The 461373-nt window shown below is 37.8% G+C and carries 461 protein-coding genes, 2 tRNA genes, 1 other RNA gene, 9 pseudogenes, 4 riboswitches and 1 other annotated feature (1 of these 478 running past the window's edge); of the genes and pseudogenes, 253 read left to right on the top strand and 220 right to left on the bottom strand.

The features are described 5' to 3' along the window. The 12 genes from IGI49_RS05995 to IGI49_RS05940 form a co-directional block, all read left to right on the top strand. A protein-coding gene (locus tag IGI49_RS05995; protein WP_429963786.1) for a 1-phosphofructokinase family hexose kinase crosses the window boundary here: on the top strand, positions 1-41 show its 3' portion. 907 nt of this gene lie to the left of the window's left edge; only the last 41 of its 948 coding nucleotides appear in the window; its start codon lies beyond the left edge, outside the window; the stop codon is at positions 39-41. A gap of 4 nt (positions 42-45) precedes the next feature. Next, positions 46-690, top strand: coding sequence for a class II aldolase/adducin family protein (locus tag IGI49_RS05990; RefSeq protein ID WP_429964974.1), 645 nt, complete (start codon positions 46-48; stop codon positions 688-690). A 514-nt stretch (positions 691-1204) separates the two neighbouring features. After that, the gene (locus IGI49_RS05985) at positions 1205-3004 is read left to right on the top strand and encodes a BglG family transcription antiterminator (RefSeq protein ID WP_429963785.1); all 1800 of its coding nucleotides are present in this window, start codon (positions 1205-1207) and stop codon (positions 3002-3004) included. 140 nt (positions 3005-3144) lie between these two features. Beyond that, positions 3145-3600, top strand: a complete 456-nt coding sequence (locus IGI49_RS05980) for a PTS sugar transporter subunit IIA (RefSeq protein WP_429963784.1) — start codon at positions 3145-3147, stop codon at positions 3598-3600. Positions 3601-3622: 22 nt separating this feature from the next. Next, the gene (locus IGI49_RS05975) at positions 3623-4975 is read left to right on the top strand and encodes a PTS galactitol transporter subunit IIC (RefSeq protein ID WP_429963783.1); all 1353 of its coding nucleotides are present in this window, start codon (positions 3623-3625) and stop codon (positions 4973-4975) included. 21 nt (positions 4976-4996) lie between these two features. Further along, positions 4997-5284 carry a PTS sugar transporter subunit IIB gene (locus IGI49_RS05970; RefSeq protein ID WP_429963782.1) on the top strand — a complete coding sequence of 96 codons (288 nt, stop codon included), beginning with the start codon at positions 4997-4999 and terminating at the stop codon, positions 5282-5284. Next, positions 5285-5797 (top strand): YjbQ family protein, encoded by a 513-nt coding sequence (locus tag IGI49_RS05965; RefSeq protein ID WP_429963781.1) that lies wholly within the window; start codon positions 5285-5287, stop codon positions 5795-5797. A gap of 5 nt (positions 5798-5802) precedes the next feature. After that, entirely contained in the window at positions 5803-6471 is a 669-nt protein-coding gene (locus tag IGI49_RS05960; RefSeq protein ID WP_207703023.1) for a ribulose-phosphate 3-epimerase, read from the top strand. Positions 6472-6481: 10 nt separating this feature from the next. After that, the gene (gene hxlB, locus IGI49_RS05955) at positions 6482-7036 is read left to right on the top strand and encodes a 6-phospho-3-hexuloisomerase (protein WP_207703024.1); all 555 of its coding nucleotides are present in this window, start codon (positions 6482-6484) and stop codon (positions 7034-7036) included. A gap of 442 nt (positions 7037-7478) precedes the next feature. Then, the gene (locus tag IGI49_RS05950) at positions 7479-7775 is read left to right on the top strand and encodes an ArsR/SmtB family transcription factor (protein ID WP_207703025.1); all 297 of its coding nucleotides are present in this window, start codon (positions 7479-7481) and stop codon (positions 7773-7775) included. A gap of 113 nt (positions 7776-7888) precedes the next feature. Next, complete coding sequence (locus IGI49_RS05945; protein ID WP_429963780.1) at positions 7889-9073, top strand: MFS transporter; 1185 nt, start codon at positions 7889-7891, stop codon at positions 9071-9073. A 1-nt stretch (position 9074) separates the two neighbouring features. Beyond that, entirely contained in the window at positions 9075-9650 is a 576-nt protein-coding gene (locus IGI49_RS05940; RefSeq protein WP_429963779.1) for a nitroreductase family protein, read from the top strand. 556 nt (positions 9651-10206) lie between these two features. On the opposite strand, the gene IGI49_RS05935 is transcribed toward IGI49_RS05940, so the two are convergent. Both IGI49_RS05935 and IGI49_RS05930 read right to left on the bottom strand, forming a co-directional pair. Then, the gene (locus IGI49_RS05935; RefSeq protein ID WP_429963778.1) at positions 10207-10986 is read right to left on the bottom strand and encodes an ABC transporter ATP-binding protein; all 780 of its coding nucleotides are present in this window, start codon (positions 10984-10986) and stop codon (positions 10207-10209) included. A 127-nt stretch (positions 10987-11113) separates the two neighbouring features. After that, complete coding sequence (locus IGI49_RS05930) at positions 11114-12829, bottom strand: ABC transporter permease subunit (RefSeq protein ID WP_429964973.1); 1716 nt, start codon at positions 12827-12829, stop codon at positions 11114-11116. A 98-nt stretch (positions 12830-12927) separates the two neighbouring features. Then, positions 12928-13095, bottom strand: a riboswitch (M-box (ykoK) riboswitch). 361 nt (positions 13096-13456) lie between these two features. Here IGI49_RS05930 and IGI49_RS05925 point away from each other — a divergent pair. Beyond that, entirely contained in the window at positions 13457-14341 is an 885-nt protein-coding gene (locus IGI49_RS05925) for a LysR family transcriptional regulator (RefSeq protein ID WP_429963777.1), read from the top strand. A gap of 342 nt (positions 14342-14683) precedes the next feature. Here the strand turns inward: IGI49_RS05925 and IGI49_RS05920 are convergent, their stop codons facing one another. Beyond that, positions 14684-15808 (bottom strand): LCP family protein, encoded by a 1125-nt coding sequence (locus tag IGI49_RS05920; protein ID WP_429963776.1) that lies wholly within the window; start codon positions 15806-15808, stop codon positions 14684-14686. Positions 15809-17649: 1841 nt separating this feature from the next. Beyond that, positions 17650-17816, top strand: a riboswitch (M-box (ykoK) riboswitch). A gap of 94 nt (positions 17817-17910) precedes the next feature. Between IGI49_RS05920 and IGI49_RS05915 the strand changes: the two genes are divergently transcribed. From IGI49_RS05915 to IGI49_RS05880, 8 genes and pseudogenes are all read left to right on the top strand, one after another. Next, positions 17911-19518: a phosphatase PAP2/LCP family protein gene (locus tag IGI49_RS05915; RefSeq protein ID WP_429963775.1), complete on the top strand. Its 1608-nt coding sequence runs from the start codon at positions 17911-17913 to the stop codon at positions 19516-19518. Between the two features lie 491 nt (positions 19519-20009). Continuing rightward, positions 20010-21971, top strand: coding sequence for a BglG family transcription antiterminator (locus IGI49_RS05910; protein WP_429964972.1), 1962 nt, complete (start codon positions 20010-20012; stop codon positions 21969-21971). Continuing rightward, complete coding sequence (locus IGI49_RS05905; protein ID WP_429963774.1) at positions 21964-22416, top strand: PTS sugar transporter subunit IIA; 453 nt, start codon at positions 21964-21966, stop codon at positions 22414-22416. The genes IGI49_RS05910 and IGI49_RS05905 overlap by 8 nt, the downstream gene beginning before the upstream one ends. Before the next feature lies 1 nt (position 22417). Further along, on the top strand, positions 22418-22729 hold the full coding sequence (locus IGI49_RS05900; protein WP_429963773.1) for a PTS fructose transporter subunit IIB: 312 nt from the start codon (positions 22418-22420) through the stop codon (positions 22727-22729). A gap of 18 nt (positions 22730-22747) precedes the next feature. Then, the gene (locus IGI49_RS05895; protein WP_207705214.1) at positions 22748-23848 is read left to right on the top strand and encodes a PTS fructose transporter subunit IIC; all 1101 of its coding nucleotides are present in this window, start codon (positions 22748-22750) and stop codon (positions 23846-23848) included. Further along, positions 23848-24513 carry a bifunctional 4-hydroxy-2-oxoglutarate aldolase/2-dehydro-3-deoxy-phosphogluconate aldolase gene (locus IGI49_RS05890; RefSeq protein WP_429963772.1) on the top strand — a complete coding sequence of 222 codons (666 nt, stop codon included), beginning with the start codon at positions 23848-23850 and terminating at the stop codon, positions 24511-24513. Before IGI49_RS05895 ends, IGI49_RS05890 begins: the two co-directional genes overlap by 1 nt. A 74-nt stretch (positions 24514-24587) precedes the next feature. Continuing rightward, positions 24588-24870: pseudogene (locus IGI49_RS05885) on the top strand (transaldolase family protein); the annotation flags it as partial. A gap of 95 nt (positions 24871-24965) precedes the next feature. Further along, entirely contained in the window at positions 24966-25778 is an 813-nt protein-coding gene (locus IGI49_RS05880) for a triose-phosphate isomerase family protein (protein WP_429963771.1), read from the top strand. A gap of 197 nt (positions 25779-25975) precedes the next feature. Here IGI49_RS05880 and IGI49_RS05875 read toward each other — a convergent pair. After that, a pseudogene (locus tag IGI49_RS05875) lies at positions 25976-26787 on the bottom strand (transposase). Positions 26788-27618: 831 nt separating this feature from the next. Here IGI49_RS05875 and IGI49_RS05870 point away from each other — a divergent pair. Beyond that, a pseudogene (locus IGI49_RS05870) lies at positions 27619-29691 on the top strand (Cna B-type domain-containing protein); the annotation flags it as partial. Between the two features lie 55 nt (positions 29692-29746). Further along, a complete protein-coding gene (locus tag IGI49_RS05865; protein ID WP_429964971.1) occupies positions 29747-30454 on the top strand; it encodes a Cna B-type domain-containing protein in 708 nt (235 codons plus the stop codon). 414 nt (positions 30455-30868) lie between these two features. Here the strand turns inward: IGI49_RS05865 and IGI49_RS05860 are convergent, their stop codons facing one another. Genes IGI49_RS05860 through IGI49_RS05850 form a run of 3 tightly spaced genes read right to left on the bottom strand, consistent with a single transcriptional unit; the run spans position 30869 to position 33664 of the window. Next, on the bottom strand, positions 30869-32320 hold the full coding sequence (locus IGI49_RS05860) for an ABC transporter ATP-binding protein (RefSeq protein ID WP_429963770.1): 1452 nt from the start codon (positions 32318-32320) through the stop codon (positions 30869-30871). Positions 32321-32324: 4 nt separating this feature from the next. Then, positions 32325-33083, bottom strand: a complete 759-nt coding sequence (locus tag IGI49_RS05855) for an energy-coupling factor transporter transmembrane component T (protein ID WP_429963769.1) — start codon at positions 33081-33083, stop codon at positions 32325-32327. Next, positions 33083-33664, bottom strand: a complete 582-nt coding sequence (locus tag IGI49_RS05850; protein ID WP_207705200.1) for an MptD family putative ECF transporter S component — start codon at positions 33662-33664, stop codon at positions 33083-33085. The genes IGI49_RS05855 and IGI49_RS05850 overlap by 1 nt, the downstream gene beginning before the upstream one ends. Before the next feature lie 976 nt (positions 33665-34640). Here IGI49_RS05850 and IGI49_RS05845 point away from each other — a divergent pair. From IGI49_RS05845 to IGI49_RS05805, 9 genes are all read left to right on the top strand, one after another. Further along, the gene (locus IGI49_RS05845) at positions 34641-34961 is read left to right on the top strand and encodes a DMT family transporter (RefSeq protein WP_429963768.1); all 321 of its coding nucleotides are present in this window, start codon (positions 34641-34643) and stop codon (positions 34959-34961) included. 142 nt (positions 34962-35103) lie between these two features. Then, the gene (locus tag IGI49_RS05840) at positions 35104-36198 is read left to right on the top strand and encodes a helix-turn-helix transcriptional regulator (protein ID WP_429963767.1); all 1095 of its coding nucleotides are present in this window, start codon (positions 35104-35106) and stop codon (positions 36196-36198) included. Between the two features lie 192 nt (positions 36199-36390). Beyond that, positions 36391-37506, top strand: coding sequence for a helix-turn-helix transcriptional regulator (locus IGI49_RS05835; protein WP_429963766.1), 1116 nt, complete (start codon positions 36391-36393; stop codon positions 37504-37506). Positions 37507-37864: 358 nt separating this feature from the next. Then, positions 37865-38545, top strand: a complete 681-nt coding sequence (locus tag IGI49_RS05830) for a hypothetical protein (RefSeq protein ID WP_429963765.1) — start codon at positions 37865-37867, stop codon at positions 38543-38545. 337 nt (positions 38546-38882) lie between these two features. After that, a complete protein-coding gene (locus IGI49_RS05825) occupies positions 38883-39896 on the top strand; it encodes a DUF916 and DUF3324 domain-containing protein (protein ID WP_429963764.1) in 1014 nt (337 codons plus the stop codon). Positions 39897-39911: 15 nt separating this feature from the next. Beyond that, positions 39912-40268 carry a hypothetical protein gene (locus IGI49_RS05820; protein ID WP_429963763.1) on the top strand — a complete coding sequence of 119 codons (357 nt, stop codon included), beginning with the start codon at positions 39912-39914 and terminating at the stop codon, positions 40266-40268. Then, the gene (locus IGI49_RS05815; RefSeq protein WP_429963762.1) at positions 40265-44155 is read left to right on the top strand and encodes a WxL domain-containing protein; all 3891 of its coding nucleotides are present in this window, start codon (positions 40265-40267) and stop codon (positions 44153-44155) included. The genes IGI49_RS05820 and IGI49_RS05815 overlap by 4 nt, the downstream gene beginning before the upstream one ends. 629 nt (positions 44156-44784) lie before the next feature. Then, positions 44785-45594 (top strand): MerR family transcriptional regulator, encoded by an 810-nt coding sequence (locus tag IGI49_RS05810; protein ID WP_429963761.1) that lies wholly within the window; start codon positions 44785-44787, stop codon positions 45592-45594. Positions 45595-45652: 58 nt separating this feature from the next. Continuing rightward, positions 45653-46993 (top strand): flavin monoamine oxidase family protein, encoded by a 1341-nt coding sequence (locus tag IGI49_RS05805; protein ID WP_429963760.1) that lies wholly within the window; start codon positions 45653-45655, stop codon positions 46991-46993. Positions 46994-47477: 484 nt separating this feature from the next. Here IGI49_RS05805 and IGI49_RS05800 read toward each other — a convergent pair whose 3' ends face one another. Further along, positions 47478-48671: a DNA/RNA non-specific endonuclease gene (locus tag IGI49_RS05800; RefSeq protein WP_429963759.1), complete on the bottom strand. Its 1194-nt coding sequence runs from the start codon at positions 48669-48671 to the stop codon at positions 47478-47480. Positions 48672-49385: 714 nt separating this feature from the next. Here IGI49_RS05800 and liaX point away from each other — a divergent pair. After that, complete coding sequence (liaX, locus tag IGI49_RS05795) at positions 49386-51164, top strand: daptomycin-sensing surface protein LiaX (protein WP_429963758.1); 1779 nt, start codon at positions 49386-49388, stop codon at positions 51162-51164. Between the two features lie 250 nt (positions 51165-51414). Next, a complete protein-coding gene (locus IGI49_RS05790; RefSeq protein WP_429963757.1) occupies positions 51415-52371 on the top strand; it encodes a tRNA dihydrouridine synthase in 957 nt (318 codons plus the stop codon). A gap of 134 nt (positions 52372-52505) precedes the next feature. Here the strand turns inward: IGI49_RS05790 and IGI49_RS05785 are convergent, their stop codons facing one another. The 3 genes from IGI49_RS05785 to IGI49_RS05775 form a co-directional block, all read right to left on the bottom strand. Next, positions 52506-53153 (bottom strand): PepSY domain-containing protein, encoded by a 648-nt coding sequence (locus IGI49_RS05785; RefSeq protein WP_429963756.1) that lies wholly within the window; start codon positions 53151-53153, stop codon positions 52506-52508. A 787-nt stretch (positions 53154-53940) separates the two neighbouring features. After that, positions 53941-54285, bottom strand: coding sequence for a ribonuclease G (locus tag IGI49_RS05780; protein ID WP_429963755.1), 345 nt, complete (start codon positions 54283-54285; stop codon positions 53941-53943). A 120-nt stretch (positions 54286-54405) separates the two neighbouring features. After that, positions 54406-54720, bottom strand: coding sequence for a hypothetical protein (locus IGI49_RS05775; protein WP_207703153.1), 315 nt, complete (start codon positions 54718-54720; stop codon positions 54406-54408). Between the two features lie 587 nt (positions 54721-55307). Here IGI49_RS05775 and IGI49_RS05770 point away from each other — a divergent pair. After that, on the top strand, positions 55308-56564 hold the full coding sequence (locus IGI49_RS05770; RefSeq protein WP_429963754.1) for a glycoside hydrolase family 73 protein: 1257 nt from the start codon (positions 55308-55310) through the stop codon (positions 56562-56564). 43 nt (positions 56565-56607) lie between these two features. Here the strand turns inward: IGI49_RS05770 and IGI49_RS05765 are convergent, their stop codons facing one another. From IGI49_RS05765 to IGI49_RS05755, 3 genes are all read right to left on the bottom strand, one after another. Further along, on the bottom strand, positions 56608-56823 hold the full coding sequence (locus tag IGI49_RS05765; protein ID WP_207703150.1) for a hypothetical protein: 216 nt from the start codon (positions 56821-56823) through the stop codon (positions 56608-56610). A gap of 242 nt (positions 56824-57065) precedes the next feature. Next, positions 57066-57389, bottom strand: a complete 324-nt coding sequence (locus tag IGI49_RS05760) for an AzlD domain-containing protein (protein WP_207703149.1) — start codon at positions 57387-57389, stop codon at positions 57066-57068. After that, a complete protein-coding gene (locus tag IGI49_RS05755) occupies positions 57382-58092 on the bottom strand; it encodes an AzlC family ABC transporter permease (protein WP_429964970.1) in 711 nt (236 codons plus the stop codon). The genes IGI49_RS05760 and IGI49_RS05755 overlap by 8 nt, the downstream gene beginning before the upstream one ends. 159 nt (positions 58093-58251) lie before the next feature. Here IGI49_RS05755 and IGI49_RS05750 point away from each other — a divergent pair, with 159 nt between their 5' ends. Then, complete coding sequence (locus IGI49_RS05750) at positions 58252-58680, top strand: universal stress protein (protein WP_429963753.1); 429 nt, start codon at positions 58252-58254, stop codon at positions 58678-58680. Between the two features lie 253 nt (positions 58681-58933). On the opposite strand, the gene IGI49_RS05745 is transcribed toward IGI49_RS05750, so the two are convergent. Together IGI49_RS05745 and IGI49_RS05740 are read right to left on the bottom strand one after the other, a co-directional pair. Beyond that, a complete protein-coding gene (locus IGI49_RS05745) occupies positions 58934-59410 on the bottom strand; it encodes a hypothetical protein (RefSeq protein WP_429963752.1) in 477 nt (158 codons plus the stop codon). Positions 59411-59423: 13 nt separating this feature from the next. Beyond that, on the bottom strand, positions 59424-59627 hold the full coding sequence (locus tag IGI49_RS05740) for a hypothetical protein (RefSeq protein WP_207703145.1): 204 nt from the start codon (positions 59625-59627) through the stop codon (positions 59424-59426). Between the two features lie 161 nt (positions 59628-59788). Here IGI49_RS05740 and IGI49_RS05735 point away from each other — a divergent pair, with 161 nt between their 5' ends. From IGI49_RS05735 to IGI49_RS05715, 5 genes are all read left to right on the top strand, one after another. Next, complete coding sequence (locus tag IGI49_RS05735) at positions 59789-60331, top strand: HdeD family acid-resistance protein (protein ID WP_429963751.1); 543 nt, start codon at positions 59789-59791, stop codon at positions 60329-60331. A gap of 17 nt (positions 60332-60348) precedes the next feature. After that, a complete protein-coding gene (locus IGI49_RS05730) occupies positions 60349-60747 on the top strand; it encodes a hypothetical protein (RefSeq protein WP_429963750.1) in 399 nt (132 codons plus the stop codon). Positions 60748-60796: 49 nt separating this feature from the next. Further along, positions 60797-60869 (top strand) — tRNA-Gln (locus tag IGI49_RS05725). 182 nt (positions 60870-61051) lie between these two features. Beyond that, complete coding sequence (locus IGI49_RS05720; protein ID WP_429963749.1) at positions 61052-61309, top strand: DUF5960 family protein; 258 nt, start codon at positions 61052-61054, stop codon at positions 61307-61309. A gap of 42 nt (positions 61310-61351) precedes the next feature. Beyond that, positions 61352-61528 carry a hypothetical protein gene (locus IGI49_RS05715; RefSeq protein ID WP_429969596.1) on the top strand — a complete coding sequence of 59 codons (177 nt, stop codon included), beginning with the start codon at positions 61352-61354 and terminating at the stop codon, positions 61526-61528. 37 nt (positions 61529-61565) lie between these two features. Here the strand turns inward: IGI49_RS05715 and IGI49_RS05710 are convergent, their stop codons facing one another. The 5 genes from IGI49_RS05710 to IGI49_RS05690 form a co-directional block, all read right to left on the bottom strand. Next, entirely contained in the window at positions 61566-62717 is a 1152-nt protein-coding gene (locus IGI49_RS05710) for a tyrosine-type recombinase/integrase (protein ID WP_429963748.1), read from the bottom strand. Positions 62718-62822: 105 nt separating this feature from the next. Beyond that, positions 62823-63254, bottom strand: a complete 432-nt coding sequence (locus IGI49_RS05705; RefSeq protein ID WP_429963747.1) for a hypothetical protein — start codon at positions 63252-63254, stop codon at positions 62823-62825. Positions 63255-63298: 44 nt separating this feature from the next. Further along, on the bottom strand, positions 63299-63607 hold the full coding sequence (locus tag IGI49_RS05700) for a hypothetical protein (protein ID WP_429963746.1): 309 nt from the start codon (positions 63605-63607) through the stop codon (positions 63299-63301). 17 nt (positions 63608-63624) lie between these two features. Next, positions 63625-64302, bottom strand: a complete 678-nt coding sequence (locus IGI49_RS05695) for an ImmA/IrrE family metallo-endopeptidase (protein ID WP_429963745.1) — start codon at positions 64300-64302, stop codon at positions 63625-63627. Between the two features lie 15 nt (positions 64303-64317). Next, positions 64318-64692, bottom strand: a complete 375-nt coding sequence (locus IGI49_RS05690; protein WP_429963744.1) for a helix-turn-helix domain-containing protein — start codon at positions 64690-64692, stop codon at positions 64318-64320. 305 nt (positions 64693-64997) lie between these two features. On the opposite strand from IGI49_RS05690, the gene IGI49_RS05685 reads away from it, so the two are divergent. The 5 genes from IGI49_RS05685 (at position 64998) to IGI49_RS05665 (ending at position 67539) form a co-directional block, all read left to right on the top strand. Then, complete coding sequence (locus IGI49_RS05685) at positions 64998-65192, top strand: hypothetical protein (RefSeq protein WP_429963743.1); 195 nt, start codon at positions 64998-65000, stop codon at positions 65190-65192. A gap of 14 nt (positions 65193-65206) precedes the next feature. After that, positions 65207-65494, top strand: coding sequence for a hypothetical protein (locus IGI49_RS05680; protein ID WP_429963742.1), 288 nt, complete (start codon positions 65207-65209; stop codon positions 65492-65494). A gap of 12 nt (positions 65495-65506) precedes the next feature. Next, entirely contained in the window at positions 65507-65743 is a 237-nt protein-coding gene (locus IGI49_RS05675) for a hypothetical protein (protein ID WP_429963741.1), read from the top strand. Positions 65744-66140: 397 nt separating this feature from the next. Continuing rightward, entirely contained in the window at positions 66141-67058 is a 918-nt protein-coding gene (locus tag IGI49_RS05670; RefSeq protein ID WP_429963740.1) for a hypothetical protein, read from the top strand. Next, positions 67051-67539, top strand: coding sequence for an ORF6C domain-containing protein (locus tag IGI49_RS05665; protein ID WP_429963739.1), 489 nt, complete (start codon positions 67051-67053; stop codon positions 67537-67539). The genes IGI49_RS05670 and IGI49_RS05665 overlap by 8 nt, the downstream gene beginning before the upstream one ends. A 287-nt stretch (positions 67540-67826) precedes the next feature. On the opposite strand, the gene IGI49_RS05660 is transcribed toward IGI49_RS05665, so the two are convergent. Next, entirely contained in the window at positions 67827-68351 is a 525-nt protein-coding gene (locus tag IGI49_RS05660) for a hypothetical protein (protein ID WP_429963738.1), read from the bottom strand. Between the two features lie 154 nt (positions 68352-68505). Here IGI49_RS05660 and IGI49_RS05655 point away from each other — a divergent pair, with 154 nt between their 5' ends. From IGI49_RS05655 to IGI49_RS05515, 29 genes are all read left to right on the top strand, one after another. Then, a complete protein-coding gene (locus IGI49_RS05655; RefSeq protein WP_429963737.1) occupies positions 68506-68706 on the top strand; it encodes a hypothetical protein in 201 nt (66 codons plus the stop codon). A gap of 7 nt (positions 68707-68713) precedes the next feature. Beyond that, positions 68714-68842: a hypothetical protein gene (locus IGI49_RS05650; protein ID WP_429963736.1), complete on the top strand. Its 129-nt coding sequence runs from the start codon at positions 68714-68716 to the stop codon at positions 68840-68842. A 50-nt stretch (positions 68843-68892) separates the two neighbouring features. Beyond that, positions 68893-69624: an ERF family protein gene (locus tag IGI49_RS05645; RefSeq protein ID WP_429963735.1), complete on the top strand. Its 732-nt coding sequence runs from the start codon at positions 68893-68895 to the stop codon at positions 69622-69624. Then, positions 69621-70595: a DUF1351 domain-containing protein gene (locus IGI49_RS05640; RefSeq protein ID WP_429963734.1), complete on the top strand. Its 975-nt coding sequence runs from the start codon at positions 69621-69623 to the stop codon at positions 70593-70595. Before IGI49_RS05645 ends, IGI49_RS05640 begins: the two co-directional genes overlap by 4 nt. Next, positions 70592-71233, top strand: a complete 642-nt coding sequence (locus tag IGI49_RS05635) for a putative HNHc nuclease (protein WP_429963733.1) — start codon at positions 70592-70594, stop codon at positions 71231-71233. The genes IGI49_RS05640 and IGI49_RS05635 overlap by 4 nt, the downstream gene beginning before the upstream one ends. A gap of 4 nt (positions 71234-71237) precedes the next feature. Continuing rightward, positions 71238-72170, top strand: coding sequence for a phage replisome organizer N-terminal domain-containing protein (locus IGI49_RS05630; protein WP_429963732.1), 933 nt, complete (start codon positions 71238-71240; stop codon positions 72168-72170). Next, complete coding sequence (ssb, locus tag IGI49_RS05625; RefSeq protein WP_429963731.1) at positions 72163-72624, top strand: single-stranded DNA-binding protein; 462 nt, start codon at positions 72163-72165, stop codon at positions 72622-72624. The genes IGI49_RS05630 and ssb overlap by 8 nt, the downstream gene beginning before the upstream one ends. A gap of 9 nt (positions 72625-72633) precedes the next feature. Continuing rightward, positions 72634-73113: a hypothetical protein gene (locus tag IGI49_RS05620; RefSeq protein WP_429963730.1), complete on the top strand. Its 480-nt coding sequence runs from the start codon at positions 72634-72636 to the stop codon at positions 73111-73113. Positions 73114-73193: 80 nt separating this feature from the next. Further along, positions 73194-74105 (top strand): tyrosine-type recombinase/integrase, encoded by a 912-nt coding sequence (locus IGI49_RS05615; protein ID WP_429963729.1) that lies wholly within the window; start codon positions 73194-73196, stop codon positions 74103-74105. Between the two features lie 43 nt (positions 74106-74148). Next, entirely contained in the window at positions 74149-74448 is a 300-nt protein-coding gene (locus tag IGI49_RS05610) for a hypothetical protein (protein WP_207702694.1), read from the top strand. Positions 74449-74518: 70 nt separating this feature from the next. Then, positions 74519-74737, top strand: coding sequence for a hypothetical protein (locus tag IGI49_RS05605; RefSeq protein WP_429963728.1), 219 nt, complete (start codon positions 74519-74521; stop codon positions 74735-74737). Between the two features lie 31 nt (positions 74738-74768). After that, positions 74769-74966: a hypothetical protein gene (locus IGI49_RS05600; protein ID WP_429963727.1), complete on the top strand. Its 198-nt coding sequence runs from the start codon at positions 74769-74771 to the stop codon at positions 74964-74966. A gap of 12 nt (positions 74967-74978) precedes the next feature. Continuing rightward, positions 74979-75188 carry a hypothetical protein gene (locus tag IGI49_RS05595; RefSeq protein WP_429963726.1) on the top strand — a complete coding sequence of 70 codons (210 nt, stop codon included), beginning with the start codon at positions 74979-74981 and terminating at the stop codon, positions 75186-75188. A gap of 25 nt (positions 75189-75213) precedes the next feature. Next, a complete protein-coding gene (locus IGI49_RS05590; RefSeq protein WP_429963725.1) occupies positions 75214-75417 on the top strand; it encodes a hypothetical protein in 204 nt (67 codons plus the stop codon). Positions 75418-75451: 34 nt separating this feature from the next. Then, positions 75452-75721 carry a hypothetical protein gene (locus IGI49_RS05585; protein WP_429963724.1) on the top strand — a complete coding sequence of 90 codons (270 nt, stop codon included), beginning with the start codon at positions 75452-75454 and terminating at the stop codon, positions 75719-75721. A gap of 36 nt (positions 75722-75757) precedes the next feature. Continuing rightward, a complete protein-coding gene (locus IGI49_RS05580; RefSeq protein WP_429963723.1) occupies positions 75758-76075 on the top strand; it encodes a hypothetical protein in 318 nt (105 codons plus the stop codon). Positions 76076-76102: 27 nt separating this feature from the next. Next, the gene (locus tag IGI49_RS05575; RefSeq protein WP_429963722.1) at positions 76103-76330 is read left to right on the top strand and encodes a hypothetical protein; all 228 of its coding nucleotides are present in this window, start codon (positions 76103-76105) and stop codon (positions 76328-76330) included. 24 nt (positions 76331-76354) lie between these two features. Continuing rightward, positions 76355-76684, top strand: coding sequence for a hypothetical protein (locus IGI49_RS05570; RefSeq protein ID WP_429963721.1), 330 nt, complete (start codon positions 76355-76357; stop codon positions 76682-76684). Continuing rightward, positions 76681-76896: a hypothetical protein gene (locus tag IGI49_RS05565; protein ID WP_429963720.1), complete on the top strand. Its 216-nt coding sequence runs from the start codon at positions 76681-76683 to the stop codon at positions 76894-76896. Before IGI49_RS05570 ends, IGI49_RS05565 begins: the two co-directional genes overlap by 4 nt. Continuing rightward, positions 76893-77021, top strand: coding sequence for a hypothetical protein (locus IGI49_RS05560; RefSeq protein WP_429963719.1), 129 nt, complete (start codon positions 76893-76895; stop codon positions 77019-77021). Before IGI49_RS05565 ends, IGI49_RS05560 begins: the two co-directional genes overlap by 4 nt. Positions 77022-77044: 23 nt before the next feature. Beyond that, the gene (locus IGI49_RS05555; RefSeq protein WP_429963718.1) at positions 77045-77221 is read left to right on the top strand and encodes a hypothetical protein; all 177 of its coding nucleotides are present in this window, start codon (positions 77045-77047) and stop codon (positions 77219-77221) included. Positions 77222-77261: 40 nt separating this feature from the next. Next, the gene (locus tag IGI49_RS05550) at positions 77262-77708 is read left to right on the top strand and encodes a hypothetical protein (protein WP_429963717.1); all 447 of its coding nucleotides are present in this window, start codon (positions 77262-77264) and stop codon (positions 77706-77708) included. 11 nt (positions 77709-77719) lie between these two features. Then, entirely contained in the window at positions 77720-78022 is a 303-nt protein-coding gene (locus IGI49_RS05545) for a hypothetical protein (protein ID WP_429963716.1), read from the top strand. Positions 78023-78060: 38 nt separating this feature from the next. Further along, the gene (locus IGI49_RS05540) at positions 78061-78636 is read left to right on the top strand and encodes a hypothetical protein (protein ID WP_429963715.1); all 576 of its coding nucleotides are present in this window, start codon (positions 78061-78063) and stop codon (positions 78634-78636) included. A gap of 470 nt (positions 78637-79106) precedes the next feature. Beyond that, a tRNA-Ile gene (locus IGI49_RS05535) sits at positions 79107-79179 on the top strand. Between the two features lie 236 nt (positions 79180-79415). Next, entirely contained in the window at positions 79416-80105 is a 690-nt protein-coding gene (locus IGI49_RS05530; protein WP_429963714.1) for a hypothetical protein, read from the top strand. A 69-nt stretch (positions 80106-80174) separates the two neighbouring features. Then, positions 80175-80567, top strand: a complete 393-nt coding sequence (locus IGI49_RS05525; protein ID WP_429963713.1) for a hypothetical protein — start codon at positions 80175-80177, stop codon at positions 80565-80567. Between the two features lie 5 nt (positions 80568-80572). Then, positions 80573-80887, top strand: coding sequence for an HNH endonuclease (locus tag IGI49_RS05520; RefSeq protein WP_429963712.1), 315 nt, complete (start codon positions 80573-80575; stop codon positions 80885-80887). Beyond that, positions 80871-81098, top strand: coding sequence for a hypothetical protein (locus IGI49_RS05515; RefSeq protein ID WP_429963711.1), 228 nt, complete (start codon positions 80871-80873; stop codon positions 81096-81098). The genes IGI49_RS05520 and IGI49_RS05515 overlap by 17 nt, the downstream gene beginning before the upstream one ends. A 91-nt stretch (positions 81099-81189) precedes the next feature. Here IGI49_RS05515 and IGI49_RS05510 read toward each other — a convergent pair whose 3' ends face one another. Beyond that, complete coding sequence (locus IGI49_RS05510) at positions 81190-81783, bottom strand: hypothetical protein (protein ID WP_429963710.1); 594 nt, start codon at positions 81781-81783, stop codon at positions 81190-81192. Positions 81784-81836: 53 nt separating this feature from the next. Between IGI49_RS05510 and IGI49_RS05505 the strand changes: the two genes are divergently transcribed. The 19 genes from IGI49_RS05505 to IGI49_RS05415 all read left to right on the top strand — a co-directional run bounded on the left by IGI49_RS05505 (position 81837) and on the right by IGI49_RS05415 (position 104177). After that, on the top strand, positions 81837-82355 hold the full coding sequence (locus IGI49_RS05505) for a phage terminase small subunit P27 family (RefSeq protein ID WP_429963709.1): 519 nt from the start codon (positions 81837-81839) through the stop codon (positions 82353-82355). Beyond that, positions 82346-84139, top strand: coding sequence for a terminase large subunit (locus tag IGI49_RS05500; RefSeq protein ID WP_429963708.1), 1794 nt, complete (start codon positions 82346-82348; stop codon positions 84137-84139). The genes IGI49_RS05505 and IGI49_RS05500 overlap by 10 nt, the downstream gene beginning before the upstream one ends. Then, positions 84136-85371: a phage portal protein gene (locus IGI49_RS05495; protein WP_429963707.1), complete on the top strand. Its 1236-nt coding sequence runs from the start codon at positions 84136-84138 to the stop codon at positions 85369-85371. Before IGI49_RS05500 ends, IGI49_RS05495 begins: the two co-directional genes overlap by 4 nt. Positions 85372-85404: 33 nt before the next feature. Beyond that, on the top strand, positions 85405-86136 hold the full coding sequence (locus tag IGI49_RS05490; RefSeq protein ID WP_429963706.1) for a head maturation protease, ClpP-related: 732 nt from the start codon (positions 85405-85407) through the stop codon (positions 86134-86136). Between the two features lie 3 nt (positions 86137-86139). Beyond that, positions 86140-87306: a phage major capsid protein gene (locus IGI49_RS05485; RefSeq protein WP_429963705.1), complete on the top strand. Its 1167-nt coding sequence runs from the start codon at positions 86140-86142 to the stop codon at positions 87304-87306. Then, entirely contained in the window at positions 87270-87566 is a 297-nt protein-coding gene (locus IGI49_RS05480) for an Ig-like domain-containing protein (RefSeq protein WP_429964969.1), read from the top strand. Before IGI49_RS05485 ends, IGI49_RS05480 begins: the two co-directional genes overlap by 37 nt. A 14-nt stretch (positions 87567-87580) precedes the next feature. After that, positions 87581-87937, top strand: a complete 357-nt coding sequence (locus tag IGI49_RS05475; protein WP_429963704.1) for a head-tail connector protein — start codon at positions 87581-87583, stop codon at positions 87935-87937. Then, positions 87927-88262 carry a phage head closure protein gene (locus IGI49_RS05470; RefSeq protein ID WP_429963703.1) on the top strand — a complete coding sequence of 112 codons (336 nt, stop codon included), beginning with the start codon at positions 87927-87929 and terminating at the stop codon, positions 88260-88262. The genes IGI49_RS05475 and IGI49_RS05470 overlap by 11 nt, the downstream gene beginning before the upstream one ends. Further along, positions 88263-88625, top strand: coding sequence for an HK97-gp10 family putative phage morphogenesis protein (locus IGI49_RS05465; protein ID WP_429963702.1), 363 nt, complete (start codon positions 88263-88265; stop codon positions 88623-88625). Then, the gene (locus IGI49_RS05460; protein WP_429963701.1) at positions 88622-88990 is read left to right on the top strand and encodes a hypothetical protein; all 369 of its coding nucleotides are present in this window, start codon (positions 88622-88624) and stop codon (positions 88988-88990) included. Before IGI49_RS05465 ends, IGI49_RS05460 begins: the two co-directional genes overlap by 4 nt. A gap of 16 nt (positions 88991-89006) precedes the next feature. Continuing rightward, positions 89007-89591 carry a major tail protein gene (locus tag IGI49_RS05455; RefSeq protein ID WP_429963700.1) on the top strand — a complete coding sequence of 195 codons (585 nt, stop codon included), beginning with the start codon at positions 89007-89009 and terminating at the stop codon, positions 89589-89591. Between the two features lie 45 nt (positions 89592-89636). Beyond that, complete coding sequence (gene gpG, locus IGI49_RS05450; protein ID WP_429963699.1) at positions 89637-89996, top strand: phage tail assembly chaperone G; 360 nt, start codon at positions 89637-89639, stop codon at positions 89994-89996. Between the two features lie 212 nt (positions 89997-90208). Next, positions 90209-95002, top strand: coding sequence for a phage tail tape measure protein (locus IGI49_RS05445; RefSeq protein ID WP_429963698.1), 4794 nt, complete (start codon positions 90209-90211; stop codon positions 95000-95002). After that, entirely contained in the window at positions 95002-98373 is a 3372-nt protein-coding gene (locus IGI49_RS05440) for a distal tail protein Dit (RefSeq protein WP_429963697.1), read from the top strand. Before IGI49_RS05445 ends, IGI49_RS05440 begins: the two co-directional genes overlap by 1 nt. Positions 98374-98383: 10 nt before the next feature. Continuing rightward, positions 98384-101689, top strand: coding sequence for a phage tail spike protein (locus tag IGI49_RS05435; RefSeq protein ID WP_429963696.1), 3306 nt, complete (start codon positions 98384-98386; stop codon positions 101687-101689). A 59-nt stretch (positions 101690-101748) separates the two neighbouring features. Further along, positions 101749-102099, top strand: coding sequence for a hypothetical protein (locus IGI49_RS05430; protein WP_429963695.1), 351 nt, complete (start codon positions 101749-101751; stop codon positions 102097-102099). After that, positions 102096-102362: a phage holin family protein gene (locus tag IGI49_RS05425; RefSeq protein ID WP_429963694.1), complete on the top strand. Its 267-nt coding sequence runs from the start codon at positions 102096-102098 to the stop codon at positions 102360-102362. The genes IGI49_RS05430 and IGI49_RS05425 overlap by 4 nt, the downstream gene beginning before the upstream one ends. Next, positions 102359-103468 carry a GH25 family lysozyme gene (locus IGI49_RS05420; protein WP_429963693.1) on the top strand — a complete coding sequence of 370 codons (1110 nt, stop codon included), beginning with the start codon at positions 102359-102361 and terminating at the stop codon, positions 103466-103468. Before IGI49_RS05425 ends, IGI49_RS05420 begins: the two co-directional genes overlap by 4 nt. A 505-nt stretch (positions 103469-103973) precedes the next feature. Further along, positions 103974-104177: a hypothetical protein gene (locus tag IGI49_RS05415; RefSeq protein ID WP_429963692.1), complete on the top strand. Its 204-nt coding sequence runs from the start codon at positions 103974-103976 to the stop codon at positions 104175-104177. Between the two features lie 539 nt (positions 104178-104716). Here IGI49_RS05415 and IGI49_RS05410 read toward each other — a convergent pair. The 4 genes from IGI49_RS05410 to IGI49_RS05395 all read right to left on the bottom strand — a co-directional run bounded on the left by IGI49_RS05410 (position 104717) and on the right by IGI49_RS05395 (position 107864). After that, entirely contained in the window at positions 104717-104884 is a 168-nt protein-coding gene (locus IGI49_RS05410; protein WP_207703755.1) for a hypothetical protein, read from the bottom strand. An 11-nt stretch (positions 104885-104895) separates the two neighbouring features. Continuing rightward, positions 104896-105951: a protein kinase family protein gene (locus tag IGI49_RS05405; RefSeq protein WP_207703756.1), complete on the bottom strand. Its 1056-nt coding sequence runs from the start codon at positions 105949-105951 to the stop codon at positions 104896-104898. Then, positions 105941-106420 carry a hypothetical protein gene (locus IGI49_RS05400; RefSeq protein WP_207703757.1) on the bottom strand — a complete coding sequence of 160 codons (480 nt, stop codon included), beginning with the start codon at positions 106418-106420 and terminating at the stop codon, positions 105941-105943. Before IGI49_RS05400 ends, IGI49_RS05405 begins: the two co-directional genes overlap by 11 nt. A gap of 847 nt (positions 106421-107267) precedes the next feature. Next, positions 107268-107864, bottom strand: coding sequence for a nitroreductase family protein (locus tag IGI49_RS05395; protein ID WP_429963691.1), 597 nt, complete (start codon positions 107862-107864; stop codon positions 107268-107270). A 175-nt stretch (positions 107865-108039) separates the two neighbouring features. Between IGI49_RS05395 and lepB (IGI49_RS05390) the strand changes: the two genes are divergently transcribed. From lepB (IGI49_RS05390) to pheT, 6 genes are all read left to right on the top strand, one after another. Then, on the top strand, positions 108040-108582 hold the full coding sequence (lepB, locus tag IGI49_RS05390) for a signal peptidase I (protein WP_429963690.1): 543 nt from the start codon (positions 108040-108042) through the stop codon (positions 108580-108582). Between the two features lie 76 nt (positions 108583-108658). After that, positions 108659-112129, top strand: coding sequence for a PD-(D/E)XK nuclease family protein (locus tag IGI49_RS05385; RefSeq protein WP_429963689.1), 3471 nt, complete (start codon positions 108659-108661; stop codon positions 112127-112129). Next, a complete protein-coding gene (gene addA, locus IGI49_RS05380) occupies positions 112119-115814 on the top strand; it encodes a helicase-exonuclease AddAB subunit AddA (protein ID WP_429969594.1) in 3696 nt (1231 codons plus the stop codon). The genes IGI49_RS05385 and addA overlap by 11 nt, the downstream gene beginning before the upstream one ends. A 66-nt stretch (positions 115815-115880) precedes the next feature. Next, positions 115881-116225 carry a winged helix-turn-helix transcriptional regulator gene (locus IGI49_RS05375; protein ID WP_429963688.1) on the top strand — a complete coding sequence of 115 codons (345 nt, stop codon included), beginning with the start codon at positions 115881-115883 and terminating at the stop codon, positions 116223-116225. Positions 116226-116270: 45 nt separating this feature from the next. After that, positions 116271-116467, top strand: a binding site (T-box leader). Positions 116468-116506: 39 nt separating this feature from the next. Further along, the gene (gene pheS / locus IGI49_RS05370) at positions 116507-117550 is read left to right on the top strand and encodes a phenylalanine--tRNA ligase subunit alpha (RefSeq protein ID WP_429963687.1); all 1044 of its coding nucleotides are present in this window, start codon (positions 116507-116509) and stop codon (positions 117548-117550) included. A 6-nt stretch (positions 117551-117556) separates the two neighbouring features. Continuing rightward, on the top strand, positions 117557-119977 hold the full coding sequence (gene pheT, locus IGI49_RS05365; RefSeq protein ID WP_429963686.1) for a phenylalanine--tRNA ligase subunit beta: 2421 nt from the start codon (positions 117557-117559) through the stop codon (positions 119975-119977). Between the two features lie 60 nt (positions 119978-120037). Here the strand turns inward: pheT and trpS are convergent, their stop codons facing one another. Next, complete coding sequence (gene trpS, locus IGI49_RS05360) at positions 120038-121048, bottom strand: tryptophan--tRNA ligase (protein WP_429963685.1); 1011 nt, start codon at positions 121046-121048, stop codon at positions 120038-120040. A 267-nt stretch (positions 121049-121315) separates the two neighbouring features. Between trpS and IGI49_RS05355 the strand changes: the two genes are divergently transcribed. The 4 genes from IGI49_RS05355 to IGI49_RS05340 are packed head-to-tail and all read left to right on the top strand — an operon-like array spanning position 121316 to position 124209. After that, on the top strand, positions 121316-122053 hold the full coding sequence (locus tag IGI49_RS05355) for an amino acid ABC transporter ATP-binding protein (RefSeq protein WP_429963684.1): 738 nt from the start codon (positions 121316-121318) through the stop codon (positions 122051-122053). Positions 122054-122063: 10 nt separating this feature from the next. Continuing rightward, complete coding sequence (locus tag IGI49_RS05350) at positions 122064-122900, top strand: transporter substrate-binding domain-containing protein (protein WP_429963683.1); 837 nt, start codon at positions 122064-122066, stop codon at positions 122898-122900. Then, on the top strand, positions 122893-123537 hold the full coding sequence (locus tag IGI49_RS05345) for an amino acid ABC transporter permease (protein ID WP_429963682.1): 645 nt from the start codon (positions 122893-122895) through the stop codon (positions 123535-123537). Before IGI49_RS05350 ends, IGI49_RS05345 begins: the two co-directional genes overlap by 8 nt. Before the next feature lie 15 nt (positions 123538-123552). Beyond that, positions 123553-124209, top strand: a complete 657-nt coding sequence (locus IGI49_RS05340; protein ID WP_429963681.1) for an amino acid ABC transporter permease — start codon at positions 123553-123555, stop codon at positions 124207-124209. A gap of 86 nt (positions 124210-124295) precedes the next feature. On the opposite strand, the gene IGI49_RS05335 is transcribed toward IGI49_RS05340, so the two are convergent. Then, positions 124296-124535 carry a hypothetical protein gene (locus IGI49_RS05335; RefSeq protein WP_429963680.1) on the bottom strand — a complete coding sequence of 80 codons (240 nt, stop codon included), beginning with the start codon at positions 124533-124535 and terminating at the stop codon, positions 124296-124298. Positions 124536-124687: 152 nt separating this feature from the next. Between IGI49_RS05335 and racE the strand changes: the two genes are divergently transcribed. From racE to rpsN, 5 genes are all read left to right on the top strand, one after another. Continuing rightward, positions 124688-125503 (top strand): glutamate racemase, encoded by an 816-nt coding sequence (gene racE, locus IGI49_RS05330; protein WP_429963679.1) that lies wholly within the window; start codon positions 124688-124690, stop codon positions 125501-125503. Then, positions 125504-126841 carry a ribonuclease PH gene (gene rph, locus IGI49_RS05325; RefSeq protein WP_429963678.1) on the top strand — a complete coding sequence of 446 codons (1338 nt, stop codon included), beginning with the start codon at positions 125504-125506 and terminating at the stop codon, positions 126839-126841. It abuts the gene before it with no gap. A 4-nt stretch (positions 126842-126845) separates the two neighbouring features. Then, on the top strand, positions 126846-127358 hold the full coding sequence (locus IGI49_RS05320; protein WP_429963677.1) for a metallophosphoesterase: 513 nt from the start codon (positions 126846-126848) through the stop codon (positions 127356-127358). 93 nt (positions 127359-127451) lie between these two features. Next, entirely contained in the window at positions 127452-127943 is a 492-nt protein-coding gene (gene cbpB, locus IGI49_RS05315) for a cyclic-di-AMP-binding protein CbpB (RefSeq protein WP_429963676.1), read from the top strand. Between the two features lie 216 nt (positions 127944-128159). Then, complete coding sequence (gene rpsN, locus IGI49_RS05310; protein WP_429963675.1) at positions 128160-128429, top strand: 30S ribosomal protein S14; 270 nt, start codon at positions 128160-128162, stop codon at positions 128427-128429. A 63-nt stretch (positions 128430-128492) separates the two neighbouring features. On the opposite strand, the gene IGI49_RS05305 is transcribed toward rpsN, so the two are convergent. After that, positions 128493-129401 (bottom strand): mechanosensitive ion channel family protein, encoded by a 909-nt coding sequence (locus tag IGI49_RS05305; protein WP_429963674.1) that lies wholly within the window; start codon positions 129399-129401, stop codon positions 128493-128495. Positions 129402-129569: 168 nt separating this feature from the next. Here IGI49_RS05305 and IGI49_RS05300 point away from each other — a divergent pair, with 168 nt between their 5' ends. Continuing rightward, the gene (locus tag IGI49_RS05300; RefSeq protein ID WP_429963673.1) at positions 129570-130586 is read left to right on the top strand and encodes a branched-chain amino acid aminotransferase; all 1017 of its coding nucleotides are present in this window, start codon (positions 129570-129572) and stop codon (positions 130584-130586) included. An 87-nt stretch (positions 130587-130673) separates the two neighbouring features. Here the strand turns inward: IGI49_RS05300 and fabI are convergent, their stop codons facing one another. Further along, positions 130674-131429: an enoyl-ACP reductase FabI gene (gene fabI, locus IGI49_RS05295; RefSeq protein WP_207703123.1), complete on the bottom strand. Its 756-nt coding sequence runs from the start codon at positions 131427-131429 to the stop codon at positions 130674-130676. A 158-nt stretch (positions 131430-131587) separates the two neighbouring features. On the opposite strand from fabI, the gene fabZ reads away from it, so the two are divergent. Further along, positions 131588-132034, top strand: a complete 447-nt coding sequence (gene fabZ / locus IGI49_RS05290; protein ID WP_207703122.1) for a 3-hydroxyacyl-ACP dehydratase FabZ — start codon at positions 131588-131590, stop codon at positions 132032-132034. A 58-nt stretch (positions 132035-132092) separates the two neighbouring features. On the opposite strand, the gene IGI49_RS05285 is transcribed toward fabZ, so the two are convergent. Together IGI49_RS05285 and gap are read right to left on the bottom strand one after the other, a co-directional pair. Continuing rightward, positions 132093-132845 carry a peptidylprolyl isomerase gene (locus tag IGI49_RS05285; RefSeq protein WP_429963672.1) on the bottom strand — a complete coding sequence of 251 codons (753 nt, stop codon included), beginning with the start codon at positions 132843-132845 and terminating at the stop codon, positions 132093-132095. 140 nt (positions 132846-132985) lie between these two features. After that, the gene (gene gap / locus IGI49_RS05280; RefSeq protein ID WP_429963671.1) at positions 132986-133996 is read right to left on the bottom strand and encodes a type I glyceraldehyde-3-phosphate dehydrogenase; all 1011 of its coding nucleotides are present in this window, start codon (positions 133994-133996) and stop codon (positions 132986-132988) included. 280 nt (positions 133997-134276) lie between these two features. On the opposite strand from gap, the gene obgE reads away from it, so the two are divergent. The 7 genes from obgE to IGI49_RS05245 all read left to right on the top strand — a co-directional run bounded on the left by obgE (position 134277) and on the right by IGI49_RS05245 (position 141430). Continuing rightward, positions 134277-135590, top strand: coding sequence for a GTPase ObgE (gene obgE / locus IGI49_RS05275; protein WP_429963670.1), 1314 nt, complete (start codon positions 134277-134279; stop codon positions 135588-135590). Positions 135591-135730: 140 nt separating this feature from the next. Further along, complete coding sequence (locus tag IGI49_RS05270) at positions 135731-136276, top strand: DUF1269 domain-containing protein (RefSeq protein WP_429963669.1); 546 nt, start codon at positions 135731-135733, stop codon at positions 136274-136276. 72 nt (positions 136277-136348) lie between these two features. Continuing rightward, positions 136349-137275 (top strand): ribonuclease Z, encoded by a 927-nt coding sequence (gene rnz / locus IGI49_RS05265; RefSeq protein WP_429964967.1) that lies wholly within the window; start codon positions 136349-136351, stop codon positions 137273-137275. Positions 137276-137280: 5 nt separating this feature from the next. Then, positions 137281-138069: an SDR family NAD(P)-dependent oxidoreductase gene (locus tag IGI49_RS05260; protein ID WP_429963668.1), complete on the top strand. Its 789-nt coding sequence runs from the start codon at positions 137281-137283 to the stop codon at positions 138067-138069. A gap of 11 nt (positions 138070-138080) precedes the next feature. Then, entirely contained in the window at positions 138081-138515 is a 435-nt protein-coding gene (locus IGI49_RS05255) for a lipopolysaccharide assembly protein LapA domain-containing protein (protein WP_429963667.1), read from the top strand. 100 nt (positions 138516-138615) lie between these two features. Then, positions 138616-140904 (top strand): single-stranded-DNA-specific exonuclease RecJ, encoded by a 2289-nt coding sequence (recJ, locus tag IGI49_RS05250; protein WP_429963666.1) that lies wholly within the window; start codon positions 138616-138618, stop codon positions 140902-140904. A gap of 13 nt (positions 140905-140917) precedes the next feature. After that, positions 140918-141430, top strand: a complete 513-nt coding sequence (locus tag IGI49_RS05245) for an adenine phosphoribosyltransferase (protein WP_429963665.1) — start codon at positions 140918-140920, stop codon at positions 141428-141430. A 40-nt stretch (positions 141431-141470) separates the two neighbouring features. Here the strand turns inward: IGI49_RS05245 and IGI49_RS05240 are convergent, their stop codons facing one another. Further along, positions 141471-141740 carry a hypothetical protein gene (locus IGI49_RS05240; RefSeq protein ID WP_429963664.1) on the bottom strand — a complete coding sequence of 90 codons (270 nt, stop codon included), beginning with the start codon at positions 141738-141740 and terminating at the stop codon, positions 141471-141473. A gap of 103 nt (positions 141741-141843) precedes the next feature. Next, entirely contained in the window at positions 141844-142467 is a 624-nt protein-coding gene (gene lexA, locus IGI49_RS05235; RefSeq protein ID WP_207703112.1) for a transcriptional repressor LexA, read from the bottom strand. 132 nt (positions 142468-142599) lie between these two features. Between lexA and IGI49_RS05230 the strand changes: the two genes are divergently transcribed. From IGI49_RS05230 to nth, 13 genes and pseudogenes are all read left to right on the top strand, one after another. After that, positions 142600-142842: a DUF896 family protein gene (locus IGI49_RS05230; RefSeq protein ID WP_207703111.1), complete on the top strand. Its 243-nt coding sequence runs from the start codon at positions 142600-142602 to the stop codon at positions 142840-142842. Positions 142843-142940: 98 nt separating this feature from the next. Beyond that, positions 142941-144935, top strand: coding sequence for a transketolase (gene tkt / locus IGI49_RS05225; RefSeq protein ID WP_429963663.1), 1995 nt, complete (start codon positions 142941-142943; stop codon positions 144933-144935). A 185-nt stretch (positions 144936-145120) separates the two neighbouring features. After that, positions 145121-145978 (top strand): glucosaminidase domain-containing protein, encoded by an 858-nt coding sequence (locus tag IGI49_RS05220; protein WP_429963662.1) that lies wholly within the window; start codon positions 145121-145123, stop codon positions 145976-145978. A 717-nt stretch (positions 145979-146695) separates the two neighbouring features. Then, the gene (locus IGI49_RS05215) at positions 146696-148348 is read left to right on the top strand and encodes an alpha-glucosidase (protein WP_429963661.1); all 1653 of its coding nucleotides are present in this window, start codon (positions 146696-146698) and stop codon (positions 148346-148348) included. A 17-nt stretch (positions 148349-148365) separates the two neighbouring features. Beyond that, positions 148366-149796: a PTS transporter subunit EIIC gene (locus tag IGI49_RS05210; RefSeq protein ID WP_429963660.1), complete on the top strand. Its 1431-nt coding sequence runs from the start codon at positions 148366-148368 to the stop codon at positions 149794-149796. Positions 149797-149945: 149 nt separating this feature from the next. Continuing rightward, a pseudogene (locus IGI49_RS05205) lies at positions 149946-150984 on the top strand (glycoside hydrolase family 32 protein). A gap of 12 nt (positions 150985-150996) precedes the next feature. Next, a pseudogene (locus IGI49_RS05200) lies at positions 150997-151338 on the top strand (GH32 C-terminal domain-containing protein); the annotation flags it as partial. A 121-nt stretch (positions 151339-151459) separates the two neighbouring features. Beyond that, positions 151460-152389 (top strand): cysteine synthase A, encoded by a 930-nt coding sequence (gene cysK / locus IGI49_RS05195; RefSeq protein WP_429963659.1) that lies wholly within the window; start codon positions 151460-151462, stop codon positions 152387-152389. Between the two features lie 95 nt (positions 152390-152484). Continuing rightward, on the top strand, positions 152485-152916 hold the full coding sequence (locus tag IGI49_RS05190; RefSeq protein WP_429963658.1) for a Fur family transcriptional regulator: 432 nt from the start codon (positions 152485-152487) through the stop codon (positions 152914-152916). Between the two features lie 802 nt (positions 152917-153718). Continuing rightward, positions 153719-155143, top strand: coding sequence for an MSCRAMM family protein (locus IGI49_RS05185; RefSeq protein ID WP_429963657.1), 1425 nt, complete (start codon positions 153719-153721; stop codon positions 155141-155143). 283 nt (positions 155144-155426) lie between these two features. Further along, positions 155427-156773: an FAD-dependent oxidoreductase gene (locus IGI49_RS05180; RefSeq protein ID WP_429963656.1), complete on the top strand. Its 1347-nt coding sequence runs from the start codon at positions 155427-155429 to the stop codon at positions 156771-156773. Positions 156774-156920: 147 nt separating this feature from the next. Further along, positions 156921-157634 (top strand): DnaD domain-containing protein, encoded by a 714-nt coding sequence (locus IGI49_RS05175; RefSeq protein WP_429963655.1) that lies wholly within the window; start codon positions 156921-156923, stop codon positions 157632-157634. Next, the gene (gene nth, locus IGI49_RS05170; protein ID WP_429963654.1) at positions 157624-158274 is read left to right on the top strand and encodes an endonuclease III; all 651 of its coding nucleotides are present in this window, start codon (positions 157624-157626) and stop codon (positions 158272-158274) included. Before IGI49_RS05175 ends, nth begins: the two co-directional genes overlap by 11 nt. Before the next feature lie 77 nt (positions 158275-158351). Here the strand turns inward: nth and IGI49_RS05165 are convergent, their stop codons facing one another. Continuing rightward, positions 158352-160667 (bottom strand): PBP1A family penicillin-binding protein, encoded by a 2316-nt coding sequence (locus IGI49_RS05165; protein WP_429963653.1) that lies wholly within the window; start codon positions 160665-160667, stop codon positions 158352-158354. Positions 160668-160673: 6 nt separating this feature from the next. Then, complete coding sequence (gene recU / locus IGI49_RS05160) at positions 160674-161297, bottom strand: Holliday junction resolvase RecU (protein WP_429963652.1); 624 nt, start codon at positions 161295-161297, stop codon at positions 160674-160676. 67 nt (positions 161298-161364) lie between these two features. Between recU and IGI49_RS05155 the strand changes: the two genes are divergently transcribed. The 6 genes from IGI49_RS05155 to IGI49_RS05130 all read left to right on the top strand — a co-directional run bounded on the left by IGI49_RS05155 (position 161365) and on the right by IGI49_RS05130 (position 165146). Continuing rightward, on the top strand, positions 161365-161922 hold the full coding sequence (locus tag IGI49_RS05155; RefSeq protein ID WP_429963651.1) for a DUF1273 domain-containing protein: 558 nt from the start codon (positions 161365-161367) through the stop codon (positions 161920-161922). 71 nt (positions 161923-161993) lie between these two features. Continuing rightward, on the top strand, positions 161994-162401 hold the full coding sequence (gpsB, locus tag IGI49_RS05150; protein ID WP_429963650.1) for a cell division regulator GpsB: 408 nt from the start codon (positions 161994-161996) through the stop codon (positions 162399-162401). A gap of 12 nt (positions 162402-162413) precedes the next feature. After that, positions 162414-162779: RNase P RNA component class B (rnpB, locus tag IGI49_RS05145), an RNA gene on the top strand. 122 nt (positions 162780-162901) lie between these two features. After that, the gene (locus IGI49_RS05140; RefSeq protein ID WP_429963649.1) at positions 162902-164053 is read left to right on the top strand and encodes a THUMP domain-containing class I SAM-dependent RNA methyltransferase; all 1152 of its coding nucleotides are present in this window, start codon (positions 162902-162904) and stop codon (positions 164051-164053) included. Next, positions 164050-164733 carry an HD domain-containing protein gene (locus tag IGI49_RS05135; protein ID WP_429963648.1) on the top strand — a complete coding sequence of 228 codons (684 nt, stop codon included), beginning with the start codon at positions 164050-164052 and terminating at the stop codon, positions 164731-164733. Before IGI49_RS05140 ends, IGI49_RS05135 begins: the two co-directional genes overlap by 4 nt. Positions 164734-164798: 65 nt before the next feature. Beyond that, positions 164799-165146, top strand: coding sequence for a hypothetical protein (locus IGI49_RS05130; RefSeq protein ID WP_429963647.1), 348 nt, complete (start codon positions 164799-164801; stop codon positions 165144-165146). A 13-nt stretch (positions 165147-165159) separates the two neighbouring features. Here the strand turns inward: IGI49_RS05130 and IGI49_RS05125 are convergent, their stop codons facing one another. Continuing rightward, positions 165160-165474 (bottom strand): hypothetical protein, encoded by a 315-nt coding sequence (locus IGI49_RS05125; protein WP_429963646.1) that lies wholly within the window; start codon positions 165472-165474, stop codon positions 165160-165162. Between the two features lie 204 nt (positions 165475-165678). Here IGI49_RS05125 and IGI49_RS05120 point away from each other — a divergent pair, with 204 nt between their 5' ends. From IGI49_RS05120 to cls, 7 genes are all read left to right on the top strand, one after another. Next, positions 165679-166857: a VanZ family protein gene (locus IGI49_RS05120; protein ID WP_429963645.1), complete on the top strand. Its 1179-nt coding sequence runs from the start codon at positions 165679-165681 to the stop codon at positions 166855-166857. After that, positions 166844-168193 carry a DEAD/DEAH box helicase gene (locus tag IGI49_RS05115; protein ID WP_429963644.1) on the top strand — a complete coding sequence of 450 codons (1350 nt, stop codon included), beginning with the start codon at positions 166844-166846 and terminating at the stop codon, positions 168191-168193. Before IGI49_RS05120 ends, IGI49_RS05115 begins: the two co-directional genes overlap by 14 nt. A gap of 205 nt (positions 168194-168398) precedes the next feature. Beyond that, positions 168399-169451, top strand: coding sequence for a DUF7278 family profilin-like fold-containing protein (locus tag IGI49_RS05110; protein WP_429963643.1), 1053 nt, complete (start codon positions 168399-168401; stop codon positions 169449-169451). A gap of 263 nt (positions 169452-169714) precedes the next feature. Then, complete coding sequence (gene alaS, locus IGI49_RS05105) at positions 169715-172348, top strand: alanine--tRNA ligase (RefSeq protein ID WP_429963642.1); 2634 nt, start codon at positions 169715-169717, stop codon at positions 172346-172348. A gap of 280 nt (positions 172349-172628) precedes the next feature. Further along, positions 172629-172904, top strand: a complete 276-nt coding sequence (locus tag IGI49_RS05100; protein WP_429963641.1) for an antitoxin — start codon at positions 172629-172631, stop codon at positions 172902-172904. After that, positions 172897-173724 (top strand): zeta toxin family protein, encoded by an 828-nt coding sequence (locus IGI49_RS05095; RefSeq protein WP_429963640.1) that lies wholly within the window; start codon positions 172897-172899, stop codon positions 173722-173724. The genes IGI49_RS05100 and IGI49_RS05095 overlap by 8 nt, the downstream gene beginning before the upstream one ends. A gap of 625 nt (positions 173725-174349) precedes the next feature. Further along, positions 174350-175810, top strand: coding sequence for a cardiolipin synthase (gene cls / locus IGI49_RS05090; RefSeq protein ID WP_429963639.1), 1461 nt, complete (start codon positions 174350-174352; stop codon positions 175808-175810). Here cls and IGI49_RS05085 read toward each other — a convergent pair. After that, entirely contained in the window at positions 175805-176206 is a 402-nt protein-coding gene (locus IGI49_RS05085; protein ID WP_429963638.1) for a ribonuclease HI family protein, read from the bottom strand. The genes cls and IGI49_RS05085 overlap by 6 nt on opposite strands. Positions 176207-176240: 34 nt before the next feature. On the opposite strand from IGI49_RS05085, the gene IGI49_RS05080 reads away from it, so the two are divergent. Further along, positions 176241-176669, top strand: coding sequence for an EbsA family protein (locus IGI49_RS05080; protein WP_429963637.1), 429 nt, complete (start codon positions 176241-176243; stop codon positions 176667-176669). A 29-nt stretch (positions 176670-176698) separates the two neighbouring features. Here the strand turns inward: IGI49_RS05080 and IGI49_RS05075 are convergent, their stop codons facing one another. Continuing rightward, positions 176699-176908, bottom strand: coding sequence for a cold-shock protein (locus tag IGI49_RS05075; RefSeq protein WP_207703082.1), 210 nt, complete (start codon positions 176906-176908; stop codon positions 176699-176701). Positions 176909-177164: 256 nt separating this feature from the next. Here IGI49_RS05075 and IGI49_RS05070 point away from each other — a divergent pair, with 256 nt between their 5' ends. After that, on the top strand, positions 177165-178838 hold the full coding sequence (locus IGI49_RS05070; protein ID WP_429963636.1) for a formate--tetrahydrofolate ligase: 1674 nt from the start codon (positions 177165-177167) through the stop codon (positions 178836-178838). 82 nt (positions 178839-178920) lie between these two features. Here the strand turns inward: IGI49_RS05070 and IGI49_RS05065 are convergent, their stop codons facing one another. After that, on the bottom strand, positions 178921-179790 hold the full coding sequence (locus IGI49_RS05065) for a MurR/RpiR family transcriptional regulator (RefSeq protein WP_429963635.1): 870 nt from the start codon (positions 179788-179790) through the stop codon (positions 178921-178923). Positions 179791-180165: 375 nt separating this feature from the next. Here IGI49_RS05065 and deoC point away from each other — a divergent pair, with 375 nt between their 5' ends. Further along, complete coding sequence (gene deoC, locus IGI49_RS05060; protein ID WP_429963634.1) at positions 180166-180864, top strand: deoxyribose-phosphate aldolase; 699 nt, start codon at positions 180166-180168, stop codon at positions 180862-180864. 412 nt (positions 180865-181276) lie between these two features. Further along, positions 181277-182248: a tyrosine-type recombinase/integrase gene (locus tag IGI49_RS05055; protein ID WP_429963633.1), complete on the top strand. Its 972-nt coding sequence runs from the start codon at positions 181277-181279 to the stop codon at positions 182246-182248. Between the two features lie 138 nt (positions 182249-182386). On the opposite strand, the gene IGI49_RS05050 is transcribed toward IGI49_RS05055, so the two are convergent. After that, the gene (locus tag IGI49_RS05050) at positions 182387-182854 is read right to left on the bottom strand and encodes an Rrf2 family transcriptional regulator (RefSeq protein ID WP_429963632.1); all 468 of its coding nucleotides are present in this window, start codon (positions 182852-182854) and stop codon (positions 182387-182389) included. Between the two features lie 106 nt (positions 182855-182960). Between IGI49_RS05050 and IGI49_RS05045 the strand changes: the two genes are divergently transcribed. The 4 genes and pseudogenes from IGI49_RS05045 to IGI49_RS05030 all read left to right on the top strand — a co-directional run bounded on the left by IGI49_RS05045 (position 182961) and on the right by IGI49_RS05030 (position 186085). Further along, positions 182961-183806 (top strand): SDR family oxidoreductase, encoded by an 846-nt coding sequence (locus tag IGI49_RS05045; protein WP_429963631.1) that lies wholly within the window; start codon positions 182961-182963, stop codon positions 183804-183806. Between the two features lie 64 nt (positions 183807-183870). Then, positions 183871-184729 (top strand): annotated as a pseudogene (locus IGI49_RS05040) (NAD(P)H-binding protein). Between the two features lie 151 nt (positions 184730-184880). After that, the gene (locus tag IGI49_RS05035; protein ID WP_429963630.1) at positions 184881-185318 is read left to right on the top strand and encodes a MerR family transcriptional regulator; all 438 of its coding nucleotides are present in this window, start codon (positions 184881-184883) and stop codon (positions 185316-185318) included. Then, complete coding sequence (locus IGI49_RS05030) at positions 185315-186085, top strand: SDR family NAD(P)-dependent oxidoreductase (RefSeq protein WP_429963629.1); 771 nt, start codon at positions 185315-185317, stop codon at positions 186083-186085. The genes IGI49_RS05035 and IGI49_RS05030 overlap by 4 nt, the downstream gene beginning before the upstream one ends. Before the next feature lie 148 nt (positions 186086-186233). Here the strand turns inward: IGI49_RS05030 and IGI49_RS05025 are convergent, their stop codons facing one another. Continuing rightward, positions 186234-187037, bottom strand: a complete 804-nt coding sequence (locus tag IGI49_RS05025; RefSeq protein ID WP_429963628.1) for a MerR family transcriptional regulator — start codon at positions 187035-187037, stop codon at positions 186234-186236. A gap of 82 nt (positions 187038-187119) precedes the next feature. Between IGI49_RS05025 and IGI49_RS05020 the strand changes: the two genes are divergently transcribed. Together IGI49_RS05020 and IGI49_RS05015 are read left to right on the top strand one after the other, a co-directional pair. Continuing rightward, positions 187120-187812 carry a PRD domain-containing protein gene (locus IGI49_RS05020; RefSeq protein ID WP_429963627.1) on the top strand — a complete coding sequence of 231 codons (693 nt, stop codon included), beginning with the start codon at positions 187120-187122 and terminating at the stop codon, positions 187810-187812. 186 nt (positions 187813-187998) lie between these two features. Next, positions 187999-188175: a hypothetical protein gene (locus IGI49_RS05015; RefSeq protein ID WP_429963626.1), complete on the top strand. Its 177-nt coding sequence runs from the start codon at positions 187999-188001 to the stop codon at positions 188173-188175. Positions 188176-188546: 371 nt separating this feature from the next. Here IGI49_RS05015 and IGI49_RS05010 read toward each other — a convergent pair whose 3' ends face one another. From IGI49_RS05010 to IGI49_RS04990, 5 genes are all read right to left on the bottom strand, one after another. Then, positions 188547-189221 (bottom strand): DUF2922 domain-containing protein, encoded by a 675-nt coding sequence (locus IGI49_RS05010; protein WP_429963625.1) that lies wholly within the window; start codon positions 189219-189221, stop codon positions 188547-188549. A gap of 35 nt (positions 189222-189256) precedes the next feature. Beyond that, the gene (locus tag IGI49_RS05005; RefSeq protein ID WP_429963624.1) at positions 189257-189640 is read right to left on the bottom strand and encodes a hypothetical protein; all 384 of its coding nucleotides are present in this window, start codon (positions 189638-189640) and stop codon (positions 189257-189259) included. A gap of 122 nt (positions 189641-189762) precedes the next feature. Continuing rightward, positions 189763-189981, bottom strand: a complete 219-nt coding sequence (locus IGI49_RS05000) for a DUF2922 family protein (RefSeq protein WP_429963623.1) — start codon at positions 189979-189981, stop codon at positions 189763-189765. Between the two features lie 35 nt (positions 189982-190016). Beyond that, positions 190017-190220: a hypothetical protein gene (locus IGI49_RS04995; RefSeq protein ID WP_347298913.1), complete on the bottom strand. Its 204-nt coding sequence runs from the start codon at positions 190218-190220 to the stop codon at positions 190017-190019. Positions 190221-190622: 402 nt separating this feature from the next. Beyond that, positions 190623-191021, bottom strand: coding sequence for a hypothetical protein (locus IGI49_RS04990; protein WP_429963622.1), 399 nt, complete (start codon positions 191019-191021; stop codon positions 190623-190625). A gap of 54 nt (positions 191022-191075) precedes the next feature. On the opposite strand from IGI49_RS04990, the pseudogene IGI49_RS04985 reads away from it, so the two are divergent. The 8 genes and pseudogenes from IGI49_RS04985 to IGI49_RS04950 all read left to right on the top strand — a co-directional run. Next, a pseudogene (locus tag IGI49_RS04985) lies at positions 191076-191504 on the top strand (DUF2716 domain-containing protein); the annotation flags it as partial. 104 nt (positions 191505-191608) lie between these two features. Next, positions 191609-192286, top strand: a complete 678-nt coding sequence (locus tag IGI49_RS04980) for a hypothetical protein (RefSeq protein ID WP_429963621.1) — start codon at positions 191609-191611, stop codon at positions 192284-192286. Positions 192287-192992: 706 nt separating this feature from the next. After that, positions 192993-193931: a sugar phosphate isomerase/epimerase family protein gene (locus IGI49_RS04975; RefSeq protein WP_429963620.1), complete on the top strand. Its 939-nt coding sequence runs from the start codon at positions 192993-192995 to the stop codon at positions 193929-193931. 16 nt (positions 193932-193947) lie between these two features. Next, the gene (locus IGI49_RS04970; RefSeq protein ID WP_429963619.1) at positions 193948-195318 is read left to right on the top strand and encodes a PTS transporter subunit EIIC; all 1371 of its coding nucleotides are present in this window, start codon (positions 193948-193950) and stop codon (positions 195316-195318) included. A gap of 15 nt (positions 195319-195333) precedes the next feature. Then, the gene (locus tag IGI49_RS04965) at positions 195334-195795 is read left to right on the top strand and encodes a PTS sugar transporter subunit IIA (RefSeq protein ID WP_429963618.1); all 462 of its coding nucleotides are present in this window, start codon (positions 195334-195336) and stop codon (positions 195793-195795) included. Positions 195796-195814: 19 nt separating this feature from the next. Continuing rightward, positions 195815-196480, top strand: coding sequence for a ribulose-phosphate 3-epimerase (locus IGI49_RS04960; protein WP_429963617.1), 666 nt, complete (start codon positions 195815-195817; stop codon positions 196478-196480). Beyond that, positions 196477-196917 carry a ribose 5-phosphate isomerase B gene (gene rpiB, locus IGI49_RS04955; RefSeq protein ID WP_429963616.1) on the top strand — a complete coding sequence of 147 codons (441 nt, stop codon included), beginning with the start codon at positions 196477-196479 and terminating at the stop codon, positions 196915-196917. The genes IGI49_RS04960 and rpiB overlap by 4 nt, the downstream gene beginning before the upstream one ends. Positions 196918-197091: 174 nt before the next feature. Continuing rightward, positions 197092-197832, top strand: coding sequence for a DeoR/GlpR family DNA-binding transcription regulator (locus tag IGI49_RS04950; RefSeq protein WP_429963615.1), 741 nt, complete (start codon positions 197092-197094; stop codon positions 197830-197832). Between the two features lie 213 nt (positions 197833-198045). Here the strand turns inward: IGI49_RS04950 and IGI49_RS04945 are convergent, their stop codons facing one another. Then, complete coding sequence (locus IGI49_RS04945) at positions 198046-198939, bottom strand: LysR family transcriptional regulator (protein WP_429963614.1); 894 nt, start codon at positions 198937-198939, stop codon at positions 198046-198048. Positions 198940-199205: 266 nt separating this feature from the next. On the opposite strand from IGI49_RS04945, the gene IGI49_RS04940 reads away from it, so the two are divergent. The 23 genes from IGI49_RS04940 (at position 199206) to IGI49_RS04830 (ending at position 223575) form a co-directional block, all read left to right on the top strand. Then, entirely contained in the window at positions 199206-200381 is a 1176-nt protein-coding gene (locus tag IGI49_RS04940) for a Gfo/Idh/MocA family protein (protein ID WP_429963613.1), read from the top strand. A gap of 20 nt (positions 200382-200401) precedes the next feature. Further along, positions 200402-201148, top strand: coding sequence for a type I 3-dehydroquinate dehydratase (gene aroD, locus IGI49_RS04935; protein ID WP_429963612.1), 747 nt, complete (start codon positions 200402-200404; stop codon positions 201146-201148). 283 nt (positions 201149-201431) lie between these two features. Further along, complete coding sequence (gene argC / locus IGI49_RS04930) at positions 201432-202463, top strand: N-acetyl-gamma-glutamyl-phosphate reductase (RefSeq protein WP_429963611.1); 1032 nt, start codon at positions 201432-201434, stop codon at positions 202461-202463. 18 nt (positions 202464-202481) lie between these two features. Continuing rightward, positions 202482-203675, top strand: coding sequence for a bifunctional glutamate N-acetyltransferase/amino-acid acetyltransferase ArgJ (gene argJ / locus IGI49_RS04925; RefSeq protein ID WP_429963610.1), 1194 nt, complete (start codon positions 202482-202484; stop codon positions 203673-203675). Positions 203676-203688: 13 nt separating this feature from the next. Continuing rightward, positions 203689-204438 carry an acetylglutamate kinase gene (gene argB / locus IGI49_RS04920; RefSeq protein WP_429963609.1) on the top strand — a complete coding sequence of 250 codons (750 nt, stop codon included), beginning with the start codon at positions 203689-203691 and terminating at the stop codon, positions 204436-204438. Further along, a complete protein-coding gene (locus tag IGI49_RS04915; RefSeq protein WP_429963608.1) occupies positions 204435-205583 on the top strand; it encodes an acetylornithine transaminase in 1149 nt (382 codons plus the stop codon). Before argB ends, IGI49_RS04915 begins: the two co-directional genes overlap by 4 nt. 206 nt (positions 205584-205789) lie before the next feature. Beyond that, positions 205790-206395: a protein adenylyltransferase Fic gene (gene fic, locus IGI49_RS04910; protein WP_429963607.1), complete on the top strand. Its 606-nt coding sequence runs from the start codon at positions 205790-205792 to the stop codon at positions 206393-206395. A 185-nt stretch (positions 206396-206580) separates the two neighbouring features. Continuing rightward, complete coding sequence (locus IGI49_RS04905; RefSeq protein ID WP_429963606.1) at positions 206581-207387, top strand: class I SAM-dependent methyltransferase; 807 nt, start codon at positions 206581-206583, stop codon at positions 207385-207387. Positions 207388-207495: 108 nt separating this feature from the next. Further along, entirely contained in the window at positions 207496-208269 is a 774-nt protein-coding gene (locus IGI49_RS04900; protein WP_429963605.1) for a hypothetical protein, read from the top strand. 293 nt (positions 208270-208562) lie between these two features. Continuing rightward, positions 208563-209261 carry a CBS domain-containing protein gene (locus IGI49_RS04895; RefSeq protein WP_429963604.1) on the top strand — a complete coding sequence of 233 codons (699 nt, stop codon included), beginning with the start codon at positions 208563-208565 and terminating at the stop codon, positions 209259-209261. Positions 209262-209265: 4 nt separating this feature from the next. Further along, positions 209266-209730, top strand: a complete 465-nt coding sequence (gene lspA, locus IGI49_RS04890; RefSeq protein WP_429963603.1) for a signal peptidase II — start codon at positions 209266-209268, stop codon at positions 209728-209730. Beyond that, a complete protein-coding gene (locus IGI49_RS04885) occupies positions 209720-210628 on the top strand; it encodes an RluA family pseudouridine synthase (RefSeq protein ID WP_429963602.1) in 909 nt (302 codons plus the stop codon). The genes lspA and IGI49_RS04885 overlap by 11 nt, the downstream gene beginning before the upstream one ends. Before the next feature lie 214 nt (positions 210629-210842). After that, on the top strand, positions 210843-211385 hold the full coding sequence (gene pyrR, locus IGI49_RS04880) for a bifunctional pyr operon transcriptional regulator/uracil phosphoribosyltransferase PyrR (RefSeq protein WP_207701325.1): 543 nt from the start codon (positions 210843-210845) through the stop codon (positions 211383-211385). 6 nt (positions 211386-211391) lie between these two features. After that, a complete protein-coding gene (locus IGI49_RS04875; RefSeq protein WP_429963601.1) occupies positions 211392-212663 on the top strand; it encodes a solute carrier family 23 protein in 1272 nt (423 codons plus the stop codon). A 12-nt stretch (positions 212664-212675) separates the two neighbouring features. Then, a complete protein-coding gene (locus tag IGI49_RS04870; protein ID WP_429963600.1) occupies positions 212676-213602 on the top strand; it encodes an aspartate carbamoyltransferase catalytic subunit in 927 nt (308 codons plus the stop codon). Between the two features lie 164 nt (positions 213603-213766). Next, positions 213767-215047 carry a dihydroorotase gene (locus tag IGI49_RS04865; protein WP_207701328.1) on the top strand — a complete coding sequence of 427 codons (1281 nt, stop codon included), beginning with the start codon at positions 213767-213769 and terminating at the stop codon, positions 215045-215047. Positions 215048-215051: 4 nt separating this feature from the next. Then, positions 215052-216131, top strand: coding sequence for a carbamoyl phosphate synthase small subunit (locus IGI49_RS04860; RefSeq protein WP_207701329.1), 1080 nt, complete (start codon positions 215052-215054; stop codon positions 216129-216131). Then, positions 216132-219314: a carbamoyl-phosphate synthase large subunit gene (carB, locus tag IGI49_RS04855; protein WP_429963599.1), complete on the top strand. Its 3183-nt coding sequence runs from the start codon at positions 216132-216134 to the stop codon at positions 219312-219314. A 95-nt stretch (positions 219315-219409) separates the two neighbouring features. Beyond that, positions 219410-220180 (top strand): dihydroorotate dehydrogenase electron transfer subunit, encoded by a 771-nt coding sequence (locus IGI49_RS04850; protein ID WP_429963598.1) that lies wholly within the window; start codon positions 219410-219412, stop codon positions 220178-220180. Continuing rightward, positions 220180-221103 carry a dihydroorotate dehydrogenase gene (locus tag IGI49_RS04845; RefSeq protein WP_429963597.1) on the top strand — a complete coding sequence of 308 codons (924 nt, stop codon included), beginning with the start codon at positions 220180-220182 and terminating at the stop codon, positions 221101-221103. The genes IGI49_RS04850 and IGI49_RS04845 overlap by 1 nt, the downstream gene beginning before the upstream one ends. After that, a complete protein-coding gene (pyrF, locus tag IGI49_RS04840; protein ID WP_429963596.1) occupies positions 221103-221819 on the top strand; it encodes an orotidine-5'-phosphate decarboxylase in 717 nt (238 codons plus the stop codon). The genes IGI49_RS04845 and pyrF overlap by 1 nt, the downstream gene beginning before the upstream one ends. Beyond that, positions 221816-222448, top strand: a complete 633-nt coding sequence (pyrE, locus tag IGI49_RS04835) for an orotate phosphoribosyltransferase (RefSeq protein WP_429963595.1) — start codon at positions 221816-221818, stop codon at positions 222446-222448. Before pyrF ends, pyrE begins: the two co-directional genes overlap by 4 nt. 110 nt (positions 222449-222558) lie before the next feature. Next, positions 222559-223575, top strand: coding sequence for an AI-2E family transporter (locus IGI49_RS04830; protein WP_429963594.1), 1017 nt, complete (start codon positions 222559-222561; stop codon positions 223573-223575). Here IGI49_RS04830 and efbA read toward each other — a convergent pair. Then, on the bottom strand, positions 223572-225275 hold the full coding sequence (efbA, locus tag IGI49_RS04825) for a fibronectin-binding protein EfbA (protein ID WP_429963593.1): 1704 nt from the start codon (positions 225273-225275) through the stop codon (positions 223572-223574). The genes IGI49_RS04830 and efbA overlap by 4 nt on opposite strands. A gap of 80 nt (positions 225276-225355) precedes the next feature. Beyond that, positions 225356-227023 carry a phosphoenolpyruvate carboxykinase (ATP) gene (locus IGI49_RS04820; protein ID WP_429963592.1) on the bottom strand — a complete coding sequence of 556 codons (1668 nt, stop codon included), beginning with the start codon at positions 227021-227023 and terminating at the stop codon, positions 225356-225358. A 159-nt stretch (positions 227024-227182) separates the two neighbouring features. Here IGI49_RS04820 and IGI49_RS04815 point away from each other — a divergent pair, with 159 nt between their 5' ends. The 15 genes from IGI49_RS04815 to IGI49_RS04745 all read left to right on the top strand — a co-directional run bounded on the left by IGI49_RS04815 (position 227183) and on the right by IGI49_RS04745 (position 242258). Then, positions 227183-227758 carry a hypothetical protein gene (locus IGI49_RS04815; protein WP_429963591.1) on the top strand — a complete coding sequence of 192 codons (576 nt, stop codon included), beginning with the start codon at positions 227183-227185 and terminating at the stop codon, positions 227756-227758. A gap of 361 nt (positions 227759-228119) precedes the next feature. After that, entirely contained in the window at positions 228120-229133 is a 1014-nt protein-coding gene (trpX, locus tag IGI49_RS04810; RefSeq protein WP_429963590.1) for a tryptophan ABC transporter substrate-binding protein, read from the top strand. Positions 229134-229136: 3 nt separating this feature from the next. Further along, the gene (locus tag IGI49_RS04805) at positions 229137-230015 is read left to right on the top strand and encodes an ABC transporter permease (RefSeq protein WP_207701340.1); all 879 of its coding nucleotides are present in this window, start codon (positions 229137-229139) and stop codon (positions 230013-230015) included. Positions 230016-230019: 4 nt separating this feature from the next. Then, positions 230020-230802 carry an ABC transporter ATP-binding protein gene (locus tag IGI49_RS04800; protein ID WP_429963589.1) on the top strand — a complete coding sequence of 261 codons (783 nt, stop codon included), beginning with the start codon at positions 230020-230022 and terminating at the stop codon, positions 230800-230802. Between the two features lie 351 nt (positions 230803-231153). Then, the gene (gene aroC, locus IGI49_RS04795) at positions 231154-232320 is read left to right on the top strand and encodes a chorismate synthase (protein WP_429963588.1); all 1167 of its coding nucleotides are present in this window, start codon (positions 231154-231156) and stop codon (positions 232318-232320) included. Between the two features lie 14 nt (positions 232321-232334). Then, positions 232335-233417 carry a prephenate dehydrogenase gene (locus IGI49_RS04790; RefSeq protein ID WP_429963587.1) on the top strand — a complete coding sequence of 361 codons (1083 nt, stop codon included), beginning with the start codon at positions 232335-232337 and terminating at the stop codon, positions 233415-233417. Positions 233418-233421: 4 nt separating this feature from the next. After that, complete coding sequence (gene aroA, locus IGI49_RS04785; protein ID WP_429963586.1) at positions 233422-234705, top strand: 3-phosphoshikimate 1-carboxyvinyltransferase; 1284 nt, start codon at positions 233422-233424, stop codon at positions 234703-234705. Between the two features lie 2 nt (positions 234706-234707). After that, positions 234708-235208, top strand: a complete 501-nt coding sequence (locus IGI49_RS04780; protein ID WP_207701345.1) for a shikimate kinase — start codon at positions 234708-234710, stop codon at positions 235206-235208. After that, entirely contained in the window at positions 235208-236047 is an 840-nt protein-coding gene (pheA, locus tag IGI49_RS04775; protein WP_429963585.1) for a prephenate dehydratase, read from the top strand. Before IGI49_RS04780 ends, pheA begins: the two co-directional genes overlap by 1 nt. Positions 236048-236146: 99 nt before the next feature. Beyond that, positions 236147-237325, top strand: coding sequence for an LCP family protein (locus tag IGI49_RS04770; RefSeq protein WP_429963584.1), 1179 nt, complete (start codon positions 236147-236149; stop codon positions 237323-237325). An 80-nt stretch (positions 237326-237405) separates the two neighbouring features. Beyond that, positions 237406-238254, top strand: a complete 849-nt coding sequence (locus IGI49_RS04765; RefSeq protein WP_429963583.1) for a DegV family protein — start codon at positions 237406-237408, stop codon at positions 238252-238254. Positions 238255-238371: 117 nt separating this feature from the next. Further along, on the top strand, positions 238372-238851 hold the full coding sequence (locus IGI49_RS04760) for a DUF6530 family protein (protein ID WP_207701349.1): 480 nt from the start codon (positions 238372-238374) through the stop codon (positions 238849-238851). An 18-nt stretch (positions 238852-238869) separates the two neighbouring features. Beyond that, positions 238870-241113 (top strand): AAA family ATPase, encoded by a 2244-nt coding sequence (locus IGI49_RS04755; RefSeq protein ID WP_429963582.1) that lies wholly within the window; start codon positions 238870-238872, stop codon positions 241111-241113. Positions 241114-241196: 83 nt separating this feature from the next. Next, complete coding sequence (locus IGI49_RS04750) at positions 241197-241709, top strand: type 1 glutamine amidotransferase domain-containing protein (protein ID WP_207701351.1); 513 nt, start codon at positions 241197-241199, stop codon at positions 241707-241709. 63 nt (positions 241710-241772) lie between these two features. Then, positions 241773-242258 carry a GNAT family N-acetyltransferase gene (locus IGI49_RS04745; protein ID WP_429963581.1) on the top strand — a complete coding sequence of 162 codons (486 nt, stop codon included), beginning with the start codon at positions 241773-241775 and terminating at the stop codon, positions 242256-242258. Positions 242259-242292: 34 nt separating this feature from the next. Here the strand turns inward: IGI49_RS04745 and IGI49_RS04740 are convergent, their stop codons facing one another. Genes IGI49_RS04740 through IGI49_RS04730 form a run of 3 tightly spaced genes read right to left on the bottom strand, consistent with a single transcriptional unit; the run spans position 242293 to position 244124 of the window. Further along, positions 242293-242832: a TIGR01440 family protein gene (locus IGI49_RS04740; protein ID WP_429963580.1), complete on the bottom strand. Its 540-nt coding sequence runs from the start codon at positions 242830-242832 to the stop codon at positions 242293-242295. A gap of 15 nt (positions 242833-242847) precedes the next feature. Continuing rightward, entirely contained in the window at positions 242848-243342 is a 495-nt protein-coding gene (locus tag IGI49_RS04735) for an ECF transporter S component (protein WP_429963579.1), read from the bottom strand. Beyond that, the gene (locus IGI49_RS04730) at positions 243339-244124 is read right to left on the bottom strand and encodes a bifunctional hydroxymethylpyrimidine kinase/phosphomethylpyrimidine kinase (RefSeq protein ID WP_429963578.1); all 786 of its coding nucleotides are present in this window, start codon (positions 244122-244124) and stop codon (positions 243339-243341) included. The genes IGI49_RS04735 and IGI49_RS04730 overlap by 4 nt, the downstream gene beginning before the upstream one ends. Positions 244125-244276: 152 nt before the next feature. On the opposite strand from IGI49_RS04730, the gene IGI49_RS04725 reads away from it, so the two are divergent. Then, positions 244277-244900 carry an NAD(P)H-binding protein gene (locus IGI49_RS04725; RefSeq protein ID WP_207704874.1) on the top strand — a complete coding sequence of 208 codons (624 nt, stop codon included), beginning with the start codon at positions 244277-244279 and terminating at the stop codon, positions 244898-244900. Positions 244901-244938: 38 nt separating this feature from the next. On the opposite strand, the gene IGI49_RS04720 is transcribed toward IGI49_RS04725, so the two are convergent. Continuing rightward, positions 244939-245394: a pyridoxamine 5'-phosphate oxidase family protein gene (locus tag IGI49_RS04720; protein WP_429963577.1), complete on the bottom strand. Its 456-nt coding sequence runs from the start codon at positions 245392-245394 to the stop codon at positions 244939-244941. Next, complete coding sequence (locus IGI49_RS04715) at positions 245394-245993, bottom strand: ECF transporter S component (RefSeq protein WP_207704876.1); 600 nt, start codon at positions 245991-245993, stop codon at positions 245394-245396. Before IGI49_RS04715 ends, IGI49_RS04720 begins: the two co-directional genes overlap by 1 nt. Positions 245994-246106: 113 nt before the next feature. Then, positions 246107-246223, bottom strand: a riboswitch (FMN riboswitch). Positions 246224-246511: 288 nt separating this feature from the next. Here IGI49_RS04715 and IGI49_RS04710 point away from each other — a divergent pair. The 4 genes from IGI49_RS04710 (at position 246512) to IGI49_RS04695 (ending at position 248748) form a co-directional block, all read left to right on the top strand. Beyond that, entirely contained in the window at positions 246512-247012 is a 501-nt protein-coding gene (locus IGI49_RS04710; protein ID WP_429963576.1) for a hypothetical protein, read from the top strand. Beyond that, positions 246900-247484: a GrpB family protein gene (locus IGI49_RS04705; protein WP_429963575.1), complete on the top strand. Its 585-nt coding sequence runs from the start codon at positions 246900-246902 to the stop codon at positions 247482-247484. Before IGI49_RS04710 ends, IGI49_RS04705 begins: the two co-directional genes overlap by 113 nt. Before the next feature lie 372 nt (positions 247485-247856). Beyond that, the gene (locus IGI49_RS04700) at positions 247857-248225 is read left to right on the top strand and encodes a DUF6483 family protein (RefSeq protein ID WP_429963574.1); all 369 of its coding nucleotides are present in this window, start codon (positions 247857-247859) and stop codon (positions 248223-248225) included. A 22-nt stretch (positions 248226-248247) separates the two neighbouring features. Then, a complete protein-coding gene (locus IGI49_RS04695) occupies positions 248248-248748 on the top strand; it encodes a hypothetical protein (protein WP_429963573.1) in 501 nt (166 codons plus the stop codon). Between the two features lie 183 nt (positions 248749-248931). Here the strand turns inward: IGI49_RS04695 and IGI49_RS04690 are convergent, their stop codons facing one another. Then, positions 248932-249678 carry a tyrosine-protein phosphatase gene (locus IGI49_RS04690; RefSeq protein WP_429963572.1) on the bottom strand — a complete coding sequence of 249 codons (747 nt, stop codon included), beginning with the start codon at positions 249676-249678 and terminating at the stop codon, positions 248932-248934. 790 nt (positions 249679-250468) lie between these two features. Between IGI49_RS04690 and IGI49_RS04685 the strand changes: the two genes are divergently transcribed. The 15 genes from IGI49_RS04685 (at position 250469) to IGI49_RS04615 (ending at position 263537) form a co-directional block, all read left to right on the top strand. After that, a complete protein-coding gene (locus tag IGI49_RS04685; protein WP_429963571.1) occupies positions 250469-250987 on the top strand; it encodes an AmiS/UreI family transporter in 519 nt (172 codons plus the stop codon). A 21-nt stretch (positions 250988-251008) separates the two neighbouring features. After that, entirely contained in the window at positions 251009-251311 is a 303-nt protein-coding gene (locus IGI49_RS04680) for an urease subunit gamma (RefSeq protein WP_429963570.1), read from the top strand. Between the two features lie 37 nt (positions 251312-251348). Next, positions 251349-251675: an urease subunit beta gene (locus IGI49_RS04675; protein WP_429963569.1), complete on the top strand. Its 327-nt coding sequence runs from the start codon at positions 251349-251351 to the stop codon at positions 251673-251675. A gap of 29 nt (positions 251676-251704) precedes the next feature. Continuing rightward, positions 251705-253426, top strand: coding sequence for an urease subunit alpha (ureC, locus tag IGI49_RS04670; protein ID WP_429963568.1), 1722 nt, complete (start codon positions 251705-251707; stop codon positions 253424-253426). A gap of 162 nt (positions 253427-253588) precedes the next feature. Next, on the top strand, positions 253589-254044 hold the full coding sequence (locus IGI49_RS04665; RefSeq protein ID WP_429963567.1) for an urease accessory protein UreE: 456 nt from the start codon (positions 253589-253591) through the stop codon (positions 254042-254044). Then, a complete protein-coding gene (locus IGI49_RS04660) occupies positions 254034-254738 on the top strand; it encodes an urease accessory protein UreF (RefSeq protein WP_429963566.1) in 705 nt (234 codons plus the stop codon). Before IGI49_RS04665 ends, IGI49_RS04660 begins: the two co-directional genes overlap by 11 nt. A gap of 12 nt (positions 254739-254750) precedes the next feature. Beyond that, positions 254751-255362 (top strand): urease accessory protein UreG, encoded by a 612-nt coding sequence (gene ureG, locus IGI49_RS04655; protein ID WP_429963565.1) that lies wholly within the window; start codon positions 254751-254753, stop codon positions 255360-255362. Position 255363: 1 nt separating this feature from the next. Beyond that, the gene (locus tag IGI49_RS04650) at positions 255364-256212 is read left to right on the top strand and encodes an urease accessory protein UreD (protein ID WP_429963564.1); all 849 of its coding nucleotides are present in this window, start codon (positions 255364-255366) and stop codon (positions 256210-256212) included. Between the two features lie 248 nt (positions 256213-256460). Beyond that, on the top strand, positions 256461-257231 hold the full coding sequence (locus IGI49_RS04645) for a class I SAM-dependent methyltransferase (RefSeq protein ID WP_429963563.1): 771 nt from the start codon (positions 256461-256463) through the stop codon (positions 257229-257231). A 62-nt stretch (positions 257232-257293) separates the two neighbouring features. Next, positions 257294-258886, top strand: coding sequence for a nickel ABC transporter substrate-binding protein (gene nikA, locus IGI49_RS04640; RefSeq protein ID WP_429963562.1), 1593 nt, complete (start codon positions 257294-257296; stop codon positions 258884-258886). Between the two features lie 15 nt (positions 258887-258901). Continuing rightward, positions 258902-259837 carry an ABC transporter permease gene (locus IGI49_RS04635; RefSeq protein ID WP_429963561.1) on the top strand — a complete coding sequence of 312 codons (936 nt, stop codon included), beginning with the start codon at positions 258902-258904 and terminating at the stop codon, positions 259835-259837. Further along, complete coding sequence (locus tag IGI49_RS04630; protein ID WP_207704893.1) at positions 259834-260655, top strand: ABC transporter permease; 822 nt, start codon at positions 259834-259836, stop codon at positions 260653-260655. The genes IGI49_RS04635 and IGI49_RS04630 overlap by 4 nt, the downstream gene beginning before the upstream one ends. Before the next feature lie 15 nt (positions 260656-260670). Further along, positions 260671-261495: an ATP-binding cassette domain-containing protein gene (locus tag IGI49_RS04625; RefSeq protein WP_429963560.1), complete on the top strand. Its 825-nt coding sequence runs from the start codon at positions 260671-260673 to the stop codon at positions 261493-261495. Then, on the top strand, positions 261473-262216 hold the full coding sequence (locus IGI49_RS04620) for an ABC transporter ATP-binding protein (RefSeq protein WP_429963559.1): 744 nt from the start codon (positions 261473-261475) through the stop codon (positions 262214-262216). The genes IGI49_RS04625 and IGI49_RS04620 overlap by 23 nt, the downstream gene beginning before the upstream one ends. Positions 262217-262322: 106 nt before the next feature. Then, positions 262323-263537, top strand: a complete 1215-nt coding sequence (locus tag IGI49_RS04615) for an ammonium transporter (protein ID WP_429963558.1) — start codon at positions 262323-262325, stop codon at positions 263535-263537. Between the two features lie 658 nt (positions 263538-264195). Here IGI49_RS04615 and IGI49_RS04610 read toward each other — a convergent pair. Together IGI49_RS04610 and IGI49_RS04605 are read right to left on the bottom strand one after the other, a co-directional pair. Then, complete coding sequence (locus tag IGI49_RS04610; RefSeq protein ID WP_429963557.1) at positions 264196-265551, bottom strand: hypothetical protein; 1356 nt, start codon at positions 265549-265551, stop codon at positions 264196-264198. Further along, positions 265544-266116, bottom strand: a complete 573-nt coding sequence (locus IGI49_RS04605; RefSeq protein WP_429963556.1) for an RNA polymerase sigma factor — start codon at positions 266114-266116, stop codon at positions 265544-265546. The genes IGI49_RS04610 and IGI49_RS04605 overlap by 8 nt, the downstream gene beginning before the upstream one ends. Before the next feature lie 144 nt (positions 266117-266260). On the opposite strand from IGI49_RS04605, the gene IGI49_RS04600 reads away from it, so the two are divergent. Together IGI49_RS04600 and IGI49_RS04595 are read left to right on the top strand one after the other, a co-directional pair. Continuing rightward, positions 266261-266746, top strand: coding sequence for a transposase (locus IGI49_RS04600; RefSeq protein WP_429963555.1), 486 nt, complete (start codon positions 266261-266263; stop codon positions 266744-266746). Between the two features lie 158 nt (positions 266747-266904). After that, entirely contained in the window at positions 266905-267843 is a 939-nt protein-coding gene (locus IGI49_RS04595; RefSeq protein ID WP_429964966.1) for an IS3 family transposase, read from the top strand. A 161-nt stretch (positions 267844-268004) separates the two neighbouring features. Here the strand turns inward: IGI49_RS04595 and IGI49_RS04590 are convergent, their stop codons facing one another. The 3 genes from IGI49_RS04590 to IGI49_RS04580 form a co-directional block, all read right to left on the bottom strand. Then, positions 268005-268637 carry a pentapeptide repeat-containing protein gene (locus IGI49_RS04590; RefSeq protein WP_429963554.1) on the bottom strand — a complete coding sequence of 211 codons (633 nt, stop codon included), beginning with the start codon at positions 268635-268637 and terminating at the stop codon, positions 268005-268007. 396 nt (positions 268638-269033) lie between these two features. After that, on the bottom strand, positions 269034-269465 hold the full coding sequence (locus IGI49_RS04585; protein ID WP_429963553.1) for a VOC family protein: 432 nt from the start codon (positions 269463-269465) through the stop codon (positions 269034-269036). Between the two features lie 16 nt (positions 269466-269481). After that, a complete protein-coding gene (locus tag IGI49_RS04580) occupies positions 269482-270192 on the bottom strand; it encodes a DUF2087 domain-containing protein (protein WP_429963552.1) in 711 nt (236 codons plus the stop codon). Between the two features lie 152 nt (positions 270193-270344). On the opposite strand from IGI49_RS04580, the gene IGI49_RS04575 reads away from it, so the two are divergent. After that, entirely contained in the window at positions 270345-271775 is a 1431-nt protein-coding gene (locus IGI49_RS04575; RefSeq protein ID WP_429963551.1) for a cryptochrome/photolyase family protein, read from the top strand. A 28-nt stretch (positions 271776-271803) separates the two neighbouring features. Here IGI49_RS04575 and IGI49_RS04570 read toward each other — a convergent pair whose 3' ends face one another. From IGI49_RS04570 to IGI49_RS04550, 5 genes are all read right to left on the bottom strand, one after another. Beyond that, positions 271804-272616 carry a helix-turn-helix transcriptional regulator gene (locus IGI49_RS04570; protein WP_429963550.1) on the bottom strand — a complete coding sequence of 271 codons (813 nt, stop codon included), beginning with the start codon at positions 272614-272616 and terminating at the stop codon, positions 271804-271806. Next, positions 272613-274610 (bottom strand): HelD family protein, encoded by a 1998-nt coding sequence (locus tag IGI49_RS04565; RefSeq protein ID WP_429963549.1) that lies wholly within the window; start codon positions 274608-274610, stop codon positions 272613-272615. Before IGI49_RS04565 ends, IGI49_RS04570 begins: the two co-directional genes overlap by 4 nt. An 82-nt stretch (positions 274611-274692) precedes the next feature. Next, positions 274693-274953, bottom strand: a complete 261-nt coding sequence (locus tag IGI49_RS04560; protein WP_207703498.1) for a TfoX/Sxy family protein — start codon at positions 274951-274953, stop codon at positions 274693-274695. Continuing rightward, on the bottom strand, positions 274950-275195 hold the full coding sequence (locus IGI49_RS04555) for a zinc ribbon domain-containing protein (RefSeq protein WP_429963548.1): 246 nt from the start codon (positions 275193-275195) through the stop codon (positions 274950-274952). The genes IGI49_RS04560 and IGI49_RS04555 overlap by 4 nt, the downstream gene beginning before the upstream one ends. A gap of 6 nt (positions 275196-275201) precedes the next feature. Further along, a complete protein-coding gene (locus IGI49_RS04550) occupies positions 275202-275780 on the bottom strand; it encodes a TetR/AcrR family transcriptional regulator (protein ID WP_429963547.1) in 579 nt (192 codons plus the stop codon). Between the two features lie 127 nt (positions 275781-275907). Here IGI49_RS04550 and IGI49_RS04545 point away from each other — a divergent pair, with 127 nt between their 5' ends. Next, positions 275908-276846, top strand: a complete 939-nt coding sequence (locus tag IGI49_RS04545; protein WP_429963546.1) for a helix-turn-helix domain-containing protein — start codon at positions 275908-275910, stop codon at positions 276844-276846. A 37-nt stretch (positions 276847-276883) separates the two neighbouring features. Here IGI49_RS04545 and IGI49_RS04540 read toward each other — a convergent pair whose 3' ends face one another. Next, positions 276884-279139 carry an ATP-binding cassette domain-containing protein gene (locus IGI49_RS04540; RefSeq protein ID WP_429963545.1) on the bottom strand — a complete coding sequence of 752 codons (2256 nt, stop codon included), beginning with the start codon at positions 279137-279139 and terminating at the stop codon, positions 276884-276886. Positions 279140-279333: 194 nt separating this feature from the next. Between IGI49_RS04540 and IGI49_RS04535 the strand changes: the two genes are divergently transcribed. After that, a complete protein-coding gene (locus IGI49_RS04535; protein WP_429963544.1) occupies positions 279334-281436 on the top strand; it encodes an LTA synthase family protein in 2103 nt (700 codons plus the stop codon). A 54-nt stretch (positions 281437-281490) separates the two neighbouring features. On the opposite strand, the gene IGI49_RS04530 is transcribed toward IGI49_RS04535, so the two are convergent. Further along, the gene (locus IGI49_RS04530; protein ID WP_429963543.1) at positions 281491-281847 is read right to left on the bottom strand and encodes a hypothetical protein; all 357 of its coding nucleotides are present in this window, start codon (positions 281845-281847) and stop codon (positions 281491-281493) included. A 100-nt stretch (positions 281848-281947) separates the two neighbouring features. Here IGI49_RS04530 and IGI49_RS04525 point away from each other — a divergent pair, with 100 nt between their 5' ends. Then, a complete protein-coding gene (locus tag IGI49_RS04525) occupies positions 281948-282760 on the top strand; it encodes a MerR family transcriptional regulator (protein ID WP_429963542.1) in 813 nt (270 codons plus the stop codon). A gap of 333 nt (positions 282761-283093) precedes the next feature. On the opposite strand, the gene asnB is transcribed toward IGI49_RS04525, so the two are convergent. From asnB to IGI49_RS04450, 15 genes are all read right to left on the bottom strand, one after another. Next, complete coding sequence (asnB, locus tag IGI49_RS04520) at positions 283094-284980, bottom strand: asparagine synthase (glutamine-hydrolyzing) (RefSeq protein ID WP_429963541.1); 1887 nt, start codon at positions 284978-284980, stop codon at positions 283094-283096. A 553-nt stretch (positions 284981-285533) separates the two neighbouring features. Then, positions 285534-286565 (bottom strand): hypothetical protein, encoded by a 1032-nt coding sequence (locus IGI49_RS04515; RefSeq protein WP_429963540.1) that lies wholly within the window; start codon positions 286563-286565, stop codon positions 285534-285536. Then, complete coding sequence (locus tag IGI49_RS04510; RefSeq protein ID WP_429963539.1) at positions 286566-287402, bottom strand: hypothetical protein; 837 nt, start codon at positions 287400-287402, stop codon at positions 286566-286568. Between the two features lie 166 nt (positions 287403-287568). Beyond that, positions 287569-288615 carry a DUF1002 domain-containing protein gene (locus IGI49_RS04505; protein WP_207703509.1) on the bottom strand — a complete coding sequence of 349 codons (1047 nt, stop codon included), beginning with the start codon at positions 288613-288615 and terminating at the stop codon, positions 287569-287571. Between the two features lie 155 nt (positions 288616-288770). Further along, on the bottom strand, positions 288771-289532 hold the full coding sequence (locus IGI49_RS04500) for an alpha/beta hydrolase (RefSeq protein ID WP_429963538.1): 762 nt from the start codon (positions 289530-289532) through the stop codon (positions 288771-288773). 115 nt (positions 289533-289647) lie between these two features. Then, the gene (locus IGI49_RS04495; protein ID WP_429963537.1) at positions 289648-289830 is read right to left on the bottom strand and encodes a hypothetical protein; all 183 of its coding nucleotides are present in this window, start codon (positions 289828-289830) and stop codon (positions 289648-289650) included. Positions 289831-289887: 57 nt separating this feature from the next. Further along, entirely contained in the window at positions 289888-291912 is a 2025-nt protein-coding gene (locus IGI49_RS04490) for a penicillin-binding transpeptidase domain-containing protein (protein WP_429963536.1), read from the bottom strand. A gap of 32 nt (positions 291913-291944) precedes the next feature. Further along, entirely contained in the window at positions 291945-293711 is a 1767-nt protein-coding gene (locus tag IGI49_RS04485; protein ID WP_429963535.1) for a BlaR1 family beta-lactam sensor/signal transducer, read from the bottom strand. After that, positions 293695-294081, bottom strand: a complete 387-nt coding sequence (locus tag IGI49_RS04480) for a BlaI/MecI/CopY family transcriptional regulator (protein WP_429963534.1) — start codon at positions 294079-294081, stop codon at positions 293695-293697. The genes IGI49_RS04485 and IGI49_RS04480 overlap by 17 nt, the downstream gene beginning before the upstream one ends. Before the next feature lie 129 nt (positions 294082-294210). Next, entirely contained in the window at positions 294211-294840 is a 630-nt protein-coding gene (locus tag IGI49_RS04475) for a hypothetical protein (protein WP_429963533.1), read from the bottom strand. Further along, positions 294824-296017: an ABC transporter permease gene (locus IGI49_RS04470; protein WP_429963532.1), complete on the bottom strand. Its 1194-nt coding sequence runs from the start codon at positions 296015-296017 to the stop codon at positions 294824-294826. The genes IGI49_RS04475 and IGI49_RS04470 overlap by 17 nt, the downstream gene beginning before the upstream one ends. Further along, positions 296014-296901 carry an ABC transporter ATP-binding protein gene (locus tag IGI49_RS04465; RefSeq protein WP_429963531.1) on the bottom strand — a complete coding sequence of 296 codons (888 nt, stop codon included), beginning with the start codon at positions 296899-296901 and terminating at the stop codon, positions 296014-296016. Before IGI49_RS04465 ends, IGI49_RS04470 begins: the two co-directional genes overlap by 4 nt. Before the next feature lie 194 nt (positions 296902-297095). Beyond that, positions 297096-298256 (bottom strand): HAMP domain-containing sensor histidine kinase, encoded by a 1161-nt coding sequence (locus IGI49_RS04460; protein WP_429963530.1) that lies wholly within the window; start codon positions 298254-298256, stop codon positions 297096-297098. Next, the gene (locus IGI49_RS04455; RefSeq protein WP_429963529.1) at positions 298244-298918 is read right to left on the bottom strand and encodes a response regulator transcription factor; all 675 of its coding nucleotides are present in this window, start codon (positions 298916-298918) and stop codon (positions 298244-298246) included. Before IGI49_RS04455 ends, IGI49_RS04460 begins: the two co-directional genes overlap by 13 nt. A gap of 27 nt (positions 298919-298945) precedes the next feature. Continuing rightward, complete coding sequence (locus IGI49_RS04450; protein WP_429963528.1) at positions 298946-299587, bottom strand: lactate utilization protein; 642 nt, start codon at positions 299585-299587, stop codon at positions 298946-298948. A 135-nt stretch (positions 299588-299722) separates the two neighbouring features. Between IGI49_RS04450 and IGI49_RS04445 the strand changes: the two genes are divergently transcribed. Continuing rightward, positions 299723-300268 (top strand): guanylate kinase, encoded by a 546-nt coding sequence (locus IGI49_RS04445; protein WP_429963527.1) that lies wholly within the window; start codon positions 299723-299725, stop codon positions 300266-300268. A gap of 15 nt (positions 300269-300283) precedes the next feature. Here IGI49_RS04445 and IGI49_RS04440 read toward each other — a convergent pair whose 3' ends face one another. The 6 genes from IGI49_RS04440 to IGI49_RS04415 form a co-directional block, all read right to left on the bottom strand. Beyond that, positions 300284-300943, bottom strand: coding sequence for an N-acetyltransferase family protein (locus IGI49_RS04440; protein ID WP_429963526.1), 660 nt, complete (start codon positions 300941-300943; stop codon positions 300284-300286). A gap of 3 nt (positions 300944-300946) precedes the next feature. Then, the gene (locus IGI49_RS04435; protein ID WP_429963525.1) at positions 300947-301858 is read right to left on the bottom strand and encodes a sce7725 family protein; all 912 of its coding nucleotides are present in this window, start codon (positions 301856-301858) and stop codon (positions 300947-300949) included. Positions 301859-301862: 4 nt separating this feature from the next. Next, complete coding sequence (locus IGI49_RS04430) at positions 301863-302549, bottom strand: hypothetical protein (protein WP_429963524.1); 687 nt, start codon at positions 302547-302549, stop codon at positions 301863-301865. 74 nt (positions 302550-302623) lie between these two features. Further along, entirely contained in the window at positions 302624-303949 is a 1326-nt protein-coding gene (locus IGI49_RS04425; RefSeq protein ID WP_429963523.1) for a dihydrolipoyl dehydrogenase family protein, read from the bottom strand. Positions 303950-304051: 102 nt separating this feature from the next. Continuing rightward, entirely contained in the window at positions 304052-304999 is a 948-nt protein-coding gene (locus IGI49_RS04420; RefSeq protein WP_429963522.1) for an ABC transporter ATP-binding protein, read from the bottom strand. Then, positions 305000-306535: an ABC transporter permease/substrate-binding protein gene (locus IGI49_RS04415; protein ID WP_429963521.1), complete on the bottom strand. Its 1536-nt coding sequence runs from the start codon at positions 306533-306535 to the stop codon at positions 305000-305002. Between the two features lie 118 nt (positions 306536-306653). Between IGI49_RS04415 and IGI49_RS04410 the strand changes: the two genes are divergently transcribed. Continuing rightward, positions 306654-307268, top strand: coding sequence for a hypothetical protein (locus IGI49_RS04410; RefSeq protein WP_429963520.1), 615 nt, complete (start codon positions 306654-306656; stop codon positions 307266-307268). A gap of 50 nt (positions 307269-307318) precedes the next feature. Here the strand turns inward: IGI49_RS04410 and IGI49_RS04405 are convergent, their stop codons facing one another. The 3 genes from IGI49_RS04405 to IGI49_RS04395 form a co-directional block, all read right to left on the bottom strand. Next, positions 307319-307669, bottom strand: coding sequence for a carboxymuconolactone decarboxylase family protein (locus tag IGI49_RS04405; RefSeq protein WP_429963519.1), 351 nt, complete (start codon positions 307667-307669; stop codon positions 307319-307321). Between the two features lie 382 nt (positions 307670-308051). Further along, entirely contained in the window at positions 308052-308393 is a 342-nt protein-coding gene (locus IGI49_RS04400) for a metal-sulfur cluster assembly factor (RefSeq protein ID WP_207703649.1), read from the bottom strand. Positions 308394-308589: 196 nt separating this feature from the next. After that, a complete protein-coding gene (locus IGI49_RS04395) occupies positions 308590-309486 on the bottom strand; it encodes a YitT family protein (RefSeq protein WP_429963518.1) in 897 nt (298 codons plus the stop codon). Positions 309487-309624: 138 nt separating this feature from the next. Here IGI49_RS04395 and IGI49_RS04390 point away from each other — a divergent pair, with 138 nt between their 5' ends. Beyond that, positions 309625-310116 carry a YajQ family cyclic di-GMP-binding protein gene (locus IGI49_RS04390; protein ID WP_429963517.1) on the top strand — a complete coding sequence of 164 codons (492 nt, stop codon included), beginning with the start codon at positions 309625-309627 and terminating at the stop codon, positions 310114-310116. Positions 310117-310156: 40 nt separating this feature from the next. Here IGI49_RS04390 and IGI49_RS04385 read toward each other — a convergent pair whose 3' ends face one another. Together IGI49_RS04385 and IGI49_RS04380 are read right to left on the bottom strand one after the other, a co-directional pair. Further along, on the bottom strand, positions 310157-310555 hold the full coding sequence (locus IGI49_RS04385; RefSeq protein WP_429963516.1) for an SRPBCC family protein: 399 nt from the start codon (positions 310553-310555) through the stop codon (positions 310157-310159). A 360-nt stretch (positions 310556-310915) separates the two neighbouring features. Beyond that, a complete protein-coding gene (locus IGI49_RS04380; protein WP_429963515.1) occupies positions 310916-313267 on the bottom strand; it encodes an ATP-dependent DNA helicase in 2352 nt (783 codons plus the stop codon). Between the two features lie 271 nt (positions 313268-313538). On the opposite strand from IGI49_RS04380, the gene IGI49_RS04375 reads away from it, so the two are divergent. The 5 genes from IGI49_RS04375 (at position 313539) to rpsT (ending at position 318381) form a co-directional block, all read left to right on the top strand. Beyond that, positions 313539-314165: an MBL fold metallo-hydrolase gene (locus IGI49_RS04375; RefSeq protein ID WP_207703654.1), complete on the top strand. Its 627-nt coding sequence runs from the start codon at positions 313539-313541 to the stop codon at positions 314163-314165. Positions 314166-314182: 17 nt separating this feature from the next. After that, the gene (locus IGI49_RS04370; RefSeq protein WP_429963514.1) at positions 314183-314887 is read left to right on the top strand and encodes a histidine phosphatase family protein; all 705 of its coding nucleotides are present in this window, start codon (positions 314183-314185) and stop codon (positions 314885-314887) included. Positions 314888-315054: 167 nt separating this feature from the next. Further along, positions 315055-315885 (top strand): undecaprenyl-diphosphate phosphatase, encoded by an 831-nt coding sequence (locus IGI49_RS04365; protein ID WP_429963513.1) that lies wholly within the window; start codon positions 315055-315057, stop codon positions 315883-315885. 207 nt (positions 315886-316092) lie between these two features. After that, on the top strand, positions 316093-318003 hold the full coding sequence (locus tag IGI49_RS04360; protein ID WP_429963512.1) for a heavy metal translocating P-type ATPase: 1911 nt from the start codon (positions 316093-316095) through the stop codon (positions 318001-318003). Between the two features lie 123 nt (positions 318004-318126). Beyond that, the gene (gene rpsT / locus IGI49_RS04355; RefSeq protein ID WP_010758954.1) at positions 318127-318381 is read left to right on the top strand and encodes a 30S ribosomal protein S20; all 255 of its coding nucleotides are present in this window, start codon (positions 318127-318129) and stop codon (positions 318379-318381) included. A 28-nt stretch (positions 318382-318409) separates the two neighbouring features. Here the strand turns inward: rpsT and holA are convergent, their stop codons facing one another. The 13 genes from holA to IGI49_RS04290 form a co-directional block, all read right to left on the bottom strand. Then, positions 318410-319438, bottom strand: coding sequence for a DNA polymerase III subunit delta (gene holA, locus IGI49_RS04350; RefSeq protein WP_429963511.1), 1029 nt, complete (start codon positions 319436-319438; stop codon positions 318410-318412). A 32-nt stretch (positions 319439-319470) separates the two neighbouring features. Further along, positions 319471-321696: a DNA internalization-related competence protein ComEC/Rec2 gene (locus IGI49_RS04345; RefSeq protein ID WP_429963510.1), complete on the bottom strand. Its 2226-nt coding sequence runs from the start codon at positions 321694-321696 to the stop codon at positions 319471-319473. Positions 321697-321698: 2 nt separating this feature from the next. Beyond that, positions 321699-322190 (bottom strand): ComE operon protein 2, encoded by a 492-nt coding sequence (locus tag IGI49_RS04340; protein WP_207703660.1) that lies wholly within the window; start codon positions 322188-322190, stop codon positions 321699-321701. A gap of 26 nt (positions 322191-322216) precedes the next feature. Next, on the bottom strand, positions 322217-322840 hold the full coding sequence (locus IGI49_RS04335; protein ID WP_429963509.1) for a helix-hairpin-helix domain-containing protein: 624 nt from the start codon (positions 322838-322840) through the stop codon (positions 322217-322219). A 273-nt stretch (positions 322841-323113) separates the two neighbouring features. Continuing rightward, a complete protein-coding gene (locus IGI49_RS04330) occupies positions 323114-324160 on the bottom strand; it encodes a SepM family pheromone-processing serine protease (protein WP_429963508.1) in 1047 nt (348 codons plus the stop codon). Next, positions 324150-324644 (bottom strand): pantetheine-phosphate adenylyltransferase, encoded by a 495-nt coding sequence (gene coaD, locus IGI49_RS04325; protein WP_429963507.1) that lies wholly within the window; start codon positions 324642-324644, stop codon positions 324150-324152. Before coaD ends, IGI49_RS04330 begins: the two co-directional genes overlap by 11 nt. After that, complete coding sequence (rsmD, locus tag IGI49_RS04320; protein ID WP_429963506.1) at positions 324645-325202, bottom strand: 16S rRNA (guanine(966)-N(2))-methyltransferase RsmD; 558 nt, start codon at positions 325200-325202, stop codon at positions 324645-324647. Between the two features lie 146 nt (positions 325203-325348). Then, complete coding sequence (locus IGI49_RS04315) at positions 325349-325690, bottom strand: YlbG family protein (protein ID WP_429963505.1); 342 nt, start codon at positions 325688-325690, stop codon at positions 325349-325351. Continuing rightward, positions 325683-326108 carry a YlbF family regulator gene (locus IGI49_RS04310; protein ID WP_207703665.1) on the bottom strand — a complete coding sequence of 142 codons (426 nt, stop codon included), beginning with the start codon at positions 326106-326108 and terminating at the stop codon, positions 325683-325685. Before IGI49_RS04310 ends, IGI49_RS04315 begins: the two co-directional genes overlap by 8 nt. A 2-nt stretch (positions 326109-326110) precedes the next feature. Continuing rightward, on the bottom strand, positions 326111-327220 hold the full coding sequence (locus tag IGI49_RS04305) for a CAP-associated domain-containing protein (protein ID WP_429963504.1): 1110 nt from the start codon (positions 327218-327220) through the stop codon (positions 326111-326113). Between the two features lie 12 nt (positions 327221-327232). Further along, positions 327233-330658, bottom strand: a complete 3426-nt coding sequence (locus IGI49_RS04300; protein ID WP_429963503.1) for a pyruvate carboxylase — start codon at positions 330656-330658, stop codon at positions 327233-327235. A gap of 5 nt (positions 330659-330663) precedes the next feature. Beyond that, positions 330664-331857 carry an FtsW/RodA/SpoVE family cell cycle protein gene (locus tag IGI49_RS04295; RefSeq protein WP_429963502.1) on the bottom strand — a complete coding sequence of 398 codons (1194 nt, stop codon included), beginning with the start codon at positions 331855-331857 and terminating at the stop codon, positions 330664-330666. 3 nt (positions 331858-331860) lie between these two features. Then, entirely contained in the window at positions 331861-332163 is a 303-nt protein-coding gene (locus IGI49_RS04290; RefSeq protein ID WP_207703669.1) for a DUF1507 family protein, read from the bottom strand. A gap of 317 nt (positions 332164-332480) precedes the next feature. On the opposite strand from IGI49_RS04290, the gene IGI49_RS04285 reads away from it, so the two are divergent. Genes IGI49_RS04285 through IGI49_RS04275 form a run of 3 tightly spaced genes read left to right on the top strand, consistent with a single transcriptional unit; the run spans position 332481 to position 334097 of the window. Continuing rightward, entirely contained in the window at positions 332481-333257 is a 777-nt protein-coding gene (locus tag IGI49_RS04285) for a DeoR/GlpR family DNA-binding transcription regulator (RefSeq protein WP_429963501.1), read from the top strand. Beyond that, positions 333250-333873 (top strand): HAD family hydrolase, encoded by a 624-nt coding sequence (locus IGI49_RS04280; RefSeq protein ID WP_429963500.1) that lies wholly within the window; start codon positions 333250-333252, stop codon positions 333871-333873. The genes IGI49_RS04285 and IGI49_RS04280 overlap by 8 nt, the downstream gene beginning before the upstream one ends. A 2-nt stretch (positions 333874-333875) precedes the next feature. Beyond that, positions 333876-334097, top strand: coding sequence for a hypothetical protein (locus tag IGI49_RS04275; protein WP_207703671.1), 222 nt, complete (start codon positions 333876-333878; stop codon positions 334095-334097). A gap of 107 nt (positions 334098-334204) precedes the next feature. Here the strand turns inward: IGI49_RS04275 and IGI49_RS04270 are convergent, their stop codons facing one another. From IGI49_RS04270 to IGI49_RS04260, 3 genes are read right to left on the bottom strand one after another with little or no spacing between them, the layout of a single operon-like run. Beyond that, positions 334205-334957: a methyltransferase domain-containing protein gene (locus IGI49_RS04270; protein ID WP_429963499.1), complete on the bottom strand. Its 753-nt coding sequence runs from the start codon at positions 334955-334957 to the stop codon at positions 334205-334207. Beyond that, the gene (locus IGI49_RS04265; protein ID WP_207703673.1) at positions 334950-335303 is read right to left on the bottom strand and encodes a cupin domain-containing protein; all 354 of its coding nucleotides are present in this window, start codon (positions 335301-335303) and stop codon (positions 334950-334952) included. The genes IGI49_RS04270 and IGI49_RS04265 overlap by 8 nt, the downstream gene beginning before the upstream one ends. Beyond that, positions 335300-335632 (bottom strand): acetate kinase, encoded by a 333-nt coding sequence (locus IGI49_RS04260; RefSeq protein ID WP_429963498.1) that lies wholly within the window; start codon positions 335630-335632, stop codon positions 335300-335302. The genes IGI49_RS04265 and IGI49_RS04260 overlap by 4 nt, the downstream gene beginning before the upstream one ends. Positions 335633-335885: 253 nt before the next feature. Here IGI49_RS04260 and IGI49_RS04255 point away from each other — a divergent pair, with 253 nt between their 5' ends. Continuing rightward, positions 335886-336548 carry a Crp/Fnr family transcriptional regulator gene (locus IGI49_RS04255; protein ID WP_429963497.1) on the top strand — a complete coding sequence of 221 codons (663 nt, stop codon included), beginning with the start codon at positions 335886-335888 and terminating at the stop codon, positions 336546-336548. Between the two features lie 60 nt (positions 336549-336608). Here the strand turns inward: IGI49_RS04255 and typA are convergent, their stop codons facing one another. The 13 genes and pseudogenes from typA to IGI49_RS04190 all read right to left on the bottom strand — a co-directional run bounded on the left by typA (position 336609) and on the right by IGI49_RS04190 (position 350951). Continuing rightward, positions 336609-338450: a translational GTPase TypA gene (gene typA / locus IGI49_RS04250; RefSeq protein WP_429963496.1), complete on the bottom strand. Its 1842-nt coding sequence runs from the start codon at positions 338448-338450 to the stop codon at positions 336609-336611. A gap of 107 nt (positions 338451-338557) precedes the next feature. Continuing rightward, the gene (locus IGI49_RS04245) at positions 338558-339316 is read right to left on the bottom strand and encodes an inositol monophosphatase family protein (RefSeq protein ID WP_429963495.1); all 759 of its coding nucleotides are present in this window, start codon (positions 339314-339316) and stop codon (positions 338558-338560) included. Positions 339317-339412: 96 nt separating this feature from the next. After that, positions 339413-339685 carry a UPF0223 family protein gene (locus tag IGI49_RS04240; protein WP_429963494.1) on the bottom strand — a complete coding sequence of 91 codons (273 nt, stop codon included), beginning with the start codon at positions 339683-339685 and terminating at the stop codon, positions 339413-339415. Positions 339686-339849: 164 nt separating this feature from the next. Further along, entirely contained in the window at positions 339850-340611 is a 762-nt protein-coding gene (locus IGI49_RS04235; RefSeq protein ID WP_429963493.1) for a helix-turn-helix domain-containing protein, read from the bottom strand. Positions 340612-341353: 742 nt separating this feature from the next. Then, a pseudogene (locus IGI49_RS04230) lies at positions 341354-341644 on the bottom strand (class II fructose-bisphosphate aldolase); the annotation flags it as partial. Between the two features lie 14 nt (positions 341645-341658). Beyond that, the gene (locus IGI49_RS04225; RefSeq protein ID WP_429963492.1) at positions 341659-343053 is read right to left on the bottom strand and encodes an SLC13 family permease; all 1395 of its coding nucleotides are present in this window, start codon (positions 343051-343053) and stop codon (positions 341659-341661) included. A gap of 45 nt (positions 343054-343098) precedes the next feature. After that, complete coding sequence (locus tag IGI49_RS04220) at positions 343099-344247, bottom strand: iron-containing alcohol dehydrogenase (RefSeq protein ID WP_429963491.1); 1149 nt, start codon at positions 344245-344247, stop codon at positions 343099-343101. Positions 344248-344268: 21 nt separating this feature from the next. After that, positions 344269-345063, bottom strand: coding sequence for a sulfite exporter TauE/SafE family protein (locus tag IGI49_RS04215; protein ID WP_429963490.1), 795 nt, complete (start codon positions 345061-345063; stop codon positions 344269-344271). 13 nt (positions 345064-345076) lie between these two features. Then, a complete protein-coding gene (gene hpfG / locus IGI49_RS04210) occupies positions 345077-347557 on the bottom strand; it encodes a (2S)-3-sulfopropanediol dehydratase (protein ID WP_429963489.1) in 2481 nt (826 codons plus the stop codon). A gap of 31 nt (positions 347558-347588) precedes the next feature. Continuing rightward, the gene (hpfH, locus tag IGI49_RS04205; protein ID WP_429963488.1) at positions 347589-348539 is read right to left on the bottom strand and encodes a (2S)-3-sulfopropanediol dehydratase activating enzyme; all 951 of its coding nucleotides are present in this window, start codon (positions 348537-348539) and stop codon (positions 347589-347591) included. A gap of 214 nt (positions 348540-348753) precedes the next feature. Then, the gene (locus IGI49_RS04200; RefSeq protein ID WP_429963487.1) at positions 348754-349863 is read right to left on the bottom strand and encodes a response regulator transcription factor; all 1110 of its coding nucleotides are present in this window, start codon (positions 349861-349863) and stop codon (positions 348754-348756) included. A gap of 276 nt (positions 349864-350139) precedes the next feature. Then, positions 350140-350466, bottom strand: a complete 327-nt coding sequence (locus tag IGI49_RS04195) for a hypothetical protein (protein ID WP_429963486.1) — start codon at positions 350464-350466, stop codon at positions 350140-350142. 320 nt (positions 350467-350786) lie between these two features. Continuing rightward, complete coding sequence (locus IGI49_RS04190; protein ID WP_429969592.1) at positions 350787-350951, bottom strand: hypothetical protein; 165 nt, start codon at positions 350949-350951, stop codon at positions 350787-350789. 270 nt (positions 350952-351221) lie between these two features. On the opposite strand from IGI49_RS04190, the gene IGI49_RS04185 reads away from it, so the two are divergent. Further along, complete coding sequence (locus IGI49_RS04185; RefSeq protein ID WP_207703691.1) at positions 351222-352379, top strand: hypothetical protein; 1158 nt, start codon at positions 351222-351224, stop codon at positions 352377-352379. Positions 352380-352463: 84 nt separating this feature from the next. On the opposite strand, the gene IGI49_RS04180 is transcribed toward IGI49_RS04185, so the two are convergent. The 6 genes from IGI49_RS04180 to IGI49_RS04155 form a co-directional block, all read right to left on the bottom strand. After that, positions 352464-353210, bottom strand: a complete 747-nt coding sequence (locus IGI49_RS04180; RefSeq protein ID WP_429963484.1) for a hypothetical protein — start codon at positions 353208-353210, stop codon at positions 352464-352466. 612 nt (positions 353211-353822) lie between these two features. After that, the gene (locus tag IGI49_RS04175) at positions 353823-354173 is read right to left on the bottom strand and encodes a hypothetical protein (protein WP_429963483.1); all 351 of its coding nucleotides are present in this window, start codon (positions 354171-354173) and stop codon (positions 353823-353825) included. A gap of 217 nt (positions 354174-354390) precedes the next feature. Continuing rightward, positions 354391-354684, bottom strand: coding sequence for a hypothetical protein (locus IGI49_RS04170; RefSeq protein ID WP_429963482.1), 294 nt, complete (start codon positions 354682-354684; stop codon positions 354391-354393). 59 nt (positions 354685-354743) lie between these two features. Next, a complete protein-coding gene (locus IGI49_RS04165; protein WP_429963481.1) occupies positions 354744-355049 on the bottom strand; it encodes a hypothetical protein in 306 nt (101 codons plus the stop codon). A 134-nt stretch (positions 355050-355183) separates the two neighbouring features. After that, a complete protein-coding gene (locus IGI49_RS04160; RefSeq protein WP_429963480.1) occupies positions 355184-355420 on the bottom strand; it encodes a hypothetical protein in 237 nt (78 codons plus the stop codon). An 835-nt stretch (positions 355421-356255) separates the two neighbouring features. Next, on the bottom strand, positions 356256-356417 hold the full coding sequence (locus tag IGI49_RS04155; RefSeq protein WP_429963479.1) for a hypothetical protein: 162 nt from the start codon (positions 356415-356417) through the stop codon (positions 356256-356258). 706 nt (positions 356418-357123) lie between these two features. Between IGI49_RS04155 and IGI49_RS04150 the strand changes: the two genes are divergently transcribed. From IGI49_RS04150 to IGI49_RS04120, 7 genes are all read left to right on the top strand, one after another. Beyond that, entirely contained in the window at positions 357124-357357 is a 234-nt protein-coding gene (locus IGI49_RS04150; protein ID WP_429963478.1) for a hypothetical protein, read from the top strand. After that, positions 357341-357583 (top strand): DUF2922 domain-containing protein, encoded by a 243-nt coding sequence (locus IGI49_RS04145; RefSeq protein ID WP_429963477.1) that lies wholly within the window; start codon positions 357341-357343, stop codon positions 357581-357583. Before IGI49_RS04150 ends, IGI49_RS04145 begins: the two co-directional genes overlap by 17 nt. Positions 357584-357722: 139 nt before the next feature. Next, the gene (locus IGI49_RS04140; RefSeq protein WP_429963476.1) at positions 357723-358112 is read left to right on the top strand and encodes a hypothetical protein; all 390 of its coding nucleotides are present in this window, start codon (positions 357723-357725) and stop codon (positions 358110-358112) included. A gap of 58 nt (positions 358113-358170) precedes the next feature. After that, the gene (locus IGI49_RS04135; RefSeq protein ID WP_429963475.1) at positions 358171-358770 is read left to right on the top strand and encodes a DUF2922 domain-containing protein; all 600 of its coding nucleotides are present in this window, start codon (positions 358171-358173) and stop codon (positions 358768-358770) included. Positions 358771-358838: 68 nt separating this feature from the next. Then, positions 358839-358937: a type I toxin-antitoxin system Fst family toxin gene (locus IGI49_RS04130; protein ID WP_207701710.1), complete on the top strand. Its 99-nt coding sequence runs from the start codon at positions 358839-358841 to the stop codon at positions 358935-358937. Between the two features lie 289 nt (positions 358938-359226). Then, positions 359227-360987, top strand: a complete 1761-nt coding sequence (locus IGI49_RS04125; RefSeq protein WP_429963474.1) for a CocE/NonD family hydrolase — start codon at positions 359227-359229, stop codon at positions 360985-360987. Between the two features lie 72 nt (positions 360988-361059). Next, positions 361060-361965, top strand: coding sequence for a LysR family transcriptional regulator (locus IGI49_RS04120; RefSeq protein ID WP_429963473.1), 906 nt, complete (start codon positions 361060-361062; stop codon positions 361963-361965). Positions 361966-362133: 168 nt separating this feature from the next. Here IGI49_RS04120 and IGI49_RS04115 read toward each other — a convergent pair whose 3' ends face one another. The 27 genes from IGI49_RS04115 to IGI49_RS03985 all read right to left on the bottom strand — a co-directional run bounded on the left by IGI49_RS04115 (position 362134) and on the right by IGI49_RS03985 (position 389080). After that, complete coding sequence (locus IGI49_RS04115; protein WP_429963472.1) at positions 362134-362940, bottom strand: alpha/beta fold hydrolase; 807 nt, start codon at positions 362938-362940, stop codon at positions 362134-362136. A 123-nt stretch (positions 362941-363063) separates the two neighbouring features. Next, positions 363064-364353, bottom strand: a complete 1290-nt coding sequence (locus tag IGI49_RS04110) for an MFS transporter (protein WP_429963471.1) — start codon at positions 364351-364353, stop codon at positions 363064-363066. A gap of 180 nt (positions 364354-364533) precedes the next feature. Continuing rightward, positions 364534-365169: a TetR/AcrR family transcriptional regulator gene (locus IGI49_RS04105; RefSeq protein WP_429963470.1), complete on the bottom strand. Its 636-nt coding sequence runs from the start codon at positions 365167-365169 to the stop codon at positions 364534-364536. A gap of 230 nt (positions 365170-365399) precedes the next feature. Then, positions 365400-366353 (bottom strand): uroporphyrinogen decarboxylase family protein, encoded by a 954-nt coding sequence (locus IGI49_RS04100; protein ID WP_429963469.1) that lies wholly within the window; start codon positions 366351-366353, stop codon positions 365400-365402. Then, positions 366340-367494 carry a trans-sulfuration enzyme family protein gene (locus IGI49_RS04095; RefSeq protein ID WP_429963468.1) on the bottom strand — a complete coding sequence of 385 codons (1155 nt, stop codon included), beginning with the start codon at positions 367492-367494 and terminating at the stop codon, positions 366340-366342. The genes IGI49_RS04100 and IGI49_RS04095 overlap by 14 nt, the downstream gene beginning before the upstream one ends. Next, positions 367484-368779, bottom strand: coding sequence for a Sapep family Mn(2+)-dependent dipeptidase (locus tag IGI49_RS04090; protein ID WP_429963467.1), 1296 nt, complete (start codon positions 368777-368779; stop codon positions 367484-367486). The genes IGI49_RS04095 and IGI49_RS04090 overlap by 11 nt, the downstream gene beginning before the upstream one ends. Positions 368780-368794: 15 nt before the next feature. Next, positions 368795-369619, bottom strand: a complete 825-nt coding sequence (locus IGI49_RS04085; RefSeq protein ID WP_429963466.1) for a PTS system mannose/fructose/sorbose family transporter subunit IID — start codon at positions 369617-369619, stop codon at positions 368795-368797. A 1-nt stretch (position 369620) separates the two neighbouring features. Then, positions 369621-370373, bottom strand: a complete 753-nt coding sequence (locus IGI49_RS04080; RefSeq protein WP_429963465.1) for a PTS mannose/fructose/sorbose/N-acetylgalactosamine transporter subunit IIC — start codon at positions 370371-370373, stop codon at positions 369621-369623. Between the two features lie 12 nt (positions 370374-370385). Continuing rightward, complete coding sequence (locus IGI49_RS04075) at positions 370386-371231, bottom strand: PTS sugar transporter subunit IIB (protein WP_429963464.1); 846 nt, start codon at positions 371229-371231, stop codon at positions 370386-370388. Next, positions 371228-371698, bottom strand: coding sequence for a PTS system mannose/fructose/N-acetylgalactosamine-transporter subunit IIB (locus IGI49_RS04070; RefSeq protein ID WP_429963463.1), 471 nt, complete (start codon positions 371696-371698; stop codon positions 371228-371230). The genes IGI49_RS04075 and IGI49_RS04070 overlap by 4 nt, the downstream gene beginning before the upstream one ends. 15 nt (positions 371699-371713) lie before the next feature. Next, positions 371714-372103, bottom strand: a complete 390-nt coding sequence (locus tag IGI49_RS04065) for a PTS sugar transporter subunit IIA (RefSeq protein ID WP_429963462.1) — start codon at positions 372101-372103, stop codon at positions 371714-371716. Between the two features lie 156 nt (positions 372104-372259). Continuing rightward, a complete protein-coding gene (locus IGI49_RS04060) occupies positions 372260-374764 on the bottom strand; it encodes a sigma 54-interacting transcriptional regulator (RefSeq protein ID WP_429963461.1) in 2505 nt (834 codons plus the stop codon). 307 nt (positions 374765-375071) lie between these two features. Then, on the bottom strand, positions 375072-376106 hold the full coding sequence (locus IGI49_RS04055; protein WP_429963460.1) for a S66 family peptidase: 1035 nt from the start codon (positions 376104-376106) through the stop codon (positions 375072-375074). Beyond that, complete coding sequence (locus tag IGI49_RS04050; RefSeq protein ID WP_429963459.1) at positions 376103-376510, bottom strand: hypothetical protein; 408 nt, start codon at positions 376508-376510, stop codon at positions 376103-376105. Before IGI49_RS04050 ends, IGI49_RS04055 begins: the two co-directional genes overlap by 4 nt. A 204-nt stretch (positions 376511-376714) precedes the next feature. Further along, on the bottom strand, positions 376715-377635 hold the full coding sequence (locus IGI49_RS04045) for a transketolase family protein (RefSeq protein WP_429963458.1): 921 nt from the start codon (positions 377633-377635) through the stop codon (positions 376715-376717). Further along, entirely contained in the window at positions 377619-378452 is an 834-nt protein-coding gene (locus IGI49_RS04040) for a transketolase (protein WP_429963457.1), read from the bottom strand. Before IGI49_RS04040 ends, IGI49_RS04045 begins: the two co-directional genes overlap by 17 nt. A 180-nt stretch (positions 378453-378632) precedes the next feature. Beyond that, positions 378633-379427, bottom strand: a complete 795-nt coding sequence (locus IGI49_RS04035) for a triose-phosphate isomerase family protein (RefSeq protein WP_429963456.1) — start codon at positions 379425-379427, stop codon at positions 378633-378635. Positions 379428-379464: 37 nt separating this feature from the next. Then, a complete protein-coding gene (fsa, locus tag IGI49_RS04030; protein ID WP_429963455.1) occupies positions 379465-380118 on the bottom strand; it encodes a fructose-6-phosphate aldolase in 654 nt (217 codons plus the stop codon). 12 nt (positions 380119-380130) lie between these two features. Next, a complete protein-coding gene (locus tag IGI49_RS04025) occupies positions 380131-382164 on the bottom strand; it encodes a BglG family transcription antiterminator (RefSeq protein WP_429963454.1) in 2034 nt (677 codons plus the stop codon). 38 nt (positions 382165-382202) lie between these two features. Then, the gene (locus tag IGI49_RS04020) at positions 382203-382637 is read right to left on the bottom strand and encodes a PTS sugar transporter subunit IIA (protein WP_429963453.1); all 435 of its coding nucleotides are present in this window, start codon (positions 382635-382637) and stop codon (positions 382203-382205) included. A 70-nt stretch (positions 382638-382707) separates the two neighbouring features. Continuing rightward, complete coding sequence (rpe, locus tag IGI49_RS04015; RefSeq protein WP_429963452.1) at positions 382708-383352, bottom strand: ribulose-phosphate 3-epimerase; 645 nt, start codon at positions 383350-383352, stop codon at positions 382708-382710. A 15-nt stretch (positions 383353-383367) separates the two neighbouring features. Then, positions 383368-384288 carry a phosphoglycerate dehydrogenase gene (locus tag IGI49_RS04010; RefSeq protein ID WP_429963451.1) on the bottom strand — a complete coding sequence of 307 codons (921 nt, stop codon included), beginning with the start codon at positions 384286-384288 and terminating at the stop codon, positions 383368-383370. An 18-nt stretch (positions 384289-384306) separates the two neighbouring features. Continuing rightward, positions 384307-385194: a 4-hydroxy-tetrahydrodipicolinate synthase gene (dapA, locus tag IGI49_RS04005; protein WP_429963450.1), complete on the bottom strand. Its 888-nt coding sequence runs from the start codon at positions 385192-385194 to the stop codon at positions 384307-384309. Between the two features lie 12 nt (positions 385195-385206). Next, the gene (locus IGI49_RS04000) at positions 385207-386499 is read right to left on the bottom strand and encodes a PTS transporter subunit IIC (protein WP_429963449.1); all 1293 of its coding nucleotides are present in this window, start codon (positions 386497-386499) and stop codon (positions 385207-385209) included. A 13-nt stretch (positions 386500-386512) separates the two neighbouring features. Beyond that, a complete protein-coding gene (locus IGI49_RS03995; protein ID WP_429963448.1) occupies positions 386513-386815 on the bottom strand; it encodes a PTS sugar transporter subunit IIB in 303 nt (100 codons plus the stop codon). Between the two features lie 870 nt (positions 386816-387685). Next, positions 387686-388429 (bottom strand): hypothetical protein, encoded by a 744-nt coding sequence (locus IGI49_RS03990; protein ID WP_429963447.1) that lies wholly within the window; start codon positions 388427-388429, stop codon positions 387686-387688. A 108-nt stretch (positions 388430-388537) separates the two neighbouring features. Beyond that, positions 388538-389080, bottom strand: a complete 543-nt coding sequence (locus IGI49_RS03985; protein WP_429963446.1) for a TetR/AcrR family transcriptional regulator — start codon at positions 389078-389080, stop codon at positions 388538-388540. 144 nt (positions 389081-389224) lie between these two features. On the opposite strand from IGI49_RS03985, the gene IGI49_RS03980 reads away from it, so the two are divergent. Both IGI49_RS03980 and IGI49_RS03975 read left to right on the top strand, forming a co-directional pair. After that, positions 389225-390085: an alpha/beta fold hydrolase gene (locus IGI49_RS03980; protein WP_429963445.1), complete on the top strand. Its 861-nt coding sequence runs from the start codon at positions 389225-389227 to the stop codon at positions 390083-390085. Between the two features lie 205 nt (positions 390086-390290). After that, on the top strand, positions 390291-390827 hold the full coding sequence (locus IGI49_RS03975) for a ClbS/DfsB family four-helix bundle protein (RefSeq protein ID WP_429963444.1): 537 nt from the start codon (positions 390291-390293) through the stop codon (positions 390825-390827). A 185-nt stretch (positions 390828-391012) separates the two neighbouring features. Here IGI49_RS03975 and IGI49_RS03970 read toward each other — a convergent pair whose 3' ends face one another. The 16 genes from IGI49_RS03970 to prdC form a co-directional block, all read right to left on the bottom strand. Further along, positions 391013-391930: a sensor histidine kinase gene (locus tag IGI49_RS03970; protein WP_429963443.1), complete on the bottom strand. Its 918-nt coding sequence runs from the start codon at positions 391928-391930 to the stop codon at positions 391013-391015. Continuing rightward, complete coding sequence (locus IGI49_RS03965; protein ID WP_429963442.1) at positions 391917-392606, bottom strand: response regulator transcription factor; 690 nt, start codon at positions 392604-392606, stop codon at positions 391917-391919. Before IGI49_RS03965 ends, IGI49_RS03970 begins: the two co-directional genes overlap by 14 nt. A gap of 70 nt (positions 392607-392676) precedes the next feature. Further along, positions 392677-393435 carry an ABC transporter ATP-binding protein gene (locus IGI49_RS03960; RefSeq protein WP_429963441.1) on the bottom strand — a complete coding sequence of 253 codons (759 nt, stop codon included), beginning with the start codon at positions 393433-393435 and terminating at the stop codon, positions 392677-392679. A gap of 10 nt (positions 393436-393445) precedes the next feature. Next, a complete protein-coding gene (locus IGI49_RS03955) occupies positions 393446-395761 on the bottom strand; it encodes an ABC transporter permease (RefSeq protein WP_429963440.1) in 2316 nt (771 codons plus the stop codon). Between the two features lie 477 nt (positions 395762-396238). Continuing rightward, the gene (locus IGI49_RS03950; RefSeq protein WP_429969591.1) at positions 396239-396448 is read right to left on the bottom strand and encodes a hypothetical protein; all 210 of its coding nucleotides are present in this window, start codon (positions 396446-396448) and stop codon (positions 396239-396241) included. A 303-nt stretch (positions 396449-396751) separates the two neighbouring features. Further along, a complete protein-coding gene (locus IGI49_RS03945) occupies positions 396752-397243 on the bottom strand; it encodes a GNAT family N-acetyltransferase (protein ID WP_429963439.1) in 492 nt (163 codons plus the stop codon). A gap of 49 nt (positions 397244-397292) precedes the next feature. After that, positions 397293-397706, bottom strand: a complete 414-nt coding sequence (locus tag IGI49_RS03940) for a hypothetical protein (protein ID WP_429963438.1) — start codon at positions 397704-397706, stop codon at positions 397293-397295. Between the two features lie 68 nt (positions 397707-397774). Further along, complete coding sequence (locus IGI49_RS03935; protein WP_429963437.1) at positions 397775-398212, bottom strand: VOC family protein; 438 nt, start codon at positions 398210-398212, stop codon at positions 397775-397777. 696 nt (positions 398213-398908) lie between these two features. Further along, positions 398909-399760, bottom strand: a complete 852-nt coding sequence (locus IGI49_RS03930; RefSeq protein ID WP_429963436.1) for a leucine-rich repeat domain-containing protein — start codon at positions 399758-399760, stop codon at positions 398909-398911. A 341-nt stretch (positions 399761-400101) separates the two neighbouring features. Then, a complete protein-coding gene (locus tag IGI49_RS03925) occupies positions 400102-400788 on the bottom strand; it encodes a DUF2461 domain-containing protein (RefSeq protein ID WP_429963435.1) in 687 nt (228 codons plus the stop codon). Next, positions 400788-401636 carry an RNA polymerase sigma factor gene (locus IGI49_RS03920; RefSeq protein ID WP_429963434.1) on the bottom strand — a complete coding sequence of 283 codons (849 nt, stop codon included), beginning with the start codon at positions 401634-401636 and terminating at the stop codon, positions 400788-400790. The genes IGI49_RS03925 and IGI49_RS03920 overlap by 1 nt, the downstream gene beginning before the upstream one ends. Positions 401637-401881: 245 nt before the next feature. Then, positions 401882-402760: a permease gene (locus IGI49_RS03915; protein WP_429963433.1), complete on the bottom strand. Its 879-nt coding sequence runs from the start codon at positions 402758-402760 to the stop codon at positions 401882-401884. A 183-nt stretch (positions 402761-402943) separates the two neighbouring features. Further along, entirely contained in the window at positions 402944-403669 is a 726-nt protein-coding gene (prdB, locus tag IGI49_RS03910; protein WP_081633041.1) for a D-proline reductase (dithiol) protein PrdB, read from the bottom strand. A 3-nt stretch (positions 403670-403672) separates the two neighbouring features. Beyond that, the gene (locus IGI49_RS03905) at positions 403673-403972 is read right to left on the bottom strand and encodes a CBO2463/CBO2479 domain-containing protein (RefSeq protein ID WP_429963432.1); all 300 of its coding nucleotides are present in this window, start codon (positions 403970-403972) and stop codon (positions 403673-403675) included. 19 nt (positions 403973-403991) lie between these two features. After that, a complete protein-coding gene (prdA, locus tag IGI49_RS03900) occupies positions 403992-405890 on the bottom strand; it encodes a D-proline reductase (dithiol) proprotein PrdA (RefSeq protein WP_429963431.1) in 1899 nt (632 codons plus the stop codon). Positions 405891-405914: 24 nt separating this feature from the next. Next, positions 405915-407204 (bottom strand): proline reductase-associated electron transfer protein PrdC, encoded by a 1290-nt coding sequence (prdC, locus tag IGI49_RS03895; protein ID WP_429963430.1) that lies wholly within the window; start codon positions 407202-407204, stop codon positions 405915-405917. Positions 407205-407617: 413 nt separating this feature from the next. Between prdC and IGI49_RS03890 the strand changes: the two genes are divergently transcribed. Continuing rightward, positions 407618-408496: a LysR family transcriptional regulator gene (locus IGI49_RS03890; RefSeq protein ID WP_429963429.1), complete on the top strand. Its 879-nt coding sequence runs from the start codon at positions 407618-407620 to the stop codon at positions 408494-408496. 107 nt (positions 408497-408603) lie between these two features. Here the strand turns inward: IGI49_RS03890 and IGI49_RS03885 are convergent, their stop codons facing one another. The 29 genes and pseudogenes from IGI49_RS03885 to IGI49_RS03745 form a co-directional block, all read right to left on the bottom strand. Then, positions 408604-409401 carry a hypothetical protein gene (locus IGI49_RS03885; protein ID WP_429963428.1) on the bottom strand — a complete coding sequence of 266 codons (798 nt, stop codon included), beginning with the start codon at positions 409399-409401 and terminating at the stop codon, positions 408604-408606. Between the two features lie 93 nt (positions 409402-409494). Next, positions 409495-409680 (bottom strand): annotated as a pseudogene (locus tag IGI49_RS03880) (C40 family peptidase); the annotation flags it as partial. A 35-nt stretch (positions 409681-409715) separates the two neighbouring features. Continuing rightward, on the bottom strand, positions 409716-409922 hold the full coding sequence (locus IGI49_RS03875; protein WP_429963427.1) for a hypothetical protein: 207 nt from the start codon (positions 409920-409922) through the stop codon (positions 409716-409718). Between the two features lie 646 nt (positions 409923-410568). Then, on the bottom strand, positions 410569-413259 hold the full coding sequence (locus IGI49_RS03870) for a pectate lyase-like adhesive domain-containing protein (RefSeq protein WP_429963426.1): 2691 nt from the start codon (positions 413257-413259) through the stop codon (positions 410569-410571). A gap of 116 nt (positions 413260-413375) precedes the next feature. Next, positions 413376-414089 carry a winged helix-turn-helix domain-containing protein gene (locus IGI49_RS03865; protein ID WP_429963425.1) on the bottom strand — a complete coding sequence of 238 codons (714 nt, stop codon included), beginning with the start codon at positions 414087-414089 and terminating at the stop codon, positions 413376-413378. A 28-nt stretch (positions 414090-414117) separates the two neighbouring features. Beyond that, entirely contained in the window at positions 414118-414843 is a 726-nt protein-coding gene (locus tag IGI49_RS03860; protein ID WP_429964965.1) for a recombinase family protein, read from the bottom strand. A gap of 337 nt (positions 414844-415180) precedes the next feature. After that, positions 415181-415825 carry a hypothetical protein gene (locus IGI49_RS03855; protein ID WP_429963424.1) on the bottom strand — a complete coding sequence of 215 codons (645 nt, stop codon included), beginning with the start codon at positions 415823-415825 and terminating at the stop codon, positions 415181-415183. An 11-nt stretch (positions 415826-415836) separates the two neighbouring features. After that, positions 415837-416682: a hypothetical protein gene (locus IGI49_RS03850; protein ID WP_429963423.1), complete on the bottom strand. Its 846-nt coding sequence runs from the start codon at positions 416680-416682 to the stop codon at positions 415837-415839. Next, positions 416679-417413, bottom strand: a complete 735-nt coding sequence (locus IGI49_RS03845; protein WP_429964964.1) for an LPXTG cell wall anchor domain-containing protein — start codon at positions 417411-417413, stop codon at positions 416679-416681. Before IGI49_RS03845 ends, IGI49_RS03850 begins: the two co-directional genes overlap by 4 nt. 41 nt (positions 417414-417454) lie before the next feature. Further along, positions 417455-418771: a hypothetical protein gene (locus IGI49_RS03840; RefSeq protein WP_429963422.1), complete on the bottom strand. Its 1317-nt coding sequence runs from the start codon at positions 418769-418771 to the stop codon at positions 417455-417457. Positions 418772-418831: 60 nt separating this feature from the next. After that, complete coding sequence (locus IGI49_RS03835; protein WP_429963421.1) at positions 418832-419782, bottom strand: signal peptidase I; 951 nt, start codon at positions 419780-419782, stop codon at positions 418832-418834. Between the two features lie 13 nt (positions 419783-419795). Further along, a complete protein-coding gene (locus IGI49_RS03830; RefSeq protein ID WP_429963420.1) occupies positions 419796-420896 on the bottom strand; it encodes a glucosaminidase domain-containing protein in 1101 nt (366 codons plus the stop codon). After that, on the bottom strand, positions 420896-421201 hold the full coding sequence (locus tag IGI49_RS03825; RefSeq protein ID WP_429963419.1) for a hypothetical protein: 306 nt from the start codon (positions 421199-421201) through the stop codon (positions 420896-420898). The genes IGI49_RS03830 and IGI49_RS03825 overlap by 1 nt, the downstream gene beginning before the upstream one ends. Positions 421202-421203: 2 nt before the next feature. Further along, complete coding sequence (gene lepB / locus IGI49_RS03820; RefSeq protein WP_429963418.1) at positions 421204-421626, bottom strand: signal peptidase I; 423 nt, start codon at positions 421624-421626, stop codon at positions 421204-421206. 87 nt (positions 421627-421713) lie between these two features. Then, a complete protein-coding gene (locus IGI49_RS03815; protein WP_429964963.1) occupies positions 421714-422847 on the bottom strand; it encodes a hypothetical protein in 1134 nt (377 codons plus the stop codon). A gap of 21 nt (positions 422848-422868) precedes the next feature. Next, positions 422869-423795: a hypothetical protein gene (locus IGI49_RS03810; protein ID WP_429963417.1), complete on the bottom strand. Its 927-nt coding sequence runs from the start codon at positions 423793-423795 to the stop codon at positions 422869-422871. 408 nt (positions 423796-424203) lie between these two features. After that, positions 424204-425310 (bottom strand): tyrosine-type recombinase/integrase, encoded by a 1107-nt coding sequence (locus IGI49_RS03805; protein ID WP_429964962.1) that lies wholly within the window; start codon positions 425308-425310, stop codon positions 424204-424206. A 1036-nt stretch (positions 425311-426346) separates the two neighbouring features. After that, the gene (gene lpdA, locus IGI49_RS03800) at positions 426347-427753 is read right to left on the bottom strand and encodes a dihydrolipoyl dehydrogenase (protein WP_429969590.1); all 1407 of its coding nucleotides are present in this window, start codon (positions 427751-427753) and stop codon (positions 426347-426349) included. Positions 427754-427760: 7 nt separating this feature from the next. Next, positions 427761-429398 carry a dihydrolipoyllysine-residue acetyltransferase gene (locus IGI49_RS03795; RefSeq protein WP_429963415.1) on the bottom strand — a complete coding sequence of 546 codons (1638 nt, stop codon included), beginning with the start codon at positions 429396-429398 and terminating at the stop codon, positions 427761-427763. Between the two features lie 20 nt (positions 429399-429418). Beyond that, positions 429419-430396: an alpha-ketoacid dehydrogenase subunit beta gene (locus tag IGI49_RS03790; protein ID WP_429963414.1), complete on the bottom strand. Its 978-nt coding sequence runs from the start codon at positions 430394-430396 to the stop codon at positions 429419-429421. 2 nt (positions 430397-430398) lie between these two features. Continuing rightward, on the bottom strand, positions 430399-431508 hold the full coding sequence (gene pdhA / locus IGI49_RS03785) for a pyruvate dehydrogenase (acetyl-transferring) E1 component subunit alpha (RefSeq protein WP_429963413.1): 1110 nt from the start codon (positions 431506-431508) through the stop codon (positions 430399-430401). 384 nt (positions 431509-431892) lie between these two features. Beyond that, a complete protein-coding gene (gene mgtA / locus IGI49_RS03780) occupies positions 431893-434493 on the bottom strand; it encodes a magnesium-translocating P-type ATPase (RefSeq protein ID WP_429964961.1) in 2601 nt (866 codons plus the stop codon). A 157-nt stretch (positions 434494-434650) separates the two neighbouring features. Further along, a riboswitch (M-box (ykoK) riboswitch) is annotated at positions 434651-434821 on the bottom strand. 744 nt (positions 434822-435565) lie between these two features. Then, positions 435566-436099 (bottom strand): hypothetical protein, encoded by a 534-nt coding sequence (locus IGI49_RS03775; protein WP_429963412.1) that lies wholly within the window; start codon positions 436097-436099, stop codon positions 435566-435568. 260 nt (positions 436100-436359) lie between these two features. Further along, positions 436360-436785 (bottom strand): hypothetical protein, encoded by a 426-nt coding sequence (locus IGI49_RS03770; protein WP_429963411.1) that lies wholly within the window; start codon positions 436783-436785, stop codon positions 436360-436362. After that, positions 436785-437441, bottom strand: coding sequence for a hypothetical protein (locus IGI49_RS03765; protein WP_429963410.1), 657 nt, complete (start codon positions 437439-437441; stop codon positions 436785-436787). The genes IGI49_RS03770 and IGI49_RS03765 overlap by 1 nt, the downstream gene beginning before the upstream one ends. Further along, entirely contained in the window at positions 437441-437866 is a 426-nt protein-coding gene (locus IGI49_RS03760) for a hypothetical protein (RefSeq protein WP_429963409.1), read from the bottom strand. Before IGI49_RS03760 ends, IGI49_RS03765 begins: the two co-directional genes overlap by 1 nt. Next, complete coding sequence (locus IGI49_RS03755; RefSeq protein ID WP_429963408.1) at positions 437867-438205, bottom strand: hypothetical protein; 339 nt, start codon at positions 438203-438205, stop codon at positions 437867-437869. Positions 438206-438210: 5 nt separating this feature from the next. Continuing rightward, positions 438211-438423, bottom strand: a complete 213-nt coding sequence (locus IGI49_RS03750; RefSeq protein WP_429963407.1) for a hypothetical protein — start codon at positions 438421-438423, stop codon at positions 438211-438213. 534 nt (positions 438424-438957) lie between these two features. After that, the gene (locus tag IGI49_RS03745) at positions 438958-439815 is read right to left on the bottom strand and encodes a hypothetical protein (RefSeq protein ID WP_429963406.1); all 858 of its coding nucleotides are present in this window, start codon (positions 439813-439815) and stop codon (positions 438958-438960) included. Between the two features lie 140 nt (positions 439816-439955). Here IGI49_RS03745 and IGI49_RS03740 point away from each other — a divergent pair, with 140 nt between their 5' ends. Beyond that, positions 439956-440117 (top strand): toxin-antitoxin system HicB family antitoxin, encoded by a 162-nt coding sequence (locus IGI49_RS03740; RefSeq protein ID WP_429963405.1) that lies wholly within the window; start codon positions 439956-439958, stop codon positions 440115-440117. A 132-nt stretch (positions 440118-440249) separates the two neighbouring features. Further along, entirely contained in the window at positions 440250-440891 is a 642-nt protein-coding gene (locus tag IGI49_RS03735) for a hypothetical protein (RefSeq protein WP_429963404.1), read from the top strand. A gap of 51 nt (positions 440892-440942) precedes the next feature. Here IGI49_RS03735 and IGI49_RS03730 read toward each other — a convergent pair whose 3' ends face one another. The 3 genes from IGI49_RS03730 to IGI49_RS03720 form a co-directional block, all read right to left on the bottom strand. After that, on the bottom strand, positions 440943-441845 hold the full coding sequence (locus tag IGI49_RS03730) for a tyrosine-type recombinase/integrase (RefSeq protein ID WP_429963403.1): 903 nt from the start codon (positions 441843-441845) through the stop codon (positions 440943-440945). A gap of 326 nt (positions 441846-442171) precedes the next feature. Next, positions 442172-442900: a nitroreductase family protein gene (locus IGI49_RS03725; protein WP_429963402.1), complete on the bottom strand. Its 729-nt coding sequence runs from the start codon at positions 442898-442900 to the stop codon at positions 442172-442174. Further along, positions 442884-444323: a PLP-dependent aminotransferase family protein gene (locus IGI49_RS03720; RefSeq protein ID WP_429963401.1), complete on the bottom strand. Its 1440-nt coding sequence runs from the start codon at positions 444321-444323 to the stop codon at positions 442884-442886. Before IGI49_RS03720 ends, IGI49_RS03725 begins: the two co-directional genes overlap by 17 nt. Before the next feature lie 220 nt (positions 444324-444543). On the opposite strand from IGI49_RS03720, the gene IGI49_RS03715 reads away from it, so the two are divergent. Continuing rightward, positions 444544-445158: an HAD family hydrolase gene (locus tag IGI49_RS03715; RefSeq protein ID WP_429963400.1), complete on the top strand. Its 615-nt coding sequence runs from the start codon at positions 444544-444546 to the stop codon at positions 445156-445158. A gap of 72 nt (positions 445159-445230) precedes the next feature. Here the strand turns inward: IGI49_RS03715 and guaC are convergent, their stop codons facing one another. The 12 genes from guaC to purC form a co-directional block, all read right to left on the bottom strand. Further along, entirely contained in the window at positions 445231-446208 is a 978-nt protein-coding gene (gene guaC, locus IGI49_RS03710) for a GMP reductase (protein WP_429963399.1), read from the bottom strand. Positions 446209-446333: 125 nt separating this feature from the next. Next, entirely contained in the window at positions 446334-446771 is a 438-nt protein-coding gene (locus tag IGI49_RS03705; protein ID WP_429963398.1) for a DUF3788 family protein, read from the bottom strand. Between the two features lie 17 nt (positions 446772-446788). Then, on the bottom strand, positions 446789-447703 hold the full coding sequence (locus IGI49_RS03700) for an aldo/keto reductase (protein WP_429963397.1): 915 nt from the start codon (positions 447701-447703) through the stop codon (positions 446789-446791). Positions 447704-448020: 317 nt separating this feature from the next. Further along, positions 448021-449271, bottom strand: coding sequence for a phosphoribosylamine--glycine ligase (purD, locus tag IGI49_RS03695; protein ID WP_429963396.1), 1251 nt, complete (start codon positions 449269-449271; stop codon positions 448021-448023). Between the two features lie 14 nt (positions 449272-449285). After that, entirely contained in the window at positions 449286-450821 is a 1536-nt protein-coding gene (gene purH / locus IGI49_RS03690) for a bifunctional phosphoribosylaminoimidazolecarboxamide formyltransferase/IMP cyclohydrolase (RefSeq protein WP_429963395.1), read from the bottom strand. After that, positions 450818-451390 carry a phosphoribosylglycinamide formyltransferase gene (gene purN, locus IGI49_RS03685; protein WP_429963394.1) on the bottom strand — a complete coding sequence of 191 codons (573 nt, stop codon included), beginning with the start codon at positions 451388-451390 and terminating at the stop codon, positions 450818-450820. The genes purH and purN overlap by 4 nt, the downstream gene beginning before the upstream one ends. Beyond that, positions 451387-452433, bottom strand: a complete 1047-nt coding sequence (gene purM, locus IGI49_RS03680) for a phosphoribosylformylglycinamidine cyclo-ligase (RefSeq protein WP_429963393.1) — start codon at positions 452431-452433, stop codon at positions 451387-451389. The genes purN and purM overlap by 4 nt, the downstream gene beginning before the upstream one ends. Before the next feature lie 46 nt (positions 452434-452479). After that, positions 452480-453919: an amidophosphoribosyltransferase gene (gene purF / locus IGI49_RS03675; RefSeq protein ID WP_429963392.1), complete on the bottom strand. Its 1440-nt coding sequence runs from the start codon at positions 453917-453919 to the stop codon at positions 452480-452482. Continuing rightward, a complete protein-coding gene (gene purL / locus IGI49_RS03670) occupies positions 453904-456123 on the bottom strand; it encodes a phosphoribosylformylglycinamidine synthase subunit PurL (RefSeq protein WP_429963391.1) in 2220 nt (739 codons plus the stop codon). Before purL ends, purF begins: the two co-directional genes overlap by 16 nt. Next, positions 456123-456803: a phosphoribosylformylglycinamidine synthase subunit PurQ gene (purQ, locus tag IGI49_RS03665; protein ID WP_207703335.1), complete on the bottom strand. Its 681-nt coding sequence runs from the start codon at positions 456801-456803 to the stop codon at positions 456123-456125. The genes purL and purQ overlap by 1 nt, the downstream gene beginning before the upstream one ends. Position 456804: 1 nt before the next feature. Then, complete coding sequence (gene purS / locus IGI49_RS03660; RefSeq protein ID WP_207703334.1) at positions 456805-457059, bottom strand: phosphoribosylformylglycinamidine synthase subunit PurS; 255 nt, start codon at positions 457057-457059, stop codon at positions 456805-456807. 2 nt (positions 457060-457061) lie between these two features. Next, the gene (purC, locus tag IGI49_RS03655) at positions 457062-457781 is read right to left on the bottom strand and encodes a phosphoribosylaminoimidazolesuccinocarboxamide synthase (RefSeq protein ID WP_429963390.1); all 720 of its coding nucleotides are present in this window, start codon (positions 457779-457781) and stop codon (positions 457062-457064) included. 254 nt (positions 457782-458035) lie between these two features. Here purC and IGI49_RS03650 point away from each other — a divergent pair, with 254 nt between their 5' ends. Beyond that, positions 458036-458407: a hypothetical protein gene (locus IGI49_RS03650; RefSeq protein ID WP_429963389.1), complete on the top strand. Its 372-nt coding sequence runs from the start codon at positions 458036-458038 to the stop codon at positions 458405-458407. A 47-nt stretch (positions 458408-458454) separates the two neighbouring features. Here the strand turns inward: IGI49_RS03650 and purB are convergent, their stop codons facing one another. Genes purB through purE form a run of 3 tightly spaced genes read right to left on the bottom strand, consistent with a single transcriptional unit; the run spans position 458455 to position 461365 of the window. Beyond that, positions 458455-459750, bottom strand: a complete 1296-nt coding sequence (gene purB, locus IGI49_RS03645) for an adenylosuccinate lyase (protein ID WP_429963388.1) — start codon at positions 459748-459750, stop codon at positions 458455-458457. 12 nt (positions 459751-459762) lie between these two features. Continuing rightward, on the bottom strand, positions 459763-460884 hold the full coding sequence (purK, locus tag IGI49_RS03640) for a 5-(carboxyamino)imidazole ribonucleotide synthase (RefSeq protein WP_429963387.1): 1122 nt from the start codon (positions 460882-460884) through the stop codon (positions 459763-459765). Beyond that, the gene (purE, locus tag IGI49_RS03635) at positions 460877-461365 is read right to left on the bottom strand and encodes a 5-(carboxyamino)imidazole ribonucleotide mutase (protein WP_207703329.1); all 489 of its coding nucleotides are present in this window, start codon (positions 461363-461365) and stop codon (positions 460877-460879) included. The genes purK and purE overlap by 8 nt, the downstream gene beginning before the upstream one ends. Positions 461366-461373 lie beyond the last annotated feature (8 nt).

Genomic DNA, 461373 nt, shown 5'->3' with positions numbered 1-461373 from the left:
AACTTAAAGAACAAGTAATATGCAGGAAGATAGGTGAGTAGAGCATTGTTATATTTAGAAGAAAGAACCAAATTATGCAAGTTCGTTAAAACAATGTATGATCGAAAATTTACGAACTCAGCTGGTGGTAATGTTTCGGTAAAGATTAATGACGAACATTTCATTATGACTCCGACACTTATGTCACAAAATCATTTATGCAATTTAACACCTGAACAGATTCTAGTCATTGACAAAAATGAAAGGATAGTAGAAGGATCAGGAAAAATTACGCGAGAAATCAATATGCATATGGCTTGCTATGAAGAAAATTTGAACATCGGTTGTGTGGTTCATGCTCACGCATTAGATTCAATGGTTTTTGCATGTATGGGGTTAGATATGCCAAATATCAGTGAAGCCACTCAAAAATTGGAAGACATTCGCTGTCTTGAGTTTGCCCCTGCGACTTCGCCCGAATTGGCTAGGGTGGTTAGAAAAGAAGTCAAACAAGACCAAACTATACCGAAAGCTTACTTGTTAAGAAAACATGGGGTTTTAGTAGTTGGCGCTACTCTTGAAAAAACCTACGATATGCTTGAGCGACTTGAATGGAATGCGTACATCGCTAAAGAATACTTAATCTTCAAACAAGTGGGCGTTTCAAATATAGATGATCTTGTTAGCTACAATTATAACATAGAAGAATAATACGCCGCTAATCTGCTTTTTTGAAAATGAACGATCTACTAGACTTGGACTTTTATCAGATATGAATAAAAGTCCAAGTCTTATTTTTATTGGAGATAATTACATAAAAAAATTTAACTTCTCTAAACACACGAATGGAGTCTTGAGATCAACTCTAACCTATTCCTTGATAGATCAAACTGCTATACTAGTTCGATATGTCGAAGAGTTCAGTGTAGCAACGATTAAGGCAGTCTTGAACTTCTAATCAGGTGAAATATCGATCATGATGGATAGAGACAATTATTGCAGATTGAATCAATGCTGTGTAACTGATTTAAAACGGAAATTAACGATTCCAAAGCTGTTTTTTATGGATGCTTCTCTAAACTCTCTACATAGAAAAGTGGATTTTTGAGGGTTCGTTAACTCACTTCCACAATAGATAAGGAAACTTATGTAATTGTTAGCGCTTATCTCTCATGTTATCTTAGACATGTAAAGAAGAGCGTTAGCTAACAGAAAGGTGATATCCATGAACGAAAGGCAAATAAAACTCGCGCGCTTGCTAATTGAACATGATGAATTTTTACCTGCTTCTTTCTATAGTAAAAAATTATCTGTCTCAACTAAAACTGTATTTCAAGATCTAGAAACACTTCGACTTTTCATTCAACCTTATTCTGTAGAGATAGAAAGATTACCTTCTTTAGGTATCCGACTATGTGGTGAACATTCTGCAAAAACAAACTTTTTAAAAGAATTAGAAAATGAGCTTTCGCAAGATCAATTATCGCCGATAAATAGAAGAGCCAAAATTATCAAAAGTGTATTTTTCGAAGAAGATAACCCAACATTGGAATCTCTTGCTGAACGATACTTAGTCAGTAAGACGTCACTTTATAACGATTTGAAAATCATGAACGAGATCATTGTATCGAACAATATTGAAATAACATCTAATAATGATGGTTTGATTAGCCAAGGTCAAGAAAATGACATTCAATCAGCAGCGAAACAGTTAGTAGCTCATTTTTCAAATCTGTGTGAGGAGAATTCTATTAATGGGAAGCTGTATCACTTCTTTTCAAAACAATTAGTGGATACCGTGTCAAAAGTTCTGCATAAGAATTTTAGAGAACTCACTGAGAATGTTTCTGATTACTATATGGAATCACTTTTGACAACTCTTTTAGTTCAATGCCGACGCCTTAAAATTGGGTTTCATGTTGAAGGTGAAGCTGATTACTTATTTAGCAGCATACGATATATGGAGACTTTTGTGGTTGCTAATGAAATGTCTGAGGAATTGTCACAAGAAACTGGGTTGATTTTTAGTGAAGCAGATAAAGAATACTTGTCACGTCAACTTTTCGCTCATCGAGTAACTACTGAGGTGAAAGCTAGTGACGAAACTTATGTCGATTTGGTTCACCGACTGATTTCGAGAATGAGTAAAATTGAAAAAGTTGATCTGATGCAGGATGAACACCTCTTCAATTCATTAATATACCATGTACCTGCTATGATTCTCCGTCTAAAACGAGGAATTCACATTGAGAATCCTTTATTGGAGAGTATTCGTGATCAGTACTCTGAGCTTTTTAGTATTGTCTGGTATGCATTAGTTATAGTGGAACAACAGTATGATGTTATTTTGAACGATGACGAGATTTCATTTATTTTAATTCACTTCCAAATTGCCTTGGATCGTCAATCCAAAGCAAATAATATTATCATTGTTTGTCAATATGGGATGTCTTCAGCACAGTTTATTTTTTCTAAAGTTCGGAAGTTCATACCAGCTCATGATAATGTAGAGATTTCTACAATGGAACGATTTAATAAAAGTGACAAAGAAAATATTGATCTGATCATCAGCTCAATAGATATTCCCCAGTCAAAGATTCCCTTTGTGAAGGTAACACCTTTAGTCAGTGACCAAGATTATATCAAGATCATGGAAGCTTATACGAAGTATCTTATCCAATGTGAACCTTTTGGGATATCGGCTTCATTAGAGCATGCTTTTGAAGCAGAAGTATTGAATAAATACATCAGCCCTCAATTAATTAGCTTGCAAAATTTTTTTCCCGATAAAGCTGATTGCTTAAATAATATGATTGATGAGCTTGAGAAGTGTAGATTAGTTTTGCCTAGTTTTCGTAAATCTATTTTTGATAGAGAAGATATTGGCAATACTAATTTAGATAGTGGCGTTGCATTACCCCATGCAGATCCAACAACTATTCTTAAGTCGCACATATATATTGTATCCCTTAAAAAAGCGATCAATTGGGGAGAACGTACAGTTAATTATTATGGTAAATCTTAGTGAAGAAGACTTACCCGAAATACGTGAAGTTGTCGAAGAACTCTATCAATTTATTGATGAGAAGAAAAAGGTTGATACCCTTGTGAAACTCAAAGATTCATCGCAAATGCTACAAATTTTTAGTACTGGAGGAAACTAAAATGTTTTTTGATCAAGAACTTTGTTTATTTCATATCAAACCAGAAGATCAAACACACTTATTTGAAGATATGTATAAAAAACTTTATCTATCGGGATGTGTCAAAGCAAGCTTTTTAGACGGCATCACGACAAGGGAAACTGAATACCCTACTGGACTGGAATTCAATGGTGTCGGCTTTGCGATTCCTCATACAGATTCCGTCTATGTTAACAAGTCACAAATCTGTTTTGCATCATTAGAAGAACCGGTAATTTTTCAAGATATGACAGATAAAAACCATAACATCGAAGTCAATTTAGTGTTTATGTTGGCGATGGCGGTTCCTCATGAACAAGTAGAAACCTTACAAAACTTAATGACATTATTTACTGATGATCAGAAAGTTAATCAATTACGAGAGTTATCATCTCAAGAAGAGTTTAGTAAATTGCTAAATGGTTCTGGTGTTTATTAGAACAATCAAGGAGGAAAAGTAAATGGATGTTATTATGAGTGGTATTCAATGGTTTATTGGACTAGGATCAACTGTTTTCCTACCAGTTATCATTTTTATAATCGGTTTATTCTTTGGTTTAAAACCAGGCAAAGCTTTTATTTCTGGGGTAACCGTTGGTATTGGTAATATTGGCTTAGGATTGGTTTTGGATTTGCTCGCTGGTGGTTTAGGTAGTGCGATCCAACAAATGGGTGAGAAATTTGGAACGTCTTTGAATATTTTAGATATTGGTGTTGGTGTCGGTGGTCCTCTCGCTTTTTCAACCTCTTTAGGAATTTTAATGATTCCTATCTCATTGATTTTGAACTTTATTTTAGTGATACTTGGCTTGACCAAAACCTTGAATGTTGATATTTGGAATTTTTGGTTCCCGATTTTCTTAGGTATGCTCGTTCAAACGGTAACGGGTAACTTCTGGTTTGGACTTATCGGAGCAATTGTTGCCGTTCTTTTACAATGGTTCTTAGCGGATGCTGCTCAAGAAGAAGTGAGTGAATTCTTTGGATATCCAGGTATTGCAATTACTCATATGATGGCATTGTCAGGAGTGTTGTTCGCAAAGCCGATGAATTGGGTGTTTGATCGAATTCCAGGGTTTAACAAGATTGATGCAGATGCCGAAAGCCTGACCAGAAAATTTGGGATTTTTGGTGACACGGTTGTCATTGGCTTGATCATTGGAGGCGTCGTTGGTTTCTTAGCAGGCTATGATGCTGCAGGTGTGGGGCTGTTGGCGATGCAAACCGCTGCAGTTATGAAAGTTATGCCAAAAATGGTAGCGATGTTTATGGAAGGTTTGTTGCCAATTGCTGAAGCGGCTAAAGAATTTACTGACAAGAAACTAAACGGGCGTGTTGTAAATATTGGGATGGATGCGGCGTTGACAGTTGGTCATCCGACAGTCATGTCTACTGCATTATTGTTAGTACCTATATCGTTATTACTTGCAGTAATCCTACCAGGAAATCAAGTGTTGCCTTTTGGTGATCTGGCTTTCTTCACCTTTGCGATCTGCTTAATGGTCCCATTCTTTAAAGGCAATATTGTTCGATCGCTTGTGGGTTGTTCACTTTACCTAGTTATGACTTTCTATTTATCTACCTGGCTGGCTCCTATCGTGACGGATCTTTTTCAAATGGCAAACTTTGATGTGGGTACATCTGGTCTAGTAACGATGCTGCTAAGTGGACTTTGGCCAGCAGGATTGTTTGTACTACTCGCTCAAAAACTAGGAGTCTTTGGTATCGTGATTTTAGGTGTTTTAATCGTAGCAGGAATGCTTTACCTCAACAAAATCAAAGCAAACAAAGTAAAAAAAATACAAGAAGCTTAATAAAGAAAGTAGGAATACATCTTGAAAAAATTGTTAGTAATCTGTGGTGCTGGCCACGCAACCTCAACTATTGCAGTATCAAAAATCAACAAGTGGTTAGAAGCTGAAAACTATACAGATCAGGTTAAAATCTATCAATCTAAGATTGCGGATGAATTAAACAAAATGGATGAATACGATGCCGTTGTCAGCACGACGATTGTTCCAGATTCAATAAAAGATAAGGTAATCAATGGATTAGGCCTGTTAACCGGAATTGGAGCAGATAAAATATTTGAAGATGTAGCACGACGATTGGAACTGGAATAGATGATCAAACATGACACAATCAAATTGCATACAATAGAAGGGCGTGCTTCCTATCATGATTTACGCGATGATTTGGTTCGTATGGCATTAGAATCTGGGGTGGTAGATGGTGTGATGACCATTACTACTCCCCATACAACATGTTCATTCTTCTATGAAGAAACGATGCATGACGTGAATTATTTTGGAGACGATTTTCTACACGTGGACATTAATGAAGCGATGGAAAAAGTAGCCCCAATTATGACGACTGAGGGACAATATCACAGCCCTGGACCAGAACATATCGCTTTTGGAACTTCGTTGAGTGATCCCATTTATCCTGCTGAGAAGTGGGTAATGTTGAATACCGATGCTCATTTAAAAGCATCGATCTACGGTACTAACTCGCAGTCACTAATCTTAAAAAATGGAGAGCTGCAAATCGGTTCTTTAGGACGCGTATATTTTGTTGATTGGGACCGTTTGCGTGAACGCGAACGATTAATCAATGTGGTAATTATGGGGGAATAGCTTTGATGAAAGAGTATATTTTAGCACCTTCACTGTTTAGCTCGCGAATCAGTCGTATAGAAGCAACCTTAAACGTATTAAAAATGACCGAAACAAAATGGCTGCATGTAGATGTGATGGATGGATGTTTTGTGCCAGACATGGCTTCAGGACCCAGTATTGTCAAAGAATTAAAGGAAATTGATGATACATTATTGGATGTCCATTTGATGGTGGAAAGACCTGAGAAAATTGTTCCGGCTTTTCTGGATGCGTGTGCGGATTCTATTACTTATCATGCTGAAGCAACAAATAATGGTGTGCACATCATTCAAATGATCAAGGAGCGAAAAAAGAAAGCCGGCGTTGCTATCAGTCCTGCCACTCCTGTGTCATTGTTAGAACCGATCCTTTCCGAAGTTGATCTGGTATTAGTCATGACGATCAATCCCGGCAGACCTAACAAAGATTTTATCGACTCAACTGTTAATAAGATTGTAGAACTGAATCGGCTAAGAAAAATACATGACTACCACTTTTTAATTGAAGTAGACGGTAAAATCGATAATAAAACGATTAAGCCCTGTGCCAAAGCAGGAGCAGATATGTTTGTTTCAGGTGGATATATTTTTAGTAAAGAGAATAAAGAAGCAGAAATGATTACAAATTTAAAAACGGCCCTAGCGGAAGTTTAGGAGGAGAAAATTGGAAAATTATACCTTGTGTATTCTCAAGGAACTTACTCAAAACGCAAGAAAAATTAATACTGAACAAATTTCACTTGTTCTTGATAAAATAAAAAAAGCAAATCACATTTTTCTTTCTGGTGTTGGACGATCAGGGATTGCGATTCAAGCGTTTGCCAATCGACTGTTACATTTAGGGTTTGAGGTAAGTATAGTTGGTGAAATCAGCTCACCACACTCGTGTCCCGGTGATCTTTTGATCATCTGTTCTGGTTCGGGAGAAACGACTAGCTTGAGATCTTTAGCTGAAAGAGCTGCTGCTAACAGAGTTGACATTGTTCTCGTAACCATGAAGGCCGACTCAACTATTGGCAAGCTAGCTTCTTCGATTTTAACGTTACCTGGTGTAACTAAAGATGAAAACAATCGTTCTTTGGAAGGCTTCAGTCAACCCATGGGAACAGCTTTTGAGCAGTTAGTTTTCTTGACATTTGATAGCTTGGTCTTGAATTTAATGGATGAGAGTGGAGAAACTTCAGAAACGATGTTTAAACGGCATGCTGATTTTGAGTAAATAAACCTTTAAAGCAATTTTTTTATCAGAGTTTTTAAAGCAAAAATGGAATAACTAATGCCAAGAGGCTGGGACAAAAGAAAGGATGTTAATCAGCTCAATCATTTTTTCTGTTCGGAATTTGAAGTCATCTTTTTATTTATGCCTCAGCTTCCCCTTAAATAAAATATCATCACCTATAACAGATTCTTTAATAATTGTTTCTGATCTTTTCCACACGCATTCAGTTGGGGGTGATTTTTGGATAAATACGTTTTCGTCCAAAAGAATTTTTATCTTCTGTTTATTTAAGTATAATCACCTCATTTCTATATTTCTGAACTAATAGAAGTACCAAAATAAATCCATTACACGATTATGAACAATTTCATTAGACATAAACTAACGATACAAAATTACCATTAGACTTGTAAAAATAGAAGATTAGTAATATGATAGTTTTATGAATATGAAACTATCGCAACGACAAGAAGATGAAACGAGAGTAAAAATGTTAAAAGCTCTAGCTGATCCTGCAAGATTGGAAATTATTCGCCTACTTAAAAATAGTGGTAAGGAAATTGGTTGTGGAGAGGTTGGTGAAAGTATTGATTTAAGTAAATCAACCGTTTCTTATCATTTCAAAGCACTTAGGGAAGCTGGATTAACATTTACTAGAAAGGAATCTAGAGAAAAATTTGTTTCATTAAACTATGATGCTTTTAATAAGTATCTTTCGGGATTCCTAGATTCACTATAGAATCTGGGTTTCTTTTTCTGCGATATATTCATAATCCCAGAATAAGCGTAAATTATTATTCTATAGTTCTATATTTTTAGAACAATCAAATTAATGCGACTGGAGTTGTTTTTATGAAGAAATATTCTTTTATCTTTTTCTTAGTCATGTTTTTAATTGGTACTGATACATTTTTAGTATCTCCACTTTTACCTACTTTATCAGAACTTTATGGAATTTCATCAAGTATATCAGGTTGGATGGTAAGTGCTTATGCTCTAGGTTATGCTTTGTTTGCGTTAATAAGCGGTCCTTTTTCTGATGGAAGGGATCGTAAAAAAGTTATGATTTTTGGTTTTATCGGTTTTGCTTTATCAACATTTTTATGCGGATTTGCAACAAGTTTCGAACTAATGATATTATTCAGATTTTTAGCTGGGGTGAGTGCATCTTTTGTAACTCCACAAGTATGGGCTTCAATACCTGTCATTTCACCTAAAGAAAAGATTGTAAAGATGATGGGAATGGCTAGTGCTGGATTGGCTATTTCACAGCTTATTGGAGTTCCAATTGGAAGCTATCTAGCTGTAATATCTTGGAGAGCCCCATTTTTCGCAATCTCAGGCGCTTCACTTATTATGATATTAATAGTAAGTACGATTTTACCTTCACTAAATATTCAGAGTCAGATAGCACAAAACTCTTCAATTATAAAGATTTATAGAGGTTTACTAAAAAATAGTCTAGCTCTAAAGTATCTAGTTGCTTATTTAGTTTTTCAAACTGGAAACTTTTGTATGATGACATTTATTGGATCTTGGTTGACTAGAGATTTTCATCTAGGGGTTTCTGGTGTTGGTACAGCAATGATTGCAATTGGAGCAGGAAATCTAATAGGAACATTGTTTGGGAACAAGCTAATAGCTCGATGGGGAATACCAAAATCATTACTTATTGGCATTCTATATCTTTGTATTCTTTATTTTATCGCACCATTTTCTAGTTCTCTGATTATGGCAGAAGTGGTATTAACTTTAGCTTTTGTTGTCAATGGATTCATCTTCCCAATATTTATGACTACTTTACAAAGTACGACTACTACAGCAAGAAGTACGATCTCCTCTCTGTCAAACGCAGCGATGTACACTGGAACGACAATCGGGGGAATAGTAGGTGGGATACTATTTACTAGATTTTCTGGTTTCTTTGGTATAGCTTTCTTTACAATTGCTACTTATTTAGTAGTATTGCTAATTTACAAGGCAGGAGGAATTTTCGATAGTAAAAAACAGGAAACTAGTAAAGGAAGTGTAAACTAGGATGAATGAAGTGATTAAAACTATATCAAACCATGTTTCAAACAGAGTTTTTGACGAGGATTTCAAAATTGATGATAAGAAAATACAAATAATAACTGCTTGCTTAAAGAATGCACCTACTCATATAAACGGACAATTTTACAGTGTAATAATAGTTAATGACAATGATAAAAAGGGCAAATTAGTTGAGTTAAACCCGTTGAACAGTCATATGTTAAAGTCATTAGTATTTTTGCTTTTCGTTGCTGATTTTAATCGTTCAAAAATTATAATGGGTTCGAAAAACCTAGAACATGATTTTGGGACAAATATTGATAATCTGTTGGTTGTAGGAATTGATGCTGGATTAGCTGCTATGAACGCTGTCAATGTTGTCGAAAGTCTTGGATTAGGATGTGTAATTGTAGGAGGTGTTAGGTATCATGCAAATAAGATAATTCAATTGTTTGAACTTCCTGAATACACATATCCATCTATAGGGAAACCACTAGATAAACCTGGTAAAAGACCTAGAATTTCAGCTAGATTTAATATTTTTGAAGAAAAATATGACAGCATACCAAATGATTTTTTCTAAGAGTATGATCAAATCTTAATGGAGCAGGGAATAACACACGATACGACTTGGAGTGACTATATCGCAAATTACTTTTCTAATGATACTTTGAAAAATATTACAAAGGACAACTTAAAACAGCAAGGGTTTTTAAGTTGAAAAATGAGATAAAGTTTGATAAAACAGAAATCTAATTTTATTTTATAGGCATTAGGAGTGACGATTCTAGGAATTGTCACTCCTTTTTTGTGTTCAAAGGAAAAAATCTAGTAGATGTAAACCGTTTTGGAAGTGATAATTCTGGGAATTATCACTTTTAAATTAAAAATAAAAAGGGCTTACATTTTCGTTATTTACCGTATTCGCCTCTTAAATTGTGGCATAATCATCCTATTTGTAATTGCTTAGTTAGATTTTATCATTCAGCGGAATATGTACTATTATATTTTTAATGCCTGTTGCAGTAAGCAATAATTGCTGCTACAACAGGCATAAGAACAGTGACGAGTTAAAATTATAGTAATAAAGAAGGGTGCGCTCCGAGTAATCAATGAATAAAATACGTCGCTCGAAGAAATTAGTCTCTAGATATCATAATCATTTCTTCAGTGATTTTTTCCACAATGTTTATAATTGTTTTTGGAGAGCGAAGTTTTCTAGGGATATCGATTGGATAAACTTTCGCTATACGTCCTGGATTCGAGTCCATTAAAATTACTCGATCAGAAAGCTGAACAGCCTGTTGAATATCATGAGTAATCATTACAATTGATTTTGTAGCAATTTGATTTTCTAACCAAATTTCTAATAAATCATTGGATAGCTGGCTAGCAGTGACGATATCTAGTGCGGAAAAAGGTTCGTCTAACAATAGTAAGCTAGGTTCAGTCGCTAGTGCTCTGGCAAATCCAACCCGCTGCTTCATTCCACCAGACAGCTCGCGCGGATAAGCTTTCTCAAAGCCATTTAAACCAATCATTTCGATCAAGTTTTTCACTCTTCTTTTTACTTGTTCGCGTGAGAGCCCACTGCGATTTTCTAGACCAAAACTGATATTTTTTTCGACGGTCAGCCAAGGAAAAAGAGCGAAATGCTGGAATACCATACTTATATTTGAGTCAGGTTCTGATATTTTTTTGTTTTCGAAAATGATTTCACCGGTAGTTGGTTGTACGAGTCCTGCAATACTTCTTAGTAAAGTTGATTTACCAGTTCCCGATTGCCCGATAACGCTCAGAAATTCATTGGTTTTAACGGTTAGATTAACGTTATCTAGGACTTTCAAATTCTCCTTATGTCCTTCAATTTCAAATTCTTTATAGACAGATTTCACATTTAACAATTCTGTATTTTCCATAATAGTTTTGCATATTTAAGTATTCAAACCTAAATATACTTCTCCTTTCAGCTTAAGACCAGATCTCATTTGTCAAAATTACTTCTCTTGTAGTCAACATATTTAGTATGAACAGCTTTTACTAGTATTAATAGTGGAACCGATCTTTAGCGATTCGATAAAGAGGTTGCCAAATAAATGCAATACATAGTCCCACAATAAAACACATGGACAAAGTCCCTAATGCAGACTTGTCTTTTATGCCATCGTTGATCGAAATATAGTGACCTAATCCTGTGACATCAATTTGTTTTTTTCCCCATTGAATGCTTTCAGCAGCGATGTCCGCATTCCATGCTGCACCTGCAGCATTAATAATCGCTGTAATGATGTAAGGTAAAATAGACGGGATGAGATACTTAACCCACCATTGCCATTTAGAAAGCTTAAATATCTTTGTTACATCACGAATCTCATCAGGAATTGCTAAATAACCAGCAATAACATTGAAAAAAAAGTACCATTGGCAACCTACCATGATGAGCGGCAAAGTCCACCATTCTAGCTTGTTAAAACCAATACTTATGAAAATAACGATGAACGGCGTATAGATATTTGAAGGGATCGAACCTATTACTTGTCCAATTGGTTGAACAACATTCAATCGGCGATTATCGCTGGCAACCCAAACCGCTAATGGTATGAAAATCAATCCAGCAACAATCATCGCTAACGTTACTCGTAAAGTGGTATCCAGCATCAATTTTGGAATCAAACTAAAATCCTGGTGTGGCAAGAAATAATAAAGTTTGATTGACCAATTTATAACTAAAATAGCTAAGAGAACATACCAAAGAGTTTTGAAAAAATTTCGAAGCTTCGCTACTTTTTTATACAGACAATCCAGCTTAAGGAAATACCAGATCTTAGGCAGTTTATAAATCCAGAAAAAACTAAAATTAGCAAATACTCTTGAAAAATATTTAGTTATAGAAGCATGCTGAATCAACTGATAAACCAATGATTTTGGTGGAATTGAACTTTCGATATCCGCTTCATACTTGAAATAGTAGGTAGCCCTGACTAAAGGTTGAAAAACTAAGAAGTTAAGGATTACAACATTAAGCAGTAATGCCAAGATAGCCCATAAACATGCTTTAAAATCTGCGCGGTCTAATGCTACCTGAATATAGGAACCAATCCCAGGTAGAAAGAGTGTCTTCTCTTTTGACAATACAACAGAAGCTTGCTCACTGGCTACTAAGGCAAACCAGGCAGCAGTTTGCGAAATGATCACATTCCATAGCAATCCTGGAATCGAATAAACAAACTCAAGTCGCCAAAATTTTTGCCAAGGATTATACTTGAATTGATCGGTCACATTGAGCAAATCAGAAGGAACGACTTCCATTATTTGATAAAGTGTCAGCATAATGTTCCAAGCTTGCCCTGTAAAAATTGCAAAAATTGCGACACATTCTAACCCCATCACATTTCCTGGAAATAGGCCAAGTAAGCCAGTTGTTGTAAAGGTTAAAAAACCTAATAGCGGAACAGATTCTAAAAAGTTGACTAATGGTAAAATAATCTGTCTAGCCGTTTTATTTTTTGCTGCCAAAATGCCAAAAATAAAAGAAAAGAGGAAAGACCAGGCCATCCCGACAATCATTCGAAACATCGTGCGAATGGAAAAATAGAAGAGATTGCTTATCGCCAGAAAGTCATTTTGAGGTCTGGCTACTGATAAAAAATCCTCTGATGGCAAACTATTAAGAGGTCGATTCATTTTTATACTCGAGAAAACCATAATAAATAGAAACAAGGTGAGAATGACTATTATAGTAGTGTTTCTAAGAGCTTTCATGAGAGTAGATTTTTTGGTGATTGGTGCTTTTAAAACGTTCAAAATAAAAACCTCCTAAATAATCATATTAGGAGGTTACTCAAAAAAGAAAAGATGATAATTAATCACGTAATTGAGCTTTGGCTTTCTGAGACGTAAGAAAATAAATTCTAGTTATCTTAGGAAAGCCTTAATTCGACAATCCCTGCTTTACTCGTTACTGTCTCTCGACATTTCCGAGCGATAACCTGTGTTCTTCAGAGTAACCTCACCTAATATGATTCTATTTTGTTGTGCAAATTTATAATACTCGCGAATTAGAATAAAACAACTAAAAATTTGTTATTGGTACTTCTTAGCAGTACCTATTGTTATTAGATAAGGGTCTTTGATACTTTTCGCTTTTTGTGTAAAAACTTTCAAGAATAATGGAATAGAATGTTTCTCCAAGTGGAGAGGAAATAATTTGTCATTTTTCAAACGAAAGGAAATGTTTTCGAGAAATCAACGATAACCTATCGGAAAACTTGTTCCAAAAGTTAATACCAATTAAAGAACGTAAGTTATAAAAAAAGTTTCCTTGTTTATAATACAAATAGGGTGCAAAATTAGGTTGACCTAAAGTAAAGACGCTGGGATGTGGTGAAAATGTCAATTGAAAAATTAGAGTATTTCTACGTTATTGCCAAGTACAACAGTCTTTCTAAGGCTTCTCAAGAATTGTATGTCAGCATATCATCTTTGAGCTCTGCTTTAAAAAGTCTTGAAAATGAACTTGGATATGATTTATTTGTTCGGCAAGGGAAAAGGTTGATGTTAAGTGAGAGTGGGGAAAAAATTCTGCCTGCGGTTGAAAGGATATTAGAAGAAGTTAAAAAAATTCAATTCCCTTTATATCAAAGAATTGACCAGCCTATATTTAGAGTAGGGGTGAGTGAGTCGGTCCTAATATTTGAAGCGAATGAATGTACAGTAAAAAGAGAGAGGTATCCTATAAACTATATTAATGCCGCGCCATTGGATCTGTTAAATAGATTAAAGCGAAGAGAATTAGACTTCGTAATTACAAATAGCCTAGTTGAAGATTCTCAATTAGAAAGAGCTTTATTGATCCATTCAAAGATTTTGATTGTTGCACATGAATCGTTAGTAAAAAGTGATTTAAGTGAAATTGCGTCTAAGGATTTAGAAAAAAGGCCCTTTATAATTTTGACGGATCAATTAGGACACAGACAATTAACTCAAAAAACAGCTGGTTTTTTCAACATTATTCCTCAGTTTCTTTATTGCCATGATAGTCTGGGAGTTCAAAAGTGGATAAATGAAAATAGAGGATTTTTAGTAATTCATGCAGCCGAAAAAGAGTTGCTATCAAGCGATACTATTAAATTCTTTTCTTTACCCAACGAAATGGAAATAGACTATTATCTATATAAAAATAGAAACAATGATCAGTTATTTAATCTTGGAGACATTGAAGAATACTTAAAAGAAGTATTTGCTGAAATCGAAGGACAAGACAACATGAATTGAAAATAAGTATAGGTTATCAGTGAATTTAAGTTAGGAAGGACAAAAACATAGTTTTCTTTATTGATTTTTTTCTGTTTGCAGTGTCTATTTATCACATGATAGTGCAGACGTAACCTGAATTATAGCAAAAAAATTTCAACATACGAAAGCCAATGCTATAAGAGATTGGAAGTTGATCAATGTGGCCAAGTTTGTCAGACTATGAAAGAAGAACTTGTGAATAAAACAGAAAATCTGAAGGTGAAATACCTGATACCAACATCAGTATTTCACTTTCAGATTTTCTATTTTGTAGAGAACTTTTAGATCGTACTCTTTTTCTAAAAGAATATAGTTTACCGATCAAGGAACAAAACCATTTTTTGTTTCAACAATAGGCAATTCGCCAGTTTCAGTATTACCGGGTGTTCCTATATAAGTATTTCCATAGAGCGAGGTTGATTCTTGATCTTCAGAATCTGGATCTTGTACAGAGTAATCACTTTGATAAAGATATTGACCATTCGTGTGGAAGACGAAATCTTTCTTGTCACGGGCATCTTTTTTATCAATGCCCAGACTCACTCTTAACTCATGGCTTACGTATTGAATGCTATCCGGATAAAGTTCAACCATGCTGCGGTCTTGATTGCTAAAAGTTCGCCAATCAAAAGTTAGTTGTTGCTTTTGATAGTTCTCATAGGTCAAACCGTTTTTTAATAATGCTAGAAGCTGATCAGTTGTAATATCTGTTTGGATGTTATTATCAAAGGAGTCGATAATTTTTGTCAGATTTTTTATAGTTGATTTTGATTTTAATTTTTCTCCAACGGCTTGAATAATTTCTTGTTGGCGAAACCCTCTCATGATGTCGTTATCGCTATGACGCTCTCGAGCATAAGAAAGAGCTTTTGTACCATCCACATGTTGTGTTCCCTCATCAAAATGAATTGCCCCTGGTCCGTCTTTAGTCACACCATCAAATGCCTGCTTTACATTAATAGTTATTCCTCCAATTGCATCAATAAAGTTAATGAAAGATAAGAAATTAAACACACAATAATGATCTATTGGAATGTTAAATAGTTTCTCTACTGTATTAACAGATGCAGCGGGACCGTTAAAGGTGTAGGCAGCTTCAATCCGTTGATTTCCATGATAGTTTTTAGCAATTATTGGAACAAAACTATCCCTAGGCAAGCTGCAAAAGGTGATTTTTTTATCCTTTTTATTTAACGTAATGATCATCATAGCATCAGTTCTTGTCGTACCCAATTTTCTTTCATTAGTGTTGTCTAAGCCCATAATTAGAAATGACTCGCTGTCATTTTCACTTGAGGACTTAAAGTTATTTTTTATTGGATGATAACCGTCAGCCATCGTTTTTTCTAAATGGTGGTCAGTTAATAAGAAATAAGCTGAGACGGCAATAGTACACATCAAAATTACTGTGATGAGTAATAGGATTTTCTTTTGTGTTGTTTTCATTGGAATACTTCCTTTCTTTTTGACCATAAATTGTAGCCGTGAGATTAACAAATCATTAGCACTTTTGTATAAAAAGCGGGTTTAATTTAAGGACCGTTCAGATAATGTGAGGAAACAGTCTTATCATATTCGGAATAAATGCTAATTGAGACTTGTATATTACGAATGGCTATCTTCTGGTGTATTCACACAATGGGTATTAAATGACCTGTATAGAAAAGAAAATATCAGCAGATATCTGAGTATATAATAACGATAATTGGTAAACGTTGGTAGATGATATTTCAATCTTAATAATATATTTAAAAAGAGAAAAAATAGGATATATATTGCTTAATAGGCGAAAAAGCTTTACGGAAAAATCAAAAAGCAGATAAGTTATCATTAGGGAATATTGATTTAAAATAACGATTATCTGATATGATAGCTCGATCAATCATATCTTCCGGTATGTTTTGGATAATATACTTTGCTATTTAGCGAAATTATCAGGTTGTTTAGAATTTGAGAGTACGCATAAAGTATCCTAATTGAGTGATCTTTCTGAAAAGACTCAAATTTTTTATAAAGAGATTATGTTGGGGTGAGTGAGAGTTTTTTCGGAATATATACGAGGGTGTTTCATAATAATGGGAACTGTATCAGTGAAACTTTGCTCTTTTTAATTCTCAAGAAAAAGGCCGGGACAAAACTCATGACTTTGTAACAGGGTTTAAAAAACGATCAAGAATTTTAGAAAAATTGGCTCTTTTCTAAAGGTAAACAGGAGGCAAAATCTACGGGGATTTTTTTAGTGTTACTCGAACGGCAGTAGAAACTGGCTTAGATCTTCGAAAATATCGGATTCATTTATTTGAAAAAAGCACCTAACTTACCTAATCAATCTCCCACTGTATTAGCAGTCTACTTGTCATGAACTGCAGATATTCAGGATAGATGCGCACTGTCTCTCACGCTTACATCCAACCTTTTAGAGAAGTTCTATTGATTAAAAAACACGATAAGTATGCTGGATAGTATCCTAAACAAAAATAAAAGTCATTATTCTGACCTGTATAAAAATAATGTCTATAACAAGAGCTCGCAGTTCTATCACTAGAGCATCTCATGTTTCTGGAGGCGTTTGTTCACTATGAAACTTTGAGGAGGATATCGTCCTATGCAAAATATTAATAAGCTGCCTTCATGAATTTAGAAACATTCTATGCTTAACGACATCAAGGCAAGACAAGTAAAGACTTCAATAGAAAAAAACTTTATTCATAATCTTTAAAAAATCTCCTAAAGTTATTTATCCAGACGAAAATCCGTTCGACAAGCTACGCACTGGTAAGATGACCCGCGAAGTAGCTCCTTGAGTAACTGCATGATCATCTTATTCAAAATATCAATAATTTGGGTGATGGTTGTTCCTCGATAGCCTGATTCAGTATAAATCCTAAGTAAACTGGTGTTTTTGGGTAACACATTTATCAGATGCAACACTTCCAATAGTGGTGTCATACCAATTTGCAGGATATATCTTAATATAAAGGAGATTTATGAAAGAAATTGTTATAAAATACCCATTTCTGACAGTTTCATTTGATAAGTAGAGATTTCTACTAAAATGGATGTCAGAACATGAAATGGATTTGCCTGTATGATGCAATTCCTTTAGGTGATATAGGATTACCTAAGGTTTGCTCTTCTAAAAGAAGGCGATGCACGGATGCTGATTTTTCAATATAATACTTATTTGCTTTCTTGTAACACGATTGAAATAATTTAAAAAAATACTAAACTTACTCAAAATGATTGAGAGTAACCCGCAATCAATTCTATACTTCTGTGGTTAGATAAAATAACCTTGTTAGGTGAGGCTCCTATCCAAACATAGGCTATTGCGCAGAAATGTCGAAAGACACCAATGTGTAAAACAGGAATGGTCGAATTAAGGCTCTTCTAAAAATAGCTAAGAGAAATCTTTACGTTGGATAGTGCTAAAGCTCAGACGATGAGAACCGATTGGTTTGCTGCGTTTTTTTAGAAAGCAGCAAGCACTTATTTACGATCGATGCTGGCTTAGTCTACTCTTTCAAGGGAAAAAGAAAGGGATTCTCATGCAAACATCGAATAAAAAATTTCCGCTTTATGCCATAACAACCATTTGTTTTGCCTTCCTCACACTGTTAGTGGCTGCCAGTCCAAATTGGTTTCAACAAATGGACGAAGCAATTTATCACATCAAATGGCAATTAAATGCCCCGATGTTAACGGCTGTCAGTCTGTTGGCAAAAACAGCGACGATTGGCCCTATGTTCCTGATCTTCTTATTATTTATGATTTATCTTCTGCATAAAAAAGAAAAAATCCTTGCCTTTTGGCCAGTTAGTAACCTGTTAGCTGTCGGTTTCTTAGGGAGCGTTTTTAAACATGTTGTCGGCCGAGCTCGACCAACTCTGGGCGCTTTAGCCGATCGTAGTTCCGCGAGTTTTCCTAGTGGGCATTCGCTGTTAGCGATGTGTCTTGTCTGTACAATTTTTATCACTTTAAACTATCTCAATGTTAGAAAAACTAAAGGCATCAAACTTTTTTTAATTGTCTATCTCGTACTGATTGTATTAGGACGGCTCATCTTACGTGTGCACTATCCTAGTGACATAATTGCTGGTATGCTCCTAAGCTATAGCTGGGTAAATTTTTCGTTCAGTATTGTACAACGTTATTTGCAAGCACCTGTAGAAGAAGCCTCAGCCCAACGAAGTCGGCGACATTCTCGTAAAAGAAAAAGTTTATTCCTAGTGTTCAGTTTGACCCTTTTATTTTTAGGAACTCTTTCTGTCTCGGCTTATGGTATCAGCATGTATCATAATTTGAAAAAAACGGCGAATACAATGTATAAACCACGAAAATCGTCAACTAAAAGTCCAGATTTAGCTAAAGGAGAACCCGTTAGTTTCTTAATTATGGGAATTGCAAATGATTCAAAAAGAAAAACGGATTACCGCTCCAATGCTTTAATGGTGGTTACTGTTAACAATCAATTAAAAAAAACAACCATTACCAGCATTCCACGAGACTATTATGTGGAAATGGCGGGCACTAATGGTGAATGGAATAAAATCAATGCGGCCCACGTTTTCGGTGGTGCCGATATGCAAATCAAAACGGTAGAAAACGTCTTACACATTCCTATCAGCCATTACTTTTCTGTGGATATGGATGCCATGAAGGACCTTGGCGATGCTGTCGGTGGTGTCACCGTGAATAACGCCTTTGAATTTGACGCTGAAGGTATTCATTATCCGAAAGGCAAGCAACATTTAGGCGGATGGGAAGCTTTGCAATACGCACGTATGCGTTACGAAGACCCCGAAGGCGACTATGGTCGTCAACGCCGCCAACGAGAAGTTTTAGTTGAGATAACAAATAAGTTACTTTCTTTTAACAGCTTATTAAAGTATCAAGAAATTCTAGATGTTATTGGAGAACACGGCGAAACCGACTTATCCTTTGACCAAATGATGGCCATGTTAAAACAATATACGCCTGCACTAAAAAATATCGAAACCGATCAATTGAAAGGTTATGATTTTACAGGTGATGGTGTGACAGGTATTGAAGGAATCTCTTATCAGCTTGTAGAAGAAAGCGAACGACAACGCGTCGAAAATGCCATTAAAGAACAAATGGGTATTAATACAAAAGAGGATGAACAAAATCAATAATTATATCCCGTATAAGAGGTTGTAACAAAGCGTTCAACTCTAAGAATTAAAAAAATATCCGAAAATAGTTTTTTCTATTTTCTGGATAGTTCGACTTAGGTCCAAAGAAATTGCTTTAGGAACACCATTTATTCGCAAAAAAAGCACGGAGCATAATCATTATGATTAATGTTTCGTGCTTTTTTTGTACATTGAAAAAAATAGGGTTCTTATTTAACGACGTTTAACCTTATCAACTTGATTTTTCGTCAGTAAACGAGAAATTTACAACTGTTGAGCAGGCTTGATAAGCCTTTCTGCAGGACTACATTGAAGTGATAGTGATAAAAAGAACTTTAAATTAGTTACGATTGATCTAGCTTCGGATTCTATTTTATTATATGTTTAGAAAACTTCAGGAATTATCTTGAAACTAGATGTGATATCCAAATACAGGAATAAATGTTAAATTACAGATACAGGGAAGCGCTTCCCTGAAAGGAGTGGAAATCATGCTTGAAATAAGCAAGCGTCAGCATACACTATTGAGATTGCTATTGGAGCAAAAAGATTTTTTACCGGTAAATCATTACTCCAAGATTTTATCTATCTCCGATCGTACGTTGTATAAAGACATCGATAATTTGAATAAAGTATTAAGGAAAAGGGAAATTGAAATTATAAAACGGCAAGGAAAAGGAATTTGTATAAGTAAGTCGAATTTGTCAAATGATGAAATAATAAAAAGCTTCGGTGAGACTTCGATTCAAATAGACTTCAATCAGTTTCCACTCGAACGACAAATAAAAATAGCTGACTACTTATTATTAAGGAACGAAAAAGTATCCTACCAGCTTTTGTCTGAAAAATTTTTAGTCAGTAGAACCTCTATATCAAATGATTTAGATCAAATACAGACAATTATTGAAGGAAGCTCAGCATCAATTCGTTCTGATAATAATGGAACAAAAGTAGTTGGAAAGGAATCTGAAATACAAAAGGCAATCAAACAATATGCTTACTTTATCATTGATAAATCAGACTTAACTAGTAGTTTTAAAGTCCAATTTCCTGCCTTATTATTTAGGTTTTTATCTAAAGACATTATCGAAAAAGTTTCTATGCTCCTGCACACAAATGATTACTTTGATATCGATAAATTACCAGATAACTATTTTCAATCATTGGTACTGTCAATTGGTATACTCATTTCTCGATTGCAAGAAGGGGTTCATATTGAACATCAAGATAATTTCTTGTTTGAAAATGTGGAGTCGCTTAAAACATTCTTTTTAACCAATGAATTAGTAGAGCATCTCGAATTAAATAATAGTATCAAGTTTGATTCAAACGATTTTGAATACCTAAATCGGCAATTAGTTGCACACGGATTTGAACCGCAATTAAAAGATACAACGACTCAGAAGCAATACGATGCCGTGGTAAAAAAAATGATCAAGGAAATGAGTGATTCAATTCAGGTTGACTTAACTAGTGATGACAAATTATATATGAATATCCTTTATCACTTAGTGTCCATGATCTATCGATCCAAATTAAATGTTCCAGTTAGTAATCCGCTTTTGGAGGAAATAAAACGAGAATACTCTGTTTTATACAGTACAACATGGCTAATATTGGCTGGAATTGAGAAAGAATTAGGCATTCGATTAACCGATGATGAAGTTGCGTTTATGATGATACATTTTCAGGGCGCAATTGATCGTATTTCAGAGAATCGAAAGATATTAATTGTTTGTCCCACAGGAATCGGAACGTCAGAGCTGATTGCTAATCGCTTAAAAAGAGTGTTTTCTCCGCAAGATATTGTGGAGGTAACCTCGCTGCGAAAACTTTATAAAAGAGACTTGAGCAAGGTCGATTTAGTGATCTCCTCAGTACAACTAGAAAAAATTGAAGTTCCCGTAACGTATGTTTCTCCTTTAATGAGCAAACAAGATTTAAAAAAGGTTTCTGCAACTTATTTGGATTTATTCTACGATGAAGAAGAATCGAATGATCACTCTTTTGAACATTTAGGCAAAATAATCGATCCGACTATGATTTTTCTAAATGAAACAATAGCTACTAAAGAAAAATGCATAAAAAAAATCACTCAAAAACTCTTGCAAGATAATTTAGTTACAGATTCTTTTGAGCAAGCTATTTGGGATAGAGAGAAGTTAGGCGTGACAGATCTTCCAACCGGAGTAGCGATTCCACATCCGTCACCGTCAACAGTTAAGGAAAGTAAGTTAGTAATTATGACATTGATAAAACCAATACGTTGGAATCTTCGAATGGTTAATACCGTTTTAATGATCTGCGTAGCAGAAAAGGACTTAAAGGATATAAAAGGTATACTGTCAGAAATTTATCGGATCGTTGAGTCAAAAAAAAATGTCGATCGCTTTATCTTTGGTAAAACAAAAGAAGAAATAATGAAAGTATTAGGAGGAGATAAAATTGATTGATGAAGGATTAATCGTGTTGGATTCAGTGTTAACAAATAAGGCGTCCATCATTTATCACTTATCAGAAAAGGCAAAAGAGCTAGGTTATTTAAATAATAGCGCTCGTTACATTGATGCTGTGAACGAAAGAGAAGAAGAGTTTTCTACAGCAATTGGCTATGACGTAAGCATTCCCCATGGGAAATCGAAAGAAGTGATCAATCCTTTTATCTGTTTTCTTAGAACGAAACAACCAATTCAATGGGACAATGCTGGTAAACCCGTTGAGCTAGTATTTATGTTAGGAATACCAGAGGAGAACAAAACAACCTTTCATTTGAAAGTACTTGCTGAAATTAGCAAAAAACTTTTAGATGACGGTTTTAGAAATGATTTGTTAACCGGCAACAAAGAGTTGATTTTAGATTCATTATATCAAGTAGAAAAAAAAATAGGAGGAAACTAACATGAAAATCGTTGGAGTATCGGCATGTCCTACTGGAGTAGCCCACACATACATGGCACAAGAAGCATTGGAAAAAGAAGGAAAGAGAAGAGGATACGATATTAAGATCGAGACTCAGGGTAGCATTGGTATTGAAAATGAGGTTACTGAAGAAGAAGTAGAGGAAGCAGATGTAGTCATTTTGGCTGTATCCGTTTTTATAGAAAATGAAGAACGTTTTGAAGATAAGTTGACTATTCATGCTGATGTTAACGACGCGATCTCATATCCTGCGAAAGTGTTGGATGAAGTTGAAAAATTGGTGAACGGTTAGGAAGCAGAGGAGGAAAAAATGACTATTAAGACGATTTTAAAGGAAGTTCAAAAAGCATTTCTGAGTGGAGTCTCCTTTATGATGCCGGCAGTAGTCGCTGGAGGTATTATGTTGGCTATATCCCTAGCTACTGGGGAAAAAAGCGATACAGGAGTGGTTGTTACCAACGAATTAATGCAAAATATTAATTTATTAGGTAAAGCAGCTTTTGCTATGATGATTCCAATTTTAGGAGGCTATATCGCTTATTCGATTGCGGGTAAGCCCGGGTTAGCACCTGGCATGATTCTTGGTTTCCTTGCAAATAATGCTGTGACTGTAAACGGGGTAGAAGTGAAGTCAGGATTTCTAGGTGCGATGCTTTTAGGGGTTGCAGCGGGATATTTAGTAAAGTGGATGAAGAAATGGAAGGTCAGTAAAACAATTAAAACTATTTTACCGATCCTGATTATACCGACTATTTCGGTTTTCGTTCTTGGTCTGATTTATATCTATGTTATTGCTACACCATTAGCCTTTCTGATGAACGGATTAACTAGCATCATGAGTAGTTTAAACGGGAGCAGTGCGATTTTGCTGGCAGTATTTATTGGGTTATTTGGAGAGGTTGACATGGGAGGACCTATCACCAAATCTGTTTCGATGTTTACCCTAGCACTTATGAATGAAGGTATTTATGAACCAAATGGGATGTTTAGAATTGCTGTAGCGATTCCACCAATTGGTATCTTCTTAGCAACATTATTCTTTAGAAAGAAATTTACTGAAGGTGATCGGGATGCAGCAGTTGCGGCTGGCATTATGGGGTGTATTGGAATTACTGAAGGAGCTATCCCCTTCGTCGTCAGTGACATGAAAAGAATATTACCCTCAACAATGATTGGAACCGCAGTTGGATGTGTAATTGGAGCGATTGGAAATGTGAAGTGTTATGTTCCTCATGGTGGATTTGTTGTATTGCCTGTGGTTGATAATAAGCTATGGTTTATTGCCGCAATTGTTGTCGGCTCTTTGGTGACAGCAACGATACTCGGTTGTCTAAAGCCAGTTTTAGAAGAGACACCCGCAAAAAAGAAAGATAAGGCACAGGTAGCGGATTTGACAAAGGAGAAGGCTTAATGAAATCAGAAGTAAATGATTTTATCGAAGAAAATAAGGTTATTGCAATTTGTCGTGGGATTTATGGAGAGAAATTGATCAATCTAGTAACAGCTTTGAACAATGGGGGAGTGAAATTGGTTGAAGTAACTTTTGATCAGGGGGATCCAGAATGTTTGATTAAGACTTCGAATGCCATTGCTTCGTTAGTTAAGGAATTTGGAGATGAAGTAAAAATTGGAGCTGGCACTGTTTTAACCAAGGAGCAAGTTGAGTCAGCTCATCAATCAGGAGCAGAATACATTATCTCACCTAATACGAACCCAACTGTTATCAAACGAACAAAAGAATTAGATATGATCTCAATGCCTGGAGCACTTTCACCAAGTGAGATAATTATGGCGAATGAAGCTGGGGCTGATTTTGTCAAGGTGTTTCCTGTTAGAGCATTAGGAACAGGCTACATCAAGGACATTCTTGGACCAATCAATCATATTAAGCTGATTGCTACTGCAGGTGTGACACGAGAGAACTTGCAAGACTATCTTGATTTAGGATTCTGCGGTGCTGGGATTAGCGGATATTTGACGGATAAACGTTTGGTAGATTCAGGTGATTTTGCGACGATAGAAAATCATGCTCAAGAAATGATGAGTATTGTCAGAGACAACAAAGTCTTAAGTTAATACCATTGTTGAAACGAATGGTGTCATCTGAGTAAAATTTGGATGATCTAGGAGAATAGCAAAAAGAAGATATGATGAAATTTTTCCTAAATATAGTCAGTGTAGAAGAAGTCAAACGAATTAACGAGTTAGGATTTATTGATGAAGTGACAACGAATCCTACGATTATTGCTGAAGAAGGGAGAGACTTTCAAGAAGTAATTAAAGAAATTTATTCGATTGTCGAAGGAACTGTGAGTGCAGAAGTCACTGAAGCATAAATCGAAGAGATGATCTTGAAAGCCGAGGTTTTAACAAAATGTACAAGTAATATTGTTGTCAAGAATCCCAATGACAGAGCAAGGATTGAGAGCAGTTTAAAGAAGAATGGAGAACAAGTAATTTTTAATTTCTGTAAGCTAAATAGTCATTCTTACAGAAGTAATATATAAACAGCTAAGGAGATGATTGCGATGGAAAATCAAAAGAAACCAATCGTTATCATGAATTGGTCTATGAGACAAAATCATATCAAAGAAGCAAAAGAGTTTGCAAAGCAGATTAGCGCCCAAAAAAATACTGACATTGATGTTGTGATTTTACCTTCCATGGGAACTATATATCCAGTGCATGAAGTTCTAAAAAACACTTCAGTTCAGCTAGGTGCACAAAATATTGCGCCTGTTGAGAATGGTGAGTTGACTGGAGAGTTTTCGATTGAATCTCTAATTGATATGAAAGGAACCTTTATCGAATTAGGGCATTGGGAGCGCAGGTGTCTCTTCAATGAAACTGACAATATCATCAATAAAAAAATTAAATTGGCTCTAAAAAACGGAGTGAATGTAATTCTATGTATTGGTGAACAGAATAAAAAAGATGCCGATAATGTAATTGATGATTTGAAGGATCCAAATTATGAGGTTGAACTAGAACATGAGTTGTTTTTATGCATTTACAATGGATTATACTGCGTTAAAGAAAAAGATTTAGATAAGATTGTTATCGCCTATACTCCAGCTTGGGCAGTTGGAAAGAGCAAAGCTGCTGGAGCACCTCATATTAAGATGGCGACATCAATCATTCGAAAAGCGATCGCAAAAATATTTGGTGAAGCAGCAAATGAAAAAGTTCGCATTGTTTATGGCGGATCAGTCAGTCCTGAGAATAGTATAACAATGATAAAATTAGCAAAATTAGATGGTGTTTTATTAGGTAGGTTTGGTAGCGATTCAAATCGATTGCAACAAATTGTCGAAGTAACCAAGAATTTGAGGGGAAAATAGTCTAAAAAAATTGGATATAGTTAGCTGTAAAATGAGGATAGATCAAGTATGTACTCATTAGTGTACTAGAATATACGCAAAGCTAGGTTTGTCAACTAAACTTTGGAAATTATCTAGTTGGGGGTCTTTTTACCTAATAAAGATATTCAGCTATTTAGAAATAATTTAATCAAAAGCATGAATAAATAAACCTAACCTCAAGAAAGGTAAGTAGCATACTTTTCAATTTGAGAAGAGAACGTTCCGTTGGTCATAAGTTGATCAAGCATCATTATCCAATTTTCTATATGACCGCCATTTCATTTATTGTATAGTTCTTTTGTTAGTAAATATAGCAGCTTAAGGAGCGCATTCTTATTAAAGAATGCCTCTTTTTTTGTGATCTTCTGGAAACTAGGCTGGGCACTTTCAACAGCATTTGTTGTATACACTTCGGATTCGTTCTCTTCGTAGTTTTTTCATAGAGTGACATACATACACTCGACAAATAAGAAAGCATAGCATTTAGCTAAAGTGCGAGACTACCACTCCTCCAGTTCAGGAAGCACAGCATCTGTAATATCAAAGGTTAACTCGTGAGAGACATTAAATCCGTAGATGTCTTCAATCGTTGTGGCATTATCTCGTTGGCTCATTCCACGAGCGTGAATTGAAAGGACTTTCCTTCGATTTCAGAGACATCACGTTTTCTTTTAGCGATTCATTTAGGATCAAAAGAAGTATCCCGATCTCTAGGAACATCAATATTTACTTCACCAAAGCTTGTTTTGAGCGTTTCATTTCCATAACCATTTCGGTGATTTGCGTGCTCCGTAGGTTCTTTGGGATGAGCTTCAATATCCTAGATGATTATTCAATTCTTCCTTCGTAGCATTTTCTCAAACAACGGACCAAATACGTCTTTCAAAGCCTCTTGTATATCTTCCACAGGTCCAGGTTGGTAATCGTTTAGGATAGATTCAGCTAACTTCACGGATTCGGGATTTCTTTTTAGCCATTGTGTAATCACCTTTTCATCTTATTTCAGAAAAAGAAAAACCGTGAATCAACCCTATACCTAGGATAATGGTTACTTACACGGTTTAGATTACACTCTCTGATACTCAGTCAATTCTTTTTATCAAGGTATTTCCAATAGTTATATTTTATCCGTTGAGCTAGATGCTGAGTCTCATTCTGATAAAATAACTTTGCTACATTCTACGATACAGGTAAAGGTAGTCATGAGGAACAACCGATTTATTCATATTCCAAGTCTGAATTAGCTGAGTTATTAGTTGTGCTGTAGAAACATATCATAACCTATACAAATGATACTGGAACAGCTATCTAATCATTTTGGAAATAGTTTTAATATCAACAGAATTTCAATTTGGAATATATAAAACATAGTAAATAGTCAAATAGTTCACCTGTTGAGACAATTGAACATCGATCACACGAAAGCATGTTGGTCCAAAATTAAGTGTTATGAAAATACCGTAGTCATTTCACCATATTTCACCCGTTATTGTTACTAACACGAAACAAACAGTAGAATAAAAAAATCGGATAGACAGCTCTTGTGTTTAGCTAATTTTTTGATTGTGCATATTTATCCTTTTACACCTTGTATCTAAACTAGTCTGTTATTGTAATATTTCAGTCAATCTTTTTTTCCTGATGAAATGAAAAGGAAAAAAGATAAGTATTATTGAAATAATTGTTTATTGCAAAATGAATACTGCCAAAGAGAAAGGAGAAATTCAAATAATATCGAATTATTCGACACTATTTTGAGAAATTGTGAATTGACAATGGGCTAAACTAGAAGTAATCAATTTACGAAAAGAGGAAGAACATGCGAAAATATTGGTACATAGTAATAATAATTGTAGGCTTGGGAGGGATTTTCCAAATAGCTAACGCAGAAACGAGTGTTTTGCCTCCAGCATCAATAAAAAATGTTCGTACAGATATTAACTTGGTGAACAACAATGAAGTTAAGTTAAACAATTTAAATTTGCTATGGCATGGACTAAGTACGATTGTAGATAATGATAAAAATTTATATTTCTGTTTAGATGAAGGTAAGTATTATCCTTCTGGGAATGAATACCAGGTAGACCTGAACCAAAAAATACCAGGTTCAGTTTTATGGTTGATGGAAACTTTCTACCAAAATCAAGATAAAAATCAAGAAATACCTAATGTTCCAAATTATCGTGACGCCAACGAGTTGACTCGATATTCAGCTATTCAACTTGCTATATGGAAACTTTCTGGAGGGACTTTCGATGATAAGATAGTTAACTCAAATCCTTTGATAAGTGATCTTTGTAAAGAAGCAGCAAAACAACCTTCTGAGGACTTATCTTATCAATATTTAATTAACAAGATTAATAATGTTAAGATTAACGCAAAAGGGTTTAACCCTGATGGTGAAGATGGAGATTATTATATTTATAAATTGGAATTTGAGGATAATCTGGATCAGGAAACCGAAAAATTATTTCAAATTAGAAATGAAGATACAAGCATGGATATTGAATTATCCAAAAATGGGAAAAAAGAAAATATCACAGACAATGTGACTATTGAGAAAGATTTAAACAATCGGGTAATTTTCATTGGTGTGCCTAAAAATCTGATTGATGAGGAAAACTCAAATAATACTACAATTTATTGCAGTATAGCTTCCAAACTAGTTACCAGACAGCCTTATTATTTAGTTTGTGTTACTGGTGGGTTTTATCAGTCACTGGGGGCATATCAAACAATTGAAAGAGATTTAACGACCGAAATAAGTGTTGATCTTGATAGTTCGGAAACAACCTTTTCAGTTTTAAAGCATTGGGACGATTTGAATAATCAGGATGGAGTTCGACCTGTGGAATTACCCGTACAACTCTATCAAAGCAATAAACCTTACCAATATACTGAAAATGAGAGTGTAACAGATGGGAATGAAATATCTTTTGGAGACAAACAACTATTAAGTGAAAAGAATGGTTGGGAATATAAATGGAAGAACTTACCAGTGAATGATTCTCAGGGGAACCGACTTTATTATACTGCCCGAGAAGAGCTTGATTCTGAATATACCTTGTCGATCCAAAGCACCAACGACGGAACAGTATTATCGATGACCAATAAGTATATTCCAGAACCGACTGAATTGTGTGGATCTAAGATATGGGACGATCAAAACAATCAAGATGGACTGCGTCCAGATTCGATAGAAGTTCAACTACTAGCCAATGGAGAAACCGTTCAAACGAAGACTGTTACTGAACAAGATGACTGGGCTTACCAATTTTTAGATTTACCTAAAAATAAGGATGGCAAACCAATTAACTATACCATTTTAGAAACACCAGTTTCTGAATACACTGTGTCTATTGATGGTAACAACCTTATTAACAAACATATTCCTGAGGAAACAGAGATTAAAGGAGCAAAGCAATGGGAGGATAACAATAACCAAGATGGCAAACGCCCAGAATCCATTACTGTAAACTTATTGGCTGATGGAGAGGTGATCTCTTCAAAAGAAGTTTCTTCGAAAGATGAATGGAATTACCAATTTACCAAAATATAAAGACGGTAGTGAGATACACTATAGTGTAACCGAAAATACTGTTCCAAATTACGTGACAAGTATTGATGGATTTAATCTAAAGAATAGTTATACTCCGGAAGAAACAGAGATCAAGGGAACGAAGCAATGGGAGGATAACAATAATCAAGATGGCAAACGCCCAGAATCCATTACCGTAAACTTATTGGCTGATGGAGAGGTAGTCTCTTCAAAAGAAGTTTCTTCGAAAGATAAATGGACCTACCAGTTTACTAATTTACCAAAATATAAAGACGGTAGTGAAATATACTATAGTGTAACCGAAAATACTGTTCCAAATTACGTGACAAGTATTGATAGATTTAATCTAAAAAACAGTTATACTCCAGAAGAAACAGAGATCAAGGGAATGAAGCAATGGGACGACAACAATAATCAAGATGGCAAACGTCCGGAGTCTATTACTGTAAACTTATTAGCGAATGGACAAGTGGTTTCTACGAAAGAGATTTCTTCAAAAGATGGGTGGGCTTACCAATTTACTAATTTACCAAAATATAAAAATGGGAATGAAATATGCTATACCGTAACGGAAAATTCCGTCGCTAATTACACAACTAGTATAGAAGGGTTTGATCTAAAGAATAGCTATACTCCAGGCAAGACCAGTGTGACGACAACTAAAGCATGGGTGGATGGAGATGATCAAGAAGCATTACGTCCGCAAAACATTAAGGTCCAATTGTATGCCAATGGAAAAGCGTATGGGAAAGCAGTTGAATTAAGTGAGGATAATAAATGGACCACAACTTGGATGAACTTAGACGAAAAAGATGCTGGTAAAATGATTACTTACACCGTCAAGGAATTAAACGTACCAGATGAATATGAAGTGACATACGATGATGCAGAAAAGGGAAATATTATCATTACAAACACCCATGATCCTAAAAATAATTCTGTAGTGGGAGATAATAATTCTTCGGATCAGCCCACGAATGGAATAAAAACGCAGCAAAACTATCCATCAACAGGTGGAGCAAAACAACCATTTCTTTATATAGCAGGCTGCCTAGTTGTCCTAGGTACAATCTATCTGTGGCACAAAAAATATTAATTTAAATTAGGTAAGTGATTACAGATTGCTTTGATTTTTTCAAAGACAGGATTTGTTGTCCTACTCTAAAATGACAGTTCACTGACGATATACTTAAAGTAGAGAATAAAAGAGGGAGTATCCGACAACGAAAAGATTTTAAAACATTTTTTGTTTTTGTAAAGCATTTTCCATCTTATGATAGTTTAAAAAATTGCTGCAGTTTTCTTTGAAATTTAAAATTGCAGTTGCATTCAGCACAAAAGCACTTCCCAAATTCAAATAGTGGGAGTGTTTTTGTGCTGTGTTCTTTCGCATAAACAATAAGATACTTAGCTATCTGATGTGACCCTATAGAACATAGGGGAGATGAATCAACCACTATCTCAAAACTAAATTAACAATTATCAATTCCCACTATTGGGAATATTCAATCTAGGATGTCGTGGAGAAAAAGGATAACAGTTTGTCTTCATGGCCGTACAATGTGTATTGTTCTAGCAACTCTCCTTTTTCAATATAGATAACATGAGTGCAACACTGGAGTATGAATTCTGGATCGTGTGTAATTAAAAAAAGAGTTTTCTCGTGTCTAAGTGATGTGATTAAATCTGCAATCTTTTTCATATTATTATAGTCCAAACCACTAGTGGGTTCGTCTAGAATCAAAAAGTCTTTATCAGCTAATATTGCTGATGCTAGGGCAACTCGCTGCTTCTGTCCACCGGACAAGGATAATGGATGTCTTGCAGAAAGTCCTTGGATCCCCAAGCTGTCAAGAACCAACTCTAATTGATTAAATTTTTGAGTAGACATGCCTAATTGAACCTCTTCAGTTACTGATTCGCAAAATAGTTGATGATTGACATCTTGCATAACCAGGTAGCCTTTTTTTAGTAGCTGCTTACGATAACGATCTTCTCCATCAATCTGCATGGAACCTTTAAAATTTTTATTTAAACCACATAAACATTTTGAAAATGTCGATTTTCCTGCACCATTACGTCCAATCACAGCTATTATCGATCCCACTGGTAAAGTTAATTCTGGTAAGCTAATAACCGATGTATCCTCATAACGATAATTAAAATCCCTCAATGAGAATATTTCATTGCCATTGTAATGAGTAGATTTGGTGCCAATTTCTTTCAAAGATCGAGGTCTTAAACCAAGTTCAGTAATTTCTTCTAACGGCATCTCGAAATAATCATTCATTGACTTATCAAAATGTATTCTTCCATTTCTCATGTAAACCATTCGATCACAAATATCTTTAAGCCAATAAAGTCGATGTTCTGCTATGATGATCGTCTTGCCCTGATTTTTCCAAAACATAATTGTTTTCTTTAGATTTTGGATAGAAGAGATATCGAGATTAGCTGTGGGCTCGTCGAGAACAATCACGTCAGGTTCTAACGCAGATACTGAAGCACAGGCTACCTTTTGTTTTTCTCCACCTGATAGGTGAAAAATGTTACGATCTAATAATTCTCCCATTTCAAGTTTAGCTACAGTTTCTTGGATACGTTTCTCAATTTCTGGGATAGGCAAACCAACATTTTCACAACCAAAAGCAATTTCACTAGTTGTGTCAGTACAAAAAAATTGATTTCTTGGATTTTGGAATATACTACCAACAAAATGAGAAATTTGAGCGAGTTCAGACTTTAAAATATTTTGTTGATTTATTTGAACGCTTCCAGTAATTTCCCCCTCATAATAGTGAGGAATCAAACCATTGACTAAGCGAGTTGCCGTGGTCTTACCGCAACCAGACTCTCCAGTCAGCACAAGGCATTCACCTGGATTTATAGTGAGTGAAAAATCCTTAAGTGCATAGTCGGAATCACTATTGTATCGGAAATTTACATTTTCAATTTTAATCATAATATTACAGCACTCCAAACCTGTTAAGAAAAAGACAAGAAAAAGCGAAAAAACAAAAAAGAATAGCAATACAATCTTGAATGCGAAAGCCAATTTTACAGACATTAGTTCGTTTAACCAAGGGAGAAAGACCTCGAGTCAGAGCTGATACAGAGAGATCTTCACCAATTTTAGCGGAACATGTCATTAAGGGAACCATGCGATATTCTAAAAAAGAAAGTTTACCTGTTCCTTTGAAGGAGATACCGCGCATCCTCATTGCTTGGTTGATTGACTTAAACTCTTCAATGACAGTTGGAAAAAATCGTAACATGACAGATAGCGGAATTACTAAATAATTGGAAACATGCAAATGCTCAAAACCAGCTATAAATTCACTAACGGTTGTAGTAGAGACCACATATATTCCCATTAGAATACTTGGTAAAAAGCGAGTTAATATACCAGTTGTAGCTAAAAGTAAAAAATTTGGTAAACCAGTCAAGCGTTGGCTAAAAAAATAAGAGATAAATGTCATTCCAACATAAAGAAAAAAATAAGTCAAAGTAGTTTTATACTTTTTTGCAGATACGAGTAGTAAAAAGGGCATTAGACTTAAACAAGGAGTTATCGTGGTAAGAATTCTTCCTGACAAACCTTGTTTAATACTAACATTTCCTAAAACAAAAATTGTAACAGTAAAAAGCAATAGTAATTTTGTTCGCGGATCTAAGTAAAGCTGTTTCTTATTACTCAAAATTTGTTTATTAGCTGTTAATAGCATCAGACAAGACCTGCCTTAATAAAATGTTTTTTCAGGACAGAGCGACCCAATACTCCTCCAATTAGACCACAAAGGAAGGTGATTATTAGTAATACAGGACACATCCAGCTCGGTAAGAGTGAAATTAGGGTTTGAGCATATTCAAGTCCAAGATCTTGTCTGGTAGAAAAATAGACAGTTGGATTAAAAAAGATCGGTAAAAAATTTCCCCACATCCACACTGAAAAAACTGCATAGGCGAGTATTGCTTTTGCAGAACTTTGATAATTACCACTCCGATAGATTATTTCTGAAATTAATCCTGAAATAAGTCCTACAATAATGGAATAATATCCCATGCCTGTGATCAACATAAGGATACCCATGAGTAAGCTCAAAATAAGAATCATACCAAATTTCTTTACTTTAGTAAAAAAAAGCATAAGCGGTATTCCACCTAGTATTGGTGCCAGTACACAAATCAATGGCATGAAGATTGGAATAAAGCCAAACATAGCGATTACCATTACAATAAAGAAATATATAGCTGCATAAATTCCAATTTGTATTAAATCTTTTCCATTCAATTTCTTTGCTTTCATTTTCCACAATGCCCCCTTGATTATCATATGTTTTACTAATAAAAATAATCTACTAAGTTTATTTTTGTGATTACAGCCACCGTTGCCGTAATTCTTCCCAGTATATAAATCGATGTAATTAAATTCCTTCCAATAGTTTGTATGCTAAAAAAGCTATGAGAGCTCACTAGTTCTTCGTATTTTGACAATTTTTGGACTACTGTGTCTATTTGGATAAAAACCATTGAGAACGATTATCATTTTCAGTTAGATTAGCACTTTCAAATATCAAAGTCAATATAAACTTTTTATCAGGAATCAGAAATAATATATTTAAAAATACTCTAATAATAAACTTATTTAATTTTTTTGTCTTTTTAAACCAAATAACCATTAATATCACGCAATAAACTGCTATATTTCGTTAGCGTCGAAGATTGTATAGTAGGTCGAAATACGGATATCACATTTATTTAATATTATTTAGGTGCAACTTTAAAGGACAATGATGAGACGATAACATGCAAAACATGTGTGACACGTCAATGATAAAAAAGTCAAATCGCATAGAAATTTATTGATTATTATGGACTTTTAGGGTGTGAAAGTGATTTCGTATTTTTTGTTTGAGATTGTATTATAATGAAAAAGATGCTGGCTATAGAATCAAACGGGTTTAAGTATTAGAAATGCTTAAATAGATATAATAGATACTAGTTTTATAGTAAAGTTTAAAAGTTGTATAGTTTATACTTGCAAAGTAAGTTTCATAATGAAAACTGAAGCAAGTATATCTTAAATGAATGAGCAAGGCATATACGAGGCTTAACTAAGAATGGGCATTATTAAGATTTTCCGCTTGATTTTTATCTAGAAAAGTTCTAAAGTGAGATTAATAATTTTATTGCTACCGAGCAAGGGAGCCAATTTCGTTAGGTCTTAGAAGAAATTGGACTCCCTTTTTTGCGCAAAAATTTTACTACTAGGGGGAATAGAAATGGCATGGGTAGAGCTAATAATTGCAGGTTTTTTTGAAATGTTTTGGGCAACAATGATGAAGTTGAGCGAAGGATTTAGTAAAGTGAATTACTCCGTTTTGACTGTAGTAGGAATGGTCGCAAGCTTTTACTTTTTAGCAAAATCTTTGCGTGCTTTGCCTATAAGTCTTGCATACCCAGTATGGACAGGGATTGGAGCAATCGGAACTATTTTTATAGGGATTTTTTTCTTTAAAGATCACCTTTCGCTTACAACTAGTTTCTTTGTCCTTTTACTAATTGCAGGTATTATTGGAATTAAAATAACGAGTGGAAATTAAAGCGAAGATCGGGCTGCTTTGACTGAGATTTTTGCTAGTAAATATAATTTCGCAACCACTTATAATCAATTGGGATGTATGAATTCTCAATTGATTATAAGATTAAATATTTTGTCTCAAGACTTAAAGGAGATGGACTGAATTGATTGATAGGGTGAAAGTAGCTGCAGATATACTCAATGATTATGGATCCATTGCTTTGATGAAAGATGAAAAATGTGTTTTTGAATCGGGAACAGCAAAGAAAGAAATTTTAAATTCCTTTGCTGAAAGAATTCAAACTATTGCAAAAGAGCAAGAAATTGTTGTGAAGCCTTTTATGCATTTTGTGGTGCTATTGATAAAATTCAACAGTTTTAAGTCAACATATTATCTACTACTCGTATGTAACCAAGAGGAATTCCTTTCTTTGGGAAAGAAGAAAAGGGAACAACTTTATAAGAAGTTTAATAGTGTAATTGCACTACTGAGTGAGAACAACAGATATACAGTTGAATTTGAAGACGAAAAAATGCTTTCTTACATAGATAGAAATCAGATAGCTGAATTAATCGAAAAACATGAAAATATTATATCAAAAAACAGATATCAAGTAGAACAGGTATTACTTAGCGAATTAAAGTCTGGAAATATTTCTTCGATAATTAAATTACTAAAAAAATTAGAATACAATGCTAATCAAGAGGCCTTATCAAAAGATTATTTGCAAGGGAAAAAATATCAGTTGGTGGCATTAATAACGTTGGTTGCAAGAGCAGCCATTGTCCAAGGATGCCCTCAAAAATGTGTCTACCGATTATCTGAAGATCTTATAGGAAAACTGCACACTATTAATAATAAATCAGATATTTCTCCTTTCGTGAGCTATCTAATTATAGAATACGGCTCCTTATTGAATAAAAATAATACTCTCTATGATTCTGACAAAGTTAATCAAGCAATTGAATATATCTATGACAATCTGTACAAGCCAATCACTAATAAGGATATTGCTGATTATGTGTCCGTACATCCAATGTACCTGTCAAAATTATTCAAAAGTGTTACTAGCAACAAATTGCATGATTTTATTATCGAATCAAAAGTTCGTGAAGCAGAGTACTTGCTATGCAACACAGAACTTCCATTGAAGGAAATATCTATGGCACTTTGTTTCAGTAATCAGAGTCATTTTTGTAAGCTGTTTAAAAAGATAACAGGACATACGCCAAAAGAATATCGAAAAATTTTTCAATAGTAGTTTCTGAATACATGGAAGTCAAAGTACCAATCTTCATTTTAAAGACAGACTATTAGTCGAATAAGCATGAAAGCTCATTTTATTATGTTTTTTGTATTGTTGAAGAGTTGCTACCTCTTAGTAATTTACTAACAAACTTTTTATTTGTCACTACACATATGTCACTTGACTAAAAAGGAGAGGATTATTTTGATTGAGAAAGCTGAGTTAGCCGCTTCTCTATTAAAAAAAGACGGATCAGTTGCGATATTCGAAAATGATAGATGTATCGTTGAGTATGGTATTGCTGATAAAGAGTTATTAGAATCCTATGTAAACAACATCAGACTTTCTTCAGAGAACAACAAAATAATTATAAAATCATTCATGAATTTTAGTGTTTTTTTATCGCAGTATCAGGATATGAATAATATCTATCTTTTTTTGTTTCTTTGTGAAAGAGATGACTATCAATGTTGGAATGAGGAAAGAAAAAAAGATTTACTGGGGAAACTAAAGAGTGCGCTTATTATACTTAAAGAAAATAGCGACTACCCGATAAAAATTGAGAAACGAGATCGTTACCATTATACAGATATCCGTCGAAATGAGTTAAATTTTTATTCAGAGTTGGAAAATGAATTATCTTATTTTGATAACTATCAACTAGAGGTGCTTTTGCTGAATTTATTGGATTGCGGAGATATTTCATCTGTGATGCGACTATTTAAGAAGTTAAGTTCTGCTACAGCAACAATCATTTCAACGAATAAACTGCAAGAACAAAAATTTCGAATTGTTAGTTTTCTTACGTTAGTCACTAGAATGGTTATCGAAAAGGGATACCCGCAATCACATGCCTATGAATTATCTGATAAATTTATCGGGCAACTTGATGACATAAATGAGCGTGATCAACTATTACCTTTTGTTAAAACAGCTGTACTAGAATTTTTTACTTTGGCAAAAGAAAAAAGGTTTTCTTATAATTCAGAAATTGTAAATCAGGCAATAGAGTACATTTACGACAATATTGAAGGATCAATAAGCAATGATTGCATTGCTAGACATGTATGTGTGCATCCGGTTTATTTGTCTTCTCATTTCAAGAAGAAAACAGGTATCACACTCTCTAAGTTTATAAAAGAAGCTAAGGTGCAAGAAGCAAAGTTTTTGCTGGTTAACACAGACTTATCTTATTCTGAAATTTCAAACAAGCTAAGCTTTAGTAGTCAAAGTCATTTTTGTAGAGTATTTAAAGAGTTGACAAGTTTCACTCCTAAAGAATACAGAGTGTTTAAAAGTAGAAAACAAGGCATGCCTTAAATGAAAAATATAAGTATTATTCAATTTGAGCAATTGATGAGATAGACGAGCATTTTATGTGAAATGCTCGTCTATTTGTGTATCAACTAATAGATTTCTAATAGAAGAGAAGTAACCGACAAGTAATGATGCAATGTATAATTTTCATTCTGTCAGAAAATTTATAAATTAGTCTTTTGATGAAGAAAAACTGCTTTCTAATAGAAATAGCTGGATGTTGTTCTAGCATAATAGCTATACATTCTTGTTAAGAATAAAAACATTAGTTACTTGATATGGATATTAAATATTTAACATACAAAGGTATCTCTTAATTGTACACTCTTTATTGTACCAAGAAGAAAAAGGAGAGATATTCATGAAAAAACATTTAATGGTTTTATTAGCATCAACTGGAATTTTAGGGAGCATTGCTTTCGGTACAGCACAAGCATTCGCAGCATTCCCAAATACAGATGTTACAATTGGATTTGAAGGAGATAACTCCACTAATCCTATGCCAGATCCTACAGGGAATTCATTGGAATTACTAAGTGTTCCACGTATGTTCGATTTTGGTCAAACGAATACTGTAGGTGAGGGAATAGAAGTAAATTTAAAAAATAAAACAGATTCTTATGTAGCTTTACGAGATGGAGACAAATCCCGAACGAATCCTTGGCATCTTACTGCTTCTATGTCTGAGTTAAAACAAGGCAGTGATACCCTACCAGCAGAGCTGACGATTGAAACGGAAGGTGAATTGTTAGATTTCGATTATACACCAGGTAAAACAATACCTACACCTAATGCAACAAATACTCATGTAAATAAAGAGCTTACTGCCGATTTCGCAACAGATAACAAGATAACTGTAAAAACGGGTGGATCAGAACAAAAGATTGTGTCAAGCAATTATAAAGATGATTCAATCAATTCGTCTAGAGCAGTAAAAATAAAAAATGCTTCACTGAAAATTGCTAAGGATAATGCAAAATATGAATATGCAGGCAAAGAGTTTAGTGGCTCAGTTACTTGGATGCTTTCAGTTGCTCCATAATAGTTTATAAACATGTATAAGAAGAAGCAGAAGAGTATCGTTTCTTGTGCTTCTTCTTTCTACTTAAAAAGATCACATAACAATCGATAAAGAACTTCTGGTTAGATCATTAGGACACTCGATTACGAAATTCCATCATGCCCATCCTGATCTTGAAAACTGGAAAGAAAGACCTCAAAAATTCAATGGGAGCTAACAGGAAGCTTTTCAAAATATCCCGATTTTTTAGATAGAAAGGTGTACTTTTTGATAAGAAGCAAAAACTATACACTGTGAAGAGCTTCCGATGTTTTAGCAACTAAAGGTCGAGTTACTTTTAAAGAAGAGAGAGGAAAAGATGAAATTCAAAATCAAATTTATTATTTCCATTTTGTTTTTATCAATTGCGTTTTTCCCAGCTTTTGTTAATGCGGAAAATGTACAAAAAGATAAAGCTTCGACTAAAGAGCTAGGCTTTACAGTTCAAGCTGTCTTACCAGAAAATCAAATCGATCATTCGAGTTCTTTTTTCGATTTGTTATTGGACAGTATGGAACAGACTGTTGAGGTAGAAATTATTAGTACAAGAAAAGAACCTGTAACAGTAACTATTGGAGTTTCGAATGCAGGAACTTCAAATGCAGGAGAAATAGTATATACCGATACAGAAAAAACTAAAGACAAAACATTGGTTGATCCTGTAACAGATCTGGTGGCCAGCGATCAAAAAGAGATCCAGATTGAAAACTATGAAACGAAAAAATGCAGCTTCAAAATAAAGCCACCGCAACAAAAAATAAATGGTGCAAGAATTGGCGCTTTAAGCTTTATGTCTAAAATAAGTGAATCTGATGAACAAGTTCAAAGTGTCTATGGCTATAGAATCGGAATGATTCTATTGGAAGAGGATACGTTTTATAAAGATGGAAACGCCTTAAACTTGCAACAGGTTAGACCGAATATCATTAACGGCAGAAAAGTTATTGAAGCGCAATTACAAAATCCACAGCCAAAGATTTTAGAACCACTAACTGTTGAGACTGTTCTTAAAAAAAAGGGAGAGGATCAAGTTTTAAAGCATGAAAAAGTAAGCAATATGCGTATGGCTCCTAATTCTCATTTTAGCTTTTTAACAAACTGGGGACTGGATAAATTCAAAAAAGGTACGTACGTTTTATCTATTAGAGCAAGTTCCAGTGAAAATAAATGGGCATGGGAAAAGGAATTTTCAATAAATGCAGATCAAGCTCAAAAATTGGAGAAAAATGCAGCATACAAAATAACTTATCCTAAATGGGTAATCTACGCAGCCATTGCTATGGTCATTCTAACTTTAGGATTATTTTCTTATCTACTTTTCAGAAGAAATTAGAAGTGGGGAGAGAAAATGAAGGGTAAATTTAAAATTGTATGGTTTGTATTCCTTGTGTTTGGAATCGGTGTTTTGCTGCGAACAACTATAGCCTTCGCAAGTGAGTTTCCCAGCACTGAAATTAGAGTTTCCTTCTGTGCTAGCATGGAAAAAACTGAGAAGATACAACCAGTTATTCTAAGAGAGGAAAAGTTGTCTTCAGATGATCCGGAAACTTACCCAACCATCAGAGACAAGAATTATCCAACGACAGGAGATGCAATTGATCAGATATCAATTCTTCTGGGAGTATTCTGCATTCTTTTGACGATAATCATAAAAAAATACCAGATGCTTTCAAAAAAAATAAAAAGGGAGGTAGACAAACAATGAGGAAATTTTCTTTATTACTTGGTACCTTTCTTATATTGATTCCATCAATCACTAACTTAGGAGTTGCCTGGGCAGATGAAGCTATCAACGATACAAGTTTATCCTCTAAAATCGAACAAAATGATCCACTCTCAAATACGCTTGAAGAAGCAAAAATATCGCCTTCTTCTACGGATGAAGACTCTACAACTGAAAAAACCACTGAAGGCTCTAATGAAAAAGAAAGACCACAACCAGAAAAACAGGAAACTTTCGATACAAGCGGTAGTTCCGAAGTTGATATAGGAAAAATTGCCCGCAGCAGCAGGGCAAGTACTGAAAATGAAGTAGGCCCAGTTAATTTTGCAAATATTACTGATACTTCAGTAGGCCTTTATGGAAACTATGAGATTGATAGTAAAGAATTGATTGGGGCTGCGGCTTACTACAAAAAGTATTCAAAGGAGCTTGAAGCAAACTCGGATAAAGGACCTGGTTCGCTGGAAGGAGGAAACGGTTGGGAAAAAATAGACTTAAACCTTTATCATAGTCCGAATGGAATATATTATCTCGGACAGATTAATGATTTGGAAATAGACACGAGTTATTCGGTCATTATTGTTTTTCTGCTATCTGATGGGCAGAAAATTTTACGTGCTGGAAAAGAAACTACAACTAGCACTTTTTGGGATTTTACAGACCCCTATCTAACAGTTAAAGGAACTCCATGGATAACAATGTCTGAAATTCCTCGTTTCACAACGAAAAAGACCAAAGTAGGAGCCGCAAGTTTTACTAGCATCACTGATACGACAGCTGCTTTATCAGGAAACTATGAGATTGACCAATCATTGCTCAATACAGCTTATGCATATTATAAGACAGATATAAGTGATGCTAATTCTTCAGTCGGAAGTCATCCGGATCATGGACCCGTGACGCAAGTCGGGGGAAATGGCTGGACCAAAGTAGATCTAAGTGTATTTGATGACGGAACAGGCAAAAGCGGAACTTATAATGGACAAATTGAAGGCCTTGATCCTAGCAGTAAATATTCGCTTATTGTTGTTTTCGTTTTGTCTAATGGAACAACAATTTTACGTGCTGGTGGAGAGGGTAAAGAGAGTGTGAGGTGGGATTATAACAATGTAATGTATCCTTGGTTGACTTATGAAGGAACCCCATGGATTGCTGGTGCGACTATTCCATTTTTTACAACAAAAGAAGTTAGCATTTCCGGGATGAATTTTAGTGAAATTACTGATGATTCAGCACTTGTGACTGGCTCCTATTCAGGATTGAAAAAAAAGAATGGGGTTGCTGCTGCTTATTACAAAACGGGTCTTAAAGAGGTTGCATCTGATAAAGGTCCTGGCAGTATAAATGGCGGAAACGGCTGGACAAAGCTTGATTTAGAATTGACCGGTAATGAAAATGGTGGAAACTATATCGCTCATTTAAAAGATCTTTCTCCGAGTGTTACCTATTCAGTGATCATTGTTATTGAATTCGATAATGGAATCTATTTAAGGGCAGGAAATCAAAGCACAGAAAGTGTGAAGTGGAACTTTAACGATCCATACTTAACCTATAAAGGAACTCCTTGGATTTCTGGACCTGAAATTCCTAATTTTACGACTGAAGAAGGGCAAATAGGGGCAGTTTCTTTTTCTGATATCACTTCCAATAGTGCACAGATAACTGGAAGTTATCATTATGAAAATAATATTGTAGAGCAAGCTGCTGCTTATTATATAAAAGGTTATGGTAAAAACACCACTGATCCTAGTATTTATGGTCCAGATAAATTAACAGGTGGAAACGGCTGGACAATGGTTGATTTAAAACTAAATAAAGGTGAGCATGGTGGAACTTATGAAGCTATTCTGACCGGATTAGAACAGCAGACAGACTATTCTATCATTATCATTTTTACACTGAAAGATGGATCAAAAATCTTGCGGGCTGGGAATGAAAATACGGATAGTTTGAAATGGGACTATAATGAGCGTATAGCGGTAAAAGGTATTGCCTATATTCCACCGAAAGATATCCCATATTTTGTAACCAGTACATTATTTATTTCCAACACTACTTTTTCAGAGATCAAGCCAACGTCAGCCAAAATTATAGGAACGTACAACCTTTCTGGTGAGAACGATTTAGTAGAAAACGCTGTTGCCTATTACAAAAAAGGACTAAGTAAAAGTTACCAGCCAGATGCAGGTCCTAAGATGAAAAATGGCGGCAACGGTTGGACTAAAGTTGCGCTGACTTTGAAAAAATCAGATACTGGTGGAACTTATGAAGCAACAATCAGTGATTTGAATAAGAATACTGACTATTCAGTAATAATCGTTTTTAAATTAAAGGATGGGACTACTATTTTAAGAGCTGGAGGACCAGACACAGGAAGTGTGAGTTGGGACTATAACTGGGCATACCTGACTGTTAAAAATAGAGTGGCTGTACTCGGTCATGAAATTCCCTATTTTAAAACGGGGAATTATGACAACTCTTTTCTGGAATTAGGGTCAACAACCTCTAAGACAACTTTTAACTCTGCTGTTGTTAGTGGCAGTTACAAAAGTGGATCTGCAAATCAGTTTAGTAAAAAGATTATCTTAAAGTATAAAGAGCAAACTGAAAGCAACTGGTTGTCAGTGGTGCTTAATTCAAAGGACTTTTCTGGAAACAACAATTATCAAAAAGAGCTGACTAATCTTAAAAAAAATACTATTTACCAATACTATGTGACCGTATTAGATAGGTATAATAATGAGTTAGTTCAAAGCCCAAGTGCAACATTCCAGACTAAGGATTTCTTTATACAACCTAGGTTTGAGACAACTTATCGTTCCAACGATCAATTGGATCTGGAGTTGGGATATGATGGAGATAAATCAATAATCGAAAGTGCTGTTTTAAGTTATCGGAAAAAAGGAGCATCTGGTCCTTGGAGGAATCGCCCGATGAAAATTGATGATGGAAAAATTACTTTCAGCTCTAAAGAATTCTCTGTTGGTACACACTATCAGGCATTTACGACAATTACAACAAAAGATGGGCAAATTCACAAAATGAAACCGGATGAACTATTCACTTATGATGTTACTGTTTTGGCCCCCTTGATTTCTACTACTACTGATAGTTCAGCGACCTTTGTGGTAGACTACAATCATTTTATCGGTCATCGCGCCCCAATTGCAGCGAAAAATCATTTTAGAAAACGGCAGTCAAATGGCGGGGGTGCTTGGCAAACCTTTGATCAAAGTGTTCCAGATGCATCTAGCGGAAATTTTACCTTTACTTTAAAAAACTTAGAAGAATATACGTTGTACGAAACTTATTCGACCGTGTATTTTGAAAATGGGGAAAAACAAGATTCTCCAATCCGAATGTTTTCAACCGTTCAAGTATTAGATAATCTTTTGGCTTTGCGCACAGTTCCTGACCTACTCGATTTCGGTAATGAATTAAAGCCCTCGAATATTCTGGAAACCTATCGTTTGACGGAAACAGCGAAGCACTTTACACCACTTGTCTTTCAAGACACAAGGATTTCTTCTACCGGATGGGAATTGCGGGGTGCACTAACCGAATTAAAGAGCTCCTCTGGGAATAAATTGGAAGGGGCCAGTATTTCTTTTGAAGGCGAATTAAAGAAGAATAATGGAGAGGAAATATCGCCAGATGGGTTTTATGGGAAGGTTCATAAGCAGCAAACAATGAACGCTGATGGTACTCCAAATATTTTAGTAAAAGCTTCTCCAACACTGGCATCATCAGGTGTTTTTGTCTACTATATTGATCCAGAATCTGTAAAGATGATCATTCCTGGAAATAGTGAGAAAGAAACGCAGGATTATAGCGGGCAACTACAATGGACATTAGAGAATGTTCCATAATGAAACTGACGTAAAAACATATAACCACTTATTCACTTACTTGCAGATAAGAGAATCAAACGAAAAAGGTTTTTTCTAAAAAAATTATACAGGAGGATAGCTATGGAAAGGTATGCTTGGGTTTTATTTTTTGGATTAATCGGTGGTGTCTGTTTGATAGGGTTCGTTTATTTTTTTATAAAGGACACCAGCACCAAAAAACATCAGCAAAGGAACTATCGTTTTCTTATTCCTGATATATTTTTGTTTTTGCTATCGATGATAAATGTTGTATTTGTCATATACTTATATTTTGATATTCAAAAGCAGCTTATATTCTTTAAATAAACGAGATTTGAATAGATATTTTACTAGGAAATTTAATCTATATCAACAAAATGAAGACTGAACTCAAAAGTAGCCAATGAGTTCAGTCTTTTTCACTCGGTGCAATTATTTTTGAATTTCCAGGGAATACTATCTAGCTCAAAAGAGAAAACTAAATTCCCCATAAAAAAATTTGCAATTGCTAAATAGGCTTTTACAAGTAAATCATGACAATATTTTTCATTTCCAAAAATATTGTCATGCTCACTTTTCTAACGTATGCTTAAATCATACTACTGATCTATTGAATAGGAGGAGCCATAGTGAAGGCAAAGTTTTTTTCAATTAAGGAGATTGCCGAAATGTATGGTATCTCGACTCATATCATTCGACATTACGAAAAAATAGGGTTATTAACGCCGGAAAGAACCGAGAATAACTATCGGTTATATTCAGAAAAGGAAATTTATCTATTAAACATTATTCGGGATTTGCGGGAATTGGACGTACCGTTAGAATCTATTGAAGCATACTTGAAGGATCGAACGTTGGCTACTACGCAAGAAATTTTTCGGGAGAACCAGCGCTTATTAAAAGAAAAGATTGCTTTAATGGAAGAAAAGCTGGCGGGAGTGACTGCGCGTAATCGTATTTTGGACCAATTGCAGCAGCAGGAACTGCCGATCGAAAGAATCGTAATCGAAGAGAAAGTAGTACGCCCATATTTTTGGAAGAAGGTTGAATATGGAAATGAAGCAGAGTTCGAAACGGCAATGCGAAAATTGTATGGAGAAGTCTTGGAACAAAGTAGTTCGTATGAGTTCCATTTCGTGGCAGGAATTATCGCTGATAGTTTTGAGATGAGTTATGAGGGGATTTTATTTTTAACGAATTCTGAGACGGAGGATGTAGTTACCGAGTGTAATTTTTTGGAAGCTGGAACTTATGTCAGTTATTTTTATCAAGGGGACTATGAACAAGCGGGTAATCACCTGGAAGAAATGAAAGATCAGCTAAAGCAACAAGGTTATCAAGTGGAGCTCCCCTTCTATGAGTTTTATTTGATTGATTTTCATGAAACCCAGCACAGTGATGAGTTTTTAACCGAAATCCAAGTAAGACTTGTGGATTGACCTTATAACAGTTATAACCTCTATACTTTTATTATAAAGTATTTTAGGAGGACATATAATGGAGAAAAGATATGATGTAGTTATCATCGGTGCTGGTTTTGCTGGGCTGGCAGCTGGGTTATCTTTAAAGAAAAATGGATTTAAAACAGTTATTTTGGAAGCACGTAATCGTGTAGGCGGTCGAACAGAAACAAAATGGCTGGAGGATGGAACTCAGATTGACTTAGGAGGTCAGTGGTTAGGACCAACACAGGATCGAATGTATGAGCTAGCTGCTCAATATGACGTACCGACCTTCCCTTCTCAATTGTTTGGTAAGGGACAGTACCATTATCTTGATGATGTTCATGATCAAGAACCAGAGGAAATGCTGGAGTTATTTGAAGTTATCGATGAACTAGCCGATCAAGTGAACTTGGATTATCCACACAAAAGTCCCAATATTGCCAGTCAAGATCGAATGACATTGGCTAGCTGGTTGAACTTACAAACAAAAGACGAAGAAGTCGCAGGCTTCGTCGGTCGGATGCTAGCGGGAGGATTGTTAGCTTCGGATGCTGGTGAGGTTTCGCTGTTTCAAATGTTGTATTATATTAAAGCGGGTAATGGCGTTCAAAGTTTATTAGGTGCAAAAGGTGGGGCCCAGCAGGATCGAATTGTCGGAGGACCACAGGCAATCGCCAAAAAAATGGCGGATGACTATGGCTCGGTTTTTTTCGAACAAGTAGTTAAGGCAGTTACGAAAAACGAGGAGGGATATCTTGTAGAAACCAGAGTGGGAGAACTGTACTTAACAAAACAAGTTCTAATAGCCGTGCCGCCGACTGTCGTGAATTCAAAAATCATCTTCACACCAGAACTGCCGGTTTGGAAGAAAAAGACATTGCAAAGCATTCTGCCTGGCAGCGCATCGAAATACCATGCGGTTTATGAGCAACCATTTTGGCGTGAATCTGGATTGTCCGGTCAGCGCAACATGAGTGAAGGACTGATTATCGAGAGTCTGGATAATTCCTTAGTAGATCAAAAGAAGGGCATTCTGACCTTCTTCGTTTACGGAATTGATTCGATTCAATTGACCAAGCTGTCGGAAGAAGAACAAAAAGCTCGCTTGATTGAAGAACTAGTCAAGCTTTATGGCGAACAGGCAAGAAATCCGGAGCACTTTATTACGCAAGATTGGAATGAAGAACCGTTTACTAATGGCTGTTTTTCTGGCCATTTTAAACCAGGTGGCTTTATCAAATATGGTGAGTTCCTGCAATCAAATGTTAAGGGAATTCACTTTGCTGGAACAGAAACCGCAACGGTCTGGAACGGGTATTTTGAAGGTGCTGTTAGGTCTGGCGAACGAGAAGCACAAAAGATTATGATGAAAAAAGAAGTTAAACTAGTTTAATCAAAAGATGATAAAGCTTTTGGGAGCGAAACAAAAAGGAGCGATGAGATAAGTGCTCCTTTTTGTTTCGTTCTAATAACCTGAATACAAGCTTCTAAAATCATAAGCTAAGTTAAATCTGTCCACCGTATAACAATAAAAGCAGGAGGTACTTTCAGAGTGAAAAATTTCCATAAACATGATTAACGTAGTAAGTACTTCCAAAAAAATCCTGAGTACAGATAGCGTTAATTGCTGTTTTGTCTACTAGCTTTAATAGGGTTTTATAGATGATTCAAATCATTAAAATTCCATAATTCAGTGCTAAATGAGCAACTAGTTTATGAAAAGAAGTGCTTAAAACCTTCAAGCTTACTTCAATTAAAGAAGTAAGTAGCATTTTTTTAAACCATTGAAAATTAACATCTGACTATTTACCTTAATTTTTAAGTGGCGAATTATTTAAAACAGTAATTTTTTCTGGTAAATTGATACTAAAACCGGATTACTTAGGAGAACGATACCCGGCTTGTTCGGCTTCTTCAACCGTTTTAAACCAAGCAGCTTGACTAGTAGTTCTGCCATAGTATTGGCTTCCAGGAATATGATAAATTCCATTTTTAGAACCTTTGATTAACCCATTTCCATTAACGTCAACGTATTCTTGTGCGCTGGGTGGTGCTGATTGTTGCTCTTGTTGTGTTTGTGCATCTTGCTGAGCTTCAAGCTCAGATTCCTCAAATACTTCGTTTTGCTGTGCCGCGATATCCTTGTTAGCCTGGCTGGTGCCATCGGAATAATTTAGCGTAATCCCCTCTTGGACATTGAAAATATAAACATTGAAATTGATAGCATCACTGTTAATCGATTTAGCCATTAAATGGACGCCGCGGGCTAGAAGTTCATCCCCTCTAAAAACAGGTGTGACCGAGTAACGTACATAGTTTTTTTTATTTTTTTCAAGATAAGCTTTAATGTCCATTTCGTGGCGTAGCATTTCGGGATTATTGAGTTGGGCTGTGCCGGTAATTAAATTTTTCCAGTTGTCATTTTCACCAGAAAGTGTGTAGCCGATTAGGTGGGATCTGTTGTAAAGATAACTTTTTCCTAATTTTTTATTGTGCCAGCCAGTTGGTTTAACTTTGGAAATATCTCCGCGTTTTTTCGTAGGCATCAAACTTTTATTTAACATGGCCTCTGCATAGCTTGCACGATTTAAACTGTCTAAATCACCATAGACTTCCCAGGTTTTATTTGCTAAAGATAAATCGCCGTCTGAAAAAGTTGGCACATTATTATTAACAGCTATAGTCTGGGTACCACTGTAGTTGAGAACGGCTAGTTGATCATTCTCTTGCTTGATCCTGGTAGGAATACCATCAAGTGCTTCTTGTTGTTCAGCTTTTTCCCGTTTGCTTGGTACTTTCTTATTATCAGCTTTTTGCTGATGGTTCTTTTTTGAATTTTTCTTTTTTGTGGAGGATTCTTTGACAACTTTTTCCGACTTCGCATTGCTCTTTGCAGCATATACTGTTTCAACAGGTGGTGCCAAGGCTGTTCCAGTGATTATCATTGTAACCGCTAGAGCAAGTATAGCAAGCCCATTTCTCTGAGATATCTTCCTAAAAAAAGATTGGAACATGTGAATCAAGCTCAGCACAAAGCAAAGAAGCCCCATTAAGATCAAAATCGTACTCATTGTTATACACCTCCTTAAAAATATTGTGGTTAAAATGATTGAGTGAATTCCGACTTTCCGAATTACAGCTTCGGTTTGTTTTATTACAAAACGTTCAAAAATATAGTGCTTGCTGATAATAGCCTTTGTAGTTACTTTATCTAGTTATTTTGTGTTTATATTCTATTATAAACTTTTCTATCTTAAGTTTCATTTTTTTATGGAACAACCGTTCTCTGATTAACCATTGAATACTCGATATAATGGACCTAAAAAGAAAACGTTAGCATGTTCGCTTATTCAGCTAGTATTCAAGTTCATCGGAAAAATTATTTAAATTTTAGATAGAAAGTACAATGATGAAACAGAAGTGTTGTTGGATCGTGAAGACAGCCTTACTTGAAATTGTTACGTCTGATGAGACTATTGTTAAATATTAAAGTTGAAACTTCTATTATCATAATGGAAGGAGAGCATTGTTTTTTGTGAATTGGGATATTCTTTCAAAATTGAATGTAATAGGTGCATATAAGATGAAGTTTTATAAAAAAAGGTACTAAGCAGGTCATAAACGTCAAACTGAGTGAAGAAAGCCATACTTTGGCTTTAACAAAAGTATAGCTTTTTGTCATGAAAAAGACTTAACAAAAATACTTCTTTTGACCTATGAAAAATTCAAACAAATCTTGCATAATAGTATCATGGAGAAACGTAGTCTAATAAGGAGGCTTTATCATGACCATACGCAAAGAAATTCTAGAAGCAATTAAGGATGGAACCATTACCCCTGAAGAGGGCTTAAATTTGCTTGAAGAAATTGAGCAAGCTGAAACAATAGATGGAGAAAAAAAAACAGAATCAGCAAAAACAGTAACAGAGCCCAAAATAGCATCAGTTCAAGAGTCGGAAGAAGTAGAACAGAAAGTAATTTCAGAATCGGTAAAAGAAGCGAAGTACCAAAACCAAGTAGAATCTTCACAGGAATCTGGAGCGAAGCTTGAACAGGAAGTTGATTATGAAGCAAATCAAGAACTAAAGACAGGCGATCCAAAAACTGCTCAAGAGACAAAACAAGAAAAGCTCCAAGAAACTGAGTTTGCCAAGCAAAAGGAAAAGCAATTAGAACCTGAGAAAACTAAGGATCACATCGCCAGCCTGATTGATGAATGGGAAACCAATGATCATCAATTGCATACTAATGACTCTGTCGAAAAACCAAAGGACGCTCCTGAAAAAAAGGCTGAAAGTAAAGAAAATGCGTCTCTGATGAAGCTCAATCAACTCGATCAGCAAATTCAACCTCTCAACGAGATGTTGAAGACTAAGCAGGAAACTTTTAGAAATCTTAAGCTGGAAGTTGAACTAGAAATCATTTCGGAAGAAAATCTTGTATTGTATCAGCAAACACAAAAAGAAATAGCTGAGCTGGAAACAAAAATCAAACAGCTGAAGCAAGAAAAAGGAACTGTTGAAAAAGATTTCTACTCCATTCCAGTTTGGCAAACGGAAATGCCGAATCATGACGATACTCCAGAAGAATTCTATGAGCATGAAGAGGAAGTTGACGAACCATTTGTTAGACCGGATAATTTCAACAGTCGAATCAATCAACTAGTTAATCGCACTTTGAAGACTGTTGCCGATACTGTGGATGGCAAATGGAGTGACATTAAATTACCTGCAGTTGGGAATTCGGGCAACACTCGCTTTGATCATCGTTTCAATTTCAAAGAAGAGATAATTACGAATTTAGATGTAAAATTAGCCAATGGTTCGATCATTTTTAAAACCTGGCCAAGGTCGTACATTATGGTGGATGCAGAAATTAAGCTTCATGGAAAAATGTATGAAGGTGATCCAATGGAGTCCTTTATGGAAAGAAGTCAAATTGCCGTTGAGTATGAGCATTTGTTATTCCATGTTCATAACAAACGGGTTAGTGCCGAATTGACATTCCATTTACCGGAACAAACCTATAATCATATCAAGATTCGAATGCTGAACGGCAACTTAACCGTTAAAAATGTTGAAGCTGAAGACCTCTTTGTTAAATCCGCTCGCGGTGAATTAGTATTTAAGAATATTGGTACAGCTGTTCTGGAAATTCAAGGAACGGATAACGAAATCGAGATCGATAAAGGCGTAATTGTGGATTCAATTATCGAAACAGTCAATGGCTCTATTGTTTCAACGGCGGATGTAGCTAACGTTGATGCTTCATTAGTGAATGGTGACATTAAGCTTTCGATCGGTAATAGTGAATTAAAAAAAATTCGTGCAAATTCAATTAACGGTAATATTAAAGTTTCTTTTCCAACCGCTCTTGGTTTAGAAGGTGTAGCTAAAACGAGTTTAGGTAAAATCAATTACCGATTATCTGATTTTCAAACGGTTAGAGAAAGAAATGACACGAAACAACGTCTGTTCCATTTCCGACGGCCATTAGAAAATCCGGTACAGATTGATATTTCTTCTAAGACAGGTAATATTTTTCTAAAAGATTTCGACAGATAATGGATAAGCTTGGCTTAAAACATCTCAAGAAAAGCTGGTTACTGGTTCAATTTTGTGCCGATAACCAGCTTTTTTAGTTTTTTTAAGCTGTACAATAAGGTAAAAGACTGTTTATGTGATAGTGCTCTATTAAAATAAAGTTAAGCTATAAAAACTTTACCGTTGCCTCTTGTTCCTATTATTAGTACAATGACTATGTTTTTGAAAGTGTAAATTACGTATAGGAATGTGATGGAAGGAAGAATAAATAGTGACAAATAATTTTTGGACGGAGTTGCCAAAACCGTTTTTTATTTTGGCACCAATGGAAGACGTAACAGATGTTGTTTTTCGACATGTGGTGAAAAAAGCGGGTGCCCCAGATGTTTTCTTTACTGAGTTTACAAACTCTGATAGTTTTTGCCACCCAGATGGCATAGAAAGTGTCCGTGGCCGGTTAACTTTTTCTGAGGATGAGCAGCCAATGGTGGCACATATTTGGGGAGATAATCCTAAATTTTTTAAAGAAATGAGTATTCGTTTAGCAGAAATGGGTTTTAAAGGCATTGATCTAAACATGGGGTGTCCCGTGCCAAATGTAGCCGAGCGAGGAAAAGGTAGCGGATTAATTTTGCGTCCAGAAGTAGCCGCCGAATTGATTGAATCCGCAAAAGCAGGGGGACTGCCAGTTAGCGTGAAAACTAGAATTGGTTTTAATGAGCGTTCTGAGCTTGAGGAGTGGATCAGTCATCTTCTAAGACAGGATATCGCAAATCTATCGGTTCATATGCGGACGAGAAAAGAAATGAGTAAGGTAGAGGCTCATTGGGAGGATATCCCTAGAATTATTGCACTGCGGGATGAGATTGCTCCACAAACTCTAATCACGATTAATGGTGATATTTTAGATCGTAATATGGGTTTAGAATTAGCAAAAGAATACAAGGTGGATGGCATTATGATCGGTCGTGGCATTTTCAAAAATCCTTATGCATTTGAAAAAGAACCCAAAGAACACCAACCTAAGGAGTTAATCGAATTACTACAACTACAGCTTGAGTTACAGGATAAATATGCTGAACAGGTACCACGTTCAATCGTCGGCTTGCATCGTTTTTTCAAGATTTATGTCAAGGGCTTCCCAGGTGCTAGTGATTTGCGAGTGAAATTAATGAATACGAAATCTACTGATGAGGTAAGAGTAATTCTGAAGGAATTTCTTCAATAGAATTCAATGAGTATAACTTGATTGATCATTAGAAGGCTTTTTAGACTCACTACGGGTCAAAAATATTATATTATTAAATAAATCCGTTAGCGTAATCCCATTTAGATTAGCTAGCGGATTCTTTGTAAATAGGATTAATCGTCTACTTCGGTTTCTAAAACATTACCTGATTGAGCATCAATTGATACATTAATTTCCTGATGATCCTTGCTAACTGTTACTTCCCAGTAAGTAGTAGACAATTCTTTTTCCAAGGACCATTCTTTAATGGTACCGTCCGCTTCCTTAAGTGCAATGGTGTTGATCTCAGACAGTGGAAGCAGATTGTCAAAATTTAGTTTACTTTGGCTTCTTTTCACGCTCTCTTTTTCATCATTGTCAAGAGCTTCTTCACGGTCTAAACGAAACTCGCCATTGGTCACATTAACATCAACTTCATATTCAGTATTGTCGTCCACACCAGTAATTTCATAATAGTAGGTGCCAAATTTATCGTTGATATCAATACTCGTAATATCAGTATCAGGGTATTGTTTTTGATAGATAGTGATGGCATCGGCTAACGAAATAGCAAAATCTTCTGAGGAGCTAGTAGCATTAGTAACTGCCTTAGATTTTGAGCTACTACTAGCATTGTTTTCCTCAGTTGATTGGTTTTTAGAAGTTGATATACCGCTTCCTTGGTTACTATTTGATTCTAAATTAGCTTTATTTGTTGTACACCCCGTCAGTATAATGCCCAAAATGCATATTGCTCCTATTGGAATCATCTTTTTTTTCATTGCAAACATTCCTTTCCAGTGGTTGTTTCTGTTTTTTATACTCTTTTATGAAAAAATCCTAGCTCAAATCATCTTATTCATATCGAGAAAAATGAAAAAATGTCATATTCATGTCTATCAAGCAGAGGTTTCATTGGCCGGAGATGTGATGCTAAACACGTTCTCTGAGATTATAGATCTTTGACTTCAATCGTTTTTTGGTAGAGAGGAACCAACTATTTGGCAATAGCCAAACCTATTCCATTGCCAGAAATAGTGCTGATGTGAGATTAATACAAACGATAAAATCGCTTGAAAATATGACCTTTTTTTCCTAAGATCATTTCCCACTATTCTAGAAATGGAAGTAATGATGCTCTTGTTCTGAGACATTTGTTCTTGAATCTGTCCAACCCGAGGGGAATATTTGCAGCATTTCCGATTGAGTTCTTCATGTTCTGATAAAGGTATGCTTTGTTACTGACTTGCCAAAGTAGTTTATCAGAATGACCGGATATCACTAGCTCTAGTAATTAAACGTAAAAACAGATCATCACAATCGCACAGGAAGGATTCTGTCTGAGTGAATGGTTTGAGTTTGTTGCTGAATCTCCACACGGATAGGAGCCAACAATACTTCCTATTCAATAAGCAAAATCGGAAGTTTGTTCATCCAAAAACCTCCTCAATTAGAGAATGGTGGTTGCAAAAAAAAGATATTTTTTTGAGAACAATTCTTCGTAATCAACAGCAAAATGTAAAAAACGAACCCCTTGAATTCAAGGAGTTCGCCCCAGGTTACCTCAGGTTAATAGTAACGTCCGTTTATTAACATAGACATAACGGCTGCAAAGAAAACAAAATAAAGAACGATCACAATAATAGCAATAATAAATGCGACCAAACCTGCACGATTCCAGGTTCTTTGTACAGCTAAAAAGGTTTTAATATCTTCATAGTCTCCTTTTTGCCAAGCCCATTCATTACCTTTAAAACCGCAGACAAAAATCCATACAATATTGAATAGCGGAATTAAGCACAAAAGTGGTAAATAACTCCGATTCCCAAAGCCCCAAGTAATATTAAACATAAAGGCTCCCCAGTTCCAGCCTCTAATTTCGTCTGGGATAATTCCTAATGATTGCTCATCCAAGTGTAACAACTCCTTCTCATTTTTTATCAATCGATGACTGACATTAAAATTCTATCAGAGAATGAGTGTAAAGTAAAAGCAATTATTAAGAAAAAATCGATTTGAGTGATAATTACTCAATTATAGGAATAGGGAAGCTAGAGTAACTAAGTAGAAAATTAGAATTGCAGCAGATACTAGGCAGGATAAGCCGATAAATAATCCCCCAGGACGTTTTTTTTCACGACGGCTTCTGCGGCGTGCCATGTCAACTGCTTCAGCAGCTGGCAGCGGAACATATTTAGTACGTAATAATAAAATAGCTACAAGATCAATGAAAAACATTAATTGAATGACTCCACCTATAATTAGAATTACTTGGTTACTAGTAGTTATTCGAAAGACGAAAAGAATGACGGTTAGAAGATCAATAAGTAACGTTAGTAAAATAGCCATGTACAGACTCCTTCATTGTGCATTGGGAAAACAATATTCAACATTATATCATGTTGGAACTAAAAGATTAACCTTTCGAAAGAAAATTTGAGAAGTCGTTAATCTTTTCGATGAAGTAAAGCGTAAACACTCCAATAAATCATACAACTAATAATCGAGGTAGCTAAGAGTATTCGTATCACTTGAGCACCTTCAGCGGGCTGATAATAATGGTAGTTAATTAAGAGAAAGATACAAATGAATGTAGGAATCAGCGAAAGATACAAATGGATAAAGGTTCTATCTCTTTTAAATAGGTAGAAATAGACAATTGACATAAAAATAAAAATCATATAAATGATATTCGCGGATAAAAGCCCTAAATCTATGATCAAACACCTCCGAAGAACTAATTATACCAAAAAAATATGGAATGGAAAAATCAATAATTAAAGTAGTGATTTTAGTCAGATTCTAACAATGATTTCTCATATTTGTGGATAAAACTGAAGAATGGTCAAACTGAAATAAAAATTTGATAAGAAATGATTTACTTGAATTCCTATTTTTGTTACATTAAATTTAGATTTTACTTTAAGGAGGAAACAATGAAAGCTAAACATCTTTTCTCAAGCGTTGCAGTGTTAGGAGTGTTAGTTTCAGTAGGAAATCCAGGAACTGTTTTGGCTGAAGAGGCCATAACAAGTACAACTGATGAGTTAAGTTCAAAAAGCAGTGCAACAATTGAACGCACGGTTGAGAGCACCGATAGCTCGACTGAGCCAACTATAGAATCAACGGAATCGGCACAGCCTAAGATTTCAGAGGAAACTACAACCGATACTGAAGAAATAGTGACAGAGGAGCCAGAAGATCCTTCTGGTCAACTAACACATACTCACCCGTTTCCATTCGAACAATTCTCTATGGGAGCTGCTCAAGCACGTTCAACAAATAATCAGCAAGTATTTATTAATCAAGTGGCCCCTTATGCCAAAACAGTTGCACATGCCAATGATTTGTATGCATCTGTAATGATCGCACAAGCAATTGTGGAAAGTGGTTGGGGGCAAAGTACGCTATCAAAAGCTCCTAATTACAATCTATTCGGGGTAAAAGGGAACTATAACGGACAGTCTGTCACAATGAAAACTCAGGAATATGTCAATGGAAAATGGATAACAGTGGATGCTAAATTCCGTAAGTATCCATCCTTCGGCGAATCATTAAATGATAATGCCTATGTTCTTAAAAATACTTCCTTTCAATCAGGAGTTTACTATTACTCAGGTGCATGGAAGAGCAACACGAAAACTTATAAAGATGCTACAGCTTGGTTAACGGGTAGATATGCGACGGCCCCAAGCTATGGCGCAACTTTGAACAGTGTTATTGAAGCCTATAATCTAACTCAATATGATACTCCAAATAGCAACAATGGTGGGAACGCTGTAAATCCGGTTGTCGAAAAAACAGCCATGTACAGACTTTACAATCCCAATAGTTCTGAACACTTCTACACGGCAAATGCGGGTGAAAAGGATAATTTGATTTCTGTAGGTTGGAAATACGAAGGAGTTGCCTGGCAAGCACCAAAAAAAGGAGCACCTGTTTACCGTATGTATAATCCAAACGTTGGTGATCACCACTATACTCTTAATTCCGCTGAAAAAGATATGTTAGTTGCGAAAGGATGGAGATATGAGGGAATAAGCTGGTACTCTGGCGGGGAAATCAAATTGTTGCGTCTGTATAATCCGAATGCTAAAGCTGGCTCCCATCACTACACGGCTAATACTTACGAAAAAGATCAGTTAGTTAAAGTTGGTTGGCAGTATGAAGGTCATGCTTGGAACGGTCATTAATAAGACAAAAAAACAAAAGCCGCTCATAACGGCTTTTGTTTTTTTACGATTCATCAATAGTTTCAATGATAAAGAAACTATGCAAATCCTCATGCTGGTGTTGATACTTTGCCGCAATTTCGGTCAAAACCAATTGGTTACTCTCAACAACCGAGCAGTCTTTAGCATAAAGTGAATCATGGGAAACATCTACTTCAAAAGATTGTTTTCCAGAAAGATCTAAAGGATGTTTAAAATAGACACCGCTGATTTTTTTCATTGTCATCACACTCCTGAATTCTAATAGCGATATTTGTTATAGGATACAACAAAAAGAGGAGAGAATCTAATGTTTTATTCAATAACTGGTGTTATATAAAATGCAAAAGACAAAAAGAAGGCCATTTCATTAATTGAGATTAAAAATCTCTCAAAAAATTCCTTCATAAGATGGTCTAATAGAGCCTATAAAAAAAGTCAACTGTTCTTCTAAATAAAAACAGTTGACTTAATAAATTTTCGTTAAAATAATAAACGCAGGAGTGCAACAGAGACCACTCCTGTAATAACAATTTTCATCAAATCATTGGTCCGAATACCGACAATTAATGCTGGAATACATGCAAAAATTTCAGGAAATTTCAATCCAGGAAAATGACCATCTTCAAATACTAACAAACTCTGTAATAATAGTGCTGTTAGTATTGTTAACGGAATATAGCTTAAAAATTTTTCAAATAAAGGTGGTATAACCATGGTCCGTGTTAAGACAAAAGGTAAGATTCGCGGAATCCAAGTGACCACTCCGCAGCCTAAAATAACTAACAGAAAATACTGATTATTCATCTTTAATAACCACCCCAATCGTGCAGCCCAATAATGTAGAAATAATAACTGCCAGCTCTGCGGATACAACACGCATTAATAGGTAAAGCGAAAAAGCAGTTACTAGTAATATGATAACTGTTTTACTTTTTTGAAATTTTAAAGGCAATTGGACCTGAAATAAAAATAACCCTAAAAACATTGCTGTTAATGCGAAATCTAATCCTAAAACATTCGGATCGGGAATGAAATTTCCTAACAAGGCTCCAATTACTGTAGCCAAAATCCAAGTCAAATAGGCAGTGATATTTAAACCGTGCGTCCATCGACTAGATACAGCAGGCTTTTGAGCAAGTGTAGCCATTAAAACACCATAAGATTCATCAGTCAGCAAAGTACCAATGCCAATACCATTTAACAGCGAGTCTTTTTTAAAATGATTTGCTACTGAAAGACTCATCAAAAAATGCCGTAAATTAACCAAAAATACTGTAAAAATAATTGAAGGAATTGGAGCACTAATGGCTATCAAGCCGCAAATGATAAACTGTGCACTGCCAGCGTAGACAATTAGTGACATGAGAAATACTTGCCAAACCGATAATCCAATTGCCTTTCCGACAATTCCCATGGCTACTCCAATACCCAAATAGCCCATAATAGTAGGGACACAAGCCTCCACCCCTTCGTTGAAAGTTTGAACCCCCTTCAGCTCATCCTCCATATACTTCACCCACTCTCATACATTTCTAATTATAGTAATAAAAAAGAACTAGATTTACAAGCTTTTTTCTACTCACAACAAAAGAAAAGAGGGAAAAGATCAGAAAAACTTTTTGTTTATGAATCATTGTTTTATAATAGAAGAGAGGGGGAATTGACAATGAAGGAAGAGTATAAGAATATTTTAGTAGCTGTAGATGGGTCTGAACAAGCGAAAAAAGCCTTTGGAGAAGCGATTGAGGTTGCTAAACGAAACAATAGCAAATTAACTGTATTATCAGTGGTAGATTACAAATATTCTGTTGGCGATCCGGCCTTTATTAATGATGCGTTGAAATTCCATCTGAACAATGCAGAAATCGAAATTGATACATTAATCAGCAAAACAGAAGAATTGCCTGAAAACTATGAGACAGCGATTCTATCGGGAAGTCCCAAACGTAGAATTGTAGAATATGCGAAGAAACATGAGATGGATCTCATTATGATCGGGGCAACAGGGGTTGGGGCAATTGAAAAAGCGATTATCGGCTCAACAACTTCTTATGTTGTTAATCATGCCAGTTGTAATGTTATGGTAGTGAAGTAATTATTGATAAGTGAAGCCAAATAAGGGCTCATATCAAGGCTAAAAAAAGGCCATCTTAATGGAGAAGCCTTTAGTTTCTGGGATGATTTTCTAAAGAGATATCTGCGTCTATTATCCAAATAGCTGAGAGCATGCATCTAAATCAAAAGAGATTGAAAAAGCCCCTTATTAAGTTTCAGCTGGAGAGGTGAACATATTGTCTTTCTCGCTTGTCCTGATTAAGTAGTGAAACATTAAAAGAAGATTGACTAGGTCAATCTTCTTTTATAATTATTTCCAATTTACTACCATCATTAAGATGGGAGGTGAAGAAAACAGCCAACTCTTCCAATGAATGATCAAAGTTTAAGACCGGTCCTCGGCGTCCGTTTCGAAAAAAATTCATTTTGATTGGTTGGTCTTCTTCCACCAGTAAAACAACTTTTTCAACTTTTGAATAAGGAATACCACGATTATCCAAACTATTCAAAATAATATGGCTTTCAGTCAATCCTTTTTTATCCAGAAGAAAACTTAGTACAATCAGTACTGCCAGACTTGTTTGTAGTTTCCCGTCGAGATTAGTAAAGTTAACAAAACCGGAAAAACCAATAAGGAAGGCAATCATGGGGTAAAACCAATAACGATTTTTATTAACGTGAGTGGGGATAACCACCGACTGACGAACCATTACTAAATAAACAAGCAATACTAGGGTAAACACCCCTAGCAATATAGTGAATACACTCAATAAAATCAGCCTTCTACTTAGCGGTGAAGCTAGAATATTTTGCCACTACCATATTAGATTTATCTTCTCGCAGTTCTTCATCGATTTGTTCGCACGCGTTAATGCGAATGACAGCGCAGTTTGCCATTTTAGAAACGACTTCTCCCTCAACTGTTTTTTCAAATCCGATGGGGTGACAACGATAAACTTTACCTAATTCAATCTCTTCTTCTTTCATACACAAGCCCTCCAGTATCGACAAAATTTTTGGGTCTAGCCTTTTGGATCAATGTTAAAGGCAATTATACCCAACTATGTAAAAGTTTACAATCATCAACTACTAGAATATTCGTAAAATTTGTTAATATTCGTTAAAATAAAAAGTAAGGAGGAATTTATATGAGTGCTTTCTTAGAATCAATGAAGCAATACAGCTATTTCAGAGGAATTGTCTACCTGTTATTAGGCATCGCTATCTTACTTTCACCACAAACGGTTTTTAACGGAATAGTCTACATCATCTTTTTATATGTGGCTATTTTAGGGGTCCTACAGATAATCAACGGGTTACGTAATCGCCAGAAAGTAGGAGGCTATGGTCCGAGTTTTTCAGGGGGGATCATTATGTTGATTGTTGCTTTTTTCATTCTGTTCTTTGCCCGTGGTATTGTTAGTATCTTGCCAATGTTTTTAGGGTTTATTGTCCTGATCTTTGGAATCGGAAAGTTTATGCAAAATTGGGATGCGCGCAAACGTGGTTTCTCTGTCAATGGAGGTCTAGTTTACAGCGGATTGATGGTCCTAGCAGGTATTTTACTTCTGTTTAATCCCTTCAATAGTTTAATGCTGCTATTTCGTATCTTCGGTTTTCTGTTAATCACCATGAGTATTGCTGAAATACGAGACGCCAGAAGACTAAAAGATAAATCAGCTGAACTTTAAACGAGGAGCTAGGGATAATGAATACTTCAACTGAACTTTATCTTTTTAGTAAGAAATACAAAATCAACTATAATACAAATGAGAAAAAAGGCATCGAACTTTTTGAACGCTTGATAACGGCATATCCTAAAACAAATTTCATTTTTTCCTTTGTTGGTTTTCATCAGTATAAAAGCTTTAAAAATCATGAAGGAATGACGTCCTACGGTATTTCAGGAAACATACTCTATGCTGTTAGCCGTAAAGGAAGATACCAATACAATTTGTATCATTGCAAATCCATCACTGGTCAGAAAAAAATGAACGGTATTTATCTCATGCTGGAATTCGTGAAAGAGACTGTGGTAATTAACTTAGGATTTGCTGATGGCAATTTAGTGCTGACAGCTTTAAAGCAAAGCAGCGGCAAAAGTTAAAATACTTGAAGAATAAAAGAAACGGCGTTATAATTTCTTTTATTCTTAATGGGATATAGCCAAATTGGTAAGGCACTCGACTCTGAATCGAGCAATTACAGGTTCGAACCCTGTTATCCCAATACATTATTACATTGATTTGAAGGTAATTTGAAACAGATCAATAGTTATTTAAAAGGGTGGAAAAAAGGCTTGGCTAAGACTTTGGCTAAGACGAACTTCTTTTTTAAATCTTAATATAACAGGGAGAAAAACTTTACAAAAGCAAACGTTCGTTCGTATAATGTGAACGAGGTGAGCTATCATGCTACAAATAAGTGGAACTTTAGACTTTGAAACTGGTAAGAAATTCCATACAGATTTTGAAAAGTATAATACTTTAAACGATGGATTGTTACCTGCTTTTGCAATAGTTGAAGACATCATATTTTTGATGGAGAGCCAAGACATAGAGTACTTTCAGTATCCGGCTATGAATAACTCCTTTAATAAGGATATGTACTTTAGATTTGAAAGAAAGAATAATAAGTATTTTTACAAAGGCTTTGATTTCGGAAAATAATCTTAGCCAGATTGCGTATATTCTTCAAAGGGGGAATACGCAATGTATCTAATGTCTGATGTTGAAGATTTATCTATCTCTATTTTTTTGTTTGGTGATCCTGTCCCGTTATTGATAGTCGATTGTTTGTCTGAAAAAGAATTTGATTACACTTATTCAGACCTGAAAACATTCATTGATGACTGTAATAATTCACGTCATAAGCCTGTTTGGTATTAAAAATAGTCCTTACCAGAGATGGTAGGGACTATTTCTTTTATCCAACAAAGTTAGCGAATAGATCGCCTGTTCCGTCACTTACTTTCTTAGTAACGTGCGTGTAGATGTTCATAGTTGTAGCAATGTCAGCATGTCCTAAACGCTCCTGAACAGCCTTAAAACTTGCTCCAGCTTCAAACAACAAACTAGCATGCGTATGACGCAAGCCATGCGTTGAGATACGTTTAAAGTCGGTAGGTACGATTTCTTGTTTATAAATATTCCGCAACCAGTTAGCATCTATTGTTGGCTTGTAATATTCGTTTTTATCTGTGCTGAACAAAATTTGGTCTTTCTTACTAGTTGGATGACCGAGCATCATTAAAAGCTGTTTCTGAGTGTTTTTCCAGCGTTTAAGAATGTTCATAGTAGATTTATCCATTGAGATTATTCTCACGCTGGTAGGGTTCTTAGGTGGGCTTACATAGACGGTCTTGTTTTCTCCGCGACTCAAACTCTTAGTTATTGAAATCTTGTTTTTTTCAAAATCTATATCATCCCAAGTTAAGGCGTATGCTTCACCTTTTCTCATTCCTGAGTAAGCAAGTAATCTAAAAAATGTATAAAGCTTATTCGGGTCAAGTGCTTCGACATAAGATAAAAATTGTTTTAGTTCATCGGCTTCAAAAAATCCAATCTTCTTTTTTGTACCGGATACTTTAGGCGTCAGAATCTTTTTCATTGGATTATCATTTATGACTCCGATATTTACAGCATAATTAAAAATTTTACTTGCATAGAATTTATATTTTTTGAATGTATTTGGTTTTTCCTCAGCCCATTTGTTCACTATCTTTTGACAAAGTGTAACATCTATTTTGTCGATTTTTTTCCCCTTAAACTCAGGTAGAATGTATAACTTGAGATATGAAAGAGTACCGATGTAGGTTACTTCTTGAACTGTAGTTTTATAATAAGGCAACCATAGTTCTACTATTTCTTCGAATTTCTTTGGGGTCTCTCTCATTTTAAAAGTGCCATCTTCGATATCAAGCATAATTTGTGCAAGTTCTAATTCAGCTTTTTTTCTGGTTGTAAATCCTCTTCGCCTTGTTTGGATTTGATCACCAGTGATTGGATCGATACCGACATATACTTGGAACTCGTAAAAGGTATCGCCATCTTTTTTGTATTCTTTGATTTTTACCATTATTGAATCATCCTTTCTGGTTTGATACAATAGGCATAGCTAAAGCGCCTATTTTGGTGATTTATGTCAGCACGATCTAACTCTGTCAGGGGTGGGATCGTGTTTTTATTCTTCTTCTGAACGACTCACGTGTTTTACTACTCCGCCAACGAAATATATTTCTGCTTCTCTCTTACTGTTCTTGCTTTTGACATTGTAAGTGTACTGCTTTACATTTCTATCTGATTCAGAAGCATTATAAATCTCATCTAACTCAGTCATTCTTCTTTCGATATCACTGTTCTCAACTACTGAATTAACTTCGTACAATACTTTATAATTTGAATAAACATTATCGGAAATTTCTGCATTATTATCTACAATTATTTTTGGTTTTCCTATCGATTTTTCCACATCAGTTACCGACATTCCCTTTTCAATAGAATTCCACTCTTGTTCATTTACAGTGCCTTTTCTTGAGAAAAATAAGAAAGCAACTAGGATGATTGTTATTATTGCTAGGGCGCCATAGAAAACTTTTTTATTCATTTTTTTCAAAAATACCAACTCCATAGATGATGATAGTTTTTTACTTTAGACTATTATTGTAAGAGAGCCCATAAAACGGCTAAACATATCAATGCAAGTGGTAAAAGCATCAAAGCACATCCAATATTTGATAGTGCGTCACCTGTATTTTTCAAACTGTTGCTAACACTTTCCAATTTGTTTGCCGTATGATAAAGCTTAGAGTTTGCTAGTTGAGATTCATAATTAAAAAAAAGTTGATGTACATCTTCAGCCTTGAAACCTGTGTGACATTTTGGACAATGTGTAGTATTAAAAGTCAAAATTATACTTTTTTGACAAGCGGGACATTGGATTTTGAGCTTTTCATTTTCGATTGACACGTTCTGACCTCCTTGTTCTATTGTATTGCGTTCTCATAATTAAGAATAATTTGTTTTTCACAATTCAAGTGATTTCCTGTTAGATAAAACCTGAAACCAACTCTGGAACCTTGATAACGTAATTCTAAAGTAGATTTTAAAGCAACTTGTTCTGACATACCACAAGAATACCTGCCAAAATCCATGAGCCTGCTATGTAAAGCAGGGTGACTCATTTGGCATTCGTCAGATATCTGAGCGAATGATTTATTAGTACCTAAATATTTTACCAGTTTTATGTCGGGAAGCATGATGACTCCAGCTCCGCAATCGGCAAGCTTCTCAACAGCTATTTCTTCATCCGAATAAAATCCTTCTCGATCATCAACATTAAAAAAGGTTTGTGTAGGAAGCAAAGTGTTCATGTCGAACAAACAATGAATAATCTCATGACATGCGCTAAAGCATAAACAACGGTTGTAAACTCTTTTGTTTAAAAAAATTGCTAGACTGTATGGGCTTTTAGCAGTTAAGCCTAGAAAATATTTCCCTTCAATGTATGGGATATCGAATTTTATCTCTATATTGTTAGATTTAGTGTAATATAGAAAAAAATCTTTGAATGTGTAATTCTCTGGCTTAAGCTCCATCTTTAATAAAAACTGATTAATTATTAAATTGACAAGAGACAGTCGTGTGGCTTTTAATTCATCCATAACAAATAACTCCAATTATTTTGGTTTGTTTTTTTCGTCCAAATCCTTCATAGTTTTGTTGATGTAATCAAATAAATTCATAGCTTGCCTTTCGTAAATCGCCTTTTCTTCATCTGAAAGATTCTTGGAGCCGCGCCTGAATCGCATCAATAGATTTTGCTCTTGTTCGGATAAGCCTTCTTCCGTTCTTGCTGGTGATTCAGTTCTGCCTAAAAGATAATCGACAGAAACACCAAAATAGTCAGCAACTTTTTCTAAATCCCTAGCTTTTGGTTCGCTAGTTTTCCAACGGTAGAATAAGTTTTCGCTAAAACCTAGGTCTGTAGCAACTTTAGAGACACCTTTTCCTTGATCGTTTGCTAATTTTTTAATCCGCTCAAAGACTGTCATATCAGCGTTTCCTCCTAAATTAACGAGAAAAACTATACGAAACGTAAATAAATCGTTGACATTCTATACGAAACGTATTATAGTGTTACTCGTAAGATAAATAGTAAGAAAAAAAGCAAAACTAAAAACACCATATAAAAATAAATTATTCAAGGTCGCCAAACTAAGAACTTTAATTTTTATAGGTTTTGTTAAGCTTATTTAACTATGACTTCATTCTATACGAACGTATAAAAATGTCAATAGTCTATTCCAAATTTCTTACTATTTTTCTTACCTACATTTTAAAAGAAAGGAGCATTGATATGCCTGAATCTACAAATGGAAGAGAAAAAGTTCTAAATTTTATTGAGGAAAGCGGAACGTCTATAGTCGATATCGCAGTTTATTACGGGATGAAAAAACAGGATGTTACAAAATATTTGACTGGTAAGTTGAAAGATTCGCCTGCAGCAAACAAATTGGTGTTGAAAATCATTTCAGATTTCCGCATTAGATAAGGGGGAAAATGAATATGCTAAATATCCTGAGCGAAGATTTTATGAGAAAACTTCGAGAATCGATCATTGCCATTGTCAGAGATGCTTTCCAGATGTTTATGAAGGAGAATGCTGAAAAATCAAGATATCTGCAGCAAAAAGACGCAAGAGCCTATATCGGCGGTATTTCAGCTACTGATTTCAGTGAATTAGTGCAGGCGGGATTGCCAGAAATCCGATTAGGAGCTGGTGGAAAGAATAAGCGATATGACAAAAAAGCTATTGATGAATATATGGCGATTCATAGTGAAGTAAGTAGTTAAGGAGGAGGCAGAATGGACGAAGATTTAAGAATTGCTAAAGCATTAGAAAGTATAGCAAAAAGCCTTAGCATTTTAGCAGGAGATACTAAGGCATGTGAAGAAATTGAATTATCAAAAAAGTGCGACAAAGGAAGTTACACTCTTCTAGATATGATTAAAGAGTCTTCACTGATGTTCATTCTCGGTATTGTTGTCGGATGTATGTTATTCCAGCTAGGAACAGAGTTGTTGAAATGGTTAGTAATTTGAAAAAGTCTTCATTGTTATTTCTATAAAACGACATGGAATTGAATGAGACGTAAGCAAGCATCACAGAAAGAAGCAATGTATTATTTCGTTTTGCCAATAGAAATTTCTGATAGTCCAACCAACTTGTTTTTATACGAGTCTCATATCCCGGATTGAGAAAGTTGTATTCTCTATTTTTCTTTTCTAGTTCCTTGATTTTATTTCTAGCTTTAATTTGAATTCTGGCTCTGTAGGAAATAGATTTCATTTTATAGATCCATAACACAAAAAGGAAAATAGCTAACCATCCAGATGTCTTTTCTATAAAAGGTAAAGAGGTAATAACAATATCATACAAGGTCACAATAATTCACCTCACTTTCTATAGTGAGTATATCAAACCACGGGAGGTTATAAGTTGAATGAAATAAAAAATGCGTTCGATTATTCGGTTGTGGATGATCAAACGGCAACTTTCTTGAAAACTAAAGAGCAAGAAATGCGCTCAATTGTATTAAACGGAGCTATCCAACTTGGAGATAAACTGATAGAAGCACAAGAAAAGCTTGCAAAGTATAACAATGGAACATTTGAAAAATGGTTTACTTCTATCGGGTTGAAAAAAAGAACTGTTTACAACTATATAAATCAAGCTAAATTCGTGCATCAAATGCACGAATCAGAACAGATCGATATGTTTCAAGAATTGCCAATGACATTGCGAACAGAAATCTCGAAACCGTCGGCTGAACCTGAAGCAGTTGAATTAGTTTTTTCTGGCGATATCAAAACGACAAAAGAATACAGAGAGCTAGAAAAACAACTAAAGAAGAAGGATGAACAAATCGATAATCTTGCTGATGTAATCAACGACATGAGCGTGTCGCAGCCAAGAGTTGTAGAAAAGGAAGTCATTATAGAAAAAGTCCCTGATGATTACGAAAGCATAAAACGATCGTTCTCAGAACTAGAAGAACAGAGCTACAACCTTGAAGCTAACTATCGAAGTCTTTTAGCCGAAAGGGAGGAAATTAACGATAAATCAGCAAAGTATGAGCAGCTTTCTAAAGCGATCAACCAAGCCGAAGGCAGACTCAACGAAACACAGCAACTCGTATCGAATTACAAGAAGTTATCAGATGTATTAGAAGCATCAAATGAATTCTTGTCAAAAGCAAGCAGTTTGATTTATCAAGACTTATCAGAAGTTGTAGGCAGAGACAGCCTAGCAAAACGAGAGCTGGACTTTCTAACCCAGCGGTTAGAGAAGTTTATAACTGACCTAAAAGCAATTAGTCAAAATACTATTTTAGAAGGAGAGATTATCAATGAGTAACCAATTGTTGGAATTGGAACAAACGCTAGAAAACCAATTGATCATGGTTAAAGAGATGCGGCAGATAAAAAGCGATGTTTCAGCCATGAAAGAAGACATCACTAAAGACGTTCAAGAATTACGTGATAGCATTACGCTTACTCGTCATGAAGGATCAGAAATCCAATCTGCTGTTGGAAGAAAAGCCTGGAACCTGGCAAGAGAATACTTCGAACATAAAGTTTCAGATGATTTATTTCTAGCTAAAGTCGGACACTTCCGCGGGATTATCTACAAGCGGTTGAAAGAAACGTTTAACGTCCCAAGATATTATGACATTCGCAGAGTGGATTTCTTGAAGGCGAAGCAAGTGGTAGATATTGTAGAGCTGAGCAATTTAAAAGGGTATCAATTACGATTAACAGTTCGACAAAAAGAAATAGCTGAGGCAAACAATGATGATATTACAGGGTTAGAAACAGCCGTATCTCAGGTAAGCTGAGGGCGATGTAAAGGAGGAAAGTTGAAATGTTACCAGTCAGAAAGTCTGTCCAATTCGTTCGCAAAATGAACGATTCGTCCATCAAATGGACAAATAGATTCTGTATCTAGTTCAAAAAACAGGAGGTGCCAAAATGAGGAGAGCTTTGTAAAGGAGGGATAAGATGTCACTTAAAGATTGGATACTTTTATTTGGAACAGTAATTGTTTTAATGATTTCCATTCCAGTTATAGTAAATAACCATAAAAGACTTAAAAAAATGGAAAAGAAAAAGTAGCTCAAATGAACTACTTCATTGCTTTAATAATAGCTTGTGCAGACTGCTTTATAGCAGTTGCCTCTTTCGTATCGGTGCTTTTTTTTGATGTGTTCCACAATAAATGTGAATGCATATCAGTCTTAATTGAAGATGTTTCTTTGTATATTTTACCCTGTAGATCTGAGTATGTGATGGTTACATCAACCGTTTCTTTGTACTTAGGATCCATAAACGATGTTAATTTTTGTCCTGGAGCTAATGTTCCATTTATTAATGAGTTCATGTTGAATTTCTTATTACTAGAATCTAGTTCTCTACTAAAAGATAAATCAAGTATTTTAGCCGACGTTACTCCGAAATTCTTGATTACAAAGTACTTTGAAAAAGAAGAGATCTCTATTGTTTCAACATAAATTGACAAGTAAGGTCTGTTAGCATCTCTAATACTCTCTTCAGTCATTTTAATGGACTTCCGCGTTTGAAGAATTGCAACTACAGAAACGATTAGAGAAGTGATGATTGCGAATAATTGAATTAGGTCAGTAATTTCCATAAAGCACCCCTATCTTTTAATTCAAAAAGTTTGTTTCTGATATCAGTATTATACCAAAAATTGAGAGTAAATGATAAATCGAAAAATAGTATTTCGTCTTATGCATATCGAACATTAGATGAAATAATCCAAGACTTAGTAAGGAGTATGGAAAATGCGCAATGATTTCTACTATGTAATAAAGGTGCCTGCATCAGTTGCAAATGATATAGCTAGGCGTAGATCGAAAAAAACGATGCTGACAGGAGCAATGACAGCGACCTTTCTATTAGGCCAATGGCAAGCAGGAGTAGCCTTGTTTGCTATGTTAATTGTGGCGAATTTAGTTCAGAAAAATAAAGCAGATAGGAGGTAGTTGTTTGTTGACCAGAAAAGAAGCGTTGCGCTACGGAAAAATATGTGCTGACCGTTGGTGGAGACATAACAAGTCCACAATCTTAGCCAAGCAACATATAGAAGCAATGAAAAAAGCGACTTCCACCGCCAAGTAGTAAGTCGCAAACTCAAATAATTTTCTAAATTATACCACAGGAGGGATAAAATGTCAGACACAATCGAGAACCCTCAAAAGAATCTGATGACTAAACTTGTTGATATTACGTCAACAATTGATCGGATTCCAAAGAATGGGCACAATGACTTTCACCATTATGATTACGCACTAGAAAGCGATATTAAAGATGTTGTGAGAAAAGAAATGACTGAGAGAGGCCTTCAAATGATCCCAAACGAATTGAGTAGAACTATTACTCAAATTTCAGCGAAAAATGGGAGCCAGCAGTTAGTAAGTTTAGAAGTCGAATATACAATTTTTGATGCTGAAAGTGGCGAATCAGTGAAAATGAAAGGTTACGGTGACGGACAGGATTCAGGGGATAAAGCAGTCTATAAGGCTAAAACAGGAGCTTTAAAATACGCATTGACGAGTTTATTCATGATTCCGACTGGTGATGATCCAGAAACACCACTTCAACCGCCGAAAACAATCACTAAAGAACAATACGCTGTAATTGAAAGTTTAAGTGAAGAGGTAGCTGAACTTTCGAATTCGCAAGCTGGAAAAGTAATTGGAACTTTAAAAGTCGAATTGAAGATAACTAAAGCATTGAAAGAAATAAATGAAGATGAATTCGATAAAGCTTTGAAGCTCCTTCAAACATGGAAGAAACAGTTTGAAGAACGCCAAAAACAGGAAAGAAGAAAACAAGAATTAATGCAGCAAGAAGAAGGCTACGGAACTATTCAAAATATACCTTGGGGGCAAAAACAATGAAAAACGAATTAGCAGAAAAAGACATTAAATTTTCGGTGAATTATACTCCTTCAAAAATTTATATCGAAAACGAAAAACAATTAGACGAATTGATCAATGACGTTACAAAGCATTTTGAAGCTCAAATATTTTCAGACAGCAACATACCAGAAGCGAAAGATGCACGAGCGCAATTAAATAAATATATCAAAATCTTGGAAGATCGGCGCAAAGAAATAAAGAAAGATTTTAAACAGCCACTTGATGATTTCGAAAAAGTCATGAAGGGCTATGTTAATAGACTTGGAGTGTTATCAGAAAAGATCAATTTAAGTGTTAAAGATTACGAGGAAGAACAAAAAGCTATTCGCTTAGAAAAAATACAATGGGAAATGGCTAAACTTGCTGAACAATTCAACGTAGAGGCTAACGTGATCGAGGTTCATTCTAATTGGTTAACTAAAGCCTCCTTTACAGCAAAAGGCGAAGTACGACCGAAGGTTATTGATGAGATCAAGGATAAAATCAAAATTATTGCTATGAAGCGTGAACGAGTAGCGGCTGATAAAGCTACTATAACAGACTACGCGGAAATTGCCGGCTTAGATCCATATGTGTGGGCTAACATGATTGATCAAGGTTGGAGTGTAGCTGATATTCGAGAAAAGATAAAAGCATCTGTAGAGGAAAAACGGGTACGAATGCTTGAAGCAGAAAGAAAGCGTGCTGCAGAAGCGGAATATCAAGCTGCCATGAAAGAACTAGAACGTTCAAACGCAGTAGAGACAAATACAGGGGTGATTGATCCTGATACTGGAGAGATTATCGAGAATTCTGCAAGTACAAGCAATAATATGTCACATACAGAATCTTATGAGGAAAATCAAGAGCTTATCACCGCGACATTGCAACTTACTGGAACTGTCGAACAGATGCAAGCTTTAAATAATTATATTGTTGGGAGCGGGATTCGAGTGGTGCCAGTGGAATGATCGGCAAGATTATCTCTATGAATGGTAGATACCTAGAGATAGAACTAGAAGAAGCATTCAATCAAGAATATTTGAAGTTACTAGCAAATGGAGACGACAACTTTGTGAAAGTTATTGAGCTAGACAATCGTTCTATTTCTCCACAGCAGAATGCTCTTTCGCATGCTCTTATTTCAGATGTTGCTAAGTGGCAAGGTGAAGACCCCTACTGGAGTAAGCAAGATTTGAAGTATCTCTATTTTGGAAAAAGGGCTATCTGGTTCGAACACAGCAAAGCTACTAAGTCTGAGGCAAAGGAATGGATATCTTTTCTAATTGAGTTTGTCTTGGAGTGGAATGTTCCTATCCCAAAAATATATAGGTATTTGTTGCATGAAACCTCATGGTTTTATCACTGCTTAAAATATCGGAAATGTTGTATCTGCTTAGATCAAGCGGATGTGGCACATGTGGATGTTGTGGGTATGGGAAGAAATAGAAAGAAGATTAACCATTCGGATTTCCGGTTTATGGCTTTGTGTAGGTGTCATCACACAGAAGAACATACGATTGGAACCAGCAATTTTATGAAGAAGTACATGATTACACCACTGAAGCTGAATGATGAAGATAGAAAAAAACTGCGGATTGGAGGTTGATCCAGTGGCAGAGATCAGTTGGATAAAATTAAAAACAACTATGTTTGATGATGAGAAAATCAGGCTGATTCAAGCGGTACCCGAAGCTGATGCCATTCTCGTTATTTGGATTCGCTTGTTAGTTCTAGCGGGTAAAACTAATGATGAGGGTTTGATATATATTCAAAGAAATATGCCATACACAGAAGAGATGCTGTCGACTCTTTTTGGAAAGCCAGTGAACACCGTTAGACTCGCATTAACAACTCTAGGAAACTTCAACATGATTGATCTCAACGGTGATGGTAGCATAGCCATCACCAACTGGGAAAAGCATCAAAACATTGAAGGTATGGAAAAGGTGAGAGAGCAAAACCGTTTGAGAAAACAGAAACAGCGTGAAAAGAAAAAGCTATTAGGAGACGTCACAGGACAGTCACGTGACAGTCACGCAACAGATATAGATATAGATATAGATATAGATAAAGATATAAAAGATAGTCGTAAATCACGCAAGCGTGTTTACGGGGAGGATTCTCCATATCTCAATTTAGCACATTACCTTTATAAGAAAATCAATGAGGATGCAGCTAGTGAAGGGGATATGACAAAAAAACCAAATTTTCAAACATGGGCCGATGAAATTCGAAAAATGGTAGAACTAGATAAGCGTTCAATAGATAAGGTGAAACGAATGATTGATTGGTGTCAAAAGGACAGTTTTTGGAGCAGTAACATACTTTCAGCCGGCAAATTGAGAGCGCAGTATGACACAATGGCGAAAAAAGCGAATAGCAAGCCTCAGAGCTTTTCTAAGAGGTCGAATACCAGAGTGGAACAAATGCCCGCTCACATTGGTAAACAGCCTCAAAACGTCAATATATCATCTGAAAAACAAGCTGAGGTGGACAGAAAGCTAGCGGAATATTTAAGACAACAGGAGGAAGAAAATGATTAATAACGTGGTTTTAGTTGGGCGTCTTACAAAAGACCCCGATTTACGATATACGGCAACCGGTACAGCGACGGCAACTTTCACTTTGGCGGTGAATCGTAACTTTACCAACCAATCTGGCAATCGAGAAGCTGATTTTATCAATTGTGTGATCTGGCGGAAGTCAGCAGAAACATTAGCAAACTATGCCCGTAAAGGGACGTTGTTAGGTGTTACTGGACGCATTCAAACTCGAAACTATGAGAATCAGCAAGGTCAGCGGGTATATGTAACTGAGATAGTAGCGGATAACTTCCAGTTGCTTGAATCCCGATCGGCAAATGAGGAGCGGCAGCAAAATACCGCAACTGGTAACGGCAAACAGACACAGTACAACAATACTTCTGGTTATGGGAATAACGCCGATCCATTTAGTGGTAGCACTGTAGATATTTCTGATGACGATTTGCCGTTTTAGGAGGTCATTATGAAAACGAAGGAACAGAAGTGGGCTTGGAGAGAACTATTGAAACTGACCTATGACCCTAATTGGGACCAGATGCCTGAGAATGTTGAACGGCATCAAAAATTAATGGATATATTGCACATTAAAGAACAAGAACCTGTGGATCGAAACGAAAGAATTCAGCGATATCTGGACAAAAGGCCTGGTATGGAGAAAGACATTTTAACAATGCTAGAAGAAAAATGGAAATTAGCAGAGATGAAACGGATTTATCCCATTGATGGAAAAGTCTATGCTTACATCCGCAGAAAATACGGGCTTGAAAATTCAATAAAGATTCATGTTCCTGAAAGAAAAGTAGTACAAGAAACGTATAAAAAATTGGGGATGAAGGGTGCTGCAAATAAGTTTGGAATAGCTTCATCAACGATGCGAAGTTGGATGATTCATCATAACATTCCAAGAGATCAGCGAAAGGGCGGATGTAACAAATCGACATAAAAGAAAAGTTTATTAACAAAGTAGTTTCTGATCTAGAACAAGATTTTAGCGGCGATCAACTTAGAAAGTTGAAGATCACGATGACATTCAACCTATCCAAACTGCAGTTAGAAGAATCTCGGAATGAGGTTATCATATACGACCAAACGAGTGACATTGCAGCATATAAGGCTTTTTTCATTAGTTTAAAATTGCGTGGTTTGTCGGATCGCTCAATCCAACTCTACATGTACAACATTGATAAATTCAACCGATTCATTGCTAAACCATTTAAAGAGATTACAGCAAATGATATCCGTAGCTATATTGCACATCGGACTCTAGTTGATAAAGTCGCCAATTCAACTTTAGATCACGAAAGAGGAGTTGTCGTCAGATTCTTTTCTTGGCTGTTTGACGAGGAATACATCACCACCAATCCAGGCAAAAGAATCGAAAAAATAAAAGTGGAGAAAAGGCTGTTAGAGTCTTTCACTGTTGCTGAGGTTGAGTTTTTAAGAGATTCGTGTAGAGGTTTGAAACAAAAGATGGTACTTGAGATGCTGCTGAGTACTGCTTGTCGAGTTTCTGAATTGGTTACTTTAAGAATGGAGAACTATGATCGAGCAGGTGGAACAATATCCGTTATTGGTAAAGGAAACAAAGAGCGAATAGTTTTTATTCACGCTAGAGCCAAAATTTATATAGACGCTTATCTTGAAAAATTTCCTCATGATTATGGTCCGATCATTTGCGGAGGTGATGGGATTGGGTCAGAAATGAGTACTAGCGGAATACAAAAGATGATAAAAACCATTGCTGGCAGAGCTGGGGTTAAGGAAGCCTATCCACACAAATTCAGACGCACGACAGCCACCGATGCAAGTCACCGTGGCATGGCATTGAACGATGTCAGAGACCTATTAGGTCATTCCAGTGCCGAAACTACTTTGCTGTATATAGACTCAAGCAAAAATGATTTGAAGGCTAAACATGCCCAATTTGTAGGCTGATTTAGTTAAAACAAGGAAGAAAGTATGGAATGGAGGAAAAATAATGATTTATAAAGATTTTAGAAAGACAACAGGAAATTTTCCAAACGATGATAATGATGCAGCGGCGATTCTACCTTTGTATCAAGAAGGAAAAATGGTAAAAGGAATTGCTATTGGCGTAACTAAAGAGTGGCTTGATGATATTCTAATAGACCAACTACAGGAACTTGATCTGGATATGTATGTAGATGAATATCTAGATCAATTGGAAATGTCAGAGGAAAATGTGATGGAAATACTAGAATGGCTGGAAATACGTGTAGAAGGTACTCCATATCATATTATTTATGAAGTGTTTTAAAAGAGAATTATCCGAGTTAAACAGATTCGGTTAACGACCGATGAAGCAGAGAAAAAGGAGTGGATAAGTGGTGGATGAAAAAGAACAAGTCAGCTGGTTGATGAATAGCTATGTCACTAAACTGATTGCTGGGGAGACCGAAAAGACTGCCTTAGCAGTAACGATAAGTCAGTATTGTGATTCTGAACTATTCTCTAAAGATGTCGTTAAGGAATTTATGAGAAAAGCAATGGATCATGATATAGAGTCGTTTTGGAACGAGTATGACCAAGCTACCACTGAAGGATAGTCTGATCAAGACCGAAAGAATGGAGAATCTTATGGGAAGAAAAAGAAAAAATAGATATAGATTGACAATCGGCGGAACAAAACTTGAACTTTCGCTACTCAAAGAGTTTTGTGATACAGCAACAGATTCCACGATCGTAAGAGAAATGCTAATACACTTTAGATTTTGGAATGTTCTTGAAGCGTTTGACGATGGAAAACTCGATTATACATTAAAGCAACTAAGATAAGGAGGCAGGCAAATGTGGCTCTTGATAAAAACAAAATTTCATAACAAACAAAGACACATGTTGTTCCAGTATAGAGAAGATGCTGAGGAATATTTGATGAGTCAAGGCGCTAAGAGAAAAGGCCGAGGAGATCATTTTGTCGCCATTGAAGTATTTATAGATGGAGATTGGACCAGTGAAACACCAGTGCATTATGATTTGGAGTTTTTAAAGATACGCTAACTAGTACAAGAAAGAAGGAAAAGAAATGATTATTAGTGAAAATGAATATAACGATTTAGTAGCAGTAGAAGGCATGCATCAAGATGATGTAGCGATGTTTATTGATCAAAATGAGACGCTTGAAGGCTTAGTCTCCGATTTAAAGGACTACTTCAAATTGGATGATGCTTACTATGCCGAACGGGCAGCACTAAAAGCAATGGTCGAAGAAGCCAAGGGCGAAGCATAGATCAATTAACCAAGGATAGAAAGGAGCTTGTGCGTTGAAGGATGGTAAGCAAGACGATCAACTATATTACATTAAATTCACAAAGGGACATCTCGTTTATATCAAGAAAAATGGAAGGCGATACAAAACCACATTTTCGAAATTTTATGATAGTTATGATCCAAAAGCAGACTTCAATCTACATGACCTTGTTGAGCTGCTTCCGATTGATCCTAAATATGAAGCAGCAATGGATAAAAAAGAGCTAGAACTTGCAATTTATAAAGAAAATAATGTTGATCCATATCAAATGGAACTATTTTAACCACCAGTAGTATGGAGAAAGAGAGGTAATTATTCTATGGATGATCAGTATGAAGATAAAATCCATGATTTGTTGCTCCAACAAGAGCCAGTAGATGGCTATTATTTTGTAGGTGATTGGGAGATTACAGATAAGCCTGAATGGTGTGGGGAGCCTAATAGTGATCCTATTCTTGTAGATGAAACATTAAGTAAACGATCGTATTCGGATTTTCATACAGTTGATGCACTATATTCTAGTTTCAAAGGTCGTGCCGCACAGGAAATATTGGGTACTGGCAAGTTTGTAGTTTTCACAGGCTCACTTAGAAGTGATCTTGGCGAGTTTTGGGAGCTAACTGCAAGCTTGATGTAGCTACATTTGTGAAAGGAAGAATAGATTATGCATGATAAAGAGCGAAATGAACTTGTAAACAAGATTTCCAGCAAAATACATGATGAGGTTGATAAAGGATTGTCCGAAGTGTCCGCTGATTTACATTTCAGCAATCAGTCTAATGGAGTTACTGGGGCTAACGGATTTCGCTTTGGGCCTGATGAAATGTCAGATTATATAAGCGAATTAATGAATGATGTGGCTAATAATTTAATTGGTCAGATAGTCCACTAACTCAGCATAGAAAGGAATGAAAATATGAACCGAAAAGAAGAACTCAAAAATTACGTTGTAAATTGCGTTGTACGAAATAATCTTGAACCGAATGAATTATTGAGACGAATAAGCCTCTTGTCAGATGATCCAAAACTTAATGACCACCAGCAAGCAGTTTTTGGGTGGCTTATAGATTGCTATAAGGAAAGTGAAGATCCTGTAACAGCAGTCAGTGATCTTTACGATGAAACTAGACCTTGCGATTTTTGGAAGTCATGCTTAGAGGCTGCATTCAAAACTTTAGATAATAAGCAGCAATTTGAAGTCCTAGCTGTGTTCGCATCTTGGGGATTATCGGAGGTGTCGGGATGAGTAGTATAAGAGCAAAAATCTATTTAAAAAGCGGTGGAGATACGGCCATAACCGTCTATGATACAACCTTAGATGAACAAATGAAAAAATATTCTGATGCTCTAAATGGAGAAAGAGACAGCAAGGTTGTGAACCATATAGGTCCCAAGTCTATTCAAATTGTTCCGACTGACAATGTAGCAATGATTGAGCTAAAAGAGGTCGCGGAATGAAAAAGTATTTTCGAGAGCTGTCTTTTGCGATGGTAAAGCTCTTCAAAGAAGTGATTGAGTTTATAAAGTATTGCAGCAAAGACTTGGAATCTGAGGGGAAAACATGGAAAGACTATTTCCACTAACCGACGCTTGAAAGGAGAAGTGTATGAACAAAATTAAGATTGCAGCAGAGGATATCGCATTTATTATTGATGGGATTATCTATGGTGAAGGAGGAGGGTTCGAAGATATGACACAAGAAGAGTGTGACGCTTTAGAATCTTTTGCAAGACAACTGCGAGAATCGAAAAAAGATTTCGTGATTATGATTAACAATATTTAGGTAACGACGACGCTAAAAGAAACATAGGAAGTGACGACTCATGCAGGCGATATTTAAATTATACAGAGAAGGGTTTAGCCAGTCAGTTGAGGTGGGAGAACTCTTTGACTATAAAGATGAAGGTTATGTGTTGACCCACATTCTTGAGATGAAAAGATTGTATAGCAAGTCCTCACGAATCGAAGTTGAAGGTATTGCTCAAAAGATCGGCAGCCAGTCAGACTATTCAAAATATGAACCAGTTAGTGTTTTTGAACGTAAATACATTAAGTGCGAATTTACAAATGAAAATCCACTGTACAGAATCGGTGATCCTTTTGTATATAAGGGTGTCTGCGGACAAGTTGAGTGTATTGAATCAATCCGCTATGAGTTCGTGGACATGGTGATTAAATACCGCGCAAGATTATTTCGACCATGGAGCAAAGCTGAGATGGATCAAGCTGTTAAGAATTATAGGATGTCTAAGTTCAAGGTAATAGGTTAGGAGATGCAATTATGGCAAACAAGATAAAGGTGGTCACTAAGGATCAAGATGTGATCGTCTTTAATAACCAACAAGAGGTAGCTGACCATTTAGGTGTTACGAAACAGGCTGTCGCGAAAGCGATGAAGTTAAACAATTATTGTCAAGGAGCTCAGTTAACACTTATCTACAAAAGTCATAGACACTCTGGAGATAAAGCCAAGAACCTGATAGTTGATGGCAGACTGATAGGAACTTATGGAAGTAGAGAAATCAAATACGGCAATATTTTTGTCAAAGGATTTAAGCCGATTGATAAAGAAGAAAACAAATAGGATAAGTCCACTAACGTCGGCTTGAAAGGAGATCAGAGGTGAACAAACAGCAACTCTTAATTAAATGGCAGAAACCAAATATTATACCGTTACCTTATAAGCATCCGAATAATTATGATTCTTATGGTCAGGGATATGTAATGGCGGTTCTAGATTTGCTAGAGGATGTCAAAAAATTATGTGAGGTAGGGGATGAAACATTGGCAAGAAATGATTATTTAATGAATGAGCTAGATCGTAAATTCGCTCATTATTATGAATACAACAAAGAGATCGCAATACGAAAAGAAGAAATGAAGATGCGGGAAGCCGATGAGAACATCGGTGGAGGCAAAAGCAACATAATGAGTAACCCGATTGAAAGCCAGGTTATAAAGGAACTGTCAGACCCGTATATCGCTAACAGGGAGCTCTGGAAAAAAGCGATTAGAGAAACACTAGAAAACCAAAGTAAAGAGATTCGGAACCTTATGGAGAAGAAATACTGGGGAGAAGATAGCTGGATGGATTGGGTTAGTTTTGGGAAGAAACATGGCTACGCTCAAAAGTCTATCTACAGATTACGCCAGAAAGTGTTGCTTGATTTTGGTCGTAGAATTGGCGAAATAAATTAAAATGACACAAAAACGTGTAGTTTTGTCACTGTCAACCCCTATATAATTGTACTATCGGAAGTTTTAAATTAACCCACTTCGCAATTCGACCAACTAAAAAATCTGTCTGTTTTGACTACACTTAACAAACAACCGAATTAGCTTAGTGGGTTTATTGGCAGCACAAAATAAATCTAAGGAGATGAGACATTCCTTTCTTTTTATTTCGACACGTGCTGCCTGTTTTGTCGCTGTGGCGGAAAGGGTAGACGCTTATGGGAATTATAAATCTAACTACTCCATTGCCCTAAAAAGTATCTTGTTTACGAGAGGCGAGTTAATTTTGAAAATGTTAGATATGCAAGGTTCGATTCCTTGTCAGTGACTTAACGCATTTGAAACATTAGGTTGATCCCGCATACTAGTTAAGACGGGCGTAATGTGATTGAGCTGATAACTCAAACCACCCTAGTCGTATTCTCTGTAAGTCGTGACGTGTAGCTCAGTTGGTAGAGCGGCGGACTAATAATCCGCAGGTCGCTGGTTCAATTCCGGCCGCGTCAATAGCAACCAAGCATTCCCATCTGCCAGGCATGCGTTAACAATGGGTTCCAGAATGGAATAGGTTGCACAATACATACAAGATCGCTCAGGCGGTCTTTTTATTTTGGAGGGGTCTATTCATGGAAGGTATCAAACAAAAGCTCCAAAGAAAACAATTATTGTGTTTGAAGCTGGCACTTAGAATTTTTCTATTTTCTTCGCCGCAAAAATGATATTATTTTTTAGAGGTGATTAATTTGAAAAATGTATTTAAACGAATTGGGTTAAGCTTAATTTGGGTGAGTCTGGCCGGAGTTATGATATGGAGAGGAGACTATAACCTAGCGTTATTCGGTTTAATTGCTACGATGCTATTTCTAATTTGGGTAGTTGATATGAAATCCATTACAAGCTTGTCTTTGGATTGGAACAAGAAAAAAATTGAAATGAAAAAAATGTATGAAGAAACTAAAAAAACAGCTAATGAAGTAGAAGTGAGTGCAAAAACTTTTAATCAGACGATAACAGCTTTTATGCGGTTCAACTTGACAGATCTTCAAACTCAAGGAACATCATTTAATCAGATGCCGTGGCAGGAAGCTGCGAAGTTTGTAACAGAGGCTATGGAATTAAAAAAGGTTTTGCATTCAGCTGATATTGAACTGATGGTTTTATTAGAGCAAAGTGCTGCCAAAATTCTTGAATTATTTATGATGGATGCCTATGACTTTTTTCCAAACGGCATTGAAGACTTAAAATTAATCGAAGAGGTTATGTCTTGCGGAATCAGTTATGGTGAAGACGGTCATGTGATATTTGATAGAAATAGTCTTGCTGTAGATTTTGAAGGATTAAAAAATTTATCAACTAAAGTTACAGATGGAAAACAACTGCAGTGGAAAAAAGGTGTTGACGAATTGGAAGATTTTTATAAACAAAATTTTTAAGAGTCTGTCATAAGAATGAGATCGCTTAGGCGGTCTTTTTATTTTGTCTTGAAAGAGAGGTGAGAAAGAATGAATAGAATGCGATTCAATCGAAAAAGAAATATACCAGATAACTATCAGGAGGCTTTATCTCTATTACGAGTAAGAGAAATATCAGAAGAATTAAAGAATCTACCTAAAGGGTCAATAATATTATCGAAAAAAGAGGCAAAAGAGTATCTATCCCAAGAATCAAATATACTTGAAATCAAACTAAAAGATACTGACTCAGTCCCTGAAGTCTATTACAAAGGTCAGAGGTTGGATAAGTTTCCTTGTGGTTTAGTTGATATTACATATCATTGGAAGACTACTGGATTTACTGAGGAAGATATTGGAGCGAACGATATAGCAATCGAATACTACTCTTCTCCTGATGTTAAGTACCCAAATAAGGTAACTATCATGCATAAGCGAGGTTGATAACAATGGTCGAAGCTAGACAACGCGACGAAATAGATAAATTATACAAAACAAAGCGATGGCAACAAGTGAGGTCAATCGTAATTAGTAGAGACTATGGGTTATGCCAAGAATGCTTAAGACGAGAAACAGTAACCAAGGGCAACATAGTCCATCACAAGATAGAGGCAAGAGAAGACTTGTCATTGTTCTGGGATGTTGGCAACCTTGAAGTATCCTGCGCTGCTTGTCACAACCGCGACCATCCAGAAAGATCAGGAGGAAAGAAGAAGCGGAAGAACAAGAGAGAGGTGGTGAAGTTCTATGCAACAAAAGAATAGTAGCACTCAGCTTGAGTGGTTAGACAATGCTATATCAGTCCTAGAAGGCATTAGAAGTAATGCCGCAGATGGCCAAGCCATGATTGAACAGGCTGATATTGATAATAAAAACTATTTACCAAACACTGACGGATCAGAGGAGGTCAGAGTTATTATTGACATTACCTATCTATCGTTTAATTCAGATCAGCAGCTAGAAAGTGGGGACTAAAGACTACCCCCCTACCAAAAATAATAGCAAAGTGGAGGCTGGGAAGAACGGTGTCGTCCTCCCTTCACAGAATTACCGCTTTTCAATATTTTTAAAGGGTGGAAAATAAACTGGTTAAGTTAAAAATTTTATCAGTAATATTAACTTTGTTTTTAGTGTTAATTAATATCATATGAAAATCTGAGACAGATTCCACTTGATGTGATAAATCAATCAGGCTTTCCATTGTTCTGTATATGCTAGTTTCAATTTGTTCTTTGTCGCTAACAAGATTGAGGATGATAGCATCTTCATAACAGATCTTGCCTTTTTTATAGTCAACTAACACTAAAGTGGGATAAGTGTCTTTGTATTTAAATGCCGGGATTACGTCCTTTATCTCTTCTTTTACACGGAGGAAAGCGTTGATGTCGAATTGTAGGTCTTTAGGAAGACCGTCTACCTCAACAGATATTAAGGACATTTTATCTCTATCATCCTTGTTATAATATGCACCATATCCAGCCCAAAATATATCGAAGTCTTTACCAGAAAACTCGTTCCAGTATTGGTAATTATCTTTGACAAATTGTGCATTTAAAGAATGAGGGCGAGCGAACATTATCCCAAACATTTTTGATGAACGTTTGTCTTCATATAGCTTTAGATGCTCTTGCATTGATTTTGTGTCTTTTATGGGAATCATTGATAAACCACTCCTTTTTAAATTTTATTCTAACATATAAAGAAGGTGAAAGAATGCCACAGCCAGCAAAAAGTGCCAAGCTGCAATTGTTGCAAAAAAATCCAAATAAGAAAAATACTGATGATTTAAAACGTCGAGCGGAAGCTGAAGAAAATATGAGGATGAAAACGGATGAAATCCGTGCACCATCTTGGCTTGATAGGCAGGGGAAAGAAGTCTTTGAATTCATCATGAAAGAGCTGCTCTCGGTTGATCTGATTTCTAATCCAGACATCTATGTAATGTCAATGTATTGTGATTGGTACTCGCAATATGTGAAGCTGAACAAACAATACAAAAAAATGCAGCGTGAGTATAAAAAGGAATACCAAATTAAGAAGAGGATTGCCGAGGAAAACGACGAACCTTTTTTTGATTCTCCTGAAATGTATGGAAATCCATTGATTAAGCAATTGGATACATGTTCAAAGAATTTACGTGCTTTTGGTAGTGATTTAGGACTTTCACCTTCTTCAAGAGCAAAATTAGCGATAAAAATTGCTAATGAAGGGAACGATGATGAATGGAGCTAATGTCATTATCGTACAGTGAACTTCAGAAATGGTGGACTGATTATAGGGAAAAACAAGCTTCATGGGGAGGGATTCTACTCAATCCATACCCAGAACTTTTAACTACTTGGTATGCTGAACGTTTAGTTGATGAACTAATTCCAGCGAGTAAAGAAAATATTAAAGCTGCTAAACGTCATTTGATGGACTTAGAAAGACAAGGGACTGAAGAATTTCCCTGGATATTTGACGAGGGAAAAGGTCATAGGCCGATCCGATTTATTGAAGATAATTGCAAACCAACCGAAGGGGACTTTGATCAGTTTGTTTTGCAACCCTGGCAGCACTTTGTAATCGGATCGATTTTCGGATGGGTTCATAAAGATACTGGCATTCGTCGATTTCGAGAAGCGCTAACTTTTGTAGGACGTAAAAACGGAAAAACCTCATTAATTAGTGGGTTATCTGCCTATATGTTGGGGTATGATAACGAACAAGGGGCAAACGTTTATGTCTTAGCAAATGCTAAAGATCAGGCATCTATTCTATTCGATAAGACAAAAGAAATGGTTAAACAATCTCCAAGATTGGAAAAAAAGTACAAACCTCAGCGATCTGTTATAAAGGACGAATCTACTTTTTCGAAAATGGAGGCTAGGGCTTCAGATAGTAAAAAATTGGATGGGTTAAATACGCATTTTGCAATATTTGATGAGATTCACGAGTTCATTGATTTCAAGTTAATAAATGTCATCAAAAAATCACGGGGGACCAGACGGCAGCCGCTAATAACTTATATCACCACAGCAGGATATGTACTTGATGGCCCATTAATGCAATATTTCGACAATGCTTTGGACTGTTTAAATCATCTTGAAGACATGCTTGACGAGCGTGTCTTTTATTTTATTGCAAAATTAGATGATGTATCAGAAGCAGATGATCCTAGAAATTGGATTAAAGCTAATCCAAATATAGGTTTAATGTCATTTGTTGACTTAGTAACAGACTGGAAAATTGAACGCAATAGTCCTCAAGAAAGGGCTGACTGGATTACTAAACAGTTCAATCTTTTTTCTGATATCGATGAGCTTTCCTTTTTGGATATGCAGACTATCAATAAGAACAATAAAGAAATTGATTGGAAATCAATGAAAGATCAGGAATGCGTAGCTGGCTATGACTTATCAGAAACACAGGACTATACTTCTGCGAATCTGGAATTTCCTATTTATGAAACTGGCGAAATTGCTGTTTTAGAACATAGCTGGGTATCACAAGAGAGGTACAACAACGACAATAACAAACAACGGTTAGATGCATGGATAAAGGCCGGCGATTTGTCGGTTACACCAGGAAACTACGTCGATTATCAACATGTTTTTGAATGGTTTGTCGATCGTTCAAAAGAATACAAAATTTTGAAAGTAAGATACGACAGAAGGAATAGCTTAATTTTAAATCAGCAAATGATTGATTACGGTTTTGTAATGGAAGAAGCTATTCAAGGCTTTACTACATTGGGAGGACCAATGAAAGACTTGAAAGAGCGGTTTTTAGACGGAAAAGTGATTTATAACCAACAAAAGATATTCCGCTGGTATCTATCTAACGTTAGACTCGTTCAAGACAGGAACAACAACTGGATGCCAACCAAACAATCTAAAAACCGTAAAATAGATGGTTTTGCGGCTTTGCTGAATAGCCACGTTAGTGTAGTTGAGATGTTTGCAAGCAGGTCAAAACAAACTGCGAATGTTGGATTTATCAGTATCAGAGAAATGATGAAGGGAGGGAAGAAATGAACTTAATTCAAAGAGCAATAAATAAGGTAACTCCAAACTTCATCAAACAAACAATCATTAAGGATTATCAAACTAATAGCGATTTTAGTCAATGGTTTGGGAAAACATTTTTTGGAATTGAAAATTCGACGCTAGAAACAAATGAAAATATTTTTTCAATAGTTTCGAGACTAAGCAATACTCTTTCAAGTTTGCCGTTCAAGAAGTATTTAAACTATGATCAGCAGTTTGATGAAGGAATGGATAGACTGGTTTACTATCCAAATAAAAGTCAAACCTTAGATCAAGTAATTAATGTTTTAGAGGTAAGTCGGAATACAAATGGTAATGGATATGCTCTAATCATCAGAGACATAAGACTTCAGATTGAAATGCTTGTCCCTTTTAATCCAAATTATGTTGAACCAGTGCTTGAACAAGATACGAATGAGCTTTGGTATAGAGTCAGTAATGATGGTAAAACATTTTTTTTTCATAACACAGATGTTATCCATGTTAGACACATTGCAGGTAACGGCAATTGGAAAGGTATAAGTCCGATTCAAGTTTTGAAAAACTCGAATGATTTTGACAAAGCAGTTCGAGAATTTTCACTCAAAGAAATGCAATCGCTAAGAGATTCATTCATCTTGACGTATACAAGTAACGTTGATAAAGAAAAAAGAGCGGCTGTTGTACAGGATTTCAAGAGATTCTATGAAGAAAATGGAGGGGTTCTGTTTCAAGAACCAGGTGTGACAATTGACGAGATGGAGCGAAATTTTGTCGCAACAGATATGAAGATTACTGAAGGAATTACAAGAGATCGAATAGCCAACGTCTTCAATGTCCCTAGTATTTTCCTTAACTCTGATAGTAGTAGTTTCTCATCAAACGAACAACTGATGCAATTGTTTGTAAATATGACTCTGACTCCGATCGTTAAACAGTACGAAAGAGAGTTTAATAAAAAAATCCTTCGGAAAGAAGAGAGAATCAAAGGCTATTACTTCAAATTCAATATGATGGGCCTCTTGCGGGGCGATAGCGATGCTCGGCAGAAGTTTTATCATGGAGGAATTCGCGATGGGTGGATGGCGCCAGATGAAGCACGGATGCTCGAAGAAATGCCGCCACGCGGTGGGAAAGCGTCTGAATTGTGGATCTCGGGCGATATGTATCCGCAAGATATGGACCCAACACTTAGAAAATCGAATAAAGCAGGTACTCAAGACGTAATCAAAAATGATTAGGTCTTTTTATTTTGTCCTGAAAGGAGGGTTGAGATGAAAAAATTTTGGGAAGTTAAACAATCGGCAAATAAGTCAGAAGCCGAGATTTATATTTTTGGAGAGATTGTTTCTAACAAATGGGACGATACTGACACAACAGCAGCAAGTTTTCAAAAAGATTTGAAAGCAGTAGGCGACGTTCAAACGATCAATTTACACGTTAATAGTCCGGGTGGAAGTGTTTTCGAGGGGATCGCAATCGGGAACATGTTGAAACAGCATAAAGCGCAAGTAATCGCTCATGTTGATGCGTTAGCGGCTTCTATCGCTAGTGTAATCGTTGCTAGCTGCGACAAGGTTGTAATGCCTGAAAACACTATGCTTATGATTCATAACCCGTGGTCTTTTGTAGTTGGGAATTCTAAAGACTTACGAAAACAAGCCGACGATTTAGACAAAATAGCGGAGTCGTCTGTGATTACTTATCTTGCAAAAGGTGGCGAAAAATTGAACGAAGAAAAGATAAAACAGATTATGGATGAAGAAACTTGGTTATCCGCTACAGACGCTTACGAAATCGGGCTATGTGATGAAGTTACTCAATCCAATCAAATTGCTGCATGTGCAAGTGACAAGTTGTTTCAGGCTTATAAGAATGTTCCCGATGAATTAAAGCGAATAGAGCAGAAGTCAAATGTAAACGAAATAACCGAAGAACGAAGAAAGATGGCTGAACAAAGTCAGCAAAATTTAAAACTATTACAACAAAAATTGGAGGAACTATAAAATATGAAAACATTATTTGAATTGAAACAAGGCTTGCAAACTATCGGAGATCAGTTAGCGAAAACGGAATCTCAAATTACGGAAACTGCGCTTGATCCCAAAGCGAAGACAGAGGATTTGAACGACTTGAACGCAGCGAAAGCAACTTTGCAACAACGTTTTGATATGCTTCAAAAGCAACATGACGAAATGGAAGCAGATCAACGAGCGAAGTTAGAAAAAGGTAATTTTACTACTACTGAAGACCCTAAGCAAAAAGTAATTGATGCTAAAGCAGCTTTAATTAGAGCTACTATGCAGAAAAAAGCAGTATCAGACGAAGTAATGCAAACAATCAATTCTACTTACGACGGAAACATTTTTCAAGCATTGGTGGATAACGCCACCACAGGTGGAGATAAATTTATACCTAAAAACACAGGAACTAACGTTATTGCTGAACCTCCAGCAACTAACAAATTGAGAGGTCTTTCAACAATTACTAATATTCCTAATTTGGAATTGCCTAAAGTATCGTTCACGCTTGATGATGATGATTTTATCGAAGATGGAGAAACAGCAAAAGAATTGGAAGCGAAAGGAAGCACCGTATCTTTCGGACGCCACAAATTTAAAGTTTTTACTGATCTGTCTGAAACTGTTGTGAATGGAACGAATACCGATTTAGTATCTACCGTTGAAGCTAACCTTCAAGGAGGCGTTGCATTTAAAGAAAAGAAAGTAGCTTTTGCAACTACAGCTAAAACCGGCGAAGAACATATGAGCTTTTATGATAAAACAGAAGTGAAAATTAAAGAAGTAACTGGTTCGTCTTTGTTTGAAGCGATTATTAATGCTGCTGGAGATTTAGAAGATAACTACGAAGAAAATGCTCATGTGGTAATGCGAAGAACTGATTACTTGTCGATGATCAAAGAGTTAGCAAATGGCGCTGAATCTTTATTCGGAAAGAAGCCTGAAGAGGTATTGGGCTACCCAGTCACATTCATCGATAAAGCTGTGATTCCAATCGTAGGAGATTTTTCTTTTTCACAATTCAATTATGATTTGAATGCTCTTTATGAACAGGATAAAAACATCAAAACAGGCATGCACTCTTTTGTTGTTACTGCTTGGTTGGATCACCAAATCAAATTATCGTCCGCTTTCCGTTTGGCAAAAAAAGCGTAGCCCCAACACCAGTAACAGGGGTTACGTTGAATAAAACGTCAACCTCTATAGCGGTGGGGGCGAACGAAACGCTAGTACCTACAGTTGCACCAGAAGACGCGGCAAATAAAAATATCTCATTTAGTTCCAGCGATACGTCAATTGCAACAGTAACACCGAAAACTGGGAAGGTAATCGGTGTTGCGCCAGGAGTAGCAACGATTACTGTTACAACTGAAGATGGTGGTAAAACTGCAACTTGTGAAGTAACAGTATCCTAAAGGAGGGTTAATTAATGCTTGACCCTACAGAAGAAAAAGATTTAAAAGAGCTTAAATCGGCTCTTAAAATCGAATATGACGATGATGACACAGAAGTCAGGAGAGCTTGTTTCGCTGCAATTGCATATATCAAGGGGGCTATCGGTAAAGACAAGCCCTCTTTTTATGAACAATCTAACGAAATCGGTGAACTGTTAAACCTTTCAGTAATTATGTTGGCAGATCACTATTACAAAGCTCGTTCGGCTACTGTTGAATCGACAACCGCTAATGGAACGTTACGTGAATACGATTTAGGATTCACTTCTATCTTGCTGCAATTGAAAGCAGAATATCTCGTTTATAAAGAGGTTGATCAGGATGGCAATTAGTAGAACAGGTAAACTAAATAAACGGTTAACGTTTGAACAGAGAAATGGACATACAGCCGGAGTAAACGGACAACAGGTTCCCAAATGGGAGTCTGTTTTTTCTTGCTGGTTTGCAAATAAGCAAAAATTTGTAAAAGAACTCAAAAATGAAATTGGAACAGTCTTTGAAAATACGCGGACAATAGTTATTCGTCAAAAGCAACAGCAAGAGGTACAGAGTGATTGGCGGATAGTCATTGATAAGCAGCCCTTTGAAATCATCGAAATGAATCCAGATGTAGAAAATGAGGACTTTCAAGTATTGATCATAAAGAAGGTGGATTAAATGGGTGTAGAAGTAGACTGGGGCGACCTGGAAAAGAATATTTCTAAAACAATTGCCGATGTCGACGTAAAAATCAGACGTAAAGCAGGTAAAACTGCAGGCCACATGCTTGGCAAACGCTTAGAAGCAAATACTCCAGTTGACAGCCATGGACTAGAAATAGCAACCACTGTAGGCCCTGTTCAAGAAAACGGCGATGTTTTAGTGGGCTATGGGCGCGGTGCTTATTGGCGAGCGCATTTTGTCAACATGGGAACGGAACACCAACCTGGGCAACACTTCATTGAAAAAACTGTCGAAACAGAAGTACAAGAAGTGATGCAGGAATATATGAACGAATTGAAATCGGGGTTAGGACTATGAATCCAATCGTAGAACTGACAACCGGAATCTTACCGACTATATTTCCTGATGCGAACATCTTTGCGTACAGACTTCAAGATGATTATCAAAAGTTAACCAAGCTACCAATTATCAAGGTTGAGAATGTAAATGAATCAAATGCAGGCTATGGCTCAAATCGGTATTCCAGTAGGAATTACCAGATTCAAGTCATGGCCTTTTTAGATATTCAAAAACAGGATATTGAACAGTTTAATGACCAATTGGATCGTGGGGTTGAAAAACACGGGTTCTTTCTTCAATACGCTGATGATCGTCCACATGAAGAATTTAAGCACATTCAGGTCATAACAAGACAATATAGCCATTCAAAAATTAAAGACTAAGAAAGAAGGAAAAACAATGACATTAGTAGGATTTAAGCAAGCAACGATTCAAATTTTAGATGAAGACTTAAAGCCGGTTACTGGTAAAAAATACGTAATCAAAGGCGAAACAAACAAAGGGGCAACAAGTGGGTTTGAAATTACTGGTTTATCCCCAGAAGCAGTAAAAGTATATGGCTCCAACAGTCCATATTACGTATCGCAGCAAGGAACAGGGGAAGTAGACGCTGCTTTTAGTGCGCTTGATTTACCTAGCAAAATCGAACATGAGGTTTTAGGCCGAACTGCTGATTCTAACGGAGTATTCCATGTAGGAGAAGAAACGGTCGCTCCGTATTGCGCTGTTTTATTCGAGTCAGCTGATTTGCGAGGTCAAAAGATTGGAACAGGCCTGTATGCAGGGAAATTTAGTCGGGACGCAATTTCTGCTGAAACGTTAAATGGTGATTCGTATGAGCCAGAGGCGGATGAATACAAATTTACACCAATCTCTAAGACGATTGATGGAAAAAATCAAACCGTCGGTTTTGCAGACACGGACAGTTCATTTACTGCCCTAGAAACTGAATTGTTTGGTGCAACATCTGGAGGACAAGGTTAGTCGAAAGACTAGCCTTTTTTATTTTTGGAAATTAGGAGGACCAATATGTTACAGCTAAAAACTAATGGAGATATCAAACTATCAGTTACTACTGGTAAAAAAGAGAAAAGCTATGTGCAAGACAAAGTGCCTATGAAAAAGGCACTGGAATACTCTGAAGGAGAAATTGAGTTATTCAAAAAAGCGCTAGAAGAAGGTCGACAAGGTCCGACTGAAAATGAGTTGTTAAGTTACCGTATTGAGTTTCTGGCCAATCTTTTCGATGCAGAAGAAGTGACTAAAGACCTGTTGTTAGAGGAATTAGATACTAATGAGTTTCCTGTTCTTTTCAGCATAATTAATCAACGCGTTTTGGGAAATACGCCTGCTGAGGAAAAGAGTGAGCAACAAGACCCAAAAGAATAATGACTTGGGAAGAAGTGCATGATGTTCAATTGAATTTTGTCCGACAGATTATGACAACTTTCCCTAGCTGGACTCTTGATGAGGTCTTAGAAACAGACACTAGACGATTACTCCAAGTGATATTTAAGGGCAAGAAAACTAAAAAGCCTAAACGAGAAGTAATACCAATGCATGAATATTTCAATCAGATCAAATAAGGGGAGGGATTAGATATGGTTCAAAATGGAAAGCCTTTAGGACAAATGCTGATAAAACTAAGTCTGGATTCCTCTGCTTTTTCTGATTCATTGACAGGTGCTCAAAGAGCGACAAAAACAGCAGTTCGAGAAATGCAATCTGGATTTAAAGTCGCTGCAGGAGGAGCTACTACTCTTTCATCATTGGCTTCTAAACAGCAAGGGTTAACGAAGGTTATTCAAGCGCAAGAAAAAGAATTAGGCTATTTGAAGAATGCTTATGATAAAACCTTGGATTCTCAAGGAAATGCTACTTCTAAAACAGCAGCAGCAGCTCAAAAATACAACGAAGCCCAAGCTAAACTGGCAGGATATAAACAGGAAATGGTCAATACTGCTGGAGCTATGGCTGAGATGAAGGTTAAAACTGAAGGAGCTACAGGAGCCATTAATGCCGGAAGTGAAAAAATGATCGCTTCTGGAAAGGCTATGCAGAGCATGGGGAGTGCTCTAACTAAAGGAGTTACTTTACCGATAGTGGCTGGAGCTGCGGCTGTTACTAAAGCAGCCGTATCATGGGAATCAGATTTTGCTGGTGTGAAGAAAACGAATGATGAAGTAGTAGATTCTACTGGCAAGGTTGTATATTCCTATAAGGATTTGGAAAACGGGCTGAAGGATTTAGCTACGCAATTGCCTGCAAGTCACAAAGAAATTGCTGGTGTTGCCGAAGCAGCAGGGCAACTAGGAATTAAAACCGAAAATGTCAAAAGTTTTACCAAGACAATGATTGAGATGGGTATGTCAACCGATTTAAGTGCAGAACAAGCTGCTAAATCAATGGCTCGTTTCGCGAATATCACAGGTATGAGCCAAAAAGATTTTGATAAATTAGGTTCTTCACTTGTGGATTTAGGAAATAATTTTGCTTCTACTGAACCAGAAATTATGGATATGAGTTTGCGATTAGCTGGTGCAGGTAAACAGGTTGGAATGACGGAAGGTGACATACTAGGACTTTCAACTGCTTTGTCATCTGTAGGTATTGAAGCGGAAGCGGGAGGATCAGCTTTTTCTAAGGTGATGATTCAGATGCAATTAGCCGTTGAAAAAGGATCAGGAGCATTCGAGGATTTACGAGAACGTGCAGCAGATGCAGGCATCTCAATGGAACAGCTACAAGTTGCAATCCGAAATGGCGGGAAAGACCAGAAAGCTGTTGCTGAAGCAATGGGAATGACATCAAGCGAATTAAAGAAAATGTACAAAGAAGCAGATAAATCGAAAACCTCGCTTGAGAATTTCTCTAATGTTGCAGGAATGACCTCAGAACAATTCTCAAAATTATTCAAGGATGATCCTACAAAAGCGATCACAACTTTCATTCAAGGGTTGAAAGATTCTGAAAAGCACGGAACGTCTGCAATTAAAGTCCTAGATGATATGGATATTAAGGAAGTTAGGCTTCGTGATTCTTTACTCCGTGCAGCAAACGCCAGTGGTGTATTTGATAGGGCGATCCAAACTGGAAACAAAGCGTGGAAAGAAAACACTGCTTTAACTGAGGAAGCAGGTAAACGAATAAACACAACAGAATCCCAGTTGAAGTTACTCAAAGGTCAGATTAATAATGTAGCTATCACGCTAGGTCGACCCATGCTTGAAGCTCTCAATTCTACTATATCTGTCTCTAAACCACTTATTAAAAATATTGCTGAAATGGCTGATAAATTCAACGATGCTTCGCCGAAAACTCAGCAAATGATTTTGAAATTAGCGGCTTTTGCCGCAGCAGCTGGACCAGTTTTATCTGTCACTGGAAAAATGAGTTCGGGTATAGGCAGCTTAGGTAAAAGCTTCGTAGAGCTTTCAGCAAGTATGGCCAAAAAGAAAGCTATTACTGAGATGACTAAAGAATTAGCAACAAGTGCCGTTAATGCGGATACTTTCTCTGTCGCACTAGGTGGCGGAGCTACCAAAATGGGGTTGTTCGGTTCTGCAGCAAGCACAGCAGCAGGTTCGAGCGGACTAGGTGCAATGGCTGCAAGTTTAGGACCATTAGGCCCCTCTATTCTTGGGATTGTAGGAGTTGGCGGTGCACTGGCTATCGGATATGGTGCATGGAAAACTTTTGGAGAAGAAGCATGGAATTCTAGTCAAAGAGTAAAACAATGGGGTACAGATGTAGGCGCTACTACTGATGCGACATTAGATAAAGTTCAGTCCAATACACAGCAGGCGAGTGGACAGTTTGGACTTATGGCAGCGGGTTTGTCTAACAATACTTCAGGAATGGTTAGTAATCTGGAAACTATCGGTTCAACGATAGAAACAGCTCTTACAAAGAGAATGGAAGCATTCAATACTGCAATTTCAATGGTTCCTGATGAACTAAAAAATACCATGGAAACAATAGCTGGCAAAGCTAAAGAGGAGACTCAAAAGGCCCTCGATATTGTTCAAGAAAACAATGAAAGAATTTTACAAATCAAGCAAAATTATGTTGATAAGGATGGACAAACAACGCTTCAAGGCGCAAAAATGATTCAGGATCTTATGAAGCAAAGTACTGAGGAATATCTGAAAATAACTGTAAACGATGCTGATGCACGACGAAAAGTGATGGATGCATTGAACGGGGATATTGAAAAAGCAACACAAGAACAAGCAAAATCAATGTTACAAACTTTAGGAAAACAGCGTCAAGAAACAAAAGCCAGTTATTCTCAGCAATTAGAGGATTTCAAAGGAGTTCTAAAGGAACAAGGTATTTTAAATACCGAATACGGACAGCAAATGGTGAAAGCCTTCGAAGAAGCCCGGGATTCATCTACAGATGCCTTTGATCAGCAAATGGCTCATATCGTTGAGAAATATCCAGAATTGTTAGATGAAATATCCTTGGTAAACGGTCAAGTAATATCCTCAAGTGGTGAAATGTCTTCAGCGATGATAGCAGAGAATGAAAAAATCATTGGTAATGCAAAAGTTTTATCAGATAAACTGTCAGAAAGTGCACGTAATAACGCTGAAACACTCTCTTGGACAGCCAACGAAGCCACTAAGGCCGGGGAAACTTGGAATGCTCTTGAGCTACTCGATAAAGACGGTAAAGTTAAAACCAATGCTTCAGAAATTGTTGCTGAAGCTACAAAAGATATTAATGTGTGGAACAATTTGAAAGTTCTGGTCCATGACGCTGATTTAGATTCAAATGCAAAACGTGTGATTGGTGAGGCAGCAATAGTAAATGGATATTGGAATGGGATGGCTTTTGAAGACAAGAAAGCAATACTTCAGGATGAATTTTCAATTACAATGTATGAAGCCCTCAAATCCACGGGAGCTTGGGATAATATGTCAGTCGAAGCTAAAACAGCATTTCTATACTCCAATACTCCAGAAGTCATGGCTGAAACGCTTTTGAATCTTGGACTTTGGAATGATTTTCTACCTAATATAAAAGAGCTAAATGCAAAAAATGAAGGCTTTTTACAGGTTTTATCGACATCAGAAGAGAAATTGCAACATTGGTCTAGTATTCCAAGTGATGTAAAGGAAATTATCGGTGACAATTATGACTTTTTACAGAAAGTGTATGAATCTGATCTTGCTTATACACGTTGGAAAGATATGCCAGAAACCGAAAAGCGTCTTCTAGCAAATAACACTGAATTTTTACAGACCATACTGACTTCGGAAACAAAATGGACCCAGTGGAATTCTATTCCTGATGATCAAAAAAATATGTTAGCTAGTAATGAAGACCTGCTGAACAAGATTTTTTCCTCAAAAGAAAATTATAACGCATGGGTATTATTACCAGACAATTTGAAGAAATTAATGGGCGAGAATTCAGATTTATTAGAGAAGTTAAACACAGGTGAAATAAAACTAAATGAATTTGATGCAAATAATCCTGCTTTAAAGCAGCTGCTAGGAGATTCGTATAATGTTCAAGAAGCTGCTAGTCAAGGTGAGAATGCAATAAACTCCTATAAAAGAAATAATGCACCAGATAAATACTTGAACGGTAACTCGACAAATGTACAAAATGCATCCACTCAAGGAGAAAGGAGTTTAAATCTTTACTCGAGAAACAATCCTTCGATCAAGAATCTTACAGGTAATGCCTCTAGTGTTAACAGTGCTACGACTAGTGGAGGAAGTAGTTTAAATAGATATGCTGGAAATAATCCAGGTACAAAATATCTAACAGCATTTGATAATGCATCTGGTCCGGCAGTCGTGGCCACGAATGGCGTGGTAGGATTTGCTAGACAAAGTGATCACACAGTGACGCTTACAACTCGAATAAAACGAATATTCGAAACAATAGGCGATGCATTTGGATTTAAGAACGGTACGAACTTTTTTAAAGGTGGAGATATGATCGTCAACGATCAAAGAGGTCCTCTTTATAAAGAACTGATTGAGTTTCCTAACGGAATGAAATTTATCCCTGAAGGACGGAATGTGTTTATTCCAAATGCACCAAAAGGGACTAAAGTCTATACCGCGAGTCAAACAAAGCGGATGATTCCACATTATGCTAATGGTGTGGGTGTTTCTAGTGATAGCGAATTTGTTCGTTATGCGAATGATACTAACAGGTCGATGAACAATACTATTGAAATTAACCAAGATAATCAGAGGGTAGAAGCCTTGCTACTTAGGATTGCTAACTCGCTCGAAAGCATTATGTCTTCTCCTAGTGAAATAATAATGGAGACAGACCTGCGAGAAATAGCTAGAGGGACTTTGCCATATCAAGAAAAGTTAAGAAACTTCAATGAGGCAATTTCAACTGTAATGAGAGGTGAAACTTAATGGACAACTTAAAACTGTTCTTCAATGGCGATGAATTACCGATAACGATAGTAAATGGCTTCACACGTGGCCCGATGATTGGAGAGTATGAAAACAAGACAATAGACATATCAGACATGGACGGAACCGAGGTAATCTCTTCACGTATTAAGGAGGGAGTTATTGAGGTTCCGTTTGTCATTCAAGGGGACTTGTACACTGCGCATGATGAAATGATGCGGATTCTGAACGTGGATGGACCCAAGAAGCTGCAATTTTCCGATCAGATGGATAGGTTCTACTTAGCCATTCCGCAAGGAAAGCCGGACGCTGAGGAACTTGTGCAGTGGTTTGAGAAAGGGTCTATCTCGTTCCTAGTGCCGTCTGGTGTCGCCTACGCCGAAGAGGAAACGATTGTGACCAATGACCGGGAGGTCGTGACGGAGACGTTTGTTATTGATGGGGTACAGGGGACGGGTAGTATTTTTGTGAAGGATTTACCTTATAAAAGAAATTTACTCGAAAATACAAGTGATCAGTGGACTAATTACGAGTTTTCAAATTGGACAATGGACGGTAAAAATTATGCTCTTGAAGAACTTGGATTAAAAGTCGGGGATACTGTGACGTATAGTATTGAAGTAGATAATACAGCTTCCGGCAATATTGATAGAGTTAGGGCTATCTTTGATTTTAGAGATGCTACAGAAACAAAATACTATGCTGTTGGTAACGAGATTGAAGCAGGGAAATCAGGTTTTTCAGTATTTCAAGGAACTATAAAAGAAGGAATAACACACCTTGGAATTCGCAGAATAGCTAAAACTAGTGGGAGTAATAAAACTAAAGCAAAAGTACGCAATCACAAATTAATAAAAGGAACCGCTGCTGAAATGGATACTTGGTGTCCTGCCACTGAAGACTACGGTATTGTCCGCGGGCAGCCAAATTTAATAGATGATACTAGCAATGAATGGCAAAAGGTTACTAGTAACATTGTTGAAAAAAGAGTATTGATATCAGAGTTAGGGATTAAGGCAGATGAAAGTATCTCCCTAATGTCTGAATTTAGGAATGTAAATGTAACGCAATTTGTTCATACTCACTTATACTTTACTGATATCAACAATCAAAATATTGGTGAATACGGTCACGGGAATGAAATTTACAAAGGTCAAACAGGTACTTCTATAGCAACAGCAAAAGTACCTGAGGGTGCAGTTTATCTCACGTGGCGAAAAGCGCGCGTTCAAAGCTTTGTTACAGGCGACAGTTTTGAATACAGATGTAGTAAGCTTATCCAAGGGAATCCTGCAGCAATGGACGAGTGGTCACCTAGTCAGAAAGACTCAGGATTAACACCACATAATCCAAAACTTATATCTGAAACTAGTAATCTTTTTTCGTCTGAGAAGGCTACTCTTGGATACTTTCAAGGATGGAGCTATAAAAGTGATCTAGAAGCTAATGTTAACAGGGCTTGTTCTGTAAAAATCCCTGTAACAGCAGGTAAAGTGTATTCAGTGTATTCACCAGTTTTAACTGGCAAAGCAAACTTTATTGTACTTGCTTGTTATGATAGCCAAGACAACAAGACATATATGTACAGAACTGATAAATGGATAGTTCCTGACGCTACTCATACTTCAAGTGCTTCATACAGACCTATAGTTGTGACAATTCCTTCGGGAACTGCTTATATACGTCTAGCCATTGATTCTAATGGTGGAGCAATGACAAGAGATAAGTTAGTAGGTTACAATCTAAAACTAATTGAAGGTGATTTCACTAAGAATGCAGGTATGGTTCCGTTCAATGCTGATCAATACACTGCGCTTACTGATCCGCTTAAATATGTAAGAGCTGAGACAACTCAGGTAGGCCGTGGGGCTGAACTTCAGTTTGATTTTCCTGTTATTTCAGAACTAGAAAAGCGGCACCCGTATCTGTTTGAAAATACTAACTCGGCTGAAAAGACTGATAAATATCTGTCAATCTTAAAATCTGTTAAGTTGGTTGCTTCTTCTCGTGGGGGAGGGCTAAATAGTACGAATACTGCTAACTCAATGAGGTATTATCTGTTACATTTAGAAACAATCTATGCTAATACATGGTTGTTATCGACAGGTGCGCCTGACGCTACGCAATTTCAGACTAAAACAGTGGCTTTCTCGGGGACATTTCCAAAACAAATTGTTGATGGTGGTTACAGAGTTTATGCTTCTTCTAAGAAGAATAATAACCCTGATATTGGCGCAATTTCAGACGGAATCACACCAGCCTGGGTGGAGGTAAAAGATATCAAATTAGAGATTGAAATAGAACTACCTCGTAAAAATACGATAACTATCAACAATGAGGGCACACATAAAACAGCACCTGAATTTTCTTTCGAGTTCGAAGAAGACAACGGCTACATTGGGGTTGTTCACCAAGACGGCATTATCCAATATGGATCACCTAGCGAAGTAGACGGTGTGACAAAGCAGAAATCAGTAGTGTTGCTACAAGATCGATTTGACAACAACAAGGGTTGGGAAATCAATAGCAGCAAGGCAGTGACTATGCTACCTATGACAGCAAATGGAACTGTGAAGTGGGACCCGATCCAAAGCTTTGTATATCCGACTGATTTTGGAACGGGAGATGGATGGCATGGCGTAACACTCACGCAAGCATTATCACAAGAGGCGGACAACTTCACATTAGAGTCCTTATCAAGGATACAGGATATTTGGGCCGAAAAAGCTGGACGCTTGGAGTTCACTATTTCCGCTGCTGATGGTACACCCTTGTTTTCAATGCAGTTTAGAGATGATTCAGTATCTTCTTCTCAGAATCAATTTTGGGCGTATGTAGGCAACCAGGAAGTTGATCGAGACACTTCGACTTGGCGATGGCGATGGTGGCTAGGTAGCCTAACAGTACGCAAAGCTGGCAACTTGTGGGAGTGGACCATTCAAAACGGCCAAAACAAATGGACTAGGCAATACTTAGATGGTGGGTACACAGTCTCTAACAAGAAGGCAGCACGTATTACAATCGCTTTTGCTGCCTTCGGAGACAAGAAACCAATTGCTTGGGAAGATGTTGCTAAAAATAAAAGCGGCATGGGATGGTCAGAATTACGCTTCGTCAAGGACAACGTTGATTATTGGGTAGACTTGCCGAACAAGATGAAAGCAGGCGACACAGTGGAAATTAGGAACACTGAGGGTAAGATATACAAGTACTGGCAGAACCAGGAACCTATACAAGACATGTTAGACGCTGACATAGGCAATAACTATTTCTTGCTGCCTGTTGGTGAAAGTGAAGTTCAGTTCCACTTTTCGGATTACATGAGTGAGCCGCCGCTGATCACCGCAAAATATAGGAAGACATATAGATAGGAGGCAAAAGATGCAGTTAATTATAATTGATCGTCAAAGCAAACAAGTACTAGATGTTTTGAGCAATGAAGCGCCTTTTGCTACTCCATTCGATGATTCTTTCAGCGGTGGCGGACTAACAGACAGTTTAGAAACAGGTATGGCCACATACTCTTTTGAAGTGCTGAAGAAGTATGCAGCCGCTGATAATCTAGTTAAGGGGAATGAGATAGCCTTCCGTGACAAGAAGGGCCAAGATAGATTATTCCAGATCCTGATTGTTGAGGCTGAGCATGATAAGAAAACCATTCATTGTGTGGATACCAATCTAGTGTTAAACAACAATATCGCCCGGCCTTATGAGGCTGATAAAGAATATAAAATAGCTGACTACATTAACCGTTTCTTGCCTAGCAAGAGCGGTTTTTCTATTGGAGTTAATGAAATACCACACCTATCAAGAAAGCTCGTGTGGGAAGGCTATGAGACGATCACGAAGCGATTGCGGTCTGTAGCGACTCAGTTTGATAATGCTTATATAGGATTCCGAGTTGTCATGCAAGGATCACAAGTAGCAGCAAGATTCATTGATATCTACAAGAAACGTGGCAAGAATATCGGAACGCTGCTTCAATACTCTAAACAAGTGAACAACATTTACAAGACGGAAGACTTATCCGAATTGGCTACTGCTTTGATAGGTATTGGGGGTATGGTTGAAGGTTCAGAGGATCAAGAGCACGTTACTTTCAAAGATAGACACTATCAATCGGCTGATGGTCGCTTTGCTAGTCCAGCTGGTGATGATCGGGTTTACGATTTAACAATGGGTCCTTATTGGAAAGAGAATAAGCCTGGTATGCAAACACTTGAGGGATTCATTGAACGAACATTTGAATATGACACACAAAGTCCGCAGGAATTGTTTAACCGTGCGATAAATCGATTAGCTGAGCTATCGCAGGGGGCAAATACGTATGAGGTAGATGTTGCGTTACTTGATGACGATATTGCTTTAGGAGATACAGTTCGTATTGTCGATCACGACTATCAGCCACCACTTTATTTAGAGGCAGATGTTTTAGAACTGACGCAGCACTTGTCAAACAAGGGAAGAAACACAGCAGTATTTGGCAACTTCATTGAGAAAGAGTCTAAGATTGATGCAGCGCTGAGAATGGCTCAGGAAGCCATGAAGCAAACGCAATTGCAGGCTCTTTATGAATGGCGAGCCTATGCTGATGATGATCAAGGGAACGGTTTTACTCAGCGTTATGTAGAAGGAAAGAAGTACGTAGCAATCCGCTTTGTAAAAAACAAACCGATTCCTTCAAGCAATCCTGCTGACTATGCAGGTTATTGGACAAAGTTTGCTGGTGATGATGGTGAAAATGGCTTGCCAGGGAAACCAGGGTCTGATGGACGAACACAGTACACGCATATCGCTTATGCTAACAACTCAGCAGGCAACCAAGACTTTTCCTTATCGGATTCTAACCGTAAATATATTGGGATGTACGTTGACTTTGAATTAAAGAGCTCAACCGATCCAACCAAGTATGCATGGTCATTAATCAAAGGAGCCGATGGTAGTCAAGGCGTACCGGGAGTACCAGGAGAGGATGGCAGAACGCCCTACCTGCATATTGCCTACGCTAATAGTGCAGATGGGAAAACAGGCTTCAGTACTACCGATTCATTGAATAAACTATTTATCGGTCAATACACAGATTTTATTCAACAGGATTCTAACGATCCTGCAAAGTATTCGTGGACTAAAGTTCAAGGACCGCAAGGGATTCCTGGCGAAGACGGACAGACCTATTATCCGTGGATTGTCTACGCAGACGATGTGAATGGTAAGAATATCAGTCTTGATGGTAATGGAAAGCCTTATATTGGGGCCGGTAGCGGAACTGTTGCAACGCCTTCTTTGAATCCGAAAGATTACCGGTTCAGTTTACGATATGATCACTCATTGTATGAAGACGTGCAAAAGCAAATTGACAGCGTGCCTGTAGTTACAGTTGGTACTACAAGACCGACGAATCCTAAGCATGGTGATCAATTTTGGCAACAAGACGCCGAAGGAGCAATAACAGGCTACTTCAAGTATGTAGTTACAGGTGGTGTTGGAGCTTGGGAGCCACAACTAGTGGACCAAGCCTTACTGAATATCTACGAGTTGAATGCTGTTAATATCAACGGTTCCGTGATAAACGGTTCAAAGTTTACAAGTGAGTTCACTGGTACAGATGATTACGGTCGTCCTATCAACGGAGTGTTATCAATTGATGGAGGAGTTATCAAGTCTGATTATCTTTATCCAAACGAGCCGGGGCGTACAGGATTAATGCGACTGTCTCATGAAGGGTTAGCGAGTGTTGTTTCCAGAGACGGACAAGGAACCGCAAACGCCGGTTTCAACCTAAACACTGTTGCGATGAGAATTTATTCCGATCAATACGACGTTAATTTGTCGAAAACTAATCTGTCTTTAGTAGATAGTATCGCTTTGCGTGAAGCTACGTTAGCGTACGACAAATTAACATTGTTAGATAAAGCTGGAAAAAAATACTTTAAAGGGGGCTTTGAAGGAATATCAGTTGAGCAACGGTTAGGTATAAGCCTTACAAAAATGACCGTTCCCGCTGGTGGCGGTCTAGCAAGTATACAGGCGTGGGAAATCTTGTCCGCTGGATTCGATAATTACGATAACCCTAGTACAGCTTGGATGGATATTAAAGCGAAGGTAAATTTCCAAATGAACTGGTTAAACAACATCAATGTGCTGAATTTGGGGAATGGGAATTCTTCAGTATCCTCTACAGGTAGTCGCATCTATGTTACAAATGATAATCATTTGGTTGTTGGTGGGAACTGGGGAACATACTTATCAGCATTTAATAGCGGCAGCCCTGTAGCGGTTCTCCATGCAGCCTGGGACGGTATAAAGGCTTTTAAGGATTTAAACATGAATGGTTGGAAGATCACCAATCAATCGGATATTCGCCTAAAGACAAATATAACTAAATCAGAAATTGACCCAATCAAGGAGTTTGAACAGATTGAATTTTACGATTTTGAATGGGACCCTAAACACCCTAGAAATGAAGGGAAGGATAAAGATAGGCAATACGGGATTATTGCACAATATGTGCCTTTCTTAAGTCAACATTCCTCCATTGAGAAGGATAATTACTTAGTTATTGATCAAATGAAAATGCTGAATCTAACAGCGCATGCAGTTAAAGAATTGATTGAAAATAATAAATCCTTAGAATCACGAATTGTTGCTTTAGAAGAAAAAATGAAAAAGCTGCTAGGAACTGAATAGGGATAGAGCAACAGAGTAGGGATTTCGATCTCTACTCTATTTTTGAGAGTAGGTGAAGTATGGAGTTTTTTGACAAATTGCTAGAGATCAACAGCTTTCTTATGGCTCTTGGGTTGGGAGGTATTTATGCATGCATCCATAAAATCTACAAGGCTGTTAAGGGAAACAAGGATCAAACAGAACAACGTTTCAAGAGTCTTGAGTATGCGAATGTGGCGATACTGCATGACAAGATTTATAAGCAGTGTTCTGGTTATTTAGAAGAAGGGTGGGTATCAATTGATGATTTAGAAAACTTAGAATATTTATGGCGAGGTTACCACCAATTAGGCGGTAACGGCACAGGAGAAACATTGTACAAAAAGGTTCTTGATTTACCGAATATACCACCGAAGGAGGAAAGAAAATGAACTTTGCAGAATATTTAATGCCGCTAGCTATGGCAGGATGTCTAGTACTCGGATATTGTTTGAAACAATTTAAACGGATCAATATCAATGACTACATTCCAACAATTTTAGCTGTTGTTGGCGCGTTAATTGCTGGAGGTGTAAAAGGGTTCTCGATTGAGTCAATTATTATTGGTGCAATCAGTGGACTAGCTTCTACCGGATTACACCAAGCGTTTACACGATTTATTGAGGGATTAAGTGGAAAAGGAGGAAATGAATGAAAAAGAAAAGTATCGTATTGAGCCTATTATTGGCTCTTTTTTTGTTGCCAAATTTTCAAGTGGAAGTAAATGCTGCTAAAGGTGATCAAGGTGTTGATTGGGCTATTTATCAAGGAGCAAATGGCCAATTTGGCTATGCCCATGATAAATTTGCAATCTCTCAAATCGGTGGTTACAATGCCGGAGGGCTTTACAATCAATGGACTTACGAAAGCCAAGTAAATTCAGTGTTAGCACAAGGAAAACGAGCACATACTTATATCTGGTATGATACCTGGGGAAATATGAGTATTGCAAAAACTACAATGGATTACTTTTTACCCAAGGTAAAAACTCCACGGGGTAGCATCGTAGCTCTTGATTTTGAACATGGAGCTAGTTCGAACAAGCAAGCAAATACGGATACAATCCTCTATGGGATGCGGAGAATTCGAGACGCTGGTTATACTCCTATGTATTACAGTTACAAACCATTTACTTTAGCCAATGTATATTATCAACAAATTCTAGCAGAGTTCCCTGATTCATTATGGATGGCAGCATATCCAAGCTACAATGTAACTCCAAGCCCTGTATGGTCGGTATTTCCAAGCATGGACGGAGTAGCAATCTATCAATTTACATCCACATACGTTGGAGGTGGATTAGATGGAAATGTCGATTTGACAGGAATTACTGACAACGGGTATACGACTCTACCCGATCCCAACCCTTCTGAGGTTACGGATGTTTATCGAGCTGGGCAAAACTATTCAGTGATGGAGGTCGGAAACGATAAAGGTCATTTGGATGGGTTCGGTGCGGTAAATGGAAAGATCAAGGCGGAAGGATGGAGCACACGTACTAAGAAATATCAGTATGCATTCATTCTAGACCGAACGACTGGTAAAGAACTGAAGCGAATCAAATTGAAAGATTTGCCAAGAGCCGATGCAGCAAAAGTATACAACAGGAATGATGTTGCTGGATTTAGCGTGGAGCTGGATCAAAAAGATGTTGAAGGACATTCGATCATTGTAATGATTCGCAGCACCAACGATCCTGTAGGCGATGTTAAGGGCGGGTTCAATGATATTACTGAAACTCGCTGGTATTTAGACATTTAAATGAAGTGAAATCTCATCTAATCGGGTGGAAGGAACATATCATTTGAGTTAATTAATTGTATATTTTATAATGTTTTATAGGTATCACTCAATTAACATAAATGTGCCAAGATATTTATAGACAAAGCGGCTGAGATCAGACATTTGGGGAAGTGTGCTGATGGGAAAAGCCGCTCTGTTTGGATATCAAAAAAATCAATGTTTACTTTAAAATTAATTATATTATAATAGTTTAAAGACTATTTCAATAGAAGTAGTTTCTTTTCTATCTAGGGCAACTGTTTGGGAAGGCAGTTGTCTTTTTTTATTTCTTCTACATTTGTTCATAAGAGGTTCGATAACATCTCTTTATGAATATAACCGGTTCGTTTATTCATAGAGTAGGTAAAAAATATTATCTTTAAGCAAGAACGATTCTCATTCTTATCTAAGGGTTATCTTTTGCACTGCATAAAGATTGAGCGCATCATAATTACTGTAAAATAAAATTGAGGAGTGAGTAATTATGGGAGAAACAAAACATAATGTTGCTGAACGTACTTGTGCAAATTGTGCTTATTGGGAAGGTCAAAGATTGATGGACAAAGCTTCAGGTATTTCATTTATTAATCCGAATGAGGTTGCAGAGTGTGGGAACAGCCAAAGTTCTGATGTTGGTAAAAATGTGACTCCTTCTCATAGTTGTGCTTTTTGGAAAGATGCCGTGTAAATAACTACTTTTTCAATTATTGTAGTCATGAGCCTTGACAGGAATAAAAGCATAAGTTAATATTTTAGGTGACCCTAAAACCAACCGTTTAGGGTCACTCCTAAGAAGTTAGTTACAATATTGAGCATTTAGCCGTTTTCTTGAGAAAAGCGGCTTTTTGTTTTGCTAGCATCTATGTTAATCTGTCTGTTTTCTATTGGAAGTTTGTTCTCTTCAGTTTTCATAATTGACCTTTTTTTGATCAGAATGTGTGTTTACATAATGAAACGATTACGCCATTATTAATATAAGAGTTAGATTATAATTTAGTCTATCTTCTATCTGAGGCAACTGTTTGGGAAGGCAGTTGTCTTTTTTGCTGTTACTTTTATTTAATTAGAGTTGAACAAAAAGTAACAACTATTCAGGTGAGGATGCAACTGATTTAGTAAAATGTAAAAAAACCCACCCAAATATGGGTGAGGTATACATAGTCTTACTTTATTAAAATAAGAAAAATCTCTTTTAAAAATCTTTATTGAATTTCATACTTATCAATACTATTTTCCTTTAACGACAATTGAATACTTATGGTTAACAGTCACGAGTTTAGTTTGCTTAAGAATAGCATCGATCTCTTTTTTACTGTAGTTTTTTGTCTTATGATCATCCATTGATTTGTTTGAAGATTGACCGCTTCGTGTTAAAGAAGGCATTGGTTTTAACATTTTAACCACTCCTATAAATATTTTTTAATGGCACCCAAAGCGTCTTTTTGGCTTTCAAAACTTTTGTTCAATGTAGAAATTTTTTGTGAATTTCCGCTTATCTTATTCTGTTTGAATGCAACTACTTCATTAGTAAACTCATCCATCTCTATATTTATTATAGCTGTTTCAGTAACTTTTTTCCACTCAAGATGGTTATTGTTCTTATTTTTTCTAAAGCCCACATCTAACATCTGGTCTAATTTAGCAATATCGTTCATCACTTCTATGATTGAACTGTAGAGTACGGTATCTCTCATTAAACACTTATTTATTATACGTTGAAGTTGTTTAGGAATATGAGGTAAAAATTGATTCTTAGGAAAAGTTTTATTCAAGATTTTCGTTTGCAAATCGTACTGGCTCGATATACTATTAATACTTTCTTCATAATAGAAATTATTGAACATGCGATATAAAGTTAGCCCGACTTGATAAATATCATCTTGAAAAGATACCAATCCTGTCTCTAATAATGTCGGAGAAATATTAGCAGAATAAATTGATTTTTCTTGAGGCACACAATCATCATCTGGCAATTTACAACTTTGACCAAAGTCGGTAAGAATTGCTCTATCTGAATCATCGATAATTATGTTGCTTGGTTTAATATCTAGATGGAGTATTTTTAGTACATGAGCATGAGCAAGTCCGCTCAAAAAGTCTAGACAATAACCTATTAATTGAATGTTACTTTCATAATCGTTAGCCATTTTGTTTAATGATCCCCGTTGGTAATATGGTAAAGCCATATAAATATATTCTTCATCCTGAGTAGCATATTGGATTGGCATAATATTTCTATGTCCCGACATCGTTAATACCTTTGTTTCTTCAAAAATATCTTTAGTTGACATTCTTAAATTAGTTTTACTGATTTTCTTAATAAGAAAATCTTTGTCCATTTGGGGGTCGCGACCAAGAAAGACAGTCGAATTCTTTCCTTCTGTATCCGAAGAAAGATCCTTTATCTTTTCAATTTGTAGCTTTGTGTCAATTAAATTCCTAATCTCAAACCTATTTTCCATTATTATCACCTCTAATGCACATAGCTACTAATATGCTTTCTTTTTGGTTGACAGAAAGACTATTCCAGTATTCTAAGTGTATATCATCAGGTGATGATACTGAAACATTAGCGCATAAATCTTTCAATTGTTTGAAATCATCTAAATGTAGAGCACTTTTGATTTGCGATTTAATAAACGTTTTGTACCCCTCGATTTTGCAATCACACATCAATTCTTGTATTACGCCTTCGATGTTAACTCTATCTAAGTTTATATTGTTAGCTTGAGGCTCTATAACTCTTAAACCTATATACGAGATACCATTTTCTTTGATTATCGATAACAAATTAGATCTTATATAAGACAACCTTCTAGGCATGTCTAAATATACTGGAACCATAAGTTTATCAGGAAAGAAATCTCCGTTATCTTTAATTATCGTATAATTAATAATTCTGGGTTCAACTCTTAAACCAACTACATTCACACTTAATACCCTCTTTTTTTGAATATATTTTACCACAAATACATTTCAATAAAAAAGGTTTATTCTAAAAAATTGTTTGAAAATAGGTCAAGAAACTTTGAAATTACTCCTTTGACATTTACACAATATGCATCAAGGTGTATAATTAATTCACCTTTCAATATCTTACGTATCACTTTCCAACAGCCCACTTTTAACGAGGTGGGTATTTTTGTGCTATACTACCAGTGGAGAGTATTCACACCTCCGATATTATCTACGTGGCCACTTCCTAACTTGGCGGGGAGTGGCCTTTTTGTTTGCAGCAATTTAAATATGGTGCAATATACATACTAAATAAACTTCTTTTCTTATTCCATTGCCCTCGTTTCTTTTGGATCGGGGGCTTTTTTGGCTATACTATTAGCGAGGGGGTGGTATCTCCCTTGTTTATTTCATGATCACTTCTACCTTGCCAGGAAGTGATCTTTTTTTATATTATTATAACGTGTTATTTTAGGTGTTTGGCTAAGACTTTGGCTAAGTTAAATAATATTTTTTACTATTGATAAAAAATACATAAAGTGCCAAACCCTTGGTATAAAGCTTTTTTTGTTTCTTTTAATACTTAAAAAATTACGTAAGCTATTCTCTGAATCGAGCAATTACAGGTTCGAACCCTGTTATCCCAATAATAAGGTTCTCAATCAAAAAAGCTTTTAGCAGGATTTTATGCTAAAAGCTTTTTTCACCATTGCTCGAGTTGATTTAATAGATAGGTAGTACAAAAATGTTGCTGTTTCAGTGAACAAAGTAAAAAGCTCTTAGAACCAGCATTTAAGCAGGTCTTAAGAGCTTTCTTAATGTTTTAACGAATCACACGAAAACGAAGATCGTCAGCGAGATATTCTTTCTCACCAGGAGTCCCCTCTTTGGAACCAAAGACTAATTGAGAACGTAGTTCCCAGTTAGCAGGAATATCCCATTCTTTAGCAACAGCTTCATCCACAACTGGATTGTAATGTTGTAGATTAGCACCTAATCCTGCTTCTTCTAAAGCCGTCCAAGTATTTGCAGTGGCAATTCCGTTTGATTGTTCTGCCCAAACAGGGAAGTTTTCAGCATACAATTCGAATTCTTCCTGTAAATGCTTAACAGTATCTTTTTCTTTAAAGAAAAGTACAGTACCAAAACCACTTTTAAAGCCAGATAATTTATTTTGGGTATTTGGGAAGGCTTCAGGAGGTGTCAATGGCTTCAAAGCCTCCTCAACTATTTCCCATAGTCTTTCATGAGCATCGCCAAACAAAATTACTGCTCTTGGAGATTGTGCATTAAAAGCAGTGGGGCTTTGCTTTACTGCTTCTTTCACAATGTTAGAAATTTCCTCTTCTGATAAATTTACTTCCCGTCCTAAAGCGTAAAAGGAACGGCGATTTTTCAGTGTTTCTAAAAATGTAGTCATCAATAATTCCACCTTTTCTATAGTTATCACAATATGAACTATATCACCTTACAAAAAGTAAGGAAAGGAATATGCTCATGGAAGAAAAAGTAATTTTTCCTAAAAGCAGAGCGAAAAGATCGCAAATCTAAAAGACTATGGTAAACTTATTTTATGAATTAGTTGGAGGAAAGCAATGAAAGCAAAAGAATTAATTAAAACCATTCTCTATTTTGTCATTTTGGCAGCAATCTTATTTGCCCTTCGTCAATTTGTATTTACTCCAGTTGTAGTAAAGGGAGACTCAATGGATCCTACATTGATTGACGGTGAACGAGTAATTGCTTTAAAAAATACGAATGTGAAGCGATTTGACATTATTACTTTTCCAGCACCCGATGATCCAGGCAAGAACTATATTAAGCGAGTAATCGGTTTGCCAGGAGATAAAGTCGAATATCGTGAGGATCAATTATACATTAATGGAGATAAAGTTGATGAGCCTTATCTTGATGAGTACAAGAGTGAACTGACGGATAGCCAGCCCTTAACAGCTGATTTCACTTTGAAACAGCTATTTAATAAGGAAGAAGTGCCTAAAGGCGAACTATTCGTATTAGGAGATAACCGCCGAATATCCAAGGACAGCCGAATTATTGGTATGATCAATGAAAAGGATGTTATGGCCGATGTGAAATTTGTTTTTTGGCCAATTACTCGAATCGGAACTATTGACTAGCTGGAAAGCTAGTCTTTTTTTTTATTTTTTTGTTATAATAAGCGGAGACCATTCATTTATGAAATGAGGGAAAAAGATGTCTTTACAATTTCTATTGGGTACTGGACAGAATAATGCACAGGAAAAGATGGTTAACACTGCACGGAAGTGGTTAGATAAAGCTCCAGAAAATCGTGTTTTTTTCATTGTGCCTAACTATAATAAATTCGAGCAAGAAATTCAATTGCTGGAAACGATGAAAAGTCAGGATGAATACAGTTCCATTCGGGCACAGGTTTTTAGTTTTGAACGATTGGCTTGGTACTTTTTACAAAAACAGGGAAAAATTCCTGGCAATGTTTTAACAGATTCGGGTAATGCGATGATTTTAAGAAAAGTATTGCATGAACAGCGAGAAGAACTGGTTATTTTTCGCGGTGAAACCAACAAGACTGGATTCATTCAACAACTGGTCCAATTCTATCAGGAAATGCAGATTGGGAATGTAACTGTTGAGGACTTGGCTAAAGTAACTGGAAACAAGGATGAACAACTGAAGTTATCGGATTTGCGTTTGATCTATCAGGAGTATGAAACAGCTTTAACAAATTACCAGGTGAAAAATGAAGACCCATTATTGATGTTGCACAATTTGCTGCAGGATCAATCGATAAAAAATAGTTTGTTTATTTTAACCGGTTTTAGCCGCTTTAATGCCCGTGAATTGAATATTCTGTCTACTCTGATGAACTGCGGACATTTACTGGTGTCGTTAGAGTTGGATCGTGGATATTCCAACGAAGAACCGCATCCGTTGAATTTGTTTGCTGATTCAGGAAAAACTTATTTTCAATTGAAACAATTGGCTGATCAGCAGCATGTACCTGTTCATCACGATCAAAAAGCTGATGCGCAAGATACACAATTGAATCTTCTGAGTCAGTTCTGGCAAGGAAAAAAAATACCGAGTATAAACGAGGATTCTACTATTGCAATTTGGAAACAGCTCAGTCCGTCAGATGAAGTTCGTCATGTAGGCAATGAGATTCGCCGCTTGGTCTCGGAAGAAAATTACCGCTATAAAGACATTCAAATTTTGATTCGTAATTTTGATTGTTATAGCACTGTTTTGCCTTCATTATTTGAGCAATTAAATATTCCATTTTATTTAGATGAAACCCAGAAAATGATTAGTCATCCATTAGTGGAATTTTTACAGGCACTTTTTTTGGTTGATTCTTACAATTATCGAATTACTGATGTATTCCGATTGTTGCGAACAGAATTGTTGGTTCCTTTTAATTGGAAGGAACAACGTCAGATTAAGTTAATTGAATTGCGAGAGAAGATCGATCAAACAGAAAATGTTTGCTTAGCATACAATTTCCGCGGTAGTTTTTGGACGAAAGTTGAAGACTGGGTTTTTGTCGACTATGATTTTGAGGAAGAAACTTTCAATGATGCGACTGATTTACAGGTTGTTACCAATCAAGTTAGACATATGATTCAGGAACACCTGCCAGATTTCTTTTCCAGCATGAAGAAGGCTGAAAATGGATTATCTGCTGCTAAATATTTCTATCAATTCTTGGAAGATGCCGGAGTTAAACAACAGCTCCTATTCTGGCGGGATAAGGAAGTGGAAAAAGGAAATCTGGAAAAGGCGCGAAACCATGAACAAACGTGGCAGGCTTTAATGGATTTGTTAGATGAGTATGCGTTGATTTATGGCGAAAGCAGATTTAATTGGGAAGATTTTCAAGAAATATTTTTGGCAGGTTTAACCAATTTAACTTATGGAAAAATACCAACAGCAATTGATCAAGTGAAGGTCAACAACTTGGAATTGGCTCGGGCTGATCAAGCTAAAGTGACCTTTGCTATTGGCTTGAATGATCAAGAGTTCCCAGCACGTTTTGATGATCGCGGTCTTTTGTCTCCGGAAGAACGTGAAGGAATTAATGCCGAATTGGCTGAAGGAAAATTTTTACCGGAAAATAACAGTTCTAATGTTAATCGGGAACCATTTTTAGCTTACCATGTTTTTTTATCTGGTAGTGAAAAGCTGTATTTAACAGTCGCAACTACGATTGATGGTGAGAAACAATTGGCCATTTCGCCTTTTTTACGACGAATTAGCGAAAACTTGGGTATTCCAGTTAAAGCGTTTAGTGGATTGAACCTTACTACTCTACCAGAAAATTATGTTGGAACCTTAAGAACGCTGTTGTCGGATTTAATTCATTTAAATCGCCTTTCGTTAGATCAGACTGAACCCATGCGCTCCGGTTGGCGGCAATTAATACATTTTATTGAGACTACTGAATTGACCAGCTTAACTAAACGAGTTTTTTCGAGCTTAGAGGCTTTAAATATTCCTCAGTTTTTGCAGCCGCAAACGGCTGAAAAGCTGTATGGTAAAAATCTTTATGTGTCAGTTTCCCGAATTGAAAACTTCTATAATTGCCAGTATAAGTATTTTGCCCAATTTGGTTTAGGTTTGAAGGAGCGAACAATATATGGTTTAACACCCGCAGCAGCAGGTGACTTTTATCATGAAGCCTTAGACCGATTTTTCCGGATGATTCACCAGCAAGGGTTAGCTTTGATTGACTTAACAGAAGCGCAACGTACGGTTTTAGCTGATCAAGTACTGGAGGAAATCTTTGGAGAAGTGAAGTTTGCAATCTTATCCAGCTCGGCTCGCATGAACTATATACGCTATCAGTTGTCGCAAACAATTCAAAAAGTGAGTTGGGGGTTGGTTCAGCAAAGTTTAAAGACCAATCTGCGACCGCAACGTACGGAAGTCTTATTTGGTTCTTTAGCTGGAGAAAAAGGTATTCCTGGTATCCAGCTGCCTTTGAAGAATGGTGGTGAGCTAGCAGTTCGCGGGAAAATCGACCGCTTGGATCAAATTAAAGGCAATCATGCTGACTGGCTAAGTGTTGTGGATTATAAATCAAGCGATCGTAGTTTTAATATTGTGGATGCTTACTACGGAATTGCCATGCAATTAATAACTTATTTGGATGTAGCAGTCAGTGATTTTAATTTAACCAGTGATAAATTAATTAAGCCGGCGGGGGCTTACTACCTGCATGTACACAATCCAGTTTTAACTGATACGAAAAACTTGGAGCGAGAAACTTTAAAAGCCTATAAATATGACGGGTTATTTGTGAAGGATGCTGAGCTATTTAAAGAGATGGATTACAGCTTAGAAGAAAAGGAAAATTCTTTATTATTTCCATTGCGAAAAGACGCCAAAGGACAAATTTTACCAGCTGGACCTTCGAAAGATAAGTTTTATGATCAAGCTGAAATTGATTTATTGCGAGACTATAATCGCAAGAAAATCCAAGAGGCAGGGAATGAAATTTTATCTGGTGAGATTAAGCTTGATCCAACATTCAAAGACAGTAAGCGAGTTGCTTGCCAGTACTGCCCTTTCCGCAGCGTTTGCAAGTTTGATGTTATGTTAAAGGAAAATAATTATCATCGATTAGAAAAAATGCCTCGTGAAGAAGTATTGAAACGAATGGAGGAAGAATTGCATGATGAATAAACTTACGATCCCTCCAAAAGCACCCAACGAGATGTATACCGATGCCCAATGGCAAGCAATTTATGATCAAGGAGATAATCTCTTAGTTTCCGCTTCAGCGGGCTCAGGTAAGACAGCAGTGTTGGTTCGGCGAGTGATTGAAAAAGTGAAACGAGAACGTTTATCAGTAGACCAACTGTTAGTAGTTACTTTTACGGAAGCAGCTGCTAGTGAAATGAAGGAACGAGTTCAAAGTGCTTTGCAAGAAGCAATCAATGAAGAAACAAATCAAGACCTCAAGAATCATTTTACCCGACAGTTGACTCTTTTGCCGATGGCGAATATTTCAACCTTGCACTCTTTTTGCTCAAAGGTAATTCAACGATTCTTTTATTTGATCGATTTAGACCCTAGTTATCGCATGCTAACGGATGCCACCGAAACAATTCTACTAAAAGAAGATGTTTGGGATGAACTGCGAGAGGAATGCTACGAACAAAACGAAGAAATTTTCTATCGATTAACTGAAAATTTCTCTAACGACCGCAGTGATCAGGGTCTCGAAGATTTAATTCTAGCCATGTATGAATTTGCCCGAGCAAATCCGTCGCCCTTTGATTGGTTGGATTCACTACTAAAAAACTACAGTATCACTAACTTAGTTGATAGCAACCTTTATCAGGAAAGTTTGCGTCCACAGCTTGTTCAAGCTGTAGAGGATGCTAGTGAGCTTTATCAGGAAATGCTGGAGTTAAGTGAAGCAAGCAAAGAGTTGGAAAAAATATTTATTTTAGCTGAGACTGAGAAGCAATTTGCATTAGATTTACTTCAGACAATTAAGGAAAATCGCTTAGCTGATGCTTATCAATTAATGGAAGTCTTCAGTTTTCCAACATTCCCGACACCCCGTAAAAAAGAGGTGAAGGAACTATACGGCGAAACAATCGAGCGACTGAAAGACAAACGTCAAACAGCTAAAGATTTACTGACACAATTAAAAATCGGATTTTTTGCAGCCACTCCTGAAGAACATGTAGAACGACTGCAGGCTGTCCGACCACTTGTTGAAGAACTGGTGAGAGTTGAGAAACAATTTATTGAGCGTTATTCTGCTAAAAAAAGGGAAAAAGGTTTGCTGGATTTTAACGATCTAGAGCATTTTACGTTACAGATTTTACGGACTAAGGTGGATGATTCTTTTCCAGCTGAAAGTTATTATCGTTCTCGCTTTAACGAAGTTCTAGTGGATGAGTACCAAGATATTAATCAACTGCAAGAAACGATTTTACGAGCCTTAGCTTCAGAAAATGAAGACCGTGGGAATTTATTTATGGTAGGGGATGTAAAGCAATCAATTTATGGATTTCGCTTAGCTGATCCAACGCTATTTATTCAAAAATACCATGATTTTGCTCAACAAGACGGTGGTCGACGAATTATCTTAGCAGAAAATTTTCGTTCTCGAAAAGAAGTTCTAGATTTCACCAATTTAGTTTTTAAACAGCTGATGGATCAAGAGGTAGGACAAATTGCTTATGATCACGAAGCAGAGTTGATTAATGGCTTTACAGCTTTTCCAGCATCCGAAGATTTTAAAACGGAGTTGCTGGTTTATGAAAAAGACGAAGAAACTCCGGAATGGATCGAAGACAAAGCGACTGGTGAAGTCGTTATGGTTGCTGCTAAAATTCGTCAGTTAGTTTACGAAAGCTTCGAGATTTATGATAAGAAGCAAAAGAAAATGCGCCCGATTGATTACCGGGATATTGTTTTGCTGACGCCGACTAAAAGTAATAACTTAACAATTTTAGAGGTTTTTAAACAGTTGGAGATTCCTTTGTCAATCAACGATACGCAAAATTATTTTCAGTCGACAGAGCTGCGAGTGATGATTGCATTATTGCAGATCATCGATAATCCGTATCAGGATATTCCACTAGCAGCAGTGCTTCGTTCACCAATTGTCGGCCTGACAGAGGAAGAACTCGCACAAGTTCGTTTATTGCAGCCAAAGAAGGAATTTTATCTGGCTACGAAGCAATATATGGCGGAGAAAGACGATCGAACCAGTGAAAAACTAAAGAACTTTTATCAGCTTTTTCTTGATTGGCGAGAATTCTCTCGGCAAGAGGCATTGTCTGATTTAGTAATGAAAATTTATGATGAAACGGCCTATCTTGACTATGTGTTGGGAATGCCCGCCGGTCAGCAAAGACACGCCAATCTTCTAGCTCTGATTGAACGCGCAAAGGATTATGAACGAAGTAGTTTCAGAGGCTTGTATCAGTTTATTCGTTTTATCGAAAAAATGCAGGAAAAGGACAAAGATTTAGCTGAACCGCAGAGCGAAGAAATTACCAATGCAGTTCGGGTAATGACAATCCACGCCAGCAAAGGGCTGGAGTTCCCAGCGGTATTTGTCATGGATATGAGCAAAGCCTTCAATTTGGCGGACACTCGACGTAGCTATGCGTTTGATGAAAAATTAGGGCTGGGAGTAAAATATTTAACTCCTGAAAGCCGTATTCGTTTTTCAACCCTAGCTTTCGATGCTGTTCAACAGGTGAATTTACGTAAGCTGCTTTCCGAGGAAATGCGCAAGTTGTATGTTGCTTTAACCCGGGCGGAGCAAAAACTATTTTTGGTAGGCTCATACAGTAACCAAGAGGAGGCCTTGAAAAAGTGGTCAGCTACGGCTAATAACCCAGAATTAGTTCTACCAGTTTCTTCTCGTACCAAAGGGACCTTTTTTGATTGGGTAGGGCAGACATTGATTCGTCATCCTGAGATGGAAGGATATCAATTGGCAGGGACTACTGCTTCGCAACCAGAAGTTGCTCAACAACCAGCTAGATTTTCGATTTCTTTTATTTCGCCTAATTCAATAGAGAAACGGATTGCCAAATTTATGCCAAAGAAAAAGCAGCGTGAGATTGAAAAATTAATCGATGTGGATATTTCCGCCGTCAAAAAAAGATTGCTTTATCAGTATCCTTACCTAGAAGCAACCAAAACAACTAGCTACCAATCTGTATCAGAGCTTAAACGTATGTATGATGACCCAGATAACCGCGAGGCTATTTCTCTTGATTTCGGAGAAAAAGGATCCCCGGAACCGATCTACCGCTTTACTGAAGAAGGCTTAAGTAAACCAAAATTTTTGGAGACCAAAAGTCAACTTTCAGCAACAGAAATTGGAACGGCAACGCATCTTATTATGCAACTGATTTCGTTGGATAAACAACCGACTGAGGAAAGCATTCAAAGCTTAATCGATGAATTGGTTGCAGGCGAAACCCTAACTTCGGAATTAGCAGAAGCGATCTCTATTCAGTCATTATTAGTATTTTTTAATAGTGAGCTGGGACAAGAGGTTTTAGCGAACTCAACCCAAGCATATCGGGAGGAACCTTTTGCCATGCTGTTGCCAGCAAATGAAGTATTCAAAGAATATCAAGCTAAGGATGATTTGCTAATACACGGGATTATTGATGGCTACATCGAGTTTTCCGATTATTTAGTTTTGTACGATTTTAAAACGGATTATTACACAATTGAAAGAGAGCAGGACTTAATTGATCGCTATCGAGGACAATTATTCCTCTATAAAGAAGCGTTAGAAAATGCTAAAAATAAACCAGTGGGTTCCCTAAATATTGTTTTTCTGCGAGGAGAAAAGGTGATAGACTTATTAGAAAATCACTAGACCCAAGCAAACTATACTTATCATTTGTAAGTAATATGCTATACTTTCAATAACGAGGTGAGAAAAATGGAACAAATACAACAAACTAAATTTTCTCTATGTCCAAAATTTGAAAAAGGCTTTACGATTTTAGGGAAAAAATGGAACGGCTTGATTATCGATGTATTATTGGAAGAAGGCCCTCAACGTTTTGTTGATTTGGCCGCCAAGATTCCTCATGTAAGCGATCGTGTTTTAGCGGAAAGATTAAGAGAGTTGGAACAAGAAGGATTGGTCACACGTATTTCAGGTAATGAAGGCCAAAAACGTTTAGATTATTGTTTGACTAATAAAGGTAAAGCGTTGGACAGCGTGATGAAGGAACTTCATGAATGGGGAGAAAAATGGATTACTGAGCAAGAATGTAGTTGATAAAATCGTCATTTTCTTGTAGTATGAAATAGTCAATTAAATAGTTAAAAAGCGTTGATGGAAAAGAGTAATCTTTTAGGATCTTTTAAGGGAATATCTGCCACAGACTGGAAGCAGATTAGGAGATAAAAGGTGAAGTTCACTTCCGGAGTTTGTCGTAACTGACCGGCTGTGGCCGTTAAAAATGTGAGTGCGCCAAAAATTGGCGAATTAGGATGGTAACGCGAGACCTCGTTCCTTTACGGAACAAGGTCTTTTTTTTGTGGAAAGGAAGTAGAAAGATGAGTTTACAAAATCAATTAGAAGAATTGAAAACCCAGACTTTAGTGAAGATTTCCGATGCTGAAGAACTTCAGGCAGTTGAGCAGATTCGGGTTGAAACATTAGGTAAAAAAGGGCCAATAACAGAAGTTCTGCGAGGAATGCGCGATTTATCGCAAGACGAAAGACCAAAAGTTGGAGCTTTTGCTAATGAAATTCGCGATTTGCTGACTGAAGCAATCGAGGCTCGCAAAGTCGAGTTAACCGAAATTGCTTTAGAAAAGGCCTTGGAGGAAGAAACAATTGATGTGACTCTGCCTGGTAATCAAATGGTTCAAGGAACCCGTCATGTGATTACACAAGTGATGGAAGAGATTGAAGACGTATTTGTTGGAATGGGTTATCAAGTAGTAGAAGGTTATGAAGTTGAAAGCGATCATTATAACTTCGAACGTATGAACCTGCCGAAAAATCATCCAGCTAGAGATATGCAGGATACATTTTATATCTCTGAGGAAATTCTGATCCGGACGCATACTTCACCAGTACAGGCTCGCACAATGGAAAAACATGATTTTTCAAAGGGTGCTTTGCGAATGATTTCTCCTGGGAAAGTATTCCGTCGAGATACTGATGATGCGACTCATAGTCATCAGTTCCATCAAATTGAGGGACTTGTAATTGATAAAGGAATTACGATGGCTGACTTAAAAGGAACGTTGGAAGTCTTTATTAAGGAAATTTTCGGTGCGGATCGCAGGATACGTTTACGTCCAAGCTATTTTCCTTTCACTGAGCCATCGGTTGAAGTGGATGTTAGTTGTTTTAAATGCGGAGGCAAAGGCTGCAATGTTTGTAAATACACTGGTTGGATTGAGATTTTAGGCGCTGGTATGGTGCATCCTGATGTATTGTCAATGTCTGGTATTGACCCAGAAGTATATTCGGGTTTTGCTTTTGGTATCGGACCAGACCGTGTATCAATGCTGCGTTATGGGGTTAACGACATTCGAAACTTCTATCTAAATGATGTTCGTTTCTTAGAACAGTTCAAGGGGGAATAACAGATCATGCTTGTTTCATATAAATGGCTAAATGAATATGTCGATTTAAAAGGAATTACACCGCAGGAATTATCAGACCGTCTTTCCTTAACTGGTATTGAAGTTGAAGGTGTTGAAGTCCCTGAAAATGGACTTAAAAAGATTGTGGTAGGCGATGTAAAAGAGTGCATTCCACATCCTGATTCCGATCATTTATCAATTTGTCAGGTGGATATTGGGGAAGAAGAACTATCACAAATCGTTTGTGGTGCTCCGAATGTAAAAGCTGGAATTAAAGTGATTGTAGCTTTACCAGGTTCACGAATTGCTGGAAATGTCAAAATTAAAAAAGGTAAAATGCGAGGTCAAGTATCCAATGGGATGATTTGTTCTCTGCAGGAATTAGGCTATAGTGATTCGGTAATTCCTAAAGAATTTGCTGATGGTATTTACTATTTACCACAGGATGCGGTAACAGGTGAACCAGTCTTTTCTTATTTAGATATGGATGATGGTATTTTAGATTTATCGGTAACACCTAACCGTGCCGATGCATTAAGTATGCGTGGAGTGGCTTATGAAATTGCTGCAATTTATGGTAAAAAAGCAATATTTCCTGAAGTTGAACTAAAGGAGATGGCTAAAAAGGCAGCCGATCATATTAAAGTAGCAGTAGCTGACGAAAAGGATGCTCCTCATTATGAAATTCGTATCATTGAGAATGTTAAGATTGGTCCAAGTCCACAATGGTTGCAAAATCGTTTAATGAACGAAGGCATTCGTCCGATTAGCAATGTTGTAGACGTAACCAACTACATTTTATTATTGTTCGGTCAACCGCTGCATGCTTTTGATTATAACAAATTGGGGAGTCAAGAAATCTTGGTTCGCCGAGCGAATGATCAAGAAGTGTTGACTACTTTAGATGGCGTTGAACGTAACCTAAATCCAGAAAACATCGTGATTACCAACGGTGAAATTCCAGTTGCTCTAGCTGGTGTAATGGGTGGTTTGGATTCAGAAATTACCGATACTACAACGACTGTTGCACTAGAATCTGCAATGTTTGACACTGTTTCTATTCGTCGAACTTCTCAAGCTTATAATTTACGCAGTGAATCTTCTGCTCGTTTTGAGAAGGGGATCAATCAGGCAACAATCAGTTTGGCTGGCGATGTTGCTGCAGCAATGATTGCTGAGCTAGCTGGAGGAGCGGTATTGGAGGGTGGCGTTTTAGGCAGCAAAGTTGACCCGGAAAGTGTCGCAGTCACTACCAATTTGGAAAACGTCAATCATTTTCTGGGAACATCATTAACAATTGCTGACATCAATGCAGTATTTGATGCTTTGGATTTTGCTTATGAAGAAATAAATGGTAATTATACTGTTAGTGTTCCTCCGCGTCGCTGGGACATTACGATTGAAGCGGATTTGATGGAAGAAATCGCTCGTATTTACGGCTATAACAATATTCCATCAACACTTCCAAGTGGACAAACGGTTGCTGGCAGATTGACTGATGCTCAAAAGAATACTCGTAAAGTTCGTTCTTTATTAGAAGCAAGGGGGTTGCATGAAGCAATCAGTTATGCGTTAACAACCGAAGAAAAGGCTGGGCAGTTTACAATACGCAAAAGCAAGTTTACTCGTCTGGATTGGCCAATGAGTGAAGAGCGCTCAGTATTACGTTTGAATCTAGTCAGTGGTTTATTGGAAGATTTATCCTACAATGCAGCTCGTAGAAATAATGATATAGCAATGTATGAAATCGGTCGAGTATTTTATCAAGACAATGATCCGAAAAAGGATTTGCCTTTGGAGGAAAAACACGCAGCAATTGCTCTAATGGGTAATTTTGTAGACAGAACCTGGGCGGAAAAAGCCGAACTGGTTAATTTCTATACTGCTAAAGGAATTGTTGAAGAATTAATTGATGGTTTAGGTTTGAGTGGAAAAATCAGCTATCAGGCCAGCTCAGCAATGTTAGATATGCACCCTGGACAAACGGCAGCCATCTATCTAGAGGATAAAGTGGTTGGCTTTGTGGGACAAGTTCATCCCAAAGTAACTAAAAACTATGAAATAAAATCAGCCTTTGTTGCTGAATTGAATCTGGATGCCTTACTAAACGTAGAAAAAGAACCATTAGTTTACTCACCAGTTTCTAAATATCCAGCAGTTAGTCGGGATATTGCAATTTTAGTAGAGGAATCAATCTCGAATGCACAGATCAGTCAAGTTATTCGTGATTCAGCTAGCCGTTTCTTGTCAGATGTTCATGTTTTCGACGTATATCAAGGTGATTCTATCGAAACGGGCATGAAATCAATGGCTTACAGCTTAACCTTCGTTAATCCTGAAGCAACCTTGACTGATGAAGAAATCAATCAATGGATGAGTAAAGTAACCAAAAGCTTAGAGAAAGAAGTCTCAGCGGTTATCCGCTAGACAAACTAAAAGACCGGCTGTAAGAAATTCTTGCAAACCGGTCTTTTTAATTGTCTCATTTTAAGAAAAATAGGAAATACCCATGGCTTTTTTGACTTCAGACATTGTTTGTGCAGCCACAGCTTGGGCTTTTTCACTGCCTTCTTTCAGCATTGCCATAACTTGGGCAGGATCTTTGGCAAATTCTTCTCGACGAGTACGGATAGGTAGCAGCTCTTCTTCCAGTACTTCGATTAAGTAACGCTTAATCTTCACGTCACCAAGACCGCCCCGACGGTAATGAGCTTTAAGCTCTTGGATTTTTTCTTTATCCTTACCAAAAACATCTAGATAAGTAAAGACCATGTTGCCTTCCACCTGGCCTGGATCTTCCACATGAATATGATTCGGGTCAGTGTACATGCTCATAACTTTTTTAGCAACCGTTTCGGCAGAATCTGCTAGATAAATGCCGTTGCCTAATGATTTACTCATTTTGCCATTGCCATCGATACCAGGTAAACGGCCCATTCCTTTATCTGGGAAAACTCCTTTAGGTTCAATCAAAACCTCACTGTAGGTACTGTTAAAGCTGTGCACGATTTCTTGCGTTTGCTCCAGCATAGGTTTTTGATCTTCGCCAACGGGGACTAGGTTTGCCTTAAAGGCAGTGATATCCGAAGCTTGAGAGACCGGATAAATGAAGAATCCTGCTGGTACGCTATCGCCAAAGCCCTTTTGTTCGATTTCAGATTTCACTGTTGGGTTGCGGCGCACACGGCCAACACTGACCAAGTTTAAAAAGTACATGGTCAGCTCTGATAATTCAGGAATCTGAGATTGGATAAACATGGTTGTGCGGGCAGGATCCAAGCCAACTGCCAAGTAATCCAAGGCTACCTGTAAGATATTGGAAGAAACCTTTTCCGGATTTTTAGCGTTATCTGTCAAAGCTTGCATATCTGCAACCATGATGAATAATTCATTTTCCGGGTCACTTTGCATAGTTACGCGATTTTTAAGAGAGCCTACGTAATGTCCTAAGTGTAATTGACCTGTCGGACGGTCGCCTGTCAGGATAATGTTTGTCATTTGTTCCACCTTTTCATCGTATATTTAGTCTTCAACCTACCTTAAAATAGTACCTTTTTTTCGCCATTTAAACAACTGCTAATTCTTTAAAGTGATATTTGTCCAGGAGTGTCAATGTGACTAAACCTCACATCAATTGGTAATGTTTTGAAATTGTTTTTCTATAGCATGAGATTTTTTTCTTTACAAACAAAAAAAACTTAGCATATAATTAGAGCTAGGTCTGAAAAATTAGAATTAAATTAGGAAGAGTAGGGGTGTTCATACATGGCAATGGTCGAATTTAAAGAGGTTGAGAAGTATTATGGAAAGTTTCATGCCTTGAAAAATATCAATTTGGCTTTTGATAAAGGTGAGGTAGTTGTGGTGATTGGCCCTTCAGGATCCGGAAAAAGCACGATGCTTCGCTGTATCAATGGTTTGGAACAGATTTCATCCGGACACTTATTAGTAAATGGGAAAGATTTACATAGCAAGGATGTGAAGTTAAAAGACATCCGTAAGAACATTGGAATGGTATTCCAGCATTTTAATTTATATCCCAATAAAACGGCGTTAGAAAATATTACTTTGGCACCGATCAAGGTACTGAAGCAATCAGAAGCTGAAGCCAATAAAACCGCAGAAAAACTATTGAATCGGGTAGACATGCTAGATAAGAAGGATTCCCATCCATCCATGTTGTCTGGTGGTCAGCAGCAGCGGATCGCAATTGCTCGGGGACTGGCAATGAATCCTGATTTGCTTTTATTTGATGAGCCAACCTCTGCATTGGACCCGGAAATGATTGGTGATGTACTGAACGTTATGAAGAAAATTGCCAAAGACGGCATGTCCATGATCGTAGTTACGCATGAAATGGGCTTTGCTCGTGAAGTAGCCGATCGGATTATCTTCATGGCAGAAGGCGAAGTCTTAGAGGATACTCGCGATGTTGAGGGATTCTTTGAAAAACCTAAAGAGGTTAGAGCACAACAATTTGTAAGCAAAGTAATTAATCACTAGGAGGATGACTATGTCAAAAGTGAAAAAAATTGTCTCCTTCTTTCTCTTAGTATTGGTAGTCTTTGGACTATCAGCCTGCAAAGGGGACAGTGTCGCAAACGAAAATATTGCAGAGCGGATCAAAAAAGATCCGGTTATTACCTGGGGAGTCAAATACGATACCCGGTTATTCGGAATGATGAATATTGAAACTAGAGAAGTTGAAGGTTTTGATATTGATATTGCCCGAGCAATCACTAAAGAAATTCTTGGTAAGGAAGGCAAAGCGGAATTCGTCGAAGTAACTTCCAAAACACGAATTCCTTTATTAAAAAATGGAAACATCGATGGGATTATTGCGACCATGACCATCACTGAAGAGCGGCTAGGTCAAGTTGATTTTTCTGATATCTATTTTGATGCCGGTCAGTCTCTACTAGTAAAAAAAGGAAGTCACATTAAAAGTATCACGGATTTAACAGATCAAGATACTGTTTTAGTGGTAAAAGGGTCAACTTCTGCGGTAAACATTCGTGAACACGCACCTCAGGCCAATATTCTGGAGCTTGAAAATTATGCAGAGGCATTTACAGCTTTGCAATCGGGCCAGGGAGATGCTATGACTACTGATAATGCAATTTTGCTGGGTATGGCTTCTGAGAATGATAATTATGGTTTGGTTGGTGGTACCTTTACTACAGAACCTTACGGAATCGCGATCAATAAGGGTCAAGAAGATTTTCTTAATGAAGTGGATAGTGCATTAAGAAAAATGCACGATAATGGCACCTATGATGAGATTTACGATAAATGGTTCCCTAATGATCCAGATGGAAAAGCAGCAAAGGGGGCTAAGTTTAATGGCTGAGTTATTTAGTAGTTATTCCAGCGAATTTTTTGAAGGGTTTAAATTTACCCTGTATGCCAGTTTTCTGGCATTAATTTTTAGTTTAATTATCGGTACACTGATGGCAATTTTGCAATTGTCACATAATAGTGTGATTCGGAACCTAGCAAAGGCCTATGTAGCTTTCTTTAGAAATATTCCATTGTTAATCATCGTGATGTTTTTCTATGTAGTAGCACCGATGTATTTTTACAGTTTTGATGGTTTTCAGGCTGGTACAATTGGCTTGACCATTTATACCTCAGCCTTTATTGCAGAAACAGTTCGTTCTGGGATTCAAACTGTACCAAAAGGACAAATGGAAGCTGGGCTGTCTTCAGGTTTTTCTTATGCGGAGACAATGCGTTACATTGTCTTACCACAAGCTTTTAAGATTGTGGTTCCGCCATTAGGAAATCAATTTATTAACCTGATTAAAAATTCTTCAATTTTGGCAATGGTAGCTGGATTGGATTTGATGTATCAAGGAGATCTGATTGCCAGCACAACCTTTAATACATTCGGTACGTATATCATTGTTGGATTGTTCTATTTAATATTAACCTTGCCATTGTCATATCTAATGAATTATTTGGATAAACATTGGACAAGCGTCTAGAAAGGGAGGAAAGTAATGGACTTTAGCGGTGCATTTTCTTGGATCAATATCCGATTCCTTTTAGACGGGCTTTTGGTTACGATTCAAGTATCAATTGTTTCAATTATTTTTAGTATGATTTTAGGCGGGATTGCCGGAACGGTGCGCTACAGTGATATTCCAATTGTATCAAAGGTAGTTGGAGTAGTAGTTGATATTATCCGGAATCTTCCGTTACTCTTAATTATCTTTTTTACCTACTTTGCGTTACCACAAATTGGGATTAAGCTGAATATTTTTTGGGCAGCGGTGGCAGCTTTAACTATCTTTGAGTCGGCGATGCTGTCTGAAATCTTCCGGGCGGGTTTAAACGCTGTACCAAAAGGACAAACAGAAGCAGGCTTGTCATCTGGATTAACCTATGTCCAAACCTTGACAATTATTGTTATTCCACAGGCCTTTAAATCAATGCTTCCAGCAATTTTAAGCCAATTGATTTCCTTAATCAAGGACACTTCATTGGCAGTCATTATCTCATTGCCAGAACTGATGCATAATGCCAGAATTGTTTATGGTCAAAATACCAACTATGTCATTCCCATGTTTATTGTGATGACAGCGATGTATTTTGTAGTTTGTTATGCCTTATCTTTGGCTTCCCGTTATTTGGAAAACAGCAAGTATAATTATTAAACAATATCCAGAGAAAGCTACGAGCTTCTCTGGCTTTTTTTGCAGAAAAAGGTGCTAATAAAATTTATATCAGCACCTTCAATTTACTATTTATTATTGTCCATTTGTTCTTCAGTTTCCTCTTGTGTTTTTTCCATAGCAGGATCCTCATACATGGCACCGGCGACTGTTTTACCTAAGCGTTCGGTAAAATTGAAATCTTTTTCAGTAGAATTCTTAGGATGTTTTTTCTTCAAAATCTCGCTATTATTCCTAGTGGTAGGATCTTCATTGATATTTCCAGCAGAAGTTTTTCTTAGGTTTTCCGCTAATTCTTCTTTTTTCATTTGAATCACCTCTTGTCTTATTTTACCATCAAGGGATTATTCTACCAAAGAAAGCGGCTTCTTAAGGAAGAAGCCGATAAAAAATCTAGGACTTGAAAAAAACGCCTAAAAAGTACAAAATAAGATGAAACTTGTAAAAGATAGGATGAGAAATGTTGTCTAATGAATTACCCATCGGTTTTATTGATTCTGGTGTTGGCGGTTTGACCGTTGTAAAAGAAGCGATGCGACAATTGCCTAACGAGCATATTCTTTATTTTGGAGATACCGCACGCTGTCCTTACGGACCTCGTCCGGCCAAACAAGTAATTGAATTTACTTGGCAAATGACTCAGTTTTTGATTAAGCAAGGAATAAAAATGTTGGTAATTGCCTGTAATACAGCAACAGCAGTCGCATTAGAAGAAATAAGAGAAAAAGTGGATATTCCCGTCATTGGCGTAATTCAGCCTGGATCACGCTCAGCTTTGAAGGTCAGTAAAACTGGATTAATTGGTGTAATTGGCACTGAGGGAACGGTAAAAAGTGCGATGTATGAACAGGAATTACAGGAGAAATCTCCTGAAGTCAAAGTTCACAGTCTACCTTGCCCTAAATTCGTCGCCTTGGTAGAGAGTAATCAATCGGCTAGTCCAGTTGCCAAAAAGGTTGTGGCTGAAACTCTTACACCTTTCTTATACGATAAACCTGACACTCTAATTTTGGGCTGTACCCATTTTCCATTATTACGCCCAATCATCCAAAATGTGATGGGCAGTGAGGTAACACTAATCGATTCTGGTGCAGAAACAGTCAATGATTTAAGCACATTGTTGGATTATTTTAGTTTGAATAACTATGATCGTAAAGAAGCAAAAACCTGTAAATTTTATACAACGGGTTCGCCTAAGATGTTTCAAGACATTGCTGGTGAGTGGTTAGGACTTAAAACATTAGAGGTTGGACATATACATTTGGGAGGGAAATAAATGCGACATGACGGTAGAAGTCAACAACAAGTAAGAGAAGTGACGATTGAAACAAATGTTTTTAAACATCCAGAAGGTTCTGTAATTATTTCTTTTGGAGATACTAAAGTTATTTGTTCCGCAACTGTAGAAGATTCTGTTCCCCCCTTTTTGCGAGGTAAAGGAACCGGTTGGGTAACTGCTGAGTACAGTATGTTGCCTCGAGCAACAAATACTCGTAATCGCCGAGAAAGCGCTAAAGGCAAACTTTCAGGAAGAACTATGGAGATTCAGCGATTAATCGGCCGAGCATTACGAGCTGTTATTGATCTGGCTAAATTAGGTGAGCGCAGTATTGTGATTGACTGTGACGTGATCCAAGCTGATGGTGGAACCCGCACAGCTAGTATTACTGGCGGCTTCGTTGCTTTGCGCTTGGCAATTAATAAATTATTGGCAGCTGGTGAATTAACTGAGGATCCAATTAAAGAACATCTAGCAGCAATCAGTGTCGGTATTTTACCAACGGGTGAGGTAGTAACTGACTTAGATTATGTCGAAGATTCCTCAGCTGCCGTTGATATGAACATTGTAATGACTGAATCCGGTCGTTTCGTTGAGATTCAAGGAACTGGTGAAGAAGCAACTTTTGATGATAATGAACTAAATGCTTTGATTTTACATGGTAAAGCTGGAATAGAAGAATTGATTAATTATCAAAAAGAATCGCTGTATACTAGTGAATCTGAAGAGGCTCCAGAGAAAACAATTGTTGTAGCTACAGGTAATCCAGGAAAAGCGAAGGAATTTGCCGCTTTATTTGCAACAGCCGGCTATCAGATCAAAACATTGGCAGATTTTCCCAATTTACCAGATGTTGAGGAAACGGGTACAACCTTTGAAGAAAATGCACGTTTGAAAGCTGAAACTATTGCTCAGATCCTTCAACAGCCAGTTTTAGCAGATGATTCAGGCTTGGCTGTAGATGCCTTAAACGGGATGCCAGGAGTTTATTCAGCACGTTTTGCTGGGGAACATAAAAGTGATGCCGCCAATAATGCAAAGCTGTTACATGAATTGACAGAAGTATCAGATGAAAAGCGTACGGCACATTTCCATTGTACATTGGTTTTCGCTGCACCAAATAGAGAAAGTTTAGTTGTGGAAGCTGATTGGCCAGGGCGGATTGCACGTATTCCGCAGGGAGATAATGGTTTTGGCTACGACCCGTTGTTTTTTGTTCCCGAATTTAACAAAACAGCAGCTGAAATGACGGCGGCTGAAAAAAATGAAGTGAGTCATCGAGCAAAAGCAGTGAAAAAAATGGAAAAAGTATGGCAAAATTGGTTGGAGGGATAAGCAAATGAAATATTTGGTAGTTAGTGACAATCATGGGGATCGTCAGATTTTAGTCGATTTATTGGATCGTTATGATGGAAAAGTAGATGCCATGTTCCATTGTGGCGATTCAGAATTGGAGGCTAAAGATGTCCTTTGGGATTCCTTTATCGTAGTGGCTGGGAATTGTGATTACGATCCTGGCTATACACAAGAGCAGGTAGTAACAATTGGACAAGATCGTATTTTCATGACGCATGGTCACCGCTCAAATGTTCGGTTTGGTTTAACGATGCTTTCACTACAGGCACAAGAAGAAGACGCGACTATAGCCTTGTTTGGTCATATCCATCAAGCAGTTGCTGAAATGGATAAAGGAATTCTTTTCGTGAATCCTGGAAGTATTTCTCAGCCGCGGGGACCGATTCAAGTACCCAGCTATGCACTTATTAACAGCACAGAATCAACCTATACTGTCCAATATTATAATCGGGCACATCGACCGATAGAAGAGCTGTCAGCAGAATTTGTAAAATAGTTTCTAATTTTTGCTTAACATTGAGCGAAAAAGCCCTTACTTTTTAGATATTTCAGTAAAATAGAATTGGAAAGTAGAAACGGAGGCTGTTGTATGATTAGTCGTGCAATCGAAGAATTAATGTCTGAAAAGAAAGACGCAATGATGATTCCGGCTGAAAATGTAGCGAATGTCATGGTTGGCAATCCTTTAGAGCATGCTTTATTAGTACTCTCAAAAGTTGGATATTCAAAGATTCCGGTACTTGATAAAGGTGATCGCTTTATTGGTTTACTAAGCCTAAATGATGTAGTCAACAAAATGATGGATCTTAACGGAATAGACACTAAAAATTTAAGTAAGTATACTGTAGCAGATGTTATGAATACTGAAATCGATGTGGTAAAAGAAAATTGTGAATTGGAAGATATTATGCATTTGTTGGTAGATGCTGCGTTTATCCCCGTTTTAGATGATGACGGCGTATTCAAAGGAATTGTAACACGGCGTGAGATTTTAAAAGCTGTTAACCATACCTTCCATGAGTTAGATAAGAAACGACCTGTCTCTGGAAAATTCGTGTTGCAGCCAACAGCATCAAAATAGATCAAATCAAGAAGCAGCCAATTTAAGGTTGCTTCTTTTTTGAGCTTATTTAGTCCGTAAGAAAACTAAGAAATGAACGACTTATTTTGTTTTGCATGACACGATAAATACACAATGGTTGACTTTTTTTCAACAAATGAGTATTTTGTTTTTAGTCGTTAAAAGAAATCATTACGATTTAATACATAAGAAGACTAATTGAGAGGAAGTATAAGGGTGGCAAAAAAATTAAAAATTGTGAAAGCTCAGAAGCAACGAGCAATCATTGGAAAATATGCAGAACAACGTCAGACTCTAAAGAGAGTAGGCAATTATGAAGGCTTAGCTAAGTTACCGAAAGAGTCAAATCCAAATCGGTTAAAGCAAAAAGATTTAATTGACGGACGCCCTAGAGGCTATATGCGTAAGTTTGGTATGTCTAGAATTCATTTCCGCGAGTTAGCTCACAAGGGGCAAATTCCAGGTGTGAAGAAAGCTAGCTGGTAGTTAAACAATTATTAATTAAAAAGAAGGTGACTTACACTATTGTTTCCAAGTCACCTTCTTTAGTTAGATCTTAATTGGATTATTAGGAATGGTAAAGCCATGCTCCGTAAGCTCCTTAACATAAGCAGCTAAGAATTCTTCCTTTAACAGCAGCTGTTTACCATTGGTTACATACATGACGGTTCGAATAGCAAAATTACCGTTACCCAGATCCACCATCCCAAAAAGATTGGGGCCATCAAAAATATCCTTTTTATAGTTTTCGCCTAAACGGTTATTTACTGTTTGAATTAATTGGTTTATTTCTTCATAGCCTTCATTAGGCTGAATCCTTACGTCAATTAAGACTTGCATATGAGCCCGAGACAAATTACTGATCGTCGTGATGTTTCGGTTCGGGATAAAATGTACAGTTCCGTCAGCAGCCTTTAGCTGAACCATACGAATACCCACGGAGGTCACTGTACCTTCAATTTGCAAATTCACAAGTTTTATATAATCCCCTACATCAATTTGTTGCTCCAAAATGATAAAGAAACCGGTAATGATATCGTTCATAAAACCCTGAGCACCAAGACCAATAGCAATCCCAGCAATCCCAGCACCTGCCAGAAGTGATCCTACTGGAATACCAATCGTATCTAGGACTGAATAAAGAAAGAAAAAAAACAAGGTATAAGAAAAGATATTAGCAGACAATGTATGAATCGTTTCAATTCGTGTAGTGTTACCTGCAACCTTCCGCTTTTGTCGTTCAAAAGATCGGGTAATTAAGAAATTCCCGGCCTTTTTTATAATGCCAAAGAGTACTAAGATAATAATTAAAGTAATTCCTTTTTGAATGAAGGTCGAAAAGACAGTATCCCAATCAATTGATTGCCAATAGCGTTGCCAGGTTGATAATTTTTCAGTGGCTTGATCGACTACATCAAGGCCTGTAGAGTCGGTTGTTTGTATTGCTAAAAAAAGCATAAAGGACTTCCTTTCTTTTGCTGAATTTTATTCTAACAAGTTTTAAAAAATATGTCGATAGTCACGCTAAAGATAAATATCCAGAAAATTCCAAAAAGTATGAAAATATTCATGACAAGCTTCCAACAAAGTGGTAGACTAACTTTTATATAAGAAGGAGATGGTAGAATGGTTAGCATAAAATGGGAAGAGCTGGGGTTTAACTATATGAAAACTCCTTATCGCTATATCTCAAATTGGAAAAATGGTGAATGGGATGAAGGCCATTTAACTGAAGATAATAAAATTACGATTAGTGAAGGCTCAACTTGTCTGCATTATGGACAAGAATGTTTTGAAGGATTAAAAGCTTACCGACGCAAGGATGGTAAAATTAATCTTTTTCGCCCATATGAAAATAGCAAACGCTTGAATCGCAGTGCTGAAAGAATGTGCATGCCTGGGGTTCCAGAAGAAAAATTCATCGATGCAATCAAACAGGTTGTTTTGGCTAATGAAGAATATGTGCCTCCTTATGGAACTGGAGCAACTTTGTATATTCGTCCATATCTGATCGGAATAGGCGATAACATCGGTGTAGTAGAAGCTCCTGAGTATTTGTTCTCAGTCTTCTGTATGCCAGTAGGGCCTTACTTTAAAGGTGGAATGGCACCAACTAACTTTATTGTGTCTGAATACGACCGTGCAGCGCCTCAAGGTACTGGTGCAGCCAAAGTGGGGGGGAATTATGCCGCGAGCCTTCTACCTGGGTATCAAGCTCATAAGGGGAATTATTCTGACTGTATCTATTTAGATCCCGCGACTCATACTAAGATTGAGGAAGTTGGCTCAGCCAATTTCTTTGGGATTACGAAAGACAACAGGTTTATTACACCAATCTCTCCATCAATTCTACCAAGTATCACTAAGTATTCATTGTTGCACTTGGCAAAGGAACGATTTGGTATGGAAACTGTTGAAGGAGATGTGTATCTAAACGAATTAGATCAATTCGCGGAAGCAGGGGCGTGCGGTACAGCAGCAGTTATCTCGCCAATTGGCGGTATTCAAAACGGAGATAATTTCCACGTCTTTTATAGTGAAACAGAAGTTGGCCCAGTAACTAAAAAGCTTTACGAAGAATTAGTCGGTATTCAATTTGGTGATGTGGAAGCACCAAAAGGATGGATTTACGAAGTGAATTAAGCAAACATAAAAAGATCCTAACAATCAATTCCCGAGTAAAATATCGGTGAGAGATTGCTAGGATCTTTTTTATTTCTAAAATTTCGCTTAGCTCAAGTGAACACCCTTGTCGACATAAATAATGTCGCCAACGATTCCACTTGCTAATGGGCTGATTAAGAAGGCACAAGATTGACCAACTTCGTCGATTGTAACGCTGACTTTATCAGGAGTACGTTCCTCTGAAAGTGAAAGCAGAGATTGATAATCCTTTACACCAGTTACTGCTAAGGTTTTAATTGCACCTGCTGAAATGGCATTTACTCGAACTCCTTTAGGTGCTAATTCAGTCGCTAAATAGCGAACTTCAGCTTCTAAAGCAGCTTTAGCAATTCCCATCATGTTGTAGTTAGGAATTGAACGCTCTGATCCCATGTAAGTCATAGTAACAATGCTGCTGTTAGGATTCATGATCGGTAAAGCATATTTAGTCAATGCTAATAAGGAATAAGCACTTACGTCTTGAGCTAAGCTGAAACCGTCTCTAGAAATTTCGGAAACACTTCCTGATAGCTCCTCTTTATTAGCATAAGCAATCGAATGAACAAAGCCATCGATGTTTCCTACTAAGTCTTTAATCGTATTCATAGCAGTTTCAATATTCTCATTTTTAGAAACGTCCAGTTCAACCATTGGTGCATCTTCACCAACTAGTTTAACTAATCCCTTTTTCATGCGTTCGTTTTGGTAAGTATAAATGACTTCTGCTCCTTGATCGGCAATAGCTTTCGCACAGCCCCAAGCAATACTTCGTTTATTAGCGACACCTGTCACCAGTATTTTCTTTCCAGTTAAAAATGACATGCGGTTGACACACTCCTACTTAAATTTTCGTATGAACACATTATGTTGGAAATTTGTTTGATTGTCAAACTATTTTTTCATCAATCTAATAGTGCTTGAAAAAAAAGAGATTCTATGATAGTTTGATAATCAAACAAATAAGATGCCGAGGTGCAACCATGGAAAAATTAATGAATGTTGAAGAAATCATGGAAATTATTCCCAATCGTTTCCCAATTTACTATTTAGATGCTGTTGTAGAATTTGAAGACCAAAAACATATTACTGCTGTAAAAAATCTAACAATGAATGAAGACTTTTTTCAAGGATATTTTCCAAATGAACCAATGATGCCAGGAACACTGATCGTTGAAGCGCTGGCCCAGGCAGGTTCATTGCTAATTTTAAAATCTGAAGCTTTCCAAGGGAAGACAGCCTACATTGGTGGAATCAATAAAGCCGTTTTTCATGAAAAAGTAAAACCAGGGGATTCTCTCTATTTGAACTTTGATATCGAAAAAATGAAGGGACCAGTCGGTACAGCGAAAGCATGGGCGACAGTAGGGGATACTACCGTAACTGATTGCGAATTTACCTTTATTGTAGGAGACAAAGAACAAAAATAGCGCAAATAAGCCGAAGTCAGATGAATCCATCGACTTCGGCTTATTAAAAACTTAAAGATTATTTTTTAGGTTCTTGTAAAATTTTTATCTCGTTGATCTTCACAGGTTCGACTGGAGTAGAATTTTCACCTTGGCTGTTAGCTTCGGTTTCTGCTCCTGCAATCTTGTCCACAATATCCATACCTTCAGTCACTTGACCAAATACAGCATGTTTGCCATCCAAACCGGGTGTACCACCATTTTTGTAAGCTTCGATCATTTTTTCTGGTGTATACTGAATCGCTAAACCATCACTTTGATCATCTTTATTCTGTACGATGAAGAACTGACTACCATTAGTATTTTCACCAGCGTTAGCCATCGAAAGTGCTCCGCGAATGTTGTAAAGACTTGGTGAAATTTCATCCTCAAATGGATCGCCCCAAATACTTTCACCACCGGTTCCATCGCCCTTAGGATCGCCACCTTGAATCATGAAGTCATTTACTACACGATGAAAGGTAGTTCCATCATAATAGCCATCCTTAGCATGAGTAACGAAGTTTTCTACTGTTTTGGGTGCTTCTTTAGGAAACAGTTTAATCTTGATGTTTCCTGCAGTGGTATCCATTTCCACTAAGTATTCATCGTCAGTTACTTCATTGGAAAGCTGTGGAAGATCTACTTTACTTAGGTCGACGCTCGATTTCTGCGTTGAGCTGGCGGTACTTTCTGAAGAACTATCACTGGCGTTATTACCAGAGTTGCAGGCAGCAAAAATTCCGATCGATAGGATTAATGAGCTGCTTAATAATACTTTTTTTAGTTGCATAAAAATCTCCCTTCAAATTCTTTCCTTTCTATCATAACAAAAAAAGTCGCCGCTTCCTATGAAAATAATTTGATTTTTCCTATAAAAAAAGAGGAGATCGAAATCTCCTCTCACATCTAAACAATTAAATATGCAGTTTCTTATAAGTTGGCGAATTTTTCCAACAATCGAATCATCTGACAAGTGAAACCATATTCGTTATCATACCAAGCAACAGTTTTAACCAGTTGGTAGTCTCCAGCAGAAGTTACTTCTGTTTGAGTTGGATCGAAAATTGAACCTTGAGTTGTGCCAATAACATCGCTAGAAACAATTTCGCGATCATCGTAGCCAAATGAAGGGTTGTCAACTGTATGTTTTTTGATTGCTTCGTTAACTTCGTCAGCAGTAACCTTTGTTTTTAATACTGAAACCAACTCGGTTAGTGAACCGTCAACAACAGGAACACGTTGTGCATGTCCTTGCAATTTGCCCTTTAATTCTGGAATAACCAAGCCGATTGCTTTAGCAGCACCAGTTGAATGTGGAATAGTATTATCAGCAGCTGAGCGAGCAGCACGCAAATTGCCACCCTTAACCGGTCCGTCTAACAACATTTGTGTTGAAGTGTAAGCATGAACAGTAGTCATGGTACCAACTTCAATTCCAAAGTCTTCATTTAAGAAGTAAGCCATTGGTGCCAAGCAGTTAGTTGTACATGAACCAGCTGAAATAATCTTGTCGTCTGGAGTTAAGGTGTCATCATTTACATTATAAACAATAGTTTTCATTTGACCAGCCGGTGCTGATATAACTACACGTTTCACGCCGGCATCCAAGTGAGCTTGTGCTTTTTCTTGAGAAGTATAAAAACCGGTACATTCTAAAACGATGTCTACACCGTTTTCTTTTGCCCAAGGAATTTTGCTTGCATCAGGTTCTGCGTAAACGCGAGTTTCTTCACCGTCAACTACAATTGAATTTTCTGTTGCAGTAACAGTTCCTGGATAGGTGCCATGAGTTGAGTCGAACTGTAATAATTGAGCCAACATTGTAGGGCTTGTTAAGTCGTTAATTGCTACGACTTCAATATCATCTGATACTTCTTTGATACGACGGAAGGCTAAACGACCAATACGTCCAAAACCATTAATACCTACTTTTACTGTCATAACCAAAAGTTCCTCCTTTGTTTTAGAGAAATGAAGTACGAAACGCACTTATTCCTTACATATTTATTTTGCATCGGATGTTTTTTTTTGTCAAAAGATTGCACTTCAAATTGGTAATCGGTTCACTAGCTGGTAGCTTCTATTATATATAGGAAGCATAAAAATTTATTAGATTCGCCGCCAGCAATGGACAATAGGGAGAAATACCGCTAAAATAAGGAGACTTTGTTTGTGTGGAGATTCAGTAGTCAGAAAATAAATGATACGAGGAGGACGAAAAATGTCTATGTTTTTAGATCAGGTAACAATTGACGTTAAAGCCGGCAAGGGCGGCGACGGCATGGTTGCTTTTCGTCGTGAAAAATATGTACCGGATGGTGGGCCTGCTGGTGGTGATGGCGGACGTGGCGGAGATGTCATTTTAGTCGTTGAAGAGGGTTTGCGTACCTTGATGGACTTTCGCTTTAATCGTCATTTCAGAGCAACTCCTGGTGAAAACGGGATGAGTAAAGGGATGCACGGTCGTGGAGCCGAAGATACTTATGTTAAGGTGCCTCCAGGAACAACTGTTCGAGATGCTGAAACAGGTGTATTGATTGGCGACTTAATTGAAAATGGTCAAGAACTGCGGGTAGCTAAAGGCGGACGTGGCGGACGGGGAAATATTCGTTTTGCCTCGCCAAGAAATCCAGCACCGGAAATTGCTGAGAATGGTGAACCAGGTCAGGAACGCAAGATTGAGCTGGAATTAAAAGTGTTGGCTGATGTTGGTTTGGTTGGATTTCCTTCAGTAGGTAAATCAACTATATTGTCAGTAATATCTTCTGCTAGACCTAAAATTGGTGCTTATCATTTTACGACCTTAGTACCTAATCTAGGCATGGTAACTACCAATGATGGCCGTAGTTTTGTGGCTGCTGATTTGCCCGGACTAATCGAAGGAGCTTCTCAAGGTGTCGGTCTAGGAACCCAATTCCTACGACACATTGAGCGTACTCGAGTTATTCTGCATGTCATTGATATGAGCGGCATGGAAGGCCGAGATCCTTACGAAGATTATGTGGCAATCAACAAAGAGCTAGGCTCTCACAACCTACGTTTATTGGAACGTCCACAAATTATCGTAGCTAACAAAATGGATATGCCAGAATCTAAAGAGAATCTGGTGAAATTCAAGGAACAGTTGGCGAAGGACAAAGAAGATGAATTTGCGGATGATTTGCCAATCTTTGCAATTTCTGCTATCACAAAACAAGGAATGGACAACCTTTTAAGTGCAACAGCTGATTTGTTAGAAACAACTCCAGAATTTCCGCTGTATGAAGAGGAAATTGAAGAAGAAACCGTTCAATACGGTTTCCAAAGCGAAGATCCTGGCTTTACGATTACCCGTGATCCAGATACAACTTGGGTATTGTCTGGTGAGAAGCTGGAAAAATTATTCAAGATGACTAATTTTGATCATGATGAAACCGTGATGCGTTTTGCCCGTCAATTACGTGCGATGGGTGTCGATGAAGCACTGCGTGCCCGTGGAGCTAAAGATGGTGATATCGTAAGAATCGATAAATATGAATTTGAATTTGTTGAATAAGGAGCAGAATTTCTGCTTCTTTTTTGTTTTCTAGTATTTAGTTAACATAAAAAAGTTATTGTGTTTCGAAAAAGAGTGACTAGTTCACAAAAGCTCTATTTACTGATAAACTTGGATTAATCATAAAGGAGCTGATTTTTGTGGAAAAACGAGTAATAATTATGAACTTTGAGATTCCGTCTCAAGCATATGAGGCATTTTCAAAGGTCAAGAAATTGCAGGCAACCCAAGCTTTCAAAGGAGAACAGATGGCAGTGGTTCATCATTCAAATGACGGTGGGCATCAATTTCAAATTGAAGATTTCTTGGACTTTACCGGAAATAATAAGAGTGCTACTGGTGGTCTAATTGGGATGCTGGTAGGAATTCTAGGTGGCCCAATTGGGGTTTTATTGGGTTGGTTTACCGGCGGTATGATTGGTGCTTCACGAGACGTTAAAGAAATTCGAGATGCTCAAGGTGTATTTTCCTTTCTAATCGATAAAATTAAGGAAGACGATACGGGATTACTTTTAATTGCGGAGGAAGATGACAATCGCGCATTAAATCAATTGGTAATGAATGAGCTAGGTGGAGAAATTACCCGTTTAAGCTATGAAGAAGTTGAAGAAGACGTTAAGAAGGCTCAAGAAATGGCTAAAAAAGAAGGTAAACAGACTGCTGATAGCACAAATGATGAGAAATAATCCGATTTCTGTTTGCAGAAAGTCTGACTTTCTTCTAGAATAAAGATAATTTGATAGAAAGTCAGGATGATTATGGAATTAGAATTTTTAGGGACCGGAGCAGGTGTTCCGGCTAAACATCGAAATGTCAGCAGTATTGCTTTAAAATTATTAGCAGAACGAAATGCCATCTGGCTATTCGACTGCGGCGAAGGTACGCAAATGCAGATTTTGCGTACCAGTATTCGTCCGCGCAAAATTGAAAAGATTTTTATTACGCATTTGCATGGAGATCATATTTTTGGTTTGCCAGGCTTATTAAGTAGTCGTTCTTTCCAAGGAGGCGACGAAGAACTGGAACTTTATGGGCCATCTGGTGTCGAGTCTTTTGTAAAGACTGCGTTACAGGTTTCTCAGACACGCCTTTCATACCCGATTAAATATATTGAGGTAAAAGAAGGCATTGTTTTCAAGGATAAACAATTTTCTGTGGAATGTCGTCTGCTGGATCATGGGATTGACAGTTATGGTTACCGTGTTATGGAAGCTGATCTTGAAGGAACACTTCAAGTAGAAAAGTTGGAAGCGCTAGGCATTCCGGCAGGTCCAGTGTATGGAAAGATCAAGCAGGGTAAAACGATCACTTTAAAGGACGGCCAGGTGATTGACGGTAAGGACTTCATTGGTGAGAAGAAGCGTGGTCGAGTTGTTACCATTTTTGGAGATACCCGCTATACGCCCGTTTCTGTGGAATTGGCCAAAAATAGTGATGTTATGGTTCACGAGAGTACTTTCAAAAGAGACGAAGAAAAAATGGCCCACTCTTATTATCATGCGACTACCAAGCAAGCAGCTAAAATCGCTAAACAAGCGCAAGTGAAGCAGCTGATGTTAACGCATATTTCAGCTCGTTATCTAGCTAGGGATGTTCAAGAGCTAGAAAAGGAAGCGCAAGATGTGTTCAAAGATACAAAAATAGCTAAGGATTTTGATATTATAGAAATTCCTTTGAAGGAGTGAAGAGAATGGATTTAACCAATAAAGTGGTAGTGGTTACCGGAGGTTCGGCCGGATTAGGCGAACAAATTTGTTACGAAGCTGCTAAGAAAGGGGCGATTGTCGTTACTTGTGCCCGTCGAATTCAGTTGATTGGGCAAGTAAAGGAACGCTGCAAAGAATTAAGTGGCAAGGAATCTTTTGCTTTTCAATTAGATATCTCTGACCCAGACAGCGTTGACGGTGTTTTAGAAAAAATTGCTGAAGAAGTCGGCAATGTTGATGTGTTAGTTAATAATGCTGGTTTCGGCTTATTCAAGGACTATTTTGAAATTGACTTCGAAACAACCCGAAAAATGTTTGAAGTGAACGTTTTAGGAATGATTTACTTCACTCAAAGAATTGCAATGGAAATGGTTGAACGCCAAAATGGACATATCTTTAATGTTGCATCCATGGCCGGAAAAATGGCTACGGCAAAATCCACTATTTATTCAGCTACTAAATTTGCGGTTTTAGGCTTTTCAAATGCATTACGCTTAGAATTGAAACCTGCCAATGTATATGTAACTACTATTAACCCTGGTCCAATTGAAACTAACTTTTTTGATCTTGCTGATCCAAGCGGTAGTTATTTAGCTAATTTGGGTAGTATCGTTTTAGATCCGCAAAAACTGGCAAAGGCAATTGTTAAACGTATGGGTGAACCAACTAGAGAAATTAATCGGCCACGGGCGATGGAAGCAGCGTCACGATTGTACACGCTATTCCCACATGTTGGTGATTTTTTAGCTAGTAGTATATTCAATAAAAAATAAGGGTGAGCAGTTTGAAAAGACAGTGGAAGGTTATTTTAGGATTTGTGTTAGTCCTGATCATCGTAGTATTCGCGGTGTTAAACAATCAAGAGGTACCAGTGAACTTTGGCTTTAGCAAACTGTACAGTCCACTGATTTTGGTTATTATTGGTTCGGCAATTATAGGTGCTTTAGTGATTTTTCTTACCTCTAGCGCGACGATGTTTCAACAAAAGCGTCAGGTAAAACAGCTGCAAAGTCAAATTGACGAGTTTGAAACCAATAATCAGGAAAAATTGGCAGAAGACAAGGCGCGTTATCAACGAGAAAAAGAAAATGAACTTGCGGCATTAAAAGCAGAGTATGAACGCTTGTTGAACGAAAAGGATGTCTATATACAGCAACTGAGCGGCGAGGAAGCTCCAAAAAGTGACCCCAATAATCCACCTTTGGATTATTACGATTAAATGAAAGAGAGTGATTCTCTAAAAAATGAGGATCATTCTCTTTCATTTCTTTTTTTGTCTGGAAAATTTTGCTATACTGATACGGTTGGGAAGTGATGTTTTGAAAAAATCAAACTTTAAGTGGCAACTAAAAGAAAACACTTCTGTCTCTCATGAGTTTTCAGAAGAAATTATGGGGATGGGACATAGCCAAACCTTCGCTAATCTGTTATGGCAGCGAGGTATTCAAACGAAAGAACAATTTGAGGGCATGATCTATGCCAGTGTTGATAATTTGAATGACCCTTTTCTAATGCATGATATGGAAAAAGCGGTAGAGCGGATTCAGGCGGCTATTTTGGAAGGTGAAGCGATCCTAATCTACGGGGATTATGATGCAGATGGGATTACCAGTACCTCAATTATGAAAGAGACCCTTGAAATGTTGGGAGCGGATGTGAGGTATGTCTTACCCAACCGCTTCATCCACGGGTATGGCCCGAACAAAGAATTGTTCGAAGAAAAGATCAACGAAGGCATTCAATTGATTGTGACAGTCGATAATGGTGTGGCGGGAAACGAAGCAATTGCTTATGCGAATTCACGACAGGTAGATGTAATCGTGACAGATCACCACGAAATGCCGCCAGTTTTACCAGAGGCATACTGTATTGTCCATCCAAGACACCCTGAAGGAGCATATCCCTTTGGTGAATTGGCTGGAGCAGGGGTAGCCTTTAAGTTGGCAACGGCTTTGCTGGAAGAGCCACCTCTGGAATTGTTAGACTTAGCTTGTATCGGAACAGTTGCGGATCTAGTATCAATGACTGGAGAAAATCGGACGATTGTTCAGCTAGGGCTGGAAATAATGAAGCAAAATCAACGTATGGGTTTAAATCACCTGTTGAAGGTTAGCGGAGTCGATGTTCAGAAGTTGGATGAAGTTAGCATCGGTTTTGGGATCGGTCCACGCTTAAATGCGATTGGGCGGTTAGGCGATCCTAATCCAGCAGTAGAACTCATGACTACTTTTGATGATGCCTATGCTCGTGAACTAGCGAATAAATTAGACGAGATTAATAATGAGCGAAAACTAATTGTACAAACGATTACTCAAGAAGCAGCTGACATGCTTTCGGAAGATGCACCAGTTCATGTATTAGCTAAAGAAGGTTGGAATCCTGGTGTATTGGGAATTGTGGCAGGAAATGTTTTAAAACAAACTGGGAAGCCAGCGATTGTTTTATCTATTAATGAAGATGGAACAGCAAAAGGCTCTGGTCGTAGTAATGAATCTCTAGATTTATACGGTATGCTGACGACTATGCGCGAAAATTTCACACACTTTGGTGGTCATGAGGCAGCAATTGGTGTCACTTTACCCAGTGAAAACTTGTCAAGCTTGAAACAGCAAATTGCCATTTATATTGATGAAAATCAGATCGACGTTCAACAGGGAGCCACCCTGTCCATCGATCAAGAGCTTTCCTTTAATGAAGTGAATTTAGCTTTTGTCGAAGAGCTAAAACAGTTGGCACCTTTTGGAACAGATAATCCAGCACCACATTTTTTATTGGAGGAAGCAAAAGTTGCCCAGTTGAAAACTATTGGTGCTGAGCAGCAACATGTGAAATTCATGCTGACAAATGGCGACAAACAGTTAGATGTCATTGGTTTCGGCTTTGGTTTGAAATCTGAAGAATTACAACAGGAGAATACTCGTTTTGTCGGTGACTTAGAAGTTAACGAATGGAACGGACAAAAGAAAGTTCAAATGAAGCTGCTTGATTTTGCAACAGAAGGCTTACAGGTTATTGACCGTCGAGCGAAGCATAGCTGGAATCAGCCCGTAGAAACAGTTAGTACGCTGTATTTGGCTTTTCATGAGAGAAGTCGGGAGGTGCTTTCAAGTTCGTTGCAACAACATGTGCAGGTCTATCAAGAAACACGTCTTTCTGAGTATGCGGAATATCGGCAGTTAGTAATTGTTGATTGTCCAAGCGATCAAGAAACCATCAAGTCTTTAGTGAACCATGGTAAGTTTGAACGAGTTTACCTGTTTCTTTACAGTGCTGATGAAGCGTATCTGAACGGAATGGCAAATCGTGATCAGTTTAAAAGTTTGTATCAATTTTGCATCAAACAACAGCGTGTGGACATTCGCTACAAGTTGAAAAATATTTCAAATTATTTAAGAATATCAGAAAAGCTGTTAGTCTTTATGATTCGCGTGTTTTCTGAATTGAAATTTGTTACAATAGATGACGGTGTTTTGGAAATCGTGCCAAACCCGCAAAATCAATCGATTGAAGAAAGCGACAGCTACAAAGAGCGTTTGAAGCAAATCGAGAGTGAAGAATTTTTATTGATGAGTGACATTCAAACTATAAGAAATTGGCTGAAAAGCTAGGAGGAAATGCAAGATGGATTTAAAAGATTATATTGCCAGTATTCCTGATTACCCGCAAAAAGGAGTTATCTTTCGTGATATTTCACCTTTAATGGCGGATGGAGCTGCTTATCGTGAAGCAACTCGACAAATTGTTGAGTATGCCAGCAAAAAAGAAATCGACATGGTAGTAGGGCCTGAAGCACGTGGATTTATTGTAGGATGTCCGGTAGCTTTTGAACTAGGGGTAGGTTTTGCGCCAGTCCGTAAGCCAAATAAATTACCAAGAGCAACAATTGACGTTGAGTATGATAAAGAATACGGCACAGATATCTTGTCGATCCATAAAGATGCAATCCTACCTGGCCAACGTGTGCTCGTAACAGATGATCTATTAGCAACGGGAGGTACAGTCAAAGCAACTATTGACTTAGTTGAAAAACTAGGCGGAATCGTGGTTGGTTGTGCATTTTTAATCGAATTAGAAGAATTACACGGCAGAGACAAGATTGAAAAATACGATATCTTAACCTTAATGGACTATTAAAACGAAAAAAGCTCGAAAATCAAATGATTTTCGAGCTTTTTTATGCGGATTTGTGATAGTGATGATCGTAGTAATCATAAGATTCTATATAGTAAACCTCTTCAGGTTCTCCATTGTCGTAATAGTCGTCTTCCCAATAGTCTTCTTCTTGCTCGTATTTTTGGGCGTATTTTTTTTCGTCCCATAGCATGAACCAAACGATGAACAAACCAGAGAAGACAACAATCGTAGCTAAGGAACCAAGTTTGCCGATCAACAATCCAACTAACAAAAAACCAATGATTAAGCCAAATCTTCTTACTGCTTTCATAAATAATTCACCCCTAATAGAATATGCGAACAAATGTTTGTATATGTATTATACGAATGTTTGTTCGATTTGTAAAGAAAAAAATTAACCGGATAAAATCCGATTAATAAACGTGGTTTCGATACAAACCGACAACCTTGCCGAGGATAGAAACATTATCTAAAATGATTGGTTCCATCTGGTCATTTTCAGGCTGCAAACGAATATGATCTGTTTCGTGATAGAATCTTTTACAAGTCGCTTCGTTTTCATCGGTCATGGCAATGACAATTTCACCATTAATAGCAGTTGCTTGTTTTTTGACAATAACGTGATCTCCATCATAGATGCCAGCGTTAATCATACTTTCACCGCGAATTGTTAGCATGAAAAGGCTGCCCTCTTCACTAGATAAATCTGGTGGTACTGGGAAGAAATCAGAAGCTTCTTCAACAGCTAAAATTGGTTCACCAGCTGTAACAACTCCCAGCATGGGAATTACCTGAGGTTGAGCACCAATTTTTTCAAGCCCGGTAATCGTTAATTCAATCGCTCGGGGCTTTGTTGGATCTCGTAGAATCAAGCCTTTTTTCTCTAAACGAGCTAAGTGTCCGTGAACAGTGGAGGTAGACGAAAGGTTCACTGCTTCACCTATTTCACGAACAGTTGGGGGATAGCCTTTATTTTCAACGCGTTCATGAATAAAACGCAGAACTTCTAATTGTTTTGTTTCGGTTCGTTTTGCCAATGCGCTCACCTTCTTTTCTTTTTTTTCAGTTTAGCATAATTTTTTTGATAAATCAAACAAGCGTTCGCTTTTTTTGCTTTTTTTTCCTAGACATTTTAAGGTATAATAGGGAACGGAAGCGAGGTGCATAAAATGATTTCGGATGAAAAAATTGCTCGTATCAATGAATTGGCAAAAAAGAAGAAGTCTGAAGGACTGACAAATGCTGAAGAAAAGGAACAAAAGGTTTTACGAGAAGAATATTTATCAACTTTTCGCAGCGGCATGCGCCATCACATTGAAGGAATGAAAATCGTTGATCCTGATGGAAAAGACGTCACACCAGACAAGCTGAAGAAAATTCAGCAGCAAAAAGGCTTACACAATCGAAAATAATTTGAATATTTGCTATTTCTGATTGAAAACGATAATTAAATCGGTTACAATGAATGTGGAATAAAAGTATTTATCACCGAAAAGGAGGACGAATTATTTTGTTTGATAAAATTGATCAGTTAGGTGTTAACACGATCCGTACATTAAGTATTGAAGCAATACAGAAGGCTAACTCTGGGCATCCAGGTTTACCCATGGGGGCTGCGCCAATGGCATACGCTCTTTGGACTAAGCATCTAAATGTAAATCCGGCTACGTCATTAAACTGGCCTAACCGAGATCGTTTCATCCTATCTGCAGGTCATGGTTCTGCAATGTTATATAGCCTGTTGCATTTAGCAGGTTACCAGGTAACGATTGATGATTTGAAAAGCTTTCGTCAGTGGGAAAGTAAAACGCCAGGACATCCTGAATTTCAACATACAGATGGTGTCGAAGCAACAACTGGACCATTAGGACAAGGTATTTCAATGGCAGTAGGTATGGCAATGGCTGAAGCACATTTAGCTGCAACTTATAACCGTGACAGCTTCAATATAATGGATCATTACACTTATACAATCGTCGGTGATGGAGACTTAATGGAAGGTGTTTCTCAAGAAGCTAGCTCAATGGCTGGACATATGAAACTTGGTAAATTGGTTGTTTTATATGATTCAAATGACATTTCTCTAGATGGACCAACGAATAAAGCCTTTACTGAAAATGTAGGTGCGCGTTATGAAGCATATGGCTGGCAACACATTCTTGTAAAAGATGGTAATGATTTAGAAGCAATCAGCAAAGCGATCGAAGAAGCAAAGGCTGAAACTGAAAAGCCGACTTTGATTGAAGTTAAGACTGTAATCGGTTTTGGTGCACCAAAAGAAGGAACTTCTGCTGTTCATGGAGCTCCAATTGGGGACGAGGGTATCACAGCTGCTAAAGCAGTTTATGGTTGGGAATATCCTGATTTTACAGTGCCTGATGAGGTTGCTGAACGCTTTAAAGCAGATATGCTTGATAAGGGTGCTGAAGTAGAGGGTCAATGGAATGACATGTTCAAGAACTACGAAAATGCGCATCCAGAATTGGCGAAACAATTCAAAGACGCTTTTGCTGACAAATTACCAGAAAACTGGGTAGAAAGTTTACCAGTCTATGAAGAGGGTTCAAGCCAAGCGAGCCGCGTATCAAGTAAAGAAGTTATCCAAGCAGTTGCTAAAGCTGTACCAACAGTTTGGGGAGGCTCTGCTGACTTATCTGGCTCTAACAATACAACAATTGCAGATGAAGAAGAATTTCAACCTGGTTCTTACCAAGGTCGTAACATTTGGTTCGGAGTTCGTGAATTCGCTATGGCTGCGGCAATGAACGGGATTCAATTGCACGGTGGCACTCGCGTTTATGGCGGAACATTCTTTGTATTTACTGACTATCTTCGTCCAGCAATTCGTATGTCTGCAATCCAAAACTTACCTGTGACCTATGTGTTAACTCACGATTCTGTTGCGGTTGGGGAAGATGGACCAACTCACGAGCCAATCGAACAATTAGCTAGTGTACGATGCATGCCGAATGTTCAAGTGATCCGTCCTGCAGATGGCAATGAAACTTCTGCTGCTTGGAAAGTTGCATTAGAATCAACTGACAAACCAACTTTACTTGTCTTAAGTCGTCAAAATTTGCCAGTATTGCCAGGAAGTAAAGAGATTGCAGTAGAAGGCGTTGCTAAGGGCGGGTATGTCATTTCTAAAGCTGCATCTGACACACCAGATGGTATCCTGATTGCTACTGGTTCAGAAGTGAATCTAGCGGTTGAGGCACAAAAAATCTTGAAAGAACAAGGTAAAGATGTTTCAGTGGTCTCTCTGCCTAGCTTTGATTTATTTGAAGCACAAGACGAAGCTTACAAAGAATCTGTACTGCCAAAAGCAGTAACTAAACGAGTAGCAGTGGAGGCTGCTTCATCATTTGGTTGGGAACGTTACATTGGCTATGCAGGTAAAATGATTAGCATTGATCATTTTGGTGCTTCAGCGCCTGGTGATTTTGTTTTAGAACAATTTGGCTTCACAGTAGAGAACGTAGTTTCTACTTACAACGAGCTGTAAGAATTAATAAAATGATCAAGTGCAGAGATTTATTTCTGCACTTTGTTTTTTTGTTACACATATTACGCTGATTTAACAAATGAGTGAAGAAGCTATGTTTAAATTGTTTAAGAAAATATTATAGCGTATAATTTTATTGTGACCAGATCTGAAGAATTGAAGCAAGGGATATTTGGAGGTAAATAATGAGCCAATTTAAGACTCGCAGTGAAAGACATACATATGAAAAGCAGCAACGACAAAAGAGAGTGAAACGTATCATGCCTGTATTGGGTACAGCTTTGGCTGTAACACCAGTGGCAATGGGAATGAATACTGTCAAAGCTGCCGCAGCTGAAACAGGGCAAACGCAAGACCAAGGAGCCTTTATTGAGCAACTAGGTGCCTCAGCTATGCAAGTATCTGCATCAAATGACTTATATGCGTCAATTATGATCGCGCAAGCACTAGTTGAAACGGGTTTCGGCTCTTCAACTTTATCTGCAGCACCTTATTATAATCTTTTTGGTGTGAAGGAATACAATGGCGGACCAAGCGTTTATATGAATACACAAGAATACCTAAACGGGCAATGGGTAACTATGTCAGAGCCTTTTGCAGTATATGGCAGTTATGCAGAATCATTTTTAGATCATGCCAATATTATGCGTAATTCTTATTATGCAGGAGCTTGGAAGAGCCATACATCAAGTTATCAGGATGCAGCTGCCTATTTAACAGGTCGCTATGCAACTGATCCAGGCTATGCTGGTAAGCTGATTTCCTTGATTCAGATGTACAACTTGACACGTTTCGACACTCCAGGAACTGGTACTGCCGTTCAAACGTCCGCAGTTGCTGAAGCGCAAACGCAGCAAGCTCAGGCGGCTCAAACGCAAACTCAAGGAACTACCCAAGCTACTGGACAATCTTATACTGTTCAAAATGGTGATTCGCTTTGGGCAATCGCCCAGCATTTCGGAATTAGTGTAGATCAGTTGTTAGCAAACAATGGACTAAGTTTGGATTCCACTCTTATGCCAGGACAACAATTAGCAGTATAATCTGAAAGAAGCTGAGAAGCTTCTTTTTTTTGCAAACTTTATCTTACCAGTTAAAATTAATCAGTTTTTTATTTACTTTTTTTAAAGATATCTGCATAGTATTGATTTCAAATTTCAGCTTGTCCCAAATCAATGTTGAGTGCCAGAAAAGTACATGAAAGAAGACGATAAAATAAAACTAAACATTGTGGGTAAAGCAATCATCTCTGGTCCTTTTTAGAGATAGATTCAAAGTTCAATACAGGGAAATTTGATGAGAAGTTTTATAGTAGGCACCTAAATTTTATTTAAATGGTGACTCTGTGTCTGTTGGTACCTTAGAATAAAACAATTGAGAGGTATTCATTTTGAATTAGTAATACACAGGAAAAAGTCCGGCCAGTAAATGAGGCAGTTCACTTAAACACTATTCTAGCATGAGGACTTAACAAGAAAAAAAAAAAACTTGACAGAATGATTTTTGCATAGTACATTAATAATGAAATCGATATCATATAGCTTGAAAAATTTTTCTTTCTAAGTAAAAAAGTTACCGAAGTTAAACGTAATAGTAAAGTCGAATTTTTTAAACATTAAACTGGTATCGATATCATAAAAATTACACGGGAACTGTTTATGAATGATTTTGAGAAATATGATTCTCAAAGATCCGTTAATAAAAAACGGATCAAAGTAAGACTTTTTTGTGGTATCGATATCACTAAGTGGAGGACGATCATGGAAAAAGAAAAGAATTGGTGGAAAAAGGAAATCATTTATCAGATTTATCCGAAGAGTTTCAAGGATTCTAATCATGATGGAATCGGTGACTTAAAAGGAATTATCGAAAAGCTGCCTTACTTAAAAGAACTAGGAGTAACAACTCTGTGGATTTGTCCAATTTTCTCTTCGCCGATGGTGGATAATGGGTATGACATCGCCGATTTTGAAGACATTAATCGTCAGTTTGGCACGATGGAGGATGTGGATCTTCTGCTGGCTGAGGCTAAGAAATTTGATTTGAAAGTAATGCTGGACCTAGTGATTAATCACACGTCGGATGAACATGTTTGGTTTCAGAAAGCCTTAGCTGATAAGGACAGCCCTTATCGCGATTATTACATTTTCAAGGAAGGTAAGGAGCCGCCGAACAATTGGCGCTCGATCTTTGGTGGTTCAGTATGGGAAAAGGTACCTAATGAAGAGTGCTATTATCTGCATGTTTTCGACAAACGTCAGCCAGATTTAAACTGGGAAAATCGTGAGATGCGCCAAGAGTTGTATGCTATGATTAATCGTTGGCTGGAAAAAGGAATCGCGGGTTTCCGTATTGATTCTATTACTTTTATCAAAAAGGATCAAGATTATGGTAGTCTGCCAGCAGATGGAGTAGATGGATTAGTTTCCTGTAAAGAAAAAACCCGAAATCGTCCAGGAATTGAGATCTTTCTGCACGAGCTAAGAAGGGAAACTTTTGATAAACACAATTGCGTTACGGTCGGCGAAGCGCCAGGTGTTAGCTATGAAGAATTTCCAACCTATGTCGGAGAAGACGGATATTTTTCAATGATTTTTGATTTTCATTATGCCGACATTGATGTGGAATCAGGTTCTGATTGGTTTAAACGAACGAATTGGACTACAGTCGAGTTTAAGGACCTGCTGATGCAATCACAAGCAGCACTGCAAAATGCCGGTTGGGGAGCGAATTTTATTGAAAATCATGATCAACCTCGAGCTTTGTCAAAATTCGTTGCACAAGAATTCCAATCAGCAAATTCTGCTTTAGGTTTAGGGGCCATGTACTTTTTCTTGAGAGGAACTCCCTTCATTTATCAAGGTCAAGAACTAGGGATGGTGAATGCCGAAAGAACATCTATTTCACAGTTTGATGATATCTCAAGCATTGATAACTATGCTCGCAGTATAAAGGAAGGTTTTTCTGAAAAAGAAGCATTACGCTTTGTTAATCAAAGAAGTCGCGATAATTCTAGAACACCTATGCCTTGGAACGATAGTCAGTATGGTGGTTTTTCAGATCAAAAGCCTTGGTTGTCGATGACAGAAGAATATCCTAAGGTAAACGCCATAGGTAATTCAGTTTTCAAAGGGTATAAAAAAATGATCTCTTTACGACAGCAATCAGCTATTTCGGATATTTTACAAGTTGGTGATATTGCATTTATTGATAATCTGCCTGAAGCTGTAATTGGCTATCGACGAATAGCAAAAACAGGAAGTCTGATTTCTTATACGAATTTCAGTTCTGAAAAGGTTGTGTTTGAGTTAGAGAAACCAATCAACAAGCTACATTTTGATTCGCATAACAAAACATTTTCAGGAACAAAGATTGAATTATTGCCTTACCAAAGTATTTTGATTATCGAATAAAAAGGGAGTGTACAACAATGGCGATGGATTACAAAAAAATTGGGGATGAGATTGTTGAAATTGTTGGGAAAGACAATATTCTATCAATGACTCATTGTGCTACTCGTTTAAGATTGGAAGTGAAGGATCGGGCGGCGATTGATGATAAGAAGACCCAAAATGTTGATCAGGTGAAAGGTGTTTTCTTTAATGCTGGTCAGTATCAAATCATTTTAGGAACCGGGACAGTCAATAAAGTTTATGACGCATTAATTCAAGATGATGATGAACTGAGACAAAGGGAAACTAGCCTGGAATCAATTAAGCGTGAAGGGAATCCTGTCAAACGAGGAATTCGAACTTTAGCTGACATTTTTATTCCAATTATTCCGGGTATTGTAGCAACTGGGTTATTTTTAGGTCTTAAAGGTGTAATATTAAACGAAAACGTACTAGGGTTTTTCGGAACATCGACTGCTCAAATTCCTGAATATATTTTAACTTTAATGAATGTTCTGACGGATACAGTCTTTGTTTTCCTGCCAGCTTTAATTTGCTGGTCAGCCTTCAAAAAATTTGGTGGTACTCCAATCATTGGTTTTGTAATTGGGTTAATGTTGGTGTCGCCGATGCTGCCAAATGCCTACTCGGTGGCTGATATTAATAGTGGCATCGAACCATTGATTGCTTTTGGCTTTATTCCGATTGTTGGTTATCAAGGAAGTGTGTTGACAGCTTTAGTAGTAGGTATTTTAGGTGCTAATTTAGAAAAGCGTTTACGCAAGGTAATGCCCGCTTCACTGGACCTGATGTTCACTCCTTTTGTTGTTATCATGGGTATGCTGTTAATGGGATTATTGGTGCTAGGTCCATTGTTGCATTATGTTGAAGCTGGCTTAGTCGTTTTAGTAAAAGCATTGATTCATATTCCTTTCGGATTAGGCGGACTGGTTATTGGCTTTTTGTATCCATTAGCAGTTATGACCGGAATGCACCACTTGTTTATAATGATTGAGACTAGTTTATTAGCCCAAACTGGATTCAATCCCTTGATTACATTATGTGCCATGTATGGCTTTGCTAACGCAGCTGTTTGTTTTGCAATAAGTACTAAAGCAAAAAACAAGAAAATAAAAGTTATTGGTACTAGTGCTGGTATTACCCAGTTGCTAGGAGTTAGTGAACCGGCTTTGTTCGGGATAACGATTCGTTATGGAACTAAACCGTTAATCGTTATGTTAGGTTGTTCTGCATTAGGAGGCGCACTCTTATCTGTGTTAGGTGTACAAGCTAATTCTTATGGTTTAGCAGTTATTCTTTCACCTTTAATGTATATTTATGAGCCATCTCAGTTTGTTACCTATATAGTTGTGGGTCTGCTGATATTTATTCTGGCTTTCGTAATTACGTATCTTTTTGCAGTCCCCGAAGAGGTAATGATACCAGAAGAAGCTTTAGCGGAAGAGTGAAAACATGGAATGGACTAGGAAAGAACGATATCGACCATATAACTCTGTAGATCGAGTGGAGTTAGAGAACTTAAGTCACAAAGCTGCTGCTAGTGTCTGGCGGCAAGCCTTCCATATATAACCTAAATACGGCCTTTTAAACGATCCTAATGGGTTTGGCTGGTTTGAAGGGAAATATTCATCTGTTTTATCAGTGGTTCCCTCTAGGAGCTATCCATGGCTTAAAACACTGGTATCACGTGACGAGTATGGATTTAGTGAATTGGAAAGATGAAGGAGTAGCTTTGACACCGAAATATGATCACGAGTCTCACGGTATTTTTTCAGGCAGCAGTTTAGCAAGTAAAGATAAACTTTATTTGTTTTACACTGCAAACAAACGGGATTCTGATTGGGTGCGCCACTCTTCTCAAGCCTTGGCGTGGATAAATAAGGACGGATCAATCGAAAAAACTGGAAAAACCGCTGATTCCTAAACCGCCAGAAGGTTACACAGATAACTTCAGAGATCCTATAGTGTTGAAGCATGAGAGAATATACTATATGTTTGTTGGTGGTCAAACTGACGAACAAACTGGTTGTATATTGACCTACCAAAGTAACGATCTCTCTAATTGGCTCTTTAAAGGACCTTTGGAAATAAACGTTGAAAGACTTGGATTTATGTGTGAATGCCCAGATGTGTTCTCGATAGATGGGAAAGATCTACTAATGCTGTCTCCCCAAGGATTATCATCAAAGGGGCATCAATTCCAAAATGTTTATCATTCCGGATTTTTCATTGGTGAACATCAGATAGCAGAAAATATATTTAGAACTGCAGGTGAGTTTAAAGAGTTAGATTGCGGCTTTGATTTTTATGCGCCACAAACTACTTTAGGGCCTGATAATCGACGAATTTTAATTGGTTGGATGGGTTTGCCCGACACGATTTATCCAGCTGATGTGGATGGTTGGGCTAATTGCTTGACCATTCCTAGAGAGCTTTCGATTAAGCAAAATCGTCGGATTCAAAAGCCAGTTGCTGAACTTATGAAGCTTCGTCAAGAGGCTTATCAAATAGAAGTTGAATTAGTCAGTGAGCAACTGGAGATAGCGAATGCAAATGGAAGGCCTGTTGAAATCCATCTGATTTTGACTAACGTCGGGTGTGAGCAGGCGGGAATTAAGTTTAATGTGAGTGAATAAGAAGAGACAGTTTTCTTGCTTAATTTCGCAGAAGGACACTTAGTTTTAGATCGAACCTTAGCAGGGCAGCCGATTGCGGAAGATTATGGAACGATTAGAAGAAAACCTTATATGGAAACAACGGTTGAGCTGACTTTATTTATTGATACTTCTTCAGTAGAAGTATTCGTGAATCAAGGCGAGACCGTATTCACCAGTCGTTTATTTCCTAATCAGGATAGTCAAGGCTTAAAGTTGTTTGCTGAAGATGGAGGCTGTAAGTTTGTTGCAACGGTTTGGTCGCTAGGTTCTGAATTTTCCAAAGAGTCGTCACTAAATTTTTTTAGTAAAAAATGGTGGGTCTTCAAACCTTAATTGTGGATCAACCTTTTTTTACGTTATCAGTTAGCATTTTTGTAAGAAGTGATAACGTATTTCTAGCATATATTTGTTTTTTCGTTTACTATACTTACATAAGGTAAGGGAGGATGCAACGATGACAAAAGTTTTTGATTCCATTTTATCGACAATTGGTCAGACACCTATTGTAAAATTAAAGCGCTTAGCTTCCACTGATATGGCGCAAGTATATGTAAAGGTAGAGTCTTTTAATCCCGGAGGCAGTGTGAAGGATCGTATTGCTTTGAGTATGATTGAACGGGCTGAAAAAGAAGGAAAATTGACGGAAGATGCAACAATTATTGAACCCACCTCTGGGAATACTGGAATCGGTTTAGCAATGGTTGGTGCGGCTAAAGGCTATAAAGTGATTCTAGTAATGCCGGAAACCATGAGTATTGAAAGAAGAAAATTAATGCAGGCTTATGGTGCGGAGCTGATTTTAACACCTGGTCCTAATGGTATGAAAGGCGCAATTGCTAAAGCTGATGAGCTGGCAAAAGAGAATGGTTGGTTCGTCCCTTCACAATTTGAGAATCCGGCCAATCCTGCAATCCATGAAAAAACGACAGCCCAAGAAATTGTCGATACCTTCGGCAATAGTGGATTGGATGTTTTCGTGGCAGGAGTCGGAACGGGCGGAACAATTACTGGTGTCGGCCGAGAACTGAAACGCGTCTATCAACAAATCAAAATCGTTGCAGTTGAGCCGGAAGAATCACCCGTATTAGAAGGCGGCCAGCCAGGACCTCACAAGATTCAAGGAATTGGTGCGGGTTTCATCCCGGCCAACCTGGATACCTCAGCATACGATGAGGTTGAAGCAGTCAAGGGGACCGAAGCGATGGAAATGGCTCGCGAGCTAGCTAAGCAAGAAGGCATCTTGGTTGGTATTTCTTCAGGTGCTGCTTTGAAAGCAGGATTGGATTTAGCGAAAACAATGACGAATGACAAAAAGGTGTTAGTTCTGCTTCCTGATAGTGGAGAACGTTACCTGTCAACGGAATTGTTTAAATATGATGACTAATTTTTGGGTATTTGTGAAGTTTTAACATTTTCTCTAGCTTTTATAATTGAAGAGTAGTATTATTTAAGAAAGATTATAAGGGGGAGGGATATATTATGGCAGAACAAACTGTAGCACATGCGATTGAAGGACTTAAAGAATCGAATGTACGAATCACACCACAACGTTATGCGATCTTAGAATTTCTAATTGAGCATCGCAGTCATCCCACGGCAGACGAAATTTTTAGAGCTTTGGAAAGTCGTTTCCCAAATATGAGTGTGGCAACAATCTATAATAATTTGCGAAAATTTGTTGAAATCGGTATCGTGCAAGAAATGAGCTATGGAGATGCGGCAAGTCGGTTTGATTTTGGTGTACAAAAACATTATCATGCGATTTGTACAGACTGTGGCAAGATCGAAGACTTTTTCTATCCAGGTTTAGAAGACGTTGAGATGGCTTCCAGTGAATTGACTGGATATCAAATTAGCGAACACCGGTTAGAAGTTTACGGAGTTTGCCCTAATTGTCAAAAGAAAGGATAAGTCGTTTCGACGATTTATCTTTTTTTCTTTATGAAAGGTTTCATTATAGACTGAAAAGAGAACAGCAATTATTTCGTCGTTTTAATTCACAGTCTGTGTCTTTTGCTACCTAGAGCTAGTGGGTAAGACAACTAAAGAAGAAGTGGGGACATTGTTCTTGAGACGATGTCTTTTTTTGTTTCCCTGAATACATAGAGTATTGTTGTAAAATATTTTTCCAGTGAGATCGATTATAGTACAAATAGATATTTTGAAAAAGAGACTACAATATATGAAATAACGTACTTTTTGTTTATGAAGTGCAAGATAATCTCGTGAGAAGAAATCCAAATCAATTATCCTTTAACGACAAAATATCTTTATCTTTAAAATTTGTTATATTATTCAATTGATTTTGATTCGATTAAAAAAATGAATTATCTTGCATATATCTTATAGCTTTCTTTTTTTAAGTTATTTTCTGTTTTCATGCGAAAAAAATAGAAAAAAAGAGCAAAGCTATGATATCATAGAAGTGTAAACTAATTTAATTAAATTAGTCAATCTGAGTCGTGATGTTTTTTTATAAATTGGATATTTGCAATTTCTTTTACAGGGAAAAGTATAAGGTAAATAGGGTTGTAGTCGATTAGGAATAAAAAATAACTATATGGGGTGAATCGTTTTACAAGAATAGAAAAATCAGTTGCAACGACCAAAAGCTAAAGCTTTGCAGCCATTAGAAGTGATTCCTGAGTTTTTTTGCTGACCTGTTTTTGAAAACTTCCGAACTGTCGATATGCAGTGGAGAGGGGAATATACTATGAAAAATGCTAAGGTAGCATATTGGTGGACGCTCATTTTACTGGTTCCATTTTGTTTTTCAATACTGGCCTTTTTTTTAGGAGAGACAGTGTCAGCTCAAGAGGATGTCACACATAAAACCATTATCTCAGAATTTGAAATGCAATCTGATGATGCAAAGCGAATCAATAAAGACAATCCTATCAAGATAAAAAACATTATTCTAGCGAATGACAAAAAAAGTGCCCTTCAAGAAAACGAGGCGGGAAACAGCTTTTCCGGTGATAATCTAAAACCAAAGCCAGCTTCAGTTGAAGTAGGATTGAAGGTACGAAATCAATTAATAGGACGCCCATTGACTGCGAAGGAATTTGAATTTGAATTGTATGATGAAGCTGGGAATTTGCTAGAAACGCAAGCTAATGATGAAACAGGTGAGATCACCTTTTTGAAAAGAGAATTTCGGGATACAGGAATTTACTATTACACCATTGTCGAAAAAGCAGGATCAGAATCAGAAATAATTTATGATGCAAAAAAGGTGACGGCTATCATCGAAATAGTTGAAGAAGATGGACAACTGTTAAGCAGTGTAACTTATAAAGACAATGATCAAAAGGACAATATTTCAGAAAAATTTATCAATAGTTATCATGATAATTCATCCCCAACAGGGAGCCTCTTACTTAAGAAGATCGATAGTAATTCTGAGGAACCTTTGGCAAACTCAGTTTTTCATTTGTATAATTCAACTAATCAGCGGGTCAAGGAAAACGAAGTCATTCAAACCGGATCAGATGGGACCATTGAAGTAAAGAATCTGCCCTGCGGTGAATATCTTATCTATGAAATTAATGCTCCAAAGGGATATCAGATTGGTAAAGACCCAGAAAAGATAATCATCAACGAAGAAAACGCCCATCAGAAGAAACTGGTTTTTAATCGAGGTCCTAAGGTTAAGGAAGGCATTATCTTAACCAAAAGCGATAGTGTCACCAATAAGAAACTTAGAGGTGCAGAATTTATCCTCTGGGATGCTTACGGAAAAGAGATAATCACGGAAGATGATCTGGTAACCGATGAGAATGGAATCCTGCATATCGGTCGTTTGCCGTCAGGTACTTATTCATTAGTCGAAACGAAGGCACCCAGTAACTATCTTTTAGACGAAACGCCATTGATATTCAATGTTACTGAAGAGAATAACCTGATCGAGTTGACGAAAAAGAACAAAAAGATTCCGGAGCTGATTCAAACAGTTCAAAACAATTATTCCAGCAAAGCAGCCTCAAAGAGTATTCCAATTGCTGCATCCGGAATAGGGAAGACTTCCCCTGCATCGGGAACAAAATCAGATTGCATTTTGTGTTTTATTGGTTTTTGTTTAGTTGTTGGTATATGGGTATGGACTAAGAAAAAAATTGATGATTATTTGACCTCATAAACCTATTCTGTTTTTAGACTAGTTTCTAATAGAAGAAACTAGTCTTTTTGTGAATGAATAAGGTAAAAACTTAGCGAATTTCCATATTTAGGACAAAGAATCTTAATGCTTAATCTACGGCGTTTTTTAGTTGAACATTTAATAAAACGCTTGAATAGTTTCGATAAAATGATAGAAAATGCAAATCTGTGAGCAAAATAGATAGGGAATTCGCTCTATTCTGCTATACTTATTGTGCAAATAATTGCAAACTAATAATGGTTACAAAGAAAGAGGGATATAGATGAAAGTCGTAGTTGTCGGATGTACCCATGCTGGTACTGCAGCAGTAAAAAATATTTTAGCAACTCATCCAGAAGCTGAGGTTACTGTTTTTGAACGTAATGATAATATTTCGTTTTTGTCATGCGGAATTGCTTTATACGTCGGTGGCGTTGTGAAAGACCCTGCAGGATTGTTCTATTCAAATCCTGAAGAATTAGCTTCTTTAGGTGCGAGTGTGAACATGGAGCATGATGTAACAAACGTTGATACTGAAGGCAAAAAAGTTACAGCAAAAGATTTAAAAACCGGCGAAGAAAAAATCGTCGATTATGATAAATTGGTAATGACTACTGGCTCTTGGCCAATTATTCCGCCAATTCCAGGTATTGAATCAAAAAATGTTTTATTATGCAAAAACTACAACCAAGCCAACAAAATTATTGAAGAAGCAAAAAGCGCACAAAAAGTTGTCGTAGTTGGCGGGGGCTATATTGGAATTGAATTAGTAGAAGCTTTTGCAGAATCTGGCAAGGATGTTACCTTAATTGATGGTCTGCCTCGTATCTTGAACAAATATTTGGATCAGCAATTCACAGACCTGTTAGAAAAAGAACTTGAAGACCACGGCGTAAAACTAGCTTTGGGCGAAAACGTTAGTGAGTTTGTAGCAGATGAAAACGGTGCAGTGAAGCAAGTTGTTACACCAAGTGCCCAATTCGATGCTGACATGGTTATCTTGTGTGTTGGTTTTAGACCAAATACTGATTTGTTGAAGGGCAAAGTAGATATGCTTCCAAGTGGAGCAATCCAAGTCAATGACTATATGCAAACTAGCAATCCAGATATTTTTGCTGCTGGTGACTCGACTGTGGTTCATTATAACCCGACTCATAAAGACAGCTATATACCTTTAGCAACCAATGCTGTTCGCCAAGGTATGCTAGTTGGTCAAAATCTAACAGAACAAAAAATGAAATACCGCGGTACTCAAGGAACTTCTGGCTTATACTTATTTGGCTGGAACATCGGTTCAACTGGTTTAACGAGTGAAGGCGCGAAAATGCAAGGAATTGATGTAAATGTTACTTTGATCGAAGATAACTATCGCCCAGAATTCATGCCGACGACTGAAAAGATTCTAATGGAATTAGTCTCAGAAAAAGGGACTAACCGTATCGTTGGTGCTCAATTTATTTCTAAGTACGACATTACTCAATCTGCTAACACTATGTCAGTTGTGATCCAAAATGAAATGACTGTTGAAGATTTAGCATTACAAGATTTCTTCTTCCAACCTCATTTTGACCGTCCTTGGAATTACTTAAATATTTTAGCCCAAGCAGCTTTAGAAAAAATTAATCAATAAGACGACTAAACAACTGAGGTCTGGACCTAGGATTTTTCCTAGGTCCTTTTACTATTGAAGCCAAAAAAGGAGCTTTTTTTCTAATGAAAAGCTATCTTGGATATCTGAATTATTTAGTGTACACTAGGAAAGAACGGAGGCAGTAAAATGATTTCACTTGAAGAATATTTAGCGAGCGGGCAAACAACCGTGTCGAATCTTTTTTTGACGAATTACGCGCGCTTAGGGCTTTCAACTTTTGAATGTATGCTTTGGCTGCAGCTTTCAGCAGCTAACCAAAAGGGAAACGATTTTCCTGATTTGGGAAGAGTAGCCGATGCCATGGGGATTGGCACTGAGAAAGCCTATGACCTGTTAGGTGATTTAATAAATAAAGGTTTTGTTGCTCTGGAAACAACTCAGGATGAGAATGGCCGAAAAAAAGATTGTTACAACCTTCTGCCTGCTTATGATCGATTAGCCATCTTAAGAGAACAGGAACGTTTCCAAGAAGAACAGGAAACCGAAGAGCAGGCAATTAAGAAGATGTATCAATCCTTCGAGCAGGAATTCGGCCGACCGCTTTCTGCGATCGAATATCAACGAATTGGTCAGTGGCTGGACGAAGATCATTATGCACCAGATTTAATTGCTCTAGCCCTACGAGAAGCAGTTTTGAATCAAGCTTACAATTTAACCTATATCGATCGAGTACTGCTGAGTTGGGAACGAAAAAACATCCGTACCAAGCAGCAGGTAGAGGAGGAACAAAAACGTCGCAAACAGATTCTGTTGCAAAAAGAAGAAGTAAAGAGCTCCGAAGAGTTGCCGAAAGTATCGTTGTACAATTGGCTGAAGGAGAATGATTCAGATGCTAAGTAAAGAAAGAACAATGGAAGCTATTTCGCGAATGTACGAAATGTTTCCTGAAGCTCACGGTGAATTGGTTTCAAATAATCCTTTCCAGCTTTTGATTGCAGTGATTTTGAGTGCGCAGGCAACTGATGTATCGGTGAACAAAGCAACTCCAGCGCTTTTTGCTGCTTATCCAACCCCTGAAGCATTAAGTCAGGCACCGATTGAAGGGATTATTGAAAAGATCAAAACTATCGGTTTGTATCGTAACAAGGCAAAAAATATCAAAGCCTGCTCGGAAATGCTGCTGATGGAATATAATGGTGAGGTTCCTAAAACCCGAGAAGAGCTCATTAAATTACCGGGTGTGGGCCGTAAAACAGCCAATGTTGTGTTGGGAGATGCATTTGGTATTCCGGCAATCGCCGTAGATACTCACGTGGAACGAGTTAGCAAACGTCTGAGAATCTGTAAATTGAAGGCTAGTGTAACAGAAGTAGAAGATGTGCTGATGCGTAAAGTACCTAAAGAGTTGTGGGTAAAAACCCACCATACTATGATCTTCTTTGGCCGCTATCATTGTTTGGCTCGAGCCCCTAAATGCAATATTTGCCCTCTGTTGGATATGTGTCAAGAAGGCAAGGAACGGATGCGGATTGCTAAGTAGAAACTGAATTTCCTAAAAAGATCAAAACTAAAAAGACCTCAGAAACTTGTAAAAAGTTTCTGAGGTCTTTGCTTTGTCTATTGTGAAGCAGGAGGTGTTTGATTACCTCCTTGATTGTTATCTCCACCGGTGCCACCATCACCGCCAGTGCCTGGATCAGGCGGCTGAGGAGTGCTGCTGTCCGGAGTCTGACTTGGTTCTGTTACCGGATTAGATGGTGTCGTTTCTGATGGAGTCACTGGTTCCTGTGAGGAAGAAGGTGTTGTTTCTTCTCCAGAAAAAGAGCTGGACGGTGTCGTCGTGCTCGGAACCGTATAATTTGGCGTATTATTATAATTATTGTAGTAAGAAGAACTTGGTGCTTGATATTGAGTAGAGTTTGACCCCTTAACATAAAGTTCATTGCCGACTCTTACTAGATCGTCTGGGAAGTCCCAGTCCACATTGGGAACACTTGATGACACATATTGCATTAATTCTCGATAAACATCCGATGCAATCATGTCAGACTGCGAGGTAATTGGCTGCTGTCGATCATTATAACCAGTCCAAACAGATATAGCATAGTTAGTGGTATATCCGCTAAACATAACGTCAGGTGAAATACTGCCATAATGTGGTATCTTGGCTAATTCATCATCGGTATAGTTAGACGTGCCGGTTTTACCTGCTTGAATTAAGGACGGAATTCGGGCATTTGTTCCAGTCCCTTGAGTGATTACATCCTTTAAGATATCAGTTACCATATAGGCCGTATAAGGCTCCATTGCCTTTTCGCCATCGCTCTTGAATTCTTCTTCTGTGCCATCCTGATAAACAATCTTGTTTACATATTGTGGTTCAAAATAAGTTCCGCCATTGGCAAAAGCAGCATAGGCGGCTGCCATTTTCTCAGTTGAGATTCCATATTTTGTTCCATCCTGGGTTTCAGTATTGCTAGAAATCGCATTTGACATCAAAACATCCTTGTACTCAATGCCTAATTTCTTCATAAATTCAGCAGATCGATCCGTTCCGACTTCATCGAGAAGCTTCACAGCAGGTACGTTTCTTGATTCATATAACGCTCTGCGGAGAGTAATGTTGCCGTAGTAACTGTTGTCCCAGTTCGTTACTGGTGTCTTGGTACCTGGATAATTGTACGGTGCATCTTGAATATAGGTTCCTGTTGATTTTTGCAAATATTCAAAGGCTGGACCGTAATCGGTAATTGGTTTCACTGTTGAACCAAAATCGCGAGCCGTAGTAACAGCTAAATTAAGTCCTAAAGTCACGTCATCAGCAATTTTACGTCCCCCGATTTGGGCAGTAACTTTACCGGTATTAACATCAACCAGTGTTGCGGCTACCTGGAATTGATCATCAGGGAATTGAATATACTGATCGGTATTGACGATGTCGTATAATTCTTTTTGGGTATTCAAATCCAAATTAGTATAAATCTGCATACCATCAGTATAAACATCTCGACCAGTTTTACGCTGCACTTCATTAATTACTTCCTTCACGTAGTTATCAGTAACCTTCAATTCTTCATTGTTAGGCTCTAATGTCTGCAAACCAGCTTGGACATCTGAAGCAACTGCTTCGTCGTATTCTTTTTGAGTGATCTTTTTGTTATCCAACATGGTATAAAGTACTGTATCACGGCGTTCTTTGGCAGCATCAGCGTGCTGATAAGGGTCGTAGGCATTTGGTGCTTGGGGCATACCTGCCAGTAAAGCAATTTCAGCAATTGTTAGTTCATTTAGCGACTTGCCATAGTAAGTTTTCGCAGCTGTCTCCATGCCATAGATACCATTAGACATATACACTTTATTAATATAGTAGGTCAAAATTTCTTGTTTCGATTTTTCTCGCTCCAGTTTCAACGCCAGCCAAGCTTCCTGAGCTTTTCGGCGCAGCGTTTGGTCTGAAGACTTGGTAGAGAAAAAGGAAAGCTTAATCAGCTGCTGGGTCAAGGTACTCCCCCCTTGAACACTATCGCTGCTGACGTTATGCAATGCTGAGCCGATAATTCGAATGGGATCGATTCCGCTATGATCAAAAAAGCGGCGATCTTCTACTGAAACAATCGCGTCGTCTAGTTCCTGTGGAATTTCATCGGCTGAAGCAGTTTCTCTTTTTTCTGCGCCTAGATCCAAAAACATTGTTCCGTCGTTCGCATAAAAATTAGACGAAGCTGATGCCTCCAAATTCTTTTCATCGAGACTAGGGGCATCCTTAACATAAAAGAAGAACAGCCCAACTCCGGCTAGCATAACTAAGCATAACAGCCCTACAATTACAGTTAAGATTTTTATGGGCAGATTACTCTTTTTGCCGGTACGTTTGGTGCTGCTTTTTTTTGCTGCCTTTTTCGGTCGTTTCTCTGAACGAGAGGTCTTTGCCATAGTGAGTTACTCCTTTTTACAAATAAATTCATCAACAGCATCTAAATAAGGAATCCGCGGTGCTATTTTTGGATAAATTTCGATTCCTTCTGTTTCGACTTGAGTTAAAGTCATAGATTTCTTTCCGGATGCTTGTTGCTCCCAGAGAGTAATTAATACTTCACTGGACAGAAAGAAACAACGTTGGATGCTGGAAAACCATAATAGGATAAAACAAATACCGCCTTGCTTTGAACAACTCCGCATGTGGTTAATCTGGTGTTCGTGAAAATTCTTAAAAGGGAAAGAAGTTTTGTTCTTAGTTTCTTTGGCTTCAAAGTCCAAATAATATCCCTTATACACACCATTATAGTCAGTTGTGGAGGGTTGTCTAAAATAAGCTTCCTTAATGACCGCTGCACTTCTTCGTGGATAGTCCACTTTAACGATTTGAAGCGGCGTTGGTTTTTTATGAATAACTGCGATATCATGGGTAAGGTAATAATCATTACTATGATTGATGGCTTCCTCAAAATGCATCCCACGATTAGCGAAGTTGGTTCGTTTCGCTGTTTTCGAAGTTTCATTTGCTGTACTATTTGGCGTACTATTGGATGAAAATAATTGACCGTTAGGGTAACGGAAGGCCATGCTTATCACGCTCCTGTTTGACATTATAACAAAAAATTCACTTTTTATCTGAAAGAGAGAAAAAAATATGGCAGAAATTATCAAAAGATTATACATTAGCGGCTATCAGAGCTTTGAAATGGGGATTTTTAATCAAAAAGATCCCCGAGTTGTCGTGATCAAAAAAGCCTTAAAGCGTGAGCTTAAGAATTATTTAGAAAATGGATTGGAGTGGGTCATGACTGGTGGTAACCTAGGCTGTGAGATATGGGCCGGTCAAGTCACGATTGAATTAAAGCAAGAGTATCCTGAGGTGAAGCTGGCGATGGTTCTTCCGTTCCAAGAATTTGGCAGCAAATGGAACGAAGCCAACCAGCTTTTACTGACAGAACTGCAAGGAAAGGCAGATTTCGTGGATTCGGTGAGCCATCATCCTTATCAAAATCCAATTCAGTTTCGAAATTACACTCAATTTATGCTGCAGCATACCGATGGCAGCTTGCTCGTTTATGATGCGGAATTTCCTGGGAAAACCAAATTTTTGCTTTCATCGATTGAAAAGTTTCAGGAACAAAACGACTATTCGCTGCAAACAATTTCGATGGACGATTTAGAAAATTCGTATGATTTCGAGGATAGTGTTTGATTTCCGCAGTCTTATCCGCTATGATAGTTAGGGAAAGCTATAATTAGTAAAGACGTTAATGAGGTGGAAAAATGGCGAACGTAATTTATACTCCTAATGATATCTTGGAACAAGAATTCAAAACAAAGATGCGTGGATACGATCCAATTGAAGTGGATGAATTTTTGGACAATGTCATTAAAGACTACGAAGCATACAATAAGGATTTATTAGCATTAAGAGAAGAAAACGACCGTTTGAAGGCAAAAGTGGATCAATTATCTAAAGCCCAACCGTCTGCAACTCGTGTGAAAGAAGCAGCACCTAAGAGTTCAGCTGTGACGAACTTTGACATTTTGAAACGTTTGTCAAATCTTGAACGTGAAGTATTCGGAAAAAAGCTTTATCAACAAGCTTCAGCGACTCAAACTGCGGTAGACGATATCAAACAAAATTACACGCAGGCAGAAGACGACAACGAAAAAACACGTCAATTTTAATTGATTTTTGCAATTTTCGGGTAATCGCGGCTGTTTTACAGCTGAGGAAAGTCCATGCTCGCACAAGACTGAGATTGTCTGTAGTGTTCGTGCTTAGCGAAACCATAAGCTAAGGTACTCTTATGGAGTAACGGCAGAAAAAAGGGCTAAGGAGTAATCTATGCCTGAGTATTCTTGAAAGTGCCACAGTGACGAAGCATTTTAGGAAACTAAGATGGTGGAACGCGGTAAACCCCTCGAGCGAGCAACCCAAACAACGGTAGGGGCACTTCTTCTAAGGAAATGAACGATGAAGGAGCCGACTTGATCGGAGATAGATGGTTACCACGTGAATCAGCTTCCCTGAGCTGATTCACGTACAGAACATGGCTTACAGAAAATTGCAGGATTTCAGGGTACCTTCCAACTATGTTGAGAAGGTTTTTTTTCTGACAAGGATAAGATGTGTCATTAGACTTTCAACTAAGAGCTCAGCTCTTACATAAGACAAGGAGCAAAATATGAAAAAATATCAATTAATCGCGACAGCGGCTGCCGGTATTGAAGCACTGGTAGGAAAAGAGTTACGAGATTTAGGGATTGATTGCCAGGTTGAAAATGGTCGAGCTCGCTTCGAAGGCGATTTGGAAACTATTGCGACGGCTAACCTTTGGTTGCGTACGGCTGATCGAGTAAAAATCATTGTCGGTGAATTCGATGCCTTCACCTTTGATGAACTATTCGAAAAGGTAAAGGCGTTACCTTGGGAAGATTTTTTGCCAATGGATGCCAAATTCCCCGTAGCGGGACGTTCCATCAAATCAACGCTCTACAGTGTGCCGGATTGCCAAGCTATCACTAAAAAGGCGATTGTTGAACGGTTACGTGAAGTTTACCATCGTCCAGCCCGAGTACCATTGCCCGAAACCGGAGCTTTTTTTCAGTTAGAAGTGGCTTTGCTGAAGGATCATGTTGTATTAACGATTGATACCACAGGTCCTAGCTTATTTAAACGTGGCTATCGTTTGGAAAAAGGCGGCGCTCCATTAAAGGAAAACATGGCGGCGGCATTGATTATGCTGACCAATTGGCGCAAAGATCGTCCATTTTATGACCCAGTTTGCGGTTCAGGCACCCTGTGTATTGAAGCTGCTCTAATTGGCCATAATATCGCCCCTGGTTTTAATCGGGAATTCGTTTGTGAAACATGGGATTGGTTTGGCAAAGAAGTGTTTGAAAAAGTTAGAACGGCAGCGGATGAAGCTGCGGATTATGATAGTGTATTGGATATCACCGGATCAGATATCAATGGACATATGATTGATATTGCTAAGCGAAATGCCGAAGAAATCGGCTTAGGGGATTCGATCACGTTTAAGCAACGGGCGGTTAAGGATTTCCAAACGGATAAAGAATATGGGGTTATCGTAGCAAATCCGCCTTATGGAGAACGTCTAGGCGATGAAGAAAAGGTTCAAGAGCTCTATCATGAAATGGGCCAAGTATTTATCCCTTTAAAAACGTGGAGCAAATATATTTTGACCAGTGATTTGACCTTTGAGAATCACTATGGTGCTAAAGCAACCAAGAAGCGTAAATTATACAATGGCGCGATTCGCACAGATCTCTTCCAATATTGGGGCCAACGTCCACCGAGAAGAGATGCCGAATGAGCGAACAGTTGAGTGCAATCCGCAATTACAGCTATGAAAAGCTGAACAGGGACACGAGCGGCCATGATTTCTTTCATAGTGAACGAGTGGCTAAGATTGCTCTAGCCTTGCAGGAAAAAGAAAACGCAGGAGATGCAGCTGTCATTTGGGCAGCTAGCTACCTGCATGACGTGATTGATGACAAGGTTGTGACTGATCCCCAACAAGAACGCCAAAATATTAGCGACTTTCTAGCTTCGCTGGAGTGGTCCTCTGATCAAATCGCACATGTCCTATCTATTATTGATAATTTGTCTTATTCTCGCGAATTGGAAATGGGAAAGGCGGAGTTGACTTTAGAGGGACAACTTGTTCAAGATGCGGATCGAATTGATGCTCTAGGAGCAATTGGGATTATGCGAACAGCTTACTATGGTGGACATACAGAAAGTCCGCTTTATTTACCCGATGTAGCACCAAAGAATTTCAAGACTAAAGCCGAGTACCGTAAAAAAAGTACAGTCATCAATCATTTTTACGAAAAACTTCTTTTGTTAGAAAAAACTATGAATACAGCCGCTGGAAAAGCAGAGGCCAGATTGCGCACAGAATTCATGCAAACTTTCCTGACGGAGTTTTATGCGGAATGGGACGGAAAGTTATTGACTTCTAATGAAAATGATAAAATGAAGAAACAATAAACTAAATGATGTCTTTATGAACGGGTTTTTCGTATAATGAGGGTATAAAGAAAGGGGATCGACGGATGTTAAATCGACAGATGATACAGCCAGAGAAAATGTTAGCCCTTCTTTCGGACCCAAACGAAGGCCTGTTTGCGATTCGTGGAAAAATGGATATGAAGACCTATCAGGTTTTATTATATAAATACGAGGAAGACTTTTTTCTTTTAAAAAATCCGTACCTGCTTCATCTTTTGATGGACAATCCTCAAAAATATTTGTGGAGTGATCAGGATTTATTAAATAGTATTGAAGAGACACTGGAGAAAAACCAGTATTATCCGGTTTCGAAAGAATGGATTGATTTGGATTTAAAGATACTTAAACAAATCGAAAATGTTGAAATTGAATGGTTTCAAATGGAAGAATAACAGGACGAACCTGTTATTCTTTTTTTCTGAACTGTTGAAACAAAAGAATGAAATTAAGAATAGTCAAAATAATTCCTACGACTAAAGGAATGAATAGTAAATTTTGACTATAGCCAAACGATTGTTTAAATTCTTTTAGGGAATTGACTAAAAGGACTGTCTGACTATAACGATACACTTGGTAACTGAAAGTGGTCAAAAAAACTGAAATCAATGCCAAAACAAAACGTCGGTAATCAGCGTATCTTGTCTTTTTGATGAACCAGAAAACCAGATAAAGAAGGATAAGTCCAATCGGCACACCAAAAGCAAAGGCTGCATTTAACATAACAAGTCTCCTTATTTAATTAATTAAGGTGAAGATACCGCCAAGAAATTATCTGACAGTGATTTTTCAGTCAGTCACAAAAACCAAAGGGTATCTTTATCTACAATTACTAGTTTTCACAATTTAAGGGAATTAGTCAAGTAAATACTTAGTCGTTGTGAAAAAGAAAAAAATTCAGTAAAGTAAGTAGAGGAGGTTTTGTTGATGTCTAGTTATGTTTTTCCTATCAAAACGGCACTGGCTTTTTTTCCGCTGCTGGCCTTGTTAATCACTGCGCCGTTCTTAATTTATTATTACCGCAAATATGGCATCTTAGGAAAAAAACGCAGCCTGATTCTTTATTCCTTTGTCTTCTATCTATTATGTGCCTACTTCTTAGTAATACTACCCTTACCAAGCATTCAAGAAGTTGCTGCTATGACAGGACCTAAATACAATTTGCATTTATTTCAGTCTTGGCAGAATTTTACCAGTCAGACGGTATTACGAATCAACGAGCCTAGTACATATTTGCCAGCTATGCGACAAGGTGTATTTTTAGAGCCTGTTTTCAATATTTTGTTATTATTTCCGTTTGGAGTTTATTGTCGCTATTACTTCCGTTTTTCATGGAAAAAGACCATCGCAGCTAGTTTCTTTTTATCACTTTTTTTTGAGTTGACCCAGTTGAGTGGTTTGTATTTTATTTATCCTAGACCCTATCGATTATTTGATGTGAATGATTTGCTGCACAACACAATAGGAGGAACCTTCGGCTATATTTGTGCACCGCTGTTCACTTTCTTCCTGCCAACGCGCAGTGAATTGGATGAAGAATCGTTGGAAAAAGGTCATAAGGTAACACTTTTACGGCGTGCTGTAGCAGCTGTGATAGACTGGTTCGTAATTGATTTGACTACTGGCCTAGTACAAATAGTACTTGCCTTATTTCCAGCCACCAGTTTTTTAGCAGATACTGTTCGGCTGAGATATCACTTAGGTTGGTTTACCTTGCAGGTAGTTGTTTATTTCATGATTTTGATGTATTTCTGGCAAGGCCAAACGGTAGGGAAGAAAGTCGTACGAATTAAAGTAGAAGAAATAGGCCGTCCGCGAGTTCGTTTTATCTCACTGGTAAAACGATACAGTTTCTTTTATCTGCTGATGTTTATTATCAACCAGATTTTCCAATTTAGTGTGACCCACTTAAATACCACGAACCATGTACTGTTTATCGCGTATTCTATTTTAGCTTTGATAAGTTTTGGAATTTTACTTTTATTTGTCTTCAACTTATTGTATGCTCTCATAAGAAGAAGTCCTCGTCTCTTCCATGAGAAGGCGAGCCGCACGTACACGAGAAGTACGCTAGAAAAGAAAGAGGTAGAACATGGCAACATTTAAAAATTTTCAATTCCAGCCTTTTATTATGGAAGCAATCCAGGATAAAGGCTTTATGGAACCAACACCCGTACAAGAAAAATTGATTCCCTTAATAAAAAAAGGGAAAAATATTGTAGGGCAATCTCAAACAGGCTCAGGAAAAACGCATACCTTCCTACTACCGTTAATGGATAAATTGGACGGCAATCAAGACGACGTGCAGATAGTGATTACCGCACCGAGTCGTGAATTAGCTACTCAAATTTATCAGGCAGCTATTCAAATTGCCAAATTTTCACCGACTGAAATCCGGGTAACCAACTTTGTTGGCGGAACAGACAAGCAGCGTCAATTGGATAAATTAAAAGGGCACCAACCGCATGTTGTGATTGGTACACCAGGCCGTATCCTAGATATGATGAATGAACAAGCTTTAAAGATTCATACAGCGAAATATTTTGTTGTCGATGAAGCAGACATGACTTTGGATATGGGCTTCTTGAACGAAGTAGATCAAATTGCTGGTCGCTTGCCAAAACAAGTCCAAATGCTGGTCTTTTCAGCGACAATTCCAGAAAAATTACGACCGTTTTTATTGAAATACATGGAAAATCCTGTCATTGAAGAGATCAAAGCTCAGGCAGTTATTTCCGATACAATTGACAATTGGTTGATTTCAACCAAAGGTAAGGACCGCAATCAGTTAATCTACAAGTTGTTAACAGTGGGTCATCCCTATTTAGTAATTGTTTTTGCTAATACCAAGCAGCATGTTGATGAAATCACTGAATACCTTAAATCGCAAGGCTTGAAAGTGGCAAAAATCCATGGTGATATCACACCGCGGGAACGTAAAAGAGTGATGCGACAGGTTCAAAATTTAGATTACCAATATGTCGTGGCGACTGACCTTGCTGCTCGCGGGATTGATATCGAAGGTGTTTCCCATGTAATCAATGCTGAGGTCCCTCATGAGTTGGACTTTTTCATTCATCGAGTTGGTCGGACTGGCCGAAATGGTTTGTCAGGGACTGCGATTACTTTGTATAATCCTAGCGATGAAGATGCGATCAACCAGATTGAAAAGCTGGGCATTACTTTCCAGCCTAAAGAAATCAAAAACAACGAAATTGTTGATACCTATGATCGTAATCGGCGACAAAAACGGGAGAAAAACAAAGATGAGTTAGACCCAACCCTAATTGGTTTGGTGAAAAAGAAGAAGAAAAAGATTAAGCCAGGTTACAAACGCAAAATTGATCGGGCTATATCTGAATCGAACAAACAAAAACGCTGGCAGACACGTCGTCAGACGGAACGCTCGGTTCGGAAAAGCAAAAAGAATTCCAATAAATAAACGAAATAGGCAGTGGGCAAAGTGTCCCGCTGCTCTTTTTATTGCTGCGATCAGAACTGTTTACAAAATTCAAAAAAATAAACAGATGGGCAAAAATTATAAAATTCTACCGTCTATTTCCAAATAATTCCTCTATTTTCCTCACACATTCTTGAGATAATGGTATAATTTGAAGGATAGATAAACGAAGGAGGCAACCTAACCTATGAATCTCGTTGATCAACTGGACTGGTCCTATTGGAAACGATTGAGTGATAAAGAAAAGCGTACCTTATTTGGTCAGGTATTAATGTACTTTGTTAATCCTTTATTACGAATCACGGATATAGAATTAAAAGAATATGAATTATATGGAATAAAATGCCAAACTTTTGAGCTGATGATTGATGATGAGGAATTTGTTTTTATTCCAGGAAACAAAGATGCAATTTTAGGCTGGAATTTGGGCACTAAAGGCTTATCCTTGTTAGAAACTGCACCCAATTCACCACATGTACGAATTCCTGAAGAGCTGCAAAACAGCTATGATTTACTTGATGTTCACTCACTGGCTGATTATATTAACGATCGCACAACCAGCTTACGAAAGGTCAAGATTCCGCCGATGTTTGTTCAGCGTTTTGCTTTGCCGGCTGGCACTAATTTTTTAGGTGTTTATGACGCTGTTACCGGAAGTTTTACCGGTCAGGCTGATCAGTTTTTAGTCTTTGAAGGAGAAATTCGGGAAGTTCTTTGTCCGAATTTAACACCTTCTGAAAGTATTCGGTGGAGTTTTCCTAAGAGTGTATTGAGAGAAAACAGCTGGTATATTGAAATGGTACCAAATAGTGATCTTTATCACGTATACACTCATGAAACGGATACTTATACAACTTTACGCAAAAAGGTTCGTAAACGAAACTTCGATTTATTGACGGAAGACCAATGGGAGTATGCTAATGGGGCCGGGAGTCGACGTTTGTTCCGCTGGGGGAACGATTTGAATACCTCTGATCCCTACCGTGGTAAAAAAATCCGTCAGATGATGACAGGGTTAAACATGTTTGGGCTATCCTTTGATACAGCAATGGAACGTTATGAAATTACCGAAGATCCAGGAGTATTGAAGCTAACTACAAGTTCACTAAGCACAGGTTTGCCAATTGTTGATAAGCTGCCGCTTTCGACCTATTACGCACCAGAAAGAACACTTCTGCACGAAGAATTCTTGAAACCGAGTGAATACCTGTATCGCAAAGCCATTATTGTGAAGATCTAGTTTGACATTTGGCCTGCTTTTTCTTATACTTACTGACAGGACAAGGTTTGTTAACGAACATCCACAGGAAGTGCGGCATAACTGAGAGCTGCACGATGAACCTAACAGATTGCTCCCTGACTACTTTTGGTTGAAAACCAACGTTACTCGGCGTTAACGAGCTGAAGAGGTAATGATCTATCATTGCAACCAAGGTGGTACCGCGAGTTTTCGTCCTTGGATGCAGTGGTAGTTTTTTTATTTTTTAGAAAAGAGGAGAAATGATGAAACAATTAACGAGTGCACAGGTTCGTCAAATGTACCTGGACTTTTTCAAATCTAAAGGACACATGATTGAGCCCAGTGCTTCTTTAGTACCAGTCAATGACCCATCTCTTTTATGGATAAACTCGGGTGTTGCTACAATGAAGAAATATTTTGATGGCTCCGTAACTCCAGAAAATCCACGGATTGCCAATGCTCAAAAATCAATTCGAACCAATGATATCGAAAACGTAGGAAAAACTGCTCGTCACCATACGATGTTTGAAATGCTAGGAAACTTCTCAATTGGCGACTACTTCAAAAAGGAAGCTATTGAATGGGCTTGGGAATTTTTGACTTCACCAGAATGGATCGACTTTGATGCGGAAAAATTATATGTAACGGTTTATCCTGAGGATGCTGAGGCAAAACGCATTTGGCTGGAAGAAATCGGCTTACCAGAAGACCATGTTGTAGAAGTAGCCGACAACTTTTGGGATTTAGGCGTTGGGCCAAGTGGACCAGACTCAGAAATCTTTTACGATCGCGGAGAATCCTTCAATGATCTTGCAGAGGATGATCCAGAAAACTATCCTGGCGGCGAAAACGAACGCTACTTGGAAATCTGGAACCTAGTGTTCTCTGAGTTTAATCACAAACCAGACAATACTTACGAACCACTGCCTCATCAAAACATTGATACCGGCATGGGCTTGGAACGGATGGTTTCTATTATTCAAGATGCTCCAACCAACTTCGAAACTGACTTGTTCTTGCCAATAATTGGTAAGGTAGAAGAGCTAAGCGGAAAAAAATACGGATTGGACAAGCAATTGGATGTTTCCTTTAAAGTAATTGCTGACCATATTCGTTCATTAGCCTTTGCGATTGGTGATGGTGCATTGCCATCTAATGAAGGACGCGGTTATGTATTGCGCCGTCTCTTACGTCGTGCGGTGATGCATGGTAAAAAATTAGGTATCAATGAAGCATTCTTGTACAAATTAGTACCAATTGTTGGCGAAGTCATGGTCAGCTACTATCCTGAAGTGCTGCAGCAAAAAGACTTCATTCAAAAAGTGGTTCGCAATGAAGAAGAACGATTCCATGAAACAATCAACGAAGGGTTAACTATGCTGAATGATGTATTGGCTGAACTAAAAGCTAATAATGAAACGATTTTAGACGGCAAAGTAATCTTTAAGCTGTATGATACTTTTGGCTTCCCAGTGGAATTAACCGAAGAAGTGGCTGAAGATGAAGGCTTGAAAGTCGATCATGAAGGTTTTGATGTTGAAATGCAAGCACAGAAAGAAAGAGCTCGGGCAGCACGCTCAACTGAAACTTCTATGGGCGTTCAAACTGCCTTATTAGGTGATATTAAAGTTCAAAGTGAATTCATCGGCTATGATCACTTAGAAGTAGAAAGTCAATTGTTGACCATTTTACAAGAGGATGCGGTTGTAGATGCAATTAGTGGTGGAACAGCTCAATTAATTTTCGCGCAAACGCCATTCTATGCGGAAATGGGTGGACAGGTGGCTGATCACGGAATCGTGGCAGATAAAGACGGTAATGTAGTGGCCAAGGTTATCAATGTGCAAAAAGCACCAAATGGGCAGCCGTTACACAAGGTTGAACTTCTACAAGCTATCAAGGAAGGCAAGACATACTTCCTACAGGTTAATGCGGCAATGCGTAACAAGATTTTGAAGAATCATACAGCAACTCACTTACTGCACAAAGCCTTGAAAGAAGTTTTAGGAGAACATGCGAACCAAGCAGGTTCATTAGTCGCACCAAAACACTTACGATTTGACTTCAGTCACTTCGGACAAGTAACTGCAGCAGAGCTGAAAGAAATGGAAAAAATCGTGAACCGTCGAATTTGGGAAGCAATTCCAGTAGTAACGATTGAAACAGATATCGATACAGCAAAAAACATGGGCGCAATGGCGCTCTTTGGCGAAAAATACGGACATGATGTTCGCGTAGTAAACATCGGTGACTGGTCAATCGAATTATGTGGGGGAACGCATGTCAGCAACACTGAAGACATTGGCCTGTTCAAAATCGTTTCCGAATCAGGAATCGGTGCTGGCGTTCGACGGATCGAAGCTTTAACTGGTCAAGAAGCCTATGAAGCCTTCCGTGAAGAAGAAGACCTGTTGGTGCAAGTTGCTCAAACAGTGAAATCACCACAAATGAAGGACGTTGTCAGCAAAACGGAACAACTGCAGCAGCAATTACGTGAATTACAAAAAGAAAACGAACAATTAAGCACCAAATTAGCTAACCAACAAGCTGGAGATGTCTTCAAAGATGTGAAGGAAATCAATGGAACTACTATGATTACTGCTCAGGTCAACGTCAAAGACATGAACCAATTACGTCAGTTGGCTGACCAATGGAAGCAAAAGAACTACTCAGATATTCTAGTTTTAGGAACTGGTCAAGGAGAAAAAGCCAACTTATTGGTAGCAATGAATCCAGCAGCGGTCGAAAAAGGTCTAAAAGCTGGCGATCTGATTAAAGCAATCGCGTCTAAAGTTGGCGGCGGCGGTGGCGGTCGCCCAGACATGGCCCAAGCCGGGGGTAAAAATCCAGCCGGGTTACCAGATGCTTTGAAAGCTGCGCAAGAGTGGTTAAAGTAAAATTTAAGTCTCTATAAAAATATCGATTTTCCAGAAGTCTGCTTCATGAGTTAGACCTAAGGAAAATCGATTTTTTCAATACCTTTTTGATGTTCAAACTTTATTTGGTGGCCTGGAGGACAAAAAGTATGGTGAATTATAAAGTGAATGAATTTCTCTTTTTATAAAATAAGAGGATAAGAAGTGAAGCGCATAATACTAGGATAAAATTAGTCCAAGTGTAGAATTTGCTGATTTATGTTACAATTAGGAGAATAAATAAAGAAGGTTGGTGAGAAAAATGGATTATGAAAAAACTTTTAAGGTTGAATCATTAAATGAATTTTCTCGCAATGTCTACAATCGTGTATTGAGATATGTTGTTAATCATCAAATTGATAGAAAAAATAAAAATGATTTATATGCCGAGTTGTTAGATCAATTAAAAGGGATGCTACAAATGAATCTTTTTGAAATGACAATGGATGATTTGGTTAAAGTTGAATCTTACTGGAATACAATGGATGTGTATACGAAATCTATAACTGGTCAGAAGGCAGTTGAACAGTATGTCTAATTTTTATACGGATTATACTGAACAGCAATATTCTTTAATCTTAGAAGATACCTTAGAAGCTTTGACGCTCTTTAAAGTTCCAACAGAGAGTCCAAAAGCTTTTTTACTTGGCGGACAACCTGGAGCGGGTAAGACAGCACTAAGATACGCTATCATGAATGAAATTGATACAAATGTAATTGTAGTGGATAATGATTCGTTCAAACAAGCCCATCCAAATTTTGATGAGATTGTGGAACAGTATGGCAAAGACTACGTGACACATGTGACGCCATTTTCTAATCGTTTGACAGAAGATATTGTGGAATATTTGAGTGACAGAGATTATCACTTGATTATAGAAGGAATTCTGAGAACGACAGAAGTGCCGACAGTGACTGCTAATCTCTTAAAAGCAAAAGGATATGAAATGAGTCTATATGTCGTTGCGGTTTCAAAAGATTTGTCATATTTAGGAACGCTTGCAAGATATGAGTATCAGTTTTCTAAAGATCCTGTAACAGCTAGAGAAACTAAAAAGAAGCATCATGATTTAGTTGTACAAAATTTATCTGAGAATATTTCGATTTTATATAAAGAAAACGTGTTTAAAACAATCAAGATTTTTGATCGGGAAATGAATCAATTGTACCATTCTGAAAAGACACCTTTAAAGAATCCGAAAGAAGTTTTAGACCCAATAGTAAATGAGGAAGCAGAAACTAAAAGTCTTCTTGCTCAAATTCAAAAAAATTTACAATTGATGGAGATAAATGGACATCAAAAATCGAATAGTTATAAGGAATTAGTGTCTAAATATAAATCCTTGCGGTCGCCCTGACATGGCCCAAACCGGGGGTAAAAATCCAGCCGGGTTACCAGATGCTTTGAAAGCTGCGCAAGAGTGGTTAAAGTAAAAGTTAAGTCTCTATAAAAATATCGATTTTCCAGAAGACTGCTTCATGAGGTAGACTTCTGGAAGTCGATATTTTTTTATGATTAGAACCTTCTAGGATAGTAAAACATTCTTTGTGTAATGCATTCGCATCATTTCTGATACGTATATTGAGATACTTGAGTGACTCTTAAATCTCATGCTAGCTCAGATGAATTATTGAAAGCTCATAGGATCCAGAGTGAACGTTGGAACTAAAACGTATATATGTATAGCTGCTTACTTGCGTTTGAATAAAGAGTAGGCTGATCATTTAGCTCGATAGTGTTCCAGTGCTAGTTAATAGTCGTATGAGTAAGCTAATCTTCGATAAAACGCTTTCTTAAAAATTTTACCTCCTCAAACAAATTAAAACATACTCCAATCTGTTTCAGATTCTTTCGTAATCCTTGAGATAACAGGAAGTGCACAGCGCTTTTCTTGTTATCTTTTTATTTTATAGGTATAATTCTAAGAAGAAGATCGGAATTCTGTGGATTTTCGCAGAATTATGAAGAATGGGGATTTATCTATGAGATTAATTGAACAAATTATTTTAGCAATTATTGTGGTTAATACGATTATTGCAATAATAACGGTATTTCGTAAACAACGAAGCATCACAACCATCTTAGCATGGCTGCTGACGCTAATTTTTTTGCCTGTCGTAGGTTTTATTCTTTATGCCTTCAGCGGCCGAGGGATCGATGGAGAAACGGTCTATCGTTTTGAACAAGAGGACCATCGTCGGATTAAGGAAATTGCTGATATCATTGCGATAGACAATCAGGATGTTCGTCACAATGAACCTAGCAACTTATATCCGACAGCAGAAGCACTGTCTCATTATTTTGATCGACGGGATGAGTCGCCAATTGCAGTTAGAAATGAAATTGAATTCTTTTTAGATGGTAACGAGAAATTTGAGCATTTATTTGAAGATTTGCGAAACGCAAAAAACAATATTCATGTAGAATACTATGCCTTCTTTAACGACCGAATCGGCAATCGCTTTTTACGAATCTTGGAAGATAAAGCGGAGCAAGGAGTTGAGGTTCGGTTAATTTACGATCCATGGGGGTCTCCAAAGGCCAACAAGAAATTTTTCGCCACTTTAAGAGAAAAAGGTGGTCGAGTAACACCGTTTATTACTTCTAAAAATATTATTGCTAAAACACGTTTAAATTATCACTTGCACCGCAAACTTGTGATTATCGATGGACAAATCGGTTGGACTGGTGGATTTAACGTGGGTGACCAATACCTAGGTGAGTCAGAACGATTTGGTAACTGGCGGGATACTCACGGTCGCGTAGTTGGAACCGCCAGCTTTACGATGCAAGAAATCTTCTTGAGAGACTGGAATGCTTCCGTTTCTAAAAAAGAAGATCGGATGGCTTACTTACCAGAATACTTCGTCTTACCGGATAAGGAAATCAAGAAGGGCGTTCCGATGCAAATTGTTGCGGATGGCCCAGAATCAGAGGAGCTGATTATTCGCGATGGCTTCATACGAATGATTCTAGCAGCGGAAGAGAGTGTTTGGATCCAATCGCCATATTTAGTGCCAGATGAATCGATGCTATCAGCACTATTAATTGCGGCTCGTTCAGGAATTGATGTGCGAATTATGGTTCCGATTATGCCAGACCATCCATTTATCTACCGTGCAACTCAGTATTATGCCAATTATTTGCATGAACGAGGCATTAAAATTTATCATTACAATAACGGCTTTATCCATGCGAAGACGGTGGTAGTTGATCACGAGCTAGCCAGCTTTGGCTCAACCAACCAAGATATCCGCAGCTACGAATTGAACTTCGAAGTCAGTGCTTTTATTTATGATCCAGTGATTGCCCAACAATTCCGAGATATTTTCGAAAAAGATATGGAAGAATCAATTCTGTTAACGGATAAAATGATTGCTGACCAATCCTTCTGGTTGAACTTTAAACAAAAATTTTCGCGTCTGTTGTCACCGGTGCTATAGCTTCAAGCTTTTTTGTAACCCTTGACGAGCGAGATGATCAGCCCCTTTATTCTTACTTTCCGGAATCCATTGCAGGACTAGTAAAGTGAATTGAGGGGCTAATTCGTTAAACTCCATTAAATATGGAAGAAAACGGTTGTTTTTTGTCCGACCTTGGTCTAATATTTTTATAGCCGTCTTACTATCTGAATACAAAAGTACATTTTGATCAGCCAAATGTTGATCTAGCAAATACCGTATAGCATAGAGAAGTGCAGCAAGCTCAGCAGTATGGTTATCTTCCTCTTCAAGAGGAATCGCCAGTTGTGTTTGTTGTGTATCATCAACGATTAGAATACCGCCGCCGCTTTTTTTTTCTTGGGCGTTCGTTGCGGCGTCTGTAAATACTTTTATCATATCAACCATCCTTTTATTAGTTAGGAGTAAATGCATGAAGAGCAAGCGTTATTTCTGGCAGCCCGAGCTGTCACTTGCCATCATCTATTGGTCAGTTACCTTCATTATCCTGTTTTATGGATTAATCGTGACACTGGAAAACACGCGACCGTTCTTGAAAGGCAATTTGATTATTGGTTTGTTTTTCATCTTTTTGATTATCGGTTTACACCGCTACTTAACAATCAATGAAAAGGGATTAACCATTCACTATTCACTGTTTTGGCGTAAGAAATTCCTGCCTACATCCCATATTGAAGAAATCTGCAACCGCAAAGATGGCATTATCATTCAACAAAAGGGCTTAGGTGATTATCGGCTGTCTATGTCAAAAAAGCAGCGACAACGTTTTTTTGAAAACTTAGCTGCGCATTTTCCTGAAATCAAAGTAAAAGAAGAAAACGTAAAGATTAGTCATGACTAATCTTTACGTTTTTTAACTGTATAACTAAATTAGTTTTGCATTTCTTTTTTCACATGCGCTGCTTGCTCGCCGCGAGCGCCTTCAACAATCACAAATTCTACTACTTCACCTGACCTCAATGATTTGAAGCCATCCTCTTCAATAGCTGTAAAATGGACAAAAACTTCCTGATCTTCATCATAAGTGATGAAACCATAACCTTTTGCTTCATCAAACCACTTAACAATCCCCGTTTGCATACAGCCACACTCCTTATCAGTAGTGATTCCATTATAATCGAAAGGGTAGAAAAAAGCGAATATACACACGACTTTTCCTAATAAAAGTGAAGTCGTTACTAGTAAACCGAGGCGAATCTAGGAGAATCCGAACGCTTTTGCCTATGAAGGAAATTTACTAATGGTATTTAGTGTTTTTCTCAAATAAATTCGTTATAATGTGAATGAACGAATAAAAAAGAGACCAGAATGATTATCGTTCGGGAAAGGAAGGCTTATGAAAACAGATATCGAAATTTCTCAAGCAACAGAATTAGCCCCTATCACGCAAATTGCGGAAAAATTAAACCTTACAGCGGAGGATCTTGAACTATTTGGCAACTACAAAGCTAAAATTGATTTTTCTGCTTTGAATCGTATCCATCAACAGCCTGAAGGCAAACTAATTTTAGTAACCTCAATTAATCCAACACCAGCGGGTGAAGGCAAATCAACTGTTACGATTGGATTAGGGGATGCTCTAAACAAAATCGGTAAAAATACTGTGATTGCACTGAGAGAACCTTCGTTAGGTCCAGTTATGGGAATTAAGGGAGGCGCAACCGGTGGCGGTTATGCGCAAGTATTGCCGATGGAAGATATCAACCTTCACTTTACCGGCGATATGCACGCCATTACTACTGCCAATAATGCCTTATCTGCATTATTGGATAATCATCTTCACCAAGGCAACGAGCTTGGTATTGATCCTCGTCGGGTAATTTGGAAGCGCGTCGTGGATTTGAACGACCGTGAATTGCGTCATATTACAGTCGGTCTTGGCGGACCGATTAATGGTGTTCCTCGTGAGGATGGCTTTGATATTACTGTCGCCAGCGAGATTATGGCAGTTCTATGTTTATCTACAGATATCCAAGACTTGAAGAAACGGTTAAGCAATATTGTCGTGGCTTACACTTACGATCGTGAACCAATTACCGTTGGTGACCTGAAGATTGAAGGTGCACTTGCTTTGATCTTGAAGGATGCTATCAAGCCGAACCTGGTTCAAACGATTTATCAGACACCAGCTTTCGTGCATGGTGGACCATTTGCCAATATTGCTCATGGCTGTAACAGTATTCTTGCGACCAATACTGCTCTTCATTGCGGAGATTATACTGTGACTGAAGCTGGCTTTGGCGCTGATTTAGGTGGAGAAAAATTCTTAGATATTAAGGTTCCAAGCCTAGGTAAAGCACCCGACCTAGTAGTAATCGTTGCAACAATTCGAGCGTTAAAAATGCATGGCGGTGTAGCCAAATCTGATTTAAGTGCAGAAAATTTGGAAGCCCTAAAAATAGGCTTCAGTAATTTAGCAAAACACATTGCTAACATGAAGAAATACGGTCTGCCTGTAGTCGTAGCAATCAACGAATTTATCAGCGATACCGATAAAGAAATTGCTTTACTAAAAGAATTATGTGAAGCAGAAGATGTAAAGGTTGAACTAGCCAGCGTTTGGGAAAAAGGTCCAGAGGGTGGAATCGACTTAGCCAACACTGTTGTTCAAACAATTGAAGAAAGTGATGCAGCCTTCACTTCAATCTTCAGCCGTGAACACGACGACTTAGAAGAAAAGGTTGAAACCATCGTCAAAGAAATTTATGGTGGTTCAGAGGTAAGCTATAGCAAAAAAGCTAAACAGCAGTTGGCAACCTTTAAAAAATATGGCTGGGATCGACTGCCAGTATGTATGGCAAAAACGCAATATTCATTGTCTGATGATCCAGCTAAGCTAGGGGCACCAAGCAATTTCACAGTAACAATCCGTGAATTTGTTCCTAAGATCGGTGCTGGCTTCATTGTTGCCCTGACTGGTGATGTAATGACGATGCCTGGTCTACCGAAGAAACCAGCAGCCTTAAATATGGATGTTGATGAAAATGGTACGGCGATCGGATTATTTTAAGCAATAGATTACTTTAAATAAAATCAATAAAAGATGATGTATAGCTGCCCTAGTAGTTAAGGTTGGCTATACACCATCTTTTTTAGTAGTTTTTCTTTTCGACTAAGGTATTCACTTTGTCTAATATGGTTGTATATTTTTCGTAATCACTTAACAGAATCCCCATATACAACATATCAACTAAAGAGAGTAGGGACATTCTGGAAACCATCGTTTCACTATAGAATGTTGTTTCATGATCACCAGTTAATAGATCAATATCTGAATACTTAGAGATATGCGAAGCCTTATAGTTTGTTAGGGCAATCGTCGTTGCACCAGCTTCCTTAGCGATTTTCAAACTGTCAACCGCATCAATTGTGCTGCCAGAGTGGGAAATTGCAATTGCGACATCCTCTTTTTCTAACGATACAAGGCTCAATTGTTCTAAGTGGTTGTCAGCAAAATAGCGTGCATTCAACCCAATACGAATCAACCGACTGACGAAGTCTAAAGCAATACTGCCGGAAGTTCCTACCCCAAAAACCTCAATTCGATTGGCTTTAGAAATACTATGAACAGCTTTCTCATAGGCTTCATAGTCAAAAATTTTCATGGTATCCTCTAGCCCCTTCATAGAAGAACTAATAATTTTTTGAGGAATACTTTCCAACTTATCCTCTGGTGAAATATTCAGATCAACAAACTTGTCAGATTGAGGAAGAGAGATTTCTTTTCCCCAATCTCGTAATACGTGAGATTTAAAATCGCTAAAGCCTTTATATCCCAAAGCTTTAGTAAAGCGGACGACCGAAGGATCACTGACTCCGGTAGATTTGGCAAGCTCAGCTAAAGCCATTTCTGAGACTTTATAGCCAGTTTCTAAAACATAATCTGCTATTTTCTTTTCAGATTTGCTGAGAGAATTGTAGTTTAATTTGATCGTTTCTGAGTATAATTGATTTTCGTTCATAGATTAAACCAGACCTTTTTAGTAGTTTTACTACATGATAATGTATTTCTATAGAGACGTCAAACCTTGTTTAATAAATGCATGTGTATGGTAGAAAGTGTGAATTTTTTTTGTTGAGAATGCTTTGTAAAGTTAGAAGACTGAACAGTTGAAATAGATTCAGCATCATAGAGTAAGGTTTAGTTTACCTACTTAATTGGAAAGATAGAAAGTTGATTAAAACTATAACCTTTACAAAATTCAGGCTAGAATGTACAAAGTGAATCGTGATAAGTACTTTTACTACATTTTTCTCTTTACAAAAGAATAAAAAAGATTTATAGTCAAATTGTAGTAAAAATACAATTGATTAAATCGAATAGGAGGTTTACTACTATGAAGAAGGCAGCAGAAATGACAGTAGAAGAATTAGGAATGTATATTGACCAATCCGTATTGAAACCAGATTTTACAGAAGCGGAAATTCGTAAGTATATTCAAGAAGGCATTAATTACCATTGTGCGACAGTATGTATCAATCCTTCATCGTTAGATATTGCAGCAGAGATGACAAAGAATACCAAAACCAAAATCTGTGTGATTTGTGATTTTCCATTTGGAACAAGTACAACTGCTTCAAAAGCGTTACAAGCGGAAGAGTATTGTAAACGTGGCGACATTTATGAATTGGATATCGTAGCTAATTTTGGATGGATCAGAAGCGGAAAATACGACGACGTTACTACTGATATTAAAGCTGTTGTGGATGTATGCCATAAGTATGGAACAGCCGTGAAAGTTATTTTTGAAACGGATACTTTGAATGAAGAACAGGTTCATCAAGCCTGTGAATGTGCGATTACTGCAGGAGCAGATTTTGTAAAAACGAGTACTGGGTTTATTACTGGATACGAATCGAATGGCGCTACAAATGAAGTAATCAAGGTCATGATGGACCAATGCAAAGGACGCATTAAAATAAAGGGCAGCGGAGGCATACGTACTCGTGACCATTTCTTAGAATTGATCGATATGGGAATCGACCGTATGGGTGTAGGGTACAAATCAACACCTACTGTTTTAGGCTTAAAATAATCCTGCTGATCCAAATTAAGTGAAAAACCAATATTTCTGATTAACAAATATATCACTAGTTAGACAACGATTTTTCTGTCATGTAAGGCTTCTCTCAAAAAAATGATAGGAATGAACAAACCGTTTGTTCACGAAAATGCTCGAACTTTTCGACCAATAAGTCGACATGATATGCGAGTAGATTATCTTAGCGGTTTCCAGTAATCCTGATTTACACGATCAACTGATTCCCTTGATTCAGCATGCAACACTTATTATAATTATCTATTTATTTGGTTATTTAAAACGATGATCGTTTAATGATTATTAGTTTTGTTGTTATGAGTGATGGAAATATTAGGAATTTTTTTCCTGCTATAGTAAAATAGGAAGGTAAAACGATTTGATCGTTTATAAGCAGGGAGAGGGATAAATGCCGAAAAAAGGGGACAATATTTATTTAAGATCAGATGGCCGTTGGGAGGGACGTTTTCCAATCGGCAAAAGAAAAAATGGTGGAAAGAAATTTTTTTCTGTTTATGGTGAAACCAGAGAAGAAGCCAAAGCAAAAAAAGTAGAGATAAAGAAAGCCTATGAAAAAGAGTTTATAAAAAAACATCGTTTTGTGGGTGATTTACCTAATCGAAAGAATGCAACGACAAAGGTTTATACCTTCAGCGAATGGTGCATATATTTTCTAGAGGCCGATAAAGAAAGACGAGAAAGAAAAAAATGGACACATCAGAGATACAAAATGCTGATAGAGAACTACCTTGTTCCAGAATTTGGTGATCTGCCTATCACATTGATTACCCCTGAGAGAGTCAATGAATTTATAAAGATGCTGATTGAGAGCTATGAAAAAGAAAAAGCCAAGGAGATCTTTTTACTATTTAACGGATTGATGTGGAAAGCAAAAAGAGCGAAATTCATACGGTATAATCCTTACTATTATGCTTGGCGACCAAATAAAGAGGAGTTCTTCGCACATTTTACAATAGCAAACTTGCTGGAAGAGTCTCCAGAGAGCGATGGGTTCCAGCTGAAAGCTGCTTTGTGTATCAATCAGGAAACAAAACTGCAAATGAGCAAGCTGCTATCGTTAGAGTGGAAAGATATTGATTTTGAAAACCGATTAATTGAGCTAAATACTTCCTATCAGAATGTAGCCAGTGAGGTAGTCGAGCATACTAGCATTCGCAAACTACCGATACCAGAAATGACTTATCAAGTCTTGCAGGAACTTAAGAGGAGCGCGAAGAATGAGCTTGTTTTTAGAAGAGATCGGATACTTTGGACTGAACCAAGGATAAGTGATACATATGTTGAACTAGGTTACAAGAAGGTGCTGCCTATGTGGCCGTTCTTAAATAATAAAAAAGGGAACGTTCCTAAATCTTACTAAATATCAAAGTACCCCTGCAAGTATAAAGCTATAATTGCAGGGGTATTTTTTTGTATCAATACATGATGAGCCACCTAGTTTCAACTTAAAAATTCCAACGAAGCAAGCAACTCACCCAATACTCCACAAAACAATCACTTATAGACATTCATCGACAATAGTCCTGTTTTCAGGTCTCTTTTCAATCTCTAACTGTGCAATTTCATGAATGAACGAATCGAGTGTAATCTCACTCATTTCCTTTTCTATACTGCGCTGAAGCAGGGTATACTTTTCCGACAAGACTTCTTGAATATTGGCACCAACAATACAATTTGGATTCGTTTTTGGATCAACCTGGATTAAATTGGTGTTGCCTTCAATACTTTTATAGATAGCTAATAAACTTATTTCTTCAGGCGGTTTTGCCAAGGTAGGGGTTGGTTTCCCTGCTTGGGTAATAATCAAGTTTGATTTTCTCAGCTGACTCATAATTTTTCGGATATTTGCTGGATTCGTTTCAACACTTTTGGCAATCCTATCACTGGAAAGCCAGTCAGTATTCTTAAAAATTTCAATGTAAGCAAGGATATGTATCGCATCGCTTAATTGGATTGAATATTTCATTTCTGTCGTTCCCTTCAAAATCTTCTTCTTGACATATCATATCATACTACTTATCATTAAACCTGTAAATTAAAAATATACAGCTAAAAGAAAAGGAGTGTGTGACATGAACTATTTAGTTACAGGTGCAACAGGTGGATTTGGTGGATATGCATTGGATTTTTTGAAGGAAATGGTCCCAATCTCTACTATCTATGCCCTTGTTCGCAGTGAAGAAAAGGGAATTGAACTAAAAGAAAAAGGATTCAACGTAAAAATCGGTGATTACGCGGATGCATCTTCAATGAAAGAGGCAGTACAGGGAATTGATCGCCTGCTATTTGTTTCAGGGGCCCCTGGCAATCGCCAAGTAGAACATCGTCATGTTGTAGAAGCAGCGAAAGAAACGGGTGTTTCTTATATTGCGTATACTAGTTTTGCGGGAGCGGATAAGGCGACAAGTCCTCTTGCAGCCGATCATCTTTTTACCGAGAAGCTGATCGAAGAATCTGGGATTGCCCATACCTTCTTACGAAATAACTGGTACCTAGAAAATGAAATGCCTATCATTGGAGCCGCTCTTAATAGTGGGAAATTCATTTATGCGGCTGGTAACGGTAAGACCGGCTGGGCCTTAAAACGTGAATATGCTGAAGTAGCTGCTAAGGCCGTCTCAGGGACTGAATATCCTTCGACTCTTGAGTTATCAGGGACTCTAGTAACATATGAAGTGTTAGCCTCTGCTTTAAAAAAAGCTACTGGAAAAGAGCTGGATATAATAGGAGCCGAAGATCGTGTCTTTGTAGAAAGCTTGGTTGCTAATGGAATGCCGCAGCCTGTCGCGGAAATGTTCTTGTCATTCCAACATGACATTAAAAACAATTCATTGGACGTTGTTTCTTCTGACTTCGAAAAGGCCTTAGGAAAACCTTTGACCAGCTTAGAAGAAGGTTTAAAAGAACTGTTAATCTAAGTCATTAATTGAATATTCTAGCTTGTGAAACGTTTTTGCTAAATAAAAGAAAAGAGGAAATCAACTGAAGTATTCAATTACTGGAGCAACCGGGAATTTAGGTAGCCGAGTCGTAAAGGAATTCACCCGGTTTGTAGATAAGAAGGAGCTGCTGGCTCTTGTACACACGCCATCAAAAGCTCAAAGCTTGATTGATCAAGGCATTTCAGTCAAGACTGGAGATTATTTGGATGTCGAAGGAATGACTAATTCCTAAGAAAATGTGGAGCTGTTGATCTACATTCCCAGCAAGACTTATGACGTTGTTCAGCGTGTAATCGAACTGGAAAATACACTTGAAGCAATGAGAAAAGCCCATGTCGAAAAGATTATGTTTGTCAGTTTCTTTGCTGATCAAGAAGCCAATCCATTTGTTATGTCTCCTTATTATGGATACGCACCAAGACGTTTTAGCAGGTTCAGGACTGAATTATACAATTGTCAAAAATTCGTTGTATGCAGACCCGTTGATTCCTTATTTGCCAGAACTTATTGAACGAAAGAATATCATTTATCCAATTAAACAAGAAAAACTGTCGTTCATTACCTTGGAGGATAGTGCTGAAGCTTTAGTACAATTAGCTATCCAACCAGAATTGAGAGATAAAGGTCAAACTTATTTACTGAGTCAGGAAAAAAACTACTCTATGCAGGAACTTAGTTCACTAATGAGGGAAGTTACTGGCAAAGAGATTGGCTATCAGTCTGTTCATTTAGAAGAATTTGCAGAAATCTATCAAGGAGATGGTGATGGTAAAGAATTGGCATCAATGTACCAAGGTGGAGCGTTAGGGATGTTAAGTCAAGTTTCGACCGATTTTGAGACAATCACTGGTCATGCACCTATGACAATGAAGGACTTTTTACAAGAAAATTGGAAATGAGTAAATAGAAAAATTAAGTGACTTTCAGCTCCCTAAGATTTTAGACTGCATTTTTTATATGGAATCAGTAAATAGCGCGAACTTTTCTAAAAATCGTTGTTGACATAGTGTGCACTCTATACCCTATACTTGCTGTAAAGAGGTGAATGAGATGACCTATTCTATTAAAGAAGCAGCCGGAAAATTAAGCATTACCAAACACACATTGTATTATTATGAAAAGGCCGAATTATTACCACCTATTCAAAGGGATGAACGAGGCAATCGAGTGTATACAGACTCAGTTATATCCTGGATTTATCTAATCTGCTGCTTGAGAGACATCAATATGCCCATTCAGCTAATACGGTCCTATGTAAAACGGTTATTAGATAAAACGAGCACCTTAGAAAAGCGCAAAGAAATCCTGTTACTGTTTCAGCAAAAAATAGAAGCGGATATCCAGCACTACTTAACAATTCAACAATTGATTAAGAAAAAGTTAGCGTTTTATGATCAAGCAGAAAGCCCAGCTAATGAGGCTGAAAATTGTTACGATTATAAAAAAAGATTGGGAACATTTCAAGCTGATTTTGGAGGAGAGCCATGACTAAAACAGCATTGATTACAGGAACTACCAGTGGCATTGGCTGCGAATTGTGTCATCAATTTGCCAGCAATAAAACCAATCTTGTTCTCGTTTCCCGTTGTGAAGCCAAGCTTCTCAAACAAAAGCAACACTTGGAAAAGCGTTACGGCATTCAAGTTGAAATAATCTCTTGCGATTTGACTAAACTGGATGCCGCTGAGTCAATAATTCGACAGCTAAATGAGAAAAAGTTTCCCATTGATTATTTGGTCAATAACGCTGGATTTAATGAGGTAGGGAACTTTTTGCACACCGAGTTAGACAATGAACTAGATATGATTCAGCTGCACGTTACCTTTATAACTAAGCTCACGAAGTATTTACTACCTGGAATGATCGAACGTAATTATGGACGTATTTTGAACATTGCCTCGACAGGTTCATACATTCCCTGTCCTCATGATATTGTCTATACGGCGACTAAAGCTTATCAGCTTTCTTTCACTAAAGGATTAGCAGCAGAGTTGGAAAATACCGGAGTAACCATTACCGCCGTCTGTCCTGGAGCAAGCAAAACAAATTTTCCAAAAAGAGCAGGAATCGATCAAACCTTATTATTTAACTACTTTGTCATGCATCCGAAGCTGGTCGCCGCCAAAAGCTATCAAGCTCTAATGGCTGGTAAGAAGGTAAAAATTATTGGTTTATACAATAAGCTGCTCGTCTTTTCCGCTTGGATATTGCCCAAACGATTAATTAATCAACTTAGTCTAAAAATGATCGAATAATCTACCACTTCCAATGATTTAAACATTAGCAGAAAAATTTCACGAACCTATTAATGGTTGGTGGAATTTTTTTAACGAATAATAACCGATGATCGTAGGCTAAACAGTTATTCAGCTATGAACTGCAGCTCACAATTCAGTAAATACCTTATTTTTTCTCAACCTGAAGCATCATTTTATTTAGAAAGTGGTCGAAGTCAGCTGAGATTAGTTCATTCGCAATAAAATCAATATACAAATCACCTACGATTTTCCAGTTATTTGCAGCAGCATAAGCGACCATTTCTTTATAGGCTTGTTCCTGCTGTTTGTACCCGCGAATGTATTTTACAAGATAATTACCTTTTGACCGACAATCTTCAGATTCTGGAACTTTTGCATAAAAAGTAATTTTGGTAAAAGGTGGGGATTCAGACATATCAATATCTGAAACCATGAGACCCATGGGATAAGGAAAATCATACCCTTTAGAAAAACAATAACGGTAGAATTCAGTAATGGAGTCAGAGCTTCTAAAATTAGGGGCCTTATTTTTGACAGGGCTCAATAGCAGTGGCACTCTATCGTAAGCAATAATCGTAAGCTCTTTTGCATCGGGAATAATGTTTTGACTTAACGATTGTATTTGAAGATCAATCATTTGGTTTAAGTCATTGTAATAGTGTTGTTTTTCTGTCACTAGAAGTTTTTGTTCATTGAGTAAATCAATTATCTTTTCAGGTGATTTAGTTAGCATGTATTCTTTTATTTCTTTTAGAGACAAACCAATATCCTTCAAAAAGCGAATCATACTGGTCTGGTAAAGCTGATGGTAATGATAATAACGATAGCCTTTTTCATTAACCTTTTTGGGTTTTAGCAGATCAATTTGATCATAATAAATTAGCGTTTTTCGTTGAACTCCTGATTTCAAAGCAAATGCACTAATTGATAAGTAGTCTAAGTCATCCATCTGATTATCTCCTATTAGTTTTAGTTGACTGTATAGTTACTATACATTATACACTATAGGTAGTAGGAAGGAGACGAGAAGGATGGAGAAAACAGAATTATCTTTTGAACTAGAAAAGGAAATTATTAATACGCTAATTGATTTAGCCGAAACGAAGTATTCCTTGAAAGTGAATAGCTGTCTTCCTAGTATGCTTGGTCAATTTCTCTATGAAGTGAATCAAAACAGGCAGTTGTTTACGGATTACCAGCAAGATTACATAATGGTGCTTCGGTCTTTATTTACTCAAGAAGTCCTGTTTGTAGCAGAAGCAATCCAGTTTATTCAATCGGCTGATACGAATCTTAAAGTAAAACACGACGACTTAATTTTTTTATCGGAAATTATGATCTGTTCAGGATGGGATCTCAACATAACTAGGAATGAACAAGAAGAGTTCATTGAACTGCTTCTCTTTTTGCTAAAAAGTATTAGCTTTAACGCCGGAATACCTTTGGAATACTTACTTAAGCAAAAGGGTGGTTTGACCAATCATCTCAAGTTTTTAGCTTATCGAGTATTAAAGAAAGAAATCGAAAAAGAGACCTCAGATGATGCAATCTATTTTTATATCAAAGAAAACTATAATCAGTTATTCAGCTTTACAAATCGCATAAGAAGACACATTACTGAAAAATATGATGTCGATCTTTCAAATAATGAAGTTAGTTATTTGTCCTTACAGATTCAACGGACTCAATCAAGGTATGGGAGGCATGAAAAATTGCGAGTGTAGATCATGGGTTCGGTCGATTCTAATTACTAAGTTCTCCTGATGTATCTAGATTAACGAGCCCTAAAGTAAATCTAAGGGCATATTTATTTAAAGGTTAAACCTTAGCATTTAAAGTAATGAACAATAGATTGCTGGCGTTCTCAAGCACTAATCACTATCCCATTTTAGCGAAGAGAAATTCTTCAAATGCTAATGAATCATTTGAAGGTTTTGAGAAAAGAGCCAAAGGAAATTGACCAATCAATTGATCAAGAATTTCTTGTTTTCTCTAAACAAATTAATCTTTTGACTAAACGACTGAATGTTTCGCTAACAATTCTAGCTTCTATCATCACTGAGATTGAAGCAGTTAAATTCTTCTAAAAAATATTCTGTTGTCAATGAACAGATTCTTCAATTCAGCTTTTATTTATGTAGCAGAAAAATGGATCAGAGAAAATTAGTAACCCTCTACTCAGATAAGAGGTGCCGCGCGCTGGCACCTCAGTAGCACCATTTAAGACGGTGACTGTGAGAGTAGAATCTATTTCTTGTTCTGTCGATCAATGGTGATGATCAAGGTCGCAAAGGCAATTGCCAGCGTCAACGCTTGAAACACAGTCATGGCGGAGAATCCTTTCCTAGGGTAAGCATACAAGCATCCCTCCTTTCAGGGAGTTCAGCCACCGCCAGAAACACTGCTCAATTAAGTGTCACCCCCTTTACGACAGGTGAGGGCAGGGAAGAAAGGCAGTTTAGCGTTTCTTCTTCGTCCCTTTTTTCTTCCTCTTGGCTTCATGGAAGGCTCGAACTCGATCTACCTGAGCCTTTCGCGGGTTGATCGGTTTAACAGGAGCTTCAGGTTCGTGTGATTCAGTCGCTTCAAGCAGCTGTTTAGCTGAATCATTTGGAAGAGGATTAAATTTCATTTCTTCAGAAACAGCTGCTAGCGGCACAGAAATTTTTGCTGGAACAACAGCTGGAGCGGTTCTCTTCATACCAGCAGCTTCTACTGCTTTCACTGAAACAGGAGCTACTGGCCCTTGTTCAGCGGGTGCAGCCAGTGTTTTTACAGCTTTTTCTTCTTCTAAAGCGATGGCAGCTTCATCAATTTTAGTAACTTCTTCAGAGACTTGGGATACTTCTTCAATCACAAATTGCGGTGTAAATACATTATCTGGATCTGCTACATAAGCTTGTGGGGCTGGTTTTGATAAATCAAAGAGTGGTGTTTCAATCGTTTCTACGAATTTAGCAGAAACCACCTTTTGAAATTGCTTCACATCGTCTTTCTCAAATAACTTCAGTGTGGTTAGGGTTTCTAATGACGTGCGAATTTCCTCAGGTGTTAGATTTGGATTAGGTTCATTGTAAGACCAACGGTGTCTTTTTCCCATTTCGTCTTCAAATGAAGCATTTAGTTTTAACATATAGATCTCTCCTCTTTTTTCTTTTTTTATTATTTTCAGGAACTTTCTGCTGCAGACAGATCAGTTCCAAGGGTATGGGCTTCAGTGACTTCAAATAATTCAGTAGTGACAGGTTCAGCTGGAAAACATCGCGCAGTCAGCTTTTGCCACTCATCTTTGGTAAAATAGTCCGCAAAGAAAAAGAAGTAACGGCGAAGGGCACGGTTAACGGTTGCTTTGGCAAATAAATGCCGTACTAGCCCCTTCATAAATAAGTGAAAGCTTGTGTCGCCTAGCTGGTAACGAACTTTTGTAGCTAGTAGAACTTGAATAGTAACAGTACTGTCCTGTGTTTCTTGATAGAAGCTTAGAATCTCTTCTTCTAATTTTTCTTGTTTTGAATAAAACAGCTGGTGAGTGGTAAAAGGCTGTTCTGACATCGATTATTTCCTCCTTTAGCACCCGCAGGGCTCAGACTGCGGGGCTATTTTTAATGTTTTCAGTATGTTTTTAGTGATGACTTCGAAAATTTCTAAGCGAACGAAGCTTTTATAATAAGTGACTAAAAGATCGTTGTTTCTTTGGTAATAATAAATTCAGCACTTTGGATCGCCGCAAACTGACGAATGCCATGCTTTTGAAACAGATTTAGTTGAGTCATTCTCTCAAGTGTTTCCTTCATTTCTTTTGCTGTTTTACTTGTGTTGGGTGTTTCATAAGACCAAGTTTTCAGCTTTCCGTCTTCTGTCTGGAAAGTTGCGACTAATTTAGTTGTAGGCATAATGACCTCCTTCTTTCCTTCTTTGTTACTATTTCTTATTTAGTAACTCGTGTTTGGTTTGTCACGATTACGCTGTCTAACGAACTATCCGGTGCCAGATCAGCCATTATTTCCCCTAATGCTACGATGTCGGCTTCCGCTGGATTGTTGATGATATTACTGAAATTGACTTTCTTCTGTTTGTCTTCGCCATTCTGTTCAATTTGGACCTGCAATTTTGTTCCTAGTAGTTGAATCATTTTTTTCATTCCTCCAATGGTGTTGTTTTATTTTTCGTTTTTGTGTCCCGGCCGGTGACTAAACAATAAATAATTTTCCAAAAAAAAGCTATAGGGACCCCAGAGAATAATTTGGGCTTACAGGCCCATTTCAAAAATTAAAACCTTGATTTAATAGGCTTTTGATTTTTAAGAAAGTGAAAAAAGGGGCTGGGGTACCAGAAAAGTTTTTTTAATCGGGGTATTCTCCTTTTGTGGGGAAAAGCTGGTACACCCTGATATACCAACGAAAAGAGCAGTTTCAGCTTTTTTGATAAAAAGATAAAATAACGAATATCGAAAAATTAAAGAACAAAAATAGAGGCAGCTTCACCTGATAAAAGGGAATCTGCCTCTATTTTCTAGTTATTTATTTTTGTTTGATCATACCGACTGTTCATCCAAAGGAAAGGCATCGAAGCCGCGATTTCTCTCTGCTTCAGCCTGATAGTGGGTCGTCCAGCGAGTCGAATATTGGTGATAATAAATACCGGAATCGAAAGGAAATTGTTGTAAAATTGGCTGCTTGCTCAACAGGAGCCCGAATGGTGTGTCTGGCAAATGCAGATAGTCTAGCGGTGTCCCGTAACGCGATCGTTTCGTTGGCCAAGGCAGATCCCGTTCAGAACAGGCAAAAGCTAGAGCTGCATTTGCGGCATATTTGATAATGGTTTCTTTGCGGGTTTTGACAACTGCTCCATGGGCTACTGGCCATCTTGATGTAGGTTCGGCCAGAGTCTTCCCAAACGGTGTGAATGGATAAAGGATTGATCCAGATACCAACGTTTTTCTTTTGAACCAGACTGTTCTGCAAAAGATTCTCGCTATACGTTAAAAGAGCCTTACGATCTTTACAGCTGTGAAGGGGTGTTTGCTATAGCTGACTCGGATCCTGATTGGCGAGAAACGATCCAAGATATTTTTTGCACTTGCTTGAAAGATCAGAAATATATGTATGTTTTAGATTGGCATCATACCTGTTACAAATATTATCCGCAGGTAAAAACGCGTAAAGACAAACCGACATTTATTGAGGATGAAAAATATTCTCATGGCGGATATTATGCGTACTTTCCAGAATTTTACCCCGACGGAGATTACTATTTGTTCTTTTCTAAAGATTTGTCCTGGGGGTATCTGACTGATCCATGGCAGCAGCAAGTTTTCGTATATGAGGAGCTGCTGAGAAAAGAAATCCAAAAGAAAGCACGGTATCTTGGATTTATATTGATTGAGACAAGTGAAAAAAGTAAAAAAGACATATAAATTAAAAGTAGCACAAAGGATGAAAGTACTAATTTAAGCAAGTGTGAAGATACTGAAAAATTTGTAGCCTTTACTTACAATTTTTCGGCTAGATGTATTAAAGTATGCATATAGCTACACAGAGAAATGTACCACAAAATAAGATTGTTTTTTTGAAAGCCGGTGATGATGTGAACGATAAACCAGATTTTAGCAAACAAAAGATTAGGGGCTGGAAAAGAAGAGTAAGAGATATTGAACGATGGAAAGCCTACTACTTGTATCTAGATTTAGATCTTTTAAAAAAATATGATAGAGACTATGTGAAGTTAAGCAGCTTATCGTTTTACTCATTATTTAGAAAATATGACCTGCCTACTTGGTATAAACGATTAATAATTCAGGCGCTAATTGATGTATATAATTCATGGAAACACGAACTTGAGAAGCTGGATGAACCTTATTATTTGAAGGTATGGATTTTTGAAGCGGATATTCTACACTCTCAGGTAGTAGCAAGCTATAAAGAGAGGTTGAGTTTTTACGATACTACTTTTGTGGGAATCGAGAAAGTTAAATCACTCCCTGAAAAATTCACTGCTAAAAATACAAGTGACTTAAGTTGGTATAAGGGCTTTGAAGTAATTGTTTGGTCGGAAGTAGATTTGCTGGAAGATATCAGTGATGGTTTTTACACTGTCGAGGAAGTTCAGTCAATCAGGGATTCTGCGTATTCAATCAGCGAGACTTCTGAGGATACATATTATATTCACAAAGGTGACGCAGTTTGGCTCGGCGGTTGAGACTAAATTTAATAATTTTGAATTGTCCAGTATTATGGAAGCTGTATGAATTAAAAAAGAGGTTCCATATAATGATATAAAAATTCAGAAAAGGATTATCATGCAACGTCAACAAGAATGGAATTCTTCTCAGGTGAAGAAGAAGAACTTTTGGAATTTCGTCTGCCAACGATTTTATTTTGAACTGGACTATTATACAAAAGATTCTTATTAATCCTATCTGCACCATAAGCATAAGCAAAATTACCCTTCTTTATAACAGGAAACTTGAACATCTTAACACTTAAAGAAATAGCCGATGTATCTAAGAACTAGATGCGTAGGCTATTTTTTGCATAGAGATTTTCTTTGTTTAATTAAGTCAATCACTCGTTAATTTCTGTTTATTACACATGTGTATGCTTTAGTTGTTCTGTCGGCTTCTCCTGCTTAATCGTAATCAATTAGCGACCTTCTTAAAAAACATTAAATCCAATTTTTTTCGTTTTGAATCAAAAATTATCACCAAGAGAATAGGCTAAACATCTTTATAGAATAGGGATTATTTCTATTTGGAATCTTTCATTTTTGTGTTTACGACCTTACTGGCGATATTCTCCTTCTGGAAAATAGTGGAATAATATGAAATAAAATGGAATAATATGATTGTAAGCGATTGTGTTCTGTGGTATGCTCTAAATGTAAAGAAAAGGCAGGAGGAAAAAAGATGAAGTTAGCAACAAGAATTAATTCGTTTTTACCAATATACGAACATGATTTAGGGAAGGTTTTTAAATCATTTAATGAATTAGGGCTTGGGTATGTCGATTTGAATTATCCAGAGCATGTTGAGGGATTAGATGCTTTAGCTATGAAGAAATTACTTGATGACAATCAGTTAAAACTCAATGGGGTTGCGCTGAGGTTTAGAAACGAGTTTATCAACGGCGAATTGGGAAATGCGGATGCTGAAGTCGCTGGACATGCTTTAGAATTGTGCAAAGAAGCTGCGGATTATTGTCGTGAATCCGGGGGGAAGGTCGTTACCATTTGGTTAGGGTTTGATGGGTTTGATTACAGTTTCCAAATCAATTACCAAAAGGTTTGGAATCAAATTCGCGGTGCGTTTATTGAAATTGCGGACTATGCACCTGATTTACAAATTAGTATTGAATACAAGCCTTTCCAGCCAAGGGCTTATGCTTTTATCGACAGCATGGGTGTGACTGGAATGATGCTTAATGAGATTAATCGTAAAAATGTTGGGGTGACATTGGATTATTGTCATATGCTGATGAAGCATGAAAATCCTGCTTTTGCGGCGGATATTTTTGCTGGACATGGAAAGCTTTACGGTGTTCATCTGAATGATGGGTATGGTTTAAATGATGACGGATTAATGATTGGAACAGCTACACCGTTCAAAACTCTAGAATTTCTATACTATGTAAAAAAACATAATTTTGATGGGGTTATCTATTTTGATACGTTCCCAATCATTGAACATGCGTCGAAGGAATGTGAACAGAACATGAAGATGATCCGTTTGTTTGATCAACTAATTGATAATGTGGGGTTGGATCACATTCAATCGATTATTGATCAAAATGACGCAGTTGCGGCTAGCGAGTTGATGGCATCGTTTTTCTCGGCTTCAGTAAAATAAAAAAGGGGTGGAAAAGATGGATTACAAAAAAATGGCGAAAAGCATCTTAGAAAATATTGGTGGTTCTGAAAATGTTGCGAACATGACCCACTGTGCAACCCGGTTACGCTTAACCTTGAAAGATACTTCAAAAGCTGATGATCAGGCCGTCGAGAATATCGACGGTGTGATCAATGTAATTAACAAAGCTGGTCAATATCAGCTCTTGATCGGAACGGAAGTTGGTAAGCTTTATGATGAATTCGAGCCGTTAGTTAAGGGTGAAGGAAATGTTGAGAGCACAGATACGAAAGAACAAACTGGAAGTATCATCAGTAATATTTTCTCGGCTGTTTCAGCAATTTTTGCCCCAATTTTACCAGCCTTAGCTGGTTCGGGTATTTTACGAGGATTATTAATCTTGTGTGTGCAATTAGGTTTGATTAGTGAAGACAGTGGAACTTATTCTATTATATTTGTTGCATCAATGAGCGTTTTTTACTTCTTGCCAGTATTGCTAGCGTTTACTTCAGCGCGACGTTTTGGTGCTAGTCCATATATTTCTGCGCTAATTGGTGCGGCATTGATTAATCCTGATTTTATCGGCTTGATGGGGAATGCTGGAAATGGTGCAACAACGGAATTCTTTGGTATTCCAGTAGTATTAATGAACTATAACTCAACCGTGGTACCAATTATTCTTTCTATCTGGGCCTTTTCGTATCTATATAAGTTTTTGGATGCAAAAGTTCCAGAGACACTGAAGCTGGTAATAATTCCGTTGGTTTCATTAGCTATTATGGTTCCGTTAACAGTGATTGTAATCGGTCCAATTGGTGTTTACAGTGGTGAAGCGGTGGCTAATGTTGTGAATTGGTTAATCGAACGAAGCAGTGTTCTAACTGGTGTTTTAGTTGGTGGAGGTTGGAGTATCTTGGTAAGCCTGGGAATTCATTGGGCAGTGAATCCAATTATGATCAACAATGTTTCTACTTATGGTTTTGACTATATCGTTCCTTTTACGTTTGCTTGTAACTTTGCGGTAATTGGTACCACAATCGGTGTTTACTTCAAAGCGAAGGATAAGAAATTACGTAGTTTTGCATTGACTGGTTTAGTAACAATTGCCTTATCTGCAATTATTGAAGCAACACTGTTCGGACTATTAGTAAAAAACAAAAAATTATTCTTAGCTCAAATTATTGGTGGAGCAGTTGGTGGGGCTTACTTAGGCTTGATGAAGGTTGTAACGAATGCTTTTGTTTTTGGTAGTGTGACAACATTCCCCGCATTTGTAGGAGAGAAATCCTCAAACTTTATTCAAGCGATGATTGGTTTGTTGATTTCTATGGCAGTATCCGCAGTATTAGCCTTCATTTTTACTAACAAGGATGAAAAATTAGCATAGAAAGCAGGAGTATCTATGGGGTTATTCAATAAAAAGACAACCATTTATTCGCCGGCAAAAGGATTTGTCAAATCTATCGAACGAGTGAATGATCAAATGTTTGCTGCAAAAGCTCTGGGTGATGGTTTTGCTGTTGAACCAGCAGCAGAGTTGATTGTATCACCAATTGAGGGAACGGTGGTCTTTGTATTTCCTACTAAACATGCCATATCCTTAAAAAACAAGCAGGGGTTAGAGGTTTTACTCCATATTGGTATTGATACGGTGGAATTAGGTGGTGCCGGATTTACGATCAAAGTTAGTGAAGGCGATCAGGTGACCGAAGAAACGGCATTGGCAGAGGTGGATTTCAGCCTGTTAGCCTCAAAAGGAAAAGAGACAGATGTCATGGTGATTTTTACTAATCTTGAAAAAAAGACTGTTGTTTTTGATGAGGGTCAGGTAGTTGCAGGACAAGCAATCGGAACAATTAAATAGACAGGGAAGAGGGAGTCTTTTGGAAAACACGCTAATCTGCCCTTCCATGATGTGCGCAGATTTTACTAACTTGAAACGAGAGATCGAAACTTTGACAGATGCGGGCATCGATATTTTCCATCTTGATATTATGGATGGCCGCTTTGTTCCTAACTTCGGAATGGGTCTGCAGGATGTTGAAGCTATTCGTAAACTGACAAGTCAATTAGTTGATGTTCATCTGATGATTGATGATCCAGGAGAGTATGTTGAGAAATTTGCAGACATTGGAGTTGATATTATTTACTTCCATCCCGAGGCGGACAGACAACCCACACGAACAATTGATAAAATTAGAAACAAACAGAAAAAGGTTGGTCTAGCCCTTAATCCTGGTACCAGTATCGCAATGGTGGAAGAATTATTACCTTTGATTGATTATGTTATGGTGATGACGGTTAATCCTGGATTTTCCGGTCAAAGTTATTTAAATTATGTGGACAGAAAAATAAAGCGTTTAGTCAACCTAAAGTGTAATTATGATTATCAGGTGATTATAGATGGGGCTGTTTCGCCTCAAAAGATTAAAGTATTAAGCAAGCTTGGCGTAGATGGATTTGTTCTTGGAACATCAGCCCTATTTGGAAAAGAAACTTCTTATAAAGAACTTGTCTTAACATATAAACAAAGGATGAAGAATGAATGAAACTAGCAATTGGTTGTGATCATGTCGGTTGGGAATTAAAACCAGCTATCATAGAATTTTTAGAGGAAATGGGACATACTGTACAGGATTTTGGTACTACCAGCGATTTACGCGTGGACTATCCTGAGTATGCACAAGCTGTTTCCGAAGCTGTAGTGTCAAAAAAGTGCGACTTAGGTATTCTAATTTGTGGTACGGGTGTCGGAATCTCGATTGCAGCAAACAAGATAAAAGGGGTCCGAGCGGTTGTTTGCAGCGAACCTTACAGTGCAAAGCTTTCAAGAGAGCACAATAATACCAATATATTAGCCTTCGGATCGCGTGTGATCGGTTCAGAATTAGCGAAAATGATTACTAAAGAATGGCTTGAGGCTGTTTATGAGGATGGTCGACATCAGAAAAGAGTGGATCAAATTGCTGAAATTGAAAATCTATAAGTGGGAAAGGGATGCCTAGCGCATTCCTTTTTTATATGGAAAAATAATCTGTTCAGTTTGTAAACGATGTAACTAGCTAAAGAACACATCCTATGATGATTAGAACAGGAAAAGTATGATATAATTTGAAAAAAAGTGAGTGTTCAGCAAAGGCTCACATTGATGGAGGTCGCTATGATACCTTATGAAAGACAAGAAAAAATATTAGAAAGACTAAACTCTGAAGAGATCATGAAAATTGAAAAATTGCAGGAGATTTTACCTGGAGTATCTATTTCTACCTTGAGAAGAGATTTGAAAGAATTAGAAAAAGCTGGAAGAGTAGAAATGCTTTCTGGAGGCGCCGTTAAAATCTGTTCAACGACTTCTGAAATACCTATTGCGACAAAAACAACATTGTTTTCCAAAGAAAAAGAGAAGATTGCCGAAATAGCGGCCGGATTTATTCATGAAGGTGATGTGATCTATCTGGATTCTGGATCAACTTGTACAGCTTTGTTAAATAAAATCCTTAACATGAAAATCACAATCATTACAACAAATACTAGTATTTTCAATATTCAGCAGGAAACACAAGCTGAAATCGTACTTCTTGGCGGAAGATATAACCCTGTAATCTCCTCATTAAATGGGCCGCTGACGGATTCTAACATTCAGACATTTAATTTCCAAAAAGCTTTTTTAGGTGCCAATGGAATCGATGCTAAAAAAGGGGTTAGTACCCCCAATTTAGTTGAAGCAAACAAAAAACAGCAAATTTTGAGTAATTCGAAAACGGCGTATTTGTTATGTGATAGTTCGAAATACAATAAAGTAGCTGCTGTCAAAGCATTTAGTACGGATGAGGTTACTATTATCTCAGATGCAAATGATGAAAAAATAGGTGAAATTACTGAGATTATTTATCCTAAGTAAAATGGAAACTAGTATATTTAAATCAACGAATTCAGTTAAAAAGAAGGATGTTTAACAAAAAAATAAATGATCAAGAATCATCTTTTTAACTATTAGAAAAAAGTAATCAGTTGTTACAAAGTATCTTATATAAGAAAAATACCTTATGGAATGTTAAAAAAGTACATTTCATGAGGTATTTTTCTTGTATGCGTTTATTTTGACGATAAAGCTCTAAAAAGGCAACTCTAGTGAAAGCTGAAATTCTTTTTCCTTCAAGAAGGCTTCAAAGGCTTTGGCCCCAGCTGGTAATTGGATATCCTTCCTTTTAGCTAAATATACCGGACGATAAACCGGAGTTTCTAAAGGCAGGACTGCAATATCATGAAATTTCATTAAATTGTTGTAAGGCAATATGGCAGCTCCTAAATTAATCGAAACCAATCCAGCTAATGCTTGATCTTCCTCAACTCGACAAGCGATGTTTAGAGGAAGTTTTTCTTTGCGAAACAAATTATCAATGAAGTAGGTCTTATCCAAACAGAGAATCATCGGGATTTCGGATAATTCTGCAATGGAAACTTTTTTCTTCATTGCGTACGGATGAGACTTTGCGACGATCGCTACTAAGGGTTGATCCAATAAATGAAAGAATTCGATTTCTGGTTCATTCTTTAAGTAGGAACAAATGGAAAAGTCACAAATTTCTTTTTTTGCGTTGTCAATCAAACGTGGGGTATTGCCCTGCCAAAATTTGAATTTATATTTGGCACGTTCGGGATCACTGCGGAATTGTTTCAGCAGCTCAGGAATAATCTCAGGTCCTAAGGTAAAAATGAACCCTAAATCAATACTACCGAAATATGGGTCAACAATATCCTGAATCGTGTCAGCTCCTAGCTTGATTTCCTCCAAACCTTTTTTGACCTTTTCGTAATAAATCTTGCCCATCTTGGTTAAGCGAATATTTCGACCCACAGGTTTGAACAGGGCCACACCCAAGTCATCTTCCATCCGACGAATCATTCGGCTGAGGGAAGGCTGGGCAATACCTAGTTCGTCGGCGGCCTTTCCATAGTGCTCCACCTCGGCCAGACGGCAGAAGGCTTCTAAGTTATGCAAGTTCATGGTTAGCTCCTTTTTCTATTCAATGAAGGAATTGATTTTTTTGAATTGAGCATTATCACAAAAATGTTATCAGTGTTTAAATTGGATACACATTTTTCTAACTGGATTCTGGATATGGAAAACCAGAAAAGAGCTTTTCTGTTAAATTATAACATGATTGTTATGGATATCAATCTTGTTTGGAATTGTTTTCGCCATCGAAAATCCATATAGTATTTAATAGAAAGAAAACGTTTTAGAAAAAGAAAAAATGGAGGAATCAATAGATGAAAAAAGTAACAATTGCTTTAATTGGTGCCGGATTTGCAGGGAATTTTCATACTAATTCCTACAATAAGGTCAACGGTGTGAATTTACGAATCAAGTATGTTTATGACAATGATCAGCAGCGTGCACAACAGCTATGCGACAAATGGGACATCATTGAAGAAGTAGCCACCAGCTACCAGCAGGTTCTGGAAGATCCTGAAGTGGATGTCGTTGATATCATTACACCACCTGTAACTCACTTGAGTCTGGCTTATGAAGCGTTGGATGCCAACAAACATGTTATCTGTGAAAAACCGTTAACAGGTTACTTTGGTGAAGAAGGCGATGAAGAGCCCATTGGTCTGAAAGTACCTAAAATAAAAATGTACGAAAGCTTGCTTAAAAATATTGATGAGTGTCGTAAGAAATTTGAAGCTTCAGATCGTCTGTTCATGTATGCCGAAAACTATGTATATTCGCCAAATATCTTACGTTCAGCTGAAATCATTGAAGCAAAAAGAAGCAAGATCATGTACATGAAGGGGGAGGAAAGTATCCGTTCCTCCACTTCTCCAGCTTCTGCTTATTGGTCATTAGCTGGCGGCGGTTCATTAATTCGTCTGGGCAGCCATCCAATTGGCGGCATGCTGTTCTTGAAACAAGTTGAAGCAAAAGCTCGTGGTGAAGAAATCAGCGTACAAAGTGTTGTAGCAGAAACAGGACGACTAGCTCCAAGCTTGGACGAGCATGATAAACGCTATTTTCCGGCAAAATCAATTGATACGGAAGACTTTGCGACAGTAATTATTACCTTTACTGATGGTACCAAAGCTATTTCGATTTCTAATGACAATACATTAGGTGGTGTGAAAAACTATGTGGAAGTTTATACCAATGACAGTGCTTTGGTAAACAATATTACACCAGCAGACAACCTGTCAACTTACTTCTTGGATCAAGACAATTTGGATGATGTGTACATTTCGGAACAGCTGCAGGATAAAATTGGCTGGAACAAAGTATTTGTGGCTGAGGAAACTTTGCGAGGATACTTGGCGCAATTCCAAGATTTCGCAGAATGTGTGGCAGAAAATCGTCAACCACTATCCGGTTTGGACCTCGCTTATGATACAATAAAAATTATCTATGCGGCTTATCTGTCAGCTGAAGAAGGGCGCAGAGTAGATTTTTAAGAAAGAAGTGATAACTTAAGATGGAAACTGTAACTGTTGAAAAAGTAACGTTGGGTGAAGGTCTGCCGAAAGTGATCGTTCCTTTAGTGGGAAAGTCTCGCGAGGAAATTCTACAAGAGGCCGAAATCGCTGTAGCCAGCAATTGTGATATTATTGAATGGCGTATTGATCATTTTGCCGAAATTACTGATTTTGCTAAAGCGGCTGAGTTTGTTAAAGAAGTGAAAGCTGCTGTGAAGATGCCTTTGTTGGTTACCTTCCGTACAGCGAAAGAAGGTGGCGTTTGTCCGATGGATGATGCGCAATACTTCGAAATGTATAATGCTTTCTTGGAACAAGGAAACTTTGATTTGCTGGACGTTGAATTGTTTATGCCAGAAGCTGAGGTTGCAGATTTAGTGAAAGCAGCTCATGACAAAGATGTGAAGATTGTAATGTGCAACCACGACTTCGACAAAACACCACCAAAAGAAGAAATCATCACTCGTCTACGGACTATGCAAGATAAAGGCGCAGATATCTGCAAGATTGCGGTAATGCCGCAAACCACTCATGATGTGATTGTTCTATTGGATGCTACGCAAGAAATGTATAATAATTATGCAAAACAACCGCTAATCACAATGTCTATGGGCAAACTAGGTGTTGTCAGCCGAGTCTCCGGTGCAACATTCGGTTCTGCCGCAACATTTGGAGCAGCTAAAAAGGCATCAGCTCCTGGACAGGTTTCCGTCGGCGAACTACGCACGATTTTAGAAACATTATAGGAAGTAGTAAGATCAGGTGAGGGATTACCTGGTCTTTTTTGCTAGATCGTCTTTTCAAACTCGTTTATTATTTCAGAGATGAATGAGTTTGAGAAGGCTTTTTGTGTATAAATGTATAAAATTCTGTATATAGATGGCATGCGGGTATATTAGTGAATAAATTTGCGGTATTTGGTGAAAAAAACTTATAAAAAAGCATTGACTTATTCAGATTAGAATTCTATAATCATAAACTATACAACAACTAATTGTATTTTTATGCAATTTGATCGGAGGGTTTTGAGTGAAAGTATCAATTATCGGTGTGACTGGCTACAGCGGACTGGAATTACTGCGTCTATTAAGTAACCATCCAGCTGTAGAGATCGTTTCAATCCACAGTCATTCACAAAACGGGGAAGCGATCGATCGACGATTCCCACATTTGAAACAGCTGATCGAATTGCCTTTAGAAGAAGTCGATCCTGAGAAAATTATGGCACAGGCAGATTTAGTGTTTTTCGCTGCTCCATCTGGGGTAGCCAAGGATCAAGCACTATCTTTTATCGAAAAACAGTTTCCAGTGATTGATTTGTCTGGCGACTATCGTTTGAAAAATCCGGCTCAGTATGAAAAATGGTACGGCAAGACTAGTGCTCCGATTTCAGCTTTAGAGCAGGCAACGTACGGTTTGGCAGATTTTGACCTGCCGAAGAACTTGAAGCTGATTGCTAATCCGGGCTGTTACGCAACGGCGGCAATTTTATCAGTCGCTCCATTAGTGAAGCAACAGTTAATTGAAAAGAACTCCATCATTTTTGATGGCAAGTCTGGTTTATCAGGCGCTGGTAAGAAGCTTTCTGAAGTGGCTCATTATACTGAAGCGAACGACAACATGTCAGTGTACAAATTGAATCAGCACCAGCATATTCCGGAAATTATCCAGCAACTGCAGCAATGGGATGCGGAAATTCCAGCAATTCAATTTTCGACAGCTTTGATTCCGGTGACTCGCGGAATTCTGATGACTACCTATTGTAAAGCTAAAGCCGGTATTACTGGCAGCGAAGTTCGCGAAGCTTTTGAAGCAGAGTATGGCAATAAACCATTTATTCGCCTGCAGGAGGGACAAGATTTCCCTTGCATCAAACAAGTGGTGGGATCCAACTACTGTGATATCGGCATGGCTTATAATGAAGCAACTCAGACGATAACGGTAATTAGCGTAATTGACAACCTAGTCAAAGGCGCAGCTGGCCAAGCTATTCAAAACTTGAACCTACTAATGAATCTACCGGAAACGACTGGCTTAGAGCTGGTACCTGTTTATCCGTAATAACAAAGGAGAAGACTTATGAATATAATTGATGGAACAATCGCCAGTCCGAAAGGTTTTCAGGCCACTGGTTTACATTGTGGATTAAAGAAAAACAAATTAGACTTAGGAGTAATTTATTCTGAAAAAGCTGCGAAGGCCGCAGCAGTGTACACCACCAACCAAGTTAAGGCAGCACCAATTTATGTAACAAAAGAAGCAATGCAGGAACCAACAATTCAAGCAGTAGTAGTTAACTCAGGCTACGCTAATGCTTGTACCGGTGAAATAGGCTTAGTTCATGCGAAACAAATGCAACAGGCCACAGCAGATCACTTGGGTGTTGCGGCTGATGAAGTAGCTGTTGCCTCTACCGGAGTTATCGGTAAAATTATGCCAATTGAATTAGTCGAACAAGGAATTCAAAAGGTTGATATGGATGATTGCGAACCTTACCACTTCCACGAAGCCATCATGACAACTGATACGACAACTAAAGAAATCGTCGTTCAAGACACAATCAATGGCGAAACAGTAACGATTGCCGGAACAGCTAAAGGTTCTGGGATGATTCATCCTAATATGGCAACGATGCTAGCATTTATTACAACTGATGCAGAAATCTCACAAAAGCTGCTGCAGGAGTTGTTAAGTGAAAAGACGGAAACGACGTTTAACCAAATTACAGTCGATGGAGATACTTCAACTAACGATATGGTGTTAGTTATGGCTAACGGGCTTGCGGGTAATGCTGAAATTAAAAAAGGCACAGAAGGCTATGACAAGTTTGTAGCAATGTTCCAGCTAGTAAGTGAAACCTTGGCTCAAATGATTGCCAAAGACGGCGAGGGAGCCACTAAGCTGATTGAAGTACAAGTAGAAGGCGCAACTGACGAGTTGGCTGCCCGAATGATCGCTAAAAAGATTGTTGGCTCAATGTTAGTAAAAACCGCGATGTTTGGAGAAGATCCCAACTGGGGCAGAATCATCTGCGCTATCGGTTATTCAGAAACAAAGATTGATCCTGAGAAGGTAGATATGTGGATCGGCAGTGTGCAGGTACTGAAAAACAGCCAACCGCAAACCTTTGACGAAGCTGCGATTAAACAAATTTTAGAACAAGACAAGATTGTTATTGCTGTTGATATGAATTTAGGAAACGCAAAAGGCGCCGCTTGGGGCTGTGACTTAACGTACAAATACGTTGAAGTCAATGCGTTATACCATACATAAGGGGAGTAAAGACATGGGAAAAATCGTAGTGAAAATTGGCGGCGTCGCCAGTGATAATTTAACCGAAGAATTTTTTGAAACATTAGCAGATTGGCAAGCAGCCGGCAAAGAAATCGTGATCGTTCACGGTGGCGGCTACTACATCACTGAAATGATGGAAAAACTAAATGTTCCAGTAACAATCGCTAACGGACTGCGTGTGACCTCTGCGCAAGCACTAAAAATCACTCAGATGGTATTAATCGGCCAAGTTCAGCCTGCCATCACCACGGTTTTCCAGCAAAACGGCTTCTCAGCTGTTGGTCTGCATGCTTCTTGCGGCCAGCTAATTCAAGGAACTTTTATCGACAAAGACAACTTAGGCTATGTTGGCACCATTACCAATATCGGTACTGGTATGATTAACGACGTATTAGCGAAAAATCATGTGCCAATCATCGCTCCTCTTGGTTTAACTGAAGAAGGCGAATGGTTAAATATTAATGCCGACACAGCTGCCTGCAAAATCGCGGAAGCATTAGATGCAGAAGCTTTATACTTAATCACTGACGTACCTGGCGTAAAATGCGAAGGCGAATGGTTGGAACATTTAACGGCTGACGACGTTGAACAATTAAAAGATCAAGAAGTTATTACAGGCGGCATGATTCCTAAGCTAGACAGTGCTACATCCGCATTGACCAAAGGCGTAAAGGAAGTCTTCATTACTAACAGTATCGCAAAATGCGGCACAAAGATCACGAAAGCGAAGGTGTTTGCATGACTCATCTATTTCCTAATTACAAAAGAGAATCCATTGATCTAGTCAGAGGCTTCGGCAACTACGTCGAAGATCAAACTGGTAAAGAATATTTAGATTTCACCAGCGGAATTGGGGTAAACAGCCTAGGCCATCAGCACCCTAAGCTAATCCAAGCTCTAGAAAAACAAATGCACCTAATTTGGCATACCTCAAACCTGTATTCCAGCAAGCTGCAGGAAGACGTAGCCAAGAAATTAGCCAACAACAATAACTACTTGGCCTTCTTCTGTAACAGCGGAACCGAAGCCAACGAAGCAGCCATCAAGCTAGCCCGAAAAGCCACCGGACGTTCAAAAATTATCAGCTTCCAGCAATCATTCCACGGACGTACCTATGGCGCACTAAGCGCCACCGGCCAAGAAGCGCTGCATGAAGGCTTCGCTCCAATTTTACCCGATTTCCAATACGTACCTTTTAACGAAATCGAACCACTGAAGGAACTTGTCGATCAAGATACTGCAGCCGTTATGATTGAATTAATTCAAGGCGAAGGTGGCGTACTACCAGCCGAGGTCTCATTCGTCCAAAAAGTCGCAGAGCTTTGTAAAGAACAAGGCGCCTTGTTAATCGTCGATGAGATTCAAACAGGAATCGGCCGTACGGGTAATTTGTACGCCTACGAAGGCTATGGCATCGAGCCAGACATCTTCACCTTAGCCAAAGCCCTCGGCAACGGCATCCCAGTCGGCGCCATGTTAGGCAAAAAAGAATTAAAAGACGCCTTCGGACCAGGTTCTCACGGCACAACCTTCGGCGGGAACAAACTGGCACTACGAGTTGCAGTAGCAGTGCTGGATATTATCAACGATCCAAGCTTCTTGGATGAAGTGAAGAAAAAAGGCGATTACGCATTGAAGTCTTTGGACAGTTTGAAGGACTCAAGTGATAAAGTACTGGATGTCCGCGGCCAAGGTTTGATGATCGGTGTCCAGTTGAAGGATCAAGAAACTTTGAATGCAACAGTCGCTAATCTTCAGAAAAAAGGTTTATTAGTATTGAAAGCCGGCAACAACACGCTACGCCTATTGCCTCCTCTAACGATTGAACAGGATGAGTTGGAGAAGGGGATTGGGATGATAAAGGTGGAGTTGTTGGATAATAAGTAAGTATGAGAGCTCGGAATGCCATGAGGTGTTTCGGGTTTTTTGATGATCGGAAAGAACTTTTAAAGAATTGCTTCTTAGCGAATCATTTGACCTATTATAGTTTTTACACAGTATGTTTAAAATGGTAACATTAGGTATATAAGGTATATAAGGTATATAAGGTATATATCCAAACTCTTGACACCTTTTATGATGAAGGAGAACTATTGATGTTAGAAAACAAAGTAGGTATTACAGATCAAATTGAACTGGCTAAGGCTGAAGAAAAGATAAGTAAACAAAAAGCTAAGCAGCTATTTGAATCTGGAAAAATTGATGAGATAGAAGTTGGAACCTTTCAAGGATTGGCAGAAATTCATAAGTATCTTTTTGACGACATTTACTATTTTGCTGGAAAAATTAGAGATGTTAATATAGCAAAAGGAAATTTTCGATTTGCTCCTGTAATGTATCTAAAAACAGCCTTAGGACATATTGATAAAATGCCTCAGAATAATTATAAAGAAATCATTGCTAAATATGTAGAGATGAATGTTGCTCATCCTTTTCGTGAAGGAAACGGTAGAAGCATGAGAATCTGGCTAGATTTAATCTTGAAGAAGGAACTTGGAAAAGTTGTGGACTGGAGTCAAGTCGACAAAGAAGCATATCTTTCTGCCATGGAACGTAGTCCTGTAAATGATCTGGAGATCAGATTTTTGTTGAAGGATTCACTGACAGATAAAGTTGATGATCGCGAGATTTTTATGAAAGGGATAGATACTAGTTATTTCTATGAAGGGTACATGGAATATAGGATTGAAGATTTGTAGGCTATATTGTGGTCAGCTTAGAAATACAAAACTTTCGTCAAATTGCGAGATCGAGATAAGTAGAAGCAAATACACTCCAATTCAAGCAATTATTTTATAAATCGCTGCTTATTTTTATAATAGGTAACGATTTATTTTTATTTACTGTTATAATTAAACGTAAAGAATTTAGTGGAGGAAATCTCATGAACTCTAAAAATATATACGATAGCAACAGATCTGCATGGAATGAAGCATTGAATTACCATCAAAAAGCTAGGAGTAATTCTTTGCAAAAAGGATTCCAAGATTCTAATTTTACGATTTTCGATAGAGATTGCGATGCTGTACTGTTAGAAAAATTAGATGAAATTGATTTGACCGGTAAAGTGATCGGTCAGCTACCTTGTAACAACGGAAGAGAGTTATTATCTCTAATGAAACTCGGAGCCAAAAAAGCGGTTGGTTTTGACATCTCAGACAATGCAATTCAAGAAGCAAAACAACTAGCAGAAATAGCTAAAATTGACGCTACATTCGAACGAACTAATATTTTAGATATAAATTATTCATACAACAATTACTTTGATTTCATTTATATATCAGAAGGCTCACTTCAATGGTTTCCAGATTTGAATGAGTATTTTGCAGTCGTTAGCCGCTTGCTGAAGAAGAGTGGACAGCTGCTCATTTTTGAAATGCATCCAATTGCGTATCTATTCGAGGTCGATTTTGATGCAAAAAAGCCCGATTTTGATTTATTGGTCCCATATTTCGAAAAAGGACCTTATCATTATAAGGACGGTCTAGATTATATCGGTGGTGTTGAGTATGAATCCAAGGAAGGCTATTGGTTCATGCATAAGCTGTCGGATATTTTGAAAGCCCTTATAAAAAATGGGCTGAATTTGGAGGATATCGAGGAGTACAATTTGGAAATGGCTAATAACGAGTCAACGAAGGTTTTAGATAAGTTTCCGTTGAGTTATATGGTTTTAAGTATAAATAATTAAATTGTTAAGTACGTATTGAATTTTAGTAATCTCAACGGCATAGTTTATATAATTAATTGTGTTTACCATTTAAGACCGACATAAGAAGTGGAAAGAAGGTAGATTTTAATGATAGAACCTATTCTAACTTTAAGCAGTGCAATAATTACATTGATCACAACAGTTGTAGGTATATTAATAGAAAAGAAAAAAATTGAGAATGATAACAGTCCATCAAATACTCAAGATCAAAATTTTAGTGATATTAGCACAAAGGGAGATAATTCTTCTATAAATATTACTGCAACACAAGTACAATCATCAGTGGTAGTTAAAGGTCATCAAGAGTTTAAGATTAGAGAGGAAGAATTTAAAGATAATCTTAGTAGATTGAGAGGGTACAACAAATTTGTATGGGTAATTTTCCCGATTATGGTTCTCCTATTAACATATATGGAAAAAATCCCTTCGTATGAAATTGCATGGTTAATTTGTGTTATCACGATCAATTCCTTCTCCATCTCACTTTTTTTTAGATATTTATATCATAGATACGTAAAAGGAATAAAGGATAGAGGTTATGAACAAGATATAATTAGCAAATTTATAAGAAAGATTGAATACTTACTCTTTCCTTTGCTACTATTTTTTATATCTGCAAGAAGCATTGCTTTTTCTATTGCTAGAACCCCATATGAAATGAGCATGCCAAGAACTTTTATCTTTGTCTTTTTTCTGTACTTACTTTCATTTTATACAGAAAATTTGATGTTTCAATTTGTTGTAGGAAAGAATATTTGGAAGATTCCATTTTTCTTAAAAATACTTTTAATAACAATAGTAATTTTTTTGTCTATGATTTATTTGCGAGACATTTTTAATTGGTTTGTTATTAGTATGTAAAGTTGAGTAATGTCTAATTTATTTGTGATAGTTAAATATTTTTTAATATAATCCATGGGAGGCATTAAGTAAATAGAATTAAGTTTAGTAACTCACTTATACTAGCAGAATGATTCGAATTCATATCAATCTAAAATACTGTAATGATTTTAAAATATAACATTATATAGTTTTGCGTAATCGAACTGAAACAATTCTACTCCACACCCCCCGCCGAGTTTTTCGTCGTTCCTGCTTTCTTTATCCTTTCTTTTTTACTATACTGTGAATAGTAACGAAAAAGGAGCACATGCATGGGCGAGAGAGCTGATATTTTTCTTAGTACATTTAATCGTATTGAAAAAGAATTGAAGAATCAATTGAATAATCCTTCGAATATGGGCTTCAGTGAGATGGTTCGTCGTTTGTCTAAACGTAAGGGAACGTTAGTTGGAGATAATGAGAATGATTTGCTGCAGCTTGCGCAGCTGCGCAATGCGATTGTGCATGATCAGATTGCAGATGATTTTGTGATTGCGGAGCCAAATGATTGGGCGGTTCAGCGGATTGCAGAGATTGAAGAGGCTCTAGTTCGGCCGGAAAAGGTTTTGCCGCGGTTTGGTAAGAAGGTTACAGGCTTTGAACAGGATTTTCCGTTGCGAAGAATTATGGAGATTGTGGCTGAGAAGCGCTTTTCCCAGTTTCCGGTTTATCATCGGGGTCAGTTTAAGGGCTTAGTGACTTTGCGGACGATTGGTTTGTTCTTTGCTCAAGCTAGCTTAGCAGGTCCAGTGAATCTGGAAGGAAAAAAGGCAGAGGATTTGCTGCAGACAAATGGTAAGAGTACGAATTTTCATTTTGTTTCTGCCGATACGAAGGTTGCTGAGGTTGAGGAAATGTTCCGCAGCCAGACGACATTGGAAGCAGTTTTGATCACGAAAGATGGCGATCCTAATGGTAACTTGGTGGGGATTGTTCGGCCAAGGGATATTTATGCGCAGAAAGAGGAGTAGTCTATTGTTAGCTGTATATTTATTGTTGAGTGCTGCGATTATCGGACTTGATCAATTAGTTAAGTTTTGGATTGTCGGCAATTTTAATTTGGGTGATGGTCAACAGGTCATTCCGAATGTTTTGTCTTTAACCTACATTCATAATACTGGAGGAGCTTTTAGTTTGTTAGAAGGGCAACGGGTTTTCTTCATTATTATTACGGTGATAGCTGTGGGTGCTGGGATTTATTATTTAGCCAAGCATTTGCATGAAAGCAAATGGCTGACGATTGGTATCAGTTTATTCTTGGCTGGAGCGGTGGGGAACTTTATTGATCGCCTGCGTTTAGGCTATGTAGTGGACATGTTTCAGCTGGATTTCATCAACTTTCCGATTTTCAATATTGCGGATATGGCATTGGTGATTGGTGTTGCGATGATATTTATTTACATTTTATTAGATGAGAGAGAAAAAAAGCATGGAAAATGAAATTGAAGTAATTATACATGAAGAGAGTGGCCGGATTGACAAGGTGCTTAATGAACGGCTGAAAGATTATTCTCGTTCTCAGATTCAGCAATGGATCAAGGATGGACAGGTTTCGGTAGCTGAGCAACCGATTAAGGCCAATTACAAGGTGAGTAAAGGGGATCAGATTTTGATTCGTATTCCTGAACCAGAGGAATTAGAGCTGATAGCGGAAGACTTGCAGCTGGATATTGTTTATGAAGATGAGGATGTAGTTGTGGTTAACAAACCGCAAGGCATGGTGGTTCATCCATCAGCTGGCCATTCTCATGGAACGTTAGTTAACGGTCTGTTGCATCAAATTAAAGATTTATCTTCTATTAATGATGTCGTTCGTCCAGGTATCGTTCATCGGATCGACAAGGACACTTCTGGCTTATTAATGGTAGCAAAAAATGACCAGGCTCATGAAGCTTTGGCGAAACAGCTGAAGGACAAAACGTCGTTAAGGAAATACGTAGCCTTGGTTCATGGAGAAATTCCTCATGAAAAAGGTCGGATTGAAGCACCAATCGGTCGTTCAAAGGTAGATCGGAAAATGCAGGCAGTGATTGAAGGCGGCAAGGAAGCCGTTACACATTTCGAAGTGCTGGAACGCTTTACAGACTTTACTTTGATCGAATTGCAATTGGAAACGGGGCGAACGCACCAAATTCGGGTACACATGCAATACATTGGTTATCCAGTAGCTGGTGACCCGTTGTATGGACCTAAGAAAACCTTAAAGGGTAACGGACAATTTTTACATGCGAAGCTATTAGGCTTTACTCATCCGAAAACGGGAGAGAACTTAGTTTTTGAAGCACCGCTGCCGGAAATTTTTCAAAAAACTTTGAAGCAACTGCGAGAAAATGATTGATTTCTCAGAGAAAGAACGGTATAGTATTCTCAGTGAAAAAAACTGAATAGCGAGATCCTTTAAGAGTAGTCCCGTGAGGCTAAGAAGGGTGGAGATAGAAGCTTGGACTAAGTGCGCTTAGGATCAACTCTATCATTTTTGACGAAGTCGATTACAATCCTCCTACCTGCATGCGGGTAGGAGTTTTTTTATGGAAAAAAGAGGAGGAGACAAGATGTACAAAAAGGAAGTTGTCGATGAGGTAACGATGAAACGAGCGTTAACCCGTATCACCTATGAAATCATTGAACGTAACAAAGGAGTTCAAGATATTGTATTAGTAGGCATCAAAACTCGAGGAATTTTTATCGCTCAGCGAATTGCTGAACGGTTGAAACAATTAGAACATATTGAAATTCCAGTTGGCGAGCTGGATATCACCCTTTACCGGGATGATGTACAGAAACAGGAGACAGCTGAACCTGAGCTGCACTCTTCGGATATTCCTTTTGAAATTGCTGGTAAAGAAGTCATCTTAGTGGATGATGTGTTGTTTACTGGACGCACAATCCGCGCAGCTCTCGACGCAGTAATGGATTACGGCAGACCAAATCGTATTTCCCTAGCAGTGCTAGTTGACCGCGGACACCGGGAATTACCGGTTCGTGCTGATTATGTAGGGAAAAATATTCCAACAGCATTAACCGAAGAAATCATTGTTGAAATGGAAGAATTGGACGGACAAGATCGAATCTTGATCCAAAAGGAAGAGGCGTAAAGACAAATGCAAGAGTTTCACAACGACGATGTGGTATTAGACATCAAGGATCGTCCTAGTGCAGGACATTGGGTAGGGTTAAGTATTCAACATCTGTTTACGATGTTTGGCGCTACGGTGCTGGTTCCGATTATGGTGGGGATCAATCCAAGTATTGCGCTGGTCAGTTCCGGACTGGGGACGCTAGTATACCTGACAGTCACAAAAGGAAAAATCCCAGCATATCTAGGCAGCAGCTTTGCCTTTATCGCAGCAATGCAACTACTGATGAAATCTGATGGATATCCAGCAGTTGCACAGGGAGCGATGACCTGCGGCTTAGTTTATCTGATTGTATCATTCCTTATTCGAAAAATCGGGTCTGCCTGGCTGGATAAAATTTTACCGCCAATTGTTGTGGGACCAGTTGTTATGGTTATCGGTTTGGGTCTAGCTGGTAACGCGGCCACTAATGCGATGTACAATAACGATGTTTACGATTTTAAATACGTACTAGTTGCTTTAATTACTTTGGGATTAACGATTTTTTTCAACATGTTTCTCTCAGGTTTTCTCGGATTACTTCCGATTCTGCTAGGAATTGTCTGCGGTTATATCACCGCGATGTTGTTTGGCATTATCGACTATCAACCGATTATCGACGCACACTGGTTCGCACTTCCAGCATTTGATGTACCTTTTGCCACCTATCAGCCGAAGCTTTATCTAAATGCTATTACTACGATGGCACCAATCGCTTTCGTCACGATGACAGAACATATCGGTCATTTAATGGTATTGAATAAATTAACTAAGCGGAATTTTTTTGAAGATCCTGGGTTGGATCGTACCTTGATGGGAGATGGCTTCGCCCAAATCGTAGCGGGACTTGTCGGTGGACCGCCAGTAACTAGTTACGGTGAGAATATCGGAGTGCTAGCAATCACGCGGGTACACAGTGTGTTTGTAATTGGTGGTGCAGCAGTGTTCGCTATCGCTTTAGGCTTTGTTGGAAAATTAAGTGCATTAATCTTGAGTATCCCTGGACCAGTTATTTCTGGAATCAGCTTCGTGCTCTTCGGAGTAATTGCAGCTAGCGGATTGAAAATTTTAATTGAAAACCAAATCAACTTTGACCGAAAAAAGAACCTGTTGATCGCTTCAACGATCTTAGTTATTGGCATCGGCGGGCTGGTGTTCCAAGCTGGCACCTTTACATTATCTTCAATGGCTCTAGCAACTGTGCTAGGCATTATACTGAATTTGATTTTACCTGAGAAAGCACGCAGCGAAAAATAAGGAGGAAGAATCATGATCATCCAATCTGAAAAAATTAGTTTGAAGCATTTGTTAACAATCGAAGCTTTATCCGATCAGGAAGTTATGGGACTTATTAAACGAGGGCAACAGTTCAAAAACGGTGCACAGTGGTCACCTGAGAAATCACAGTATTTTGCGGCCAACCTGTTTTTTGAGAACAGCACTCGGACCCATAAGAGTTTTGAAGTTGCTGAGAAGAAAATGGGCTTGGATGTCATTGATTTTGACTCACGAACCAGCTCTGTGCAAAAAGGAGAAACCTTATATGATACCGTGTTGACTATGTCAGCGATCGGTGTAGATGTGTGTGTCATTCGACATGGTGATGAAAATTATTATGACGAGTTGATCCAAAGTCGAACGGTTCACTGTTCAATTATTAATGGTGGGGACGGCAGCGGCCAGCACCCAACGCAATGTTTACTGGACTTGATGACAATCTATGAAGAATTTGGGCATTTTGAAGGGTTGAAGGTAGCGATTGTAGGCGACATCACTCACTCGAGGGTAGCTAAGTCCAACATGCAAATGCTGAATCGATTGAGAGCGGAGGTTTATTTCTCAGGACCAGAGCAATGGTACGATTCTAGCTATGATGTGTATGGAGAATACCGACCACTGGACGAGTTAGTGGAAATGGTAGACGTAGTTATGCTTTTAAGGGTACAACACGAACGCCATGATGGCAACGAAAGCTTCTCCAAAGAAGGTTACCATCAAGACTACGGTTTGACGATTGAAAGAGCAAAACGTATGAAGGATAAAGCAATCATCATGCATCCGGCTCCAGTTAATCGCGATGTAGAAATCGCTGATTCATTGGTTGAAAGTTATCAGTCACGGATTGTTGAACAAATGAGCAATGGTGTGTTTGTTCGCATGGCGATTTTAGAAGCAATATTAAATGGTGTGTCTTAATCAGTTTGAAGAAAATGCTTATAATATATTGAATCCAAGTTGGATGCAGAGCAACTTTTCCTAGTGTAATACGAACAGTGTAACTGGATAGTGTATGGCGTAAAAATCGAACTAATTTTTCGGTGAAAAGTTAATTCATTAAAATGAACAAGGAGAGATGGATTATGAAGGTACTAATTAAAAACGGTAAAATTGCTGGAAAAGGCAATCAATTAATAGATGCAGATGTTTGGTTAGAAGATGGAATTATTGCTGGAATTGGCAAGTCTTTTGCAGATTTGGACTTTGATGAAGTTTACGATGCAAAGGGGCAATTAGTAACACCTGGTTTAGTGGATGTCCATGTGCATTTAAGAGAGCCTGGTTTTACTTATAAAGAAACCATCAAAACAGGAAGTCAAGCAGCAGCCCGTGGTGGATTTACAACCGTTTGTGCAATGCCTAACCTTGATCCTACTCCTGATACAGTTGAGAAATTTGAGCAAGTCCTTGATATCATTGAACGTGATGCAGTAGTCAAAGTATTGCAGTATGCACCGATCACAGAAGAGCTGCGCAGTGAAGTATTAACTGACCAAGCAGGACTGAAAGCAGCTGGCGCATTTGCCTTTACTAACGATGGAGTGGGCGTGCAAACAGCCGGAACTATGTATTTAGCAATGCAAGAGGCTGCGAAGCAAGGGATGGCTTTAGTTGCTCATACAGAAGATGATTCATTACTATTCGGCGGTGTTATGCACAAAGGCGAGATCAGTGAAAAGCTTGATCTGCCAGGAATCATGAGTGCGACTGAATCTTCTCAAATCGCTCGCGACGTAATTCTAGCCGAAGAAACTGGTGCACACTATCATGTCTGCCACGTATCAACAAAAGAAAGTGTAAGAATAATCCGTGATGCAAAGAGAGCAGGCGTTCATGTAACTGCAGAGGTATCACCTCATCACTTAATCTTGATGGATGAAGATATTCCAGAAGATAACGGTTTTTGGAAAATGAACCCGCCATTACGAGGTAAAGAAGATCGTGATGCGCTAATCGAAGGATTAATGGATGGAACTATTGATTGTATCGCTACCGATCATGCCCCTCATGGGTTAGAAGAAAAAAATCAAACGTTCTTAAAATCACCATTTGGTATTGTTGGCAGCGAAACAGCTTTCCAATTGATCTATACACACTTTGTAGAAACGGGCCGCTTTACTTTAGAACAAGTGATTGACTGGATGGCAGTGAAGCCTGCAGCAATTTTTGGCTTAAACGCTGGCACACTGAATATCGGCGCACCTGCCGACGTTGCGGTATTTGATCTATACACAGAAGAAAAAATTGATGATCAGCAATTTGCTTCAATGGGGGTAAATACACCATTCGTAGGCTGGCCTGTTAAAGGCAATACGATGTTCACCTTTGTGGATGGTAAACTGGTGTATAACAAGGAGGACTAATAAGTTGAAGAGACTGCTAATTTTAGAAGATGGTACGGTATTTGAAGGAGAAGCTTTTGGTGCTGAAGCCAACGTGTTTGGCGAGATTGTGTTTACAACAAGTATGACTGGTTATCAAGAAACCATTACAGACCAAAGCTTTAACGGACAAATCATTACCTTTACTTATCCAATGGTCGGGAATTACGGGATCAACCGTGATGACTATGAATCAATTGCTCCAACTTGTAAAGGGGTTGTTGTTAAGGAACATGCGCGTCGTGCAAGCAACTGGCGCAACCAAATGACCTTAGATGAATTTTTAAAGCGCAAGGGAATTCCTGGGATCGCAGGAATTGATACTCGTGCATTAACGAAAAAATTACGCAATCACGGAACTATGAAAGCCAGCATTGTTGATTCTGGTGATCAATTCCATCATGCCTTTGATCAATTGAAAGCAACTGTTTTACCAACCAATCAAGTCCATCAGGTTTCAACTGTTACTCCTTACCCAAGCCCTGGCGTTGGCCGTAATGTTGTCGTCATCGATTTTGGTTTAAAGCATAGCATTTTGAGAGAATTATCTCGTCGGGAATGTAATTTGACGGTTATGCCTTACAATACCGATGCAAAAACGATTTTGGATTTGGCTCCTGACGGTGTGATGTTGACGAACGGACCAGGAGACCCTAAAGATGTGCCAGAAGCGATTGAAATGATTCAAAAAATTCAAGGGAAAGTGCCAATTTTTGGAATTTGCTTGGGTCATCAATTATTCTCACTGGCAAATGATGCTGACACGTATAAAATGAAGTTTGGCCACCGGGGATTAAATCATCCGGTACGAGAAATCGCAACCGGACGGATTGATTTTACTTCACAAAATCACGGTTTTGCGGTGGATGAAGCAACAATTGACTCTACAAAATTAATGGTAACGCATGTGGAAGTAAATGACGGAACGATTGAAGGGGTAAGACATCGCCACTACCCAGCCTTCAGTGTGCAATTTCATCCGGATGCTGCGCCAGGACCACATGATGCACTACATTTATTCGATGAATTTATGGAAATGATGGACGCATGGAAGGAGCAAGCATAAATGCCAAAACGCACAGATATTAAAAAAATCATGGTCATCGGTTCTGGACCGATTGTCATTGGACAAGCAGCCGAATTTGACTATGCTGGTACGCAAGCTTGCTTAGCTTTAAAAGAGGAAGGTTATGAAGTTGTTTTAGTGAATTCTAATCCGGCAACTATCATGACTGATAAGGAAGTTGCAGATTCAGTTTATATCGAACCAATTACGTTAGAATTCGTTTCCCGCATCCTGCGTAAGGAGTTACCAGATGCAATCCTGCCGACTCTCGGTGGGCAAACGGGATTAAATATGGCAATGGAACTGGCTGCTTCTGGCATCCTAGATGAATTAAACATCGAATTGTTAGGTACGAAACTTTCGGCGATCGATCAAGCGGAAGACCGTGACTTATTTAAACAGTTGATGGAGGAATTATCCCAGCCAATTCCTGAATCGGAAATTGTAAATACGGTTGAAGGAGCAGTTGCTTTTGCTAATACAATCGGTTATCCAATTATCGTACGTCCAGCTTTCACACTAGGTGGAACCGGTGGGGGTATGTGTGACAATGAAGAAGAATTGCGAGTGATTGCTGAAAATGGCTTGAAGCTGTCACCAGCTACTCAATGTTTGATTGAAAAATCAATCGCCGGCTACAAAGAGATTGAGTATGAAGTAATGCGTGACTCAGCTGACAATGCGATTGTAGTATGTAATATGGAAAACTTTGACCCAGTAGGCGTTCATACTGGTGATTCAATTGTTTTTGCCCCGAGTCAAACCATGTCTGATTATGAATACCAAATGCTGCGGGATGCCTCCTTATCAATCATCCGCGCCTTGAAAATAGAAGGCGGTTGTAACGTTCAGCTGGCATTAGACCCTCACAGCTTTAATTATTATGTAATCGAAGTGAATCCGCGAGTGTCTCGTTCATCTGCCTTAGCAAGTAAAGCAACTGGTTATCCGATTGCTAAACTCGCAGCAAAAATCGCGGTTGGATTAACCTTGGATGAAATGAAGAATCCAGTAACGGGAACAACCTACGCTGAATTTGAACCAGCCCTAGATTATGTGGTTGCGAAAATTCCCCGCTGGCCTTTTGATAAATTTGAATCTGGTGAAAGAGTACTAGGAACGCAAATGAAGGCAACAGGTGAAGTTATGGCAATCGGCCGTAACATCGAGGAATCCCTACTGAAGGCTGTTCGTTCGTTGGAAATTGGTACTTATCATGTAGAAATCGATGAATTTAGTGAAGCAACCGATGAGCTTTTAACTGAAAAAATAGTCAAAGCTCAAGATGATCGCTTATTCTATTTAGCCGAGGCACTGCGTCGTGGATACACTATTGAAGAGCTCAGTGAACTGACTAAAATTGATTTATTCTTCCTGGATAAATTATTACACATCGTTGAGTTAGAAAATGAACTGGCTCAGCATGTAAAAGATGCTGATGTAGTGAAAAAAGCCAAGCAAAATGGTTTTGCTGACAAGAAAATTGCTAGCTTGTGGTCAATGACTGAAAAAGAAATCAGCGACTTTAGACATGAAGCGAAAATTTTACCTGTTTACAAAATGGTAGATACTTGTGCAGCTGAGTTTGAGTCGCAAACGCCATATTTCTACAGCACCTATGAATTTGAAAATGAAAGCATTCGTTCAGATAAGGAATCAGTGTTGGTATTAGGTTCTGGCCCAATCCGAATCGGTCAAGGGGTTGAATTCGATTACGCAACTGTTCATTCAGTAAAAGCGATCCAATCAGCTGGCTATGAAGCAATTATTATGAATAGTAATCCTGAAACGGTATCGACAGACTTCTCAGTCTCTGATAAGCTTTACTTTGAACCTTTAACCTTAGAGGATGTTATGAACGTAATTGAACTAGAGCAGCCAATTGGTGTTATTGTGCAATTTGGTGGTCAAACTGCAATTAACTTGGCAGAACCTTTAGTGAAAAACGGTGTCAAAATTCTAGGAACTAGTATTGAGGATTTGGATCGGGCGGAAGATCGTGACCAATTTGAACAGGTTCTTAAGAAACTAGGTATTCCCCAGCCGGTAGGCGATACAGCTACCAGCAGCGGAGAAGCCGTGGTTATTGCTGATCGAATTGGTTATCCAGTATTGGTACGTCCAAGTTATGTACTTGGTGGACGGGCAATGGAAATCGTCGAAAACCAGGCGGACTTGGAAGACTACATGGCAAATGCGGTAAAAGCCTCTCCAGAGCATCCAGTGCTAGTCGATCGTTACATGGTGGGTAAAGAATGTGAAGTAGATGCCATCTGTGACGGTAAAACAGTTCTGATTCCAGGGATTATGGAGCATATCGAGAGAGCTGGAGTTCATTCGGGAGACTCGATGGCAGTTTATCCGCCGCAAACCTTCTCACCTGAGATCATTGCAACGATTGAAGACTACACGCGAAAACTAGCTTTAGGTATGAATTGCATCGGCATGATGAACATTCAGTTCGTTATCCATGAGGAACAGGTTTATGTAATTGAAGTGAATCCGCGGGCTAGTCGGACGGTACCGTTCTTAAGTAAGATTACTAATATTCCAATGGCGCAAATTGCTACTAAAGTAATTTTAGGAAACAGCTTGGAAGAATTAGGCTACAAAGATGGTTTGTATCCTGAAAGCAAACTGGTTCACGTAAAGGCTCCAGTCTTCAGCTTTACTAAACTGCAGAAGGTTGATACCTACTTAGGGCCTGAAATGAAATCAACCGGGGAAGTAATGGGTTCAGACCGCAGTCTGGAAAAGGCTTTGTATAAAGCCTTTGAAGCAGCGGGATTGCATCTGCCAGATTATGGTGCTGTCCTATTCACTGTTGCGGATGAAAATAAAGAAGAATCTCTAGACTTGGCGAAACGCTTTACTGATGTGGGCTATAGTTTGATCGCCACTGCGGGCACTGCCAAGTATTTTGAAGAAAATGGTTTAACTGCTAAAACAATTGCCAAGATTTCTGAGTCATCAGAAGACAACGTAGTGGAAATGATCCGCCGCGGCGAAGCTCAGGTAGTTATTAACACCATGGATAAAAATCGCCAGAATTCTTCGGAGGACGGCTTCATTATCCGTCGCGAGGCAGTTGAACACGGAGTGCCATTATTCACTTCGCTAGATACGGCAAATGCTATCTTGCGGGTAATGGAATCTCGAGCATTCTCCATTCACGAAATTTAAGCCAGACACTTTTGTCTGCTAGTAAAAAATCTATACTCGATTTCAGGCTTCGCAAGCTGAGTGTGTTTGCGGAGCCTTTCTTAAAGGAGGCCATTATGAAACAAGAAATGATGACGATTGTTAGTCAGCAGCAATTAGCACCAAGAATTTATGAAATGGTTTTAACCGGCAAGCTGGTTGAGCAGATGAATAATCCCGGCCAGTTTATCCATATTCGGGTACCAAGAGCGGATTTATTACTTCGTCGTCCGATCAGTATTAACCAAATTGATCGTGAAAAATCTACCTGCACAATTATCTATCGGGTTGAAGGGGACGGCACCAAATTTTTTTCGGAGCTAGAAGCTGGCGATCAGTTGGATGTTATGGGTCCTTTAGGAAACGGCTTTGATTTGTCAGGTTTGAACCAAGGAGATACAGCATTTATCGTTGGTGGCGGCATTGGTGTCCCTCCTTTGTATGAGTTGTCAAAACAACTAACGAAACAGGGTGTGCAAGTCATTCATTTCTTGGGCTTTGCTTCGAAAGAATTTGTCTACTATGCCGAAGAGTTTCAAGCATTAGGAGATACACGCTTTTCAACTGATGACGGCAGCTTTGGTCTTCAAGGGAATGTTGGTAATTTATTGCTGGCAACTCAGGAAAAACCAACTGCAGTTTTCGCCTGCGGAAATAATGGTTTGCTGAAAACAGTAGAACAGCTATATGGGGAAGTAGGTAATGTTCAATTGTCTTTAGAATCACGAATGGCTTGTGGTATGGGTGCTTGTTATGCCTGTGTCTGCCATGTTGCTGACGAACCGAGCAAGAGTGTGAAGGTCTGTGATGACGGACCAGTATTTCAAGCAGGGGAGGTTGTTTTTTAATGAATCCATTAGCCGTTAAATTACCAGGCTTAGATTTGAAGAATCCAATCATGCCGGCAAGTGGCTGTTTTGGATTTGGCAAAGAATATGCCGATTATTATGACTTGAATCAGTTAGGTTCAATTATGATTAAAGCCACTACACCTCAATCTCGGTACGGCAATGAGACTCCACGGGTGGCCGAAACACCAAGTGGTATGCTCAATGCAATCGGTCTACAAAATCCAGGCCTAGAAACAGTTATGAACGAAATTTTACCATCTTTAGAGAAATTTGATCAGCTGCCGATTATTGCCAATGTGGCTGGAGCTTGTGAAGAAGACTATATCGAAGTCTGTGCCAAAATTGGCGATGCATCGAATGTTAAAGCGATTGAGCTGAATATCTCTTGCCCTAACGTAAAACATGGCGGAATTGCTTTTGGAACTGATCCAGAGGTGGCTTATCGTTTAACTAAAGCGGTAAAAGAGGTCGCCAGTGTACCAATATATGTTAAACTTAGTCCAAATGTTACCGACATTGTTCCAATTGCTAAGGCAATTGACGAAGGTGGAGCAGATGGTTTTACTATGATTAATACCCTCTTGGGCATGCGTATTGATTTGAAGACTCGCCAGCCGATTTTGGCTAACCAAACCGGAGGACTTTCTGGCCCGGCAATCAAGCCTGTGGCGATTCGCTTAATTCATCAAGTAGCTGGGGTTAGCGACTTACCGATTATCGGTATGGGTGGCGTGCAAACAATTGATGATGTGCTGGAAATGTTTATGGCAGGCGCTAGCGCAGTGGCAGTGGGGACAGCTAATTTCACTGATCCGTATATTTGTCCCAAATTGATTGATGCCTTACCAGCAAGAATGGCTGAGTTAGGTATTGATTCACTGGAAGAATTACGCAAAGAAGTCAAGGAGGCCAGAAGATAATGGAAAAACGACCAATTATTGCACTTGATTTCTCTTCAAAAGAAGCAATCAAGACATTTTTAACGCAGTTTCCTGCGGAAGAAAAATTATTTGTCAAAATCGGCATGGAGATTTTTTACCAAGAAGGTCCTAGTATTGTTCGTGAGCTGACGACTGACGGGCATGACGTTTTCCTTGACCTGAAGCTGCACGATATTCCAAATACAGTAAAAAAAGCGATGAAGGGCTTAGCAAGACTTGGTGTTCGTATGACTAACGTTCATGCTGCTGGTGGAATAGAAATGATGAAGGCTGCTAAAGAAGGTTTAACTGAAGGTACAGCTGCTGGAAATGCAGTTCCAGATCTAATTGCGGTTACCCAGTTAACCTCGACCAGCGAAGAGCAAATGCACCGAGATCAATTGATTCAAGTACCGTTAAACGAAAGTGTTGTGCACTATGCTAAGTGTGCCAAAGAATCCGGCTTAGACGGTGTGGTATGCTCTGCTTTGGAGGTAGAAATAATCCACGCTGCGACCAGCGATGATTTTATTTGTTTAACGCCGGGGATTCGCCCTAAAGGTGCTAGGATTGGTGACCAAAAACGGGTAATGGATCCGCAGCAGGCACGGGAAATTGGGTCAAATTATATTGTAGTGGGACGCCCGATAACTCAATCAGAAACACCCTATCAAAGCTATCTTCAAATCAAAAAAGAATGGAACGGTGAAGAATGAGAACAGTTGCAGAAAACATCGCCAAAGATTTATTAAAAATTGAAGCAGTCTTTTTAAGTCCCGATGAGCCTTTTACTTGGGCTAGCGGAATCAAATCACCTATCTATTGTGATAACCGGATTACGATGAGTTATCCTGAAGTTCGTCGCGAAATTGCCAAGGGACTGGCTGAAGAAATCAAAGCCAACTATCCAGACGTAGAAGTGATTGCTGGAACTGCTACAGCAGGGATTCCTCATGCTGCTTGGGTAGCTGAATTATTAGATCTGCCAATGGTTTATATTCGCAGCAAAGCTAAAGGTCATGGCAAAGGCAACCAAATCGAAGGTCGTATTACTGAAGGTCAAAAGATGGTAGTTATTGAAGATCTAATTTCAACTGGGGGCAGTGTGCTGGAAGCAGCTAAAGCAGCTAAACGAGAAGGTGCTGATGTTTTGGGTGTTGCAGCTATCTTTACTTACGAATTAGACAAAGGTGTTGAAAAATTCAAGGCCGCAGAAATGCCATTACTGACTTTGACTAACTATTCAACTTTGATTGAAATTGCTTTAGAAGAAAACTACATTAATGAACAACAACTAACTCTTCTGAAAGAATGGCGTCAAAATCCAGAAAATTGGTTGAAATAAGTAATGACTGCTCCTCACTAGATTGTGAGGAGTTTTTATCTGTTTTTAGTGCTTACACCAAGCCTAAAAAAGGTTTTAATGGTATATTTAAGAGCAGTGGAGGGATGAACATGTACCAAAATTTCATTGAAAATATTCGGCTGCGGCGCTTTGTTGTATTAGCCGTTCTTATTCTAGTGATTTACCTTTCTCGGTCGTTTATTACGATTGCTTTATTAACCTTTATATTTACCTATTTGTCATCAAAAATTGTGAAATTGTTGCATCGCTATCTGAAGCTGCCTAACGCTGCCGCGACGATAGGACTTTACTTAATAGCTGTTTTTTTGCTCTATCTTTTGTTCGCTAAGTATGCGACGATCTTGGCTCAACAGGCGATTCAAACCTATAATTCCTTGCTGCGTTTTTACCAGCATACAGAATTTGATTCAACAGGAGTTACTAACTATTTGTCCAAGTATTTTGAAACCCATAACTGGCAGGATAAATTAGAAAGTGGTGCAGGGATTATTTTCCAGCAATTGCAAAATGTTGGTCGGGTTGCCGTGTCGTTTTTCTTATCCTTTTTACTAAGTTTCTTCTTCATGATTGAAAAGGAACGAACTTTTCAGTTTTCACGACATTTTTTGAATAGTGACTATGACTGGTTTTTCCAGGATGTTCATTATTTTGCTAAAATCTTCACTGAGACCTTTGGAGTCGTGTTGGAAGTTCAACTGATTATTGCATTAGTTAACACAGGGATCACTACTGCAGGCTTAGCCTTAATTGGATTTAATCAGCTGCCGTCTTTAGCGATTATGATTTTCTTTTTAAGTTTGGTTCCAGTTGCGGGTGTAATTATTTCTTTTATTCCGCTTACGTTAATTGCCTACTCAATCAATGGTTTGCAGACAGTAGTCTATGTTTTGCTGTTGGTTATGGCTGTTCATGTTGTGGAGTCGTACATTTTAAATCCCAAGCTGATGTCCAGTCGAACGAAGCTGCCAATTTTCTATACATTTGTTATTTTACTGTTAAGCGAACGCTTTTTAGGGGTTTGGGGATTGATTGTAGGAATTCCGATTTTCACCTTCTTTTTAGAAGTTATTCATGTCCAAATAAAAAGAGAGCCTAGGAAAAATTAATTTCCTGGGCTCTTCTTTAACGCTTCGATGGTCTGTTCTTCAGGTGTTACATACAGCGTTTTTTGATTTTCATAAATCACAAAGCCTGGTTTCGCACCGTTTGGCTTATGAACATATTTTACAGCCACATAATCAACTGGAACCTGAGCAGAGTGTCGGAACTTGGAGAAGTACGCTGCTAATTCAGCCGCCTCCAACAAGGTTTCATCGCTAGGAGTCTCATCCTTTATGATGACATGTGAACCAGGTATATTTTTAGCATGTAGCCAAATATCTGTTTTACGCGCTTTTCTCAAGGTCAATTGGTCGTTCTGCAGGTTATTTTTACCCACTAAAATTTGAGTGCCGTCACTGGCGTAAAAAGTCTCTGGTTGAGAAGGGGCCTGTTTGCGATTTTTTTTCGTTTTTTTCTTTTTCAAATAACCACTGGCGACTAATTCTTCTTTAATAACTTCGATATCCATTGGACCAGCAATTTCTAATTGCGCTAAAATTGATTCTAAGTAAGCTAATTCTTCTTTAGCTTCATCGATCTGCTTGTAAATTAACTTTACCGCATTTTTTAGTTTTTGATAACGTTGAAAATATTTTTGCGCATTTTGATTAGGAGTCAGAGCTGGATTCAAACGAATCTTAATCAACTTGTCTTCTTCGTAATAATTTGGCAGTTCAACTTCTTCGGCACCCCTAGGCACTTGAGTCATGAACGTAGTTAAGAGTTCTCCATCGCGACGAAACTCTTCAGCGTTTTCTGAATCTTTTAGCGTCTTTTGTCGTTTTTCCAGTTTGGTTTGATTGCGTTTGATTTCGTTTTCGACTCGCTTGATTAGTTCGTTGCCCAGCTGCTTTACGCGATCTTTTTCGGCTTTTTCACCATAATAAGCGTCCAGCAATAAGCTGAGAGATGGATAACTTACTGGTTCGGAAAAGGTTTTGAACAGTAACGGTGCAAAAAACTCTTTATTATTTTTTATACCTAAAGTTGGCTGAATCTGGTCTGTTAAGTCTTGCCAAAAGCTCTGCCAGACATCCATTTTACGATTGGGCTGCTTGTTTAGGCGATAGGCCAACTCATCAGCAGTATCTCGACCTAGGCCTTGAAATCGCTGCTGCAGATAGTTACCAGTCATCTCTTCGGCGGTAGAAAGTACGTGAAAGACATTTTCTTTAGTAACGTTAAAAGGATTTTTTTGATCCTGCTTTGGCGGAGTAACATATTCACTGCCAGGTAAAATAGAACGATAAGTATTTTGTGAATGACCAACATGCTTAATCGCATCCAAAATTTTCCCTGTTTGACTGTTTAGCAAAACAATCGTTGAGTGGCGTCCCATCAATTCCACAATTAACTCGATATCCTGCAAATCGCCTAATTCATTCCGTTTGGTAAAGGTAAAGTGGACCACTCGGTCGTTTTCAATTTGCAAGATATCTTCTAAAATCGCCCCTTCTAAATGTTTTCTAAGCATCATGACAAAATTAGGTGGGGTATCTGGGTTTTGATAGGCAATTTCTGTTAGCTGAATCCGAGCATAGCTAGGGTGAGCCGAAAGTAGTAGTCGATGGTTTTTGCCTTGTGAGCGAATCACTAAGACTACTTCGTTTTCATAAGGTTGGTGAATTTTAGAAATACGACCACTTAATAAAGAGGCCCGCAATTCATTCACCATTGCATGGGTAAAAACTCCGTCGAATGACATCTTTTTCCCTCGTTTCTTTTCATAGTGTCTCTATTATAACGAAAAATTTGTCAGTGACCAACAAAGGTCACTGACGAATTTTAGTTGCTAAGCGTTTCTTTATAAGCTGCCAGTTCTTCCAGCAGTATAATTAGCTGCTTTTCAGTTTCATTTGGCAAACGATCATAGCCATCATTAATTGTCTTTCTTCGTTGAATAAAAGATAAACGTGTTTCAAATCGCTCGATTAATTTTTGGATATAATTGGCATCTTCAAAAGGTGGAACATGTCCATCAATAGGTAGATAAGATAATACTTTTAAAGGGCCAAAGGTTTTGAATTCTGCCGTATTTTCAACAATTTTTTCTATGGAAGAAAGGGTATGTTGAGGTGTTACATCGTTTCCTTCAAAAATACCTGTATTTAACATGTAACAATCAGTCTGCTTCTTTTGGAATAATTCCAAGAAATCTTGGTAATCTTCAGCCAATGGAAAGCTTCGAAACGGATTGGCAAAAGGTTCTATAACTAATTGATCCGCTTTAGCATTGACGATATTTTCAGCAGTGGAACGTTTAGTGGCTAAAGTAACACCAAAAACGGCCGCTAGACAAGGATCATTTACCTTCATAACTGGTGGCAAACTGTCATCCTTCATAATCCAAAAGATGCCGTCAATCTTCTCATCAAGATGATCTACTCGATTCTCAGTAGCAAATCGACTCTTAATGCTGCGCCCGTTACCATTACGAATATCTTCCGTCACTAATACTTTATTTCCATTTTCATTTAAAGTAATCCCAACGTTTTGAGCAGTAACTACATAGCTTAGCTCTTCACTGCTGCTGGTATAATCCTGCGTTTTATCAAAATAAGAGGGCTCGAGAGCAGTGGTTGATCCTTTTTCTTTGGAGATAACAAAAGCATCGTCATGTAATACTTTTATATCATATTTATTTTGATGCTTAGCCAAGGTAATGGTTGATTTACCTGAGCCAGATAAACCAAAAGCTGCCATTGTGTATTTGCGATTAGCAGTACAGTATTGTTTCATTCCCCCATGACAGGCAATAAAACCGTTGCGGTGAGCTGTTGCCCATGCTAAAGTCAAGGTGGCTTTCTTAAGTTCGCCAAAATAGCGTAAACCAAGGACTGCTGTACAATTATGACGTGAATCAACTACAACCAATCCGTTAGGAAAATCAGGATGCTTCCAGTCTGGATCAGCTAGTAAGTAGATATCGCCTTCAGGGATTGCTTCTGAGTTAGGATAGAAACTCACTGATTCCTGCGCCATTTGGAAATTTAATAAATAAGTGTATAAATTAGCGGCGTATTTCTTTGGCAGCATCAAGTGGGACTGCATGGAGAATTCCTGATCTAAGCCAACAAAGACGCTTCCTTTGTAACACTCTTTAGCGCCAATTTGAAAGACAGCTTCACGCAAAATCTTATCATAATAAGCTTGATCGATATCGGAATGTCCAATAATTCGTCGGGCAGCTGCTGTTCGACCGACAATTTCACCGTCATTGGAAACCAGAACTTTCGTGTCGGTGGGTAAACCTAATTCCTCCGCGTGTCTAACAGGTAAATCTGTAACGACAACATCTTGAGAATTTTGCGCTAACTGATAGGCTTCGGACAGGGAACTAACGGTAGTGACATTGTTTCCATAAAAAGCGGTTTCAATAATCGTTCGAGTGCTGGAAAAGATAGGATTTGCGATTGTAATATCGGTTTGCTTAAAATGCTGAATGCTACTCATATGGCGTCCTCCTCTGCGAAATATATATTATTATAATAGCATTAAAAACTAAGGTGTACAAACGATAAAAAAACATAATACGATGAGAATATTTCAACAGATAGATTAAACTAGTCAAGAGACAGAGGAACGATTATACTATTTAAAGGAGGGAAGTCAATGAAGAATTTTTTGGTGACAGTAAAAAATAGATTGGGAGCAGGGTGGCAGCTGTTTATTCAGGCTGTGTCTGAAAATGAGAGGAAATCGTTGACAATTGCAGCAAGCTTGGTCATTTTCTCGATTATCTTTTCGGTAAGCGTGGGTTATGCACAAAAAAGTGTACGTAAGGACGAATTGAATACCTTGGTTAACCAACAGATGCAATCAGACTACATTACACCCTTTGCTTATGAAGAAGGTGATGCAGCTATTGAGAGCAGCCCAGCAATTTCTGTTATGTTTGCTCAACCTCATGGAGATTCTTTAGAGAATATTTTGAATATTCTAGATACTCCGAAACAAAAAGAAGAACTTAATCGTACATTTTACTATTATCCGTTGGTTTACAATAGCAGCAAAATCGCAGAAAACTATAACCTGGATCCAACCAAAATCACGTTCATTTTCTTCCAAAAAGGTCAGGAAAAAAATCGCTTTGTGGTGGAGGACCTGAAGGATCTAAATAAAGAATTCGTTCCCGAGTTGAATCGATTACCAATGTGGCGCCTGAAAGATCAAAATGAGAATAACTGAAACAATTTCATCTTTTTTTAATAAATAGCATTGACAGCTATCTGATTTTTCGATAGACTAATGTCAATATCAAAGAAGGAGTGACATTCATGTTTAGAACAAACTTATCTGTTCAATTAAATAGCTGGCAAAACTGGCGTAGATAAGTTGTGTTTATGAATTCACTTCATAGATACAACGTTTAGACTATCTCTAAATTGTGTATCTATGCGCTGGTACTATTTGTGTCGTTTCCCGCATAGAGCAGATCTATGCGGTTTTTGTCTTTATTAGGCAGCTACCGTCATTCGTGGGGGTAGTTGCCTTTTTCGCATTTATTTTAAAATTAAACAACTACAATTAGAATTTGGGGGACTTATTTATGAAAAACAAAGGGATTATCGGATCAATTATTGCATTAGCAGTGATATTAATTGGAGTATTTGCTTATCAAATGGGATCAAGACAAAACAACACTCAAACAGATCAAAAAGAAGAAATGAAAACTGTTGGAATTCTGCAGTTCATCAGTCACCCTTCACTAGATCAAATTTCTGATGGGGTAATTGAAGGCCTAAAGCAGGAAGGATTTGAAGATGGTAAAAATATCAATATTGAGTTTTTAAATGGTCAAGGAGACCAAAGCAAGTTAAACACGATGACTCAGCAACTACTAAACAAAAAGTCAGATGTATTAGTTGGTGTTGCAACACCAGCAGCCAAAGCATTAGCTAATGGAACTTCTGATATTCCTGTAATCATGGGGGCAGTAAGCGATCCAGTGGGTTCTGGTTTAGTGGATACTTTAGAAAAGCCGGGTGGTAACGTTACTGGAGTAAACAACTTAGCCCCTGTCGGTCAACAATTTGAATTAATCAAAGCGTTGTTCCCGGAAGCGAAGAAAATTGCTCTATTGTATTCATCATCTGAAGAAAACTCTCAATCGCAAATTGACAAGGCAGAAGAAATGGCGAAAAAAGAAGGGTACGAAGCAACTCGGTACGCTGTATCCTCAAGTAATGAAATTGCGCAGTTAGCGCAATCAGCAGCAGCGGAAAATGATTTTATCTATGTACCTCAGGATAATATTATCGCAAGTGCATTCCAAACAGTTATTAATGAATCTGACAAAACGAAAACGCCAGTCTTTGTTTCAGTGGACAATATGGTAGATGAAGGTGGAATCGCTACGATCGGACAAAATCAATTTGATCTAGGTGTTGAAACTGGTAAAATGGCTGCTGATGTTTTAAATGGTAATACCGATGCGGGTAATACACCGGTTAATGTGATTGATTATGGTGAAATGATTATCAATGAAAAGAAAGCAGCGGAATTAGGTATTACTATTCCAGAAAATATTAAAAAAGAAGCGAAATTGGTTAAAGGAGAATAGAAAATGGTCATTTCAGCAATTGGACAAGGTTTTTTATGGGGGATTTTAGGCTTAGGAATTTTCATGACCTATCGTATTCTAAACTTTCCTGATATGACAACTGAAGGATCTTTTCCTTTAGGAGGAGCGGTCTGTGTAACAGCAATTACACAAGGAATTCACCCTATACTAGCAACACTATTAGGTATTCTGGCGGGTATGTGTGCAGGATTTGTCACCGGTATGCTTTATACGAAAGGAAAAATCCCGGTCATTTTGGCAGGAATTCTAGTAATGTCTGGTTTAAACTCAGTGATGCTGTTTATTATGCAGACACCGAACTTGTCATTGCTGAATAAACCAAAAATTCAAGATTTTTTCACTGGATTAAACTTACCTAACCATTATGATATTGTCATTTTAGGTTTGATTGCAGTTAGCCTGATTATTGCTTTGCTGCTATTCTTCTTTTTCACCGATTTTGGTCAAGCGTACATTGCTACAGGTGATAATGAAAATATGGCTCGCTCAATTGGGATCAATACCGATCGCATGAAGGTAATTGGTTTGACTTTGTCAAATGGAGTGATTGCATTATCAGGAGCGTTAATTGCTCAAAATGATGGCTATGCCGATATTGGTAAAGGAATTGGCGTAATCGTAATTGGTTTAGCGTCCATTATCATTGGGGAAGTGCTGTATGGCGAGTTATCCTTTGGTGAACGGCTAATTGCTGTTGTTTTAGGCAGTGTTATCTATCAATTATTGATCTTACTAATTATCAAACTAGGTTTGGATACAACCTATTTAAAGATCTTCTCATCAATCATTTTGGCGATCTGTCTAATGATTCCACGCTTAAAAGAAGCACTGAATTTAAAAACCGGATTAGAAAAGGAGTAAGCAGATGGAGGCATTACAAATCAATCAAGCAACTAAAACCATTCGCAATGGAATCAACGATAAACGCCAAATTCTGCGCTCTGTTGATTTAACCATTCAACCAGGTGAATTCGTTACCGTCTTAGGCGGAAATGGAGCAGGAAAAAGTACCTTGTTTAACAGTATTTCGGGAACAATGATGTTGGATAGTGGTACAGTTTCGGTGATGGGCAACGACCTAACTAAGCTTTCTGAAGAAAAACGAGCGAATTACATTTCTCGAGTTTTCCAAGACCCCAAGATGGGGACAGCACCGCGACTGACTGTCGCAGAAAATTTAGGTTTAGCTGAAAAACGAGGACAAAAGCGAGCATTGCGGCCACGTAATTTGTCACAAAAACGAGATTCTTATCATCAGCTATGCAGCCAAGTTGGTAACGGGCTGGAAAATCACTTGGATACACCAACCGGCTTTTTATCTGGTGGGCAACGTCAGGCGTTAAGTTTGCTGATGGCAACCTTGACCAAACCAGATTTGCTATTATTAGATGAGCATACTGCAGCACTCGATCCTAAAACCGCAAAACAATTGATGCAGGTAACGGATCAAAAAATTAAAGAAGAACAACTGACCTGCCTAATGGTTACTCACAAAATGGAGGACGCCTTAAATTATGGGAATCGGGTAATCGTAATGCAAAAAGGCCAAATCGTTAAAGACCTAAAAGGTGAGGAAAAAACTAAGCTTTCCCTAACCGATTTGTTCTTATTTTTTGAAGAAGAGGAAGCGGCAGAAGAAAATAGCTAAGGTTTGATGAATTGAAAGTTCAAAAAAGCATTGACAAGTAAATTAAAGAAATTTATACTTAGTGCAAATCAGAAATCAGTTTGGAGCGATGATCATGCAAAATATTAGACATCCACAACTGAATAATTCTTACTTTAGCTATTTTAGATAGGTTTGTATTCATGTGTTCATGGATGCAAACAATGCACGTTTGTATCTATGATGGCTGAAGAACTTTAAATTGACTTTAAAGCCATGTAGATGATTCATCTATAATGGCTTTTTTCGTTTATTGGACCCATTGTAGATGTAACACCTACAAGCGGGTCTTTTTTGTCGGTTGAAATCCAGGTTTAGAAAGAGGAATGAAGGATGCGTTATTTAACAGCAGGAGAGTCACACGGACCACAATTAACAGCAATTATTGAAGGAGTACCAGCAGGAATAGCGGTATCTTTAGATGAAATTAATCAAGAGTTGGCTAGACGTCAAGGTGGGTATGGACGTGGCGGCAGAATGAAAATTGAAAAGGATCAGGTTCAAATCACCTCAGGCATTCGTCATGGGAGAACATTGGGAGCACCAATTACCATGGTCGTGGAAAACCGTGATTGGAAAAACTGGCAAACCGTCATGTCAGTAGAAGAAGTCGCTGAAAAAGATGCGCAATTGCGCAAAGTGACTAAACCACGCCCGGGTCACGCAGATTTAGTTGGTGGCATGAAGTATCAACATCGAGACTTGCGTAATATTTTGGAACGTTCATCAGCACGTGAAACAACTATGCGCGTTGCAGTTGGTGGATTAGCTAAGCAAATTTTAAAAGCTTTAGATATTGAAATTGCTAGTCATGTAGTGAATCTAGGTGGGATTGAAGCTAAAATTCCTGAAGTAATCAGCGTCAAGGAAATCCAACAGGCTGCAGCAGCCTCAGAGGTAAACATGGTTGATCCTTCTATTGATGAAGCGGTAAAAGCTAAAATTGATGAAACGAAAAGAGCTGGCAATACAATTGGCGGTGTAGTAGAAGTTCGTTTAGAGAATGTTCCAGCTGGTTTAGGTAGTTACGTTCAATGGGACCGCAAATTGGACGGTAAAATTGCTCAGTCGATTGTCAGCATCAATGCTTTCAAGGGCGTTGAATTTGGTGTTGGTTTCCAGACTGCAAACTTACCAGGTTCAGAAGTCATGGATGAAATTACTTGGAAAGAAGCAGAGGGCTACCGCCGCAAAACCAATCATTTAGGTGGTTTTGAAGGAGGCATGACCAACGGTGAGCAGATTGTCGTACGGGGAGTGATGAAGCCTATTCCTACTTTGTACAAGCCCTTAATGAGTGTTGATATAGATACTAAAGAACCTTATAAAGCGAGTGTTGAACGTTCGGACAGTACAGCAGTACCTGCAGCAGCTATTGTAGCTGAGAATGTAGTAGCTACAGTTATCGCTACTGAAATCCTAGAGCAGTTTCATTCTGATAATATCGCGGATCTAATTAATAATGTAGAAGAGATGCGTAAACAGCATTTGATGTTTTAGGAAGGTTGTCGCAGATGGAAAAGAAAATTTTTGTGGTGGGTTTAGGTCTTATTGGTGCTTCCTTGTGTCGAGCAATCAAACGTCCAGACATCAAACTGTACGGCTGGGATTTCCAAGCAGAAAGTTGCCAGATTGCACAAGAGACTGGAATTGTTGATGAAATCGCTGAGGGTTTAGAGTCAGCAGTAGAGATGGATGTTATTATTTTAGCGGTACCAGTTAGTGTTTCAATAGAATATCTGCAAAAATTAGCTCAATTACCCTTAAAAAAAGACGCCATTGTTACCGATGTTGGTAGTACCAAATCGGCAATTGTTCAATTGGCCAAAACTTTACCCTTGACCTTTGTAGGCGGACATCCCATGTCAGGCTCACATAAATCCGGAGTAAAAGCAGCAAATCCCAATTTATTTGAGGAAGCCTACTATATTTTAACACCGGTTGAGGATCAACAAGCAATAGTAGATCAGATGATTGAACTTTTAGCACCAACCAGAGCTAAGTTTGTTGTTCTTGACCCAGAGAGTCATGATGAAATGGTGGGAGTATTGAGCCATCTTCCTCATATCGTAGCTTCAGGGCTGATGCAAATGAGCGATCAATTGGCAAGAAATTATCCTAGAGCAAATCAGCTGGCAGCAGGTGGCTTTCGTGATATAACTAGAATCGCTTCTTCTGATCCCAAAATGTGGACTGATATTTTGCTGACCAACCGAAAAATTTTATTAAAGCTGATGGATGACTGGCAGCAGGAAATGAATGAAATCAAGCAGCAACTAAAAAGTAATGATCAGGCAGCTATTTATCAATTCTTTGCTCAAGCCAAGAATACACGAGATCATTTACCGCAAAAGGATCAAGGCGCTATTCCTGCCTTTTATGATTTGTTGGTAGATATTCCTGATATTGCTGGAGCAGTCGCTCAAGTAACAACGGTATTAAGTCAGCATAAAATTTCAATTATCAACTTGAAAATTCAGGAAACTCGTGAGGATATTTTCGGTGTTTTAGAATTATCATTTAAAAGTAAAACAGATCTACTGGCAGGCAAAGCACTTGTTGAAGCAGAAAAATTTAAATGTCGGATAAGGAGTTAATACCATGCGTTTAATGTCAAAGTCAAAAGGTTTATTAGGTGAATTAGTAGTTCCAGCAGACAAGTCAATTTCTCACCGTAGTGTGATGTTTGGGGCAATCAGTCATGGTACCACCACTATCCACAACTTTCTAAAAGCTGAGGACTGCTTAAGTTCAGTTGCTGTTTTTAAAAAGTTGGGTGTTTCAATTGAAGAAAAAGACGAGATACTAACGGTTCAAGGAAAAGGATTTGAAGGGTTGGAGCAACCTACTGAAATACTGGATGCCGGTAATTCAGGTACTACGATGCGTTTAGTAATGGGGATTTTGGCAGGGCGGCCTTTTTATTCAACTATTCAAGGCGATAGTTCTTTAAATAAACGTCCGATGGAACGGGTAATGGGACCGCTACGTCAGATGGGAGCAGAACTTACTGGTAATCAAAAAACAGAATATCCGCCAATCACAGTAAAAGGTGGGGCATTGAAAGCTATCCAATACCAAATGCCAATCGCTAGTGCACAGGTCAAATCAGCAATTTTGTTTGCAGCTTTGCAGGCTGAGGGAGAAACTACAGTAATTGAACAAGCTTGTTCACGTAATCATACGGAACAGATGATTCGTCAATTTGGCGGTGAAATTAAGGTTGAGGATAAGAAAATTTACCTTTCTGGTAATCAAAAACTAACGGGTCAAGAGGTTTATGTACCAGGAGATATTTCTTCAGCTGCCTTTTTCTTAGTTGCTGCACTATTAGTTCCAGAAAGTTCATTGTGTCTTAAAAAAGTTGGTGTAAATCCTACTCGTACTGGTATTTTAGATGTTCTGAAAAAAATGGGTGCTAAGATTACTCAGACAAATGAAGACACACAAAATCAAGCGGCTGATTTGTTGGTAGAAAGCAGTACATTGAAAGCCTGCGAAATTGGCGGAGAAATTATTCCGCGTTTGATCGATGAATTACCAATACTGGCATTGGCCGCAACTCAAGCAGAAGGTACGACGATTATCAAGGATGCTCAGGAGTTAAAAGTCAAAGAAACCAACCGGATTGATGCGACTGCCGATGAACTAAATAAAATGGGTGCTAACATTGAAGCAACCGAGGATGGCATGATAATCCATGGTCCGACACCTTTACATGGAGCAGCAGTTGACAGTCATGGCGACCATCGGATTGGGATGATGCTGCAAATCGCTGCATTGTTAACTAACGAGGCTGTCGAATTAACCAATCCAGAGGCAATTAATATTTCTTATCCAGATTTTTTCAAAGATTTAGATCAATTAATAAAGGGGCGGATATAGTAATGGAAGCAATTGTGTTGATTGGGTTTATGGGAGCAGGAAAAACAACAATAAGCAAAGAATTAGCTGAAACATTAAATTATCAACGAGTAGACATGGATGATGTCTTAGTTGATCGGATTGGTCCGATTAATGTTTACTTTGAAGAGCATGGGGAGCCTTCATTCCGTGAGCATGAAACAAATTTATTGAAGGAAGCTGTTCAACAAGCTTCGGTAATTGCTACTGGCGGTGGTGTCATTTTACAAAAGGAAAATCAAAAAATCTTATCAGATAAAACGGTTGTTTATTTGAAAACCGATCCAGACGTTTTGGTCGAACGTATTCGTAATGATCAAGAAAATATTCGTCCAAATGCTGCCAATAAAAATGATGGAGAAATTAAGCATTTATTCTTTTCTAGGGAAAAGCTCTATGAAAAATTAGCAAAGGTGACGGTGGATACTTCTCGTCGTACACCCAAGGAAATTGTTGAAGAAATCATAGAAAAGGTTGGAGTATAATGGATATTGGCTATTTGGGTCCAAAAGGTTCGTTTACTCATTCTGCTGCCTGCAGCTATTTTTCTAATGGAAATTTTATTAGCTACTCCTCCTTGGTACAATTAATTGATGCACGGATGAACAAACAGATTGATTATGCCATGGTACCCGTAGAGAATACAATTGAAGGTTCGGTTTTGCCGACGATTGACGGAGTTTACCAAACTTTGCCAACTATTCAGGGCGAACTAGTGTTGCCGATTGCTCAGCAGTTGATGGTGCACAAGGCTCATCAAAACCAGTGGCAGAATGCGACCTTGATTTGCAGCCATCCACAGGCACTGGCACAATCACAAGTATTTATTCGTGATCGTATCCCTAATGCAGAGATTGAACAAATGGCTTCAACGACTTTAGGCGCTAAAAAGGTAGCTGACCATCCTAAAGAAATTTATGCGGCAATTGGTCCGAAAATGGCTGCTAAAGAATATAATCTGGTAATTGTAGAGAAAGATATTCAGTCAGTCGCTAATAACGAGACTCGGTTTTGGTTATTAGGAGACGAGCCAATTGACACTGAGCTACTCTTTGCTGAACAAAAAGCTACTTTGATTGTTGATTTGCCGATGGACCGCCCCGGTGCTTTGTATCACTTGCTGGAAATATTTGCTAAAGCAAAAATCAACTTAACAAAGATCGAGTCGCGACCGCAAAAAACTCGATTAGGAGATTACTTCTTCATCATTGATTTAGAGGTTCCAGAAAATTCGACTGTATTAGACAATGCATTAGCGCAATTGGATGGACAAAACTTCCCTTTTAATTTAATAGGAAATTATCCAACTTACCGAAAACCTTAGCACTACGTTAAGGTTTTCTTATTTTTTGTGAGTATAATAGGACATGAAAGCATTCATTTGCTATTTTTGTACTATCATCATCGAAAAAGAGGTGGACCAATGAGTCGAGTGGATCGTTACAAAAAAATCCATGAACAAAGTAAGAAATCTGAACGTAAATCTTCACTGGTTCGTCGTGAGCGCAAGAAGACTGAACATGAACAAAATCAAACGCCACCGACAGAGCCGTTAGAAACACAACCTATATATGAACAAACAAAAGAAACAAATTATTCTGAAGAAACAGCAAAACCCAAAAAAAATCGCAAGCTTCCAACGTTAAAATTACCCAGCTTTAAAAGAAAGTCAAAAAGGCCGGAGGTTTATCCGACTGGAAAAAAACCGAAGAAAAAGCGCAGTGTAAAACGAATTATACTTAGCATAATCGCTATACTATTGCTTTATTCAGTAGTTACCTTTGCAGTAGGAAATGTAATGGCACGTTTTGATTCTTCAATTCCTAAAGTGGAAACACAGGAGTTTAACGGCGTAGAATCAGCAGATGGAACCAAGAATATTCTACTCCTTGGCAGCGACACACGAGATAACGAAACGGGCCGTGCAGATTCCATGATGATTTTGCAGGTAGACGGTAAGGGCAAAACCAAACTCGTTTCATTTATGCGAGACATGTATGTAAATATACCTGGGGTTGGCGAGAACAAGCTAAATGCTGCTTATGCCTACGGTGGTGCTGATTTGGTCCGACAAACCTTAAAGGAGAATTTTGGTGTTGATTGTCGTTATTATGCAATGGTCGATTTTCAGTCCTTTGAAAAAGGGATTGACGCCATGTTCCCAAGAGGTGTTCCCATCGAGGCAGAAAAGGATATGAGTTCTTACATTGATGAGCCTATTTCTAAAGGGTTTCAGCGTATGAATGGCCATACATTATTGAATTATGCTCGCTTCCGAATGGATGAAGAAGGAGATTTCGGACGGGTACGAAGACAGCAACAGGTGATCCAAACGGTCTTTGGCCAATTGAAAAATCCTCTAGTCTTACTGCGTGGACCTTATGCGGCTGGAAAGATTTTCGGTTATCTATCTACGGATATGGGCAATGGATTTTTGTTAGCTAACTCTTTTAATTTTGCTAAAACAGCGGTGGGAATTGATCGGTTGACCTTACCAATTGATGGGACTTGGTCTTATGGAGATACCTACAATGCTGGTAGTGTTTTATATGTTGACTTTGCTCAAAATGCTCAAGCTGTTCAATCATTTTTAGCAAAATAACAGATTTTAGATTCCATTGATCTCTAGAATATGCTATATTTTATTTATTGCAAATTTTTAAGCGAAACGAGGAAATCATCATGAAATTAGCGATCGTGACAGATAGCTCAGCCTATCTCAATGAACGCATTAAAGACCATAAGGATTTGTTCATTATTCCGATTCCTGTTGTAATTGATGGCCAACCTTTTGAAGAAGGGGTAAACATTCATGAAGATGAATTTTATCGTTTATTAAATCAAAGCCAGGAATTCCCAACAACTTCTCAACCAGTTTTAGGCGAGGTGATCTCTCTTTACCAAGATATTCAAGCTAAAGGCTACGACACGATTTTGAGTATCCATCTTTCAGAAGGTATTTCTGGATTTGTCCGGACTCTTCATACGATCAAAGATGAACTCGAAGGATTAACCGTTGTTCCGTATGACTCTACAATTACTAGTGTTCCAATGGGCTACATGGTAGAAAAAGCTTTGGAACTAACAGATCAAGGTAATGACCTGGAAGAAATTATTGCAGGAGTAGATCACATTAGAGATACTACCAATGCTTACATTATTGTTGATGACTTAAACAACTTGGTCCGTGGTGGTCGCTTAACCAATGGTGCGGCTATCATAGGCGGACTGTTAAAAATTAAACCAGTTCTAACTTTTACTGACGGAAAGATCGTGTTATACGAAAAAATCCGTTCATTGAAAAAGGCCTTACAGAGGACAGAAGAAATTATTGGTCAGCATCGCCAAGACTCTTCTGCAGAATTGCGTTTGTATGTCATTCATGCTAATAACTTGGAATTGGCTCAGGTAGAGTTCAACAAATTGAAACAGCAATATCCTGAAGCAATTATAGAAATCGGCAGCTTTGGCCCTGTGATTGGGACTCATTTAGGCGATAAAGCAATTGCTCTGGGTGTAGCAGCAGTTTAAAGTACGACCGTTAAGAATTTATTGTTCTTGACGGTCTTTTTTGTTTGTAAAATGCCAGCGACTTCGTTATGCTTTAGTTGTTTAGTAATTTACTAATCTAGTAAAGGAGTAAAATATATGAAAATTCCAACGAACTTAAAACATAAACCAGTCTTCTTAGTAGAGGATTATGATAAAATTGATGGTTATAATGCTTGGGAAAGTGATGCAAAGGGCTTAACGTTAGGCTTAGCTCAGTGGAATGATCGAGGCAAGGTCGACATATCTGGGAAAGTGTGGCGACATACTGGTGAGAAATGGTCACGCCAATCAGAAGAGTTGCCAATCACCCGAATTTTGGATTTGGCGATACTAGTTGCTCAATCAAGTTTATACTTGCAGGATGCTTACCGATATGAAAAATTTTATGATCCGGAGAATCCAACAGTGGATATTATTGGGCTTCAGGGTGGACGAATGACCGTAGAGGTAGACACTGAAAATCCTAAAATTGATGAGGACATTATTCTCTTTAACGACACAATGAATAAGAATGGCGAATTAATCGGAGAACGTTATCGAACCTTAAAACGTTTGTTAACTGATTTAGGCTATTAAAGAAAGGTGTGACTTTACATGACGGAAACGATGCCTTACTCAGTTACTGAAGGTCGTCATTTTTCTAAGGTGGAGCAGCAAATGATTTGGCGTAAGCCCTCTAGTCATCAAATCAGTCAGGAAGAACTTCGGATCGCTTCTGAGATTAAATTAAACTGGGAAGATCCAGAGATGAAAGTAATGAATGTTTTGTTAGAAGGGGATGCTGGTTCTGGAAAAACCCAGCTTGCTCGTGCGTTATCCGCTGATTTGCAGCTGCCGTATACAAAAGTAACCTGCTTTGCAGATATGGATAAAACAGATGTCTTTGGTGCCTTGCTGCCTGTCGTGACTGCTGACGATGAGGTGGATAATGAATTATTGGAAGCCATTTATCAAGCAGATTGCTTAGAAGGAGTTTTGGAACTAATTGCTAGACATTACAGTATTAGTCAAGAAAAGGCTCGTGAGCGTTTTGCTGAATTGATTCAACGAGTTACCGATGAGGCGGATAATCGACCTATTCAGTACAAGTTTTATCCTTCTGAAATCGTAAGAGCAATCGAAAAAGGCTACTTGTTGGAAATTCAAGAGCCTACAGTTATCCGTGATGCTTCTGTTTTAGTGGCATTAAACTCAGCACTTGAAAACAATGGAATTTTGAATATTCCCACTGGAATCATTCGACGACACCCAGACTGTGTAGTAGTGATTACAACAAATCGCAATTACCAGGGCAATCGTCCTTTAAATGAATCTTTACGGGATCGAGTACAGCATGCTGAAAAAATGGATCTACCTTCTATTGAAGTAATGATGGAACGTGCTCAGGCAAAAACAGATTTTAATGATACCCGTTATTTAGAAACCATGGCTAAGATTATTCGCCTGTTAGATGAAACAGCGAAAGCCAATGCAATCAAGGGCGTTGCAGGCATGCGATCTTACTTTTTTTGGGTGAATAGTCTGAAACAAGGGCAAGATCCTTTGGCTAGTATTTTCCCAAAAGTCCTATACAAGCTAACCACTGAGGAGAATGAGCTCTCAATTTTATCCAATGCTCTCGATGAAAGTGGTTTATTGGTAGAATTGCAACAGATAGAAAGTAAAGAAATTATTCAACAAAATAAAGGCCGTGTGATTAGTGCTGAGGAAGCAGATAAACGAAACATCACTCGAGAAGCGGAACAGGCTACCTTAACTGGAGAAGCTTTAGATGAGTCTAACTCTATAAATGAACCTGAATCAGAGGCAGATTCAATAGAAAAGGAATCAACAGTCGCTTCTTCTAAAGTAGAAGAAACTTCTGATATGAAACGAAATACCTCGGATGGAAAAAGTGAGAAAGCCATCATGTCCGAGAATGATAAGACTGGCTCAAATTTTTCATTAGATGAAATGGCAGAATGGGATAAGCAGCAGCGTAAGGAACTAAACCGGGAAACTCGGGCAGTACTCAAAGACACGGTTCATGCTCGAGAAGGCACAATTGTTCATCGTCCTAAAGTTACTGCTGAGGCTGTTGATAAAGGAAAAGAACTAGCTAGGATTGTACTACCTGAGGTTGAAAGCTTGAGTCGTGTGATTAATGATCTGCTGGAGAAGGAAGAAAGTACGGACTATTCCAATGGTAAGTATTATGGCAGTCGCTTCAATCCATCACGGGTGGCTTATGGGGATCTTCGTAATTTTGATAAGAGAAACCCACCTAGCGAACAGCCTTCTCTGGCTTTAGCAGTACGTGTAGATGAATCAGGGTCAATGGTACGGGAGGAACGTATCGAGAAAGCCAAACAAGCTGCCTTGGCACTGGGTTTATTTGCTGAGAAAACGAATATCCCCTTCACTTTGTATGGCGATTCTGCGGACGTTAGCCAGCGGGAAAAGACCTCCTTATACTCTTATAAAGAATTTAACGATTCTTACGATTTTTTGGCTGCGAAAATCACCACTATGAAACCTCGCCAAAATAATCGTGATGGGGTTCCTTTGCGTTTGTTAGCCGAAAAGTTAAGCAATGAAACAGCAGATACTAAAATCTTATTGAATATTAGTGATGGACAACCAAAAGCCTTGCCAGATTACACTGCAAAGAAAGCAGAAGCAGATATTCAACAAGTATTGTCTGATTATGAAAGAAAGCGAATTATTTTTATCGCATGTGCAATCGGTGAAGATAAAGAAGCTATCAAGAGTCTTTACGGTGAAGACCGGTTTGTCGACATTAGCGATTTAGCTACTATGCCACAACAACTCTTACAATTGATTGGTCGATTTATCTAATAATTTTGATACAAACAGATTATTTGTAATCTTTTTCTTTCTTCGTTAGTCTGTAAGTAAGCTAAAAGAAAGGAAGATACCCTATGACAAAAAAGATTGCAGTAATTGTTACTGACCTAGTGGAAGATGTCGAGTTAACTTCCCCGAAAGAAGCTTTAGAAAAAGATGGCAATGAAGTCGTATTAATTGAAAAAGAAGCAGGCAAAGAAATCACAGGTAAACAAGGCAATACATTTATTATTGACACCAATATTGATGACGTTAATCCTGAAGACTTTGATGCTTTGCTAATTCCTGGTGGTTTCTCGCCAGATCAATTGAGAGCAGATCAGCGTTTTGTTGATTTTGTGGCGTACTTTTTGGAGAATGATCGTCCATTGTTTGCGATATGTCATGCACCTCAATTGTTCATTCAAACGGGTTTAACAAAAGGTCGTACCATGACAGCATACGATACGGTTCGTCCCGATCTTGCTTATGCAGGTGCCAATGTAAAAGACGAAGAAGTCGTAGTAGATAATATGCTGGTAACCAGTCGTAATCCAGATGATATTCCAGCATTTAACGAAAAGATTATTGAAATTCTCCATGCTTAATTAACTAGTCTAGCGAATTATTCGTTAGGCTTTTTTAATTAATGGGGGGTAAGGAGAAAAACTATGGAAAAACCAATTCATCTTCGTGTTTTTGAAGATCATGATCGAAAATTAATGGAGGACTGGTTATATCAAGACTATGTTCGGCAATGGTTGATCCATCCAGAAAATTGGTTAATGGAAATTGATCAACGTCACGGTAAGTTTAATTGGATTCATCATTATATCGTCATGTTGGATGGTGATCCAATTGGATTTTGCCAATACTATGACTGTTTTCGAGCAAAAGAATTGGAAGAGTGGCTGGATGTAGAAGAATCGGGAAGGTTCTATAGTTTGGATTATTTGATAGGCAAGCCAGCTTTTTTAGGTAAAGGTTATGGCAAGCAGATTATAAAACACCTAATAGGACAAATTCAGCAACAAGAAACAGGAGTACGAGAGGTTCTTGTGGAACCGGATCATGAAAATATTTCTTCAAATAAGGTTTTATTAGCCAATGACTTTATCTATGATAGCGAAAAGGGCTATTATCGAAAGGCATTATAAAGAAATGCCTCTCAAAAAATGAGAAGCGTTTCTTTTAATAATTTGCTCTAGGTCCACCAATATATTTTGCCCGGCTTCTTAAGGCTGTAACGTGAGCACCGCCTAATTCTTTAATAGATGGACGAACGGGAACTTGAACATGTTTAATATGCATTCCAATTGAAGTATCTCCTATATCAATACCTGCTTGTGCTACAACATGTTCCACTTCTACTGGATCAGTAAATTGTTCGAAAGCAGCTACTGAACAGGAGCCGCCGGCATGCAGCACTGGTCTTACATTAACAATTTTCCAATCTTTTTTCTCAGCTATTTCTCTTTCGACGACTAGCGCACGATTGATGTGTTCGCAGCCTTGAACGGCTAAATAAATACCCCTCAAATCCAGGATTTCTTTCAAGGTTTCAATTACCCATTCGCCAACTTCTTTGCTCGATTTTTTACCGATCATACCGCCAACGATTTCACTAGTAGTACAACCTAATACAAAAACATTTCCTGATTTCAGGTCGGATTCGTTTAAAATCTCGTGAACGATTGTGGTTAACGATTCTTTCAATTCTTTTTTTTCCATAGGTAAAACTTCCTTCTATTTAAATTGTAATCGATGAACAATTCGGTGTAATGCCTGATATAGAGGAACTGTCACGGCAATGCCGAAAAGATTTTGAACTAAGTTAGTTGGCAGCGAGGCTAGCCCCGCCGGCCAGCTGTAAAGAAAAGCAGTAGCCAAAGCATAACCAATAATCATAAATAAACTAGCAAATGAAAAACCTAAAATCATTCCGTTGCGATAAGACAGCTTCTGATAAACAGCTCCTAGTATTAATCCTTGCAAACCATGAATCATAATTGAAAAGAACGCCCACTCAGGGTAGCCAGAAATCATATCAATTAATCCACCACTTAATGCCCCTACAAACAATCCACCTGTAGGACCAAATAGTAAGGCAGAAGTGTAGATTCCTGCTTCACAGAGAGTAACAAAACCTTTTGTTGCCGGGACCGGTATGATGAACATAATTGAGAGTGTCACCGTTAATGCTACCATCATTGCTAACGTAGTTAGTGTTCTTATTTTCATTCGTTATCCTCCTTATACCAAACATTTCCATCTCCATTTTTCAACACAACCCCATGCTGAATGGCTTGATAAACAAATTTTTTACTTTGTTGAATTGCCTCAGTGGAAGACTTTCCTAAAACTAAATTGGAAGCAATTGCTGAGGCAAAGGTACAACCAGCTCCGTTGATCGTTTTTTCCATCAGTTTTGGTTTACGATACAGTTCAAACTCATTCCCATCATAGTAGAGATCGAGAGCTGTTTTACCAGCTAGGCGCTGTCCACCTTTTATTACAACGGAGGTTTTCCCTTGTTGCTGGATATTTTCCGCTGCTTTCTTCATCGATAGCTCATCTGTAATGCTCAATCCGCTCAGTAATTCAGCTTCTTTCAAATTAGGTGTTACTATAGTAGCTAGCGGAAACAATTCCTGAATCATTAAGTCACGATAGTTTTTCTGATAAACTTCAGTTGTTTCTTTGAAAGCCAGTACTGGGTCAAGAACGATGGGGACATTTTGCTTTTGTAAAAAATGTTTGATCACCTGAAGTGAACGAATATTATTGATCAACCCAATTTTGATTCCGGCCAAATCTACTCCTGATTGAATTGTCTGCAACTGTTGCTCCAAAAGTTTTGATGAAAGATCCTGAATAATAAATTCTTTATCTTCGACTACGGCAATACAAGTAACGGCTGTTAGACCGAATAATTGATACTGTTCAAAGGTTTTTAAGTCTGATTGAAGTCCACCACCGCCTAAGGTGTCTGATCCAGCGATAGTTAAGATATTTTTTGTCATAACAACCTCCTTATGCTTTTTAATTATAATCTACGTTGTGAAAATAAAAACAGCCAATTGGTTGTTTTGTTGCTCATCCAATTTTCTAGAAGTTTAATCATTTGTGGGAATAGGCGGAATCGGTTAGCATTGAGAAAAAGGAGGAATCATCTATGAAAGTATTTGTTGCTGGAGCAACTGGTCGAGTTGCCCAACTTTTAATTGAAAACCTAGTAGAAAAAGGACACTTCGTTTACGCCGGGGCAAGAAGAGAAAATGAAATTCCTATGAATGATCAAGTAAAACCAGTCCATTTAGATTTGCACGATGATGTGGCTGATTTGGCTAAAACCTTAGGTGATGCAGAAGCCATTTATTTTGTAGCGGGTTCTCGAGGAAAGGATTTGCTGCAAACAGATTTATACGGTGCAGTAAAACTGATGCAGGCAGCTGAACAAGAAGGAATAGGTCGATATATTCAATTAAGTTCATTGTTTGCTTTAGTTCCCGAAAATTGGAGTGATAGTATTTTGAATTATAATATTGCTAAATATTTTTCTGATTCGTGGTTAATTAATAACACTGATTTAGATTATACAATTATTCAACCGGGTTCTTTAAAAGAAGAAACAGGTAGTGGCAATATTACTACTTCCATCGAAAAACGTAGTGAAAACTCCATCGAAAATGTAGCAGCCGTTTTGGCTGAGGTATTGGAACGGCCAAACACCTATCAAAAAGTGATTATGATGGGTGACGGTGATACACCAATTGATGAAGCATTAGCAGCCATTTAAAAGAAAGCAGCCCACCACAATCGGCGGGCTGCTTTCTTCTAATCATAATGTTGAACCTTCGCTTGTTGCTTATCGAAGTCAATTAACACTTGAAAACCTTTTTCTTGATCGTCCTGATCCCAAATCTCAACAAAGTTGGGCAGAATTTCAAGCAGAATTTCAGTGTCTTTGTGGGGGTACGCATTATAACTTTTATCCCAGGATGCTTGATACAGCTGTTGGAAAAACTGGTTAGGTTCATCAACTAACAACCCGTGATTTACAGCTTTCCCTTCGATTTGTACTCCCCAGTAACAAATTGCCACATTGGGATTTTCTAATAGTTGCCTGGTTTTTCGAAAATTTTTATCAGTTTTAAATAGTAAACGACCTTCATAAATAATTACACTGACATTTCGCACTGTGACATGATCATTTAGACTGGTAGCTAATGCCATAATCTTTTTCTTACCAAGCTTTTTATAAAATTGATCCAAAGCTATTTTAAAATCCATTAGCTAAACTCCCGTCTTAAGAAGATTGATCGCAAGCGATCCAATGACAAGTAAACGATGCCGGAGCACACCCCGAATTTTATTAGGTTGAAAGGCACGATCCCAATTACTACTAATTTCCAAACGCTGTCCACAAAGGGATTCACAGCTTGAGTCATTGCAACAACGGCCTCCATAGATAAGCCATAAAGGGTCGCATAAAAAGGGATAATAAAGTAGATATTTGAAACACAGGCCACCACAATTGCTGACAGTGTTCCTACGACCATCCCCATGAACGCCTGCTGTTTTTTATGAGAGCGTTGGTAAAAGAACCATGAAGGTAGGATAAAACTGGCACTCAGAAGAAAGTTTTGAATTTCTCCTGTGAACATAGAGGTAGTTCCTACTGTGGTTAGCTTGATTAACAGCTTAATCAAAACAATCAGCAAACCAGAGATAGGCCCCAAAAGGAAGGTACCAATCATTTCCGGAACACCAGCCAGATCAAAGTCCATGAACGGTGGCATAAACGGTAACGGGAATTTGAACATCATTAATAAATAAGCGATGGTACCCATGATAGCGGTTAATACGAGTTTTCTTGCAGTAAATTTCATTCTGTCACACCTTTCTCAAACATAAAAAAGAACCTTACAACAAATTCGCAAGGCACAACAAAGTAGAAAAAAGGTGCTTAAATAGACCAGAAGATTGATCACTAAACACGCCTATTTTTCTTCTTCCATCCAGACTATACTGTCGGTCTCAGAATTACACTGAGTCAACCTAAAAAGGTTCGCGGACTATCACCGCCGGTCGGGAATTTCACCCTGCCCTGAAGAACTATTGTGTTCATTTTCACATACAAGTTCTGGAATTGCAAGCGGTTTTTCATTTTTTTCTTAGCAAACTATCGACTTTTTCTCATGAAAGACTAAAAAAAGTATGTGCAGATATGATAAACTAGACAAAGTAACCTTGATCTAGAAAAATATTTTATCAATGAAATGTGGTGATCATCATCATAAGAAAATCGAAAGCAATCAACTATTATATAAAGCAACGAGGGCTGACTAAGGATCAAGCGGAGTATCGCTGGCAAAAGACACATCGCCAGTACGAGGAGCTTGAGGCCTTGTTTTTATCCATTTATTCAGCTACAACGGTCACCTTTGAAGAAAAACCAAGGAAACTGAAGGCGTTGACGATGTATCAATGGGTTAGCTTTGCCTTGATTTTTATTGTTCCCTTTGTATTGGTGGCTAATTCTAATGGAGAACGAACTGAATTGTTTTACGTAGTAGTCTTTATTCTGCTAGTGTCTAACTTAAGTATCGCTGCAACAATTAATCAAAAGAAAACTGAAGAGCTGCAGAACGAAAAGGCCGAAGCAATGATGAGAAATAATCAGGAAGTCATTGACAAGTTAAGAAGAATTCAACAGTTAGAAAGAGGTATGTACTTTCAAAAACCAGAACTTTTATTAGCTTTGCATAAATTGAAGCCTAAAGAGGTAAAAATAAATGAAGAAGAAACTTTCGGATATGAGTCTGAAGGAACTTTGGCAACTCTTTCCTATCGAACTAAGCAACTCAAGATTAGAATGGCAAAACTATTATCAAGAAATCGAGAGTAAGCTGACGGATTGGATTCCAAAAGAGCAATGTTTAAGAATTTCGCATATTGGAAGTACAGCAATAAAAGAAATAAAGGCTAAAAACATTGTAGATGTACTAGTTGAGCTCTCGCCTAATGCAGTACTTCAATCAATAGCAGATATATTAGAAGAGCATGATTGCATCATTATGTCGGCATCTGTAAACCGAATCTCTTTAAATTGCGGATACACACCTGATGGTTTTGCTGAAAAGGTTTATCATATTCATCTACGGTACATCGGTGATAATGATGAATTATATTTCCGTGATTACTTAAACCAATTCCCGACTACCGCACAAGACTATGAACAATTAAAAGAAGTTTTAGCTGTCAAATATCGGAACGATCGGAATCGATACACGGATGAGAAGGGAAGCTTCATCAAAAAAGTAACTGCAGAGGCGAAAAATTTTTATGGAGAAAAATATGGATATGGTAAAAAAGATTGATAGTGGACTGCAGGATTGTTTATCTTCAAATCAAAATCTTTCCTTATTGCAGTATCATTGATAATGATTGGAATACCATTTTGTGACAGAATTATTGGAATAAAAATAAGTAAATTAGAAATGGTAGGACCATTACTAACCGCTATAGGAAATACTATTGTATTAATAATATTCCTGGCGAACTAATAAGCCTTACGATTAAATCAATCGAAACTACGTCTACAGTTTTATCACTGTAGGCTTTTTTGCATTATTAACTATTTGTTCAACCTTACTATCTTAGAAGAATCTTTTTTCTATTTAATTCAATAAGGATATCGTTAGGAAAATGAAAAACGCGGTGATAAAATGAAAATAGCAGGAGGTAAAGTGATGCAAGATGATTGGTTAATGCGTCAATTACAAATTATTCCCAAGCAATTACCGATGATAAAACAAACCAATAATGATCCGTTAATTGATGTTAAGGATTCGCTGACGGGTGAAATGCGCTCGGTTTCCTTAACACAATACATGTACGAAAATGTGTTGCTACGAAATATTTGTGAAGCTGAGGATATCTTTTTTGCGCATCTTCATCTATTAACGAACCATCAAATCACATCTATTTCTTCCTGGTTTTACCAAAAGCTGTCGAATATACCCGAGAGCGAACTTCTAGAAGCCAATTTTTCAGTGGAGGAAATTCGTCAAGGGCAAGATGAACTTCAACGCCTTCTGATTCAGCGAACCGACGGATAAATTTAAAAAGTGTGGTGGAAATATGGCAGATTTAGCAAAAGATATTATGCGCTGGCTGGAACATCCTGCATCTGAAAAAAGAAGTACTCAAGAGCTGACATATTACGATCAGCTATGGCAGGACTTAATTCTTGAAATTCAACGAATCGAAGGCTGTGAAACCCCTATGGATTACGAAGCAGATTTTGCTCGAATGGCCCAATATTCCGGACCTATTTATCGAATTCATCACGAGTTTGAACACAACTACCCATTTGGTGTAATAGAGACTTCTTCATTTGTTTCTTGGAGTAAGCAAATGAACTTTATGGATTATTCATGGCTGGAAAAGGGAGCAGAGATATTATTGATTGAAGGGAAAGTAGACTTTCCAGAAATCGGAATTGATCTGGCAGGAATAAGAAACTGGGCAAACAAGTATGAACATCCCTTATCCTTTGATCAATGCGAAGTAGAACAAGAGGTAGTATTCCCGTTAAATTTAAATCAGATTATTCATATGGAAATTAAGCAGATAGATTAGGATATTTTTGTCTAAGCTATTTTTAATGTCTTGAAAAACGTATTGATTTTTTTGCCATGTTGATTAAAAGAAAGAAACGGTTGGAATCATTAATAAAAGAACACTCAGCAAATTACTGAGTGTTAATTTTTTTCTTGTATTCGTGGAATCCACCCTAATTAAAGTGCTTTTTTTGCAAACTGTCTATTTTCTAATAACAAATTTTTCTCTAAAAGTATCAATGTAATCTTTTTGGACTTTTAAGCCTTCGAACAAGTACCCCTCGAAAGATCCATATGTTTTGTTTAAAACTTCTTGAGCGTGTATTAAATAGGATTTATCAACTAGCAAAGCGATGTTTAAAGCCTTTAACTGATCTTTAGTTAAGGTTGATTTGAAAGTTGAGAGAATTTCTCTGTTGATAGACACACGAGAACTGTTCGTTTTTAGGTAATCATTCATTATTTGTTCATCCGTTGCACCAGCAATTTTTAATATAATTGCCGCAGCAATTCCGGTACGATCTTTCCCAGCAAAACAATGAAAAACCAATGGGGTGTTTTTATCTAGAATCCCTTCAAGAAACTGTTTGTAGCCTTCTATTGCTGACTCACTAGTAATTAAAGAACTGTAAGTTTCGATCATCGCATTTTTCACATTTTTACTGTCAATACCCTGCATGTTGTTCAGTGCGGCCATATTAATAGACGCAACTGATTGTAAAATATCGATATTTTCTTTTTCTATACCATCAATTTCCGTGTCTGGTTGTTCCTCAATCTCTTGTGCACTTCTAAAATCATATATTTTTTTAATTTTATAATCCTTCTTTAGACTACGAATATCTTGCTCACTTAAATCGGTCAATTGTCCACTTCTATAAAAATAACCGGATTTAAAGTTTCCAGCTTCTACAGGTATTCCACCAATATCTCTAAAATTTGCTAACATAATTTCACCCTTTTCGTTTTTTGCTAGTATACACATAGAATAAAAAAGATGCAAAACAAAAAAGTACTCATTTGTCGAAGGTGCAGGAATCCTTCGTTTTACTAGTAACTAATAAATTCTCGTTTATCTAATGCTGGTCATCTTTTTTCTTTTCAAAATTCAATCCTTCTTTTTTAATCAGAACTAGGATTGCTCGAGATAGCAATTTTATTATCCTCAAACTATTCCTTTAGCTAACGCACCCCTCCAATTAAGGTTCAAAAATCCGATTGATTCCATTCCTTATACCTGGTTTTAAGCTCCCAATTTATCACATCATAAAAATTATGCTTGTGAAAATCAGTTTTATTAACTTCTGCAAGTCCGTTTCTTTTCGTAAACCTCAAAACGATATATGGAGGGACAGCTAATATCGGTGGGTATAAAGACAACTCCTAGTTAAAGCTTCTTTAAAAACAGTTATCTGAAATACTCAAAATAGAAAATGTAAACATAGAAAACAATGCGTAAACCTATCTTTTCCTCACTCAAATAAAAACTGCCAATATAAAGGTTTTCGTATTTTCTATTCTTAAATAAGTGCTATAGAAGAAAAATATCTGTCGGAATATCCGCCATAAATTACGTATTTTTACCCAAAAATCTGAAGTATTCTAGCTTTAACAGAGAGGAGAGGTGCCATGACGATACCTATTTGATTAGTTATAAAAAGTTCTATCTAGTTCAGAATTTTTTTAGTGCTATACCAGGTGTAGATTTGTAACTAAAAAATAGAAGGGAGGAACAAAACATGTTGGGTGTCATTTTATTGTATGTAGGCATGGTGTTAATGAGTAATGGTTTTTATCGCTTACAAAAAATAAATGATAAATCAATTGCGGTGATGAATTTGTTTACAGGAGGACTAAGTCTAACTCTAAATCTAGTTGCGCTTTCTTACGGAATAATCGCCAACAAAGATAGCGCATGGTTTTATGCTAGTGCAACAGGTTTACTATTTGCCTTTACCTACTTATACACGGCTGTTAATTCAATTTTCAATTTGGATCAAAAACTATATGGCTGGTTCAGTTTATTCGTCGCAATTAATGCAATTCCAGCTGGTATTTTATGTTTTCAAGGATACGGCGGGAATTCATTGTATGGAATCATCTGGTTTTTATGGGGTATTTTATGGCTCACAGGCTTTATCGAAAATACTCTTGGAAAGAATTTAGGAAAATTCGTAGGATATTTAGCTATTGGAGAAGGAATTTTCACTGCTTGGATCCCAGGATTCCTGATGCTAATTAATTTATGGCCGAAGTAAGTTGAGAGGAGAAAGAAAAATATGCAACTGACGACAAGAGAACAAGAAAAAATGATGATCAGTTTGGCAGCAATGATTGCTCAAAGAAGAAAAGACAAGAAAATCAAATTGAATCATCCCGAAAGCGTCGCTTTGATCACAGATTTAGTTTTAGAAGGGGCTAGAGAAGGAAAAACTGTTTCAGAATTAATGAATGAGGGACGTATCCTTCTAACAAAAGAGGATGTTATGGAAGGAATTCCGGAAATGATTCCAATGATACAGGTAGAAGCAACTTTTCCAGACGGTACTAAACTAGTCACAATTCATGATCCTATTCAGTAAAAATAGGCATAATCTTTTTGATTAAGGAGGAAAGTAAATGATTCCAGGAGAATACAAATTAGCAAATGATCCAGTTTCATGTAATGAAGGTTACGATGCAATCACATTAGAAGTCAAAAACGTAGGTGACCGCGCAGTTCAAGTTGGCTCACATTTTCATTTCTATGAAGCGAATGAAGAGGGTTTAAAATTTGATCGTAAACAGACTTGTGGTAAACGGTTGGACATTCCAGCAGGAACAGCAATTCGTTTCGAACCGGGTGAAACAAGAAAAGTAAATTTAATTGAAATGGGTGGAAAACGCCGCATTTTTGGTTTTAACAATAAAGTAAATGGTTATTTGGATGATGATCGTAAAGCGTAAACACCCAAATAATGGAAAAGAGGGAAAATATGAGCTTTGAAATGGATAGAAATAAGTATTCGCAAATGTTTGGCCCTGTACTAGGCGATAGTGTAAGGCTAGGAGATACTAATTTATTTGCGGCAATTGAAAAAGATTATACGGTTCATGGTCAAGAAAGTAAATTCGGCGGCGGAAAAGTACTAAGAGATGGAATGGGTGTCAGTGCAACTGAGACTCGTAAGGCAAATCCTTTAGTTGCGGACACGATTATCACAAATGCCACGATTGTTGATTACACTGGAATCATTAAAGCTGACATCGGTATTCGTGATGGAAAAATCTTTGCTATAGGCAAAGGCGGTAATCCCGATAATATGGATAATATTGACTTTGTTGTTGGAGCAAGCACTGAAGCAATTTCAGCTGAAGGTTTGATTGTAACTGCTGGCGGCTTAGATATTCATGTTCATTTTATTTCTCCAGGATTAGCGCATGCAGGTCTGGATAACGGAATTACGACACTATTTGGTGGTGGAACAGGTCCGGCAGATGGAACAAACTCTGCCACAACTTCTCCAGGTAAATGGCACATAGAGAAAATGCTGCAATCAGCAGAATCGTTACCAATCAATATGGGGGTTATGGCAAAAGGTTCTGGCGCAACGCCAGATACGATTGCAGAACAGATTGAAGCAGGAGCAATGGCAATCAAAACCCATGAAGACTGGGGTGCGACGAGTGCAGGAATTGATAATTCCTTAAAGGCAGCTGATAAATACGATGTTCAGTTTGCTGTTCATACTGACTCATTAAACGAAGGTGGCTTTGTCGGCAATACCTTAGATGCTTTTGCAGGTAGAACGGTTCATACGTTCCATACAGAAGGGGCCGGCGGTGGACATGCGCCTGATATTATGGTGGTAGCAGGGCATGACAATGTGTTGCCATCTTCAACAAATCCTACCAATCCTTATACAACCAACGAAATCAGTGAACTGTTTGATATGGTTATGGTTTGTCATAATTTAGATCCTAAACTGCCTGAAGATGTCTCATTCGCAGAATCACGAGTTCGTAAACAAACAATTGCGGCTGAAGATGTCCTTCATGACATGGGAGCATTGAGTATCATGACTTCTGATGCAATGGCAATGGGACGTGTTGGTGAAGTTGCAATGCGTTGTTGGCAATTAGCAGACAAAATGAAAAAACAACGCGGACCTTTAGATGGTGATACAGAATTTAGTGACAACAATCGTATCAAACGTTATGTAGCTAAATACACCATCAATCCAGCAATCACAAATGGAGTCTCAGATTATATTGGTTCTGTTGAAGAAGGTAAATTTGCCGACTTAGTGATTTGGGAACCAGCTAAATTTGGAACGAAACCAAAAATGGTTTTGAAAATGGGGATGATCACATATGGTGTAATGGGTGATGCAAGTTCAAGCCTACCAACACCACAACCTCGTTTGATGAGAGACTTATTTGGTGCTTGTGGAAAAGCAGTTGAAACGACTAACATTACGTTTGTTTCTCAATATGCCTATGATCACAATGCTAAAGAAGCAATTGGTTTGAATAAAGTCGTTTTACCTGTTCATAACACTCGAAATCTAACTAAACGAGATATGAAATTAAACAACTATAGTCCAAAAACAATCACGGTTGATCCGCATACGTTCGATGTAAAAATTGATGACGAATTAATTACCTGTGATCCCGTTGAGGCAATTTCATTAAGTCAACGCTATTACTTATTCTAAGTGAAACAGGAGGTTGGAACAAAAGAGCTGGTCTATCGAAAAACTGCTTGATTATGTATTAGTTATGAAGAACAGATTTTTTAACTGCCTTGATCAAAGCTTTTGTTCCAATCTTTCATTAATTTTGAATGAGAATTAAAAAAGTTAAATAGGAGGTAATTTATGATTTTAACAGCAATAGATACAACTGTGAGTGAACTTACAGATATAGAAAAGTATCATGTAGAAACTGTGATTTTAAATAGTGATGAACTAAATAAAAAAATCATTCGAGTAAAAACTGATCACGGAAACGAATACGGCATTCGTCTTTCAAATGAGGATGAAGAGTTGCACCATGGGGCTATTTTTTTCTTGGATGATCATAATTTAGTACTAATCACTGTTCGGTTAGAGGAAATGATCATTGTTAGTCCAAAAACAATGGACGAAATGGGTGAAATTGCTCATATGCTAGGAAATACGCATAAGCCTGTCGTTGTGGAAGAGGGAAATATCGTTTTAGAGGTTGATCCAACAGTGATTGCTTTGTTAGAAAAAAAGCAAGTTGATTATAAAATCGAAAATATCAAACTAAAAAAACCATTGAAGCACGTGGACTTATCTCATGAACATTAATGGGCAAAAGCTTGAAAATTATTTGGATGTATTACAAATTTGTGATTCAACCTTCCCTATTGGAACCTTTAACCATTCATTTGGAATGGAAAACTATATAAGAACGGATAGAGTGACAAATACAGATGAATTTGAGCTATGGCTGGATACCTATTTAAAAACACAATTCAAATATGGAGAAGGGCTATTGATTGCTTTATGTTTCGATGCCTTGGAAAAAAATGAAATTGAAAAAATTTGGATCTATGACTCCATTATAACCTGTTCTTCACAAGCAAGCGAGACGAGAAATGGGACAAAAATGATCGCGAAACAAATGATCGATTTGGTTCAAACGTTGCACTGTATACCACTTTTAACGGAATACAAAGAATTAATTAGAGAAGATCAGGTGTATGGAAATCCAGCTATCGTTTTTTCTATATTTGCTCATTTCAAAGGATTAGAAGTTCAAGAAGCGATCTTATTATACGGATATAGTATTAATTCCACAATGATTCAGAATGCAGTTCGTGCCGTACCATTAGGCCAAAAAAGCGGACAATTGATTTTAAAACGTACGTTTGCTTTGTTAGAAAGCATTGTCCAAGAAATTGAAACACTGGATAGCTCTTGTCTGGGTGCAAATGTTCCTGGTATCGAGTTATCGCAAATTCAGCATGAAGTACAAATTTTTCGATTATTTATGTCTTAGGAGGAAAAACAGATGAAAAAAACAGTAGTGATCGGCGTTGGTGGTCCCGTAGGATCAGGTAAAACGCTACTTATTGAACGATTAGTAAGACAAACGAGTGAAGATCTGAACGTAGCGGTGATTACGAATGATATTTACACTAAAGAAGATGCAAATTTTTTAGCAAAAAATTCTATCTTAAGTGAAGATCGTATTATTGGCGTAGAAACAGGGGGCTGTCCTCACACAGCAATTCGTGAAGATGCTTCAATGAACTTTGCGGCTATCGAACAATTAAAAGATCGGTTTGAAAATTTAGATATTATCTTTTTGGAAAGTGGTGGCGATAATCTGGCTGCAACCTTCAGTCCGGAATTAGTCGATGCATCTATTTACATCATTGACGTAGCACAAGGGGAAAAGATCCCAAGAAAAGCAGGTCAAGGAATGATCAAAAGTGACTTGTTTATCATCAATAAAATTGACTTAGCACCCTATGTTGGAGCAGATTTAGATGTGATGAGAAAAGATACCCAAGTATTTAGAGATGAGAACACGTTTCTATTTACCAATTTAAAAGATCAAGAAGGCTTAGAATCTGTTGACAATTGGATACGTCATAATGTTTTATTAGAAGGTTTGTAATATGAAGCAGAATATAGATGGATTGATCCAGATGACATTTGTAAATCGTAGTAAACGTACAATTGCTTCAAAAGTTTATCATGAGGGAAATTCAAGAGTATCTTCTAATATTCCTCTACCTAACGAAAAGACACCCTACTATTTCTTTATCAGCACTGGTGGCGGCTTTATTGAAGGTGAAAAATATGAAGTAGATATGATAATTGACAAAGAAGCTCATGCGATAGTAACGACGCAAGCACCAACCTATGTTTATAAGTGTGAAAACGGCATTCAAACAAAACAAACGGTTCATATAGACTTAAAGGAAGAATGTACTTTTGAATATTTAACGGATGAAGTCATTCCATACAAGAATTCGATATATAAACAAGAAACAATCATTCACATGAAAGATACTTCAACTATCGCTTTAATTGATGGTGTCACCGCTGGTTGGTCAGAAGATGAAAAACCATTTCAATATACAGACCTGCAAATGAAAACGACGATTCTCATGAATGATCGCTTGATCTACAATGATCATCTGATTTGCGAGCCGCGAATGAATGATATGGCATCGCTAGGACACTTTGAAGGTCATTCGAATTATAATAGTTTGATTATTGTTAGCCCTAAATGTACTGACGAAGTAATTGAAAGAATCAGACAAAAATTGACTGCAATGGATACAGATATTGAGTTTGGACTTTCAACATTAGAAAAACCTGGTTTTGTGTTACGAACTTTAGGAGATAAAAGCGAAAAAAATAGAAAAGTTTTAATGGCTGCTTTAAATTGTTTTCGTATAGAACAACTGAAAGCTCCTGAATTAAATCTCAGTAAAAATGAGCATTATTTTCAAAAGTGATTCATAGAATGTATACTCACGACCGGAGATAAAGAAGTTAATTCGACTATTGGCAACGATGAAAAATAATTGAGTGATTTCGATTACTTTAAAAAAATTTTTTCACCATTTTTTTGAATTTGAAGCTCTAACAAAGCATTAAGAAATTGGTGCTTTGTTCCAGCCCTTCCTTAAATTCGAACAAATGGTGAGAAAATCCTTAGTTCGTAATAAAATCATAGACATTTATGGAACAGGAGAAAAATGAGATGAACAGTACAAAAAGTACATTTAAAAATGAAATGATTGACTATTGGTCGGAACGTTCTGAAACTTATGGGCAACAGCACCAAGAAGAGTTGCTGGGAGAACAGAAGAGACGTTGGCAAGAAGTCATTGTAAATAAATTAAATTCAAGCAGCACGCCAGTTAGAACCATCTTGGATATTGGAACAGGTCCAGGGTTCTTGTCCATTTTGTTAGCTGAATTAGGCTACGAAGTAACGTCGATAGATATGACTACTGAAATGCTTACACAAGCACAAAAGAATGCCGGTGATTTAAAGGATTTGATCCAGTGGCAATTAATGGACGCGCAAGAATTACAATTTGAAACAGAACAATTTGATGCAATCGTGACTAGAAATGTCACATGGAATTTAGAAAATCCTGAAAAAGCTTATCAAGAATGGCAGCGAGTGTTAAAAACAGGAGGAATGTTGCTAAATTTCGATTCAAATTGGTATCACTATCTTTATGATGAAAAGGTTCGAGAAACCTACGAGGCGAACCGCAAAAAAACGCAAGAACTAGATGTAAGAGACTATTATGTGGATACCAATATTGATTGGATGGAAAAATTGGCAAAAGAAATGCCCTTGTCAAAAATATCTCGTCCCATGTGGGATCAACGATTGTTGCAAGAATATGGCTTTGAAAACGTCATAATCCATAAAGATATAAACAATGATTTACTGAGTGAGGTTCAAAAATTAAACTTTCAATTTTCACCTATTTTTTTGATAGAGGCGAAGAAATAATCTTTAGTTACAACCTGTAAAATCTTTATGGCGATGGCACTATGGATGGAAGGAAAAGAGAAATGAAGAGAAAACGATTAAATACTATTTTCTTGGGTTTAGTATGTTTATTGCTAGTATTATCTAGTTGTGGCGAAAAAGTGAATCAAAACCATAAAGCGGGAAAATTGATTTATGGCAGCACTAAAGATATTCGCGATATTAATCCCCACTTATACAATGGCGAAATGTCTGCGCAAAATATGGTTTTTGAAGGCTTGACAAAAAACGAAGATGGAAAAATAAAACCTGCTTTGGCCGAAAGTTGGACGATTTCAGAAGATGGAAAAGAGTATACTTTTAAGCTTAGATCAGGTGTGCAATTTTCTGATGGGGAACCATTTAATGCAGAGGCTGTTAAACAAAATTTCGATGCCATCTTAGCCAATAAAGAGCGTCACGCATGGCTGGATATGGTCAATGAAATAGATACAACTCAAATAGTAGATGATCATACCTTTAAATTAAGCTTGAAGCATCCCTATTATCCAACTCTGACAGAGCTTGGATTAACTCGGCCCTTCCGTTTTATTTCACCAAAAAGTTTTAAAGATTTCGGAACCAAAGATGGCGTCATCAGTTATGCGGGAACAGGGCCTTACAAGTTAGTAGAACATAAAGATAACCAATCCGCAGTTTTTGAAGTCAATGATTCTTATTGGGGTGCGAAACCCAAAATCACAGAAGTTGACTGGAAAGTAATTTCTGATTCTCAGTCCTTACTTTTAGCGTTAAAAAAAGGAGAACTTGACCTGATCTATGGTGCAGATGGCGACCAATTGAATACAGATGCTTTTAATGCTTTAAGCAAAGATAACTCTTTAGTATCCGTTTCAAGTCAACCTGTTGCTTCCAGAGCAATTTTATTGAATAGTAAACGAGAAAATCTTCAATCTTTACAAGTGAGAGAGGCGATTACTCATGCCATTAATAAAAAGAATATCATTAACGGTATCCTGAATGGCTCTGAAGAAGAGGCTGAATCCTTATTGCCTAAAACAGCCCCATATTCTAATGTCGAATTGAAGCACATTGATTATGATGTGGAACAAGCAAAAAAACTATTAGATGAGGCTGGTTGGAAAGAGGGCGATGATGGAATTCGCTATTTAAATGGAAAACCTTTGAAGCTTATCTTTTCTTATAATGCCCAAAATGCACAAGAGGGAACAGTCGCCGAATCGATTCAAGCAGATTTAAAAGAAGTTGGAATTGATTTATCGATTGTCTCTGAAGAAAAACAAGATTTCCTTGATCGTCAAAAATATGGAGATTTTGATTTACAGTACTCATTGTCATGGGGAACACCCTATGATCCGCAATCTTATGTGTCTTCTTGGCGAATTCCAGCCCATGGTGATTATCAGGCACAAACAGGTTTAGAGAAAAAAGCTTGGTTGGATAATTTAATTAGCGAAGTAATGGTTGAACCAGACGAGACAAAACGACAAGCAGACTATAGTGAAATTTTAACCTATGTCAATGATCAGTGTGTGTATGTTCCAATCTCCTATTCTAAAACAAAGGCAATCGGGACTTCACAACTAAAAAATGTAGTATTTAATGATTCGCAATATGAAATCCCATTTGAAAAAATGTACTTTGAAGAAGAATAAGAGAGTAGTGGTGAAATGATCCTATCAAGTTTGAAGAACATTGGAAAAGTAGTGCTTATTTTATTTCTAACTACCTTTATTCCATTTTTCCTTTTAACTTTTTTATCAAATGACCCTGCAGAGGTGGCTTTGCGTGTCCAGGAGATCACCCCAACCGAACAAAACGTAAGGCAAAAGCGGCACGAATTAGGATTGGATGCACCATTCTTTACGCGCTACATTCATTGGGTAGAGAAGGTTCTTAAAGGTGAATTTGGAACGAGTTATGCGACCGGGAAAAGTGTTAGTAAAATGATTGTGGAAGCATTCCCCTATACTCTTTTCCTAACCGCAATAACTCTGCTTTTCATTTTTATTACATGCCTAGTTCTAGGGATTTTAGCGGCGAGTTTTTACAATCATTGGATTGAAAGATTCTTTCGTATCTTAACATTTGTTTTAAATGCAATTCCTTCATTTTGGTTAGCAATTCTATTGATCTCCTTTTTTTCAGTGGAATTAAATTGGTTTCCGACAGGTGGCTATACCGGGTTATTATCAGTCGTTCTACCTGCACTTACGTTGTCTTTGGTTTACTCAAGTTCCTATATTCGATTGATTCGAAAAGATTTGATTCAAAATAGACAATTACCATATGTTGCTTACTACCAGGTGAGAGGTTTTTCACAGAAAAAAATTACAAAGCATCTATTAAAAAACTCTATACGATCTTCTATTGTTTCTTTTAGTGTAAGTATTCCTAAATTGATTGCCGGCAGTGTAATCATAGAAAGTGTTTTTGCTTGGCCTGGCATGGGATTTCTTTGTATAACAGCCATTCACAATCGTGATTTGCCTGTATTACAAGCGTATATCGTGATCATGTCGTTATTTTTCATTGTTAGCAGTTTGCTGATTGATTCGTTAACTAAGCGAATTGATCCACGATTAAAAGAAAGAGAGAACCAATGAAGTTAATTAGACAGATAGCAAATGATAAATTAGTCACTATTTCCTTTGTATTTTTAATTGTCTTGTTTACGAGTACTATTTTTGCAAATATTCTAGCTCCTTACGATCCGAATAAGCAAGATATTATGAATAAATTGGCTTCTCCGAGTTGGAACCATTGGTTAGGAACGGATCAATTAGGTCGTGATATTTTTTCCCGCCTCCTTTATGGTGGCAGAGTGACAATTCTTTTGTCGTTCGTAATCATTCTACTAATTCTCATTGCTGGATTCATTTTTGGTAGTTTAGCAGGGATGGCAGGTGGGTCAATTGATGCAATCATCATGAGAACTTGTGATTGGTTACTCTCTTTGCCAAGTGAAATGATTTCTTTATGTATTATTGGTATCTTGGGACCGAGTATGCTAACAATCGTCTTGGCGCTAACCATTGTTCGATGGCCCTGGTATATTAAAATGATTCGTTCAGAAGTTATGAAAGAGAAAGGTAAAAATTACGTACTGTTCTCTTTAAGCTCTGGAAAAAATAAGTATTGGGTTTTCAAAAAACATATGCTGCGATCTTTAATTTACTCGTTGATTATTTACTCAACACTGGATATGAGTGCAGTTGTAATGAGTATAAGTGCGCTTTCTTTTTTAGGTATTGGGATTCAACCACCTACTGCTGAGTGGGGTCGCATGTTGAATGATGCAAGAGAAGTTGCTGTCGTAGAGCCTTGGCAAATGATTCCAGCAGGGGCAATAATATTTATCGTAGTAGCTATGCTCAACTATATTGGAGATGCACTAATAGAGACGATGCAGGAAAAGAATTGAGGAATTTGAAGGACAATGGAAAAAATATTGTTTGTAGATCAATTAACCATTAAAGAAAAAGAAACAAAGAAGCATGTGTTATCGAATGTCACATTTGATGTAAAAAATAATTCTTGTTTAGGGATTTTTGGTCCAAGCGGCAGTGGAAAAACAACATTACTAACGACCATCATGCAGATTTGTCATCCTTCTTTACAGACTACAGGTGAGATACGGTACGTTACAAACACGGGCGTAGAACAAATCATTCAAACAAAAGATGAAACGAATAAAAAAATTAAATTAAGTTATGATTTCTCTTTTATTCCTCAAAATGCAATAGAAGCTTTTGATCCAATTGAAAAAATGGGCAAGCAATTAGAAGAAACGTTTACCGAAAATCAATTGGACAAAGTGCAGGCCAAGCAACGAATCAGCACGTTGTTAAAAAAAATGGAGCTTCCAGAAAGTATTTTAACAAAATATCCTTTTCAATTGTCAGGTGGTACATTGCAACGTTGCGCCATAGGACTCGCGATTGAAATGAGAACAAAGGTGATTATTGCAGATGAACCAACAAGTTCATTAGATAGCTTAAATAAAAAAAAGATTGTGGATCTTTTGTTCGAATTAAAAAAAAATAATCAAACAACTATCTTAATAGCCACACATGACATAGAAATTTTAGACTTTTTATCGGATGAAGTGTTGGTGATGGTCGATGGTAAGAAAGTCGAACAGAAGGAAACGAATCCGTTAGATGAAAATGATCAAACTTATTTAGGGGCAATCCGCAAGAAAAATAGAAAAATCAGCGCCCCGTTTTGGAGACTAAAAAATGAAAAAATGGCTCGAAGTTGAACATATTTCAAAAACTTTTTACAAAAAAAATAACTGGTTCAAAAAAAAACAATATGAGGGCGGGATAAAGGATATCTCTTTTTCAGCTTCTGAATCGATTATAGGAATTTTAGGTGAGAGCGGTAGCGGTAAAACTACTTTAGTTAAAGTGATTGCTGGAATCGAAAAATCAGATAAAACGTCTGGACGGATTCGTTTTATGGACACGAAAGAAACGACCAAAAATCATGTAAGCTTGATATTTCAGGATTATACAACAGCGATTAATCCAGAATTTACTATCGAGGAAGCTTTATTGGAATCATTAGAACCGATAAAAAATAAAGCTGAAGCACTTGAAAAGATCATTAGCATGTTGGAAAGAGTGGGTTTATCCGAAGAATATCTGTCGAATAAAGCAACGAACCTGAGTGGAGGACAAATTCAGCGGGTTTGTATCGCAAGGAGTCTTTTATCAGATGCAAATGTATTGATTTTTGATGAAGCATTCAGTTCGTTAGACTTATTGACGACTGATCGCTTACTTGATTTACTACTACAGTTAAAACAAGAACTTGATTTACACTATATTTTTGTTACGCATAATTTAAAACTTGCAACTTATTTTTGTGAGGAAGTCATTTTTCTTAAAGAGGGACAAATGGTTGAAGCTATCACCATACAAGAGTTGATGTCAACTACCTCATCTTATGTTCAAGAATTAATTGATGCACAAGTTTGATTCTTCAAATAAAGATCATCAAGAAGATTTAAAGCAGAGCCTTAAGAAATGAACAGAAAAATCTGAATATTCATATAAATTATTTTTAAGAAGGGAAGACGTTTTTATGTCAAATGCAATAAACACAGGAGATACAGCCTTTATCATTTTATGTACTGCGATGGTTTGTCTAATGACACCAGGCTTGGCTTTTTTCTACGGTGGGCTATCAAGAAAAAACAATATTTTAGTAATTATGGGACAATCATTCCTATCAGTAGGGATTACCACTTTGATGTGGGTATTTGGTGGTTTTGGATTAGCGTTTGGTTCCGATATTCATGGCATAATTGGAAACCCAGCAAATTTTTTCTTAATGAAAAACGTTGGCACGCTCGCTAACTTATTACACGGAGCTACCATTCCATTTATCATGTTTTTCGCTTTTCAGATGATGTTTTGTGTCATTACAGTTCCTTTAATGACAGGAGCTTTCGCCGACCGTTTGACAATGAGAGGCTATATTTTATTGTTGATCGCATGGAATCTATTAATCTATTTCCCTGTATGTCATTGGGTATGGGGAGGCGGCTTCTTAGCTAATTTCAATTTTAAAGATTTTGCTGGTGGTACCGTAATCCACACCACAGCTGGTTTCGGTTCTCTTGCAACAATTCTTTATTTGGGTCAAAGAAAATTATCAGAAAAACAAAAAAATCAACACAATAATCTGATGGTTGCTGCTATTGGAACAGGCTTGTTATGGTTTGGCTGGTTCGGTTTTAATTCGGGGGGTGCATTGCGAGCTAATTTACAAGCTGTAAATGCGTTTGTTTCAACTTTTATTGCATTAGCAACAGCACTAACCGTATGGATTATAGTAGCAAAGGTAAAAAAAGGATACTATGATTTTGTTGACATTTTGACCGGATCAATCGCTGGTCTAGCAACAATCACTCCTTGTGCAGGATACGTAAAACCACCTCAAGCATTATTGATTGGAGTCATCGCAGGAATTGTTTGTAACATTGCAGTAGATTTCCGTAAGAAAAAAGGTTGGGATGATGCATTAGATGTGTGGGGGGTTCATGGAATTGGCGGCTTCACAGGGACAATTCTGATTGGCTTTTTTGGAACAGGGGCTTCTTTAGCTACTGTTGAAGGAATGCATGGTTTGCTTGTTCAAATTTTAGGTGTTTGCTTTGTTGCTTTGTATTCATTTGTGATGACAAGAGGCATTTTGATTCTTATCTCCAAAGTAGTTAGAATAGAAACAACAGAGGAAGAACAAAAAATCGGTTTAGATAAACAATTTTTTCATCAAAATACATATGATGAATAACTATTCCAGTTGAAATTTTAGTTTTTCCAGATAATTTTAATATACTATATGTCAAAGTTATCTGGAAAAACTCATTTAAAAATGTGCAATATATGACTATTTTAGTTCTGAAGAAGACTTTCACCAATACAGCAAGAATTAAGGGAAACAGACATGAGAAAAGAGCACTTCGCAGATTTCAATAGAGAAATGGTTTGCGACTTAATCATCCCATTTCGATTAGATCATTTTATTGGTTGATAAAGAATAAAAAACTAAGCATTCATAGAAAAAAACTAAAGATGTAAATGCTGGATTAATATTTGCAGCATTTTAGATGCTAATTGCTTTAGAAAATGGTTATGGGAAATATTTGTACGATAGAAAGAAACACTATAAAATTATAGGAAAAACGACCAATGAAGTAGAATGTAGTCAAAAAACTAAGCATTTCAGTCCTAGTTTCCAACCACTTAACTTTGTATAATGTATATTATGTAAACTAAAATAAAAATCTAATAATATTACTCAAATTGTATCAAATCCCTAGCTGATCAGTGTTTTTACAGCCTTTAGCATTTAACAGCATTAAATCAATCCAAATTATGCATTCTTCTCCTAATTTAGACCAAAAACTCTAAAGAAATGTTTTCGCAGCATTCCTTTAGAGTTTTTGTTGTCAGTTTAACTTTAGCTCTTGATCATTAATCTTAACTGCTTTAACAGTATCCAAATCTATCAATCCAAACTGCCATTCATAGTAATCATTTTCTTGTTGATATTCAAGGTTTATTTCTTTGGTCGTACCATCTTTCAGCATAATTTCTACTGCTGCATCATTTAAAGCTTCAACATGATTGAAACTTAGTGAAATTGGTGATAATCGAATATTCTGTAGTCGGATTTGCTGCCCATTAATGGTTACAGCTTGATCTGCTAATTCCTTCGCCGGTAATTGTTTAGGTTCTTCAAGTTGAATTGCCCAATTTCCTTTTTGATGAGTTTGTGATTCAAAGCCTTCAACTTGTAAATCATAATCAACTAAGTCTTTTTTATCAATTTCGAATAGATGTTCGCTATAATCTGATCGGCCGGTTTCGTTGTTGTGAGTTCCAGCATCAACGCTGAAGGAAGCGATTTCTGATAAAACTTTACCGTTTGTACGATTTTTTAGGCTAATAAACGTTGCTGAACCGACTGTATTGATTTCTTTGGTCTGCAAATGTAGTAACCCGTCCTTAAAGCCTACTGCTGATACGGCAGCGTATTTACCTAGTTCTATCAGGTTTTCTGCTGGGACCAAGTACGTTTTGGCTAGTTCGTCAAAATCTAACGATAGACGTTCCATCGCTTTAGGGTCATCCCCCCCGCCAAAACCTTCTGTTGCTGCTCTTTTTTTCCAATTATCTGACTGAGGAATTTCTTGCCAAGGAACAGAATAGGTTTCTTGGAAGTCTTCTCTATGACTAGTAAAACTTTCCAAGAAATAGCCGGGCTTAATCCCTTCATCCCATTCAACAGCTTGTGTAAGCAGTGTAGCAGTTTTAGTAGTTTGGTCATAATCAACAACACGGCTGTTTCCCCCATTTAACATTTGCCAGCTTTCGAGCTGGGTGTCATCAGCTAAGCGATTGCCAGTTAAATCAGTCAACTGAGACATAAAGTAAGTTGTATTGCCATCTTTAAAGGAACTAATTGCTTTTAATCGAAGACCTTGGTCCTCTACTTTTTGCTCAAGACGATCTGAATTGGCTAGTAATACTTCGATTTCAGAACCAAAATGTTTTTGATAAATCAGCCGTAATTCATCTCGAAAAGTAAAGGCAGTTAAAAACATTATGCTGGCTGCCGCGATTGCAAAGACGGCAATTCGTTTAGAGGAAGATCTTTTTCTCGGCTTAAGCGATTTCTTATTGTGGAATTGCTTTTTTATATTTTCGGTGTTGTTTCCTGTAAAGGGTACTTCTGAATAGTCTAGAAAATCATCTAACTGATCATCAGTTAAGTATTCAAATGGATGTTTTTCTTTACTCATAGCTGTTCACCTCGTTAATGAAATTTTGATAGTCTAGAAACTCCTGCAGTTTTTTCTTTCCACGGTACAAGCGATTGTCGATTTCTTTGCTGGATAAGCCTAATTGTGTTTGAATTTCACTAGGTTTCATTTCGTAGAAAAAGCGCATAATTAAAATTCTGCGGGTAGGCTCATCTAGCTTCATTACAGCATCGTATAAATCCTGCCAAGCAAGCTCTTCCTCTTTTGTTGATATTTCTGCTAAATAAATTTCGTTAATCTCATCAAGATCTTCATGGTGATGCCGGCGTTTTGCTTTTAGTTTGTTTAAGGCTAAGCTTTTAGTCATGATGACTAGATAACTCTTAAGACTGCCTTTTTTAGGATTATATTTTTCTGGCTGCTGCCAAAGACGTAAAAATACATCACTAATGACTTCTTCTATATCCATTTGCTGATTGGAATTTTTAACAGTTAATATGGTTGCCCCCACTGCCCATAATAATTTGCTGTATTGGTTGATAAGCTGATCAAAAAACTGATCATCGCCGGCAATCAACTTCTTTTTCATTTCCTCGTTGGTCATTGCTAACCTCCCCTTCACTAACAATACAATCCAATTGATTAAAATTCCTCAGCTAGAATGAAAAAACGCTCTTTAAACAAAAGATGATATGCTACCCCTAACTAGGACAAAGAAACAATTAAATCTTAGTTAGGAGTTTTTAATATGGGAAAAAGAAGAATGAAAGGTCATCCAGAAGAACGTGTAGCTATAGTTGAACAGTGTTTGAATGGAAAGATGAGTAGCAGCCAAGCCGCACACGAAGCTCATGTAAACAGATCGACAATCGAGAGATGGTGCACTCTCTATGAAAATGAAGGCCCGACTGGATTGCTCGCTGCCAAGAAAAATAAGCATTATTCTAAAGAACTAAAATTGACAGCTGTTCAGGATTACTTAGCTGGTAATGGAAGTCTTGATCAAGTTGCTCAAAAATATGGTTTAAGAAGTGAAAAGCAACTTCGAGACTGGATTAAGCGATATAATACTCATGGAGACTTCAGATCAGAAAGTGGTGGAAGTAACGTGAGACAAACAAAAAAATTTAGTTTAGAAGAACGTGTAGAAATGGTCCTCTATTGTATTGCCAATGAGTATGATTACAGTGGTACCGCTGTTAAGTACCAAGTGAACTATGCTAATTTATATTAATGGGTCAAACGATATGAAGAAAAAGGCAAAGCTGGCTTAGAAGATCGGCGAGGTCGACGAAAAGCCCAACAGATTAGTCGAACACCTGAAGAAGAAGCACAAATTAGGATCGCCCAGCTAGAAGAACAAGTGAAGTACCAACAGATGGAGATCGATCTATTAAAAAAAGTAAAGGAATTAGAAAGAAGGGATCGCTAGGACAAGTCAGAAAAATCGTCGTTTATGAAGCCATCAAAGAACTCCACGAGGAAAAAGGCTATGCGATTCTTCCAATGTGTAAGTTCATGCAGGTGACCCGCTCTGCCTATCTTCGTTGGATCGACCATCCGTATAGTGAACGAACGTTGGAAAATATGGAATTAGCCAAAGTGATCCGGACAATCCATGACGAGCATCCAGAAAAGGGCTATCGCAGTATCAATGATACATTGAACCGTGAGCACGCTATTCATGTCAATGATAAACGCGTCTTAAGGATCTGTCGACACGAAGGCATTCAATCGACCATTAAGCATTCAACCAACAGTATCACGAAACGCTCCAGCCGACCGTATCATACGGTCGAAAATATCTTAGATCGCGAATTTACTGCGGAGGCCCCGAATCAAAAATGGCTGACAGATGTCACGGAATTCAAATATTATGTGGGACCAAAAGTTCAAAAGCTTTACCTCAGCGCTATTTTGGATCTTTATGATCGTCGAATCGTTTCATACGTGATTCGAGATACGAATGATCTAACGCTTGTTTTCGACACCTTCGATCAAGCTGTCGCCCTAGAGCCGGATGCCCATCCGCTTTTTCATAGTGATCGCGGCTTTCAATATACTCATGTGAATTTTTACAAGAGAATCGTTACAGCAGAAATGACGCAAAGCATGTCGCAAGCGGGAAAATGTATTGATAATGGCCCAATGGAAGGATTTTGGGGGATTATCAAACGCGAACAGTATTACGGCAAAAAGTTTACAAGTCGCTCTGAGCTAGTCACAATGATCGACTCTTATATCAACTACTATAACAATGGTCGTTATCAACGAAAACTACACATCTTAACACCAATGGAATATCACAACCAATACTACGAAGCTGCCTGATGATGGTTTAGTCACTTCTTTAAATAGGTAAAAGCCGCTCTTCGCAAAGCGAAAAGCAGCTCATCAAATTTTTAAATATTTCATTGTCCTATTGACGGGGGGCCTACCAAGATGTCTAATGAGCGTTCAACTAATCTTTTATTTTGTTTTAGCGGTAACATTTAATCAACAATCTTAATTCCTAATCCAGCTGCGATAATCAATGCTTGTTCTTGATTAACAATTAAATCCTTTATTCGATCCTGGGAAAGCATAATTCGTTCAAACTCATTACTTGATAGGTCTAAACCAGACATTTTCGTGTTTATCCAATTGCTATTGGTTAATTCGTTATGCTCTAAAAATAAGTGCTTCCAGGTAGACTCAAAAAATTCACTATCGTTTAACTGACAATGATCAAACTGAACATTTTTCAAATTGGTTGCACTAAACGAAGCAAAATTACTAACGCAGTTGGTGAAACGACAATCTCTCAAATAACTTTCAGCAAAATTGGTTCCAGTCAGCTTACATTGATCAAAAACCACCTGATGAAAGCTGCCACCGATCCAGTCCAGATTAGACAAATCACATTTCTCAAAAACGACATTGCTGCATTCGACGCGTTCTAAACGTGTCCGTTGCATAGTTACTTTCTTCATCCTCGAAGCGCGAATCATTAAATTTTGAGCAGTCAAATAGCTATAATCCATCTCGTTGATTTCAATACCTTCGAAAGTAGCTTCGTCTTCTAAGTAGAAATCATTTGTAAAATGTCCAGGTAAAATCGGCTGAGCTGGTCGGTTCTTTTTCATGTCAGTTCTCCTTCTAATAGTCCGTAAATAAAGGTATCTTGCCAGATTGGCAAGTTGTTGGTGATTTAATTTAAAATAGGTATTACTTCTCAAGTAACCTTCACGAGTGAATCCGATCGATTCACCATGCTGCCCCTTTTTCCACGTACTTGTTCAGTATACCAGTTCTTTTTGTTCACTGAAATCTATTTTCACATGTCCAAGTGATAAAGGTGTTGGTTCTCCAGTCATAAGATTTTGTTTCCTTGGTATTAAATCCATCATCAGTTTTTGATCCATTTGCTGAGCTGAAAAGCTTTTAGTTTTATTCAGAGTAAAACCTCCTGAAGCAAATTCATCTGTTTCCAGCTGATTATGAATAATCGTTTGTTCTAAAGCAGCGTAATACTCACTTCTTTATGCACCTTTATGATGAAAAACTTCTAAACGAACACCATTTGGATCTTCAAAAAAGACTGCGTAATAATTGGGAGCAATCTTATCATAATAACGAGCTTCGTCGTGTAAAATATTGACGTCTAACTGGCTAAGAGCCGTGTAAAAGTCGTTAACTGCTTGCTTTGATTCAGCCGCGAAAGCCAAATGCTGAATAGCCTTGGGCGTACGAACATCAATAGTAATGTCTCTTAACTCTTTTTTTGGTGAACAAATTGCGAAATCGAAGCCTTCGTGCATATACTCAACTACTGACATGTCCATATGAGGCAAATCACCTTTATACTTAGTGGTAATATCCCAGCCAAGAATTGTAAAGAGCTGATCGTAAAACTTTTCAGAAACAGATATGTCTTCAACTGTAATGTGTAAATGGTGAAACCGATACTTCATCGCTAACGCCCCTTTCTTAATCAACTACCCAATAGCTTTTGCCATCCTTTGTCCGATTCATAAAACCATATTCAATTAAATACCGTCGCAAAGTTACATAGTCATCATTGACTAACTGCAGAATGTCATTCACGGCCGTTTCAGAGTAATTTTTACTGGCGTCAAAATGCTCGATAATTTTAGTTAGTACGATCACTTTACGTTTTTCTTTGCTTGGCAAAGAGCTTAAACGCCCATCATCAGTAAAATAAGTCGCTAATACCTTATTCCGTTCTGCCGGTGTAATATGATAGCGTTCATCAATCATGCGCGCTCCCCGATGAGGCGGAATAAAGGGTTCATCATTCAGCAAACTCATAATGCTCAGAAAAACTTTGGCTTGCTTTTCCTTTTCTCTTAGCTTAAACCGATGATTTCTAACAGTGGATGTAGAAATCCCTAAACGTTGTGCGATTACCGGGTCGCTTAAACGGCGAGCAAACAACTCTAATATTTCTTGCTGAACTTCACTCAACCCGCTGATTTCTTTGCGCTGCGCAATTAAGGAACCTAATGCTCCAACATGTTTTGTATTCAAATGCTGGAGCATCGCTCGTTGAGCCGTAGCTTGTCGATCCTCAACTGGATAGATGTAACCGTCCTCATATTGCTGGTCACAATAGAGACAAGCAAATATTCCGTCATGGTAGCGATAACCCTTCTGATAGTCCTCAATTGTTTCATCCATAGTATTTCCAGCTCTTTTCACCCTTTTGTTTACATAAATGCTAACATAGATATATTTCGTTTGCAAATACACTAACAAAAATGCTAACAAGCATTTGCGTGTCGTGATTATAAAATGTGTGTCATACTTAAGAAAAAGAAAGAGGTGATCAGATGACCTCAGTAATGTGGTTTCGTCGTGATTTGCGTTTAGAGGACAATACAGCTTTATACCATGCCTTTGAAGATTCTGATGAGGTAATTTTACTGTTTCAGGTAAATCCCGAGCAATTCCTGAAAGATAGTGCCAACCAACATGCTTTTTTCGCAAGTGTGGCTCATTTTCAGGCAGCAGTAAATAAAAAGCTGCATCTGCAAATTTTATATGGTGATTTAGAAGAAAGCTTCAGTAAGTTAAAGGAAAATCTAGAGAATTGGGATCGTATTTATTTCAATTATGATGAGCGAGGCTTTGGAGCTGAACGTGACCAGAAAATGCGAGATTTTTTTAAGAAAAACAATATTGTAGTGCATGATTACATGGATCACCATTTACACGGGGCTAAAGAAATCAAGAATCAAAGTGGAGATCCTTATAAAGTGTATACTCCTTACTACAATCAATGGAAGCAATTAGCTAAACCAACGCCGGTCAAAGTAAAGCTGTCTTCAGAAAAGGTTGTAAAGGATAGCTTGTTTGCTGAGGATGAGAAAAAATTCGAGGAATTGTGCAAAGATCTTCCAGATAAGTCCTTTTATAAATTAGGATCAAAAGCTGCCAAACAACAATTGGAGCATTTCCTTTTAGAAGACGTTGTTGATTATACGAAAGCGCGGGATATTCCGGCACAGGACCGAACCAGCCGCCTCTCCCCTTATCTACGCACTGGTGAGATTTCGATTCGAACAGTTTGGCAGCAGCTGCAAGAAACTGAGAACAGCGCTGGCAAGCAAACCTTCGAAAAGGAATTATGCTGGCGTGATTTCTACAATATGATTTATGCCGTTAATCCAAAGCAAAAGCAGCAACCGATTCAAACTAATTTTCAATTCATTCAGTGGAGTGATAACCAAGATCATTTAAAAAAATGGCAGGAAGGAAAAACTGGGTATCCAATTGTCGATGCTGCGATGAGACAGTTAAATCAAACTGGCTGGATGCATAATCGACTGAGGATGATCGTGGCTTCTTTTTTAACGAAAGACTTGTTAATTGATTGGCGTGAAGGAGAAAAATACTTCCAGAAAAGTTTAATTGACTATGATCCTGCCAGCAACATCGGCGGTTGGCAATGGGGCGCCTCTACTGGCACTGATGCAGTTCCTTATTTTCGGATTTTTAATCCAACGACTCAATCTGAAAGATTTGATGCTTCAGGAGATTTCATTCGTAAGTATGTTCCAGAATTAAAGGATTTGCCGAAGAAGTTTATTCATCAGCCCGACAAAATGTCAGAGGATGAGCAAGCTGAGTATGGTGTTTTATTGGGTGAAGATTATCCTAGTCCTATTGTTAATCATAAGGAAGCTCGTCGCAAAGCCCTATCAGCCTATGAAGGCAGCCGAGAGTTCGCTAAAGAAGTACCTGAATCTGATGAAGACTAAAACAGGCCGCTAAATTCAAATATTGAATTCAGCGGCTTTTATAAACCATTAATTCAGTTGGATACCCAACTTCAATCAATTCTTTGCGAGGTGTGAAACCGACGTTGAGCAGACGTTGTCTTTCACCAATGTCTAATTTATCTTTCGCTCTAAAGGTGGTGGTTGATAAGTTTTTTTGGTCAAAGATTGTTAAGGCTAGAAGTTGCTTTAATAAGCGTTCCTCAATATCTTCATCCCATAGAAATGGTAAGGAAGATAAACCATCTATCCGATTGTTGGCTTGGTCATAGATTAATAACCCGGTTATCAGTTCTCTTGAGACTGCTACCCAGACATGCTCCTTTTTTATTCGCTGATTGACTGCGTAATAGAAACTTCGCTCTTCGTAATAAGGAAAGGCCCATTGGATATGTTCCATATAATCAGCTAATTTGGATAGTTCTTCCATTCTTGCCAAACGAATAATACTCTTGCTTGGAAATTGATAAAGCAGTCGGTTACTAGCTCCAACCAAACCAAAAATTCTTTTTTGCCGCCGAAACTGGCTGGGAGAAACCTTGTATATTTCCTTGAAGGCTTTGGTAAAAGATTGCTGGTTTTGATAACCACTGATCAAAGCAATAGCAATAATAGATCGATTGCTTTTCAACAAACACTGCGCTGCTTCATGCAGGCGGCGCTTTTTTATATAATCGTATATGCTCCAGTTGGTAGCTACTGAAAATTCATGCTGCAAGTGATGCTTAGAGTAATGCAACTGCTGGGCCATAATTTCTAACGATATGGGCTGATCTAAATGTTCATCAACATATTGTTCAATAGTAGTAATCAGTTTACTCAAGAGGCACCTCCTTCTATCAAAATCAGCTGATGAATTGCACGAGTGGTAGCGACAAATAATTGCTGATGGCCAGCTCGACCCGCAAAATTATCCACTTGGCTGTCTAATACAATTACTGCATCAAACTCTAATCCTTTAGCTGTGCCGACACCACACAAATAAATCCCCACTTTGTCAAGAGTCTGGTTGTTGTCCTGCAGTAAAGTAATAGAAATCGAATCCTTTAGACGATCATACCAGTTTTGTGCCTGATGTGTGTTTTTCGTAATTAAGGCAATTGTTTGGAAATTGGAAGTTAACATCCTCACCTGCTTTTTTATTACTGCCAATCGATTGCTGTCTTCAATTTGCAATACTACAGGATCTGCTCCGTGGCGAATAACTGGTTCAATCAACTGATCTTGAATTAATCCTTTGGCAAAATTCATAATTTCGAAGGTTGAACGATAGCTCTTAGTTAGCTGCACTAAGTTGGCGTCCGAAAAAATCTGCTGAAGTTGGGAAAGATTCATAAAATTAGTTACTGTTATTTGCTGTGTATAATCGCCGACTAATAATTTTTGGCAAGGGAATAAATCCTTGATCACTCTCAGCTGCATCATCGTGTAATCCTGTATTTCATCAATCACCACATATTTGTTTTCTTCAAAGGTTAGTGTCTGATCAAAAAAGGATTGAATATGAGCTAGTGGAAACAAATCAGAGTAGCAATAGCTTTTAAGTGGTTGAATGTCTTGATCACTTAAAAAAGCGTCATAAATAGCAGCGCTAGAGCGATAGTTTAAGCATTGGATCAGCTTCTTCTTTAATTGATTCTTTGTAGGCAGTCGCTTTGGTCGAAACGGCTTATTCTTAACTTCTTCTATTATATCATTGGCAATCATCTCGAGACGTATAACAATTGGCTGCCGCCGATAGGCCTGAAATCGTCTATTTAAATAATCGGGAGGAAATTCATAGCTGCCAACTTCCAGCAATTCTGCTTCGAAAATCGTTTGTTCCATCTTGTATAAAAAGTTCTGCAGATCTTTGACACTTTTTGATGTAGCCAAATAGCTGATTTGAGCAGGCAGCTGGTCTGCTATCGCCAACTCGGTTTCTTCCAATCGAGAGATCGTCGCTTTCTGCTTAGTTAACTGCTCCATCAGCAAATCAATACTCCATTCATTCACTGGTTCTTCGCCGAGCTCGGGTAACACTTCAGAAATATAGCTGCCAAATACACGATTCGGAGATAAAATCGTAATTTGATCGGAAGAGAGTCGTTCTCGCTCCTGATACAAAAGAAAAGCTATCCGATGTAAAGCAATCGATGTTTTGCCTGAACCAGCTACACCATGGACAATTAAATCTTTGTGATTAGTGGACCGGATAATTTGACTCTGCTCTTTTTGAATTGTGCTGATAATCGTAGACATTCGCCCACTTTGTTGGTTACTCAGTTCCTTTTGCAAAATGTCGTCAAAAATAGTTGTGTGCGTATCTAATACATAGTTAAGTTCACCCGCTACAAATTTCAGTTGCCGTTTTCCAGTAATAGCTCCCTTAACTAAACCGTTAGGAGCCTCATAATAAGCAGCACCAAAGTCAAAATCATAAAAAAGGCTGGCAATCGGTGCTCGCCAGTCGTAAATCAGCAGCTGGTTTTGTTCGTTTGAAAAGGAAAAGCGTCCAATGTATAAGGCGTCAGCCTTTGTTTCACCATCAAAAAGAAAATCAACTCGAGTAAAATAGGGATTGGATAATTGTTTTTGCAGCTTTTCTAACTGCTGGAACTTAATTGAACTAGCTAAAATTTGCTGCTCCTGCAGACGAACATTAGTAAACATCTCATGAGGATCAATCTCTCCTTTGTAGTTAACCAGATATGTCTGAAACTGCTGTAGTTCCTCAGTAGCTGAATTCAAGGAGCCAGTTAATTGTTTTTGCTGAGTCAGCATTTGCTGTTTAATCTGCTCCCAATTTTTTTGTTCTTCCTTTTCAATTGCATTCATGATCTAGTCACTCCCTTTAGTCACATCAATCATTTATTATAAAGGAAGCGTCGAGCGTATTTTTGTCCAATCCTGCGACTTTTTATTGCTCTAAAGATTGATAAAATTGTAACAACTGCTGTTTGCGTTCAGCTGGTAAATCCTTCTTAGATATTTCCTGGATAGCGCCTTCAATCCCGTAAAGCATATGCAAGCAGGCTCCCGCATCTCGCTGCATCCTAATCTTTAAAAACGTCGCCTCAGTTCCGGATTTTTTTAAGTCTTCAGAAGATTCAATCCCAATAGCCGTTAAATGTTCAGCTAGCACTTTTCCAACGTTAGGTAAGGTTTGTAATTCTGTCATCGTTTAACTCTCCTCCAAGCTGGTAAATCCTTCATCATCGTTTCTACGACTCCGACAGCTGCATCGGCATCAATTCCTTGAGTCCGGATGACAAAAGCGAGTAGGTTTTCCCGTTTTTCTTTGTAGGTTTGCATTCGTCCATCAGGCGTAGCGCAATGTAAACAATAGTTTTTACTAACGTCTCCTTGAGCATGATCCTCCGGTTTTTCCATCGGCATTCCACAAGCAATACATTTCTTCATTTTCTATCAACCTTTCCGTACTAAGTGTAAATAGCCTTCAATCCATTCATCCTTATAACGTTCAATCACTGACGTATCTGGTGCAAACATAACCTTGTTCTGCAGATAGTAATGAATAATTCCAAGCCAGGTATTAAAAAGCAAATGAGGCGGTATACCTGTAAGTTGACCTTCTTGCTCTAATAAAATCAACAAATGGGCGGATAAGGTTGACTGATGACCAAATAATTTCTCTTGAGTTGTCTTGGGCAAAGCTGTCATGTTAGTAATTATTTGTGTGTAAAAAGCTTCTTTCTCTTGCAACAGGGCTAGATGCTGAGCCAAAAATTCTTCTAATGTTCCGCTGTTAGCCACAACCTTATGAATACGAGTATTCATGCTTTTGAAAAAATTATTAATGACTATATCAATCAAATCTTCCCGTGTAGGAAAATGTAAAAACAATGATCCATGAGCTAATCCAGCTGTCTGAGCAATTTTACTGGTAGACACTTGGAACCCTTCTTCAGCAAATAATCGACTAGCTGTTTTTATGAGTTTTTTTCTGGTTTGTTGTTTCTTTTTTTCTCGTACTGACTCTGCCATTTTACTGACCCTCCACTCACTGAGTATACACTCATTTTATTATTGAAACCATTCTCTGTCAATTGATCTTTTCGACTTTTTCCTTAAATGGTAAGATAAAGATACTTCAGCAGAAAGAGAGTCAATTATGAAAACCTGGGAAAGTATTCAACAAACCATCAATTATATAGAAGAAAATTTAGGAGAAATCATCACCTTACCAGATTTGGCTGCTGTGGCGCATCTCTCTCCATTTTATTTTCAGCGTCTATTTAAGAAACTAGTCGGCCGACCAGTCATGGAATACGTGAAGTTGCGGCGTTTAGCTAAATCCTGTCAGCTCCTGATAACTACCAAGGGGAAGATTTTAGAAATCGCCTTAGCAGTCGGGTTTAATAGTCATGCTTATTACACAAAAGCATTTAAAGCTGCTTACGGCATGACACCTGAGTATTACCGCTTGGAAAAACCGGCTTTGAATCAAATGCTTCAGCCGGACTTAACAATGACCCAAGTCATCCTGACAGAAAATGATTCTTTTATTACTGAAGACATGGTGCTGAAGATTCAGCATCGTAATTTGACTGAGGCAGAATATTATCAGGGCATTATCGGGCAGCTGATAATTGGAAATAATATCCCAATTGGCGGGACAACTGGGATTAATCAGGCTAATACTCTTTGGCAGGAATTTCACCAACTAAAAGCGGAGCTTCCAGAACTATTTACTGGAAATATTGAGTTAGGCGCTTCTTTTCTGCAGGATTCTTCGCTTGATCCTCTGGCCTTAAGATCATCACAGACCTTTGATTATTTTGCAGGTGGAAAAGTGAAGCAACCAAAGCATAGTGCACTAAAGACATGGTCGGTTGAACCAGGGGATTATATTGTTTGCAGCTTTGAGGCAGAAAATACAGACGAGATGAGAAATGCTGCTCTTGCTAAAGCACTCAGTTATCTGTTGGGGACATGGCTGCCGAGACAACATTTAATCACCGAAGCTTATTCACTAGAAAAATATTTTACAGCCCCTGCTGAGGAGGCTGCTGCAATAGAAATTTGGGTAGCACCATTACCAATGCCATAAAAGAAACCTGCCGCCATCTCAGCGACAGGTTTCTTCTTTATAAGGAAGCTTCAAGATATGGCTTAGTAATAGAATCTTCACTATCCAGTAATTCTTGAGGAGTTCCGCTAAACAGAATCTCTCCCCCTTTGGCTCCGCCTTCTGGTCCAACCTCGATTAACCAATCTGCCTGCTTCATAATAGCTAAATGGTGTTCCAATAAAATCAAACTATTGCCTTGATCTACCATTTGATTAAACAGTTGAAGCAGCTCCTGGATATCAGCCAAATGCAAACCATCCGTTGGTTCATCCAGTAAATAAATGGAGCCTTTTTTATGCAGCTGCCCTGCCAGCTTTAAGCGCTGGAGTTCTCCGCCAGATAAAGTGGTTAAGGATTGATTTAGTCGAAGATAGCCTAAACCTACATCCACTAAAGCCTTTAATTGCTTACTAAACTTTTCTTTCACGAAAAAGTGATAAGCTTCATTCACCGTAAAGTGTAAAACATCGACAATACTTTTACCTTGGTAATGATACTTTGCGATCTCTGGTGCGTAACGTTCCCCATGACAAACCTCACAAACTGTTACGATATCCTCCATAAAGGACATGTCAGTTACAATGACTCCTTTTCCGTGACAACGTGGACAAGCACCTTTGGAGTTATAGCTGAAGTAGGCAGCGGAGATATCATTCGCTTTAGCAAACAATTGCCGAATGTCACTGAACACATTTAGATAAGTTAGCGGTGTTGATCGCAAATTAATTCCAATATTCTTCTGGGAAATTGCTACAATCTCACGTCCTTCTTCCAATGCCATCTGGCGGACTGCTTCACCTAAAGAGCTCTTTCCTGATCCAGCCACGCCGCATAAAACGGTGAGGACACCTAAAGGTACATCCACTGAGACGTTCTTCAAATTATGAATCGAACTGTTTTTCACCTGTAATGAATCAGTTGATTTTCGTACTTGTGACTTCAACGGCAAGCGGCTTTGTAATAACTGGCTGGTGATGGTTCCACTTTTGAGAAAATCCTGATGACTGCCTGCAAATTGAATTTCGCCACCGGCTTCACCTGCGCCAGGACCCATGTCAATAATGTAGTCAGCTGCTTCGATTAATTGTGGATGATGTTCTACTAAGATGACTGTGTTGCCCTTATCTCGCAGCATGGTTAAAGCTTTTTTGAAGCGATCAATGTCTTTTGGGTGCAATCCGGCACTAGGCTCATCCAACACATACATAATATCCGTTAAAGAGCTGTTGATATATTTGGAAATTTTTATCCGTTGTGCTTCCCCACCAGATAATGTTCCTGTAGAACGAGCTAGGGTTAAATAGCTTAATCCAATATCCAATAAGGCAGCTAAACGTTTTTGTAATTCTCGTTTGATATCTGTCGCTAAAGGATCATCAATTATTTTGACAAAATCAGTTAATTCATCCAAAGACATTAAAACTAGATCTGAAATATTTTTTCCTTTAATTAAACAAGTTCTTACCCGATCATTGACTCTTGTCCCGTGACAAGCTGGACAAGTTTCTACTGTAACAAAGTGATTTAATTGTTTTTGATGTCTTTTCCCTTCATCTTTATTCAAAATGCTGCGCTGCATGCGAGGAATAAGTCCTTCGAACAAAGCTGTATGAGGCCATTCTTTAGGCGGATTTTTCAACTTAATTTGTGGTGAGTACAAGAATAAATCCAATTCTTCCGGTGAGTAATCTTTAATCTTTTTGTCTAAATCAAATAAGCCACTGTTAGCATACCTTTTCCAACGCCAAAAGCCGTGGTGAAAGGTAGGAAAATTGATGGCATCTTCATTAAGGGATTGATCAAAATCCACTAGTTTATGAATGTCGATGGTAGTAGTCAGACCTAGACCATCACATTCAGGACATTTTCCCTCCGGATGATTGAATGAAAAGGTATCGGAATAACCAATAAATGGTTCCCCTACTCGAGAAAAGAGCAGGCGCAAAAAGGTGTAGATATCAGTATAAGTACCGACTGTTGAACGAGCATTTGCAGATAGCTTTTTTTGGTCAATTACAATTCCCACCGGCAACTGTTCAATAGCTGCAACTTCTGGTCGGCCGTACTTAGGTAAATATTGTTGTAGAAAGCTGGGGAAAGTTTCGTTTAACTCTCGACGTGATTCTGCTGCCAGAGTGTCAAACACCAGTGATGACTTTCCAGAACCTGATAATCCAGTAACAACCGTTAGCTGCTTTTTGGGTATTCTAGTTGAAACATTTTTTAAATTATTTTGTCGAGCATCTTTGATCGTGATCCATTGCTGTTCCATGAGCGAACCTCCTTATTATTGATCAAAATAGTTGGTCATCTTTAGTCTAGGACATTCTAGCAAGGAACGCAAAGAAACCAATTTTGGGTATCATTTATTAAGTAATCATCACAAACCTCCTATTTAGTTTGACGCCTTTTACTAAAACCTATAGAATAAATGATGATTGCACTTTCAGAGATAAGGAGCGTTATATGTCTCATATAAAAAAATATAAAAACTTTGTAAATACTAGAATCGGCTTTTTTAGTTTACTGATAGTATTACTATGGGTAAAAAATATGTTCGGTTATGTCATGGATTTTCACCTAAGCTTGCAAAGTCCTTTACAGTTCTTCATTTTAGTAATTAATCCGATCAGTGTTTCTATGTTGCTGATCAGTATTGGTTTGTTCATTAAAAGAACACGCGTTGCTTATACAACTTTATTTGGTATCTATTTACTGTTATCGATCTGGCTTTTCTCAAATGCGGTATATTACCGCGAGTTTACAGATTTTATCACGATTAATACATTGTTAGGTGCTGGACAAGTTTCAACAGGTCTTGGGGAAAGCGCGGTTCGTTTGTTCAGAATCTATGATATTTTTTACATTATCGATTTGTTTATTCTCCCGCTTTTATTATGGAAGAAAAAGATTGAATTGGATGATCGAGTTCCTCGATTGCGTCAAGCTACCGCTTTAGCAATGGTTTCACTTTTAATCGGAAGTGGGAATTTATTTTTAGCTGAAATCGACCGTTCAGGATTACTCAGTCGTCAGTTTTCTCGTGAACATTTGGTAAAGTATCTTGGAATCAATGCGTTTACTTTTTATGACGGATATCAAACATATCAAAATAATCAAGTCCGAGCGGAAGCTAGTCCAACTGATTTAAAAGAAGTTGAAGATTATGTGGATGAACATCAGACAGCACCAAATGATCAAATGTATGGCATTGCTAAAGGTAAAAACGTGGTTTATATCCATTTGGAAAGCTTCCAGCAGTTTTTAATTGATTATCAGTTGACTGATGAAAACGGCGAAGCTCATACCGTTACACCATTTCTGAATAGCTTATTCCACGATCAAAGTACTTACAGTTTTGATAACTTTTTCCATCAGGTAAAAGCCGGTAAAACTTCTGATGCAGAAACGCTGCTGGAAAATTCTTTATTCGGTTTAAATCAAGGGGCTTTATTTACACAAATGGGTGATAAGAATACCTTTGAAGCTGCACCCAATATTCTACAGCAAACAGCAGGTTATACTTCAGCGGTTTTTCATGGTCACTCAGCTAGCTTTTGGAATCGAGACGCTACCTATAAGCATCTTGGCTACGACTATTTCTTTGATTCAAGCTATTATGATATTAACGAGGAGAACTCATTCCAATACGGGATGCATGATAAACCGTTTCTAAATCAATCAGTTCAATATTTGGAACACTTGCAGCAACCGTTTTATGCCAAAATGATTACGGTGTCTAATCACTACCCTTATTCCAGTTTTAATAATGATGAAGACGGGTTTCCAGTTGCTAATACAAATGATTCTACTATCAACGGCTACTTTGCTACAGCGAACTATTTAGATACAGCGTTGCAAGAGTTCTTTGATTATATGAAAGCTAGTGGTTTGTATGATGATTCTGTTTTCGTGCTTTATGGGGATCACTATGGAATTTCTAACACCCGTAACAATGAGCTAGCACCTTTACTAGAGAAAAACTCTGAGGATTGGGGTGACTTTGATAATGCTCAGATGCAGCGTGTACCTTTCATGATTCATATCCCTGGTCAAACCGAGGGGGAAGTTAATCATACTTATGGCGGACAAGTAGATGTTTTACCTACGTTGTTGCATTTATTGGGAATATCAACTGATGATTACTTGATGTTAGGTCAGGACCTCTTTTCTTCAGAACACAAACAAGTAGTTGCTTTCCGAGACGGTGACTTTGTAACACCGGATTATACTTTCTATGGAGGCAAGGTTTACGATAATCAAACTGGTTTGTCAGTTGATGAGCCAAACCTAGAGCAGCAAAAACTTTTTACGGAACTAAACCAGGCAGTTGATGAGCAATTAATGACCTCAGACAAAATTAACAACGGAGATTTGCTTCGTTTCTATCAAGGCAGTAACTTAAAGTCTATTGATCCTCAAGATTTTGATTACCATGACCAGCTAGAGCGATTGCTTCAAATTGAGGCTGATAAAGGTGGAAAATCAACCAGTTTATATAGTCAAAATGATGAACAAACAACTGTTCCGCTTTATCGAACAGAAACTTATACTGAATACCAAAAATAGTGGGAATGATTTCCCACTTTTTTTTATTTACTATTCTTTTTTTACCTATCTATCCTACTCCTCCACCACTATTACAGCCAAATCCTCTGATTTTTCTAGTTTGGGATGATCTGAGGAGGAATACCCATCATAAACAACCACTGAAAATTCCTGCTTGGCCTTTATTGCTAGAGTGATCAACTTCGCTATAGTACTTTCCTGCAAGTTTCCATTAATCACTAATTTTTTACGCGATTTATTTAGTAAAGTAGTTAGCTTATCCATAGCAGTCCGAGGATTCACGTGAAAATCCTTGTATGTGATGAATTCGGAAATCTTATTGGGCTTACAGCCTAACAAGATGTGCTTTTCTTCCAACACTGCTTTTGATTTGTTTTGTCTTTCTAAAAGGTAATTCAAAATCATATTCATCCTTTTTCATCTCCCTTTTTATCCTTTACTTGAAGGTAGTTTTAAAATGCTATACCATAGTTATAAACTATCCCTTAAAGGGAAAGTCAAGGAGAAACTAATGGATTATAAGAATATGTTAACGATTGGTAAGCTAGCCAAAATTTCTGGCGTTCATGTTAAAGCTTTGCGTTATTATGAACGCATTGGAATATTGCCGCCATCCTATGTAAATCCTGAAAATGGCTATCGCTATTATTCACAGGTTCATATCTATTTAGTTGAAACCATCAGACTGTGTGCGGAATTAAGTATCCCCTTAAAAGAACTAAAAAAATATATTTCTGAAGACACGTTTACTATTTCTATGCCAGAAATTATTGAAACTGGAATCCAGTTGGCCAATCAAAAGATGCGACAGTTTCAGAATAATCTAGATTTTCTTGAGGAGATAAAAAAAGAAATTCAGCGCTCCGACCGTTTATTTCAAGCTGAAGAGGACCAAAGAATCACCATCCCTGAAACAGATTATTGGTTGATTCCCTTCGAAGAAAATTTTGACGAGGATAGCTATGATTATCACCAATTACTGAATGAAACTTATGGACAGGTTTTGGAATTAGGTTTACGTCCAGTTTATGAAATGGGTGCTTTACTTAGATACTCTGGTGGGGATTATCGGTCCTATCTCTTTCTAACTCTAGAGAAAAATCAGCAAAACCATTTGTATGAGAATACTCTCACGCTGCCAGAAACAACTTATGTTTCAAAACTGACGGATACCAACCGACCACAGCTTGCTGAAGAATTATTCCCTGAGCTTTTCAGCTTGGAATATGATAAGGTGGTTTTCAAATTGGATATTATGACTAGTCAGTTTGATGTTCGTTCACCATTATTTGAAGTTCGGTGTTCGCTGCCAGCTGGAGATTAGACGCAAGCGTATTATTCTCATGAGTTTCTGATTCTTGTTCAAATACAGATGGAATTGCAGACCTATTACCACACTGCCAGCTGGGCAAACTATATGTGAGAACGATTAATCCGTTTTAGAGCTTGGCGATATTGATGAAGCACTCAATCATTTTTGTGACGGTGACGCTACCTGCAGCATAAGCACAAGGCTACGTCGTTCCCGACAGGCTTTACCTGGTTTGATCGAGGTTATCGCCTACGCTAGCTCTCGACATAGTGACATCTTCACGACGAATAATAGTAAAAAAGAAGAGTATCTCAATCATGATGATCGAGATACTCTTCTTTTGTTCTAAGCTACGTTAGTTGGTACTGGTACAGGCTTTTCACCATTGTTGATAAAGTATACTTGATACCAAGTTAAGAAGGTATAGATAGTCCAAATTTTACGTCGACCATCAGCCGTCCCTTCAAAATTATCATCCAATAGCTTCAAGATTCTCTCTTGATCAAAAAATTCTTTTACGAATTCCTGCTCAAACAAATTACGGATAATCTTATAATATTTTTCTTCTCGTAACCAGTCTTTGATTGGTACAGGAAAACCTAATTTTTCACGATTGTACCACTCCTCTGGCAAATGGCGGGCTGCCGCTTGACGGAAAGCATACTTCGTGTTTTCTGCATTGATCAAATATTTCGTTGGTACTTGTTCTGAAACCTTCATTAATTCTTTATCCAATAAAGGAACACGTACTTCTAAGGAACTAGCCATTGATAACTTATCTGCTTTCAATAAGATATCTTTAGGCATCCATTGGTGCATATCCAAATACTGCATTTTTTTAATCTCTGACATATCTTGGACTTGGTCATAGTGTACTTGAACAATATCTTTAACACTAGGACTTGATTGATAAGTAGGTTGTAAGTAATCTACCGCTTCTTCTTCTTCAAATACCTTAGCCTGACCTATGAAGAAGTCTTCAGCTGGTGCTAAAGAAGTATATAAGTGCAAAGCACCACGGAACGATTTCCCTTTTAGACCGCGGCCAATTTTATAGCGCATGTCTTTAGGCAGTTTTTTTAAACCTTCAGCGACTACCTTTACCATTTTAGAATTTGTGTTCATTCCATAAGCTTGGTAACCGGCAAATAATTCATCTGCCCCTTCCCCGCTAAGCGCCACACGAACATCACGACTCGCAAGTTCAGCCAGGAAATAAAGCGGCACACAGGATGGATTTGAATCAGGTTCATCCAAATGGTATTGAATCAATGGGAAATAATCAAAAGCTTCATCTCCAGTTACGACTCGAGATGTATTATTTAAATCAATTAGCTCGGCCAATTTTTTTGCTTCCACTGATTCATTATAAGTCTTGTCACCGAATCCGATTGAATAAGAATGTTCAGGACGTAATACGGCTGTTACATAACTAGAGTCAACCCCAGAAGATAAGAAGGAACCTACTTCAACATCAGCAATTCGGTGAGCTTCCACTGAAGAAATCACAGTTTTATCAATTAAATCAACTGTTTCTTCTAAAGTTAAACCAGTTTCCTTTTCATTAACATCCCAATATTGCTCAATCTTCAATTTACCATCTTTATAAATAAAGTAATGCCCTTCTTTAATACGATACACATTTTTGAAGAAGGTTTCATCTAATGCCGAGTATTGAAAAGTCATATAAGGCTTCAAAGCTTCCTTATTCAATTCTTTCACAAAATTTGGATGCTTCAAAAAGCTCTTGATTTCTGAACCATACATAAAGGTTCCGTTCATTTGAGTATAATACAATGGCTTAATTCCGAAATGATCCCGAGCGCCAAATAATTCTTGTTTTTCTGTATCCCAAATAACAAACGCAAACATTCCACGGATTTTTTGCAGCAGATCAACACCGTATTCTTCATAACCATGAAGCAATACTTCAGTATCGGCATGGGTTCTAAAGATGTGTCCTTTAGCAATTAAATCCTCACGAATGGATTGGTAGTTATAAATTTCACCATTAAAAGTAATAATCTTTGTTTCATCTTCGTTATAGATCGGTTGAGAACCGCCTTCCAAGTCAATGATACTTAAGCGACGAAAGCCTAAAGCAACACCTTCATCAATAAATTGACCAGAGCTGTTTGGTCCACGGTGAACGATGGTATCCATCATTTCTTTAATGACTTGTTCTTTTTGTGTTGTATTTGAACGATCAACGAATCCTACAATTCCGCACACACTGTCTACCCTCTTTCAAATAGCCTCAGATACACACTGGTATCAACTTTCAAAGTATATCATAGGATATCTCGACTTTCACGAATTGCGCAGATTTTCTATACAAATTGTCGAGAATTCTTAATTTTTTACAAAGAGGTAGCGAAGAAAACGTTCGCTAATTCTTTTAAACTTATTAATTCAGCTAGCTTCTATCTATCAAGTAAAATCTTTAGAAAAAATAGTTGAATTTCCTATGTTTAATCCCTTTTTAACCCCGAATACTATCTTTTTAGAACGTGATGCATTGAAACATTTCTGTTTTTCACCAGCAACTTAGCAAAACTCCAGAAGTAAGCTTTTCATTATGTACTAAAAAATCCTTAGCAGATCTCGCTTTCAGATTGGGACACAGTAAAAAATTCTAGAGAAGGAATTAATAATACAGAACCAATTCTGTCAATGTCACGAATAATCACAACCACGTAAAAATACCCGAACATTTATTAAAAGATCACTTGATGTGAGTGAATCTTTTCATAGTTCGGGTATTCTGTATAGTAGCTTTTGGAGTCTACTTTAGAGCTAGTGACACTAAGAACGGATACGCTCCAAAAAATTCAATCAAGGATTTGTTGCTATTAACCGTGTTTATAGTTAAACGGGTAGCATTCTGAGCTTCATTTTGAATCAACTCGACTCTGTGATCATTTTCCAATTTAATTAAATAGTGATTTTCTTCGATTTTTTTGAAGTCATACTTGGGATTATTCATAGTTGTAATGAAAATAGCATCCAATGTATCTATACTTACCAAGTGTGGCAAATCAAAGGATAAATCTAATGGGCGGCTATTATCTAATAGATTGTCACCCAAAGCAAAACCTAAGCTCTTCATATGTGTAAAAACGCTATTCATTTCATAGCTAAGTAATGAGTTCTGACCACTGGTATATATGTGGTGCTGGTAGCAATCAGCCAATAAAGTCAAAACAGCATCGTTTAAGACCGCCACTCTCATTGACTCCGGATAAACTGTCATCAAATGAATTTTTTCTGTCCGAATTTTCCCTTCAGAAGTAGGCATCATCAGATTAAAAATAATCTCGTTCTCGTTCATCAATCGATAAGAAAGCGTGAAGTGTTTCGTTTCCCAGGTTGAAAAATCATTACTGGAAAGCTGTAAATCATGTGTTTCCAAGGGTTTTAATAATTCAAAGGTAAAATATTCCAGCAGAGCACTTTTAGCAATTGCTGAAACTTCATAGTCTTTACTTAAAAATACTTCCCGAAAATCATTCAATAAAGTCGCAAAATCTGACTCCATTAATTTCTTTCGGAATTTCAAATCGGCTAACTCTTTCTCGGCATCTTCAATCAGGTTTAACAAGTCTTGATAGTTGTTTTCTCGATTGTCATAATACGAAAGAGAGGATCGACTGAGAGGCTTTTCGTGAACGGGTAATTCTTCAGCAGACTCTAATTCAAAATCAGCTTCATCGGTATGCAGCACTTCTTTTTCTCGAATCATTAATTCTTCATTTTCTTCAGGCGCAACTAGAGTATCATATAATTCGCTAACTCGCGTTTTCTTTTCATCAGTCATTTACTTGTCCTCCTTGTTTAAAAACACTTGGACAAATTGCTGCATTTGCTGTTCCATCTCTTCTAGTGAACCAAAGCGCTTATTAATAATCCGCAATTCTTTCAAGGCAATTGCTTGTTCCAACTCAAGTGCTTTTATTCTTTGAGCTAATTCAATCTTTTGAGATTCACGGGAGACTTCGCTGCTGACAAAAGGAAGCCATTTACGATGCTCTTCCTGAAGAGCTAAAATTTTGCGATTTAACTGATCGATTTCATCATCGATTTTTTTACGATTCAACAACCCCTTTGAATCTTCAAGTTCTGCTTTTTTTTGTTCCTGCTCCTGAATTTGCAGCTCCAACTCTTCAATTTCCGAACGAGCAGCAATTATTCTTGCATCGAAATCATTTTCCTGAGACCTCAAAGCTTCAATTTCTTCGTGATAAGCACCTTGTTCAGTTTTTTTCCATTGTTTTTTTACTTCAGGCAAAATGATTACCGACGGCTGCGTAGCATCAAGCTGAATAACCGATCGGTCTCGATAATAACTTCCCAGCTGATAATCCAATAAGACTGGTGTAGCTTGGTCTCGTAATTGCATGAAAGGATATTTTCGTAAAAACTCCCGATCCAATTTACTGGTGAAATAATTATCCATTTCATGATTTGCATTGCTGGATTGCTGAATTGACACAGGCAGCTCATTCCAATAAATTTGGTAAACAGCTCCCATATCTTCTCTCTCCATGGCTTCTTCCAAGCGTTGCAATTGCGACATTAAATCGCCTAGTACAACAGAAGCTGATTCCTTTACTGAATCAAAGGACGTTTTAGACTGCTTTTCTGGCGTCTCCATTTGATAGCCTCCTTGTGCATGTTTATAATTTTATAGTACCATTTTTTTATACGAAAAAGTGTTTTTATGACTCGAAATTGGTCAAAAAGAGCGTTGACCTAATGATCAACGCTTATTTATTCATCCTTGGTATTTCATTGTCGAAGATTCGAACAATTTTTTAACATTAGTTCCCAATATTCCCAAAGAAATCTTTAATCGACTGCCATAAATTAGCAAAGAATCCTTGGTTTTCTTCTAGTGTCCCTTTAATAGAATCACCAAATTTTCCTAACTGATCTGAAAGACTATTTACTGTATCTTTGAAATCACCACTGATTTTATCTAGTTGCTCAATTGATTGTTTGTCTAGCACACCATCAGTAGTTTGATATTGCTCAGCAAGAGAAACCAGCTTGTTAATGTCTTCTTGACTAATATATTGAGATAAATTGTTCTTTTCTAAGGCTTGATTGACAATATTTTGGACGTCTTCTTTGGTAGCTAATTCACCCTGTTTTTCCTTTAGTTCAGCTAAATCCTTTTTGATATCCACTAAGGTTTGATTTAATTGCGCTTTATAAGCTTCATCGGCTTTTTCTTTGTCACTGGCTGAAAGATCTTGTTGTTGCTGATTCTCATTCGCACTATTCACAATTGATTGAGAAACTTCATTGGTGGTATCTAATTCGGTTTGAGCCAATTGAGCTCGGGCGGGATCCACTTGTTCACCATTCGATTCAAATGCTTTATAAACACCAGTCAAAGCACTTTCACCGGTTACTTTTACCACACTAGCTACTTTTACGGTTGCATCAGATATACCAGCAGTAACTAACGGATTTTTGTATTGATCAGCAGTAATTTGAGTAATATTTTCCGGAGTCAAAATTTTCACATTGATCCCTTTGCCTTGGTCTTCTCTATTCACAACAACTGAGCTAAGCATGACGCTGTCATCTCCGCTGCCATATCCTAAATATTTTACTAGATCAGCACCTGTAGCCTGTTCAGTTTTTACACTATCCTGATTAATGCCTAGTACGTTCATCGTTTCGTTTAACTGCTGTTGATTTAAACCAGCTCCCGCAACAAATGTTGGTTTTCCCCAACGTTCATTGATAACAGCTTCTGAACTAACGTTAGTTGCTTGCGCAGTAGTACTAGCATGAAAGGTACCTACTCCTAATGACAGCGTTAAGCTAGCTAAAATAATATATTTTTGTAGTTTCATTGTTTTTGTCCTCCTATTGCTTTTCTAGTTTTATTTTAGCTGATTTTCTTTTTTTTCAGTAAAAATAATCTGAGGATTTAAGCAATTATTTATCAACCTAAACTTAATTTAACAAAAAAATCAGACCAAGGTTGGATGTTTTTCTTTAGTTTTCCTCAAGACCACAAAAACTCAGCGATCATTTTATCCACTACAGGATTCTCATGAAGCATGAAATGAAAAGCAGTGAGCGGAGAGCCGTTGATAATTACAAACTGGTAGCTTTTCACATAAGGTTCCACAACAGGTTCGATTGCTCGCACTTCCGTCTCCTTAACTAATCCATCTGTTGGTTGGCCCCAAATGTTGCCTGCAATTGTTAAGACAGCCAAATCATTTGGCAGCTTTTCTCCAGAAGCTAAATAGCTCTCACTGGGATGCAGTGGAAAATCGCCACCAATACTTATCAACTTTTCTGGTTTGGGAATTGTCGAATCATTGGGATAAGCAGTTAAGATAGCAACACTCATTGGAGCACCCGTAGAATGCCCCACTAAATTCATTTTGTCAAAACCCTGAGCTTTCAAGTATTGCAGATAAGGATAAATTTGTTTGACTTCTTTTTCCGGCGCTCGGCTATCTTCAAATAATAGTTGAACCATTGAATTATTGCCAAAACCAGCTTGTTTTTGTTGAGAAAATTTACCATCCGACTTTATATATGTTCGCTCACTAAAAGTTCCCAGATCATAACGATCTAATCGATTAACAACTCCACCAAAGGACGTTCGATTTCCGCCGTAACCTGGAACAAATAAAGTAACTGTTTTTGTATGTGGTTCTACCTTCACTTCATTCAATAGTTGTTCTCTTTGTCGGAACCACAAGAAAAAGACAACGATTAAGCCTACTATGATCGTTAAAAAAATGCCCAACACTTTCTTCCACCTCTTCATGGATGTCACCTCTGGAGCTAGTTTACCATGAAATAAAAGAAAAAACTTTTTCCAAGCACAAAAATAAGACTAGAACAGTTACGTCCTAGTCTTAGTACTACAACTCTTTTGTTGTGAAATGAATTTTGCCTTCGTTATCTCTTGATAAGATCGTTTGCTCTTTCAAGTAAGGAAAAGTTAATTCAGGAAGCTTTGGATCTTCCAGCATTTTTTCATATCCTTCAAAGATATCACGCATATACTGCTTATAAGCCTTCTTCTTTCTTTGTCGCTTATTCAAGTTACTGCACCATCCTTCTGAAATATCTTACCAATCTTTATTGGTCTGGACAAGTGCTTATTGATAAGTTGACTGTAGATAAGTCAATAATTCTTTAGATAGCTCAGTAGCTGATTGACCATCAGATCGATTTTCTAAAAATTCCAGAAGCGAATAAGCTTGATTTTGAGCATCAAAAGCATACAAAAAACTATTTTCTTGACCTTTCTCATCTTGCTTTTCCTTGATTTCGGCAGTTCCTGTTTTTGCTGCTAATGGAATATTTAAGCTCTGCAGACTATTAGCTGTACCATTTGGATCGCTAACAACAGCTTGCAAATCCTGATTGATTGTTTCAACTGTTCCTCCTGAAACAACGTCAGGTTTTGTTTTCGTTTCTGTATCTGCTAATAACTTAGAATAAACTAGTGTCCCCTTATTAGGAAATACAGAATAAGTAGCAATTTGTTGAATAGGATTTAAAAGCAGCTGTCCTTGTCCATAGCCAGTATCAGCCAACAATACCTCTGAACCAAAAGAATCGTCATTAGAAATTTGAGCGGGATCCATTGCAATTGGCAAATCTAACTTCTCACCAAAGATAAATTTGTTTAATCCATCTCTAAAAGTCTTTTCACCCATTTGCAAAGTTTCTTGTGCCATGTAAATATTGTCTGAGTAGACTAAAGCTGTTCGCAGGTTAACAGGCGAAACATCACTTACTCGAGTAACTTGATAACCACCCCAAGAACTATCTTTTTGCCATTTTAATCCATTAATTGCCAATTCTTCATTTGGATCAAGTGTACCAGAATCTAAACCGATCGCTGCAGTGACAGTTTTGAATGTAGAACCCGGAGCATAACCAGTAGCAAAACGACTCATAAATGGTAAATTTTTATCGTTATTGTACGCATCATAATCTGCCTGACTGATTCCATTGGTCATTTTATTTGGATCAAAGCTTGGTGAGCTGACAACTGCCAGAAGGTCGCCTGTTTTAGGAGCGGTTGCTACACTCGAGCCGGGTTGTCCTTGTAAAGAATCATAAGCAAGTTGCTGTGCTTTCAGGTCAATGGTTAACTTAACGTTCTCACCATCCGTCTTTTTAACTTCCTGCAGAACTTTCTTTTGTGAATCAGCTTTATCCACAATGGCTAACACTCCACCATCTTGTCCTCTTAGCTGCTTATCTAAAGCACGTTCTAATCCCGTTCTGCCGATTAAACTTTCAGCAGCAAGTGTATCATTTTTTTCTATATCTTCAGCAGTAACTTTTCCCACATAACCAATTAGCTGTGCAGCAGCCTCTCCTAAAGGATAAGTTCTACCTGTTGCCTGGTGAACTTCAGCTCCTGCTGGTACATTTTCTGGTATTTCGGATACGGTTTTTAGAGGAACAAAGAAGTCATCTTGGACCCAGCCTTGTTCTAAAGCACTATTAACTGCATCAACCGTACTGCCAATTGACTCAGCGATTGCTGCAATTTTCTGAGAGCGTTCATTATCACTGCCTAATTGATTTGGAATTACACCGATTTGATAAATCGTACCATTAACAGCTAGACCTTGATCATTGCGATCAAGTATTTCACCGCGTGTAGCTGAAGTAGCTTGGTAGCTGATTTTATCTGTAGCAGACATTTCTGGAAAAATTAAATCGGGTTTCCAAATAATTTTTTGATTTCCATCTGCTAGTGTCCCTTCGTACTTTTGATTATCTAGTTTGCCAAGACCAGTTGTTAAAGTCAATTTGTAACTGAAGTTGTAGCCATCATTGCCTTTTTTCACTTGAATATCACTGGCTTTAATATTGGAAGCGTTGATGCCGGTAAAAATGTTTTGGTATTTTTCTGCCACGCTATCTTTAGTAAACGCGTTATCTTTTATTGAAGATTCAGTCAAATAGTTAGGTATTTCATTGTATTTACCTTTTGAAATCGCAGAGATAAATTTCTTAACCGTCTGCTCTCCCTCATTTCTCAATTGATTAGCGTGATAAACGGTATATCCGCCAAATCCTGCAATAGTTATCAGAACGATTGCACCTATAATAATTAAAGGCAGTTTGGTACTTCTTTTGCTTTTTTGGCTTCTTTGCATAGACTGTTTGTCCCTTCGTTTAGTAATAATAGTTAGTAAAGATCTCTTTCACGTAAAATACGCAAGGTTTCCTTAGCAGCCTCTTGACCAGAAGTATCCTCACCTTGCAAATGACAGGCAAAATAATAGGTTTGATCTTCTGCCTCGATAAACCCGATAAACCAGCCACGACTTTGTTGATTTTGCCTTCTACCTGTTCCAGTTTTACCATAAAGAGTATAATTCGGACCAGATTCCAGCTTAATTGCGTCCTTTATAAATTGAATTTCTGCTGTTGAAAAGTTCAATTCATTATTTAAAAGTTTTTTTAGTAATTGAACCTGTTCAGTAGCGGATATCTTTAAAGAAGATTCCAACCAATAATCGTTTATCGATCCTAACAGATTTGAATTACCATAATTGATTGCTGAAAATTCTTTAGCCAATGAAGCTTTACCTAGACGACTATCTAGCAGCTGGAAATACCAATTAGTCGAATTAGTTAAAGCTTCCTGCAGCCCTTGATCTTTGTTCCAAGCGGCAAAAGGATAAGCTGTTCCGTCCCAGGTTAATTGATTCTGATTTGATTGAATTATGTCGTATTTCAAGCCAAACAATCCACTCCATAATTTGTAGGTACTATCTGGAGAAAAGCGTTGATAAGCAGCTTTTTCATTATAGATAGAATATTTTTCCGCTTTTTCATCATATAAAACCAGAGCATTCTGGCTGTTCTTAAAAAAGGATGTATCTGCCAATACTTCAATAGAGGCCCTTTCCTCCAGTAATGAGGCATTCTGATTACCTTCACTTTGAGGAATCGCTATAAATGCTGCTCCTGTTATTAGAAGTATCATTAAAATTTGAATGTACCAGTATTTTGTTTTTGCTCGATAATCAGCGATAATATGGATTCGCTCTATCAACAATTTTTTATTGTCAGAAAAAGCGATTAGTTGAGTATTATTTTTTTGAACGAAACTGTTCAATAATGCTTGTCCATAACTAATGATTTCAGTTTCTGTTAAACGAGACAGGACAAGCTCGTCACAAGCTATTTCACGATCCTTTGCAGCTTTTCCTGCCATCCAATACAGTAGTGGATTATACCAAAAAAATATCGTAGACCAGATAAACAAGCATTGCTGATAAAAATCTTTATTTTTGTGGTGTGCCAGTTCATGCATCAGGATGAGGAATAGATGCTCCTCCGACTCTTTACTACAATACCCATCCGGTAATAAAATCACTGGATGAAACAATCCGCTGGTAGCAGGTGTTAAAATTCTTTTAGAAGAGATAATACGAACTCTTTTATGGTATTTTAATACTGATTGGGCCTTTTCTAAAGAGTGTTGAATCGTACTATTCTGCAGCAGTTGACCTTCTTTTATCCAGCTATGTAAGTTGTAAAAAGAAAAAAGAAAAAGAAATCCTTTAATACCTACGCCGATCACCCAAACAAGCACAAAAAAATTCATATAATCACTAACTGCCGAACTTGATGGCAGGGAATAATCATTCATCCATTCATTTTTCAACGGATAAAAAGAATCGAGTATCCCTGAATTAGTTTTCTCTATCCAGCTGTTTTGAAAATTGCTGATAGTGCCTACATTATAATGCAGAAATGCTTTAAAATTTGCTAGAGGCTGATAAGGAATAAAAAATAGAATACTCAAAAAGGGGAAATACCAAAACAATCCCCTCAACCGCGGATTCAACTGCTTTCCAACTACATTTCGCACTAATGCGATCAATAACAAAAATAGACTCATAGATACATTATTAAACAAGAATCGTTCAATTAGCTGAGTCATTATGCTTTTTCCTCTCCGTTAATAACGTTTGCAACTTTTCGAGTTCTTTTTGATCAACTGCTTCTTCCTTAACAAAATTCATAACTAGCTCACTAACTTTGCCATCAAAAAACTTTTGTATAAACTTTTTACTCTCTTGCCTTACAAAATAATCTCTTGGAATCAGCGCATTGTAAATATACCTACGACCGGATTTTACATGTGTAATCACTTCTTTCTGCTCTAAGCGTGTCAACAGTGTTCGGATTGTATTAGGGTTCCAACCTTGTGACTGCTCCAAGAGCTGATTAATTTCCTTTGAACTGATAGTTCCATGATCCCAAACAACTTCCATCACCTTTAGTTCAGATTCAGTGATATTAATCTCCATGTTCATTTTACTCCTTGAATTTTAAACTACAAGTGTAGTTTAAACGAGTTCAGTCATCCTGTCAAAATAATTAAGAAAATAGATACCTGTCTTCAGCAAAAGCGAAAAAACAGATATCTATTTTTTTAACTATACACTATTTCTTTGATATGTAGTCAGCAGTACGCTGCTAACTATCAAAAACAGTCCTACTAAAAATAGCAAAATTTTAGATTCCCAGTCATTTTCAGCTAATGTAAACAAATAAAATGGCCCTAAATATTTTTGATTACTAAACATATTCATGACATAGTACATAACAGCAATCATAGTACTAGGAATAATATGATGAAAAAAAGTATAGCTTATACTTAGTAAACCACCTAAAAAAAATACGGTTGCAAATTCAGCGAAAAAAAATACTTGGAAGTTAAACTGAGAGTGATTAAATTTAAGTGTACCAAGAAATAGTGTCAATGCAATTAAACCCATACATAGGATTTGTCCTAAACGTATTAACAGCAAAATCATATAAGAGGTTTGTTTAGCTCGAACCACTGCTACTATTTCCTTTTGAGTATCCGGTAAATAAAGGGGAATGAAGAGGATTATCCCTATAATTGTAAATACTCGTTCTACTACGAATGCAGTTTGTGCACTTTCTAAATATTCTGCCCCGAATAAAAAAGGAAAAAGGAGTAGAAAAATTATTGTTACCAAGACAAAAGGCATATAGTGAAAGCGAAAAAAATAAAGGTTCAGCTTATTGATCTTTTCCAAATAAAGCCCCTCCTTTTCGCTTGTAATCTGCTAATAGTACTGTTAGCAGACAGCAAATAATCCCCATCACACTCCAAAAAATTCGATTAGCAATAAGCTCAGGCAGCATTTGACTAAACAAATCCCTTTGACCGACCTCATTGAAACGAGGAATTAAGTTCCAACCTGCACTGCCGGTGATTGATCCGCCATTCATAAATAAGTTTGCTAACCAAAATAGTAACTGAGCTAAGATAGCAACAATCCCACCCGCTAATTCAGTTAACAAGAAACCAATACCAACAACCGCTAAAATAGTGGGTATCAGCCAACCTAAAACGTATTGATAAAACAATAAAAGATTTCCTTGCGCGTGTAAATTCTTAGCCATTGTTAAAGATTGCATACCAGGCATCAAAACGAAGAGTAGGATTGGTACTACTAACAAAAGTATGCAGCTAAAATAGCGGCTTATAATCAGTTTAGCTGTCGAAGTTTGCTTAGTAAAAATCACCTGCTGGGCTTGAGCACGTTTATCTCGCACTATCACAGTGGCTGCCAGAAAGACTGGAACTAGTGCTAAAATAATACCAAAATAATCACACACCATTCGGGCATATGCACCACTTACTTGATCTTCCTCAACGATTTTTTGAAAGTCTTTATGAGCTTGTTGGTAAGTCTTTGGTTCTACAGCTTTTGATTTATAGCGTTTTTCTTCGAAATTGGAACCTTTTCCTATTATTTTTTCAGCTCTGTGCATATTTTGCTGAAACTCCTTGTAGCTATAACCTTTCTTTACTGGAAAACTAAAGACCGTTTGACCATTCGAAGTTATTGACTCTTGATACTTTTTGGTTAATTCATCAATAGACATTTCGCTAGCCGAAGTTAAGATTTTTTCAATTTCCTTTTGCTGATTGTTCGACAAGCGTACAGATTTTAGAAAACCTAATGGGTAAGTTGCATAGCTATTGTTAATATACTCTGGAAAAAGCTGTTGATAGGTTGACTCTTGAATTTTCTTTGGATCTTTAGTGGGTTGTAAACCGTACTCTTCTTCGTTAGGCTTTGGCTCTTTGATCATTGTCAAGTCACTGCCAATTTGTGAAAAGGCAAATAAGCCAATTAGTAGAATTACTACCCAAAAAGTCATGCTTTTTAACGTTATTTTCATTTCTTTGATTACCAAGCTCATGAGTGATCACCTACCTGTTCAGATAGACAATACAGATAAGCATCCTCCAGAGTAGGCTGAACCTGACGAACTAATGGGTGTTCCATGATTAAAGAGCCTATTTTACCAATGAAACGAATGCGGGTATTTGCACCATCAGGATGAAGGCTGATAACTTCCACTTGTTTTTTCATGGATGCTAATTCAGTCCGCGGTAGATCTATCTCGTAGATATTGCCTTCCGCTTCATCTAACAATTCATTGACTTTACCAGCGAAGATAATCCGGCCTTCATCTAGGATAGCCAATTGCTCCGCCACTGCTTCGATATCCCCAGCGATGTGGGTAGATAATAAAACAATTTTATTTTCACTGATTTCACTTAGCAAATTCCGAAAACGTAATCGTTCTTCCGGGTCTAAGCCAGCGGTTGGTTCATCAACAATTAAAATTTTTGGGTCATTTAACAAAGCTTGAGCAATTCCTAAACGCCGCCTCATTCCCCCTGACATCGCCTTGACTTTGGTTTTTTGATGGGCTGACAAATTTACCTGCTCAAGCAAATTTAAAATTTGTTTTTTTTTTTCTCTTTTTTTGATATCTGACAATACTGCTAAATAATCCATCGCATCATAGACAGTCATGTTGCCATACATTGAAAAGTTCTGTGGCAAGTAACCAACCATCCCTCGAATTTCTTTGCGTCGTTCGACAGAGATATCAGCCATGCGTACAATCCCTTCTTTAACCGGCAATAAAGTGACCAAGGTTTTCATTAAAGTCGATTTCCCAGCACCATTTCGTCCTAATAATCCATACATCCCAGTTTCTATTTCTAAGTTAATGTCATGTAAAACTTGTTTCTTGCCATAAAATTGATTCAAATTCTTAATAATAATTTCCATCTGATCTCCTCCATTCACTAACAGTTTACTAAGGAAATATCTATATTTTCTCTACATAATATGAGGAATTGGATCAAAATAGCCGAACTATTTTCGTTTTGCTTCTGACAAACATCAATGGAAAACACAGAAGAAAACCTAAATTAGTTCGGATACTTTATTATTGGAAGATAACTGAATGGCACAACACTTGTTTACCTCATATTCAACTGAAAAACAGCAGAGACGATGGCGCCGTTTTCTGCGCCATTAGCCAATTTAAGAACGCCGCCGTGTTTTTCTGTTAAACTGCTGGCAATAGTTAAACCTAAGCCAAAATGATTGTCTTTACTCTTGGAAAAATATGGGAGCGTGGCACTGGTTAATTCTCCTTTAGAAAAACCGTTCCCATCATCTTTTACAAATAGGAAAATATAGGGATTTTGGTACTCAAGTGTAACTTCAATACATTGCTTTTTATATCTCATAGCATTTGTTAGAAGATTTTCGAAAACCTCCATAATTAGATACAGATCATAAGCTGCTAGTACAGAAAAATTGCCGCTAAGACGAAGAGCGGAGTCTTCTAAACCAAATGTTTTTAATAAGTCTCTAATGTTTTCCACTAAATCAGATAAGGGATTTCTGCTCATATGTACTTCAAAATCATCAATTTTTTGGATCGATTTCATAGTTTCCGAAAACGCGTCGAGGCGCTGAATATTCGACTGAATTTTACCTAAGGATTTATATAACAAATCATCAGCCATTTGCCCGGTCGGATAATAGGTCTCGATTAATTCTACATTATTTTGAATTACGGTCAATGGGGTGCGCAAATCATGGGAGAAAGCTGAATTGATTTTCTTTTGTTCTATATGAAGTTGATGAATTCGCTCCTGACTATCCTTCAACTGGATACGCATTTCGTTGATCTGTTCTGTAAGCGACTGGAATTCATCTTTATTGATAGCATAAATCGGATGTCCAAATTCTCCTGACTTTATTTGTTCAACACCATCAGAAATAGCAATTATTGGTTGCATTACCTGATTCTCTACGAAAAAAGCAGCTGCTAGTCTACAATACAATACTAAATAACCAGCTAAACTCCCCCAACGAACAAATTCAAACCGTTGAATCACTATATTTTGCTTTAGAACAGTAAGAGGTGGCTGCCAGGTTAAATATTCCCAAGTACTTAGCCGTTGCTGATCCATAATTATTAAACGTTCCCAACTAACAATTATGCTAACTGTGAATACCCATGCAAGCAATGCTAAAATAAGCCCAATTGTCATTATCATAAAGAGACTACCCTTTAAGCCAAATGCTCCTATTTTTAATTTGTCTAGCTGATCTTCTAACCAATCCATTTGTACCCCAGCCCCCAAACTGTATGGATGCACTCTTGTGTTGTCAATTTTTTTACCTTTGTACGGATTCGACGAATGTGCTCAGTGATGATTGATTCATCTCCCTCCTTGTCAAAGCCCCATATTTTTTCATAGATTTGTTCCCGACCAAATACAACACCCGGATGCTTAGCTAGTAATTCTACAATTGTGAATTCAGTTTTTGTTAGAGGAACTTGTTGTTCTTTGGCAAATAACTGTTTTTGGTCGTACTCAACAACCAATTCTCCAAAGAAGCTCACCGATTGTTGCAGCTTTTTTCGCTCTTCACGTCGCAAATGAGCAGCTACTCGCATACCTAATTCTTTTAGGCTAAAGGGTTTTAGCAAATAATCGTCTCCTCCAGCCATCAAACCGGCTAAACGGCTCGACTCGTCAACCTTAGCTGAAAGAAAGATAATTGGGCAGCCCACGAAGGAACGGATTTTTCTACAAAAAGTAATGCCATCTATATCCGGCATCGAGACATCCAACAAAATTAAGTCTGGTTCTGCTGCCAATAATCTTTGAGCCTGATGGATATTCTCTGCTGTGTACACTAAATAATCTGATAGTTCAAAAAAATCTTTTAAAGTATCTAAAAGTTCCGTTTCATCATCAACAATAAGCAAGCTCTTTGTCATTATTATCTTTCCTTTTTAGTAATGTATTTAAAATCCCACAGGTTCCAAAATTAAAAAAATAGTGATTCTTTCTGAATCCCAAGATCGCCGAGTGATAGCCATTGTATTACAAATGCATTCTTCATTGAGACAATCGCCACAGATTCCTTTTTTAATACAAGGTGTACCTTCTAGTCCAATTCGGTGAGCATTTAACGGAGCAGTCTTTTTTCTAACCATTTCAATGGTAGTATCCAAATCTCCGTAGACTTTATTAATGCCAACAAATGCAAAGACTTTATCTGGACCATATGCAATAGCTGCTACTCGATTTCCGATATTATCGACATTCACTAGTTGGCCATCCTCTGAAATACCGTTAATACTGGTTAGAAAAAAGTCTGCAGTCAATGCTTTTTTCATTAATTGGTGCCTTTCAGCTAAGCTTTTTGCCTTTTCTCGATCTATAATTGATTGACCGCGACCATACAGATCATTGATAATTCCTGATTCTACTAGCGTGTTTGAACCACCAAAGGAAACAACAGCTTCTGAATCAATAAGCACCAACGCTTTATTCTTAGCTTCTTCGAGGGTATCACAAATAATTGTCTGGAAATTTCTGCGATTTAACCGTTTACTTACTGTTTGTGCTGCTACTTTATAGTACTGGTGACGGATTTCTTGCATAAGTTGATTACTCCTTTAATTCTTTCTTTCATTTTCCTTTATTTCTCTTTGATTAGCAATACTAGAATTACTTCCGACTTGTTTCTGGATGAAATCATTCTTTTTCTTTATACTTAACCAAAAGGAGGAGATCAAATGAATCATTGCTACTTATTTATTGGTCCTAGCGGTTCAGGTAAAACTACCTTGGCTGCTAATTGCTTCACTCCTGACCAAAAAATTGTCTCCTACACAACAAGGTTGAAACGAAATGGTGAAAAAGATAATGTAGACTATCATTTTATTTCAAATAAAGCCTTTGAAGATATGATTCAACAAGGAGCATTTGCTGAATACGACTGTTATGATCATCATTATTACGGAATTGCAATGTCTAGCATCCAAGAAGCGCTTAAAAAAGGAGATTGCTATGACCCGATCACTATGTCTGGTTTCTGGAATTTACGTAAAAAATTCGATATAACTGTTGTACCAGTGTTAATTGACGTGTCAAAAGAGACCATTTATCAGCGCTTAAAATATCGCCAAGCCTCATTTGATGAAATTAATCGACGTTTAGAATTATTTTCTGAAGAACAAAAGCAATACCCAGAATTAGAAAAAATACCGGATTTAATAAAAATAAACGGAGAACAACCATTAAAAGCCATGATTCAGCAGCTGAAAGCGAACCTTCTTTAGCTGAATCATGGCTTTTTATTTAATATCTAACAGTTGGAATGCCTTTCGTTCTCCGTGTTCGAATGGAAAGTGTACCATCCCACAATAGGTGAATCCCAATTTGTCGATTAGGCGCAGCATCGGTTTATTGCCTGGATAAGTATCAATTCGAATATCATAATAACCAAGTTCCTTAGCTTTTTCAATAGCTTTCACTAATAAAAGATTGCCTAATCCTTTACTGCGTGTTTTCTGACTGACAGCAACTCGGTGAATGGATACATATTTTTGGTCTCCTTGCCAAGTTCCATCAATCGCTTCATACACAGGGTCTATCCCACCAACCAATGCTGCTGTTCCAATTATTGTTTCATTCTTCTGAACTAAGACATAACTAAAATCAGCTGCCATATCTCTCAAAATTGATGACTCATCAGGACCATGACCATCTTGCCATTGAGGCGAGCCCTGCTCTTTTAAATAGTTTGTAGCCCCTTCGAAAATCATCAATATTTCAGGGATGTCTGCTTTGGTTGTTTTCCGAAGCGTAAACGCATCCTCCAATGTATCACTAGCTCGTTGTTCTTCTCCAAAAGATAAAATTTCTTCAGCATCTTTTTTGCCTAATAATCCGCCTAATACCTCTCCAGCTTGTTTAGCCATTCGAGTAATGTAATCCTTGTCTTCATACCCCACTGATTATTTCATCCCTTCCATCCAATGGTCACCGTGATCAAAAAAACTGCTTAACAATTCTAAATGATGGGCCAACGACCATTTCTTAATTGTACCTAAGCCTGGAAATTTTCCTTCTTTTTCATAGCTCAAAAGCTGTTGCAATCCGAGAGTTAACAACAACTGATCTTGATTTCGGTAATACCACTTGCTTAATTTGATCAAAGCTTCATTGAACTTCATGCCTTGATCCTTAGCTGAATCATTTGTATCAGAAACAAAATGCTTTACACGTAAATTTAGATATGCATCAAAATAGGTGACATGAATCGCTATTGCTCGGCTTGGTCCACCCTTGTCGAAATAATGACTACCTTCGATGGTATAGTCACTATAACCAGAAAAACCATCTTCTAAATAGTATAAATGATTATCGGTGAAAAAGTCATCCTCTTTTATTCCATAATCTGCAATATGCCGTCTTGGTTGGAAAGATTCTTGCAATAAAATTCTTTCATCAACTGGCAAGATGCGAAAACGTCCTTGGTCCGGAATAACCATTTGCGCTTTTTGTTCCATCAAGTGCTGGATTTGCTGAACAGTTCGTGGAGAGTGTTCATTGAATAAGAATAGGTCTGCAGGTTTTGTTAGATCGGTTTCCGTTATGATTCGTGCTTTTTTTACTGAGGAGCTATCTGATAAAATCCATGTATGCTTTTTGTCATTAAATAGTTTGAAGGTCCCCACTTGTGGATTCTCCACGATATACAAAGAAAGATTCATCTGATCAAATAATTCAATTGTCTTTTTTAAAGTGGCAGAATCACGCACAGGTTCTATGATTGGTACAATTTGATGAGACCAGCGTTTTTCATTAATTAATGCCGTCAAGGCCAGTAAATCAAATTGTTTTCCTCTTAAATAAGGATAATACATCTACTCACTCCAAAGTTTCAGTTGGTCGACGAATCTGCCGCTGACGTTTCAAAAAATCATAATCTTGTCGTAAAGCTGTTAACTCTTCTTCCAGACTGGCTACTCGCTCATTTTGAACATCAGCAACAAAGCGTTGATAATAATTATCTTCGCTCAAATGATCTTTATCTAAACTTCTTTTACGTAACTCCCTATAAAGCTGTTCAGTTGAGAAAAACGATGTGCCATAATCCATTCGCTTAGCCTTTTGAACTTCACGAAACATGGATGACATGAAGCGCTGAGTCAAGGCTAATTCTGTTACCTTCAGCTCTTGTCTTACTGGTTTTTTGACAATCGTAAAGGTTCCTTTCGCTCTCATTTCATCGTTTAGATTATCATAAGGGCGATAAACCATCGCGCCAATTTCAGTAGGAATTTCCGATTTAACCCCTTCATATAAAGCAAGCGGCAATACAAAATAGTTATAGTGACCAATAAACGATAATTTTGCTTTCGAACGGAAATCAGCTTTGGTGACCTTTAACTCATAACAACGCCATTCAAAGCTTTCTTCTTTAAAAAAACAAGCCAAAGTATCTACAATTCCCTGTTCTTCAGGCATGGATACTTCTTCTACCACTAGGGCTCCTAGCTCTATACAATAATAATACAAAGCCTTTTCTATTTCTTGTGTTAATTCTGTTTTCATTTCATCACCATGGGAACGTATTTTCGTATACTTTAGCACAAAAACTACAAAAAAAACAGAGGAATTCCTCTGTTTTAAATGAAATATTCTAAGTCGCTTGCCGGTGTTGGATAGGCAAAGATGAAATCAGTTAATTCTTCATGACTAACCTTTTTCTCCAAAATCAAGTTAAAGTAATTGATCAATTCATCAGCTAATTCACTGAAGCAGGTAATCGCTACAATCTTTTGATTTTCATCGTAAACTAATTTGATCTTAGCTTCTTGATCATTGATCCGGAAGTAAGTAAACCAACTGCCTAATTCAATAGTTTTACTATGATATTTTTGAGCATTTTCGCTTAATTCTTTTTCACTTAGACCAACTCTAGCCAGCTTTTGATCACCAAAGACTAATGAAGGTATTTGTGGGTAATGGATTGGTTCAGTATCACCATTCATTGCTTTTACCACGTAAGAAGCTTCGAATCCAGAAACAGGGGTTAATTTAGGATGAGACTTATCCAATACATCACCACAAGCAAAAATGTGTGCTTGATTGGTCCGTAAATAGTCGTCAACGATAATCCCTCTTTTGGAATAATTTACTCCTGCATTGTCCAACTTCAGTGATTCAATGTTTGGCACTCGTCCAGCAGCAACCACCACCATATCAGTTGATAGCTCAAAATTTTCAGCAGATAAGCAATAACCTGGCTCAACAGCTTCTACTTTAGCGATATCTATATTGAAATGGAAAGTAATTCCTTTATTTTTTAAATGGTCGACTAAATCCATAGCTAACTCTTTGTCAAAGCCTTTCAGTGGTTGATCATTGTGTTGGATGATGTGAACATCAGCTCCAGCGGCATTCGCAATAGTAGCTAATTCAAAAGCGATATAGCCAGCACCAATGAAAGTAATTCGTTCAGGCATTTTATCCAAATTAAGAAAGTCGGTACTTGTCTGTAGATACTCCTGTCTTTCAACTGGTAAGATAGCTGGACGCTGCCCAGTAGCGATTAAAAATTGTTTTGCAGACAGTTGTTCATCTGCTACCTTTATTGTATTAGCATCGATAAACTCTGCTTGGCCCTCAAAGGTATCAATTTCTGCATCCTCAAATCCTTTTTTTGTATTGCTTGGAACAGAATCAGTGTAAGAACGTTTAAAGGTCATGAGTTCATCCCATTGAATCGTTGGTGAGCCATTAAACCCTTTACCGTTCAATTTTTCTATCCGAGATTTTGCTTCCACTGCACTCATCAAGATTTTTTTTGGATCACAGCCGCGGTTAGGACAAGTTCCGCCCCATAGATCAGCTTCAATCACTGCAACTGATTTGTTTTGTTCCTTTAAAGCATAAGCTGCAGCAATTCCTCCGGGTCCGCCTCCGATAACAATTGCATCATAATTCTTCATATTATTTCCTCCTCTGGTGTTAATGAGTTGGTTTTCCAAAGAAAAATCAGCTCTAATTATCTATTAAATCTTATTTTTGAAAAACTTATTCCACATTTCTAATTAACTTAAGAAACGGAAAATATCCGCTCGTGTAACTTCAGCAATTACGTTTTGCTGTGCATCTTTGATGTAAATTTTCTCATGATCAGCAAATGCTTCAAAAGCTTGACTAATGTTTGTTGTAATTGCCAAGACCGGAATATCCTCCTCAGGTATGATAACTGCTTGATGGTAACCTGCATTATAAACTGTTTCCAGTGTTTGCTCATGCAGTTCATCCGTTGCCTCATCAAAAAAGGCTTTTACAAATTCGTCTTTGGGCTGACTCTGTATCATTTCGGGAGTATCGCATTGGACTAGTTTCCCTTCATGCATTACTGCAATTCGATCCCCTAGCTTTAAAGCTTCCTTCATGTTATGTGTTACGAAAACAATAGTATTACCTAGTTTCTTGTGGAGCTCCAAGACTAAATCTTGCAAGCTGGTACGTGAAATTGGGTCCAAGGCACTGAAGGGCTCATCCATCAAGATAACATCCGGTTCAGCAGCTAAAGCACGCAAAATGCCGATTCGTTGACTTTGCCCACCAGACAATTCAGCCGGCATACGAGTACGAAAAGTTTTAGGATCAAGATCCACTTCTTCCAGTAATTCATCAGCACGCTGATTACGACGCTTTTTATCCCAACCAAGCATTTCGGGAATGATATCAATGTTTTCTTTGACGGTCATTGTTGGGAAAAGAGCGATTTGCTGTAAAACGTAGCCAATCTGCCAACGCAGTTTATGAATATTATACTCTTTGATTCGCTGGTTTTTGTAATACACATCTCCTTCGCTAGGCTCAACCAAGCCGTTAATCATTTTTAAAGAAGTAGTTTTTCCACTGCCGGAAGGTCCCACCAGTACAAAGATTTCTCCTTTTTTGACCGAAAGATTTAAATCTTTTAAGACGACCTGACCTTCGAATTCTTTTCCCACATTTTTAAACTCAATAATTGATTCCATCTACTTCTCCCCCCCAATGATCTTTTCTTTTGTTAAAAAGTCACGGGCAACTGCTGCTGGCTGTTTTCCTTCAACATTTACTTGATAATTCATGTCGATCATTTGATCTTCAGTTATTTTTCCAGCCAAACGGTTCATAGCTTTCACAACTGTTGGATGCTCTGAAGCAAAATCATTCCGCATTAAAGCCGCTCCCTGGTATGGAGGGAATAGATTCATATCATCTTCCAAAGTCACTAAATCATATTGTTTGATTTCACTATCTGTAGAATAACCATCAATGACATCTACATCACCATTTTGAATTGCTTGGTAACGCAAGGCTGGTTCCATACTCTGAACCGAACCAAAATTCAAACCATACAATTCCTGAATTCCTTTATAACCATCTTGACGATCAATGAATTCTAAAGTAAATCCGGCACGAAGATTTCCCTCATCAGCAATTAAATCAGAAATCTTCTTGTAGCCGCGTTCTTCAGCTACCTCACGTCGCATGGCCAAAGCATAAGTATTTTCATATGCCATTGGTTCCAACAGCTTCATATCAAACTGTTTATTCAGCAACTTATTAGCTTCTTCATAGGTTTTTTCCTTTGATCCATTTGTTTCTGCTCCATCTGGTACTTTTACTAAACTTTCTAATACAGTTCCAGTAAATTCAGGATAAATATCTACTTGATTATTCTCCAATGCACTAAACAAGAAGCTAGTTTTACCAAAGTTTGGTTTCAGATCAACCTGAATCGATGAATCTTCATCTTGAATGACTTCTTTATAAATATTAATTAGAATATCAGGCTCAGATCCTAACTTTCCAGCAATCGTTACAGTTTGATTTCCTAACGGATTGTGTTGAGCAAAGAAAATACCACCTATTCCTAAGAAAATAATTCCTAATGTAATTAGAGTAGCTTTCATGCTGCGATGCTGTAAAAAACGAATTAATCCGCTAAAGATAATTGCTAATAAAGCAGAGCTAATAGCACCAATCAGCGTCAAGGTTGGATCATTACGGTCAATTCCCAGCAAAATGAAAGTACCTAATCCACCAGCACCAATTAAAGCAGCTAAGGTTGCAGTACCAATGATTAAGACCAAGGCTGTCCGGATACCTGAGACAATTACTGGCATAGCCATCGGCAGCTCTACCTTGAATAGCTTGCGCATACGAGACATCCCGAAGGCGTCCGCCGCTTCTTCTATTGAGGGGTCAATTTCTGACAAACCAATATAAGTATTTTGGAAAATCGGTAAAAGAGCGTATACTACTAATGCAATCAACGCTGGCACGGTTCCTATCCCTACAAAGGGAATGAGTAGTCCTAATAAAGCCAGTGAAGGAATTGTTTGCAAAATACTCGTCAGCTGCAAAACAATCTCTGCTAATCTTTTTCTTTGACTAAGTAGAATTGCCAAAGGTATTGCAATCAAAATGGCAATCAAAAGAGCGCTTAGTGAAATAGCCAAATGTTCAAAAATCGCATTTAGCAAATCATCCTTCCGCTCCATAAATGTTTGTATAATTTTGTTCATAACCTGTCCCTTTCCCTTCTGAATTAATTTAAGTATAACGGAATAAAGAAGTGCGTCAAAAGGATTCGCTCAATTAAGGATTGTTAAAAAAAGCAAAAAAACAAAGGAGTTTAGATAAATGTTTGAAAAAGACCTATCCACTGTTCAATTGGTAGTAAATAATCACACGTTAACTTATACAAATTCTTTTTATTACAACTGGTTCAAAACACTTCACGGTAACCTGCTGCAAACCACTAATTTTACAAATCAATTTGTTCTCTTAGAAAAAAATGCTCCAGAGACTTACAAGAAGATTGAGGAGCAGCTCTTATCAACCAGCATTGTGGCATTTTTAAAACAGCTTGAACCAACTGAAACTTTTCTGTTATTGACAGTCGCTTGGAGCATGGGGTTAGCTAATGAAAATCAAGCAAAAGCACTTAAAAATTATCTGATAAGTTACACAATTCAGGCGGAGGATTTACGTGGCATTAATCAAATGAATGCTGACCTCAATCAGGTTTTGATTCAGCATATTCCCTATATACAAATAAAGGATTTAAAAATGATTTACCGAATGTTGGAAATCAATTTTTTATCAGACACAGAACAAAATCAAAAGTTGTCAAAGTTAAATCAACCTGCTAAGAAACGAACGAAAGAGCTTTTATCTTTATTGGAAGATATCTCTCACATAGCAAATGGCAATAAAAAATTGATAACAGACCCTACTTTAATTAAACGTCTGTAAAAACTCCATTGACAAAATCCCTATGAGGATTTTGCCAATGGAGCGATTAATTATTGTTGTTCCTGGTTAAGCATATATTCCGCAATTGCTAATGCTTTAGCACCATAGGCTGTTGATGGGCCCCCGCCCATTAAAATTGCAACCTCAATCGTTTCGGAGAGTTCTTCCATAGTTGCTCCGGTTTGAATGGCATTACGTACATGAGCCATAATGCAGTCCTCACATCGAACAGACACTGCAATCCCTACAGCAACTAGTTCTTTTGTTTTCGCATCCAAATGTTTCGGAGTTAGTACTTCCTTAGCCACACCCATAAATTTATTCATAACTTCGGGGCTATTCTTCTTTAGTATCTCGCTATTTAGTGCGGATTCTTCAAATTTAGCTTTAAAATCTGTCATATTAATATTCCTCCTTTATTTTAATAATAATTGTACCACAGCCTTTTAGGGAACGTTCTCATTTTTTTATTCGAAAGATTTTAGAATTCAACTATTTTGAGAAAAAATTTTTTAGTGTGCACAGCCTTTTTAACCACTAAGACTTTCACGAATTAATTCTTTATCATAATGAAATGGTAATGTTTTTTATGAATAAAGAAGATTTAAAATGGGTGGGGCAATTCCTTCTTATTCAGAAGGGATCCTTAATTTACTATTTGACATTCCTGAAAGCAGCTTTAATAAATAGAAATATACAAACGCTCTTTCATTCGTTGTGACTGCAACAAAAAAAGCCTTCCTGTCAAGAAAAGGCTTGTAGTTTGTTTAGTTTGAAAGCAACCTATCTAATTCCCAAGGCAATACGTGCATAGCGACTCATCTTATCAGTGGTCCATGCTGGATACCATACTAGCTTCACTTCTACATTGTTTACTTCAGGAATTTCGTGTAAAGCAGATTGGATTTGATCTGTTAACACGTCAGCTAACGGACAGCCCATTGTAGTTAAAGTCATTTTAATTACGGCATTTCCACTTTGTTCAAAATCTACTTCATAAATTAAACCTAGATTGACGATATCTATACCTAATTCTGGGTCAATAACAGATTCCAAGGCTGTCAAAATACGTTCCTTAATCTCCTCGATTTCTGCTTCAGACCAATTTTGTTTATTTTCTTCCATTTAAACGCCACCCCTTTTTCGAGTTTCGAACTTATTTTACTCTATCAATAAGCTTTTGTAAATGAGAATTGAGAGGATTTTTGCAGTCACAACATAAATAAAGGTCTTTCTTAAAGAAATAGAAGACAGATTCTATATATTTCTATACCCAGAAAATGGATTTGTTTTGAATACTCAAGTAAAAATCTTTTGTATATTAATTAACGCCCTTTTTTACCTTTTTTTGCTCTTCTTCGCTCAAGAAAGTACCAACGACAGATTCAGTAGCTACTATGTTGGTGAAAGCCATAGGGTCAACAGCTTGTACAATTTGCTTTAAATCATACAGTTCATAGCGAGTTAAAACGATCATTAACACTTCTCGATCCGTGGAGCTAAATCCTCCCCTTGCCGGAATTACTGTCATCCCACGAACAAGTCCGTTGTACAAGTCTTCCCGTAATTCTTTACTTTTATCAGTTGTAATAAAGGCAGTCATCTTTTGATGGCTCGTATGAATCATATCCACCACGCTTCCCATTGTAAAAATCGTGATTATTGTATATAGGGCACTCTCCCAGTTAAAGAAAAAACCAGCTATTACAACGATCACCCCATTTAGCAGCATGATATAATTTCCAACTGTTCGTCCAGTTGTTCTAGAAAGCAATAAGGAGATAATATCTAAACCGCCAGTAGTGAAACCATATTTTAACGAAAAACCGCCCCCTAAACCGAGCAAAACCCCACCAGTAATTGCATTCATTAAGACATTATTGGTAATCTCTCCCACTGGAACTAACGTTGTAAAGAAAGACATGGACAAAACATTAGCAAAGCTCAAAATCATAGCCGATTTTCCTAATTTAAGAAAACCTAAAACAAAGACTGGCACATTTAAAAGAAAAATCAAAATACCAGTATCAATAGCCGCACCAAATAATTGTTGAAAAAAAGCTCCAACAATTTGTGCAATCCCTGTCATTCCTGCAGAAAAGACATTCGCTGGTATTAAAAAGAAGTTTAGTCCGACAGCACCAGTTACTCCTGTTAAAAGGATAACGAATATTTTTTTAATAAGGTCTTTTTTATTGTAATCGATCACTTTATGCATTTCATCAACCTCCTGTTTCAATATCATCTATAGATTAACAGGGAAGATGAAAAAGCTCCAATCTTTTCTTAAAAAGATAAGAGAATAATAATAGCTTTCTTAACGTTTTTTGATAAACTGAAATAAAGGAGGATGACTATGGCAAAAGATGCAAGTTTTGACATTGCTTCAGAAATGAATAAAGAAGAAGTGAAAAATGGGATTCAAATTGCTTTGAAGGAATTAAAGAACCGGTTTGATTTTAAGGGATCAACGTTTGATATTAGTTTAGAGGGCAATCAACTAGTAGTTAGTGCTGAAGATGATTATAAAATTGAACAGGTGAAAGATGTCTTGTTTAGTAAATTGATCAAACGAAATGTTCCATTAAAAAATATCCAATTTTCTAATTCTGAACACGCTCTTGGTGGAACTGCTCGCCAAAAAGCTGATTTAATTAGTGGAATTGATAAGGACAATGCAAAAAAAATAACTACTGCAATTAAGAACAGCAAGTTAAAGGTAAAAGTACAAATTCAAGAAGATCAACTAAGAGTGACTGGGAAAAATCGTGACGATTTGCAGAAGGTTATTGCTTTGGTTAGAGATCTTGATTTGCCAATTGATGTTCAATTTACAAATTATCGCTAATAAAGAAATGAACGAGGTGTGAGATATCTCGTTCATTTCTTTATTTTTCTAAATATTTTTTCAAGTCTTGCACGTATTGTTTTTGTTGCTTAGCTAAATAGAATTTTACAAAAGGTCTTAAGAAGATTTTTTTTGCATATACTTCTTCTGTAAATTTGAGCTGCGTACAATTTCCCTTTGCGATCATCACTCCCTGCCAGGTGCCTTTCATGTTGTCATTATTCATAGTGAAACTGTAAAAATTGGGTGGTTGAAATTTTGTAACTGCAAAATGTGTTGGATATCCTATTGGTGTATATTCAATAAAAGATTTACCATCCTTTATAATGTCAATTCGATCGATATCACTTCGCCACTCACTATTTTCTAATTGAGTGACTAGTTGCCAAACGTCTTCGATCTTAGCATGAATTATTGCCTCGATGGTTGATACTGTCATTTTACTCACCTACTCTTTTTACTAATATTTTACTATATCAGCGTATAAAAACCTCTCTAATTTTATCATAGTTGAAAAAGATACAAACGAATTTTAGGACTACCAATTTCTAGCCGCTTAGAACTAAAATACATCTTTAGACATCTAATCAATATGTAAAAATGTTAGTATTATGGTTTAGTCAGATTAATCATTTCAATAAATTAAAGAACATTTGTACCTTTGAGCTTCTGTGGACACGGATTATGAATTTTAGGTTGTTTTAATGAAAGATTACTGATAAAAAATTGGATAAAATACAAGAAACGACGTACTTTATAAAAAGACCATTCATTTATAGTACAAAAAAATGGATACAGGTTAGCTGCATCCATTTTCCCAAAATTTTTCTGCTAATTGTGTAATTTCTTGTGTTGTGCGAATAATTTTTCGTTCTTTCCAATTAGTTGGCAAAAGTTTTCTGTAATGCGGGTTAGTGTAGCGCTGATCTAGCAAAAGCACAATCCCTCGATCAGACATAGTTCGAATGACACGCCCAGCTGCTTGAATAACTTTATTCATACCTGGCAATTGATACGCATAGCTGAAACCAGCATTCTTTTTTTCATCGTAATACTCTTTAATTAACTCTTGTTCGTGGTTCACTTGCGGTAATCCCACACCTACCACAATTGCACCACTCAGTCGCTCACCTACCAAATCAATACCCTCTGAAAAAATACCACCTAGCACACAAAAAGCAATCATTGTTTCTGCTGGTGATTCTTGGAATTTTTCTAAAAATGCCTCTCTTTCAGTTTCATCAAGCTTAGAACCTTGAATACTCACTTGATATTCAGGATAAACCTTTAGAAATTCATCTGCCACGTCGTCTAAATACTTGAAAGATGGGAAGAAAACCATATAATTTCCAGTTTTAGTTTTGATTAACGCATGTATTGCTTCGACAATTTGCGGTAGACTTTGCTCACGCATACGATAAGTTGTTTGAATATGAGCATCTACAATTATCAATTGATTCTCTGGTGGAAACGGACTTGGTAAGCGATAGGTCAAATTACCTTCCTCTCCGCCTAAAACATCTTTATAGTAATCAAGAGGGGAAAAACTAGCTGAAAAAAGTGTTGTGCTGCCAACCTTTTCCATCGTTTGCTGTAAGAACCATGAAGGATCGATGCAATATTCCTTAACGATCAGGTCATAGTTTTTCACTTCTATCGTGGTTTCGTAATGATCATCGTACAACTCACCCATTCGAGTATAGCGAATAATATCAAAATAAACTGTCAATATTTTTTCTTGTAACGGATCTTCGGCATTTTCAGCCAACCATTCCTTCATTAGTTCTTGAAGCTGAAATAAACGATTTAGTAAAGCTTCTGCAGCAGCTGGCTGATGAAAATAGGTAACCTTTTTTTCTTCCAATAATTGATTAATTAATTCAAACTCATTATCTACACGATTAAATGCATTTCGTAGTTTTTTTTGTTTCTTGTTTAGTTGCTGGCCAACGTCATAGATTCGCTGTCGGGAGATAGCTGCAGAATACATCTCTTTAGAACGATTAACTAAATTGTGGGCCTCATCTACTAAAACAATATTACTTTTATCTTCTTCTTCAAAAAAGCGACGCAAATAGACCGTTGGATCAAACAAATAATTGTAGTCTCCAATTACTAAATCACTAAAACGACTAACATCCAAAGATAGTTCAAATGGACATAACTCATGCTTGCGTGCATATTCTTCAATCACCGGCCGAGTATATTGGTCTTCATGGTGAAGCATATCCCACAGGCCATCATTTACTCGATCATAGTATCCCTTAGCAAAGGGGCAATGCTCTGGAGTACAATTGCGTTCGGTTAAAAAACAAATTTTATCCTTAGCTGTTAGTGTAACACTTTTTACGCGAGCGTCTTTTTTAGCCAGTTTGCCAACTGTTTCCTCTGCCACTTGGCGAGTAATAGTTTTTGCGGTCAGATAGAAAATGCGCTCTCCTAGTTCCTCCCCTATTCCCTTGAAGGCGGGAAATAAGGAGGACATAGTTTTGCCAATCCCGGTAGGAGCCTCTACAAATAATTTTTGCTGGGCAGCAATCGTCTTGTAAACCGCCCCAGCCAATTCCCTTTGGCCTGCTCGATACTCTGGAAAAGGGAATTGCATTTCCTTTAAGGACTGATTGCGTGTCTCTCGCCACTCGGTTTGGAAAACCAACCATCCTTCATATTTTTCGACTAAATCATTAAAAAACGTGCGAAGTTCTTCAAAACTGAAGGTTCGAATGCGAGAAGTAATTTGTTCCTCAACAGTCTGAAAATAAGTTAGCCGAGTACCAATTTGATCTAATTCCTCTTGCTCAGCATAAATATAAGCATAAACCATTGCCTGATAAAAATATAAATCGACAATCCCTTTTTCAACCTCTTCAAAGGGTGTTTCCGAAGTTTTTATCTCATCAATGATAGTTAAATCATTTTCTATAAAAATGCCGTCTGCTCGACCTTCGATTTGTACATCGATGCCAGCAATGGGCAATTGTTTTTTCAACCATACCTCTTTTTGGTATTTTTCTCCCGCTGCCTTCTGCAGCTTGCGATGGATTCGAGCACCTTCTTGAGCGGTATGACTGCTATTTTTTCCTTCATCAATACTGCCGCTACGCAAAATAAATTCCACTAAGCTTCTTACGGCGATTTTTTTTATGGACACGTTCTCACCTCTTTTCGTGCCTTTTCACAATAGAAGATTTTTTGCTTGTCGTCAAGTAGTCTCTTTCTATACTAAAAAAATTTCATTATGCCTACTAAAGTATACCAATCTCTCAATCTTTGTCCTTTCTAGTATTCAACAATTAAGTTGATTTCTTATAGGCCTTTAGTTCCAATCTTCAGTTGCTGTAGCTTGTAGGAATAAAAAACAGTCGAACCCCACTTTTTTACTATTTTCATGTATAATGTAAAAGAATGTTAGGAGGGAAAACATGATCCATATTGAAGGACTCGTGACAGGTGCAGCGCAAGAAAACTGCTACCTAGTTTATAATCAAAACAACTTGCTGATTGTTGATCCAGGGTCAGAGGGTGATCGTATTGCAAACGAAATAAAACGAACTGGTCGCAAGCCCGTAGCTATTTTATTGACTCACACTCACTATGATCATATTGGTGCAGTAGAGCAATTACGTAATTTATACAAGGTGCCGGTGTATGTGAGTGCTTTAGAACAAGAATGGTTAGGCAACCCAATCTACAACCTTTCAGGATTAGACAGCCATCGAAATATGCCTGATCTGATTGTGCAGCCAGCTGAATATGAATTTGAATTAAAAAAATATGAAATTGGTGGAATGACCTTTGAAGTTGTTCCAACACCTGGTCACTCAATTGGTAGTGTCAGCTTTATCTTTGACGATTTTGTTGTGGTTGGCGATGCTTTATTTAAAGGGAGTATCGGCCGAACTGATCTTTATACAGGTGATCTGCAGCAATTGCTATACAGTATCAAGACCTATCTATTCACTTTGCCTAGAGAGTTGCCTGCTTATCCAGGACATGGCGAAGCAACCACGATAGGACATGAAATAGATACAAATCCTTTCTTTAATTAAAAAATGGAGGTAATAAGATGAAAGAGACAAATCTTTATATTGTACGTCATGGGAAAACAATGTTTAACACTTTAGAACGTGTACAAGGCTGGTGTGATACACCGTTAACACCGACTGGACGAGATGGTATTCAATATGTTGGTTTAGGTTTACAAGATACTAAATTTGAAGAAGCTTATTCAAGTGATTCTGGTCGTGCGATTGAAACAATGCGTATTCTACTCGGTGAGCATCCAGATGGCAAAGACTTGCCTTATCATGTGGACCCAAGGATTCGTGAATGGTGCTTTGGCTCATTAGAAGGTGCTTACGATGCTGAGATGTGGGGTGTTCTTCCCCGTGTTTTAAACTTCAAGACAGAGGATGACCTATTCGCTACCGAAGTTACTTTTAAGGAAATCGCTGATGCTGTTGTAGGTGCGGATACTGCTAACTGGGCAGAACCTTATGAAAAGCTAAGAGCTCGTGTTTGGAATGGATTCGAAGACATTGCTCAACGTCGTGAAAAAGACGGAGGAGGAAATGTTTTAATCGTATCTCATGGTCTAACGATTGCTTTCTTATTAAGCTTGATTGACAGTAAACAGCCTGTACGTGCTAATCTGTTGAACGGTAGCATCAACCGTGTGAAGTATCAGGATGGTAAATTTACTATTCGTGCCATTAACGATATCAGCTACCTTGAACGTGGTAAAACGATTGCTGATAAGGCAAATGATTAATTAATACTTCGTTACAGGAGCCGATTTGGTTCCTGTTTTTGTGTTTTTAAGAGAAATATTTTCAATAAATGAAGGAATCTTAAAAAAACCTTTCTTTTATTTCAATGGTTTTTCAGGTAATGAAACGGTATACTTATCTATGTCATTAATCAGAAAGGAATAAATACATGCTTATTAATATTTTCAAAGCAATTATACTCGGTATTGTCGAAGGTATCACCGAATGGCTGCCGATCTCTTCAACAGGACATTTGATTTTGGTGGATGAATTCATCAAAATGGACGTTAGTCCTGCATTTACTGAAATGTTCAATGTTGTAATTCAATTAGGAGCTATTTTAGCCGTTGTCGTTCTATTCTTTGACAAATTGAATCCCTTTTCTGGCAAGAAAAATCAAGTAGAGAAAACTGAAACCTGGACTCTGTGGTCAAAGGTTGTCGTTGCTTGTATCCCAGCTGCTGTTCTCGGCTTGCTGCTGGATGACTTTCTTGATGCACATTTCCACAAATTCCTACCGGTTGCGATTATGCTGATTGTCTACGGGATTGCTTTTATTGTAGTAGAACGCCACAATAAAACGAAAACGCCGAAATGTACTAGCTTGAATGACTTTACTTATAAAGCAGCTCTAATCGTCGGTTTTTTCCAAGTCTTGTCATTGGTTCCTGGCACTTCTCGCTCTGGAGCAACTATTCTAGGCGCGATTCTAATCGGATCCTCACGCTTTGTTGCGACTGAATTCTCATTCTTCTTAGGAATTCCTGTTATGTTTGGTGCTAGCGGTTTGAAGATCCTCAAATTCTTAATGAATGGCAACTCTTTTGATTTTGCTCAAATTATCATTTTGCTAGTGGGCATGGCGACAGCCTTTGCTGTTTCGATTGTAGCTATCAAATTCTTATTGGATTATATTAAACGCAATGACTTCACCATCTTCGGTTGGTACCGAATTATTCTAGGAATCATTTTAATCGGCTACTGGCTAATAGCCATGTAAAATAATTGCTGCAAACATTCACTGTTTGCAGTTTTTTTATTCTGTTTTTCAACTAATTTAGTTTAGAATAATTATACCTCTTGTTCTTTTATAAATCCTGAATTACGCCCCTTTTCTAATTGATAATTACTTTCATTCTCAATTGGCTATTTTTATTATCAATTAGCATTTAGATATGCTAGGATAAAGTAGAGAGGAGGATGAAAAATGAGTAAAGAAGAAAAACAAGCGTTTCTCTCTACCCTTTTCTGTCTTATTTTACTAATTTTCGGCAAAATGATCGAAATGACTAACATGACTTATTATCCAATCTTGTACGTGGCTGCTATCGTATTGGGCGGATGGAAACAAACAACTGAAGGTATTTTAGAATTATGGAATGATCGTACGTTAAATGTTGACTTATTGATGGCATTAGCTGCGATTGGTGCCTGCTTAATTGGTAATTGGTTTGAGGGTGCTATGCTGACCTTTATTTTCTGTCTGAGTGGTGCATTAGAAGAATATGCGACAAATAAAAGTACGAAGGAAATTACTGCATTGATGAATTTGTCACCAACTAAAGCCGTTCGAATCTCTGAGACAGGTGAACAGATTGAAGTGGATGTAAGCGAGCTGCAGGTAGATGACTTGGTCTTTGTAGCAAAAGGAAGTGCGATTCCTATCGATGGAATTTTATTAAATCACAGTACTACAATTGATGAATCAGCTATTTCTGGCGAATCGGTTCCAGTTGAAAAGGAACCCAACGATGATGTTTTTGGCGGAACAATCAATACAGGGAATGCATTTAAAATGAAGGTGACCAAAACTAGTGACGAGACCTTATTCGCTCAAATCATCAAGTTAGTTGAACATGCTCAAAACGAACAAAGTGAAACAGCTGGTTTTATAGGAAAAATTGAGAATGTCTATGTAAAAGTTGTTTTAATTGCTGTGCCTCTGATGATTTTGCTTACTTACTTTTTGATTGGGTGGAGTTTTCAAGAGAGCTTTTATCGAGGGATGGTTTTACTAGTAGTAGCTTCTCCTTGTGCCTTAGTTGCTTCGGCTACTCCAGCTACACTTTCAGCCATCTCCAACGGTGCGAAAAAAGGAGTGCTTTTTAAATCAGGGAAAGAACTGGAACGTTTAGCAGATTTGCGAGCAATTTCTTTTGATAAAACGGGAACGTTGACTCGTGGCAAGCCAAGAGTAACCGACTATAAACAATTAATCGAAGATCCAATGATTCCAAGGATGTTGGTCTCTATGGAATCTCATTCAACGCATCCTCTTGCTCTAGCTATCCTTCAATTTTTCCACGCAGAAGAACGTATTACCGAACTTCGCGTAGAAGAAAAAGCGGGAACAGGATTAGAAACAGTTTACGGAGGCTCAACTTGGAAGCTCGGAAAGCATGCTTACCAGAGAGGATCAACAGCGGAAGCAGCAATTGAACAATTAAGAGATGACGGTAAAACAGTCATCTTTCTTTCAAAAGATGATCATTTGGTTGCTCTGCTTGGATTAATTGATCTGCCTAAATCTGGCACAGAAAATGTTATTGCTTACTTTAAGGAGCAGAATATCCATACGATCATGTTAACTGGCGATAATGAGGGTTCAGCCGCTTATGTAGCAGAAGCAACAGGTATCGATGATTACCACGCGAACTGTCTGCCTGCTGAAAAAACTGAATTTATTCAAAGGCAAAAAGAAGAATATGGAGTAAATGCTATGGTCGGAGATGGAATCAATGATGCGCCAGCCTTAGCTACAGCTACAATAGGTGTTGCTATGGGTCAAGGAACTGATGTGGCCATGGATGTTTCTGATATTGTACTGATCAAGAACGATTTAGAGAAATTAGCTTACAGCCATCGACTAGCAAAGAAACTAAAACGAGTAGTAAAACAGAATATTGTCTTTTCGTTAACAGTGATTGCTCTTTTGATCATCAGTAACTTTACACAATTCTTAAGTTTGCCTTTAGGCGTTGTGGGACATGAAGGAAGCACTATTTTGGTCATTTTTAATGGTTTGCGGCTGTTACTACCGTTAAAAGAAGTAGTTCACTCTGACCGTTCGCAAAATTGTAATGATTGTCCGTTGTATCAGTCCAATCATTCTCATTGATCTTTTCTGTTAAGGAAAAAAACTTGTCACGATTTTATTGCATTGCGACAAGGCTTTATGTATAATGAGTAATGTTGAATTGTACGGATTTTCCGTATAAGACTGAATTCGGAGGTGAAACCCATGCCAAACATTGAATCTGCAATTAAACGTGTACGCACAAGCGAAAACGCAAGTGCAAAAAACTCTTCACAAATGAGCGCAATGCGCACAACTATCAAGAAATTTGAAGAAGCTGTGGCAGCAGGAGCTGAAAATACTAACGAGCTTCATAAAGCAGCTGTAAAAGCAATTGATATGGCTGAATCAAAAGGATTGATCCATAAAAACAAAGCAAACCGCGACAAAGCACGCTTAGCACGTGAATTAGCTAAATAATAAAAACCGATCATTTTGATCGGTTTTTTTATTTGATTTTAGCAGTCGTTTTGAGTATAAATAGCTGAAAAGCCAGCTCCTTATCCAATTGACCGATTTTTACTTGATAATCATTTTCTACCAGCTGATCATACATATCTGATAAAACAGTTAAAGGAAATTTGGCTACTTGCTGCATCGCCAGTTTGATTCGATAAGGATGAATTCCTAATGTTTCAGCAATATTAGCCTGCTGATAGCCAATCTTTTGTAGAATTTTCGTTTGCAGCAGCAAGCGAACCTGACCGATTAAAATAGCATTCAATTTGATTGTTTCTTCTCCTTGAATATGCAATTCTTCGTAAGTCTGATAGGCTTTCGCAGCATTACCTTTCAGTACCTGTTCTGTCAGTTCAAAAACGTTATGCTCTAGTGTTTTTGGAACTAAATCCTCTACTTGCTGCAGCGTAATTGTTCCGCCCTCTCCAACAAACAGCAATAGCTTATTTAATTCATTCATCGCCTTTGACAAATCAAAGTCCGTCAATCGTAGAAATAAATCAAACGCCTCACGTGATATCTTAACACCTTCGTTTCCGATATAACGCTGCAGAAAATTACGCAAATCTCCTTCTTGCAGTGGTGCAGCATCAATTATTAATGCCTGTTTTTTTAAGACTTTAGTAATTTTTTTACGAGCATCTAATTTAGGATAGCTGGCCCAAATAACCAAGATAGTCGAATCCAATGGTGTTTTCAAGTAATTTAGCAGTGCATCGATATCCTGTTCTGGTGCAGAATTCTTCTTCTCACCAGTTAAGAAGTAAGGTTTCTCAATAAAAACCATCCGATAGTCTCCAAAAAAGGGCATAGATTCGGCTTCTCCCACGACTTGGTCCAAAGTATTCTCTTCCATATCAAAGGACATGAAGTTTAATTCCTCCAAATCATCTGCTCTCATCCGCTCCATGAAGGCTCGACGTAATTCCTGCTGAAGATAATCCTCTGTTCCTGTAATTAGATAAATCGGCTGCAACGCTTGGCTACGAATGGCTTGAAGTGCTTCTTGTGTATTCATGGCTTTCCTCCCGCTGTTTTATGCTACCACGATTATTCCAGAAAAGCTATCATGGTTTTTAAATTTTTTTCTTTGCTGAAAGGCTGCCATTCGTAGTAGATCATTCCTTGTTGATCGGTTCTATAGATTGCCGTTTTTGATTCTGATAATGTCGCTAACGTTTCCGGCACTGGATGACCATACCGATTATTTTTCCCGACGGAAATAATCGCGCTTTCTGGCTGAAGTTGATGTAAGAGTTCAGGGCTTGTGGAGGTATTACTGCCATGGTGTCCTACCTTGAAAATATCTGCCTTAAGTTGAGGATACAGTTTAAGCAAAGTGGCCTCTCCCTCTTTTTCCAAGTCTCCAGTTAACAAAAAACTTTTTTCTGGAACAGAAAAATAGGTGACCAGTGAGTCATTGTTGCTACCATCACTGCTTTCAGGCGAAAGGATAGATATCTTTAATTTTTTTCCGATCACGTCTCCCCTTTTGATTAGATGAATTTTTGGTTGATGACTCATTCTATTAAGTATGGGGAGAATATCCTGTTCTGATCCCTTGCCAATATATAAATTCTTTACTATCAGTTTTTCTGTTACGTTTAACAGCTCTCCCATGTGATCTGCATCGTTGTGTGTAATAATTAGGTGATCGATAGACTTATAACCTTCTCCCTTTATAAAGGGTAAAATAGTATAATCAGAGAGTGATTTGTTTTGTCGCTTTTGCCATTTCTCTTGCTTGAAGATCAATCGCCCACCGGTATCAATTAGAAAGGTTTCTCCATGAAAGGGTAGTTTAATAAAAATACTGTCTCCTTGTCCCACATCAATAAAGGCTACTAGACCACGACTAGAAAAGGGAATAGACAGAACTAAACAAACAATCAAAATTATTAGCTTCAAAATAGTTTGTCGCTTTTTTAGTTGATGAATCAATCCTAACACCAATAAAATCAACAGCATTAACAGAAGAAAACTTGGCTTGCCAATTACTATAGGCGGTATGTTGCCAAAAAGCAGGGCTTTTTCCAGCAGAATAAAAATATCTTCGAATAGGCGTAAAAGAACAGTAGGCAATGGAAACAGAAAACTAGCAAAAAATAAGCACAAGCTTCCAGGTAAAATTAGCCAATTGAAAATCGGCAATAACAATAAAGTAAAGAATCCTGCAACCAATGACCATTCAGAAAACTCAAACAGCAATAATGGAAACGCTAAAAAAGGAAACAACAGACTCTGTAGCCAACGATTGTCCGATAAATGAGGTAGATACAATAATAAAAACGAGAAGAACAAACTCAATCGGCCACCAATTGAGTAAAATACTAGTGGTCGCCACAGCAGCAAAAGCAGTAGCATAATTCCCCATCGATCCAATCCTGAAATTTTCCAGCCAAAAGTCAAACAAGCCATGCCAATAAGGTAGCTAAATACTGCTCGTAAAATACTGGCTCCCCCTCCACATAAGAAAATGATCGCCAAGCCAGCTAAAGTCAAAATAGCTAGGCGAGATTCTCGCACCAGTTTGCACCGAATCAGCAATAGATGTAAGCCGCCTAAATAAAACTGAATGTGCAAACCGGACAAAGTAAACAAATGCAACAAACCACTTAATTGGTAACCTACGGTAAATTCTTCAAAATTCTCATCCTTGTGGCCCACTACCAATGCATTTAAATAACTGGCTAATCGTTCAGGAAAAACCTTGCCAGTATGAAAAATCAAATAATAGCGTATCTTAGCGAATGAGAAACTGTCAGTACGTTTCGTGTCCAGCGAATCAGCTTGTATGTTTCCTGCGATTCCTAAACTTCGATCATTTTGCCAGCCATTATATCCATGTAAATTACGAGCGGGATCGGCTTCAGAAAAGCTGCCGCTTACTAAAACATGTTCAGGTGGTTGTTCTTGTAGCCAAATTTGTTGCTCTTCTTGGCTTTTTAGCCGATAGTAAACTCGGTATTTTCCAGTTTTGTCTTTGCTTATAAAACGTAGCGAGTTCCCTTCAACTCTTGTTGTATCAGCCAAAACTTTTAGTACTTTCGTCTCTACTTTTTCTGACAGGGGTTGAAAGCTTTGTACATAGCAATAGGTTCTAATACCCACAAAAAAGCTGCACAAAACAGTCATAGCTAATAGCTTATGATTGTTCATGCAGCAGATTCTAATCAATAATACAACTAAAAATAAAATTAACAACCAATGAATCTGGTAGAATAAACTCCCAATTAAGGCAGCCGTTAAAATCGGTAGAATATAGTAATTCTTCACGCTTACTCTTCAGGAAAGACGGCAGCATCTTCTCCTAATTGCAGTTTGGCAAAATATTTGCTTTCAAGGTGGACCTGATGCGCACTAGCACCCACCTGACTAATTAATTCTACGGCGTAAGGATCATTACGATAGTCTTTCAAGTAATGAATTTTTTTGATTCCTGCTTGTAACAATGCTTTCGTACAGTGTAAACAAGGAAAATGCGTTACATAAACCTCAGCTTGATCTGTAGCAATTCCTAACTTTGCACACTGCAAAAGAGCATTCATCTCAGCATGGATCGTACGAATACAATGGCCATCGACAACGTAACAATCTTCATCGATACAGTGAACATCGCCACTTACAGAACCGTTGTAGCCTCCAGCAATAATCCGCTTGTCGCGAACAATAGTAGCACCAACTTCTAAACGCGTACAGGTACTGCGCAAAGATAGTAAAACTGCTTGTGCCATAAAATATTGGTCCCATGGAATTCTTTCAATGGTCAATTTCTTCTTCCTCTCCTGTTTCTTTCTTATATTGTAATCGAGTTACGTAATTTTTCAAGCGTCTTTTGACCGATCCCCGAAACATTCATCAAATCTTCCACCGATTGAAAGCTGCCGTTTTCTTCTCGGTAATGAATGATATCTTGGGCTCGTTTTTCACCGATTCCAGATAATTGTTGCAATTGTGTAGCATCTGCTGTATTGATATTGATTTTTTCTATCGCTGCATCACTAGTCGTTGATTGGGGTGAGTCCGGAATTTTATCTGTCGCTTGCTGCACGACAGGAATTTCTTCTCCATTTTTTGGGATATAAATAATTTCTTGATCGGCCAAAAGTTTCGCTAAATTCACTTGATTCTGATCTGCTTCATCAGTAAAACCTCCGGCCAGTTCAATTACATCCATTAACCGCATCCCCTCTTTAATTCGGTACATTCCTGGTTGCTGAATTGCCCCCTTTAAATCAACAAACCATTCTGAATGTTCTTGGCTGCTGCTTACAGTTGTACTAGTCTCTTCAGTTGAAAATAGGATTTCTTCGCGAATTGTCTCTTGCGAGGGACGTAGGACAATCCATAGTAAAACAAACAGCAATATACCTCCAACTGCGAGGATCGCCATTTTCTTTTGCTGCTGCTCAATTCTCACGCAATTCCTCCTCTCTGTTTTTAAGTTACGCAAGAAAAGGAAAAATCTTTTTAAAAAGAAGATTTTTCCTACTTAATCTTATTAAAATGAATCACCCTGTACGATCTCAGTAACAACTCAAAGGTGTTTGATTATACTGACTGAGGAATGTGAGTAAAAGTCTGGCTGGACAGACTAGGCTTAATATTTTAATGCATTTTGAATCATTGGTGCCAACTTTTTTTCAAAGATAAAAAACGTAGCTATGACACTTTTGTCATAACTACGTTTATCTTACTTCATTTTTTCTAAGTAGTCCAAAGCATCCTGCACCGTTTTTACTGGAACAACTTTCATGTCTGTTCCTAATTTTTTAGCTGCTGCTTTAGCTTCTTGGTAATTCGTTTTTATATCTGGTTGAACTTCCTTCATTTCATCAGTAATTTCATCATCAGGGGCAAAGAAAACTTTCGTGCCGCTTTCGACTGCACTAGCTACCTTCTTGTCAATGCCGCCAATGCGACCAACCGTACCTTCAGAGTTAATTGTACCTGTTCCAGCGATTTTTTCGCCATGGCGGATGTCTTTACCTACTAGCTGTTCGTAAATTTCTAAAGTAAACATCAATCCAGCTGAAGGTCCACCAATATTGCCAGCATTGATGTCAATATTCTCATCCGACTTTATTTCTGTATGATCGGTTAAAGTAATTCCGATTCCCGGTTTTTTATCGCTTGGCAATTCAATCAACTTTTCAGTTGCTTCTTTGGTTTCACCATTATGAGTATAAGTAATCGTTACTTCTTGACCGACTTTTTGACTCTTCACATATTCCATAAATTTTTCACTGCTTGTAAAACTTTGATTATCCACCTTGGTCACGGTGTCTCCAACACTAACTTTATCAGCAAAATTAGATGTTTTTTCCACTCCTAATACATAGACCCCTTTGTATTCTAATTTGTAGGGCTTGTCAGCCAACTTTAGAGCTTGCTCAATCGCTGCATTTTGCGAAGACTCCATGTAAAACTGTTGCATTTGTTCATATTCTTCATTTGAAGATCCACCAGTCAATTCCTCGGCAGAGACTACTTCCTCAAAAGGTTTAAAATTAGCCACTAGTGCTCTAAAAGCTGTCGCACGTCTGATACCTACCGAAGTCAAACTAAAAGACCCATCCTGTTTATCCTTTTGATCATTCACCGTAATGAGTTCTTTCAAATCAATTGTTTCACCGGGTTGTTCTACGTAATAAGGAATTGGAACAATCATACACGCTGCAAAAACTAGAATTCCAAAGAGAGTCAGCAGCTTTTTTATAGGTGCTTTTTTATTTTTCAAATTTTTCACGCTTCTTTTCTAAGGCTTCATAAACTGGTTTGGGAAGGTATTCCTTCACATTACCATCAAATATCATGATTTCCTTTAATATACTGGAGCTAACATGGCTGTACTTAGGTGACGCAAGTAAAAAAACACTTTCTAACCGTGAATCTAAATGTGAATTCATAAGAGCAATTTCTTTCTCGTACTCGTAATCTTTTATACTGCGAATACCTCTAAGTAAAAACCTCGCATCTAAATCTTCAGCGACTTCAACAGTCAGCTTACGGGCTTGAGTGATTACCCGAACATTTTCAATATGAGCAACTGATTCTTTAACCAGAGCTAGTCTTTCTTCAACCGTAAATAAACTTTTTTTACTTGTATTTACGAATATGCCAATGATCAATTCATCAAACAGTCGGGCACCTCGCTCAATAGTGTCTAAATGGCCCATCGTTAATGGATCAAAACTTCCTGGAAAAAGAGCAATTCGCTTCATTTATTCAGCCTCCCAATCATAAATTGTTACTGCACTTAAACCATAAAGCTGCCGTTTTCTTTGAATAAATTGTTCTATTCTTTCAGGCAGTTCAATACCCTTGTCGGTTTCGCAAATAACAATCGCCTCCGGAGCTACTAACCCTGCTTGAGCTAAAACAGTCAGTTGTTTAATGATCTCTTGTTCAGCGTAGGGTGGATCTAACAAGATTAAGTCGAAGGTAATGTCTTTATCTATTAATTGCTGAATCGCTTTATTTGCCGGCATTTGCATCAGATGAAAGCTGGCCTCTTCTTTCGTCATAGCTACATTTTCTTTGATGACTTCCATAGCTCGGAAATTCTTTTCTACTAAGAAGGCTTGATCCATCCCACGGGACACTGCTTCGATTGCTAATGACCCACTCCCTGCAAAAAGATCCAGCACATTACCGCCAGAAAAATAAGGCCCAGTCATGTTAAACATGGCACCTTTCACTTTATCGGTTGTCGGTCGGGTTGTTTTACCTGGCAAAGTCTTCAATTTTCGACCGCCAAACTCTCCTGCTACCACTCGCATAATTGGGTATCCTTTCTCTTATTGTAAGAATCCTTACTCATCAGACTAAATAGAATCGTTGATTCCTACTATTTCGCAAATCTGTTATTCATTATAGAAGAAAAAGATGAAAAATGTTTGATCAAATCAGACATTTTTCATCTTTTTTAAACTGTCTCAGCCAATCGGATTTTCGTATTTGCTTCTACTACATCTAATTCTTCTTCTTCTTTTACCTGATAAGCCGCTTTTGTACCAATACGATCTGCGAAGTTCATCTCAACGTCAGGACGGTAAGATCGTTCAACCTGCCGAACGAAGTGAAGTGCTTGGAGCTTTTCTTCAGATTCTTCTAAAGCTTCTTCATTCACATATAGCACTACATATTTCATCTTACGTGATACATAGTGAATTAAGCCATAACGTTTCAACGTCTTCAATTGTTTAAGGGAATAAACCCAAACAACAATTCCGCGTCTTTTTTGTACTGTAAATTCTGTATTATCCATGACAGTTCCCCTTACAATGATGATTGCCTGTTTCAAAAAAAGGATTTCCTGCGTCGACCTTAATCTCTGGTGAAACTGTTTGAGCAAGTGTCTGACTAATTTCATCCAATAAAGTTTGTAAATCAGTTTCAGCTACTCGAAATTGTGCCACATTTTCATTAAAATCTAAAGCACGTTTTGCACGCCGAGCACTTTTTTGTTTCTCTAGATAATCTGGCGCGAAATCCCCGTAATCAGCCACTCGTTCAAAGCGTTCCTTTTCTCGTAAAAACTCTTGCTTCAGCCGCTTAACTTCTGGACAACTATCCATTTGCTGTTTTTTTGCTAAATAATTTTTAAACACCTGACTAGTTTTAACACAGTCTATCAAACGGTGGGTTTGATCCTCCAAGGAAAATAATGCCTCATCTATAATCAATGTTATTCACTTTCCTTCGTTTGTTCTGGTTCCTGTAACAAGACTAGCACATTTTGCTGGTTAAATGCAATGCTTAACTGGTAATCAGTCTCTTCAGAAAAGCGGTCAGCCCAACGTTCCTGACTAATCCATTCAAATAGACTGAACCAAGGATCAATAACCGGAGAATAGAATAGCCCCGCTTCTTGATTTACTTGTTGATTTTTAGCTAATTTTTGAAATTCCTTATCACTTAGTGTAAATGAAAGATTACCTGCTCGTGCTTCGGCAGAAGTAGCCCATTCGTCTTGGCGACTTCGGGAAAGTACACTTTGCGGTTGTTCTAGAAAGTTATCCAACATGTTTTTACCTTCAGTCACTGTTGTTGTACTGATACTGAAAGGTGTTAAATCTTTAAGAGAGCGATACGTATTAATCGCGTCAAACAGTTGCTGCTCCTTTTGTTGATTGACCTGCACCCAGTCAAAGTTGTTTTCCTGAGCCTGAAAAGATAGCGGATTTCCACTATGAATTCGATAAGGCATAACGCGAAGCAAAGTTTCAATATCCAAATAAGACACTGCAAAAAGTTCCTCGTTTGTTCCATCAAAGAACGGAATTGCAAAGGTGCCATTATCAAAAGCAATCAAGGGTCGAAAGCGCATATCATCTTCGGTCAATTCAATATCAATTGGCTCATCGTTGTAATTCACTGCAAAATTAGAAGACAGTGTCATTTGTTCTGCCAAGTCACTGTTGGACATACCGAAAATAAATGGAGAGTTTGTGTTCTCTTGACCAATAACTTTAATCGCAGTAATATTGCCATCAACCACGTTGACCTGAAGAGATCCGCCTTCAATCGGATACGTCCGAATTTCAAACAAAAATCCGCTTGATTCAATTTTTGTTGGAGACCCTAAATCAGGTTCAATTTCACTAACAGGTAAACCAACATACTGAGCGCAGCCAGCCGTTGCTACAGTCTCATGTTTGAGAGAATTACGTTTAGCCGGTCGACTGGAAGGCTCGACCGGCGTATTCGTGGTATTAGGTGGAAAGAGTATCGGCTGCACATAATACCCGATCAAAACGATGATTAAGATACTAATGAAACCAAGAGCTCTTTTCACTTTTCTACACTCCTATTTTTCTTTTACTTCAATTAATAAATCACCTGAAGAGATACTTTCTTCCTCTTCAACATAAATATGCTCAACTTCTCCGTCAAAACGGGCATCAATAGAGGTTTCCATCTTCATGGCTTCAGTAACCATCAATGGTTGTCCTTTTTCAACATGCTCGCCTTTTTTAACTAAAACCTTCAAAACAGAACCAGACATCGTTGCCCCAATCTGTTCGCGATTGGTAGGTTCAGCTTTGCGTTTTGTTTGAACAGAACTCTTAATAGAAGAGTCCTTCACATTAATTTCACGACGTTGTCCGTTCAAGTTGAAGAACAAGGTGCGATTTCCTTCAATGTCAGCTTCACCTATTTCATCCAGACGAATAATCAACATTTTACCTTTTTCAATCTGAACGCTGATCGTTTCCCCTAGACGCATACCAGCAAAGAACGTTGGTGTATCTAATAAGGTTACATCGCCAAATTGGGCGTAAGATTTTTGATAATCCAAGAATACCTGTGGATACATTAAGTAGCTTAACACATCCGTCTTGCTTGGTTCAAATCCTATTAACTCAGCTAGCTCAGCCTTTACTTTTTCAAAATCAACTGGTGCTGCTGAAGCTCCTGGACGTTCCGTTAGGGCTGGTCGTCCTTGCAAGATGATCTTTTGCAGCTTCTCTGGGAAACCGCCTGTTGGTTGCCCTAAATCACCTTGGAACAAACTGATAACAGAGTCTGGGTAACTTAATTCATCACCACGATCATAGATATCTTGTTCTGTCAGATTATTTTGCACCATAAACAAGGCCATATCTCCGACAACTTTAGACGATGGAGTAACTTTAACGATATCACCAAACATCATGTTAACTGTATGATAAACATCCTTAATTTCATCCCAGCGATCTCCTAAGCCAACTGCTTTAGCTTGCTGCTGCAGGTTAGAATATTGTCCACCAGGCATTTCATGCTGATACACCTCTGTTTGAGCAGCTACGATTCCATTTTCAAAACTGCGATAGTAAGGACGTACATCTTCCCAATAATGATTCAATTGCTGAACATTCGCTAAATCAATATCTGGAGTGCGGCCGCCATTTTGTAAAGCATAGTATAAACTACTCATACTTGGTTGGCTAGTCGCACCACTCATGGCACTCATAGCCACATCCACAATGTCCACTCCAGCTTTGACTGCTGCTGAGCAGGTAATAATCCCATTACCAGCTGTATCATGAGTATGCAAGTGAATTGGAAGATCTGTTGTTTCCTTCAGTTCGCTAATTAAGCGATAAGCAGCTTGAGGCTTAAGCAACCCTGCCATATCTTTGATTGCAATGATATGTGCACCGGCCTCTTCCAAAGCCTTTGCCATATCTTTATAATATTGAACGTTGTATTTCGGACGATTTGGATCTAAGATATCACCAGTATAACAAATTGCCGCTTCAGCAATTTTACCTGAATCACGAACAACTTGAATACTTTTTTCCATTTGCGGCAACCAGTTCAAGCTGTCGAAAATACGGAAAACATCAACACCGTTATGAGCCGCCTCTTTAATAAATTCCTCGATTACATTATCAGGGTAGTTCGAATATCCTACCGCATTAGAACCACGGAACAACATTTGCAGCAAAGTATTTGGCATCGCTTTGCGTAATAATTTCAATCGTTTCCAAGGATCTTCACTCAGGAAACGGTAAGCCACGTCGAAGGTTGCCCCACCCCACATTTCGCTAGAGAATAGCTCTGGGAGAGCATCACCAGTTGCTTTTGCAATTTTTACGAAATCATTGGTACGAACTCGTGTTGCCAACAAACTTTGGTGAGCATCACGGAATGTAGTATCTGTTAACAGAACATTTTCCTGCTGCTTCACCCAACTAGCGACTGCTTCAGGACCTTTAGTATCAAGAATTTGTTTTGCTGTTTCAATTTCCTTAATTTCAAGATTTTTAGGCATACGAGGAGCTTCGAAGAAACGTTTCTCTTGTTTTTCGATTCCTGGGAAGCCGTTAACTGTAATTTCAGAGATATAACGCATGGTTTTGTTGCCGCGGTCTCTTACTCTTGGAAATTCAAATAGTTCTGGAGTGTTATCAATGAACGTTGTTTTCGCATCACCACTTTGGAATAATGGATGACTAATAACGTTATGCATAAACGGAACATTCGTTTTAACACCACGAATACGAAATTCGCGCAGACAACGCTGCATTTTCTGAATTGTTTGATCAAAGGTCAAGGCATGGGTACATACTTTGACCAATAATGAATCAAAGTGCGGTGTAACTACGGCACCAGCATAAGCGTTTCCAACATCAAGACGTACGCCAAATCCACCTGGAGAACGATACGTATCGATCTTACCAGTATCAGGCATAAAGCCGTTTAATGGGTCTTCCGTTGTAATACGGCATTGGATTGCAGAACCATTCATCTCAATATCTTCTTGTTGAGGTAAGCCAATGTCATTGTGCAAATCCTGCCCTTGAGCAATTAGTAATTGTGTTGTAACAATATCTACACCTGTGATCATTTCAGTAATCGTATGTTCCACTTGAACCCGCGGGTTTACTTCAATGAAATAGAACCCATCATCTTCAACTAAGAACTCAACTGTCCCAGCATTAATATAACCAACATGCTTCATCAACTGAACAGCGGCGTCACAAATTTCTTTTCGTTGTGCGTCACTCAATGAAAGACAGGGAGCAACCTCAACAACCTTTTGGTGACGACGTTGGACTGAACAGTCGCGTTCAAATAAATGCAGCACATTCCCATGACTGTCTCCTAAAATTTGAACCTCGATATGTTTTGGATTGCCAATGTATTTTTCAACGTATACCTCGTCGCTGCCGAACGCTGCTTTAGCTTCACTTTTTGCCCGTTCATAGCCTTCTCTAGCTTCTTTCTCATCGTGAGCAACCCGCATACCACGACCGCCGCCGCCTAATGCTGCTTTGATCATGATAGGATAGCCATGAGAATTACCAAAAGCTAAAATATCTTCAATTGTTTTAACTGGGCCATCTGAACCAGGAATTGAAGAAATCCCCGCTTCTAAGGCAGCAGTTTTAGCTTTAATTTTATCACCAAAAATATCTAGGTGATGCAAAGAAGGGCCAACAAAAACAAGTCCTTCTTCTTTACAACGTTTGGCAAACTCAAGGTTTTCAGATAAAAATCCATATCCCGGATGGATTGCATCTGCACCAGCTTCCTTAGCAACACGAATAATGTCCTCAATATCTAAATACGCATCAATCGGCTTCTTGCCTTGTCCCACCAAATAAGCTTCATCTGCTTTAAAGCGATGGACTGAATAAGTATCCTCTTCAGCAAAAATTCCGACTGTTTTAATATTTAATTCGCTGCAAGCACGGAAGATTCTTGTTGCGATTTCACCACGATTGGCCACCAAAACTTTTTTCATTAACTTCACTCCTGACTTTTCAAATATTCATATTCTATTGCAAGCTTAGTCCGTTTCTCATCTGCACTAATATTAAGTGCAAAAGCAACACCAACAGACAAAACTAATAGGCTGTTTCCGCCCTGACTTAAAAACGGGAAGGTAATCCCAGTCAACGGAATCAAACCTAGCAAACCACCAAGATTAATAAACACCTGTAATAAAAATAGGCTTCCGATACCAATACAAATCAGCGAATTGAATGGTTTCTTCGACCGGATACCCACGAGAAAGATTCGTATAATCATAAAGATCAAAAGACCTAAAATGACTAAGGCACCAATTAATCCGACCTCTTCTGCAACAATCGCAAAAATAAAGTCAGTATGAGCTTCACTTAAAAAGCCTTTCTTTTCAATACTATTACCTAATCCACGGCCAAACCAGCCTCCGTTGAACATTGCGTAGTAACCATTAACCAGTTGATGGCCTTGATTCAATTCATCCATAAAAGGATTTTTGAAAACCTCAAACCGACTAACGATATATTGAAAACGCGCTGGAAAAATGTACTTACCAAAGTGAATTAAGAACTCTATAGCTAAAAAACTCAGGCCAACACCTATACCACCGATAATTACCGTGTAAAACCAGTTAACTCCACTAGCCAAAAGTAAAATCAAAGCCAATAGAGTGATGATTGCGGCATTCCCCATGTCTGGTTGAATAACAACTAGAAGAACCATGAAAAACACTAAAAGTAATGGCCGCTTCATATCTCCCCAAAAGTTATCTTGAATTGTCTCCTGACGCTTAGACAAGATGTAAGATAAATACCAAACCACCATAATCTTTAAATACTCAGCTGGCTGCAAACTAAAACCGAAAAAATTTAGCCAGCCTTTTGCCCCGTTAATTTCCTCACCAATAAAGGGAGTAAGTATCAACAGAAGAAAAATAACTAAAGTCGAAAATACAATCAACTGTTGACTCTTCAAAACATCGGTTTTCATTTTGTACATCAGTGTAATAACAATCAAACTTAATGCCCAAAATATCGCCTGGTTAGATACGAAGGAAGTCGGATCCAAGCCTCGAACAATTTGGATATAAGAGGTGGAGCTATAAACAAAGATCAATCCTACAACCGATAAGATTAAATAGGGAATTAAAATACTATAATCTAAAAAGTGACGTTTCCTTATCTTAGACTTCGGCAAGGATTATGCCTCCTTGCTAGTTTCATTAGTTTCTTGACGGTTTTCATACAGTTCGGTATATAAACGATTCAACTCTGCTTCTAAGTCGCTTAGCATCTGTTGGCCTTCTCCTTTGTTAAGAATACCAATCCGTTCCGCGAAGAATACTTGACGTGAGAAGCCATACATCTGTGTATCAACAACTTCTTCGAAAGCCTTGCACTGAGAAATACACAAACTATTATGTTGATTTTGGATCAGCAGCTTGATGCGCTTCGCATCATCATTCAATATTTTTATGGCAAAATCAGAAGAAATAGGTTCCATTTTGCTTCCCTCCTATCCTTAGTTTCAATATTATAGCACAGAAAAAATACAAAAAGGAGAAAAAAAAGAGCATCTAAGCTTTAATTAAATTCTTTGTTCGGATTTTAGGTTTTACACAAGCTATCGATGTTACAGATTGATGACAAACACGAAAAATGCTCTGAAAACTCTTTGTGCCGCTAAAAAAAATTATATCTTCGTGGAACAAATTAAAAATGTGAAACAAATCTAACCCAATAGTTTTTCATCTTCCATTTTAAGCTACTTTAAGTTAAAATATACTTATGAATTAAAATAGCTTGAAAGGAGAACTTTTTATGATCCAAAAAGAACGGCTGCAAGTGATTATGCAGACTCTGGAAGAAAGGCAGGCGTTAAGCTTAAAGGAGATTATCCAGCTAACAGGTGCATCCAGAGATACCGCTCGTCGAGATATAGTTAAGCTTGCGGATAGAAATTTAATCCAAAGAACCTATGGCGGCATTGCCCTTCCACAATCTTTTAAGCAATTGGATGATTATTTACAGCGGAGTTCTGAGGGAAACAGCGAAAAGCAACAGCTTGCGCAAATCGCTGGAAAAATGGTCCACGACGCAAAATCCATCTATTTGGATGTGTCCACTACAATTAGTTATATTCCCCAGTACTTGGAGAATTCTACTCAATTGTTTACTGTTACAAATTCTATTGATATTGCTGATCAGCTGCTTCGGAACAGTGAGTGTGAAACACGAATGCTTGGCGGGAATTTAGACCGTGAAAAACGATGTGTAATTGGGACCAGACCCTTAATTGAAATGGAGCAATACCAATTTGATTTAGCATTTGTTAGTGTGGTAGGACTTGATTCTGAAGGAGTATATTATGCCTACGAAGAAGACATTGATATGAAAAATAAATTGCGTAAGCAAACCGCCAAATTAGTGTTGTTGGCTGATACCAGAAAAATTAACCAGGCTCATTATTTTAAAGCCTATAACTGGGATCAAGTAGATACACTTGTTACTAATAAATCTTTACCGAACGGATTAGCGGAAATTTTGGAAGAACAACATGTTACGGTGCTATATGCAGGAGGAAAAATGCATGATTAAAACAGTCTTATTTGATGTAGATGGAACTTTGCTCGATACGGAATATGCGGTTATTCAATCATTCAGAGACACATTAGCGATTGATCCAGCGATTTTGGATGAAGAGTTGCATTTCATTTTAGGTATTCCCGGAGTTAAAGCCTTGGAACGATATGCCGGATCAACTGAAGAAATCCAAAATCTTTTAGAGCTTTGGGTAAAAAACCTCAATAGTCATATGAAGAATGTACAACTGTTCCCAAACGTACTCCCCGTACTCCAAAATCTGCAGGATAGAAATTATCAACTAGGAATAGTCACCTCCAAATTGCGACCTGACATGGAGAGTACTTTGGATTCTTTTAATTTAAGAGATTACTTTACAAAAGTCGTCACCGCTTCAGATACTGAGAAGCATAAGCCTCATCCCGAACCTATTTTAAGAGCGATGGAACTCTTAAATTCTAGTCCTGAAGAAACTATTTATATTGGTGATTCCATTTATGATCTGCAAAGTGCCCACAGTAGTCAGGTATCTTTTGCTTTAGCGGGTTGGGGAGCGAAGGTACACGAAGAATTTGCTCAAGTTCATCAGTTGGTAACTCCTGAAGACTTAATCAATTATTTAGAGGGATAATTATGCGCGCAATCGAACTTTTTTTATGTCAGTTAGGAGAAGAAAGTAACACCCTTCTTACCTATTCTTCTATCACAGCTGCCGAGTATACAGTTTGGGTAGAAGAAAATACTTCTGTAAAAGAATTGCCATTAAAAGTATTTACTATTTTATGCACTCTTTCACATTTAAGCTATGATGAAGTACTTAAGCAATTAGTTAAGTATGAGCTATTAGCAGAGTAAGATCTTGGACATTTTCCAAGATCTTACTCTTTTTGTTTACATAATATTATAGAAGACAACTAAATATAGATAATTTCCTCCATGTCTATGATGAAATATTGTTTGGCTTATTTTTCTACGCAATTTACAATATATTGCAGATTGTTCCGTTGATTTTTAAAATAGTGAAACATTGCTAAAAACTGTTCCCGGTTGTCTTCCTTCAAACCATTTCTAATAATCCGTGCGGTTCCGATTAAACCTTCATCTCGAACCATTCCCCTAGGACTCATTAAAGACATCTCACCAGTTTGACTAGCAATATTTCGAAAGCCGATTTGCTGGTAAAGAGACTGCCATAACGATTTTGTCAAAGGTGCAACCCGCATGTTGATAGTCCGGCTCAACTGATCCATTTGCTCTAAATCTTCGACCTTCAAGGCAATATCATGAGTCAGTAGCTTGCCGCCAGGTTTTAAGACACGATAGTATTCCCTCAACGCTTTTTCTTTAGCCGACTGAGCTAGCATAGTCAACATCGCCTCATTTATCACCATGTCAAACGTATTATCCTCAAAAGGCAATTTCAATGCATTTCCCTGCTGCACAGTTACTTGATTCTCCAGTTTAGCCGTTTTTATTGCTGACTTTGCCTTCTCTAAAGCCTGAGAATCTAAGTCTACACCTATCATTTTACAATGGTAAGTTTGAGCTATCTCTATTAATGTCGTTCCCATGTTGCAAGCAACTTCTAAAACATAGTCATCTTTTGAAAATTGAGCCTGTTTCATCAACCAGCTGGTTGCCTCAATACCTCCTGGACGTAGTCTTGTTTTGCCAAGGCTAGCTAGAAAAGTGTGTCCGACTTTCTTATCACTCATGCTTACACACCTTTTCCGGTTTTACAACTACCAACAGCATCTGAAAAGCTTCAAGAGCATATAGGGCATGAGGAATATTGGCAGGCATGACAATAGTTTCACCTTCTTCTACCAAAAACTTTTCTTCCCCGATCGTAATTTCTACTTTACCGCTTAACAAGTTCACCATGGCATCACCAGGTGATGAATGCCCACCAATTGATTGATCTTTATCTAGGGCAAAAACAGTCATCCCCATACCTTTTCTTTGGACAAGTGTCATGCTTGCTACTTGATCTTCGGAAACAGGAACTAGTTGTGTCAGATTGATTACTTCACTTTGAGGTAATTTATTAATATAGGTCATTGATTATCTTTCCTTTCTGGTAACTCTATTTGCAAGTATTTACATTTTTCATTCGCTTGAATACTATGAAGACTGTTGGCTGGAATAGCTAATAATTCTCCTGCTTGAGCTGTCCATTTCTGTTGAAAAATTGTCACTTCGAGTTTCCCTTCCAAGATGTGCAGCAGCTTCACTAAGCCTGTTTTTTCTGAGCTGACACTCTCACCTTCATCCAGTGCATAGATGACTACTGTTGGCTCTATATTGAGCGCTTGACTAACAATCCGGCTGCGAATCTGATAGGCTGAATAATCTATCATCTCATTTAATGGTAAAAGAACCGGCTTCATTCGTTTTCCTCCTTTATCCACGAGAGCTTTTCTGCTACAATAATTTCTAGAACGATATTGAGAATCATTCTCATTGAATATATCATAGGTCTTTCATTCTGTCGGTTGCATTTGCAACAAAAAAACTATTTTTCGTAGTCTGTTCAACCAATGAGGATTTGTAGTCAAATCCGATCGCTCATTTTTTAATGAATATTTTCAGGTTTCTAGGATTCTCCTTGTAAATCCTAAATAAATCTATGAGGTAAAAACGATGCACAGTTATTTGGATATGCTCGAACAAACGACTATTTTTCGTGGATTAACTGCTAGTGAAATAATACAGGCTTTGAAATGCTTAGGTGGTGAAATTGTTGAATATGAAGGGAAGGGAACTGTTCTTACCTCAGACAATCAGACAGATTCTGTGGGAATTGTCCTAGAGGGAAGTCTTTATTTTAACAAGTTAAATATCCATGGAGAGCGTCATATTTTTACTGAGGTCAAAGCTGGAGAACTATTTGGCGAAAACTGTCTCTGGCCAAATCCTAGTGTATCCTCCTTTGAAATTGAAGTTCCTCAATTTTGTAAAGCATTGCTCATCAAAAAAGAAAAGCTCATGCATCCTGAAGCGACCACCTGTCGTTTACGGAAACAAATTATTGAGAATCTCTTTTATCTTTTACTAGTAAACAATCAAACTCTTTACCAGAAAATCGATTTGGTAACCCAAAAGAATTTGCGGGAAAGAATTCTCTATTGCTTGGATTTTCAATACCGTAAATCAGAGGAACCATTTTTTACCATTCCCTTTTCTCGCCAAGACTTTGCGGACTACCTAGGTGTAGACCGCAGTGCTCTTTCTCGTGAGCTGGCCAAAATGAAGGAAGAAAAGCTAATTGATTATAATCGCAATACCTTTGCACTATTAAATTAGAATGAAAAAAAGTTGTCCAAAGAGTTTTTTTCCACTCTTTGGACAACTTTTTGTTTGCTATTATGCTTCCACAGCTTTATTTTTCTTCGCTGCTTTTTCACGTTCTGATTTGTTCAGAATTTGTTTACGCAAACGAATGTTTTCTGGTGTAATTTCGCAATATTCATCCTCATTCAAGAATTCCAAAGATTCTTCTAGAGATAAATCACGAGGTTTTTTAATAACTGAAGTTTGGTCCTTATTAGCAGAACGAACGTTAGTCATTTGTTTTGCTTTTGTGATGTTTACACCAAGGTCTTTGTCACGACTGTTTTCACCGACGATCATTCCTTCGTAAACTTCAGTACCAGGTTCAACAAAAACAGTTCCCCGTTCTTCCACACTCATAATTGAGTAAGTGGTTGCTTTACCAGTATCAACTGAAACCAACGCACCATTACGGCGTCCACCAAGATTTCCTTGGATTTTTGGCAAGTATTGATCAAAGGTGTGGTTCATGATTCCGTAACCACGTGTCATAGATAAGAATTCAGTAGTAAATCCAATCAATCCACGAGCAGGAGCCAAGAATACCAAACGTACTTGTCCATTTCCAGAATGGATCATGTCTTGCATTTCAGCTTTACGTTGGCCCAATGCTTCAATTACGCTGCCCATATATTCTTCGGGTGTATCAATTTGAACTAATTCAAAAGGTTCGCAACGAACACCGTCAACCATACGCTCAATAACTTCAGGACGAGATACTTGCAACTCGAAGCCTTCACGACGCATATTTTCGATCATGATTGATAAATGTAGTTCTCCACGTCCAGAAACAATCCATGCATCTGGAGAGTTTGTTGGATCAACACGTAAAGATACGTCAGTATGAAGTTCAGACATCAAACGTTCTTCAATTTTACGAGAAGTCACGTATTTACCCTCGCGACCAGCAAATGGTGAGTTATTCACTAAGAAAGTCATTTGCAAAGTAGGCTCGTCGATGTGCAGGATTGGCAAAGCATCTTGGTGGTCTGCAGGCGTTACTGTTTCCCCAACAAAGATATCTTCCATACCTGACAAAGCGATTAAATCGCCAGCTTTTGCTTCTTGAACTTCCAAACGTTTCAAACCAAAGAAACCAAAAATCTTAGTTACCCGGAAATTTTTCGCTGAACCATCCAATTTAAGCAAGGACACTTGGTCACCGACTTTAATTTTTCCACGGAAGATACGGCCAATTCCGATACGTCCTACGTAGTCATTATAATCCAACAAAGAAACTTGGAATTGCAGTGGATCTTCGCTATTGTCAACTGGCGCAGGAATTTTTTCAATAATAGTATCAAATACAGGAACCATTGTTTCTTCCTGATCAGCAGGATCATCAGACAAGCTAGATGTTCCGTTTAAAGCTGAAGCATAAATCACTGGGAAGTCCAACTGATCATCATCAGCACCTAATTCAATAAATAATTCTAACACTTCATCGACAACTTCTTCTGGACGAGCTGAAGGTTTGTCAATTTTATTAACTACTACGATTGGAATTAAATGTTGTTCCAATGCTTTCTTCAAAACAAAACGTGTTTGAGGCATTGTTCCTTCATAGGCATCTACAACTAGTAATACACCATCAACCATTTTCATGATACGTTCAACTTCGCCACCGAAGTCCGCGTGTCCAGGTGTGTCCATGATGTTGATCTTGTAGTCTTTGTAGTTTACTGCTGTATTTTTAGCAAGAATGGTAATACCGCGCTCTTTTTCCAACGCATTGGAATCCATTGCCCGTTCTTGTAAGCTTACATGGCTATCTAAGGTATCTGATTGTTTCAACATTTCATCCACTAACGTTGTTTTCCCATGGTCAACGTGGGCGATAATGGCAACGTTACGAATATCATCTCTGTATTTCACTATAATTGCTCCTTTTCTTATAACAAGTCACTCGACAAGCCATTATAGCAGATATTCACGTGAATTGTTAGTAAAACATTTTCATTTTTTCTGAAAACTTATATTTCTTAATCTTTGTACTCTTTTACTTGGTTCATAGCTGCTGAAGTAAGTCCCATAAAATACTCACGACCAGAGAAATTTAATGGCTGGAAATCCGCTCCGCAGGTTGGCATTTCAAACTGTTCCATCATTACTTTGCCTGCAGCGTAATCCCACGGACTTAAGCTGCTCAGATAACCAATTTGTGTACCTTGTAGAATTGCGATAAAATCTAGGCCAGCACATCCTAGAACTCTAACTCCCATTGTTCGTACACCAATGTCCTTAGTATGATGATAGTTGTTAGTATAAACAGGCATACCTACACCCAACAAACCTTCTTCAAGCGTCTTATTTTTCGGCGCCTTTAATTCTTTCTCGTTGTGGTACACAGCGTTTACCTTCGGGCCTCCCCAGAAAAGATCATCACGCATGACATCATAAATAAACCCTAATCGCCCGATACCTTCTTCATATACAGCAATCATAATACAAAAGTTTTCTTTTTGGTAAACAAAATTCAAAGTTCCATCAATTGGATCGATCACAAACACACGGTCCTGATCAATCGCCGTCGTATCCTGTCCATTTTCTTCACCTAAAATTTTTGCTTTAGGATCAAAGGACTTAATTTTATCAACTAAAAAGTTTTGGATCTCTTTGTCAACATTGGTTACAATATCTGTTCTGCCAGATTTATGATCTACCTGAAGTGTATCTTCTTTCAAAGCCTTTCTAATCTTATCTCCAGCCGCATAAATCCACTCAATAATTTCCTTTTCCATAGTGATCCCCCTTGTAGTAATGTATTAAATCTGTCTGCTATTCACCAAAAATTTAAATTAGTTTCTATTAATAATCGCTGAATATCTGTCAAATTGCTATCCTAATTTCAGCCGCTTCTTCGATTCTTTTTTAGCTGCTTGAACGGTTCTGTATACGGAATAACCACTAACTGATTCAAATTCACGTCCAATTTTTTTCTCTTCGCCAATGCTGCGAATGACTTGCTTAAACTTTTGGTAACCGACTAAAAAGGCTTGCGTATCAACGCCGCCTTCGTTTGCTTGTTCGACTAAGTTAAGAAAATCGATCACGGCAATCATTTCTTCTCTGCTCCATTCAGGATCGATTGGGTAACTGTAATTATCCAATTGCTTCACTCCATTCCTGTTTAGTTTACCATAGATTTCTTAACTAAGCGCTTATTTGAACATGGCAAAGCACAACAAAAAGCCTTTATCATTTTTCTTTGATAAAGGCTTTTGCTTCTATTAGAATAGAACTTCTACGTTAAGATTATGTATCCCTAGTGCTTCTAGAAAGAGACAATATTGTCAAATGTTACAAGCTCTCTTGAAATTGCAGCTAAAACATTAGCAGCACGATCAGTCCGCATAAATTTACAAAAGACTGAGTCAAGAGAATAGCCCTGTCCCCATTTAGTAATCAAGGTTTCTCCATCATAACCTGCATGCTTCAACTTCGTTTTAATTTTTGCAATGATACAGGATAATTGAGAGCGATTTGAGCTTGTATCGCCATCACGCCATAAAAATTGGCAAATTTCGGTTCGTGACAAGGTTTTGCCATCTCCCTGCAACAGAAGTGAAAATACTTTCTTCTCATTCTTAGAAAATCTTACACTGCTCAATATGTGTTGGTAGGATTCCTCTTCAACTAAACGTACCGGACGGTTTGAATATTGAGTATTGATAAAGAAGTTTTTCTGAAGCAACACTAATTTTTCTCGAACCATTGTATTGGAAAGCGATTTGTTCAACCAGCCCCTTATAGCAGTACTCCTTATTGTTACTTGATCCTCTTCAGAGTAAGCTTCATCAGTCAGACGAATAATTAAATTATTATCTGTATTGATCAATGCTGATACCTCAGCTACTTCTGCATCTGTAATAGTTTCGCTAAGCAAGATAGTTGGAAAATACGAGAAGATGTTATGGTTACTGCTACTTTGATAAATGTCACTAGAACAAAATACTTCATAGTTTAATAACTGCAATTGCATTTGAAATTTTTGTTCCGCTAAAATGTTTTTTGTGAGAATCAAGATCTTGTTCACACATTCACGCTCCTTGTTTTTCTTAATCATCGATAGAATACCCTACTACAATGAGTAAATATCCATCGCTTACTTTATTTTATTTTTTTTACATAAAGATTAAAATAAAGCTTGAAAACGATAAGAAAAAAGCTGCAAATTCGACATAAATAACGAGTGATCATTTTCACATATAATTTTTCAGAAATTTGCACATCTCAGAGCCTATTTACCTGGAAAGTGAAAGCGAAGATTCTTTAAACCAGGATAGAAAATACTAATACTAACTATTTTAAAGAACAATACCCTGTTAATTGAGGAGTTAAAAGTAATCAACTGGGTCAAAACAGGCTAGCGAAAAACTAATAAATTCATTCGTGAGGTAATCACTTATATAGGTGAATAAGGAAAATCAATTTATTTATTTCTACATAAACTATTTTTGTAATTATAGGTTGTGAAAAAATTTGTCAGACAAGCAGTGTTTACAATTTACGCACCAAATTTGAAGAATTTAGTGCATGGGATTATAGAGACAAGCGTTACCCTTCTTTTTTTACTTAAATTCTTCAGAAAAGACATAACTAGGAATCAGAAAATCTTTGATTCCTAGCTATGTCTAACGTCTAAGATAATCGTTTTTATCATTATCGAATCTATAATCTGCATTATTCTCCGATTTTATTTTCTAAATTCGATAATAATTGTGCGTAATCAATTTTTGAAAAATCGGTGACGTCCAATTCATGAAGCTCTCCTAGAATGCCGTATTTCCCAAGATAATATTGTGTTGCAAAGACTTATTAACTTCAGTTTCTCTAAGATTATCTTTCACTTCACGTGTCCAATTAATCAGCAGTTCTGTCCCCACGTTAAACTTCCGAGTACCATTATTTATTAATTCTGAATAGTCTTCTTCTTTGACTCCAGTCCCTCCAATTGTTCCCAACTCTCCTTCAACTGAAACTCCGTGGGTGTGAGCATAAACTACAATCGCTTTGGTTTTAACAATATTTTTTTTTAAAGGCAAATGAGAGCCGTCGTAAATCAAATTAGCTTTTCTGACTATTAAATCAATCCAAACAGATTCCACAGTGGATACATTACTACAACAAAACCAACAATCATCAGCACTGCCTTCAAGGTCATTTGCTTCACAAATTCCTTCATGGGCATCATTCCATATCCATACATAATCAAATTACCTGCTGATTCATAAGGTAAGAAAAGCAATTCACAGGAATATAGCAAGCACATACAGGCGGCAACCGGATTAATTCCTAAAGTAGCTGCAATTTGCACAAAGGGAAGCGCCAATCCGCCCAACATAGCATAGGGAGTCATAAAAAAATTTGCCACCGTTCCCATTAGTATAAAAGCAACACAAACAACTAGCGTACTTTTACCAGCCAACATAGGAACCGCAATACCGGTCAAGAAATCTCCAAAACCAACTTCTGCCCCTACGATACCAATTCCGAGACAAGCCGAAACGAAGAATACCATAGAAAAGTTCAAACCAGTCAAGGATTCTGGATCGCCAATCCCTATTCTTGGAAGGAACATCAAAAATGGAATAGCCATGAATCCATACGCAGCTGGCAAACCAATAAAGCTTGAAGCACAGAGGTAAGCCAATAAAAGAACAATCATAACTACGGCTTTCTTTTCCTTCGTTGACATTTTCCCCAACAAGCGGTATTTTTCATCGAATAATTCCTTGCTAGCATTGATCTTTAAATTTTTCGTGTCATAAATTTTCATCAAAATCAGAATACTGGCTACACATACTAGAATAAAAAAGCCGTTATATTTTAGTGAAGTGAACATTGACATCGTATAACTTGGGATCAATTCACGGATAGCTACCTCTAGCATTGAGAAGTAACCTGGATAATATAGGCAGACTGTACAACCAGTAGCACCGATCGTTCCGGCAAAGCATACTAGCGAAGCTTCCTTGGAAGGCTTCATTTCCATCGCTTTACATACACCAAACACCAAAGCACTGGCAACTAGCCAACCGTTACAGAAGGTAATTAGATTCAAAATAATTCCAATAAAGAAACAACCAAAAACAGCCCCTGCATACGTACCTCCACACAAACGAATCACGTAATAGGCAATTCGGGTCAATAATCCGGTTTCATCCAAAATGTTACTGAATATCAAACCGCCTAAAACCATCCAAACAGTTGTGCTGGTCCAGGAACCAAATGCAATCTCAGCGGGAACAAGCCCGCTGATTAAATACAGTGCTGGCAATAAAATGGCTGAGACTAACCTAGGAAGCAGTTCCATGGCGATAATCAGGATAACAAAGATCGTAATCACAAGAAACAGTTTCAAGCGTGAAGTAAAGGTGTCCGAAACTGGAATAAAGGCGATCAGCGCTGGGGTCGCCAGACTGACGATCCATCCCATTAGATTCTTTTTACTTACATTAATTACACTAACATCCATTCTCTTTTCCCTCAATTATTATGATAGTCGAAAATCCAGTGACACTTACAGGGCTTTTTCGTAAAGAGCAATAATATCTTTCACCGTAGTTGCTCGCGGATTTACAGCGACATTGGGACTCTTCATAGCATCTTCTGCCATCTCAGCAATCTTATCTTCTGTTACACCCATTTCTGAAAGAGTCTTAGGTATGCCGATGGCTGCATTTAATTTTTTGATTTCATCTACCAACATTTGTGGCTCAAAATTCTTCACTGGTTCAGTTTTCCCACTAATAAAGTTATAAATTTTTTCGTAACGTCCACGATCTGCCAGAGCATTGTATTCCATGACTGTCGGTAGTAGGATTGCATTTGCTACACCATGGGCAATGTGGAAATGGGCGCTTAACGGATGACTCATTGCATGAACATTTCCCAGTTTTGCCCAAGCAAAGGCGATTCCTGCGAAGGTCGACCCAGACATCATAGCACAAGCTGCTTCCCCATTCTGACGATTCGCGACAAACTGACGAAGATTGCTGCCAATCAGTAACATTGCTTTTTCTGCCATCGCATCCGTAAATGGTGAGGCATTTCTTGAAATATAGGCTTCCATTGCATGGATCAAGGCATCAATCCCGCAAGAGGCAGCAATCGATGCCGGAGCAGTCATAATCATTTCCGGGTCTAATACGGCATATTTCGGCAGCATTTCATAGCTGATGACTGACATTTTGTAGTTTCTAGATTCATCGGTAATCACAGCAGAAGCTGTCACTTCGCTGCCTGAGCCTGCAGTTGTTGGAATCGCGACAATTGGTACAACTGGTCCTGGAACCTTATGCAATCCTTCATAGTCAGTGATTTCACCACCGTATTTAGCTAAGACACCAGTAGCTTTCGCGACATCCATTGAGCTGCCTCCACCGAGTGCAACAATACTAGTAGCCCCGCATTTTTTGTACAATTTTGTTGATTCATTCACCACGTCAACGGTTGGGTTCGGTACTGTACCCAGATAGGTAGTACATTTAATACCTCCAGCTTCAATGATATCCTGGATTTTTTTGACTACACCTAAACCTTCTAAACCACGGTCAGAGATTAGAAATACATCCTCTGACTGATTTTCCTTCAATATTTCTGGCAGTTTCTTCAAGCTTCCCATGCCAAACTCAATGCTTTGAGGTATTTTAAATGTAAAATCTTTCATATTTTGTATTCCTCTCCATCTCTAGATTACGGACAATAAACTGGTGATCAGCATATTCCCGCCAACAAATAACAATACGACATAGACAATTTGCAAAAACTGTTCGCGGTTGATTCGTTTTAGAAAGCCCATTCCTAAGAAGAAGCCTAATGCTGCCATAGGAAGACCGATTGCCAAGGCACTCCACATATATGGAGAAAAGGCCCCGTTGCGGAATTGTGTAAAAGCATTCCATGTATTCAGGATCACCCATACCATGTTCATGGTGTTGCGGAATTTTTCTTTATCTTGGACTGCTTCAATTGTATAAACGGTAATTAGTGGTCCACCGATAGTAAACGCTCCATGAACAATCCCACCTAGAATTAGACAGCCATAACGGAAAATCTTCTTCAGGGGTGTATCTACTTCTTCTTCTACCTTTGATTCTTTGGACATTCGCGGCTTCACAACGTATTTATAGACATTCATTAAGGCAATTAACGTAACCATGAAACCAATCCCAATTTTTGCTGTAGTAGGACTGATCGCATAAAACAAGTAGTTCCCAACTAGGATTCCTGGTAAACATAAGGCAAGAATTTTCGCCAAATCTTTCCAGGAAACATTTTTGAATTGCTTGATTCCTAAATAATATAAAAATGGCAGTGTAATTAATGTTCCATAGGGTACCCCTACCTCGGTTCCCAACAATCCGTTGGTAACGGCTGCCGCAATTACGGTACAGCCGAAACCAGTACAACCCTGAACAAAAAAGCCGATTACCTGCATCAATGCCACTAAGATAAAATTAAATTCAAATCCCAACTTTTTCACCTACCTCATTTTTTTAAAAACTCAGTTCTGTTCGCTGAATCAAATCCTTTTGTAATGGTTTGCCAAGCTCAACGAAGTAAGCACTATAACCGGCAACACGTACTAACATGTCTTTGTAATCCTCAGGCTTCTTTTGTGCCGCCCTCATTGTAGCTGAGCTCATAATATTGAATTGAACATGCATTGGCTGCTTAGCCATATAAGCATCCACAAAGCTGATTAGGTTATCCCTTCCTTCAACCCCAGCAACTGCTTCTTCAGGGAACCGCAGATTCATTAATGTTCCATTGGTAGCTAAGCTATGATCAACTTTCGCTAAAGAGTTAACTAACGCCGTAGGACCAGCAATATCATGCGATCCAGCATCTGTATGAACCGGTCCCATATTATCAGATATCGCTTCACCCTTTTTACGACCGTCAACTGAAGCGTTAGTGTTCATTCCCATTGCTACGTTGGCATTTACCGAATAGACCCCGGGACTAAATTCTCCGCCTCGTGGATTTTTGCGACCACTAATATGTCGGCAGTAACATTCGAACATGAATTTGAACAAATCGTCAGCGTAATCGTCATCATTACCGTAATGATGAACTTTCGAACTGTTAACTAGGGCATAAAGAACATCGTGACCTTTCCAGTTATCCTTGACTGCTTGTAAAAGCTCAGACCCAGCATAACGATTTTCCTCAAATACCAGCTGCTTGATCGCAGATAGAGAATCCGCACAAGTCGCCATGCCGCTTGCTTGAGGTCCAATGCCATTGTATTTTGCTCCACCTTCAGTTAGATCCTTGCCGGATTCTAAACAGTCTTCGAAAAAGGCTGATACATAAGGCAGCGGCTTAAGTTCTTTATGGACGGTATCGATAATATTTAAGCTGCTGCACATTTGATCCGTCCAATACTCAAATTGCTGGTCAACGCTTTCGAGCACTTCATCAAAGCTTTGATAGGTATCCAAGCTACCTGTATCAGGCCCCAATTGCTGGCCAGTGTTTAAACTACGGCCGCCATTGACCACCATTTCCATCATTTTTGGTGTATTCACATAAGCTGCATCATGCCATCCATACTCTTTTCCAGGCAAACTAATTTCCACACAACCTACTACACAATAATCTCTTGCTTCTTCAAGAGTCATACCTTTGCGCATCATTCCTTTAATTGTAGGACCATCATTGAACAGCTTCGGATGACCATAACCAGCTCGAATACATTCAATGGTTTTTACCCTTAACTCGTAAGGAGTAAACTCATGCATCCGTACACACACCCAAGGATTCATCATGCGGGTATGAGCAGAAGCTTCCAGCATCAGCATGGTTAAATCGTTGGTCGCATCATTTCCATTACGATCTACTCCGCCGATAGTCAAACTTTCACCGCCGAAACCGCGGCCGTTACGTAAAGCCATACTTCCCTTGTCTTTTAACTTCGTAGGGTTGTTCATTTTCACATAGACAACTTCGATTAGTTCTAAAATAAATTCTTTAGGAACATTTCCCTTTCTCATATCAGCTTCGTAGTAGGGTTTCAGCCATTGATCCATCCGGCCATATGAAATCGAATGTCCATTGCTTTCCACTTGAATCAAGGTAGTTGCAAAGTTGAACAGCTGCAAGGCCTGCCAGAAAGTTTGTGGTGCTCCGTCAGCAATTTGATAACAATTCACTGCCATTTCCTTGAGCTCTAGCTTGCGTGTTGCATCTTTAGTAGTTTTTGCTTGTTCTTCCGCAAGCAAGGCGTAACGTTTGATGTATTTTCTAGCAGCTTCGTGCATGATAATCATAGCTTCATAAAAATCTCGTTTTTCACCATATTCAGGATCACGTTTACTCAACTTAGCAAGCCGAGTTTTCGCTTCTTCGATTAGACCAATGTAACCAACACGCATCAGCTTTCTATAATCAATTGCCAAATGCCCAGCACCTGCGTAATGATAAAGATTGGTTTGGAAAATCTTTTCACCAACCTCGGAACCCTTCGTTTGGTCCTTATCCAGTTTAACATTCACTAAATCATCAACGGTTTTACCCTTCCACCATGCACAAAGCTCAAGAATTTCATTTCGTTCTTCCTCGTTGCGAATATAGAATTGGTCATTTGGTCGTTCTTCAAAGGGAGAATTTATAATTTCATCTAGAATCCAATTGACAGAAAATTCTGGATAAATCGGCGAGGCTTTCGCCGGTGCTGCAATCTCACCTAATATCAAATCTTCATCATAAATGTATAATGTTGAGTTCAGCAAAACATTTTCGAAAGCATAAGCACATTTTAATTTGCGTGAACAGGTTTCATGACTTTGATAAGCTTCAGTAACTAATTTTAGCCGTTCAACATCCACCTCATATGGCCGATCCAAAAAGGCTTGTCTTAGATGGTTTACCCGAGGAAATGGCGACCAATCCTCATGGTGAACCTGATAGCCGATGCTATAGGTCTTATCAAAGGGCTCTGTTCCAACTGCTGTTGCTTGTTTGATACTCATTTATAAAATCCTCCTTCATTAATCAACTGATTTATTGTCTTTCTTTAGTTCCAACTAAACAGTGAATGCCGCGATCGTTAAAATATTCTGCTATTTTATTCACCTTTTTCTGAAAAGACTTTCGTTTGATCTTAATCCCTTCCATCCCGTAAGGAATGCCTAATGCTTGATACTTCTCCTCACCCAACCGCATAAAGCTGAGCAACTGCAGAGTTCGAATACGACCATTTAGCTCATTTAAAATGAAGTCAGCGGTTGCTTCAATATTTTCTGGATCATCATTGACCTCAGGAATAACTGGAATACGCAGAATCAATTCCCGTTCCAAATCAGTCAGTTTTTTTAAGTTTTCTAAAATCCGATTATTGCGGACCCCTGTGTGCTTCCGATGAAGCTTACTGTCCATGTGTTTAATGTCTGAAATCCAAATATCAGTGTATGGTAAAAGCTTTTCCACTTCTCGCCAGTTGCCGTAAAAAGTTGTTTCAAAGCAGGTTTGAATGCCTTCTGACTTACAGGCCGCGAATAATTCTGCTACAAAATCACTTTGCAACAATGCCTCTCCTCCTGAAACAGTCACTCCTCCACCTGACTGTTCATAATATTCACGATCTTTACGGATGATTTCCATACACTCTTTTACTGACATTTCTTTTCCCCACTGTTTAATGGCATCGGCTGGACAAGCATCTGCGTAAACTGAACAATCTAGATGCCCCTCGCTTTCGATCCCAACTAACTTTCCACGATGGAAATTAAGAATATCCCGATTATCGCACACAGTTTCACAAAGTCCGCATTTTCTTTGAGAGATACACTTTGATTTATAAACGCCCAGCTCGATTTTGGTTGACCAGCTCTCCGGATTCCCACACCATTCACATCGCATTGGACACCCTTTCAAAAACAGCTCAGTACGTAGACCTGGACCATCATGAAGGGTAAATCTTTGAATGTCAAAAACGACTCCCAGCTGAGACACAGCTTTCCCTTCTTTCCAACTTTTATAAGAATGTTTAACTTGCTCAAAGCTTAACAAAGTTAACATCTCAGTATAAGTAGGCATCAGGATTATTTCGTATAGGGAACATTCCCTATTCTGCCTACGTTCAATTGAAAACGATCCCAAAGTAAAATTAGTCAAAAAAAAACTCAGACAAGTTCGCCTGGGTTTTTCTTTTATTGATCCTACAAAACTAATTCTCTCGGTGCTCCAAAAGCTTGTATAGTTCAAAGCGACTGTTTACTTCACATTTAATATAAATATTTTGAACATGTTTTTTGATGGTATGGTAACTAACCACCATTTTATCAGCAATCGCTTTATAAGTCAGTCCTTGATACATCAACTCTGCCACTCGCTGTTCAGTCGCCGTCAGCGGTAAATTATCTAGCGAAAAAGCAGGCACTTTTTCTTCATCCTTTTTAGCGATTGTAATCCAGTGATAGCGGTCAATAATGCCATTTGAATAGGTTTGATCATAGGTATAAATTTTGAAAATGTAATTCTTAATGATCTTTGTTTGGACGCGATCTGAGCTGATAGTTTCTTCTTCCCCACCTAAAAGGAAAGGCAGCCAGCTGCAAGGGGTGGTACTGCTCATCTGTTCAGCAATCACTGGACCTAAAATATCCGTTAAACATTTAACAGCAGTTTGACTATAACTCATGATATGCATGAAATCATCTGTCACCAAATAAGCTTTTTCCCCACAGGCAATAATTTCATTTTGGATATTCTGAACAATCTTCGCCTGTTCAAATTTTTTGAAGTTTTTATAAGAGTTCGCCAAATAAACGTAAATTTCATTAAGCTGGGTAATCTCTGCTACCGTAAAATCTCCTTGATTCTGACTTTTGAAAAAAGTCACTTGAATATAGCCATTCATTCCAAAGGCCAAGGTCGTACTATAATGCTGCTGAAAGTTCTCCTCGATGAAGCGAACATAAGCCGAATGCTCATAATCTCTTTGGACGATTATATCTGTGGACTTATATAGACGGGGTTTCACATTAAAATACGTTAATTGATCTCGCAAAGCATCCTGATAAATCATGTGCCTGATGACATCATTAGCAAAGAAAGTACGATAAGGATGCTCGTCACAATCAATTGAGATTCCTTGCCAACTAGTCCAAGATAAAAATTTTCCCTGCGTATCGTAATAAGAAATCAGTACCTTTTCCCAGCCAAAATTCTTGAATAAGTAGTCTAATAAAACCGTACTAAAAAATTCACGGGCAGAAATTTGATACTCGGATATTTCTGAGAAAAAATTAACTTGACCAGCATGCTCTTCATTCATAATGCTTCCCCCATCATTAATCGTTACTTCGCCATTACCCTGTCGTATCCATTTTACAAGCTTCTCTTCAAATAATTAATTAGATTATACCATGCCTCTTCTTTGCGCGTCATTTGAATACAGGAAAGAACGATCCATAAATATAAACCAAGGAAGCTGTCAAAACATCGCTTGGAGCTACTAATTTAAGTGCATTTTTGAATTCTTTACAGGTATATTTAGAGCAGCCTTATCGCTAAGTAAGACTAGTCAACCAGTTAACAAATTGAAGAAAATTCATTTAGGTATTTCTACTTTATACCTTTCATTTACTTGATTATTGTAGAGAATGAATGTATCACCATCCAGCCATTCTACATCAAATTGGATGGTTTCCATGAAACCTGGTCCTTCATAATTAAAAATCTCTTTTCCACTTTCTAAAAATACAGATGGTCTGCTTATATAATCATAGCGCACAAAAATTTTAGTTTCACTGTTAGGCGAAACAAAACTTTGATCAAATTTCGACTCATATCGGAGTTTTCTAAACATTACCGTGTAAACAAAGAAAAATCCAATTATCAAAATAAAAACTAGCAGAATCTTACAATATTTTCTCAACTGTTTTTCTCCCTTTACTCTGATTAACTAGGGACTTCAATAATTTATATTAAAAACTACTCTTAATTAAACACTGAAGTAGTCCTTCCTTTCCATTTAATACTTTATAAAGCGGAATACTTGAAGTACCGTACTTCTCTATATACAAAACAATATAATTTACTGTCACCTCTTTGTAAACAATCTTTTCTAGCGAAAAAGTCTTTTTTGCGAATACTGAACAATTTCCTCAGGATTGTTTTCAAGAAATTTATTTACTAAGTCTTTTTTTCTTTTTGCAGCGCTAATAATACACAGTAAAGTTTCTTTTAAAATGCAATTTAAAAAATAATTGTTAAGAAGATGATTTCAATTTCCATGACACAGTAATTGGCTAAGTAAATAACAGTAGCATAGCCATAAAAATCAGCTTTCCTTGCCTTTTGATTGAACGGATTATGTTTAAATAAGACCAATTCATCGTGGTATTTCAGCAAAACGTTCATAACCTCCCAGATAGTGTGCCCTCTTCTACTAGAATAATAGGCGAGCTATTGATCAATTTCTACAATTTTAAAAACTTTAGTCGCTATATTTTTTTAATTCCAACTCTATTTTATTAAACGAAAATAACTAATAGATGAGTGAAATTAGTGTTATCATACGTGAAAAAATAAGAATAGTAATATTGTTGCATTAATCAAATATGAAAGGTAAAATGAAGGAGTACAAAAACTACAAGCGCTCTCAAAGCGTAATTTTTGGAGGAGATGAATATGAAAAAAGGGTTTTCTTATGCTTTTGTTGGGGCAGCAATGTTAATGCTAGGTGCTGCTGTTGTGCAGGCTGATACTGCCGAAGCCTCTACATTATATCGTGCATATAATCCAAACACAGGTGAACATTTGTACACGCAGAATTACAATGAAATTCCATTTGTAGTTCGTGCAGGTTGGCAAGATGAGGGATCTGCTTGGACAGCTCCGGATAAAGGCGTTGAAGTGCATCGGCTGTTTAATCCAAACAACGGAGGCGATCATTTCTATACCCTAGATACAAATGAACGCGATCATTTAACCAGGGTTGGTTGGACCTATGAAGGTCTTTCATGGCGATCAGGTGGGAAAATTCCTGTTTATCGTTTGTATAATCCAAATGCAAAATCAGGTACTCACCACTATACCACTGATGGGAATGAACGTAACCATCTAGTTAATCTTGGTTGGCGTTCTGAAGGAACTGCTTTTTACGCTTCGGAGGTAGGCAAAGGAAATCCTAACCCAGCTCCTAGTCCCGGAGTAACACCGAAAAAAGTGGATGTGAATATCACTGCTCCAGGTGGCGAGGAACGTAACGTTCCTGGTTCTTACCGCTTGCTTTATTCAAATAGAGCCTTTGATAATGCCTCTTTGGGAACAGCAACTATTGAGTTTGTTGCAGATGTTGCAATGGTAGGATCAGGCAGTGATTACGAAACACAATTTGTAATTGCAGGTAACGGTCCTGCAAGTGGTCAAGTAGGAGTTGGCTTACACTATCAGGCAGGTAACGATGGGAACTTTGCGCAAGGTCGCATCAATACAACCAATATTAACTTCCCTGCAAATGCTGGAACTACTGGACAACAATATTATTCGGTGAATACTAATGCACCTGGAGTTGGCAGCAACCAATCGGTCAATCTTAAAGTAAGATATTTTGACTCAGGGTATATGCAAGCCTTTGTGAACAATACCTTAGTTGGACAGTATAAGACTAAACTAGTCCCAGGCGGGAATGCTTACATCCTGCATGTGAACAGCACAAATGCTACAGCAAAAGTTCGCAATTTGAAAGTATACAAAAATGGCGCAGATGTAACTACAAAAGGTCAAGTGCCATTCGCACAAACATCATTTGATATTGCAAATGATGTAAGAGATGGTGCATACTAAATATTAATCTATACAAAAAAACCTTCTAGAGTTTAAAAAGATCTCTAGAAGGTTTTTCTCTTGGAATCAGCGAAAGATTTACTACTATCCAACATAGATTGGATAAAATTCTATAGAATACCAAACAGATGAATCGGACATTTTTACCTCCTTCGATATAAATGCCCAACTATAATTCCAATCACCATTTACCGGGTTTCCGTAATAATAAATTGATTTAGGGTCTTTTCTCATCGCATCCCCTTTAGCACCGGCAGCTTGTAAGGTTTTTTCCAGAATCCCGCTATTTCCTAACTTACTTACTGGAGTAGGTGCTGAGTTGGTGTTATTCTCACGATTCGTTCCATACCAAGCCAAGCCTTCATCTTTCCAACCATTCCGAATCAACATATTTTGCTCTGCACCATTTACCGTGTAGTTATGGCTGCCTGCTTTCGCATTCGGATTATAAGCACGATATAATTTTATTGTTTTATTTGTGTCAGAATACCAGCCAACACCTTCATAGTGCCAGCCAGTTTTGACCAGCATATCCTTTTCATTGCCATTTAATGTATAATGATGATCACCCGCGTTCGCATTGTACAAACGATATACCGGATCACCAGCAGTTGGCGCATACCAACCAATCCCCTCGTCACGCCAACCAACCTTCTTCAGCATGTCCCGTTCTGCCCCGTTTTTCGTGTAAAAATGTTCCCCACTGTTTGGATTGTATAAACGATACATATCGTCCGTCGCAGCCTCCGCCTTAGAAGGTATAATAAAAATAAGTACCACCGCTACCAACAAAACAAATTCTCTTTTAGAAACATATTGTCTCTTTTTCATATACTCCATCCTTTCTTGACTATTTCTCTTAACAGATAAGCCGAAATAGTTTACATAATATTTTACTTGAAAACAACTGTTTCAAAATTGTACTATATAAATGACTTTCTTACCTATTATCAACAAAAACTCTTTTTTCAAGCATCATTCATAAGTGAACTATCTTGATAAAAAACTGGAATTAAAGTTTAAGTATCTCCCTACACTCTTCTATTATAAAATTAGTTATTTTATCGCTTAACCCATTCTTCTAGGAATAAACCTTATATACTTCAAATACTACTAATAAACCAACTTGTATTCCTAATCTATTTAAAATGTAAAATTATTAGTAATAATCAATGACCCCGTATTATATATTATATAGAAAAAATGCAGCCTTTGATAGCCATTTATTAACCCTAAAATGCCAACTCAACAAGTTAGAATAAAGTTTCTCATATATTGGAAATAGACCTTCATGATTATCTGTCGCCAGGCAATCATTCTTCCTATATAAAAAATAGAACGATGGTTTATTTACCATCGCTCTACTGCTTATTTATTTTAACTGACTATTAAGTAACAGTTGCCAATCAAAGTCTTTTCATTTCGGAGCTAATTCAGTAACCGCTACTTGATATCAAAAATAAATTGTACTAAATACTTACCTTCAAAATCCTTATAATAGCGGATCGAATGAATTTTACCTAAGCAGTCTGAGTCAATTTCTTCCTGAAGCGCTGCTCTGTAAAAATCAGATTTAAAACTCTTTTCTACATACTTTTCGGGCATCTTAACTAGATAAGTACGTTTGTTGCCATCCTCAGTCATTTGACGTTCGAATTCTTCCAAAGGATTTTCCTCTACTGATTCGAACAGGTCGCCAATCGAAAGCTGAAAATTATCGATAGCTGCTGGCAAAACGTCACCAAAAAAAGTTAGTCCAGGAATATTTTTTTGCTGTATCTTTTTGTAATTCATTAGGTGTCTCCAATTCTTGATTAGTAATAATTGCTCTGACTTAATTTTATGCTAACATATATCATTTGTATAGGGTTAGCTTGATTTTATTAGAATTGGATTTTAAATTAGCCGTTTGATAAATTTTCTTCATTTGAATTTTTGTTTTAATAGAGTTTGCTTTGCTAGGATTAGCGACGTACTCAATTTAAAATGCGTAAGCAACCTACCTGAACTGCTAATCATAATTTTTTATCTTTACATTGTAGAAATTTATTCTGTGGACCGAACGAAGCATTACTTTAATCATGTCGTAACCCTCTACCTTTGAATAAACAATTCCCGCTCGATTCTCTAAGTGCATCAGTTCATAAGCTTTTGGCGTATTGGTTATTATCGATTCTATAAAACAGGATTTTTCGAATTCGTCTTTGACAATGCTCTCAGGAATTCCTTCACGAAATAGTTTCAGAACTCTTTTCTGATCAAGCAGGTATATTTCTGCTGTATTTCCCAAACCAATTTGTTTCATAATCCACCACTTCCAATTGTTTTAGTACATAAACGTAGAAAAAAGAGACGATTGCTTTTTTAGTTTTCAGAAAAATAAGAATCGATATAGTCCTTAATCTCATCGTATTTTTTATCATAGAAGTGAACGGCAGGAACTGATATTATTGGTACACTGTTGTCATTTTGGTATGGTCCAAAAGGTTTCGGAACTATCAAGGCATCTAGTATATCTTTATCATGTAAATAATCGGCAGAAACATCATAGTATTTGGAAAAATAATTCTGCAAATCAGCTTTATTTTTCTTTAACGAAAAGAGTGTTGGGTGCAAAGTAGTATAACCAACGCCTGTTTCTGCGGTTAGAACAAAATATATCTTATGCATAAAAAATCCCCCTTATAGCTATGTTAGCGACCAAAAATATGGAGCGGCACTAGGAAAAAAAGACATAGAAATGATTGGTGTTGAGAAAAAAGAAGCAGAACCTATTATTTGAAGCACTACTAATGAGCAGTCAATTATTTCTTCAAAGATATTTTTATGTCGGCTTGCTTGAAAGTCCTAATAGTGAGTATCCATAAAAGCAAAGTAATAAATCCCCACATATAAAAGCTTACTTCTGTGAATACATTCAAAATATCGAGTAATGACATAATTGCTGGAACAATTACTCCTATAGTGTTGATCATAAGTAAAAACAAAACCAAACTAGCTAAACTTTTAAATTGAGATAGTACTTTTTCCTCATCAAACACTTTTCTCACCCCTTAGTATGGTTTACATTATTATAACTGTGTCAATTACCCAAAAGAAAGTGACTATCAGGATATTTTGAATGAATAAACGACTCTGTAGGTAGTTTACGAGAAAAAAGTGGAAGAACAACGAAGCGATTTCAACTCAAACGGGAAAGTCGTAATCCTCAACAATGGTGATTTTGTGTTCTTCAAATTTCTTTAAAAGAACCGCTACACCCTTCTGCTTGAATTCGCCATACCTATTTATTACTGTACTTTACATCAATATGAGAACCCTTGTTAGACCATTTTATGAGCTTTACTTTTTTTATCGAAGAAAAAGTTGGCCCGAAAATAGGAGTTACAGAGAATCTTTTCTGATGGATAATCAGTTTAAATCTAAAATAGAAGTAAAGGGTTATTTCCAACAAAACAAAAATAAAGCCGGCAATTACTATCCACATCAAAACTCCTGTGATTGAATAGAAATAATCGGCAATAAGATCAATTGAATCCGCTGATTCTATAGATGGTGGAGCCATAAGGCAAACAGGTAAAACGATTGAAAACATCATTGAAAGGAAAACAACCCAAAATAATGGTCTTCTTATAACATTTTCACTTGCGTCAATTTTTGGGGGTTGTCTTTTTTTTTTTCATAAGATTCCTTTCACCATTGATATAGATGACCAAATCTCATCGAATTTGTAATCTTAAAGCTGTATCATCTACCTTCACTATCAGATATGAAATCAGTAATGATATTCTAGCTATCTTTTTCAACATATAAGAACTACTCTAATGTGAAAAAATTTTTCTACAATCGTTTGTAGAGCATAGATATTCTTGCTATTTAGTTGTTTCCTTTTTTTAGATCATCATATTTATTGGATTTTTCTTCCAAAAGTTTGATATAAGCTTCAAACTCTTCAATAGAATTGAACCCGTACTTCTTTTTAATATAGGTAATAACCGGCATACCTTTATCAATTTCATCCTTAATATTCTTTAACATAAAATCACCTCAATTTATTATATAACGAACCAAATAGTTTAACAAATGAAAAACGATCAACATATATTTTTTGAAGTGATTTACTAAATTCAACATAGAAAGGAGACTATTAAGGTCAGCTCAAAAAAAGATATAAGTAGTGATAGAAATCGGAAGGCAATCCATATCCTTGGCCCCCACTTAGTAGTAAGTGCATCTCCCTGATGACCAGCCTCCTTGAACTTGTTCTTAATCTTGGTCTTAATACACAACAGTTGACTTCGGTTGGTAAACGACTTTTCTCTTTAACCTACAGTTATCTGAAAACTAAATATAAATAACATTAGAAATTATTTCTTCTTCGTTTAATTCAGATGGAGCAAAAGGAATTTTCTGCTTTTCTATCTATATTTCAGTTATTTTATGATAACTAGGTTTTTTTATTTTTAGATAAAGACTGATATATCAACTTTTTTGGAGTTTGGCAAAAAATAAGTTAAAAAAATTTTTTATACGTTATACGCAGGTTTTTGGCTTTTTTTCGCTTCTCCAAAAAATAGAATCCTTTATTATCAACCTTTCTATTTTTCAAATCGGCGTATAACTCACTTTTTTTGTCTATAACTGCTCTAGCTTTTTTTTGAAAAATTCTATATCTTTTAGTCACCGGCCGGAACAAAAACAAAATAACGACAAACAAATCATTACAGAAAACGGAGGAATCGGAATGATTCAAAAACTGGGTACCAAATTACAAGTACAAATCGAACAAGCAGGCGAAGATAAACAGAAAAAGGTGAACTTCTCAAACGTAATTGATAATCCACCTGAAGCAGATGTAGTCAAATTAGGAGAGATCATGGCAGAGCTATCCCAGCAAGGCAGTTCATTGGATAGTGTCATCCTGACTGTGCAATCTCGAATTACGAAGGAGGTTGATAAGTATGAAACGAGTCGTTAAATTAGTTTCCATCTTTAGAAATGGTGCAGGTAAAAACCAAACTTGGAGTATGACCAATCCTGATACAACCAAGACGCCGACACAAATCAAAGGATTATTGGAACAATTGACTAAATTAAACTTGTTTCAGAAGGATGGTATCAAACAATATGAGAATGTTGTTAGTGCAAAATATGTAGAAACCATCGAAACAATCATCTTTGAAGAAGAACCAGCAGTCAGATAATTGAACATTGAGTTGCGGCGGTAGACGTACCGCCCTTCTCTTATCTTATTAATCTTTTTAATTGGATATTGTATAGAACGAAAATCAAACTATTTTTTGTAAAAAATAATTCATTACTATGAATGAGGAGCGATTAATTATGTCAGAGCAACCCTTTACTCACCACCAACTGTTTAATCTTAAGCGTGAAACGCTAGAACAACAAATCGTGGAATATTATCAGGAAACTCAGAATGGCACCATGACCATCAAGCTATTGCTTGCTTTGCGTGTCCGTTACCAGCTTGGTGCGAAGGAGTTTGCTCTGGTACTGCAGGATTTGGTTCATTACTTATTTAAGAACACCAAAGCAACCAAAACAATGAAGCGATTTTTCTGGTACTTTGCGGATTACTTTGAAACCAGTGAATTGCGGATCTTAGCCTTAAAGCTAGATCCTATTCGTAATTTTTTTGAAGCTACCAAGTCTTTTATAAAGGCACAAGTTGCTAAGCTTTTCCATACAGAAGCTGGCACTGAAGCCACGTGAAACTAATATTTATTGTCTGTCTCACCTACGCGAATAAATGATGAAAAGGAGTTAAAAAATGATCAAACTAGTGTCTACCTTCCTAAATAGTGAAGGCAAGAAACACAATTTTTCCTTTAAAGATCCTGATACCACTAAAAGTCCTGAAGAGATCAAAGAAACGCTGGCCTTGCTAACCAGCTTAGAACTCTTCGAAAAAGATGGTGTTGGATTGTTTAAAGAAATTGTGAAAGCGAAATATGTAGAAACGATTGAACGGCCGATTTTTGATGGCGGCGAAATGTTTGGAGTTTCCGCTCCAGAAGAACCGGAGGGAACTGAGGATACTATAGCTGAACAAGAAACAGTCCTTCGTTGTACCTGGGAGGAAACACCAAAGCTTCCAGAAGTATCTTTTGATTTACCTCCAATAAGAAGTGAGGTACATGAAGTTCTGTCTGCTCACCTAAACCATGAAGCTCTGGCCGATTCTTCGGATACGAAAATGACTGTAAGAAATCTTCCAGTAGCTAAATCAGTAAAAACTAGTGAAGAAGCTTCCCTGCCAGCGGATAATTTTTACGATGTAGTCAAAGAACTGGTGAAGCGACGAAAGAGAAGAAAAGCCAAGGAGCAAGAGAAAAGAAAACAGAAGGCCCCACCTGAAACACCTTCATGATGTCTGATCATTTACCAGCGTAGGTAAAATAAACTCGTCTGGATCATGAGCTGCACTGAAGAGGGGTGATGCATTTGCAATCTCTTGTGCAGTATATTTTAGCCCCGATTTTTGTCGGACTGGTTATCGCATTGGTTAACCACTGGTTAGATGATCATGATCCCTGACGATACACAGACTGTTGCAAAGCGAGACAGTTGCAATAGCCACACGTTCCTTGAAAACTGAAGAAAAGAAGAATTGCCTGTAAAGATGGTGCCCTTTACAGGTGGTGATTTTTGATGGGCACTTGTCTGAATAAGGAAAAATTTATTAAGATGACACTGCTATTCATTTTATGAATAACAGTCCTATACATAAAGTTATTATGCAAAATTGCAATTGTACATTTGGCTGTAGGGCTCCTATAATCAGGGGTGTTCCAAAGAATAAATGAGACAATCGGAGGAAAACTATATGACAGCAAAAATTACTGAAAAGATGCGCTTTAGCCCATCCTTTGAATACATTGATAATTGTATTGAACATGGTGTGCTAAGCCCTTTTGAAACCAAAGAAATTATTTTGAAGAAAAACGAAACGATCGCAGAAGGCTTCAAGCCGCTTTCTGGTGATATCCGCATGCTGAAAGATGTTCCAGTTAAACTGCGGGATGGTGTCACTATTTATACAGATATTTATTTGCCAGTAACCGAAGAAAAAGTGCCGGTGCTGATTGCATGGAGTCCTTATGGTAAAAGTGCAGGAACAGCACCACGTTATAAGAATCTTTTTAACATGTTGGGTATGGGCAATCACTGGAACTCAGGATTGACTAAGTTTGAAGCGCCAGATCCTGATTACTGGGTTGCGAAAGGCTATGCGGTAGCTAACCCAGATATGCGAGGAATCGCTCACAGCGAAGGCAATACCACGATGTTGGGGACTCAAGAAGCCCAAGATGGTTATGATTTGATTGAATGGCTGGCTGCTCAGGAATGGAGTAATGGTAAAACAGCTCTTACTGGCACTTCTTACTTGGCCTTCTCTCAATGGTATATTGCAGCGGAGCAGCCACCCCATTTAACTGTGATCAATCCAACTGAAGGATTAGCAGATGGTTATCGTGATTTGGCCTTTATTGGTGGTATTCCTGACAAGAACTTTATTGAACGGCTTCAGGTAAACCATGTTAGTGCTACTGGCGCTCAACGCGAAGATTTAACGAAGGAAATGGATGCTTATCCTTTAGCGGATGATGACATTTGGTTAGACAAAATCGCTGATCCCAGCAAAATCACTGTGCCGGCTTTTGTAATTGCCAGCTATTCTAATACGCTGCATACTATGGGAACCTTCCGTTCTTGGCGTACATTGGGCTCGCAGGAAAAATGGCTTCGTATCCACGATCGGCAGGAATGGCCTTACTATTATGATGAAAAAAACATTGAAGAACTGCGTCGTTTCTTTGATTATTACCTGTTAGGAAAAGACAATGATTGGCTTGCAACTCCAACGGTTCGTTATTCACTAATTGATTTCCAAGGTGGGAATCAAACAGATATTCCAGCAGAAGTCTTCCCTCCTGCTGCCAGTGAATTGAAACGCTACTATCTGAATGGATTATTCCGGACCTTGCAGGAAAATAAGGAAGCTAACGATGTACCCGTCAAATACACCGCTGAAGCTCTGCCAGGTCGGACTTCATTCCAAATGACCTTTGATCAAGAAACCACTTTCGTCGGTTATCCTAAAGCTAAATTGTTTATGGAATCAGATGGATATGACGACATGGACGTCTATGTTTGGGTTCAAAAATTGGATAAATTCGGCAATGTATTAAGTGAATTTGTCGTACCCAATCATGGTGCTGCCTTGCAGGATTTCACCCAAGAAGGAGCTTCTGCCCTACGTTACAAAGGTGCCTGGGGTCGGCTGCGTGCTTCTATGCGTCGCCTTGACAGTCAACTGGCAACTGATGAAATTCCTGCTTATCGCTTTGATCGTGTGGAGAAATTATCTCAGGGCGAAATCGTTGAGTTGGATATTGTCTTGAGTCCAATGGGCTTGTCTTATCAAGCCGGAGAAACCTTAAGAGTGGTGGTTAGTACTAAAGATGAACTTGGCTCAGTTATGCCCGGAACACCAGGAAATACACCTGCTAATAAGGGCGCTCACATTCTGCATACTGGAGGAGAATATGCTTCTTATCTTCAACTACCCTTGTTGTCAGAATAATAGTTAAAACTTGTGAAAATTCAGGGACCACTTTATACTGAGTTCATTATCTTTAGTGGAATGGAGTCAGTTATGAAGTTATCGACCTTACACTACTTTGTGGAGGTTGCTGCTGAGGGCAGCTTTACTAAAGCTGCCCAAAAGCTGTATATCTCTCAGCCTACATTAAGTAGACGAATCCAAGAATTAGAAACTGAATTAGGTGTCGCTTTATTCATTCGTCATAGCCATGCACTAACCTTATCAGATGCCGGTGAACAGTTCTTAGTTGAAGCCAATGAGGTATTAAGCCGCGTAGATCAACTGTCCCATATGTTCGACCAGCAAAAGACAGCTGATACGGCCACTCAGCTGCTAAAAATTGGTTATTTATCAAATTTTAATATGAGCAAAATGTATGAGCTTTTCGGACAATTCAAAGCGGATCACCCCAACGTGACCTTCCTAACGAAACAGGATACACCGCTGAGTTTGTCAGACGGGCTGGCTACCGGGCAATACGACTTAGTTTTTGATTTGTCGACCTATTTTCAACACAGTGAAAATGTTGAGCAGCTGATATTTATCAAAAACCATTTGCAGATTGCTGTGCCGCTTCATCATGCTTTGAGCAAAGAGACAAAGGTTTATTTTGCTGACTTGAGTCAGGAGACGTTTATTTTGCTGGAAAGAAAACAGTCTCCTATTATTGTCGATTATGTAGTCAATCAGTTTGTGAAATACGGCTTTAATGTACGAGCTAATTCGTATGTGAAAAATCTCGATGAGGGGCTTGCAAAGGTTGCGCTTGGAGAAGGTTTAGCTTTCTTGTATTCTGGAATGAATGATGGATCACTTGAAGAAAAATACCCGATCAAAATTATTGATCTAGTAAGCGATAGTAATGATCAGAATATAGTAGCAGCTTATGATAAAAGAAATGAAAGTTCCCTGCTTCGAGAGTTGTTCACTTTCTTTAAAAATAATCTAAAGGGTTAGACGCTTGAGGATAATTCAGGTTTTAACCTTTTTTTATCATACTTAATTCTGTTTTACTTCACCAAGTTGCTTTTTAAAATATTCTCACTGCAATTATACATTGTTGAATTCCATATTTATATACTATGATCTGCTAGTTACTCTCCAAGTAGCGATTGAATTGGTTCTCTACTTCTTCAAAAAATTGACTACATCTGGAAAGAAGCGCTTTTCCTCTTCATATGCAGCGTGTCCGAAACCTGGATAGATGATTAATTTGCTACTTGGGATACTTGCAGCAATCTCTTCTGAAGTAGCTTCACCAACAACCTTATCGGAATCTCCACCAATAACTAATGTTGGGTACTCAATTCTATTTAATTGATCAGACACATCATGAGAAAGACAGGCTTGGGCTTGAATCAAGAAGCGCTTGAAGCTTTCAGGTTTGCCGATTCGAGTAATAATTGGAAAAAATGGACGATACCTTCTGAGTGTTTTTAAAGAATATGTTTTTTCCATAGTATCTTTCATTAGTAGTTGGTAGTTCTTTTCTTCTGCCAGCTTGATCCAGTGACGGATTGTCTTTTCCATTGTTGGCGTAACCTTTGACGTAGAAACACCGATTATTAATTTAGCGACACTCTCAGGATAGTCAATTGCAAGCTGCTGTGCGATCATTCCACCTTGAGAAATCCCCATCAAATAGACATCGCTTAAACCTAGCTGTTGCAATGCGAGAGCTTGATCTTTGGCCATTTCTTTTATGGAATAAGGTGCCTTTAAATTGTTCTTTCGGCTGAAGACATAGACTCTAAAATGAGGGATCAGTTTTCGAAAATAGAAAGCCAAATTTAAAGACTGTCTATGAACAGTCTTTAACCCATCAGACAATCCTGGTAACACAATCAAGGGTTGCTCTCCTTTTCCAAAAGCCACATAAGTCATCGTTTCATTAGCAATTTTTACATTGTTTTCTTGAAGTGATTGAAGCATCAATATTCCCACTCTCTTTTTTGAATGATGATTTCCGTTCAGTACAGGTTTCGTTAATGATTTTTGTTGCTAGTTAATTACCGACAATTTTTATGATTGATGAATTATCTTTCTACTATTTCATTAGTCTTCTACTATATTTTTGAAACCGACTTTTGCAATTAAGGACACAAAGACCAGCAATAGCGTTATAAAAAGTAAAGGTAAAAACAATTGGGTTTCAAACGTATCCAATAATTTTCCATAAAGCAGTTGCCCCAACGGCAAGCTGCACTGAGCGGCAGCCATAATGATCGCCATTACTTTTCCTAACTGTGCATTTGGTGTTTTCCGTTGAACCTTACTGATTAGAAAAATCGACAAGATCGAGATCAGCATCGAAATGGGGATCGCTCCAGACATCAATATCAGAAAAGGCCAAAGGTTTCCTGTGGACAAAACGATTGGTAAAACAGCTGCCATGATCGGTAAGATTAAAACACTCAGTCCCAGTAACCAGAGATACACATTTGCAAAACGCAATTTTTTAGTAAAAAATCCAATTGTCAACGCCCCGAATACCATGGCAAGTCCAATCAATCCATTCCCCAATCCATACATCGCTTCTGAACTGTTCATCACCAGCCGTAAAATTGCCGGAACAGCTACGACCAGCAACGGTGTCACCAGCATATTCAGTGCCGCAGCTAGCAAAACTGATTTATAAATGAACGGTTCTTTCCTCACATAGATAAAGCCTTCTTTTAAATCATTTATTATCACCTTTGCCAAATTCCCCTCCATCGTGCCTTTTTCAAACGGAATGTGGATAAACAATTCCATCACTGCTGACAGAAAAAAGGCGATGAAGCTAATGAAAATCAGACGATCAATTGGTAAGTAGCCATACAATAAACTTCCCAAAATCGGTGCTAGCACACTCCCTAATGATTGTACGGCGCTAACAATTCCATTTGCCTTTTCTATTTTTTGCTCCGCAACCAATAACGGGATGCTGGCTGAAACAGTGGGATTATACATCGCACTGATGAAAGATAAACAGGTCATAATCAATCCAATTAGCAGAATAGAATTGTTTCCTCTCCATAGCAAGAAAAATAAAACAAACGCAATTCCACTACTGGTAAAATCATAAATCACCATCAAGTTTCGTCGATTGAACCGATCTGCAATGGCGCCCCCGAACGGCCCCGCTATTAAAGGTATGCTGGAAACTGCTAATAATGTGGCAAAAATATCTGCTCTTCCTGTTTGATCCAGTACAAACAACGACAAGGCAAAGCGCAGCAATGCCGAACCCATAATTGAAACGACTTGGCCTAAAACCATCAAGGTAAAATTTCTCGGTGCTGGAATTATTTGTGGTATCTGTTGTTGCTTTAAAAGTTCTGGTTTGATTTGTTTCTCCTCCATGTATGTTTCCAACCTCTCTTTTTTAACTATGAATAGCAGTATTTAAAAACATCACTCCAACAAACAGACTGACTGTTTGTTTTTATAATTTTAGTATTCTTTTGATGGTGTGTCAATCATTATTTGAAACAAAAACTGTTCAAACGTATAAAATCAACGTTTGAACAGTTTTTCTGGTTTCTATTCTTTTGGTTTAAATATTGCTTTGAATTTTTGAATATCCTCTTCGTCGATCAACGGAACCTCTAATTTTTGCAATAGCAGGTAAAGAAAGTCGAAACGATTGCATATTTCAGTGTACTCTCTTTTGATAATCGTGGGATCCAACCAAATTTCTACAGTAAATAAAAGCGTTTCACTTAATGCTTCTGGATAATCGCAGGTATATTCGCCATTTTCTATTCCTTGCTTCACAATTTTTGTTACCTGAGGAGCTACACGATCATTGAGATTGCGAACACTTTCTAATAAAGCAAAGGGAACTTTTTCAACCCAAGAGGCTTGTGCCAATTGACGATGCATGTAGTCATCCCCACTATTCACAATGATTTTTGTAATCTTTTCCTTGGCTGAAAGTGTCTTATCAGCGACAAGCTCTGTTAAGAAATCATTGGTTTGTGCATAAATTTCAGTCATCAAACTGCGTAAGATCTCTTCTTTACTCTTAAAATGGTGGTACATGGCCCCTCTTGAAAGACCAGACAGTTCAATAATATCTTGCGTGGAGGTGGCGTCATATCCCTTTGATGCGAACAATGAAAAAGCAGCTTGAATAATCTTGGCCTTACTTTGCTTACTTTTTTCTTCCCTTTTCATTCGTTCCTCCTTCAGTTTTTCAAAAACAGATTCGTTGTATGTTTCATATGCTAGTCATTCTTGTGCTGTCTGTCAATGAAAAACTGACGCCAATTTTTTAAGCGATAAAAAAATCTATAAATATGGATCAGACCATACTTATAGATTTCTATTGTTTATCTTATTCTAGAAGCACCAAACCAAACTCTTTTGCATTTGACTCGCATACCCTTAACTTGAGTTTTAGCTATTTATTGCTTAAGAAAACCATGAATTTGACGAAGTTTAGCTAATGAAATATCGGTTGGTAAGGTACAATCTGCACCAATAATATATCTCTTACCATTAAACTCCTGTTGAATTCGGGTAAGTTCTGTTTGTATTTCCTTTTCGTCCCCTTCGACTAACACGCCCGATCGGTCATCGAAGCCACCTAAATAAACCTTGTTGCCAAAGATTTGATATGCCTCGTCAACGGAATAGTTGCTTTCATGCATCGCCCAATTGATGACATCGAAGGGGTAATCTTTGTAATTCTCTAGAACAGTTTCTTCTTTACAAATATGAAGGAAGGTAGAAAAATCTTCTTTCTTTTCCGCTTGTTTTAATAAGCTTTGTTCTGCCGGTCTCAAAGCTTCTTGTATAAAGTCATCGCTAAACTTATTTTTTTCTCCGCCTAAAGCTGCATAGTAGATACCTTGCACTCCTGAACTCATTGTCATTTCTAAAATATGCTGGGTGTTTTCTTCAATAATTTTCAGCCCGTCCATTACAGCCTGAGGATCACGCTGATAATGGTCGTTAATTAAGTCCGGGGAAACAGAATAACTATGACCTGAAGCATGAGATAAGGAAGCGATTAGACCATGAACTGTTCCCAGCAAGTAACAATCTTCTTCGTTGGCTTCTACAATTCGTCGTAAGATATCCGCTTGATCGGTAACCAGCTTGGAATCCTTGGAAAGCTTCGCAATATTTTTCCATTCATGAAGCTGCTCAATTTTTTGAGTGCTGCGCATCTCGTTTTCGTTCATGATCTTCAAGATATCTGTTTGGGTTTCATCTTTAAAAGCCAGATGGGCTGCTGCTTGTGCTTCTACTCCTTTAGAAATAACCTCTTTAGGAAAATGCAGCCAAAATCCCATTGGAGGCTGATCAGGTGCTGTTCCTCTTAACACGCAATTTACTCGTTCAATTTTCTTCATTTTCTTCTCCTTCAAGCGCTTGCTGAATGTCTGACCACAAATCTTCTGCGTCTTCTATCCCGCAGGACAACCTTACCAGCTGTTTCGTCACTCCGGCTTTTAAACGATCTTCTTCAGTCATACAGGCATGGGACATCGTCCAAGGATAGGATAAAATACTCTCCACCCCACCTAGGCTTACTGCTACGATTGGAATTTTTACCTGCTGAAATAACCGCTGAACCTGCTGTTCTGTATTCAGTTCAAAGGATAAAACGGCCCCTCCGCTCGTCGCCTGTTTAAAATGCTGCAAATGATCGAGATGATTTTCTAATCCTGGATAATGCACAGCCTTCACATTAGATAAGGTTTGCAATTTTTGGGCTAGAATTAATGCATTGCGGCTAGCCTGCTTCATTCGTACTGTTAATGTTTTTATTCCTCTTAGCAGAAGCCAAGCTTCCTCAATTCCAGGAATTGATCCGATAATTTTTTGATTTTTATGCAGCTTTTCTTTGAGTACATTGTCATTAGTTACCGCAAAGCCCATAACTAAGTCACTATGTCCGCCTAAAAACTTCGTGGCACTGTGAATAACAATATCTGCACCGAGTGTCAAAGGCTGCTGATAGTAGGGTGTCATGAAGGTATTGTCGCAGACGGTCAAAAGCTTATGTGTTTTAGCAATTTCACAGACCTTCTGAATATTCGTGACTGTCAATAAGGGATTCGAGGGGGTTTCTAAATAGAACAGCTTGGTATTCGGACGGATTGCCTGCTCCCAAGCTAAAGGATTTCGCTCGTCAACAAAGGTATAGGTGACTTCAAATCTACTTAACAGTTCTGTTAAAAGTTGGAAAGTACCACCGTAAATATTTCCTCCTAAAACCAAGTGATCACCCGCACTTAGAAGCAGCAGTGAAGCCGTTATAGCTGCCATGCCAGAGGAAAATGCAATCCCGTACTGCGCATCTTCTAAGGTCGCGACTGCTTTTTCCGCCGCTTCCACAGTTGGGTTACCAAAGCGTGTATAGGTGTACTCCTGTTGTTTAGGAAAGTCTTTTTGGTGAAAAGTTGATGCTTGGTACTTAGGAATGGATGCTGCTCCAGTCGCAGAATCAACGACTGGGTAGCTATGGAGTACTTTGGTATCAAAGTTCATTTTTTCTCGCCTCTTCTATAACTATTTGAATCGCGTCTTTGTAAATCTGAATAAGCTTCTCTAAGTCAGAAATCTTCATGCGTTCATTCTTTCCATGAGCATAAGTTCTTGTGTCAGGAAATCTCGGACCAAAAGCAGCAAAATTGTCAAAGTAGCTGGCATACGTGCTGCCGCCCATATATATTGGCTCCGTCTGATCGGTTGGATCGTAACTACGATACAAGCCAATTAATTGGTCTGCTAAGTGTCTGTCCTTTACTAGATGGACATCCTTAGAAGTAAGAACCTTCATTGTCCAATCGGGGAAAAATTGTTGAAGCTTATGCAAAATCATTTCTTGAGTGAGTTTATTGTTGAAGCGTATATCTACTTCTACACGCCAATTGTTCTCTTTAAAATTGATTATGCCCGCATTAACTGTGGTGTTTCCAAAACGGCTTTCGGGACAGCTTAACTCTATATTTGTACCGTTTACCTCTGAAAGTTGTAACAAGTTATTCATCTTTTTTGAACGTGCGAGTGGGTCAATCGCCTTCATCAGCTGGAAAAAGGCATTCTTTCCTAATTCTGGTTTAGCGGCATGTGCGGAAATCCCTTGGCAATAAACTGTTCGATCTTCACAGCCACTTACAGCATTAAGATTAATCTTGTCTAAATCTTGTTTAGCTTTTACTTTAAGAATTGCTCGATCAGGTACAGAGTTAACCTGCTCACCGGTGACAACTTCATCGAGCCAGGGAATTGACTCCTTGGATTCCAACAGAAGATGCATCCGGCCCTTTTCACCTAAAACGATGGGGAACATCGCATCAGGTACAAAACCGGCAACGGGCTTTTCTTCCAGTAAAGTATATTGCTGGATACAGGCCATTCCAGTTTCTTCTTGGGCTCCAATAATAAGTCTTACACGTACGCCTGTTTCTTCAATTTTTTGTCTAAGTTCGTTTAGAAGTACAATCATTACTGCGGCGGGTCCCTTGTTATCATAGACACCTCTGCCAAAAAGAATCTGATCTTGCTCAACCAAAGTAAAGGGATCTGTAGTCCATCCATTACCAGGAGGAACAACATCAAGATGGATCGGGAAAGCAACTAATGGACCTTCATTACCTATTTGAACCCAACCAAGTGTGCTGCTTATTTTTTTCACTATGAAGCCGAATTCAGAGCAGTGTTTTAAAGTGAAATTCACTACGTCCTCTTGATCAGTAGTTTCACTCGTCGGATAGGATTGATACGACACAAATTGCTTCAAAAGATCGATCGTTTCTTGTAAAAGTGTCACTGTCACACGCCCCTTCTAGAATAATCGAATAAGTGACCCTACTAAACTGAAGATAATTAAGATCCACAAAAGCTTTGAAGCATTCCATTTCTTGGCGGTCATTCCCCAATAAACAAAGAATACTAATACTAAAGGCAACAATCCTGGCGCAATTTTGTCCAGTGTCTCCTGCAGGCTGATCTCCTTGCCGGAAATATTCAGCGAGACAGTTGTGGAAAGGGAGACCATTGCTGCTGATAAGGCGCCCATCATAAACATTCCTAAAATGCTTCCGCCTTTAATAATGCTGTTGACCAAACCACCTTGTAAAACTTTTACAATCGATCCCCGGCCAAGTTTGTAGCCATAGTGAAAGAAGAAATACCCTTCAAAGAAGTTGATAATGCACCAGAAAACTATAAAGAATGCACCAATCACGTTCCCTTCTGCTGCAAAGGAGGCTCCCAGTGCTGAAAAAATTGCTAAAAATGTTCCTGCATCAATTGCATCGCCAATACCTGCCATCGGACCCATCAATCCCGTTTTGAAATCGGTAATTACTTCATCAGGGATCCGTTCCCCCTGAGCCTTTTGTTCCTCCATCGCCAAAACGCTGCCGTGAATCAATCCTCCCCAGATAGCTTGGGTGTTGAAAAATCCAAGATGCCGTTTCAGTGCTGCCTTCAAGTCCTCTTCTTCTGGATAAAGCTTTTTCAATACTGGTGCAAAAGAGGCCCCTACTGCTAAAGCCTGCATCCGCTCGAAGCTGTTAGACAGTTCTGCTGTCCACCACCATCTTAGATAGGTCTTAGTTACATCCTTCTTTGTTAGCAATCTTTTTTTTTCTTCAGTATTTTCCATTTTATGCGCCCTCCGTTCCAACATTACTGCCGATAGTCATCATTAATGCCAAACACGTTCCAAAAATAGCAGCTCCCATGATTGGAAGTTCAAAATATTTAACCAAGAAGAAACCTGCGATGAACAGTGGAATATATTGCTTTTTACCAATCATAAAAATAGTTGTCGCAAATCCTAACGCCGGCAGCACGCCACCCATTACCGTTAAACCATTCATTACCCATTCCGGGATAACCTTTAAAATTTTATCTACTAAATCTGACCCATAAAAATTCACTAGAAAAATGATTGGAAATCTTAGGAAGAAACCAAAAATAAGTGAGTAGGTCGTTGCACAGCGCCAAACACCCTTAATGTTCCCAGCTTCTGCATAATCATCGGCTTTATGAACCAGAAAAGCATTCCCAGTACGTCGGATATTGTTGATGAAGACGCCGATGATTCCCATCGGTACCGCGATACTTACGGCCACCTCGGTAGAAACTCCCGTTTGAAGGACAATTGGAATGGCGATTAAAGCGGCTAATGATTTGTCTGATGGGATATTCCCACCAGCAGCGACCATTCCTAGATAGATTACTTCAATTCCAGCTCCTGTTATTAGCCCTGTAGTAACATCTCCCCAAAAAAGTCCTAGTGCAAAACCAATAAACGTCGGTGATTTAAGAATTGGATAAAGTGTGTACCCGGCGATACTGGCTGCTATCCAATACCATAAAGCGGTGAAAAGAGCTAACATTACTGTAGATTGCATAGAAATCTCCCCCTAAAATTTATTCTTTATTTCATCAAACGCCATCGCAGCTTCCTCTGGTACAATCTGAGCAACTACTTCTGTTCCGCTGTTTGTCAGTTCTTCTAGGAAATCGACCTCCTCTTTTAGTAGTGATACTGCTGAGATGACCTTTGTCCGTCCTTGCTCATAGGGAACACCACCTAATTGGAGTTGTTTCAGTATTAATCCATTGTTGACAGCTTTGTTTACTGAAGAAATATTTTTGAACAATAAAAACAGCTGATCGTTGGCATATTCTCCATTGGTTAGTCGTTTAACGATTTCTTGCGTATCAATAATTTCTACTTTTACACCTTCTGGAGCTGCCATGGCGTATATATCTGCCATAAATGGATCTTTTCCTAACGTATCATCAACGATCACGATCTTGTTTGCATTGACTAATTTCATCCATTTGGTAATGACCTGTCCATGAATCAGGCGGTGATCCACGCGAGCGAATTTAATTTCTTCCATAGTTGATTCCTCCATTTGAAATTGGTTGAATGTTTCGATTATATTTTCGTAGTCTTTACTACAATCACTCATTAAATCAAGCAACAAACGCAGTGATAAATCCGTGTATACTTTTCCGCCTAAATCTAGACCTAAGCGGATAGAGATTTTATACGTAGTGCTGCCGTGCAAATCACTGATAATAATCAGCTCTGCTTTGCCAGCAAGCTCTTGCTTCATTTGTTTCAAAAGCTGTTCATGATCCATATCGGCATTAAGTGAATAATGCAGCAGTTCGTCCTTCGTTCCAAAATGTGCTTTGACATCCGCAATCAAACAGCTCCCCCAAGTTCCGTGTGTCAGCAATACGATTGTTTTCATAATCGGAGCTCCTCAATTATTTTTTTTAAATCTATGGCTTGTTCATCTGGGACCATTTGATAATATACGTAGACTTCTTTATCAATTAGCTGTTGGAGATCAGAGATTTCTTTGCGCGTTAAAAAGAGATTGTTGAATAATTTAATTTTTCCAATACCAGAAGCCATTCTACCGATATTCAAGCGATCAATTGATCGATTCGCGATAAATGAGCAAGCAGTTTGGATGTCCTTAAAGAGAATCATCAAGGCTTCCTGCGTCTCTTGAGAAATACGATCCATCTCCGTACTCCGCAGAATTTCAATTTCACAATTTTTGGGTTTTGACATCAGGATCATCTGCTTTTCGATCAAATCAGAAGCTGTGCTGGTATCTACTACAATAATTTTTTCGATGTTCTTTTCATTTGTCCATTTGAATAGGACTTGACCGTGAACAAGTCGGTCATCACAACGAATAAATGGCATCTATTCCACTCTTTTCTATGGATTGACTTCAACCACACTATTGATTCCTGTTTGTTTGCAATGCTGTGTTAGCTCGTCTAATCCCATTGATTCCCGCATCATTGCACCCTCCACTATCATGGATAAATTTAAACCGGACAGCAGCTTGAAATTCCGTCTTTGTTTTAAGGTTACCGAGCAAACATTAAACGGTGAGCCTCCAACCAAATCCACTAATACGATGACGCCTTCGCCTTGATTCAGACTCTCCAAAGCGTTCTCTACCTCGTCCTTCAAATTTGAAATGCTGTCATCTCTGTTTAGAGAAATAGTCTGGCAATTGGAAATGGGACCAATAATCAGTTCGGCACTCCTTTTTATTTCTTCTCCAAATTCTCCGTGGGTTACTAAGAGAATCCCTATCATGACATCCCCTCCTCTTACTCTTTTAAAAGCAAGTTGTATGCCAACTTTTCTTTTCCTTGTGGCTAACGGCTTTGATCAGCACAAACAACCCACTAAACTTTCAATTTAGCTACTGAAAGTTTAGTGGGTTGTATTGTGGGTTGATTTTATACGCTCTTACTCACTCAATTGATTTACTGGGTCATACAAAAATAATTGTTCTGGAAATTCGTAAACAAAGATATCCGCAACATTGATTAATTCCTTTTTGGGGACCTCAATTCCGAAAAATTCATTTACAATCGAGTAGTGCTTTTCAAGCAGCTTAATTAAGGAGGAAGTCGCTTGATAATTGGCCTCAGGTATTTCTTGGACACTTGAGTCAACAAGAACCTTTTCAATCATGCAGCCATTATGGAAGATAAACTTCAATAGAAATTCATCCGTAATCTCAATTTTTAGATCCGCAGCAATTACCTCCAAAACCGATTTGAAAAGCAAGAATACTTTTTTGCTGTCCAAGAAAACGAGTATTTTTTTCATACGTTGAATCATCATTGTTTCGAAATAACGGAAATCATCCGTAGGTTCAAAGCTTTCTTGTATCGTTTGCCAGTGTCGTGACATGATCGAAAGTAGTGATTGAACCAACTCTTCTAATGACAGCTTACGGCTAAGGGATAACTTGGCTGCTTCCAGAATTAGCGGTGTACTTGCCATGTCTATAACACGAACGCTCATTCCTAGCTCATCGTTTAACTTTTGCTCGAAGGATTTAATTGACCCCATATCGGCCATGATCAGTACCCCAAGTCCATTGTCTAATTCACGAACCATTTCTTTTGTTCGCTCGTAGGCGTCTTGGACTTTTTCCTCCAGTCTCATATCGATCGCCTTCACACTGGTAATGCCTAAAAGTGAATTCACCGTGTCTGCAATACTAGAAGCGGTGTTCTCCCCATGCATAACCACTAATAAAGAGATATGCGGCCGGTCAGAATATTGAATCAACTGCTTCAATAGCCGATCAACGATTTTAATATCCAACTCCGTTAAGGAAAGTTCTAAACCATTTTTCGTTTGATAAACGATTTGCTTGGTCGCCATGGAAATTTCTCCTGGCTGCTCTAGAAGGTCTTCTATATCCTCCTCTTCAAGGGTTGTCGAGGCATTTTTCCAAACAATCGTTAGATGATAAGCAATTATTTTACAATAAAGCTCCAAATTCTCTTGATCTACAAAGCTAGCTAGAGCTTGCTTCACTGAGTCCAAAATGTCGCCGTCAATAAACATGTTTTTTACTACTGCATCTTTACTCAGGATTTCTTGATTCACTTTTTTCATCATTTTTCCCGTGTATTCGGAAATTACCGCCTGTGCTTCATCCTCATAAGCAGCTACGCTGTTCGCTTTATTCATTAATAAAAAATTCTCTTTAATTCGCTGGTAGACTTCCTGTTCATTTTTCTCGAAGGCAAAAGGCTGTGTGTGTTTCTCTTTCTTGAACAGTAAACTCTCTGGCAAATTATATGCAAGGCTTCGTTGATCCTCAATGCCATCTAAGTGCTGAGCTATATTCATGGGTAGATGACGAATTTCAATCGATACCTCACTGGACCCATTTTTTATAGTATCAACAAAGGCATTGGCACAGGAGAACTGAAAATCACTTTTCAATTGTCCGATATTTCCCTCAAACTGATAATTTAATAATAAACTCAGCACTTCCTGAGTGATTCGAATATCGCGACTGATTCTGCGACTTTCTTCACCAGCAAAGCGTGTAATGAAGGCCATCTTCTCTTCCCAGCTTCTTTGATACAACGGAGGTAAATGAATATGAACAGGTATACGTCTTAAAAAGGTGTTCAGCATCACCTCAGAAGGCTGCTCAGTAGTAGCCATAATCAGACGAACATTCGTCTCATAATCGTTCTCAACTTCTCCTAATTTTCGATAAATACCTTTGTCCATTAAATAAAACAACATTTCTTGTCCTTTGGCACTCAAGCGATGCACTTCATCCAGAAATAGAAAGCCATTGTTCGCTGCTTCAACTAGACCTTTGGTGTCTTCTGCTGCCCCTGTGAAAGAGCCTTTTTTATGACCAAAAAGATGAGATAACAGTAATTGTTGATTATCAGCGAAATCCGCACAGTTAAAGGTAATGAACGGTGCCTTCTCAGGAACTTTCCCCTCATTCAACGCATACAGATACATTTTTTCGGCAAATAAAGATTTTCCTACTCCAGTTTCTCCAGTAATCAAAGTAGTTAATCCATTTACCGGATATAAAATTGCTGCTTGGGCTTTCTTTACTGCTTCTCTCAATGAACCAGTTTCACCAACTAAGTCGAAAAAGCCCGAATCCTGTGTCCGTTTTTCCTTAAATAGAATTTTTTGCAGCTGCTCTAAAGATGAAAATGAACTATCCTCAATCTTAAAATGATAATGATCTTCTAGCGTTTGCTTATCAATAAACAATACGGGTCTTCTATTTATTTTGATAACCCTTTGTTCAGCTACTAAGCGATTCAAATCTTTACTGACATTTGCTCGATCTAAGCCTAATTCGTCCGCAATCTCAGTTGATGTACTCCCTTTGATTTCTATTCCAAATAGAGCCAGCTGCTTACGTGAAGCATCGATTAATTGCTGATGCACAAGATCCATTCTTTTCATTAAAGTCACCACCCTATTCTCATTTTTACGACTTCCCCAAATCGTTTATTCCTATATTCTTTCACCAAGTATATTATCCGAAAAGGGGTTTATCAAGTGGGAGATAAAATAAGAGCTGCGACTTGTTTGAATTCTTTTCCGTTTGAATATGGGTAAATTAATTGATAGATTAGGTGACAGATCGGGAGATTGCATCTTATAACAGAAGCTCTAAAAAAAGCCTCATCAACAGATTTTTGGAGTAATTAGACAGAGCTATTTAGAAGAATCATGTTAAGTCTTGTATTTGCGGATGACTGCAGTACTGCTAAATTACGGGACCCTCAACCACTATGATTTTTTGAGCAGGACAATCAATTTTGACTTCACAACCAATTGGTAAACTGATAATCGGTGCATTATGCCCGAAGTTTAGATTATAAACGATTGGCAGATCAGACAACCCACATTCTTTTTGGATCACTTGGAGTAATGCATCTTTATACTCATGATAATAAAGCTCTCCCATAGGCTTAGCTACTAACACTCCAGAAATCTGATTGAAAATCCCTTGAGCTGCCAGCCCCCTTAATAGAATTGTGAACATCTCAGGATCAAGCTGCATCTCTGAAGTTTCCAGAAAAAGGACTTTTCCCTGCCAATCTCTTGTCTGCGGCCAAATTTTTGTTCCTATCATCATAGGGAAAGTGTCCAGACAGCCGCCAAGAAGCTGACCTATGACTTTTTGTGTTCCTTGTAAGAATTCGTGACCGCGAACTTCTGCTATCATTTTTCGCTTGACAGATTGATTAGCAGGCTCGAACCAGTCTAAAAATTCACTGGTCCATTCAGGACTACTTTCAATTGATAATGGAAAGTTATCTTTTGAAACTAAATCCAAGAAGTAGTTCAAGGTATAGTCATGCATTTCAATATTTTCAGCGAATTCAACCAAAGCACAAGGTCCATAAATAGAAGCAACACCAGCATGATGAAACATAAAATGATTGATGGTGGTATCCGAATATCCAATGAAGAGCTTCGGATACTTACGAATAATGTCGAAATCGATATACGGCAGCAAGCGAATCGTGTCATTACCACCAATCATACAAATAAGCGCATCTATACTGGGGTCCTGAAGTGCCTCCATTAGATCTTCTGCTCGTTTTTCGGGATGATCATGCAGATAATCTGACTGTTGTAAGGCATTAGGCGTCAAAACCACTTGGTATCCTAAGTTCTCTAGTCGTCGTTTTGCCTGTTTCCAGCGATAATCTAGCTGGGCTTCACCAGCTAGTCCAGCAGATAATGAAATGAGTGCAATCGTATCTCCTTGTGAGAGTCTTTTTGGTTTAATCAATTTTTTCCTCCTTTTCCACTATCAATTGTCAGCCATTCGTACTGAAGCCATAATTCCACCTCAGGGAAACAGGGAACACTTTCAGAAGGCTTTTTTGCCAGAATAATATTGATCTGTTTGTCATGGATCAGATTTTGACTGACCGCATAAGCAAGCTCTGAGAAGCTGGCAGCACCAATATAGCCGATTATTCCATTCTTTTCTTTGTTCAATAAGTAAAATATATCTGCTGCTTCGATATTTCTGAAATAATCGGAAAGAATGATTGGATATTCTTCGGTCAAGTTATTACTTAGTTTTGGGTAATCGATAACTTCACAGTCTTTAGATTCAAAGCGGCGGATCAGCTCCCTGTATTCAGTTTGAAAATCTATACTTCCTGAAATAACTACTTTTGGCATCATCGCACTCTTCCCTCTTTATTCGTTTGATTCTATTATACGCCAAAATTCTTTCTGCTGTTTATTCAAACTCATGTGCTGAACGAAATCTAAAAGTGAGCAAACTATCGTTTATAAGATTCACCGAGTGTTCCTTTTCGGTTAAAAAGAACGCCACATGCTTCGATAATTGCGAGCATGTGACGTTCATTCTAACTATAATACGACCTATTTCCCTAGCAGTTTTTTGGTTGATTCAACAATATTTTCCACAGTCAGTCCGTAGATTTCAAAAAGTTCGTCAGGATTTCCTGATTTACCAAAGCTATCTTGAATTCCGATCATGCTCATCTTTTTAGGATTATTTTGAGAAAGCAGTTCACTCACTGCGCTGCCAAGTCCACCAATCACAGTATGCTCTTCCACTGTCACAAAATAGTCTACTTCATTGGCTGTTTCAAGTAACAATGACTGATCCAACGGCTTAATTGTCGGCAAGTTGATCACTTTTACGTTAATGCCTTGTTTTGACAATATTTCTGCAGCTTCTTTTGCTACCATTAAGCCAGTACTTACAATTGCAGCTTCTTTACCTTCTGTGATTACTTCCCCTTTTCCAATTTCAAATTTGTAATCCTCTGAGTGGAGGGTTGGGGTTGCAACTCGACTTAGTCTCAAATAGACAGGGCCATCATGTTCAGCAGCAGCCAAAACTGCTTGTCTGGCTTCGACATCATCGCAGGGATGAATGACCGTCATGTTGGGTAAACTGCGCATAAGTGCAATGTCTTCAATTGACTGATGAGTGCCTCCATCTTCACCAACACTAATGCCCGCGTGTGTTCCTACAACTTTGACATTTACATTGGGATAACAAATAGAATTTCTAATTTGATCAAATGCTCTTCCGGTTGCAAACACCGCAAAGGTACAAGCAAATGGAATTTTCCCGCTTAATGCCAGTCCTGAGGCCATCCCCATCATGTCAGCCTCAGATATGCCTGCGTTAAAGAATCGATCTGGACATTCTTTAGAAAACATGATTGACTTTGTTGCATGGGACAAATCTGCATCTAAAACAACCACCTCTTCATTTGACTTTAATTCTACTAACGCACTTCCAAAGGCCTCTCTAGTGGCTAAATTCATTTTGTTCACCCCTCAGTTCTTTTACAGCTTTTTCACATTCTTCTGCACTGGGCGCAGCACCATGCCATCCCCCATTATTTTCCATGAAGGAGACTCCTTTTCCTTTGACCGTCTTCGCAATAATAGCGGTTGGTTGATTTTTGACTGCTTTGGCCTGATCAATGCTCTTGGAAATCTGATCAAAATCGTGACCGTCAATCTCAAGCACCTTCCAATTAAATGATTGAAATTTTTCCTTGATTGACCTAACCTTCATTACTTCATCATTGGTTCCATCAATTTGCAACCCATTGTGATCGATTATTGCTATCACGTTGTCCAGATTGTAATGAGCAGAGCTCATTGCGGCTTCCCAAATCTGGCCTTCTTGCAATTCACCATCACCAATGAGTGTATAAATTGTATGATCGTCTTGTTTCATTTTTGCTACCAAAGCCATACCATTGGCAATGCTCAGTCCCTGTCCTAACGAACCAGTAGAAGCATCTACTCCAGGTGTTGTTTTGATGTCAGGATGCCCTTGCAGCATCTCTCCTGTTTTCCGTAATTTACTTAATTCTTTTTTGGGGAAAAATCCTGTATTTACCAAAGTCGTATACAGCGCGGGTGCCGCATGACCTTTAGATAACACGCAACGATCACGATTTTCCATAGCTGGCTGGTTCGGATCAATCGTCATCTTTTCATAATAAAGCACCGTTAATACATCAATAATTGACAAAGATCCTCCAGGATGTCCAGATTTTGCTTCAGTAATCATTTGGATGATATCGATTCGAGCAGAAGTTGCAATTTCATTTAGTTTCTCACTTTTCATACAAACGCCTCCATTCTAGCTAACAAAGTGTTTCTATTTATTCAGACAATAAATTCGATCTTGTATATTTTTTTAATCACCCATAAATTGCTTTAATTACATTTAAAATGAGATTGAATAATTACCGAAATAATCTGGAATCAGTGCGGGAAACTACGCATCGCTAATCCCCAAATACACTCACTTAAAACTTAGACATTTTTGGTGATTCTCTTCTACAATTTTTACTACTTCTTCGTACCTTTGGGGGTCGCTGCCAAAACGACCAACAAAAACGCCGTCGATTTCATTATTTTGCACAATAAGCTTGGTATTTTCAGGACTAACAGAACCACCATAAATAATTCTCACTTTTTGTGCTGCTGCATCTCCGAAAAGATCCTGTAAAATATCTCGTATCAGACTCGCTATCTTGTGAATGTGTGGGACATTGGCAGCTTTTGTTTTCCCTACAGTCCACATAGGAGTATAGGCAACGACAATTTTTGGGGCTTGAGATTTATCTACTTCAAAAAGATCATTAAAAAGCTGTCGGTATAATTTGCTTTTGAGTAAATTATAATTCTCTGTCTTACTTTCTTCGCCAACGCAAATTACCAGTTTCAATCCTTTATCTAATGTCAATAAGACTTTTTTGTTAATCAATTCATCACTTTCTTTAAAAATGCTTCTTCGTTCCCAATGACCTAATTCCACATACTCCCCAGCTTCATCAATAAGCGAATCAATCGAGTACTCTCCAGAGAACATACCGTATGCTTCAGGGGCAATATTTTGAGCTCCTAATTTAATAACTGAATATTTAGTAATTTCTGCTACTGAAGTAATCATACCCATAGAAGGGAATAGAACTTTTTCAACACCTTGATCTTCTCCAACTAATTGAACAAGTTTAGCTGCAAATTCTTGGGCTTCTTTTTTTCTATTTTGCCTCATTGCCCAGCTCATTACTACAATTGGTTGTCTTTCTTCCAATTTAAAACACCTCCAATAGTCACTAATGATTCACCAATCAGTTCGTTTGTTGTTCAAACTTTTCCCAATCCTTAATAAAACCCTCAATACCAGAATCCGTTAATGGATGACTCCACAGCTTAGGGAATAGCGTTCCTGGGATGGTTGCAATATGAGAGCCAGCCAAAGCCGCCTTCTCCACATGTTGAATATTTCGAACGCTTGCCGAAATGATTTCACTTTGATAGCCATATAAATCAAGCACTTTTCTCAAGTCATTGATCAATTGAAGACCTTCACCCGAAATGTCTTCAAGCCTGCCTAAGAATGGACTAATATACGTAGCTCCTGCTTTAGCTGCCATTAATCCTTGTGCCACAGAAAAAATTAAGGTCACATTCGTTTTGATTCCTTCTTTAGATAATTGGTTCGCTGCCCTCAAGCCATCTTCTGTCATTGGAATTTTTACAACAACATTTTCAGCCCAACCGGCAATGTCCCGGGCCTCTTTAACCATGCCTTCAGAATCTAAAGCAATAACTTCCGCACTAACTGGACCTGAGACTACACTGCAAATCTCTTTGATCACAGTTTCAAAGTCCTTTCCCTCACGAGCAATGATTGTAGGATTTGTTGTTACACCATCGACTAGTCCTAAATCATTAATTCTTTTGATCTCCTCAATGTTCGCTGTATCTAAGAAAAATTTCATATGATAAAACTCCTATCTATTTTTTTGTGAGAACTCATATACCTTTAAAACATCGGTGATTTCTTCTGTAGTTTTACAATTTACTAAGTCGTTAAATAGCTCTTTGTTGGTAAGACACTTATATATTTGATACAGTAAAAAAACATGACTATCCTTATCGGGAATGCTTAGACAAACGATAAATTTGATTTTAATTTCGCTGCCTTGGAATGAGAGACTTTTTTTCATTCTCAACATACTGACACCCAATTCATTCGCCCCATCTTCGGGTGAAGCATGAGCGATTGCAAATCCAGGCATGAATAGTATGTACGGTCCGTTTTCTTCAACAATATCAATCATATTGTCAATATAGTTTTGATTGATATAGCCTTTATCTTTTAGCAATTCTCCCGATTTTCTAACGGCTTCTTGCCAGGTCTTCGTCTCAACATCAAGCATCATTTGATCATTCTTAAGCTGATCAAAGAAAAAAGGCCCCTTCATGTTACTATATTGCCGATTTAGCTCTTCCAAACCTTCTAATTTGGCATTATTGCTAATAAGCTGCTGGTACCCTTCTACATAATTTTCAATGTTACGATGAAATAAAGCCTTATTTGTCTTTTTATTTATTTGCCGCATACATTTGCGGATTTTTTGCATATCGCTCGATAAAAGCATTTGGTTCACAACAACCACCGGATACTTGCTTTTCTCAATTGGAATTGTGGAAATGACCAAATCAATTCCTTGTTGCGCGTCCAGCTTATAGGCAGGGATCGTATCTTTTATTTCCACATTAAAATAATTCAATAACCTATTCTTTAAAAACATCGAAACACATCGACCGTTTGGACAAACCAAAGCTACCCGAAGTTTCCTGTCGAAATTATCGTGATTTTCCACAATAACAGCCATGTGCATGACAATGTAGGTAATATCATTTTCATTGATTCTTCTGCTCACAATATTTTCAATCGTCTCTATATGATGATTGACTACCTCAAAGATATCTGGATATAGTGCCTTTAATTCTTCACTAATCGGATTTTTTTGCGAAATGTTTCCTTTTTTTATATTTTCAACGGTCGAAATAATGTGTGAGCATAAGACCTCATAGTTTTCGTATTCAATTTCGTCTAGGATATCTAAATCCTTGCAGACTTCCCAAACGAATGAGGATATTTTTATTTGATCTTCTACGTAATAGTGATTTTTCATTTCAAATCCATTATCCGAGCTTAACCATTTAAACATCCCATTCAAATCGTTCATCTCACCGTTAGTCAACCATTTCTTTGTTTGATAAATTTCATCAAAGAAAGCTTTCATGAGTACTTGATCTTCATTGCTTTCTAATGGCTCATCAGAAAGTATTTGTCCTGCGGTCATCCTCTCTTTCTTAAAAAGAACACACAGTATGAATGCCCAAAACATATCATCTTTCAGCACAATGTGGTTTTTATCGAAGAAGACAATCAATTTTGATTTTAGTTCTGTTAGGGAATTTTCCGTGAATTTGAAGATAGAGGAAATGATTTCTCTGAATTTCTCATTGAAAGCTACCGATGTTTCCATCAGCTGAACATAAACCAGCTTACGGACTACCTTCTCTTCCCCAATAATTTTATACCCTTTATTTGTTTTTGATTTTAATTCAAGCTGTTCATTTTGTAAGTCTTTTCTCAACTGCTTCAAATCATTTGTTATAGTGTTTCTGCTGACAAAAAGTTTTTTTGCAAGTTCATTGCCGGTTACATAATTCGGGCTGCTTAATATGAAGAGAATTTCAAATATCTGTCGTTCTTCTTTGCTCATTTTGTAAAGGAAGGCATCCGTTTGTTCATTATTTTGCTCTAATTGGCTAAAAAAAAGGGACCAATTTTTCACTACAATAAACGATTTGTCTAACTCAACAACGTCAGATTGCAGTTCCTCATTTATAAATAAGACATCATTTTGCAACGTTCTGAAACTAATGTCGTTTTCTTTTAAAAACAAATCGACATCAACAATTTTATTTTTTTTGAGTTCATCAATTAGACCGCTTTTCCTATTATCCATTATTTTTGTCCCCAATCGTTATTGATGAATTGGCAAGATTAATTAAATTCCTTTTCAATGATCGCTTTCAAAACCGTAGATCCTTTTTCGTTAACATGATTAATCAAGTCAGTATCATTGAATAGACCAATTACTTTTGATAATACTGGTACTTGTTGTTTATTATCCTTAATTGCTAAGTTAAGAATGTAGTTTACTTCTATTTTGGTCGATGAATCTTCCATGCTAACAAAGCTTACTTTGTTTCTTGGTTTTAATAAGCAAATGGCAGACTCATGAACAAAATCAGAATCCGTGTGGGGAATTGCGATGGGGGCTAACGTATTTAGCCCGGTAGGATATTTTTTTTCTCTTTCAATGCATTGATTGCCAAACTCATCGTTTACAAAACCTTCATCATAAAGTTTTTTTGATGTTTTTCTAATTGCATCTTGCCAATTTTCTACTTCTTCATTGATTAATAGAATTTTCATGTGCACTCACTTCCATCATTTTAATTAAGTAAAGGTGATAATACAACTACCACCTTTACTTTCAATTCGCTTACTTCAACGACTGAATAGCCTTCGCCATGTTGTCACCAAAAACAAAACTTCCTGCCACTAAACAATCTGCTCCTGCCTCTTTACACAACATTCCAGTAGTCTGGTTAATTCCTCCATCAACCTGTATAATGTAGCTATATCCATGTTCCAGTCTTTGGTTTTTCAACCAAGCTATTTTTTCAAGGGCCGAATCTTGAAAGGGTTGTCCGCCAAAGCCTGGGACTATTGACATTACTAAAGCAATGTCCACATAAGGAAGAAAAGGTAAGTAATCTGCGGTATCTATTTCGGGACTGATGGTGACTCCAACCTGTTTTCCTCTCGCCTTGATTTTTTTTACCAGCGCCATTGAACGATCGACATCATTCATTGAGTCTAAGTGGAAAGTAATACTATCCGCTCCTGCATCCATGAAGACATCTACAAAATATTCAGGATCAGTGATGACTAAATGAACGTCGATTAACAGATTTGAAACTTTTTTTACAGCTTTTAATACATCTACCCCAAAAGAGATATTTTTTACAAAATTTCCATCGAAAACATCAAAATGGATCCAATCTGCGCCGCCTGCTTCTACTTCTTCTAATTGGCTCTTCAAGTCTCTAAAATCAGCGCTTAATATTGATGGTGCTACTAACATAAATTAACCCTCCTCTTATTTCAGTGCTTTTAATAGGTTTTTTACTGCTGCCATCGAGGTCCTATTGATTGCTTCTTTGCTTAAGGCCCCATTGTGTGGTGTTAAAATCACATTGTCTAACTCCATTAGTTTCTTATCAAAGGTTGGTTCGTCACTATGAACATCTAGAGCTGCCGCAAATACTTTTCCACATTTCAAGTAATCGTATAAAGCCTCATAATCAATTAGACTAGCTCGAGCCGTATTGATAATAACGACATCCTTTTTTAGTTTCTCAAAATTGTCTCTGCTTAGTATAGGCGTCGTTGAATTAGATGGGATATGAAAAGTTATAACGTCAGCAGTCTCGAAAATCTCATTTAGCGAGGCTTTTTTTACTTGAAACTTTTCACAAAATTCTTCATCGTAATATTGATCGAACCCAAGAATATTTAAATCAAATCCTGAAAGTCGTTGGATGACTGTTTTACCGATAGCCCCTAATCCTATAACCCCGACCGTTTTTTCTGCTAGATCTAATCCCATTAATTTTGTCCATTGCCCTTTTTTGGCCTCATTGGCGGAGTAGCATAGACCTTTCAAGGCAGCTAACATGGAAGTGACCGTATATTCCGCAACAGCATTGCTATTAGCACCACTGGTAACGGATACAATTACTCCTTTATTTCTGCAATAATCCAAATCAACGTTGTCTAGTCCAACGCCATATCTGGAGATGACTTTTAGTTTGGGACAATTATCTAAGACATTTTTAGTAATTTTTTCCGTACTCAAGATCAATGCTTCAACATCAGTAAGTGCCTGAATCAATTCTTGTTCTTCCATTTGTCTTCCATAAGAATTAAGACAAACTTCCATTCCTTCTTTTTCAAGCCATTCGATTGGCTCTTTGCTAAATTTACCAAAACTATTTGAAGTAACTAATACTTTTCCCATTCTCTCACCCACTTACCTTTACAGTAATTCATAATGCACTAACATCTCTTTAATTTCCTGATCCAGTTCAGTACTTGGCTCTTGAACAGGTAGTCTTCCAGCTCCAACTCGTGCAATATCTGCAAGTTCAACTGAACGTTTCAATACGGAGGGCATTGTTCCTGCTCTATTTACTTTACTCAAGGTTTGAAGGGACGTTTGCCATTTTTCTGCCTCTACATAGTCTTTGTTCTTCGAAGCTCTGTAAAGTTTAACAAGGTTCGTTGTTAACAAATTGCTTAATCCAGCAATCGCCCCGTCAGCACCTGCCTTCATCCCCTCTAAAATAACCGAATCCGATCCGACTAAAACCGTCATATTATTTTTATTTGCAATTTCAACATAGGCCTTCAAGTTTTCCATGTCTCTGCTGCTATCCTTAACACAGACGATATTCTCAATAGGAGCTAGCTTTGAAACAATACTAGGTGTTAAGGGATTGCCTGTTAATCTTGGAATGTTATACAAAATCACTGAAATATTTACACTTTCAGCGACTGCTTTATAGTGTTCAACTAATTCGTTTTCATTTAGTGTGACAAAATAAGGTGAGATGACCGATATTCCGTCTACTCCGAGTTTTTCCATTTCTTTGGAAAGATAGATTGTTTCTACTGTAGAACAGGTCCCAGTTCCAGCATATACCGGAACTCTTTTATCGGTATATTCTATTACTCTTTCTACAAACTTAATCTTCTCTTGATTCGTTAATACATTAAATTCGCCATTACTACCAAGTGCAAAAATACCATCTACACCTTTTTCAATTAAGTGATCAATCAGCTTTTTGGTCGCCGAGTAGTTGATTTCCTGCGCTTGATTTCGCTTAAATGGGGTAACGATTGGGGTAATTAATCCGTCTATCATTTAATTGCTCCTTTACTTAATCATATTTTGTATAAATGCCAGAATAACTTCTATAAAGTTATTCATACCACCAGCTGTTACTTGAACCCCGTCCTGGATCGCTAGTACTCCAGAGCTTTCAACGAATTGTGTACATAAAGCGGCGGTGTAGTTGAAAGCAAAATAAGTGAAAACCATATAAACGGTCCCGATAATAAGCGAGCGGAAGATATTGCCTCGAGAGACTAAAGTAACGGTTGCCATTGCATAGGTTAAAGAAGAGCCAAAGAATGCTAAGGGGAAAAAGTGATTAAATGGTAAAGCAAAAGCTAGGAATACACTGATAGGAATCATTAATGCTGATACAGTAATAGCCGTTTGGTTACCTACACCCAATGCAATATCTACACCAATGTGAAAATCTGCATCATTTCCAAGTCTTTTAATCATGTAATCACGCGCTGCGGTACTCAAAGGACTGATCCCTTCCATAAACATCTTAACCATTCTCGGTGTCAGTGTAATAACAGCCGCTAATCCAACAGCGACTTGAATCGTTACTGTTAATGATTGTCTGGTAATAATGGAAAGAAATGCTCCCAAAATACAAGCAATAATTGTTGGATCACTTAACCCGCCAAGTTTGTCATTTATAGTGTCATAGGATAGATCAACTTTTTTGACCCCTGGAATTTTATCTAAGATCCAATTGATTGCTACGGCAATAGGTAAAGTAGTTCCCAACTGAAGAATCGTTGTACAGGTAGTCCCTTCCAATCCAAAGTAACTTTGCCATGCAGGTGCGATTTTGTCACCCACGAAACAAACAAGTACTGATAAGAAAAGTCCAAAAATTACACTTACCACGTAATTTGACTTACCTGACATTCCTGCAAAAGTAAGAACAAAGGATAAGACTGCAGCCGATTTAATGAGATGCCAATAATTCCAAATATCTACATTCAACGTCTTTATAAATTTTGTTCTGATTAGAACGAAATTTAACAATAACCCTAGCGGTACAATCAAGCCAGCAAATTTCGTCGCCCACGCAGCTGCGGATAATGTCTCCCATCCAACGTCAACGATTGTAAAACCAGAGCCTTCCTCGGCCGCATAAAAGTTAATAATCGGTTCCAAGGTTGCTACTAAGAAATTCACGACTAATCTCAATCCCTGAAACCCAATACCAACCAATAATCCTGATTTCAATGCCTGCAAAAACTTCATTTTAAAAATTAATCCCATTGCCAAAATCATTAGTGGCAATAGGGCTACTGCTCCTACAGCCAGAATAGATTGAATAATGTGTGTCAGTTGTGCCATTTACAACGCCTCCTTATGTTTTGTTTGCCACATCTTTCAGAAGATTTCCCAGTTGTTCTTTCAACTTATCTGTACCAATTCCAGTAATCAAAGGAGTTACGCTCATATAGGGTTTTCCTAAATCCTTCTCATACCTATTTGTAGATAAGACGACATCTGCATTCTGAGATGAATCTTCAATTGTTTTCATGCTGCATGTCTCAATAGTTGCGTTAACTTCATACGTCTTACATATTTCTGTCACTGCTTGGGAGGCTATAGTTGATGTGGCAACTCCACTCCCACATGCGATAAGAATGTTGATTTTTCTTGTCATTTATACCAATCCTTTCAAGTTGTTAGCTAGCTATATCTATAGTTTAGCCAATTTAATTAAAAAGAAAATAGCAATTTGTTACCGTTATCATAATAAGATTGTGCTAATCCTACTCATTTCTTCTCTTATGATGCCAACTAGACGTTTAACCATTTAAAAAATCCTTTGCCCTCTTTATAAATTGATTCCTCAATTCTAATTTATTCTAACGAAATCAGACAAACTATTTTTCTCTACCAAATAAAGAATGATTCGTTATGAAACTAGTAAGTAGAAACATCGTTCCATATTTTTCTAGTTTCAGAAAAAATTACCCATCTCAACAAAATGCCTAAATTTAAGACGTCTGCCTCTATGTCGTTTTGATAGATAAAGAATGATCTAAGATCAGTCTATTTAATGCGCCGCCAGCAGCAGCCCTCAACAAAGTATAAAAATCTCTTTACCTGTTAGATGTCGCTCCCACTTATTAAAGTAGAATAAAATGGGCATGTCTCTAAAATCTGCTAAAGATTTTTAGAGACATGCCTATTTTCTATGTAAATGATACTCTTATTCGTAGTATATTGCTCTGCTTAATGTTCTTTAAACCCATCACCAAAGCCTTCTTTGTCTATTTGTTGACAACAGGTATGAAAATGAAGTAGGTCTCTATAATCAACCTAAGTACTAGCTAGTACTGTAAAAAACTGCTTATGACGAATTTTGTACAAGTAAAATATTTTGAAAGAGTTAAGAAATGTTAAGAGAACGAAACGGTTATTGAAATAAGTTGATTGATTGGACAACTTATTTAGTAATACCAATAACTGGAAAAAGACAAGGAGAGGAACAATCTAAGCCTATTCGAAAGATCAAATCAGCTGATTGTTAAACAAAGATAAATAGTACACTTGAACAGATCGTACCTATTAGGAAAGATTTGATACTACCTTGATTCCCCTCCGGTAACTCAAATTTGATAATATTCATTAACATCGCACCAGTAATAAAAGCTTCAATGGAAACTACTACATAATAGGGCAACTGAATGACCAGAGAAAGAAGTGCTCCTATTAAAATGCTTAATGAGAGCACGAAGCGTCCTCTTTGATGGTACATTTTCCCATGATGATGACTCAATGACCAATCATTCATTAAAAAGTGCAGACCAAAGGCCACGAAATACATGAGGATATAAAAATGCTCTGAAAAAGTATTGGCAATCACCAGATAACCAATCATGATATTGTACACTGCGTAGAATGAGATGTCTGACCAAAAATATGCAACTTCCGCACTGGTAAGGTCCCGCTTCTCCACGATATTAAAGTTTCTTTCATCTAACTTGTACACAATATAAGAAACGACAAGTCCCAGCAATACAATGGCATAAATCGCATGAGTATAACGAATTCCAGAATCCCAACCAAATTCGTTCACCAACACTCCTTGGGAATAAGCTAATTGAGGTAACAAATGTATGATTGCATAAGATACACCTACTCCTGCCGCAAAAGACATCATAAATTCCACATTCAGCTCCTCAAATAAAAAAAATTTGGAAGCCAAATGGATAAAGATAAATCCTAGAATGACCAAAAAATTCAATAAATTATCTTCTAACACTGCCATAACACTATAACTCCTCTTTCCTCACCTTACTTTTTATGTTTGTCATTAATTATAAACGTTGAGGTTGTACTACTGTCAATAAATGTGATCAGAAAAGGACATGCTGCGCTATCTAACAACTCTCATAAACTCGGTAATTATTCGACTCATCTCAGTTGGTGATTTTCTTGGTGTTTCTTCACTCCACACTATGGTCAGCTTCCAAAAGCCAGCTAATTTATATGCGAACTCATATTTATGATCATTAATTATTTGCTTAGCTGCTTCTAAGTCATTAGGAACACGACCTACTTTCAAAGCAATCTTTAACACTAAATCAACAATATTTTCTTCTATACAGTATAAAAGCCTGGCTTCTTTCAACAGCAAAAAGACATCGATGTTGGCTTCCCAAAATTCAAAGTAGCATTCCATCATTTCAGCTAGTGATGCTGCCTGTTTTTCCAACAAATTTGCAGTAAAATCATCTATTAACCGCAAACTAATTAACTCAATAACCTCATCTTTTGACTTGAAGTGTCGATAAAAAGTCCTTCTACCTAAGCGAGCCTCATCCGTAATATTTGCAATTGTAATATCTGAATAAGATTTGCTTTTCAATAATCGAATTATTGCTTCCGCAATCCATTCTTTCGTTTCTCCAATTTCCATCACAATACTCCTTTTCCTTACGGCACAAAAAATGAAAAGTGTGCCAATTATTCTCAGGTTGTTGATTAACTAATTTTCGCTTATTATACTTAAGTTAGATAGCTGGCACAAGTGTGTCATAGTTCTAGAATTGGGATAAAACTTATGAATACTTTTTCTGATATCACCGATAAAATCGGCAGCTTCTTAGACACGCATGAATATGAATCGATCAAACTGTCTAATGCTATTTTTACTTATTTACTATGTGGTAAAGGTAATTCAACTTTGGTCTTTTTAGATGGGGGATTGGGCACGTCAGAAATTTGGTTTGAATACATTGACTATTTTGAGAACGACTATCAGGTGTTAACCTTTGTTTTTCCCGCCAATCTAAATACAAATACTAAACAGGTTGTGGCGATTCACGAATTGTTGGAATTCTTAACGATCGAAAAGCCAGTTTTCATCGGTGCTTCATATGGTGCATTATTGGCCCAACTTTTTACTAAACAATTCCCTGAAGAAGTTGGCGGATTGGTTCTAATTTCTGGTGGTGGAATGACAACTGTTACTAAAGTTGAGCTGAAAAAATTGAAGATTCCTTTTCACTTGGCAGTAGTCATAGCCAAAATCTTACCCTTTGGTTTTGTAAGGAAAAGCATTGTCAAAGAATCCATTAAGAATATGACGAACAATGAAAACATAGAAAATCAACAGATAATCGCTGAAACGATGAATACTCTGTATGGTGATCTATCAAAAGAGTCCTTAATCAACATGGGAAATTTGCTCCCTGATATATTCGATAGTACCGTTTGTACTTCGGAAGATTTTGATTCATTGGCTGGGAAAGTTTTACTCATTTTTCCTGAGAAGGATTTCTTTCCTAAAGCCTCTCAAGAATCTTTGTTACAGCTAATGACGAATTCTGAAGTTATTTGGATAAAGGATGGCTCTCACGGTGATCCTATGTTTAGCAAAGAATATATGGAGATAGTCTCGAGATTCTTGAAAAATAGATAGTACCTCATTTTGAATCCCTCTCGTTTTGGTTACTAAAATGATTACTATAAAAAAATACAGAAATATTCTACTTTCTGCTTGACCAACACGTTACGTGTTGGCCTATAGTAAGAATATAAGTTAAATGAAACGAATCAGAATCGTCATTCTTAACATCTAAGAATATGTAGATTATCTCATTGGAAAAATAAAGGAGGAATTATCAATGGCTAGACCAACAACCAAAATCGATTTAATTCAAACAAGTAATGAAACATTCACCAAATTAATGGAGTTACTAAATTCAATACCAGAAGACCAAGTAACCGCTACATTTACTTTTGACACTGGTAAAGAAAAAGGTGCTCACTGGGAGAGAGATAAAAATCTCCGTGATATTTTAGTTCATTTATATGAATGGCACCAGCTGCTAATTGATTGGGTAACTACCAATCTTGCTGGTGAAGAAAAACCGTTCCTAAAGGAAGGATATAACTGGAAAACTTATGGCGCGATGAATGATGAATTCTGGGGGAAACATCAGAATACTTCTTATAAGGATGCGCTGGCTTTACTAAAAGAAAGTCATTCTGCTGTTATCAAGTTAGCTGAACCATTATCAAATGACGAATTGTTTTCTAAAGGAGCATTCACTTGGGTTGGCGGAAGTACTTTAAGCAGCTATTTTGTCTCTAGCACTTCCAGCCATTATCAATGGGCTTTGAAAAAAACCAGAAAATTTAAAAAATCCTTACAGACTTAACTGAGGACAGCTTCATATGCTATACTGCTAATACCTTGGCAGGGGCAATTCGTATTGCTGCGGCATCGAGCGCTACATTGGCTCGATGCCTTTTTTGAAATTTAGTTCGTCTTCTTTTGAAAAATCAGTATGAATCACACAAAAAACTAAGATAGTCCACCCTCTCAGCTGATTTTACTAAAATTTTACTCAGGAAGTTTAATCACAAACTGCTTCTCATAATTATCTGCTCCCTGACTCAATTCAATCGTGAATCCGTGCTTTTCAATTATTGTCTTTGTAATTGCTAAACCTAATCCACTTCCATTAAAATTACGTTCAGTTTCATTCTCGCTGACGAAGGGTTCGAATAGACGCTCGCGTTTCGTTTCTGGGATAGGTATGCCATTATCTCCAAAAATAATTTTTGTTCTGCGACCTAACTGTTGAATCACAATCGTCAGTTCTGTTTGCGGCGGATTGTGTTTGCATGCGTTAATAATTAGGTTGGAAAAAACCCGTTTCATTTCAGTTTTGTCAATTGCATAATACAATGGTTCCTCTGGTAGTTCTAAATTCAATTTGATCTCATGCTGCTCTATTAGATCATAATTATCTGCTGCTGCCTCTTTTAAAAGATAGTTAATGTCTTGCTGTTGTTTTTTCAATTCATAATCGGCTGAATTTAACTTAGTGTAGCGAAACATCAAATCCAGTAATTCATTTGCAGCTACTGATTTTTGATAAATAATCGCTGAGACTTCCTTCTTTTCTTCCATTTCTACAATATCTTCGCTTAATGCTTTAGAAAAGCCAGTAATGCTGGTTAGCGGAGTCTTTAGGTCATGAGCAATATTGGCAAAAAGGATGCTTTGTTCTTTTGCCAGCTGCTGACTCGTTTGGGCAATTCTCTGATCCAAGCTGCGATAAAATAAGTAAGAAAAAATTGCGACTGCTGAAAACTGCAGACAAACACAGATCGCCATCAGCGGCAGCTCATATTTATAAGGAAACAGTAGGGTAATGCCTTCACTAAATAGCTCTTCTAGCAAAGAAACGGTGATAGAAAGACCGAAGAAATAAAGGACAAAAGCTTTTAATATGGCTCGCTTAAGTTCTTCCATTAGCTACCTCCAGTCGATAGCCTAGTCCACGAATTGTTCGAATTCGTTCGTTGCCAATTTTTTCTCTCAATTTACTCATCATAACACGAACATTATTATAGCCGGTGAGTGAATCTTGCCAGCCATGTTCATAAATTTGTTCTTTGGTAAACACGCGACCAGGCTGTTCCATCATTAGCTTAAGCACCCTGAATTCAATGGCTGTCAGTTCAATTGATTCTCCCAAGACGGTTGCTATACAAGAATGCGTATTTAAATTCAAATCTCCAACTGCTAATAAGGAGTGAGGGTTTTCCTTTGATACTCCCAACTCATGATAACGACGCAGCAAAGACTTTACTCGCGCAATTGCTTCGTGAGGATCAAATGGCTTAATTAAATAATCATCTGCTCCTAACTCTAAGCCAAAAATTCGGTCAGATGCTTCAACTCTAGCAGAAATAACCAAAATCGGAATATTGCTCTCTTTTCTAATTGTGCGAATCAATTCAAAGCCGTCAATCTTCGGCATCATTACATCAACAATCATCAAATCTATTTTATTCTTACTAAATATCTCTAAGGCTTCCTGACCATCGTAAGCCTCAAGAAGCTCCAGCTCTTCACTTTTTAGATACATCTTCAGCAGTTTTACGATTTCCTTTTCATCATCTACATGTAAAATCGTGTACTTCATTTCCCCGTCTTCCCCTTTCATATCCCTTTTTAAAGTTTATCATAGAGAAGGTGAAAGCCCGTAGCCTTTTTTACATTTCTGTTTTTATAACTGTATCATTAACTAGTTCCATTCGTCGTTCCAATTCTTTTCTAGTGAATTTACCAAGATAAAGCTCATCAACCAACTGACCATCACCAACAAACAAAACTCGTTCACTTTGAGCGGCGACTTTTGCATCATGAGTAACTACAATGATTGTTGTTCCTTCTTCATTAATCTTAAGCAAAATATCTAAAATTTCTTGAGCCGCCTTTGAATTTAATGCTCCTGTTGGCTCATCCCCGAAAACAATTCTTGGGTTTCCCATTAATGCGCGACAGATTCCTGCTCGCTGCAGCTGTCCACCAGAAACCTGATTGATTTTACGATCCCTTAATTCATCAATTCCGACTTTTTCCATCAAATCTTCTGCTCGATTAACCAACTCATTCATTCCCGCATTCTTATCCTTCATACTAGGAAGAATAATGTTGTCGATAATTGACAAGTTCTTCAAAAAAGTGGGTTGCTGAAAAATAAAACCCATCTTCTCTCTACGTAAATCAGCCAAAGTCGCCTCTCTCATTGTATCAATAGGTTCTTGATCGAAGACAACCTTTCCAGAATCAATGTTGTCCATTCCACTAATAGCGTACATTAACGTTGATTTTCCTGATCCAGAAGGCCCCATAATGGCGACGAACTGTTCTTCCTCAATTTGAATATCTAAATTATTGAGAATTTGTACCTTTTCTTGTCCTTTACCAAAACTTTTTACAATATTTTTTCCTTCAACTATTGTTTTCATTTTTCTCACCTTAATCTTTCAAATTCTCGGCAATCTCGATATTGCCGGTTCGTTTCGTTACCGCTCCGGTTGCTAAAATAGTAGTTAAAATCATTAGCAACGGGCAACCTAGATAAATCAATAAATTGCCGCTGAATCGGACAGAGGTTAATCCCATGAAAGAAACCAGTACTGCTGCTAACTCTTTACCAATAGTCATTGCCAACAAGGTCCCGGTAAATAAACCGATCAGCAAGATTACAATGCTTCGTGCTAGATACTGTCGAGCTAAATCTTGGTTGGTAAAACCTAATGCTTTCAAGGTAGCAATTTCTCTCTTATCCTTAGTCATCAACAGTTTCATAAACAAAGAAGTGATTAGTCCAGTAATCAAAACGGCTGTAATAGTTGCTCCAATAGCTGCTAAAAAAATAGAGCGTATGCTAGGTCCTAATGTTTGTTCCTTATAGTCGGCCACACTGTTCACCTTTGCAAAAGGCAGCTTCTTCTTGTACAAATCAGCCTTTTTTTCAACAGCAACGGTGGGCTTTAATTGAACAAAAATATTCGTCCACATTTTTTCAGTGTTTCCATCCTTAAAAGAGGCCTTCGCTGTTCTCCCACCATTAAATGCATTGGTGTAGGTCCCACAAACAGTCAGTTTTTTCGCTTTGCCATTTTGTAAAATAGTAAGTGTATCGCCAACTTTCTTACCATATTCTTCTGCATTGATTGTTGAAAGAGCGATATCATTTGCCGTTTTTGGTGCTTCACCAGTCGTGTAGTCTACAGTAAATTTCTGATGATTGCCTAATTCGATGCGCAACACCCCTTCAGCATTTGCTTCATTTACGGCAAAGCTTTTTGTGACCATTTTATTATAATCGGCAACCTCTTGGTCCTTTTCTAAAAACTGTTCAATTGCTTTTTCCTGTTCTAAGCTATTTGGTGAATCATAAAGACTAGTTATCACATTTACTTCTTCACTATAACCAATAAATTTAATAAACGAATCATCTACAATTGTTCGGTAAGCCATCCAAGGTACAATCATGATAAACGATGAGATGATAAAAACCAGCAGCATTGTTAAATACACTTTTTTCCGATTGATAATGTCGATAATTGCTAAGCGTGTGTTTAGTGAAAGGACCACTATTTTTCTTATATTGAACCAGGAGTGATTGGAATTTTTTTCATCCGTTCCGTTGAATCGAATTGCTTCAACCGCTGAAATTTTCTTGAAGCGGTTAAGTAACAAGGAGACATACAGAATCAACACCAGCATCACAATAAGAACACCAACTATCGAAAGAAGCTTACTCAGCTGTTCATTGCTGCTTTCACCGAAATTCAGCTTAATGTTTTCCAACAATTTGGTGCTAATTGGAAGCGAAATTATATAACCTAGTAAGCTGCCGATGACTGAAATGGCCACGTATTTAGCAACATAAATTTTCTTGATCTCTTTTACTTGCATCCCAATGGCTTTCATTACACCAATTTCTTGGTAATCTGCTTCAATTTTCGCCAGCAGAGTGAAGCGTATACACATAAAAGTCATCAGAACAACCAACAAACTTACTAATAATAGAATTGCTATCAGCATACCATCAGAAATTGCACTTGCCAGTCGAAACAAGTGATGGGTAACCGTGGGACCGTTCATCTCTAAACCTGCTTTTTCATAAGACGATTGAAAATCATTCAGTTTTGATAAATCTTTTAAACGAAACTGAATCAAATGCTCAGGAGTACCAGAAGACACTAACGCATCAAAGTCTTGTTGATGAACCAAAAATCGCTTTGATCCCGTCATTGGTGAATTCATCTCGCCATCTCTGACGAAACCATTTACTTTAAATTTCCTACCTGCGATGGTTACTTTGTCACCAATTTTTGCTATTCCACTCTTTTTTAAAGATATAGGAACGTACAACTCGCGAGGCTTTGGTTTAATTGGTTGATTAGTTAAATCCAACAAATAATCTAACTGTCTGTTTTGAGTTGCCAAGCCATTATCAACGACACTGTCGGAAAAATTGTAATCCCCTATCTGAATTTTTGACCCTTCGACATTCAAAAAGATTGAATCCTCATAGCGATCAATGTTCTCGTTATTTTCGACAAACTGTTTCATTCTTTCCTCATCGAGATCGCCAGCGTGCATTTGCAAATAATGAGCCACCTCAGATTTTTCCAACAAGGTATCAATGGACCCTAGCAAATTGATGCTCAAAATTGTTGCTAAAGCAACTAATAAAGCTGCTACTGTGACGAATGTAGTTGTAGTTATCGTGATTAGTTTGCTTTGCCTTACATCGTTACGTATAATTCTAAAATACATCTTGCTCACTCCTAACTCCTTTGTAATAAGAACTATCTATAATGATCCAGATAAACTTCCTTTTAATTCTTTGCTGATGCTGTAAAAAATTTATCAGGATTTATATAAACTATAACTAATCAAGGTTGCTGGAATGTACACGAAGTATTAACTGAATATTAAAAGTAAAAAAAGACATCAGATTCAAACATTTCTGTCCAAATTTGATGTCTTAATTAATTTTAATCCTAGCGGCTGTGACTTATCTGGCTTTTCAGTGGTCGATTATTCAACGAAGCTCCCTAGCAAGTATAGCAATTTTTTTGCCACTTTTTATCAACTTATTCTGCAGTCTCACACAACTGGCCAAGGATATCAATTGAACACAAATATCTTGCTTACTTAACCACTTTGAAAAACTTTTCATTGTTCAAATCCTTTTTTCGATCAATCCTATATCCAGAAGAAATAATCTCAAGCTGCTTAGTCTTAAACAAGTTAAAACATTCTGTTCCCGTATTTAAACGGACGATTTTTATTGTATTCATATTTTTCTAAAATAGTTGATTCAAGATTAATTCCATAGTGTTCACAAATATCCATGACTCTAATTACTACGTCTGCTAATTCAGAAGGAACACCTACCATTTTACCCGAATCAGTATAATAAGTTTCGTTAATTCCATGACCCTTACGAATTTCTTCCAAGGCTTCTGATAATTCAAAATGTCAGAGAGCAATCAAGGTACCGAATTCTCTTTCTGACTCCCACCAACCATGATTCATAGCATTTTCATGAATCATTTTTTGTACCTCTTGGATTGAGCTCATTAAACTATCACTCCAGCATTTTATTTTTTTATACCTTTTTAATACCAAAATTAGATTTTGTACTACATAATTAGATAGTATAGTTACAGCAAAGGTCTCTTTGTTAGCCCTATCATGGTCGTTGCTATGTGCCTATCGTATTTAGTCAAATAAATTAAAAAACCGGCTATTAAGCCAGCTTTAAAGATCCAACACCATATTGTACCAAGTTTCTCCAGCATGTTGTGAATCAGATATCCCTTCTACTTTGTAGCCATTTCTTTCATAAAAGGGAATAAGCGTTTCCAAACAAGTTAATGTAATTCCTGATCTATTGTGATTTTTTGCCACTCTTTTCAATTCTTCGAGCATGCCACTAGCAACACCGGTCCCTCTGTACTCCGGTAAAACAACCAAGCTAAGAACAGACTGATAACCACCGGTTTCAGGATTGACCGTACTTTTTTCGAATAATTCGTCATATAAGTATCTTTCTTGAATAACTGGACCTACTACATAGCCAATTGGCTGATTTTCTTTATCTGTAGCTACAATAAAACTGTCGCTAATCAATTGGATTCGTTCTTTCATTGCTTCTTTGGTAGCAGCTTCTTCTTTTGAAAATCCACTAATTTCAATCGCGATAATTTTATCAATTTCCGTAATTAAAGGTGCTCGAAAGTTAATTGCCATAGTATCTCCTTTCTATTACTTCATACTCATATTTACTGAGTACTCCAACTTATAGAGATTCCCAAAAAATCTTAAATGCTCTGGTCCTTATTTTCCCACAATTTATTCTCGTTAACTTATAGGTTTGGTTATCTCGAATATCAATAGGGTACATATTTGGGGATTTACCTGGCAATATTACTTTGTTGTCAAAGGTTACCGTAACTTGTTGTAAATCAAAGGATTTTCTTCGTAAGTTACCAAAAGAAAGAGCCTCCAACTGTCTATTCTTAACTTGGACGGTTGTAAATTGCCCCCAAAGAGCTAAACAAGATAGCAGCAGCAGTACTGGAAAAAAGATCCAGAAACTTATTTCTTCACTGTATCCATGAGTATAAGCAAATTGACACCAGTAAATTAAAAAAATCTGAAATAGGCTAATAGATACCACATAGGCCCAATTCCATACAATCACTTTTTTCATTTTTACTCCTTACCGTACAATTAATAAAAAGACAGCTTACTTGACGAGCCGTCTTGAAATGATTTTTATTATTCAATAATCAGCATATTATTTTGATCAAATTTCCAATCTTTACCATATGCAACTTCCCAATAGTACCCATCGGGATCAGTAAAATAGCCAGAATATCCATCCCATAATGGATTTTTTTCAGGCTTTTTGGCAATTACTCCGCCAGCTTTAACAACTTTATTGAAAATTTCATCTACTTCTGCTATTGAGTGGACATTTATTGCCAAGCTGATACCTGAGAAACCCGATGTTTGAACAGCTGGTGGTTCATCTGCGTTTATATCTTTAGCCAACTCTTTGATGGGGCACAATTCCAATTTGGTTCCATCATTATCAAAGAAAACAATTGGCGGATTATTTCCTTGTTCGTAGGTTTTGAATCCTAAATACTTATAAAATGCTAGAGAAGCTGTCATGTCCTTTACACCTAAACAAATCAGATTGATTCTATTCATCAAGTTTCCTCCTAATTTTTGAAATACACACTAAAAACAGCAAACGTTGAAAGCCTAATTGCATATTTCAGCTTCTCGCATAAACACAAAAGAATAAAAAAAATGCTCCAGAATAATTTCACACCAATTTCTAGAGCACTACCTAAATCTAATCTTCAATGACAACACGTTGAACAACTGCTAAATTAATCAGACGCGAATGGCTTGATTGTGAGTGTCTGACGTGAATCCAATTTGGTTCTTCGGGAAGCTCGTTGATGAGTGTATTCGCATGAAAACTATTTCCCCGATCATACCGGAAAGCAACTTCTTTTTCATTATTCAGAGCATCGATTATAATTTGTTTCAAGAGACGATCACCACACTTTCTAACCCAATTATAGCACTTTTAGAATGGAGCAGATAATCATTTTTCAAGCATTAGTTAATCAGTCCAACAATCAATAAAATGAGCTCTGCCGCACCGTTGATCACATCTATTACCGATATTGAAGTAAAGGCTAACACAAAGCAGTTCACCAAAAGTAAGCGAGTTAAAATCTACGTGTGAATAAAGATGATATGTGAGTGACGGTCTACTATTCTATTTCTTAAACACTCTCTAAGTTAGTCTGTCTACTACTGCAAATAAAAAGGCTCGTTTAAAATAGCACAGAAGATTGGTACAACTTGTAGTATTTTATCAAGTAAAGTACTTTAGTAATAAACGATGCAGCCTTGTTTTCTTAAATCCTCAATCCAATTAGGTATTATTAATTCGTGGTTCCACCTTAGATCAAGTCTTTGCAGTTTTACTAGTTGCAATAAGGTTTCTGGAAGTGATTTAAGTTCATTGCTTCTTAAATCAAGTTCAATTAAGGAAGATGCTTGTCCAATGTCTTCAGGTAATCTTTCAACTTTATTATGGCGCAAATTAATTCTTTGCAAATTTTTTGCTCTCAAAAAGTTTAAGCTGAATTGCTGAATTTGATTACTTTCCAATTCCAAAATGCGGAGCCTTTCCCAGTTACTGCAATCAAACTTGAACGCATTAATCTGGTTGTTTCTCAAGTACAGCTCTCTAATATTTTCGAGTAGCGCTAACGATAACGGAATATCCTTAAGTTGATTGTTCATTACTCTCAGCTCAACTAAATATTTTAGTTCACCAATGCTCTCCGGAAGCTTCGTCAGCTGATTATCACTCAAATTTAAATACTCAATTTTTGGTACTTTGCCAAATAAATCAGGCAGTTCTGTGATTTTATTGTTGTGCAAATAGACATAACTTTGTAGATTAACTAAATCAAAAAAAGTTTCAGGAATTGTTCGAATTTGATTATGTCCAAAGTCGATATTTTTCAGTTGAGCTATTTGCTGAATTTCTGAAGGTATTGTATCAATTTGATTAGCCGAAATATTCAATATCTCTAAATTTTTCATTTTAATGAGTGCTTCTGGAAAGTGCTTAAAAGAATTATTGAAAATATTTACTTCTTTATAGCTATTCATTGCGCCTTCTAAATGCGGAAGCTTAGTCAACCCTTTACTCATTGCTGTTAGTTTCATGAATCCTCCTTTAAAATTGTGATAACTAAGTATAGCAATGTTTTATTGATTGGTTCAATAAACTTTGCAAGAAAGAACCTAACAAAAGGTCCTTTGCTAGGTCATTAGAAGGTTATTCTCTACTTCTTTTATAAGGATAACTTTACAAAAGAATAACTATAAAGATGAAAGCAATAATTACTCTCTACTATTGAAGAAAGCACCCCTGGAGTAATAAAATTGGGCTCCTTATTGTATTTTTATCACTACTATTCAAAAAAGTAAGAGGCACATTTAGCATCTTTGAAAACATTCCTCAAAAAGACAAAGAGTCGAATTTCAATAAACTATTGAAATCCTCGTTAGAGGTATTTTCTTCTTTCCGGCATTCTAAAATCAACCAACCCTTGATTAAGAAAACCATTTAAAGGTAGCATTAATTTAAATTTTTCTACTACATATTCTGAAGCTTCAGTTAGCAGTTCCTGGTCGCTGATTTTATATTCGATGTTCCATGACTTATGCTTTAGGTATTCTGCCAAGGGATGATCTTTATCATAGCCTCTTGGAACGTTTTTTAACTTTAAACCTTCCACTTTAAAAGTTTCCACAAATGCTTTCTTTGTAATAATCTGCTGAAATTCCTCTGGGTGTGAGATAAGGTGTTCCCTGATTAATTCAGTTGCTTGTGAAAATTGTGTTGCAAAAACACCACCACCCAAAAATGATTGACCTGGCTTAATGCAAATATAGTAGCCTGCTGGAATTGGTTTGCGTTCAGCAATTGATAAATGTGCTCTAAAGGCTGGATGATATGGCGTCTTATCATGACTAAAACGAATGTCACGATTTAATCTATAGACTAATCTCTTTGGCTCTAAATTGCCAATTGGCGGATCAAATTCAGCGATTAACAATAATAATTCCTGAACAAATTTCAGAAATTCATTTTTAGCAATCTGATAGTCTTTTTTGTGCTCTTTCATCCATTCAAAGGAATTATTTGCTTCTAATGCAGTAAGAAATTCAAGTGTTCTATCTAAATTCATTACTTGTTCCTCCGTACTGTGTCCATATTAGGAGAATTAAGCAGCTGTACGAGAAATTGTTTAGAGGCAATAGTAGAACTATAATTTGGCAGTTCTGAGAATATCGTTGCTTGCTCATCCAATTGTTCCATAGCTTCAATATAGTTAGTTAAACTATTCTGTTTAACCTCTTCTAAGTTTTGATAATCAAGCTTCTGGGGATCAAGACGTTTACTTTGGATGGCAAGGCCTATCCTTTTTTCACAGGAACAAAATCCAGTATTGGTTAATCCACAATAACAGGTTAAAAAACTTGCTACCTGCTTTTTTGCTCTAGATAATTTTTGGCGATAGTTTTCCGGAGTCATGTCCAAAATTTCTCCAGCAAGCTTGCTGTTTACTTTGAACATTGTTCCCAGAACAAAAACACAACGAGACGTCGGATCCAAACACTGCAGCATTACATTCGTACAAGACAGTTTCAATTCTTGTCCTAATATTTTTTCTTCGACTCCTTGAAGTAAATCATTGGTATTCTCAATCACACCTGCTTTTATATCTTGAGAATAAACTTCGAAACTTAATGGCTGATTAGCAAACATAGACTTCTTATAATCAATCAAATAGTTAGTGGCAATACGATATACCCAAGTTTCAAATTTACTTTCCTTTCGAAAAGTGCTTAGATTCGTAATTAACTTTGTTAGAATGTCTTGTGTTGCGTCTTCGGCGTCAGGAATTGATCCCAACATTCTAAGTGATAAATTAAAAACCAAATCTTGAACGTCCAATAAAATGTTTTCCAATGCTAGACGGTTCCCAGCAATAGCGTCATTAATTACATTCTCTGTTACTCTCTCATTTTTCATAGATTAGCTCCTCCCTTTACCCTATTAGACGGAGATATCATCCATTTGTGACAACTTTTTTACTTATTCTTAAAAATAAAAAGTTAGAATATTTTAGTTTATTATCTCATATTGCTATATAAGCTGCTATTAAACGGATACTTACAAAGGATGGGGCGTGATGAGAAAACTGAAATGAGTGGGGAAATTCAAAAACAATGTAAAAAAATCGCCAACTCGCTTTATAAGAGTGACGATTTTATGAATTAATTGGATACTGATTTTTTTAGACTTTTTCGAATGTATGTGATCCCTGTGTAAATAATTACTACTATAATGATCCATGTTAAAACGTCTAAATTTAAGCCCGTCACAAATTTAGCTGCAATAAATACCCCAAAGACACCACAAACGGTAATTGCTAAACTTACTTTTCGCGCATAATCTCCTGATTTAATAAAGTTAACGCTGGCCACTGGCATCAACCCTGCACAAGAACCCATCATAATTGGAAAAGCCACCAAAGGATTCAGACCCAACATATAAACCATAGCCATACATGGAGCATATAGTCCAACGCCGATCGTCATTAATGCACCAAAAATGAAATTGCCAACTACACCAATTAGTAACCGACCACCAGTTAGAGCAGTCGCTGTATTCCCTGCACCTAGTAAATTAATCATCCCTGTTTGACGAAGAGCCATTAATAATGCCGTAGCAATTAACGCCCATCCCATCCAGAACTGAACAGTTTTTTCAGGCAGCTTAGTTACTGTACGGGAACCTACGAAAGACCCCACAGTCGCTGCTGCAATTAAGGCAAATAATGTTAACGGCGCAACATCAACCACTGTAATAAAAATCATGGCTTCTACTAATACGGGAATTGCATGGCCAACATTTAAAGTTCCTGGCAATAAACGATCATGATCCAGTTGTTTAGTTAAATCCAGCAGCATAGCTGTAGGTGCAAAACAACCAATTCCTAATGTATCTAAAAAGTCAGTTATAAAGCCAATTACTCCAGAAATAATCCAGCTTCCGCCACCTAGATTGCCCTTATTTGCGAGAAGGTCTCTCCCCATTAAAACAGCTTGCATCACTGCAAAAATTGCTAAAATCGTTAATACAACTTGTACCATTTCTTCTATTGCTCCTTCATCAAAAATCAAATTTTTCTATTTTTGGGCGCAAAAAAATACACCCTATCATAAGAAGAAAAATTCCCAGTACTTCAGAACAAGAATGAATCAGCCTACACTCCTGTTCTGGCAAAGTAATCTCTGCACAAGTAATGGGAATTTATCCTTCGTTCTTAAATCACCTTACACATGCGCAATGTATTCGTAAGGTAATGGAACGATCTTACCTGGTGTCTCGATGGTTACTAAGTTGGTTAACGTATCTTTTAAGATACCTGTTTGCATCTCAATGTTGTGTGGTTCTCCAGAGTTAGCGCCCATTGGAACCATCGGTGCTACTGCACGTGGTGATCCATTTTGACGTACTACTGGTGGTAATGCTGCAATTAAAATAGTAGGAATTCCCGCTTCCTCAATAGCTCTCTGCACGATCACGGCAGTTCTATGGCAGGTTCCTCAGCCAGCGGTCATTACGACAGCGTCGACTTCTTCGTCAACTAATTTTTGTGCGATCTCAGGACCAGTGACATCGTGAAATGCTTCTTGGTCACCTCCGCCGCCCATAAATGCGTAATGTACTGGTGCTGCTTCTTTGATAAAGCCTTCTTTGACTAATTCATGCAATCGGTCGATCGGGAACATTGCGTTCACGTCACGGTTTACATCGGCGTTGTCATACCCGCCATGAGAGACCATTAATTCGTCGCTTGGTGTACCATCCGGCACTTCGCGATACGTTGTATCCCCCGCTAAATTGAATCGTTTATCACTCTTTAAATGAACGCCTGCTGCCGTAGCTAATGCAACACGCATTTCTTTCAACTCTTTTTTGACAGGTGTGAAGACAGATTTCGGCGTAATCGGCACGAAAATTTCTGACTGCAACCCTTCAAAGACTGTTAAGCCCATGTGTTATTTCTCCTCTCCTGGTGTCTGTGCTTGCTTCTTCTGAGTTTCCAAGCGGCGTCGTTCATGCTCTTTGATGGCATGGACATAATGATCGTTGGGTTCCTCTTCCAAAACTTCTGGATAAGTCATCAAAAAACCGACTTCCTGACCAATCGCTAAATCATATTCAGAGATGATCATGCGTCTGGGAATTTTCAATTGACCTAAACGTCCTTTAATATCGATGGTTACACTGGCATCGTGAAGCTCGACAATGATTCCCTCAAACATTTGCTCTGTTGAAATGTACTTGAGTCTATCCATAGTTATTCGTCACCCAAATCTAGTCTTTTTCGTAAATCTCTTGACGTTTTTTACTCTTCGGCAACACTTGTTCATTGTCTGCCAGGTCAATTTTCTTCCCTGTCGTTTTTTCAATGATTTCGATGTTGTTCAACTTCACATTTGGGTTCCACTTGCGTTCTGCTGTTTTGATTTCGCCGCCGCCCATTAATGTTTTCAACATGGCCAAGTCACGAATCGCGTCTTCTTTACACAGGGTGTTATTAGACAAGATTTCGTTTTCGATTCCTTGTTTGGATTTGTTGTTATCCACCATGGCGCCCATTTCTGAGTTGCCGACAACCAATGCACCTTGAACAGCTGAATAAGAATCACCGACTACTTTCACGCCGCGTTTACCGATCTCTTCGATATGAGAAGCGAAGTCAATGTGGTTATTTCCGAAGCCTTCGGTTGTAACAATCGCTCCGTCAATATCCATCGCTTCAATCGTCATACCTAGACGTTTTGATACATAGTATTTTTCCGTGTTTGCCTGAGGTGAACCGACAAACATCACACCTACCAAGTCAATTTCTGGATCTTCCATTGCTTCCATGACCAATGGTTCTCTCCAGTAATGACGAGAGGTTTCTTTTGACGCTGGTCCAATACATGTTAATGCATGGATCCCACCATCCAATACTTCAGTTGGAGCTAACATGATTGGCAAGTTCCCCAAGTCAACGTTTGGCTTCGCGCCAAGGGTACCAACTGGTTCAACCGGCATAATCAAGTTATCGTGCATCGCACCTTGTCCCATGATTTCTTTCACGATCAAGACACGTTTATTGCCAAAGCGACGTTTTTGCACGATTTCTTGTGAGTCAACTACTAGTGAATCGTCCACTTTTTTGATCGCTTCACGAATTTCTTGTGTGATCAGGTCAGAAGCTTTATGAGCTGCCAATGGTCCAGGACGTTCCATATTGGCGCCCTCTTTAATCGTTACTTGGGTTTTAATGAAGATTTCGCCTTTTTCTGGGGCACCAGGACGTCCCCACATGATGTTCCGGTCTAATTCGCCTTCTGATGAGCCGAATTCTCCGATTTGAACACCATTGGCATCTGTTCCTGTTACCACCAACACAACGCCGTCTAATACTCGTGTCACTCCATGGCCGATACCGCCTTCTGCTTTAGCCGCAATCGGTTGTACATCCATGATGGTTTCACTATATTCGTCGTAACGGTCTGGTGTAATAATTTCGAAGGTCATGCTTTCCACTAGCTCTTCTAGCTCAACAGCTTCCGCACACATCTCTTCCATCTTACGTAAGATTAAGGTTGTTCCTTCAATTTTCGTTTCTTCGCCAAACTCTACTTTGTTAATCTTTAAATAATCACGGCGAACAGAGCGAATGACTTTTTCTTCTACTTCTGCTTCCGCAGCAGGTGCTTGCGGTGCAGGAACGGCTACTTGTTCGGGAGCAACTGGCGCTGGTGCAGTAGGTGCTGCAACGCCCATTGATCCGGCAACTGACATAGGAACTTCTAAGTCGATACCTTTTCCTTCAGCAATATGAATCTTGATAGTGCCGCCTGCAAACGGTACGGTTACTGGCGCTGGTGCAGCAGCTTCAGGTTCAGAAACTGGTAATTCTTCAATCATCTCAGGTTCTTCTACTGGCGTTTCTACCACTACTTCTTTCACACCATCGAGAATCTCTCTTGTTAAAGGAATCAATGCATCTGTAGTTTTATTTAATGTAGTACCAAGTACTTGTTCGATTGTTAGAGCATCTTCAGGGATTTCTAATAATCCTGAATCCTCTAAATCCTCGAAGATCGCTGGATCTTCTAAATCATCTGGTGCGATTACTTTGCCGGCTTCCGCACGGCAACATAATACTGCTGGATCTTTTGCATGTTCTTTTGCAGTGTCTGCTGTGATGGACATTCGTTAATTCCTCCTGAGATTTTCTTAATTTGTCGGTAATTTACGATATAACCTGTGCCCATCAGCCCGCAGTACATGATCTGTATGATGATAAACCGGAACTCCTAACCTAGGAGCTACACCCATGACGGTGTTCGTTCAATCAGAACAGGATCCGGTCATTACTACTTCGGCGCCTTGTTTCTTCAAGGACATTACCGTCTTCGCTTGACCTGGACATATACCTGGTAAGGCACACCTATATCTTCCATTTACTTCTACCATTCGCTTGCAGCGTTCTGCAGCGACAACTTCGGCGCCCATGTTATTCACGATTTCGGTCATACGTTCTGCTGAACCACCGCATTCGCAAATCAGCAAGCCGACTTTACGGTGTTCTTGTGGAAACGGCATTGCTACGAGCACGCCGCCACTTGTTTTAGTGATTGGTGTCATTTCTTCCCCGCTGCGTCCAGTCATCGGTCCGCCGATAACGATTTCGCCGTGAGGTTCGACATAACCACCCACATTATTAATCAAAGTTTTAACTGGTGTTCCAATTGGTACATCCACAAAGACTGTTTCTTTTTGTTTCACACGTCCAGAAACCGTAACATCTTTATCGATGAATGGTTTACGGTCTTCAATGGCCTCGGCAATACGTTTGATGGTTTCAACATTGTCAATTACTGCCCCAACTTCAGTCGGAAGCTGGCCAGGTTCAAGAACAATATCCATAACTTCACGAACAATCATTCGTTCATCGCCTGCTGGATAGATATCCGGCAATTGATAAACTTCAAGGTTGTCCACCTGCGAAGTTGCTTTAAGTAACCGAACTACAAGCGAACGATGTTTTCCTTTCACTGCGATTACACCCTTTGGTGCGTTCGTCATTTCAAGGCAATACTTCATTCCGCGGATTAGTTGCTCAATATGCTCATCCATTTGTTTGACATTATGTGCAAGTAACGCTTCGCATTCTGCTCCATTAGCAATGAATACTCCTTCAGGAATATCACAAGCCAATTTCAAGAATGTCGGAAAACCAGCGCCACCGGCACCAACCACTCCTGCTTCTTCTACCGCTTTAATCATTGTGTCGGTTTCAGGAATCGGTAAATAGCTGGAAAAGTCTTGTTCCTCATCAATCGTCAAGACAACACTTTCTTCACTAACGTCTACAACTTTTCCTGAAAAGCTACTGTGGATATTGGCACCAAGACCGTTTGGCTTTGCAACCAACTGACCACGCTTGACCATTTCTCCCGCTTTGACAATCCCTTTGCAAGGAGCGCCAACATGTTGTTTTAATGGTATAAGAATTTGTGTCAATTTATTTCACCTCCTGTATTTATAATGCCGCTATATATAGAAAAATTAAATAGCTCACGATTGCGTTCGCTAATCGTTCCAAATTATGACGTACTAGCAGGAATTGAAGCTCCCTAGTACTTCGAATCAATAGTCAACTCACTATTTGTGTTAATTGTTTTAGCTGACTATTCTGATTTTCCGATCGACTCTCCCATTACCAATGATGTGTGTCATTTGGAAGCTCTAAACTTCTATCAAATTTGTAAAAAACATCACTAACCAATTTAATAGAAATAGGCTCTTGTGAATAATATAATTTAGCTGTATCATTAAGTAAATCGCTAATTTCTAAACTTATCCTTGAAGACTTTTCAACAATAAGCGGAATCAATCGGATGTCTCTGGAAATTGCTTATAAAGGTGGATACTAAATGGATACTAGAAAGTATAAAGTTTTGTTGGAAGTAGTGGATTTAGGAAGCTTTACCAAGGCAGCGGAAGAGTTGGGATACACTGTCTCAGGTATTTCTCATATGATGAACTCTTTGGAGGAAGAAATAGGGTTTAAGATTCTATTTCGTTCTAAAAAAGGGGTAACACTCTCCCATGATGGGGCAGAGCTTCTACCGATTTTACGTTCTATTATCAAGCTAGAAGAGAAATATGAACAGACCTTGAGTGAAATGCACGACTTGAATCAAGGGAGTATTCATATAGGGAGCTATCCTAGTGTTGCCAATCACTGGTTACCAAAAATCATCAAACAGTTCAATCACGAATATCCCAAGATTAGAATTAAAATAACTGAAGGTGTCAATCAAGAGATCATAAAATTACTAGATGATAAAAGAGTCGACTTCGGATTTGCCAGCAGTCAAAACATTAAAAACTATAAATGGATTCCTCTGGGTACCGATCCAATGATTGCGGTTTTACCCTTGGATCACCCCAAAGCTGATGCAGATGTCTATGACTTGAAAGATATTGAGCATGATGATTTCATCGTTACAGCCGGCGGAAATGATGAAGATGTATCTAATTTATTGAGAAAATATTCACTAACTCCTAAAATCAGCTATCAAACCTTTGAAAATTATTCAGCTTTAGCAATGATTGAAGAAGGTTTAGGAATGAGCGTGATGAATGAGCTCATCACCAAAGGCAGAAATGTTACTTTGGTTAAGAAGAAATTGAATCCACCAGCCTTCATTGAATTAGGCATTCTTTTGCCTAAAGATATTATTACACCGGCTGTTGTAAAGTTTGTTGAATATACGAAAAACTATTTTAAAGAACACCCTTCTATTTAGGTATTGGTGAGAAAAAACAGCAGATTAAAAAAAAGCAGCTCGGACAGTAACGCCGAGCTGCTTTTTCTACAGGAAATTACTTTGTCTTACTGAAGTGCTAATAAAAACTAATACCATTTTACCGGAGCCCAGCAATTGAAATTACTATAAAAACCTGCAAAGTGACTTCCATTTTCCGAAGTTCCTTTAAACCAGAATTCTACTTCTGTAACTTTCTCATCTAAGTTATCAATGATAACTGCACCATTACTTATATAAGGTGATAACGCTACGTCCTCACTTGTTAACTCAGATTCAACCGTCTTAACCGTGAAATGGCTTGAATATTCTATAGGGTGTTCCATAATAAACTTTTTAGTTTTTTTATCAACATAAACTGTTGGAAGTTTAATCCTCTCATTGTTAGTTGCATAAAAAGTTTCTATATTAGGTAATTCATCAAGAACCGTCAAGTCTTGGATATCTGCCGCCCCAAATTGTAAACTTTTTATCTTTTTCAGTTTACCAAATGGTCTAATATCCAGAATCGCGTCCGGCAATTCATCTATTCCTGCAGCATAGGAATAGAACTCTTCAAGATTAGTCATACCCGTAATAGGGCGAAAATCCATCACACCAAAGCCACTACAATTTAACTTTGAAGCATTTTTTGCATATTGAACGCCTTCTAAAGAACCAAAACATCCTGCAAAAATTTCCCCTTCAACATTCTGAATTTGCTTTATAGTCGGTAATTCATTCTCAATAATTTCATTATTTTCTATTTGGCTATACTGAATTACACTTTCTCTCAAATCACTACATGGTATATACACTTTACTCTCATCAGCAGACACCTCCGAAACACCCCAGCAAAAACTACATACTAACAATAAGCATAAACCAAACAACTTCTCAAACTTCATTTTTCTCCTCCTCAAAAGATTTTTTTATGCTAAAGATGATCTAACTACCTCTAAACCCAATCAGCAAAAAGTCTATCTAAGAAACTAGATAGACTAAAATAAAACGCGACCTACACTTTCAAGCGGATACCAGCTAACATGAATGATTTTTACTACATCTCCAGGCTGTGGCGCTTGAATAAAGTAGCCATCTCCAATATAAAGTCCTACATGATGTGCGGATCTGCCCCAAAAGACTAAATCACCTGGTTGAACTTCGCTAATAGGAATTTCTTTTGCAGAAGCCTGCTGTGCCTGACTTAATCTAGGATGCGCTACTCCATTTTGAGCAAATACCCACTACTCAATCCGCTACAATTAAATCCTGTTGTGATCGTTCCTCCCCAAACGTAAGAAACACCCAAGTACTGCTTAGCTGATAAAATGATTGCCTGAGCCTTATCGCTAATCTCTTCGTCTGTTGATAATGACTGCCCCAAACTTAATTGTTCCAATAACTCTTGCTGTTGTACTTTTTGCAATAATTCTTGTTGCTGTTCTTCCTCTCGAATTTTTTTAGAAGGACCTCATTATCCTGCAGTTCCTGCTCTAATTGGTTCTTGCTACTTGTTTGCTCCTTAAGGGTATCGTTTAGAGCCGTCTGATACTCTTGTCGTTTATTTTCCAGCTCTTTTTGTTGCTTCGCTAGCTTTTCAACCAATGCTGAATATTCTTTTGCTTTAGTACCATCCGTTTTACGAATTGTTTCAATGCCCTTTTGGGAACTAAGTCTCTTTGTCCAATTATCAAGTTGAAAGAAACTCGTCTTTTGTTCTGAATCCTTTAATTGGATGGAGCGAACACGTGCTTAAATTTCTTGCTCCAGCTGATTCAGTTTTTCCATCATTTAGTTCCCTGTTTTCTCTTGAGCTTCCAGCTCTTTATTTAACTGTTGGATGGCCTTCTCTTGCTCCTCCTGCTGCACCACACTTGTAGAGATTTCATCGTTTAGCTGGCTTAGCCGTTCACTCAGGCTAGTAATTGTTTGTTGCGTTTCTGCTTTAGGGGTGGCCTATGCTTCATTAGAACGGAAGCATAGGCCGATAAAAATTAGTGTCATTCCTATCCAGAATTTTTTGATTGTTCGCACCTTCTAAATGATTAAGTGATTGAAGAAGCTTGATTGGGCTATGGAATTTTAATTGTCCCAATATCGTTGACTTTATAATCCCAATTGTAGGGTTTTATATCAGTTTGATTGGGCTTAATATATATCGTTAACCATTTTTCATAAACGCCATCATTGAAGTCATATTCATACTCTCCTGGTTGAACCGTATGTGTGGTGATTGAAGGCTTCTCAGCAGTATCACTAACAATGTACCCCTGGTTCTGATAATATCCTGGAATAATTGGTTTAAATTTCAGCTTACTATAAGTGTCTGCATCAACAAGCTCAATTACAATGGAGTTGAAATCTACCTGATCATTGTCTGCCGCATCTGTTAACTCATACCCACTATTAACATGCGTATTGTATTTGATCGTATCGGTGTTTTCGATTGTTAAATATCCTTCTGTTGGTGTAGTCAGTATTTCTCTGTCAGCGGCTGACGCTACGGCCATTTGGCGAATGTGCAATTTAACGGTTGCTTGTTCGACTATATAGGTAGTTGCGGCTTTAAAAGTTGCATCTTTATACGTTACATCTGTCTTAGGATTACGGTTACCTGATGCTATGTGAGTAGACTCTAAGCCTGTGCTGTTAAAATTAGCTGGATAATCTGCCGCATTGTCCTCTAAATAAATTTGGACTTTAGTATCCTTTGCAAAAGCAGAGCCTAGTTGATGTGACCATTCACCTGCAGCATTCGCGGTTCCAACAGCAGTTAATGGGCCATCGTTTACCGATAGATAGACCTTTGCATTCGGTTCAACGCCAGTAGCGCTCAATGATTTATCCGTCGTCGTAATCTTTCCTTTAGTCAGACTTATAGGAGTTGGTGGTGTCACATCAATAACAGTTGTCTTACCGACATCTCCTGTCCAAGTAATACCTCTAGTAGCAGTTCCCTCCATATCGAAAGTTGCTTTCTGAAACTCAGTATCCGTATATTTTACATACCCATCACTTTGAAGAGCAAGAGGACCACGGATATTTCCGTAAGTATCTTTAAGCGACACTACGGCCTGACCTGGTAGCGCCCAAGATTCAGTCATAATTGCTACACCATTACTATCAAATTGGCCGGTAGGAATTAGCCCTAAGCTAACGCGTGCACGATAAGATTTCTCTGCGTCAGTTACATAATCCCAGACTACTTTAGGCGGTACATTCAGACCATTGATTCTGCGGAAACCATTACTAGTAAAGCTAGTTTGCAAATCACTGTTACTTGAGGTTACAGTTGGACCAGCCGCCGTAAGATGACCCACTTTTTCATAAACAAAGTCTGCTGGATTCGTCAAAGCAGTAGCATTCTTCCAGGTATTGATGTCAGTATCTTTGATTCTAAAAATATTATTGTTGGAAATATTTAGGAAAGAACGTGTATTACTGTTCCGAATTTCAAACATTTTTGGTGTATCTAATTCAAATAAGCTTCCGTTACCAGCCATAGATATAACACCATCAGTAGTAGAACCATAAATAAAAACTTCTGAATTTTTTTCAGCTGTAAATGTCATATCTGAGTTAACACTACTATTGTTATAGTCTAGTTTAACAACTGATCCATTTCCTCGTGACAAAAGATTAACATGTGAATTTTCTTTAGCAATAAACTTTTTAGAAGGATACCTGTTGTTTAGCTCTGTCGCATCATAATTAGAGATAGCTCTTCCTTGCATATTTGCATTATAATAAGAACCTTCTCCTACAGTAATCGTTGAATAGTTATCATAGATTGCCGGATAAGTTGTTCCCCCAGTTGTATTTCTTAAATAAACAAAAGCATTCTTTCCTATTGTAAATTCACCACTTAATCCAGTTGAACCATCAAGCTGTCGCGTTGTAAACCACACTACTGAATAGTTTTGCCCACAGTTGGTTCCTTTCCAAACTGTATTATCTTCGACTACTATGCTGCCTGTATAAAAGTTTTCAGCACCAGTAACCAATATATTATAACCATACATAGTTACTTCCGACTGATTTACTCTTGCCCAACGCCCCACAAAGGTTGAATAGTTTTCATTTTCTCCCTCATATTTGGCTGGATCATAGTCCGTAAAGACATTTCCAAATCTAAAATACCAATTTTTAGAAACATCACCATCACCATGGATACCATTGTCTCCTCTAATAAGAGATTTTCGATAGGCAGCTTCTGAACCTCCAGACCCAGAGTAGTCAGTTGATTGAGCAGCTGTCAGATCATGCATATGAAAAACTGATTGAGTTCCACTTGTTGGCTCTGCAATGGAGAGGTTTCTACGATAAAGTAGAAGTTTATACCCTCCACCATCGATTTCAATCGAATTTTTCCGTTTACCAATATTTCCCGAGCCACTTGTTGGTGAGCTGATATCATTTAACATAATAATCTTCGTGACATCTTCATCCTGATAAGCTTCCACAAATCCATATCCCCACTGATTCGCACTAGAAGTAGTTGAACTGTACGTATCTACGGTGACGACCTTGCCACTCAATGGATCAAATCCATGCTTGGCATTGTAAGCATCATTTGCCGCACGATAGGAATCTCCGAAAAGGTCTTTGTGTTCTTCAAAGCTTATGCCTCCTGAAATATTATTTTCTGCTGCTTTGACTGTTTGAGGCGTTTCGTCAGGCTTTGCACCAAAGAAGAAGAGGGTGCCTGCTACTGCTATTGCCAAGATAAGTGCGCCTATTTTATACCTAAATGTTACTTTCATTCTTGAATCATCCCTTTCAGTCCTACTTTGCAGTGCAAAAACCAACGAAGACTTTATTGTGTAATAAACATCTGCCAACAAGCTTAGTCTAATTAATTTTTTCTAATGTCAACCTCTTACGCATGCTGGATCCAGAATTCGGAAAACTCGCTGCCCAGCTTGTACCCTCTACCCCATAAAGTAATGATAGTTTCACCAGTAATTCCGCCTTCTTCAAGCTTTCTTTTCAGCTTATTAATCAGACAAGAGAGCTGGCTCATGTTTGAAGGCGTTGGTCCTTCAGGCCATAATCGCTCACACAATTCAACTCGTGACAGAACCAATCCTTTTGAATATGCACTTAATAGATTTTCAAAAAGCTTCTTTTCTGTCTTGGAAAGTCTGGTTGTAAGTGGCTTTAAATCATCTTTTTCAGCATTGCCAAGAACTACGATCTTATTACTAACTATTTGGTTATCACGCATGTCTTTTTGAAGCTCATGTAATTTTTCGCGAATCTCTTCAAATGTTGCATCCTTTTTTAGGCTTCCAGACATTCCTTTTTCTTCCCAATAGACACTTTCTTCTTCATCCATTGTCTTTTCTACCATTCGTACCAAGAAAAAAGGATGATGCTTTAGCTGATTTAACACGATATCTACTTCTTCATTGCATAACGTTTCGCTTAAAAATACCCAATGAAAATAAGATAAAAATGAAGAAGACGTATACTTTTGTAAATGATAGAGTAAATCTGCTGAACATAATGTTTCAAAGTTTAATCGTCGTAATTTTCCAATAATTTCTTCTTCTGATACTATATTCTTTGTCAAAATCAATGCATGTTGCATTAGAATCACCTTCTCTTTTTATCTTCTGTTAGTTTTTTTCTTTTTCAATAGGATCTGCAGTCTCAGTATCCAACAGCACATTCCAGATGATAATTAAGGTTACTGCAATACAAATGACTACTTGTATCCATAATTGGTCAAAATAGGATTCAGCCAGCTTAATACTAAATATTGCCAATAAAAAACATAAGACTAATATTACAGCCAACTGAATTTGTTTTAGATCTTGTTGAATGCGATAAACGGTTTCTAGCGGCACCCGTTTTTGACGTGCAACCTGACGGATTGTTTGTTTTTCTACTAACAACCAAATGATTTCGCGGTACAGTTTTCGTGCTTCAGGTTCCTTGCTGAAAAGAGAGTAGGCTGCTTTACTGCGTTCTCTTTCTTTTCCTAACTTAAATAAAGTTGGATGCAACAAACGATCGTTATGTATAGACCAACGAAATACTTGACGCCACTCTTCAATGGTTAAATGTGGCAGTGTCAATACATCTAAAGTCAACTCCAACGCTTCTAATTGATCTAGGCATGCCAAGATTTGTCGATAATCTCGTGAAATCACTTCCCAGGACGTGATGACTACGTGGTCGCCTGACTGTGCAAAATTTAGCAACGCCTGAAATTCGCTAGCAGGAGAATTTATTGCCTTAATCTCCTGATTTCCATCAGAAAAAAGCTCCTCTATTGGATAATCCTCTAACATGTCTAGCTGCTGATTAAATTGATACCCTCGTGCATAGCCAAGATTCATGATTCTTTCCCCTTCTATCTCAAGTTTTCCTTTGTTTGATTTTTTCGAGGTGGTGTTGCTTTCTGAATCGGTCGTCTCTGTTCTTTCAAGCGAGATAGACGGACCAGCTTTATCTGGATATCTTTTTGACTCTTTATCAACGACATGAGTAGATAACTGTGAACAATTAATGCGAGTCCTAACACCAGCAACAATAAATAAACCACCGAATTCCACGCTTCCTTCTATCTATAAATACTCTCATTCGTGCCTAAAATTCTTGAATCAATAATTATTAGCCGAATGTTATTCTTTTTAAAAAAGGGATACAGAAGAGTCCTGTGTCCCTTTTTCAACATTACTTTTCTACAAGAGCCTTTAACTTGTCATCAACTGCCTTCAGCGTTGGATCAGCAGGAACTGCTCCTTGCCACCAAGCATCCCGGTACACATACTCTGCACAATTCACTGCTTCAACTTTAATTGAAATAGTAAAAGCAGATTGGTGATACATTTGATGGAGGCTGTTATCGAGTTTAATTGAATTGAACAAAGGTTCTGTATTTTCCAATGGTTTCACAGCTTCTTTTATATAGTAGTAATAGCCATCACCACCATATTTCCAGTCCACTGTATTTAATTGCTCTAATATTAAGTCCGTTCCAACAGCGATAGGCAAAGCTTGTTTGCTTTGAGGATCATCTGCAACATCCACCTGTGTTTCCGGCAATACCATTACCCGAATAAATTGTTTGATGGTTCCAGTGTTTTTAACCGTTACTTTCTTTGTTCTACTTTGATTCTTATGAATTTCAGTGATTGCTTCATCAAAGTCCTCATCAAGCTGGGTTTCTATTTGTCCAATTTGAAAATCAGTTGTTCGACGGTCTTTAGCTGTCATCGCAGCATAAACAAAGTAACTACCACCAAGCAAAAGGAGGACGAGAACAATTGAAACAAGTAAGTAACTCAGTTTTCGAGCCAATGGCTTTTTCCGTTTCATCTTGCTCCTCCTTATTTATATAGTTGGTCCTGGTACATGTTATAGGCGAAATCAGTAGAAGAAATCCCCCAATCAGAGTACAATTCTCTGGTAATATCGTGGGCATCCATTTCAGGAACCAATTTGTAAAAAGCTCCTTTATACTGATTCAAATAGGCTGGATTTAACGTAACACTAGTTAATAAACTGGTGGAGCTTTCTCCAGCTTTAAGTACTTCTGAATAATAAAAGAAACCATTCTCGTAATACCAGTAAGCAGAGTCTGTCCCCGATGGTTGCGTGTTGCTGTCAAATACCTTCCCGCTTGTAAAATTTAGTTGAATCGCAGGCATAGGTTCTGGTCGTGTTCCTTGATAGACATATGGCAGATCCTTCAATACATGATTGGCTTTATAATGCTTATTTGCACTGATTTCATAGGTCTTGCCGACAATCCAGGTACTAGTATCCTTCAAGCTTATAACCGGAAGAACCGGGGTTCCATAAGACATAAGATCCCCATTTCCATTGCCCGGACTATGATTATCCTTCACATCTGTTTCAAAACTAACAAATGATTCGGTTAATGATAGCCGTACAATTGCCGGAACTTCTCCATTGTTTGTCACCCGTATTTCTTTTGCTTCCTTTGTTCCAGGAGCGAAGTGACGAACCATATCGAGATTTCCGTCAATCTTGGCGGACAGTTTTCTTTGGTTAGCTTCCGTCCTATTTACTCGTTCATCATTGGAGGTAATCCAGGCATAGGTACTTCCTGTTACTAATAATAAACTCAACAAAAGAGAGAAGAAGGCGAACAGACCTTTGCTTCTAACAAATGTATGGAACAAATGACGACGCTTATCGCGCTGACTCATACCTCCTCCTCCTCTCGACGTTTTTTCCATAAGAACAAGGCAATCAAGACCAATAATAATCCTGATAGAAATTTGTAGACAATGTGTTCACCCGTTTGGGGCAACCGCTTTCCGTTTGACTGAACACTGGGTTCTATTTTAGGTAAAGTTGGGTTTTCAATAGAAGGCGTAGGTTCTTCAGATACAGAGGGTTTAGTTGGCTCGATCGGCTGATCTTTTGTCCCTACAAATGTCCAGTAGAAGTTCAGCGCGCTTTTTTCCCGCAAATTTTCATTTGTTAATTGGGAATCTACCGCAAATTCAGCGATCATGAGTTTATCTGTTCCATACTTACATACTCCTAATTCCAATGGGACTTTACTCCAATCTTTACCGCTATCACCTAATAGCGAGCCTTTATAGATTTGTTCGCCATCCAAGGTTAAGGTCATGGTAATGTGGTTTTTCCAATCTAACGATCCGGTTGAGTCTATTTCTTCAACCAGCATGCCTAAAGAAAAGGGGTCTTCTAAGTCCAAACTACGAATAGTTATCTCTTTCTTGTACACATCTCCTGGGAGAATATCCACTAAATCAATATAATATTCTCCGTCAGATGTGGCATACATTCCTTCAGAATCCCCGATCACCATGCCGGGAGGAAGTGCTTTTGCCGCTTGTACTGAGTACGTACTGCAAAAGAAGAAACAGAAACACAGGATGCTGCTTAATACTGTTGTAAGTTTTCTCAACATCTGCCACTTCTCCCTTCATTTCATGGTGTCCTTTTCAATTAAATGCCTGCTTTAAGTTTGTTCACAATTAGTAAAGTATCACCAGTTGGTGCTGAACCTTCACCTAAGTTCCAACCTGCTGTGTCAATTAGCGCATCCGCATTGGCTTGAACAGCTTCCATTTTCACAATCAAATCATACGAAGCATTGGTGTATTCAGTACCCATTGCACTTTCAAAGACTAGTTTTTCTAATAGATTCTTCGTTGTTTCGCCTGATTTCACTGGAACTGTGTAATAGAACCAGCCATCATCTGCGTTGTAAACCCATTTATTACTATCTAAAGCAGTCGTATTTGTCATATCTGCACTGTATCCAATACGGATATTATTCTTACCTAAACCGTTTGTATCTGCCTGAACCCCCTTATTACCAGTTGCTGTCGGGATTTGATCTGCTACTGTTGCTGGTGTTACTGTTGGAAGACCAGCCGCATTGGTATAACCTAGTCCACCGAAAGTATAGTCGTAATCTACGCTATAACGAACACCGTCAGTACCAAGCAATGCTCGACCTGTCGCTGCACCATCTTCATCTGGTAGAGAAGATTTTGCCCAGTTAACGGCTGTATTCTTATAGCCATTTTCATAGTAACCGTATTTCACATTACTTAAGGTAAAGTTCCAGTCTTTTGCATCAAGGCTACTGTTTTCATTGTTCACTGCAATATCAAAACTCATTGCTTGATATTTGTTTTTGCTTGCATCATACCCAACATCGCCAGGTTTTTTTCCAGAGTTATCTGCATGGGTGAAGTATTCATGCATTAATTTAGATTCGTAACTGATTTTTTCAACGCCAGTAACTGCGTCGACTGTTTTTCCACCCTTAACCAATAGCTTCACGTTGTCATCTGCAGGTGTTGCTAAACCGGTAATCTGACCCGCAGGTACAATAATAAAACCATCTTTGTAAGTTTGATCCCCATTAAAATTGATCGGCATATGCTTGTTCAAACCTGAATCGTTCGCCACATACGTATATTTCGCTCCAGTAACTGAACTTGAATCGTACTTTTCAGCACCTAATTTATCCAAATGCTTCAACACTTCTTCGTAAGATACACGAACAAATACACTGGCTGTACCCGTGTTGGATACGGCTACTTCTTTGGTTGCTTCGGTTCCTGGTACCAATGGTTTTGGTTCCCAAGTTTCTTTCACCGTTACACTGTTGTCATTAACCGCTGCCGATTCCGCTCGGTTAATCCGTTGATCCTGTGCAGTAATCCAGGCAAACGTCCCGGAGATGGCTGCGATTAATGCTAGAGCTGCTGCAGCTGCCATCAGCTTTTTCTTCTTACTATTCTTCTTCATTTCTTTTCCTCCTATACATCCTTTTTTTACTTTTATATAAATACTTGTAAATACAAGCAGTTATACCCCTCTTGGATAATTCTTTTGTTTCATTCGTTTCCTCGCTGGTTCTGGCTGTAGAAAATAAGCTTTCAGAACTAGGAAGAACCCGAACGTTGATAAGACACACACTAAACACAACCACAGATTTTCCTGAACAAAGTTCAGAACACCACCCATTTTCGGAATCACAAAGGTTACTTTTCCGTAAACTCGGTCTGCCGAAATCGGTGGATCCTTACTATTATTGGCATCCCCTTTAGTAACAATATAGTCGCCTTTTTCCCCATTTAGTTCGTCTAAGCGCTCAACCATTCTATGTGTTAGGTAACGATCCCCATCTCCAACTTGGAAGGTAACAATGTCGCCTTCTTTCACCTGACTGCCGTCGGTCATTTTCACTAGCACTATGTCTCCAGCATAGAATCCTCTTGAAGGCGAATCGGGTTGCGGTGCCATCGAATTGGTTAAGACTTGATAGAAACGATAACCAAAGATAGCAGTATCGGATTTTTCACTAAAGGCAAACATCAAAGAGCTCAATAAAATCCCAATCGTTAAGGTGTAAAAGAATAGGTTATACACGAACAGGAAGATCTTACGATTCGTGGATTTCTTTGCCTCCTGTAAGGGTGGCATTCCTTGTTGGGTGGGTACCGGCCTTTGAGGTCGCGCCCTTGGCGGTGGTGTCCGCTGCCGTTCATAGCCATAATCAGCTGGTCGTGGATTGCCATAACGTTCTGGCACACCTCGCGCTGGATAAGGATTGTGCTGAGATTGAGCTAACCGTCGTGGATCACCCTCTTCACGATTTCGATTAGCTGGTCGTTGGGGCGGATACGGTCTTCTGTCGTCATAATCCTCTTCATAGTCACCCCTTCTAGGTGGTCGGCGATTGGAAGGGGCACGTTCATGATACGACGGTTCGTCAAAATCATAATCATGATCCCGATATTCACGTTGTCTCGACATATCTCCCCTTCTTTCATTGGACAATTCGATTGCCAGTCAGCTGGTTGGCTGGCCGTTGAGCAGCAGGCGGAATAACAATTACAGGTTGCTTTGTTTGATTGACCTGAATTTCTTGCCCGCTGCTTTCGTTAGATGCTTCAGTCATCTGTTTTTCTTCTACGACAGCGTCTGATTTGATTTGATCAGTAGCTGGTTTTTCTTGCTCTACTTCATCATTTGTCACTGGCTCCTGATCATAGAAGCTTAAATTGTATGCTTCGATTAGTGCAATCAATTTCTTGTCATAAGCCGTATCGGTTGCGTACTTTCCAGTTAAGGCTTTCGCTGCTTCACGGAAGGTTGCTGCATTTGATTTCCACGTTTCTTGATAAAAACCAGTATTTCCTGAAGGTCCTTTTTTCAAAAGGGAAGCATAATCTTCCAATGAGTCTTTATAGCTGGGATACTGGCGAAAAGCTGAACGGATCGTATAGAGTTGTCCGTCGCCTTTATCCTCTTGGGTACTAAAGGACACTTGCTTTCCTTGATAACTGCCTTTAATTCCAAACAAATTATGATACGGCGGACGAGCCAATTGACTGTTTCCAGATCCGGTTTCTAAAATTGCCTGTGCGATCATCACTGAGGCATATATGTCTTCGTTCCAGGCAATCGCCTGAGCATCTTTTCCAATTGTTTGGATGAATTCTTCGGTCGTTTGATTCTTTGTCACCGAAAGCTGGTAATTCTCTTCTACCTTCGTTGCAGGTACTACGGATATCTGATCTTTGACAACTGCTTCCGGAACTGTCTGTGAAGCAACTGCAACTGACTCTTCTGTTGCCTTTTCTGATTCCTTCGATGTAGTTATTGAAGCGGTCGGTTTCCATTCTACTGACTCACTTTCCATAATTTCTTCTGTAGAAAAATCTACTGAAGAACTAGTTGATGCTATTGGTTTTCCACTAGTTGTACTGACAGCGGTGTTGCTAGCTGCCACACTAGATACGGCCCCCTGCTGAGACGAAACTAATTCCTTCGTTTCAGCTGATACTATCAGCTCTATTTGTGTTTGATAACCCGTAGTGATAAAAATGCCTGTTACTAAACTACCAAGTAAAATCTTACCCTTCATTAAGGGTTCCGCCTTTCTTGTGGACGTGGTTGAGGGCGTTCTCTCGGTTTTCTTGGTCTCGCTGCCGTTTGTTGAAGTTTCAATAGAACACTGTGATAATGTAAAGCTGTCATTCGTAAATAAACAGCTAATATCATCAATAACAGTAGTAAAAATAATTGGCTGACCGTTACAACCTCCTGAAAATCAGTAAAGTAGAAGAAGATTCCCAACACAATAACTCCCAAAAGTACAACCAAAGAGAAGAGCCAATATACCCAGTACCAAAAAGAATACCATTCAATTTTTTCTTGTAATGTCTTCATACTTATTTGTTCCCCTCTTCGACAATTCCTAAAATTTGTTTTTCTGCAACCAAACCAAACATTCGACTATCTTTCGAAATGGCCCGATTATCTCCAAGCACAAAATAATAATTTGGAGGGATCGGCTGGTCATACAGGTCATCCCAGTCAAATGAATCTGTTTCGGATGCAAATCTGTCAGCAATTACTTTCCCACTAATAAATAATTGACCACCTTTAACGTCAATCCGCTCTCCTGGTAGTCCAACAACTCTTTTAAGGTACAACGCTTCAGGATCGTCTGGAGGATGAAGTACTACTACGTCAAAACGATTAGGTTTGTGATGTGATATCACTTGGACCAGTTCCTGTTCCCAAAATGTTGGATTCATAGATTCACCACTAACTGAATATTTAGGATAAAGCCAAGAATAAAGCCGGAACAAACTTAAAAAAACTAAGTAAGTGGAAATGAGTAAGCCAACAAACCTGACTGAATAACTTCTTTGGCCAATAGATTTGTCCTTTTTACCTCAGCCAACCTCCTGGGCAAAGTTAGGTGAAATTTCCTTATGCTCTCTTACATATTTTTCTAGTATCGAGCTCTCACCTTGCAAAAGATCAAAGTAAGCAGCTTTCCCCAATAAATTGTCGTAATCCATTTTCATCAGTTTCACATAGGGTTTTCTAAACCAGGGTCTAGTATGGACCTTAGCTCGAGATTCAATAACTTGGCATTCATACAGTACAAAATGAATATCCCGTGTAGAAAGGTTTGCTTTAATCTGCTTCACTTGATCTCGTTCGTAAACTAATTTATTACCTGTAACAGTCATTTTTTCAGTCTTATTAATCATTTCACCATTCAAATTCCACATTTGCTCTAAAAAGCGAGCTTTTTGCAATAGGTAGGTATACTCTCGTAAGCTGATTGTTAACCGTTTATCCCAGTCGCTTTCCTCTTTGGTGTAATCTTGATCAAAGTATTGAATACCGCTGTGAAGCATAGAAAGTTCAAGCTTTTCAATGACCATTTCAAGCTTCTGATTGACTGCCCTTAGACGAGCCTTGCTTTGACTCTCTTGTCGAACATTCTCTTCTTGAACAGGATTAAACATCGTCTCTACTGCTTGTGTTTCAGTCTGATTAACTACTTCTGAATTTTCGTTTGTTGTTTTCTTTATGTGTTGTTCGCCTAAGTCTTTTATCAATTGTTCAACATGCTTGACTGGGTCTGATTCCAAAAGTGGGAATTGCTGGCTTAAGCTTTCTTCCAAACGAACAGCAAAAGGAAAACCTGTTTCTTGATAGACCAGAGGTATAAAATCAACACGATACGTTTGTCTCCCGTACTTAGGAGGTTCCGTTTGGATCTTCGTCCACGCAAATTGCGGAAAGAATTGATGGATTGCCTGCCAAAAATCTGACCAGTCAAATCCTTCTGCTGCGATTAACAACTCAACATGGTAACTGCTATCCATAAATTGAAACAACTGTTGAAAATGTTGAAGAATTTTTTCTCGTTGTTCATTGCTTAATGTTCCGTGAGGTGCATATAGATATTCACAAGTTTTTTCGATTTCTACTAAAACCGGAAACGAAATTAGTTCCTCCTGCATTGCAGGAGCAGGGGTAGGGTATAAGGTCACTTGACTATCGAATTGCATCACCAACGTTCACCCTTTCTGCTATTCATCTTCTAGCAATGCATCACTGTTAGCCAATAAACGCACAAAAAATTGTGTTGTTTCTTCCTGCACAGATCGTAGACGTTTGCGGTAATTTTTTATTTCCTGCTTCATCACACGCAATTCAAGAGAAGCATCATGAAGTACTTGGTGAGCTTCTTGTTCGGCCTGACTTCGAATTCCTTTAGCTTCAAACTCTGCGCGTTCTAAAATGGCACGTTCCTGTTTCTTGGTTTCAATCAGAATAGTTGCCAATTCAGCCTTCATTTCTTCATTATCTGTTTGAGCCTTTTTTAGTTCTTCAATTTGCAAGTGCGCTTGCACTAAAGCTTCTGATTGATCCTTTTGATTGTTTTGTAATTGTGTCCTTAACTGTTTGTTTTGCTCGCCTATTTGATCCAGTTGTTCCTCGTGATCAATTTTCTGATCCTTTAATTGTTGTTTAATCTGTTCTTGCAGCTTTTGGATGGCTTTTTCTTTGTCCATTTTTTGTTCTTGTAAACTTTGTTCTTTTTCCGTTAGACTAGATGCCATATTGGTCATTTCAGTATGTTTAATTTCTAATTGATACTTTAGCTGTGATACAGTTTCCTCCAAACGCTCAATCTCTTGCTGAGTTATAGATTCCTGTTGTGCTGCGGAGTCTCTATCAATATCTTGGGAGAAATTTATTCGCTCTTCATTGTTAGATTGTTTCTCATATCGTTGGTCATAATATTCATCAATGTTCGCTCTTCTTCGCGGTCTGTTCCGATCATTACGACCATATTCAGAATATGTTTCAACTGGGCGTTCAAAATCATCTTCTGGATACGAATCATATTCGTACTCTCCTTCATACCCTTTGTTATCATACTCATCATAAAAATAGTCATCTTGTTGCTGTTCCTGATATGCGTCTCTTTTTTGCTTGCCAAACCCGAACATTCAGGCTCCTCCTTTGCTCTACTTTTGTTTCTTTAAGGATCTATAACTTTTCTAATAATTTCCTTCTAATTTCACCTCTTTCCTTAGGTCCGTGATATACTTTTTACTAAGAGAGACTTGATTTTCTTTCTTAGTTTTAGTAAAACTAAGAAAAGTCTCAAAGAAAACTATGCAACAACAAAAAAGAGCTACCATTTGACGGTAACTGACGGGTTAAATATTTATATTTAATGTCCCAAAAGATTTAAAACATGTCATTTAATCAGTAAAATCATTAGTAAGAAGAATCTTAACTCAACAAGAATTAATGAATCTACTTTTTTTAAACTATCCACAATGTAAGCGTTTTCTTGGAAAAAGATAAAAAAAGACCCGCTATAACGTATTTCAGTTATTTTTGAAAACGTTTTAGCTAATTGCTTTTTCCATTTGTGCTATAACTTGGATACGCTGTTTCATTAACGAACCAGCATAAGTATCCAAAGTCATCTGTGTGGAGCTGTGCCCCATTAAGGCACTCACACTTACAACATCTCCGTTGCTTTCAAGACAACGAGTAGCAAATGTATGACGAAGCTGATGGAAATGGATTTTATCTAAACCAGCTTTACGCCGAATTGCATGAAAACGATATGTTAATAGGCGCGGTTCAACCGGTTTCTGCTTATTCGAAACAACAAAAGTACTGGAAGATTCTATTTTTTGTTGAATTAAAATCCGCTTTAGTCTTTCACTCATTGGAATAGTTCTAGTAGCGGAATGAGTCTTGGAATCTGTATATATTAATATTGTTTTACTGCCTTCTCTGACATTCAAAGTTCGCTGGTAAGTCGTTTTAATATGGATCAGATTATATTGAAAATCAATGTCTTTCCAGCTTAGGGCTGCGATTTCACCAATTCGTAAGCCAGCATGAAGGGCTAAAAATACAGGTAGACCATTTCCATTTTTTTCACATAAAGCAGCCTTTTCTAACTGATGTTGTTCTTGTAATGTAAGGGCCTGATTTTTTTCCTTGATTACCTTTGGAAGTTTAATTGATTTAAATGGATTTTCCTTAATGAGTTTTTTATGAACAGCAAAATTCACACATTGATTCACAATTCGAAAAATCGAGTGAATTGTTGAAGCTTTTAGTTCACGCTCTTGAAGTGACTGAAGTAATTCTTCACTAATGTTCTCATTTAGCTCATTTAAGCGATACTGACCAATCACTGAAAGTACATAGTGGTTCAATTTGTGTTTATAGTTTGCATATGTAGATTGTTTAATGGCAACACTTGTTTCATTTAGCCATATATCTCCCCATTCCTGTAAAGAAATAGCAGAGTTGCCTTGAATTTCCTGAATTAGTTGATATTTTAATTTAAGTGGATAAAGCTTCTTACGAACGGCCTGCAAAGTTTTACCGTACACTGATCCATATTTAGTTTTGCCATTGGATTTTTTTCCAATTGGATACCTTCCTTCCCATCTTTTATCTTTTCTTCGATAGATATTTTCGCCTCTACGCATGTTTTTCTCCTTTTCTAAAAATCGACGGTAATTTTGACGGTAAATAGATTCTATTCTATTAATACCGTTGTTGTCAGTTTTTTGAACTAGCATTTCGTTCCATCTAAGTGTCAAAAATTTATTTTGATTATTTTTTAAAAAGATATTGCGTATTTTTTCTTCGTAATCTATAATAAAAAACGTGAAGTAAAGAAAAAATAAACAAGCATTGTTTCTAATCCTCCTTCTTCATGGTCTTACTAAAACTAAGAAAATTCTACTCTTTTAATAGCAACAATATTTTTCATTCCTAACTCTGTAAATAAAATAAGCAATTAGATTTGCTCAAGAACTTATTATATAATTTCCTCAAAAATTTATCATCAACTTTCTGCATTATGTTTTTTTCTAATTAACAACCAAACCATTTTAAAACTTCCAGTTTAATCTAACAAAAATATATCTAAAACTATCTAACTTTAGTTTTTAAAAATTCTTTTAATAGATTATTACTACCTTCAAATCTGAAAAAATTATGCTTTCCAAGATTGATCATAGAGAAAATATATCGTTATCTTTCTTTGTAAGTCGTAATGAAACTTTTTTTTGATAATCTTTATATTTGTTTCCTTTTTTTAAGCCACAATCAAAACCACCAGTATGAACAGGTGGTTTTGATTGTGGCTTAAAAGCCTCTTTTATCGGTCAAGATTCAAAGGCATTCTGAAGAGGCTTCCTTGCGTACCACCTTTAGTGAATCTCTTTCTATTTCTTTTTATTCGTAAACGATACGTTTCCGAAATTTTGGGGCAAATACGATGTGACCTTACATTTCCTACTTGTGTGTAATGAACTTCCCTTGTGCTTCTTTATCTGGACACCGCCTAATTTGTTTATGATGTGGTCAGTCACCCTTTATCAATTTAGCGTTTTAGAAAGCTTTTTTATTACCACTCTTGAGCCTCAATGGAACCACCAGCATAGTAAGTAGTTTTCAAGGCACAAAAAAATCAGACAATACAAAAGAGGTATTGTCTGATTGAGAATTTAATTTATACTAAATGTGGATTGGCATTCCAAGAGCTAACTCAGAAGCATCCATCACAATTTCTCCTAAAGATGGGTGTGGGTGAATAGTTAATGCAATATCTTCTGCATTCATGCCTGATTCGATTGCCAATGCTAATTCGGAAACCATGTCACTGGCACCAACACCAGCAATTTGTGCACCGATAATTACATTGTCTTCAACAGTAGTCACTAAACGGATAAACCCTTCTGTTTTAGCTAAGGACAACGCACGTCCGTTCCCAGAGAATGGGAATTTGAAAGCTTTTGCTTCAAGTCCTGCTTCTTTAGCTTCCTTAATAGTCATACCAACAGAAGCTAATTCTGGATCAGTAAAGGCAACAGCTGGCATTGCTTTATAGTCTACAGCTACTTTTTTACCAGAAATGGCCTCAGCAGCAATTTTTGCTTCATAGCTAGCTTTGTGAGCTAGCGCTGCTCCAGGTACAATATCCCCGATCGCGTAAATATTTGGAATATTGGTGCGCCCTTGTTTATCCACTTGAATTAGTCCGCGTTCGTTCATTTCAACACCAGCTTGTTCTAATCCCATATCATTTGTGTTAGGACGACGGCCAACAGTTACCATTACGTAATCTGCTTCGACAGTTTCTTCCTTGCCATCTACTTCATAACGGACGCTTACACTGTCACCATTGTCAACGGCTTCACGAGCCATTGCTGAAGTAACGATTTTTACGCCTTTTTTCTTGAAGTCTTCCTCAACAATTTTAACCATATCTTTTTCGTAAGTAGGTAAAATTTGTGGTGTTCCTTCAATAATGGTTACTTCTGAACCTAGGTTAGCATACGCAGCACCTAGCTCAGCACCGATTACGCCGCCACCAATGATAACAAACTTTTTCGGTACTTCTTTCAATGACAAACCACCAGTTGAATCTAATACTCGTCCACCAAATTTGAAGCCTGGGATTTCGATTGGGCGTGATCCAGTCGCGATAATCGCATTGTTAAATGAATAAGTTTGCGCAGAATCCGGGTGGATCACGCGCAACGTTTTATCATCCACAAAGAAGGCTTCTCCTTCAATAATTTCAACTTTGTGTTTCTTCAATAGGAATTTTACGCCAGAAGTTAATTTGTTAACCACGCCGTTTTCTTTCCATTCTTGGGTTTTTTCAAAGTCTAATTTAACGTTCTCGGCAGTCACACCAAAGGTTGAAGAATCCAACGCTTCTTGGTAATGATGTCCAGCTGAAATTAGGGCTTTTGAAGGAATACATCCGACGTTTAAACAAACGCCTCCGATGAATTCTCGTTCAATGATGGCAACCGTTTGTCCCATTTCAGCGGCCCGGATAGCGGCAACATATCCGCCAGGTCCGGAACCGATCACGACTGTATCTAATTCAATAGCAAAATCTCCAACTACCATGCTTCTATCATCCTTCCATTAGTAATAATTCTGGTTCAGCCAATAGACGTTTGATGTTGTTCATGGCTTGTTGAGCAGTTGCACCATCGACAATACGGTGGTCAAAGCTTAGTGAAAGTTTCATTACGCGGCCAACAGCTAATTCACCTTCAGCATTCACAATTGGTTGTTGAGCAATCGTGCCCACACCTAGAATGGCTACTTCAGGGTAGTTGATGACTGGTGTAAAGAAGCCGCCGCCTACTGAACCGATATTTGAAATTGTAATTGTTCCGTTACGCATATCGTCAGCGGAAAGTTTACCGTCATGAGCCATTGCTGCTTTTTCGTTGATTTCATCAGCGATTGCAAACATGCCCTTCATGTTAGCATTTTTGATATTTGGTACATACAAACCAGCATCCGTATCTGTTGCGATACCGATATTGTAATAATTTTTGTAGACAATTTCTTGAGCTGCATCATCAATTGAAGCATTCAAGACTGGATATTTTTTAACCGTTGCAGTTAAGGCTTTAACAACATATGGCAGGAAGGTTAACTTCGTGCCGTTATCCGCTGCAACCTGTTTGAATTTCTTACGATGATCCCAAAGTTTAGATACTTCAACTTCGTCATGCAAGGTTACGTGAGGTGCAGTGTGTTTACTGTTAACCATTGCTTTAGAAATTGCTTTGCGCATTGGTGTTAGCTTTTCACGAGTTTCCATTTCTCCCATGTTAGAAGTGAATGGTTTCGCTGGTGCTGCTGATTTCGCTGATTCAGTTGAAGCAGAAGCTTGTGGTGCTTCCTGACTTTCAGCTGGTGCGCTGGCTTGTTGACCACCAGAAGAAAAAGCATCAATATCTTTCTTAGTTACTCGGCCGCCTTTACCTGTTGCGCTGACTTGAGTAATATCAATATCTTTCTCACGAGCATATTGGCGAACCGACGGCATAGCCAAGACACGTTTGTTTGGATCAGCTGCTTCAACAACCGGTCCTGCTTCAGCAGATGTTTCAACTGCTTCGGTTGATTTGCTTGCTTCAGCTGGTGCAGCAGTTGCTGTATCGCTGTTGTGTCCAGGTGCATCAATTTCTACTAAAACGTCTCCTACGTTAGCAACCGTACCTTCTTCGACAATAATCTTTTTGATTGTTCCAGTTACTGGAGATGGAATTTCTTCCACTGATTTATCGTTTTGTACTTCTAATAATGTATCGTCTTCTTCGATCTTGTCGCCATCCTTAACGAACCATTTTACGATTTCGCCTTCAGCAATTCCTTCACCAATATCTGGTAATTTGAATTGGAAGACTCCGCCTCCGTCGTTATTACTAGCAGCTTCAGTTGGTTCAGCCGCTGGATGAGCTGATGTTTGAGCTTCAGCAGGTGCTGGAGAAGCTTCTTCACTATCGTCCTCATGTCCAGGAGCATCGATTTCAACTAGGATATCGCCAACATTTGCGACAGTCCCTTCTTCGACTACAATTTTTTTAATTGTTCCAGTTACTGGAGATGGAATTTCCTCCACAGATTTATCATTTTGTACTTCTAGTAATGTATCGTCTTCTTCGATTTTATCGCCTGGTTTTACGAACCATTTTACGATTTCACCTTCTGCGATACCTTCGCCAATGTCTGGCAGCTTGAATTGGAAAGCCATGTTTGTATTCGCTCCTTTTCTTAAAACTCTACGATTTCTTTCACTTTTGCTTCGATATCTGCTGCATTAGGAAGCCAGATGCCTTCTGCTTGTCCAAATGGGAAAATCGTATCTGGAGCAGAAACACGTCCAATTGGTGCTTCTAATGAAAGAATAGCACGTTCGGAAATTTCGGAAATGACTTGAGCAGAAACACCTGCTTGTTTTTGCGCTTCTTGGACAACGACTACCCGACCAGTTTTTTCAACTGATTTGATAATTGTTTCCACATCTAGCGGTGCAACTGTACGCAGGTCAATAATTTCAGCGTTGATATTTTCTTTCGCCAAGTTGTCGGCTGCTTTAACCGCTTCACGAACCATCGCACCATAAGTGATGATGGATACATCAGAACCTTCTTTAGTGACAGCTGCTTTATCCAAAGGCACTTCATAAATTCCTTCCGGCACTTCTTCACGGAACGAACGATATAATTTCATATGTTCCAAGAAGACTACTGGATCGTTGTTGCGGATTGATGCAATCAACAAGCCTTTCGCATCGTATGGATTTGATGGAATAACCACCCGTAAACCTGGTGATTGAGCCATTAATCCTTCTAAGTTATCTGAGTGAAGCTCAGGTGTATGCACGCCGCCACCAAACGGTGCACGAACAGTCACTGGCAAGTTACGAGTATTACCCATACGGTAACGAGTACGCGCCATTTGACCTACGATTTCGTCCATGGTTTCAAAAACGAATCCGAAGAATTGAATTTCGGGAACTGGACGAAAGCCTTCAAGTGCTAAACCAAAAGCTAAACCACCGATACCTGATTCTGCTAAAGGAGTATCAAATACTTTTTCTTCACCAAATTTGTCTTGCAATCCTTCTGTTGCTCGGAAAACACCGCCGTTTTTACCAACGTCTTCACCGAAAACTAGGACATCTTCATCTTTTTCAAGCATCAGAGCTAAGGCATCTGTAATTGCTTGGATCATTGTTTTTTGTGCCATTTTTATTTCGACTCCTTCGCTTCGTAAGTTTCAATTTGTTCTTTAATATTTTGTGGTTGAACTTCGTACATATTTTTCAAGAAATCAGATACTTTTTGTTTTGGTGCCCGATCAGCATCAGCAATTGCTTGCTTGATCTCTTCTTTTGTTTGTTCAATCACTTGTTCTTCTTTTTCTTCATTCCATAAACCTTTTTCTGTTAAATAGTTACGGAAGCGAACCAATGGATCTTTTTGCTGCCATTCGTCATCCATATCTTTGGTACGGTAACGAGTTGGGTCATCCCCTGATAATGTATGTGGACCATAACGGTAAGTCAAAGCTTCGATTAAAACTGGGCCATTTCCGTTTGCTGCCCATTCACGAGCCGTTTTAGAAACAGTGTACATTGCTAATGGATCCATTCCATCTACTTGAATACCAGGAATTCCGGCTGCAACTGCTTTTTGAGCAAGTGTTGCTGCTGCAGTTTGTTTTTCTCGTGGTGTTGAAATCGCGAAACCATTATTTTGGATATAGAAAACTGCATTTGCATGATATGCACCTGCAAAGTTAATTGCTTCATAAAAATCACCTTGAGAAGATCCACCATCACCAGTGTAAGTGAAGACAACGTTCTTTTTCTTACGTTTCTTCAAGCCTAATGCTACTCCGGCTGCTTGCACGTATTGCGCACCAATAATGATTTGTGGTGGTAGTGCTTGCAAGTCATCAGCATATAAGTTTCCGGCAACATGACCGCGAGACCATAGGAAAGCTTCAGACAATGGAAGTCCGTGTTGAACAAGTTGAGGTACATCACGATAACCTGGAAGTAAAACATCTTCTTTTTCAAAAGCGAAATGGCTGGCAAGTTGACTTGCTTCCTGTCCTGCTGTTGGTGCATAGAAGCCCAGGCGTCCTTGACGGTTCAATGCAGTTGAACGTTGATCCAACACACGAGACCAAACCATTCTTGTCATCAATTCTACTAATTCTTCGTCAGTCAATTCAGGAATCAAATCCTCATTTACGACTTTCCCCTCTTGATCAAGTGCCTGATATACTGGGAAATCTGCGTTGATCTTTTCCAGTAGGGCTTCAAAATCAATTGCATTCTTTTTCTCTGCCATGTTGTAACACAATCCTCTCTTTAAGTCTTTAGAAAGTGATACAGACCTTCAATCTGTATCATTGTTCTGTTGCTTACATATCTAAAGTAACATTTTTATTACTGAAAGACAACCAATATGCTGTAGTATTTTGAAGAAAATGAAGCGATTTTCTCCAGCGAATTGTGACAAAAAAAACAAACTCTTCTTATTTCAAGTTTCTTTTTCTTTAAATACTGAAAACGTTCTACCTAATCTCTTGCCTAAAGGATCGCTATATTAAGGTTCTTTAATTATCTTATGTTAAGTAATTTCCATGTGAAATTAGAAACGATCTAAACTAGGAGTTATTATTGTAAATGCAAAAAAAGAAACAGAGTAACGAAATTCGTTACTCTGTTACAATTAGATCCATTCTTTTGCAATTTTTATATAAAGGAACTTAGCAAATTGAACTGCAGCCATATATGCAGCTACAATCCCTACAAACCAAATCCAGTAGCTAGCAGGTAATTGCACAAATTCAAATTGTTCGCGGAATGGTGATAAAACAATAATCATTCCTAAAACGACTGCAGCCATGATACTGCTAAAAACTGGCAAGGAAGGTCGACTTTGAATGAATGGAACTTTTCGGGTTCTTACCATCAGTACGACTAAAGCTTGCGTAGCTAATCCAACCATGAACCAGCCGGTTTGGAATAAGCTTTGATTTGCTACCGTATTTGCCCCAAATACAAACCACATAACTAGGAAAGTAATCACATCGAAAATGGAGCTGACTGGACCGATACAAACAGTGAATTTCATTAGTCCTTTTGTTTCCCATTTCGTTGGTGTTAATAATTCCTCGTCGTCTACGTTGTCCCAAGGTATAGTCAGTTGAGCAAAATCATAGATCAAGTTTTGCAATAGCAACTGTAAAGAAAGCATTGGCAGAAATGGTAGGAAAGCACTAGCAATTAAGATTGAGAACACATTTCCAAAATTGGAACTGATGGTAATCTTAATATATTTCATCATGTTACTAAATACTCGGCGGCCTTCGATTACACCACTTTCTAGTACATCCAAGCTTTTTTCTAAAAGAATAATTGAACTAGCATCCTTTGTAATGTCCGCAGCAGTATCTACTGAAATGCCTACATCGGCTTTTCGTAATGCAGGTGCATCGTTAATACCATCGCCCATAAAGCCAACTGTGTGACCTTTTGTCTGTAAGGATTCAATAATTCTAGCTTTTTGCATAGGATTCAATTTAGCGAATAAGTGAATTTTATCTGCAGCCTGTTGTAGTTCTTCATCACTCATCTGATCCACTTGATTACCTAGAACAAATTTATCCGCATCAATTCCAACATCTTGGCAAACTTTTTGAGCTACAATTGCGTTGTCACCCGTCAAAACTTTTACATCCACTCCATGTTCATGTAAAGAAGAGATAGCAGTAATTGCAGATTCTTTTGCAGGGTCCAAGAAGCCCATGAATCCAATTAGAGTCATATCTTTTTCGTCTTCTGTGCTATAAACTGCTTCATCATGAGCATCCCTTTTTATAGCTACTGTGATCACCCGCATCCCTTGACGATTCATGCGTTCATTAACCTGCTGTAATTCCTGATGCAGTTCTTCAGTAAATTCCAATACCTCTCCATCAATTTCAACATATTTACATATAGAAGCCATTTCTTCAACAGCACCTTTTGTAATCATCCATTGATGCTCATCAGCTTTTACTACGACAGTTAATCGGCGACGAGAAAAATCAAAAGGTATTTCGTCAATTTTTTGAATCGACTGAAAAGGCACTTGCCGGTTTTCTTCTTCATAGTAATTAATCACAGCAATGTCCATCAGATTTTTCCAACCTGTTTGGTAATTCGAATTCAGAAAGGCCAAATCCAATACTTGAGTGTTTTCTTTACCTAAAGGATCAAGATGCTGAACCAATACTACTCGGTCTTCGGTGATGGTTCCTGTCTTATCCGTACACAAGACATCCATACTACCCAAATTTTGAATAGATGGTAATTCTTTCACAATCACTTTATGCTTCGACAAGGTCAAGGCACCTTTTGCTAAATTAGAGCTGACAATCATTGGTAACATTTCTGGCGTTAAGCCCACTGCTACAGCGATAGCGAAGAAAAATGCATTGCTCCAATCACCTTTTGTGATGCCATTAATTAAGAACACTAATGGGAAAAGTACCATAATCAAGCGCAACAATACTTTACTGACACGGGCTAAACCGACATCAAAGGTTGTCTTGCCGCGTTTGGTTGTGGCATTTTTCGCAATGTCGCCAAAGAAAGTCTGTTGCCCAGTCTTTAAGATAATTGCCCGACCTTGTCCACTTAATACGTCCGTTCCCATAAAAACTAAGTTTGACATATCCAATGCATTGTTCTCATCATCTGAAGCAACGGAAGCAGACTTTTCAACTGGCATTGATTCTCCAGTCAAAGAAGACTGATTCACAAATAAATCCTTCGTCCAAATTAATACTGCATCTGCTGGAATCATATCTCCAGTTGCTAAAGTTAAAATGTCTCCCGGCACCACTTCATCCATTGGAATTTCTTTTGTTTGGCCTTCACGCGTAATTGCGGCCGTATTCTCGATCATTTCTCGTAATTCAATACTAGCTTTTTGTGAACGATATTCTTGAATAAAGGTAATCAGCACGCTGGCTAAAATCATTATTCCCATAACCACAGCTGCTTCATAATCAGAAGTCAAAAAAGAGACAACCATTAATAAGGCCAATACATAAACAAACAAATCATTAAATGCTTGAAGAAACAAAATGATTGCAGGGGTTGGCTTTTGAGCCGATACTTCGTTGGGACCATATTCTTCCAGTCTCGCTTTAGCATCTTCTTCTGATAATCCGTTTAAAGATGTTCGCAGATTCAGGAACAAATCACGATCCGGTAATAATGCGAGTTTTTTCAACGCTTGATCTTTACTTATTTTTCGTGTGATGAGGCTCTTTTTGTTCATCATCATATTTCCTCCTACCAGCAGAGAAAATCAGTGTCTTCCCTACATTTTTAACTATTTTCGGTCGACTCTCATCTGGATAGTCCATGACTCATCACCGTCCTTTCTTTATTGGCAAAGCAAAAAGCGCGCGCTCGATAATGAGCGCGCGCAAAAATAATCACGGTCATCGTCGAGCTTTAGCACTATAGGGCGTAGACAGTTTTATCTGTCAGCTGCGTTATGAATCACCTTCACGATGATTCCTGTTCCACCAACTAAGAGTCTCTCGATTCTTTCGCGGCAGCAGCTTGTGTCCATATAGGAGCCTCACCTAACAATTTATACAATTTCCACTTTTACTATAGTAAAGATAGCACTGAGTGTCAACAAAAAGAGCAACTTATGTGACTATATCTACACAGCTAAGAAATGTCATCTACTAACTAAAAGTATTCTTTAACTTTCATAACATGATAGGCATAGCTACGCTATTTGTCAAGATTTTAATCTAAAAAGTATTTCTAGCTTTCAACTAAAACTAAGCATTTCTCTTGAAATGGAATGAAAAACATAACAGCTTCAACTATTTTTATTGCGTATATTCATCAAGTACTGAGTAGCCGTGTTTTTGCAGGGGGCCTCCCCTGTGGTGGCTGCTAAAAAAAGAATTCATTGTATTCATAAGTTTAAAACAGCAACAATAAAACTCTAGTTCACTATTCCATTGCATTTCACTGCCATTATGATAAAGTTATAATAGAAGTTTTCAATGCTTTTTTGCTAAAGAAAGTTTTTTTGCATTGTGTTAGAGTAACAGCAGACCTCTGCCATGCCCTCACTCTTGTACTGCATGGTGTTATTGATGCTCATGAAAACAGTTTTGTTTCACAATCTTTCGACTCTGACAAATGCTGTTAAGTCAAGCTTTCACCAACTATACCAATTTTATTTCACAAACCAACTACTTTAAGACGCTTAATGACAACTACTTTGTAAAATAGTGATTATGTAAACTAGAGTCAGCTAAAAAGTCGTCTGTTATCTATTAGTCTATTGCAGCTTTGCAGCAGGCTATTTCTATTGCTTATAGCTAAATATCTTTGCCATGTCTTTTAATCATCTTGAAATTTTCAGGTGGTATCCGCGGACAAAAATATAGATATTCTGCAATGAATGGCAGCCCTTCTTTTTTCCATAAAGCCTGCACTTTATCTTTCTGTGCCCAGTAAGCATCTGCTCTTAGTTGGCTATTCCAATAAGTATGGCTTATTCTCTTTTGTTCTTCCTTTGTTTCTGCATCCCCCATAGTCTCAGATATTGCCATATTGAACACACCTAAAGCTCTAATGTCTAACTGTTGTTCACTAATAGAAAAAACAGTTGTGAAGCCTTTACCATGCCATTCCTCTAAGTAGCTGTCGTAAAAATCCTGATCAAACATAAAGATAGCTTCTTGAACATTCACTGTTACATATTCTGGCTTGTTGTTGTCAATTCTATGTCCAATAAAATTAGTAGGATGGCCTATAACTGGCAGCAGTAATCCTCCATGATGGCGTGTATTTCTGATCCCCTCTTGCAATATATCATCTGTTCTTAGTTCAGTTGTCGCATGATAGAGCATGTTTTACCTCCTATATGCAGCGGAACAGCCCAACAGAATGGACTGTTAGGCTGTTTATGCTGCTATTTTTTAAGTTTTTACTGTTATACAGTCAGTACTGTTACCCAGTGTTTGCAGATTTACTACTTTGCAAGATTCCCATTGCAAACAGCTATAAACAGCTCTACAGCAGATACCAACAGCATTTCAGCACTGCATTGCAAAAACTATTAGCTGCTGGTATATAGTTAACTGCTTAACTTTTTATGTTGGCAGTTCTCTCACTCTGATCTAGGTTTAATGCCATACTGCACCATCAGAGCTTCTATGTCTGTGCCATCCTGTTTAGTAGACTCTGGCTTACTGATTTGCTGTTCTGGCTTTGTAAGTCCGCTTAATTTCATTACTAATTCAATACATTTAAAGCGTGTAGCAGTGCTGGCAGTGGTATCTGTCAACAGGCTTTCCAGCTCTCTTGTGGCAAGTGGTAATAAGTCCGCTACAGCCTCAGTAGTAGCTTGTTGTATTGCTTTTTGTATATGGGGCTGTTTCTTCCAGCGGTAAAAACTACTCTCACTCATATCTGCATACTTCTCAGCTATCTCTGCATTAGTCAACCCAGTAGATGCTTTAGAAACTAAGGCATTGACTGTCAATCTATCCTTTTCGCTTAACTCTGGCTCTAGTTGGTGTAATGTTGCTGGCATTACACTACCCCCTGCTCTCTAAAGGATTTAGCGTAGGCTGCTTCTGTTCTATACTTTTGTTTTTGTCGTTCCTGCAGTGGGATATATCTAAGGTCTCTAATGGTCGCTATATGTCTCAAACTGGACAACTCTTTCACAGATTTAGCCTTGTTAACCAGCTCGTTAACGGGGTCAATAATTGCTGAAGCTATTTCTGCACATTCTGCAGTATTTCCCATGGTCTCATGCAGCTGCAAAAAGTCATCTAGCTTCTGTTGCTGATCTAAAACTAAACCCATAAGCTGCCTGCTCAATTCTGGGACAATTGCTGCCTGTTTATTGTTCCAAAACTGTTCTAAGAATGCTTTTTCTTTTTCAAGCAGTTCAATGTTATGGTCATTCTTGTTTCTACCTTTGAAGCGGGTGAAATTTAGCAGTGTTTGCCAGAAAGATTCTACAGTACTATCTGTGTCCTCTGTACTAGCCATAATCCTAGCATGATAGTCTCTTGCTTCTGTTAACTTGCTGTCAACTTCTGTTAGAGCTGCTTTGTACTGCTCATGTTGCCCAATGTATTCATTAACAGACTTAGTTACTGTTGCCATTTGCTTAGACTCTGGCGCAAGCTCTGGCAAATTAACAGTCTCAATCAGGTTTTTACTTTTAAATAGTCCCATTACTCAGCCCCTCCAGCATCAATCTGCATGCTATCCTGCTTGTTCTCTGTTGGTGCTACTAACTCAGTAAACTGTACAGGACTATTGCTAGATTGCCTTGCTGCCTTCAGCATGTCCAGTGCTTGGTTACAGCTATGCTCTAATGTTTCAGCATTCTGATAGTGCTGCATAGTATAGTGGCTGTCGTACTTCTTATCTGTTAGCTGTACTTGAAGTAACTGAGCCTCTGCTTTAGTCTGCTCTATTTGCTGTTGGACTTCATATTGATTAAAGTAAGCTGAACCATTCTGTAAATATTTTGCAACGTAAATAGAAGGTGATGCTTTAATGTCTTTCTGCTCAAGTTGTTTTAATGCTGCTTTTTCTTGCTGTTCTTTCTGTTGGACAGTAAAAAACTGTGTTAATTTTTCTAGCGTTGTTGTCATTTATTCCTCCTCATTTTCAGACTCAATTACTTCCAAAGCCATTGTATATTGAGAAGCTAATTTATCAGCTTCCTTAAAAAATCTAGTGTAATACATTTGTTTTTTTGCTTTCCAGCGTAAAGATGCTTTTAAGTGTAGAGATTCTTTCTCTAGTTGTTTGAGAATTGTTTTTACTTCATCAAAAGTTAAGTTTTCTTCCCCTTCATCCAAAAAAAGTCTAATGTATTCCAAAGGTTCTTTCTGAATTTTCATGATTTCTGTTTTTTTTACAGATATCTTACTTAGATACGCTCTTTCTTTACTTTTAAAAGATTGTATCATATCTTTAGGTGTACTCATTTCACTCACTCTTCTGTACAGTCTCCTTTGTATTCTTTTATTTTTCGCCCAAAACTTGAAGGCGACAGATTCCCCTTAGCTTCGCAGAAAAACCTGACAGATATGACTGCACCATATCTTTTCTTTAGTTCAAAATATTCAGCAATTAAATCATCTTGTGACTCTCGCTTTTTTATTGTATGCGCAATTAACTTCTGCATTTCTTTTCTATATTTCATTGCTACTACTCTCCTTTTTTAACAAATAGAGAGCTGCGCTCAGCTTTCACAGCCCTCACCTGTCAATGACTTTAGCAAAAAGTACCAGATACTGTAGTACTTTTCTATATAGTAGTGTGCTGTAGTAGCGGAAATGTGACTGATAATCACAGAAAAGACAGAAATATTTAACTGATAATCATATATTAACAAGCACTGCACTAATTGCCTGACGGCAATTGGAGCTGACGCTCCTTACTAAAATTCTTAAAACCAGTCTATAATTACAGGTATACTGTAAGAAAAAATAATTAAGTACAGCTTTTTTGTTTAGTATGTGGCGTAGCCACCAGACACAATGGCTTTAGCCAGTGGGGCTGTTTTAACTGTAAACACTTATAGATATATAGAGATACTGATTTTACTTAAAACCCTTGAGAACACTGTGATATCAGCATTTAAAGCGTTATATTAACCACTGTTTTGCGAAATAAAATACCTATATAAAAATTGTAAATCCCGTTATACTAGCATACTCTGCGAAATAAATTACCGCTACTTTCTGCCTTCAGCAGTAAAATCTTGCATAACAGTATCCATTACTGCTCCAGAAAGCCTACAAAATACTGCAGGATTCATCTTTATTTTATTTCCGCTGTTAGTTTTTACAGTACAGAATACAGAATAACTACTGTATGTCGTTTCTCTTAAGTGTTTCCTTGCAGTTTTATCAGTGATTTGTGTTATTGCTGCTATGTCAGTGAGCGACAGCGCAACTAAATCCTCATACAAGTAATTTCTTGCAGGATTGGAGCATAGAAAGTTTGTTTGTTTGTCAATGTGATTCAATAGTCTGGCAATAAATCCAACAGAAGCAGCGGAATTTTCTTTATAAATCTGTCGCAAAGTTTCAACGAATCCCTTTGCTGTTCTATTTTTACCATTATCAGCATGTTTACCTCTATAAAAGTACTTCGCATTGAGTTTTATAGCCTTCTTTTGCTTACCTCTATGAATGATTTCAGTGTACTCAATTAAATTAGCAGATTCTAATTCATTTAGGGACATTTCAACAGAACGTAATGTTTTACCTGAAAGTTCTTGTATATCATGTTTAGTTAGAGGAAAGCCTCCAGTTTCATTCTTACAGCAAATATTCTTGTAATTCATGAATGTAGCCAAATAAATTAAGTGACCTAATTGACTTGGTTTTAAAGCACTCAGTTCCACCCACTTATCAAGTTTTACATTGAAAAAGCGTCTTGGATCAAGTTCATTTTTTTGATATTTTTTATCATAGCTAGGAATAGAACGTTGCTGCTTAAAGACATGTGTGTGTATAATTTCTCCAGTTTCCACTTCAGATAATGTAGTACGGTATGTTTCTCCAACCTTCAAATTATTAATTTCCATAAAGGCCCTCCTTATATACCTTTATTCAGGAAAAATGGTAGTAACTGGACACTTTTTCTTTTTACATGTAAACACTGTTGACATGTTTTTGTTTTTTGTTTATACTTTTACATGTAAACTAAGTAAAGGAGGTGTACAATGTGGTCAAGAATAAACCAAATGAGCGCTCTATTGCTATACAAGTACCTGCTGAGCTTCATAAGGAGATGAAACTAGAAGCCACGAAACAAGATAAGTCACTAAAGCAATTCATAATTGATACTATGTCTAAAGAAGTTGGCTGGAGTCAGAAAAAAGCATAAAAAAAAGCCAACACCAAAGTGTCAGCTCAAACAGTAAGTTACAGAAAGATTCTGCTCACTTACCCTAGTCAAGTATAGTATAGCAGTTCTTTCTGTGGCGTACAACACCCACACACAGGAGGAGTTAGAGAAATGACAGTAAGCACTGAACAATTGCACCAAACAATTGAACTACTTGTCCAACAGTACCAGTTACAGGACACACAGGAGACAATGCAGGCACTATATACTGCTTTACAGCCAGAAAAGAGAAAATTATGTAGATGGTTACGGCGTAGTACTCCTGCAATCATTACTGATGCTGACTTAGATGCCGTTTTTGATGATACATTGCTAGAGGCAGTGAGTGTCTGGGATGCTACAAAAGGAGTAACATTCCTGCATTATGTACGGGCATTATTGAATAACAAACGTAAAAATCTTATCCGCAAAGTTAATGCTAAAAAGCGTAAAGCTGAGGTAGTCAGTATTGAGGCAGTTACTGAGGACTCCAATGCACTTGAAGATTCTACTGCATTGGCGACTATTGAAGAGTTAGAAGGCAGTGAAGTGTTACAGAAATTGAAAGAATATAGCAGGCGAAGTAAAAAAGCAGCCGTTAATGCAGGCTTGATTAGAATGGATAAGCTTGCAGACTGGCATAAACTTGAAGATAAGTATTCAGCTCTCAGGTGGTATTTGCAAGACAAAGAGCTGTCTGATACAGCAATTAGAAAGAAAGTCCAGAGAGCTGTGCTGGATTTTAGGCAGTTTATGACTGCTGGTCATGCTTAGTGAAGTACGAAACCCAAACAAGATTATTAATATTTTGTTTGGGTTACCTATCTATTTTAGATTCATCAAAGTACTTGTTTTTAAAGATTTATTAATAAAATCCTCACTATTCAAGCTTTTTATATAATCCTGTGTAATACCAACATTACTATGCCCCATATTCAAGGAAAGTGTAAAAATATCTAAGCCATTCTTTAGCTGCATTGAAGCATAAGTGTGACGCAGTGTATGTGGACTGAAGCGTACTTCAGTTCTAATATTAACCTTCTTAGATATTATTCTCATAATTTGCCACACATTTTGTTTACTCATTCTTTTATTCTCATAAGTCACTATTAGAGCATGATTACACAATCCAAGCCTTTTTTTTACTCTTAAATATTTGATGAGCTCCTTTTGCATAAATGGACTCAAGACTACAGCTCTTTCTTTGTTCCCTTTTGAATTTAATATACGTATTTGCTTTTGCAATATGTCATCCTCATTTAGATTGGATACCTCACTAATACGCAGTCCACAATCTAGCATCAGCATAAATATTACAGTATTTCTATATCTTAATAGTTCATACGGATGACTCTTGGCAACAATAAGCAACTGCTTTATTTCATTTTCATTAAGCGGATAAATTATTTTCTTTTTTTCTGGTAGATTTTTTACTTGTACAGGATTAATTACTGTGTATCCTTCTTCTACACAGTAATCAAAAAGCTTTTTAAACATATTTATTCCAGTATTTATTGTAGTATTTTCTAACCCCTTTTTTTGCCACCAAAGGATCAATTCCTTAACATGAATTTTTTTAACTTGTTCAGGTGAAATATGCCTATCTTTGAAGAAAATGGAGTTGAATCCTAATTTATATTTGTAACTTTCCACTGTAGCATCTGAAAATCCTCTTACTGTTATTTCCAAAATATACTCTAAAATTAACTCTTCCCAATCTAAATGCACAAAAAAAGCCCCCTTTATTTTTAGCTAAAGAAGGCTTGAAGTAGTAGATAATGATTTATAAAATAACCAAAAAGTTAAGCTAACTAATTTAGTCCCAACCTGTTCCACCAACTAAGAGTCTCTCGATTCTTTCGCGGCAGCAGCTTGTGTCCATATAGGAGCCTCACCTAACAATTTATACAATTTCCACTTTTACTATAGTAAAGATAGCACTGAGTGTCAACAAAAAGAGCAACTTATGTGAGAATTTGAAAAGAAGTTGAACAGTATGTTCTCTGGGTCTCCCTATTTAAAAAGAGAAGAGATAGTAACAATTCTTCAAGCTTTTATTCTTTTAACAAACGTTGTTCTTTCACAAATTCATCGATGGTAACATTTGGCTTATTACTAAAATAATCCGCAAACTTTTTACTCCACAATTTAGTTTCTCGGGCTTCAGCAAAAACTTCCATGGTTTGATCGTACGCTTCAATTTCTCCGTAATCATACTCTTGATAACCATCATAATGAACAACTGTTTTTTCCGGTAAGCGTGGCTTAATACGCATTTCCATAGTAGGCTTACCAATACTTAACCCAGCCACTGGCAGTACGTAGTCGGGAAGGTTCAGTAATTCACTGATTTTTTTTATATCTTTACGAATGCTGCCCACTACCACGCTACCTAGTCCTAATGCTTCAGTTGCAACAACAGCATTTTGCAAAGCTAGTGCAGTATCAGTGACAGCCGTGATCAGTGGATCGATTCCTTCAGCAATTGAGTAGTCCACTTGATAATGCTCTGCTACTTTCTGTGTGCGTTTTAAATCTGCAACAAACAATAAGAAAACCGAACTTTTCAGCATATGAGGATTACCTGGATTAAGCTCAACAAATTTTTGGCGAAGTTTTTGGTTCTTGACTACAATGATGCTGTACATTTGACCATTCATCCAGCTGGGTGCTTGACGGCTTGCATCCAATATTTGTTGTAAATCCTCATCTGGCAATTGATAGTTCTCATCAAAATCCCGATAGGTACGATGATTATTTAATACTTCAATTATCTCTTTCATACTTACGACCTCCTATAATTTCTGATATCTTTTGCAGTTTAACAAAAAAGATGTAACACTCCTCTTCTGTCATCCGGGAATAATTCACCCGCATAGCCATTGTATCATTACTAAAGAGAAATGAGGGAGCTACCAAGAGCTTTTCTTGTAAAAAAAGACCCCAATCTTTGCGAGTCAACTTTTGGTGACGCCACTTCAGCCAAACGTAAAGTCCTCCGTCGATCTCTTCAAATTGCCAATCGCTGGAAACTGATTGGGCACAGCTATAGAAACAATCCCTCTTATGTTTGAGAGTGTCAATCAGCTCTTGACGATTAGTTTCGAAGGACTGATCGGTCAGTGCCGTATACGCGACTACTTGAGGGAAAACGCTAATAGAGAAATCCATCATTTGTTTAGCCTCAGATAAACGCTGAATCAGACTTTGATCGGCAACAATCCAACCGATCTTAATGGAGGAACCGAAAATTTTTGACAGTGACCCTAAATAAATCACTTGGTGAGGAGCCAAAGATTTCAGTGAAGGGGGAAGCTGTAAAAAGTTTAGTTCACCAAAAACATCGTCCTCTACAATTGGCAGCTGGTATTTTTCGCTCAAAGCAATTAATTGTTTGCGACGTTTCAAAGTCATGGTGTTGCCAGTGGGATTTTGAAATGTCGGATTTACGATAATTAACTTAACTCTTTTGGCTAGAATCAATTGCTCTAATGCCTCGATCTGCATTCCCTCTTCATCCATTGCCACACCGTATAATCGAACACCAGCTGTATCAAAAATTGGTAAAGAGTACAAAAATGAAGGATCTTCAATCGCTACACTGTCTCCGGCTTCAAGCATCACCTGCAACAACAGAAATAACGCTTGTTGGGCACCAGAAGTAATCAATACCTGATTAGTTGCTGCTTCTAATCCCTGCTCTCTATACAACCGTTCGCATATGATTCTCTGTAAAGGCGGATAACCTAAATCCCTCTGTTTCTTTTCTTCAATCAGCAACTCCTCCCAAGTATACGCAGGTAAACGAAAATCTGGGATTAAATCTAATGGCAGTTCTCCTGTGTATAGATCTAAGGTCTGAGTATCTTTCTGAATTTCATGCAGCTCCAGCAGATAGGGTTCTGTTTGTGGCGTTTCTCTGCTTAATAATTGCCGCCAATTCATGCGAGGTGTCGCACTACGTCCCCATCTCCCCTCGTTAACCAATGTACCGCTGCCTTGTTGACGAATAATCCAACCCAAGCTAACTAATTCCTCCAAAGCATGGACCACAGTCGAACGATTCACTTGATAGCTAGCAGCCAGTTTACGTTCAGAGGGTAAACGATCCCCTGGATTTAATTGTCCCTTTTGAATGTATTCAATGATTTGTTCCATGATTTGCTGATAAACAGGTATCTTTTTAGTGCTATCTAATTTCCACATACTAGGACCTCATTTTTATTGGATGGCTTAAAACTAAACCAATTTTATAAGAGTGTCAATACTAAATAGATTTTAACCTAAACAAGTATTACTCCCTTAACAAAACTATCCAAAACTCCTTTTTTGTTTAAACCTTCTCAGCAAATGCCAACTTTCTCTCCGAATTTGTTACAATAGACAGGTAATGTGCAAACAAGATCAATGAAGGTGAGGAATATTCATGATTAAAAATATCGTTTTTGATTTAGGTAATGTTCTGGTTAATTATGAGCCAACAAAGTTTATCACGAAATTTACAAATAATTCTCTTCATCAAAAGTTTTTACTTGAAAATATTTTTTTAACTGCGGAATGGATTGATTTTGACCGTGGAACCATTACAAAGGATGAAATTGCTCGTCGAGCGCTCAAAAAAGCACCTGCTGAATTAAAAGAAATTATCCCTAACATTTTAGCTACTTGGTACCAAGAAATCATGCCTATTCCTGAAATGGAAGCTATTGTAAAACAATTAAAAGATCAAGGCTATAAACTTTATGTTCTTTCAAACGCTCCAGATGATTTCTATAAATACGAAAAAAATATTCCTGCGTTGAAGTACATGGATGGTATCTTCGTAACTGCTGATTGGAAAATAATTAAGCCAGAAGCCCAAGTTTACTATACTTTTTGTCATCATTTTCAGCTGATTCCCTCTCAATGCATTTTCTTAGATGATCTGCCAGTAAATGTAGCGGGCGCCCGAGCAATCGGGATGGAAAGCTTTGTTTTCCGCAAGAATCTCTTTGCTCTAAAAGAATATCTAATTGACTTTGATATCGAAATAACTATTTAAAAAGATCCCGCTGCAGCTGATTAAAAGCTGTAACGAGATCTTTTTTTATTGAAATACTAAAATGTATCTTTCTTAAATAGTGTCACCATTAAAAATAGAATTTTTCACAACAACATAATCCACTGTCCGAATAGCTTCAAGATCATTTCCACCAGCATAAGAAATTGAAGACTGTAAATCTTGCTGCATTTCTATTAAGGTATCTGCTAAATTTCCTTTATAGGTTATCCAGATTTTTTTCCCCTCGACATTTTTCTTTTCGCCCTTTTGAAATTCTGAAGCGCTACCGAAGTATTCTTTATAAACCACACCATCTTGAACCATTGTTTCTCCTGGTGATTCCTCATGACCAGCAAATAATGAACCAATCATCACCATTGATGCTCCAAAACGAACAGATTTTGCAATATCACCATGAGTTCGAATTCCGCCATCTGCAATAATTGGTTTACGCGCAGCTTTTGCACACCAAGCCAATGCTGCTAATTGCCAGCCACCTGTTCCAAAACCTGTTTTAATCTTCGTAATACATACTTTACCAGGTCCGATACCGACCTTAGTCGCGTCAGCACCAGCATTCTCCAATTCTCTGACTGCCTCTGGCGTTCCTACATTTCCCGCAATTACGAAAGTTTTTGGCAATAATTCTTTAATATACTTAATCATCTTAATCACTGACTCTGAATGTCCGTGGGCTATGTCAATTGTAATATAATCCGGAATCAGTTTTTTATCAGCCAATTCTTTTACGAAGTTGTACTCACTTTCCTTAACACCTACACTGATAGATGTAATTAAGCCTTGTTTCTCCATCTTTTTGATAAAAGGAATTCTTTCCTCTTCATAAAAACGATGCATGATATAGAAATAACCATTTTTTGCTAAAAATTCGGCAATTTTTTCGTCAATAATTGTCTGCATGTTGGCTGGAACCACCGGCATTTTAAAAGTGTGTTCACCTAAAGTTACGCTAGTGTCGCATTCTGATCGACTGTTTACAATACACTTATTGGGAATTAATTGAATATCCTCATAATCAAATACTTTCATGAATTTCCTCCATAAATTGAATGACGTAAAAAAACATAGGGTTTTTCAGCCCTATGTAATTTACAACAATTCAAAATAAAAAGCAAGCTTTTTTTAAATAATGTTCGTGAAAACCGAACATTCCACTAAACTTTTTGGGTTTCTCTTAATTTTTTTGCCTGGAGGCTAACTAGATAGATGACATCTTCCATCTCAGCCTCAGTAGTAACGTCCATTTCAAATTGCTTAGTAGCTTTCGTCACGTGGGCATACTGTTCTTTAAATTCATTAGACATTACCTGCAACATCGGATCGAGGTAACTCCGACTAAATTCTGGAAAAGGTGTTACTACAGAAAAGTAATCATTATGAATAATGATTCGGCATAAAACGCCGTCATATTGAGCCACTTCAATATACCAACCAAATCTTTTCTGAAACATAATTTTGATTTCTGGATCATAATGTCGATTTAATTGTGCAAGTAAAATTTTCAAGTAATGGGCATTCGGTAAAAAGTCCATAAACTGATCTAAATCCGGCTTGGCTGCTTCCATTTGGGATGTTTGCCATTTGTTTTCCATATCACTCGCCTCTTTCATTAAGGTAAGTCATTTCCTGCAGCGAGATAGATACTATACCAATCTTCTCTCGTTAAGACTACATCCGCTGCCTCAGCAATTTCCTTAATTCGCTGTTCGTTCATTGTTCCAGCAATGACTTGCATTTTGGCTGGATGACGTAAAATCCAAGCACTTGCTAACCCTGTCGATGTAGTACCATAACGTGTTGCCAGTTCTTTTAATTTTTCATTTAGTTCAGGAAATTTAGGATTATCAATGAAGACACCCTCAAAGAATCCGTATTGATAAGGCGACCATGCTTGGATGGTCATATCATTAATACGTGAGTAGTCAATTAATCCACCATCATGATATAAACTGCGTTCATCCGTCATATTCACGTGAATTCCTTGATCAATCATTCCGGTATGCATAATTCCAAATTGTAATTGATTAGCTACTAACGGTTGCTTTACAGCAGTTTTTAGTAAATCAATTTGACTTGGATTCTGGTTGCTTACACCAAAATGACGAACTTTTCCTTCTTTTTCTAGCTTAGAAAAGGCTTCTGCCACTTCTTCGGGCTCCACCAATGCGTCTGGACGGTGGAGCAGCAAAGCATCCAAATAGTCTGTACCTAGACGTTGCAGACTCCCCTCTACGGCTTTAATAATATGTTCTTTTGAAAAATCGAACATAACACCCGGAACAATCCCGCATTTACTTTGGATAATCAAATCTTCTCGTTTAATGTTCGTTTTTTTCAACGCATCACGGAAAACCTCTTCGCATTCACCGTTACTATATATGTCTGCATGATCAAAAAAATTAATGCTATGCTCAACCGCTGTCTCGATCACTCGAACAGGGTCTTTTGCTTTATTCATTCGCATACAGCCTAAAATAACGGCTGAAACTTCTAAATCAGTCGAACCAAATTTAATCTTCTTCATGAAATATCTCCTTTTCCGATTCTCTAATCGTTTTATCATAATCAGTTTACCATTTTAAACAGATTCTGTCATTTTAAATGCAATGTTCTTTCTGATTTGCAAAGAAATGCTAAATAGCGCTTTCATTTAGTTGATAAAACCATTTGAAGTATTCCCACTAAAAACCCATCGAGAACTAATTTGATGAGTATTTGTAAAGTACTTTTAGATAGCTAGTTGTAAAGAATTAAAAATTCTCACTTAAATTTTCAATTATAGAATCTTGCACAAAAAAGCAGCTGCCCAATGAATACGGACAGCTGACGAATTAATTTTGATTACTGTTTACTTTTATCTCCTATATCATTACGATAGAAAAAATTAGTGGTATCTACTGATTTTAATGCTTGATAGACCTTAATCTGTGCTTCTTGGATAGTTGCTGCTTCAGCTTCAATTAAAAATACTCGTCCTCCTGAAGATTTCAATTGGTCTTTTTCTCCAGCTACTCCAGCATAATAAACGGTAACATCTTCGGCAAAGTTCGGTATTGGCATATCTTTTTTGTAGGATCCCGGATAACCTTCAGCAGCGATTACTACTCCCACAGCGGCATTTTCCTTCCAATTCAACTGAGGCTTTTTGCCATTTATCAGATCATCAAGTACTATTGTCAAATCACTCTCCATTCGCGGGAGAACTACCTGGGTTTCCGGATCGCCAAAACGAGCATTGAATTCAATTACTTTAGGACCAGCTCCAGTGGCAATTAAACCGGCATATAAAATACCAGTAAAGGGTGTACCATTTTTCACCATGCCGATGGCTGCTGGATAAAGTACTTTTTCAATCGCCTGTTGTACAGTAGCTTCAGAAATTTGTGGAACGGGAGAATAGGCTCCCATGCCTCCAGTGTTTGGTCCTTTATCCTGATCATATGCACGCTTATGATCCTGAGAGATTACCATTGGATAAACCTCTTCATTGCGAACAAAGGCAAGCAATGAAAATTCTTCTCCTTCAAGAAATTCTTCCACAACCACTTTTGAACCACTTGCTCCAAATTTTAAATCTGTCATCATTTCCTTCAAGGCAGCCAATGCTTCATACAATGTCATAGCAACTGTAACGCCTTTACCCGCTGCTAATCCATCTGCTTTAATGACAATCGGCGCACCTTTTTCTTTTACATAAGAAATGGCTTCTTCGTAATCAGTAAAGGCTTGGTAATCCGCAGTTGGGATCTGGTTATTCACCATAATCTCTTTGGCAAATTCCTTTGATCCTTCAATCATTGCTGCCTTTTTATTTGGTCCGAAGATTTTTAAGTTGGCCGCCTGAAAATCATCTACAATTCCATTCAGCAAAGGAACCTCTGGACCAACAAAGGTCCAAGAAATTTGCTGGTCTTTAGCGAACTTAATTAATTCTGGATGGTTGTCTTCTTGAATCGCAACCGTTTGAATGCCGTCTTTTTCCATCCCAGGGTTTCCCATTGCACAAAACACATCGCTTACTTTAGGACTGGAAAGAATTTTCTTTGCAATAGCATGTTCACGTCCACCACTGCCGATAATTAATACTCTCATTTATTTCCTCCCCATTAATGTCTGAAGTGACGTCCGCCAGTGAAAACCATAGCAACACCATATTTATTTGCCATAGCAATAGAGTCCTTGTCACGGATGCTTCCACCCGGTTGAACTATTGCTTTGATACCATGCTGTGCTGCATACTCTACACTATCATCCATTGGGAAGTACGCATCGCTGGCTAAAACAGCGCCATCCATTTTTTCTTTGGCCTGTTCTAATGCAATCTCAACTGAACCAACTCGATTCATTTGGCCTGCACCAATACCAACTGTTTGGTGTTCATTTGCTACAACAATCGCATTGGACTTCACATGTTTAACTGCTTTCCAAGCAAAGCTCAAGGCCTTCAATTCTTCTTCAGTTGGTTTGCGATCAGTCGCTATCTCCCAAGTATCAGGAGTTTCAGTTACTAAATCTTGGTCTTGAACCAGCAACCCACCTAAAACAGAAACAGTCTCTGGAGAGTAATTTTCCTTAATTTGATCAAAGTCTAATTGCATCAATCGCAGATTTTTCTTTGAAGCTAATAAATCAAAAGCCTCTTGATCAAAAGCAGGTGCCACAATAATTTCTAAGAACAGTTTGTGCATTTCTTCCGCAGTTTTTAAATCAATCGGACGATTAGCAATCAAGATTCCACCAAAAATTGATTTTGGATCTGCTTCATAAGCAAATTGATAGGCTTCAGCAATTGTTCTACCGCTGCCAATTCCACAAGGATTCATATGCTTTAAAGCTACCACCGTTGGTTCCTCGAATTCACGGATAATTCGTAAAGCAGCATCTGCATCTTTGATATTATTATAAGATAGTTCTTTACCATGCAGCTGTTTGGCGCTGGCAATCGAAAACGATACAGGCAAGGCAGATTGATAAAACGCAGCGTTTTGGTGGCTATTCTCACCGTAACGCAAGGTCTGCTTCAAATCGTACGTCAAGATCAATTTTTCTGGTTTAGTTTCCTCCACTGCTTTAGTCAGATACTCCGCAATTAAGGCATCGTATGCTGCTGTGTGTCGGAAAACCTTAGCAGCCAAACGTTTTCGTGTTTCTAAGGTAGTTTTCTGTTCTTCCTTTAATTCGCTCAAAACAACTTCATAATCTTTCGGATCAACGACCACTGTTACTGCATTGAAGTTTTTAGCAGCTGAACGCAGCATGCTTGGTCCTCCGATGTCGATATTTTCAATCGCTTCCTCTTCAGTAACATTAGATCTGCTGATAGTTTCTTTGAAAGGATATAAATTTACACAAATAAAATCAATCGGTTGGATATCATGTTTCTTCATAGCACTCATGTGCTCCACTACATCTCGACGGCCCAGTAGTCCACCATGAATTTTGGGATGTAATGTTTTTACCCGTCCGTCCATCATTTCTGGAAAGCCTGTCACTTCATCAATTGCTAATGTTGCAATTCCTGCCTCATCCAACACTTTCTTAGTTCCACCAGTTGAAATAACCTCGATTCCTTGTTCAACTAAACCTTTGGTAAATTCTACAATTCCTGTTTTATCTGATACACTAATTAGTGCTCGTCTCATCTTTGAATCTCCTTTACAATTTCAGCAATTACTCGTGGATAGAGCTGGTGTTCTACTTGATGAATTTTTTCTTCCAATTGTTCTAATGTATCCGACGATTCGATCTTAACCGCTTCTTGAGCAATAATAGGCCCAGTATCTACACCGCTGTCAATGTAATGAACTGTCACGCCAGTCTCACTGACTTTCGCGTCATAAGCATCTCGGATGCCGTGTAAACCTGGAAAATTTGGTAACAATGCTGGATGAAGGTTTATAATTCTATTTGCGTAAGCCTGCAGCAGACTTTTACCAATAATCCGCATATATCCTGCTAAAACAATAAGCTCAATTTCATGATCAGCTAAAAGCTCTAATAATGCTGCTTCATACGTTTGCTTGTCCTCAAACTCTTTCAGCTCAAACGAAACATATGGAATATTATGATCCTTGGCACGTTTTAATACATACGCATCATGATGATCAGCAAACAATAGAACTATTTCAGCTAGAATTTCACCCACCTCAACCGCTTGTATGATCGCCTCGAAATTTGAGCCATTACCTGAAGCTAAAACAGCTAATCTCATAGCTGAGCTCCTTTAAAGCTGATTGGCGTGTCCTTACGATTCACTATTTGTCCAATCGTATAAAATTCTTCTTTTTCACTCTTCAAGGTCGCTTCTACTTGCGAAACTTTTTCAGGAGAAACAGCTAGCACCATCCCAATACCCATGTTGAAAATTTCATACATTTCCATGGCTGGAATTTCACCGTATTTTTCCATTACTTTAAAAATTGGTAAAACTGGCCAAGTTCCCAAATTAATTTCACAAGCTAAATTATCCGGTAGCATCCGTGGAATATTTTCAACAAAACCACCGCCAGTTACATGAGCAATGCCATTCACTAATTCTTGTTTTACTAATGGTAAAACAGCGGAAACATAGATTTTGGTTGGTGTTAGTAGTTCGTCAGCTAATTTTTTATTTGCCAGTTCAGGAATTTTAGCATCGATTGCTAATTTATGCTGTTCAAAGAAAATTTTACGTACTAAAGAATAACCATTTGAATGAATTCCTGAAGAAGATAAACCAATTAAGACATCCCCTGCTTGAATTTTTTCACCAGTGATCATTTGACTTTTTTCAGCAATTCCTACAGTAAATCCAGCCAAATCATAATCATCTTCACTGTACATGCCAGGCATTTCTGCTGTTTCTCCCCCGATTAAAGCGGCACCAGCTTGAACACAACCTTCTACCACACCAGCTATTACTTGTTCCAAACGAGCCGGAATGTTTTTACCAGTTGCAATATAGTCTAAAAAATAGAGTGGTTCAGCACCTTGAGCAACGATGTCGTTTACACACATAGCAACACAATCAATACCGATTTGATCATGCTGATCTGATTGAATGGCCACCATCAATTTAGTTCCAACTCCGTCTGTACCAGAGACTAAAACAGGTTCTTTCAAATCGAATTGACTTAAATCGAAACAACCGCCAAATCCACCAATCGCTCCCATGACACCCTTGCGTTCAGTTCTTTTTACGTGCTTTTTGATTCGCTCTACTACTTCATAACCAGCTTCTACATCAACACCGGCTTTTGCATACGCGTTTCCCACTATATTCGCCCCTTTTTTTCTCATTCGTTTGGTGCTTAATTCTAATTTAGAAAAAAGATATTTTTTCTTTAAATGATGCTTGGTATTGTTCTTCATAATCGTACAACGGCGTTGGAAAATCCCCGTTAAAATAAGCCATACACAAACCAGAATACGGTGCATCGAAATTTAATCCAATCGACTGGATCAAACCATCCTCGCTCAAAAATGAAAGCGAATCGGCTTCTATACATTCACGAATTTCATCTACCGTATGATTGGCAGCTATTAATTCTTTGCGTGTCTGAATATCAATTCCATAAAAACAAGGATAACGTAAAGGCGGCGAAGCAATACGAACATGTACCTCTTTAGCTCCAGCTTCTTTTAAAAGATTAACAATTCGACGGCTTGTGGTTCCCCGAACGATTGAATCATCAACCATAATTACTTTTTTACCCTCTACCACACCACTCACGGCTGAGAGCTTCATGCGAACCCCTTGCTCCCGCAATTCCTGGGTCGGCTGAATAAAAGTACGCGCGACATATTGATTTTTTACTAATCCCATTTCGTAAGGGATACCGGAGGCTTCAGCATAACCGCTGGCAGCGGAAAGCGAAGAATTTGGAACGCCGACAACCATATCAGCGTCTACAGGTGATTCTTTTGCCAATGTTTTACCCATTTTTTTTCGAGCACTATGAACGTTCACACCAGCAATGTTTGAATCTGGACGAGCAAAATAAATATATTCCATTGAACAAATTGCATGCTGAGTATCTTCGGTAAAATGATCAACCGTTAACCCTTCATCATTAATAATGATGATTTCTCCAGGATTCACATCCTGAATGAACTCAGCACCAACAACCTCTAAGGCGCAGGTTTCTGAAGCTACTACATAGGCTCCATTTACCATGCGACCAATTGATAAAGGTCGAAATCCATTGGCATCTAAAGCTGCTACCATCGAATCTTCTGTCGCAATTAGATAAGCAAAGCCACCCTTTACGGCATTCAGGGATTCCTTTAGTCGATCCAAAAAAGTTTCTTTTTGACTGCGACGGATCAAGTGCATCAAAATTTCAGTATCAGAATTCGAATGAAAAATTGCACCATCCTTCTCCAACTCTTTACGCAAGCTTTTAGCATTAGTCAAATTACCATTATGAGCTAAAGCCAAATCGCCATCGTAAAATTTAAATAGAAATGGTTGAATGTTGTCCACACTGCCGTTACCAGCTGTCGCATAACGGACGTGACCTATTGCAGCTTGACCTGCTAATTTTTCTAACTGCTGATCATCTTTAAATACCTCAGACAATAATCCTAAACCACGGTATCCGATCAATTTCCCGTTATTATTGACTACAATTCCGGCACCTTCTTGTCCCCGATGCTGCAAACTGTGCAAACCAAAATAAGTGACGCGAGAAGCATCTGGGTGACCCCAGATGCCGAATACGCCACATTCTTCATTTAAGCTTCTTACTTCATAAGACATGGAATAGCTTCCTCCCATAATTGTACGGCCGTCTTAGTTGCAACTTGAATACGAGCGTTCTCTGCTTGAATTATCAATTCACCACTTTTAGTCACTTCACCAATCAACTGAGCCTTTGTTCCCATTAGTTCTTCAAAAGCTGCTTGTTGCACTCTTGGAATAGAAACAACAAAACGTGATTGAGTTTCGGCAAATAATTTTTCTTTAGATAGTGCCAATTTCACGTCCACACCCAATTCATTAGAAAAAGCTGCTTCAGCAATCGCTACTGCTAAGCCACCTTCTGCACAATCATGACAGCTTGAAACATATCCCGCTTTGATAGCTTTCAGCATCTTCTCTTGGTTTTCTTTCTCAGTAGCTAGATCAAAGTTCATCAATTTTCCTTCGATACGCCCAAGCTGCATTTTTTGAATCTCAGACCCGTTAAAATCATCACTGGTTTTTCCAATTACATACACCAAGTCTCCCGCTTGTTTGAATTCTTGGGTGGTGATATGATTCAGGTCTTCAATTAAGCCGACCATACCAATCATTGGTGTCGGATAGATTGCTTTTCCATTAGTTTCATTGTATAAGGAAACATTCCCCGAGATAACTGGTGTGTTCAATGTACGACACGCTTCTGAAATCCCATCTGCAGAAGTCCACAATTCCCAGAATACTTCTGGCTTTTCTGGAGACCCATAATTCAAACAATCTGTTATGGCTAGCGGCTGTCCACCAGATGCCACAATGTTGCGAGCTGCTTCAGCAACCGCAATTTGCCCGCCAATTTCTGGATTCAAATATAAGTAGCGAGCATTACAGTCAGTAGTCATCGCCAATGCTTTATTTGTTCCGCGAACACGCAATACTGCCGCGTCGCTTCCTGGTCGGACAACTGTGTTAGTACGCACCTGCGAGTCGTAGGTTTCATAGATCGAACGCTTTGAAGCAACAGTTGGTTGTTTTAATAATTCTAATAAAGTCTCAGTGGCATTTTCTACTTTTGGAACAAAATCAGCCATCGCTGCAAATTCCTGAATACGAGCTGGTTCAGTCCGTTCATTTTCGTAAACTGGTGCATCTTCAGCTAAAGCATCTACTGGTAAGTTCGCTACTTCAGCTCCATGATGGTACAAGCGATACATTCCATCATCAGTTACTTCACCTATTGTTACAGCATCCAATTCATACTTTTTGAATAACTCAACTACTTCAGCTTCATGACCCTGTTCAACACAAATCAACATACGTTCTTGAGATTCTGATAGCATCATTTCATACGGTGTCATATTAGTTTCCCGCTGTGGAACATCATCGAGATATAATTTTAAGCCTGATCCAGCTTTTGAGGCCATTTCAGCACTTGAAGATACTAAACCCGCTGCCCCCATGTCTTGAATGCCTACTAAAATATTAGCATGTTCTAAAATTAGTTCTAAACAAGCTTCTAAAAGCAGCTTTTCCATAAATGGATCTCCAACCTGAACTGCTGAACGCTGCTGCTCTTCGCCCTCAACAAATTCTTCTGAAGCGAAAGTTGCACCATGAATACCATCACGACCAGTTTTTGCCCCGACATACATAATCGAATTACCTACACCTTTAGCTTGGCCCTTTTGGATATCTTTATGATCAATCAATCCAACACACATAGCATTTACCAATGGATTACCTTCATAGCATGGATCAAAGGCTACTTCGCCACCAACAGTAGGAATTCCAATACAGTTACCGTAGCCGCTAATACCTGCTACTACTTCCTCTAATAAATATTTCGTACGAGCATTATCTAATTCACCAAAGCGTAATGAATCTAAACACGCAATTGGACGAGCTCCCATACTGAAAATATCCCGGATAATTCCTCCTACACCAGTAGCAGCTCCTTCATAAGGTTCAACTGCCGATGGATGATTATGGCTTTCAGCTTTAAATACAACTGCTTGCCCATCGCCAATATCAACTATCCCAGCACCTTCACCAGGGCCTTGTAATACTTGTTTTCCTTCAGTTGGGAACTTCCGCAAAACCGGTTTAGAATTTTTGTACGAGCAATGTTCACTCCACATAACAGAAAATAGGCCTGTTTCCGTATAATTTGGCATACGATCCAAGATATCCTCAGAAATTAGGCGGTATTCTTCATCTGTTAATCCCCACTCGGCATAAATGCGCTGATCTTTAATTTGTTGTGGTGTCGGTTCTACATTTATCATTAGTTAGCGTTCACCTTTCCGAAGTTTCTTAAAATTGAGGCAAAGAACTTTTTGCCGTCTTCTGAGCCTAGTATTTTTTCCATAGCTCGTTCTGGATGAGGCATCATACCTAGAACATTGCCTTGTTTGTTAATTATTCCAGCAATGTTCTCTACACTACCATTAATATTTTCTCCTTCATAAGCGAAAACTATTTGATTGTTAGCCTTTAGCTCCGCCAAAGTTTCTTCGTCACAATAGTAATTGCCTTCACCATGGGCCACAGGAATCTGTATCGTCTCATCTTGCTCATACTCACTGGTAAATTTCGTTTGATTATTCACAACTGCTAACGGAGTAATTTTACTGATAAATTTTAATGTATCGTTACGACGCAAAGCTCCTGGCAGCAATCCTGCTTCAGTTAATATTTGGAACCCATTACAGGTACCAAAGACCGGTTTACCTTCTTGAGCAAAACGAACTACTTCATTCATAATAGTAGCAAAACGAGCAATCGCCCCACAGCGCAAATAATCGCCGTAAGAAAATCCGCCGGGTAGCAGCACTCCGTCGAAGCCTTCTAAACTAGAAGCATCATAACGAACGTATTCGCAATCCGCACCCATGATCTCTTTCATCGCCCAGTACATATCCATATCGCAGTTAGAACCCGGAAAAACAACGACAGCAAACTTCATGCTAGACTTCCTCCATCTCAAGGATTTCAAAACGGTACGTTTCCATGTTGATATTTGCCAACAACTTGTCACAAACCTCTTCAATCATTTCTTCGATAGAACGATCACTTTTGGCTACTTTCATTTCGAAATATTTACCAATCCGAATTTCTTCAATTTCTTCATACCCCAAACGATGAACTGCTCCTTTCACAGCTTCTCCCTGAGGATCCAAAACAGATTCTTTATACGTGACATAAACTTTTACAAAATACATAGTTAAGCTCCTTTTCGTTGGTTTAATCGGTTGAAAACTTCTTGATAAACGGGAATGATATCCCCCAAATCACGGCGATAAATATCTTTATCTAAATGGGCATTTGTAGTTAAATCCCATAGACGGCAGGTATCTGGTGAAACTTCATCAGCTAGCAGAATATCACCATTAGCAGTCCTGCCAAATTCCAATTTAAAGTCAATTAATTGAATATTGATTTCGGTGAATAATTTTTTTAGGACCTCATTCACTTGCAACGCTTTTTTACGTAAGGCTGCAATTTCTTGTTCAGAGGCAATTTCTAATACTTTGATGTGATCTTCGGTGATCATTGGATCGTCTAAGTCATCGTTTTTAAAGTAAAACTCAACGATCGGAAATTTTAGAGGAGTCCCTTCAGTAATTGCCAGTCGTTTAGAAAAACTGCCAGCAGCAACATTTCGAACTACGACTTCCAGAGGGATAATTGAAACTGAACGAATTAATTGTTCTGTCTTTGAAATCTGTTCAATAAAATGATTCTCAATGCCTGCTTGGTGCAGATAAGAAAAAATTAAACTTGTAATCTGATTGTTAAGTTCGCCTTTACCAGAAATTTGATCTTTCTTTGCACCATTTAAAGCTGTTGCTTGATTCAAATACTCTACCCATACAACATCTGAATCATCGGTATTAAACAATTGTTTTGCTTTGCCTTCATAAAGCAATGCTTCTTTTTTCACAGATACACGCTCCTTTATAATGAACAATCCGATCACATCTAACATGAATCGTTCGTTTCTTTATCATCTATAGTTTAACAAGCCAAAAAAAATGGGTCAACATATTATCGTATATTATAATTATTTTTTCTTGCTATCGTTCGTGTTTTACTAAATATAGGATTTCAAAAAAAGGGATCGACCATAGATAACGTTTACAATTTATTCTAAGGGTGATATATTTTACATGAGAGAATAATATCGGGGGAATTATTATGTTAGATTCGCAGTCAGCAGCTCAAGAATTTATTGCTACACTATCTGAATATGATAAACAACTATTGCTTAATTCACTATTAGGACTTGATGAAACCCACACTAGCAACTGTAATGTCAGCTTCTATTCTTGTCACAATTTAAGAAAATTGTTAAAGCCTAAACGCTCCGAATGTATGCAATCATTACACTTCAAAAATGATCAGCAGGATGAATTAATTATTACACAGCTGAAGGATCATTCCTTCTTAAAGAACTCTTATCGTATTGAAATCAACTATAAGAATCATTCCTACGATTATTCATTGATTTCTTCGTTGCTAGATCATTTAAAGCAGACATATTTTATGGAAATAGAATCTTATGCATAGTAAAAAAACCGCATATTCTGATTATATGCGGGTTTTTTTATCAAAAATTAGTTTATACCAATACGTTTGAATACTTCGTCAACATTTTTCAAATGATAGTTATAATCAAATGCATCGTCCAATTCGTTTTCAGGTAAGACGTTAGTAATCTTTTCATCGGCTTCTAGTAATGGACGGAAGGCTGTTTGATTATCCCAAGCATAAGCTGTTTTGGGTTGAACTAAATCATAAGCCTCCTCGCGAGTCATGCCATTGTCGATTAGTTTTAACATTACACGTTGGCTGTAAATTAGTCCAAATGTAGCATCCATATTGCGTTTCATATTTTCCGGGAAGACCGTCAAATTTTTGACGATATTGCCAAAACGGTGCAACATATAATCCACTAAAATAGTTGTGTCAGGAACGATAATCCGCTCAGCTGAAGAATGAGAAATATCCCGTTCATGCCAAAGCGCAACATCCTCATATGCAGTTACCATATGTCCACGAACCACACGAGCCAATCCCGTCATATTTTCAGAACCAATTGGATTACGTTTATGAGGCATTGCAGAAGAACCTTTTTGACCTTTTGCAAAAAATTCCTCTACTTCACGCGTTTCAGATTTTTGTAATCCACGAATCTCTGTAGCAAATCGTTCAACTGAAGTTGCGATTAGCGCCAAAGCTGAAAAATATTCAGCGTGCAAGTCCCTAGGTAAAACTTGAGTAGAAATTTCTTGTGGGCGAATGCCTAAATTTTCGCAAACATATTTTTCTACAAATGGTGGAATATTAGCAAACGTTCCAACTGCTCCAGAAATTTTACCGGCCTCTACCCCTTTTGCTGCACGATCAAATCTTTCAATATTTCTTTTTATTTCTGAATACCACGTTGCTAATTTTAAACCAAAAGTTGTTGGTTCAGCGTGCACACCGTGGGTACGCCCCATCATTACTGTATATTTGTGTTCTTTGGCTTTTTCACCAATGATCGCCAAAAATACAGCTAAATCTTCGCGTAAAATGTCATTGGCTTGTTTATACAAGTAACCATAAGCTGTGTCAACTACATCTGTACTAGTTAATCCATAATGAACCCACTTGCGTTCTTCACCTAATGTTTCAGAGACTGCACGCGTAAATGCTACAACATCATGCTTAGTTGACTGTTCAATTTCTAAAATACGATCAATATCAAAATCAGCATTTTCACGAATTTTTTTAACGTCTTCTTTAGGAATCTCACCTAATTCAGCCCAAGCTTCATCCGCTAAAATTTCTACTTCGAGCCAAGCACGGTAACGATTTTCATCACTCCAAATTTCACCCATTTCAGGTCGAGTATAACGAGGTATCATATTGTTCTCCTTTTAATCCCAGATTTCAGTATTTTTAATTTCTTTTAATGATTGGCCAATATCTTCTGTCAGCAAGGTAATATGTCCCATTTTTCTACCCTTTTTAGCCATTGCTTTACCATAATAATGAAAATGCCAATCAGGCTTTTCATCGATAATTTCATAAGTTCCAAGTAAGTTTTCCCCTAATACATTCACCATAACCACATCCGACAATAATTTTGGTTGAGCGAGTGGCCATCCACAAATACCTCGAACATGCGCATCAAATTGGCTCATGGAACAAGCCTCAATCGTATAATGACCGGAATTATGAGGACGAGGTGCCATTTCATTAACATACAATGCACCGGCTTTGGTCAAAAACAATTCAACACACAAAGTTCCTACTAACTCAACACCCTCTGCAATTACTTCCGCAATCCGTTTGGCTTCCTCAGCAACGGCGGGAATAATTTGAGCTGGAGCTATAGTCTCATGCAAAATATTGTTCCGATGATTATTTTCTACAACAGGAAAAGTCACATATTCTCCGTAGCCATTTCCAGCTACTAAAACAGAAAGCTCCTTTTCAAAAGGAATCCATGCTTCTAGCACACAAGTTCCAGAGCGCAACAAATTCATGGAAGGGGCTAAATCAGAAGTTCCTTTCAACACGTATTGACCATGTCCATCGTATCCGCCGCGTGTCGTTTTCAATACACAAGGATACCCGATACCTTCGATGGCATCCTGTATATCCGTCGGGCTGATAATTGTGGCATAGGGAGCAATCACAATATTATTCCCCTCTAAAAAAGCTTTCTCCATTAAACGATCTTGAGTAATAGCCAGTAAATCCGTTCCCTGAGGAATGTTAGCTCGGTCGACAATTTGATTCAATGCATCAACATCCACATTCTCAAATTCATAGGTAATGACTTGCGTACGGCGAGCCATTTCTTCTAGCGCCGCCTGGTCATCGTAAGGGGCGATGATATGCCAATCTGAAACTTGAGAGGCTGGACAGTCTTCAGTTGGATCGATAATGCCAATGCGAAACCCCATTTCTTTCGCACTAATCGCCATCATCCGACCTAATTGCCCCCCGCCCACAATTCCAATTGTTGCGCCAGGTTGTAAAGGTTTAACCAAGTTGTTCACTACTTTCCAATACAGAATCTTTCATTTTCTGACGTTTAGCATCTAAACGAACAGCTATGTTTTCATCATACATTGAAAGCATCTGAGCCGCAAGTAGTCCAGCATTTGTTGCCCCGGCTTTTCCAATAGCTGTTGTTGCCACAGGAACTCCACCAGGCATTTGAACAATTGACAAAAGGGAATCCAATCCATTAAGAGCCTTCGATTGAACGGGTACACCGATAACAGGTAGAGTAGTTTTAGCCGCTACCATGCCTGGCAAATGTGCTGCACCGCCTGCTCCAGCAATGATAACTTTGATCCCTCTGCTTCGCGCTTTTTCAGCAAATTCAAACATTAAATCTGGTGTACGATGGGCGGAAACTACCTGTTTCTCATAAGAAATTTCTAGTTCGTCTAAGCTGTCACAAGCATGTTTCATTGTTTCCCAATCGGAAGTACTTCCCATAATAATCGCTACTTCTGGCTTCATAAATTGCT

The organism is Enterococcus sp. AZ071, from assembly GCF_050499065.1.
In the GTDB taxonomy this organism is placed as follows: Bacteria; Bacillota; Bacilli; order Lactobacillales; family Enterococcaceae; genus Enterococcus_A; species Enterococcus_A ferrettii.
This window is presented reverse-complemented; position numbering and strand designations above follow the sequence as displayed.

What these genes read in the sequence shown, in the direction of transcription:
- IGI49_RS03935 (WP_429963437.1), bottom strand. Translation starts at nt 398,212, where the DNA reads ATGAATAGAATCAATCTGATTTGTTTAGGTGTAAAGGACATGACAGCT.
- IGI49_RS03750 (WP_429963407.1), bottom strand. Translation starts at nt 438,423, where the DNA reads ATGAAATATAGAAAAGAAATGCAGAAGTTAATTGCGCATACAATAAAA.
- IGI49_RS05895 (WP_207705214.1), top strand. Translation starts at nt 22,748, where the DNA reads ATGACTATTAAGACGATTTTAAAGGAAGTTCAAAAAGCATTTCTGAGT.
- IGI49_RS04150 (WP_429963478.1), top strand. Translation starts at nt 357,124, where the DNA reads ATGATTCAAAAACTGGGTACCAAATTACAAGTACAAATCGAACAAGCA.
- IGI49_RS04170 (WP_429963482.1), bottom strand. Translation starts at nt 354,684, where the DNA reads ATGAAACAAATTGGTTTGGGAAATACAGCAGAAATATACCTGCTTGAT.
- IGI49_RS04720 (WP_429963577.1), bottom strand. Translation starts at nt 245,394, where the DNA reads ATGGATTTTAAAATAGCTTTGGATCAATTTTATAAAAAGCTTGGTAAG.
- IGI49_RS04185 (WP_207703691.1), top strand. Translation starts at nt 351,222, where the DNA reads ATGAAAAAAGGGTTTTCTTATGCTTTTGTTGGGGCAGCAATGTTAATG.
- IGI49_RS05915 (WP_429963775.1), top strand. Translation starts at nt 17,911, where the DNA reads ATGCAAACATCGAATAAAAAATTTCCGCTTTATGCCATAACAACCATT.
- IGI49_RS05495 (WP_429963707.1), top strand. Translation starts at nt 84,136, where the DNA reads ATGAACTTAATTCAAAGAGCAATAAATAAGGTAACTCCAAACTTCATC.
- IGI49_RS04385 (WP_429963516.1), bottom strand. Translation starts at nt 310,555, where the DNA reads ATGACAGTATCAACCATCGAGGCAATAATTCATGCTAAGATCGAAGAC.
- pyrE (WP_429963595.1), top strand. Translation starts at nt 221,816, where the DNA reads ATGAGAACAGTTGCAGAAAACATCGCCAAAGATTTATTAAAAATTGAA.
- IGI49_RS04815 (WP_429963591.1), top strand. Translation starts at nt 227,183, where the DNA reads ATGAAGAATTTTTTGGTGACAGTAAAAAATAGATTGGGAGCAGGGTGG.
- IGI49_RS04900 (WP_429963605.1), top strand. Translation starts at nt 207,496, where the DNA reads ATGATAGAACCTATTCTAACTTTAAGCAGTGCAATAATTACATTGATC.
- IGI49_RS04020 (WP_429963453.1), bottom strand. Translation starts at nt 382,637, where the DNA reads ATGAAAATTCTATTAATCAATGAAGAAGTAGAAAATTGGCAAGATGCA.
- IGI49_RS05350 (WP_429963683.1), top strand. Translation starts at nt 122,064, where the DNA reads ATGTCAAAAGTGAAAAAAATTGTCTCCTTCTTTCTCTTAGTATTGGTA.
- IGI49_RS05115 (WP_429963644.1), top strand. Translation starts at nt 166,844, where the DNA reads ATGGCAACATTTAAAAATTTTCAATTCCAGCCTTTTATTATGGAAGCA.
- IGI49_RS05975 (WP_429963783.1), top strand. Translation starts at nt 3,623, where the DNA reads ATGGATGTTATTATGAGTGGTATTCAATGGTTTATTGGACTAGGATCA.
- IGI49_RS05760 (WP_207703149.1), bottom strand. Translation starts at nt 57,389, where the DNA reads ATGAATAATCAGTATTTTCTGTTAGTTATTTTAGGCTGCGGAGTGGTC.
- IGI49_RS05510 (WP_429963710.1), bottom strand. Translation starts at nt 81,783, where the DNA reads ATGATTCCCATAAAAGACACAAAATCAATGCAAGAGCATCTAAAGCTA.
- IGI49_RS04370 (WP_429963514.1), top strand. Translation starts at nt 314,183, where the DNA reads ATGAAAGAGACAAATCTTTATATTGTACGTCATGGGAAAACAATGTTT.
- IGI49_RS03760 (WP_429963409.1), bottom strand. Translation starts at nt 437,866, where the DNA reads ATGACAACAACGCTAGAAAAATTAACACAGTTTTTTACTGTCCAACAG.
- IGI49_RS04555 (WP_429963548.1), bottom strand. Translation starts at nt 275,195, where the DNA reads ATGAAGAAATGTATTGCTTGTGGAATGCCGATGGAAAAACCGGAGGAT.
- IGI49_RS05185 (WP_429963657.1), top strand. Translation starts at nt 153,719, where the DNA reads ATGAAAAATGCTAAGGTAGCATATTGGTGGACGCTCATTTTACTGGTT.
- IGI49_RS04690 (WP_429963572.1), bottom strand. Translation starts at nt 249,678, where the DNA reads ATGTTAGCAAATTTTAGAGATATTGGTGGAATACCTGTAGAAGCTGGA.
- IGI49_RS05445 (WP_429963698.1), top strand. Translation starts at nt 90,209, where the DNA reads ATGGTTCAAAATGGAAAGCCTTTAGGACAAATGCTGATAAAACTAAGT.
- IGI49_RS03705 (WP_429963398.1), bottom strand. Translation starts at nt 446,771, where the DNA reads ATGGAAAACAAATGGCAAACATCCCAAATGGAAGCAGCCAAGCCGGAT.
- IGI49_RS05335 (WP_429963680.1), bottom strand. Translation starts at nt 124,535, where the DNA reads ATGAAAAAAGAAGAATTAGCGGAAAACCTAAGAAAAACTTCTGCTGGA.
- IGI49_RS04085 (WP_429963466.1), bottom strand. Translation starts at nt 369,619, where the DNA reads ATGGAAAATACTGAAGAAAAAAAAAGATTGCTAACAAAGAAGGATGTA.
- aroD (WP_429963612.1), top strand. Translation starts at nt 200,402, where the DNA reads ATGGAAACTGTAACTGTTGAAAAAGTAACGTTGGGTGAAGGTCTGCCG.
- IGI49_RS04405 (WP_429963519.1), bottom strand. Translation starts at nt 307,669, where the DNA reads ATGACAGATTTTAAAGCTAAATTTGAAGAATCCGCACTAAATAGCGAG.
- carB (WP_429963599.1), top strand. Translation starts at nt 216,132, where the DNA reads ATGCCAAAACGCACAGATATTAAAAAAATCATGGTCATCGGTTCTGGA.
- IGI49_RS05985 (WP_429963785.1), top strand. Translation starts at nt 1,205, where the DNA reads ATGAACGAAAGGCAAATAAAACTCGCGCGCTTGCTAATTGAACATGAT.
- liaX (WP_429963758.1), top strand. Translation starts at nt 49,386, where the DNA reads ATGACCATACGCAAAGAAATTCTAGAAGCAATTAAGGATGGAACCATT.
- IGI49_RS04365 (WP_429963513.1), top strand. Translation starts at nt 315,055, where the DNA reads ATGCTTATTAATATTTTCAAAGCAATTATACTCGGTATTGTCGAAGGT.
- IGI49_RS05230 (WP_207703111.1), top strand. Translation starts at nt 142,600, where the DNA reads ATGATTTCGGATGAAAAAATTGCTCGTATCAATGAATTGGCAAAAAAG.
- IGI49_RS05675 (WP_429963741.1), top strand. Translation starts at nt 65,507, where the DNA reads ATGGACGAAGATTTAAGAATTGCTAAAGCATTAGAAAGTATAGCAAAA.
- IGI49_RS05930 (WP_429964973.1), bottom strand. Translation starts at nt 12,829, where the DNA reads ATGAAAGCTCTTAGAAACACTACTATAATAGTCATTCTCACCTTGTTT.
- IGI49_RS04435 (WP_429963525.1), bottom strand. Translation starts at nt 301,858, where the DNA reads ATGTATTATCCTTATTTAAGAGGAAAACAATTTGATTTACTGGCCTTG.
- IGI49_RS04685 (WP_429963571.1), top strand. Translation starts at nt 250,469, where the DNA reads ATGTTGGGTGTCATTTTATTGTATGTAGGCATGGTGTTAATGAGTAAT.
- IGI49_RS05665 (WP_429963739.1), top strand. Translation starts at nt 67,051, where the DNA reads ATGAGTAACCAATTGTTGGAATTGGAACAAACGCTAGAAAACCAATTG.
- IGI49_RS05410 (WP_207703755.1), bottom strand. Translation starts at nt 104,884, where the DNA reads ATGTTAAAACCAATGCCTTCTTTAACACGAAGCGGTCAATCTTCAAAC.
- IGI49_RS03855 (WP_429963424.1), bottom strand. Translation starts at nt 415,825, where the DNA reads ATGAAACGGAAAAAGCCATTGGCTCGAAAACTGAGTTACTTACTTGTT.
- IGI49_RS05935 (WP_429963778.1), bottom strand. Translation starts at nt 10,986, where the DNA reads ATGGAAAATACAGAATTGTTAAATGTGAAATCTGTCTATAAAGAATTT.
- IGI49_RS05245 (WP_429963665.1), top strand. Translation starts at nt 140,918, where the DNA reads ATGGATTTAAAAGATTATATTGCCAGTATTCCTGATTACCCGCAAAAA.
- IGI49_RS04315 (WP_429963505.1), bottom strand. Translation starts at nt 325,690, where the DNA reads ATGGATAATACAGAATTTACAGTACAAAAAAGACGCGGAATTGTTGTT.
- IGI49_RS04650 (WP_429963564.1), top strand. Translation starts at nt 255,364, where the DNA reads ATGAAGCAGAATATAGATGGATTGATCCAGATGACATTTGTAAATCGT.
- IGI49_RS05130 (WP_429963647.1), top strand. Translation starts at nt 164,799, where the DNA reads ATGTTAAATCGACAGATGATACAGCCAGAGAAAATGTTAGCCCTTCTT.
- IGI49_RS04750 (WP_207701351.1), top strand. Translation starts at nt 241,197, where the DNA reads ATGACAAAAAAGATTGCAGTAATTGTTACTGACCTAGTGGAAGATGTC.
- IGI49_RS03905 (WP_429963432.1), bottom strand. Translation starts at nt 403,972, where the DNA reads ATGGATAGACTCAAGTACATTTCAACAGAGCAAATGTTTGAGGGAATC.
- IGI49_RS05925 (WP_429963777.1), top strand. Translation starts at nt 13,457, where the DNA reads ATGTCAATTGAAAAATTAGAGTATTTCTACGTTATTGCCAAGTACAAC.
- racE (WP_429963679.1), top strand. Translation starts at nt 124,688, where the DNA reads ATGTTGTCTAATGAATTACCCATCGGTTTTATTGATTCTGGTGTTGGC.
- IGI49_RS05730 (WP_429963750.1), top strand. Translation starts at nt 60,349, where the DNA reads ATGAATACTTCAACTGAACTTTATCTTTTTAGTAAGAAATACAAAATC.
- IGI49_RS05475 (WP_429963704.1), top strand. Translation starts at nt 87,581, where the DNA reads ATGCTTGACCCTACAGAAGAAAAAGATTTAAAAGAGCTTAAATCGGCT.
- IGI49_RS05260 (WP_429963668.1), top strand. Translation starts at nt 137,281, where the DNA reads ATGGATTTAACCAATAAAGTGGTAGTGGTTACCGGAGGTTCGGCCGGA.
- IGI49_RS05755 (WP_429964970.1), bottom strand. Translation starts at nt 58,092, where the DNA reads ATGGAGGATGAGCTGAAGGGGGTTCAAACTTTCAACGAAGGGGTGGAG.
- IGI49_RS05590 (WP_429963725.1), top strand. Translation starts at nt 75,214, where the DNA reads ATGATTATTAGTGAAAATGAATATAACGATTTAGTAGCAGTAGAAGGC.
- IGI49_RS05500 (WP_429963708.1), top strand. Translation starts at nt 82,346, where the DNA reads ATGGAGCTAATGTCATTATCGTACAGTGAACTTCAGAAATGGTGGACT.
- IGI49_RS05240 (WP_429963664.1), bottom strand. Translation starts at nt 141,740, where the DNA reads ATGAAAGCAGTAAGAAGATTTGGCTTAATCATTGGTTTTTTGTTAGTT.
- IGI49_RS04505 (WP_207703509.1), bottom strand. Translation starts at nt 288,615, where the DNA reads ATGAAACTACAAAAATATATTATTTTAGCTAGCTTAACGCTGTCATTA.
- IGI49_RS05005 (WP_429963624.1), bottom strand. Translation starts at nt 189,640, where the DNA reads ATGTCAGAACAGCCTTTTACCACTCACCAGCTGTTTTATTCAAAACAA.
- IGI49_RS04790 (WP_429963587.1), top strand. Translation starts at nt 232,335, where the DNA reads ATGGAAAAGAAAATTTTTGTGGTGGGTTTAGGTCTTATTGGTGCTTCC.
- IGI49_RS05825 (WP_429963764.1), top strand. Translation starts at nt 38,883, where the DNA reads ATGAAATTCAAAATCAAATTTATTATTTCCATTTTGTTTTTATCAATT.
- IGI49_RS05855 (WP_429963769.1), bottom strand. Translation starts at nt 33,083, where the DNA reads ATGCTATTAACAGCTAATAAACAAATTTTGAGTAATAAGAAACAGCTT.
- IGI49_RS05110 (WP_429963643.1), top strand. Translation starts at nt 168,399, where the DNA reads ATGAATCTCGTTGATCAACTGGACTGGTCCTATTGGAAACGATTGAGT.
- IGI49_RS04635 (WP_429963561.1), top strand. Translation starts at nt 258,902, where the DNA reads ATGATCCTATCAAGTTTGAAGAACATTGGAAAAGTAGTGCTTATTTTA.
- IGI49_RS05420 (WP_429963693.1), top strand. Translation starts at nt 102,359, where the DNA reads ATGAAAAAGAAAAGTATCGTATTGAGCCTATTATTGGCTCTTTTTTTG.
- IGI49_RS05215 (WP_429963661.1), top strand. Translation starts at nt 146,696, where the DNA reads ATGGAAAAAGAAAAGAATTGGTGGAAAAAGGAAATCATTTATCAGATT.
- IGI49_RS04740 (WP_429963580.1), bottom strand. Translation starts at nt 242,832, where the DNA reads ATGGAAAAAAAAGAATTGAAAGAATCGTTAACCACAATCGTTCACGAG.
- IGI49_RS05045 (WP_429963631.1), top strand. Translation starts at nt 182,961, where the DNA reads ATGAACTATTTAGTTACAGGTGCAACAGGTGGATTTGGTGGATATGCA.
- IGI49_RS05025 (WP_429963628.1), bottom strand. Translation starts at nt 187,037, where the DNA reads ATGGATGACTTAGACTACTTATCAATTAGTGCATTTGCTTTGAAATCA.
- IGI49_RS05550 (WP_429963717.1), top strand. Translation starts at nt 77,262, where the DNA reads ATGCAGGCGATATTTAAATTATACAGAGAAGGGTTTAGCCAGTCAGTT.
- IGI49_RS05065 (WP_429963635.1), bottom strand. Translation starts at nt 179,790, where the DNA reads ATGAACGAAAATCAATTATACTCAGAAACGATCAAATTAAACTACAAT.
- IGI49_RS04805 (WP_207701340.1), top strand. Translation starts at nt 229,137, where the DNA reads ATGGTCATTTCAGCAATTGGACAAGGTTTTTTATGGGGGATTTTAGGC.
- cls (WP_429963639.1), top strand. Translation starts at nt 174,350, where the DNA reads ATGAGATTAATTGAACAAATTATTTTAGCAATTATTGTGGTTAATACG.
- IGI49_RS05470 (WP_429963703.1), top strand. Translation starts at nt 87,927, where the DNA reads ATGGCAATTAGTAGAACAGGTAAACTAAATAAACGGTTAACGTTTGAA.
- IGI49_RS03735 (WP_429963404.1), top strand. Translation starts at nt 440,250, where the DNA reads ATGACAGTAAGCACTGAACAATTGCACCAAACAATTGAACTACTTGTC.
- IGI49_RS04560 (WP_207703498.1), bottom strand. Translation starts at nt 274,953, where the DNA reads ATGACAGAATTACAAACCTTACCTAACGTTGGAAAAGTGCTAGCTGAA.
- IGI49_RS04915 (WP_429963608.1), top strand. Translation starts at nt 204,435, where the DNA reads ATGACTCATCTATTTCCTAATTACAAAAGAGAATCCATTGATCTAGTC.
- IGI49_RS05685 (WP_429963743.1), top strand. Translation starts at nt 64,998, where the DNA reads ATGCCTGAATCTACAAATGGAAGAGAAAAAGTTCTAAATTTTATTGAG.
- prdA (WP_429963431.1), bottom strand. Translation starts at nt 405,890, where the DNA reads ATGTCCATCACAGCAGACACTGCAAAAGAACATGCAAAAGATCCAGCA.
- IGI49_RS03955 (WP_429963440.1), bottom strand. Translation starts at nt 395,761, where the DNA reads ATGTATTTTAGAATTATACGTAACGATGTAAGGCAAAGCAAACTAATC.
- IGI49_RS05580 (WP_429963723.1), top strand. Translation starts at nt 75,758, where the DNA reads ATGGATGATCAGTATGAAGATAAAATCCATGATTTGTTGCTCCAACAA.
- IGI49_RS05385 (WP_429963689.1), top strand. Translation starts at nt 108,659, where the DNA reads ATGTCTTTACAATTTCTATTGGGTACTGGACAGAATAATGCACAGGAA.
- IGI49_RS05165 (WP_429963653.1), bottom strand. Translation starts at nt 160,667, where the DNA reads ATGGCAAAGACCTCTCGTTCAGAGAAACGACCGAAAAAGGCAGCAAAA.
- hpfG (WP_429963489.1), bottom strand. Translation starts at nt 347,557, where the DNA reads ATGAGTATCAAACAAGCAACAGCAGTTGGAACAGAGCCCTTTGATAAG.
- IGI49_RS04450 (WP_429963528.1), bottom strand. Translation starts at nt 299,587, where the DNA reads ATGCAAGAAATCCGTCACCAGTACTATAAAGTAGCAGCACAAACAGTA.
- IGI49_RS04515 (WP_429963540.1), bottom strand. Translation starts at nt 286,565, where the DNA reads ATGACTGATGAAAAGAAAACGCGAGTTAGCGAATTATATGATACTCTA.
- IGI49_RS03650 (WP_429963389.1), top strand. Translation starts at nt 458,036, where the DNA reads ATGTTAGATTCGCAGTCAGCAGCTCAAGAATTTATTGCTACACTATCT.
- IGI49_RS04445 (WP_429963527.1), top strand. Translation starts at nt 299,723, where the DNA reads ATGAATCATTGCTACTTATTTATTGGTCCTAGCGGTTCAGGTAAAACT.
- IGI49_RS04095 (WP_429963468.1), bottom strand. Translation starts at nt 367,494, where the DNA reads ATGAACTTTGATACCAAAGTACTCCATAGCTACCCAGTCGTTGATTCT.
- IGI49_RS04075 (WP_429963464.1), bottom strand. Translation starts at nt 371,231, where the DNA reads ATGAAAACAATCGTATTGCTGACACACGGAACTTGGGGGAGCTGTTTG.
- gap (WP_429963671.1), bottom strand. Translation starts at nt 133,996, where the DNA reads ATGACAGTAAAAGTAGGTATTAATGGTTTTGGACGTATTGGTCGTTTA.
- IGI49_RS05600 (WP_429963727.1), top strand. Translation starts at nt 74,769, where the DNA reads ATGGGAAGAAAAAGAAAAAATAGATATAGATTGACAATCGGCGGAACA.
- IGI49_RS05345 (WP_429963682.1), top strand. Translation starts at nt 122,893, where the DNA reads ATGGCTGAGTTATTTAGTAGTTATTCCAGCGAATTTTTTGAAGGGTTT.
- IGI49_RS05300 (WP_429963673.1), top strand. Translation starts at nt 129,570, where the DNA reads ATGGTTAGCATAAAATGGGAAGAGCTGGGGTTTAACTATATGAAAACT.
- IGI49_RS05660 (WP_429963738.1), bottom strand. Translation starts at nt 68,351, where the DNA reads ATGGAAATTACTGACCTAATTCAATTATTCGCAATCATCACTTCTCTA.
- gpG (WP_429963699.1), top strand. Translation starts at nt 89,637, where the DNA reads ATGTTACAGCTAAAAACTAATGGAGATATCAAACTATCAGTTACTACT.
- IGI49_RS04585 (WP_429963553.1), bottom strand. Translation starts at nt 269,465, where the DNA reads ATGAAGTATCGGTTTCACCATTTACACATTACAGTTGAAGACATATCT.
- IGI49_RS03865 (WP_429963425.1), bottom strand. Translation starts at nt 414,089, where the DNA reads ATGCAACATGCATTGATTTTGACAAAGAATATAGTATCAGAAGAAGAA.
- deoC (WP_429963634.1), top strand. Translation starts at nt 180,166, where the DNA reads ATGAAGAAGGCAGCAGAAATGACAGTAGAAGAATTAGGAATGTATATT.
- IGI49_RS04695 (WP_429963573.1), top strand. Translation starts at nt 248,248, where the DNA reads ATGGCAGATTTAGCAAAAGATATTATGCGCTGGCTGGAACATCCTGCA.
- IGI49_RS05945 (WP_429963780.1), top strand. Translation starts at nt 7,889, where the DNA reads ATGAAGAAATATTCTTTTATCTTTTTCTTAGTCATGTTTTTAATTGGT.
- IGI49_RS05610 (WP_207702694.1), top strand. Translation starts at nt 74,149, where the DNA reads ATGATTTATAAAGATTTTAGAAAGACAACAGGAAATTTTCCAAACGAT.
- IGI49_RS05640 (WP_429963734.1), top strand. Translation starts at nt 69,621, where the DNA reads ATGAAAAACGAATTAGCAGAAAAAGACATTAAATTTTCGGTGAATTAT.
- holA (WP_429963511.1), bottom strand. Translation starts at nt 319,438, where the DNA reads ATGAATACACAAGAAGCACTTCAAGCCATTCGTAGCCAAGCGTTGCAG.
- IGI49_RS04410 (WP_429963520.1), top strand. Translation starts at nt 306,654, where the DNA reads ATGTTTGAAAAAGACCTATCCACTGTTCAATTGGTAGTAAATAATCAC.
- IGI49_RS04965 (WP_429963618.1), top strand. Translation starts at nt 195,334, where the DNA reads ATGGGGTTATTCAATAAAAAGACAACCATTTATTCGCCGGCAAAAGGA.
- IGI49_RS04040 (WP_429963457.1), bottom strand. Translation starts at nt 378,452, where the DNA reads ATGAAAAGTGAGAAACTAAATGAAATTGCAACTTCTGCTCGAATCGAT.
- IGI49_RS05520 (WP_429963712.1), top strand. Translation starts at nt 80,573, where the DNA reads ATGGTCGAAGCTAGACAACGCGACGAAATAGATAAATTATACAAAACA.
- IGI49_RS05880 (WP_429963771.1), top strand. Translation starts at nt 24,966, where the DNA reads ATGGAAAATCAAAAGAAACCAATCGTTATCATGAATTGGTCTATGAGA.
- IGI49_RS05000 (WP_429963623.1), bottom strand. Translation starts at nt 189,981, where the DNA reads ATGCCTACAACTAAATTAGTCGCAACTTTCCAGACAGAAGACGGAAAG.
- cbpB (WP_429963676.1), top strand. Translation starts at nt 127,452, where the DNA reads ATGATTAGTCGTGCAATCGAAGAATTAATGTCTGAAAAGAAAGACGCA.
- IGI49_RS05565 (WP_429963720.1), top strand. Translation starts at nt 76,681, where the DNA reads ATGAGTAGTATAAGAGCAAAAATCTATTTAAAAAGCGGTGGAGATACG.
- pyrF (WP_429963596.1), top strand. Translation starts at nt 221,103, where the DNA reads ATGGAAAAACGACCAATTATTGCACTTGATTTCTCTTCAAAAGAAGCA.
- IGI49_RS03940 (WP_429963438.1), bottom strand. Translation starts at nt 397,706, where the DNA reads ATGAAAAAAGTGATTGTATGGAATTGGGCCTATGTGGTATCTATTAGC.
- IGI49_RS05525 (WP_429963713.1), top strand. Translation starts at nt 80,175, where the DNA reads ATGAATAGAATGCGATTCAATCGAAAAAGAAATATACCAGATAACTAT.
- IGI49_RS04645 (WP_429963563.1), top strand. Translation starts at nt 256,461, where the DNA reads ATGAACAGTACAAAAAGTACATTTAAAAATGAAATGATTGACTATTGG.
- IGI49_RS04260 (WP_429963498.1), bottom strand. Translation starts at nt 335,632, where the DNA reads ATGAAGCCGGTTCTTTTACCATTAAATGAGATGATAGATTATTCAGCC.
- IGI49_RS04065 (WP_429963462.1), bottom strand. Translation starts at nt 372,103, where the DNA reads ATGATAGGGATTCTCTTAGTAACCCACGGAGAATTTGGAGAAGAAATA.
- IGI49_RS05555 (WP_429963718.1), top strand. Translation starts at nt 77,045, where the DNA reads ATGAACAAAATTAAGATTGCAGCAGAGGATATCGCATTTATTATTGAT.
- IGI49_RS05465 (WP_429963702.1), top strand. Translation starts at nt 88,263, where the DNA reads ATGGGTGTAGAAGTAGACTGGGGCGACCTGGAAAAGAATATTTCTAAA.
- IGI49_RS03815 (WP_429964963.1), bottom strand. Translation starts at nt 422,847, where the DNA reads ATGCAATTCGATAGTCAAGTGACCTTATACCCTACCCCTGCTCCTGCA.
- IGI49_RS05920 (WP_429963776.1), bottom strand. Translation starts at nt 15,808, where the DNA reads ATGAAAACAACACAAAAGAAAATCCTATTACTCATCACAGTAATTTTG.
- ureG (WP_429963565.1), top strand. Translation starts at nt 254,751, where the DNA reads ATGAAAAAAACAGTAGTGATCGGCGTTGGTGGTCCCGTAGGATCAGGT.
- IGI49_RS04530 (WP_429963543.1), bottom strand. Translation starts at nt 281,847, where the DNA reads ATGAATATGATTTTGAATTACCTTTTAGAAAGACAAAACAAATCAAAA.
- IGI49_RS05135 (WP_429963648.1), top strand. Translation starts at nt 164,050, where the DNA reads ATGAGCGAACAGTTGAGTGCAATCCGCAATTACAGCTATGAAAAGCTG.
- IGI49_RS04905 (WP_429963606.1), top strand. Translation starts at nt 206,581, where the DNA reads ATGAACTCTAAAAATATATACGATAGCAACAGATCTGCATGGAATGAA.
- IGI49_RS04415 (WP_429963521.1), bottom strand. Translation starts at nt 306,535, where the DNA reads ATGAACAAAATTATACAAACATTTATGGAGCGGAAGGATGATTTGCTA.
- IGI49_RS04630 (WP_207704893.1), top strand. Translation starts at nt 259,834, where the DNA reads ATGAAGTTAATTAGACAGATAGCAAATGATAAATTAGTCACTATTTCC.
- IGI49_RS03930 (WP_429963436.1), bottom strand. Translation starts at nt 399,760, where the DNA reads ATGAAACTAACAGCAATGAGTAAAGGGTTGACTAAGCTTCCGCATTTA.
- rpe (WP_429963452.1), bottom strand. Translation starts at nt 383,352, where the DNA reads ATGTTAGTAGCACCATCAATATTAAGCGCTGATTTTAGAGACTTGAAG.
- IGI49_RS05490 (WP_429963706.1), top strand. Translation starts at nt 85,405, where the DNA reads ATGAAAAAATTTTGGGAAGTTAAACAATCGGCAAATAAGTCAGAAGCC.
- IGI49_RS05020 (WP_429963627.1), top strand. Translation starts at nt 187,120, where the DNA reads ATGGAGAAAACAGAATTATCTTTTGAACTAGAAAAGGAAATTATTAAT.
- IGI49_RS03795 (WP_429963415.1), bottom strand. Translation starts at nt 429,398, where the DNA reads ATGGCTTTCCAATTCAAGCTGCCAGACATTGGCGAAGGTATCGCAGAA.
- IGI49_RS04765 (WP_429963583.1), top strand. Translation starts at nt 237,406, where the DNA reads ATGAAATTAGCGATCGTGACAGATAGCTCAGCCTATCTCAATGAACGC.
- IGI49_RS05940 (WP_429963779.1), top strand. Translation starts at nt 9,075, where the DNA reads ATGAATGAAGTGATTAAAACTATATCAAACCATGTTTCAAACAGAGTT.
- efbA (WP_429963593.1), bottom strand. Translation starts at nt 225,275, where the DNA reads ATGTCATTCGACGGAGTTTTTACCCATGCAATGGTGAATGAATTGCGG.
- IGI49_RS03870 (WP_429963426.1), bottom strand. Translation starts at nt 413,259, where the DNA reads ATGAAAGTAACATTTAGGTATAAAATAGGCGCACTTATCTTGGCAATA.
- purD (WP_429963396.1), bottom strand. Translation starts at nt 449,271, where the DNA reads ATGAGAGTATTAATTATCGGCAGTGGTGGACGTGAACATGCTATTGCA.
- IGI49_RS05030 (WP_429963629.1), top strand. Translation starts at nt 185,315, where the DNA reads ATGACTAAAACAGCATTGATTACAGGAACTACCAGTGGCATTGGCTGC.
- argB (WP_429963609.1), top strand. Translation starts at nt 203,689, where the DNA reads ATGGGAAAAATCGTAGTGAAAATTGGCGGCGTCGCCAGTGATAATTTA.
- IGI49_RS05645 (WP_429963735.1), top strand. Translation starts at nt 68,893, where the DNA reads ATGTCAGACACAATCGAGAACCCTCAAAAGAATCTGATGACTAAACTT.
- IGI49_RS05455 (WP_429963700.1), top strand. Translation starts at nt 89,007, where the DNA reads ATGACATTAGTAGGATTTAAGCAAGCAACGATTCAAATTTTAGATGAA.
- IGI49_RS05890 (WP_429963772.1), top strand. Translation starts at nt 23,848, where the DNA reads ATGAAATCAGAAGTAAATGATTTTATCGAAGAAAATAAGGTTATTGCA.
- IGI49_RS04995 (WP_347298913.1), bottom strand. Translation starts at nt 190,220, where the DNA reads ATGATTCAACTACTAGGAACAAAATTGCAGGTCCAAATTGAACAGAAT.
- IGI49_RS05425 (WP_429963694.1), top strand. Translation starts at nt 102,096, where the DNA reads ATGAACTTTGCAGAATATTTAATGCCGCTAGCTATGGCAGGATGTCTA.
- fsa (WP_429963455.1), bottom strand. Translation starts at nt 380,118, where the DNA reads ATGAAATTTTTCTTAGATACAGCGAACATTGAGGAGATCAAAAGAATT.
- IGI49_RS04460 (WP_429963530.1), bottom strand. Translation starts at nt 298,256, where the DNA reads ATGGATTGGTTAGAAGATCAGCTAGACAAATTAAAAATAGGAGCATTT.
- IGI49_RS04590 (WP_429963554.1), bottom strand. Translation starts at nt 268,637, where the DNA reads ATGAAAAAGAACCGACCAGCTCAGCCGATTTTACCTGGACATTTTACA.
- IGI49_RS04135 (WP_429963475.1), top strand. Translation starts at nt 358,171, where the DNA reads ATGATCAAACTAGTGTCTACCTTCCTAAATAGTGAAGGCAAGAAACAC.
- IGI49_RS05505 (WP_429963709.1), top strand. Translation starts at nt 81,837, where the DNA reads ATGCCACAGCCAGCAAAAAGTGCCAAGCTGCAATTGTTGCAAAAAAAT.
- IGI49_RS04360 (WP_429963512.1), top strand. Translation starts at nt 316,093, where the DNA reads ATGAGTAAAGAAGAAAAACAAGCGTTTCTCTCTACCCTTTTCTGTCTT.
- IGI49_RS03925 (WP_429963435.1), bottom strand. Translation starts at nt 400,788, where the DNA reads ATGAATTTAGATAGAACACTTGAATTTCTTACTGCATTAGAAGCAAAT.
- IGI49_RS05035 (WP_429963630.1), top strand. Translation starts at nt 184,881, where the DNA reads ATGACCTATTCTATTAAAGAAGCAGCCGGAAAATTAAGCATTACCAAA.
- IGI49_RS04050 (WP_429963459.1), bottom strand. Translation starts at nt 376,510, where the DNA reads ATGATGCCAAAAGTAGTTATTTCAGGAAGTATAGATTTTCAAACTGAA.
- IGI49_RS04270 (WP_429963499.1), bottom strand. Translation starts at nt 334,957, where the DNA reads ATGAGTGATAAGAAAGTCGGACACACTTTTCTAGCTAGCCTTGGCAAA.
- IGI49_RS05440 (WP_429963697.1), top strand. Translation starts at nt 95,002, where the DNA reads ATGGACAACTTAAAACTGTTCTTCAATGGCGATGAATTACCGATAACG.
- gpsB (WP_429963650.1), top strand. Translation starts at nt 161,994, where the DNA reads ATGGCGAACGTAATTTATACTCCTAATGATATCTTGGAACAAGAATTC.
- IGI49_RS04945 (WP_429963614.1), bottom strand. Translation starts at nt 198,939, where the DNA reads ATGAACTTGCATAACTTAGAAGCCTTCTGCCGTCTGGCCGAGGTGGAG.
- IGI49_RS05010 (WP_429963625.1), bottom strand. Translation starts at nt 189,221, where the DNA reads ATGTTAAAACTAAATGCTTCATTTGAAGACGAAATGGGAAAAAGACAC.
- IGI49_RS04940 (WP_429963613.1), top strand. Translation starts at nt 199,206, where the DNA reads ATGAAAAAAGTAACAATTGCTTTAATTGGTGCCGGATTTGCAGGGAAT.
- IGI49_RS05765 (WP_207703150.1), bottom strand. Translation starts at nt 56,823, where the DNA reads ATGAAAAAAATCAGCGGTGTCTATTTTAAACATCCTTTAGATCTTTCT.
- IGI49_RS04865 (WP_207701328.1), top strand. Translation starts at nt 213,767, where the DNA reads ATGAAGGTACTAATTAAAAACGGTAAAATTGCTGGAAAAGGCAATCAA.
- IGI49_RS04885 (WP_429963602.1), top strand. Translation starts at nt 209,720, where the DNA reads ATGGAAAATGAAATTGAAGTAATTATACATGAAGAGAGTGGCCGGATT.
- IGI49_RS04510 (WP_429963539.1), bottom strand. Translation starts at nt 287,402, where the DNA reads ATGGAGACGCCAGAAAAGCAGTCTAAAACGTCCTTTGATTCAGTAAAG.
- IGI49_RS03825 (WP_429963419.1), bottom strand. Translation starts at nt 421,201, where the DNA reads ATGAAGACATTACAAGAAAAAATTGAATGGTATTCTTTTTGGTACTGG.
- IGI49_RS04485 (WP_429963535.1), bottom strand. Translation starts at nt 293,711, where the DNA reads ATGACTCAGCTAATTGAACGATTCTTGTTTAATAATGTATCTATGAGT.
- IGI49_RS04275 (WP_207703671.1), top strand. Translation starts at nt 333,876, where the DNA reads ATGCGCGCAATCGAACTTTTTTTATGTCAGTTAGGAGAAGAAAGTAAC.
- IGI49_RS04125 (WP_429963474.1), top strand. Translation starts at nt 359,227, where the DNA reads ATGACAGCAAAAATTACTGAAAAGATGCGCTTTAGCCCATCCTTTGAA.
- IGI49_RS03765 (WP_429963410.1), bottom strand. Translation starts at nt 437,441, where the DNA reads ATGGGACTATTTAAAAGTAAAAACCTGATTGAGACTGTTAATTTGCCA.
- guaC (WP_429963399.1), bottom strand. Translation starts at nt 446,208, where the DNA reads ATGAAAGTATTTGATTATGAGGATATTCAATTAATTCCCAATAAGTGT.
- IGI49_RS05320 (WP_429963677.1), top strand. Translation starts at nt 126,846, where the DNA reads ATGAAATATTTGGTAGTTAGTGACAATCATGGGGATCGTCAGATTTTA.
- IGI49_RS04000 (WP_429963449.1), bottom strand. Translation starts at nt 386,499, where the DNA reads ATGGCACAACTGACACACATTATTCAATCTATTCTGGCTGTAGGAGCA.
- IGI49_RS05680 (WP_429963742.1), top strand. Translation starts at nt 65,207, where the DNA reads ATGCTAAATATCCTGAGCGAAGATTTTATGAGAAAACTTCGAGAATCG.
- IGI49_RS04525 (WP_429963542.1), top strand. Translation starts at nt 281,948, where the DNA reads ATGGATTATAAGAATATGTTAACGATTGGTAAGCTAGCCAAAATTTCT.
- IGI49_RS05785 (WP_429963756.1), bottom strand. Translation starts at nt 53,153, where the DNA reads ATGAAAAAAAAGATGATTCCAATAGGAGCAATATGCATTTTGGGCATT.
- IGI49_RS04665 (WP_429963567.1), top strand. Translation starts at nt 253,589, where the DNA reads ATGATTTTAACAGCAATAGATACAACTGTGAGTGAACTTACAGATATA.
- IGI49_RS04110 (WP_429963471.1), bottom strand. Translation starts at nt 364,353, where the DNA reads ATGGAGGAGAAACAAATCAAACCAGAACTTTTAAAGCAACAACAGATA.
- nikA (WP_429963562.1), top strand. Translation starts at nt 257,294, where the DNA reads ATGAAGAGAAAACGATTAAATACTATTTTCTTGGGTTTAGTATGTTTA.
- IGI49_RS05125 (WP_429963646.1), bottom strand. Translation starts at nt 165,474, where the DNA reads ATGTTAAATGCAGCCTTTGCTTTTGGTGTGCCGATTGGACTTATCCTT.
- IGI49_RS05655 (WP_429963737.1), top strand. Translation starts at nt 68,506, where the DNA reads ATGCGCAATGATTTCTACTATGTAATAAAGGTGCCTGCATCAGTTGCA.
- IGI49_RS04300 (WP_429963503.1), bottom strand. Translation starts at nt 330,658, where the DNA reads ATGAAAAAAGTTTTGGTGGCCAATCGTGGTGAAATCGCAACAAGAATC.
- IGI49_RS04620 (WP_429963559.1), top strand. Translation starts at nt 261,473, where the DNA reads ATGAAAAAATGGCTCGAAGTTGAACATATTTCAAAAACTTTTTACAAA.
- IGI49_RS03770 (WP_429963411.1), bottom strand. Translation starts at nt 436,785, where the DNA reads ATGCCAGCAACATTACACCAACTAGAGCCAGAGTTAAGCGAAAAGGAT.
- IGI49_RS04875 (WP_429963601.1), top strand. Translation starts at nt 211,392, where the DNA reads ATGCAAGAGTTTCACAACGACGATGTGGTATTAGACATCAAGGATCGT.
- IGI49_RS04060 (WP_429963461.1), bottom strand. Translation starts at nt 374,764, where the DNA reads ATGAAAAGAATGGATCTTGTGCATCAGCAATTAATCGATGCTTCACGT.
- purN (WP_429963394.1), bottom strand. Translation starts at nt 451,390, where the DNA reads ATGAGATTAGCTGTTTTAGCTTCAGGTAATGGCTCAAATTTCGAGGCG.
- IGI49_RS05710 (WP_429963748.1), bottom strand. Translation starts at nt 62,717, where the DNA reads ATGGTAAAAATCAAAGAATACAAAAAAGATGGCGATACCTTTTACGAG.
- IGI49_RS05095 (WP_429963640.1), top strand. Translation starts at nt 172,897, where the DNA reads ATGTCTAATTTTTATACGGATTATACTGAACAGCAATATTCTTTAATC.
- IGI49_RS04680 (WP_429963570.1), top strand. Translation starts at nt 251,009, where the DNA reads ATGCAACTGACGACAAGAGAACAAGAAAAAATGATGATCAGTTTGGCA.
- purF (WP_429963392.1), bottom strand. Translation starts at nt 453,919, where the DNA reads ATGTCTTATGAAGTAAGAAGCTTAAATGAAGAATGTGGCGTATTCGGC.
- IGI49_RS05775 (WP_207703153.1), bottom strand. Translation starts at nt 54,720, where the DNA reads ATGGCTATTTTACTAACGTTACTTATTGATCTTCTAACCGTCATTCTT.
- IGI49_RS03915 (WP_429963433.1), bottom strand. Translation starts at nt 402,760, where the DNA reads ATGGTACAAGTTGTATTAACGATTTTAGCAATTTTTGCAGTGATGCAA.
- IGI49_RS03745 (WP_429963406.1), bottom strand. Translation starts at nt 439,815, where the DNA reads ATGGAAATTAATAATTTGAAGGTTGGAGAAACATACCGTACTACATTA.
- IGI49_RS03990 (WP_429963447.1), bottom strand. Translation starts at nt 388,429, where the DNA reads ATGGCAGTGTTAGAAGATAATTTATTGAATTTTTTGGTCATTCTAGGA.
- IGI49_RS05120 (WP_429963645.1), top strand. Translation starts at nt 165,679, where the DNA reads ATGTCTAGTTATGTTTTTCCTATCAAAACGGCACTGGCTTTTTTTCCG.
- IGI49_RS04225 (WP_429963492.1), bottom strand. Translation starts at nt 343,053, where the DNA reads ATGGATGTTAGTGTAATTAATGTAAGTAAAAAGAATCTAATGGGATGG.
- IGI49_RS04725 (WP_207704874.1), top strand. Translation starts at nt 244,277, where the DNA reads ATGAAAGTATTTGTTGCTGGAGCAACTGGTCGAGTTGCCCAACTTTTA.
- IGI49_RS03715 (WP_429963400.1), top strand. Translation starts at nt 444,544, where the DNA reads ATGATTAAAAATATCGTTTTTGATTTAGGTAATGTTCTGGTTAATTAT.
- IGI49_RS04535 (WP_429963544.1), top strand. Translation starts at nt 279,334, where the DNA reads ATGTCTCATATAAAAAAATATAAAAACTTTGTAAATACTAGAATCGGC.
- IGI49_RS04605 (WP_429963556.1), bottom strand. Translation starts at nt 266,116, where the DNA reads ATGACCAACGAGGAAATGAAAAAGAAGTTGATTGCCGGCGATGATCAG.
- IGI49_RS04540 (WP_429963545.1), bottom strand. Translation starts at nt 279,139, where the DNA reads ATGGAACAGCAATGGATCACGATCAAAGATGCTCGACAAAATAATTTA.
- fabI (WP_207703123.1), bottom strand. Translation starts at nt 131,429, where the DNA reads ATGTCATTTTTAACTGGAAAGAAAATACTGGTGACAGGTGTCGCTAAT.
- pdhA (WP_429963413.1), bottom strand. Translation starts at nt 431,508, where the DNA reads ATGGCAGAGAAAAAGAATGCAATTGATTTTGAAGCCCTACTGGAAAAG.
- IGI49_RS04155 (WP_429963479.1), bottom strand. Translation starts at nt 356,417, where the DNA reads ATGTTAAAGAATATTAAGGATGAAATTGATAAAGGTATGCCGGTTATT.
- nth (WP_429963654.1), top strand. Translation starts at nt 157,624, where the DNA reads ATGCTAAGTAAAGAAAGAACAATGGAAGCTATTTCGCGAATGTACGAA.
- IGI49_RS04870 (WP_429963600.1), top strand. Translation starts at nt 212,676, where the DNA reads ATGATCATCCAATCTGAAAAAATTAGTTTGAAGCATTTGTTAACAATC.
- IGI49_RS05800 (WP_429963759.1), bottom strand. Translation starts at nt 48,671, where the DNA reads ATGAGTACGATTTTGATCTTAATGGGGCTTCTTTGCTTTGTGCTGAGC.
- IGI49_RS04745 (WP_429963581.1), top strand. Translation starts at nt 241,773, where the DNA reads ATGGAAAAACCAATTCATCTTCGTGTTTTTGAAGATCATGATCGAAAA.
- IGI49_RS04735 (WP_429963579.1), bottom strand. Translation starts at nt 243,342, where the DNA reads ATGAAAATAAGAACACTAACTACGTTAGCAATGATGGTAGCATTAACG.
- trpX (WP_429963590.1), top strand. Translation starts at nt 228,120, where the DNA reads ATGAAAAACAAAGGGATTATCGGATCAATTATTGCATTAGCAGTGATA.
- IGI49_RS05305 (WP_429963674.1), bottom strand. Translation starts at nt 129,401, where the DNA reads ATGCTTTTTTTAGCAATACAAACAACCGACTCTACAGGCCTTGATGTA.
- IGI49_RS05960 (WP_207703023.1), top strand. Translation starts at nt 5,803, where the DNA reads ATGAAAGAGTATATTTTAGCACCTTCACTGTTTAGCTCGCGAATCAGT.
- IGI49_RS04080 (WP_429963465.1), bottom strand. Translation starts at nt 370,373, where the DNA reads ATGCAATCTACAGTAATGTTAGCTCTTTTCACCGCTTTATGGTATTGG.
- IGI49_RS05175 (WP_429963655.1), top strand. Translation starts at nt 156,921, where the DNA reads ATGATTTCACTTGAAGAATATTTAGCGAGCGGGCAAACAACCGTGTCG.
- IGI49_RS05055 (WP_429963633.1), top strand. Translation starts at nt 181,277, where the DNA reads ATGCCGAAAAAAGGGGACAATATTTATTTAAGATCAGATGGCCGTTGG.
- IGI49_RS04375 (WP_207703654.1), top strand. Translation starts at nt 313,539, where the DNA reads ATGATCCATATTGAAGGACTCGTGACAGGTGCAGCGCAAGAAAACTGC.
- IGI49_RS05545 (WP_429963716.1), top strand. Translation starts at nt 77,720, where the DNA reads ATGGCAAACAAGATAAAGGTGGTCACTAAGGATCAAGATGTGATCGTC.
- IGI49_RS05395 (WP_429963691.1), bottom strand. Translation starts at nt 107,864, where the DNA reads ATGACTACATTTTTAGAAACACTGAAAAATCGCCGTTCCTTTTACGCT.
- IGI49_RS03985 (WP_429963446.1), bottom strand. Translation starts at nt 389,080, where the DNA reads ATGGAAATTGGAGAAACGAAAGAATGGATTGCGGAAGCAATAATTCGA.
- IGI49_RS04490 (WP_429963536.1), bottom strand. Translation starts at nt 291,912, where the DNA reads ATGCAAAGAAGCCAAAAAAGCAAAAGAAGTACCAAACTGCCTTTAATT.
- addA (WP_429969594.1), top strand. Translation starts at nt 112,119, where the DNA reads ATGATGAATAAACTTACGATCCCTCCAAAAGCACCCAACGAGATGTAT.
- IGI49_RS04545 (WP_429963546.1), top strand. Translation starts at nt 275,908, where the DNA reads ATGAAAACCTGGGAAAGTATTCAACAAACCATCAATTATATAGAAGAA.
- IGI49_RS05430 (WP_429963695.1), top strand. Translation starts at nt 101,749, where the DNA reads ATGGAGTTTTTTGACAAATTGCTAGAGATCAACAGCTTTCTTATGGCT.
- IGI49_RS04200 (WP_429963487.1), bottom strand. Translation starts at nt 349,863, where the DNA reads ATGAATGAAGAGCATGCTGGTCAAGTTAATTTTTTCTCAGAAATATCC.
- IGI49_RS04420 (WP_429963522.1), bottom strand. Translation starts at nt 304,999, where the DNA reads ATGGAATCAATTATTGAGTTTAAAAATGTGGGAAAAGAATTCGAAGGT.
- trpS (WP_429963685.1), bottom strand. Translation starts at nt 121,048, where the DNA reads ATGACAAACATTATCCTGACAGGCGACCGTCCGACAGGTCAATTACAC.
- IGI49_RS05900 (WP_429963773.1), top strand. Translation starts at nt 22,418, where the DNA reads ATGAAAATCGTTGGAGTATCGGCATGTCCTACTGGAGTAGCCCACACA.
- IGI49_RS04180 (WP_429963484.1), bottom strand. Translation starts at nt 353,210, where the DNA reads ATGAAAAAGAGACAATATGTTTCTAAAAGAGAATTTGTTTTGTTGGTA.
- IGI49_RS04265 (WP_207703673.1), bottom strand. Translation starts at nt 335,303, where the DNA reads ATGACCTATATTAATAAATTACCTCAAAGTGAAGTAATCAATCTGACA.
- IGI49_RS04455 (WP_429963529.1), bottom strand. Translation starts at nt 298,918, where the DNA reads ATGACAAAGAGCTTGCTTATTGTTGATGATGAAACGGAACTTTTAGAT.
- IGI49_RS04715 (WP_207704876.1), bottom strand. Translation starts at nt 245,993, where the DNA reads ATGAAATTTACTGCAAGAAAACTCGTATTAACCGCTATCATGGGTACC.
- IGI49_RS04130 (WP_207701710.1), top strand. Translation starts at nt 358,839, where the DNA reads ATGCATTTGCAATCTCTTGTGCAGTATATTTTAGCCCCGATTTTTGTC.
- IGI49_RS04730 (WP_429963578.1), bottom strand. Translation starts at nt 244,124, where the DNA reads ATGACAAAAAATATCTTAACTATCGCTGGATCAGACACCTTAGGCGGT.
- IGI49_RS04975 (WP_429963620.1), top strand. Translation starts at nt 192,993, where the DNA reads ATGAAGTTAGCAACAAGAATTAATTCGTTTTTACCAATATACGAACAT.
- IGI49_RS03755 (WP_429963408.1), bottom strand. Translation starts at nt 438,205, where the DNA reads ATGAGTACACCTAAAGATATGATACAATCTTTTAAAAGTAAAGAAAGA.
- alaS (WP_429963642.1), top strand. Translation starts at nt 169,715, where the DNA reads ATGAAACAATTAACGAGTGCACAGGTTCGTCAAATGTACCTGGACTTT.
- IGI49_RS05100 (WP_429963641.1), top strand. Translation starts at nt 172,629, where the DNA reads ATGGATTATGAAAAAACTTTTAAGGTTGAATCATTAAATGAATTTTCT.
- pheT (WP_429963686.1), top strand. Translation starts at nt 117,557, where the DNA reads ATGCTTGTTTCATATAAATGGCTAAATGAATATGTCGATTTAAAAGGA.
- IGI49_RS04700 (WP_429963574.1), top strand. Translation starts at nt 247,857, where the DNA reads ATGCAAGATGATTGGTTAATGCGTCAATTACAAATTATTCCCAAGCAA.
- lepB (WP_429963690.1), top strand. Translation starts at nt 108,040, where the DNA reads ATGAAAGCAAAAGAATTAATTAAAACCATTCTCTATTTTGTCATTTTG.
- IGI49_RS04390 (WP_429963517.1), top strand. Translation starts at nt 309,625, where the DNA reads ATGGCAAAAGATGCAAGTTTTGACATTGCTTCAGAAATGAATAAAGAA.
- IGI49_RS05820 (WP_429963763.1), top strand. Translation starts at nt 39,912, where the DNA reads ATGAAGGGTAAATTTAAAATTGTATGGTTTGTATTCCTTGTGTTTGGA.
- ureC (WP_429963568.1), top strand. Translation starts at nt 251,705, where the DNA reads ATGAGCTTTGAAATGGATAGAAATAAGTATTCGCAAATGTTTGGCCCT.
- IGI49_RS05720 (WP_429963749.1), top strand. Translation starts at nt 61,052, where the DNA reads ATGCTACAAATAAGTGGAACTTTAGACTTTGAAACTGGTAAGAAATTC.
- IGI49_RS05340 (WP_429963681.1), top strand. Translation starts at nt 123,553, where the DNA reads ATGGACTTTAGCGGTGCATTTTCTTGGATCAATATCCGATTCCTTTTA.
- coaD (WP_429963507.1), bottom strand. Translation starts at nt 324,644, where the DNA reads ATGAAGCGAATTGCTCTTTTTCCAGGAAGTTTTGATCCATTAACGATG.
- IGI49_RS04770 (WP_429963584.1), top strand. Translation starts at nt 236,147, where the DNA reads ATGAGTCGAGTGGATCGTTACAAAAAAATCCATGAACAAAGTAAGAAA.
- IGI49_RS03810 (WP_429963417.1), bottom strand. Translation starts at nt 423,795, where the DNA reads ATGTTCGGGTTTGGCAAGCAAAAAAGAGACGCATATCAGGAACAGCAA.
- IGI49_RS04175 (WP_429963483.1), bottom strand. Translation starts at nt 354,173, where the DNA reads ATGAATTACAAAAAGATACAGCAAAAAAATATTCCTGGACTAACTTTT.
- IGI49_RS04565 (WP_429963549.1), bottom strand. Translation starts at nt 274,610, where the DNA reads ATGAATGCAATTGAAAAGGAAGAACAAAAAAATTGGGAGCAGATTAAA.
- IGI49_RS05815 (WP_429963762.1), top strand. Translation starts at nt 40,265, where the DNA reads ATGAGGAAATTTTCTTTATTACTTGGTACCTTTCTTATATTGATTCCA.
- IGI49_RS03960 (WP_429963441.1), bottom strand. Translation starts at nt 393,435, where the DNA reads ATGAAAACAATAGTTGAAGGAAAAAATATTGTAAAAAGTTTTGGTAAA.
- IGI49_RS05845 (WP_429963768.1), top strand. Translation starts at nt 34,641, where the DNA reads ATGGCATGGGTAGAGCTAATAATTGCAGGTTTTTTTGAAATGTTTTGG.
- IGI49_RS04220 (WP_429963491.1), bottom strand. Translation starts at nt 344,247, where the DNA reads ATGAAAGATTTTACATTTAAAATACCTCAAAGCATTGAGTTTGGCATG.
- IGI49_RS04615 (WP_429963558.1), top strand. Translation starts at nt 262,323, where the DNA reads ATGTCAAATGCAATAAACACAGGAGATACAGCCTTTATCATTTTATGT.
- IGI49_RS04800 (WP_429963589.1), top strand. Translation starts at nt 230,020, where the DNA reads ATGGAGGCATTACAAATCAATCAAGCAACTAAAACCATTCGCAATGGA.
- IGI49_RS04145 (WP_429963477.1), top strand. Translation starts at nt 357,341, where the DNA reads ATGAAACGAGTCGTTAAATTAGTTTCCATCTTTAGAAATGGTGCAGGT.
- IGI49_RS03840 (WP_429963422.1), bottom strand. Translation starts at nt 418,771, where the DNA reads ATGAAGAAGAATAGTAAGAAGAAAAAGCTGATGGCAGCTGCAGCAGCT.
- IGI49_RS05965 (WP_429963781.1), top strand. Translation starts at nt 5,285, where the DNA reads ATGATCAAACATGACACAATCAAATTGCATACAATAGAAGGGCGTGCT.
- IGI49_RS05560 (WP_429963719.1), top strand. Translation starts at nt 76,893, where the DNA reads ATGAAAAAGTATTTTCGAGAGCTGTCTTTTGCGATGGTAAAGCTCTTC.
- IGI49_RS03885 (WP_429963428.1), bottom strand. Translation starts at nt 409,401, where the DNA reads ATGAAGTTTGAGAAGTTGTTTGGTTTATGCTTATTGTTAGTATGTAGT.
- IGI49_RS04070 (WP_429963463.1), bottom strand. Translation starts at nt 371,698, where the DNA reads ATGCCATTTATTCGTTGTGATGACCGACTTGTTCACGGTCAAGTCCTA.
- IGI49_RS05575 (WP_429963722.1), top strand. Translation starts at nt 76,103, where the DNA reads ATGCATGATAAAGAGCGAAATGAACTTGTAAACAAGATTTCCAGCAAA.
- IGI49_RS04165 (WP_429963481.1), bottom strand. Translation starts at nt 355,049, where the DNA reads ATGCATAAGATATATTTTGTTCTAACCGCAGAAACAGGCGTTGGTTAT.
- IGI49_RS05740 (WP_207703145.1), bottom strand. Translation starts at nt 59,627, where the DNA reads ATGAAAGAAGAAGAGATTGAATTAGGTAAAGTTTATCGTTGTCACCCC.
- IGI49_RS04850 (WP_429963598.1), top strand. Translation starts at nt 219,410, where the DNA reads ATGAAACAAGAAATGATGACGATTGTTAGTCAGCAGCAATTAGCACCA.
- IGI49_RS03860 (WP_429964965.1), bottom strand. Translation starts at nt 414,843, where the DNA reads ATGAATCTTGGCTATGCACGAGGGTATCAATTTAATCAGCAGCTAGAC.
- IGI49_RS04290 (WP_207703669.1), bottom strand. Translation starts at nt 332,163, where the DNA reads ATGGAACCTATTTCTTCTGATTTTGCCATAAAAATATTGAATGATGAT.
- IGI49_RS03835 (WP_429963421.1), bottom strand. Translation starts at nt 419,782, where the DNA reads ATGTCGAGACAACGTGAATATCGGGATCATGATTATGATTTTGACGAA.
- IGI49_RS05570 (WP_429963721.1), top strand. Translation starts at nt 76,355, where the DNA reads ATGAACCGAAAAGAAGAACTCAAAAATTACGTTGTAAATTGCGTTGTA.
- IGI49_RS05830 (WP_429963765.1), top strand. Translation starts at nt 37,865, where the DNA reads ATGAAAAAACATTTAATGGTTTTATTAGCATCAACTGGAATTTTAGGG.
- IGI49_RS05070 (WP_429963636.1), top strand. Translation starts at nt 177,165, where the DNA reads ATGAAAACAGATATCGAAATTTCTCAAGCAACAGAATTAGCCCCTATC.
- IGI49_RS04830 (WP_429963594.1), top strand. Translation starts at nt 222,559, where the DNA reads ATGTACCAAAATTTCATTGAAAATATTCGGCTGCGGCGCTTTGTTGTA.
- IGI49_RS04395 (WP_429963518.1), bottom strand. Translation starts at nt 309,486, where the DNA reads ATGCATAAAGTGATCGATTACAATAAAAAAGACCTTATTAAAAAAATA.
- IGI49_RS03725 (WP_429963402.1), bottom strand. Translation starts at nt 442,900, where the DNA reads ATGAAAGAGATAATTGAAGTATTAAATAATCATCGTACCTATCGGGAT.
- IGI49_RS04480 (WP_429963534.1), bottom strand. Translation starts at nt 294,081, where the DNA reads ATGGAGATTAATATCACTGAATCTGAACTAAAGGTGATGGAAGTTGTT.
- IGI49_RS05210 (WP_429963660.1), top strand. Translation starts at nt 148,366, where the DNA reads ATGGCGATGGATTACAAAAAAATTGGGGATGAGATTGTTGAAATTGTT.
- IGI49_RS05735 (WP_429963751.1), top strand. Translation starts at nt 59,789, where the DNA reads ATGAGTGCTTTCTTAGAATCAATGAAGCAATACAGCTATTTCAGAGGA.
- IGI49_RS04280 (WP_429963500.1), top strand. Translation starts at nt 333,250, where the DNA reads ATGATTAAAACAGTCTTATTTGATGTAGATGGAACTTTGCTCGATACG.
- IGI49_RS05085 (WP_429963638.1), bottom strand. Translation starts at nt 176,206, where the DNA reads ATGATAAAAGTATTTACAGACGCCGCAACGAACGCCCAAGAAAAAAAA.
- IGI49_RS05015 (WP_429963626.1), top strand. Translation starts at nt 187,999, where the DNA reads ATGCTAATGAATCATTTGAAGGTTTTGAGAAAAGAGCCAAAGGAAATT.
- IGI49_RS05615 (WP_429963729.1), top strand. Translation starts at nt 73,194, where the DNA reads ATGACATTCAACCTATCCAAACTGCAGTTAGAAGAATCTCGGAATGAG.
- IGI49_RS05715 (WP_429969596.1), top strand. Translation starts at nt 61,352, where the DNA reads ATGTATCTAATGTCTGATGTTGAAGATTTATCTATCTCTATTTTTTTG.
- IGI49_RS04760 (WP_207701349.1), top strand. Translation starts at nt 238,372, where the DNA reads ATGAAAATTCCAACGAACTTAAAACATAAACCAGTCTTCTTAGTAGAG.
- IGI49_RS04980 (WP_429963621.1), top strand. Translation starts at nt 191,609, where the DNA reads ATGCATATAGCTACACAGAGAAATGTACCACAAAATAAGATTGTTTTT.
- IGI49_RS05075 (WP_207703082.1), bottom strand. Translation starts at nt 176,908, where the DNA reads ATGCAAACGGGGATTGTTAAGTGGTTTGATGAAGCAAAAGGTTATGGT.
- IGI49_RS05910 (WP_429964972.1), top strand. Translation starts at nt 20,010, where the DNA reads ATGCTTGAAATAAGCAAGCGTCAGCATACACTATTGAGATTGCTATTG.
- IGI49_RS04430 (WP_429963524.1), bottom strand. Translation starts at nt 302,549, where the DNA reads ATGAAAACAGAATTAACACAAGAAATAGAAAAGGCTTTGTATTATTAT.
- IGI49_RS05860 (WP_429963770.1), bottom strand. Translation starts at nt 32,320, where the DNA reads ATGATTAAAATTGAAAATGTAAATTTCCGATACAATAGTGATTCCGAC.
- IGI49_RS05355 (WP_429963684.1), top strand. Translation starts at nt 121,316, where the DNA reads ATGGCAATGGTCGAATTTAAAGAGGTTGAGAAGTATTATGGAAAGTTT.
- purB (WP_429963388.1), bottom strand. Translation starts at nt 459,750, where the DNA reads ATGATACCTCGTTATACTCGACCTGAAATGGGTGAAATTTGGAGTGAT.
- IGI49_RS05180 (WP_429963656.1), top strand. Translation starts at nt 155,427, where the DNA reads ATGAAAGTCGTAGTTGTCGGATGTACCCATGCTGGTACTGCAGCAGTA.
- IGI49_RS04550 (WP_429963547.1), bottom strand. Translation starts at nt 275,780, where the DNA reads ATGGCAGAGTCAGTACGAGAAAAAAAGAAACAACAAACCAGAAAAAAA.
- IGI49_RS03945 (WP_429963439.1), bottom strand. Translation starts at nt 397,243, where the DNA reads ATGGCAATTAACTTTCGAGCACCTTTAATTACGGAAATTGATAAAATT.
- IGI49_RS04045 (WP_429963458.1), bottom strand. Translation starts at nt 377,635, where the DNA reads ATGAATTTAGCCACTAGAGAGGCCTTTGGAAGTGCGTTAGTAGAATTA.
- IGI49_RS04675 (WP_429963569.1), top strand. Translation starts at nt 251,349, where the DNA reads ATGATTCCAGGAGAATACAAATTAGCAAATGATCCAGTTTCATGTAAT.
- IGI49_RS04470 (WP_429963532.1), bottom strand. Translation starts at nt 296,017, where the DNA reads ATGAGCTTGGTAATCAAAGAAATGAAAATAACGTTAAAAAGCATGACT.
- IGI49_RS03920 (WP_429963434.1), bottom strand. Translation starts at nt 401,636, where the DNA reads ATGAAAAATGAGAGAGTAACAGAGAATGTAATTAATGACGCTATTGCT.
- IGI49_RS05080 (WP_429963637.1), top strand. Translation starts at nt 176,241, where the DNA reads ATGAAGAGCAAGCGTTATTTCTGGCAGCCCGAGCTGTCACTTGCCATC.
- dapA (WP_429963450.1), bottom strand. Translation starts at nt 385,194, where the DNA reads ATGATAGACGGATTAATTACCCCAATCGTTACCCCATTTAAGCGAAAT.
- pyrR (WP_207701325.1), top strand. Translation starts at nt 210,843, where the DNA reads ATGTACAAAAAGGAAGTTGTCGATGAGGTAACGATGAAACGAGCGTTA.
- IGI49_RS04660 (WP_429963566.1), top strand. Translation starts at nt 254,034, where the DNA reads ATGAACATTAATGGGCAAAAGCTTGAAAATTATTTGGATGTATTACAA.
- lpdA (WP_429969590.1), bottom strand. Translation starts at nt 427,753, where the DNA reads ATGGTAGTTGGAGATTTTGCTATTGAATTAGATACAGTCGTGATCGGT.
- IGI49_RS04245 (WP_429963495.1), bottom strand. Translation starts at nt 339,316, where the DNA reads ATGGAAAAGGAAATTATTGAGTGGATTTATGCGGCTGGAGATAAGATT.
- IGI49_RS03830 (WP_429963420.1), bottom strand. Translation starts at nt 420,896, where the DNA reads ATGAAGGGTAAGATTTTACTTGGTAGTTTAGTAACAGGCATTTTTATC.
- IGI49_RS05515 (WP_429963711.1), top strand. Translation starts at nt 80,871, where the DNA reads ATGCAACAAAAGAATAGTAGCACTCAGCTTGAGTGGTTAGACAATGCT.
- IGI49_RS03890 (WP_429963429.1), top strand. Translation starts at nt 407,618, where the DNA reads ATGGATACTAGAAAGTATAAAGTTTTGTTGGAAGTAGTGGATTTAGGA.
- rpsT (WP_010758954.1), top strand. Translation starts at nt 318,127, where the DNA reads ATGCCAAACATTGAATCTGCAATTAAACGTGTACGCACAAGCGAAAAC.
- IGI49_RS05770 (WP_429963754.1), top strand. Translation starts at nt 55,308, where the DNA reads ATGAAAGCTAAACATCTTTTCTCAAGCGTTGCAGTGTTAGGAGTGTTA.
- purQ (WP_207703335.1), bottom strand. Translation starts at nt 456,803, where the DNA reads ATGAAGTTTGCTGTCGTTGTTTTTCCGGGTTCTAACTGCGATATGGAT.
- rsmD (WP_429963506.1), bottom strand. Translation starts at nt 325,202, where the DNA reads ATGCGAGTGGTAGCAGGAGAGTTTGGCGGTCGAAAATTGAAGACTTTG.
- pheS (WP_429963687.1), top strand. Translation starts at nt 116,507, where the DNA reads ATGAGTTTACAAAATCAATTAGAAGAATTGAAAACCCAGACTTTAGTG.
- IGI49_RS05695 (WP_429963745.1), bottom strand. Translation starts at nt 64,302, where the DNA reads ATGGATGAATTAAAAGCCACACGACTGTCTCTTGTCAATTTAATAATT.
- rph (WP_429963678.1), top strand. Translation starts at nt 125,504, where the DNA reads ATGCGACATGACGGTAGAAGTCAACAACAAGTAAGAGAAGTGACGATT.
- cysK (WP_429963659.1), top strand. Translation starts at nt 151,460, where the DNA reads ATGACAAAAGTTTTTGATTCCATTTTATCGACAATTGGTCAGACACCT.
- IGI49_RS04190 (WP_429969592.1), bottom strand. Translation starts at nt 350,951, where the DNA reads ATGAACGTTTTGCTGAAATACCACGATGAATTGGTCTTATTTAAACAT.
- IGI49_RS03700 (WP_429963397.1), bottom strand. Translation starts at nt 447,703, where the DNA reads ATGAAGAAGATTAAATTTGGTTCGACTGATTTAGAAGTTTCAGCCGTT.
- IGI49_RS03970 (WP_429963443.1), bottom strand. Translation starts at nt 391,930, where the DNA reads ATGGAAGAACTTAAGCGAGCCATATTAAAAGCTTTTGTCCTTTATTTC.
- IGI49_RS04820 (WP_429963592.1), bottom strand. Translation starts at nt 227,023, where the DNA reads ATGAGTAGCATTCAGCATTTTAAGCAAACCGATATTACAATCGCAAAT.
- IGI49_RS03805 (WP_429964962.1), bottom strand. Translation starts at nt 425,310, where the DNA reads ATGCGTAGAGGCGAAAATATCTATCGAAGAAAAGATAAAAGATGGGAA.
- aroA (WP_429963586.1), top strand. Translation starts at nt 233,422, where the DNA reads ATGCGTTTAATGTCAAAGTCAAAAGGTTTATTAGGTGAATTAGTAGTT.
- IGI49_RS04465 (WP_429963531.1), bottom strand. Translation starts at nt 296,901, where the DNA reads ATGGAAATTATTATTAAGAATTTGAATCAATTTTATGGCAAGAAACAA.
- IGI49_RS05285 (WP_429963672.1), bottom strand. Translation starts at nt 132,845, where the DNA reads ATGCAACTAAAAAAAGTATTATTAAGCAGCTCATTAATCCTATCGATC.
- IGI49_RS04025 (WP_429963454.1), bottom strand. Translation starts at nt 382,164, where the DNA reads ATGGATAATAGGAAAAGCGGTCTAATTGATGAACTCAAAAAAAATAAA.
- IGI49_RS03965 (WP_429963442.1), bottom strand. Translation starts at nt 392,606, where the DNA reads ATGAAGTACACGATTTTACATGTAGATGATGAAAAGGAAATCGTAAAA.
- IGI49_RS05805 (WP_429963760.1), top strand. Translation starts at nt 45,653, where the DNA reads ATGGAGAAAAGATATGATGTAGTTATCATCGGTGCTGGTTTTGCTGGG.
- IGI49_RS04895 (WP_429963604.1), top strand. Translation starts at nt 208,563, where the DNA reads ATGGGCGAGAGAGCTGATATTTTTCTTAGTACATTTAATCGTATTGAA.
- IGI49_RS05220 (WP_429963662.1), top strand. Translation starts at nt 145,121, where the DNA reads ATGAGCCAATTTAAGACTCGCAGTGAAAGACATACATATGAAAAGCAG.
- IGI49_RS03975 (WP_429963444.1), top strand. Translation starts at nt 390,291, where the DNA reads ATGGCTAGACCAACAACCAAAATCGATTTAATTCAAACAAGTAATGAA.
- purH (WP_429963395.1), bottom strand. Translation starts at nt 450,821, where the DNA reads ATGAGACGAGCACTAATTAGTGTATCAGATAAAACAGGAATTGTAGAA.
- IGI49_RS04970 (WP_429963619.1), top strand. Translation starts at nt 193,948, where the DNA reads ATGGATTACAAAAAAATGGCGAAAAGCATCTTAGAAAATATTGGTGGT.
- rpiB (WP_429963616.1), top strand. Translation starts at nt 196,477, where the DNA reads ATGAAACTAGCAATTGGTTGTGATCATGTCGGTTGGGAATTAAAACCA.
- IGI49_RS04010 (WP_429963451.1), bottom strand. Translation starts at nt 384,288, where the DNA reads ATGGGAAAAGTATTAGTTACTTCAAATAGTTTTGGTAAATTTAGCAAA.
- IGI49_RS04755 (WP_429963582.1), top strand. Translation starts at nt 238,870, where the DNA reads ATGACGGAAACGATGCCTTACTCAGTTACTGAAGGTCGTCATTTTTCT.
- IGI49_RS05190 (WP_429963658.1), top strand. Translation starts at nt 152,485, where the DNA reads ATGGCAGAACAAACTGTAGCACATGCGATTGAAGGACTTAAAGAATCG.
- IGI49_RS04780 (WP_207701345.1), top strand. Translation starts at nt 234,708, where the DNA reads ATGGAAGCAATTGTGTTGATTGGGTTTATGGGAGCAGGAAAAACAACA.
- IGI49_RS05690 (WP_429963744.1), bottom strand. Translation starts at nt 64,692, where the DNA reads ATGACAGTCTTTGAGCGGATTAAAAAATTAGCAAACGATCAAGGAAAA.
- IGI49_RS05140 (WP_429963649.1), top strand. Translation starts at nt 162,902, where the DNA reads ATGAAAAAATATCAATTAATCGCGACAGCGGCTGCCGGTATTGAAGCA.
- IGI49_RS04950 (WP_429963615.1), top strand. Translation starts at nt 197,092, where the DNA reads ATGATACCTTATGAAAGACAAGAAAAAATATTAGAAAGACTAAACTCT.
- pheA (WP_429963585.1), top strand. Translation starts at nt 235,208, where the DNA reads ATGGATATTGGCTATTTGGGTCCAAAAGGTTCGTTTACTCATTCTGCT.
- IGI49_RS05635 (WP_429963733.1), top strand. Translation starts at nt 70,592, where the DNA reads ATGATCGGCAAGATTATCTCTATGAATGGTAGATACCTAGAGATAGAA.
- IGI49_RS04705 (WP_429963575.1), top strand. Translation starts at nt 246,900, where the DNA reads ATGAAGAAGAAACTTTCGGATATGAGTCTGAAGGAACTTTGGCAACTC.
- IGI49_RS04115 (WP_429963472.1), bottom strand. Translation starts at nt 362,940, where the DNA reads ATGCTTCAATCACTTCAAGAAAACAATGTAAAAATTGCTAATGAAACG.
- IGI49_RS03850 (WP_429963423.1), bottom strand. Translation starts at nt 416,682, where the DNA reads ATGAGTCAGCGCGATAAGCGTCGTCATTTGTTCCATACATTTGTTAGA.
- IGI49_RS05850 (WP_207705200.1), bottom strand. Translation starts at nt 33,664, where the DNA reads ATGAAAGCAAAGAAATTGAATGGAAAAGATTTAATACAAATTGGAATT.
- obgE (WP_429963670.1), top strand. Translation starts at nt 134,277, where the DNA reads ATGTCTATGTTTTTAGATCAGGTAACAATTGACGTTAAAGCCGGCAAG.
- IGI49_RS04600 (WP_429963555.1), top strand. Translation starts at nt 266,261, where the DNA reads ATGGGAAAAAGAAGAATGAAAGGTCATCCAGAAGAACGTGTAGCTATA.
- IGI49_RS05595 (WP_429963726.1), top strand. Translation starts at nt 74,979, where the DNA reads ATGTGGCTCTTGATAAAAACAAAATTTCATAACAAACAAAGACACATG.
- IGI49_RS04120 (WP_429963473.1), top strand. Translation starts at nt 361,060, where the DNA reads ATGAAGTTATCGACCTTACACTACTTTGTGGAGGTTGCTGCTGAGGGC.
- IGI49_RS05405 (WP_207703756.1), bottom strand. Translation starts at nt 105,951, where the DNA reads ATGGAAAATAGGTTTGAGATTAGGAATTTAATTGACACAAAGCTACAA.
- IGI49_RS04105 (WP_429963470.1), bottom strand. Translation starts at nt 365,169, where the DNA reads ATGAAAAGGGAAGAAAAAAGTAAGCAAAGTAAGGCCAAGATTATTCAA.
- rnz (WP_429964967.1), top strand. Translation starts at nt 136,349, where the DNA reads ATGGAATTAGAATTTTTAGGGACCGGAGCAGGTGTTCCGGCTAAACAT.
- aroC (WP_429963588.1), top strand. Translation starts at nt 231,154, where the DNA reads ATGCGTTATTTAACAGCAGGAGAGTCACACGGACCACAATTAACAGCA.
- IGI49_RS04575 (WP_429963551.1), top strand. Translation starts at nt 270,345, where the DNA reads ATGACCTCAGTAATGTGGTTTCGTCGTGATTTGCGTTTAGAGGACAAT.
- fabZ (WP_207703122.1), top strand. Translation starts at nt 131,588, where the DNA reads ATGGAAAAATTAATGAATGTTGAAGAAATCATGGAAATTATTCCCAAT.
- IGI49_RS05415 (WP_429963692.1), top strand. Translation starts at nt 103,974, where the DNA reads ATGGGAGAAACAAAACATAATGTTGCTGAACGTACTTGTGCAAATTGT.
- ssb (WP_429963731.1), top strand. Translation starts at nt 72,163, where the DNA reads ATGATTAATAACGTGGTTTTAGTTGGGCGTCTTACAAAAGACCCCGAT.
- IGI49_RS05750 (WP_429963753.1), top strand. Translation starts at nt 58,252, where the DNA reads ATGAAGGAAGAGTATAAGAATATTTTAGTAGCTGTAGATGGGTCTGAA.
- IGI49_RS05950 (WP_207703025.1), top strand. Translation starts at nt 7,479, where the DNA reads ATGAATATGAAACTATCGCAACGACAAGAAGATGAAACGAGAGTAAAA.
- IGI49_RS05460 (WP_429963701.1), top strand. Translation starts at nt 88,622, where the DNA reads ATGAATCCAATCGTAGAACTGACAACCGGAATCTTACCGACTATATTT.
- IGI49_RS05155 (WP_429963651.1), top strand. Translation starts at nt 161,365, where the DNA reads ATGGCAGAAATTATCAAAAGATTATACATTAGCGGCTATCAGAGCTTT.
- IGI49_RS03980 (WP_429963445.1), top strand. Translation starts at nt 389,225, where the DNA reads ATGAATACTTTTTCTGATATCACCGATAAAATCGGCAGCTTCTTAGAC.
- purL (WP_429963391.1), bottom strand. Translation starts at nt 456,123, where the DNA reads ATGATAAATGTAGAACCGACACCACAACAAATTAAAGATCAGCGCATT.
- IGI49_RS03775 (WP_429963412.1), bottom strand. Translation starts at nt 436,099, where the DNA reads ATGCTCTATCATGCGACAACTGAACTAAGAACAGATGATATATTGCAA.
- IGI49_RS04140 (WP_429963476.1), top strand. Translation starts at nt 357,723, where the DNA reads ATGTCAGAGCAACCCTTTACTCACCACCAACTGTTTAATCTTAAGCGT.
- IGI49_RS05865 (WP_429964971.1), top strand. Translation starts at nt 29,747, where the DNA reads ATGAAGCAATGGGACGACAACAATAATCAAGATGGCAAACGTCCGGAG.
- IGI49_RS03790 (WP_429963414.1), bottom strand. Translation starts at nt 430,396, where the DNA reads ATGGCACAAAAAACAATGATCCAAGCAATTACAGATGCCTTAGCTCTG.
- IGI49_RS03720 (WP_429963401.1), bottom strand. Translation starts at nt 444,323, where the DNA reads ATGTGGAAATTAGATAGCACTAAAAAGATACCTGTTTATCAGCAAATC.
- IGI49_RS04425 (WP_429963523.1), bottom strand. Translation starts at nt 303,949, where the DNA reads ATGAAGAATTATGATGCAATTGTTATCGGAGGCGGACCCGGAGGAATT.
- IGI49_RS05375 (WP_429963688.1), top strand. Translation starts at nt 115,881, where the DNA reads ATGGAACAAATACAACAAACTAAATTTTCTCTATGTCCAAAATTTGAA.
- purE (WP_207703329.1), bottom strand. Translation starts at nt 461,365, where the DNA reads ATGAAGCCAGAAGTAGCGATTATTATGGGAAGTACTTCCGATTGGGAA.
- IGI49_RS04610 (WP_429963557.1), bottom strand. Translation starts at nt 265,551, where the DNA reads ATGAGTAAAGAAAAACATCCATTTGAATACTTAACTGATGATCAGTTA.
- IGI49_RS04580 (WP_429963552.1), bottom strand. Translation starts at nt 270,192, where the DNA reads ATGGATGAAACAATTGAGGACTATCAGAAGGGTTATCGCTACCATGAC.
- mgtA (WP_429964961.1), bottom strand. Translation starts at nt 434,493, where the DNA reads ATGAACAAAAAGAGCCTCATCACACGAAAAATAAGTAAAGATCAAGCG.
- IGI49_RS04255 (WP_429963497.1), top strand. Translation starts at nt 335,886, where the DNA reads ATGCACAGTTATTTGGATATGCTCGAACAAACGACTATTTTTCGTGGA.
- IGI49_RS04100 (WP_429963469.1), bottom strand. Translation starts at nt 366,353, where the DNA reads ATGAAGAAAATTGAACGAGTAAATTGCGTGTTAAGAGGAACAGCACCT.
- recU (WP_429963652.1), bottom strand. Translation starts at nt 161,297, where the DNA reads ATGGCCTTCCGTTACCCTAACGGTCAATTATTTTCATCCAATAGTACG.
- purS (WP_207703334.1), bottom strand. Translation starts at nt 457,059, where the DNA reads ATGTATTTTGTAAAAGTTTATGTCACGTATAAAGAATCTGTTTTGGAT.
- IGI49_RS03995 (WP_429963448.1), bottom strand. Translation starts at nt 386,815, where the DNA reads ATGACAAGAAAAATCAACATTCTTATCGCATGTGGGAGTGGAGTTGCC.
- IGI49_RS04625 (WP_429963560.1), top strand. Translation starts at nt 260,671, where the DNA reads ATGGAAAAAATATTGTTTGTAGATCAATTAACCATTAAAGAAAAAGAA.
- IGI49_RS04845 (WP_429963597.1), top strand. Translation starts at nt 220,180, where the DNA reads ATGAATCCATTAGCCGTTAAATTACCAGGCTTAGATTTGAAGAATCCA.
- IGI49_RS04285 (WP_429963501.1), top strand. Translation starts at nt 332,481, where the DNA reads ATGATCCAAAAAGAACGGCTGCAAGTGATTATGCAGACTCTGGAAGAA.
- IGI49_RS04400 (WP_207703649.1), bottom strand. Translation starts at nt 308,393, where the DNA reads ATGGAAGAAAATAAACAAAATTGGTCTGAAGCAGAAATCGAGGAGATT.
- IGI49_RS05050 (WP_429963632.1), bottom strand. Translation starts at nt 182,854, where the DNA reads ATGAAATATTCAATCCAATTAAGCGATGCGATACATATCCTTGCTTAC.
- IGI49_RS05435 (WP_429963696.1), top strand. Translation starts at nt 98,384, where the DNA reads ATGCAGTTAATTATAATTGATCGTCAAAGCAAACAAGTACTAGATGTT.
- argJ (WP_429963610.1), top strand. Translation starts at nt 202,482, where the DNA reads ATGAATATAATTGATGGAACAATCGCCAGTCCGAAAGGTTTTCAGGCC.
- IGI49_RS05485 (WP_429963705.1), top strand. Translation starts at nt 86,140, where the DNA reads ATGAAAACATTATTTGAATTGAAACAAGGCTTGCAAACTATCGGAGAT.
- IGI49_RS05980 (WP_429963784.1), top strand. Translation starts at nt 3,145, where the DNA reads ATGTTTTTTGATCAAGAACTTTGTTTATTTCATATCAAACCAGAAGAT.
- IGI49_RS05620 (WP_429963730.1), top strand. Translation starts at nt 72,634, where the DNA reads ATGAAAACGAAGGAACAGAAGTGGGCTTGGAGAGAACTATTGAAACTG.